A 448051-nucleotide genomic window follows, 5' to 3' on the forward strand; every position below is an offset into this window, starting at 1 on the left:
TGCGCCCGCTGTACGACGCGCTCTACGATCTGCTCGGCTTTGACCGCACGCAAAAACTCTTCGAAAAGCAGGTCATCGAGATCGCCCCGCTGGCCTACATGCGCGGCCGCACGCTGAACCACGCCTTCGTCATCCTCGACGAGGCGCAGAACACGACGGTCGAGCAGATGAAGATGTTCCTGACGCGTATCGGTTTCGGCAGCAAGGCCGTCATCACCGGCGACGTCACCCAGGTCGACCTGCACAAGACCCAGCGCTCCGGCCTGGTCGATGCCATCCACGTGCTGAAGGATGTGCGCGGCATCGCCTTTACCCACTTCTCGAGCGCCGACGTGGTGCGCCATCCGCTGGTGGCGCGCATCGTCGACGCTTATGACAAGGCCAGCGCCGTCCAGGAAATGGGCGCGCTGCCAAAACCCGCCACGGCCCGAAATGCAAGAAAAAAACCATGAGCTTGACCTGGACGTCCAGTACCCGGACGCCCGCCTCGAATCGACCATCACGCCCGAGCTCGTCGAGCGCTGGGTGCGCGCTACCCTGCTTGGCCCGGCCGAACTGACGATCCGCTTCGTCGACAGCGCGGAGGGGCAGACGCTGAACCGCACCTATCGCGGCAAGGACTACGCCACCAACGTCCTGACCTTTGCCTACAACGAGGGCGAGGAGCTGGGCGAGGACGAGCCGACCCAGGCCGACATCATCCTGTGCACGGACGTGCTGCAGCGCGAAGCCGAGGAACAGAAGAAGACGGTCGAGGAGCACGCGGCGCACCTGGTCGTGCACGGCGTGCTGCATGCCCAGGGATACGATCACGAAGTCGACGAGGAAGCCGAGGAGATGGAACAGTTCGAGCGCGACATCATGGAAGTGCTCGGGTATCCGGATCCCTACGCCGACAACGCCTGAGGTGCCGGCCTTGGGCGCTGGCGCCATGTTGATGAAGCCAATGCGACATGGGGCGGCGGCATTGCTGATGCTGCTGCCGCTCGGCGCATCAGCCCAGGAGCTCTCCGAGGCGCGCTATATCGGTGCGATGGAAGGCGCGGCGCAAGCCTGCGCTGCGGCGTATCCTGCCCAGGCCCGTGTCTACCAGGACGCGGTGCGGCGCCTCGTGGCTTGCCACCTGAACGATGAGCAATTTAAAAGCTGGCAGGCGCGGCTGCGTGCCAGCGCCGAATACAGCGCCAGCGTCGAGCAGGGGCAACGCAGCCTCGACAAGCATCCGGCCAACCGCGAACGGCAGTGCCGCAGCTTGCAGGAGCTTGTTTGCGGGCCAGGGACAAAGCCGAGCCAGCCATAGCCTGGCGCGGCACCGGCGTGCATTGCCACCTGCTTGCTATGAGACCGCATGGGCACGGAGTGCCCACCCTACGAAAAGCCGCAACCTGTAGGGTGGGCACTTGTGCCCACGCGGTCTCATCGCTTGGTACCAGACACCATCAAGCGATGAGCCACAAATGCCCAAGGCGGAGCTCTCCCTTCACGCCCGTCCCAACTGCTCCCCGATCGGCAACTTGCGAATCCGCTTGCCCGTGGCCGCGAATACGGCGTTCGTCAGCGCCGGTGCAATTCCCGCCGTGCCCGGCTCACCGATACCGCCCGGTTCATCCCGGCTGTTGACGATGTGGACTTCCACCTTCGGCGCCTCGTTAATGCGCATCATGCGGTAGTCGCCGAAATTGGTTTGCTGCACGCGGCCACGATCCAGCGTGATCTCGTTCCACAGCGCTGCCGTCGCCCCGAACACGATGCCGCCCTCCATCTGCGCGACGATGGTGTCGGGATTGACCGCCTGCCCGCAGTCGACCGCACAGACCACACGGTGCACGCGTACGTCGCCATCCGGCCCCACCGACACCTCGGCCACCTGCGCCATATAGCTGCCGAAAGCAAACTGGGTCGACACGCCGCGTCCGACCTTGCGGCCGGCAATCGGCGCCAGCGGCTTGCCCCAGCCCGCCTTTTGCGCCGCCAAATTGAGCACGGCCAGGGTGCGCGGCGATTTATCGAGTAGTCCGCGGCGAAACGCCACCGGATCCTGCTTGGCCGCATGCGCCAGCTCGTCGATGAAACTCTCGACCACGAACACGTTATGGGTCGGGCCCACGCCGCGCCAGAACGCCGTTGGCACACCCGGCGGTTCGTGACGCACGTATTCCACACGCATGTCGGGAATCGTGTACTGCAGGTCGGCAGCACCCTCCACCGCATCCGGATCGACCCCGTTCTTCATGGCCGGCGGCGCAAAGCGCGACATGATCGACGAACCGGTGACACGGTGGAACCAGGCGGCCGGTTTACCCTTGTCGTCCAGGCGCGCGGCCAGCCGGTCCACGTAATACGGGCGGAACATGTCGTGCTGGATATCTTCTTCGCGGGTCCAGATGAATTTCACGGGCCCTTTCATCAGCTTGGCGAAGGCGACGGCCTGGATGACGTAATCGACTTCCAGGCGCCGGCCGAAGCCGCCACCAATATAGTGGTTGTGTACAGCCACTTTCTCGACAGGCAGCCCTGCCACCTTGGCGGCGGCGCCCTGGGCCAGCGCCGGCACCTGGGTGCCGACCCACAGGTCGCAACCGTCTGCGCGCAAGTCCACCGTGCAATTCATCGGTTCCATGGTCGCGTGGGCCAGGAAGGGCATCTCATAGACGGCCTCGATCTTGCGGCCGCCGTCGCGCGCCAGGGCGTCGATGGCATTGCCCTTGTCCGCGGCAACGGCGCCGCCGCCCTGCGACACCTTCATCATGTCGGCGACGATGCCCTTCAGGTTCACCTTGCCGTTGGCACCATCGTCCCAGCGCGGCGCGGCGGCAAGCAGGCCCTGCTTCGCGGCCCAGAAGTGATCGGCGACGACGGCCACCGCCCCCTCCAGGCGCAGCACCTGGCGCACGCCCTTCACCGCCATGGCTTTCTGCTCGTCCACGCCGACGAGCTTGCCACCCATCACGGGCGAGGCCGCCACCGCGGCGATGCCCATATTGGGCAGGCGCGCATCGATACCGAACTGGGCCGTGCCATTCACCTTGGCCGGGGAATCAAGGCGGCGCATGTTCTTGCCGATCAGCACAAACTGCTCGGGATCCTTCAACTTGACGTTTTTCGGCAGGTCCATTTTCGAGGCAGCATCGACCAGCTCGCCGAAATGGGCCGAACGGCCGGACGCCTGGTGCCTGACATTTCCCGCCACCACCTGCAACTCGTCCGTACCGACGTTCCATTGCTTGGAGGCAGCGGCAATCAGCACGCTGCGCACCATGGCACCTGCTTCGCGCAGCGGCTTCCAGGCACCGCGCACCGAGGTCGAACCGCCCGTTACCTGGCCGCCCAGCAGCGGATCGGCATAGAGCTCGTTGTTCGCCGGTGCCTGTTCGAGTTTGACCTTCGACAGATCGGCACCCAGCTCTTCCGCGAGCAGCATCGGCATCGCCGTGAAGGTGCCCTGCCCCATCTCGACCTTGTGGACGATCAGGGTGACGATGCCCATGCGGTCGATGCGGATGAAGGCGTCGCGCGCCAGCCCGGGCTGCGTTTCCGAATGGGCCGTGCTAGCCTGGCCGACCGCCTTCTCCGGCGGCGCCTCCTTCCGATCATTCTCCTTCTGGCAACCGAACAGCGAGAAACCGAACAGCAATCCCCCGCCGGCGGTGGCGCCGAGCTGCATGAAACGGCGGCGCGCGTTCGACACCTGCAGGTCTTTGTCCTGGCTCATGTGCGCTCCTTATTTGGCGGCGGCGATCTTGATCGCCTGGCGGATCCGTCCATAGGTACCGCAGCGGCAGATGTTGCCCGACATGGCATTGTCGATATCGGCGTCGCTCGGCTTCGGCGTCGTCTGCAGCAGGGCCGTGGCCGACATGATCTGGCCCGACTGGCAATAACCGCACTGCACCACGTCGATCTGGCGCCAGGCATCTTGCACCTTGGCACCGACAGGATCATTGCCGATCGCCTCGATCGTCACGATCTTCTTGCCCGCCGCCGCCGACACCGGGGTGACGCAGGAGCGGATAGCCTGGCCGTCGAGGTGCACGGTGCAGGCGCCGCACAGGGCCTGGCCGCAGCCGAACTTGGTACCGGTCAAGCCCGCGACGTCACGCAGCACCCACAACAAGGGCATGTCGTCGGGCACGTCGAGGGTGGTGGCAGTGCCGTTAATGGTAAGGGCGGGCATGGGGCGTTTCCTTTGCATTTGACCAATTGTCATATCATATGCGAAGGCGCTGCGGCACGCTGAGGCCGAGCGCGCACGCCTGCCTGCCACTCAGGCCGGGGCGCTTTTGGTGTATCCTATGCCAATCGCAACAACGGCTTCACGCCAACTATGCCCGAGTATCCCAGTGACGTCCGATCGGACGCCAAACCCCACCGGTCGCTTTTCGAAAGACTGACCGCACTCATTTCCCCTGAGCCAGAAAACCGCACCGAGTTGCTTGAAGTGCTGCATGAAGCACACGAGCGCAACCTGATCGACGCCGACGCCCTGTCGATGATCGAAGGTGTGTTCCAGGTCTCCGACCTGTCCGCGCGCGACATCATGGTGCCCCGGTCCCAGATGGACGTGGTCGACATTACCGATCCGATCGAGGAATGGCTGCCGATCGTGCTGCAAACCCAGCACTCGCGCTTCCCCGCCATCGAAGGCGAGCGCGACAAGGTCGTCGGCATTCTGCTGGCCAAGGATTTGCTGCGCTATTACACGGAAAAAACCTTCGACGTGCGCGCCATGCTGCGCCCGGCGATCTTCATTCCCGAATCGAAACGCCTGAACGTACTGCTGCGCGATTTCCGCGCCAACCACAACCACATGGCCATCGTCGTCGACGAATACAGCGGCGTCGCCGGCCTGATCACCATCGAAGACGTGCTGGAACAGATCGTCGGCGACATCGAGGACGAGTACGACTTCGACGAGGAAGAAGATAACGTGTTGTCGGTCAAGGAAGGCCAGCTGGGGCCCCGCTGGCGCGTGAAAGCCCTGACCGAGATCGACCAGTTCAACGAGGAAATCGGCGTCGACCTGCCGGCCGACGACGCCGACACCATCGGCGGCTTCGTCGCCGGCCACCTCGGCCGCATGCCCCACAAGGGCGAGGAATTTACGCTGGGCAATCTGCGCTTCGAGGTGCTGCGCGCCGATGCGCGCCAGATCCACGTGCTGCTGGTAGAAAAGCTGCCACATTCCGCGACCAATCGCGACGACGACGAGTGATGTTGCGTCGCCGTTCGACTCCCGCCGCGCCGGCTGACCTGGCTGCGGCTGCGGCCGCGCGCGGCACCCGCCCCTTCCGCCGCCGCGCTGGTGACTGTCGCCCTCGCCGGCGGCGCCTCCCTGTTTTCCTTCGAGCCTTTCGGCTGGTGGCCGCTGCAGTTCCTCCTGCTCGCTTACCTGTTCTACCAGGTCGGCCTTGGCAGCTCGGTCAAGCGCGCCACCCTGCTTGGCTGGGCCTTCGGCTTCGGCTGGTCGGTCGGCGCGATGTGGTGGCTGTTCATCTTCATGACCCGCTTCGCCCACCTGCCGGCCATCCTTGGCGTGATCGGGGTCGTCATCCTGGGCCTGTACATGGGCCTGTTCGGCGCCTTTGCCACCGGCGTGGCGAGCTGGCTGCGGCGGCGCTGGTCGCTGCCGCTCGGCGCTTTCGTGTTGCTGGTCTTGCCCGTCACCTGGGGCGTCTCCGAATGGATGCGCGGCTGGGTGTTTACCGGTTTCCCCTGGGCCGCTTCCGGCTACGCGCACGATCGTTCTCCGCTGGCCGGCTACGCGCCGCTCGTCGGCGTCTATGGCATCGGTGTCATTGTCGCGCTTTGCGCAGGCTGCCTGGTCAAGCTCACCCAGCGCAAGCGCCTGCTGACGCTCGACCTGTTCGCCGTGTTGCTGCTGGTCGGCATGAGCCTGCGTAGCGTCGAGTGGACCCATGTGACGGGTGCGCCGCTGACGGTACGCCTGTTGCAGGGCGCTATCCCGCAAGACCGCAAATTCGACTACGCCTTCCTCGAGAGCATCCTGGACCAGTATCGCGGCATGATCACGGCGGCCCCGGCCGACCTGATCGCCACGCCGGAAACGGCCATTCCCGTGTTCGCCCACATGCTGCCGCCGGGTTATCTCGAGAGCCTGCAGCGCTTTGCCAGTGTAAACGGCAGCACGCTGGCACTCGGCATGCCCTTGCTCGACGGCCCCACACAGTACGCCAACAGCGTGGTCGCGGTGTCGCCGCAGCCCCAGCCTTACCGTTACGACAAGGCGCACCTGGTGCCCTTCGGCGAATTCATTCCGCCGGGATTCCGCTGGTTCACCGACATGCTGAACATTCCGCTGAGCGACGCCACCCGCGGCAAGCCGCTGCAGGCGCCGTTCAAGGTGAAGGATCAGTGGGTGTTGCCGAACATTTGCTATGAAGACGTGTTTGGCGAAGAGATCGCCTACCAGCTGCGCACCGCCCCGCAACCGGCGACGATGCTGCTGAACGTGTCGAACCTGTCCTGGTACGGGCAGTCGAGCGCGGTACCGCAGCACCTGCAAATTTCGCGCATGCGCACCCTGGAAACGGGCCGGCCGATGCTGCGCGCGACCAACGACGGCGCCACCGCGGTGATCGACCATCGCGGCAAGGTCACCCACCTGCTGCCCTTCTACACGAAAGGCACGCTGAGTGCGACCGTGCGCGGCACCGCGGGCATGACGCCCTACATCCGCTTCGGCAACGCCCTGTTCCTTTTGCTGGGCGCGCTGGCGCTGGCGGCTGCCTGGTTTTCGGGCCGCAAATACCGCCTGAAAAAGGCCAATGTCGGCAAGATGGGTTGAATCCGGTCCCAGATGCCGGGTAAAACCCGCTAGAATTGTCCTTATTGACAAACCTGCAAACCTACAATGTTCGCGCCGCCATGCGTGCGCCCATAGCCGATGCTCACATTCCAACAAATCATTCTCACCTTGCAGTCCTATTGGGATAAACAAGGTTGCGCCCTGCTCCAGCCGTATGACATGGAAGTTGGCGCCGGCACTTTCCACACCGGCACCTTCCTGCGCGCGATCGGACCGGAACCCTGGCGCGCCGCCTATGTGCAGCCTTCGCGCCGTCCGAAGGATGGCCGCTACGGCGAAAACCCGAACCGCCTGCAGCACTATTACCAGTACCAGGTCGTGCTGAAGCCGGCGCCGGAAAACATTCTCGACCTCTACCTCGGTTCGCTCGAAGCGCTGGGCCTGGACCTCAAAAAGAACGACGTGCGCTTCGTCGAGGACGACTGGGAAAGCCCGACCCTGGGCGCCTGGGGCCTCGGTTGGGAAGTCTGGCTGAACGGCATGGAAGTGACCCAGTTCACCTATTTCCAGCAAGTCGGCGGCCTCGACTGCAAGCCGGTGCTGGGCGAGATCACCTACGGCATCGAGCGCCTGGCGATGTACCTGCAGGGCGTGGAAAACGTCTACGACCTGGTCTGGACCGAGTGGGAAGAAAACGGTACCACCAAGAAGCTGTCCTACGGAGACGTCTTCCACCAGAACGAAGTCGAGCAGTCGACCTACAACTTCGAACACGCCAATACCGACCTGCTGTTCCAGGCCTTTGCGAATCACGAATCGGAAGCGAAACGCCTGATCGAGCTGGAACTGACCCTGCCGGCCTACGAGCAGATCATGAAGGCCTCGCACAGCTTCAACATGCTCGATGCGCGTGGCGCCATCTCGGTAACCGAACGCGCCGCCTACATCGGCCGCGTGCGCACGCTGTCGCGCCTGGTGGCCCAGGCCTATTACGACTCGCGCGAGAAGCTCGGCTTCCCCATGGCTCCGCAGGCAGCCGAAGTTGCCCTGTCCGCCGCCTAAGCGCCTTTCCGGATCAGACAAGAACACACATGAATCAAACACTCCTCGTCGAACTGCAGACCGAAGAACTGCCGCCCAAAGCACTCGTCAAGCTGGGCGCGGCTTTCGCCAACGGCATCGCCAACGGCTTGAAAGCGCGCGGCTTCCTGGACGACGGCAGCGTCGTCACCCCGTATGCCACCCCGCGCCGCCTGGCCGTGTCGATCACCAGCGTGCGCGCCACTTCGCCCGACAAACGTATCCGCGAAAAGGTGCTGCCGGTGTCGGTGGCCCTGGACAAGGACGGCAACCCGAGTGCGCCGCTGGCCAAGAAGCTGGCCGCACTGGGCTTCCCCGACCTGAAGATCTCCGATCTCGAGCGCGCCCAGGACGGCAAGGCCGAGAGCTTCTTCTACAGCCACACGGCGCCGGGCAGCGCCCTGTCCGGCGGCCTGCAGGAAGTCCTGCTTGATACGGTCGCCAAGCTGCCGATCCCGAAGGTGATGAGCTACCAGAGGCCAAGCGGCGCGACCGTGCAGTTCGTGCGCCCGGTGCACCTGTTGCTCGCCCTGTTCGGCGAACAGGTGCTGCCGCTGTCGCTGCTCGGCCTGGAAGCCGGCCGCCACACGATGGGCCACCGTTTCCTGTCGCACGGCCAGCCGGTGGCGATCACCCATGCGGACAACTACGCAGCGATCCTCGAGAACGAAGGCAAGGTCCTCGCCGGTGCCGAGGCGCGCAAGGAAAGCATCCGCCGCCAGCTGCTGGAAAAGGCGGGCGGCGACCAGGTGCTGATGCCGGAATCGCTGCTGGAAGAAGTGGCGGCGCTGGTCGAGTGGCCGGTCGTGTACGAATGCCGTTTCGAGGAGACTTTCCTCGATGTGCCGCAGGAATGCCTGATTTTGACCATGCAGACGAACCAGAAGTACTTCGCGCTGACGGATGCGCATGGCCGCCTGCGCTCGCGCTTCCTGATCGTCTCGAACATCGCAACCGAGGACCCGCAGCATATCGTCGGCGGCAACGAGCGCGTCGTGCGCCCGCGCCTGTCGGATGCAAAGTTCTTCTTCGAGCAGGACAAGAAGAAGACGCTGGAGTCGCGCCTGCCGCAGCTCGCCAACGTGGTCTACCACAACAAGCTGGGCACCCAGGCCGAACGCACCGAACGCGTCACGGCGCTCAGCGGCGCGATCGCCAGGCGCCTCGGCTACGACGTGCAACTGGCCGAACGCGGCGCGCGCCTGGCCAAGGCCGACCTGCTGACCGACATGGTCGGGGAGTTCCCCGAGCTGCAAGGCATCATGGGCACCTATTACGCCCGCAACGACGGCGAGAACGAGGAAGTGGCGCTGGCCGCCTCCGAGCACTACCAGCCGCGCTTTGCCGGCGACAAGCTGCCCTCGACGAATACCGGCCTCGTGGTCGCGCTGGCCGACAAGCTGGAAACCCTGGTCGGCATCTGGGCCATCGGCCTGCAGCCGACCGGCGAGAAGGATCCGTTCGCCCTGCGCCGCCACGCCCTGGGCGTGATGCGCATGCTGGTCGAGAAGCGCCTGCCGCTGGCGATCTCCGAACTGCTGGCCGATGCGGCGGGCGTGTTCGCCGGCCAGGCGGCCTTCAAGGATCCGCGCGAGGAAGTGCAGGCCTTCATGCTCGATCGCTTGCGCGGCATGCTGCGCGAGCGCGGCTTCACGCCGAACGAAGTGGAAGCGGTGCTGGCCCAGAACCCGGACCGCGTCGACGACGTTGTCGCCCGCCTGGAAGCCGTGCAGGCCTTTGCCGCGCTGCCGGAAAGCGTGTCGCTGGCCGCGGCCAACAAGCGCATCACCAACATTCTCAAGAAGACCGACGCGGCCATCGGCCAGGTATCGAACGCCCTGCTGCAGGAAGAAGCCGAGCGCAAGCTGGCCGCCAGCATCGAGCGCGTGCGTCCGGAAGTCGATGCGGCCTTCGGCGGCGGCGATTTCGCCGGCACCCTGAAAACGCTGGCGCAGCTGCGCGACGACGTCGACGCCTTCTTCAACGACGTGATGGTGATGGCCGAGGACGAGGCGCTGCGCAACAACCGCCTGGCCCTGCTCTCTTCGCTGCACGGCATGATGAACCGCGTCGCCGACATCTCGAAGCTGGCGGCGTAAAGGCAGTCAATGAAGCTGATCATCCTCGACCGCGACGGGGTCATCAACCAAGATTCGCCGGACTTCATCAAGAGTCCGGCCGAATGGATTCCGATCCCCGGCTCGCTGGAGGCGATCGCGCGCCTGAACCAGGCCGGCTACCGCGTCATCATCGCCTCGAACCAGTCGGGCATCGCGCGCGAACTGTTCGACATGACGACGCTGAACGCGATCCACCAGAAGATGCACAACCTGGCGCAGCAGGTGGGCGCGGACATCGACGCGGTGTTCTTCTGCCCGCATGCGGCCGCCGACAACTGCGACTGCAGGAAGCCCAAGCCCGGCATGTTCGAGGAGATCAGCAAGCGCTTCAAGGTCAGCCTGAAAGGCGTGCCGACCGTGGGCGACTCGCTGCGCGACCTGCAGGCCGGCTTCGTCAAAGGCTGCCTGCCCTACCTGGTCCTGACCGGCAAGGGCGAAAAGACCCACCAGACCGGCGGCCTGCCGCCCGGCACCCAGGTATTTCCCGACCTGGCCGCCATGGTCACCGCGCTGCTCAAGGCAGCGCCCCGTTCCCAGTCCAACTGAAGTCGAAAGAGAGAATCGTTCTTGCGTACCGTCGTCCCCTTCCTGCGTTCCCTGCTGTTTTCCATCGTGATGGTGCTCGCCACCGTGGTGTGGGCCTGCGTCTGCTTCCTGGTCGCGCCCCTGCCCTACAACAAGCGTTTCTGGGTGACCTCGCGCTGGAACGTGTTCATCATCTGGTGTGCCAGGGTCATTTGCGGCATCCGCTACCAGTTCAAGGGCTACGAGAACCTGCCGGACGCGCCGGCGATCGTGCTCTCGAAACACCAGTCGGCCTTCGAGACGATCTTCCTCTTGCCGAACCTGACCCGTCCCCTGGTCTTCGTATTCAAGAAGGAAATCCTGTATATCCCCTTCTTCGGCTGGGCGATGGCGCTCCTGCGCATGATCCCGATCGACCGCAAGGAAGGCAAGAACGCGTTCGGCCACGTGGTCCGCCACGGCAAGCGGCGCCTGGCCGATGGCCAGTGGATCATCATGTTCCCCGAGGGGACGCGCATCCCTGTTGGAAAAAAGGGAAAGTACAAGAGTGGTGGGGCACGCCTGGCTGTCGAAACCCAAGCCGTGGTCGTCCCGATCGCGCATAATTCAGGTGAATGCTGGCCGAAGAATTCCTTCATCAAGCGGCCAGGCCTGGTGACGATTTCGATTGGCAAACCGATATCGCCGCACAACCACACTCCCGACAGTCTGATGCAAGAGGTCGAAAATTGGATAGAATCAGAAATGCGCGTCATTTCGCCCCACGTCTACACCGGTGGCTGAACGAAGTTGGCGCCCTGATCAAAGCACCTCCACCGCAGCAAGACATGACTTCCCCAAAGATCGACGGGCCCCAGCTGGATTTCTTTTCGCAGGATGATTCGGCGCCGCGGGCGCCGGCCGCAAAACCGGCTCCGCCGCCACCGCAACCCCTGTTCAAGGCGCCGCCCGCGCCTCCCCGCATCACCCTGCCCTCCCCGCCACGCACGCCCGACGATCCGCCCCTGCGCCGCATCGTGCTCGGCCACTACGCGGTCGACTACGAACTGAAACGCTCGGCGCGCCGCTCGATCGGCTTCATGATCGACGACGACGGCCTGCACGTGACGGCGCCGCGCCGCGCCACCCTGCCCGACATCGACAATGCGATCCGCGCCAAGCAGCGCTGGATCCTGACCAAGCTGCACGAACGCGGCGAGCGCCGCGCGAAACGCGACGAGCGCGCACCGGTGACACGGGAAGACGGCGCGCGCCTGCCCTACCCGGGCGGCGAGATCGTGCTGCGCCTGCAACCGGCCGCGCGCAGCCACTGCGTATTCGATCCCGAGACACGCGAACTGCGGGTGGGCGTGACGGCAAACCTGTCGGAAGCGCAGCTGAAGGAACGCGTCAAGCTGTGGTTCCAGGCCGAGGCCAAGCGCCTGTTCACCGAGCGCCTGGCACTGTTCGCACCGCAGTTGGGCGTGCATTACCGCTCGCTGACGCTGTCCTCGGCCGGCACGCGCTGGGGTTCCTGCACGGTGGCGGGCAACATCCGCCTGAACTGGCGCCTGATCCACTACGCGCCGGCGCTGATCGACTACGTCGTGGTGCACGAACTGGCGCACCTGCGCGAGATGAACCACAGCCCGGCCTTCTGGGCGGTGGTGGGCGAGGTGTTCACGGACTACGATGGCGCGCGGCTGGAGCTGAGAAGGCGCTCGCACGAGATGCCGGTGCTGTTTGGGGATTGAGGGAGTTGTCGGCGCGACTGGTGCCTTGGCAGCCAGTCCATGGACAAGATGCATGACGCCGCTGTACGACCGCGTGGGCTCAAGAGCCCACCCTACCCAATCGCGACTCGTAGGGTGGGCTCTCGAGCCCACGCGGTACGGCGCGTGATCTGACGGTCAGCGCGCGACTGGAGCTGAGAAGGCGCTCGCACGAGATGCCGGTGCTGTTCGGGGATTGAGGGAGTTGTCGGCGTGACTGGTGCCTTGGCAGCCAGTCCATGGACAAGATGCATGACGCCGCTGTACGACCGCGTGGGCTCAAGAGCCCACCCTACCCAATCGCGACTCGTAGGGTGGGCTCTCGAGCCCACGCGGTACGGCGCGTGATCTGACGGTCAGCGCGCGGCTGGAGCTGAGAAGGCGCTCGCACGAGATGCCGGTGCTGTTTGGGGATTGAGGGAGGTGTCGGCGTGACTGGTGCCTTGGCAGCCAGTCCATGGACAAGATGCATGACGCCGCTGTACGACCGCGTGGGCTCAAGAGCCCACCCTACCCAATCGCGACTCGTAGGGTGGGCTCTCGAGCCCACGCGGTACGGCGCGTGATCTGACGGTCAGCGCGCAGTACCACCGGAGATTGACTTACCCCAGCGCGTGATCGCGCCGGGCGTCGGCCAGCACGCGCATCACGCCACGCTGGGCGTCGTCGAGGCAGCGGAACGGGATCGGCAGCGTACCGCGTTTGAGCACCATCATGAAGCCGCGCGAATAGGTGCGCACGGCCATCACGTCTTCCCAGTTGATCAGGGTGACGCCGCCGCTGGTGCGCACGATGCCGTGCTCGTCGATCGTGAATTCATAGGTGCGGCGCCCGCGCCCGAGCATCACGAAATGGAAGGCGGCGCTCAGCGTGGTCTTGATGCGCAGGTAGAGGCTGGCGGGCCAGCGGATGCGGCGGCGGCGGATCAGGAAACCGCCGTGCTGCCACATGAAACCGATGTACTCGCGCAGCGAGTAGCGAACGAAAAAATGTAGTGCACCAAGGCCGGCGCTGGCCAGGCTGGATGGCAATACCGGTGTCTCTCCAACAGCACCGAAGAAACCTTCGTCCGCTCCCTCGGCGGACTTCTGCATCGTGACTGGCATCACGGGCGTGCTGTTGGCCGGTCCTGGGTGATTTGATGACATGCTCATCCCCTTCTTGTACCGAGCTCAAAAAGCAATGGTAACAAAACTTATACGATTTCCTGTTGCAAGAGTTCAACAGTGCGCAGGGTCGCACCACGATGGCGGGCAGCGAACGCGGCCGCCTGGGCACCCATCGCCGCGCGCTCGTCGGTATTGCCCAACAGGGCGACGGCCCGGTCCAGCAAGTCCCCGGCATCGGCCACGCGCACGGCGCCGCCGGATGCCACCGCTTCCTCGGTTGCGTCGAGGAAGTTGAACGTGTGTTCGCCCACCAGCACCGGCTTGCCGAGGGCGCAGGCCTCGATCAGGTTCTGGCCACCCAGGGGCAGCAGGCTGCCGCCGATGAAGGCGCAGTCGCAAGCGGCGTAATAGGCGAACATCTCGCCCATCGAGTCGCCCAGCAGGACATCGGCCTCCACAAGGACACCCGGCATCGCCTCGCTCAGCTGCGAACGGCGCTGCAGGCGCAAGCCGCGTGCACGCACCAGCTCCGCGACTTCGTCGAAACGCTGCGGGTGGCGCGGCACCAGCACCAGCAGCATGCCCTTCGGGCGCTCGTGCATGCGCGCATAGGCGTCGAGAATCAGCGCCTCCTCGCCATCGCGCGTGCTGGCGCACAGCAGGACCGGGCGCTGCGGGAAGCGCGCGCGCAGCCAGGCGCCCTTCTCCGGAACCGCCTCAGGCGGCACCACGTCGAACTTGATGCTGCCCGTGACCGCCACGCGCGGCGCGCCCAGTGAGCGGATGCGCGCGGCGTCCTGTCCGGTCTGGGCGGCCACCGTCGTGATCGCACGCGCGGCTTCGCCCATGAGGGTGCCGAAGCGCTGGCCGCGGCGCAGCGAACGCTCCGACAGGCGTGCATTGACCGGGGCTACCGGTACGCGCGCCTTTGCGCAGCTGTCGATCAGGTTTGGCCAGACTTCCGTCTCCATCAGGATGCAGATGCGCGGCGCGAAATGGCGCAGGAAGCGGCGCACCATGAAGCCGGTGTCGTAGGGCAGGTAGGACTGGATCACGCGCTCGCCGTGGCGGGCGAACAGCGCGCGGCCGGTGGCGCGGCCGGTCGGCGTCATGTGGGTGAGCAGCACGCGGCAGTCCGGCCAGCGCGCCAGAAGCGCCTCGACCAGCGGTTCGGCGGCGCGGGTCTCGCCCACCGAGACGGCATGCACCATGAAGGTCATGCGCGGTGCCGGGCGCGCACCGTAGAAGCCGAGGCGTTCGCCGACCTGCGCGCGGTAGCCCGGCTCCTCCCGTCCGCGCCACCACAGGCGGCCCAGCACCAGTGGCAGCGCCAGCCACCACAGGAAGGAGTACAGCGTGCGGTTCATGGCGCGCCCAGCAGGCGATGCGCGGCGGCGATCACCTCGCCCGTGGCGGGTGGCGTGCCCTTGTCGCCCAGGTTGACGATGCGCGGTGACCAGTTGCCCTCGGTCTTCCACTTGGGCGAATCGGCATAGATCTCGACCGTCGGCCGATAGAAGGCCGCGGCGATATGGGTCAGGCCCGTGTCGACGCCGACCGCGAGACCGGCGTAGCGCGCCAGCTGCACCGCGTCCATCATCGACAGCTTCGGCAACACGCGCGCGTTCGGCAGCGAAGCGGCCAGCAGCTCGGCCTCGCGCTTTTCGCCTTCCGAGCCCCGGGCAGCAGCACCGTCATCGGCGCCGGGGCCTGGCCGAGGGCGATCCAGTTGGCCGCAGCCCACTTCTTGGCGTCGCGCGCGGTACCGTGGAAGAAGACGGCGTAGTCGGCAGCCGGCAGCCAGTCGGGGCGCTCGGCTGCGTTCGGCGGCGGCAGGCCGAAGTCGGGCTGCGTATCGACCGCATAACCGAGGGCGGCGCCCGCTACCAGGCGCCCGCGCGCCACCGCATGGGTGCGCGGGTCGAGCGGAATGCTCTGTGTATGGAAGAAGCGCGAGACGCCTTCGTAGCCCGAGCCTTCGCTGCCGTTGGCCAGGCCCACCTTGCGCCCGCCGCGCTTGACGCGGGCGGCGCCCATGATGATGCCGGTCTTGAGCAGGCCCTGGGTGTCGAACACGACGTCATATTCTTCTTCGCGCAGGGTGCGGAAGAAGGCACGGATCTCGGCGCGGTTGACCGGCTTGCCCAGGCCCTTGCGCCAGCGCCGAAGCGCGAACGGAATGATCTTGCGGACGTGCGGGTTCAGGCGCACCAGGCTGACGTAGCCCTCTTCCACCACCCAGTCGATGGTGGCGTTCGGATGGTGGCGCAGGAGATCGGCCACCATCGGCAGGTTGTGCAGGACATCGCCCAGGGACGACACCCGCACCAGCAGGATTTTCACATCAGGCTCGCTTCACGGGCTTGCATCAAAACGGCAGTTTCGCATCCGCCTTTGCCGCCAGGATGACGCTGCGGAATTCGTCCTGGATGCGGGCCAGCGCTTCCGGCGTCTCGCCTTCGAAACGCAGTACCACCACCGGCGTCGTGTTCGACGAGCGCGCGAGGCCGAAGCCGTCCGGGTACTCGACGCGCAGGCCGTCGATGTCGTTGATTTTTTCCGAGCTCGGGAAGGTAGCGTCGGTGCGCAGCTTGTCGATCAGGGCAAAGTTCTCGCCCTCGTTCAGGTGCAGGTGCAGTTCCGGCGTGCTGATCGCCATCGGCAGCGCCTTCAGCACGGCGGATGGATCGTCGTGGCGGGTCAGCAGCTCGAGCATGCGCGCGCCCGCGTACAGGCCGTCGTCGAAGCCGTACCAGCGGTCCTTGAAGAAGATGTGGCCGCTCATTTCGCCGCCCAGCGGGGCACCGGTTTCACGCAGCTTGGCTTTCACCAGCGAGTGGCCGGTCTTGTACATCAGGGCGCGTCCCCCGTGCTGTTCGATCCACGGGCCGAGGTGGCGCGTGCACTTGACGTCGTAGAGGATCTCGGCGCCCGGGTTGCGCTCGAGGACATCGGCCGCGAACAACATCATCTGGCGGTCCGGATAGATAATGTGGCCATCCTTGGTGACAATGCCGAGGCGGTCGCCGTCGCCATCGAAGGCCAGGCCGATCTCGGCATCGGTGCTCTGCAGCGCGCGGATCAGGTCCTGCAGGTTTTCCGGGTGGGCCGGGTCCGGGTGGTGGTTCGGGAAGTGGCCGTCGACTTCACAGAACAGCTCGACGACTTCGCAACCCATGCCGCGGTACAGGTCGCCCGCGAAGGCACCGGCTACGCCGTTGCCGCAATCGACCGCGATCTTGATCGGACGCGCCACCTTGACGTCGCCGATGATGCGTTCGAGGTAGGCCGCGCGGATGTCGTGGGTGCTGTAGCCGCCCTGCTGGGCCGCGCTGCTGCCGTCGTGGGCCACGATGCTGTCGTACAGGCCGGTGATGGCATCGCCGTAGATCGCCTCGCCCGCCAGTACCATCTTGAAGCCGTTGTAGTCGGGAGGATTGTGGCTGCCGGTGACCATGATGCCCGAGCGCGTGCCATCGAGTACGTTGGTGGCGAAGTAGACCATCGGGGTGGCGACCATGCCGAGGTCGACGACGTCGACGCCGGCGGCCTGCAGGCCTTCGGCCAGGGCGGCGCTCAACGCCGGCCCCGACAAGCGGCCATCGCGGCCGATGACGACCTTGCGCTCTCCCTTGGCCAGCGCGGCCATGCCGAAGGCCTGGCCGATCTGGCGCGCCACGCCCGCGTCGAGCGTGCTGTCGATCACACCGCGAATGTCATAAGCTTTGAAAATCGTTTTGGAGAGAGCAACCATGTTCCACCTTGAAGAGTCGGACACCACCATGCCCAGCCGCCTGCGAAACAGGAGCGTGGCAGGCACCACAATATGAGAAGAATGACAAAACGGGGATATTGTAACGGCAAGCGCCGCCAAGCGCGAAACGGCTGAGCTGCCAGAGCCACCGGCGAACGCCGGTGAGGTGATCGATTACTTTATTACGCCTGGCTTCAGGGCTTTCAGGGGTTCTGAAGCGGAAAGCCGTCAGCGCAAGGATCTCGGGAAACCGTAGCGAGCGGAAGAAGTTTCGGCCGAGAAGCGCAGCTGTACGGCTGTACAGCCGGTCCACAGCGTCTCAGGCCGAAAATTCGACGCGCAGTCGGTTTATCGAGATCCGATCAAACGCGGAGCTTGTCCAGGGACTTGCCGCCCTCGACCCACTCCTTGACCCACTTCGGCTGACGACCACGGCCAGTCCACTGCTGCGACGAATTGTCCGGATGACGATAACGCACCGCCACCGTGCCGGTCTTCGAACCGCGCGCTGGCGTGCTGAGCAGGTCTTTCAGCGGCATACCCACTTTTTGGGCGATCGCCAGGATCTGTTCGCGAGCCTGCTGCACTTCCTGCTGCTCACGATTTTTCATTTCCTGCTTGATTTGCTCTTGCAAGTTGCGCAAATCGCCAACCGACATATTTGACAGATCCATCATCGTTCCTTGAATGTTGGGTTAGAGCGCCTAACAAAATCCCATGGCTGATTGCATCGTCTCGCCTTGGGCCAACCTGTCTTGACGGGACATTTTTCCCGGCCCTGCTGCGGGAGCGACGCCCCGCAGCACCATGACATTTTGCTAGGCGCTCATATTAAATCAGTGATTATCACCAAATGTCGCAATATACTACATTGACAATTTATTGCCAGTCTTTCTTGCGCCAAATCAGCCATCGTGGCGACTTGAATCGGACGATGCGTGCATACAGCCACAGATAGCTGATCACGAACAATAAACAAAATACCATCAACACGCCTGTATTTTGCCAGAACATTGTAGCGGGCACGACTGCCATGAGTGAAAAGAGCCACAAATACGGCGAGGTACGCGCATTTCGCTTCAGCAGTGCACGGGCTTCTTTTGTACCGACAGTCCATCGGACGATACGCCGAAAAATAAGGCTGTGCAAGTGAATGCCGTCGGGTACCGCAGGGGATTTGCCGCGTACAAACATACGGCGATATGCGGAAAAGATCGTCTCGAAGGCGGGATAAATCAGCAGCAGTAGCGCATACCAGGTGGAGACTTCCGGATTACGCATTACCAGCAGCAAGGCAAGCTCACCCAGCATGAATCCGATAAAGTAGGCACCGCCGTCGCCGAGGAATATCAGGCCCACCGGGTAATTCCAGATCAGGAAGCCGGCCGTGGCGCCCGCCACCATCAGGGCGGTAATCAGGACGAACATGTCATCGACCTGCAAGGCCACATAGGCCAGCGACAGCAGCATGCAGATCGTGACCATGCTGGCCAGTCCATTGAAGCCGTCGATGATATTCACGGCGTTCGCAATGCCCGCCACCGCCAATACCGTCAGCGGCAGGGCGATCCAGCTTGACGCCACCACGGCAATCCCGAGCGGCAGGTCGATACGGGCGATCTTCGCGTCGAGCAGCAGGTATCCCAGCAGCGCTCCCGCCATGGTCAGCAGCAGGCGCCGCGAAGGGCGGACCGTGCCCGTATAGTCTTCGGCGATGCCGCCAATGAAGGCGACGAAGGCGCATACCAGCAGCACGGCCAGCAGTTGCATCAGGGCGGGCTCGCGCCAGATCGAGATCGCCGCCGTCAGCACCACCGCAAGGTAGATCGGCAGGCCGCCGATACGCGCTACCAGGTGCGAATGGGCGCGCTGCACAGCGTCGAAATCGGAGTCGAGCGCAGGCCCATGCAGTTTCGCCTGCTTGATGACGAGCAGGGTCAGCATGGCCGAACAAATGAAACTCACGAGAAATGAGAACATGCAAACCCTGCGGTTCGGGACTCAACAGGCGAACGCCGGACATAGGTGCGGCCCGGCGAACGTATCGCGATCATCGCGCTTGCAAAAAGAATAATCCATTCTAACCGGATAAGCGTTCTCAGCCCGGCACGCCAGTTTATCGTGTGTACCGTCGCGGCAGTTGCGCAAGATCGCGTGCGACTGGAATGGTTGCGAAAAACTTCCCGGGCGGGGCGAAGCGCTCCCGGCAGAAGCCGAATCGACCGCCGGCAATGCAACCAATGGCGCGCGGGCTCACTTTCTCGTGCCGGCATGCGTTAATTGATGGCGCGATTTGCGCCGCCCTTCGAAACGGTGCTGGTCAATATAAAGAACACTGTTGCCAAGGAAATAAAATAGGAGGACCGCATAATCCGATGTTGTTTGCGCAAGCCGGCATCGAGCCCACCCCGAATCGCTCGCATCGTGCTGCCCGCTGCGATTACCCGGGGTAGCACGAAGCGAAAACCTCCACGGCTGGGTTACCGCCTCTTGCCGTGCGAGGGCATTGCATTGAACGCCGCGCCCGGCATTGCCTTATGGGCTAGCCAGCGTCCATGGTGTTTATGTCGGCGGCGCGTGGGCAAGGCCTGGTGAATTCGCGCGGCGCTTGTCCGGGACCGGCAGGATTAAATGGCGGGTGTTCCGAATCAGGCCAGGATAAGCGCCCGGGACAGGAAGGAGCAGGACTGGCCGCCGCCGACGCGATGTCTCCAGTGGATAACCGGACAATTGCGCGCCTCCGCCGGTGGTCGCCAATTACGCCAATACGCTGCAATCGGCTACGGCCGGGATAATCGAGCGACCATGGATTGCCGCCGCGGTGGTGGCGCAGCGGCGCTGGGGGCCCCCTCCCCGGGTCACCACCCCGGGAGAAAATCATTTAGTATGCCCCCAAAGGTAAAAGCCGCGCCTGCGCCTCCCGCGACCGCGGCACTCTGGAATCACGGACTCACCATGAAAACCTATGTCATAGGCGACCTGCAGGGTTGCGCCCACGAGGCCCAGGCCCTGCTCGACAAGATCGGCGAAGACGCCGGCGGCGACGCCCGCATCCTGTTCGTCGGCGATTTGATCAATCGCGGTCCGGAATCGCTGATGGCGCTGCGCCGCATGAAGGCGCTGTCGGAATCGAGCTGCGGGCGCGTCGAGGCGCTGCTGGGCAATCACGATCTGCACCTGCTGGCGGTGGCCGTCGGTGCCCAGCGTGCCAGCAAGTCCGATACGCTCGACGAGATCCTGGCCGCCCCTGACCGCGACGAACTGATCGCCTGGCTGCGCCAGCGCCCGCTGGCGATGTTCGTCGATGCCCACCTGTGCGTGCATGCCGGGGTGCCGCCGCAGTGGAACGCGGCGCAGACGATGGCACTGGCCGGCGAGGTCGAGGACATGCTCAGGAGCGAGGACTGGATCGACTTCCTCGCGCAGATGTACGGCAACCTGCCCGACCGCTGGGACGACGCGCTGCAGGGCATCGAACGCCTGCGCTGTATCGTCAACGCCCTGACGCGCATGCGCCTGTGCCTGCCCGACGGTACGATGGATTTTGCACACAAGGAAAGCGAGAGCGGCCCGATCGGATCAGGCCTGCTGCCCTGGTTCGACCTGCCGGGCCGGCGCACGACCGACGTCACGGTGGTGTTTGGCCACTGGTCGGCCCTGGGCCTGATCCTGCGCCCAAACCTGGTCGGCCTGGACAGTGGTTGCGTCTGGGGCGGCAAGCTGACCGCGGTCTGCCTGGACGACCGCAAGCTGCTCCAGGTCGACTGCCCGGAATATCGCCCTCATGCCGGCAAGGCTCCCTGACCAGGCGCCCCGGGGCCGTTACAGCGGCGCTGTGGGCGATGCGGCGTGAAGGAGGCGTGGTGGCTCCACCAGCGCCCGCGCAATCGCCTCATGGGCCGCCTGGGCCAGTTCGCGCCGGTGGGCCCCCGCACCCGCGATTGGCACCAGGCAGGACAGGCGCGCGTGCACGGGCGGCCCGCCGAGGATGGACATGATGCTCTGCACGAAGGTTACCTCGCCGGCATAGTCGACGCCGCGATGCCAGCTGCCGTGCGCGTCGAGGTAGGCCAGCGCGCAGGGCTGCACCGCTACTTGCGCGTCGACCGCCGCCTCGAACAGGTTGGCGTGGAAAGGCAGCACTTCGCCCCGGGTGCCCACCGTCCCTTCCGGGAAGAAGGCCACGCGCTCGCCCTGCTCCAGCACCGCCACCAGCCCCTTGAAGATGTGGCGCAGTTCGCGCCGGTTGCCGCGCGCGAGGAACACCGTGCCGGCGGCGTCGGCTAGCCAGCCCAGCACCGGCCAGGCACGGATCTCGGCCTTGGCGACGAAGCGGCAGGGATAGACCGAATTGATGACGAAGATGTCGAGCCGGGAGATGTGGTTGGCGACGAACAGCGCGTGCTCGAGCGCCGCCGCGCCGAAAGCCTCGACGCGCACGCCGCAGATGCCGAGCAGGCGGCGCGACCAGCGCCGCGTGGCCGCTTCGCGCAGGCGCCGCCGCGCCCGGGGAAAGACCGGGGCGCAGGTCAGCAGGCCCACGAGCAGGTGAACGATCACGCGCACGAGGCGCCAGGCAAGACGAAGACGGATCATAAAGAAGACAATCATGGCACACCCAGCCGCGCGTCGGCGCAGCCGGGTGAGCCAGGCTCGTTGGACGCTAGGCCGCGCGCTGCCAGGCGAGGCGCCCGCCGACGACGGTGGCCATCACCTGGCCGGTGAGCTCGTAACCCGGGGAAAGGCGTGTGTTTGCCCTGGCTGGCCAGCGCCGCGCCGTTCACGACCCAGCGCCTGGCCGGGTCGAACAGCACGAGGTCGGCGGCCGCGCCCACGGCCAGCTGGCCGGCGGCCAGGCCGGCGATGCGGGCGGCGTCGCTCGTCACCTTCGCCAGCGCGCGCGGCAGCGCATCGGCACCGCGCTGTTCATGCCCCCACTCGTCGGCCCACTTCAGCATCAGCGCCAGCAGCAGCTCGAGGCCAGTGGCGCCGGGCGAGGCTTCGCCAAAGGGCAGCAGCTTCTCGTCGTCGTCGACCGGGGTGTGGTCGGAGCAGACCGCGTCAACGGTGCCGTCGGCGATGCCGGCGCGGAGGGCGTCGCGGTCGCGCTGGGCGCGCAGCGGCGGGCTCAAACGCGCATTGGAGTCGAAGAAGCCGATGTCGGCGTCGGTCATGTGCAGGTGGTGCACGCCGACGTCGCAGGTGACGGGCAAGCCTTCCTTCTTGGCCGCGCGCACCAGGTCCAGCCCGGCGGCGGACGACAGGCGGCACAGGTGGACGCGCGCGCCGGTCGAACGCACCAGCTCGAAGATCGTGTGCAGGGCGATGGTCTCGGCCATGACCGGCACGCCGGACAGGCCCATGCGCGAGGCCAGCGGCCCACTGTGGGCCACACCGCCGCGGCCGATGTGCGGGTCCTGCGGGCGCAGCCAGACGGTGTAGCCGAAGGTCTTCGCATACTGCAGCGCGCGCAGCAGCACGTTGGTATCGAAAATCGGCACTTCGGCCTGGGCAAAGCCGATGCAGCCGGCCTCCGTCAGTTCCGCCATCTCGGTCAGCGCTTCGCCCTTCAGGCCCATCGTCAGGGCGCCCAGCGGGTGCACGTTGACCAGGTTCAGGGTACGCGCGCGGTGCTTGAGCATCTCGACCAGGCCGGGTTCGTCCAGCACCGGGTCGGTGTCGGGCGGGCAGACCAGCGTGGTCACGCCGCCCTGGATCGCCGCCTGCATTTCGGACTCCAGCGTGGCCTTGTATTCGTAGCCGGGCTCGCGCAGGCGGGCCGACAGGTCGACCAGGCCCGGTGCGACCACCAGGCCGGTGGCATCGAGAATGTGTTCGGCCATGAAGCCGGCGGGCGCATTGCCGACGCCCGCGACCTTGCCGTCCGCGATGAACAGGTCCGTGACCGTGTCGACGTTATTGGCCGGGTCGACCAGTCGCCCGTTCTTGATATGTAGATTCATGCGTGCGAAGTTCAAACCCTGCCTCCCGCCAAAATACTCATCACTGCCATGCGCACCGCGATACCGAAGGTCACCTGCGGCAGGATCACCGCCTGCTTGCCGTCGGCGACGGCCGAGTCGATCTCGACGCCGCGGTTCATCGGTCCCGGGTGCATGACGATCGCGTCCGGCTTGGCCAGCGCCAGGCGCTCTGGCGTCAGGCCGTAGCTCTTGAAGTACTCCTGCGCCGACGGCAGCAGCGCGCCCGACATGCGTTCGTTCTGCAGGCGCAGCATGATGATGACGTCGACGTCCTTCAGGCCTTCGTCCATGTTGTTGAAGACGCGTACGCCCATGTGTTCCAGGCCGCCCGGCAGCAGGGTCTGCGGGCCGATGGCGCGCACTTCCGGCACGCCGAGGGTGGTCAACGCATGGATATCCGAGCGCGCCACGCGGCTGTGCAGGATGTCGCCGACGATGGCCACGCGCAGCTTGGTGAAGTCCTGCTTGTAGTGGCGGATCGTGTACATGTCGAGCAGGCCCTGGGTCGGGTGCGCGTGGCGGCCGTCGCCGGCATTGACCACGTGGATATCCTTCTGTCCGGTGCGGTCCAGGTGCTGGGCGATCAGGTAAGGGGCGCCCGACTGCGCGTGGCGTACCACGAACATGTCGGCGTGCATGGCCGCCAGGTTGTCGATGGTATCGAGCAGCGACTCGCCCTTGGTGGTCGAGGAGGCCTGGATGTTCAGGTTGATGACGTCGGCCGACAGGCGCTTGGAGGCGATCTCGAAGGTGGTGCGGGTACGCGTGCTGTTTTCAAAAAACAGGTTGAACACGCTTTTACCGCGCATCAGCGGCACCTTCTTCACTTCGCGGTCGGAGATGCCCACGAAACTCTGCGCCGTGTCGAGGATGTGGTTGATGATCGCCTTCGGCAGGCCTTCGATCGTCAACAGGTGCTGCAGTTCGCCGTTCTTGTTCAGTTGCGGATTATTGTGCAGGATCGGCATTGTCGTCTTCGATGGTGAGCGAGAGTTGACCAGCGCCGTCGCGGCTCAGCGACAGCAGCTGGTGACGTTCGAGCGTGGTGCGCACGCCGACGAAATCCGGTGCCACCGGCAATTCACGGCCGCCACGGTCGGCCAGCGCCGCCAGCTTGATGCAGGCCGGGCGGCCATAGTCGAACAGCACGTTGATCGCCGCGCGCACCGTGCGTCCGGTGGCAAGTACGTCGTCGACCAGCACGATGGTCGCGCCATCGACATTGAAGCCGATGTGGGTCGGCTTCACGTCCGGGTGCAGGCCCTTCTTCGCATAGTCGTCACGGTAGAACGAGACATCGATGAAGCCGAGGCGGCCCTTCAGGTCGAGGTCGAGGGCCAGCCGCTCGGCCAGCCAGGCGCCGCCGGAATGGATACCGACGATGGCGGCATCGGGCACGGCTGCAAGGCCTGCGCGCACCTGTTCGAGCAGGGCGCGGTACAGCGCTTCCGCATCGAAGTCGTGTTTAGTTGTTGGCATGATCGTCAAAGTACTGTTGCAAAATGATGGCGGCCGCCTTGGCATCGATGTGTTCGCCGCGCCTGGCGGGAATCACGGCGGACGAATAGCGTTCGTCGACCAGCTCGACGGGCAGGTTGAAGCGGCCGTGCAGCTGGTTGGCGAAGCGGCGCGCGCGCAGGGTCATGTCGTGCTCGGCGCCGTCGGGATGGAGCGGTTCGCCGACGACCAGGCGCGTGGGGCGCCATTGGTCGATCAGCGCGCCGATGGTCTTGAAGCGGGTGGCGTTGTCGATCGCATCGACAACGCTGAGGGGCTGCGCCTGCCCGGTGAGCGTATTGCCCATCGCGACGCCGATACGCTTGATACCGAAGTCGAATCCAAAAACGATCTCAACCATTGTCACGCATGGCCGGCCTCGGTGGCGAGCATCATCGGGTCGATGCCCAGCAGTTTGATGGCGGCGTTGTAGCGCTCCTCGATCGGCAGGTCGAACAGCACGTGCGCGTCGGCCCCCACGGTGAGCCAGCCGTTGCGGGAGAGTTCTTCTTCCAGCTGGCCCGGGCTCCAGCCGGCGTAGCCGATCGACACCAGCATGCGCGCCGGTCCGCTGCCGCTGGCGACGGCTTCGAGCACGTCGATCGAGGTCGTGAAGGCGACTTCGTCGGTGACGTTCAGCGATGACGAATAGCGCCCGCCAGGGCTGTGCAGCACGAAGCCGCGGTCGTCCTGCACCGGGCCGCCGAACATGATCGGCTCGTCCTCGACGACCGAGCGCAGGCCTTCGTCGACTTTCAGGTCGATGCGATCGAACAGGACTTCCATCGTCATGTCCGTCGGCTTGTTGATGACCACGCCAAGCACACCTTTTTCGTTGTGCTCGCAGATGTAGACCACGGCGCCACCGAAGATCGGATCTTCCATGGAGGGCATGGCTATAAGGAAATGATTGGCCAGATTCAACCCAGAAGGAGCCGGACCGATATTGCCCAGAAGTTCGCTCCCCTGGGGCAGGCCGGCCATGGGCATGGTGCTGCCGATTTTGCTCTTCTTCATACGCTGACTCTCTGTTGGCTCGCTCTTCAGGACTCCCGACGGGCTGCTGCGCCGCAGGCGGGACCGCTGTTGTGGCACGCGTGAAGCGCTAATATCCAGACTACAACATTTTGGGCTTTTCGCTAGTTTACACTGAAACGCGCACCTGGCCACCGGTACTGCCGTTGCGCGCGCGATTTGCATTCACCCGAAGCGGCCATCCTGGCCCTTAAAATGGCCCGCCGTGTTGACTGAACACACTTATGATTCCTACAAGAAATTCTCTGGTCTGGTTCCGGCGTGACCTGCGCGCTTTTGACCATGCCGCCCTGCACCACGCGCTGCGACACGCTGCATATGCCGCAGGCTCGGTGTATTGCGCCTTCGTGTTCGATACCGACATCCTCGCCGGCCTGCCCCGAGGCGACCGCCGCGTGCGCTTCATCCACGCCAGCCTGCTCGAGCTCGACGCCGAGCTGCGCCGTCTCGGCGGCGGCCTGCTGGTGCGCCATGGCCGCGCCTGCGACGAGATTGCGCGCCTGGCCGCTGAACTGCAGGCGGGCACTGTCCACGTCAACTGCGACTACGAGCCCGCTGCCATCGAACGCGACGCACAGGTCGCATTTGCCCCGGAGGCGGACGGTCGCCAATTGCTGAGCTACAAGGATCAGGTCATCTTTGAAAAAAGCGAAGTGCTGACGCTGGCCGGGCAGCCGTATGGCGTATTCACGCCCTACAAGAACGCCTGGCTCAAGCGCCTGGCGGCGGCGCCGGACGTGCTGGCGCCCTGGCCGGTCGAACCCCATGCGGCCGCGCTGGCGCCCGTCCCGGCGGATCCGTTGCCGAGTCTCGCGCAACTCGGTTTCGAGGAAGGCTTGCCGCCGGCGCCGCCGGGGATGAGCGGGGCGACGGCCTTGTTCGAAGCATTTGTCGCGCGCCTGCCCGACTACGGCACGGCACGCGACTTCCCCGCCCTGCCCGGCACCTCGCGCCTGTCGATCCACCTGCGCTTCGGCACCACCTCGGTGCGCCACCCGGTGCGCACGCTGCAGCAGTTGATGGCCAACGGCGCCGGTGGCGCGGGCGCGCCGGTCTGGCTGTCGGAACTGGTCTGGCGCGATTTCTACGCGATGATCCTGTTCCATCACCCGCATCTGGCCGAGCGTTCGTTCAAACCGGCTTTTGACGCCGTCGCCTGGGAATCCGGGGAAGAGGCGCAAGCCCTGTTCGCGGCCTGGTGCGAAGGCCGCACCGGCTACCCGCTGGTCGACGCGGCCATGCTGCAGTTGAACGGCACCGGCTTCATGCACAACCGGCTGCGCATGGTGACGGCCAGCTTCCTGGTGAAGGACCTCGGCATCGACTGGCGCTGGGGCGAACGCTATTTCGCGCGCCAGCTCAACGATTACGAGCTGGCCTCGAACGTCGGCGGCTGGCAGTGGGCCGCCTCCACCGGCTGCGACGCCCAGCCCTGGTTCCGCATCTTCAATCCAGTGACGCAATCGCAGAAGTTCGACAAGGAGGGCGCCTTCATCCGCGCCTGGCTGCCGCAACTGGGCAAGCTCGACGCGCGCGATATCCACGCGCCTTGGCTGGTGCCGGCGGATGAATTGAAGGAATGCGGGATCGTGCTGGGAGAGGATTATCCACGGCCGGTCGTCGACCATGGACAGGCGCGCCAGCGCACGCTTGAACGTTTTGCGGTGGTGAAGGCGGCGTAGGGTGGACGGCTCGGCCGTCCACCCTACATTACGCTGCCGGCATCTCGCGGCCGAGCAGGCCCGCGATCGCCCCCAGCAGCACCGGTTCCTGGAATGGTTTGCCGAAGTAGGCATTCACACCCAGGCCCAGCGCATAGTTGCGGTGCTTGTCGGCGGTACGCGAGGTGATCATGATGATCGGCGTCGCACTGGTGGCCTTGTCGTCGCGCACATGGCGTACCAGGTCGAAGCCGTCCATGCGCGGCATCTCGATATCGACCAGCATCAGGTCGGGACGCACCTCGGGCAGCTGCTCGAGCGCGTCGAGCCCGTCCTTGGCCAGCACGACCCGGTAACCTTCGCGCTCGAGCAGGCGCTGGGTCACGCGGCGCACGGTCAGCGAATCGTCCACCACCATGACGGTCGGCTGGTGCACCGGCACTTGCTGCACCACCGGTGCCGACGGTACGAGCGCCTGCACCACGCTGCCGGCATGACGGCTCAGCGCCAGCGGGTTGAGGATCAGGACGATCTCGCCCGAACCGAGCACCGTGGCACCGGCAATGCCGGGCACGCGCGCCAGTTGCGGACCGAGGTTCTTGATGACGACCTCGCGGTTGCCCAGCACCTCGTCCACCAGCAGCGCACCGCGTTCGCCGCCGCTGGCCATGACCAGCACCGGACGCGAACGCAGGCCGGGCTCGAAGGTCTCGCCTTCTCCCAGCAGGGCAGGCAGGTAGTGGAAGGGCACGACGTCGTCCCCCACTTCGATCAGGTTGGCGGCGTTGGCGTTGATCAGCTCACGCTCGCGTACCTGGATCACCTGCTCGACCAGGGTCGAGGGCAAGGCGTAGGTCTTGCCGGCGCTGGAGACCAGCACGACCTGGGTGACGGCCAGCGTCAGCGGCAGGCGGATGGTGAAGCGCGCACCCTTGCCACGCTCGGTGACGATGGTGACGCGTCCGCCGGGGCCTGCGCCTCGGCACGGACAACGTCCATGCCAACGCCGCGGCCGGCCAGTTCGGTCAGCACGTCGGCCGTCGAGAAGCCCGGCTGGAAGACCAGTTCGGCCGCCTCGGCGTCGCTCAGCTGCACGCCAGGCGCGACCAGGCCGAGCGTCGCCGCCTTGGCACGGATGCGATCGAGGTCGAGACCGGCGCCGTCGTCGCTGAACTGCAGCACGACTTCGTTGCCCTGCTGGCTGACCTGCACCAGCAGTTCACCGGTTTCCTGCTTGCCTGCTGCCGCACGCACGGCACGCGGCTCGACGCCGTGCACGATGGCGTTACGCAGCAGGTGCTCGAACGGCGCGGCCATCTGTTCCAGCACGCTGCGGTCGATCTCGACCGCGCCACCGCGGATGTCGAGGTTGACGCGCTTGTCGGTCTCCTTGGCGGTCTGGCGCGCCACGCGGAACAGGCGCTCGGACAGGCTGGCAAACGGCACCATGCGCACCCGCATCAGGTCGCGCTGCAGGTCGCGGGTCATGCGCGATTGCGCATTCAGTTCGTCCCCTGCCCCGTCGATGCTGCGCGAGAGCGACTCGTGGAAGGACGCGACGTCGTTCACGCTCTCGGCCATCATGCGCGTCAGTTCCTGCAGGCGCGTGAAGCGGTCGAACTCGAGCGGATCGAATTCGCGCTCGCCGGCGATCGACATGCGCGAGGCGATCTGCGATTCGGCCTGCATCTCCACTTCGCGCAGCTGGCGGCGCAGACGACCCAGGTTGTCCGAGAAGTCGGCCAGCGCGCCCTTGAGCACTTCCATCTGGTTTTCCAGGCGCGAACGGGTGATCGACACTTCGCCGGCCTGGGTCACCAGGCGGTCGAGGATGTCGGCGCGCACCCGCACCAGCGGCGTACGGGCTTCCGTCGGCGACTGGGTCTCGACGACGCTTGCCGGCATGAGCGGCAGCGCCGTTGCCGGCGTGCCTTCCTGCCCTGCCTCGGCGCCTTCAGCCTCGCCGACCTGGGCTGGCTGCACCAGCTGCTCGAACAGCGCCGGGGCCTGGTCGTAGTTGGCCATCAGTTCGTCGAACGCGGCCGGTGCCGTGGTGCCGGCGTGGACCATGTTCTCGACCTGGGTTTCCAGTTCGTGGGTGTGCTGGCCGATGCGCATCGCACCAGCCATGCGGGCGCTGCCCTTGACCGTGTGCAGCGTCCGCAGCAGGCCTTGCGCCGGTGCCGGATCCTGCGGATTGTGCTGCCACTGGCGCAGGCCGTTGCCGATCTGCGGCAGCAGGTCGGCGGCTTCTTCCGGAAGATCGGCAGCAGGTCCGCGTCGAGGTCGTCGCGCAGCATCGGCTCGACCGGCAGCAGGCCGGCCGTCGTGTCGAGTGCCAGCGGACGGGCAACCGTTTCCGGTTCGGCCAGCGGCTGCACATACAGCGGGGCTTGCGGAGCCGGTTCCGCACCCTGCGGCGCCTGCTCGGGCTGCGCTGCGGCTTCCGGCACCGGTTCCGGCTGTGCTTCCTCTTCGGCTGCGAGCACTGGCTCGGCGACAGCGTCGAGTTCGGACTCGGACTGCGCTGCGGGTTCCTCCGCCTGGGGTTGCTCTGCGGTTTCCTGCTCGCGTTCCGCGTCAGGTTCCTGTGCGATGACCAGCTCAGGTTCCTGTTCGGCTGCGAGCTCGGGTTCCTCTACGGCTTCCGGCTCGGCGACCTGTGCTTCCAGCTCAGGTTCCTGCTCAGCCTGGAGCGCAGGCTCCTCCGCGGCCTCCAGCCCGACGGCCTCCAGCTCAGCTTCCTGCTCTCGTTCCGCTTCCGCTTCCGCTTCCGCTTCCGGCTGCAATTCCGGCTCGGCTTCTTCTTCGAACGCCGGCTCGGCCTGCGCTTCGACGATTGATTCAGCGTCGGATTGCGCTTCGGCCCCCAACACCGGCTCGGCTTCGGCTTCGGCTTCGGCTTCGGCTTCGGCTGCTACTTCAGTATCCAGCTCCGGCTCAGCTTCGACTTCGGCTGCTACGCCAGTCTCCAGCTCCGGCTCCAGCGCGGCTTGTGCCTCGAGTTCGGGCTCCGGATCGGCCGCCGGCGCGATGGCTTCATCGGCAGCAAGCGCTTCCGGTGCAACGTCGGCTTCTTCGGCTGCCTGCGCTTCGGCTTCGGCCTGCGCAGGCGCCGGCGTATCGAACAGGTCGTCGAAGTCCAGGCCGAACAGGTCGTCGACCTGGCTGTCGGCCGGCGCGGCGTCCAGCTGCGCCGCCGGCGCCGCCTCTTCGAACACCGGCGGGTCGCTCAGCAGGCTGTCATAGGTCTGCTCGAACAGGGAATCGAGATGCCCGGCCAGTTCCGGCTCGGCTTCGCCATAGGCGGCCGCGGCGTGATACGAGGTCAGCTCGTCGCGCAGGACGGCGAGCTGCTCCAGCATCGCGTCCTGGGCCGGTACCAGTTCGTCGCGCGAGAATGCCTGCAGCATGCCGCGTACGCTCTCCAGCGCGGCCTCGAGCACGTCGTGCTGCGTGGCGCTCAGCGTTGGCGCAGGAGCGCCCAGCTGTTCGAGCGTCGTTTCGATGGCCTCGGCCAGGTCGCGCAGGTCGACGAAGCCGACCGTGCTGGATGTACCGGCCAGCGTGTGCGCGGCTTTCAGCGCGTCTTCGGTGACGGCGCGGCCCGGCTCATGGCGCCATTCGCTGAAATCGCGCTCGAGCACGCGCAGCAGCTCGTCGGTCTCGGCAACATAGATGTTGTACAGGCCCAGCGGAATCCGAGAGCGTGCCGACACGGCGGATGCCGTCCTCGGGCGCCGGTACCGGGCGGGTGGCCGTCGGCAGTGCGATGACATTGCTGGCCTCGTGCTCGCCCACCGGTTCCGCGTCCTGCGCAATGTGTTCCGGCGCAGCGGCAGCGTCCACGGCGTCGCTCGCGTCGACAGCCGCTTCCGCGTCGACGCCGGCTTCGGCTTCGGACTGGACGCCGGTAGTGCCGGCTTCGACAACGGCAAGGTCCGACTCGGTGAAGTCGGTGTCGGCCTCGGTGTCGGCCTCGATTACGGCCTCGGCATCCGCCTCGGCTTCGACGGCAAGGTGCTCGCCGGCTGCCGTCATGTCTTCCGCGTCAGCCTGTACTGCAAGCTCGCCCGCTTCGTCCGTGGACACATCCGACTCGATGGCCAACGGGGCTTGCGCGTCGCCTTCCTCGTCGGCTTGCGCGACAACCGGCGCTTCCGCTTCCGCTTCGGCCAGCACCGGCGCCTCGACCGCTGTCTCCTCGCCGGCGACAAAAGCTTCGCCTGCCTGCACGCGTTCGGCGCAGGCGATCAGCGCGAGGCCGTCGCGGCGCGAATAGCCGGCTTGTGCCAGCTCCGCCACCCACGGTGCCAGCTGCGCGTGCGCATGGGCCACCAGCAGCAAGAGGTCGGGCGTGGCGCTGCGGCTGTCGGCCAGCCAGACGTTCAGTACACGTTCGATCGCGGCGGCGGCGCCACCGAAGGTATCGAGGTTCACCATCCGCGCGCTGCCCTTGAGCGTGTGGAAGGCGCGGCGCACGATCGTCATCGAGTCCTGGGCGCTCGGCTCGCGCGCCCGGGACAGGCAGCGTCGCCGCCACCACGCCCAGCACCTCGTCGGCCTCTTCGATGAAGATCTCGAGCAGCTCGGCGTCGACGCCGGCCATGTCGGCATCAAGCGCGGGCGCGGGCGCGGCCGGCGCAAGCTGGGTCGCTCCCACTTCCGCGGGGGCGTGCACCGCCGGCGTGTCCGCTTCGGCAACCGGTGTGGCCTCCGGCGCGGTATCCGACGCGGTATCCGGCGCGGTATCCGACGCGGTATCCGGCGCGGTATCCGGCGCGGTTGCCAGTTCAGCAACCGACAAGGTGTCGGTCGTTTCAGCCGGCGCATCCTTCGCTGCCAGCTGTTCGTAGCTCAGTTCAAGCAGCAGCCCGGCTTCGGCGTCGAAGACGAAGCGGCTGCGGGCGCTGTCGCCGTTCTGCGCCAGCATGTCGGTGAAGAAGCCGAGCGCGCCGATGTTGCGCGCGATGTTGTGCAGTGCGCCGGACTGGGCCTGGACGTCGCCGTCCCCTTCGGCCAGCCGCGCCACGGCTTCGCGCACGTGCTGCGCGGTACGGGCGGCGGCATCCTGGTCGAGGATGGAGAGCGCGCCTTCGACCTGGTGCAGCTGGGTGCCGGCATGGTGCAGCGCGGCGCGCTTGCCTTGCGGCTCGTCGTAATACTCGTCGAGCAGCTTTTCGACCTGGCGCAGGCCATTCTTGATTTCACCCGCCAGCACGGCCACGGTCTGGCCCTGCTGGGTCTGGCGGGTCAGTTCGTTCTGCCATTGCGGTGCGGCCGGCAGCGTGTCGCCGGCGGCAAGGGCCAGCAAGCGCTGGCCCACCACTTCTGCGTGCTGGTCGAAATCGGCCGGCAGCTGGCGCACCTGGTCCAGGCCCTGCTCGACGAACAGCATGGCGGTGGCCATCTCGAGGCCGAACTGGTCGCTGCGGCCGGAGGCGATCGATGCATTGGCCGCCTCGCCGAGTTCGCGCAGCAGCTGCGCCGGGGCCGGCGCGCCCAGCTTGTCGCTGGCGCCGGCGAGCGTGGCCAGCGCTTCGTTGAAATCGGCTTCGCAGCCGGCGTCGGCACGCACGGCCAGCTGGTCCCAGTCGGACTTCGAGCGGGCCAGCGCTTCCTTGGCTTCCTTCAGCGCGTTCGGGTCGACCTTGCCGTAGCGGCGCTCGTTGTAGTCGGCCGGCACGGCACCATCGAGACGGAAGGCGCGGCGCAGCTGGGCCGCGTCGGTGTTCTCGTCGAGTTGAGGCGCGGCGGCGATGAAGAACAGGGCGTCGCGCAGCAGCGCGTCGGCCAGCTGCATTTGCCCCTGGCTCAGGCGGCGCAGCTGCGAGTTGACCTGGCTGAACAGCTGCTTGATGTACAGGTCGCCCGCGAGCTGCTGCGATCCAACCAGCGCGGCAACGCTGTGCAGCGCGCTCCAGAAGGTGCGTGCACGCGCATCGATGCTGGCGTCGGCCAGGGGCGCGAGCGCTTCGCTCAGCGCCTGGGCGTGACGGGCGCGCGCGGCGTCGTCGCTGCTCTTCAGGTAAGGCAGCAGCGCTTTTTCGAAACTTGCGCGGCAGCGTGCGTAATCGGGCGCGCCACCCGAGGGTGGCGGCAAATCGAGCGTGACCAGGCCGTCGACGGACAGCAGCTCGGACGGGTGGATGCGCTCCACGCGCAGCAATTCCTGCAGCGCGCGGTAATACGGGAACAGGCGCAGCGGCTGCGGCTGGGTGCCGGCCACCAGCTCCTCGAGGTATTCGCCGATCGCGCCGTAGGCATCGCGCACGGCCTGTGCCGTGTCAGGCGTACAGGCCAGCTTGCCGTCCTTGAACGCGTCGAGCGCACGCTCGGCCGCGCCAGTGAGCAGGCCTACGCCTTCCACGTCCACCATCTGCAGCGCACCGTGCGCCTGGTGCAGGTGCGTCTTCGCGTGCAGCAGCAGCGTCGGCTGCGCGTCGCTCGATCCCGTGGCCGCGTCCAGCAAGGCGCTGCCCGAACGCTCGAGCGCGTCGCGGATCTCGCCGATCACCCAGGATAGGGGACCGGTATCGAAGGCGACCATGTGCAAAGGTGAAGTCATGGCGATGAATCGTTCGTGGAGCAACATCAATGGGCGACGCGGAAGCGCGATACCGAGTTTTTCAGTTCCTGTGCCAGTGCAGCCAGCTGATGAATCGACTGCGCCGTCTGGCGGGTACCGGCCTGCGTATGCTCCGTGACCGACAGGATATGCTGCATGTTACGCGCAACGCCGTTGGCCGAGGTGGCCTGCAGGCTGGTAGCGAACGAAATGCCCTGAATCAGTTCGGCGAGGCGGTTCGACACGCGCGAAATGTCGGCCAGTGCGGCGCCGGCGGCGTCCGACAGGCGGGCACCCTCGACCACGCCCTGGGTCGATTTTTCCATTGCCGCGACGGCGTCGTGGGTGTCGGTCTGAATGGTACGCACCAGCGCGCCGATCTGCTTGGCCGCTTCGCCCGAGCGTTCCGCCAGGCGCTGCACCTCTTCCGCAACGACCGAGAAGCCGCGGCCGGCTTCGCCAGCGGACGCCGCCTGGATCGCCGCGTTCAGCGCCAGCACGTTGGTCTGTTCGGTAATGTCGGAAATCAGCTCGGTGATCTCGCCGATCTCCTGCGAGGATTCGCCCAGGCGCTTGATGCGCTTCGAGGTTTCCTGGATCTGTTCGCGGATCTCGTGCATGCCCGAGATGGCATCCTGCACGGCGTTGGCGCCCTGCTCCGCCGCGGCAACCGACTGGCGCGCCACGTCGGCCGATTCGTTCGCCGATTTCGACACGTCGGTAATTTCCCCGGCCATGCGCAGGACGGTGGAAGACGCGTCCTCGATCTCGCGCGACTGCTCTTCGGTTGCACCCAGCAGTTCGGCCGACACCTGCTGCGCGTCGTTCGATGCCAGCGTCACCTTCTCGGCGGTGGTGGTCACGCGCTGCACCAGGCCGCGCAGTTCCTCGACCGTGTAGTTGACCGAGTCGGCGATCGCGCCGGTGATGTCTTCCGACACGGTGGCGTGCACGGTCAAGTCACCGTCCGCCACTTCCTGCAGTTCGTTCATCAGGCGCAGAATCGCGGCCTGGTTCTGGTCGTTGGTGGCCTTGGCTTGTTCTTCCTGGGCCTGTGCCAGCTGGCGCTGCACCTCGGCTTCGCGGGTACGGACGTCGGCGCTGCGGGCACGGATGCGCGAGTCCTGCACCATGACGCTGGCGATCGAGAGTGCGGAGATCACGGCGAGCACGGTCGCCACGATACGCATCCAGAACCAGCCGCTCTGGGTAGCCTGCTGTTCGAAGTAACCCGACTGCAGGGCGGCCACTTCCTTCTTCACCAGTTCGTTGTCGCGGTGGATGGTACGGGCGGCGGCGCGGGCTTTCGAGTACGCGGCCGGGTTGTCGAGGAAGGGAGCGAAGTCCTTGCGGAAGGACTGGAAGCGGGTCTGCACCTGGATCAGCTTTTCGCGCAGGTCGGGGTTGCGCTGGGCGGCGGCGCCGTTGAGCACCGTACCGAGGGCGAATTCGAAAGCGGCGGCGTCGGCGCCGATACGCACCGCGGCGTCGTCGCCCGGCGCGCCGATGGCGAAGAACTGGTTGGCGCCGCGCGCCAGGCGCTGCGTCAGCATCATCATGCGGCCGATCGCGGCGAGTTCTTTCGCGCTGGCGCCGCGTTCCACGTTCTGGGTCATCAGGTCTTCGGTCAGCTTGAGCATCTCGGTCGCCATGCCGTCGAGCTGGCGCACGCTGCGGTCGAAGGCGATCAGTGCCGGCTTCATCTTGATGATATTGACCGCGCCCTGCTCGGACGCTTTCCAGGTGGCGCGCACGCGCTGCAGCTGGGTACCCTGGCGGCCGCTGGCGGCCGGCACGTTGACGGTGCCGACGTCGCCGCCGCGGGTCAGGAGGCCCAGCTTGCGCTCGACCTCGGTGTGGCTTTCGTTGAGCTGGTCGAAGGAATCCGGGCTGCCCGACAGCGCGTTCGGGGCTGCCTTGCCGACGCGCTGGCTGTGCATCATGATGTCGCCGACCACCGGATCTGCGCCGCCACCTTGGCATTGACGCGGGCGCCCTGCCACATACCGAGCACCATCACCGAGATACCGAGCGCGAACAGCACCATCAGCAGGCGCAGCTGGCGCGGCAGCGACATGTGGCCGATGAAGGGCAGCGTGAACTGGCTGCCTTCGTCGTCATCGTCGTTGAAGCCGCCCGCCGAGCGGACCATGCCGGTCAGGCGCTGCAGGACCGTGGTGGCCGTGCCGGCGGCTGCCACGGCGGCAAGCTCCTCGGGAGGCAGCACCTCGGCGTCGCCTTTGACGGCGTCCGGTGCGGGTTCGGAGTCAGCCTCCTCCGCAGCATGCAGGCCGAACTGGGTGTCCGGCGAGGCCAACACGGTGTCGTCCTCGCTGTTCCCGTTTGGAAGAATATCGATAGTCTTTGACGCGGTTCCCATTGCGGCTCCTGGTGCTACGGCTTTTTGTAATTGAAGTTAGAGAGACTTGAGTGCGACATGCAGGAAACGTTCTTCCTGCACCAGCGACGCCAGCGACAGCGGCGTCCATACTTGGTCATCGGCGTCGCGCAAGCGCGGCGCTTCCGGTGTTCCTTCGCGGGTCATGGCGGCGGCGCGGCGCAGGCCATACACACGCGATACCAGCAGCGCGCAGTTGAAGCCCAGGCGCGGCGCCAGCGATACCAGGCGCGCGTCGGGACCGGCGCCGGCGTCCATGCCGAAGTAGCGTGCCATGTCGATCACGCCGAGCAGGCTGCCGCGCACGTTGGCCAGGCCCGGTACCGGGGCTCGGTCAGCGGCACGCGCGCCAGCGGCAGCGGCGAGACGATCTCGCCCGCTTCGGCCAGCTCGACGAGGAAACGCTCGCTGCCAATGGCCACGCCGGTGGTGCTGGGCGGTGCCGGTACCTTCGTGGGCCGCCTGCATGCGTGCCAGCAGCTGCGTCTGGTAGTCGCGCAGGCGCGAGCGGCGGGCCGCCTGCGGCGCGAGCGTGCTGCTGCCGACAGCGGCGTTCACTCAAGCACCCAGTTCTGCAATGCGAGCCAGCAGCTGCTCTGGATCGACCGGCTTGACGAAATAATCCTTGGCGCCCTGGCGGATGCCCCAGATACGGTCGGTTTCCTGGTTCTTGCTGCTGCAGATAATGACGGGCACATTGGCGAACTCGGGATCCTTCACGATCGAGCGGGTGACCTGGAAGCCGTTCGAACCGGGCATCACCACATCCATCAGGATCAGGTGCGGGCGGTCGGCGCGGATCTTCGACAGGGCATCTTCGCCACTTTCGGCGGTGGAGACGGAGAATCCGTTCTTCACCAGGATATCGGTCAGGTAATAGCGTTCGGTCGGCGAATCGTCGACGATGAGGACTTTGGTAATGGCCACGGGAGGTTCCGGAATCGGTTAATCAGGCTTTGGGGGCCGTATGCTCGCGGACGGCCGCGAGCAGGGTGTCTTTGGAAAATGGCTTGGTCAGGTACGCGCTCGACCCGACCATGGCACCGCGTGCGCGGTCGAACAGGCCATCCTTGGAGGACAGCATGATCACCGGCGTGGTATGGAACCGTGCGCTCTTCTTGATCAGGGCGCAGGTCTGGTAACCATCGAGTCGCGGCATCAGGATGTCGCAAAACACCAATGCCGGATGATGGTCGTTGATCTTGGCCAGCGCGTCGAAACCATCCTCGGCCAGTACCACGTGGTAACCGGCCTGGGTGAGGAAGATTTCGGCCGAGCGGCGGATCGTGTTGCTGTCATCGACCACCATGACGGTCAGGCCGGTTGCTTGCTGCGATGTCGTCATTTTAGTTTCAATTCAGCATGAACCGTCAAGATAGCATAGGGATTTTGGCTTGTGCGCAAGGTGTTGCGCAATATCAACCCAAAGAAAACGAAAGAAAGAGTTTATTGTCGGAAATGCTAGAAGTTTCGATATCATTAATAAATGTTTTGATAACGAAATTATTTAAAAGACAATGAAATGAGCGAAAACGGATGTCGTCTCGTTTTGCGGGCGGAGCGCGGGAAAAGGCGTTTAGCTGCGGCGTGCAGCGAGGCGGGAGGGTGGGTACAAGGCGTACCTGAAAGGCAGGCCTTGCGGGAGTCGCGGCGCAGGCGGCGCCGCGACAGGCCATCAGATGGCGGTCATCTCGAAATCGTCCTTGCGCGCGCCGCACTCGGGACAGGTCCAGTTCATCGGCACGTCGGCCCAGCGCGTGCCTGGCGCGATGCCGTCTTCCGGCGCGCCCGCTTCTTCGTCGTAGACCCAGCCGCAGATCAGGCACATCCAGGTCTGGTAAGCGGTCGCGGTCATCTCGTTACTCACGTTTTCGTTCCTTCGATCTAGTAAAATGGGGAATCAGGTATCTTAATCTACCCGTCGTGCAAATCCAACCGTCTCCGCTGATTCTCACTTTTGGCGTGGCCGACCCTGTCGGCGCCCTTGGCGTTCAGGCAGACCTGGCCACCTTCGCCGCCCACGGCTGCCATGCGCTCTCGATCCCCACCGCCCTGCTGGTGGCCGACAGCGCACGCGTGGAGGAATGGCATGAAGTCGACACCGGCGTCATGGCCGACCAGGCGCGCCAGGTGCTCGAGGACATGCCGGTCGCCGCCGTCAAGATCGGCGCCATCGCCAGCATCGAGCAGGCCGCGGCGATTGCCGAGATCGTCTCGGACTACGCCGACGTGCCCCTGATCGTCGACCCTTTCCTGTCCGCCCTGCCCGACTCCGGCATGTCCGACGAAGACATCGTCGCCTCGATCCGCCAGATCCTCGCGCCCCAGGCAACCATCCTGCAGCTGTCGCAATCCGAACTCGGACGCATGGCCGAACTCTGGCGCGAAGCCGGGGCCGATGGCGGGCTCGAGATCGACGTCGCCGAACTGACCTCGCGCGGCTGCCAGTACGTGCTCGTCACCTGCACCTCCGGTAGCGGCAACAACCGCGCCAATACCCTGTTCGACCGCGACGGCGTCGTCACCACCATCGACTGGCAACACCTGCCCGGCCCCTTCGTCGGTGCCGGCACCACCCTGTCCGGCGCGCTGGCGGCGCTGATGGCGCGCGGCCTCGATGCCGCCGAGGCGCTGGCCGCCGCCCGGGAATTCACTTATGGCGCCCTGCGCCATGCCCAACGCTTCGGCATGGGCAAGCTCGTTCCCAACCGTTTTTTCCGCGCGCATCTGGCGCACGGCCAATAACAAGAAAGCATCGCCATGACGAATCCAGCATCAGAATCGCGCAACGACATCCTGTTCGCCCGCGCCCAGCAGAGCACACCCGGCGGCGTCAACTCGCCGGTGCGCGCCTTCCGTTCGGTCGGCGGCACGCCGCGCTTTCATCACCCGCGCCGAAGGCCCGTATTTCTGGGACGCCGACGGCAAGCGCTACATCGACTACATCGGTTCCTGGGGCCCTGCCATCGTCGGCCACGCCCACCCGCAAGTGATCAAGGCGGTGCAGGATGCGGCCGCCAACGGACTTTCCTTCGGCGCGCCGACCGAGGGCGAGATCGAGATCGCCGAGGAAATCTGCCGCCTGGTACCCTCCATCGAACAGGTGCGCCTGGTGTCCTCGGGCACGGAAGCGACGATGAGCGCGCTGCGCCTGGCGCGCGGTGCGACCGGACGCGACAAGATCGTGAAATTCGAAGGCTGCTACCACGGCCACGCCGATTCGCTGCTGGTCAAGGCGGGCTCGGGCTTGCTGACCTTCGGCAACCCCACCTCGGCCGGCGTGCCGGAAGACTTCGTGAAGCACACGCTCGTACTCGACTACAACAACGTCGCCCAGCTGGAAGACGCTTTCGCATCGATGGGCGACACGATTGCCTGCGTGATCGTCGAGCCGGTGGCCGGCAACATGAACCTGATCCGCGCCTCCCAGGAATTCTTGCAACGCATGCGCGAGCTGTGCACGGAACACGGCGCCGTGCTGATTTTCGATGAAGTGATGTGTGGCTTCCGCGTCGGCCTCGGTGGCGCCCAGGAAATGTACGGCATCACACCCGACCTGACGGCCCTGGGCAAGGTCATCGGCGGCGGGCTGCCGGTGGCGGCCTTTGGCGGCAAGGCGGAACTGATGCAGAAGATGGCGCCGATCGGGCCGGTCTACCAGGCCGGCACCCTGTCGGGCAATCCGGTGGCGGTCGCCGCCGGCATGACTACCCTGAAACTGGTGCAGCAGCCGGGCTTCTACGAGCGCCTCGGCGCTGCCAGCGCCAGGCTGGTGGAAGGCTTGACGGCAGCGGCGAAGGAAGCAGGCATCGTCTTCTGCGGCGACGCCGTCGGCGGCATGTTCGGCTTCTATTTCAGCGAGAAGGTACCGTCGACCTATGGCCAGATGATGGCGGGCGACAAGACGCGCTTCAACGCCTTCTTCCACGGCATGCTGGACGAAGGCGTGTATTTCGCGCCGGCCATGTTCGAGGCCGGTTTCGTGTCGGCTGCGCACGACGATGCCGTCATCGACGCGACGATTGCAGCCGCCCGGAAAGTCTTCGCCCGCATCGCTTAAGCGAGCACAAACGGCCCGCGCGCGCGGCCGCGGCGGCAAGCACCGCCTGTGCCATGATAGATCCAACTCCGGCTGGGTTTGACCATGGCGCGACTTCGACGTTCCCCTCCCGGCGCGCCCCGTTCGCGGGTGCCGCGCTCGCAACAACCGCTGCCCCATGCGGGCGGCGCGTTGGTGACAAGCGCGCTGCTGCGCGCGGCCGAGGGTGCCAATCCAGACAGCTATTACGCGGGCATCGTCGACGCCTTCAATGACGCGGCGCGGCGCTACGGGTCGACACGCCCTTGCGCCTGGCGCATTTTCTCGCCCAGATCGGACATGAAAGCAGCTTTCGCGCGAGCGAGGAAAATGGCCATTATTCGGCCGCGCGCATGCACGAGGTATTCGGCTGCCGCGGGGGGCGCCGCCGGCTACGACCGTGCGCGCGACGATTGCCGCCTGGGCCTCGACGGCCAGCCGGCCCGGCTGCGTCCGAAACTCTGGCTGGAACAGGACAGCTATGCCGGCAATCCGGCGCGCCTGCTGTCCTATGTGTACGCCAACCGGCTCGGCAATGGCGACGAGGAATCCGGCGATGGCTACCGCTACCGCGGACGCGGCCTGATCCAGCTGACCGGCAAGGCGAACTACCAAGCCTTCACGCAGGCGCACAACGCCCGTGACAGCGGGGATCCGCGCGATTTCGTGGCCGATCCCGACCTGTTGCTGAGCGAGCTCAAATACGCCATCGAATCGGCTTTCCATTACTGGGAGACGCGTAAAGTAAATGCGCTTGCCGATCTTGACGATCTCGAGGGCGTGACCCGCGCCGTCAACGGCGGGCTGAACGGACTGGACGATCGGGGAGCGCGCCTTGCACGCATCAAGAAAGCATTGGGAATCTAGGCTCATCCTCAGGCTCATCGTGGCTGCGGCCACCTGCAGCCTGCTGCCGGCCGGCGCCGAATCGCTGTGCGCGCCGCACGAGCCGGTCGTGTTTGCTTGCCACGTGGGCACGAAGATCGTCTCGCTGTGCCGCCCGGCCGAAGGCGAAGGCGTGCTCAGCTACCGCTTCGGCCGCCCTGCCGCCCTCGAGATGCGCTATCCGGAGCCAGGCCGCCCCGTGCGCTCGGCCTTTACGGTCAGCACGCTGCCCCTCGTCGGCGGCGGCGAAACCACGGTCGCGTTCGAACGGGGCGGCTATACCTATACGGTCTACAGCCGGGTGGCACGCGGCGCCGACGGGGCGACGCCCGAGTTCGAAGATGGTTTGCTCGTCAAGCGGCGCGGCAAGGTGGTCAGCAAACTGCGCTGCGAAGATGGCGGCGAAGGATTCCGGGAACCGGTGGCGGAGTGGAAAATGAAATAAAATTTCACTTCCATTGCGAGGTGAAAGGATATTTCATCGCGCCCTGCCCGCGCCATGCGAAAAAGGGGCTGCTACGGCGGCCCCATCGTCCTCAATTCAGGTTCAGCCAGCCGCGCTTCTTGAAATACCACAGCGGGGCAATCGCGGTGGCAGCCATCAGCGCCAACGCGAACGGATAGCCATAGCTCCAGTTCAGCTCTGGAAACTTGGTGAAGTTCATGCCGTACACGCTGGCGATCATCGTCGGCGGCAGGAAGGCAACCGAGGCCACCGAGAAGATCTTGATGATCTTGTTCTGGTTGATGTTGATGAAGCCGACGGTGGCGTCCATCAGGAAGTTCACCTTGTCGAACAGGAAGGACGTGTGGCCGTCGAGGGATTCGATGTCGCGCAGGATCTGGCGCGCCTCGTCGAACTGTTCCGAATTCAGTAATCGGCCACGCATCAGGAAGCTGACGGCGCGGCGCGTGTCCATCATGTTGCGGCGGATGCGGCCGTTCAAGTCTTCCTCGTGGGCAATCGCGTTCAGCGCGGCAGCAGCGTCCTGGTCGGTAAATTCCTTTTGCAGCACGCGCTGGCTGACTTCCTCCAGGCTCTCGTAGATGCCCTCGAGCGCGTCGGCCGAGTACTCGGCGTCGGTGGCGTACAGGTCGAGCAGCACGTCCATGTAGTCGGCAATCGAGCCGGGCCGCGAACGCGCGCGCATGCGCACCAGGCGAAACACCGGTAAATCGTCCGAGTGCACCGAGAACAGCATCTTGCCCGACAAAATGAAGGCGACGGTGACGACACGCGAGGGGCCGGCTTCCTCTTCGAGCAGGAAATCGGTACGCAGGTGCAGGTCGCCGTTTTCCGCTTCATAGTAGCGGGCCGAGGCCTCGATGTCCGAGACCTCGTCTTCGCCCGGCAGCGAGACACCGTAGATTGTCTTGACCCAGGCGCGTTCGTCGTCATCCGGATCGGTCAGATCGACCCAGACAGGCGCGGCATTCTCCAGGTCGGCGCGCGACGCGATCGGGACCTGGTTCAGGCGGCCATTCTGTAGGACAAATACGTTGATCATGCGCTTTCTCGGCCGGAATCAAAACTGACGCAAGTGTACCCGCTTAGCCCCCTGCCCGGCCACCCCGAAACAACAGTTTCGCCCGGCATTAAGCTGTTTTTCAGCGAAACACAATCAACCGGCGCAGTGGCTGCTCGCTCTCAAGGCAACTCGGCGGCGCGCATGCGGCGCTGTATCAGGTTCGTGCGCTTGACGAGGTAATTCGTGCTGCGGTGGGTATCGTAGTAGCGCGGGTTGGGCAGCATCACGGCCAGGCGCGCAGCCTGGGCCGGCGCCAGGTTGGCAGCCGAGGTGCGGAAGTAATAGCGCGCGGCCGCTTCGGCGCCGAACACGCCGCGGCCGAATTCGACCACGTTGAGATAGACCTCGAGGATGCGCCGCTTGTCCATCATCGTCTCCAGCATGAAGGCGATGATCATTTCCTGCCCCTTGCGCAGGTAGCTCTTGCTCCCGGACAGGAACAGGTTCTTGGCCAGCTGCTGGGTGATGGTGGAGCCGCCGCCAACCACCTTGTGCTTGCGGTTGTTGCGCTCGTAGGCACGTTCGAGCGCGTCGAAATCGACACCCGGATGGTCGGCGAAATTCGCATCCTCGGACGCCACCACCGCACGTTTCAGGTTGGTCGAGATGCGCTCGTAGGGCACCCATTGGTGCTTCAGTTCGGCCTTCGGATTCTTTTCGCGCAGTTCGGAGAGCTGCTGGCGCATGAAACTGGTCGACCCAGGATTGAAATGGACGAACCAGCATACCTGCACGAAGAAATACAGCTGGATCAGGATGAAGGCGAGTATCGGGCCCAGGAAGATCCATTTGATCCAGCGGCGCTTGCCTGACCCGCTCTTGGTGTTGCCTTGTTTTGCCATGGTGGTTGCCAGGTGAATCCTGTTTGCCTGCTTAGTGTCGTAATTTCCTGAAGACGTCGCCCGTCTCCGGCCGCACGCCGCGCCAGATGGCGAACGCCTCGGCGGCCTGCTCGACCAGCATGCCCAGGCCGTCACGGGTGCACGCACCCTGGGCCGCGGAGAAGGCCATGAAGGGCGTCGGCTTGTCGCCGTACATGATATCGACCGCCAGTGTCTTTTCGGTAAAGGCAGTGCCTGGCACGGGCGGCAGGTCCGCGTTCAGGCTGGCCGACGTCGCATTCACGACGATGTCGAAAGAGCCCGTGATGTCCCCGAAGCCGCAGGCCGCCAGCTGCGTGCCGAAGCCGGGAAAATTCGCCACCAGCGCCTCGGCCGTGGCGACGGTGCGGTTGGCCAGCAGGATCGATTCCGGACCCTGCTCGAGGAAAGGCAGCAGGATGCCGCGCGCGGCGCCGCCGGCGCCCAGCAGCAGGATGCGCTTGCCTGCCAGCGCCACGCCGGCGTTGCGCACGATGTCGGCCACCAGCCCGGGGCCGTCGGTGTTGTCGCCATGGATGGCGCCATCGATGAAGCTGAGGGTGTTGACGGCGCCGGCAGCACGTGCACGCGCCGACAAATGCGTCGCCAGGGCGGCCGCTTCCAGCTTGAACGGCACGGTGACGTTGGCGCCCTTGTAGCCTTGCGCCACGAGTCCGCGCACGGTAGCGGCGAAGCCGTCGAGCGGCGCCAGGCAGCGTTCATAGACGAGCCGCTGGCCGGTCTGGGCGGCAAACACCGGGTGGATCTCGGGCGACTTGCTGTGGGCGATCGGGTTGCCGATCACGCAATAGCGATCGAGCTCGGCGCCACTCATGCCTTGTCCTGCAATTGCGCCTTCACCTTTTCCTCGCGGGTAAACGTAAAGCGCGTGATCACGATCCAGAGGTCATCCTTGCCGGAAGTGCGCATGTTTTGCGGGAAGGCGCCAAAGGGCGCGGCGCGGCGTACGATGTCCAGCGCCGCGCGGTCGAGCGCCGGATTGCCCGAACTGCGCTCGATGCGGGGTCCGCCCTCTTTCTGGTAGATGGTGCCATCCTGGAAGACGGGAATCGACACCACCAGTTCGCCATACAGCTTCTTGCCGTTTTTCTGGGGGAAGTTCAGTGTGCCGACCTCTTCCACCTGCTTTTGCATCGCCTTGTAGTACAGCGCATAGCCGACCTGGCGCGTGCTCGGGGAGATGTGAGTACGCTTCGGGCGCTTGTTCTGGTCTTCGATGGTTTGTGTGATCTCGGCCGTCTGGCGCGCGATTTGTTTCATCGTTTCCAGATCGTCGTGGCCGGTACGGGTGGGCTCCGGCTTGTCCTTGTCGGTGACCGGCGCCGCCTTGAAGGCCGTGTTGCGCACCTGGGTCAGCTTGTTCTGCTGCTCTTCCTCGAGCTCGGCAATCCGCTGTTGCAAGGCCTTGATGCTGTCGCCGTTCTCGTTCCTGCGCAGGTCCGGCAGTGGCGACTTGGAGCGGCCCGCATCGGCCGTGCCGCCGCCCTCCAGGTTTGCCTGGGCCAGGGCCTCGGCCTTGCTTGGCGCGTTGGCGTGCTTGGCATTGACCAGGATGACTTCCAGGCCGGGGTCGGCTGGCTCCAGGCGGAAGGCATCGGGCGCAGCGAAGCGGATGGCGAGCAGGACCGCATGCGCCACCACGGAGGCGGCCAGGCCGATCATCAAGGGACGGTTTTCTCGGGAAAGCTTCACGCGAAGGCGCCGGGCGGCAGTTGAATCTGGGAATCCAAGCATTCTACCGTGGGAAACGGCCGTGTGGGGAGTTGGTGGTGGTGAGGCAACGAATGCTGAACAAGTGCATCACGAGGAAGACCGTAGGGTGGGGTCATTGAAGCCGGGGCTTCAATGACGTGCCCACGCTGTAACGGACGTCTCCCTGGTCCGCAACGGCGCCGTCATCTAACACGCGGCTTGAAGATTACCTGGAGCGGCCGCTAGCTACCTATTTGGCAGCGTTTTGGCATGCAAGCGCGTCAAAATATAGCGGCGGCGCATTATTTCAAGCGCCAGACCGCGTGGGCACGGACTGCCCACCCTACGGGTTTACCGGCGCCGCGTCGTCCGTGCTCACCGCCGCGACCGCACCTTCGGCTTCGACCACTTCCTCGACTGCCGCCTCGCCGCTGTCGCCCGCGGCGGCCTCGCCCTCTTCCTCCTCGGCCGCCAGCGCCTCGTCGACCGGCGCCGCGCACACTTCCAGCAGGCGCGCTTCCAGCGTCAGGTCGACTTCGTCCCAGCGCACGATGTCCAGGCGCACTTGCGCACCGCGCGCCACCGGCGGCATGCCGGCCAGGCGGATGACCAGCGGGATGTCGACGAGGCGCAGCACGTCTTCCTTCAGCACGACGGCGTCGACCTGCTTGGCCTGCTCCTGGCCCAGCCAGCGCAGGCACCAGTAGCGTTCCATGGTCTGCTGGAAATCGTTATAGGCCGAATACGCAGCGTCGAAGGCCGAGACAATCGAAAACAGGGTCGCGTCGCGCGGCTTGAATGGCGCGACCAGGGGCGCGGTCACGCCGTGCTCGGCGCAGGCGAGGATTTGCCACTGGTTGACCAGGTCGGTGTAGCGGCGCAGCGGCGAGGTGCTCCAGGCATATTGATCGACACCGAGGCCCTGGTGCGGCGCCGCGTGCGTGACCATGCGTACCTGCATTTTTGCTGCCCAACCGGCGCCGCTGCCAGCGCCCTGCGAACGGTAGATGCCCGGCACGCCGGAGTCGTGCAGCAGCTTGCCCCAGGTGCTGTTGGCGAAAATCATCAGCTCAGCGACGATCTTGTCGAGCGGCGCGCCGCGCTTGCGGCGCACGATCGAGACGACGTCGTCCTCGACATAGAAATTGAAGTCGACGCGATTGGCCTGCTCGGGTTTCAAGCCGAACGCCTCGCGCTTTTTCATGCGTCCCGCTTCCAGCTGCAGCGCCCATTTCCACAGCAGCGACAGTTCCGCCTTGTGCGGATACTCACCGGCGCCGCTTTCCAGCGTTTCCTCGTTGACCAGCGCATCGAGGTCGTTATGGCGCAGGTTGTTCGCGATCGGCACCAGTTCGGCGCGGGTCGTGGTCGAAATGACGGACCAGTCCTGCGGGTTCAGGGTCGCGTACAGCGACAGTGCCGGACAGGTCGTGCCTTCGGCCAGGGTAAAGGCGTTGACGACTTCGTCCGGCAGCATCGTGATCTTGTCGCCCGGCATGTAGACGGTGGACATGCGGCTGCGCGCGATCTTGTCGATGGCGTCGTCCGGCTTGATCGCCAGGCCCGGCGCGGCAATGTGGATGCCCACGCGCACGGTGCCGTCAAGCAGGTGTTCGACCGAGAAGGCGTCGTCGATCTCGGTGGTGGTGACGTCGTCGATCGAGAAGGCGGCAACATTAGCCGTTGGCAGCGAGGTCGGAGCGCTCGGCACCGGCAGCGCCGGGAAACCGGCACCGCGCGGAAACTGCTCGAACAGGAAACGGCCCATGTGCAGGTCCTTGGGCGAAGCGATGCCCTTCGTTGCCAGCATCAGGCGCGGCGCCGTGGTCTGCAGTTCGTTGGCCGCCGCTTCCAGCGCCTTGTATTCGATGGTGTTCTTGTCCGGCTTGAACAGCAATTGCGCCACGATCGGCTGCATCGCTTCCGGCAATTTTCCGGCCTTCAGTTCTTCGACATAGGCCGCCTGCACCAGGGCTTGCTGCTTTTTCTTTTCGATACCGGCCTGGGCCGCGCGCAGGGATTGCTCGGGCGCCGCCTTGTAACGGCCGCGGCCCTTCTTGTAGAAATAGATGGGCGCATTGTGCAGGGCCAGCACCAGGCCGGCGGCCTCGGCAGGCAGCGGCGCGTGGCCGAAGTATTCGGCGCCGAGTTCCGCGAAACCGAATTCTTCCTGGCCGGCTACTTCCCAAAGAAAATCGAGATCGACTTCGGCGGCAATGCCCTTGGCTTCCTCGAGCAGCACGTCGGGTGCCGGTTTCTCGAATTGCAAGAGTACGTCCTTCGTTTTGACCTTGGTCCGCTTCCCGCTCGACAGTTCGACCTGATGGGCTTCACCGGCCGTGGACAGCACCGAGCCGACCTTGAAGTCGCCCGATTCTTCAAAAAATAGATTCATCTTATTTCGCGTTCTTTATTGTTGCGCCAGCCAGATCGAGCACGGCCGGCAAGAATACCTCGGTGACCATCAGCAGGCCCTGACGGCGGCGGTAGACACAGCGCCGCGCGTGGAAAAGCCCTCCGTCCAGTGCACGCTCGGCCGCGGCATAGGCGGCCTCGCCCAGCGCCGCACGCAGGCGCGCCAGCAGGGGGTGGCCCGGCCGCAGCCGGGCATACTCCAGCGGCCCGCGCGTCACCAGCGGGTCGTAAAACAGGGTCGTGCCGAGCGAGCGTTCGCCCAGCGCGGAAAACAGCGGCCAGTCGCTCGCGGTCGCCGACATCGGCACCACGGTGTGGCCGAACACCACCGGCTGGCCGTCGCAGCACAGCAGGACTTCGCGCTCCCAGACCCGTTCGCGCCGCGGCAGGCCGATCGCCCTCGCCTCTTCCAGCGAGCACAGCACCGTTTTCTGGTGCAGGCGCCGCACGCGGAAAGCCTTGCTGCTGGCGACCAGGCGCGCCGTCAGCGAGCCCCTGGTCGTCAGCCAGTCGCGCGTGGCGATAGCGGCACCGACGGCATCGGCATGGCGATGCCACTTCGCCAGCCGCAGCGAAGCGCCCCTCACCAGGCCGTGCCCGCCTGCGCCACGGCCGGCTGGCAAAACGCCAGCACCTCGTCAACATACTGCGGGAATTCCGGGATCGCGTGGTCGCTGCCTTCGATCACATGCTGGCGCGCGCCGGCATAGTGGGCGAGCATGTCGCGGTAATCCAATACCTCGTCTCCGGTCGCGGCAATCAGGAAATAGCGCTCGGGACGGGTGATGCGTTCCACCTTCAGTGCGGCCAGCTCGGCTATGTATTCGCGGCGAAACTCGAACGGTTCATCCGAATGCCAGGCGGTGGTCACGCCGACGTGCTTTTCCAGGTCATTCAAAGGATCGACCGCCGGATTGAGCAGCACGGCGCGTACGCCGAGGCGCTCGGCCAGCCAGGTCGCGTAGAAGCCGCCCAGCGAGGAACCGACGATGGCAAGATTGCCTGGTGCATGGCGCTCGGCCAGCAGCAAGGCCAGTTCCATCGCCGCTTTCGGCGAGGCTGGCAGTTGCGGGCAGATCAGGTCGCCCGCGCGTCCCGCGGCTGTCATCCGTTCCTGCAACACGCGCGCCTTGAACGAGCGCGGCGAGGAACGAAAGCCGTGGAGGTACAGGACGTGCGGGCGCGCATTCATCAGGCCAGCGCCTCGAGCAGTTTCTGGTGCACGCCGCCGAAGCCGCCATTGCTCATCACGAGGATGTGGTCGCCCGGCTGGGCCGCCTGCACGACGGCTTGCACCAGGTAATCGATCTGGTCGAAGCTGTGGGCAATGGCGCCCAGCGGTTTCAGGGCATCGGCCAGCGACCAGCCCAGCGCCTGCTGGCTGCCGAAGCCGAACACCAGGTCGGCGTCCTTCAGGCTGCCCGGCAGCGCGTCCTTCATCGCACCCAGTTTCATCGTGTTCGAGCGCGGCTCGAGCACGGCGAGGATGCGTCCCGATTTTTCCCCGCCATTGCCCAGCTTCTGGCGCAAGCCGCCCACGGTGGTGGCGATCGCCGTCGGGTGGTGGGCGAAATCGTCGTAGACGGTAACGTTGTTGACCACGCCGCGCACTTCCATGCGCCGTTTCACGCTCTGGAAACGCGACAGCGAATCGACCGCCTGCGCCACCGGCACGCCGACGTGGCGCGCGGCGGCGATCGCGCTCAGCGCGTTCGAGCGATTGTGCTTGCCGGTCAGGTCCCAGTGGACCGTGCCCTGCACTTCATTGTTGAAGACGACGTCGAAGCTGGAACCGCCCGGATGCTCGACCAGCGTCCAGTTGACGCCGCCGGACAGCCCAAAAGTTTCCTTCTCGCTCCAGCAGCCGCGCTTGATCACCCGCGCCAGCGAGGCTTCGTCGCCGTTGACCACCAGGCGGCCAATGCCCGGCACGGTGCGTACCAGGTGGTGGAACTGGGTCTCGATGGCGCCGATGTCCGGGAAGATGTCGGCATGGTCGAATTCGAGGTTGTTCAGCACGGCCGTTTTCGCGTGGTAGTGCACGAACTTGCTGCGCTTGTCGAAAAAGGCGGTGTCGTATTCGTCGGCTTCGATGACGAAGAAGTCGGACTTCGCCTTGGCGTCGGTTGCCCCTTGCAGGCGCGCCGAAATGCCGAAGTTCATCGGCACACCGCCGATCAGGAAGCCGGGCGCATAACCCGCGTCTTCCAGGATCCAGGCCAGCATCGAGGAGGTCGTGGTCTTGCCATGCGTGCCGGCGACTGCCAGCACCCATTTCTCGCGCAGGATATGTTCGCCAATCCACTGCGGACCGGACACATAAGGCAGGCCGCGGTTCAGGATTTCCTCGATCAGCGGATTACCGCGCGTCATCACATTACCGACGACATACAGATCGGGATTCAGGGAGACCTGCTCCGGGCCATAGCCCTGGATTAACTCGATGCCCTGGGCTTCGAGCTGGGTGCTCATCGGAGGATAGACGTTGGCGTCGCAACCGGTAACGCGGTGTCCTGCCTCTTTCGCCAGAACCGCCAGGCCGCCCATGAAGGTGCCGCAAATGCCGAGGATATGGATGTGCATGATCGTGTGGAGTAAAGCGAATACGCGATTCTACCCGACGCGATGCCATTTTTCGTTCAAGAGTATGATCAAGCTCATGATGCCAACACAGAATTATGACCTTCAGCAGCTGCGCGCCCAGATCGCCGCAACGGCCGCGCGCATGGTCGCGCAAGACGGCGCCGACTACGCCACGGCGCGCAGGAAAGCGGCGCGCCAGGTACTCGGCGTCGACCAGCCGGCACCGAACCTGATGCCCGACAATACTCAGATCGAGGACGAGGTACGGCGCTACCAGGAACTGTTTGGCGGGGCCGCCCACGCCGAGCGCGTGCACGCGATGCGCGCCGTGGCCCTGGAAGTCATGGACGCGCTGGCCGAGTTCCGGCCCTATGTCACGGGCGCCGTCCTGAACGGCACCGCCGGCGAACACGACGACATCCACCTGCAGCTATTCGCCGACAGTGCCAAGGAAGTCGAGATGTTTCTCCTGAACCGCAACGTCACTATAGATATCTCGGAAACGCCCCACTTCAAGGGCGCGCGCCACGATCCCGTTGAAACGGTGAGCTTCCTGTGGCATAACGAGGCCGTGCACGCCGAGTTGTATGATTTTCATGACTTGCGTGGTGCACTCAAGCCCCGCGGCGATGGCCGCCTGCAGCGCGTCGACGCTGCCGGCCTGCGCGCGCTGATGACGACCGACGTATCGCTGGAACAGGACGAATGAACAAGAAGAAGCTGGCCGCTTTCGTGGCTGTGGCAATTGCCTTTGGCGCGCTGGGCGCCGTGTTTGGCAGCAGGACGAAGGAAGCGACGCCGGTGACGACCAGCATCGCGCCAACTGGGGCGGCTGGCTCCGGCCCGGCACACACCGCATCTACTCACTTATATGCGCAGACCCTGAACGATTTATCGGGCAAGCCGCAAGCGCTGTCTCAGTGGAAAGGCAAACCCCTGCTGGTGAACTTCTGGGCGACCTGGTGCGGACCCTGCGTACAGGAAATGCCGGAACTGTCCAGCCTGGCAAACGCGGAAGGCGGCAAGCGGTTTAACGTGATCGGCATCGGCATCGATTCGCCGGACACCATGCGTGAATTTGCCACCAAGCACAATATCAAATACCCGCTGTATGTCGGCGGCATGGACGGTACCGAGCTGTCGCGCGCCTTCGGCAATACGAACGGCGGCCTGCCCTTCACGGTACTCATTGGTGCCGACGGGCAAGTTCGGAAGACCTATCTCGGCAAGCTCGAGTTCGATGCGCTGCGGGCCGACCTGGCGGGCTTGTAGCGCTCGCGAACGGTCGTTCTTTTCCGATCATCGCGCAAGTAACTGTTATCCACGGAGAATTTTATCGCTTGCCAATACCCGATGTTGGCGGCAAAATGCCTGACTTTCGAGCGTAGACTCTACAACAAATGGCGAAAAAGCTACTGCTGCTTAACGGTCCCAACCTGAATCTGCTGGGAACCCGAGAGCCTGCGGTGTACGGCGCGGCGACGCTGGCCGACATCGAAAGCGCTGCAACGGCCCAGGCTGTGGCAGCGGGCGGGTCGCTTTCCTGCTTTCAGAGCAACCACGAAGGTGCGCTGATCGACCGCATCCATGCCGCCCGCGAGGAAGGCATCGAGGCGATCGTCATCAATCCTGGCGGACTGACCCACACAAGCGTGGCCCTGCGCGATGCGCTGGCAGCGGTGGCGATTCCGTTTATTGAGGTCCATATCTCAAATATTTATCAGCGTGAAGCATTCCGCCATCACTCGTATTTGTCGGCACTTGCCCGCGGCACCATTTGCGGGCTGGGAATCGACGGATATCGGTTTGCCATCGACTTCGCGCTTAAATAGCATTAATCTACGTCAACTTCATGCATCATGCTCGGCTGCGCTGTCTTTTTGCGCGCTGCTTTACTCTCTTAATACCAAAATAATTCCAAGGGGTTTCACATGGATCTACGTAAACTCAAGACTTTGATTGACCTCGTCGCCGAATCGGATATCGCTGAACTCGAAGTGACCGAAGGCGAAAGCAAGGTCCGCATCGTCAAGTCGTCCGCAATGCCCCAAGGCCAGATGGTCATGATGCCGTCGAACGGCGTCCAGCAGTTCTCGGCCCCCGCGCAGGCGCCAGCGGCATCGGCCGCGCCGGCCGCCGCGCCCGCCCCGGCTGTTGCCGTGGAAACCGGCCACGTCGTCAAGTCGCCGATGGTTGGCACCTTCTACCGTTCCTCCGCTCCGGGCGCTGCCGCCTTCGTCGAAGTCGGGACGAACGTCAAGGAAGGCGATACCCTGTGCATCATCGAAGCGATGAAGCTGCTAAACGAAATCGATGCCGATGTGTCTGGCGTCGTGACCAAGATCCTCGTGGAAAATGGCCAGCCAGTCGAATTCGGCCAGCCGCTGTTCGTGATCGGCTAAGCCTCGGCTTTTGCCGCCCTGCCGCGGCCGTGTTGTTCTCCGCGGCCCGTGATTTCCGAATACCAGTCCGGCGCACCGCGCCGGCACTCATCGAAACACCGAACCTAAACCATGTTTGAAAAAATCCTCATCGCCAATCGTGGTGAAATCGCGTTGCGTATCCAGCGCGCCTGCCGCGAAATGGGCATCAAGACGGTGGTCGTTCACTCGGAGGCGGACAAGGACGCCAAGTACGTGAAGCTCGCCGACGAGTCCGTCTGCATCGGCCCGGCCCAGTCCGCGCTGAGCTACCTGAACATGCCGGCCATCATCAGCGCCGCGGAAGTCACGGACGCCGAAGCGATCCACCCCGGCTACGGCTTCCTGTCGGAAAACGCCGACTTCGCCGAACGCGTGGAAAAATCGGGCTTCGTCTTCATCGGCCCGCGCTCCGATTCGATCCGCCTGATGGGCGACAAGGTCTCGGCCAAGCAGGCCATGATCCGCGCCGGCGTGCCCTGCGTGCCGGGTTCGGACGGCGCCCTCTCGGACGACCCGAAGGAAATCATCCAGACCGCCCGCAAGGTCGGCTATCCGGTCATCATCAAGGCGGCCGGCGGCGGCGGCGGACGCGGCATGCGCGTCGTGCATACCGAAGCGGCCCTGCTCAACGCCGTGCAGATGACCAAGACGGAAGCCGGTACGGCGTTTGGCAATCCGGAAGTGTATATGGAGAAGTTCCTGGAAAATCCGCGCCACGTGGAAATCCAGATCCTCGCCGACGAACATAAAAATGCCGTCTGGCTGGGCGAGCGCGACTGCTCGATGCAGCGCCGCCACCAGAAGGTGATCGAGGAAGCACCGGCGCCGGGCATCCCGCGCAAGCTGATCGAGAAGATCGGCGACCGCTGCGCCGAAGCCTGCCGCAAGATCGGCTACCGTGGCGCCGGCACCTTCGAATTCCTGTACGAAAACGGCGAGTTCTATTTCATCGAAATGAACACCCGCGTGCAGGTCGAACACCCGGTCACCGAAATGATCACCGGCATCGACATCGTGCAGGAACAGATCCGCATCGCCTGCGGCGAGAAGCTGCGCTTCAAGCAGCGCGACATCATGCTGGCCGGCCACGCGATCGAATGCCGCATCAATGCCGAGGATCCATTCAAATTCACGCCGTCGCCGGGCCGCATCACTGGCTGGCACCCGCCGGGCGGTCCTGGCATCCGTGTCGATTCGCACTCGTATGCGGGATATTATGTTCCACCTCATTACGACTCGATGATCGGCAAGGTAATTTCCTACGGTGCTACGCGCGAGCAAGCCATTCGCCGCATGCAGATTGCACTCTCGGAAATGGTGGTCGAAGGCATCCTCACCAACATCCAGCTGCACCGGGAACTGATGGTCGATGCGCGCTTCATCGAAGGCGGCACCAACATCCATTACCTGGAACAGAAACTGGCCAACCGCCCGGACACGAAAGTCGCCCTGGCCCTCGACAACAAGGCTGATGCATGAGCTGGACTGAAGTCGTCATCGAAATCGCACGCGAGCATGCCGAGGCACTCTCCGACGCCTTGATGGAAGCGGGCGCGCTGTCGGTGTCGGTGGAAGACGCCGACGAAGGCACCGAGCAGGAACGCCCGCTGTTCGGCGAGCCCGGCATGGAGCCGAAGGAAGCGGCCTGGGACCACAGCCGTGTCGTGGCGCTGACCGATGTCGATGCCGACCAGGCGGCGATCGTCGCCGAAGCCGCTGCCGCCATCAAGCTGGCCACTGTGCCGGCGTTTTCCACCCGCGCGGTGGCGGACGCCGACTGGGTGCGCCTGACGCAGTCGCAGTTCGAGCCGATCCATATCGGCACCAACATCTGGGTCGTGCCGAGCTGGCACGAGGCTCCTGATCCTGACGGGTTGATTCTCGAACTCGATCCGGGCCTGGCTTTCGGCACCGGCAGCCATCCGACCACGCGCCTGTGCATGGAATGGCTGGAAGCCCATCCGAAGCCGGGCAAATCGGTGCTCGACTACGGCTGCGGTTCCGGCATCCTGGCGATGGTCGCCAAGAAAATGGGCGCGGGCGACGTGGCCGGGGTCGACATCGACCCGCAGGCCATCGAATCGGCGCGTTTGAATGCCGAGCGCAATGGGTGCGAGATCACCTTCTACGTGCCGGACGAACTGGCTGTCTCGTCGAATGCGCTGCATGCAAGCGGCAAGTTCGACATCGTGGTGGCCAACATCCTGTCGAGCCCCTTGAAGCTGATGGCGCCGATGCTGTCCGGCCGCGTGGCGCCGGGCGGTTCGCTGGTGCTGTCGGGTGTGCTGGCGCGCCAGGCCGAGGAAGTGGCCGCCGCCTACGCGCCCTTCATCAAGCTGGGCGTCTGGGCCGAGCAGGACGGCTGGGTTGCCCTTCACGGGACGCTGGGCCAGGACACGGTACCGGCCGCGCGCTCCACCCCGCAAGGCTAAGCGGATGGCGCTCGCCACCCAATGCCCCCCCCACTGCGGCACGATGTTCCGGGTCGCCTCGGACCAGCTCAAGCTGCGCGGGGGCATCGTCCGCTGCGGCGCCTGCCGGAAATCTTCGACGGCAGCGCCAGCCTGGTCGACCTCGACAAGCTGGCCGCGCGCGCGCCGGCAGCGCCGACGCCAGCAGCGCCGACGCCAGCCGCGCCGGAGCCGGCTCCCGCTGCCGCTCCCGCCCCCCTTCCCCACGCTCCTGTCGCACAGGCGCCTGCCGAAGCGGACCCGCTGCCCTTCACCGTCGTCGAACACGAGGTTGACAGTACGCCTGCACCGGAGGCCGAGACCAGGCCGTTTGACGACGACGTGCCGGTCTACACGCTCGACTTCGATCACACCTTCGATCCGCTCGGCATCCTGCCGAACGTCGCGGGACAGGATGCGCCGGAGTTCGTTGCGCCAGTCGCGGACGAGGAATCGGCCGGGCTTGATCCTGTCGCCGCGCTGGCGGAATCGGCGCCACACGACACACAGGACGGCGAGGCATCCGATGCGAGCGCCGTAGCGGAACCGGTTCCCGAGGCGGTGGAGGCGCAAGCGACCAGCGCGAACGATGCAGGGAGCGACCTCGAACCCGAGGCCGGCACGGATGCGGTGACGCACGATGCAATCGATGCCGCGGCCGAAGCACAGCCCGAGGCCGCACCGGATGCGGCAGCAGCGTCGGTAGCGGAGGCGGAGGAAGAACCGGAAACGGTAGCGCAAGCCGACACCGCGCTCGAGGCCACCACCGAGCCTCTGCTGGAAACGTCCGCGGAGAACGCCGGGCCGGTAGGGGCCGCATCTGCCCATGCGCCAGCGGCTGCCGAAACGGACAGCACCGAAGCGGCTACCGCACCGGCCGCGGTCCAGGACGCCCCGCCCGCCATCGAAGCGCACCCGGTGCCGGCGCAGCACCATCCCGCCACCGACAGCCAGGGTCGCATCGAACCCGCCTTCGGCCTGCCGGAAAACGCTGCGCTGCCCACCCCGGCCCTGCCCGCGCGGGATGACGCATCCCCCATCGTGGTCGACCTGACGCCGGATACGACCTTCAACGTGGCCGCGATCGAGGCGTTGAGCGCGCCCGCGGCCGAGCCGCTGACCCTGCGCCGCGTCACGCACAACACCTTCCCGGAAATCGCGCTGACGGCCGACTCGGATACCGCGTCGGATACCGCGCCGGATACCGCATCGGCCAGTACCGCGGGCCCCGGCCTGGCCAGCGAAGCGCCCCCTTGCTTCCGCTGCGCGAGTCCGCCGATGGCGCGGGCGGCGCGTCGCATGCGCACGACGCGTCGGCCATGCCGGCCGAGGCCAGTGTGCGCACCCCGGCCGCGCGCCGCGCCGAGCGCGCGGCGGCGCGGCGCTCCAAGCTCACCCCGACCAAAATCGAGGCGCAGCCGAAACTGCGCGCCGCCGAGATCGACGAGCCGGAGTTCGTCAAGCGCGGCCGCCAGCAGGAACAAAGCGGACGCACGCGCAAGATCGCGATGCTGGCCGGCTCGCTCGTCCTGCTGCTGCTGCTGCTCGCGCAAGGCGCCTTCACCTTCCGCAACGCGGTCGCCGCACGCTTCCCGGCCCTGAAGCCGGCGCTGGTGTCGGGCTGCGCGCTGCTGGGCTGCCGCGTCGAGCTGCCAGCCCGGTCGAGAACCTCGTCATCGAAACCGGCGAACTGACCACGCTCGGCGGAGGCGCCTATTCGTTCACGACCGAGCTGCGCAACACCGGCAGCACGAACCAGGCCTGGCCGAGCCTGGAGCTGGCGCTGACGGACGCCAACGACAAGCCGCTGCTGCGCCGCGTGTTCGCGCCCGGGGACTACCTGGCCGCCGGTACGCCGCTGGCCGCCGGCATCGCGCCGCGTACCGAACAAGCGATCAAGCTCCACTTCCGCGTGGACAACCTGAAACCATCCGGCTACCACATCGCCGTCTTCTATCCCTGACACCTCCATGACCCACACTACCCTGATCTGCGGATCGCTGGCATTCGACAAGATCATGCAGTACCACGGCCGTTTCGCCGAGACGCTGCTGGCGGACCAGCTGCACCGCGTGAACGTGTCCTTCCTGGTGCCGACGCTGCGCACCGAATACGGCGGCTGCTCGGCCAACATCGCCTACAACCTGAACCTGCTCGGCGGCGATCCTTTGATCATGGCGACCATCGGCCAGGACGGCGGCGACTACCTCGAGCGCCTGCGCAACTTCGGCATCAAGACGCGCGCCATCAAGACCATCGGCGACGCCTACACGGCGCAGTGCTTCGTCACCGCCGACCAGGACAACAACCAGATCAACGCCTTCCACCCGGGCGCGATGCAGTTCTCGCACGAGAACAACGTGGCCGACTGCGGCCCGCTGCGCGTGGCGATCATCGCCCCGGACGGCCGCGACGGCATGCTCAAGCACGCGCGCGACTGCGCCGCGCAAGGCGTGCCCTTCATGTTCGACCCCGGCCAGCAGCTGCCGATGTTCAGCGGCGAGGAACTGCTGACTTTCATCGAGCAGGCGACCTACCTGGCTGCCAACGACTACGAGATCGAGATGGTCATGGACCGCACCAGGCTGTCGCTGGACGAGATCGCGGCACGCCCGGAAGCGCTGATCGTCACGCGCGGCGAAAAAGGGCTCCGAGATCTACGCGGGCGGCCAGCGCCACGATATCCCGGCGGTGCCGGCAGCCGCCATCGTCGACCCGACCGGTTGCGGCGACGCCTACCGCGCCGGCCTCCTGTACGGTATCGCCCAGGGCTACGACTGGCCGACCACGGGCCGCCTGGCCAGCCTGCTCGGTTCGATCAAGATCGCCCACCAGGGCGGCCAGAACCACAAGTTCACCCCAAGCGAGATCGCGGAAAAATTCGAAGCCGCCTTCGGCTACCGCTTCAAGTAAGCTTTACATCGGGGACGGTAGCGTCTTCTATTCGTAGGGTGGGGTCCCGACCCCACGCGGTACGTCCGCAGCGTGGCCACGATCGGTATTCGACCCACGACCGCAAACGGATCGGAAAATAAAATGGGCAGCCCAGGCTGCCCATTTTTACATCCGCCGCCGATCAAACTTAAATCGGCACGAAGTTCCGCAACACGAACAGCACGATCTGCAGAAGCAGCACGGCCACCAGCACCGACAGATCCAGCCCGCCGATCGGCGGCACGACGCGCCGGATCGGCCGCAGCAGCGGATCGTTGAGGTCGTGCACGAACGGCGCCAGTGGCGCATGCGGGTTGACCCAGCTGAAAATCGCTTCGATGATGAGCAAGGCGATGAAGCCGTAGATGATCCACTTCAGGAAGCGCGCCAGCGCGAAGATGAATACCTGCTCGCCGGTGGCACCGACCATCAACAGCAGCGAGGTCGCCAGCAACACCACCAGGAAGGCGCCGATCAGGCTGGCCCAGTCGTAGCCGCCGGCACCGGGGATGATGCGGCGCAAGGGCTTGACGAGCCAGTCGCTCAGCGTGAAGGTGAATTGCGCCACCGAGGCCGGCGGACGCACGCGGATGGCCTGCATCCAGAAACGCAATAACAGCACCCCGCCCAGCACACTGGCAATGGTATCGACGATCAGCTGAAGAATCGGCAGCACGACAACTCCTTGAGATAAAAAAAACCGCTGTGTGACAATATCACACAGCGGTATTCTGCCCTAAGCGGGCACGCAGCGCGTTTACGGACGGCTGCTGGTCGGGAAAGGCCAGGCGGCGGCAGGCGACAGCGCGGTTTTCGCGGCCGGTGGAGGAGCGGCCGGCTTGGCGTCGGCAGCCGCGGCTGGCTGTGCGGCCGGCCTGGTGTCGGCGGCCTTCGCAGCTGGCTTCTTCGCCGCAGGCTTCTTCGCTGCCGGCTTGGCAGCGGCTTCCGGCTTGGCTTCGGCCTTGACAGCCGTGTCGGCCTTGGTGTCGGCCCTGGTGTCGGCCCTGGTGTCGGCCTTGGTGTCGGCCTTGGTGTCGGCCTTGGTGTCGGCCTTCGCCTCGGGCTTCGCTTCCGCCTTCATCGCTTCAGGCTTGGCTTCGGCTTTCATGGCTTCCGGTTTGGCTTCGGCCTTCATCGCTTCCGGCTTCTTGGCGGCTGGCTTTGCCGCTGGCTTGGCGGCTGCGGCAGGCTTGGCGGCGGCAGCAGGCGTGCTAGTGGAAGGTTTTGTAGCCGCCTCCTTGGCAGCTGGCTTGGCAGCCGGCTTGGTGGCTGCACTCTTGGCAGGGGCCTTGACTGGTGCCTTGCTGGCCGTGGCCTTGGTGGCAGTCTTCGCCGGCGCCTTGGCGGCGGTCTTGCTTGCCGGGCCCTTGGCTGGTGCCTTGCTTGCAGCCGCTTTCGCGACCGGCTTGGCTGCCGCGCCCTTTTTCGCAGCCGGCTTGGCGGCCGGCTTGGCGGCCGCGGTCTTTTGGCTGCCGGCTTGGTAGCGGTCGACTTCGCAGCCGCGCCCTTGGTGGCGGTCTTGGCGGCGGTCTTGGCAGGTGCTTTCGCGGCGGCGCCCTTGGCGGCGGTCTTGCTCGCCGCGCCTTTGGCCGGCGCCTTGGTGGCGGCGGCTTTCGCTACCGGCTTGGCTGCCGCGGCCTTCTTTGCGGCAGGCTTGGCAACGGCGGTTTTCTTGGCCGCTGGTTTGGCTGCAGGCTTGGCCGCTGCGGTCTTCTTGGCCGCTGGCTTGGCTGCAGGCTTGGCGGCTGCCGTCTTCTTCGCAGCGGGCTTGGCTGCAGGCTTGGCAGCGGCCGTCTTCCCGGCGGCTGGCTTGGCTGCAGGCTTGGCGTCCGCGGTCTTCTTGGCGGCTGGCTTGGCGGCAGGCTTGGCAGCCGCGGTCTTCTTTGGCAGCTGGCTTGGCGGCGGCTTTCTTCGCTGCCGGTGCGGCGGCCTTCCTGGCGGCCGGCTTGGCTGCGGACTTGGTGGCGGCGGCCTTCGCTACCGGCTTGGCTGCGGCTTTCTTGGCGGCCGGTTTGGCGGCGCTCTTGGCTGCAGGTTTGGCTGCAGGTTTGGCTGCGGCTTTGGCGGCTGGTTTCGCTGCCGGCTTGGCTGCGGCTTTCGCGGCTGGCTTTGCTGCCGGCTTGGCTGCGGCTTTTGCTGCCGGTTTCGCCGCGGCTTTCGCAGCTGGTTTGGCAGCTGGTTTGGCAGCTGGTTTCGCTGCCGGTTTTGCCGCAGCTTTCGCTGCCGGCTTCGCGGCGGCCTTGGTGGCTGCCTTGGCCGGGGCCTGTTTTACAGCGGCCGACTTCTTGGCGGCTGGTTTCTCTGCTGCGGCAGTCTTGGCAGCTGGTTTGGCGGCGGTCTTTGCGGACGTGCCCTTGGCTGCGGGTTTTGCTGCTGGTTTCTTAGCGGCTGTTGCCATTTCGTTCTCCTTCTCTGCGATGAGAAAATACGCTACAAGGTTAAAAACCCGCCGACGAAGTCGGGCGAATTATTCATGGGCATAAACCAGGGGTTATTGCCAATGAATCCGGCACCAGCTGAACTGCTGCAACTCCTCATCATTGCAGCGCTTCAGCCAACGACGTCGGGACACCCACCCACCATTCCAGCTGCGCTTTCACATCGCTGCCCTTGCGGGCGCGAAAAGAAAAAGCCGCCTTGCCTGATAACGATCAGGCAGTGCGGCTTGTTCTTTTCGCTACGCTTAAGTGCATACTGATTGAATCAGCGTCCCATTATTCGATCGGTTTTGTTTGCCCGCGAGCATGCGAAAAAATCCATGTTCACGTTTTGACAAATTCAATCACGTAAAGTACACGAAAACCTTGTCAGTGCGCAACCCGCACACACATAATTCGCACTACCGGACGAAGATGCGTCAAATGTCGCATCATGACAGCAGGCCGCCGGGGGCCAGTCCATTTCAAAGCGCACCTGACTGCAGCAGGCTTGCTTCGCTTTACGCCATATTCGCTTCGTCGACAAATACCTGATGCGCCAAACGTGCATTCAAGTGCGATGAACCTTGCGCGCATGGGACCTCGCCGCGTCAATCGTGCGCGCCACCCGCCATGTCGCGATGCGCCCATCGCCTTCGTCGGCTCGCTATCCCTTTGACCACGCAACGCGCGACTTGTCTCACACAAGCGGTTCCCGCGTGCGCCTTGCGCGCAGACCTGCACCATTCAATTGCGTGCGCTTGTCGGCACGCGCGAACAACAGCATTGCAGCGGCGAGTGCGACACAGAGCCAGCCGCCCCCCTCGCCGATCGTCTGGAACGTGGTGCGGGTGGTGCCCGGCGGCGGCAGGTACGCGAGCACACCAGTTCCCGGCAGGGGCTCGAGCGCGCCTCGGACCAGCACGCGTCCGTGTGCATCGGTCACGCTCAGCAAACCTTCGCGGGCGACGCGCACCATGCCGAAGCCCGACTCGATCCCGCGCAGCGCCGACAGGCGCGCGGCGTACACCGCATCGGCGCCGAAGTCCCGGGACGGCACCAGCACGAGGTCGGCGCCGGCGTGTGCATAGCGCAGTCCCAGCTCGGCGAAGTGCATGTCCTTGCAGATGGCCAGTCCCGCCTGGTAGCCCCTTGACGTCGACCAGCGCGAGACGGGTGCCGGCATCGACACCGCGTTCGCCCGGCGCCGGTGCTGCTTCTGGTAAGTCGCGCGCAGGGTGCCATCGGGGCCGATCAACCAGGCCAGGTTGCGCGAGCGGGCGCCCTCGTCGATGCCGACGCCCAGCACCAGCCACACGCGCGCGCTTGCAGCCGCTGCGGCGAAACGGCCTTGCACCGCCATCGCGGCGGCTGGCGTGAGCACGGCAATCTTCTCGGGCAGGACGATCAGCTGCGCGCCCTGGCCGGCAAGTTGCGCGACATGGTGCTCGTACCCGGTCCAGACCCGCTCGACCTGCGCCTGCGGCACCGACGGGCCAAGAAAATCGTCGATGGCGGCCAGGCCGACCGCCATCCCCGCTCCGCCGGCGCGAGCGGTGCCACCCAAGCCAGCCACCAGACGGGTTCGAGCCCGAAAGCGACGCGCAAGCCGAGGTCGCCCAGCACGGCCAATGCCGCACTACTATATAGAGAAGCCGATGGCATCCTGGGCATGCGCCTTCCTCAGAACTTGATTCGCGGAATTATCTCGCGCTTGCAGTCCCTGCGCTGACAAATCGGCAAGTCGGTACAGTGGGGGCAAAAAAAAGCCCGCTCGAAAGCGGGCCATTCCCAATCAGTGCACCACCGGGATCAATCCCAGTTCAGCGCGCCACCGGTCTGGTATTCCGTCACGCGCGTCTCGAAGAAGTTACGCTCCTTTTTGAGGTCGATCATCTCGCTCATCCACGGGAACGGATTCTCTTCGTTCGGGAACAGCGGATCGAGACCGATCTGCACGGCGCGGCGGTTGGCGATGAAGCGCAGGTAGCCCTTGAACATCGGGGCGTTCAGGCCCAGCACGCCGCGTGGCATGGTGTCTTCGGCGTAGCGGTATTCGAGTTCGACGGCCTGCAGGAACAGGACTTTCAGCTCTTCGCGGAAGGCCGGGGTCCACAGCATCGGGTTTTCCATCTTGATCGTGTTGATCAGGTCGATGCCGAAGTTCACGTGCATCGACTCGTCGCGCAGGATGTACTGGTACTGCTCGGCGGCGCCCGTCATCTTGTTCTGGCGTCCCAGCGCCAGGATCTGGGTGAAGCCGACGTAGAAGAACAGGCCTTCCATCAGGCAGGCGAAGACGATGATCGACTTCAGCAGCTTCTGGTCGTTCTCCAGCGTGCCGGTCTTGAATTCCGGATCGGTCAGGACGTTGATGAACGGGATCAGGAACTGGTCCTTGTCGTGGATCGACTCGATCTCGTTATAGGCGTTGAAAATCTCGCGCTCGTCCAGGCCGAGCGACTCGACGATGTACTGGTAGGCGTGGGTGTGGATCGCTTCTTCAAAAGCCTGGCGCAGCAGGTACTGGCGGCATTCCGGCGCCGTGATGTGGCGGTAGGTGCCCAGCACGATGTTGTTGGCGGCGAGCGAGTCGGCCGTGACAAAAAAGCCCAGGTTGCGTTTGACCAGGCGGCGTTCGTCTTCCGACAGGCCGTTTGGGCTCTTCCACAGCTCGATGTCGCGCTGCATGTTCACTTCCTGGGGCATCCAGTGGTTGGCGCAGCCGGCCAGGTACTTGTCCCAGGCCCACTTGTACTTGAACGGCACCAGCTGGTTGACGTCGGTCTGGCCGTTGATGATGCGCTTGTCGTCCGCGTTGACGCGCTTGGCGACCAGGGTGGCGTCCACGCCTTCCGGCAGGATTGCCCCTTGTGGTGCGGCCGGCGCACTCGTTTGTTCATCGTCCCATGACAGCATGATCGTTTCCTTCTATTTCGTGTTCTGTGACAGCGACGCCCGGCGCGAAGGCCGGGCGTGCATTTCAATTGTTAAGCGTTCGCTACGATTACTGGCAGGCTTCGCATTCGTCGAAACCGGCGTCGCCCGGACGCAGGTAGCAGGCCGCGCCGTCCACCACTTCCGGAGCCGCAGCCGGAGCCGCCGCCACTGGCGCAGCCGCGCTTGGCGCCGCATGGCCAGCAGCCAGGCCGCCCGAGACCGGCACCGCGTTCAGGGCGCCGGTACGGGTGGTCGACTTCTCCATGTGCGTCGCCGCAATGGTGCGCAGGTAATAGGTCGTCTTCAGGCCGCGCAGCCAGGCCAGTTTATACGTTTCGTCCAGCTTCTTGCCCGAGGCGCCGGCCATGTAGATGTTCAGCGACTGGGCCTGGTCGATCCACTTCTGGCGGCGCGATGCCTGCTCGACCAGCCACTTCGGCTCGACTTCGAAGGCCGTCGCGTAGATCTCGCGCAGGTCTTGCGGCACGCGGTCGATTTTCGACAGCGATCCGTCGAAGTACTTCAGGTCGGCGATCATGACTTCGTCCCACAGGTCGCGTGCCTTCAGGTCGCGCACCAGGTAGCCGTTGATCTCGGTAAATTCGCCCGACAGGTTCGACTTCACGTACAGGTTCTGGAAGGTCGGTTCGATGCAGGCCGACACGCCGATGATGTTCGAGATCGTCGCGGTCGGGGCGATCGCCACGCAGTTCGAGTTACGCATCCCGAACTGCTTGATGCGGTTGCGCACCAGGCTCCAGTCCATCGATTCGCTGGTGTCCTGCTCGAGGTAGCCGCCGCGCTCTTCCGCCAGCAGCTTGATCGAGTCCTGCGGCAGGATGCCGCGGTCCCACAGCGAACCGGCATACGACTCGTAGCGGCCGCGCTCTTCGGCCAGTTCCGTCGACGCCAGGTAGGCGTAGTAGCAGACGGCTTCCATCGACTTGTCGGCAAATTCCACCGCTTTATCGGAGGCGAACGGCACGCGCATCATGTGCAGGCAATCCTGGTGACCCATGATGCCCATGCCGACCGGACGGTGGCGCAGGTTCGAGTTGCGCGCCTTTTCCACGGCGTAGTAGTTGATGTCGATGACGTTGTCCAGCATGCGCATCGCGGTGCGGATGGTCTTTTGCAGCTTGACGTGGTCCAGGCCATCGCCCTTCATGTGCTGCGGCAGGTTCACCGAGCCCAGGTTGCAGACAGCGATTTCGTCGGCGCTGGTGTTCAGGGTGATCTCGGTGCACAGGTTCGACGAGTGCACGACGCCGATGTGCTGCTGCGGCGAACGGATGTTGCACGGATCCTTGAAGGTGATCCATGGGTGGCCGGTTTCGAACAGCATCGACAGCATCTTGCGCCACAGGTCGAGCGCTTCGATCTTCTTGAACACGCGCATTTCGCCGCGCTCGGCCTTGGCTTCGTACGCCAGGTAGGCTTGCTCGAAGGCTTTGCCGACCAGGTCGTGCAGGTCAGGCGTTTCACTTGGGGTAAACAGGGTCCAGTGGCCCTTTTCCATCACGCGCTTCATGAACAGGTCGGGAATCCAGTTCGCCGTGTTCATGTCGTGGGTACGGCGGCGGTCGTCGCCGGTGTTCTTGCGCAGGTCGAGGAATTCCTCGATGTCCATGTGCCAGGTTTCCAGGTAGGCGCAGACCGCGCCCTTGCGCTTGCCGCCCTGGTTCACGGCCACGGCCGTGTCGTTGACCACTTTCAGGAAGGGCACGACGCCCTGCGACTTGCCGTTGGTGCCCTTGATGCGCGAACCGAGCGCGCGCACCGGGGTCCAGTCGTTACCGAGGCCGCCGGCGAATTTCGACAGCAGCGCGTTTTCCTTGATCGCGTCGTAGATGCCTTCCAGGTCGTCGCCGACGGTGGTCAGGTAGCACGACGACAGCTGCGAGCGGCGGGTGCCCGAGTTGAACAGGGTCGGGGTCGAGCTCATGAAGTCGAAGGACGACAGCAGGTTGTAGAACTCGATGGCGCGCTCTTCGCGGTCCGCTTCGCGCAGGGCCAGGCCCATGGCGACGCGCATGTAGAAGGCCTGCGGCATCTCGATGCGGGTTTCGCGCACGTGCAGGAAGTAGCGGTCGTACAGGGTCTGCAGGCCGATGTAGCCGAATTGCAGGTCGCGGTCGGCGACGATGGCTTTCGCCAGGCGCTCGAGGTCGAACTTGCCGAGTTCCTCGTCCAGCAGTTCGTTCTCGATGCCTTTTGCCACGTATTGCGGGAAATAGGTGATGTATTCGGCGGCTGCCCTGGCTTGCGGCACTTCCTTGCCGAAGACTTCCTTGCGGATCGTGTGCAGCAGGATGCGGGCCGTGACCTGGCTGTAGGCCGGATCGGTTTCCATCAGCGCGCGTGCGGCCAGGATGGCGGACTTGTGCAGCTCTTCGACCGGCACGCCGTCGTACAGGTTGCGCAGGGTCTCGGCGACGATGGCGTCGGCGTCGACATGCTTTTCCAGGCCGGCGCATGCGGCGTTCACCAGCGCGTGGACGTCACCCACGTCGAGCGGACGGCGCTCGCCGCCGTCGACCACGTGGATCTGCGGCGCGGCCACTTGCGTGGCGCCGGCGGCTTCCTTGGCGGCGCGGCGCTCTTCCATCTGCTTGGCGCGGTACAGCACGTAGGCACGCGCAACGTCATGCTCGCCCGAGCGCATCAGCGACAGTTCAACCTGGTCCTGCACATCTTCGATGTGGAAGGTGCCGCCGTTCGGCTGGCGGCGCATCAGGGCGGCGACGACATTGTTGGTCAGCTGCTCCACCAGCTCGCGGATACGGGCCGACGCCGCGCCCTGGCCACCGGCCACGGCCAGGAAGGCCTTGGTCATGGCGACCGAGATCTTGTTCGGCTCGAAAGGCACGACAGCGCCGTTGCGGCGCAGGATGCGGTAGTCGGCGCGGGCGGCGATGTCGGCGGCGCTATTGGTGCCACTGAGGCCGGCAGCCGTTCCTGGTTGTGGGTGGATTGAAATGTCTTGGGATGTCTGCATGGGGCCTCCAGGAAGGGCAGTCGTGCTGCCACCGATTTGTCAGACCGCCTGCCGCGCGCGCGGGTGGGCGAATGAACGATTTAAAAAGCAAAAACCACCCCTGCCAGCCTGGCTGAGCCAAGCCGGACGATGTGCTTGCCGGTGAATGTTGCCACGCTTCCAAGGCGCCTAACAAAACCCCCATAGCGGCGTTGCGGCTCCTTGCCGTACAGGCATACTGTCTTCGTCGCCGCGCCTTGCTCTGACGGTTTTGTTAGGCGCCTCAAGCCAGGGCCGCCGTAGGCTGCATTATTTCCTAGCAGCTACACTCTCGGTCCTACGCTTGGGCTCGCTACCACTATATCTAGTGGGGTGGTTTGATATGGGACTAATTGTAGTACTTGGCCGCGCGGCCGTGCAAGTGAATAAATTCTCAATTTCTTGCGTTTTTCGTGTGCGCTGGCCTTGACAATTCAGTCGGCGGATCATTATGCGCGGTGGCCGGTAAGTGAGCACTAACATGCTGCTCAAGTCTTGATCAGCTCGGGCACACCTTGCCCGATTGCGGTGCGTCCCGCACCGTTTTGCACTGGCGAAAAGCCAACGATTTGTGACAGGAAGGGACGGGGCGCTCTGTGACAATTCATGCAATATGCATCCTGTGGCAACACTGTCGTCGCCATGGAAATATTGCCCGCCTCGTGTGCGAGCGCCCTTTTATCAGACGGGTGTGCGTCCGGGCGTCGCCGGCGGGCGTACGCAGGTATTCGCTTCGCTGTCCCAGTTACCGCCCGCCTCGCGGCAGGCCTTGGCATCGTTCTCGTGCTTCATCCACATCAGCGCGGCGATCAGGGCAATGGCTAGGGCGGCATAACGTAGCAGTTTGGGCATTCAATTCTCCGGTGCTTGGATATCGAGTTTCTGCATCTGGTAGCGCAGCTGGCGTACGCTGATGCCGAGCAGGCTGGCGGTCCTGGTGCGGTTGAACTGGGTCTGCTGCAGGGCGCGCTGGATGATGTCGCGTTCGACCTGCTCGAGATAGGCCGGCAGGTTGGACGGCAAGACCTCCGGTCCCACGGCCGGTGCCGGGGATGCCACGGCGGGCACGGAAGCCGGCGCCGGCTCGGCCCGCGCCATCGTCCCCACTGCGCTCGCCGTCACGCCCGCCGCCTCCGCCAAGGCGGCGCTCTCGCGCCCCGCCTCGCCCGCACGCGCCTTCAGGGACAGGTCTTCCACCGGATCACGCCGTCGTTGGCAAAGGCGAGCGCCCGCTCGAGCACGTTTTCCAGTTCGCGCACATTGCCCGGGAAGGAATACGCGCGCAAGGCATCGAGCACGCCCGGGCCGAGCGAGGCGCCGCCCGGGCCCGCCAGCCGCGCCAGGATGGCCTCGGTCAGCACCGGCAGGTCGTCGAGCCGCTCGCGCAGCGGCGGCAGCGCCAGTTCGATCACGTTCAGGCGGTAGAACAAGTCCCTGGCGGAACAGGCCATTCTCGACGCACCTGGCCAGGTCCTTGTGGGTGGCGCTGATGATGCGCACGTCCACCGGTTCTTCCGGGGTGGCGCCGATCTTGCGCACGCGCCGCTCTGGATCGCGCGCAGCAGTTTGACCTGCATCGCCAGCGGCAGGTCGGCCACCTCGTCGAGCATCAGGGTGCCGCCGTCGGCCGCCCGGAAAAAGCCCTCGCGCTCTTCGCCGGCGCCGGTGAAGGCGCCCTTGCGGTGGCCGAAGAACTCGGCCTCCATCAGGTTTTCGGGAATCGCGCCGCAGTTCACCGCGACAAACGGCTTGGCGGCGCGCGAACTCTGGGCATGGATTTCGCGCGCGGCCAGTTCCTTGCCGGCGCCGGATTCGCCGGTGATCGCGATCGGTGCCATCGACCGCGCCAGGCGGCCGATCTGGGCCCGCAGCGACTGCATCGCCACCGAGTTGCCGATCAGGCGCGAGGGCGCGGCGCCCTCCCCGGCCGGGCCACCGCCGGCGCTTCCGACAGCTTCAGGGCCGAGCGCACCATCACGCGCAGCTCGTCGAGCACCACCGGTTTCGAGACATAATCGAATGCGCCAGCTTTTAACGCCACCACCGCGTTGTCGGCACTGCCAAAGGCGGTGATGACGGCGATCGGCGTCTTCGAGCTGCCTGACACCTCGCGCACCAGTTCCAGGCCCAGGCCATCGGGCAGGCGCATGTCGGTCAGCACCAGCGCATAGGCATTGTCGGCCACCAGCCGGCGCGCTTCGCGCAGCGTCGCCGCGCAATCGACATCGAGGCCCATTTTCACGAGGGTGATCTCGAGCAGGTCGCGCAGGTCGGCTTCGTCGTCGACGACGAGGATGCGGGGTGAACTCATGCTGGCCTTTCCTGTTGCTGGCCCGCCGCGGCGCCGCCAGCGGCTGGGCGAAGGTGATGACAAAACGGCCGCTGCTGCGGTGCGGCTCGGCGCCGGTGGCGTCGAGGCACGTATCGAGCCGAAATTCGTAATCGAGCTTGGCGCCGTTGTTCAGGCACAGCTCGCGCGCCAGGTACAGTCCCAGGCCCGTGCCCTTGCTCGAGGTCGTATAGAACGGCTCGAACAGGTGGGCGCGCACCTCGGACGTGATGCCGGGGCCGTCGTCCTGCACGTGCAGCTCGAGGGTACCGAAGGCATCGAGCTCGGGCCAGATGCGGATGCTGCCGGGCGCGCGGCTGGCGTAGCGGATCGCATTGCCGAGCAAATTGACCAGCACTTCGCGCAGGTGCAGCGCATCGAAACGCACTTCGATCGCACCGAAGCCGCCGAGCCACACTATATCACCGGCCAGGCCCTGGGTTTCGCAGAACTCGGCCTTCAGCTCGGCCAGGAAGGCGGCCAGCAGCAGCGGTTCCGCATACGGCTGCGCCTTGCGCGAGAGCTTCAGGATGTCCTCGACCATGCGGTTCACGCGGGCGACGTTGTCGCCGATGATCTTCAACAGGCGCAGCTCGGCCTTGCCATGCTGGTCTTCGGCCAGCAAGGCCGTGGCGTGGCCGATCGCCGACAGGGGGTTGCGCACCTCGTGGGCGATGCTGGCCGTCAGGCGGCCCATCGACGCCAGTTTCAGCTGCTGCGCCTGGTTTTCGATGGCGCTCACGTCCTGCAGGGAAAATCACGCTGCGCGCGGGCCCGCGGGCGGCGCACACGACCTGGGCGAAGCGCAGCTTGAGGTGGGCCGGATGGTCGCGCCGTACGCGCAGGCCGGTATCGCCCGCCACGCTGTCCTGATGGGGCTTGAGAATCACGAAGGCCTCGTCGGGGCCGGTCGCGCCAGTAACCGGTTCGACCGCGGCCACGGCAGGCGGCGCGGCACGTTGCCCATCCGCCCCGCGCCGGTGGCGAAGGCGCTGGCGACCGGTTCCAGCGCCGCCAGGTCGTTGAGGCGGTAGCCGGCCGCCGCTTCGATGCCGAGCATGCGCTGCGCGGCCGGGTTGGCGGTGTGGACGCAGCCTTCCGGGTCGACCACGAGCACGCCGTCGCCGACGTCGGCGATGACGATCTCGTTGATCGACTGCTGCACCTGCAGGTCGGCACCGCGCTGTGCGGCCAGCTCTTCCTGGCCGATCAGGCGCGCCGCCAGACGGTTGAGCAGCCAGACCACGGCAAAGAAGGCGATGCCATACATCCCGCTCTGCATCAGCGGCGGCTCGCTGTTACCCGTGAGCAGCTGCCAGAACACCTCGAGCAGGATGAAGATCGTGGCCAGCGCCGCCGTGAACAGCGCCAGCAGCAGCGGCGCCAGGATCGCCACGCCGGACAGCGGGAACAGGTAGAGGATGCCCAGCCCGCTGCGCACGCCGCCGGCGGCCAGGTAGAGCAGCGAGATCACCGCCAGGTCGACGGCGATCTGGCTGCTCAGCTGGAGCAGGAAGCGCCGCTTCCACAAGGCGGTGATGCCGCCGAAGCAGAGCGCCGTGGCCAGGTAGAAGAAGCAGGTGCCGGCATAGGCCGACGCCCCGCGCGCACCGCCGCCACGCACCTCCGGGGCAAGGTAGAGCAGCAGCACCAGCGCAATGACGACACGGGTGACGGTGAACGCCTGCAGCGAGCGCCAGAAGGTGGTGCGCGACTGCGTGGACAGCGAGGGCCAGCGCGTGGTGAGCGCGGCGGCGCGCAAGGCTCGGGTAAACAAGGCTCAGTGCGGCGGCAGGCGCACGTGCGACGGACTGCAATAATCGAGGCCGTCGGCGCGCACGGCTTCCGATGCCGGGAAATGCAGGCCGCAATGGGCGCAGCGGGTCATGTCCTCGATGGCCGCCCTTGGGGCGGGCGCAGGCGGACGGCGCGGCGCCGCGTCATCGGCGCGGCGGGCGGCGGCGCGCAGTTTCGAGCGCAGCGCGAACACGATGAGGATGGCCAGGCCGATCCAGAACACGAGGCGGCTCATGCGACGCTCCGGTGCAGCACGACTTCCAGCACGAAGCGGCTGCCGACATAGGCCAGCGCCAGCGTGGCGAAACCGGCCGGGGTGAAGCGCAGCGCCGTCTTGCCGCGCCAGCCACGCCAGCGCCGTCCGGCCAGCAGGCCGCGAACAGGATCCAGGACAAGAGCGCGAAAATGTTCTTGTGGTCCCAGCGCAGCGCGCGTCCGAACAGCTGCTCGGAGAACACCACGCCCGACAGTACCGTCAGGCTGAGCAGCACGAAACCGATGCCGATCAGCCGGAACAGCAGTTTTTTCCATCGTCAGCAGCGCGGGCAGCTGGTCGAGCGCCCCGCCGAACCAGCCCGGGCCGGCCGTGACGGTGCGCGCATGCAGGCGCGTTTCCTGCAGCGCCATCAGCACCGCGTGGAAAGCGGCGATCGTCAGCGTGCTGTAGGCCAGCACGGCGACCGCGACATGCCAGCCGAAAGCGCTCGACTGGGTCGACAGCGGCATGACGGACCCCGGGAACAGCATCGGCAAGAGCGCGGCGGCGCAGGCGCAGGGCATCACCAAGCGGCGCAGGCCGTCGAGGGCGAAGTTGCGGTTCTCGAACCAGTAGGCCGCAACCGACACCCACAGCGCGGCCGAGAGCATGATCGCAAAGCCGATGCGCAGGCTGCCCGGCGCAAAGGCGTCGCCGCCCAAGGCCACCCCGTGCAGGGCCCAGGCCAGCGCGGTGACGCCGGAGATGACGCCGCCCCGGCGCGACGGCAGCAGGGCGCAGGCCGCGTAGAGCAGCGCCGCGGCAAGGAAAAGGGTGTTGTGCATAATCGGCAGTCTACACCAAGGAGAAACGGCCGTGGCGGCCCCTGCCGCCCCGGCAAAGCCGCAGCCTCAGTCGATTGCGGCCATCCTGAGCTCATCGTGGTGATGGCGCTGCTGCTCTTCCATCACCAGGTGGCCCAGTTCGCGCTTGAGGGCGTTGAATTCGGGCGCGGCCGGGTCGCGCATGCGCGGCAGCTCGACCAGGATGTCGCGCTTGACGGTGCCGGGGCGGTAGGTCATCACGACGATGCGGTCGGCCAGGTAAATCGCTTCCTCGATGCTGTGGGTGACGAAGAGGATGGTCTTTTTCGTCTCCAGCCAGATGCGCTGCAGTTCGTCCTGCAGGTTGCGCCGGGTCAGCGCGTCGAGGGCGCCGAAAGGCTCGTCCATCAGCAGGATGGGCGAATCGAGCGCCAGCACGCGCGCGATCGCCACGCGCTGGCGCATGCCGCCGGACAGGTCTTTCGGATAGCGGGCGCGGAAGTCCGACAGCGACAGCATGCCCAGCAGCGCGCCGACACGCTCGCGGATCCGCGCCTTCGGCATGCCCTTGATTTCCAGGCCGAAGCCGACGTTCTGCTCGACCGTCATCCAGGGAAACAGCGCGTATTCCTGGAACACCATGCCGCGTTCCGGTCCGGGCCCCGCGACTTGCGCCCCATCGACGAGGATGCTGCCCGAACTCGGCGGCGAAAAACCGGCCACCGCGTTGAGCAGGGTCGACTTGCCGCAGCCCGAGGGTCCGAGCAGGCAGGTGAATTGCCCGCGCGGGATGTCGAGGTCGATGTCCTGCAGCGCCACCACCTGGCGCTCGTCGCTGGCGAAGACCTTGCCGACTCCCTGGATGCGGATATGGGTGTCCAATGCGTCCATCTCAGTGCTCCAGTCCCCGGTGCCAGCGCAGCAGGTAATTGTTGAGGCGGTTCATGGCGATGTCGATCGCCAGGCCGAGCAGGCCAATGGTGATCATGCCGGCGATGATCTTGTCAGACCAGAAATACTCGCGCGCTTCCAGGATGCGGTAGCCCAGGCCATTGTTCACGGCGATCATCTCGGAGACGATGACGACGATGAAGGCGGTGCCGATGCCGATGCGCACGCCCGACAGGATATAGGGCACGGCCGCCGGCAGGATCACGCGCAGGAACATCGTCGTGCCGCCCGCTCCCAGGTTGCGCGCCGCACGCAGATAGATGCCGTCGACCTGGCGCACCCCGGCAATCGTGTTCATCAGGACGGGGAAAAAGGCGCCCAGCGCGATCAGGAACACGGCCGGCGGATTGCCGAGCCCGAACCAGAGGATGGCCAGCGGAATGTAGGCGATCGGCGGAATCGGCCGCAGGATCTGCACCAGCGGATTCATCCAGGCATACACCGTATTGCTCGCTCCCATCGCCAGCCCGAGCGGCAGCGCCAGCCCGGCGCCGATGACGAAACCCACCACCACCCGGTACAGGCTGGTGAGGGTATCGACGATGAGTTCGCCCGAGAAGGCCCAGGACCACCAGCCGCCCTCGGTGTACGCTTCGTACGGCATCAAAGGCAGCAGGTAGGCCACCCAACGCTCCCAGACCGCGAGCGGCGACGGCAGGATCTGCGGATTGACCCAGCCATTGCTGGCCACCCACTGCCAGATGGCGATGGCCAGCACCGGCACCACCATGCCGACGGCGATGTCACGCCAGTTACGCTTTTTCATGCGGGGCCCGGGTGCTTACTTGATGTTCAGGCTTTTCTTGGCCGCATCCAGCAGGTCGGTCTTGACCCATTCCTTGGCCACCGGCGGCTTGGCCATGCGCCCCACCCCGGTCTTGACCATGGTGTCGGTGGTGACCTGGATGTGCTCGGGCGTGATGTCGTAGGAATACGGCGAATTGCTGATCGCGTCGTTGAAATCGTCGCTGGTGATCTGGCCCTTGAACACGACCTCGCGCACGTATTTTTCTGCCAGCGCCTTGTCGTCGATGAAGGTCTTGGTGGCCTGCACGAAGCAGCGCATGAATTTCTCGGCCACGGGGCGGCGTTCGCGATAGAACTTCTCGGTCATGACCATGGTGCGGATCGGTTCGCCGATCGGGGTGTCATAGGGTTTCAGCACCTCGGCCCCGAAGCCCTTGTTGATCGCCTGCGAAGACTGCGGCTCCGACTGCATCATGGCGTCGATCTGCTTGCCCAGCAGCGCCTGGTTCAGGTCGGCATAGGGCAGGAACACCAGCTGCACGTCCTTGCCCGGGGTGACGTCGGCTTTCAGATTGTGCTTGGCCAGCTCCGCCATCAGGAGCACTTCCTGGATGCCGCCGCGGGTCACGCCCACGCGCTTGCCCTTGAGCTGGGCCGCGCTGGTAATCTTCAGCTCGGGCCGCGCCACCAGGCGCGCGCCGCCCTTGGCAAAACCGGCCACGACATAGATGGGCGCGCCGCCGGCACGGCCGGAAATGGCGGCTTCGGAGGCGGTGGTGCCGACATCGAGCTCGCCGGCGATGATGGCCTGCATCACGTCCAGCCCTTTCGGGAAGATCTTTTCCTCGACCTTGATGCCGCACTTCGGTGCGATTTCCTTGATATACGAAACGGCGCCATAGTGCGCGAACTTCAGGTTCCCGAGCCGCACCACGTCCTGTGCCTGGGCGCCGGCAGCTGCCAGCAGGGTCATTGCGATCAGGGTCTTGCCGAACACTGTAGTCATGCCATCTCTCCGTTATGCTCTCGTCATTCAAAGGGGCTGTCGTGCTGGTGGTGCTGCCGGATCTGCGCTGCCGGATCTGTATTGATTCCGCCGAGAAAAGGCTATATTGGAATGCAAGATGTGTCAAACACGACAAGACGCGTATCCGACAGATCACCCGAGCGCCGTGCAAAAAACCCCTTGTCGCCCCCGCCGCGGCGGGCGGCAAGCCCTTGCACAGGGTAAAATGGCAGATTATCGAAGACCGTCCCACGTCTCCTATTCATATACAGTCAGGTAGAACATGCTAGATAACCTTACCCAACGCCTAGCCAAAGTCGTCAAGACAATGCGCGGCGAGGCACGTCTGACCGAAGCGAACACCGCCGAGATGCTGCGCGAGGTGCGCCTGGCCCTGCTTGAGGCCGACGTGGCGCTGCCGGCGGTGCGCGAATTCATCGCCAAAGTGAAGGAAAAAGCGCTGGGCGAAGAAGTCATCGCTTCGCTCAGCCCAGGCCAGGCCCTGGTCGGCGTGGTGCAGCGCGAGCTGGCGGCCCTGATGGGCGCCGACCTCGGTCCGGACGCCACCCAGCTGTCGTTCGCCCAGCAGCCGCCCGCGATCATCCTGATGGCCGGCCTGCAGGGTGTGGGCAAGACCACCACCGTCGGCAAACTCGCCAAGTACCTGAAAGAACAGAAGAAGAAAAAGGTGCTGACGGTATCGGCCGACGTCTACCGTCCGGCCGCGATCGCCCAGCTCGAATCGGTGACGAAACAGGTCGGCGCCGACTTCTTCCCCTCCACGTCCACCGACAAGCCGGTCGACATCGCCCTCAACGCCCTCGACTGGGCGAAGAAGCACTACCACGACGTCCTGATCATCGACACCGCCGGCCGCCTCGGTATCGACGAAGCGATGATGCAGGAAATCGCCGCGGTGCACGGCGCCGTCAAGCCGATCGAAACCCTGTTCGTGGTCGATGCCATGCTCGGCCAGGATGCGATCAACACGGCCAAGGCTTTCAATGATGCCCTGCCCCTGACCGGCATCGTGCTGACCAAGCTCGATGGCGATTCGCGCGGCGGTGCGGCACTCTCCGTGCGTCACGTCACCGGTAAACCAATCAAGTTCGCCGGCGTGTCGGAAAAGCTTGATGGCCTGGAAGCCTTCGACCCGACCCGCATGGCCAGCCGCGTGCTGGGCATGGGCGACATCCTGGCGCTGGTGGAAGAAGCGCGCAAGGGCGTCGACGAAAAGGCCGCGCAGGACATGGCCAACAAGATCAAGTCGGGCGGCCGTTTCGACATGAACGACTTCAAGGCGCAGCTGACCCAGATGAAGAAGATGGGCGGCATGTCCGGCCTCCTCGACAAGCTGCCGGCGCAGTTCCAGCAGGCCGCGGCCGGCGCCAATATGGACCAGGCCGAGAAGCAGGTGCGGCGCATGTGCGGCATCATCGACTCGATGACGCCGCTTGAGCGCGCGAAACCGGAGCTGATCAAGGCCAACCGCAAGCGCCGCATCGCCGCCGGTGCCGGCGTGCAGGTGCAGGAAGTCAATCGCATGCTGACCCAGTACGACCAGATGCAGACGATGATGAAGAAGCTCAAAGGCGGTGGCCTGATGAAGATGATGCGCGGTATGAAGGGCATGATGCCGGGGATGAGGTAAACCCCATTCCGGCAGGCCTTGATGCCCGCCGGACGTTTTTGCCCTCTTCGCAAGCCGCGCCCGGCTCATGCCCGGTGCGGCTTTTTTACGCCGGTTTTTGCATGGTTTTTCACTCTATGGCCGCAACTGGCACGCAAACCCGGATTTTTGGGCTTATCAGAGTGAAAAAATGGTGAAAAAGACTTGCAGGAACGCTAAAACGCCACCAATATAAGCCGTGCGATAAATTGCGCAACTTTTACTTATGCTCGTTTAGGAGGCTCGAAGATGGCAACAGCCAAGAAATCCCCAGCAGCGCCTGCAAAGAAGGCAGCCGCCGCGAAGCCGGCCGCCGCGGCCAAGCCTGCAGCGAAGAAAGCAGCAGCTCCTGCAAAAGCAGCTGCGCCGAAAGCCGCAGCAGCGAAGAAACCGGCAGCAGCGCGCAAGCCTAACGCCGCGTTCATGAAGGAACTGACGCCGTCGGCCGAGCTGGCTGCAGTGGTCGGCAACAAGCCGCTGCCACGCACCGAAGTGACGAAGAAAGTCTGGGAATACATCAAGAAAGCGGACCTGCAAGCTGCGGACAACCGCCAGATGATCAACGCCGACGACAAGCTGAAAGCCGTCTTCGGTGGCAAGGCACAGGTCTCGATGTTCGAAATGACCAAGCTGATTTCGAATCACCTGAAATAAGAAAACGCCGGCTGTCCATTAGCCTGAACGTTGAAAAGCCCCGGTTGCAAGACCGGGGCTTTTTGTATTTGGGTGTCGATCATACCGTGTCGATCGTTATCGGCTCCGTGATCGTGCCGGATGATCTCGCCGCCAACGATCACCGCGTGGGCAGCGCGCATTCGACCTGTGCTCACCTGTTGCGGGTGGAGCTGCCCACCCTACGTTGGCGTCGCCGCACATTCAACCGTGGGGTGGGCGCCCCGTGGTCACGCCGCGATCTACAAGCCGAACGCCGCCTTCATCAAATCGAACACCCGGGTGTTTTCCATCGTGCCCTTGAACGGCGCCGATCCCGCCCCTTCCGCATACAGCTTCACATCGCCACCGCCGTGCGATTCGCTCGACCAGCGCACGCCCGCCTCCTGGTGATAACCCTCGGCCAGTGCCGCGGCGCTGTCGACGTCAAGACGGGTCTCCGGCCGGTTCGGGCCGTTACCGAAGACGAGCGTGGTAAACGTCTTGCCGTCGGCGTCGCGGGTCGGTTCGCCATTGGCATAACCGCGCACGATGTCGAGCACCGGATTGCCGCGCTTCGGATAGCCGTTCAGCACCATCGTGTGGTCGTGGTCGGCGGTGACGACGATCAGGGTGTTTTCCAGGCCCGGGTCGAGCGCGCGCATGCGCTCCACCGCCGTCCTGATCGCCTCGTCGAAGGCGACCGTCTCGACCAGCGCGTTGCGCGCATTGGTCTCGTGCAGCGCGTGGTCGATCTTGCCGCCTTCGACCATCAGGAAGAAGCCCTTGGGATTGGGCGACAGCAGCTCGATCGATTTCGCCGTCATCTCGGCCAGCGTCGGCTGCTCGGGACGGCGCTTCGACGCATAATCGAGATGGCTCTCGGCGCTGTAGACGCCGACGAACTTGCGGCCCGGCCGGCTCGATGCCATGTCGGCACGGGTACTGGCCACGAAATAGCCCTGCGCCGCGAATTCGGCCATCAGGTCGCGGCCGTCGGCGCGGCCCTTGCGGTTGGTCTTCGCATCGAAAGGCGTGAAGTGGTTGCGCCCTCCTCCCATCAGCACGTCGACGCCGTCGCCCAGGCGCGTGTTGTAGCCCGCGCCACCAGGGACAATCTGCTGCGCGATCTGGTAGCCCATGTCGCGATTGCAGACATGCGAGAAGGTCGATGCCGGCGTGGCGTGGGTCAGCTCGGTGGTGGTGATGGCGCCGACCGCCTTGCCGCGCGCCTTGGCCAGTTCGAGGATCGTCATCGGCGCGCTGCCGTTATTGGCGCCGCAGCGGTCCACGCTGGCGTTGCCGTTGGCGTCCTTGGCGGGATCCCTTGGTGTCGCGTCCTGCATCGAGATCACGTCGTTGTTGATCTTCACGCCGGTCATGTAGGCGCCCATCGAGGGGGCGCTGTCGGTCACCTGGGCATCGGCCGAATAGGTCTTGATGCGCGCGGTGCGCTCGAAGCGTTCGAAGTCGAGCAGGCCGTCTTCGCCCGCCTTGAAGATGCGCGCGGCGGTGATCGTGGTCGGGCCCATGCCGTCGCCGAGGAAGAAGATGATGTTCTTTGCGGAGGGCCTGGCTGCCGGCGCGGCCTGCGCGCCAAGGCTGAAGGCTGCCGCCAGCAGCAGGGAGAGTCGGATCGTGGTCATTGAATGGTCTCCTACGGTGCTCACAGGCCCGCCGCGGTCTTGATCAGGCTGAATACGCGGGTATTGTCGATGGTCCCGCGAAACAGCTCGGCATTCGCGCCGATGGCGCCCAGGTAGACGTCGGCGCCGCCATGGGTTTCGCTGCCCGCGCGCGTGCGCACCACCGCTTCCTGGTGGTAGTCGTCGCCGGCCGCGATCTCGTCGGTCAGTTTCACGTCCTTGCGGCTGCCCGCCACACGGTGTTCGCCCGTGCCGAAGCCCAGGATCGTGAAGGGCGCGCCATCTTTATCAAGCCGCACCTTGCCGTCCGGGAGGCTGCGCACCAGGCCCAGCACGCCCGGATTGCCTGGGGTGGTCTTGCCGGTGCGCGGCGAGTAGCCGTTGATCAGCAGCGTGTGGTCGTGGTCGGCGGTGGCGACGATCAGGGTGTTCTTCAGGCCCGGATCGATGGCCTGCATCCTGTCGATGGCGACTTTGAGCGCGGCGTTGTAGCTGGCCGTTTCCTGCAGCGCGCGCTTGGCCAGCGTGGCATGCAGCGCGTGGTCGATCAGGCCGCCCTCCACCATCAGGAAGAAGCCGTTCGGGTTCTTCGACAGAATGTCGATCGCCTTGGACGTCATCTCGGCCAGGGCTGGCTGCCTGGCCGGGTCGCGCGCGGCCTCGTAGGCGAAGTGGTTCTGGGCGAACAGGCCGATCGCTGGCTGGGCGGCGGGCGCCAGCGCGTTCAATTGCGCGCTGCTTGTCGCGACGCGCCAGCCCTTGCCCTGCAGTTCGGCCAGCAGGTTGCGGCCATCGGCGCGTTTGCCGCCGGCATCCGTGGGCAGGAATTGCTGGGCGCCGCCGCCGAAGACCAGATCGAGGCCATTCGCGCCCGGGGCCGCGTTGTAGCCCGCTCCGCCCGGCACCAGCGCGGCGGCGATGTCCTGTTCCAGCTTGCGGTGGCAGGCATGGGCATAAGTGGCCGCCGGCGTGGCGTCGGTCACGCTGGTGGTGGTAACGACGCCGGCCGCCATGCCCCGCGCCTTGGCCAGTTCGGCCAGGGTCGGCACCGCACGGCCGTTGTCGCAGCGGTTCACGAGGCGGCCGTTCTCGGTCGTCGGCGAGAGCGAACGCGTGTCGGTCGACATCGAGATCACGCCGTTGTTCTGCTTCACGCCCGTCATGTAGGCCGACATCGAGGCGGCGCTGTCCGTGACCTGGGCATCGTTCGAGAAGGTTTTCACGAAAGCCGATTCGGGCAGCGTGTCGATGGTCAGTTCGCCGTCTTCGCCGGCGGCGTAGATGCGCGCGGCGGTGAGCGTGTTGATGCCCATGCCGTCGCCGAGGAAGAAGAGGATGTTCTTGGCCTGGCCGTCGACGGCAACGCGTGTGCCGGCAGTGGCGGTGGATGTCGCGGCCGGCCCGTTGGACGCACAGCCGGCCAGCGCCGCCAGCGTGCACGCGGCGGCGAGAAGTGTCATTCGCATGATGGCATTCGTAGCGGGGAAAGCGGAGAGTCTACACCGCAAACGAAAGGTGTGACCGGTTCACTACGTGTCGATCACAGGGTAGGCGGCTCCACCCTTGCGATAGGCATGGACGCAGCGTTTGCGCCACCTACGCGTTCAACAGGCTCTGGATTTGTCGCGAAGTCTCAAGCGCCGGTTGAACGCGTAGGCGGCGGCCCTGCCCCGTCAATACGAGTACCCAGGTGTAGCCGCCTACCCTACCTGGCTGCCACCGCCACCGGATTGAACTCCCACTTCTTCCACGCCGACAGCACCGCGTTCGGATACTGCGGCTTGCCGCGGCTGCCGTTGTAGCGGCCCAGCGCCAGGTAGAGGTTGCCGCGCTCCATGTCGATGTACATGCGCAGGATGGAGCAGCCGTAGCGCAGGTTGGTCTGCATGTGGAAGAGTTTGCGGCGGTCGTTGTCGCCAATGACCTTGGTCCAGAACGGCATCACCTGCATGTAGCCGCGCGCGCCGGCGATCGAGACGGCGTACTTGCGATAGGCCGACTCGACCTGGATCAAACCCAGCACCAGGCCCGGGTCGAGGCCGGCGCGGGTGGATTCGTACCAGGCCGCTTCCAGGAACTCGTTGCGCACCTGGTCGTCCGGCAGGCGCCGTTTCAGGCGCCCCGACATCTCGGTAAACCACATCTGGTAGCGCACCCGCGCCGCCTCGTCGCGAAAGCTCGGCTTCGGCGGGCGGCTGTCGGCAATCGCCGCCGCCAGCGCCAGCCGTACGGAGTCGGCCATCGCCTCTTCCTGCTGGTTGCCGGCCTGCGCCGACGCACTCGCAACGAACAGCGTGGCCAGCGTGGCTTTCCTCAGCCAGGCGAGCACCCGGCCGTATCCTTCCATCGCCTTCACTGGGCCAGCTTGCCCTTGATGAAGCCGACCATCTCCGCAACCGGGACGGCGGTGGCTTCAGCATCGCGGCGGCCCTGGTATTCCAGCTTGCCTTCCTTCAGGCCGCGCTCGCCGATGACGACGCGGTGCGGCACACCGATCAGTTCCCAGTCGGCGAACATCGCGCCCGGGCGCAGGCCGCGGTCGTCGACGATGACGTCGATGCCCGCCGCCAGCAGCTCGGCGTACAGCGACTCGGTCTGCTCCTTGACCATCTCGCTGCGGTCCATGCCCATCGGGCACAGCACCAGCTGGAAGGGTGCGATCGCGTCCGGCCAGATGATGCCCTTGTCGTCGAAATTCTGCTCGATGGCCGCACCCAGGATGCGGGTCACGCCGATGCCGTAGCAGCCCATCTGCAGCGGTGCCGGCTTGCCGGCTTCGTCCAGGTAGGTCGCTTCCATTTTTTCGGAGTAGGCGGTACCGAGCTGGAACACGTGGCCGACTTCGATGCCGCGCTCGATGGCGAGCACGCCCTTGCCGTCGGGCGAGGCGTCGCCTTCGACCACATTGCGCAGGTCGGCGACGATCGGTTCCGGCAGGTCGCGGCCCCAGTTCACGCCCGTCAAGTGGGCGTCGACTTCGTTCGCGCCGCAAACGAAGTCGCTCATGTTGGCAACCGTGCGGTCGGCGACGATAGTGACCGCTTGCTTCGGTGCCACAGGGCCGAGGTAGCCCGGCACAGTGCCATACACTTCCTGGATTTCGGCTTCGGTCGAAAAGCGGTGGTTCGCCAGGCCGGCAACCTTGCCGACTTTCACTTCGTTGAGCTCGTGGTCGCCGCGCAGCAGCAGCATGAAGTACTGCTTGGTTACCTTGCCTTCCACCTTCCCCTCTTCTTCCTGCTCGACCGTCAGCGCGATGGTTTTCACCGTCTTCGACAGCTGCAGGCCCAGCAATTCAGCCACGCTTTCGCACTTGGTTTTACCTGGCGTCGGCACCTTCGTCATTGGCTGCGTCGCCGCGCCGCGCTCGCCGATGGCCAGCGCCTCGGCCGCTTCCATGTTGGCCGCGAAATCCGACGTCGGGCAATACACCAGCGCGTCTTCGCCGGTGGAGGCGATGACGTGGAATTCGTGCGAACCGGTGCCGCCGATGGCGCCATTGTCAGCCGCCACCGCGCGGAATTTCAGGCCGAAGCGGTTGAAAATGCGCACATAGGCATCGAACATGATCTGGTAGGACTTCTGCATGCCCTCGAGGTCGCGATCGAAGGAATAGGCATCCTTCATCGTGAACTCGCGGCCGCGCATCAGGCCGAAGCGCGGACGGCGCTCGTCGCGGAACTTGGTCTGGATATGATAAAAATTCAGCGGCAGCTGGCGGTAGGACTTGATCTCGCTGCGCACGACGTCGGTGACCACTTCTTCCGAGGTCGGCTGGATGGCGTAGTCGCGTCCGTGGCGGTCCTTGACGCGCATGAGTTCAGGACCCATCTTGTCCCAGCGGCCGGTTTCCTGCCACAGCTCGGCCGGCTGCACGACCGGCATCAAGAGTTCGAGCGCGCCCGACTTGTTCATCTCTTCGCGGATGATGGCCTCGACCTTGCGGATCACGCGCAGGCCGGTCGGCATGTACGTATAGATACCGGAGCCCAGGCGCTTGATCATCCCTGCGCGCATCATGAGCTTGTGGCTGACGATCTCGGCGTCGGACGGCGCTTCTTTAAGCGTAGAAATAAAAAATCGTGAGGCACGCATATCGATGAATTCTTTTTAAAAAGAGAGAGTTATAATCGACCTAATTTTAAAGGATTAGCTGGCTGATGCGTCCAACTTTGTACAAATGGGTCCGGAACACACAGCGTCCGCCGTTTTCGTCGTGCACGGGCATGGCTGATGCATTGGATTTGTAGGTAAAAATGTAAGGGACTCGGAAGCCGGCAGAAAGTTTCGAGGTGCACTATGCTCGATCGGGAAGGGTTTCGCCCCAACGTCGGCATCATCCTGCTTAACGCCAACAACGAGGTGTGGTGGGGCAAGCGGGTGCGCGAGCACTCATGGCAATTTCCGCAAGGGGGTATCAAATACGGCGAGACGCCGGAACAGGCGATGTACCGCGAGCTCGAAGAGGAAATCGGTTTGCGCCAGGAGCACGTCAAGATCGTGGGCCGCACCCGCGACTGGCTGCGCTACGAGGTGCCGGATCATTTCATCAAGCGCGAAATCCGCGGCCATTACCGTGGCCAGAAGCAGATCTGGTTCCTGCTGCGCATGGTAGCGCGCGACAATGACGTCAACCTGCGCCTGACCGACCATCCGGAATTCGACGCCTGGCGCTGGCACGACTACTGGGTACCGCTGGATGTGGTCATCGAGTTCAAGCGCGATGTCTACCAGCGCGCCCTGCAGGAATTGTCGCGCTTCATTACCTGGCCGGCAAATGGCGGACAGGGCGAGCGCCGCCACAGCGCACGCTACCTGCGCCAGCCGCGCGGACAGGGCAATGCGTCGACGGCGGCCGCCAAGGCCGTCGCCAAGGCGCGCGAGACCGTGACTGAACCACAACTCGCACCGCAGTTGCTGCTCACGCCGGGAAAATAAGCGCCCTGCCGGGCGCCAGGAGAGGCAAGCGCGCCGCGCAAGCGGTGTTGCTTGCCTTTTTTACGCCTGTGCCTTTGACGCAACGCTCATCACGCGTGCCGGGTCCACTTCCCGTTGTGATCAATTTCTTAATTGCAGTTGTTGAAACTTTCCGCATAGAATCATCGGCATGAAGCCGATCTCCTCCCGCACGCTCCTCGCTCTCCTGCTGGCCTTCTCCGCAAGCACCGTCGCCGCCGCCGATGCCGAACCGGCCCGCTGCCAGTACACCAGGGTCGCCAGGCTGCCCCTGCAGTACACCGGACCCGCGCTGCAGATCACGACCGAGGGCAGCATCGACGGTACACCGGCGCGCATGCTGGTCGATACCGGTGCCCATGAAACCTTCCTCACCCGCACCGGCACCGAGCGCCGCGGCATGTCGCTGCACAACACCGGAAAAGTCGCCCATGGCGCCGGCGGCAGCACCTGGATCTACGAGACCCGTGTCTCCGAGTTCAGCGCCGGCCCCGCGCGCACCCACGGCAGGGGCTACATGCAGGTGTTGAACGAATTCGGCTTCACGCCCTCCTTCGACGCCCTGCTCGGCTCGCCCTTCCTGCTGCAGACGGACCTCGAGATTTCGCTGGCCACCAAGGAAATCACTTTCTTCCGCCCGAAAAACTGCAAGGACAGCTACCTCGGCTACTGGAACGAGAATGTCCTGTCGATTCCCTTCGAGCGGCCTGCCAACAGCGGGTTCACCGACCAGGGCCTCAATCCGCATTTCACGGTGCAGGTGAACGGCCAGAAGATGCGGGCCATGATCGATACCGGTGCCCAGGTAAGCCTGGTGTCGCTCGCGGCCGCCCGGCGTGCCGGATTCACGCCGGACGCGCCCGGCGTCACGGCAGCCGGGAACTTCACCGGCGTCGGCGAGCGCAAGCAGCGGCGCTGGCTATGGGTCTTCAAGAACTTCCAGATCGGCGAGGAATCGATCGGGAACGCCGACCTCAGCGTGACCGGGGACGACAGGATGAGCGTCGACGTCATCCTTGGTGCCGATTTCCTGCGCGCGCACCGGGTCCTGTTCGCCATGAGCCAGGACAAGCTCTACTTTTCCTACATCGGCGGCGAACCTTTCGGCCAGCACCGCAAGCTCGAGCCCTGGATCCAGGCGGAAGCCGACGGCGGCAATGCCGATGCCCAGATGGCGCTTGCCGCCGCGTACCAGAACGGCGAAGGCGTGACGCGCGACGAAGCCGCGGCCGACCGCTGGCTGGACAAGGCGGCCGCGGGCGGCAGTCCCCAGGCGATCCTGCTGAGCGCCCGCAAGACGATGCTGGCCGGCGACTTCGCCGCTGCCGCGCCGCGCCTGCGCGCCGGCCTCGACAAGCTGCCATCGGACCGCCAGGCCGCGCTCTGGCTCTACCGGCGCGCGTGCGCAGCGGCGAGCCCGAACTGGCGAAAGCGGAGTTGAACGCAGCCTTTGCGCGTGGCTCACGCGACGAATGGCCGACGCCGCTTGCCGACTTCTATCTCGGCAAACTGACGGCCGACAAGCTGCTGCGCGCTGCGGCCGACGACCGCGCGCAAGGAACGCTGCGCAGCTGCCACGCGCTGGCAGCCATGCGCGAGTGGCAGCTGGCGCACGGCCAGCAGGAGGCAAGCGCAGCGCTGGCAACGCGCGCCGCGGCCCTGTGCGCCACCGGTAGCGCAGCGGGCATCTGGCGCAGCGGCCAGTTCATCCCCGCAGACGGGGCTGAGCCCCGCCACCGTCGTTTCGCGGGCTTGCCCCCGCCGGCTTGCCCCCGCCGGCTTGCCCGCGCCGGCTTGCCCGCGCCGGCTTGCCGTGCGGCCAGGATCACCACCATTTCACACGAAAGCGTCACATGCATCAACCGCCCTTCCATTTCCTTCTTGGCCTGCTGCTGGCAGGCGCCGTCGGCACGGCGCTTGCCGCGCCCGAGAAAGCGGCCTGCAATTACCAACGCGTCGCCAGGATGCCGCTGTCCTATACCGGCGGCAACCTGCAGATCACCACGCCGGGAGGCATCAACGGCAAGCCGGCCGTCGTGCTGTTCGATACGGGGGCCTACAACACCTCGCTGACCAATGCCGGCGCGCGCAGGCACGGTTTGACGCTGCGTCATACGGGTACGGAAAGCGTTGGCATCGGCGGCTCTTCCTGGGACTACCAGGCCAGGGTCGAGCAGTTCTCGCTTGGCCAGCTGAAAAGCGGCAAGCGCACTATGGACGTCATCGGCGACGACAGCGCGGGCCCGGTCGATGCCATCGTCGGTGCCGACTTCCTGCTGCAGGCCGACCTGGAAATCTCGCTCGCGGCCAAGGAAGCGAATTTCTTCCGCCCACAGGGTTGCGACGACAAATTCCTCGGCTACTGGGATCCCGATGCCGTCGTCATTTCCTTCATCCCCAACCGCCAGCAGACCGAGAATCCGCGCTTCCGCGTCCGCGTCAACGGCGTCGAACTCGATGCCATCATCGACAGCGGCTCGGACATCACCACGCTCTCCCTGCCCGCCGCGCGCCGCGTGGGCCTGCAGGTCGACGATTCCCGGCGCCTGGGCGTCGTCGCCGGCATCGGCCGCCAGCACCGCGCGCTCTGGAGCGCGACCCTCGACAAGATCGAGATCGGATCGGAGGCGATCGAACATCCCGAGATCAACGTGGTCGACCACGACATCGTCGACCTCATCCTCGGCGCCGACTTCCTGCGTTCGCACCGCGTGCTGTTTGCGATGAGCCAGAACAGGATCTATCTGTCCTATGTCGGCGGCGCGCCTTTCGGCGAGCGCCGCAAGCTCGAACCCTGGATCTTCGCCGAAGCGGAAGCCGGCAACGGCGATGCCCAGTATGCGCTGGCCAAGGCCTACCTGTCCGGCAATCGCGTTCCGCGCAACAAGACGCAGGGCGAGCTCTGGCTCGAGCGCGCGGCCGTGAGCGGCAACGCCCTTGCGAATATCTACAGCGGGCGCGCCATGATGGAGCGTGGCCAGATGAGCGAGGCGGCGCCCCGCCTGCGGGCCGGCCTGGACAAGCGTCCGACGCACCGCTACGCCGCCCTCTGGCTGTATCTCGCCCGCCTGCACGGCGGCCAGGAGGCGCTGGGGCGCAGCGAGCTGGCCGCGACCGTTGCCGCTGCGCCGGCGGACTGGACCGACGCCGATTGCCCAGTTCTACCTCGGCAAGATCACGGCCGAGGACCTGCTGCGCCAGGCTGCGCGCGACAAGGACGATGCCGCGGCCAATACCTGCGCCGCTTACGAAGCAGTCGACGAGTGGCAGAAGGCAGGCGGCAAGGGCGCCGTCCCGCTGCCGGCGGCCGGCAGAGCCAGTTGCGGGCCAGCCAGGGAAGCGGCGGCCCCGCAGCCGTCGGGCGCGACGCCCTAGCCGGAAAGCAGGGAGGGCGGCATCGCGCTACAATGGCGCCCTCTTCCTGCTTTCCCTCCCCCGACCATGTTTACCCCGTCCTCGCACGACGTGCGCCGTTTTTTCTGCGAAGCCCTGCGCAAGCAGCGCGCCGGTGAAGTCCTCACGCCGATGGACGCCATCGCCGCCGACTGGATCGTCCAGCATCCCGAATACCACGACGAATTGATGGACGCCGACGAAGCCGTCGCACGCGATTATTCGGTCGAAGGCGGCAAGCCGAATCCCTTCCTGCACCTGTCGATGCACCTGTCGATCGCCGAGCAGGTATCGATCGACCAGCCGCGCGGCATCAAGGCCGCGCACGACCTGCTGGTTTCCCGCATCGGCGAGCACGATGCCCACCACGAGATCATGGAGTGCCTGGGCGAGATGATCTGGAAGTCGCAGCGCGCCGGCCTGCCGCCGGATACGGATGCCTACATCGAGTGCGTGCGGCGCCGGGCGACGCGCTAGGGCTCGAAAAACGATACAAAAAAGCGGCCATGGCCGCTTTTTTTGTATCAGGACCGCTTAGCCCAGCTGATCGTCCGCCACCCGGTAGGTCGGGTCTTCGAGCAGGTTCACCTCGATCATGTCCTGCGCCTTGCCCAGCAGTTCGCGGCAGTCCGCACTCAGGTGGCGCAGGTGCAGCCGCTTGCCCGCGGCGCGGTAGCGTTCGGCCAGGGCATCGATCGCCTGGATCGCCGAGTGGTCCACCACGCGCGCGCGGCGGAACTCGACCACGACGTCCTGCGGATCGTCCTTGACCGCGAACAGCTCGTTGAAATTGGCGATCGAGGCGAAGAACAGTGTGCCTTCGAGGTCATACACCTTCCAGCCCTGGGCGTCGACGCTGGTCGTCACGCGTATCTGCTTCGCGTGCTGCCAGGCGAACACCAGCGCCGAGACGATCACGCCGACCAGCACCGCCACCGCAAGGTCGAACACCAGGGTGATCGCCGCCACCAGCACGACGACGACGGTGTCGGCGCGCGGCACCTTGCCGATCGTGCGGAAGGTGCCCCATTCGAAGGTCTTTTCGCAGACCACGAACATCACGCCGATCAGCGCGGCCAGCGGAATCTGCTCGATCCAGTACGACCCCACCAGGATGAACGAGAGCAGGAACAGCGAGGCGGAAATGCCCGACAGGCGGCCATAGGCGCCGTTGTTCACGTTGATCATCGACTGGCCGATCATCGCGCAGCCGCCCATGCCGCCAAAGAGCGCCGTGACGACGTTGGCGGCGCCCTGCGCCATGCATTCGCGGTTCGGCTGGCCACGGGTGCCGGTGATCTCGTCGACCAGGGTGAGCGTCAGCAGCGACTCGATCAGGCCGACACCGGCCAGCACCAGCGAATACGGGAACACGATGCGCAGGGTCTCGAGATTGAAGGGCACGTCGGGAATGGCAAAGGCCGGCAAGCCGCCGCCGATGGAGCCCAGGTCGCCGACGGTCTTCGATTCGATGCCCAGCAGCGCCGCGCCTGCCGTCACCACCAGGATGCCGACCAGGGTCGCCGGCACGGCTTTCGTGATGCGCGGCGTGAGGTAGATGACGGCCATGGTCGCCGCGACCAGGCCAAGCATCGTGAACAGGGCCGTGCCGCTCATCCACTGCCCGTTAATCTTGAAATGCCCGAACTGGGCGATGAAAATCACCAGCGCCAGGCCGTTCACGAAACCCAGCATCACCGGATACGGCACCATGCGGATGAATTTACCCAGGCGCGCGGCGGCGAACAGCATCTGCAGCAGTCCCATCAACACGATGGCCGCGAACAGGTATTGCACGCCGTGTTCAACGACCAGTGCCACCATGACGACAGCCAGCGCGCCGGCCGCGCCCGAGATCATGCCGGGGCGGCCACCAAAGGCCGAGGTGATGAAGGAAACCAGCACGGCGGCGTACAGGCCGGTCAGCGGCGACACATGGGCCACCAGGGCAAAGGCGATCGCTTCAGGGACCAGCGCCAGCGCGACGGTCAGGCCGCTCAGCAAATTGGTTTTCAGGTAAGCAGGCGAAACTGGCGACAAGACGGACTCCGTATGAATGCAAAAATCCCTCCGGCCCGGCCATGCCGGAGCGGAGGGATCGACATTCTACAGCGATCGGGCCTGCGGACTGCCCTACTTGCGCACCACCAGCTGCGACGGCAGGCTGGCCAGATAGGCGCCGATGTCGATCATGTCCTGGTCCGACAAAGGCTGGGCCATGCCGGCCATGATCGGGTTGCTGCGCCCGTTGGCCTTGTCGCCGCCGCGTTTATAGGCGGTGAGCGCGTGCGCGATGTAGTCGGCATGCTGGCCGGCCAGCTTCGGATAGCTCGGGTCGATGGGTTTGCTGTAATCGGCGCCGTGGCAGGACGCGCAATTGTATTTCTTCGCCAGTTCGGCGCCGCGCTTGACGTCGGCGGCTGCGGCCTGGAACGAAATGGCGCCGAGGGCCAGCGCGATGATCAGTTTTTTCATGGCGTGTCCTTGGCTTACTTGCGGGTCTGGGCGTTTTGCTGCGAATAATAGGCGGCGACGTCGGCGATGTCCTGGTCGGACAGGCTGATGGCGATCCCGCGCATCGATGGATGCTTGCGGTCGCCTTTCTTGTAGGCGTGCAGCGCGGCTTCGATATATTTGGCCGACTGGCCACCGATCATCGGCACCTGATAGACCTCGGGAAAGGCTGTTTTATAGCCGGGAATGCCATGGCAACCGATGCACATTTCGACCTTGTTCGGTGCCGCCTTCGGATTGCCGACGACGTCCGCCGCCGAGGCGCCACCGGCGCAGGCCGCCAGAACGAGTACTGCCAGAATTTTTTTCATGGTGGGAATCGCAAGATTTTTAATCGAATACCGCTACCGCACAAAAACTTAGCCAAATACTGCCAATCTATTAACCGTCCGATTCTAGCCCAACAAAAGATTGCAGTCTACCAAGGTCGTGCGGGCGCCATCCCCGCAACCGAAGCACCTCCGTGTTATGGCATATACTCGGGATTTCTTTCACACACACCCTATTCGTATGCAAGCCACTCCCCGCTTCGAAGGCACCGAGAGCTATGTCGCCACTAGCGACCTGAAACTGGCGGTGAACGCCGCCCTCACCCTGGGACGCCCGCTCCTGATCAAGGGCGAGCCCGGTACCGGCAAGACCATGCTGGCCGAGGAAGTGGCCGCCGCACTGGGCATGCCGCTGTTGCAGTGGCACGTGAAGTCGACCACCAAGGCCCAGCAGGGCCTGTACGAATACGACGCCGTCTCGCGCCTGCGCGATTCTCAATTGGGCGACGAGCGCGTGCGCGACATCCACAACTACATCGTCAAGGGCGTGCTGTGGCAAGCCTTCACGGCGCCGGAACCGGTCGTGCTGCTGATCGACGAGATCGACAAGGCCGATATCGAATTTCCGAACGACCTGCTGCGCGAAATCGACCGCATGGAGTTCTATGTCTACGAGACGCGCGAGATGGTGGTGGCCAAGCACCGCCCGCTGGTGATCATCACCTCCAACAACGAAAAGGAATTGCCGGACGCTTTCCTGCGCCGCTGCTTCTTCCACTACATTAAATTCCCCGACCGCGAGACGATGGCCGACATCGTCAAGGTCCACTTCCCGCGCCTGAAGCAGGACCTGCTGGCCGCCGCGCTGCAGAGTTTCTACCAGGTGCGCGACGTCCCCGGCATCAAGAAGAAGCCCTCCACCTCGGAACTGATCGACTGGCTCAAACTCCTGCTGGCCGAGGACATTCCGCTCGAAGCCCTGCAAAGCCAGGATACGAAAGCCGTGGTGCCGCCGCTGCATGGCGCGCTGCTGAAAAACGAGCAGGACGTGCACCTGTTCGAACGCCTGGTCTATATGTCGAGGACGAACCGATGATCCAGGCGGTGCCGCTCAGGGTCGAGCCCGTTACGCTCGAATTCAACGGCGTGCGCCTGGAGCCGCTGTCGCTGGAACACGTCGAAGGCCTGCGCGAAGCCGCCGCCGACGGTGAGCTGTGGAATATCCGCGTGACCTCGGTGCCGGAACCGCACCGCACCCAGGCCTACGTGCACACCGCCCTGGAAACGCCGAACCGCGTCGCCTTCGCCGTGGTCGACGCCTCCACCAACGCCGTGCTCGGCACCACCAGCTACCACGACATCCTCCCCGAGATCGGCCGCGTCGAAATCGGCTACACCTGGTACGCGAAAAGCGTGCAGCGGACGCTTGTGAACACCAGCTGCAAGTTGCTGCTGCTGTCGCATGCCTTCGACACGCTCGGCTGCGCCGTGGTGGCTTTTCGGACCGACAATTTCAACCATGCCTCGCAAAAGGCCATCGAACGGCTGGGCGCGAAAAAAGACGGCGTCATCCGCCACCACGGCCTGCGCCGCGACGGCACCGTGCGCGATACCGTCATGTACAGCATCGTCCGTGGCGAGTGGCATGAGATCAAGAGCCACCTGCACTACCTGCTGGGCCGCCACGCCGGAACCGTTTGAGATGCTGATCGATTTCTTCTTCGCCCTGCGGGCCGCCAAGGTGCCGGTCTCGATCAAGGAACTGTTGACCCTGCTCGAAGCGCTGGAAAAGAGCGTCATCGCCCCCTCGCTCGACGAGTTCTATTACCTGGCGCGCCTGACCATGGTGAAGGACGAGGCCCACTTCGACAAGTTCGACCGCGCTTTCGGTGCCTACTTCAAGGGCATCGACGCCGTGTTCGACACGACCAAGGGCGAGATCCCGCTCGACTGGCTGATCAAGCGCATGGAGCGCGAACTGACGCCCGAACAGAAGGCGGCACTGGAAAAATTCGGCTACGACAAGCTGATGGACCGCCTGAACGAGCTGCTGAAGGAACAGAAAGAACGCCACGAAGGCGGCAGCAAGTGGATCGGCACCGGCGGTACCTCGCCCTTCGGCCACGGCGGCACCAATCCGGAAGGCATCCGCATCGGCGGCCAGGGCCGCAACCGCACGGCGGTGAAGGTGTGGGACCAGCGCTCGTACAAGGACTATGACGACGAGCGCGAACTGGGCACGCGCAACATCAAGGTGGCGCTGCGCCGCCTGCGCCGCTTTGCCCGTACCGGCGCGGCCGACGAGCTGGCGCTGGACGACACCATCCGCGCCACGGCCAACAATGCCGGCTACCTCGACATCCGCATGCAGCCCGAGCGCCGCAACCGCATCAAGGTGGTGATGCTGCTCGACGTGGGCGGCAGCATGGACGACCACATCGAGCGCGTCGAGGAACTGTTCTCGGCCGCGAAGAGCGAATTCAAGAACATGGAGTTCTACTACTTCCACAACTGCGTCTATGACTACCTGTGGAAGAACAACCGGCGCCGCCACGCGGAGCGCTTCCCGACCTGGGACGTGCTGCGCACCTACCCGGCGGACACCCGCATCATTTTCGTGGGCGACGCCACCATGAGTCCCTACGAGGTCGTCGCGCCCGGCGGCTCGGTCGAATACAACAACGAGGAAGCCGGCGCCGAATGGCTGGCACGCTTCTGCAACGCCTTCCCGAAATTCGCCTGGCTCAATCCGGAGCCGGAACACCTGTGGCAATACCGCCAGTCGATCGCCCTCATCCGCCAGATCATGAACAACAGGATGTTCCCGGTGACGATGGAAGGGCTGGAGCGGGCGATGCGGCTGTTGAGCAAGTAGGAAGCGCGGCGTGTATTTTGCATGGGTCCGGTTAGAACACTTGAAAGACGAAGATTTCCTCCGTCACACCGGCAAACTTGTGAAATGGATCGGTAACGCGGGTGGCGCGTACGTCGACCGTTCCGTGGCACTGGTCGGGATGTGTAGCGTCAGGGAATTCAACGCCGACCGGCATGTCGGGCGGAATGCTTTTCAGCAGCTTGCGCAGCTCGCTCGCCTTCCCGATCCGCTTTCGTTCGCTAGACCGAAACCGCGCCGACCTTCTTAATGCCGTTGCCGGCTCAAGGCGGGCTTGGGGTACTGCCGGGCTTTCCAGACCGCGGTGCGCTCAGTCTAAAGCGGAACTAGATGCGTCAGAGCCATTACGCTCCTTAAGGAACTTCTGCAGGTAGCCGGCCGCAGCCACAGTTTGATCCGCGTCCTGGAAATGTCCCGATGGACGTGTAAATGCAAACGAATCGAACGAGAAATCCTTGTGCCGAACAACAACGCGCCGCCCTAAACCCATGGAATCCACGTTTACGCTCATGATATCGTCCACGGGAATACGCTTGACGATATCGTAGCTCTTCGCCTTGTCATCCCACTGTTCGAACAATATCGCTTTGTCCGCGACCACCAGCGCACCTGCGATTTGCGTGGGAGTGCCGCTGAGCATTCCATTGCGCACATCGGTGAAGCCGCGCTGGTTCGGATACCAGAAGGCCGCGCCGAAGAAGCGGACCGCTCCGTCGCCCTTCGGAACTGGGGCCTGGACGAGCGTCGCGAACTCGGGAGAATCGGTCGGGCCAATGGTCGAGCAGCCGGAAAGAATAGCCAGGGCTGCCAAAATGGAAATGCCATATTTTTTCATCGCGTAGATCTTCTTTTCGGAGCCCCTGTTACGCGAGGCGTCGCTCGCTGATGACCATGTCTTTTGAGACGAACGTTCGGGCCGCGTTGTTAGTAGTTTTCCGGCTGTCGTTAGTTGGTCTCTGAACTAGCTTTAAACCACTCATCATAACCTGTCTTTTGCATATATCGGGTGGACCATTTATCGCACCTCTATCAGAGCCGGCGACCCTCTACGTTTCGCATTACCAGTGCCAGAGCATTTGAAACAATTTGCATTTGCACCGCCGCACGAGCAGATCATTGTCTTTTCCGGCCTATTTCAAGCGCACGTATAGGTGTACGTGGGGCGAGTTCTCAGCTGAAACCTCTTTGACGTCTACGAACGGTAGCCGACGGATCAGTTCGCTGAGCTTGTCGCATCCATAGTTTCTAGAGTCGAACGCGGGCATGTTCTTAAGAATAAGGTTGCCTACCTGGCCAAGCGGAGCAAACCCGTCATCACGGGTAGCCGCGACAATGGCTTTACGCAGCGTTTCCTCAGTTTCACCCATTGAAATGGGCGGGCGTTGTTGATTCACATGTGGCCTTACTGCGCCTCCCGGCTCGGCAGTCGCGGGGCGTAGGATTTCGGTGTAGATGAATTTGTCGCACGCCGCGACGAACGCTGCTGGCGTCTTCCTCTCACCAAAACCATAGACTGCCAGCCCACTTTCCCTGATGCGCGTCGCTAAGCGAGTAAAGTCACTGTCTGATGAGACCAAGCAAAATCCATCCAGTTTTCCGCCATGGAGCAGATCCATAGCATCAATGATGAGCGACGAGTCAGTCGAATTTTTCCCAACCGTATATCCAAACTGCTGGATAGGCTGAATGGCCATCATATGTAGCGTTTCTTTCCAGCCTTTTAGGTTGGTGGTGGTCCAGTCGCCATAAGCGCGCTTGACAGTGGCTGTCCCATACGTCGAAACCTCTGCTAGCAGCTCTTTGACAATAGAAGCTTGAGCGTTGTCTGCATCGATAAGAACCGCAAGATTCGAATTTTTGGTCACCGCTTTCCCTTAGACTTTTCTAGCCGATCGTTCGTCACTGGTTTCAACACGCTCTTTTTCTGTCTGCATCACGGTCTTCCCAGTTAGAAACGCTCAACTTTGTTTCCGGTGACGATGGAGGGCTGCAGCGGGCGATGCTGCTGCTGAGCAAGTATCGGCTGCCGTCATGCCGCTGACGGTGTCCCCTACCCTCAAGATTTGTTCTGGTAGCGGTCGACGCTGAAACCGCTGACATCGAACTCGAATACAGGCGAGCCCTGCTGGTAGATGTTGAGCGACAGGCGAACGCGCTGCGCTTTCTTCAGCTTGTTCAGGAAACCCGCATAGTTCTGGATGAATACCGTTTCCGAACTATGATCCGCCGGTCCCGTGGCATGGTAGGTGACCGGTTTTTCGTCATCGAAGCGAACCTGTACCGAGCATCCCTCATAGGAAGGGCAGAGAATCTGGCCACGGCTGATCTGGAACAGGACGTCCTTGCCATGACGCGGATCGGTACGCAGGGTCAGGCTGCCGTGCTGGGCGCCGGAATAGGGAAATCCGAAGTTGACGGTATTCGAACTGCTCACCGATGCGAACTTCGTCATCCCGCCAGTCATCTTGTCTTCGGACACCGAGTAATCCCATTGCTTGCCGACCTCCGGGGCCGGTACCGCCTCCTGTTCAGGGGCGGCCGCCGCGCTGGCGCTGGCGCTGGACAGCGACGCGGATGCGTTCGCGGTGGATGGAGTGGCCGCGGCTTTCTTCAGCTGGCTCAGTTCCAGCTCGAGCTCGGCAATACGCTGCTTGTCGGCACTGGATGACGCGTCTCTTCCCGAGCATCCGGTAAGCTGGACGGCGAGGGCGAGAACGCAGGCGAGACAGGCCGAAGAAGAACGATGGAAGCGCTTGTACATGGCTGAACTTTGGAAGAGATTGCGGGAAGGCATGCGCGGCAACAAGGTGTAGCCGAATGAACCACATTAACACATGTTGCCACTGGAAAATCTCTCGGAATTCCACCATGGCGCCTCCGCCATCAGCCTGCTGCCCCGCCATCTCCAGGCCAGCGCACGCTTGCGGTGACGATGCAGGACGCAGCGGGCGCTGCGGCTGCCGAGCAAGCAAGCGCCGCCGGCGCAAGGTTCAGGGGCGGTAGGTATCGGTGCAATACACGCACCTGACCGGCTGCGAGGCCAGGTTCGGGTAGGCAGCGGCGAAGTCTTCCTTCATCTCGGGCTCGGACAGCAGGTCTGGCAAGATGCGCATGTCGAATTGCACGCCCCCAAACGTCGCGGACTTGTTGGAGATGACGCGGAAATTGCCGAGATGGGTCACCGCGCCGGCCGCCACCGTGAACGGTTTCGCCAGGGGCGAGCTCTGGATGGGCTGGCGCGATATCACTTCCTTGGTGAGGGTGGCGTAGGTCAGCCATTGCGTGATCGTATAGGTGCCGGGACGGACCTTGATCGCGATCGGGCTGCGGACGACTTCCGTCGGCAGGCTGCTGTCCGCGCCCATCGGCATCACGTATTCTTCCTGGCTATCTGCGGCGCGCAGTACCAGCGCGAAATTCATGCCCTTGTTGCGGCTGAACTGGCCAGCCACATAACCGGCATTCGCCTCTGGCTGGGCGGTCGGCGCGAGCGTGGGCGTGAGGCTGACGCAGCCGGTCAGCAACAGCAGCGGGAACAACAGGACGGCAAGACGTGTGATCATGGATGTGCTCGAGTAGCAAAACGAATTGTTGAAAGGAAATTCAGGCGACTGATGTTGTCATAAGTACACTATCAGCGCAACCAGAACCTGTTCCATTTCCCTGCCGGGCGCGGCGCACGGCGGCAGACCTGCTACCTTTATGCCCAGCCACATCTCTGGAGCGTGCCATGTACTTCTCTGTCTATGAAGTCGCCAAAGCCAATCGGCTCGATCCCCGCGAATTGATCGAGTTTGCGATGGCAAACATGCAGGAATACCATGTCGAGCCGCATGCCTGGGGCGAGCTCGTCGTCGAGATCGAGGGGATGAATGAGCTCGTGAGGGATTTTTCTGCGCAGTTCCCACAACATTGCAACTTGCCGCCCGACGGCGAGGACGATCCGCATTGCGAATGGAACCCACTCGACAGGTTCATGGTCGACCGCGAAGGCAAGCGCGTCTGGAGCGAAGGCAACCCCAAATGGGTCAAGCCGCCACCCAAACGGCGCCTACCTTAACGGCAAGCTGCGGATCGCCTGCAACAGTGGCAGGTCATTGGGATGGGTCAGGAAGCGCTCCAGGGCGGCGCGCGGTACCAGGTGGACTGCCTGCGACTCCCAGCCCATGGCGGCCGGGTTGCCGCCGACCCGCTCGGCGCGGTAGTAGCGGGTATAGCTGCGTGAACGGTTCGAGTCCGCCAGCCAGCCGGTAATCCTCACCTGCAGCCCCGCTTCCTCGAAGGCTTCGCGGATGGCGCAGGCCTGCAGGTTGACGCCGCCATCGATCCGCCCTTTCGGGAAGGTCGTCCGGTAGCCGCCAAAGGCATTCGAAGGCGACACCAGCCAGATCCTGCCATCTGGCTCCTCGATGACGACGCCGGCCGCCGGCTGCTTGCCTTCCGGGACCCGGAACGGCGGCTCGTCATGGGCGAACTGGCCGGCAACTTCGTTCCAGCCCGCTTCGCTGGCGGGCACGTCGCGCCACGGCGCGAACGCAATGCCGTTGAGCGTGTCCGGCATGGCGCCGCCGGGAATCACGGTCGCGGCCTGACGGGGGTCGGCCCAGGCGACCAGCGGCGTCGGGGTATCGGGATGCTGCAGCAGGACTGGCCTGCCCTTGTCGTCGGGATGAGGATGGTGGTGGGGCATAGGGGTTCTGCGGTCCTGGTTGTCCGTAATGACGGGCCCATCATAGCGGAATAGCGGGCATCCTATCGCCGAGGCGCCGAGCGTAGGTGGCGCGCCTGGCAATCGGCAAGGGAGCGGAAACGCCGCCACCACCGCGTCACCGGATCACTTGCGCTGCGCCGCCGGGGCGGCCGCCTTGCTCCACAAGACGGTACGCACCACGTACAGCCCGACCACGTCGAGCGCCGTGTGCACCATCATCGCCGCCAGCAGGCCGACGTACTGGTAGAGGAAGCCGAGGGCCACGCTGGCGCCGAACACGCCCAGCGCCTGCACCAGCGTTGCCCGGTTGAGTTTGCGGAACCGGTAGACCGGCGTGTGCGTCAGCAGGAAAACGATCGAGGTGATCCATACCCCCAGCAGCGGCTGCAGCGCCGCGCGGAACAGCAGCTCTTCGCCGATCGCCGCCGCCAGGCTGATCCACAAGGGATTCAGGCCCGACAGGTCGAGCCGGCTGTAGGCATTGATCGTGCCCTGCGTGGCGTCGGAACGCGTCGTCAGGCGGAAGCTGATGTAGGACCCGGCCGCCGCCAGCGCCGACAGGACCAGGCCGTACACCAGCTGCGTGGTCCAGGCCATCGGCCCGCGCAGCACGGCCGCGCGATCGTCCCTGGGCCACGAAGATGATGGCGAGGGCGATCAGCGAAAAAGCGACGCAGGTCAGGACCTGGGCGGTCAAGCGGATCGGCGGGCGCGCTTGCGGCTGGACTGGGAGTGGGGATTGCTCGGTCATGAAGAAGGCCGGGCGTGCGCCGGCAAAACGGAAATCGGGCGGCGGGCCGCAGGTGCCGTCGATTCGCAACGGCGCCCCGCATTCTATCCAGCGGCGCCAGCGGTGACAACCGCCATGGCCGCGCACCAGGCCAGTCGGCTCTGTTAGGCCGGGCACCGACCCGCGCCCCGATCGGCGCGATACTGGCGCCAAGCGCAGGCCGGGCCATTCCATCCGCCGCCGCCTGCACCAGACCACTGTTTTTCGAGGAACCCATGCTTGAATTGCTGCCGATCCTGACCAGCCTGGCATGGCCGTTCGCCATTGCGATCGCCTGGATCGCCGGGGAATTCGGCCAGCGCTTCACAGGCTTGCCGCGCATCAGTTTCTACGGCCTTGTCGGCTTCCTGCTCGCCGGCCCCCAGCTGGGCATACTGCCGCCACCGGATGCCGGCAGCGTGCCCTTCCTTGCCGACGTCGCCTTCGGCCTGATCCTGTTCGAGCTCGGCTACCGCATCAACCTGCTCTGGCTGCGCAACAATCCCTGGATCGGCATCAGCGGCCTGGTCGAGTCGCTGCTGACCTTTATCGTCGTCTACCTGCTGGCCCTTGCCTTCGGCACGCCGCAGCTCACCAGCCTGATGCTGGCGGCCCTGGCGATGGCCACCTCGCCTGCCACCGTGGTGCGCGTGATCAACGAGGGGCGCAGCTCGGGCCAGGTGACCGAGCGCGTGCTGCACCTGACGGCGCAGAACTGCGTGCTGGCCGTGTTCGCCTTCAACGTCGTGGTCGCCTTCTGGATCTTCCGCACCTACGAAGACCTGGGCGACGCCATCTGGAACAGCTTCGTGCTGCTGGCGGTGTCGCTGCTGACCGGCGCCGTGTTCGGCCTGACCGTACCGGCGCTGCTGCGCGCGCTCAGGAATCCAAACCAGGATGCCACCGTCGCCTTTGCCCTGGCCGTGTTCCTGCTGGTGGCGATCACCCACGCGGCCGGTCTGTCGCCGGTGGTCGCCACCCTTGCCTTCGGCCTGGTGGCACGGCACCGGCGCGTCGCCTTCAGCCAGGCCCAACGGGGCTTCGGCGCACTCGGCGACCTGCTCACGGTGCTGCTGTTCGTGTTTGCCGCCTCCACCCTCGACTGGCGCCAGGTCGCGGCCGGCAGCCTGCTGGCGCTGGTGCTGGTGCTGGCGCGGCTGGTCACCAAGACACTGGGCGTGACCGCATTTGCCCACCTGTCAGGTATCTCGTGGCGCAAGGGAGCGCTGGCCGGGGTCGCGCTGGCGCCCCTGTCCGTGTTCGTCATCCTGCTGCTGGAACACGCGCGCCAGGCCGGCGTGCACGTGGTCGAGGAATTGCGCTCGATCGCGGCGGTGACGATGCTGCTCGAGGTGTTCGGTCCGATCATCATCCAGCGCGCCCTGGTGTGGGCGCACGAAGCACCGGAGGGCCAGCATGCCGCTTGAAGCCTTTGCCCCGTCCACCCCGCTGACCTTCGGCGTCGAGCTCGAGCTGCAGCTGGTCAGCCTGTCCGACTTCAACCTGACGGCCGCCAGCCCGGACCTGCTGCACCTGCTGGCGCGCAAGCCCTTCCCTGGCAATGTCACGCCCGAGATCACCGAGAGCATGATCGAGATTAATTCGAGCGTGCACTCAAGCTATGCGCCGCTCCTGGCCGAGCTGCAGCAGATCCGCGACACCCTGGTGACGGCGGGCGACACCCTGAACATCGGCATCGCCGGCGGCGGGACGCACCCCTTCCAGCACTGGTCGGAACAGAAGATCTTCGCCAAGCCGCGCTTCGAGCACCTGTCTTCGCTCTACGGCTACCTGGCCAAGCAGTTCACCGTGTTCGGCCAGCACGTACACATCGGCTGCGGCAATGGCGACAACGCCATGTACCTGCTGCACGCGCTGAACCGCTACATTCCGCATTTCATCGCCCTGTCGAGCTCCTCGCCCTTCGTGCAGGGCCACGACAGCCTGTTCGATTCGGCGCGCCTGAATTCCGTGTTCGCCTTCCCGATGAGCGGCCGCGCGCCCTTCACGCTCAGCTGGAGCGAATTCGAGAGCGCGTATTACGCGAAGATGGAGCGCACCGGCATCGTCAAGAGCATGAAGGATTTTTACTGGGATCTGCGGCCCAAGCCCGAATACGGCACGATCGAACTGCGCGTGTGCGATACGCCGCTGACGGTCGAGCGCGCCGCGGCGCTGGCGGCCTACCTGCAGGCGCTGTGCCGCGATTTGCTGGAGCGGCGCGAGGCAGCGCCCGGCGAGGACGCGCCTGTGGAAGACGATTACCTGGTCTACAACTACAACCGCTTCCAGGCCTGCCGTTTCGGGCTGGACGGATTGATCACGCACCCGAAAAGCTACGAGAACGTCTCGATCCGCGAAGACATCCTGGCGACGCTGGAGCGCATGGAGCCGCACGCTGAAGCGCTCGGCAGCCTGGACGCGCTGCGGCACCTGGCCATGGCGGCGAGCGACGGCAGCGACGCCACCCTGCTGCGCCGGCAGTACGAGCTGCAGGGGAGCGTGGAGGGGATGGTGCATGCGGCGATCAACTGGTTCCGTGGGGAGCGGAGGTTCAGGCGGCGGTAGCCACGTGCGCGAGGGAATCGTAGGGGCGTAGGGTGGGCTCGTCCTTGAGCCCCCCAGGCTCCAGGACCCCACGCGGTATAGGACCGTTGCGCATTCGCGGCGTTTTTACAGACCAAATACCTAGCGTATACGAGCGGTTGTTTCGAGTGCTCATCCGTGCTGTACCGCGTGGGCTCAAGAGCCCACCCTACGAAAATGCAGGGGAGCGTGGAGGGGATGGTGCATGCGGCGATTAACTGGTTCCGTGGGGAGCGGAGGTTCAGGCGGCGGTAGCCAGCTGCGCGAGGGAATCGTAGGGGCGTAGGGTGGGCTCGTCCTTGAGCCCACCAGGCTCAAGGACCCCACGCGGTATAGGACCGATGCGCATTCGCGGCGTTCTCACAGACCGGATACGTAGAGGATAAGGACTTCTGTTTCGATTGCTCCCGCGTGGACACGAGTGTCCACCCTACGAAACCGGGCCACCTGAACGCCTCGTTCACACCGTGCCGGCCCGGCTTCCCATGATCCGTTCCAGAAAATTGCGCTTCGGTGCCGGCCGCGGCATGCCTTCGTCCACCAGGCTTGCCCACTTTTCGCACAACTGCTCGCAGGTGGCACGCAGCACCGGGTCGAGCTCGGGCAAGCGCGCCAGGGCGCACAGGTGACGTTCGATACTCGATGCCAGCCGCACGCAGGGACGGTCGCGCTCGTCGCGCGCGGTGTAGTGCGACATCAGGTGCAGCACGGAAGCGAGCATGACCGCGTCCTGATGGCGCGTGCCCTTTCCGGGCGTGGGGGCGTCTGCAAACAGCTCCTTCATGGCGATCCCTTCATTTCGTTAATGAGAATGATTCTCATTCATTATGAGGAAGGAAGGGATGGGATGCAAGCGCTTTTACACCCGTGCGGCTTTTCTAGAGCCGCGTCTCGCGCGCCGCGCGCAGGAACTCGTCGAGCACGGGCGTGCAGTCGAGCAGGTCGGTGCCGCCGGCGCGGTGGAATTCCGGGTGCCACTGCAGCCCCATCACGAACTTGGCCCGCTGGTAGCGGATCGCCTCGACGATGCCGTCCGGATGCGACACCGCCTCGACCCGTATATCGCGCCCGAGTTCTTTCACGGCCTGGTGGTGGATCGAGTTGACGATCGGCCGCCCGGCGCGGGGGAACATGCGCGCCAGCGAGGAGCCGGGCGGGAATTCGATGGCATGGCGGTGGGCGTCGTAGTCGGTGTGCACGTGGGCCATGGCTTCCGGTACATTGGTCGCCACATCCTGGTAGAGCGAACCGCCGAAGGCAACATTGATCAGCTGGCAGCCGCGGCAGACGCCCAGCACGGGTTTGCCGGCCTCGACGAATTCGTGCAGGAGTTCGAGTTCGTACACGTCGCGCGCGCGGTCGCCATTCCACTCGGGGCGCGTGGGCGTTTCGGAATAGGTGTGCGGCGACACGTCGGCACCGCCCTGCAGCACCAGGCCGTCCAGGTGGCGCGCATAGTGGCGCAGCGTGATGTTGCTGGGGTGGAGCAGGCCATTGGCGTTCACCGTCGGAATCATGAACACCAGCACGTCGCGCGACATCACCCACTGGGCGATCGATTCTTCGAGATACTGCAGGTTCTTGCTGCGCAGCCCGGTGGCGCCCGGTTCGGGATGGTAGATGCGTGCCGACACGCCGATGCGCAAGGTGCTGCGCAGGAAATCGCGGCTGAAGCGGTCGCGCAGGGCGCGCCAGCGCGAAGACAGGATGTGGCCGGCCGAGCCGGAGGGTCCGTCCGGCATGCGGTTCGGGCCGCGGCGGTCGGGAACCCGCTCCGGTGCGTCGGGACGGGTCTCCAGCGGCGGGCCGGGGATTCTCCACGTTGCTGTTGGTGATCGTCTGCCATGTCTTCAATATAGCGGCGTCACGGTCGCGCACGATTCGAAGTTGTAACTAAATCACACTGATCGGTTGGAGCGTAGCCACTCCCTCCGCGGCACCGCGAAAGACCGCCTTGAAACGCTTCAGGCGCCGGGCGCCGGCAAGGCGGCCAGGCGCTGCAGCACTGCCACCAGGTTGCGGTCGGCCACCGGCTTGTCGAGCAGGCCGCGGACCCCGGCGCCGCGGGCCAGCGCGCTGTCGTAGGAAAAGGTATGGCCGACCAGCAGCACCACGGCCGTGCGCCCTGCCCCGGCCTGCGACTTGATGGCACGGCTCAGCGCATAGGGGTCGATGCCCGGGCCGAGGTATTGATCAGCGCCAGCACCACCGGCGTTTCGTCGCACAGGCGCACAGCGGTGGCGGCACTGTCGGTCCAGGCCACCGGCAACGCACGCTGGTCGACCAGGTGGGCAAGATGGTCGCGGAAGGCGCCGCCCTTGTCGACGACGAGCAGCTTGCCGGGACGCGGCGGCTGGCGCCGGGCCGCGTCGGGGCCGCTGCTGGCGATGCGCGGGCAGCGGCGGCGTTCGGCCAGCAGGGGCTCGCCACGCGCGCGCAGCAGTGCCAGTGTGCGCCGCCGCTCTTCCTGCAGGCGGCCCAGTACAGCATACAGGGCCGCCGGTTCGCACGGCAGCGCCAGCTGGTCGTACCCGGGGCAGGGATTGCCGCCGACCACCAGCACTGTCGGCGCGCAACGCATGGCTTCCAGGGAAGCGAGAGCAGCCGGGTTGCCGCCGTCGACGATGACGAGATCCGGTTCTTGCAGGCTGTCCTCATGCAGGCAACAATAGACGGGGCCGGTGTGGGGCGCCGCAGCCAGCAGCGTGCGCATGCGCGCACGGTCGCAGTCCCCAAGTCCGAGCAGACGTATCGCGATCGCTATTTTCCGTGCGTGCATGATGTCGACCCAATGCCGGCAGCCAGGACCGGAGTTGTTGTACTCCCGTCTGCGAAGGCCGGCGATTCTTGCCTTATCTACTGTATGGATGTACAGTATATGTTTTGGCCAAGGTCCCTCGCGCGAAGGTTTCCGAGTCCCTTGACTTAGCAAGCTGCGTATCAATCTACGCACGTTTGTATGCGCTGACAAGGACAATCGCCCGCAACACTCCTGCTTTTTCCTTCCGACAAGATAGAATGCGCAGGCTTTCGAACAAAACCTGACCAGCATGGCAACCAAGAAACCCGCACCCGACTACAGCGAATCATCCATCCGCGTCCTCAAGGGACTCGAGCCCGTGAAGCAGCGCCCGGGCATGTACACCCGGACCGAGAACCCGCTGCACATCATCCAGGAAGTGATCGACAACGCCTCCGACGAGGCGCTCGGCGGCTACTGCAAGAACATCGGCGTGACCCTCAATGTCGACGGTTCCATCACCGTCGAGGACGATGGCCGCGGCATTCCGGTCGGCCTGCACCCCGAAGAAGGCGTCTCCACGGTCGAGATCGTCTTCACGCGCCTGCACGCCGGCGGCAAGTTCGACAAGGGCTCGGGCGGCGCCTATGCCTTCTCGGGCGGCCTGCACGGCGTCGGCGTCTCGGTCACCAATGCGCTGTCGAAGCGCCTGGAAATCACCGTCTGGCGCAAGCACGAAGACAACGGCGTGCACCGCCTGGTCTTCGCCGATGGCGACGTGATCGAACCATTGACCTCCGCACCGTTCGAACGCGGCGGCAAGAAGAACGGCACCCGCGTCACCGCCTGGCCCGACGGCAAATATTTCGATTCGCCGAACATCCCGATGGGCGACCTGCAGCGCCTGCTGCGCTCGAAAGCCGTGCTGCTGCCGGGCGTCACCGTCACGCTGACGAACGCGAAAACCGGCGACGTCCAGACCTGGCGCTACGACGAAGGCCTGCGCGGCTACCTCACCGAAGCGATGGCGCAATCCTCGAGCGGCCAGACCGTGATCCCGCTGTTCGAGGGCGAAGGTTATGCGGCGGCTGGCGACGAAAGCTTTGCCGAAGGCGAAGGCGCGGCCTGGGTCGTGGCCTGGAACGAGGAAGGCGGCGTCGTGCGCGAGTCCTACGTCAACCTGATCCCGACGCCCAGCGGCGGCTCGCACGAGTCCGGCCTGCGCGACGGCTTGTTTGGCGCCGTGAAGGGCTTTGTCGAACTGCATGGCCTGCTGCCGAAAGGCGTCAAGCTGCTGCCGGAAGACGTGTTCGCACGCGTCTCCTTCGTGCTGTCGGCGAAGGTGCTGGATCCGCAGTTCCAGGGCCAGACCAAGGAACGCCTGAATTCGCGCGACGCCGTGAAACTGGTCTCGACGTTCACGAAACCGCCGCTCGAACTGTGGCTGAACCAGCACGTCGAATACGGCAAGAAACTGGCCGACCTCGTCATCAAGCAGGCGCAGTCGCGCATGCGTTCGCTGCAAAAGGTCGAGAAGAAGAAGTCCTCGGGCGTGGCGGTGTTGCCGGGTAAACTCACCGATTGCGAATCGACCGACCTCACCCGCAACGAACTGTTCCTGGTCGAGGGCGACTCGGCGGGCGGTTCCGCAAAGATGGGCCGCGACAAGGAATACCAGGCGATCCTGCCGCTGCGCGGCAAGGTCCTGAACACCTGGGAAACCGACCGCGACCGCCTGTTCGCCAACAACGAAATCCACGACATTTCGGTGGCGATCGGTGTCGACCCGCACTCGCACGGCGATTCGCCGGATTTGTCCGGTCTGCGCTACGGCAAGATCTGCATCCTGTCGGACGCCGACGTCGACGGCTCCCATATTCAGGTGCTGCTGCTCACTTTGTTCTTTAAACATTTCCCTGCCCTGTTCCGCCACGGCCACATCTGCGTGGCGCGTCCGCCGCTGTACCGCGTCGACGTGCCGGCACGCGGCAAGAAGCCGCTGCAGAAGCTGTATGCCCTGGACGACGGCGAATTGCTGGCGATCGAGGACAAGCTCAAAAAGGATGGCCTGAAGGAAGGCAGCTGGAGCATTTCCCGTTTCAAGGGCCTGGGCGAGATGAATGCCGAACAGCTCTGGGAAACGACCATGAACCCGGACACGCGCCGCCTGCTGCCGGTGGCCCTGAACGGTTTCGACCACGGCGAATCGAGCGCGCGCTTCAACATGTTGATGGGCAAAGGCGAAGCCGCCGCCCGCCGCGCGTGGATCGAGGAACACGGGAACGAGACGGAAGCGGATATTTGATGCGGTGTGCGGGTTCCACCGTACGAAAAAACCGCGTGGGGTCATTGAAGCCGGGGGCTTCAATGACGGTGCCCACCCTACGGTTTGGTAGGGTGGGCATTCATGCCCACGCGGTACAACATCAAAAAATCGAAACGCCTCCGCGAGCCGCGAACGAACGAACAAACTGAACTATGACTACCCAAGCAAACCTCTTCGAACAAGCCGCCGAGCCGGCCGACGACATCGAAACGCTGACCCTGTCGACCTTCGCCGAGCGCGCCTATCTCGACTACGCGGTCTCGGTGGTGAAAGGACGCGCCCTGCCGGACGTCGCCGACGGCCAGAAGCCGGTACAGCGCCGCATCCTGTACGCGATGAACGAACTCGGCCTGGGGCCCACTGCGAAACCGCGCAAATCGGCGGCCGTGGTCGGCGATGTGCTCGGCAAACTGCACCCGCACGGCGACCAGTCGGTCTATGACGCCCTCGTGCGCATGGCCCAAGACTTTTCGCTGCGCTACCCGCTGATCGACGGCCAGGGCAACTTCGGCTCGCGCGACGGCGACGGCGCTGCGGCAATGCGCTACACGGAAGCGCGCCTGACGCCGATTTCGCGCCTGCTGCTCGATGAAATCGACATGGGCACGGTCGACTTCCAGCCCAACTACGACGGTTCCACCAACGAGCCGCGCACGCTGCCGGCACGCCTGCCGATGGTGCTGCTCAACGGCGCCTCCGGTATCGCGGTGGGCATGGCGACCGAGATCCCTTCGCACAACCTGCGCGAAGTGGCCGAGGCGGCCGTCGCCATGATCCGCAACCCGAAGATCGCGAACGCCGAACTGATCACCCTGATGCCGGGCCCGGACTTCCCCGGCGGCGGCCAGATCATCACGCCGGCGTCAACGATCGCCGACATGTACGCCAGCGGCCGCGGTTCGCTGAAGGTGCGCGCGCGCTGGAAGATCGAAGAGCTCGCACGTGGCCAATGGCAGGCGGTCGTCACCGAACTGCCGCCGGGCACCTCGGCTGCGCGCGTGCAGCAGGAAATCGAAGAGCTGACGAACCCGAAGGTCAAGCTCGGCAAGAAGACGCTCACGCCGGAACAGATCGCGCTCAAGCAGACCATCCTGAACGCGCTCGACACGATGCGCGACGAGTCCGGCCGCGAAGCCGCCGTGCGCCTGGTGTTCGAGCCGAAGTCGAAGAACCTCGACCAGAACGAATTCATGCTGCTGCTATTGGCACATACCTCGCTCGAGACCTCGACGCCGATCAACCTGGTGATGATCGGCGGCGACGGTCGTCCGCGCCAGAAGGGCCTGGCCGAGATCATCCAGGAATGGATCGACTACCGCTTCACCACCGTCCGCCGCCGCACCGAATTCAGGCTGGACAAGGTCAACGACCGCATCCACATCCTGGAAGGCCGCGAGATCGTCCTTCTGAACATCGACAAGGTGATCGCCATCATCCGCAATGCGGACGAGCCGAAGGCGGCGCTGATGGAGGAGTTCCGCCTGTCCGCGATCCAGGCCGAGGACATCCTGGAAATCCGCCTGCGCCAGCTGGCACGCCTGGAAGCGATCAAGATCGAGCAAGAGCTGTCGCAGCTGCGCGGCGAGAAGGAAAAGCTGGAAGACATCCTGGCCAATCCGTCGACCATGAAGCGCACCATCATCCGCGAGATCGAGGCGGACGCGAAACAGTTCGGCGACGCCCGCCGCACGCTGATCGAAGAAGCGCAAAAGGCCGTGGCCGAGCAGAAGATCATCGACGAACCGGTGACGGTCATCGTGTCGGAAAAAGGCTGGGTACGCGCCCGTACCGGCATTGGCCACGACCCGGCGCAGTTCACCTTCAAGGCCGGCGACTCGCTGCTTTCTTCCTTCGAATGCCGCACGGTCGATTCGCTGGTCGGTATCGGCGACAACGGCAAGACCTATTCGGTGCCGGTGGCCGCCCTGCCGGGTGCGCGCGGCGACGGCGTGCCGATCACGACCCTGGTCGACTTGTCGGGCGGCGTCCGGATCCTGCATTATTTTGCCGGTTCCGCCGACACGCGCCTGCTGCTGGCGACGTCCAATGGCTTCGGTTTCATCTCGAAGGCGGGCGACATGGCCAGCCGCCTGAAGGGCGGTAAATCCTTCATCACGCTCGACGACGGCGCCCTGCCGCTGCCGCCGCGCGTGGTGCTCGACAGTGCTGGCGCGATCGCCTGCCTCTCCGGCAATGGCCGCGTGCTCGTGTTCGGCATCGACGAGATGAAGGTACTGACCAATGGCGGCCGCGGCGTGACGCTGATGGAACTCGATCCGAAGGAGCAGCTGATTGCTGCCCAGCCGATCAGCCAGAAAGGCGTGAACGTCATCGGCACCTGGGCCGGCTCCAAGCCGCGCACGGTGGAGCTGTACGCATCCGGGCTGGAACCGCACTTCGGCAAGCGCGCGCGCAAGGGCAAGCCGCTGTCGCAGAAGCTGAAGGCAACCGACCTGGCGATGCGCTCGACGGGGGAGTGATTGGTGGCGTAACGCGCAGTGAATGAATGCCGGCCTTGTGCCGGCATTTTTTTGCACTGCCAATCCATGGTTATTGCCGACTGCGCGGCACGCACCGGATCGATACCGCGTGGGCTCGGGGCGCCCACCCTACGAACTGCGCGGCACGCACCGGTTCCATTCCGCGTGGAGTCGGGACTCCACGCGGTTGTACCTACGCACAGCCGGACACGAAGCACTCATCCATAAAATAGACTCGACACGCTTTCACATGTCAGATATTGTTTACACATGAAACAACAACTGGACAAACTGGATGGCGATGCCTTGCTGGCCGTGCTGGCGGCCCTGTCCAATCCGCACCGGCTGCGCATCATCGCGGCGCTGCAGGCGGGCGGGCGCAACTACGTGAGCCAGCTGGCGCGCGAACTCGGCATGAGCCGCCCGCTCCTGCACCTGCACCTGCAAAAACTGCAGGAGGCCGGCCTGGTCGTGAGCCAGCTGGAACTCTCGCCCGAGGGCAAAGCCTTGAATTTTTTTGAAGTAAATCCCTTCGACCTCGCATTGACGCCCGCCCGGATCGCCGCGGCTGCCCAATCCCTGACCAACAACATCAACGACTAGAGACCGCCATGAAAGAACATGTGTACCTGCTCACGCTCGCCATCGCCTTCGGCACCGTCATCCTCGTGTTTGGCATGCGCGCCTACGCTTCGGTGCAGCAAGCCAAAGCCCGCATCGCCAGCGAAAACAGTTATCGCCTCGCCGCCGAAAGCGCGGCCGCCGCCCAGGCAGAAACGGCCGCGGCGCTGGGTGCCATCCAGGCATCGCTGCTGGACATGCAGACGCGCATGGCGTCGGTCGAAAAACTGCTGAAAGACGTCGGATAAGCCCCTCGAGCACGCCCCCCTGCAAGTCCTTTCAAAGGAGTCCGCCATGCCCGCCGTTTCATCCTTGCGCCTGAACCTGCTCCGCGCCCTGTATCTCCTGATCGCCGTCGGCCTCGGCATCGTCGTCTGGCCCGGCGTCATCCGCCACGAGCAACCCTGGGAGCTGATGCAGGGCTTCGTGAACTGCATGCTGGCCGCCTTTGGCGTGCTGTGCGCGCTGGGCGTGCGTTATCCGCTGCGGATGCTGCCGGTGCTGTTGTGGGAACTGCTGTGGAAAGCGCTCTGGCTGCTTGTCGTCGGGGTGCCGGCACTGCGCGCGGGACCGCTGTCGCCGGCGATGGCGGAAAATTTGTTCGCTGTCGGCCTGGTTGTCCTGATCCCGCTCGCCCTCCCGTGGCGCTACGTGATCGCGACCTACTTCAGGGGCCCCGGCGAGCAGTCCCTGCGTGCTGGCGCTGCGCCCAATTGACGCGGCATCCCGAACCGGATCACTCCATGCCGAACTCCCGCCCCCTGCCGCACCAGATGCCGATCCAGGCCTGGGCCCGCTTCGCCGGAATCTTGTACCTGCTCATCATCGTCATCGGCCTGTTCGGTGAAACAGTGATCCGCGGGACGCTTGTCGTGACGGGCGATCCGGCCGCGACGGCGCAGCATATCCTGGCGACGCCGTCGCTCTGGCGCCTGGGCATCGCGGCCCAGGATCTGCTGCTGATCTGCGCCGTCGGGCTCACTTTCACCTGCTACCTGCTGCTGCGCCCGGTCGACAGGAACCTGGCGCGCCTGCTGGTCTGCTTCGCCTTGGTGTCCCTCGCCGTCGAGAGCATCAGCGCGCTGCACCTGCACGCGGTGCTCACGCCCCTGTCCGATGCCGCTTACCTGAAAGCCGTCGACCCGCAACTGCTGTACCTGACGGCCTACCAGTCCATCGTCGCGCACGCCCATGCCTTCGGCCTGGCCCTGATCTTCTTCGGCATCGAATGCCTGATCGCCGGGCACCTGATCCGCAAGTCAGGGTTCTTTCCGAAGTGGATCGGCGTGCTGATGCAGCTCGCGGGGGCAGGCTATCTCATCAACAGCTTCAGCATGATCCTCTCGCCAGCCCTGCAAGCGCTGCTGTTCCCTTTCATCCTGTTGCCCGCACTCGTCGGCGAGAGCGCGTTCTGCCTGTGGCTCCTGCTCAAGGGCGTCGACGGGGCGGCCTGGGAGCGCAGGGCCGCAGCCGCCTGAGCGATCCACCTCCCCAAAAAAATGCCGGCTCGCGCCGGCACATTTTTGTGGCAGGACCCGATTACTTCCTGGCCGCAGCCTTGTGCACGTCGGCGGTGGCTTCGGCGCGGACCTGCTCGGTCCTGGCGGCGGCCTGCGCCTTGTCGGCGGCGGCATCGACCTGGGTCTTCAGCGATTTCTCGTCAGCCTTGATCATTTCCTTCTCGGCCTTCAGGTTCGCTTCCGACACTTTTTCCTCGGCCTTGGCCATTGCCTTGGCGCGGTCTTCCGGATCGGCCCTGGTCACCTTCTCGGCGGCGTTGGCGTGGGCCTTGACGGCTTTCGCATGGGCCCTGGCTTTCTTTTCCTGGGCGTCGGCGACGGCCTTGGCGGCCTTCTCATCGGCCTTGGAGGCGGTCTTCATTTCCTTCGCTTCGGCCTTGGCGACATCCTTTTCCGCACGGGCTTCGGCTTTCACGACGGCTTCGCTGGCGGCCGGGGTGGTGGTGGCCTGGGTGACGGTGGTCTGGGTTTGCGCGCAGGCGCCGGTGGCGAGGAAGGCGGCGATCAGGGTGGCGAGCAGTTTGTTCATGATGTCTGTCCTTTCGGTCTATGGTGGGCTGCGGAACCGTGTCCGCATGCTGTGTTTAACTTTTTGTTAAGTACAGGTCCAGAATAGGCCGCGGGGTGAGGTGGGTCTGTTCGTCACCACACAAACACTCGTTGCGTTACATCAAGTTACAAAGATTGCATCAATTGCCTACGGTCAGCGTTTGGCTGGACCGGCGTACAGGTCGATGATGTCGAGGATCCCGTCCGCGCAGACCGGGCAGAATGCCTCGCTGCGATCGAACATGATGCATTGCATCGCCGGGCGGTAGTAGCCGCTGGCTTCGTAGTTCGCGCCTTCGAAGGCGCCGATGGCATGGCGATGGGGCTGCCGGTCGAACAGGGCGCGGGTGGCGGCCAGGTCTTCGCGGAACAGCGCATCCATCTCGCTTTCGGGCCGGTTCTGTTCGCGCAGCGCGGCGCGCCGTTTCTGGTAGGCCCGCGAGCGCTCCTCGTACTGGGCTTTCGGCCACGGCGTCGGCAGGGGCGTCCCGGCCTGCACGTGGCGCTTCCACTTCAGCTGGGCCGGGTCGCGCAGCGCCGTCACGTTCGGCTCCCAGGGTTCCATGCGCGTGCTGCTGGCGGCATAGGCCACGGGCGAGGTGTAGTACTCGTCGGCCAGGCCGGCAAAGTGGTGGCCGAACTCGTGCACGAACAAATAGTTGGCCCAGGCATTGCCGGCGGCGGCCGTGCTGAACTGGCCGAAGATGCCGCCGCCGCCATAGGTTTCGTTGTTGACCAGGATTTCGATGAATTCGTAGGGCGCGTGCTGGGCGATGTTGCGTAGCGCCCGGTTGTCCAGCGCCAGCACATAGCGTTCGCTGCCAAAAATGTCGTAGCGGGTGCCCAGGTTTGAGGCATGGTGCACGCCCGTCGAGGGGCGCGACACGCCCGACGCTTCGGTCGGCACGGCCAGCGCCCAGACGTTGAAGTCGTTGGCGCGCTCCTTGAAGGGCGAGACCGAGAACAGGTGCTTCGCCAGGCGGCGCGCATCCGCCTCGAACTTCGCCATTTCCCTGGCGGTGTAGCCGTCGCCGAGGATCAGCAGGTCGACTTTCTGCGGCGACGGTCCGCTGACGTGCACGGGAATCGGCTTCGCCACTACCGCCGGCTGCTTCCTCACCACATCCGGCGCATCGGTATCGATCTCGATACTCCAGGCCACCGAAAACGCATTGCGCTCGTCGCGCTTGAGAATGCGCACGCGCACCGGGCGGTCGGGCTTGGGAAAGCGCACCGATTCCTGGAAGCTGCGGCTGATTTTATTGGCCTCGTCGGTCGTGCGCCACTCGCCGAAGATGGTGGAAAAATCGCGCGAATAGAGCAGGTCGCCCGTCTTCGCATCGGCCACTTCGACCCGGTTCTGGCCGCGGTTCGTGTTGTCCAGGCTGCGCGTGGTGTCGCCTGGCCAGGGCAGCGGCTCGATCGCGACCTGTTCCAGCGCATAGCTGTCGCCGAGGGCATTGCCGCTGTGGGCGTAATCGACGCGCACGGTGGCCGGTTGCGCGGCGTGGGCAAGGCCGCCCATGAAAAGGCAGACAGCAAGAAGCAGGCGCGGAAAGAAGCGGGGCATGGCAAGTCCTCGATGGAGTCGATCCCGGCATTGTAATCCTGGCACAACAGCAATGCCTGCCCTGCCGATGCATATCCGATCCTTGTTGACGGCCCATGGCAGCCGATAGATGATTGTCAGTCAACAATAACGACAATGACCGGAGACCGATGAAAACCCTGTCGAGCTTGTTTGCAGGCGCCCTGCTGGCGCTCCCCTTCGCCTGCGCCGCGGCCGAGACCGCCCCGGCCTGCGCCAGCGCCCGACAGCGCGTGGATGAACAGGGCTTCGTCCGCATCAACGGCATCGAGCAGTGGATCACGATGCAGGGCGACAGCTGTGCCAATCCGGTCATCCTGGTGGCGCACGGCGGCCCCGGCAATCCGCTCAGCATCTACGACAAGGGGCCCTACCGCGCCTGGGAAAAGGATTTCACGGTCGTGCACTGGGACCAGCGCGGCGCCGGCATGACCTATGGCCGCAACAAGCCGGCCGACGACGAAACACTCACCGTGGAAGGCTTGCGTGACGACGGGCTGGCGGTGGCGCGCCACGTCGCTGCGCGCCTGGGCAAGCGCAAATTGATCCTGATGGGCAGTTCCTGGGGCTCGGTGCTGGCCGTGCACATGGCCAAGGCCAGCCCCGGGCAGTTCTGCGCCTACCTCGGCACGGCGCAGGTGGTGGCGCAGCGCGAAAACGTCGATGGCCATGCCAGGCTGATCGCACTGGCACGCGCCGCCGGCGATACCGAGACGGCGGCCAGGATCGAAGCGCTGGGCCCGCCGCCCTGGACCAATCCCCGTTCCTTCGGCATCGAACGCAAGGCCATGCGCAAGTACGAGGCGATGCGCACCGACCCGATGCCGCGTAGCTGGAGCGAACCGGGCGCGATCCATGCGACAGCCCAGGCCCAGGCCGACTACGAAGCCGGCGAAGATTACTCCTTCCTGCAGTTCGTCGGCATGCGCAATGACGGCATGGCGGCAACGATCGACCTGTACCGCCTGGGCCCGGACTTCAGCCTGCCGGTCTACCTGGTGCAGGGCAGCGAGGACCTGTTGACCACGGCCGCCGTCACGCAGCGCTATTTCGATGCCCTCCAGGCGCCAGTCAAAAAGCTGGTGGTGGTGCCGCGCGCGGGCCACGACCCGAACCTGCCGATGGTCGAAGCGCAGGCACGCCTGCTGCGCGACGAGATCCGGCCGCGTTGCCTGTAGGGACAGCGCCTCACGCGGTATCCGCGCGGGCAAGCGCGAAACCCTCGTCGACCCAGCCGGTGACGCCGCCCACCATCAGCTTGACCGGCCGCCCCAGCTTCTTCGCCAGCCGGTAGGCGCCGCGGTGGGCGCCGTTGCAGTGCGGTCCCGCGCAGTAGACGACGAACAGCGTCGCGTCCGGATAATCGCGCAGTTTGACGTCGACGATTTTTCGCTGCGGCAGGTTGATCGCACCGGGCACGTGACCTTGCGCGAACAGTTCGGGGCTGCGGACATCGAGCAGGACGAAATCCTGCTGGGCGCTCGACATCGCGCCGAACACGTCGGCGCAATCGGTCTCGAATTCGAGCGCCGTGCCGAAGTGGCAGGCGGCGCGGTCGGCGGATGCGGCGGGAACGGCGCTGACGGAAGAGCTCATCGGTTTCTCCTGTGAAGTGAGCAGCCAGTGTGCCCTGCCCGCGGCCAGGCCGGCAGATCGATCCATGACAGAAATTGGTAACATTGCGCCATGCCCCACCACGTCGCCATCCTGGCCTACGACGGCCTGTGCACCTTCGAATTCGGGTGCGCCATCGAACTGTTCGCACTGCCGCGCCCCGAGCTCGGCGTCGCCTGGTACAGCCACGCCGTCTGCGCCGCCGAGGCGGGCCCGCTGCGCGCCATGGGCGGCCTGACGGTGCAGGCGCCGCATGGCCTGGAAGCGCTTGCCGACGCCGACACGATCGTCGTGCCGGGCTGGCGCGATGCCGCCGAAGCGCCGCCGGCGCCGCTGGTCGCGGCCCTGCAGGCGGCGCACGCACGCGGCGCGCGCATCTGCGCGATCTGCTCCGGCGCTTTCGTCCTGGCCCACGCCGGCCTGCTCGATGGGCGCAGGGCGACCACGCACTGGCGCTACCTGGAACGTCTCGGCAGGGAGTTCCCGCAAGTGCGCATCGATCCCGGTGCCCTGTACGTCGAGGACGGCCGCGTGGTGACCTCGGACCGGCTCGGCGGCGGGCCTCGACATGCTGCTACACGTGGTGCGCAGCGACTTCGGCGCCGCCATCGCCAACGGGGTGGCGCAGCGGCTGGTGATTCCGGCGCACCGCGACGGCGACCAGCGGCAACTGGTAAAGCGCCCCCTGCCCGCCGAAGACGCCAACGCGATCGCACCGCTGATGGACTGGGTACGCGAAAACATCCGCGCCGGCCACACGGTGGCCTCGATGGCCGGGCAGGCACGCATGGGAACGCGCACCTTCCAGCGCCGCTTCAAGGAGTCGACCGGCCTGGCGCCGCTGGCCTGGCTGGTGCGGGAACGCATCGGCCTGGCCGCGCGCCTGCTGGAGACGCGGCCGGCACTGGCCATCGACGCGGTGGCCGACCTCGCCGGCCTGGGGTCCGCGGAATCGCTGCGGCGCCACTTCCGCACCCATGGCCTGCCTCCGCCCGGACGCCTGCGCAGGCGCGACCAGCCGGCACAGCGCGCCTGACACGCGCAAGCGACGCTGCATGCTCTTTGATGCACAAAAGAAATAACTATTGCACAACAGGCGTTATACTCCCTGCATGCCTGCATATCGTCAGGCCTGCTCATGGGGATTCAATGCCGGACAAACACGGATATGCTGGCGGCTTGCCGGGAGCGCCGGCTGCTGCGACACCGCGCCTGCACCTGCTTGTTGTATGCATGGGCTTGAGCCTGCCCGGCGCGGCTTTCGCGCATGGCGGGGGCCTGAACGCCCACGGTTGCCACACCAACCACAAGACCGGCGACTACCATTGTCACCGCGGCACCTCCCGGCCGCCGCCCATCCCCCGTTTATACACCGATGCTTCCCGGGCCGCGCCGCAAACGCCCGCCCCACCGGCCGAGCCGCGCGCAGGACGCCCATTTGCGAACTGTGCGCAAGCGCGCGCGGCCGGCGCCGCCCCTGTCCGGTTTGGCGAGCCCGGGTACGCACGCCACCTGGACCGCGACCACGACGGAATCGGCTGCGAGTCCTACCGGCGCTAACGCCGCACGCCCTGCCGCCCCGGGCACGGGACCCCACTTCGGCCAGGCCGTCCGAGCGTGGCCTCGCAGGCAGCGCCAGGCCGCCCCTACCGATTGGCATCGCCTCCTGCGATGCCGCATGCATATTCCCGGGAATCCGCCTTCCACTCCCGATTTCGCGCAGTCTGTCACAAAATGCTGACATTGCTTTTCATTAACTGTAGATTGTCAGGGAGGAAATAATTCCCGCCGCCCGCTTCCATAAAACAAAAGGGCAAGCCGTCCACACTCCTGGAGAACACCGATGCTATCGATCAAGCAGCTCAACAAGACCTATGCCAATGGCGTCAAGGCCATCAACAATGTCAGCCTGGAGATCCCGAACGGGATGTTCGGTCTCCTCGGGCCCAACGGCGCCGGCAAGTCCTCGCTGATGCGCACCATTGCGACGCTGCAGGAACCCGACAGCGGCAGCATCCATTTCAACGGGCTCGACGTCCTGCAGAACAAGGAAGCGCTGCTGCGCCAGCTCGGCTACCTGCCCCAGGACTTCGGCGTCTACCCGAAGGTCAGCGCCGAAAAGCTGCTGAACCACTTCGCCGTCCTCAAGGGCTTGACTGCCAAGGGCGAGCGCAAGGAAGCCGTGGAAGCGCTGCTGCACCAGACCAACCTGTGGGATGCGCGCAAGCGCGCCCTCGGCACCTATTCCGGCGGCATGCGCCAGCGCTTCGGCATCGCCCAGGCATTGCTGGGCGCGCCGCGCCTGGTGATCGTCGACGAGCCGACCGCCGGCCTCGACCCGGACGAGCGCAACCGCTTCCTCAACCTGCTGGCCAAGATCGGCGAGCAGGTCGTCGTCATCCTCTCGACCCACATCGTCGAGGACGTTACCGACCTGTGCCCGCGCATGGCGATGATCGCCAAGGGCACCGTGCTGCTGCAGGGCGAACCGCAGGCTGCCATCGACACGCTGAAGAACCGCGTCTGGCGCCGCACCGTCAGCCAGGAAGCCCTGGCCGAATACCAGCAGCGCTTCAACGTGCTGTCGACCCGCCTGGTGGCGGGGCGGCCGCAGATCAACGTGTATGCCGAGTCGCAGCCGGACGACGGTTTCACCAGTGTCGAGCCGGACCTGGAAGACGTCTACTTCCTGCAGATCCGCAATGCCAGCGGCGGGGGCGCGAAGGTCGCCGCCGCGGCAAGCGATGCGCAAGCGGCCGTCGTCTAAGGAGCCGGCATGTTGAAAGAATTCTTCAGCTTCGAACTGGGCACCCAGCTGCGCCAGCCCCTGCTCTGGGTATGCGCGCTGATCTTCGGCGCGCTCGCCTTTGCCGCCACGACCACCGATGCCGTCACCGTTGGCGGCGCCATCGGCAACGTCAACCGCAACGCGCCGCTCGTCGTCGCCCAGCTGCTCGGCGTCTTCAGCCTGATGTCGATGTTCGTCGTCACCATCTTCATGGCCGGCACCGTGCTGCGCGACAGCGAAGTCGGCATTTCCGACATGCTGTTCGCCACCCCGATGAAGAAGCACGATTACCTGGCCGGCCGTTTCGCCGCCGGGCTGGTCGCCTGCCTGGTCATCTTCGCCGTCATCGTCCTGGGCATGATGCTGGGACCGCAGATGCCCTGGGTCGACACCCAGCGCGTCGGGCCCTTCCCGGGCGGCGCCTACCTGTGGTCCCTGGCCGTGATCGTCGTGCCCAACCTGTTCTTCATCGGCGCCCTGCTGATGCTGCTGGCCTCGACCACGCGTTCGATCATGCTGGTGTACGTCGGCGTGCTGGCCCTGTTCGTGCTGTGGGTGGTGGCCGGCAAGTTCACCTCGAACCTCGACAACGAATGGATCGCCGTCCTGACCGACCCCTTCGGTATCCGCGCACTGGGCCGCGCCACGCGCTACTATTCCACCGCCGAGGCCAACGCCGGCCTGCCCGCCTTTGGCGGCTATATCCTCGCCAATCGCGCGGTGTGGGCCGCCGTCGCGCTGGGCTTGTTCGGCCTGACCCCTGGTCCTGTTCAAGCCGCAGCGCGCCGGTACCGGCAAGCGCCTGTTCGGCAAGGCCAGGCTGGCCGCTGCCGCCGCGCCGGTGACGCAACCCGTCGCGCTGCCGCGCATCGAACCCCGTTTCACGCGTGCGACGCGCTGGAGCCAGTGCTGGCACATCTTCGCTTTCGATGCCACAGCCGTGTTCAAGAGCGTGCCTTTCCTCGTCATGCTGCTGATCGGCGTGCTGAACATGTTCGGCGCCTCGACCCAGATGGGGCAGATGTTCGGCACCGACGTCTATCCGATGACCCACCTGATGGTGGAACTGCTGAGCTCCAGTTTCACCTTCATGCTGCTTATCATCGTGACCTTCTATGCCGGCGAGCTGATCTTCAAGGAACGCCAGGTCAAGATCGCCGACGTCGTCGATGCCATGCCAGTGCCGAACTGGGCACCGCTGCTGGCCAAGAGCCTGGCGCTGGTTGGCGTGGTGCTGGCCTTCATGCTGGCGGGCGTGCTGGCCGCGATGGCGATCCAGCTGGTGCGCGGCGGTGCGCCGGTCGAGCTGCAGCTGTATCTGAAGGGCGCGCTGATCGCCGGCCTGCCGTTCATTTTCATGGCCCTGATCGGCGTGGTCGCGCAGGTCGTCACGAACAACAAGTTCATCGGCTACCTGTTGATGATCCTGCTGATGGTGTGGCAGATCGTCGCCGGCATCCTGCATTTCGACCACAACCTGTACAGCTTCGCCGGCCTGCCGGGCGCCCCCTACTCGGACATGAACGGCTATGGCCACTTCCTCACGGGCTGGGCCTGGTTCGCGCTGTACTGGACCCTGTTCACCGTGGCGGCCCTGATCGTGGCCCAGGCTTTCTGGGTGCGCGGCCTGTCGACCGACTGGCGCACCCGTGTGCGCGCCGCCGGCCGCCACCTGACGGGACCGCTGGGCGTGGCGCTGGCCGCCTGCCTGCTTGCCTTCGGCGGCGTCGGCGGCTGGATCTTCCACAACACGAATACCCTGGCACGCTACGAAGCCAAGGATGTGACGATGGACAAGCAGGCCCTGTACGAAAAAACCTATCGCAAGTACAAGGACCTGCCGCATCCGAAGATCACGGATATCCGCGCCGCGGTCGACATCTATCCGGAAGAGCGCCGCGTACGCATCAAGGGCAGCTACGTCCTGCAGAACAAGACGAACCAGCCGCTCGACACGCTGCGCCTGCAGTTCAACCCCGATGTCGAAAGCACCCTGTCGGGGCTGCCCGAGCACAAGGTCGAGCTGGACGACAAGACATCCGGCTTCCGCATCATCAAGCTGGCGCAAGCCCTGGCGCCGGGCGCCCGCATGCCGCTGGACTTCGTCATCGACGTGCGCCACCCGGGCTTCTCGAACGGCGGTACGCCCGACACGGTCAACCTGAACGGTACTTTCTTCAACAACCGCGAGTTCTTCCCGTCGATCGGCTACCAGAACGGCTTCGAGCTCACCGACCGCAACGAGCGCCGCAAGCGCGGCCTGGGCGAACCCGAACGCATGGCCAAGCTGGAAGACCAGGCCGCCCGTGCCAACACGGCCTTCGGTGCCGATGGCGACTGGATCAGTTTCGACACCGTCGTCTCCACCAGCGGCAAGCAGATCGCGCTGGCGCCCGGCTACCTGCAAAAGTCGTGGCAGGAAAACGGCCGCAACTACTACCACTACAAGATGGACCAGAAGATGCTGCCCTTCTTCGCCTACCTGTCGGCCGACTGGCAAGTGAAGAAGGCCGACTGGCACGGCATCCCGATCGAGATCTACCACGACCGCAAGCACGCCTACAACGTCGACCGGATGATTACGGGAACGCAGAAGTCGCTGGACTATTTCACGACCCAGTTCACGCCCTACCAGCACAAGCAGGTACGCATCCTCGAGTTCCCGAACTACAACAGCTTCGCGCAGTCGTTCGCCAACACGATCCCGTTCTCGGAGTCGATCGGCTTCATCGCCGACCTGCGCGACAAGGAAGACATCGACTACGTGTTCTACGTGACGGCCCACGAAATGGCGCACCAGTGGTGGGGCCACCAGATCGCTCCCGCGAACGTCCAGGGCGAAACCATGCTGGTCGAATCGCTGGCGCAGTACTCGGCGCTGATGGTGATGGAGAAGGAATATGGCCGCGACAAGATGCGCCGCTTCCTGCGCTACGAGCTCGATCGCTACCTGAGCTCGCGCGGCGGCGAAAAGATCGAGGAACTGCCCCTGTACCGCGTGGAAAACCAGGACTACATCCACTACCGCAAGGGCAGCCTGATCTTCTATCGCCTGCGTGACGAGATCGGCGAAGAGGCACTCAACCGCGCACTGAAGCGCTTCGTGCAGGACAAGGGTTTCCAGGAGGCGCCGTTCACGACCTCGACCGAACTGCTCGACTACATCCGCGCCGAGGCGCCGGTTGCCAAGCATGCGCTGATCGCCGACATGTTCGAGAAGATCGTCTTCTACGATAACCGCGTCCTCGAGGCCAGGGCGAAGAAGCGCGCCGATGGCCAGTGGGACGTGACGATGAAGCTGCACCTGGCGAAAATGGAAGCCGACGGCAAGGGCAGGGAAACGCCACGCACCTACGACGAGCCGGTGGAGATCGGTGTCTTCGCGCGCGCCAAGGGTGCCAAGGAACAGGACGAGCGCGCGCTGCTGCTGGAAAAACGCGTCCTCACGGGCGAGAACCCGGTCGTGACCATCACCGTCAAGGAGCAGCCTTTCGATGTCGGCGTCGATCCCTACAACAAGATGATCGACCGCGTGTCGCGCGACAACCGCAAGGAAGTCACGGTCGACTAAGCGCTGTCGTGGGATGACGGTGGGCTGCCGCGCTGCGCTCGCGCGGCAGCCTTTTTCTTGATGCACCTTTCGAAAGCCGCTCCATGACATCCACGACGTTTTCCACCGGCCGGCCCCTGACCGTCCGGCTACGCAGCCACACGATTGCCGCCTGGGCCTGCATCGCCATCTTCCTGGGCTGCAGTGTCGCCGCCTTCCTCGCAGGCCAGTACGGCCCGTCCGCCTTCTTCTGGGTCTTCATCGCCCTGGGCGCCTACATCCTCGTGTCCTCGGGCAGCTTCGAGCTGGACGAAGATGGCATCGGCCACCGCAACACGATGGGGCGCTACCGCATGCTCTGGCGCGACGTCGAGCGCGTCGACATCGGCGTCCAGGGCACGCTGGTCCTGTACGGCGACGACATGCGCTTCGTCGTGGCGCCGGTGTCGGCGTGGTCGGGGCAGGACAGGGACGCGGCCTTCGCGCTCCTGCGGCGCAAGATGGAGGAACGTGGGCTGGAGCCCCGGACGAGCCATTTTGGCGACTACAAGGCGCACAGGAACGTGAAGCGTTGATTACGCTGGAACCGTCCGTCGGGTGCTACTTGTAGTGATACAGCGGCATCTTCACCACGATCGGCCGGATATCGAGCCGCACGTTGTAGACCGAATACGCCTCGGTCGCGGCCGACATGTAGCCGACGCTTTCCCCGGTGCGGGTGAATTTGAATTCGAAACCGAGATCAGGCTGGACGTTGTGCGGGCTGTCGAGCGTCAGGCCGATGGCTTCGACCTGGTCGCTGTCGATGAGTTTGCCCATCAGGTCCACCACCGTGCTGTTGCCGAGGATATCGGCCGAGAACAGCGGCTCGCGGTAGTAGGGACGCGCCGGGTCGAGGCGGCCTTCGGCCTTGTCGGGCGCGGGCGTGAAGCTGCGGCTGGCGATGTTGAAGCGGTCGCCGTTGTCGAGGTAGCTCAGGCGCACGTTGCTGATGTTGAAGGCGCCCTGCTGCGCATGGGCCCTGGATAAATCGACCACCAGCGCGCCCCTGTAGCCCACGACCTCGACCTCACGGTCGGGCTTGATGATCATCGCCGTGTTCTCGTCGATGCCCAGCCCCAGCTTGTAGCCCTTTTGCAGCATCGCCGGCAGCATCCGGGCGAAGCGGCCGCGCACCAGCAGGTGCTGGTCGACGAACACGTCGTCGCCGATGAAGCCCAGGCCGGGCGTGATTTCCTGGCCGTCCTCGAGGCCGAGTTTCAGCGTGGCGAGCACGGGCTTCGGGTTACCGAACATGCTGCTGCTCATGATGGCGGCGCCGGCGCTGCTGCCGGCGATCACGCCGCCGCGGCGGTACATGTCCCACAGGGCATCGAGCACGCGGGTGTTGCTGCCGTCGGGGCGGCGCAGGGCGCGCGTGATGCGGGACTGGTCGCCGCCGGCGAAGTACGCGCCGCCTGCGGATCGTATCGCCTCCACCAATTCGGGATTGTCGGCCGCGGCCTGGTAATCGGTGCCGGTCAGGCGCACGGCGATGGGGACGAAAAAGGCCTTGGCGCCATATTTGCTCAGGCGTTCGACGAGGGCGGCACCGGACTTTTCCGGGTTGGCCGAAGCCGAGGCGAACACGGCGATACGCGCGCCCCTGCCGCCGGCGAGCGCGACCACGCGTTCCCAGACGGCGGCGTTGTCGGTGCGCAGCGCGCCGCCGATGATGACGAGCGAGCCCTTGGTGGCGGGGAGACGGACCGGTACCTCGGCCTCGGCCGGGATTGCGGTCAGCAGGGATGCGGCAAGCGCAACGGAACCAGCAATTGGCCACATACGACGCTCCTTCTCGAACAGGGAAATCCTAAGCCTGATTCGGGAAAGATGTCGCCGTGTTGAGACCGCTCAGGAGAGATAAATGTTCGGGAAGTAACGTTCCATTAATGTCTCAGGCTGGCGCGGCGCGGTGAAGCCGAAACGCTCGTACAGGCCCTGGGCATCGCTGGTGGCCAGCGTGAAACGGCGCAGGCGCTGCAGGCTGGGATGGCGCAGCACCGCTGCCACCAGCTGCTTGCCGTAGCCGTGACCACGGTATTCCGGCAGGACAAAGACGTCGACCAGGTTGGCGAAGGTGGCGAAGTCGGTGATCACGCGGGCAAAGGCGATCTGGCGGCCGTCGAGGTAGCCGCCGAAGCAAAGCGAATTCTCGATGGCGCGCTCGACAAGCGGACGCGAGATCCCGACCGCCCAGCTCGACTGCTCGCTGAGGAAACGGTAGATCATCGGGATGTCGAGCCGCGACTGGTCGGTACTGGCCTCGAAGCTGGAATCGTTGGTCGTCATCTGCCTGGCCGATCTGGCGAAAAAACCAATTTTAGCCCCATTTGCAGGATCGACAAGATTCGATTGCCGAATTGCTATCAGGGCCGCGTTGCGCCTTCCGGGCGGGCCGGCAGGTAGCGCTCGGGCAGCGCCAGGCCTGCGTCTTCGGCGCGCCAGACCAGGTTGGCGATCCACCAGCGCTTGCCGTCGTGCGCCAGCTGGATGCTGTTAATGCCGCGCATGAAGGGCTTCGGGTCGTGCGGCGAGCGCAGCAATTCATAGGTGCTGAACACGTGCACCAGCTGGCCGAAGCTGTCGGTGCTGCGGGCGATCTCGCGCTCGTGGAACCCGGAGGTATTGAAGGTGCTCATGTTGCGGCTGATGTAGTCCTCGACCGTCAGCGCGCGCAAGCCGAAGCCGCCCTCGGGCTTGGGCAGGATCACCATCAGCTTCGCGTCCGGCGCGAACAGCGCGCGCATGCGGTTCCAGTTGCGCGGCGCTCCCGCGGGGCCGGAAATGACATCGTAGAGGGCGGCGACGACGCTGTCGACCGAGGCACCGTCAGCCTCCTTGACGGTCGTCGGCTGGGCCGGCGCCAGTTGCGCCGGCTGGGCCGGCTGGGCAGCAGCGGCGGCACCGGGGCCGGCCGCGATGACGCAAGCCAGCGCCAGGCCCAGGCTGCGTTGACGAATCTTCTCCATCTTGTACTCCTTCGCTGCATATGTTGACAGGCGAATAATCCGCGATTTCCGCCTCCTTGTCATCCCGGCCCGCTGCGGGCGGGGCCGCGAGATGGCGGTTTATAATCGAACGGATACTTCAACCGGACATCCCCATGACTGCACAATTCTCCAAAAAAGGCGAAGCCTGGTCGGCACGCTTCTCCGAACCGGTCTCGGACCTCGTCAAGCGCTACACGGCCTCGGTGTTCTTCGACAAGCGCCTGGCGCCCTTCGACATCGAAGGCTCGCTCGCCCATGCCGAGATGCTGGCCGCGCAGGGCATCATCTCGCAGGAGGACCTGCTGGACATCGAACGCGGCATGGCGCAGATCCGCGGCGAGATCGAGGCGGGCAGCTTCGAGTGGCTGCTCGACCTGGAAGACGTGCACCTGAACATCGAGAAGCGCCTGACCGAGCTGGTGGGCGATGCGGGAAAACGCCTGCACACGGGCCGCTCGCGCAACGACCAGGTGGCGACCGACATCCGCCTGTACGTGCGCGCCGCCATCGACGACGTGCTGGCCCTGCTGCAGCAGCTGCGCGCGGCCCTTACGGACCTGGCCGAGCGCCACCATGACACCATCATGCCGGGCTTTACCCACCTGCAGGTGGCGCAGCCGATCACCTTCGGACACCACATGCTGGCCTATGTGGAAATGTTCGGGCGCGATGCCGAGCGCATGATCGATGCGCGCCGCCGCGTGAACCGCCTGCCGCTGGGCGCCGCTGCCCTGGCCGGCACCACCTTCCCGATCGACCGCCTGCGCGTGGCCAGGACCCTCGGCTTCGAAGACGTCTGCCACAACTCGCTCGACGCTGTCTCCGACCGCGACTTCGCGATCGAATTCACAGCCGCAGCCTCGCTCATCATGATGCACGTCTCGCGCATGTCGGAAGAGCTGGTCATGTGGATGAGCCCGCGCATCGGCTTCATCGACATCGCCGACCGCTTCTGCACGGGCTCCTCGATCATGCCGCAGAAGAAAAACCCGGACGTGCCGGAGCTGGCCAGAGGCAAGACCGGCCGCGTCTACGGACATTTGACGGCGCTGCTGACCCTGATGAAAGGCCAGCCGCTGGCCTATAACAAGGACAACCAGGAAGACAAGGAACCGCTGTTCGACACGATCGACACCGTGCTCGACACGCTGCGCATTTTCACCGACATGGCCGGCGGCATCACCGTGAAAGCCGGGAACATGCGCGCCGCCGCCCTGCAGGGCTATGCGACGGCCACCGACCTTGCCGACTACCTCGTGAAAAAAGGCCTGCCCTTCCGCGACGCGCACGAAGCCGTGGCCCATGCGGTGCGCGCCTGCGACGGTGCCGGCGTCGACCTGTCGGAGATGTCGCTCGAGACCCTGCGCGGTTTCTCGCCGCTGATCGAGGACGACGTGTTTGCCGTGCTGACGCTGGAAGGCTCCGTCGCCGCGCGCGACCACGTCGGCGGCACCGCACCGAACCAGGTAAAACTGGCCATCGCACGCGTGCGCAAGCAGCTGGACCGAATAAGCGACGCCAGTAGTGACAAGCAGCCCGGCAGGCGGCCGCGCGCCGCGCCAGGGCTGTTCTTTTCTAGCCGCCGCGCTTGTTGCGGCCGCGTTCCTGCGCCGCCCTCACCAATACCTTCCACTTGCCGCGTTCGGCGATTTTATCCAGCGGCGTCTGCGCGGCCCGCTGCACTTCGCGCAGCAGCTTACGGTAGTTGCGCAGCCGGTCCTCGTCGACGCTGCCCCGCACCGCGCAGCCCGGCTCGCTCTCGTGGCGGCAGTCCCGGAACTGGCAAGCCTCGGCCAGTGCCGCGATATCGTTGAAGGCACCGTCGAGCTCATCCTCGTCGGCGTCGGGCTGCCAGGCGCGCAAGCCCGGCGTGTCGATGATGCAGGCGCCGCCCGGACAGCGGTGCAGCGAGCGACCGGTGGTGGTGTGGCGGCCGTGGTCGTCGCCCTGGCGGGTACCGCCCGTCACCTGCGCACTGCCGGTGAGGGCATTGGTCAGCGTCGATTTGCCGACGCCCGATGAACCCAGCAGCACCAGCGTTTGCCCTGCTCCCAACCAGGGCGCCAGCAGGCCGCTATCGGACTGCTCGGCAGGCACCAGGGTCACGGCCGGCACGTCGCCAGGAATGCGCCCACGCAGCTGCGCAATCTTGCTCTCGGCATCGCTGCCGATATCCGGCTTCGTCAGCACCATCACCGGCGCCACGCCGCAGGCGCGCACCAGCGCGATGTAGCGCTCCATGCGGCGGGGATTAAAGTCCTTGTCCAGGCCCATCAGCAGCAGCGCCGTATCGACGTTGCTCGCCAGGACTTGCCGCCCCGAGGGTGTGCGCCGCGTCAGCTGGGTAAGCGGCTCCAGGACGCGCTCGATCCAGCAGTCGCCGAGGCTGGGCGTGACGAGCACCCAGTCGCCGACCACGGGTTGATTCGACGCGTCGAAACGGGCGCTACGGCCCTGGAAGGTGGCGTGCCCGTCGTCGAGCGTGTACGCATCGCGCGCGGCGGCGGTGACGCGGGCCAGGCGCTGTGGTGGCGAAACTGCCGCGAGTTGTGAAACGAACTGCGGGTGAAAACCGATCCTTTGCAGGGCCGGGAAATCGAAGTCGATCATGACGATGTGTTTTCCAATTCAGTGGCGCACAGGCGTGCGCAAGCCGCCGCAGGGGCGCGGCGGAATCGAAGAATGGAAGGTCGGGCGCTTGCGCGCTCAGGACATCGTCGTGATGGACAGAAGCGTCAGGCGGCCGACCGGGAGACGGTATCAGGCTGGTTCATGGGTGTCTCCTCGAGTCGGTGAATGGGGTTTCAATTTTGGCATCGTGCGGCACCTGCGTCAACCGCCAGCCTGCGTGCGCGGTGCACCGGCGTTTTTCGCGGGCGCGAAAGTCGCCGTCATGGCTTGCTCAGGCAATCAGCCCTTGCAAGCACCCGAGATCACGGGTGCGATCTGCTCAGCGTAATCCTTCTCCCACATGGCACGGCTATCCGGTTTGGTGCCGAGTGCGATGCGTTTTGCCGTCATCGCCTTACTGGCCTGGACAACGCATTTGTCGGAGGCGGGGTCATCCTTGTTGACCATAGTCAGTTCATGCGGGGTAACCGTGCGACCGATCTTTGCGAGCAGGGCGATAACCTCTTTTTCGGCCGCTTCTTCGGCTTCGTCGATCGCCACCAGTTCTTTCAAAGGAGATTCGTAGCACACGTCCTCATTGATCTTGTCGAGGTACCAGCTGTCACCGCCAAAGCTGTGCAGCCATGCCGCCTGCTTACCGGTATATCCGCCGTAGGAGTTTTTCGAATTCACTTCCAGACAGGCGCGATTCTTGTAGACATACACCTCGCCCCACTTCGCCGAGTCCGGATCCTTGAGTTTTTCGCGCACGGCCTTGCGCATCGGGTTGTCGAGCATGCCTTTGTCACAGCCGGCTACAGCAAGGACGAGACAGAGGATGAGTAATTTTGAAATGCGCTTCATGAGTAAGACCTGGATGTATGTTCAGTTATGAAATTGTACATTCCATACAAACAACGGTGTAGCATTTAGGAAATTTATTTCTGTCGAGCAGACCTCACCGCGTTGAGTCAAGCACTGTCCCGGCGACACGAAGTGGGCTAGCACCATTTCTTCTTGCCGCGCCACCCGTTCGATGTCAGCATGCGTGTCTGACAACACCGGCACCGACGCATGGATACCCAGCTCTGGCTGATCTGCTTCCTCACCTTCGTCATCCACCTGATCGGCACCCTGGCGTATTCCGTGCGTATCGCCGGTGTGCGCACGCGCCGCATTGCGGTGTCGTTTGCGCTGTTTTCCATCCTGGTGCTGGTCTCGCGCACCTCGAATTCCTTTCTCGGTCCGTTTCTCGCCAAGCGGGTCGAATCGAACCTGGCCGGCGCGGTGAGTACGAACCTGCTGGCGGACTTCCGCTGGCTGCTGGTGGCAAGCTCGCTGGCGACGCTGGCCGGCGCCCTGCTCATCCCGACCTTCCAGCGCGTCTTCTGCCGCACCGTGGACCACTTCCAGGTGCACCGTTCGGTGCCCAAGCTGATCCTGCACGGCTTCTTGAAGGGCGGCCTGTCGCATGCGCGATGCGGCCACCCTGCCGGCGGCGTCCAACGTGAGCGGCCTGCGCGGCAGGAACACGGTGTCGCTGTCGATCACCCTGCTCAACGTCGGCGCCGTCGCGCTGTGGACGGTGGGCGTGTTCGCGGCCCTGTATGCCGGGGCGCTGGCGCCGGAAGTGCGGGTGACCTCGAGCACGCTGTCCTCGATCATCAATGGCGGCGCGACCATCATGATGGCCGTGTTCATCGATCCGCACATGTCGGGCATGACCGACGATGTGGTGGAGGGGCGCGTCAGCGAAGGGGATTTCCGCCACGCCATCGTCTGGCTGGTGGGCAGCCGCCTGGCCGGGACCTTGCTGGCGCAGGTGCTGCTGGTGCCGTCGGCGTCATTGATCGTGTTCGTGGCGCAGGTGCTGTAGGTTTCCCGCGCGAGCGCTGCAGCCGGTCGCGGACGCCTGCATACAGGCCCCCTCTTGTCGACAGACCTTACACATTGCGCCGCCAGCGAATACTGTTAGTTCCCAAGTCATTGATACCGCGCATGATTCCTTCGTGGCATGGAGCTTGCTGTAAGACGCATTCCACAACCAGGGGAAACCTCATGATAAAAAAACTCGTCGCCCTCGCGGCCACCGCCTTGTTTTCGCTGAACGCGTCGGCCGGCTATGTCCAGTATGACTTCCATTACGGTGAGCCGAGCCGCGGCCTGGACGGCTTCATCGTCCAGCACGATACCGATGGATCGATTGCGCTGTTCTCGTTCCAGCTGGCCGACCCGGTGTTCGATAACGGCCGTTTCGGCTGGTATTTCTATCCGATGACGGGCGAAGGCGATGTGCTCCTCGACAGCGCGTCCACCCGTTTCCGCAAGAACGGCCCGACCAATTTCTCGATCCTGGACACCTACGGCGCCGACCATGTCACGAACCTGAACGTCGAGTTCGAGCGCGCCAAGGGCGGCGGCTTCACCTACACCGTCAACTACTTCGCCAACCTGTTTACGGACGAGCCGCCGGTGATGTATTTCGACACGCTGAAGGGTTCGGCCACCCGCGGCAGCGTCGATCCCGAACTGGTCGCCTATCTCGACGCGATGGGCGGCTACGAGTACGGCGTACCGAAGATCGTGCCGGTCTATGTCGGCCCGGGCGAGGTGCCCGAGCCGGCCAGCATTGCCCTGCTGGCACTGGGCGCGGCAGGCCTGGCTGGCGCGGCGCGCCGCCGCAAGCCGGCCCGCTGAGGCGTTTTCCGGCTGCGCCAGCGACCGGCGCAGCCATCCTGCCGATGGCGCCTTTCTGGCGCCCTCTCGAAGCCCACACTGTTCGACGCAGCACAGAGCGCCCGCCTGCCACCGCCTAGAATTGCCGCACTACCCCAGTGTGGAGGACAGGATGCAACGCTACAAAAACCTGAGCGGCGAATCCGGCGTGCTCGCCTATGAGATCGGCGCGCGCTCGATCACGGTGCGCTTCGCGGGCGGCGACCGCTATCTCTACACCGACCAGAGCGCCGGCGCCGAGAACATCGCGGAAATGCAGCGCCTGGCAACGCTCGGCAGCGGCCTGTCGACCTTCATCAGCCAGGTAGTCAAGGACCGTTACGAGCGCAAGCTCGATTGATGCGCCCGATGGCCACTTCCCTGCCCGACCGCAGCTTCGCCGCCTTTCTGTTCGATATGGACGGCACCCTTCTCACCTCGATCCGCTCGGCCGAACGGGTCTGGAGTGCCTGGGCATCACGCCATGGCCTCGACGTCGAGACCTTCCTGCCGACCCTGCACGGCAAGCGCACCCATGACACCATCGGCCAACTCGGCCTGCCTGGTGTCGATCCGATTGCGGAAGCGGCCTGGATCACGGCGGCCGAGATCGAAGACGTCGCCGACATCGAAGCCATCGGTGGCGCAGCCGATTTCCTCGCCAGCCTGCCGCCCGCGCGCTGGGGCATCGTGACCTCGGCACCGCGCGCGCTGGCAAAGGCGCGTCTTGCGGCAGCGGGCTTGCCTGCGGCCAACCTGCTGGTGGCGGCCGAGGACGTAAAGCACGGCAAGCCGGCGCCCGATCCCTTCCTGCTCGGTGCGCGCCTGCTGGGGGTGGATGCGGCCGATTGCCTGGTATTCGAGGATACCCAGACGGGCCTGCGGTCGGCGGCGGCGGCCGGGATGGAGAGTATTGTCGTGACCTTGACGCATGCGCACCCGATGGAGACGGACGTCTTCGGCGTGCGCGATTATGCCGAGCTGCGGGCCGTCCTCACGCCCGATGGACGGCTGAGGGTCACCCGGGCTGGCTAGGCCGCGAACTACTCGTGCCGGTACACCCGCGGCTTCAGGTCGTGCTCTTCCAGCGCCGGCGAATCGGCTGGCGCCACCCCGCCGTGCCGGTATCGCGCTTCGGATACGGCGTGCCGTCCCGGTGCGTGTAGCTGTCGGTGCTGCCGTCGTAGAGCAGGTCGATGTCGGGATAAACGGCGCGGTCAAGCGGGCTTTCGGGGCCGATCGCCAGCAGCAGCGCGTTGCCCCAGCTGCGGTTGACCGGTGGTGGCCATTCGGCTGGCCGGCCGGGAAGGCCGCGTAGTCGCCCGCGCGCATCAGGGTTTCTCCCTCGTCGGTGACGAGCGTCAGCTCGCCCGAGACCACCATCACGAACTCGTCGACATCGGAATGCCAGTGGCGTTGCGACGATGCCGCGCCGGGTTTGAGCTCGACGAGGTTGACGCCGAACTGGGTCAGTCCGCCGGCCGCGCCCAGCGCCTGGCGGCTGCGCCCGCTGACGATATCGTCGAAGGGCGGCGGATAGCCGGTGCCGCTCACTACCGGAATACTGTTCAGGTCCAGCCTAGGCATAGGTGCTCCGCGTCAGGTTGATGAAAGCCCATGATAAAGGATCGCCAGGACATGCGCCGCGCCGGCCGTATCTGACGGCCCCATGAAAAACGGCGCCCGCAGGCGCCGTTCCTTCCAGCCGGACGGAGCCGGTGTTATTTGCGGCGGCGGCGCAGACCGACGACACCGGCCAGGCCCAGGCCGAACAGGGCGATCGAGGCTGGTTCCGGCACGGCGTTCCAGCCGATCGCGTCGTACAGCTGGATGTCGAGCTTCGAGATCGCCAGCACTTCGCCACGGCCCGCGGTCGGGTCGAGGATACCGATGTGCATGTTGTCCTTCCAGTGGCTGGCCTGCTGGCCATCGCCCCAGGTACGACCTTCCGAGAACGGCGCCAGCTTGCTGTCGCAGTTATCCAGCGAGAAGAACTTGTCGCGGCTGTCGGCGGCGAAGTCGAGGTCGGCACCGGCGAACTTGCTCTCGTCCGAGCAGCGGAACAGGTCGGCAGGCGCGATATAGGTGAAGGCCGCGTCCGAGAAGTTGCCGCTGCGGTTCAGGTCGAGGGTGTCGACGCCGCTGACGAAGCCGAGCGCGTGGCCGATTTCGTGGGTGGCTACGCCGACGAAGTCGAAGGCATTTGAATCGACGCCATTGGCCGCATCGAAGTCCCAGGTGAACAGGTTGCTGAACGAGACCGAACCGTCGACCAGCGGATTGTTAGCGTCGAGCAGGCCGGCTGCGCGCGCGTTGGCCGTCGTCAGGCGGATGGTGGTGTTGTTGGCGTTGCAGTTGTTGTCCAGGAAGGGCGTGCCGCTGCCGGCGCCGTTCGGATTCACGCCGGTGCCGTTCATGTAGACGCCCAGGCAGCTGCTGCCCGACAGGCCGGCAACCGCAGCCCGGTCGGTCTTGCCCCAGGCATCGGCTGCCGGGGCATCGCGGAAAGCGTCGTAGCTGACGGTGCCGCGCGTCGAACCGGTCGAACCGAGCACGCCCGGGCCGAGTGCCGAGAAACCGATGTTCAGGTTGACGGTGACGTTGTCGTGCAGCACGCGGCTCCAGTTGTCGGCGGCGGCCTGGAAGCCGGCCAGCGCACGCGCGTCCATGTCGGCCGCGTGGTTGAACTTGATCGTCAGGGCCTGGGCCGAACCTGCATAAGCGCACACCAGCAGTGGCAGGACCTTGGCAATTTTCTTGATCGTTTTCATCTCTTCTCCGCTCTCGCTCGTTATCGAACGAATGTTTTCTACATTTTCTTTGGCAATCCGGGTGGTTGCTTATTTTCCTATTAGCAAATTTCGGGCCAGAAAACTAAGTCATTGTTTCCGAATAACAAAATTATTGAGTGGGATCAGCGCTTGAAGCGAATGTAAGATTTTCCGACAGGAAATTTGAAAAGCGGCGACCCATGCCGGGTTGGCCGGGCCTTACCGTGGTGGAGAAAAAAGGCGCGGGCCGCACGAAGCGGCCCGGCGGTAGCGTCGATCGACGACCGCGCATGTGGCCCGCGGGATGCCTGCCCAATCGCAGGACCGCCGCGGTCCGGGGACGAGCCGATGGAAGGCTCAGCTGCGCTTTTGCACCAGCGTCAGGATGTCGTAGCTGGCCACCAGTTCGTCGTTCTGGTTGGTGACTTGCACGTCCCACGCGACCACGCCCTGGCCGCGCCCCTGTTCGTCCGTGCGGTTACGGTCGACCTTGCGCTTGCAGGTGAGCCGGGCGCGGATGGTGTCGCCAATCGCCACCGGCGCGACGAAACGCAGGTTGTCGAGGCCATAGTTGGCCAGCACCGGGCCCGGTGCCGGCGAGACAAACAGGCCGGCGGCCGCCGACAGCACGAAGTAGCCGTGGGCGATGCGCTTGCCGAACTGGGTGTCTTTCGCGGCGATCTCGTCGAAGTGCATGTAGAAATAGTCGCCCGAGACGCCGCCGAAATTCACGATATCCGCCTCGCTCACGGTACGGCGGTGCGTCAGCAGGGAATGGCCGATCTCCAGGTCCTCGAACCAGCGGCGGAATGGGTGGATCTCGCTTTCCTTGACGGCGCCGCCGCGCACGTATTCGCCCGTGACGGCGGTCAGCATCGTCGGCGAGCCCTGCACCGCCGCGCGCTGCAGGAAGTGCTTCACGGCGCGGATGCCGCCCAGCTCCTCGCCGCCGCCGGCGCGGCCCGGACCGCCGTGCTTCAGCTGCGGCAGGGGCGAACCGTGGCCGGTGTTGTCGACCGAGGCTTCGCGGTCCAGGATCAGCACGCGGCCATGCGAGGCCGCGGCAATCGGCACCGCATGCGCGGCAATCATCGGGTCTTTCGTCGCCAGCGTCGTCACCAGCGAACCGCGGCCCAGCGCGGCCAGGTGCAGGGCCTCGTCGATGTCGCGGTAGGTCATCATCGTGCTCACCGGCCCAAACGCTTCGATGTCGTGCACGGCGGCGTTGATGGCGGCGTTGCGGCACAGGAGCAGGGTCGGCGAGAAGAAGGCGCCATTCGCGCAGCCTTCGCCCACCGGTGCGAAGCCTTCGTGGGCGCCGAACAGTACCTCGTTGCCGCGGGCGAGCATTTCGACGCGTTCCGACACGTCGCGGTGCTGGTCCATCGATGCCAGCGCGCCCATGCGCACGCCTTCCATCTTCGGATTGCCGACGACGATCTTCGACAGGCGCTCGCGCAGGCGTTCGCCCAGCGCATCCACGTGCTGCTCGGGCACGATGATGCGGCGGATCGCCGTGCACTTCTGGCCGGCTTTGCCGGTCATCTCGCGCGCGACTTCCTTGACGAACAGATCGAATTCGGCGTCGTCGGGGGTTACGTCCGGCGCCAGGATCGCGCAGTTGAGCGAGTCGGCTTCGGCCGTGAAGGGGACGGATTCGCGGATCAGGTTCGGGTTGGCGCGCAGCTTGGCGGCGGTGTCGGCCGAGCCGGTGAAGGTGACGGCATCGAAACCGGTCAGGCGGTCGAGCAGGTCGCCGGTCGAGCCGATGACGAGCTGCAGCGCGCCTTCGGGCAGCAGGCCGGACTCGATCATCATCTTGACGACGGCATGGGTCAGGTAGCTGGTGGCTGTCGCCGGTTTGCCGATGCAGGGCATGGCGGCCAGGAAGCTTGGCGCGAATTTCTCGAGCAGGCCCCAGATCGGGAAGTTGAAGGCGTTGATGTGCACGGCCAGGCCGCCTTTCGGCACCAGGATGTGGGTGCCGGCGAAACCGCCGCGCTTGCCCAGCGCGAGTGCCGGGCCTTCGTGCAGCACGTTCGACGAGGGCAGCTCGCGCGAACCCATGCTGGCGTAGGCGAACAGGGTGCCGATGCCGCCTTCGACGTCGACCCAGCTGTCCTGGCGGGTGGCGCCGGTCAGGTGCGAAATCTCGTACAGCTCTTCCTTGCGCTCCATCAGGTACAGGGCCAGGGCTTTCAGGCGCTGGGCGCGGGTCTGGAAGTCGAGCTTCATCAGGCCGGGGACCCCTAGCTTGCGGGCGTAGGTGACGGCTTCGTCGAAGTCGAGTTTTTCAGCGTGGGTGTGGTAGACCAGCTGGCCATCTAACGCGCTGTGCAGGGGGGTGTGGGCTTCCTGGCCGATCCAGCGGCCGCCGATCCAGCTTTGCAGGGTGCTTGGGGGTAGCATGTTGTTGTCTCCTCGGGATTTGTTGGGGCAGGTGGTGTGCAAGTGCTGTACCGCGTGGGCTCAAGAGCCCACCCTACGTATAGATTGATGTTTGCGTACGTGACCGTTGGCTATTTTTTGGGCGCGTGGCCGCCTTGGTTGCTGAAGTCGAACTGTGGACGGTTCGGTTCTACCTCGGTAAACGCCTCGACTTCGCGCATCGTGTTCAGCGAGCGCACCGCCAGCTGGTGGTATTGAAAGGTGCCGAAGCTCTTCCACTTGATTTCGTCCTCTTTCAGTTCGCGCATCACGCGGGCCGGGGTGCCCATTACCATGCTGCGCGGCGGGATCACCATGCCGGCTTTCACGAAGCTCATGGCGGCGACGATCGATTCTTCGCCGACGACGGCGCCGTCCATCACGACGGCGTTCATGCCGACCATGGCGTTGCGGCCCACGCGGCAGCCGTGCAGCACGGCGCCGTGGCCGATGTGGCCGTCGACCTCGATCACGGTTTCGCCATTCTCGAAGCCGTGCATCACGCAGCAGTCCTGGACGTTGGCGCCCTCTTCCAGCACGAGGCGGCCGAAGTCGCCGCGCAGGGACGCCAGCGGGCCGATGTAGCAGCGCGGACCGACGATGACGTCGCCGATCAGCACCGCCGTCGGGTGCACATAGCTCGACGGGTGGACCACGGGGCGCACGCCGTCGATTTCATAGACTTTTACCGCCACGCTTAGACCCGCTCGATGATCAGGGCGATGCCCTGGCCGACGCCGATGCACATCGTGCACAGCGCGTAGCGTCCGCCGGTGCGCTGCAGCTGGTAGACCGCGTGCGTGACCAGGCGCGCACCGGATGCACCCAGCGGGTGGCCCAGCGCGATCGCGCCGCCATTCGTGTTCACGTGCTCGGCGTCGTCGGCCAGGCCCAGGTCGCGCATCACGGCCAGGCCTTGCGCGGCAAAGGCTTCGTTCAGTTCGATCACGTCCATCTGGCCGATGGTGAGACCCGTCTGCGCCAGCACCTTTTTCGTCGCCGGCGAGGGGCCGAAGCCCATAATGCGCGGCGCCAGGCCGGCGGTGGCCATGCCGACGATGCGCGCGCGCGGCGTGAGGCCGAAACGTTCGGCAGCGGCGCCGGAGGCGATCAGCAAGGCGCAGGCACCGTCGTTCACGCCCGAGGCGTTACCGGCGGTGACGGTGCCGTCGGGCGTGACGACGCCCTTCAGTTTCGCCAGCGCTTCGATGGTCGTGTCCGGACGCGGATGCTCGTCGGTGTCGAACACCTTCGAATCCCCCTTCTTCGAATGCAGCGTCACGTGCACGATCTCGTCCTTGAACACGCCGGCAGCGTTGGCGCGGGCCCAGCGCTGCTGGCTGCGGATGGCAAAGGCGTCCTGGTCGGCGCGGTTGACGTTGAAGTCACGCGCCACGTTCTCCGCCGTTTCCGGCATCGAGTCGATGCCGTACTTCGCCTTCATCAGCGGGTTGACGAAACGCCAGCCAATCGTGGTGTCCTCGATCTTGGCCGCGCGCGAGAAAGCGGAATCGGCCTTGCCCATCACGAAAGGCGCGCGCGTCATGCTCTCGGAGCCGCCGGCGATGATCAGGTTCGCTTCGCCCGAGCGGATCGCACGGCCGGCCAGGCCGACCGCGTCCAGGCTGGAGCCGCACAGGCGATTAATCGTATTGCCCGGCACCTCGGGCGGCAGGCCGGCCAGCAGGCCCGCCATGTGGCCGACGTTGCGGTTGTCCTCGCCCGCCTGGTTGGCGCAGCCCCAGTACAAATCGTCGACCATGGCCCAGTCGACGCCCTTGTTGCGTTCGATGAGGGCGGCAATCGGCAGCGCGGCCAGGTCGTCTGCACGCACGCTGGCGAGTGCGCCGCCGTAGCGGCCGAAGGGGGTGCGGATGGCGTCGCAGATGAATGCGTCGATCATGGTTGAATCTCCTCGTTAGTTATTCTTGGGTCGCTTGTCGACCACGCGCCGGGCCTTGCCGGTCAGGGTGCGCTCGATGCCCATCGGCGGCATCAGCTTCACCTTGGTGCTCACGCCGACATAGGTCTTGATTGCATGCTGGAGTTCGGCGCTCAAAGCATTGATGGTATCGGCAGACGCGCTTTCGACCAGTTCGCCCAGCACCTCGAGACAATCGAGGTGGCCGTCGCGCGTCACCACCAGCTGGTATTGCGGCGCCAGCGCCGGCATTTTCAGGATCAGTTCCTCGATCTGGCTGGGGAAGACGTTCACGCCGCGGATGATCAGCATGTCGTCCGAGCGGCCGGTAATCCTGCCCATGCGCCGCATCGAACGCGAGGTCGGCGGCAGCAGGCGCGTCAGGTCACGCGTGCGGTAGCGGATGATGGGCAGCGCTTCTTTCGTCAGCGAGGTGAAGACCAGCTCCCCCTCTTCGCCGTCGGGCAGCACCTCGCCGGTGTCGGGGTCGATGATCTCGGGGTAGAAATGGTCTTCCCAGACGACAGGGCCGTCCTTGCTCTCGATGCACTCGCTGGCCACGCCCGGGCCCATCACTTCGGACAGGCCGTAGATGTCGACGGCGTCGATGCCGGCCGCCGCTTCGATATTGGCGCGCATGGCATCGGTCCAGGGTTCGGCGCCAAAGATGCCCACCTTCAGCGAAGACTCGCGCGGATCCATCCCCTGGCGCTTGAACTCCTCGACGATATTGAGCATGTACGAGGGCGTGACCATGATGATCGCCGGCTGGAAGTCGGTGATCAGCTGCACCTGCTTTTCAGTTTGCCCGCCCGACATCGGCACCACGGTGCAGCCCAGGCGCTCGGCGCCGTAGTGGGCACCGAGGCCGCCGGTGAAGAGTCCATAGCCGTAGGCCACATGCACCATGTCGCCAGGGCGGCCGCCGGCGGCGCGGATCGAGCGCGCGACCACGTCGGCCCAGGTGTCGATGTCCTTCTTCGTGTAGCCGACCACGGTCGGGCGCCCGGTGGTGCCGGACGAGGCGTGCACCCGCACGACCTGCTCGCGCGGTACCGCAAAGAGACCGAACGGATAATTGTCGCGCAGGGTCTTCTTTTCGGTGAAAGGGAATTTCGCCAGGTCGGCCAGCGTTTTCAGGTCGTCGGGATGCACGCCGGCCCCGTCGAACGCGCGCCGGTAGTGCGGCACGTTCTCGTAGGCGTGGCGCAGCGACCAGCGCAGGCGTTCGAGCTGCAGCGCCTGCAGCTCGTCGCGGCTGGCGCGCTCGATCGGCTCCAGGTCGCCAGGCGATGGATGACGTTGGACCATTCCGGACCTCCTTCTCAGCGTTGGGTGGGGTCGCCAGCCGGCGACTAAGTCGTCACTTCGGCCACCATCCCGCTCACGCGGTGCGACTTGCCGCGGAAAAGCGCGAGGACGCGCCCTTCCCCGTTCGTCACGGTGACGTCGTAGACGCCGGTCTTGCCGGAGAGCGCCTGCTCGACCGCCTCGGCCACCAGGACGTCGCCCTCGCGTCCAGGGGCCAGGTAGTCGATCGTGCAGCCGGCGCCGACCGTGTTGAAATTGTGCGAGTTGCAGGCGAAGGCAAAGGCGGAATCGGCCAGCATGAAGATGAAGCCGCCGTGGCAGGTCGCATGCCCGTTGAGCATGTCGGCACGCACCCGCATGCGCATGCGCGCGTAACCCGGACGGATGGCGTCGAGCGTCATGCCCAGCGCCTGGCTGGCGGGGTCGCGCTCGTACATGGTCTTGCCGGCCAGTTCGGCCAGCGCCTGCGGGTTGTGCTGGATATCGTCAGGCATGGAAGCGCGCTCCTGCCCCGCCAGCGGCCAGCTTGCGGCGCAGCAGTGGCGACACGCGGTAGCGGTCTTCGCCGTAGGTGGCCGCAAGATTGCCCAGCACCGACACGATGTGATCGATGCCGACGCTGTCCGCCCAGGCCAGCGGGCCGCGCGGATAGTTCACGCCCTTCTGCATGGCGATGTCGACCGCGCGCGCGCTGCACACGCCCCGGTTGACGGCATCGGCCGCCTCGTTGGCCAGCATGGCGACGGTACGCATCACGGCCATGCCGGGGACGTCGTCCAGGCGCACGACCTCGAAGCCGGCCGCACGGAACAGGCCGACGACGGCATCGTAGGCCTCGTCACTGCACTGGTCCGCGCGTGCCAGCGCGATGCGCGTGGCCCTGGCGTGATCCAGCAGCAGGTCGTAGACGACCGTGTTCGGATGGCTGTTGGCGGCGGCGCGCTCGGTGGCGCTGCGACCGTCGGTCAGGAAAATCGCGGCACCGTGGCAATGGAAGGCCGGGGCTTCGTGCTTCTCGGCCCCGGCAAGCGGCTCGCGGTGCGCGACCGTGAAGCCGGCACCAAGCAGGCGCGCTTCCATCGGCGAGCACGCTCTGCGTGATTTCGCGCGCGACGCTGATGCCGACCGCGTTCGGGCGTGGACGTGCGGCTTCCACCTGCGCCACCGGCTTGGCGGCATCGTCGCCGTAGCGATAGAAACCGCGTCCCGTCTTGCGGCCGAGGAAGCCGGCGTTCACCAGTTCCTGCTGCAGCGTCGAGGGCGTGAAGCGCGGGTCGCCGAAATAGGCGGCGTGCACCGACTGCGTCACCGAGAAATTGACGTCGTGGCCGATCAGGTCCATCAACTCGAAAGGCCCCATGCGGAAACCGCCGCAGTCGCGCATCACGGCGTCGAGCGTGGGCGCATCGGCTGCCCCTTCCTGCAGCAGGCGCAGCGCTTCCGCGTAATACGGACGGGCCACGCGGTTGACGATGAAGCCGGGCGTGGAGGTGGCGTGCACCGGCTCCTTGCCCCAGGCTTGCGCCGTGGCGTAGACCGTATCGGCCACGCGTTTCCCGGTCGCGAGACCGCTGACCACTTCCACCAGCGCCATCAAGGGCACCGGGTTAAAGAAGTGCATGCCGACCAGGCGCTCGGGCTTGCTCAAAGGCGCGGCAATGGCGGTGACCGAGATCGAGGAGGTATTCGTCGCCAGGATGCAGTCGTCGCCGACGATGCCTTCCAGGTCAGTAAACAGCTTGCGCTTGGCGTCGAGGTTTTCGACGATGGCTTCCACGACGAGGGCGGCATCCTTCACGCCGTCCAGCGAATCGACCGCCTGCAGGCGTTCACGCGCGAGGTCGGCCTCAGGCGCGCCCATGCGGCCCTTGTCGACCAGCTTGGCGTAGACCTTGCCGATCTCCTGAATCGCCTTCGCCGCTGCCTCCGGGCGCGTATCGAACAGGCGCACCGGATGGCCGCTTGCGGCCGCGATCTGGGCAATACCGGAGCCCATGGCGCCGCTGCCGATCACGGCGACGATGGCGTCTTTTTCGAGTGCCGTCATCATTCCCCCTTGAACTGCGCCGGGCGTTTGCCGATGAAAGCGGCGACGCCCTCGCGGTAGTCGTGACTGTAACCCAGTTCGCGCATCATCTCGCCTTCCAGCTTCAGCTGGTCCGGCAGCGTGTTCGCGTAGCTCGCTTGCAGCGCTTTCTTGGTGAAGGCCAGGCCTTTCGTCGGCGCGCTGGCGAAGTGCTCGGCCATGGCCAGCGCTTCGTCCATCAGCGCCTCGTCCGGCACGCAGCGCCAGATCAGGCCCCATTCTTCCGCCTTTTCGGCGCTGAGTTTCTCGCCCAGCATGGCCAGGCCCGTGGCGCGCGCGTGGCCGATCAGGCGCGGCAGGTGCCAGGTACCGCCCGTGTCGGGAATCAGACCGAGCTTGCAGAAGGCTTCGATGAAACTGGCCGATTTGGCGGCCAGCACGATGTCGCAGGCCAGCGCCAGGTTGGCGCCGGCGCCGGCGGCCACGCCGTTCACGGCGCAGATCACCGGCATGGGCAGACTACGCAGCGTCATCACCAGCGGCGCATAGAATTTTTTCGACCGAGTCGCCCGGGTCCACGGCCGCGCCGCCCGGTGCGACGGCGCGGTCGGCCAGGTCCTGGCCGGCGCAGAAACCGCGGCCGGCGCCGGTCAGTACCAGCACGCGCACCGATTTATCGGCCTGCAGCGTGTTCAAGGCGTCGCGCACTTCCAGGTGCATGGCCTGGGTGAAGCTGTTGAGGCGGTCGGGGCGGTTCAGGGTGAGGACGGCAACGCCGTTCTCGATCTTGAAGAGGATCGATTCGTAGCTCATTCGTGTCTCCCTTGTTCTTGTTTATTCGTGCTGGTCGAAGTCGACCACAACCTTGTCCGTGATCGGGAAGGCCTGGCAGGACAGCACGAAACCGCGCGCGACCTCGTAGTCTTCCAGCGCGTAGTTCACGTCCATCTCGACCTTGCCCTCGGCAACCTTGCAGCGGCAGGTGGAGCAGACGCCGCCCTTGCAGGAGTAGCGCATGTCGATACCGGCGCGCAGGCCGGCGTCGAGGATCGATTCCTTGTCCTTGTCCATCGTGAAGCTGGCGGCGCTGCCGTCCATGATGACGGTGACTTCGGTCTGGTGGGCGGCGCCGGCCTCGATCTTGCGTGGCTTGTGCTCGTGCTTCGGGATGCTGGCGGCGAACAGCTCGATGCGGATCTTTTCCTTGGCCATGCCGGCGTCCTGCAAGGATTTGGACACGCCATGCATCATGTCTTCCGGGCCGCAGATGAAGGCGATGTCGATATCTTCGACGGCAATCCAGTGCTTCAGGAAGGCGCTGCACTTCTCTCCGGTGATGCGGCCGTTGAAGAGTTCGATGTCCTGCTGCTCGCGGCTCATCACGTACACGAGCTTCAGGCGCCCCATGTACTGGTCCTTCAGGTCGGTCAATTCATCGCGGAAGATGACGCTTGATGAGGCACGGTTGCCGTAGACGAGGGTAAAACGGCTCTTCGGCTCGGCCAGCAGGGTGGTCTTGATGATCGACAGGATGGGCGTGATGCCGCTGCCGGCGGCAAAGGCGAGGTAGTGGCGCTCGCTGTTCGCATCGAGCGGCACGTTGAAGTGGCCCATTGGCGGCATGACTTCCAGCGTGGTGCCGGGTGCCAGCTGCTCGTTGGCCCAGTTCGAAAACAGCCCGCCGGGCGTCTTCTTGATCGCCACGCGCAGCTGCTCGTCCTGCACGGCCGAGCAGATGGAGTAGGAGCGGCGCACGTCTTCGCCGTCGATCATCGCGCGCAGGGTCAGGTGCTGGCCCTGCTGGTAGGCGAAGGTGGGTTTCAGTTCGGGCGGGACGGCGAAGGTAACGGACACGGCGTCGCGCGTCTCGTGTTTTACTTTCGCGACCGTCAGTGGATAGAATTTGCTCATACTGTTGGGCTCATTTGCACTAGTGGCACTTGAAATAGTCGAAAGGCTCGCGGCAGTCCAGGCATTTATAGAGCGCCTTGCACGGGGTCGAGCCGAACTGGCTGGTGAGCTGGGTGTGGAGCGAACCACAGTGCGGGCAGGCGACTTCGGGTTCCTTGAAGGCTGCACGTTTCACTCCACCGCGCAGGCCGGAGATGTCGATCGCCTGCTGCACGGGTGGCGCGATGCCGTAGCCTTTCAGTGCAGCCTTGCCGGACTCGCTCATCCAGTCGGTGGTCCAGGCAGGAGAGAGCCGGGTCACGATGCGCAGCTTGTCCAGGCCGTGCGCGCGCAAGGCTTCGCCGACCGCGTCGCTGATGACCTGCATCGCCGGACAGCCCGAATAGGTGGGCGTGATCGTGACGACGCACGCGTCATCGATGAACGCGACATCGCGCACGATGCCGAGGTCCACCACCGAGATCACGGGGATCTCGGGGTCGGGCACCTCCCCTAACCAGGTCCAGACCTGGTCGACCGTGACGGGCTGCGCGCTCATGGTCATCTCTTACCACTCCGCTCCGGGATAGGCGCGCTGCAGGAACTGCATCTCGGCCAGGATGTAGCCGAGGCGTTCGCTGTGGCGGCCCTGTTTGCCGCCGCGCTGCATGTACGCGTCCAGCGACGGCATCGTGAGGGTCGCTTCCGCGAAGATGTCGCCCACGTGCTCGAAGAAGGCGGCGCGCAGGCCTTCCACGGCCGGGGCGATTCCCTGCTCCACCATCGCGTTGTCGACGGCGTCATAAATGAACACTTCGCCGGTGTACATCCACAACTCGGCGGCGGCCGCTTGCATCTTCGCGTGACTGAGGTCGGTGCCGTCGCCGAGGCGCACGACCAGGTCGCCGCTGCGGCGCAGGTGGTAAGTGATTTCCTTGATCGATTTTTCCGCGATCTCGGCGATGCGTGGGTCAGTCGACCTGGTCAGGCCCTGCATCAGGAAGTAGTGCCAGGTATCGAAGAAGAACTGGCGCATCAAGGTCTCGGCGTAGCTGCCGTTGGGCTGCTCGACCAGCAGGACGTTGCGGTACTGATGCGCGTCGCGGTGGAAGGCAAGCTTGTCCTCGTCGCGTCCCTGCCCTTCGAGTTCGCCGGCATAGGTCAGCCACATGCGGGTCTGGCCGAGCAGGTCGAGCGCGACATTGGTCAGCGCCATGTCTTCTTCCAGCGCCGGGCCCTTGCCGCACAACTGGGAGAGCTGCTGCGAGAGGATCAGGGCGTTGTCGCCCTGGCGCAGGAGGTAGTCGATCTTGGCATCCATAAGGTTCACCTTTAACTGCGCACTCACAGGTTTTTCACTTCTTCCGGCATCGGGAAGAAGGTCGGGTGGCGGTAGACCTTGCTGTTGGCCGGCTCGAACAGGGCTTCCTTGTCCGAGGGGCTGGAAGCGACGATGTCCTGCGCGCGCACGACCCAGATCGAGACGCCTTCGTTGCGGCGCGTGTAGACGTCGCGGGCGTTGTTGATCGCCATTTCGGCGTCAGGGGCGTGCAGGCTGCCGACGTGCTTGTGGGCGAGGCCGTGCTGGCTGCGGATGAATACTTCCCACAGGGGCCATTCTTTGCTCATGCTTGTCTCCGGTGTTCTACTTTGTTGACGTTCGCGGGCGATGCTGCTTCGTGCTCGACGAAGCAGGCGCTGCACCGCGTGGGCACGGAGTGCCCACCCTACGATGCATCTCTGCCGCGGATTGATTCTTACGCGGCGGCTTTTTTGGCGGCTTGCTTGTCGGCGTGGGCTACCAGCGCGTCGCGGAACCATTCGCCGTCGTCCCAGGCTTTTACGCGCGTGCGCAGGCGCTCGCGGTTGCAGGGGCCGTTGCCCTTGAGGACGTTGTGGAATTCGCTCCAGTCGATCTCGCCGAATTCGTAGTGGCCGGTTTCGGCGTTCCACTTGAGGTCCGGGTCCGGAATCGTGAGGCCGAGGTATTCGGCTTGCGGCACGGTCTGGTCGACCATGCGCTGGCGCAGCTCGTCGTTCGAGAACAGCTTGATGCGCCACTGGGTCGACTGCGCGCTGTTGACCGATTCGGCGTCCGACGGGCCGAACATCATGAGCGATGGCCACCACCAGCGGTTCAGCGCATCCTGCGCCATCGCCCTCTGCTCGGGCGTGCCCTTGGCCAGGCTCATCATGATGTCGTAGCCCTGGCGCGCGTGGAAGGACTCTTCCTTGCAGACGCGGATCATGGCACGCGAGTACGGGCCATAGGAGCAGCGGCAGAGCGGGATCTGGTTGATGATGGCCGAACCGTCGACCAGCCAGCCGATCGCGCCCATGTCGGCCCAGCTCAGGGTGGGATAGTTGAAGATGCTCGAGTACTTGGCTTTGCCCGAATGCAGGGCGGCGAGCAGCTCGTCGCGCGAGACGCCCAGGGTTTCGGCGGCGCTGTACAGGTAGAGGCCGTGGCCGGCTTCGTCCTGGATCTTCGCCAGCAGCACCGACTTGCGCTTCAGGGTCGGCGCGCGCGTCACCCAGTTACCTTCCGGCAGCTGGCCGACGATCTCGGAGTGCGCGTGCTGGGAGATCTGGCGGATCAGCGTCTTGCGGTAAGCCTCGGGCATCCAGTCCTTCGGCTCGATCTTCACGCCCGCGTCGATACGGGCCTGGAATGCCTGTTCCTCGGCACTCATGTCTTCCTGCGTCTGGACCTTTTTCAGCCCGGTTTCCACCATCTGCGCGTACATATCAGTCTCCCGTTGCAAACATCACCCGGAGATAATACGATACAGAATTCGAGATGTACACCGAAATTTTGAATCATATTGAGCAAGGCGGAGTGACGGGATCTGCATGAAACAACTGACCAGCCATGAGTGGATCGGCCACTTCCTCTCGCTTGAGCCACCACGCTCGAAGTCGCTCGTGATGACGGTGATGGGCGACGCGATCGCGCCGCACGGCGGTGCCGCCTGGCTGGGCAGCCTGATCGAATTGCTGGCCCCGCTCGGCGTCACCGACCGGCTGGTGCGCACCAGCGTGTTTCGCCTGGTGCAGGAAGGCTGGCTGACGGCCAGCCGCGAGACCGGCGCAGCCGCTACGCCTTCGACGCCGCCTCGCTGCCGCGCTTCCAGCGCGCCGACCGCCGCATCTACGCCCCGCCCGGCCTGCACTGGAATGGACGCTGGACGCTGGTATTGGCGCCCAACGGCAGCATCGATGGCGACCTGCGCACGGCGGTGAGGAAAGAACTCGAGTGGGAAGGCTTTGCGATGCTGGGGCCGGGCATGCTGGCCCACCCGGCGGCCGCTCCCGAGGCGCTGCATGATGCCCCTGGAGCGCACCGGGGCGCAGGGCAAGGTGTTCGTGCTCGACGCCGGCGAACTCCCCAAGGCTGGCTCGCGTCCGCTGGGCGAGCTTGTCGGCGAAGGCTGGAACCTGACCGCGGTGGCGCAGAGCTATCGCGATTTCGTCGACGGGTTCACGCCGCTCCTGGCCCAGCTGGCCGAGGAGCCGGCCGTGGCACCGGAGGCGGCCTTCGCGATTCGTTCGCTCTTGATTCACGCGTACCGGCGCCTGCAGCTGCACGATCCGCTGCTGCCGATCGAGTTGCTGCCCCAGCCGTGGCCGGGGTCCGATGCGTACGAGGTGGCGCGGGCGATTTATCTGCTCGTGTACGCGCAGGCGGAGCTGCATATCGATGCGGTGCTGCGGCGCGAGGATGCGACGGCACCGGCGGCGGACGATGCGTTCTATCAGCGGTTTGGGGGATTGCGGTGAGTGCGCCAACGATCAGCGGGTGAGACGGCGTGGGCTCAAGAGCCCACCCTACGTATCGCTGGTTTCGTAGGGTGGAGTCGCATTGAAGCCCCCGGCTTCAATGCCCCACGCGGTATCATCGGCTGGTCATCGGCAACGCGAATACGACGACGATCAGGCTGCATACCCCTTTTCCAACATTCGAAACCGGTTATCATCTCTTCTTTACTTCTTGCCATCCACAGGACACCCCATGTCTATCAAGATCAGCAGCCAGTTCGACGCCGGCGCCATCGAGATCGTGAACGCCACGAGCGCGAACGCCATCGACCTGAACATCCGCTCCGACTCGCACGCCGACATCACCCAGTGGTTCTACTTCCGCCTGCAGGGCGCCGCAGGTGAGCCCTGCACGATCCGCCTGCTCAACGCCGGCCAGGCAGCGTACCCAAAAGGCTGGGAAGACTACAACGCGATGGCCAGCTACGACCGCATCAACTGGTTTCGCGTGCCGACCTCGTTCGACGGCCAGGTCTTGACGATCGAGCACACCCCGGGCATGGACAGCGTCTACTACGCCTACTTCGAGCCCTACTCGTGGGAGCGCCATCTCGAGCTGCTCGACCGCGCGCAGATGAGCGAGCACGTGCGCATGCTCGACCTCGGCTCCACCGTCGACGGCCGCGACCTGAACATGCTGGTGATCGGCGAACCCGGCGCAGGCAAGAAAAAAGTCTGGGTCATCGCGCGCCAGCACCCGGGCGAGACGATGGCGGAATGGTTCGTCGAAGGGATGCTCGACGCCCTGCTCGATCCGGCCCACCCGTTTGGCCGCCAGCTGCTGAACGAAACGGTGTTCTACGTGGTCCCGAACATGAACCCGGACGGCTCGGTGCGCGGCAACCTGCGCACGAATGCGGCCGGCGCCAACCTGAACCGCGAGTGGCTCAACCCCACCATGGAGCGCAGCCCGGAAGTCTTCCTGGTCAAGCAGAAGATGCATGAAACCGGCGTCGACCTGTGCCTGGACGTGCATGGCGACGAAGGCCTGCCGTATGTGTTCGTGGCCGGCAGCGAATCCCTGCCGAACTTCACGCCCGAGCAGGCCGCCGCGCAGAAGCGTTTCAGTGACGACTTCAAGATCGCCAGCCCCGACTTCCAGGACGTGCACGGCTACGGCGAATCGCCCTACACCGAAGAGACGCTGACCATGGGTTCGCCCCACATCACCCACGCCTTCGGCTGCCTGTCGCTGACCCTCGAGCTGCCGTTCAAGGACAACGCCAACGACCCGGACCCGCAGGTGGGCTGGGATGGCGCCCGCAGCGCACGCCTGGGTGCCGCCGTGCTGCAGCCGGTGCTGCAGTCGATCCGGGCCCTTCAATAAGGTCCCTGCCCCGCTCCGGCGGGGCTTTTTTCTTTCAGGGAGTCACAACATGAGTATCTTCGCCGCACCCGTCTTCGACGCCACCGTTGTCTACCAGGGCCAGGAAATGTTCAAGGGCCAGGGCGCCGCCCGCATGTGGGCGGAAAAAGTCGCCAAGGAACTCAAGACCGAGATCACGGTCGAGAAGATCGGCACCGGCTGGGTCCTGCGCGGCCAGGTCGACGGCCAGGACGTCACCTGGGGCATCTACGGCCAGCGCCTGAGCCGGATCGAAGCGGCCTGAGCATTTTCCTGCAGCGCGATCTTGCACAATGGCACGCGCCTACTCCGTTCGAACCGCACTATAATCGGTATTTATTGCGCCTTGCATAGGGCGCCACACAACCGGTCGGCTCGACGGCGCCCGCATCAGGAGCGTGGTCGCGGCTGCCCCGCATATACCGATAGGCCGCTTCATGACTTCCGATTCCTCCACCCGCCCCGTCGCCCTGACCGGCCCACGCATATCCAGCGGCATTGCCGGCCTCGACGATATCCTGGGCGGTGGCCTGACGCCGCAGCGCGTCTACCTGGTCGAAGGCACGCCGGGCACCGGCAAGACCACACTCGGGCTGCAATTCCTGCTCGACGGCGCGGCCCGGGGCGAAAGCGGCCTGTACATCACCTTGTCGGAAACCGCGGCCGAATTGCGGGCGGTGGCGGCCAGCCACGGCTGGTCGCTCGATGCGCTTGAAATCTATGAACTGGCCAGCGACGACATGCTCGACATGGATTCCCAGCAGTCGGTATTCCACCCCTCGGAAGTCGAGCTCGGCGAAACGACGCGCAACGTGATGGACCAGGTCGACCGCATCAAGCCGGCGCGCGTGGTGTTCGACAGCATGTCGGAAATGCGCCTGCTCGCGCAAAACGCCTTGCGTTACCGGCGCCAGATCCTGGCCCTGAAGCAGTTTTTCGCTTCCCGCGCCTGCACCGTGCTGCTGCTCGACGACAAGACCGCGCAGAACGACCAGCACCTGCACAGCATCGCCCACGGCGTCATCAGCCTCGAACAGATCGCCAAGGAATTCGGCAAGGAGCGCCGCCGCGTCAACATCGTCAAGATGCGCGGCATCCGCTTCCGCGGCGGCTACCACGACTACAGCCTCGACACCGGCGGCATCACCATGTTCCCGCGCCTGGTGGCGTCCGAGCACATGGGCGACTTCGCGCCGCTCGTCAGCCCCAGCGGATCGCGCAGTTTCGACGCCCTGCTCGGCGGCGGCCTGGTGCGCGGCACGAATACCCTGATGGTCGGGCCGTCCGGCATCGGCAAGACCACCTTGTCGGTGCGCTGCCTGCTGGCAGCGCTGGAACGCGGCGAGAAGGCCTCGCTCTACCTGTTCGACGAGGGACTGGGCACGCTGTTCGCGCGCAGCGCCGCGCTCGGCATGGATTTGCGTCCCTACGCCGAGTCCGGCCAGCTGCGCATCCACCATATCGATCCGGCCGAGCTGTCGCCGGGCGAGTTCGCCCAGATGCTGCGCGACGCCGTCGAGCAGGGCGCGGTGCGCTTCATCGTCATCGACAGCCTGAATGCCTACCAGCAGGCGATGCCGGGCGAGCAGTACCTGACGCTGCAGATGCACGAACTGCTGTCCTACCTGAACCAGCAGGGCGTGACGACGGTGCTCGTGCTGGGCCAGCATGGCCTGATCGGCGAGGTGCGTACCGATGTCGACCTGAGCTACCTGTCCGACACCACGGTCCTGATGCGCTTTTTCGAATCGAACGGCCGCCTGCGCCGCGCCATTACCGTCATCAAGAGCCGCACCGCGACGCACGCGCTGACCATCCACGAACTGCAGCTCGGCGAGGACGGCGTGCGCATCGGCGAAGCGCTGGTGGGCTTCGAGGGCGTGCTCACCGGCCTGCCGAGCTACCGCGGCGCGACGCCGATGATGTCCACCGCTGCCGATGACCTCCAGTAATACCTTGGAAGAACGCGTGCTGGTATTTGCGCCGCGCGGGCGCGACGCCGAGGTCATATGTTCGGTCCTGGGGCCCGACGGTTTCGCCTGCGAAACGGCAAGCGGCTTCGACGCGTTCGTGGCCCACATCGAAGCTGGCGCCGGCGCTGCCATCGTGGCCGAGGAAGCGCTCGATGGCGCCGACCTGGGACGCCTGCGCGCCTGGCTCGACGGCCAGCCGCCCTGGTCCGATTTCCCCTTCATCGTTCTGCTGGGCAAAGCGATCGGCCTGGCTGCGAACGGCGCCCGCGAGCGCATCGGCGAGCTCGGCAACGTGATCCTGCTGGAACGCCCGCTCAACGCCCAGACCCTGCGCAGCGCGGCAGCCTCGGCCCTGCGCGCACGGCGCCGCCAGTACCGGGCGCGCGACGTGCTGGCCGACCGCGAACGCACCGCCGCCAGCCTGCGCCAGAGCCAGGAAGCGCTGGTGCAGCTGAACGAAACGCTGGAACTGCGCATCGAGGAACGCACCCGCGCGCTGGCCGGCGCCAACGACCGCCTGATGAACGAAGTCATCGAACGCGAGCGGGTGCAGCAGGCGATGGTGCAGCTGCAGAAGATGGAAGCGATCGGGCGCCTGACCGGCGGCATCGCCCACGACTTCAACAACCTGCTCAACGTCGTGCAAGGCAGCATGGACCTGATCCTCATGATGTCGAAGGACGAGATCGCCAGGCAGCGCGCCGAGGTGGCACGCCGTGCCTGCCAGCGCGGCGCCAAGCTCACCAGCCAGCTGCTGGCCTTCTCGCGCAACCAGACCCGGACCTGCGCCCGATCGACGTCGGCACGCTGTTCGAGGGCGTGCGCGAGCTGGTGACGGCGTCGCTGGGCTCGAGCATCGCCCTGCATTTCGACGCCGAGACCGACTGCGGCGTGATGGCCGACGCGAACCAGATGGAAATGGCCCTGCTGAACCTGGCCATCAACGCGCGCGATGCCATGCCCGGCGGCGGCAGCCTGGCCTTCCACGCGGGAGCGGCGAAAGCGCCGGCCGGCCTGCTGCCCGACGGCAACTACGTGCGCATCGCCGTGGTCGACAGCGGCGAAGGCATGCCGCCGGAACTGGTGGCACGCGTGTTCGAGCCCTTCTTCACGACCAAGGGCGTGGGCAAGGGAACGGGCCTGGGCTTGTCCCAGGTGTATGGCATGGCCCAGCAATCGGGCGGCGCCGCGCGCATCCTGAGCGAACCGGGACGCGGCACCACGGTGGAAATCTGGCTGCCCGCCGCCGGCTGCAGGGAAGAAACCGCTTTAGCGCCGGTGCCGGCCGTGGATGCGGCGCCGCCACCGCAGGTACGCATCCTGGTGGTCGAGGACGACGATTCCGTCCGTCAGTCGGTGGTGGAATCGCTCGAGGCACTCGGCCACACGGTGGCACAGGCGCCGGACGGCGAAGCCGGACTGCGCATGCTGACCCAGCTGCGGCCCGACCTGATCATCACGGATTACCTGATGCCGGGCATGACGGGGGCGGAACTGGTGAAGCGCGCACGCGAGCACTTGCCGGACGTGCCGATGATCATCGCCACGGGCTACGCCGACATGAAGGCGATCGAACAGGTCATTACCGAGGACATGCTGCTGCGCAAACCGTTTGCGCTGGCGGAGCTGGCGACGACGGTGGAGCGGGCGCTACAGAAACTGCCGGCCTGAGGTTTTCGAAAAGCGGGAGGCCGCTCGTAGGGTGGGCGGGGCCGCCGAGGCGCGCCGTGGTGAAGCCGTGATTGCGGCCATTGGCCTCAATTACCCCGCGCGGAACCATGATCAAGGTGAGCGCTTAACGGACATGACGATCTTCGCACAAACTTTCAGCTAACAATTAGCATCATTCCGAGTGGGCACCCTGTGCCTCGGCGGCCCCGCCCACCCTAGGGACCGCTGTCAGGTTGGCCGCGAACAATTACAGCTGCACGCCCAAATGTTGCTTGACCCAGGCGTGCGCATCCTCGACGGTATCGAAGTGGACGGTGGCAATGACCGTCTTGTCGCTCGCCAGGCAGCTGGCGTAGACGCGCTTCTCGTCAGCCGAGCTGAGCAGGTCGGACTGCGGCGACAGCTCGACCGAGGCCACCAGGTCCAGGTTCAGCAGCTGGGCCTTCTTCGGGTTGTTTTCCTTATCGATGCGAACGAATTTGCTCATGCTTTCCTTGGCTGAAACACTGTAGATAGTTCAGTTACCTGCGACGACCATTTTCTCGATCAGGATCGATCCGACCGTCTTGTTGCCACGGTTGAGCACGTCGTTGCCGACGGCAACGATTTGCTGGAACATCTCGCGCATGTTGCCGGCGATCGTGACTTCCTCGACCGGATACTGGATGACGCCATTCTCGACCCAGTAGCCCGAGGCGCCGCGCGAATAGTCGCCCGTGACATAGTTTACGCCCTGCCCCATCAGCTCCGTTACCAGGAGGCCGGTGCCCATCTTGCGCAGCATGCCCTCGAAGTCGTCGGCCAGCTTCGTTTCATCGGAGGTGATGGTGAGATTATGCGAGCCGCCGGCATTGCCCGTAGTTTGCATGCCGAGCTTGCGCGCCGAATACGAGGACAGGAAATAACCCTGCAGCACGCCATCGGCTACCACCTTGCGCCGCACCGTGCGCACGCCTTCCTCGTCGAAGGGCGAGGAGCCGACTTCGCCGATCACGTGCGGGTCTTCGAGGATCTGGATATGGCTCGGGAAGACTGGTTTACCGAGCGTATCGAGCAGGAAGCTCGACTTGCGGTAGAGCGAGCCGCCCGAGGTGGCCTGGACAAACGCGCCCAGCAGGCCGGCCGCCAGCGGCGCTTCGAACAGCACCGGGCAGGTGCGGGTATCGAGTTTACGCGCGTTCAGGCGTGCCAGGGCACGTTCGGCGGCATAGCGCCCCACGGCTTCCGGTTTGGCCAGCTTTTTCGGGTCGCGCGCCGAGGTGTACCAGTCGTCGCGCTGCATCTTGTTGCCCTTGCCGGCGATCGGCGCCACGGACAAGGTGTGGCGCGAGAACGGGTAGCCGCCGATGAAGCCGCGCGTATTGGCCGCGACGAAATGCGACTGCTGCACGTAGACGTTGGCGCCTTCGCTGTTGGTGATGCGCGGGTCGACTTCGAAAGCGGCGTTCTCGCAGCGCTGCGCCAGCTCCACCGCTTCCTCGGTCGTGATCTGCCAGGGGTAGCACAGGCGCAGGTCGCGCGGGTTCATCTCCAGCATGTCGGCGTCGGGCAGGCCCGCCGCTTCGTCCTCGGCGGTGAAGCGGGCGATGTTCCAGGCCGCTTCGACGGTGGCGCGCAGCGAGGCTTCGGAAAAATCGGAGGTGCTGGCGTTGCCGCGGCGCTGGCCGGCATAGACGGTGACGCCGATGCCCTTGTCCTTGTTCTGTTCGATGGTCTCGATCTTGCCACGACGTACTCCGACCGACAGCCCGCTGCCCTCGCTGACTTCCACCGAAGCATCGGTGGCGCCCTCTTCGCGGGCAAAGGCCAGCACCTTACGCGCAAGCTCTTTCAGCTGGTCCTGGGTGTGGGTAAAAACGGAGTCGTTCATGTGTGTTTTTCGTAGCGAGCCCTAAAACAGTTATCATAGCAGCCGTTTACTGTTTTTACTGATCGGCCCCGTGCCAATCGGATCATCCATACCATGCCTAATCCAAACCGCGGCTCAGTGGGCTTCCAGTCCAGCGAATTCGAGCAAGAATACGAGCGTCCTTCCAAGTCCGAGCTGAAGCGCCAGTCGGACGAGCTGCAAAAGCTCGGCGCCCAGCTCATCGCCGAGCCCCGCGACCGCGTCAAGCGCGTGCCGATGCCCGACGAGGTCAAGGACGCGATCCTGATGTGCCAGACCATCACCAACCACGAGGGCCGGCGCCGCCAGTTGCAGTATGTCGGCAAGATGATGCGTACCCTCTCGGAAGAGGAAGTGGCCGTCATCAAGCGCACCATCGACAGCTGGAAAGGCGCCTCGAAGGCCGAGACGGCCGCGCTGCACGCGCTGGAACGCCGCCGCGAAAAGCTGCTCACCGACGACAAGGCCCTGACCGCGCTGCTGGAAGAGCACCCGGAACTGGACGTGCAGCAGCTGCGCACGCTGATCCGCAATGCGCGCAAGGAACAGGCCGAATCGAAGCCGCCGAAGGCCTATCGCGAACTGTTCCAGATCCTGAAGGACCTGGGCAAGCAGGCCAAGCCGGCGGCTGGCGAAGACGACGCGGATGACGAGTCCGTTGACGATGAGCCTGCGGACGAGTAAGGAGGTGCCCCTTGTCATCGGCCTGGTCTCGGTCTCGGACCGCGCCAGCGGCGGCGTATACGAGGACAAGGGCATTCCTGCGCTGCAGGACTGGCTGGCCTCGGCCATCACCACGCCGTATCGCATCGAGGCGCGCCTGATTCCCGACGAGCGCGCGCAGATCGAGCAGACCCTGGTCGAATTGGTCGACGTGGCCGGCTGCCACCTGGTGCTCACCACCGGCGGCACCGGCCCGGCGCGGCGCGACGTCACGCCCGAGGCCACGCTCGCTGTCGGCACCAAGGAGATGCCCGGCTTCGGTGAGCAGATGCGCCAGATCAGCTTGAAATTCGTGCCGACGGCGATCCTGTCGCGCCAGGTCGCGGTGATCCGCGAGACGCCCCAGCACGCGGCGCTGATCATGAACCTGCCGGGCCAGCCAAAGGCGATCAAGGAAACACTGGAAGGCTTGAAAGACGCCGATGGCAAGGTGGTCGCCGGCGGCATCTTCGCTGCCGTCCCCTACTGCATCGACCTGATCGGCGGACCGTACATGGAAACCAATCCGGCCGTGAGCCAGGCCTGGCGCCCGAAGAACGCGCAGCGCCCGGCCACGCCCACACCACAGGACAACGCATGAGCGAACTGCTGCAAAACATCGAAATCGACACCGCGCCGAATCCAACGGCCGCGATCATCTGGCTGCACGGCCTGGGCGCCGACGGCAACGACTTCGTGCCGCTGGTGCGCGAGCTCGCTTTGCAAGGCATGCCCGGCATCCGTTTCGTGTTCCCGCACGCGAAGACGATTCCCGTGACCGTCAACGGCGGCTACGTCATGCGCGCCTGGTACGACATCACAGGTGCCGAACTGACCCGCCGCGAAGACGAAGCCGGCCTGCGCAATTCGCAGCGCGACGTCGAGGCGCTGATCGCACGCGAAAAGGCGCGCGGCATCCCGGCCTCGAAGATCATCCTGGCGGGCTTTTCGCAAGGCTGCGCGATGACGCTGCAGACGGGCTTGCGCCACCCGGAAAAGCTGGCCGGCATGCTCTGCCTGTCGGGCTACCTGCCGCTGCACACCCACGTGCCGCACGAGCGCACCGAAGAAAGCATCGACACCCCGATCTTCATGGCGCACGGCCGCCAGGACCACGTGGTGCCTTTCCTGCGCGCCGAGCAGTCGCGCGACGTGCTCAAGGGACTCGGCTACCATATCGAATGGCACGAATACGCGATGCAGCATTCGCTGTGTTTCGAGGAAGTCCAGGACATTTCAGCCTGGCTGCGTAAAGTACTGGCCTGAGCTACAACCACCGGGAGCCGCGGCTCCCGTTTTCATTTGGAGGTCCGACATGGCCAAGAAAGAAGAACTCGACGAAGAAACCCTGGCACTGATCAACTGGTGCATCGAGGTTGAAAAGCATCTGGTCGCCGGCGGCGCGACGCAGGAACAGGCGCAGGAGCATATCGAGGAGCAGGTCGAGTGGTTCACCGACCTGTTCTACGATGGCTTGACGCCGGAAGAGGCTGCCAAGGAAGCGCTGGCCTGATGGCGGCGGACTCGGGATCGCTGAGCCGCGGGCAAAGCTTCGCGGTGGTGGCGCTGTGCGCCATGGTCGTGCTGGCGGTGCCCCTGTACGTGCTCGTCGGCTTCCTGACCGCACCGCTCGGGCTGGGCGTGATCATGCTGGTCAACGACAGCCCCTGGGTATTGAACCTGTACCCCTTCATCTTCGCGGGGAAGATGCATAGCGCGAACAGCGCCAGTTTTTTCCTGGGCAATACGATCGGCTACCTGCTGACCCTGGTGCAGTGGGTGGTGCTTGCCGGGCTGTTCGCACGGCGCGTGGACGACACCTGGCCTCGCGGCAAGATCCTGGGCCAGGCCGCTATCCTGGTCGCGGCAGTGGCCATCGCCAGCTGGATCGTCCTGCATCTGCTGGGCATGCAGGCCGTGTGGACCCAAGGCGCACATACCTGAACGCAGGGCCGCATTTGCCTGGACAATCAAAAAGAGCGGCAATGCCGCTCTTTTTTGCTGCTGCCCCTTACGCCTTCTCGCGGCGCTTGCGCGACGCCATCCCCGCACCGAGCAGGGCTGCGCCGAACAGCGCCAGCGAAGCCGGTTCCGGCACCTCGGCCTCGCGGCCCAGCTTCAGCTGGCCATTGCTACCCAGGAAAAAATACTCTTGCGGCTTGTTGCGGTAGGTGCCGCCCTTGCAGCCCGGCCCCGTGAAACCGCCGAACTGGCAAGCCACTTCGTTCACCAGGCGCGTGCCTGGCTTGCTGACCGTATTGGCATTGGTAAAGGCGAACGACAGGATGGAATCGGCCGACAGGTCGTGGCCGTTGCGGTCGAAGAAATAACCGCTGTCGAGCATGCCTGGCGCTGCCTGCGCGAAGACACTCACCTGGCCATTGTTGGTCGGGCTGCCGCTGGCATCGACCAGGCCGCCACCGCCGAAGACGGTGAACTCGGCGATCACATTGCCGAGGTTGGCACCAAAGTAACCCTGGGTACTGCCGTACTGGCCAGCGGTCGGGTTCTGGTACAGGCGGATGGTGCCGCCCGTGAAGCTGAAGGCGCCGTTGAAGTCGCCGCTGCCGACGGCCTCGAAGGTGGCCGTGATATTGCCTCCAAGGTAGTTAATCGGGAACAGTTTTCCATTGCTGTCGGCCTGGGTGATATTGAATACGGCCGTTTCCTTGAACGAGAAGGAGGTACCGCCCGTCGCTTTGAGCTCGATGAATGCGTTGCCGTTGACATCCAGGTATTCATTGATGGCTTGACCGCCAGTAAAACCGGTGCCGGACGGATTGAAGACCCAGCCGTTCAGGAGCGGGGCGGCCATGGCCGCGGTGGTGGAACAGCATGCAAGGACCGCGCTACAGATAAGTTTCTTCATGAATTTCATCGTTAATCTTTCGCAAGTTGATCGTGGTCTGACTGACAGCCAGCCCTGCTACTTACGCAAGTGCTGTGGCGGCAAAATGTTCGCTTTGCAGTCAAGAACTTGTTTTCGCAACGAGAGACGAGGACAAACGGTGTCAGGAAGACCGATAACTTCTGGTATCCACCATCCGCACACTCATGGTTTCATTAGAATACCTATTTCGCCTTTGTGCTATGCAAGGTGGGAGGTTTCCAAGTTTTGGCGAAAAAGCGAACGAGAGTGTGGCAAGGGAACGACACGCCGCCTTGCCTTCCTGCAACTGAGGCCTACTCGGGCAAGGGCATCGCGCTCGACACCGGGATTTCGGTCTGGGCCGTGTTCATGACCATGGCCAGGAAGGTGTAGTAGCCGTTCAGGCCCATCAGGTCGACCACGCCCTGCTCGCCGAACAGGGCGACCGCCTGCGTGTAGGTGCGGTCCGAGACCTGCTTGTTCTGGTGCAGTTCGATGCAGAAGTCGTGCACGACCGATTCGTCGACCAGCATGCCGTCCGGGCGCTGGCGCTGCCCGATCGCACTGATCACGTCCGGGGGTATTCCGACCTGGGCCGCGATCGGCGCGTGGATCGCCCATTCGACACCCTGGTTCCATTGGCGTGCCGTGATCAGGATCACGAGCTCGGACAGGCGTACCCCGATGGCGCTGCGGTAGCGCAGGTATTCGCCCATGCGCTGGGCATTTTCCAGCAGTTCGGGACTGCGCAGCAAGGGCACGAAGGGGCCATAGAGGGCACCCCGCGGCCCTTCGATCACGGCCTGGGCGGCGCGGCGCTGGGCTTCGGTCAACTGGTCCGGCGGAATCGGGCGGAGGCGATCGGTCATGTCAGCGTCGCGGAAATGTCGAGACGGAAAAATATTCGCACAGCTTCCGTGAAAGATCAAAGGAATCCCGTCCCCCCACCATTATTGTCGAACGTCAACTTCCGCGATCACTCCTCTCCCCTATTTCCACCGGAGGCCCATGCCATGAGCTACATCATCCACCGCAGCCTGCGCCAGACGCCGCCTGTCGCCGTGCGCGCCAGCGGCGTGACAGTCTTCGACAGCACCGGCAAGGCCTATCTTGACGCCAGCGGCGGTGCGGCCGTGTCCTCGCTCGGGCACGGGCATCCCGACGTCATCGCAGCCATGCACCGCCAGATCGACCGCTGCGCGTATGCGCATACGGCCTTCTTCACCACGGAAGTGGCCGAAGAACTGGCGGAACGGCTGGTGGCGAATGCCCCTGCCGGGATGGAGGCCGTGTACCTGGTCTCGGGCGGTTCGGAGGCGATGGAGACGGCGCTGAAGCTGGCGCGCCAGTACTTCGTCGAGGGCGGAGAACACCGGCGCTCGGTCTTCATCGCGCGCCGCCAGAGCTATCACGGCAACACGCTCGGCGCCCTCGCCGTCGGTGGGAACGAGTGGCGCCGCAAGCCGTTCGCCCCGCTGCTGATGGACGTGCCGCGGGTGGCGCCCCTGCTACGAGTACCGCGACCGCCTCGCCCACCAGTCGCAGGATGCCTACACGGCGGCCCTGCTCGACGAACTCGAGACGGCGATCATCGCCGCCGGGCCGGAGAACGTCATCGGCTTCGTCGCCGAGCCGGTGGTGGGCGCGACCGGCGGCGCCATCCCGCCCACGCCGGGCTACTTCCGGGGCGTGCGCACCATCTGCGACCGCCACGGCATCCTGTTCATCGCCGACGAAGTCATGTGCGGCATGGGCCGCACCGGCAGCATGTATGCGATCGAGCAGGACGGCGTGGCGCCCGACATCATCACAGTTGCCAAGGGACTGGGGGCGGGCTACCAGCCGGTGGGCGCGGTGCTGGCGCAGGGGCGATCGTCGAGCGCCTGCGCCACGGCAGCGGCGCTTTCCTGCACGGGCACACGTATATCGGCCACCCGGTGGCGGCAGCGGCGGCGCTGGCGGTGCAGCAGGTGATCGCGCGCGACGGCCTGCTCGCGCAGGTGCGGCAGCGCGGCGCGACCTTGCGGCGCATGCTGGGCGATGTCTTCGGCAAGCATCCGCACGTGGGCGACATCCGCGGACGCGGGCTGTTCGTCGGGATCGAGCTGGTGCAGGACCGGGCCAGCAAGGAGCCGTTCGCGCCGGCACGCAAGCTGCACGCGGCGATCAAGGCGGAAGCGATGGCGCGCGGGCTGATGGTGTATCCGATGGGCGGGACGATCGACGGCCAGCGCGGCGATCATGTGCTGCTGGCGCCGCCGTTCATCGTGACGGCGGGCGAGTTGTCGGAGATGGTGGCGCGGCTGGCGGAGGCGGTAGATGCGGCGGTGAAGGCGTAGGGTGTGCGGCTCGACCCATACATTTGAACACACGCTGCGTGTGCGCCGCCCACGCGTTCAACGGTCCTGCGAACAGTTGCGGCACTCATCCGTTCGTTGAACGCGTGTGCGGCGCATGCGTCGCGTAAATTCAACAGGTACAGGTGGAGCCGCACACCCTACGGCATACGCAGGCACGATGCGGTCTTTCAGCGTGGGCACGGGGCGCCCACCCTACGCCTGATCGCGCCTATTTCGGAAACGCCACCACTTCCGCCTGCTGTTCGCCCAGCCCCGCAATCCCCAGCCGCAGCTTGTCGCCCTTTTTCAGGAAACGCTGCGGGCTGCGGCCCATGCCGACGCCCGGCGGGGTGCCGGTGGTGATGATGTCGCCCGGCTCCAGGGTCATGAAGCGCGAGACGTAGCTGACGATCTGCGCCACCGTGAAGATCATCTTCGACGTGTTCCCGGTCTGCATGCGCTTGCCGTTCAGTTCCAGGTAGAGGTCGAGGTCCTGCACGTCGTAGATCTCGTCGCGCGTGACGAGGAAGGGGCCGACTGGACCGAAGGTGTCGCAGCCTTTGCCCTTGTCCCACTGCGAACCCATCTCGAACTGGAAGGCGCGTTCCGATACGTCGTTCACCACGCAGTAGCCCGCCACGAACTTCAGGGCCTCTTCTTCGCTGACGTATTGCGCGCGGGTGCCGATCACGACCCCGAGTTCGACTTCCCAGTCGGTCTTTTTCGAGCCTTGCGGCAGGCGGATCGGATCGTCCGGGCCGTTCAGGCAGCTGGTCGCCTTGGTAAAGAAAACCGGTTCAGGCGGCACGGCGGCGCCGGTTTCGGCGGCGTGGTCGGCATAGTTCATGCCGATGCCGATGAACTTGCCGACGCGCGCCACCGGCACGCCCAGGCGCGGCGTACCGCGCACCAGCGGCAGCGTCTTCGCGTCGATCTTGGCGAGTTTACGCAGCGCGCGCTCATTCAGGGCCGCGGCATCGATATCGTCGATGACGCCGGACAGGTCGCGCAGGCGCCCTTCTTCATCGAACAGGCCCGGTTTTTCCTTGCCCGGGCGGCCATAGCGTACCAATCTCATGCGTTTTTCCTGTCATCGTGAAAGGCCGTCATGATACCAAGGCTGCGCCTTATTGGGCCGCAGCGGCGCGCACGCGCCAGACCACGTTGCCGACATCGTCGGCCACCAGCAGCGCGCCGCGCTTGTCGATGGCCACGCCGACCGGGCGGCCGAGCGCGTTGCCGCCGGCGTCGACGAAACCGGTCAGCACCTCGACCGGCTTGTCGCTTGGATTACCGTTCGCGAAGGGCACGTAGACGACGTTATAGCCCGACAGCGGCTTGCGGTTCCAGGAGCCGTGCTGGCCGATGAAGGCGCCGTTCGCGAATCGCGGCCCGAGCTGGGCGCCGCTGGCAAACGAGAGTCCGAGCGCAGCCACGTGGGCGCCGAGGGCATAATCCGGTGCGGTGGCTTTGGCCACCAGGTCCGGGCGCGGCGGTTTCACCCGTTCGTCGACGTGCTGGCCATAATAGCTGTAGGGCCAGCCGTAGAAGGCGCCCTCCTTCACCGAGCTCAGGTAGTCGGGTACGAGGTCGCTGCCGATCTCGTCGCGCTCGTTCGCCACCGTCCACAGCACGCCGGTCTGCGGTTCCCAAGCCAGGCCGTTCGGGTTGCGCAGGCCGGACGCGAACAGGCGCGTCGCGCCGCTGTTGACATCCACTTCGAGGATGGCGGCGCGATTGACCTCGTTCTCCATGCCGTTTTCGCCGACATTGCTGTTCGAGCCGACGGTGGCATACAGCTTGCTGCCATCGCGGCTGGCGAGGATGTTCTTGGTCCAGTGGTGGTTGATCCCGGACGGCAGTGCCGCCACCTGCTGCGGCGTGTCCGTGATTTCGGTGGCGCCTTCCTTGTAGGGCACGCGCACGATGGCGTCGGCGTTCGCCACGTACAGCGTGTCGCCGACCAGGGCCATGCCGAAAGGCGAATGCAGGCCTTTCATGAAGACGCCGCGGGTTTCGGCCACGCCGTCGCCATCGCTGTCGCGCAGCAGGGTGATGCGGTCGGCGCTGGGCACGCCGGCCCCGGCCTTGGCCATGACTTTCCCCATGATCCAGCCGCGGATGCCTTCGTTGCGCTTTCCTTCCTCGGGCGGCTTCGGCTTGTTCGATTCGGCCACCAGCACATCGCCGTTGGGCAGCACGTACAGCCAGCGCGGGTGATCGAGCCCGGTCGCCAGCGCGTTCACCGCCAGCCCGGCCGCGGCTTGTGGCTTGGCGCCGGCCGGCCAGCCCTTGGCGGGTGCGATGTGCACCGTCGGGATCAGGGTTTTATGGGGTTGCGGCAGCTGGGGATTCGGACCGATGCCGGCGCCGGCTGGCAGGGTGGATTTGTCGCCGCAGCCGGCAAGGACGAACAGCATGGCGGCGAGGATCGACGACGAATGAGGGCGCATGGGAGTCTCCTGGATCGGACGAGGCGATGCGACCGATTGTAGCAATAAAGTCAATACCGCCTCATCCGATACAAGCCGCTTCCCGTGCATGCACGCTGGCGCCCTAGGCCGGCGTATGCGCCTCCCCGCCCAGCTCTTCGCGCACGCTTTCAGGAGCCCCTGCGCCGCGCCGCGCCAGCAGGCATCGCCGCAGCCAGGCCAGCAGGCCGGGCAACTGCAGCAGCACCAGTGCCGCGAACGCAACCTGGTAAGCCAGCGCGGGATAATGCCCGCCGCCGTCCGGCTGCCAGCAGCCGACCACCAGCCCGAAACCCGCCTGCACCAGGAAGGCACCGACGAAAATCAGCAGGTTCAGGCAGGTAGCGGCGCGCCCGGTCAGTTCGCGCGGCATGCTCTGGGCGACGATCGCGTATTCGATGCCGGTGATCGTGCCCACCAGCGTGAAGAGCACCGAGAGCAGCTGGAAGCTCGGCTTGTAGCCGACCACGAAGGCAATCTGCACCAGCAGGAACAGGGCGACACCGATGCCGGCGACGTCGACCGGCTGCACGCCGCGCCGCCCTGCCCACTCGGTAATCATGCCGACCGCAATCGCGCCGAAGATGACGGCCGCCATGCCCAGATACAGCAGGTAGGCCACCGCATCGTTGGGAAAGCGTGCCACGTCGGACAGCCAGCGCCCGATCCACAGGCCCTGGATGCCGAAGAAAACGGCATGGGGAAGGAGCACCAGCGAGATCGTCGAGCGGAAAGCCGGCATCCGGTAGACGCTCAGGATCGAGGCGGCCAGGGGCTGCTTGCTGCTTGCCGGCGCGGTTGCGGGCGGGTGCGTCTTCGGCGTGATGAGCCAGATCAGCACCCCGCTGGCCGCGATCAGCAGGGCCAGCGCCACGAACAGGTCGCGCCAGTCGGTGTGCTGCAGCGCCATGCGCACCGGCATGGTGCTGGTGGCCGCGCCCAGTCCGCCGACGGCGATCAGGTAGCCATGCACCGAGGGCAGCTTGCGCGGCGCGATCCAGGTCGAGATGGCCTTCACCGCCGACATGAAGCAGCCGCCCAGGCCGCAGCCAAGCACGGCCCGCGCCAGCACCAGCTGCAGGAAGCTGCCGCCGCGCGCGAACAGCAGCGCGCCCGCCGCCGCCAGCAGCATCAGCACCAGCTGCACGCGGCGCGGCCCGTAGCGGTCGAGCGCGATCCCCACCGGCAGCTGCACCAGCGCAAACGCAAAGAAGAAAGCGCTGGTGAGCAGGCCCAGCTGCCCGGGCGTGAGCGCGAGAGAAGCGACCAGGTCGGGCGCCAGCACCGCGTTCACGTTGCGCAGCAGCGAGGACAGGTAGTGTCCGAGCGCGAACGGCAGGAACACGCAGGAGAAAACCGCCACGCCGGATAAGCGTGGCGAGTCGTGGTCGCCCATGACGCGCTATCAGGCGGCGCTGGGCTGGCTGTCGCTGGCGCGGCCGTCGTGCGTGCGCGCGGAGGCGATCGGAATCACCCGCCCGTGCGCTGCATGCTGGCCGGCGTCGCCGCCCTCTTCCTCGAAGAAGAACTTCTTGCGGCCGAACGCGGGTTTCAGGTGGTCGAGCCAGGTGGCGTCGGGATCGTATTTGGCGAAGAAGGGTTTGCGCACCCATTGCGGATTGCGGGCCTGCAGGAACTGCAGCGCGAACAGCTTTTCGCCGTTGATCGTCACCACGCCGTCGATCACGACCTTGCCGGGGAAGGCACTCATCGATGGCCCGCGCACGGTGCGCGACAGGCCCGACACCATCGAATAGGCCGACTGGAAGATCTCGTGGGCGCGGGCCAGCGGCAGCGCGAAATAATCGCTCGGGCCGGTGTCGCGCTCGACGAACATGTAGTACGGGATGGCGCCCAGGCGCACGCCAGTGGTCCACAGTTCGGCCCAGCTTTTCGGGTCTTCGTTGATGTGGCGGATCAGCGGGCCCTGCATGCGCAGCGTGGCGCCGGTACCGACGATGCGCTTCACGGCCTGCTGGGCGATCGGGTGGCGCAGTTCCACAGCGTGGTTGTAGTGGCCCATGATGGCGAGATTCTTGCCGGCCTTGACGACGCGTTCGAACAGGCGCAGCAGGTCATCGGAATCCTTGTCGGAGACGAAGCGCTGCGGCCAGTAGGCCACCGACTTGGTGCCGATGCGGATGTTCTGGATGTGCGCCAGCTCGGGCGCCAGCAGGGGTTCCAGGAATTCCGTCAGCGAGCGCGTATTCATGATCATCGGGTCGCCGCCGGTGATCAGCACGTCCGTCACCTCCGGCTGGCTGATGAGATACGACACCAGTTCGCCGCTTTCGCGCGCATCGAACTTCATGTCGTCCATGCCGACGAACTGCGGCCAGCGGAAGCAGAAGGTGCAATAGGCGTGGCAGGTCTGGCCCGAACTGGGGAAGAACAGCACGGTTTCCTTGTACTTGTGCTGCAGGCCGCGCAGGGGCGCGTCGTTCACGCGCGGCACGTTGTGGGTCATCTGGCCGGCCGGGTGCGGATTCATGCGCATGCGGATCTGGTGCACCAGTTTCGCAATGGCGGCATCGTCCTTCTTGTGCAGCACCAGGTCGCGCAGCTGCTCGTACTCGCGCGGGGGCAGCATGTCGCGGTGCGGGAAGGTCAGGCGGAAGATCGGGTCGTCGGGAATCCTGTCCCAGTCGATCAGCTGGTCGAGCACATATTCATTGACCCGAAACGGCAGTACGTGCGAGACGACCTGGGTTGCTTCCTGCAACTCGGGACTCATCCACTGCCACTGGCGTGCCAGGGCAATGGTCTGGCGCGTATACGGCTTGAACTTGGCGGGTGTCGATTCGATGGCGGTCACGGCATGCTCCTGGAAAGGAAAGATGGTGTGGTGAGGACGGCCAGCGAATTCTCGAAAAAGAAGTTCGCGGGCGGGAATCCATCTTAGGAAGCAGCCATCCCGCAAGAGTTGCACGCAATCAACAAAAGGAGTAAAGCTTTCCCAAAGGAACATATTCTTTGTGGAAAGACATGTGGCATGTTGTCGCCACCTTGCCCTGCGCCTTGCGCGCGATCAAATTGCCTGCTGGAAGTGGGCGTACATTCCTTAATGCACTTAAGCAAGTTTTACCCCATGCAGGTCTTACCGAAAGGATTTTCCATGAAGCTACTCGCCACTGCCACCGCCCTGTGCCTCGGACTCGCTTGCTCCGGTGCGTTGGCTAATGAACCGACCGAAAAAGACGCGATCGCCATGGCCGAACGCGGCGCCGCCCTGGTCAAGGCCAAGGGCAAGGATGAAATGATGAAGCGCATCAATGCCAAGGACCCGGACTTCGTCCAGGGCGAACTGTACGTCGACCTGCGCGACGTCAAGACCGGCATCGTGCTGGCGCATCCCTACAACCCGTCGATCGTCGGCAAGGACCTGGTCGACGTGCCCGATGCGAACGGCAAGAAATACCGCCGCGAGATCATCGAACTGGCCGCCGCCAAGGGCAAGGGCTGGGTCGACTACCAGTACAAGAACCCCACCACCGGCAAGATCGAGCCGAAGACCACCTACATCCTGCTGGTCGATGGCGTGGTGCTGGAAGCGGGCATCTACAAGAAGTAATCGACGCGGGTACCGGGCGGCTGCGGCCGCCCTTTTCTTTTGTATAGCTGGAGGTGGAGCATGCTGAAAAAACTACGGATCGGGCCGAAGCTGCTGCTGGCGCCGGGATTGGTGCTGGTGCTGCTGACGCTGCTCTCCGGCGCTGCCTACTACGGCATGGTGCGCCAGCATGCCTCGCTCGAGAACATGGTGCAGGTGCGCGCGGCGCGCTTGCAGGACACCGCGGACGTCGCCGGCGAAGCGAAATATGCGCACGCGAACATCTATCAGCTGCTGGCCTGGATCAGCGGCAGCTTTGCCAAGAACCGCCTCGACGCCCTGATCGCCGACATTGGCAAGAAGCACGGCGCGATCGCCACCCGGCTGGGAGACCTGGCCAAGGTGGCCGACCCGGCCGAGCGCAAGCTGATCGATGCGTCCAGCGCATCGCTGGCGGCCTACCGCAAGGCGGTACTGGAAACCATCGAGATGGCCCAGGTCGACCAGTCGATTGCCACCAACTCGATGCAGAAGGCCGAGAAGGACTTCGGCGTACTGAACACCCAGCTGGCGCAACTGGCCGCGCTGGAAACGCGCCTGAGCGAGGAAGCCTATGCCGCCGCCGGCGCCGAGTTCCGCACCTTCGGGGTGTCGATGGCGATACTGGTGCTGCTGTCGATCACGCTGTCGCTGGCCGTGACGATGCTGGTGCGGCGTGCCATGCTGGGCGATATCCGCGCCATCTCCGACGTGGTCGCCGAACTGGCCGAAGGCCGCCTGGCCACTGCCACCGCCAGCACGGGCGGCGACGAGATCGCCGACACCTCGCGCGCCCTCGACCACACGATCGCGACCCTGAACACGACCCTGCACGCCATCCTGACGTCGGTTCGATCGATCGACACGGCCTCGCGCGAAATCGCCACCGGCAACCTCGACCTGTCGACCCGTACCGAAATGCAGGCCGGCTCGCTCGAGCAGACCGCCAGCGCGATGGAAACCCTGACGGTGGCGGTGAAGGACAACGCGAACAACGCGCGCCTGGCCACCGACCTGGCGGCCGAAGCGGCGCGCCTGGCCAGCCACGGCGGCCAGGCGGTCGACCGCGCAGTGACGACGATGGAATCGATCAAGTCCAGTTCGCGCAAGATCGTCGAGATCATCGGCGTCATCGACGGCATCTCCTTCCAGACGAATATCCGGCCCTGAACGCGGCGGTGGAAGCGGCGCGCGCAGGCGAACAGGGACGGGGCTTTGCCGTGGTGGCTTCCGAGGTACGCACGCTGGCACAGCGCTCGGCGGCGGCGGCCAAGGAGATCAAGGCCCTGATCGCCGATTCGGTGGCCATCATCGACGGCGGCGCGGCCTCGGTCAACGAAGCGGGCAGCAGCATGGGCCACATCGTCGCCTCGGTGCAGCAGGTGAACGACATCATCGAACGCATCAGCGTGGCCAGCACCGAGCAGGCCGACGGCATCGCTGAAGTCAACCGCGCGGTGGGCCAGATGGACGACATGACCCAGCAGAATGCGGCGCTGGTGGAAGAAGCGGCGGCGGCGGCCGAAAGCCTGCACGAGCAGACCGTGAACCTGGCGCGCGCCGTCTCGGTCTTCAAGGTCGACGGGATCGAACCGCTGGCGCAAGCCGAGGCCGACACCGATGCGATCGACGGCGCCGCCGACTTTCACGATCCGCGCGAACGGCGCGCACCGGGCAGCCCGATGCGCACGCAGGCACCCCGTGCACTGGCGCACGCCGCAAACCCTGCGCCGCGCCAACGCAGCCGCGTCAGCGGAAAGGGCGGCTGACGAAAGGCGAGCCGGCCAGGCCGAAGCGCCGGGGTACGTCCATCGCCTTCGAAATGCCGATGCGCGGCCCGCTCACCACCTCCAGGCCGGGCGCGGCCGGCTGCAGCAGGAAGGGTGGCTCGCGCAGCGACTTGCCGTTGAAGTCGCGCGTCACATTCAGGGGCCTGGCACAACTTGCCAGGCCCTGAGCACAACTGGCGCGGGTCCTCCGCGTCGCGCCGGACGCGCATCTGGTCCAGTCCCGCCAGGGGCTCGATCGCCCGGATCAGCACCCCGGCGCCATGCCCCTCCTCGCGGCAGACGAAATTCAGGCACCAGTGGATGCCGTAGGAGCGGTACACATAGGCGTGCGCGGGCGGGCCGAACATGGCGAAGTTGCGCTCGGTCGGTCCCGAATAGGCATGCGAAGCCGGATCTTCGCGGTCATAGGCTTCGGTCTCGACGATGCGTCCGCCGACGCCATCGATCAGCACGACGACCCCGATCAGCTGGCGCGCCACGACCTCGGCAGGCGCAAGAAAGTCGATGCCGGCAAGGGTGGCCGCCGGGGACATGGCTGCATTCATGGTATCCATGCCATCGATTCTAGACAGCTCCGCAACAGCGCTCTGTCCGTTTTGCCACATAATTCGGGCTATTGCTGCATGGAAACGGCACTTGGTTTATAGTGATGCTCTCCGCTTTATTTCCTGAAAGCATCACCCCTCCATGAGCACAGTTGCAGCGAAAGCAATACCCGCTCGCGCCGCGATGGCTCGCGTGTCGGCCGCGAAATCTCCCGCAGCCGCACTTGCGCCCAGCGATCCTGTCGACGAGCTGATCAAGTCGATCCGCATTCCGCCGCGTCCGAGCCTGCTGGCCGACCTGCAGGCCGAGCTGGCATCAATCGATCCGTCGCCCGAGACCATCGGCCGCATCGTCGCGCGCGACGTCGGCATGTCCGGGGCGCTGCTGAAACTGGCCAATTCCTCGCTGTACGGCGGCCGCCGCGCGAAGTCGATCGAACAGGCCATCCTCTTCCTCGGCATCAACCAGGTGGCGGCCCTGATGACCGGCCTGCTGGCGCGCCAGGCGATTCCGGCCGAGAGCCCGGCCCTGGCCAGCTTCTGGGACGTGTCGACGCGGCGCTCGCATGCGATGGTGTTCCTGTCGCGCCGCCTGCGCATCGGCGCGCCCGACATCGCCCACACCTTCGGCCTGTTCTGCGACACCGGCGTGCCGCTCTTGATGGGACGTTTCCCGGATTACGCCACCACCTTCCAGGACGCCGGCGCCGACACCCTGCGCCCATTCACGGCGATCGAGGACGAACGCCACAGCACCAGCCACGCCGCCATCGGCGCCCTGCTGGCGCGCAACTGGGGCCTGTCGAGCGAGGTGACCTGGGCCATCCTGCACCACCACGACTACGCCGTGATCGAGGACGAGCACACCGACGACCTGGTGCGCTCGCTGGTGGCGCTGTCGCTGCTGGCCGAGCGGGCGATCCGCCGCTACCGAGGGGCCATGCCGGTTCGCCCGAGTGGGACAAGGGCGGCGAACGCGCCCGCGCCTACCTCTCGCTGGACGAAGACGAAACGGCCGAGCTGCTCGACGAACTCGAAGAAGCCCTGCACGACGACCAGTAATTCGCGCACTGCGGCAGCACGCCGCTTTTGACAGCGCCGCGCGCGCAGCCGATACTGCCTGTATTGACAGTCGCGGAGGCGCCATGCGAACCCCGGTGCGAATCCTTTCCCTGATCCTGTGCGCCTGCCTGGCTGGCTGCGCCGGCACGATGACACGCCCTGCCGAGCCCTCGGCCCTGGCCGCGCTGCTCGACGACAGCGCCTTCCCGGCACCAGGCCGTCCTGCCGATGCCAGCGACCTGTTCACCCTGAGCCCGGCCATGAAAGCGCACCTGCGCAGCCATGCCTTCCAGGCGAAACTGCGCGAAAAAGGCGCGGCGCGCGGGCTGGTCAACGCCCTCTACACGAAAAGCGACCTGCAGCTCGACTACGATGCAACCGTCACCCAGACCGCGGCCCAGACCTATGCCGCGCGCTCGGGCAACTGCCTGTCGCTGGTGATCATGACGGCTGCCTTCGCACGCGAACTGGGCATGAAGGTGCGCTTCCAGAGCGTGGAGGCCGAGGACACCTGGAGCCGCACGACTTCCCTGTATCTGGTCAGCGAGCACGTGAACATCAGCCTGGCGCCGGCGCAGCCGCTGTTCAACACCTATGCGCCCGACAGCGAACTGACGATCGACTTCCTGGCCTCGCGCGACGCTTCCCGCCTGCGCACGCGCGAACTCGAGGAAGCCGACATCGTCGCGCTGTACATGAACAACCGCGCCGCCGAGGAAATGCTGCAGGGCCGCCATGCCCAGGCCTACTGGTGGGCCAGAGCCGCGCTGCTGGCGCGGCCGGGGCTGCTGCCGGCGTATAACACCTGGCCGTGATCTACCAGCGCAGCAGCCGCCCGCTGCAGGCCGAACGCGTCTACCGCGCCGCCCTCGAACGCGATCCCGACAGCCTGGTCGTAATGCAGAACCTGGCGCCGCTGCTCGCGGCGAACGGCAAGCCGGCCGAAGCGCAGCAGCTGAACGAACGCATCGCGCGCCTTTATCCGGCGCCGCCCTTCCACTACTTCAACCGGGGCATGGACGCCTACCGCGCCGGCGACTTCGCCCGCGCCCGTGCGCTGTTTGCGCGCGAGGTGGCACGCGCGCCCTACAACGACGAATTCCATTTCTGGCTCGGACTGGCTCATATGCAGCTGGGCGAGATGGCGCCGGCGCGCAAGCAGCTGGCACTGGCGCGCGATACCAGCGTGCGTGCCGACTCGCGTACCCGCTACACGGCCAAGCTCGAGAAACTGCGCGGCCTCAGCGCCGCCAGCGGCCCAAGCGTGCACTGAGCCCATGCTGCGGCAAGACTGATTCCGGAAGTTGACAGCATCGCCAGTTGCGCGCACAATAAATTAACGAATTAGTTAATTACGCAACTCACACCCATCATGAGCATAGATAAAGTTTTCGATGCGCTGGCCTCGACCCCGCGCCGCAAGATCCTCGCCCTGCTGGGCAGCACCGAACTGACGACCAGCGAACTGGCCGAGCAGCTCGGCATCAGCACGCCCGCGGTCTCGCGCCATCTGTCGGTGCTGGAGAACGCTGAACTGGTGTCGAGCGAGCGGCGCGGGCAATACGTGTATTACCGCCTGAATGCCGACCACCTGGCCAACCATCTGTCCGGGTTTCTCTTCAACCTGTGCCCGACCGCCGCGCCGCTCAAGCGCAAGTCGGCCGACCTCGCAAAAAAACGCCAATCCAACTGAGAGGACACAGCATGCCGCAGCCAGGAAGCCGCCATCGCACGATCGCACCCCACGACGCTCACCAGGGCGACGTCATGACAGGCCGGGTAACCTGGTCGCCCCTGAAATCGATCTGGCTGGGATCGATGGCGACCGTCGCGCTTGTCGGCGGCACCCTCACCTTCAGCTGGAGCGCGCTGCTGCTGTTCGTCCTCGCTACAGGGACCGTCCTGCTGTTCGGCCATTCCCTCGGCAGCCACCGCAAACTGATCCACGACAGCTTCGATTGTCCGAAGTGGCTGGAATACCTGCTGGTCTACCTCGGCGTGCAGGTCGGGCTGTCCGGCCCACTTGGGCTGCTGCGCCAGCACGACCTGCGCGACTACGCCCAGCGCCAACCCGACTGCCATCCCTACCTGCGCCACGGCCGATCCCTGCTGGCCGACGGCTGGTGGCAGCTGTTCTGCGAGCTGCAGCTCGAACGCCCGCCCCGGATCGCCGTGCCGGGAGCGGTTGCGGGAGACCGCTTCTACCGCTTCCTCGAGCGCACCTGGATGCTGCAACAGCTGCCGCCGGCCCTGCTGCTGTATCTGGCGGGCGGCTGGGCCTTCGTGGTGTGGGGTGTCTGTGCGCGGATAACGGCGGGCGTCACCGGGCATTGGCTGATCGGCTACTTTGCGCACAATGCCGGCGGCATGCACCACGTGGTCGACGGCGCCGCGGTCCAGGGCCGCAATATCGGCTGGACTTCGCTGTTGACGATGGGAGAATCCTGGCACAACAACCACCACGCTTTCCCCGGTTCGGCGAAGCTGGGGCTGTTTGCGGGCGAATGGGATCCGGGCTGGTGGATGCTGCTCTGCCTGCGCAAGGCGGGCATCGTGACGCGGCTGACGCTGCCGAACGACCTGGGAACGCGGCCGGAGCTGCGTGCGCTCGATGGGAATGTGGGGGTTGAATCGATGCGGCAGGCGACGGGCTGGGCCGGGACCTGGTCCGCCGCCCGGGCGATCATTGCGTCGCAGCCTGCGCTGCGCCTGCAGGCGCCGGGGCGCATATCGCACCGGGGCGTCTTGCACGCTGGTGCGGGCCGCGGGTAGCGTGCCGCCCTGGCGCTGCGGCCAGGCTGGAACTGCTTGTCGACACGACCGTCGTACGCGGCCTGCCGGCATTCTTGTTGGGACTTGCTGCGCGCGGCCGCTAGATGTCGGCAGCTGCACTGGTGTTGCTGGCGCCGGCGATCGCGCTGGAAAACCTGCGCGCATCGCTCGGGGCCGCGGAGCCGCTTTAAGGGCGTCCGCTCATCGCCGTATTAACGGCGACGCTGGAAGCCGCCGGTACGTGCCGGTGGCGCGCCACGCGTCTCGATATGACGGAACACGATACGGCCCTTGTTCAGGTCATACGGCGACAGTTCGAGCGTGACCTTGTCGCCGGCCAGGATGCGAATATGGTTCTTCTTCATCCGGCCCGAGGTGTAGGCGATCAGCTTGTGGCCGTTGTCGAGGTCGACGCGGAAACGCAGTTCCGGCAGCACTTCGGTGACTTGGCCATTCATTTCGATCAGTTCTTCTTTTGCCATGTTCTTCTTCCTTTGGTGTGATGCCGCGAGCCGGCAAATAGCAATGCCGCCATGACGAATGCTGTCGGTAGCCAGTGTTCGCGGGGACTGGACCGGAGTGAGAGTGAATGGGCCGCTGTGGAAGCGGACAGTGACGGCGGCGGCTTCGATCCGGGACTGCAGCCGGACGCCGACCTGCGCGGGGAGAAAAAAAAGCCCGCTTGCTGCGGGCTTCGTTTCAATGGTTGCCAATACTTTGTATCGCTGTTCCAGCCGATGCTATCTGCAAGGTGCGGAACTCAGGATGCCCATGCTATCTGCGTGGTGCGGCCAATCGTGTAAGTCGATCAAGGTATCTTGAATCAATCCCGCCTGGCTGGTCGCTTGCGACCTTACACATGTCGCGCTGCGGGCTCCTGCGGGATGTCGTCGAGGCCTTCAAGACCTCTTCGACTGAACACAGTGTAACACGGCTGGCGAAAGCGCGTACGGACGAGCGCAGATTTGCCTGTCACCAACAACACTCGGCATCGCGCACGTTCAATCCTCGCGCTGGCGGAACAGGTCGTCGAAGCCGAGCTGGCGCGGTGGGCTGCTCTCTTCCTGCGGCATCAGTTGGCGCCACATGCCGAGTTTCTCCTCGAAGCTCATCGCCATGTGCGCCGGAGAACTGGATGGCAGCACTACGGTCCTGTAACCCTGCGCGGCAAACTGCGGCGCGAACTTGCCCGAAGCCTGGCCGTTAAAGCCAACCGTTTCCAGCGCCGGGCACAGATGGCGCAGGCGCTCGAAATCGTTGGCGGCGGGATTGCGGATGGCGGAATCGAGACTGCCCTCGCGCTCGCAGGCGCCGAGCACGTCCCACAGGCCGATGCGGTGCGCCAGCAGGCGCGGCAGGCGCTCGGCATACGGCAGGCCGTACAAGTCTTCGTCGACGAGCGCGCCGACCAGCTTCCAGAACTGATTGCGCGGGTGGGCGTAATACTGGGCTTGCGCCAGCGAGGTGGCGCCGGGGAAGCTGCCGAGGATGAGGATGCGGGTGTCGGGCGCCAGGATCGGGGCCAGGCCAGTCAGCGTGGAGTCGTTCGTCATGCGGCCATTCTAGCGGGCGCGGAGAAAGCGCGGCTGCACGAAAAAAGCGCGGTCCGCCGGCGAGCGGGCCGCGCAAGGAGATTGATGAGAACAATACAGGTCGATTCTTAACGCCAGCTTATCTGCGTGCCTGCGCATCTTCCCGCGCCGGCGCATCCCAGCCGCCGCCCAGCGCGCGGATCAGCGCCACCGTAGTCACGGCGCGGTTGCCGCGCAACTGCACTGCGCTGCGCTCGGCGGCCGCCAGGTTGCGCTGGGCGTCGAGCAGGTCGAGGTAGCTGGAACGGCCGGCGTCGTAGAGCTTGCGCGCCAGCTCGGCCGAGCGGCGGGCCGACGCCACCGCCTCGTCCAGCTGCGCGCCCTGTTCGGCCAGGATGCGCAGGCCGGCCAGGTTGTCCTCGACTTCGGCAAAGGCGCCGAGCACGCGTTCGCGATACGACCCCACCGCTTCTTCCAGCCCCGCTTCGCTGCGCGCGACGTTCGCCGCATTGCGTCCGCCGTCAATCACGGGCAGCGACAGCAGCGCGCCCAGTACCCCAGAGCGGCTGCTCCACTTGAATACTTCGGCCACCGTGCCGCCCACGCCGCCGCCGGACGCAGTGATGTCCAGCGCCGGGAACATGGCCGAGCGCGCGACGCCGACGCGGGCGTTCGCCGCCTGCATGCCGCGCTGGGCAGCCGCGATGTCGGGGCGGCGTTCGAGCAGGGTCGATGGCAGACCCGCGGGAACGACGGGCAACTGCAGGGCGTCCGGCAGCGGGCTGGCCGCGGCCGTGAAGTGCGCCGCTGGGCGGCCCAGCAGCGTTGCCAGCGCGTGTTCCGCCGTGCTGCGCTGGCGCTGCAGACCGATCGCTTCGGCGCGCGTCGTCGCCAGTTCGGTCCTGGCGCGCGTCAGGTCGAATTCGCCGATGTCGCCGAGGTCGAAGCGGCGCTGGTTCACCCCACGCTTTCTGCGCGCAGGCGCACCGCCCGGTTCACGGTCTCGAGTTCGGCGTCCAGCGCCCGCAGCCGCAGCCAGGTTTGCGCCACGTCCGCCTGCAGCGACAGCAGCACCGAACGGTAGCTGGCTTCGACCGCGCCCGCATCCTGGCGCGCGGCCTCGACATTCGCCGCCACGCGGCCGAACAAATCGACCTCGTAGCTGGCGCTCAGGCTGGCCGTGTAGGTGTTCTGCGGCGGCACCGGCGTGCCCTGCGCCAGGCCAGCCTCGAGCGGCGACGGCCGTCCGCGCTGGGCAGCGACGCCGAGCCCCACCTGCGGCATGCGGTCGGCCTGGGCGATACCGGCGATCGCCCTCGCCTGCTTCACCCGCGCCGCCGCCACCGCCAGGCTGGCGTTGTTGCGGGTCGCTTCCCCCATCAACTCGTTCAAGGCCGGGTCCTGGAAAGCGAGCCACCATTCGCCGCGCGCTTGCGCTTCGCTTGGCTGCGCCAGCTTCCAGCGGCTGCCGTCCGCCAGCGTCTGCACGCTGCCTGGCGCTTCCTTGAACGCGACCGGCACGTCCATCTGTGGCTGCTTGAAATCAGGCGCCGCGCAGGCCGACAGCACGGCGGCGACCAGCGGCGCCAGCAGGAACGGCGCCATGCCGCGTAAGCTCAATCTATTCATGGTGCGACTCCTTCAGGTGCGACGACCATTGGATGGCGTACGACCGGTTTTTCGAAACGCTTCGCGAACGTGCGCAGCAGGACATAGAACAGCGGCGTCAGGAAGAGGCCAAAGAAGGTCACGCCCAGCATCCCGGCAAACACGGCGACACCCATCGCATGGCGCATCTCGGCACCGGCGCCACTGGAGAACACCAGCGGCAGCACACCCATGATGAAAGCGATCGAGGTCATCAGGATCGGACGCAGGCGCAACCTGGCCGCTTCCAGTGCCGCGTCGACGACGCTGCGGCCATGGTGCTCCAGTTCGCGGGCAAATTCGACGATCAGGATCGCGTTCTTCGAGGCCAGTCCCACCAGTACGAACAGCGCGATCTGGGTGAACACGTTGTTGTCGCCGCCGGTGAGTTTCACACCCAGAAGCGCGCACAGGATCGACATCGGCACGATCAGGATCACGGCCAGCGGCAGGGTCCAGCTTTCGTACTGGGCGGCCAGCACCAGGAAGACCAGCAGCACGCACAGCGGGAAGACATAGACCATCGTGTTCCCCGACAGGATGTCCTGGTAAGTCAGGTCGGTCCATTCATGGGTGATCCCTTTCGGCAGCGTCTCCTTGGCGATCTGCTCCATGATGGCCTGCGCCTGGCCCGACGACACGCCCGCTGCCGGGCCGCCGTTCATGTCGGCCGACACATAGGCGTTATAGCGCTGCACGCGGTCCGGGCCATAGCTGTCCTTCACCTGCATCAGGGACGACAGCGGGATCATCTCGCCTTTGATGCTGCGCACCTTCAGCTGGGCGATCTGCTCCGGCTGCGAGCGGAAGGGGGCGTCCGCCTGCACGCGCACCTGGTAAGTCCTGCCGAACTGATTGAAGTCGTTCACGTACAGCGAACCGAGGTTCACCTGCAAGGTCTGGTAGATGGTCTGCAGCGGCACGCCGAGCTGCTTGGCTTTGACCCGGTCGACGTCCGCGAACAGCTGCGGCACGTTGATCTGGTAGCTGGAGAACACGCCCTGCAGGCGCGGGTCTGCCCAGGCTTTCATCTGCATCGCCTGCGCCGCCTTGTACAGCGCGTCGTAGCCGAGATTACCCCGGTCTTCCAGCATCATCTTGAAGCCGCCGGTGGTGCCCAGGCCATTCACGGGCGGTGGCGGCAGCACCATGACGAAGGCGTCTTCGACCGCGCCCATGCGCTTGTTGATCTCCGCGGCGATGGCCTCGGCCGAGTGCTCCTTGCCTTTGCGTTCGTGGAAGGGCTTCAGGGTGGTGAACACGATGCCGGCGTTCGGCGCATTCGTAAAACCGTTGATCGACAGGCCAGGGAAAGCCACCGACGATTCCACACCCGGGATTTCGGCGGCAATCGCCGACATCTTGCGGATCACGGCATCGGTGCGGTCGAGCGAGGCGGCGTCCGGCAGCTGGGCAAAGCCGATCAGATAGGCTTTATCTTGCTGCGGCACGAAGCCAGGCGGCACCACCTTGAACATGAAGGCGGCGCCCACGCCCAGCAGCGCATACACGGCCAGGGCCACGGTCTTGCGGCGCAGGACGGTTTTGACGCCGCCTTCGTAGCGGTGCGAGGCGCGTCCGAAGAAGCGGTTGAAACCGGCGAAGAAGCGGCCGAACAGGCGGTCGATGACACGGGTCAGCCGGTCTTTCGGTGCATCATGCGCCTGCAGCAGCGCGCTTGATAAGGCCGGGGCGAGCGTGAGCGAAGCGAAGGCCGAGATCACGGTGGAGATCGCAATCGTCAGCGCGAACTGGCGGTAGAACTGGCCGGTCAGGCCCGATACGAAAGCGATCGGCACGAACACGGCGCACAGCACCAGGGCAATCGCGATGATCGGACCGCTGACTTCCTTCATGGCCTGGATGGTCGCGTCGTGCGGGGTCAAGCCATTCGTGATGTTGCGCTCGACGTTCTCGACCACGACGATGGCGTCGTCGACCACGATACCGATCGCCAGCACCAGCCCGAACAGCGACAGCGTATTGATCGAGAAGCCGAACATCAGCATCACGGCGAAGGTGCCCACCACCGACACCGGCACGGCCAGCAGCGGAATGAGCGAGGCGCGCCAGCTTTGCAGGAACACGATCACGACGAGGGCGACCAGGATGATGGCCTCGAACAGGGTGTGGATGACGGAGTCGATCGACTCGCGCACGAATTGGGTCGGGTCGTACACAATGCTGTATTCGACACCTTCCGGAAACTCCCTGGACAATTCCTCCATGGTGGCACGCACGTCCGTCGAGAGCTGCAGCGCGTTCGCGTTCGGCGCCTCGAAGATGGGAATGGCGACGGCCGATTTGTTGTTCAGGAGCGAGCGCAGCGAATAGGAATTCGATCCCATCTCGAGGCGCGCTACGTCCTTGAGAAAAGTAGTGGCGCCATCCTCGCCCGTTTTCACGATGATGTTGCCGAACTCCTCGACACTGGATAATCGCCCTTGCGTGTTGACGGTCAGCTGGAACTCGGCGCCCTTGCTCGGCCCCTGGCCGACGACGCCGGCCGCCACCTGCACGTTCTGCTCGCGAATCGCATCGACGACGTCGCCTGCCGTCAGGCCGCGCGCCGCCACCTTCTGCGGATCGAGCCAGACGCGCATCGCATAGTCGCCCGAGCCGAACAGCTGCACTTCGCCCATGCCGTGGATGCGCGCCAGGCGGTCCTTGACGTTCAGGGTCGCGTAGTTGCGCAGGTAGAGGTCGTCGTAGCGGCCGTCCGGGGAATTCAGGTGCACCACCATCGTCAGGTTGGGCGAGCTTTTCACGGTGGTGACGCCGATCTGGCGCACTTCCTCGGGCAGGCGCGGCAGCGCGCGCTGGACGCGGTTCTGCACCTGCGTCTCGGCCTGCTCGATATCGGTGCCGATGGCGAAGGTCAGCGTCAGCATCAGGGCGCCGTCGGAGGTGTTTTGCGAGGACATGTAGAGCATGTTCTCGACGCCGTTGATCTGTTCCTCCAACGGCGCGGCCACGGTTTCGGCAATCACCTTCGGATTGGCGCCCGGGTACTGGGCGCGCACCACCACCGAAGGCGGCACCACGTCCGGATATTCCGACACCGGCAGCTGGAAGATCGCGATCAGGCCGCCGACGAAGATCAGCACCGACAGCACAGCCGCGAAGATGGGTTTATCGACAAAGAAGCGGGAGAAGTTCATGGCTTACTCCTTGGCGTTGGTGGCGGCCAGGGCCAGCGACTGGGCAGGCGCGCCATCCATCGCGACCATGGTCGGTGCCAGCGGCGCACCGGGACGCACGCGCTGCAGGCCGTTGACGACGATCTTCTCGCCCGCCTTCAAACCCGAACGCACCACGCGCAGGCCGTCGATGTTCGGCCCCAGCGTGACGGGACGGTACTCGGCCTTGTTATCCGCGCCGACGACGACCACGTACTTGCGGCTCTGGTCGGTGCCGACGGCGCGGTCGCTGATCAGGACCGCCTTGCGGCTATCGGCTGCGCCCAGCTGGATACGCGCGAACAGGCCCGGCGCGAGCGTGCGTTCGGCGTTGTCGAACACGGCGCGCATGCGTACGCTGCCGGAACGGGCGTCGAGCTGGTTGTCGACGAATTCGAGTTTTCCTTCGTGCGGGAAGCCCTCTTCGTTGGCCAGGCCCACGCGCACCGCCACCGGCGCGCCCTGCTGGGCACGGGCACCGACGCGCAAGTACGTGTCTTCGTCGCCATCGAAGCTGGCATAGATGCGGTTCAGGGACACGACCGAGGTCAGCACGGCCGTCGGGTCGACCAGGTTGCCGAGGGTGATCTCGGCTTTCGAGACGCGGCCGTCGATGGGCGAGACGACGCGGGTGTCGGCCAGGTTCAGGCGCGCCGATTCGACCTGGGCCTGGGCGGCGTTCGCATTCGCTTCCAGTTCGTTAACGGCCGCCTGGGCTTCATCGAACTCGCGCCTGGCGATGGCCTTGTCGGCGAGCAGGCTCTCGGCTCTCGCCAGTTCGCGCCGCGCCAGTTCCAGCTTGGCGCGTGCCGAGGCGGCAGCTGCCGTGGCGCGGGCGGCTTCGGCCTGGTAGGGGCGCGGATCGACCACGAACAACACGTCGCCCTTTTTCACTTCGCTGCCCGGCTTGAAGTTGACAGTCGTGATGAAGCCGGACACGCGCGAGCGGATCTCGACGCGCTCCACCGCTTCCAGCCGGCCCGAGAATTCCTGGGTTTCAGCGACCGGCTTTTCCAGCACCAGCGCGGCCGATACCGGAGGTGCCGCGGGTGCTGTTGGTGCGGCTTTGCTGTTGGCGTCGCCACAGCCCGACAGCGCGGTGGCGAACAGGCCGGCGGCCAATAACGCCGCTGCCAGGGGCCGCACGGCGGCGGCGAATGATGGATGATTTCTCATGTTGACTCCTTTTTCTTGCGAGAATGTTAATCAGTAGGCGACACCGGTCCCTTCCACGACGAATCGCGGAAAAACAGGGGTTCGCCGCGCCTGCTCAGGCGCGTGTCCGGTCAATCAGGGATGGGAAAAACGGAAAGGTGCTGACTTAGCCGGGCGGGGCCTCCTGCCCGCCGAGGCTTGCGATGAAGCGTGCGATTTCCACCTGCGCATGGGCTTCGCAGGCGCATTCGTTGCGGTCTTCGGCCTGCACGGGTGCCGGCAGCAGGCGCAGCACGGTGGCCGCGACGCCGAAGCTGGCCAGCTTGGCGCCGTAGGCTTCGGCTTCGTCGCGCAGGGGGTCGTCCTCGGCCGACAGGATCAGGGCCGGCGGCAGGTTTTTCAGGCGGCTCGACTGCAGGGGCGAGGCATACGGGTGCGTGCGGTCGGCGGCGTTGGGCAGGTAGTCGCGGTAGGCGGCGGCGCAGCCGTCGGCCAGCTTTTCCTTGTCCGGGCACTGCGTCATGGCGCGCATCGAGCAGCTCGACAGACCGGGGTCGAGCATCGGCATGAGCAGGATCTGGCCGTCGAGTTTCGGGGCGCCGCGGTCGCGCGACATCAGGGCGCACACGGCCGCCAGGTTGGCGCCCGCCTCGATGCCGGCGACGATCATGCGCTTGCCGTTCCAGCCAAGTTTTGTCTTGTTCTTCTTTGCCCACAGCAGCACCGCATGGGCATCTTCGACCGCCGACGGGAAAGGGCGCGCGGTCGCCAGCGTGTAGTTCGATGCCAGCACCAGCTGCGCCGTGCTGGCGCTGACCATGCGGCGCAGGAAGCTGTCGGATTCATCGAGCTCGTCCCGGACGAAAGCGCCGCCGGGGAAGAACACGACCAGGGTGTCGCGCTTGGAAGGCGCGCCGGCGGCATACAGGCGGGCGCGCAGGACGCCTTGCTCGCCGCTCACTTCGAGGTCGCGCACGCGCACCGGGTCGGGCTGCAGGGACTGGCTGTCGAGTGGCGCGTTCATCCGTTGGCCTCGCGATTCAGTGCCATGTTCAGCCCGGGGTTAAGCGTCACCGGTGCCGGCGCCACCGTGCCCGCCACGATCGCCGCCAGCGCATGCACGCCACGCGCCTCGGCACCCGCTGCCTGGACATAGGCCTTGCTGCCGACCACAAAGGCCATCGCCAGCGTACCCAGCGCCAGCGAGATCGTTGTCACGACGGTTTCCCGGTTGTTCATGTTGCTACCCCTGCTACGGATGGATGGAATTTCATGTGTCAGTACGAGCACTATAGACATGGTCTACAATCTGATAAAGATGCCAATTTCGAATTGATTGTTCGGATATTCTGAACAATAGGCATAAAGTTAGGGCTTTTCTGCGCGAGTGGGGAGAGAAATGAACAAGTTGCAGGCGATGGAAGTCTTCGTTCAGGTGGTCGATACCGGCAGTTTTACGCGCACGGCCGAGATGCTGAACCTGCCGAAGGCGAGCGTGTCGACCATGGTGCAGGCCCTGGAAGCTTCGCTCTCGGCCAAGCTCCTGCACCGCACCACCCGCCAGGTGACGGTGACGACCGACGGCGCCGCCTACTATGAACGCTGCGTGCGCATCCTGTCGGACGTGCGCGATGCCGAGGAATCGCTGTCGCGCATGCGCGTCAACCCGAGCGGACGGCTGCGCGTGGACACGCCCACCGGCCTGTCGAGCGAGATCCTGGTACCGGCCCTGCCCGATTTCTTCGAGCGCTATCCCGACATCACGCTGGAACTGGGCAGTACCGACCGTCCGGTGGACCTGATCGAGGAAGGCGTCGACTGCGCGGTGCGCGGCGGACCGCTGTTCGACACCAGCCTGATCGCGCGCCGCGTCGGCGTCATCAATTTTGTTACGGCGGCATCGCCCTCCTACCTGGCGCGCCATGGCCTGCCCCAGCACCCCGGTGACCTGGTGCGCCACCGCTGCGTCAATTATTTCTCCGCCAAGACCGGCAAGGTCTACGACTGGGATTTCAACCGCGACGGCGAACGTATCGAGATCCCGATGCCGGGCGTGATCGCCCTGAACGACTCGAACGCCTATGTGCAGGCAGGACTGGCCGGCCTGGGCATCATCCAGATGACCGATTACCTGCTGGTGCGCCACGTACAGGAAGGCCGGATGGTGCAGGTATTGCCGGACTGGGCGAGCGACCCGCTGCCGGTGCACATCGTCTACCCGCAGAACCGACACCTGTCGGCCAAGGTGCGCGTGTTCGTCGAATGGATTTCCGAGCTGTTCGCGAACCATCCGCATATGCGCCTGGGCCCGCGTCCGGCCTTTGCGACCCAGGTGGCCGAGCATGCCTGAGCGCGGCGGCGCGGGTGTAGAATTCCCGGCACAAGACCAATTGTTTTTGCCGGAGACACCATGGACCAGACTGCCCAAGCACGTAACATCCACATGCTGCTGGATCAATACAGCGACAGCCACCGCAATCCGACCAACGAGCGCTTCCACATGGTCTGCGTGCCGCTGATCGTGTTTTCGCTGCTCGGCATCCTGTGGGCGATCCATCCGGTGGTGGCGCTGGCGGCCGTGCTGGGTGCGATGTGGTATTACTTCCAGCTGTCGAAGCCCTTCGCCTGGGGCATGCTCGCGATGTCGGCCGTGATGCTGGCGGTGCTGGCGCTGATGCCGCCGATGACGGTGCTGCCGCTGTCGATCGCCATCTTCGTGGTTGCCTGGATCGGCCAGTTCATCGGCCACAAGATCGAGGGCAAGAAGCCGTCCTTCCTCGACGACCTGCGCTTCCTGCTGATCGGGCCGCTGTTCGTGCTGGGCTTCCTGTACCGGCGCCTGCATTGGGCCTACTGAGCTGGCGTACTGAAGCCGCCTGTTGCTCGCACGCGTCGCGCGTGCTGCGCTGCCTGTTTTGCGGGAGTAAGCTGGAAGGACGCATGCTGCCGGAGAATCGCCATGAAAGCTCCTTTCGCCTTTGCCCCGCTTTTCCTTGCTGCCCTGCTTGCCGGCTGCGCCACGCCGCCACAGTCGGGTAGCGTCTACCACGCTTCCCAGACCCAGAACGAACAGGTCGTGCGCATGGGCACGGTCGAATCGGTCAGGAACGTTACCATCGCCAATCCGGAATCCGGGGTCGGTACCATGGGCGGCGCCGCGCTTGGTGGCCTGGCCGGCTCCCAAATTGGCCATGGCGACGGTTCGGCGGCCATGGGCATCGTTGGCGCCATCGCAGGCGGCCTGATCGGCAACCGGGTGGAAGCGAACGCCAACAACCGCCCCGGCTTCGAGATCACGGTCAAGCTCGACAGCGGCGAACTGCGCGCCGTCACGCAGGTGGCGGACGAACTGTTCCGGCCGGGCTAGCGGGTGCGGCTGCTGAGCAACGGCTACAACACGCGCGTAACGCACTGAAGGCGTAGAACCACACGCGGCGGCTGGCCCCCTGCCATGCCCGGCCGCTGCGTCGGCGCGCTTCTTGCCGCCTCTGGCGCCCTGCCTCCTGAATTACCGCGCAATTTATGGACAACGGGCAATCCGGAAAGCACGTATACTTCCGCGATGCCTTCTTCCGTCCTCTTCGTCATCGCCTCGCTGATCTGGGGCTCCACTTTCTTTGCCATCACCCTGCAGCTGGGCGAAGTCCCGCCGGCCGTCTCGGTGGTGTATCGCTTCGCGCTGGCGTCCTTCGTGCTGTTCGCCATCTGCATCGGCCGCGGCCATAAAATCCAGCTGCCCTGGCGCACCCAGAAATGGCTGATGGTGCAGGGCATGGCGACCTTCGGTCTCTCGTATATCTGCACCTACCAGGCCGAGGAAGTGGTCGTGTCCGGCCTGGTGGCGGTGCTGTTTGCGCTGATGGTATTCTGGACGCCCCTGCTTGGATGCCTGTTCCATGGCACCCCTCTGGCCGCGCGCACCTGGAGCGCCGGCGCAGCCGCCACTTGTGGCGTCGCCCTGCTGTTCTACCATTCCATCGCCACCGCCTGGCACGACCTGCAGGTCGGTGGCAGCGGCCACTTCCTGCTCGGCGTGGTACTGGCGCTGGTGGCGACGATCGCCAGTTCGGCCGGCAGCGTTGTCGTCGGCAAGGTGCGCGCCCAGTCGAGCAACGTGATGCTGACCACGGCCTGGTCGATGCTGTGGGGTACGCTGCTGGTGGCCGCCTATGTCGTCGTGACCGGCCAGCGTTTCGTGCCGCCGCCGACGCTGACCTATACGCTCGGCCTTTTGTACCTGGCCATCTTCGGTTCGGTGATCGCCTTCCTGGCCTATTTCACGCTGATCAACCGCATCGGGCCACAGAAGGCCGTGTACATCGGCGTCATCACGCCGGTCCTGTCGGTGCTGCTGTCGATCAAACTGGAAGGCTACCGTCCCGGCCCCGTCGAATTCCTCGGCATGATCCTGTGCCTGGCCAGCGTGGCCTGGGCCCTGCGCGCACCCGCACCCAAACCTGTGCAAGAAGACCTTTTGACCAACGTAAGCGAAACCCCATGACCGCTGTCACCCATTTCTCCATCCGCCCTGCCGAACCGGCCGACGTCAGCCACATCCATTCGATGATCGTCGAGCTGGCCGTGTTCGAAAAACTCGAGCACATGGTCGTTGCCACCGAAGAGCTGCTGCACGAGGGACTGTTCGGCACCCGTCCCGCCTGCGAAGCGATCGTCGGCGAGGAGAACGGCGAAGTCGTCGCCTTCGCCCTGTTCTTCCATAATTTCTCGACCTTCCTGACCAAGAAGGGCCTGTACCTGGAAGACCTTTACGTGCGTCAATCGCACCGCGGCAAGGGATACGGCACCGAACTGCTGTCGCGCCTGGCCCAGTTGGCCGTCGAGCGCGGCTGCGGCCGCTTCGAATGGTCGGTGCTGGACTGGAACGAGCCGGCCATCGGCTTCTACCGCAACATGGGTGCCGAGATCTTGCCGGAATGGCGCATCTGCCGCGTGACGGGCGAAGCGCTCGACCAGCTGGCGCGCCGCGCGGACTGAACATGCAGTATTAAGAGCGTCGAACAAAAGGCTCAGGGCAAGGCGCCTCGTCGAAGACAGTACGCTAGTACGGCGAGACGAGGCAACGCAGCCATGAGGCTTTTGTTCGGCGCTCTCACAAAGAAAAACCCACGGGACCGTAAGGCGCCGTGGGCGAACCCATTGTTTAGAATGGGGAGGGGAGACTGGAAATCAACGACTTCACTATAGCCCGGTGAAATCGCGAAAAGTGGTTGCTCTTACAATTGCTTACCTCTCTTACCGATTCTCTGATACCTATAATTACCGAGCTGGAGACGGGCGAATTGAGGCTTCTCAAGGCTTCGCCAGGGCTGTCGCACGATTGAGTGATCACAAATGCAAGGAATGGGTGGCGCCGAGAATAGGCTCTTCGCACAAGGGGAGACACCATGGCACTCATCCTGCAACCGATTACCAGGCGGATCTACAAGGCATGGCTGCGTTCGCGCTTGGATAACTACACGCGCAGCCTGCACGCCATCGCGGCCCAGCGCGAGAACGATTTCCAGGCCGAGCGCCTGCTGCACCGGGCAGTGTCGAATACGCGGTCGAAGTTGCAGTCGTTGTGAAAGTTCAGCCGGCTGGCGCCTCTGTATGCATCAGCGCCGTTCCGGAAATGCGGTCCAGTAATCGCTAATCGCTTCTTGCAGGGCCGAACCGATGTCGTCGCAATCCTTGCGAAAGAAGTAATCAGGCGAAGCAACGCGCGTTATCACGATCGTCTGGCGCAGCTGCGTACGTCCCCCGTCCCATTTGATGAGCAGTACGCCACCATCGTCCCGGATGCGCTCTATGTCGGCAAGATATTGTCAAACACACCGGCCTGTTTCAAAACCCCGCCGGCAAACCGATATCCCGCTCGCGCATCACGCCGCCATTCACCACCGCCTGGCAGGGATTGAAGCCGATCGCGTAGGCCAGCTCGGCCGGACGGGCAATGTCCCATAAAGCGAAATCGGCGCGCTTGCCCACTTCCAGGGTGCCGACCTCCGCCTGCAGCCCGAGCGCGCGCGCCGCGTGCACAGTGGTACCAAGCAGCGCCTCGCGCGGCGTCAGGCGCCACAGGGTACAAGCCAGGTTCATCGCCAGCAGGAGCGAAGTCATCGGCGAGGTACCCGGGTTGCAGTCGGTCGACACGGCCAGCGGTACGCCCGCCTCGCGCAGCGCGCCGATCGGCGGCACTTTGCTCTCGCGGAGAAAATAATAGGCGCCGGGCAGCAGCACGGCGACCGTGCCGGCGGCCGCCATGGCCTGGACGCCGGCCGCCGTCAGGTGTTCCGGTGGTCGGCCGAGAGCCCGCGGTAGCGCGCCACCAATTCGGCCCCGCGCTGTTCTGACAGTTGTTCGGCATGCAGTTTCACGGGCAGCCCGAGGCGTTTCGCCGCGGCGAACACACGCTCGGTCTGGTCATAACTGAAGCCGATGCGCTCGCAGAAGGCGTCGACCGCGTCGACCAGGCCCTCCTTGACCAGCAGCGGCAGCATGCGCTCGGCGACCTCGGCGATGTAGTCATCGGCACGCTCGGCAAACTCCGGCGGCAACGCGTGTGCGCCGAGGAAGGTGGTACGCACGCGCACCGGCAGCAGTTCGCCGATGCGGCGGGCGGCGCGCAGCATGTTCGCTTCACCCAGCATGTTCAGGCCGTAGCCGGACTTGATTTCGAGCGTGGTGACGCCCTCGGCCAGCAATTGCGAGACACGCGGCGCGCTCTGGCGCAGCAGGTCTTCCACGGTGGCGGCACGGGTGGCACGCACGGTCGACATGATGCCGCCGCCCTTTGCGGCGATGTCCTCGTAGCTGGCGCCTTCGAGGCGCGCTTCCCCTCCTCGCTGCGGTTGCCCGCGTGGACGATATGGGTGTGGCAGTCGATCAGGCCGGGTGTCAGCCAGGCGCCGTCGCAGTCGTGGATGACGGCGGCGCGCGGGGCATCGCGGCGTGCGCCCAGCCAGGCGATGCGCCCGTGGTGCACGGCAATGGCGCCGTCCTTGATCTCGCCGTAGCCCTCGACCATCGTGGCCAGGTTCACGTTCGCAAACAGGGCGTCGAAACGCGGGCCATGGCGCTCACTCATAGTCTTCTTCCTCGTCCTCGTTGTAGTAGAAAATGTCGACAATGAAAATGGTCGCCTGGCTCGTTTCCAGCGACCAGACGGTGCCCGGGTCGAACATCACGGCGTCGTAGCGCACCATGTTGATGCGTTCGGTGTCGCTGGCGATCTCCAGGGTCTCGCCCTCGGCCAGGAACAGGACGGTCAGGTCGGCGCGCGCGACGAAGCGCGATGTGCCGGCCAGGCGGCGCCGTCCGAACTGATGGTAGCAGCGGTCGCTGCGCGTCATGACGTTGAAGTCGGTGGTGGGGCCGCGATTGAGCTTGGCCACGACATCGGAGTCGCCATCGAAGGCCAGCACCGGGCCGCTCTCGCACAGGATGACGCGCTCGCTGCCGTCGATGTCGAGCGTCATGCCGTTGCCGTCCACCAGCGCCAGCGTGCGGTCCACGCCCGGAAAGCGCGAGAACGGGCCATCCTCGGCGATGGTGGCGAGGCTGACGCGCCAGTCGAAGTCGTCGAAGCCGGCCTCGGGCGGACCGATGGCAATGGTGGTGGTGCTGCCGCCGCCATTCTTCCACGGCACCGCCGACAGCCCGGCAAACGGAATCAGGATGTTCATGCTCTCACCTCGCGCAGCTGGTTGATGGCTTCCCGGTAGCGGCGTGCAATGGCCTCCTGCGCCATGTGGCGCCCGCCCTGCACCACCCAGCGCCCGCCGGCCAGCACGTCGCGCACCGGGTTGTCGTTGCCACAGAAGACCAGGCGGCCGAGCACGTCGGTCTCGAGCGCACCCTCCAGGTTCGGATGCGTGCTGTCGAGCACGAGCAGATCGGCACGCCGGCCCGGCGCCAGGGCGCCCACTGGCCGCCCGGATGCCTGGGCACCGCCGGATAGCGCATCCTGCCACAGGTTTTCGCCCACGTGGCGCCGCGCCGGGCTGGCGACGATATTCCGGCGCTGCCCCACCAGGCGCTGGCCATATTCGAGCCAGCGCAATTCCTCGACCGGGCTCTGCGACACGTGGCTGTCGCTGCCGATGCCCCAGCGCCCGCCGGCGGCCAGGTAGTCGGACAGGGGGAACAGGCCGTCGCCCAGGTTCGCCTCGGTGGTCGGACAGAGTCCGGCAACGGCGCCGCTGGCGGCCAGCTGCGCCACTTCCGCTTCGTTCAAATGCGTCGCATGCACCAGGCACCAGCGCGCATCGACCGCGATCGCGTCGAACAGGTATTCCACCGGGCGCCGGCTTGAGAATTCCGGGCTCTGGCGCACTTCGCCCTGCTGTTCCGCGATATGGATGTGCAGCGGGCGTCCGGCGGGCAGGCTGGCGGCCAGTTCGCGGATCTGCTCGATGCCGGCCGCGCGCAAGGAATGCGGCGCCGCGCCCACTTCGAGCTGGCCGCCCCGCAGCGGCGCCAACGCCTCGACGATACCGAGCACGGAGTCGACATCGCTGCGGAAGCGCCCCTGCTCCGGTTTCAGGGGCTGGGCGCCGAAGCCGCTGTGACTGTAGAGCACCGGCAACATCGTCAGCCCGATGCCGGACTGCTGGCCGGCCGCCACCACGCGTTCGGCCATTTCGGCGGGACGGGCATAGGCCTTGCCCGCCGGGTCGCGGTGGATATAGTGGAATTCGCACAGCGCCGTGTAGCCATGGCGCAGGCATTCGGAGAACAGCTGGGTCGCGATCGCTTCCAGCTGCTCGGGCGTGATGCTGGCGCCGAAGCGGTACATCAAATCGCGCCAGGTCCAGAAACTGTCCGGGCCATCGCCCGCCTGTTCGGTCAGCCCGCCCAGGGCGCGCTGGAAAGCGTGCGAATGCAGGTTGACCATGCCCGGCACGACGTAGTCGGCGCGCGCCACGCCGATCGGTGGACGCGCATGGGCTTCGACCTTGGTGAGGTTGCCGCGCCCGTCCCATTCGATCAGCACGTCGCCGTGCCAGCCTTCCGGCAGGAGCGCATGGCGCGCGAACAGGGCGTTCATGCGCGCACCCAGGCCAGCGCGGCGCCCATCATGTCGGCCAGCAGCGGCTGCACCTCGGCGGCGATCTCGGGGCGGTAGGCAAACGGCGGCGCCTCGTCCATGTACAGGCACTGGCACATCTCGAGCTGGATCGCATGCACGCCTTCCTGCGGCTGGCCGTAGAAACGGGTGATGTGGCCGCCCTTGAAACGGCCGTTCACCGCCATGCTGAAGCGGTCCTGGGCGCGCGCCACGCCAACGACCGCCCGTTCCAGGCCAGGGTCGCAGGACTTGCCTTCGGCGGTGCCGAAGTTCAGGTCGGGCAGGCGGCCTTCGAAGAAGCGCGGTACCTGGGAGGCGATGGAGTGCGCGTCCCACAGCACCACGCGCCCATGCAGCGCCAGCAGGCGCGCCAGTTCCGCGCGCAGTTGATTGTGATACGGGCGCCAGTAGCGTTCGAGCCGGCGTTTGACTTCCGCCTCGTCCGGCAGGCGCCCTTCCTGGTACAGGCTGTCGCGCCCAAAGGTGTCCACTGGACACAGGCCCGTGGTGTCCATGCCCGGATACAGGTTCGTATTCTCGGGCGGGCGGTTCAGGTCGATGACATAGCGCGACCAGCGCGCCGCCAGCGTCGAGATGCCGAGGCGCTCGGCCGATTCGTAGAGCTCGGCCAGGTGCCAGTCGGTATCGGCCTTTGCCAGCGCGCAGGGCGCCATCGTTGCGGCGATGTCGTCGGGAATATCGGTGCCCACATGGGGCATCGACAACAGCATCGGGGCGCTACCCGCCTTGAACCGGAAATCCATCGCGACTCCTGTGCCTGGGTTGAATTAAGGGTGTAAAACCGTGAACAGTTCCTTGCACGAGGCCGACAACTCGCCTTTGATCACCATCTGGCGTGCCGCTTCGATATCCGGAGCGAAGAAGCGGTCGGCGTCGAACGGCGGCACGCGCGTACGCAACTGGGCGTGCACGTGCTCGAGGTGCCCGGAACTGCGCAAGGGGCGGTGGAACTCGATGCCCTGGCCGGCCGCCAGCAGTTCGATCCCGACAATGACGGCCGTATTGTGCGCCATCTGGTCGAGCCGGCGCGCGGCGAAGGTGGCCATGCTGACGTGGTCTTCCTGGTTGGCCGAGGTCGGCAAGCTGTCGACGCTGGCCGGATGCGCCAGCGACTTGTTTTCCGATGCCAGCGCCGCCGCCGTCACGTGGGCGATCATGAAGCCGGAGTTCAGGCCCGGTTCGCGCACCAGGAAGGCCGGCAGGCCGGACAGGTTCGCATCGATCAAGAGAGCGATGCGGCGTTCGGACAGCGCGCCGATTTCGGCAATCGCCAGCGCCAGCGTGTCGGCGGCGAAGGCGACCGGCTCGGCGTGGAAGTTACCGCCCGAGACGATCGCGCCATCGTCGGGGAAGAGCAATGGATTGTCGGTGACGGCATTCGCCTCGATCAGCAGGGTGCGGCTGGCGTTCGCCACCAGGTCCATCACGGCGCCCATCACCTGCGGCTGGCAGCGCAGGCTGTAGGGGTCCTGCACGCGCTCGTCGCCGACCAGGTGCGAAGCGCGGATCGCGCTGCCCGCCACCAGTTCGCGGTAGATGGCGGCAGCGGCGATCTGGCCCGGCTGGCCGCGCACGGCGTGGATGCGCGCGTCGAAGGGCGCATCGCTGCCGCGTGCAGCGTCGACCGACAAGGCGCCGGTGACCATTGCCGCTTCCACCAGGCGTTCGGCCATGAACAGGCCGTGCAGGGCCAGCGCGGTCGATACCGGGTGCCGTTGATCAGGGCCAGGCCCTCTTTCGCCGCCAGCGACACGGGTTGGATGCCAGCGGCGTCCAGCGCCGCGGCGGCATCCATGATACGGCCGTCGACGCGGACCGGGCCCACGCCCAGCATGGCCAGCGTCATGTGCGCCAGCGGCGCCAGGTCGCCCGAGGCGCCGACCGATCCCTGGCAAGGAATGGCAGGCATGATGCCGGCGTTGTACATCGCGATCAGGGTATCGATGATCAAGGGACGCACGCCCGAGTAGCCGCGCGCCAGGCTGCCGATTTTCGTCAGCAGGATCAGGCGCACCACCGGGTCGGCGATCAGCTCGCCGGTGCCGACCGCGTGCGACAGGATCAGGTTGCGCTGCAGCTGCTCCAATTGATCGTTCGGGATATGGGCCTTGGCCAGGATGCCGAAGCCGGTGTTGATACCGTAGGCCGGGTCACCCTTGGCGACGATGGTTTTCACCAGTTCGTTCGAGGCCGCGATCGGGGCGGCGGCTTCCGGCGCCAGCGCGATCGGGAAGTGGCCGGCCCAGGCCGCGCGCAGGTCGGCCAGCGTCAGGGCGCCGGGTTGCAGGGTCCAGCTGTGCTGCGATGCGTTCTTCATTGGTGCAATGCCTTTGTACTGTGTACTTTTATACGATTACTTGATCATCGGGAGATTCAGGCCGGTGCGCTTGGCACAGGCGATGGCGGATTCGTAGCCGGCGTCGGCATGGCGCATCACACCCGAGCCGCTGTCGTTCACCAGCACGCGCGCCAGGCGCTGCGCCGCCGCTTCCGTGCCGTCGGCAACGATGACGACGCCGGAGTGCTGCGAGTAGCCCATGCCGACGCCGCCGCCATGGTGCAGCGAGACCCAGGTGGCGCCGCCGGCGGTATTGAGCAGTGCGTTGAGCAGCGGCCAGTCCGACACCGCGTCGGTACCGTCACGCATGCTCTCGGTTTCGCGGTTCGGGCTGGCGACCGAGCCGGTATCGAGGTGGTCGCGCCCGATGACGACCGGCGCCTTCAGTTCGCCCGTGCGCACCATCTCGTTGAAGGCCAGGCCGGCCAGGTGGCGTTCGCCCAGCCCCAGCCAGCAGATGCGTGCCGGCAGGCCCTGGAAGGCGATGCGCTCGCGCGCCATGTCGAGCCAGCGGTGCACCTGTTTGTGCTGCGGGAACAGCTCCTTGATCTTGGCATCGGTTTTATAGATGTCTTCCGGGTCGCCCGACAGCGCCACCCAGCGGAAGGGCCCGCGCCCTTCGCAAAACTGCGGGCGGATGTACGCTGGCACGAAGCCGGGGAAGTCGAAGGCGTTCTGCACGCCCTCGTCGAACGCGACCTGGCGGATGTTGTTGCCGTAGTCGACCGCGTGGCTGCCCAGCGCCTTGAAGTCGAGGATGGCCTGCACGTGGACCGCGCAGGATTTGGCGGCCGCCGCTTTCAGGCGCGCGTGCTGCGACGGGTCGGCTTGCGCGGCCTTCCACTCCTGCACGCTCCAGCCGCTCGGCAGGTAGCCGTGGATCAGGTCGTGCGCCGAGGTCTGGTCGGTGACGAGGTCCGGCACCAGGCCGCCGGCACGGGCGCGGCGCACCAGTTCCGGCAGCAGGTCGGCGGCATTGCCGAGCAGGCCGATGGAGACGGCTTCGCGCTTGCCCGTATGTTCCTTGATGAGGGCCAGGGCCTCGTCGATATCCTTCGCCTGCTTGTCGAGATAGCGGGTGCGCAGGCGGAAATCGATACTGCTCTGCTGGCACTCGATATTGAGCGACACGGCGCCGGCGAAGGTGGCTGCCAGCGGCTGCGCGCCGCCCATGCCGCCCAGGCCGGCGGTGAGGATCCAGCGTCCGGCCATGTCGCCGCCGAAATGCTGGCGACCGGCTTCGGCAAAGGTTTCGTAGGTGCCCTGCACGATGCCCTGGGTGCCGATATAGATCCAGCTGCCGGCCGTCATCTGGCCGTACATGAACAGGCCTTTGCGGTCGAGCTCGTTGAAATGCTCCCAGTTCGCCCATTTCGGCACCAGGTTCGAGTTCGCCAGCAGCACGCGCGGGGCGTCTTCGTGGGTCTGGAACACGCCGACGGGTTTGCCGGACTGGATCAGGAGGGTCTGGTCGTTTTCCAGTTCGCGCAGCGAAGCGAGGATCTGGTCATAGCACTCCCAGTTGCGCGCGGCGCGGCCGATGCCGCCATAGACCACCAGGCGCTGCGGATCCTCGGCCACCTCGGCATCGAGGTTGTTCTGCAACATGCGGTAAGCGGCTTCGGTCAGCCAGCTCTTGCAGGACAACTCGGTGCCGCGCGGGGCACGGATGGTGCGCGAAGGGTCGAAGCGCGGGTCGACGTCGACGCGGGGCGATTCTTGGGTCATGGCAGCTCCTGGATTTGGGATTCCGTAGAGTCTAGGTTGTCTATACAACAGCGTCAATCCATATTGTCGCCACGCTTTCGTAGGGTGGGCTCTCGAGCCCACGCTGTCGTACTGTCGCGAGACGATAAAGCGGTGCATAACAAATAGGCGTGCGCACCAGGTTTTGCATGCATTTCGACTGGCATATGCCCTACCGCGTGGGCTCAAGAGCCCACCCTACGTTCTCCGTGCTCTTACTTCTGATACACCGCCTTGCCGCCCACCCAGGTCTGCAGCACCTGCGTCTTGTAGATATCGTAGGTCGACACCTTGAACAAGTCCTGGTCGACGACGATGAAGTCGGCCCACTTGCCCGCCTCGAGCGAGCCTAAGCTGTCTTCGGCGTGTCCCGCATAGGCTGCGTCAAGCGTGAAGCAGCGGAAGGCTTCCTTCAGCGACATCGCCTGGTTCGGGTACCAGCCGGCAATCGGCTGGCCCGAGGCGTCCTGGCGCGTCACCGCGGCGTGGATGCCGAAGAAGGGGTTCGGCGACTCCACCGGGAAGTCCGATCCGCAGGCGATGCGCGAACCCTGGTGCAGGAAGCTGCGCCAGGCGTAGGCGCCCTTGATGCGCTCGGGGCCGACGCGGGTTTCGGCCATGTTTTTGTCCGACGTCGCGTGGGTCGGCTGCATCGACGGGATGATGCCAAGCGCCCTGAAGCGCTTGATGTCGTCCTGGGTCACCACCTGGGCATGCTCGATGCGGTGGCGCTGCGCCGCGCTTTTCGTGGCGGCCAGTTCCTTCTGGTAGATGTCGAGGATCTGGTGGTTGCCGGCGTCGCCGATGGCGTGCACGTTGACCTGGTAGCCGCGCGCCATCGCCTTCTTCATCATCGCGTCCATCTCGGCCGTCTTGTAGAACAGCAGGCCGTGCGAATGCGGCTCGTCGGAATACGGCTTGATCAGGGCAGCACCGCGGCTGCCCAGGGCACCGTCCGAGTACAGCTTGACGGCGCGCAGCGCGTACATGTCCTTGCCGTAGGTTTTGAGCGGGCCGTTCTTCGCCAGTTCATCGAAATCCTTCTGGGTGCCACCGATCATGCCGTAGATGCGCGCGGTCAGCTTGCCCTGGTCGGCGTAGGCCCGGTACAGGCGGTCTTCGAACACGCCCAGGCCGGCATCGTGGGTGCTGGTAACGCCGACTTTCGCCAGCGCGCCGAGCGCGGTATCGAGCGCCAGGCGGCCCTCTTCCTCGGTCTGGGGCGGCAGCACTTTCGTCACCAGTTCCTGCGCGGCGTCGACCAGCACGCCGGTGGCTTTGCCATTCGCATCGCGCATGATCTTGCCGCCGGCCGGGTCGGGCGTTTTGTCGGTGATGCCGGCCGCCGCCAGTGCGCGGCTGTTGGCCCATCCGGCATGGCCGTCGACGCGTTCGAACCAGACCGGCTTGTCGGCCACGACTGGGTCGAGGTCGGCGGCGGTCGGGAAGCGGCCCAGCTTCCAGTTTTCCTGGTTCCAGCCGCGTCCGCGCAGCCAGGCGTGGTTCGGATGGGCGCGGGCGTATTCGCCGATCGACGTCAAGGCAGCTTGCAGCGAGGTGGTCTGCGACAGGTCGAGCTGGGTCAGCATCTGACCGAGGCCGAACACGTGGCCGTGGGCATCGATCAGGCCCGGCAGCACCGTCTTGCCCTGCAGGTCCACCTGGCGTGCATTCGGCGCCCTGGCACGCACCTCGGCGGCACTGCCGACGGCCGTGATCTTGCCCTGGTCGTCGAAGGCCAGTGCCGCGAACTGCACCAGGTCACCCTTGGCATTGAGCGTGTATCCGTTGGCGTTGACGACTACCGTATCGGCGTGGCTGCTGGACGCGGCAAGTGCGGCAAGGACGAACATCGAACACTGCTTCAGGGTGGGGCGCATGGACTCTCCATTTTCTTAAATAAATGCAAAACATGAGTGTAGCGAAGTCCTTGCCGATTTTGCAGCGGCCGCCGGCTCGCGGGCCGCTTTTTTCGTTATCATTTCGGGTCAGCAATAAGCAATCACCTCATAAAGGACTCCTCCGTGAAACGCATCGCCGCCCTGCTCGTCTGCCTGTCCGGTTTGTCGTCCCTGCCGGCCCACGCCTATCCGGCCAACTGGGAAGGCGCGCAGAAGCCCTTCGTTCTCTACGGCAGCACGTATTACGTCGGCACCCAGGGCCTGAGCTCGGTGCTGATCACCTCACCCGCTGGGCATATCCTGATCGACGGCGCCACGCCCAAGGCCGCGCCGCAGATTGCCGCGCACATCCGCGAACTTGGCTTCAAGCTGGAAGACATCCGCTACATCCTGACTTCGCACGAACACTTCGACCATGTGGGCGGCGTCGCCGAACTGCAGCGATTGACTGGCGCGACCGTGCTCACCAGCCCGGCGGCGAAAAGCGTGCTGGAATCGGGCAAGGTCGACAAGGGCGATCCGCAGCACAGCGACCTGGCCGACATGGACATGCCGCCGGTGGCGAACGTGAAAACGGTGCGCGATGGCGAGACCGTCGAACTGGGGCCGCTGTCGGTCAAGGCGAATTACACGCCGGGCCACACCCAGGGTGGAATCAGCTGGACCTGGAGCGCTTTTGAGAAGGGCCGCGCGATGAACATGGTGTATGCCGACAGCCTGAACGCCATGGCCGCGCCGCCCTTCCGCTACAGCGGCAACACGGTGTATCCGAACGCGAAGGCCGATGTGGAACGCTCGATCGCGCGCGTGGCGGCGCTGCCCTGCGACATCCTGGTGACGGCGCACCCCGACGCCAGCGATTTGCTGGAGCGCCAGGCGAAACAGAAGCAGCTGGGTAACGCGGCCTTCGTCAGTCCGGATGCCTGCCACGCGTATGCCGCGGCGGGACGGCAGCGGCTGGCGCGGACGCTGGCGGACGAAGCGAAACGCGGCGAGCAAGGTAGACGGCCAGGGCCGGAAACGTGATTTTCGCCAGCCGAACCGCCGCCTACGCGTCCAAGCGACGGGTGCATGGTGCTCAAGCCGTTCGCAGGCTGCGTTTGAACGCGCAGGCGGGAAACCCGCCTGCCCTACATTTTTTCCCGTTCGATCAGGGCGGCCTTGCGCTCGATGCCCCAGCGGTAACCGGATAAGCCGCCATCGTTGCGCACCACCCGGTGGCAGGGGAATCGCCACCGCCGCCGGATTGGCCGCGCAGGCGCCGGCCACCGCGCGCACGGCCTTCGGCGCGCCGATACGCTGCGCCAGTTCCGTGTAGCTGACCGTTTCGCCTGCGGGGATCGCCCGCAAGGCTTCCCACACGCGCTGCTGGAAGGCGGTGCCGCGTACATCCAGCGGCAGGTCCAGGCCGATGCGCGGGGCCTCCACCAATCCCACCACGACGGCGACAGTGCGTTCGAAGTCGCTGTCGGCGCCGATCAAGCGCGCTTTCGGAAAACGGTCCTGCAGGTCGCGCACCAGTGGTTCGGGCTCGTCGCCGATCAGGATCGCGCAGATGCCACGCTCGGTCGCCGCCACCAGGATCGCGCCCAGCGAGCAGGCGCCGACAGCAAAACGAATCGCCTCGCCCACGCCGCCGGCCCTGAAGCTGCCCGGCCGCATGCCGAGCATTGCTTCGGCGCCGGCGTAGAAACGCGAACTCGAATTGAAGCCGGCGGCATACGGTGCATCGGTGACGCTGGCGCCCCGTGCCAGGCCCCTCGCGCACGCGCGCCGCGCGGCAGGCGGCGGCATAGGCTTTCGGCGTCACGCCCGCATGCAGCTTGAATACGCGCTGGAAGTGGAAGCGGCTCATGCCGACCGTGCGCGCCACGGCATCGAGGTCGAGCGTCTCGCCCGCCGCTTCGATCAGGCGGCAGGCCTCGGCGACGGCGCCCGCCTGGCGCGCGCTGACATCCGGCTGCCCGGGCCGGCAGCGCAGGCAGGCGCGAAAACCCGCCGCCTCGGCGGCATCGCAGCTGGCGTGGAAGGCGACGTTCGCGCGCAGTGCCGGGCGTGCGGCGCACGAAGGCCGGCAATACACGCCGGTGCTGCGTACGGGTAATAGAAGACGCCGTCGGCGCCGCGGTCGCGGCCCTGCACGGCGGCCCAGCGCGCCTCGTCGCTGGCATAGGGTTCGGCGGTGGTGTCGATGTTCATGGCGTCGGTTCTCGCGGGGATGACAGGCCGTATCGTCGCAGCGGCGTGGTGTTACCGCACTCCGCTCCTTGCTTTCGAATTCGCGGTGCTAGAATCCCCACTGTCAACAGCACCATTATCGCCCCACGGAGAGCAGTTTGGACGAACACAGCGCGCAAGCGAGCACCCCCACGCCTACCCCCATCTTTCAGCGCATCAAGGATTACCTGGTCGGCGAGATCGCCTCCGGGCGCTGGAAGGAAGGCGACCTGGTGCCCTCCGAGCAGGCCCTGGTGCGCCAGTTCGGCGTCTCGCGCATGACCGTCAACCGCGCCGTACGCGAACTGACGGCCGAGCAGGTGCTGACCCGGCGCCGGGGATCGGGCACCTATGTCGCGCCGCGCAAATACCAGGCGACGCTGGTCGAAATCCGCAACATCGCCGACGAAGTGCGCGCACGCGGCCACCGCCACGGCAGCCGCCTCTGCCTGCTCGAGGAGGCACCCGCCGCCGAGGCGCTGGCGCTGCAGTTCGAACTGGCGCCGGGCGCGCCGCTGTTTCATTCGACCATCGTCCACTTCGAGAACGAGGTACCGATCCAGCTCGAAGACCGCTGGGTCAATCCGGCCTGCGCGCCCGATTACCTGCAGCAGGACTTCGCCAGCATCACCCCCAACGAACACCTGATGGCGGTGGCGCCATTGCAGGGCGCCACCTACAGCATCGAGGCCCTGGGCGCCCCACGCGAGGTGGCCGAGCAGCTGGGCATCGACGGCCGCGCCGCCTGCCTGGTCCTCAAGCGCAAGACCACCTCGCAGGGCCGCGTCGCCTCGGTGGTGACGATGTGGCACCCGGGACATTTGATTCAGTTGACCGGCAGCGTCGGCTGAAGGGTTGTTGATTTCCAGGAGAGGCAACAGTTTCGGACGATATTGAACACGGTGCGCCACGCATGCCCGGTTTCGCCCATAATGCCCTTCCAGTCAACAATTAGCCGGAACCAAGTGTATGAACAAGCTCGCCGTTGCGGACGCGGCGCTGCCGCCGCGCGTGCTGGTGCTCGACGACGACCGCTTCATGTTGGAGATGCTCAAGGACATGCTGGAACAGCTCGGCGTGCGCGAGGTCTATACGGAGGCGACGACCCGTCATGCGCTCGCCACCCTCGCCGAACAAAACCCCGACCTGCTCATCTGCGACCTCGCCCTGCCCGACATGGACGGCATCGAGTTCCTGCAGGCGGCCGCGGCACGCGGTTTTGGAGGCGCCGTCATCCTGTTGTCGGGCATGGATTCGGGGGTGCGCGACGCCGCCAGCGAACTGGCGCGGGTGCTCGGATTACGCGTGGCGGGTACCTTCCGCAAGCCGATCGCGCTGGACCAATTGCGCACGGCCGTGACATGTTAAGTTTTCTACAAACGTCTGAACACTTTTCGGGAAAATAAGGTATTATTCGGCCTAAATCCCCCGCCTGACGTCCTCCAGACGCCCTTCCAAATATTGAGTTTGCGCACATTGTCTCCACCATTGTGTTGCAACCAGTTTTACCAAAGGGACATCGTCCCGACAAACGGAAGCCGGACATGTGCTGAGCAGGACAAGCATGGTCTCCAGGCGTACATTGATCCTTACCTCTTCTTTGAGGAAAACATGAGCGAAAACATTAAACACATCAGCGATGCTTCTTTCGAAACCGACGTGCTCAAGTCCGAGCGCCCGGTCCTGGTCGATTTCTGGGCCGAGTGGTGCGGTCCGTGCAAGATGATCGCTCCGATCCTCGAAGAAGTGGCCAAGGAATACGATGGCAAGATCACGATCGCCAAGATGGACGTCGACGCCAACCAGGCCGTACCGGCCCAGTTCGGCATCCGTGGCATCCCGACCCTGATCCTGTTCAAGGACGGCCAGCCAGCGGCGCAGAAAGTCGGCGCCATGGCCAAGGGTCAGCTGACTTCGTTCATCGACAGCAATATCTGAGAACGCGGTGGCGGTGCGCCCGCACTGCCGCCATTTTTGCGGACGGGAAGCAAACCGGCTCCGGTTGTTTTCCACTGACGCAGTTTAATTAATCCACGTCGTTCCCTCCCCTACCTTTACCTTCCCGTCACGGGACACCCACACAACATGCACTTATCTGAACTGAAGGCAATGCACGTCTCCGCGCTGCTGGAGATGGCCATCGGCCTCGACATCGACAACGCAGCCCGCCTGCGCAAGCAGGAACTGATGTTCGCGATCCTGAAGAAACGCGCCAAGCAAGGCGAACAGATCTTCGGCGATGGCGCACTCGAAGTGCTGCCCGACGGCTTCGGCTTCCTGCGCTCGCCCGACGCCAGCTACATGGCCTCGACCGACGACATCTATATATCGCCGTCGCAGATCCGCCGCTTCAACCTGCATACGGGTGATTCGATCGAAGGCGAAGTGCGCACCCCGAAAGACGGCGAGCGCTATTTCGCCCTGGTAAAGGTGGACAAGGTCAACGGCGAATCGCCGGAAGCCTCGAAGCACCGCATCCTGTTCGAGAACCTGACGCCGCTGCACCCGCAGGAGCCGCTGCGCCTCGAGCGCGACATGAACGGCGCCGAGAACATCACCGGCCGCATCGTCGACCTGATTTCGCCGATCGGCAAGGGCCAGCGCGGCCTGCTGGTGGCCTCCCCTAAATCCGGCAAATCGGTCATGCTGCAGCACATCGCGCACGCGATCACCGCCAACCACCCGGACTGCACCCTGATCGTCCTGCTGATCGACGAGCGTCCGGAAGAAGTGACGGAAATGCAGCGTTCGGTGCGCGGCGAAGTCGTCGCCTCGACCTTCGACGAACCGGCCACCCGCCACGTGCAGGTTGCCGAGATGGTGCTGGAAAAGGCCAAGCGCCTGGTCGAAATGAAGAAGGACGTCGTGATCCTGCTCGACTCGATCACCCGCCTCGCCCGCGCCTACAACACCGTGATCCCGGCCTCGGGCAAGGTGCTGACCGGTGGTGTCGACGCCAACGCGCTGCAGCGTCCGAAGCGCTTCTTCGGCGCCGCCCGTAACATCGAAGAAGGCGGCTCGCTGACCATCATCGCCACCGCGCTGATCGAAACCGGCTCGCGCATGGACGACGTGATCTACGAAGAATTCAAGGGCACCGGCAACATGGAAGTGCACCTCGAGCGCCGCCTGGCCGAGAAGCGCGTCTACCCGGCGATCAACCTGAACAAGTCGGGTACCCGCCGCGAGGAACTGCTGATCAAGCCGGACCAGCTGCAAAAGATCTGGATCCTGCGCAAACTGCTGTACTCGATGGACGAGATCGAGGCGATGGAGTTCATCCTCGACAAGATGCGGGCGACGAAGAACAACATCGAGTTCTTCGACATGATGCGCCGCGGCGGTTAACTAGCCACTTGCCGGGCGTCTCATGAAAGGCAGCCAGGCCGCGAATGCCGTTCAGTGTACTGAGCGGCATTTTTTTATGCGCGCCGCATTTTTCATTGAAAACCGAACATGACTGCAACCGGCGACCTGCCGCCCGACCTGCCGTTCGCCCTCGACGGGCTTTACCGTGAAGCCGGCGTGAGCACCACCGCAGCGCCTCGGTGCGAGCCGGAAGGCGGCGAGTATGGCGCCTGCCGCCTCGGCCTCGATGGACGGCTTGTCGCTTTTCGCGTGGCCAAGACCACGCCCACGAAGATCGGCCAGTTCGTGACCGTCTGGAAGCGCCCTGCGCCAGGCGCGGACATCGCGCCTTTCGACAGCCTTGACGAGGTCGACCTGGTGATTGTCAGCGTGGCCGGCGCCGGCCAGCACGGTCATTTCGTCTTCGATCGGCAGGCCTTGATCCGCCATGGCGTGATGTCGCAGGACGGCGTCGGCGGCAAGCGTGCGATCCGCGTCTATCCACCCTGGAGTCTGCCGGTGGCGAAGGCGGCGATCCGCGCGCAAGGCTGGCAATTGGCCTACTTCGTTTCCCCGGCGCCAATGGATGCCGGCGCGCCGGCACGGCTGCGCCGCCTGTTGCACGCGTGACGCCCCGCCACCCGGGCCGGCCGGCAGGCTTGCCTTGGCCTGGCAAGCCGCTTATAATCTCCGGTTCAGTACCTCAACCTGGCAAGTGAGCGGCAATCGGGTCACGAAGCAAGCCGACCGACGAAGTGCTGTTTGGCTACCAAACTCATCGAAAGTAGAATCATGAAGACCGATACCCACCCGAATTACCGCGAAGTCCTGTTCCACGACGTGTCGTGCGATTTCAAATTCATCACCCGTTCGACCATCTCGACCCGCGAAACCGCTACCCACGAGGGTAAAGAGTATCCGCTGATCAAGATCGAAGTCTCGGCTGAATCGCACCCGTTCTACACCGGCAAGCACAAGATCGTCGACACGGCTGGCCGCGTCGAGAAATTCCGCCAGAAGTTCGGCGCCGTCGGTTCGAAGACCTCGGTCGCGAACGGCTAAGCCACACTGCAACACAGCCTCCGCGGGCCTCATACGATCCCCGCAGGAGCACCAAGAAAGAAGCCGGATTCCCGGCTTCTTTTTTTTCGCCTTGATTGGGCGATTTCCATTCGCCGCTATACTAGCGCGACATTATTGCCACGCATCAGACTTATCGATGAAACCAGTCCGTCTCCCCGCCGCCGCCACGCTCGCCCTGCCGCGCTGGGCCCTGTTCGCACTCGGCCTGCTGTATATCCTGCCGGGCCTGATCGGCCGCGACCCGTGGAAGGACGACGCCGGCAGCTTCGGCCTGATGTGGACGATGGCGCGCGGCGGCCTGCACGACTGGCTGTACCCGAACATCGCCGGCCTGCCCGCACTCGACGAAGGCCCGCTGGCCTTCTGGCTGGGCGCCCTCTGCATCAAGCTGTTCGGCTGGCTGCTGGGCGACGTACTGGCCGCGCGCGTGTCGAACATCGGCATCTTCGTCGTCGGCGGCATGTCGCTCTGGTACACCGCCTTCCACCTCGGCCGGCGCCCCGAAGCGCAGCCGCTGCGCCTTGCTTTCGGCGGCCAGCCCGAGCCGGACGACTACGGCCGCACCCTGGCCGACACCACCGTGCTGGTCTACCTCGGCTCGCTCGGACTGCTGCTGTACAGCCACGAGACTCTCGCCGTCACGCTGCAGGGCTCGCTGGTCGCCTACTTCCTCTACCGCGCGGTGCGCTACATCGAAACGGCCTGCCTGCGCAATGCCGCCCCGGTCGGCCTCTCGCTCGGCGCCCTGACGCTGACGCGCGGACCGCTGGCACCAACGGCCCCTGCTGCTGGCGCTGCTGCTGTGCACCCGATTCTTCCGCATTCCCGTGGCGACCGCCCTGCGCCACATGCTGGTGGCCGGCCTTGCCGCCGTGCTGTTGACATTGATCTGGATCCTGCCGGCTACGCTGGTGCAGCCGTATGGGGGCTCGCCCGTGTCGGCCTGGCTGGGCTGGAACCTGGACCAGCTCGCCCTGCCGAGCTGGGCCTCGATCAAGGCCTTCTTCCGCATCGGCGTCTGGTTCGCCTGGCCTGCCTGGCCTTTTGCCGGCTGGGCGATCTGGGCCTGGCGCCGCCAGCAGAACATGCTGCACATCGTGTTGCCGCTCACTTTCTTCTGTGCCCTGACCGCGCTGACCCTGTGCGGTCCGACGCCGGGGAACGGCGACCTGCTGAAACTGCTGCCGCTATTGGCGCTGATGGCCGCTTTCGGCCTGCCTACCATGAAGCGGGGCGCCATCAACGCCATCGACTGGTTCTCGGTGATGGCCCTGACGACGCTGGCGGCCCTGGTCTGGCTGTTCTGGATCGCCAAGCTCACCGGCTGGCCGGCCAAGCTCTCGCATAACGCCCTGAAACTGGTGCCAGGGTTCACGCCCGAATTCGGCATCGTCTCGTTCACGGTCGCGGCCGCCGTCTCGATCGGCTGGTTCTGGCTGGTGCGCTGGCGCGTCTCGCGCAAGCCCTCGGTGCTGTGGCGCGCCGTGGTGCTCTCGTCGAGCGGCCTGATCCTGGTGTGGGTGCTCCTGATGACGCTGTTCCTGCCTGACCTGAACTACAGCAAGAGCTACGCCGGCGTCGCCCAGGCACTGGCCGCCAAGCTGCCGCCGAACGCGAACTGCATCGACACGAATGTAGGCGCCCCGCAGCGCGCCTCGTTCGCCTACTACGGCCGCCTGCCCTTCGCTGGCGTACAGGGTGGCCAGTGCGATTACGTGCTGTTGCACGACAGCGTCAGGACGCGCGACGACCGCGAGCTGTCGCGCGTCTGGCGCACGGGTGGCGCCACGCTGCTGTGGGAAGGCCGGCGCGCCTCCGACCGCGACGAGCGCTTCCGCCTGTACCGCCGCGCGCGCTGAGCGCTGCCCCTAGGCCGCCCGGCGCCGCGCCGCGGCGGGCTCCCCACCTGCGCGCGGCGCCACAGCAGGGCGCCCGCGCCCATCCCCGCCAGCAGCATCGCCCCCATCGGCGCTTCCGGCACCGGCGAGACTGCCAGGTCCGCCCCGAAGCTGCCCCCCTGCCGCCCCCAGTACCTGGCCGTCGACGCGCACGGCATAGGCGCCGCTGACCAGGTTATAGGCCGAGACCGCCCAGGAGTCGGGCGCGTTGTCCTCGAACCCGGTCTGGTCGATGCCGGCGATCGCCGTGCCGACCACGGCCAGCGTGGCGGGGTCGTAGCGGTACAGGGACAGGCCGGTGATCAGGAGGTCCTTGGTGCCCGGCGAATTCAGGAACGAGGACGTGACCGAGGCTGCCGCGTCGAACGGGGTACCGGCGACGGCGAAGGTGAACAGGTCGGTGAAAGCGCTGCCGCTTTGCGCGGCCGTGAAGCCGTCGCCGAAATGGGCGGTGAAGCCGCCGACGCCATCGGGACTGAGGCTGATCGCCTCGGTGCGTTCGATTGTCTGGGCGTGCGCGGGCGCCAGCCCGACCAGGGCGGCGGACAGCGCGGTCGACAGGGCGGCGATCAGCGTCTTGGTGCGCATGGCGAGACGGGCGGACTGGAATCGTTTCATGGTGTCTCCATTGGACGAAGTGACGGCACATGTCGGCGTGACGGCGACCGGCGCCCCGTCTTGGGGCAGGAAAATGTCCCCGGTCATGTTCCTTGAGTCACGTCAACTCCAGGGCGCAAGCGGCATCGACAATGACCAATAGCGCATCGTCGGTGCCGCTGAAGAGCGCCCAAGAGCGCCTAACAAAATCGTCAGAGGCCTTGAAGGCGGGGCCTTCAGGGCAAGGCGGAGCCAAGGCGTGGCGACGAAGACAGTACACCTGTACGACTAGGAGCCGCAACGCGGCTATGGCGGTTTTGTTAGGCGCTCTAAGAAGGAGACAACATGAAAAGCGTAATGTTCTCGGAAATCGTGCACGCACGGCGGCGCGTCAAGCTGCTGGGCACGCTGTCGCCATTGACGGTATACGGCCTGGCGGTGGCGATCGGGATGCCGCTCCTGGTCCTGGCGCTGCGCAGCTTCAACCCGGACGCACCGCTGGCCGCGATCGTCCTGCCGCTGCTGGCGGGACTGGACCCTGCCCCTCTGCGCCGGCTCGCCCGGACGGCTCGAGGTGAGCACCCGCTTCGACGCCTGCCACATGCGCCACACGCTCGACGCCGCGCTGGTCGCGCTCGGCTACGTCCGCACCGATGCCGGCGCCGAGCGGATGCGCTACGTGCGCATCGCCCCGGCGAGCTGGCGCGCCCGGGCCCAAAGCGTGAACGTACGCATCAAGCCCCATACGCTGGAAGTAGTCGGCCCGATCCCGACCCCTGCGCGCGCTGCAGGCGGCGCTGGCGGGCGGCGAAACCGCGCAACCGGAGCGGGTAATCGCCACCGCGCCGGCATTGCCGGGCCGCGAAACTGTTGCCGGTGCAATGCAAATCAGCGATAATGCAGGGCGCGTTGCCGGGATGGCGGAATAGGTAGACGCACGGGACTCAAAATCCCGCGCCGCGAGGCGTACCGGTTCGATTCCGGTTCCCGGCACCACAGGATTGCATCACATAGTCGTACAAATCAAAAACCCGCATGTCGCACCGGCATCGCGGGTTTTTTGTTGACCAGCGCAGCCGGACGCCTCTTCCTACCCCACCCCGGCATCCACCTTGCGCCGGAATTCCATCGCCAGCTGGCCGAACTGCCCGAGCGCGCGTGGCGTGAGGATGCCTTCCCTGCAGCCACGGCAGAAATGGCCTTCAATTCCTTCGAAGGTCGTCGCGCTTCCCTTGTAGGCATAGGGCAGATCCCGCAGGTCATGGACCAGGTCGGTGCTCTCGCAGAATGGACATTTCATTTCATCGCTCCCGAGGAATCGACACCCCTCGATTATGCGCCAGGCCTGCCCTTGCCGGTCACACGGCGCTATCGCCTGGCCGCTCCTGACATTACAATACAGGCAACGAGACCCCGGCGATGGACGCACAGCCGCGCCATGACGGCCTCAGCCACCCGCTGGAAGGAGCAGCACAATGACGATCGCCTGGAGCCAGTTCACGCCGTGGACCTCGCTGATCGGCGGCCTGCTGATCGGCCTGGCTGCCGCTGCCTTCGTCCTGCTCAACGGCCGCATCGCCGGCATCAGCGGCATCCTTGCCGGACTGCTGCGTCCGGTAAAGGGCGACCTTGCCTGGCGCCTCGCCTTCTGGGCGGACCTCGTCTGCGCACCGCTCCTGTACGGCCTGCTGGCAAGGCTGCCGCAGGCGACGATCGACGCCGATGGCGCCACCCTGGTCGCAGCGGGTTTATTGGTCGGCATCGGCACCCGCTATGGCGCCGGCTGCACCAGCGGCCATGGCGTCTGCGGCGTCGCGCGCCTGTCGCCGCGCTCGCTGGTGGCCACCGCGGCCTTCATGCTGGCGGGTTTTCTTACCGTTTACCTGCTGCGTCACGTCCCGGGCTGAAAGGACCGCCATGCACCTGCTTGTCGCCCTGCTTGCCGGCCTGGTATTCGGCGTCGGGCTGGTCGTCTCCGGCATGACCGACCCGGCCAAGGTGCTGGGCTTTCTCGACCTGGCCGGCAACTGGGACCCGTCGCTCGCCTTCGTGATGGGCGGCGCCGTGCTGGTTGCCGCCCTCGGTTACCGCTACGCGCGAGCCCGCACGCAATCCCTGCTGGGTGCAGCCATGCAGGTGCCGACGGCACGCCGCGTCGACCGCCGCCCGGTGCTGGGCTCGCTCACCTTTGGCGTCGGCTGGGGACTTTCCGGATTCTGCCCGGGCCCGGCGCTCGCCTCGCTTGCATCGGGCGGCATGAAACCACTGCTCTTCGTGCTGGCGATGGTGGCGGGCATGATCCTTTTCGACCTGATCGAGCGGGCCAGGCGCGGCGCTCCCCCGACCAGCGCCCGTACCTGATGCCGCATCCCTTACCGGAGACCCCATGCACCTGAACCCCATCCAGCTGTTCGATCCCGAATCGTCGACCTTCACCTACATCCTGGCCGGGCCCGGTTCAAAGCAGGCCGTCATCGTCGACCCGGTCGACCGCCACCGCGAACGCGACCTGGGCCACCTCGCGCGGCTCGGGCTGCAGCTGGTCTACGTGCTGGAAACCCATGCGCACGCCGACCACGTGACCTCGGCCGGAGAACTGCGCGCCCTCACCGGGGCTGTCGCCGCCGCGCCTGCCGGCTGCGGCATCACCGCGGCCGAGGTGCAATTGCAGGACGGCGACGTGCTGCGCTTCGGCCAGGAAGAGGAAATCCGCGTGCTCCATACGCCCGGGCACACGGCGGGCAGCATGAGCTACCTCTGGCGCGGCAATGTCTTTACCGGAGACACGCTCCTGATCGGCGGCTGCGGGCGCACGGACTTCCAGAGCGGCAGTGCCGATGCGCTGTACGACAGCGTGACCGGCAAGCTGTTCACGCTGCCTGACGACACCCGCATCTGGCCGGGACATGACTACCACGGCCAGGCGGTGTCGACGATCGGATGGGAAAAGCGCCACAACGCGCGCCTGGCTTCGCGCAGCCGCGAAGATTTCGTGCGCCTGATGGCCGAACTGAACCTGCCGCGGCCAAGGCTGATCGACATCGCCGTGCCGGCCAACCGCAACCTCGGCCTGCCCCACGGCTGAGTACGCGCGGCGCTCGCCTGCAACCGGCGTTCATCGCGATTTCGCATGTAACAATTGGGCCGCATGCGCTTACGCCGCTCTGCGATTTCCGCAGATTTTTCGAGTTTTCGGCAAATTAAGGGAACAACTCCCGGTCGCATCCCGCCTGGCGTGCAGGCCTACGGTGCCGGCCGCGCCGTCCAGCCGTCGTAGGAGCGCTCGATGCGGCGCAGCGTGCCATCGCGCTCGAGTGAGGCAAACGCGCCATTCAGGCGCTCGATGACGGCATCGGGCATGGCGCGGTTACAGGCGAGGAAGACGTCGATCCGGTTGAACACGAGGACCGGGACGATCCGTCCGGCCCAGCCATTCTGCTCGAGGACCGGGCTGCCGCGCCGCAGCGCCGCGGCCCACAGGTCGATGCGCCCGATCAGCAGCTTGCGCGGATTGGTCATGTCGCTCGAGGCCGCGTCGACCCGGAAGCCGCGGCTGCGCAGGTAGTGGTCGCGCGCGTCGCCGTGGTAGGTGCCGATGCGGTAAGGCCGGGCATCTTCCAGCGTGCGCAGGGCGATGCGGCGTTCGGCCTGGGCCATGAGCACCCATTCGGCGCTGTCGGTCGGCCCGACCCACTTGAACAGGGGATCGCGCTCGGGCGTGCGGGTAGTGGAATAGACGCAGGCGTCCGGACGCGCGTAGGCGGCCGCGTAGGCGCGTTTCCGGGGCAGCATGTCGATCGTGTAGGCAATCCCGGCGCGCTCGAACGCGGCGCGCACCTTGTCGGTGGCGATGCCGACGACCCTGCCCCCGGCATCGAGCATGCTCGACGGCGGCGCCGCCTCGGTGGCGATATGGATGGGAGACGCCTGCGCCGGGCCCGCCTGGGCGCTCGGGGCCTGGACCGCGCGGGCCGGAATGCCCGCCCGAACGGCAGCCGCGGCCAGGACACTCGTTCCCGCCAGCAGCGCAACCAGCAATCGTCGCATCAGCATCGCCCACCTGTCCCGCGCATGGATGTCCTCCTCATGCTACCAGCATACTCCAACGGACGCGGCGTTGGAACGGCCGCGTTCGTATCGTTGCGCCATCGTCCCGGGAGCACCCCGGCGGTGGCAAGTACGCGACAGTCTGCTTACGATTTCGTTAATTTCAGCAAATCGACAGCAGACTTTCCAGGCGGAAAATGTCATACTTGCGAACCCCGCCGCGCCTGCGGACGCCCCCTCCTGGAATCCATTCATGTCGCTTTTCATGTTGCCCGGCGATCCTTCGCTGCTCAGCTACGGCTTTTACGAGCCGAAACTGGTGTTGCTGTCGCTGCTCATGGCGATCTTCTCTTCCTGGATGGGCTTGCAGATCGCCGGACAGGCGCGCCAGCGCAGCAGCAAGCGCGGCAGCCAGCGCGCGATCCTGCTGTTCACGGGCAGCCTGGCGCTCGGCGCCGGCGTCTGGGCCATGCACTTCATCGGCATGCTGGCCTTTAACCTGTGTACAAGGGTCGACTACGACCCGATGATCACCATCCCTCGTCCCTGCCCAGCATCGGCGCCTCCTTCGTCGCCCTGAGCCTGATCGCGCGCGAGCGCATCGGCAGCGGCGGCCTGCTGCTCAGGGGCGTGCTGGTCGGCGCGGGCATCGGCGCCATGCACTATGCCGGCATGACCGGCATGCGCATGAGCCTGGACCTGCGCTACGACCCGTTCACCTTCGCGCTGTCGATCGTGGTGGCCGTGGTACTGGCCACGCTGGCCTTGTGGGTGCGCTTCGGCTTGAGCCGCCTGCGCAGCATGAGCGAAGCGCAGCGCCTGCTGCTGGCCGCCGTCGTCATGGGCTGCGCGATCGCCGGCATGCACTACACCGGCATGGCCGCCGCCCGCTTCGTCGGGGTCGTCAATTCGACGGTGCCAGCCGCCTCGGACAGCGCCTCCCTGGCGCTGGCGATTTCCCTCATCACCGTGCTGTTCACCGTGGTGGTGCTGGCCGCCAACGGCCTGCTGCGCTACCGCCAGCTCTACACCGAACTGTCGCGCAGCGAAGCCTGGATGCGCGCCCTGCTCACCACCACCGTCGACGGCGTCATCACCATCGACCGCACCGGCACCATCCAGGAATTCAACGCCTCGGCCGAACGCATCTTCGGCTGGAAGCGCGCCGAGATCGTCGGGCGCAACGTGCGCCTCCTGATGACGGACGACGACCGTGCCAACGACCGCAGCGGCCTGCTCGGCTACCCGGGCAGCGACGCGCGCGACGAGGGGCGCGAAGCCCCGAACGCCGAAGTCGAGGCCCTGCGCCGCGACGGCAGCCCCGTGCCGATCCGGGTCGCAGTCGGCAATGCCCGCCTCGGCGCCCATGAGCTGTTCGTCTGCTTCGTCACCGACATCAGCGAACGGCGCGAAATGGAGGGCGCGCTGCGCGCCAGCGAGCGCCAGTTCCGCTCCCCTGATCGGCACCATTCCCGGCATTTCCTATCGCAGCCGCATCGACGGCAGCTTCCCGCTGGTGTTCATCAGCGACGCGGTCGAGCGCGTGGCCGGCTACCCGGCAAGCGACTTCCTCGGCAATCCGGCGCGGCGCAGCTTCGACGCGCTGATCCATGTCGCCGACCGCGCGCGCGTCGCCGCGGCCATCGACACCGCCCTGCGCGAGGATCGACCCTACCTGGTCGAATACCGCCTGCTGCATGCCGATGGCAGCACCCGCTGGCTGTGGGAAAACGGCACCGGCGTGCGCGACGAGGCCGGCAATGTGGCCTGGCTCGACGGCGTGATCCTCGACATCAGCGAGCGCCGCACGATGGAGGAAGCGCTGCGCGAGGCGAAGGACGCGGCCGAGCAGGCCGCGGCGGCGCGTGCCACCTTCGTCGCCAACATGAGCCATGAGATCCGTACGCCGATGAACGCCATTCTCGGCTTCACCGACGTGCTGCTCGACGGCGAGCTGGCACCGGACCAGCGCCGCCACCTCGACACCGTGCGCAGCGCCGGCCGCTCGCTGCTGCGCCTCCTGAACGAAATCCTCGATACCGCCAAGCTGGAAAAGGGCGCGGTCGAACTCGAGATCAACGACTTCAACCTGCTCTCGCTGATCGACGAACTGTCCTCGACGCTGGCGGCGAATGCCCGCGCCAAGGGCCTGCACGTGGACATCCACTACGACCCGGCGCTGCCGACCAACCTGCGCGGCGACGAACTGCGCATCCGCCAGGTGCTGACCAACCTGCTCGACAACGCGATCAAGTTCACGGCGACCGGCAGCGTCACCCCTGCGCGCCGAGCCGCAGGGCGACCAGCTCCACTTCACGGTGACCGATACCGGCATCGGCATCGCGCCCGAGCGCCTGCACGCGATCTTCGATCCCTTCACCCAGGCCGATGCCTCGATGACGCGGCGCTTCGGCGGCACGGGCCTGGGCACCACGATCAGCAAGCAGCTGGTCGAGCTCATGAAAGGCAGGATCTGGGCCGAGAGCGTGCTGGGCGAAGGCACCACCTTCCACGTGCTGCTGCCGCTGGTGCTGGCGCGCTTCGCCCCGCAGCAGGCACGGGTGCGCACCGCTTGCGCCCTGCCGCCGCTGCGCGTGCTGGTCGCCGACGACGTACCGCAGAACCTGGAACTGCTGCAACTCCTGATGGCGCGCCGCGGCCACACCATGACCGGCGTGGCCGATGGCGGCGCCGTGGTCGAGATGGCCGCGCGCCAGGACTTCGACCTGATCCTGATGGACTTCCAGATGCCGGTGCTCGACGGCCTGCGGGCCACGCGTTTGATCCGCGAAGAGGCGCAGGCCGCAGGCCGCAAGCGTGTGCCGGTCATCGCGATGACGGCCAGCGTCCTGCCCGAACACCGCCGCGCCAGCGTGGAGGCCGGCATGGACGGCTTCGCCTCCAAGCCGGTCGACTGGTTCGCCCTGTCGCACGAGATCGCGCGCGTGCTCGGCCTGGCATCAAGCCCGTCCGCAGACGACGCGCCGCCGCTGCAGCGCCAGGTATGGAACCGCCACGGCGGCCTGCACCGCTGGGGCGGAAAGCAGGACGCCTACCTGGAAGCGCTCGCGCATTTCCACGGCCAGCATGCGCTGCTGCCGCAGTGCACGGAAGGCTACGCCGATGCCGCCGACTATCCGTCCCTGCGCATGCTGGCGCACCGGGCGCGCGGCGTGGCCGGCAATCTGGCGCTGGAACAGCTGGCCGACGCGCTGGCCGAACTGGAAGCCCTGTCCGAGGGCGAGAAAGGCCAGCAGCTGGCGGCGCTGGCACTGCTGCCGGAAGCGCTCGCGCGCGTCGAGGCCGTGCACCTGGCCTCGATGGCGGCAATCGCCGCCGCGCAGCCGGCCGCGGCGCCGCAGCCTGCCGCCGATGCCCTCCCGGCAGCGGACCTGCAGCGCGCCTGCCGCGCCGCTGGCGTGCTGCGCGAAGCCCTCGGCCATGGTGCGCTCGACGACGCCGCCCTGACCGGGCTGGCGGCGGCGCTGGCCGGTCATCCGGCGGCGATACGCGTCACGCAGGTGCAGAGCGCGCTTGCCGATTTCGATTTCGACCAGGCCCAGGCCCATCTCGACGCCCTGCTCGCCCACGTCTGCCCGATGCCGCAGGCGGCCGGTGAGCCGTCGACCGAACCAACGCAACAGGAAACAATGAATGAGTAACGCAAGCAATCGTCCGCTGATCCTGGCGGTCGACGACGAAGCCAGCAACCTGCAACTGCTGCGCCAGATCCTGCAAGACCACTACCGCCTGCTGTTCGCCAAGGACGGCGCCCGCGCGCTCGAGCTGGCGCAGAAGGAAAACCCGGACCTGATCCTGCTCGACGTGATGATGCCGGGGATGAGCGGCTACGAAGTGTGCGCCGCGCTGAAGGCGCATCCCGCCACGGCGCCGATCCCGGTGATCTTCGTCACCGCCCTGACCGACACCGCCGACGAGATCGAAGGCTTCGAGGCCGGCGCCGTCGACTACATCACGAAACCGGTCAGCCCGCCGGTGGTGCGCGCGCGCGTACGCACCCACCTGTCGCTGGTGCGCACCGAGGAACTCAAGGCGACGCGCCTGGCAATCGTCCAGCGCCTGGGCCTGGCGGCCGAGTACAAGGACAACGAGACCGGCCTGCACGTGATCCGCATGAGCCATTTCGCACGCATCCTGGGCCTGGCCGCCGGCATGACGGAACAGGAAGCCGAAGACCTGCTGCACGCGGCGCCGATGCACGATGTCGGCAAGATCGGCATCCCCGACCGCATCCTGCAAAAGGCCGGACCGCTCGATGCCGACGAGTGGAAGATCATGCAGAGCCACGCGGCGATCGGTGCCGAGATCATCGGCCAGCACGGGGGCGGCATGCTCAAGCTCGCCCACGACATCGCCATGACCCACCACGAGAAGTACGACGGCAGCGGCTACCCGAAGGGCCTGGCCGGCGACGCCATCCCGCTGACCGGGCGCATCGTCGCGATTGCCGACGTGTTCGACGCCCTGACCTCGATCCGCCCGTATAAACGCGCCTGGAGCGAGGAAGAAGCGCTCGCGCACCTGGTCGCGCAGAAGGGCAAGCATTTCGACCCGGTGCTGGTCGATCTCTTCATCGCCCAGCTGCCGGCGATCCGCACGGTGCGCCAGCGCTGGGCCGAGGAGCCTGGTAGCGTCCTGCAGGCCTGAATAGCTAAGTACTCACCCAAAAATAAATGTGTTTTTGGCTGCCAGACCCGGCGCGTTGCTGTGTTGGCTCGTACTTGCAGTGCTCGCACTGCGGCGCACTCGCCGCCTTGCACCGCATCCGAACCGGCACGTCCGGTTCTGTTTGCCAAAATTCACTTTTATTTCCGGTCGAGTACTTAGTCCGGCGCGCGCGAGCCCAGCGGCGGCGCAGCGGCGGGATCGGTCGCGGCGACGCGGCTGGCGGCGAGCTCGCGATACAGCGCCGTGTAGCTGGCCGCCATCTGCTGCGCCGTGAACACCTCGTCGAAGCGGGCGGTGGCGCCGCGGCCCATGTCGCGCGCCAGCTGCGGGTTCTCCCACAGCGTGCGCATGGCAGTGCGCAGCGCGGCCGCATCGGCCGGCGGCACCACCAGCCCGGTCTCGCCGCCGATGTTGATGTAGGTGGTGCCGCTGCCGATCTCGCACGAGATCATCGGCTTGCCGAACATCGCCCCTTCCAGCAGCGAAATCCCGAAGGCCTCCGAGCGCAGGTGCGAGGGGAAGGCCAGGGCGTAGCAGAGCGTTAGCAGCGCCACCTTGTCCGGCTCGTCGACGGCGCCCACGAACAGCACGTTGGCCAGGCCCAGGCGCGCCGCCTGGGCTTTCAATGCCGCCTCTTCCGGCCCGGCGCCGACGATCACCACCGGATAGTTCGTCCCCGCCACTGCGTCCAACAGCACGTGCAGGCCCTTGTAGTAGCGCAGCACGCCCACGAACAGGAAGAACTTCGGCCCGACCCGCTCGCGCCAGTACGCCAGGCGCGCCGGTTCCGGTTGCGGATAGGTGGCGCGGTCCAGGCCGAACGGAATCACCCGGGTCTTGTCGCGATAGCGCTCCAGCACGGTGGACGATTCGAGGTAGTTGGGCGAGGTGGCGACGATCGCGTCGACGCTGCGCAGGAAGCGGTGTTTCAGCGGCTGGTACAGGCGCAGCAAATGCTTCTGGCGCACGATGTCGGAGTGGTAGGTCACCACGCTTGGTTTGCGCACGCGGGCGGCAAAATGCGCCAGGTCCATGAACGGCCACGGGAAGTGGTAATGGACGACGTCGGCCTCGCGCGCCAGCCGTGCCAGCGCGCCGAGCGAGGCCACCGAGCAGGCGTTCGAGGCCAGCTCGAAGTCGAGCGGCACCCGGTGCACGGTATGGCCCTCGAAGGCGATCGGTACCAGGTTCTTTTCGCGCGACAGCGACAGGACCGTGTTGGTGACGCCCAGGCGGCCGGTGCCGACGCACATCTGGCGGATCACCTGCTCGATGCCGCCCACGGTGTCCGGGTAATAGGTCTTGTAGAAGTGAAGGACGCGCATGTCAATGTTGGGGAAAACGGGGCTAGCGCGCCAGTACCTTGCGGTACACGGCGGCGGTGGCATGGGCGGTGGCGCGCCAGGTCAGCGCGCTGGCGCGGGCGCGGACCGGCACGGATGCAGCGCTCGCGCAAGGCGTCGTCGCGCACCGGGGCCAGCATGGCTGCGCCGATCGCGCCCTCGTCGAGCGGGTCGACTTCGAGCGCGGCGCCGGCGCTGACCTCGGGCAGCGAGGTGGTGGACGAGGTCACCACCGGCACGTTCGAGGCGAAGGCCTCGAGCACGGGAATGCCGAAGCCCTCGTACAGCGACGGGAACACGAACACGCCGGCGCCGGCGTACACGTGGCGCAGCGCGGCGGCCTCGCCCAGCTTGTCGAGCCAGATGACCCGGGCACCGTCGGCCTGGGCCGCGGCAATGCGCCGCAGCAGGGTCTCGCAGCGCCAGCCGGCGGCGCCGACGATGACGAGGGCGCGCTCGGCACGCACCGCCGCCGGCAGGGCGAGGTAGGCGCCCAGCACGCGCTCGACGTTCTTGCGCGGCTGCAGGGTGCCGACGAACAGGAAGTAGCCGGGCTGCAGCCGGTGGCGCGCCAGCGTGGCGGCAACGGCTGCCCGGTCGGGGTGTCGAGCCAGCTGTCGTCGACGCCGTTGTGGACCACCGAGATCCGCGCCGGATCGACCCCGAAGCATTCGACCAGTTCGGCGACGGCGTAGTGCGACACGGCGATGACGTGATCGGCCTTGCGCGCCGCTTTACGCTGCAGCCAGTTTTTCAGGCGGCGCATGCGCGGATTGCACAACTCGGGATACTTGATCGGCAAGGCGTCGTGCAGCGTGGCCACGACCGGGCAGTCCATGCGCACGATGCGGTAGTCGGTGGCGTGGAACAGGTCGGCCGGCATGTGCACGCGGTGCGCGCGCGGCGTCGCCAGGTCGACCAGCGTGGCGCGTGCAAAACTCTGCGGCAGCGGCTGGCCGATGGTGGCGGTGCCGGCGTCAGGCCAGGGTAAGGCTGGACCGCGCAGCCGGCGGCGGGCAGGTGCGCCAGCAGCGCGCGGGTGTAGACACCGATGCCGTCGACAGGGCCGCCCGCCGGCCTCGGCTCGATCGTGGTCGTGCCCAGGCCGACGTTCAGGCCATGCATGGTCACCCCCGGTACATCCAGCGCAAGGTGGTCAACAGCGGCGGCGGATCGAGCGGCCCGATCGCGGCGGCGAGTTTTCCATGGTCGCCCGACAGCGTCAGCACGTCGTTGGCGCGCACGAAAGCCGGATTGACCTCGACCTCGATGCGGTAGCCGGCGATTTCCGAGGCCAGGTCGATCACCTCGCCCAGCGAATGGCTGCGGCCGGAACAGACGTTGAAGGCTTCTCCCGCCGGCGCGGCCGCCAGCAGGCGGCGATAGCTGCGCGCCACCATGCGCACGTCGGAAAAGTCGCGCGCGATGGCCAGGTTGCCCAGCTCGATGCGGCGCTCGCGGCGGCGGAAGTGGGAGACGATCTTCGGCAGCAGGAACTGCTCGCTTTGGCCGACGCCCGTGTAGTTGAACGGACGCGCGATGACGATCGGCAGCTTGTCCATCCACAGGCGCGCCATGTATTCCATGGCCAGCTTGCTCACCGCGTAATCGTTGGCCGGCGCGGGAGCGACGCTTTCGTCGATGATGGGCACGCTGGCATTGCCGTAGATGTTCGCCGACGATGCCAGCAGGACGGCCGAGGCGCGGTGGGCGACGCCCGCCAGCGCCTCGAGCAGGTTGCGGGTGCCGACCACGTTGACCTGGTAGATCTGTTCGGCATTGCCGTGGGCGACGAAGGCGATGCCGGCCAGGTGCACGACGACGTCGGGCTGCACCTGCTCGACCATCGCGCCGACCGCCGCGCGGTCGCACAGGTCGACCGCGAGCGCGTGCGTGCCGGTCGCTTCGCCGGGCATGACGGTACCGAATACCTCGTACCCGGCCGCGGCCAGCTCGCGCTCGACATACACGCCGGTGAAGCCACGCAGGCCGGTGACGAGGGCGCGCTTGCCCTCGCCTTCGCGCGAAGCGGTATCGGGCTGGAGGTCTGGCGTGGCGGTGCTCATGTCAGAACGAGAAGCCCTGCTCGTTGCGGCGCAGGTCGGCCTCGACCATCATCTGGCACAGCTCTTCCAGCGTGGTCTTCGGCTCCCAGCCGAGCTCGCGCTTCGCCTTTTCCGGGTTGCCGATCAGGAGGTCGACCTCGGCCGGACGGTAGAACTTCGGCGAGACGCGCACCAGGGTCTTGCCGCTCTTCGTGCAGCGGCCGGTTTCGTTGTCGGCGCTGCCGCTCCACTCGAGGGCGACGCCGGTGCCCTTGAAGGCCATGTCGACGAAGTCGCGCACGGTTTCGGTGCGGTTGGTGGCCAGCACGAAGGTATCGGGCTGGTCGGCCTGCAGCATGCGCCACATGCCTTCGACGTATTCCTTGGCAAAGCCCCAGTCGCGCTTGGCGTCGAGGTTGCCCAGCTCCAGCACGCCGAGCTTGTTCAGGGCGATCTTGGCCACCGAATCGGTGATCTTGCGGGTCACGAACTCACGGCCGCGCAGCGGCGACTCGTGGTTGAACAGGATGCCGGACGAACCGAAGATGCCATAGCTCTCGCGGTAGTTGATCGTCATCCAGTGGGCGTACAGCTTGGCCACGCCGTAGGGGCTGCGCGGGTAGAACGGGGTGTCCTCGACCTGCGGGATGGCCTGCACCTTGCCGAACATTTCCGAGGTCGAGGCCTGGTAGAAGCGCACCTTCGGATTGACCAGGCGAATCGCCTCGAGCAGGTTGACGGCGCCCAGGCCGGTGATCGATGCGGTCGTCAAAGGCTGGTCGAAGGATACGCCCACGAAGCTTTGCGCGGCCAGGTTGTAGACTTCATCCGGTTCGGCGCTCTGGATCAGGCGCAGGCTCGATGCCAGGTCGGTCAAATCGTATTCCACCAGCGACAGGTTCGGATGCCCGCTGATGCCGAGCTCGTCGATGCGCCAGAAATTGGTCGAGCTGGAGCGGCGGAAGGTACCGGTGACGTGGTAACCCTTCTCGAGCAGCAGTTGCGCCAGGTAAGCGCCATCCTGACCGGTGATGCCAGTGATGACGGCTTTTTTTGTTGTTTTCTGCATGGTGTGGGAATTCCGGATGAGTATCAGTGCGCGACAAATATTTTTCTGACAACCCCATATTGTAACAGACGAGCTTTGCGCGCACGGCTGGCGCACGGCACGAAAACGGCCGCGACAGGCCAGGCATTATTGACCGAAATGCCAGGTCGACCGGACGGCGCTTACGGATTGTTACGTGTCCCGGCCAAAAAAAACAGGCGAGCACGCTCGCCTGTGAGGACCGCCAAGGGTCCATCGATGCGGCTGAACTTCCGGCAGTTCAGCCTGTCAATCGCGTCAGCGGTTCGACACGGCGTCGACCACGCACAGCGCCGTCATGTTGACGATGCGGCGCACCGTGGCCGACGGCGTCAGGATGTGCACCGGACGCGCGCAGCCGAGCAGGATCGGGCCGACCGCGATGCCGTTGCCGGCCGCCGTCTTGAGCAGGTTGTAGGCGATGTTGGCCGATTCGATATTCGGCATCACGACCATGTTGGCGTCGCCCTTCAGGGTCGAGTGCGGCATGATCTTGGCGCGCAGCTTGGCGTCGAGCGCGGCGTCGCCGTGCATCTCGCCGTCGATCTCCAGGTGCGGCGCCTTCTGCTGCACCATGGCCAGCGCGTCGCGCATCTTCTGCGCCGATTCGCTGTTGGAGGTACCGAAGTTCGAATGCGACAGCAGCGCCACGCGCGGGGTGATGCCGAAACGTTCGAGTTCCTCGGCCGCCATGATCGTCATCTCGGCCACTTCGGCGGCGTTCGGGTTCTCGTTCACATGGGTGTCGAGCATCGCCAGCTGGCGCTCGGGCGTGATGATGATGTTCATCGCCGCGTACACATTCGTACCCGCGCGCTTGCCCAGCACCTTGTCGATGAACTCGAGGTGGGTCCAGGTGGTGCCGTAGGTACCGCAGATCATGCCGTCGGCGTCGCCTTTGTGGATCATCATGGCGCCGATCAGGGTATGGCGGCGGCGCATCGCCAGCTTGGCCATGTCGGCGGTCACGCCCTTGCGCATCACCATCTGGTGGTAGGTCTGCCAGTAGTCGCGGTAGCGCTCGTCGAAGTCGGGGTTGATGACGTCGAAATGCACGCCCTGCTTCAGGCGCAGGCCGAACTTCTCGATGCGCTGCTCCAGCACCGCCGGACGGCCGACCAGGATCGGGCGCGCCAGGCCCTCGTCGACCACGACCTGCACCGCGCGCAGCACGCGCTCGTCCTCGCCCTCGGCGTAGACGATGCGCTTGACTTCGGCCTGGGCGGCTTTCGCCACCGAGAACAGCGGTTTCATGAAGGTGCCGCTGCGGTAGACGAACTGCTGCAGGCTCTCGGCGTACGCGGCCAGGTCCTCGATCGGCCGGGTGGCGACACCGCCGGCCTGCGCGGCCTTGGCCACCGCCGGCGCAATGTGGGTCAGCAGGCGCGGGTCGAAGGGCATCGGGATCAGGTATTCCGGGCCGAAGGACAGGTTATTGATGCCATAGGCCGAGGCCACGATGTCGGACTGCTCGGCGTGGGCCAGGTCGGCAATGGCGTGCACCACGGCGATTTCCATCTCGCGCGTGATGGTGGTGGCGCCGCAATCGAGGGCGCCGCGGAACATGTAGGGGAAACACAGGACGTTATTGACCTGGTTCGGGTAGTCCGAACGGCCGGTGGCGATGATGGCGTCGCTGCGCACGGCCTTCGCGTCTTCCGGCAGGATTTCCGGATTCGGGTTGGCCAGCGCCAGGATCAGCGGATTCGGCGCCATCTTGACGACCATCTCCGGTTTCAGGACGCCGCCGGCGGACAGGCCGAGGAAGATGTCGGCGTCGGGAATGACTTCCGAGAGGCTGCGGTGCGGCGTATCCTGGGCGAAGCGCTCCTTGTCCGGGTCCATCAGTTCAAGGCGGCCCTTGTAGACTACGCCGGCCAGGTCGGTGACATAGATGTTCTCGATCGGGAAGCCGAGGTCGACGATCAGGTCGAGGCAGGCCAGCGCCGCGGCGCCCGCGCCCGACACGACCAGCTTGCAGCTCCTGATGTCCTTGTTGACGACTTTCAGGCCATTCAGGATGGCGGCGCCGACGATGATCGCGGTGCCGTGCTGGTCGTCGTGGAAGACCGGGATCTTCATCCGCTCCCGCAGTTTGCGCTCGATGTAGAAGCACTCGGGCGCCTTGATGTCTTCCAGGTTGACGCCGCCAAAGGTCGGCTCGAGCGAGGCGATGATGTCGACCAGTTTATCGGGGTCGTTCTCGGCGATCTCGATGTCGAAGACGTCGATCGCGGCGAACTTCTTGAACAGCACGCCCTTGCCTTCCATAACTGGTTTTGAAGCAAGTGGGCCGATATTGCCCAGGCCGAGCACGGCGGTGCCATTCGAAATGACGGCCACCAGGTTGCCGCGCGACGTGTATTTATACGATGCCGCGGGGTCCTTGACGATTTCCTCGCAGGGCGCGGCCACGCCCGGCGAATAGGCCAGGGCCAGGTCGCGCTGGTTCAGCAAGCCCTTGATCGGGGTGACGGCAATCTTGCCCGGACGGGGAAACTGGTGGTATTCGAGCGCTGCAGCACGCAGTTGTTGGCGCAGTTCTTCTTTTTTGTCCGATGACGAGTCCATGCTAGTGCAGCCTTCCTGAAACTTAGAGGGGAGCCTCCAATTTTATCAGACCCACTCTTGCTACCGGCTACGTATTTTCCACGGTGGTTGGACCAGAAGCAAAGCTGATGGGAGCTGCCCGCATATAAGCAAAGCCTATGGGAGATGAGCGCAGGCCACGAGCGGACGGTAGAATGCACCCATGCTTTCCGAATTCGACCTCATCAAACACTATTTTCGACGCGCGCGTGCCGGTAACGCCGTGCTCGGCATCGGCGACGATTGCGCGCTGCTGGCGCCCACGCCGGGCATGCAGACGGCGATCTCGACCGACCTCCTGATCGAGGGCCGCCATTTCTTTGCCGGCGCCGATCCGCGCATGCTGGGCCACAAGTGCCTGGCCGTGAACCTGTCGGACCTGGCCGCGATGGGTGCACGTCCGGTCGGCTTCACGCTCGCGCTGTCCCTGCCGGGTGTCGACCAGGACTGGCTGGAAGAATTTTCGAACGGCCTGTTTGCACTCAGCGACCTGCACGATTGCGAACTGGTCGGCGGCGACACGACGCGCGGGCCGCTGGCCGTCTGCATCACCGTGTTCGGCGAGATCGCGCCCGGCCATGCGCTGCGGCGCGACGCCGCCCGCGCCGGGCACGACATCTGGATCTCCGGCACGCTGGGCGACGCGCGGCTGGCGCTGGCCGGCTACTGGAAGGAACTGGCGCTGGCGCCGGACCAGTTGCTCGAAGCCGCGCCGCGCATGCACCTGCCAACGCCGCGCGTCGCGCTCGGACGGGCCCTGGCCGCGCTGCCGGTGGCCCACGCGGCACTCGACATCTCGGACGGCTTGATCGGCGACCTGCAGCACATCCTCGACGCCTCGCGCGTGGGCGCCACCCGGAACTCGACCTGCTGCCCGCCGGCCCCGTGCTGGCGCGCCAGCCGCAGGCGCTGCGCCGCCGTTTCACCCCTGACCGGCGGCGACGACTACGAGTTGTGCTTCACGGCGCCGCCGGCCCAGCGCGACGCGGTAATCGCCGCGGCGGTGTCGGCGAATACGCCGGTCACGCGCGTCGGCACCATCGACGCCGAGCCGGGATTGCGCCTGGTGGACGCGGCGGGCCAGCCGGTGGAGATGGACGTGAAGGGGTGGGACCACTTCGGCGGGGAGTGAGCGTTTGTCGTACCGCGTGGGCACGGGGCGCCCACCCTACGGATCCCGGCTGTTCGTAGGGTGGGCGCTCCGTGCCCACGCGCAAACCAGCGGTCAGGTAGGGTGGACTCCCGAGTCCACGCGGTCGAGCGCCGGCATGGCGCACCGTTGGACAAGGTCACGATTGCCCGCACGACGCAGACAAGCCCTACCCCGCCCGCGGCACCTTGCGGTCGTCATACGGCCCATGCTCCATCCAGTAATGGCGGAACGCCAGCCGCACGTTGTCGCGCAGCTCGCTGTCGACCCAGGGCTTCGTATAAAACTTGTAGATCGAGCCGCGGTTGATCGAGTCGAGCACGGTCGTGATGCCGGTATAGCCCGACAGGATGATGCGCATCGTGTCCGGGTACATCTCCTTGACCTTGCTGAGGAATTCGGTGCCGCTCATGACCGGCATGCGCTGGTCGCACATCACCACCTGCACCCGGTACAGCGCCAGCAGCTCGAAGGCTTCGGCCGGCGTGGACGCGGTCAGCACGCGGTAGTTGTCGCGCCTGAACAGGCGGTGCAGTGCGCTGAGCGTATCGGGGTCGTCGTCCACCACCAGCAGGGTCTGGACATTGCTGTCGTCGGCGGCGGGTTTGCTCGGCGTGTCGCGGTTGTGGGCACCACCAGCTGGGCCAGCTGCGAGGCCGGCAGCGCGCGCGAAAAGTGAAAGCCCTGGATCTCGTCGCAGCGGTGGCGGCGCAGGTAGGCCATTTGCGCGCGCGTCTCCACCCCTTCGGCCACCACCTGCATGTGCAGGCTGTGCGCCATGCTGATGATCGCCAGCGCGATGGCGGCGTCGTCGGGGTTGGTGACGATGTCGCGCACGAAGGCGATGTCGATCTTCAGTTTGTCGATCGGGAAGCGTTTCAAATAAGCCAGGCTCGAATACCCGGTCCCGAAGTCGTCGATCGCGATGCGGATGCCCAGGCCCTTCAAGCGCTCGAGCACTTCGATGGTGCGCTCGGCACTCGTCATCAGCGCGCTTTCGGTCAGTTCCAGTTCCAGCATGCCGGGATCGATGTCGTGGCGGCCGATCGCCGCGCGCACCACGCCTTCGAGGTCGCCCTCGACGAACTGGCGGCTCGAGACGTTCACCGCCACGCGCACCTCGCGCACGCCCCGGGCGTTCCACTCGGCGATCTGGCGGCAGGCCTCGTCGATGATCCAGTCGCCGATGCGCACCACCATGCCCGTTTCTTCCAGCACCGGCACGAATTCGGCCGGATAGACGAGGCCGTGGCCCGGACGGTGCCAGCGCAGCAGCGCCTCGACGCCGCACACGCGGCCCGTGGACAACTCCAGCTTGGGCTGGTAGTGCAGCACGAACTGCCGGCCTTCGAGCGCGCCACGCAGTGCCAGCTCGAGGTCGAGCCGCGCCAGTACCTGCACGTTCATGCCGGCGGTAAAGAAGCGGTAACCGTCGCGTCCCGCTTCCCTTCGCGCGCACCATGGCCGTGTCGGCGTATTTCACCGGGGTGCCCGGGTCGGTCGTGTCGTCGGGGTAGACGGCGATGCCGATGCTGGCGGTGAGCACCGCCTTCTGCCCGTTCAGGTCGAAGGGCGCGCGCAGCGCCTCGCGGATCTCGTTGGCGACATGCGCCGGTTCGTCCTGCCGCTCGCGCGTCATGTTGAGGATGACCGCGAACTCGTCGCCGCCCAGGCGGCCGACCGCGTCGCGCAGGTCCATCACGCGCACCAGCCGGTTCGAAAATTCGCGCAGCAGCTCGTCGCCCAGCGCGGGGCCCAGCGAATCGTTGATGATCTTGAAGCGGTCGAGCGTGATGAACAGCACCGCCACGCGCCAGGATTTTGTCTGGGCCAGCTCGATCGTCTCGCGCAGGTTCTGGAAGAACAGGGTGCGGTTCGGCAGGCCGGTGAGCGCGTCGAAACTGGCCAGGTGCTTCAGGCGGCGCTGCGCCTGCAGGCGCTCGCTGATGTCGCGTGCGACCGCGATCAGCAATTTGCTGGAGCCGGCTTCCTGCCACTGCCAGCTGATCTCGACCGGCACCGCGCCCTCTCCGCCCACGCGCAGCAGCTCGGTCTCGGCGATGTCGGTCTCGTGGGCGGCGGCGTTGGTGGCCATGTGGCGCTGCAGCTGCTCGGCCGTGGTCAGGCCCAGCGCCACCGGGTCGATGCGCAAGAGCGCCTCGCGCGAAAAAGCCCAGCATGCGGCAGGCGCCGTCGCTGACGTCGACCAGGGTCAGGCTGGCGGCATCGATCAGGAAGATGCCGTCGGGCGTGGCATCCATCGCGGTGCGGAAGCGTTCCGGGGCCGCGGTGCGCTCGCGCACGGTGCGTTCCAGGCGCGCGCCGTGCTCGCGCGACTCGCGGTGCATCAGGCGCACTTCCAGCAGGTTGCGGATACGCGTGAGCACCTCGACGGTGTCGAGGGGTTTGCCGATGAAGTCGCGCGCGCCCGCTTCCAGGGCGGCCAGCTTCTTGTCCGGCTCGGCCGTCACCACCAGCACCGGCAGCCAGGATTCGCTTTCCAGGGGTTTGAGCGCTTCCATTACCTCGAAGCCATCCATGCCCGGCATGTGCAGGTCGAGGATGATCAGGTCGAAGCGGTACTTCAGGTGCAGCGACACCACCTGGCGCGGGTCGGTGGTGCTGTGCACGTGTTCGTAGCCACTGGTTTTCAGCAGGTATTCGAGCAGCTGCACGTTCACCGGCTGGTCGTCGACCACCAGCACCCGTGCGCGCCGCACGTCGGCAGGCGTGATCATGTAGCGACTCCTTTCGCCGTGCGCAGGTGCGCCAGCGTGCCGTCGATCGCCTCGTTGAACTTGTCGATGTCGATCGGCTTGGTCAGGTAGCGGAAGAAGCCCGCCGCCAGGCCGCGCTCGATATCGCTGGCCATCGCGCTGGCGGTCAGGGCAATCACCGGAATGTCGTGGGTGGCGGGATCGCGACGCAGTTCGGCCAGCACCTCGGCGCCGCTCATCCCCGGCAAATTCAGGTCCATCAGGATGATCTCGGGGTGCTGGGTGCGCGCCAGCGCCAGGCCGCGCGGACCATCAGCGGCGGCCAGCAGGCGCAGGTCGGAGCGGAAGCGCACAATCTCTTCGACCAGCCGCAGGTTGGCGGGATTGTCCTCGACATACAGCAGCAGGTGCGGCGCCGCGTCCGCGTGCGCCGGCGCGGCCGGCGGCGCCGGCAGGTGCGGGCCGGCCGCGCTGCCCTGCGGCGCGGCGATGCCCAGCTCGATCGAGAACACGCTGCCCACGCCCGGGCTGCTGCTGACGTCGATGCTGCCCTTCATCAGTTCGACCAGGCGGCGCGTCACCACCAGGCCGATGCCGGTGCCTTCCTGGGCGCCGGCTTCCTGGCCGAGCCGGTTGAAGGGCTGGAACAGGCTGGCCAGCTGCTCCGGACGCAGGCCCATGCCGGTATCCTGCACCGCGATGCGCAGCCGGTCGGGCGCGACTTGCACGCAGTCGAGCACCACGGCGCCGGCGTCGCGGTTGTACTTTGATCGCGTTCGACAGCAGGTTGAGCAAGACCTGCTTCAGGCGCGTGCGGTCGGCCTGCAGCACCGCGCCCACGCGCTCTGGGAAGAGCACGCGGATGCCGCGCGCCGCCGCCAGCGGTTCGATCATGGAGCGGCATTCGTCGAGGATTTCCTTCAGTTCCACCGGCTCCATCGACAGCGAGATCGTGCCCGACTCCACCTTGGCCAGGTCGAGGATTTCGTTGATCAGCGTGAGCAGGTGGCGGCCCGACTTCAGGATGTGGTTGGCGAACTCCTTCTTCTGCACGTCGCTGGTCGGCAGCGCTTCCGAGGTCAGGATCTGGGCGAAGCCGAGGATGGCGTTGAGCGGCGTGCGCAGTTCGTGGCTCATCGAGGACAGGAAGGCCGATTTCGCCTGGTTGGCGCGGCGCGCCTCGTCGATCGCGTTGGCCAGTTCGGCATTGGCCAGCGCCAGCTGCATCGTGCGTTCGTCGACCCGGTGCTCGAGCTGTTCGTTCAGGCGCATCACTTCCTGCTGGGCGCGCGAACGCTCCTTGGCCTCGCGCACGATTTCGCGGTTCGAGTCCTCGAGCTCGCGCGTGCGTTCTTCGATTTCGCCCAGCATGGCATTGAAGGAATCGGCCAGCTCGGCCGCCTCGTCGTCGCTGATGCGCGGGGCGCGGCGCGAATAGTCGCGGGTGGCGACGACGTCGCGCGCGATCTCGGTGATGGCGACGATGGGCGCGGTGATGACGCGGCCCATGCGCCGCATCAGCAGATAGGCGATCAGGAGCGCCACCAGCATCACGCCGAGCGCGATACCGAGGTAGTCGAGCGTGCGCGCCAGCAGCCGGTTCTCCGCGCGCAGGTAGACGGTGCCGACGGTCTCGCCGTTCTCGACGATGGGCCGGAACACCACGACGTGCTCGCCCTCGATGCGGGCCGCGGCCGGCTCGGGTCGCGCCGGTACGCTGGCGGCCGCGCCGCGCGCGGCATACGAGGCGAACAGGCGTCCGTGTTCGTCGTAGATGGCGGCCGTGTCCACCATCGGCCGGGTGCGCAGCAGCGCCAGGTTCTCGCCAAACCAGGCGGGCGTCGTCGAACGCCAGCGCGGCCGAACTCATGTGGCCGACCAGTTCGGCCTGGGTCGAGAGGTCGTTCACCAGCGCGCGGTGGTAGCTGCGCAGGTCGTAGCCGATCACCAGGCCCACCGACACGACAAGCGCGGCCAGGGTGGTGGCCATCACCACCCGCACCAGCTTGCGACGGATCGAGGTCGCGCCGCGCATGTGGCTATCCTCGCGCGGGACGTTCATGTGGTCCCCGTGATGCGCCAGGCGGCGGCCAGCATGCGTGCGCTGATCTTCAGGCCGCTCGGTGCGACTTCGCGCAGCGCGACCTCGAAGCGCAGCCGGTCGCCCATCAACACGAAGTGGATCATGCCGGCCGGCGCCTCGGGGGCGTCGCTGACGGTCAGCAGCGGCAGGCCGCGCGCGGCATCGAGGAGTTCGGCGCTGGCGGCGCGTTCCAGGTTGCCGACGTACAGGACCTGCAGGCCGGCAGGCGAGTCGCCGCGGCGCAGGCGGCGCACCGTCAACGGATGGCTGCCGACCTTGCGTCCCGCCACCATCTGCTCCAGTTGCTGCGCCAGTTCCTCATTACCGGCCACGCCGATGACAAGCGGGCTGTCCGCACGCGCGAATGCCGTGCCCGGCCAGTCGACGAAGCCGGCGAACTTGACGAGGTAGGCCGCCTTCAGCGCGCTCTCGACGCGCGCCGGCTGGGCAGCGGCGCACCCGGCGAGCAGCCACAGGACGAGCAGCAGCCAGCGCGCCGGATGCGCAGCACGGACGGCGAACGCCATCACGACCGCGCCGGCCTTTCGCGGCAGCACGTGAAATGTTCAGACAGCATGAGTTCAATTGAAAAAAAGAAACGCGGCGGAAGCCGCCGCGGTGAGGATAGCAGTCCGGCTTGCGGCCATGTCGCACGTAAAGTGCATACAAGACATTTCATGAACCGGAACGCCTGCAACTCTACCCGCTCGCGTGGTCTTTGGATAGCGCAGGATGGCAATCCATGCAAGTTTGCCACACCGGTCGCGGCCTCGTCGCGCTAGAATGAATCGTGGCGGCCGCCCGCTGCCGCCAGCGCCGGCGCTACCGGTGCGCTCAACCTGGAGGAGCTCCCGTGTCCAACGAATTGATCGAACTTGCTACGAAAGTGGGTGCGGCGCTGCAGGCCAAGCGCCTGATCCTTGCCACGGCCGAGTCGTGCACCGGCGGCGGCGTGTCGCAGGCCGTGACCGAGATTCCCGGCTCGACCGGCTGGTTCGAATGCGGCTTCGTCACCTATTCGAATGCCTCGAAGTCCGAGATGCTCGACGTGCCGGCCGCGCTGATTGCCCAATGCGGCTCGGTCAGCGAGGAAGTCGCCGGCGCGATGGCTGCCGGCGCGCTGTCGAACAGCGTGGCCGACGTGGCCGTCTCCACCACCGGCATCGCCGGACCGACCGGCGCCGTGCCCGGCAAACCGGTCGGCACGGTCTGCTTCGGCTGGGCCCGCGGCGAGACGGTCTATACGGAACGCCCGGTGTTCGCGGGCGACCGCCAGTCCGTGCGCGAACAGACCGTGATGCACGCGCTGCGCGGCCTGCTCCGCTTCATCGAATAGTGGCCAGCCGGCCGCCGGCACCCGGCCGCGCCGCCCGGGCGCTGGCCGCGTGCGCGCTCCTTGCGGGCACGCCGCTGGTGGCCCCTGGCGCCACGGCCGCGCCTGCCCCCGGCCAGGCGGCCATGCAAACCGTCTACGCCGTAGGGGACATTGCCCGCTGCCGCCATCCAGACCCGCGCTGGTCGGGCGCGGCCGACACCGCCGCCGTGGTCGCGGCCGGGCTTGCCGCGGACCCGGCGGCCGTGGTCCTGACCCCGGGCGACCATACCTACCCGCGCGGCACCGCGGCCGAGTTCACCGGTGCTATGGCCCCACCGGGGCCGCTTCAGCGACCGCACCTGGCCGGCGCCGGGCAACCACGAGTACTACACGAAGGATGCAGCGCCCTACTTCGCCTATTTCGGCGCGCGCGCCGGACGCGGCTACTACAGCCTGCAGTTGGGCGCCTGGCGCGTGATCTCGCTCGACAGCAACCTGGCACCCGGCGCGCATGCGGCCATGCTGGCCTGGCTGAAGGAAGAACTGGCAGGCGCGCCCGCCGCCGCGGGCGCCGAACCGCCCTGCACGCTGGCATTCTGGCACCATCCCCTGTACAGTTCGGGCGGGCACGGCAGCGTGCCGAAGATGCGCGAGGCCTGGGCCCTGCTGCACGCGGCCGGCGCCGAGCTGGTGCTGTCCGGCCACGACCACGATTACGAACGCTTCGCGCCCCAGGATGCGGACGGCCGGCGCGACCCGGGCGGTATCCGCCAGTTCGTGGTCGGCACCGGCGGCGCCTATCCGACGCCCTTCCTGCGCCTGGCCGCGCACAGCGAAACGCGCGACGCCAGCCGCAACGGCGTCCTGCGCCTGCGCCTCTACCCGGGCGGCTACGACTGGGAGTTCCCGGAAGCGACCGCGCCCCAGTTGCCGAACCCCTCGCCGCCCGACCACGGTAGCGGTCGCTGCCACTAAGGCCGCGACCGGCTGCCATTGAACCTTCATCACCTTGACCCGATTTCACCGGGAGCATCCATGAAAACCCGTCCGCTGTTCGCCGCATCGCTGCTGATGGCCGCCTTGAACGGTGCCGGCGCGCAGGCAGGCGGCGCCGGGGCGTCTGGCGTTGCCGCCGGCAGCGCTGCCAGCACGCCTGCGGGCACCAGCCTGCCCGGCATCCCGACCATCGCCTTCGACAAGTACACCCTGCCCAACGGCCTGCAGGTGATCCTGGTCGAAGACAAGCGCCTGCCGCTGGTGGCGGTAAACGTCTGGTACCACGTCGGCCCGGCCAACGAAGTGCCCGGCCTGACGGGCTTTGCCCACCTGTTCGAGCACATGATGTTCGCCGGCAGCAAGCACCTGCCGCGCGGCCTGGCCGACCGCCTGCTCGAAGGGGCCGGCGCCAGCGACAGCAACGGCAGCACCGACTACGACCGCACCAATTACTACGACACGGTGCCCTCGAACCAGCTGGAACTGGCGCTGTGGGTGCACGCCGACCGCATGGGCTACCTGCTCGACGTGCTCGACCAGAAGTCGCTGACCAACCAGCAGGACGTGGTGCGCAACGAACGGCGCGAAACCGTCGAGAACGAACCCTACGGCATCGTCGAAGAAGCGCTGAACCACGCGCTGTTCCCCGAGGGCCACCCCTACCGCGCCTCGGTGATCGGTTCCCACACCGACATCCAGAATGCGAAACTGGCCGACGTGCGCGATTTCTTCACGCGCTACTACGGCCCCAACAACGCCAGCATCGTCATCGCCGGCGACATCGACAAGGTGAAAACGCGCGCCCTGGTGGCGAAGTATTTCGGCGGCCTGCGCCGCGGCCCGGCCGTCGTGCGCCCGACGGTTGCCACGCCGCCGATCACGGCCGAGAAACGCCTGGTGGTGCCGGACCGGGTCGAACTGTCGCGCCTCTACATGGGCTGGCTGACGCCGCCCGCTTATAAGCCCGGCGATGCGGAACTCGCCGTGCTGGCGCAGATCCTGGCCGGCGGCAAGTCCAGCCGCCTGTATAAATCGCTGGTGTACGACCGCCAGATCGCCCAGGATGTCGACGCCAACCAGGATTCGCGCGCGCTGACCTCGACCTTCCTGATCGAAGTCACCGCCCGCACCGGCCACACGCCGCGCGAACTGGAGGAAGCGATCGACGAGGAGCTGAAAGCCCTGCGCGACAAGGGCCCGTCCGAGCGCGAAGTCGAACGCGCGCGCAACCAGATCGAGACAGCGATGATCAGCTCGCTGGAAAAGCTGGGCGGCGACGGTCTTGCCGATCAACTGAACCATTACAACCAGTACACGGGCGACCCCGGCTACCTGACCGAGGACGTGGCGCGCCTGCGCCGCATCACGGCGGCCGACGTACGGCGTGCCGCCCACACCTGGCTGCAGCAGCATGCGCGCGTGCTGGTGTCGGCCGTGCCCGGCACGCCGGAACTGCCGCCCGATCCGCCGGCGCCGCCGCCGCAAGGCACGTCCTCGCGCCGGGGCCGCGGGCATCAACGAAGCCGAGGCCTGGCGCGCGCGCATGCCGAAGGCGGGCCCGGCGCCGCGCATGGGAGCCGCCGCGCGGCGAGTCGTTCAAGCTGGCCAATGGCCTGACCGTGATCCACCACTACAACCCGGCGCTGCCGCTGGTGGCGGCGGAACTGGTCATCAAAAGCGGTTCGGACGCCAATCCGATTGGCCTCCCCGGCCTGGCCGGCTTCACGGCGCAGATGCTGACGGAAGGGACGGCCACGCGCAGCGCCCCGGGCATCGCCGATGAAATCGCCCAGCTCGGCGCTTTCCTCGATACCGACAGCGGCACCAGTGCCTCGACGGTGTCGCTGCTGGCGCTGCGCGCCAACTTCGGCGCGGCGCTCGACGTGCTGGCCGACGTGGTGCAGCACCCCGCTTTTCCGAACGCGGAAGTGGAACGCCAGCGCGCCAGCCGCCTGGGCGACCTGATGCAGCAGCGCGACGAGCCGGAAATGGTGGCGGCGGTCGCCGCGGCCGGCGCCCTGTACGGTCCGCGCCACCCCTACGGCTACGGCCAGCTCGGCACCGAACCGGCGATCCGCGCCGTCACGCGCAACGATGTATTGTCGTTCTGGCGCCGCCACTACGTGCCCGGCAATGCCGCGCTGGTGGTCTCGGGCGACATCTCGCGCAAGGAATTGACAGCCCTGGCCGAGGCGCGCTTCCTCGGCTGGAAGAGCGCCGAAACGCCGTTGCCGGCGCCGGGTACGCCGGAAACGACAGGAGCGCGCGTCGTGCTGGTGGACCATCCCGGCGCCGGCCAGACCGCGCTGCGCCTGACCCGCATCGGCGCCGCACGCAGGACACGCGACTTTCCGGCGCTGGAAGTCATGAACGCGGCCTTCGGCGGCCTGTTCACCAGCCGCATCAACCAGAACCTGCGCGAGGACAAGGGCTATACCTATGGCGTCTACTCGGGCTTCCGCTACGACCGCAGCGCCGGGCCCTTCATCGTGGCCGGCAGCGTGCGCGCGAACGCCACCGGCGCCGCGATTTCGGAACTGCTGCGCGAAGCCCGGGCCATGTTCGACAAGCCGCTCGGCGCGGCCGAACTGGCGGGCGCGCGCAACGCCCAGCTGCTGTCGCTGCCCAACCATTTCGAGACCAACAGCGACATCGGCGCCAGCCTGGCCGAGACCTTCCTCTTCGACCTGCCGCTGGACTACTACAATGCCCTGCCGGCGCGCCTGGCCGCCGTCACCGCGGCCGACGTCCAGGCCGCCGCGCGCCGCTACCTCGACCCGCAGCGCCTGGTCGTGGTGGCGGTGGGCGACCGCAAGCGCATCCTGCCGCAATTGCGCAAGCTCGATCTCGGGCCGGTCGAAGTGCGCGACAGCGAAGGGCAATTGCGGCCCGACAGTGCGGTGGTGAAGGCGCCGGCGGCCGCGCGCAGGCGGAACTAGCATGCACGAGCGCAGCGGCAGCGGCAGCGACAGCGGAGGCGGCGATTCCGGCGGCGAACTGAGCGACGCGCGCGCCCTCGCGTCGTGGTCGCACAACGTGGCGCCCGGGTGGACGCCGTGCGCAGGCAGGAAATCGCTTCGCGTGCACTGGTGACGGACGCCGCCATCGTCGCGGCCGTGCGCGCACGCTCACCCCGCACCGGCGTCGATCTCGGCTGTGGGGAAGGCTGGCTGGTCAGGGCACTGCCAGAGGTGGAGATGGTCGGGGTCGACGCGATTGCCGCCCCGGTCGAGTCGGCACGGGCCGCGGGCGGCGGCGACTTCCGCCAACTTGCCTACGAAGACATCGCAGCGGGTGCATTACAACTGGCGGCCGATGTTGCCATCTGTAATTTTTCGCTCATCGGCAAGGAAGCCACCGAGGGGCCTGTTGCGGGCGGCACCGGGCTACCTGCGCCCGGGCGGCACCCTGATCGTGCAGACCGTGCATCCGCTGATGGCATGCGGCGACGCGCCCTACCTCGACGGCTGGCGTCCTGGCAGCTGGGCCGGTTTCAGCGACGCCTTCCGCGATGCGCCGCCATGGTACTTCCGCACGCTCGGCAGCTGGGTCGCCCTGTTCGCCGGGAGCGGCTTGCGCCTGACCGAACTGCACGAGCCGCTGCACCCGGACACCGGCAAGCCGGTCTCGCTGCTGCTGGTGGGCGAACTGCCCCTCTGAACGCTGGCTGCCGCCATGGCGTTCGCCTGGCGCGCGGCCGCTGCCTGGTTCACGCTTGCCCGGTTCCATGAAAAACGGCCCGGTCCTTGTGGCGACCGGGCCGTTCAGTGCGAGCAGGGCAAGTAATCCGTCACCAGACGGGATGGCGCGCCCGGCGCAGGGGCACCTCGGCAATCAAGCCTGGGCTGCCTTTTTCGATTTGCGGCGTACGGCCATGCCGGCCAGGCCCAGGCCCAGCAGCGCGAGGCTGGCTGGCTCCGGCACTTCGCTGACGCCGACTTCACGCACGTTCGACAGCTTGCCGTTGGCCGCGGTCATGGTCAGGCGCCAGGCGCCGAACTGTTCGATGCTCGGGGAGTATGGGCTGAAGATGGTGTTCTTCGAATAGCCCTGCAGAGCCGAAGCGAAGTCGTAACGGAGTTGGCCGATCGAGATCATGTAGGTACCGGCACGGTCGAACGTGTACTGGATCGTCGAGTCGTAGCGATGCACGGAGCCGTCGCCAAAGGTTGCGCCCGAATCGTCGTTCTCGACCAGACGGGTGGTGCCGTCAAACAGGACCATGTAGTTGTCGAAACCGGTGATCTTGCCGTCGCCGTTGAGGTCGACGCCGGTCGCTTCCCACACCAGCGAATCGAAAAAGACGTTGGTACCGGCCGTCACGTCGAACACGACGCGCGACACCTTCAGGTCGTCCACGATACCGTCGGCGTCGCCGTCGATGGTGCGGATGGTGCCGTTGATGACGGCAGCGCTCGCGCCTGCCGAGAGGGTCATGCCAGCTGCGAGCAGCAAGGCGGTCATATATTTATTCATTGTTCAGGACTTCACGATTAGGATTGGAGATTCCCTTTTAGCAATTATTGTGCCAAGGAAAAATATTGATAAAAATCAATCCTCTAGAAAACGCCGCGCTGTCCTCTAAATAACAGGTGTAAATATTCTCGACAACCAAGTGTTACATCGTGCGCGTGGCACCGCAAATAACGAGCCCGTCCTGAAACCGGCGTCAAGGCTGCGGGCGCTTGGCGAACGTTCAGCCGAATGGGAGTTTCAGCCTGCCAGGCTGCGCAGGGCGCCTTCCAGATGCGGATAGCGGAACGAAAAGCCGCCCGCCAGCAGGCGCTCGGGCAGCACGCGTTGTCCTTCCAGCAGCAGGTCCGCCTGCTCGCCAAGCACCGCACGCATCGGCAGGCCGGGCGTCGGGAAGCCGAATGGACGCCGATGCACCCTGGCCGCCGTGCGGCCGAACTGCGCCTGGGATACCGATTCGGGCGCGACAAGGTTGAAGGCACCCCCTTCACCCCTGCGTGCCAGGTGGCCCATGGCCGCAATCACGTCGTTCACATGAATCCATGACAGCCACTGGCGGCCATCGCCCAGCGGGCCACCGATCCCCAGCTTTACCGGCAACAGCATCATCGGCAACGCACCGCTGCGGCCCAGCACCACGCCGATGCGCATACGGGCGACCTGGACACCGAAGGCCTGCGCCCCTCGGGCTGCCTCTTCCCATTCGCGGCACAAGTCCGACATGAAGATCGGCTGCGGCGGTGCGTCCTCGGTCAGCGCCCGGTCGTCGCCGCGCGCCTGCACGCCGTAGTAGCCGATCGCCGATGCCGACAGCAGCAAGGCCGGCTTGTGCTCGGCCGTGGCGATCCAGTCGACCAGTTTTTGCGTCAGGCTCACCCGGCTGCGCCGCAGCACTGCGCGCCGCCCGGCGCTCCAGCGCCAGCCGAGGACAGGCGCCCCGGCCAGGTTGACGACCAGGTCGAACCGGCGCGAGCGGGGCAGCGCATCCATCGACGCTATGCATTCGATGCGGCCATTGAACATCCATGCCGCCGCCCTGGCCTGACGGGTGAGCACGGTCACGCGATGGCCATCGGCCAGCAGGGCGGCGACCAGTTTCTGGCCGATGAAGCCGGTGGCGCCGGTCACGAGTACCTCCCGCGGCGTATCGGCAAAGCGCACAGGCTCGGCCGGCTGCTCCGCCTGTTTGCCGAGCGCCCGCGCTGCCAGGCCATCGCGGACACCGGACACGCCCACCCCGATGCCGCACAGTCCCGGGGAACACGGAGAGCAGGCCATGCGGGTGCCAGGCCAGCGCCGTGGGTTGCGCCAGCCAGCCCGGCGCATTCAAGGCCAGCAGCGCGATGAAAGCGCCGCCATTCATGGCCAGCACCGTGTGCGTGACGCGCTCCGTCGCGGGGAGCAGGCGCGTACGGTCTTCCACCACGAAGTCCCACAGCGTCAGCGCGATCTCCACCGCGAATACGGCCAGCAGCACGAGGGCCCACAGGCCGTGGAACTCCCAGGCCGCCAGGCCGATGAACAGGGCGCTGTAGATGAGTGCGCGCACCGCGTGGATGCCCAGCTCCAGGCGCGCGCTCGCCCGCTTGGGCAGCGCCTCGGTGAGTTCATGGTGAAACAGGGTGTCGAAGGCGCCGAGGCAGCCCTGGGCCGCCAGCAACCCCAACGCCAGTGTGTGGGTATTCATGCTGTCACCTCGTGCTTGTTGTCGCGGCGGTCATGCACGAACAGGTAGACCAGGGGCGGGAGCATGGCAACGAGGGCCAGCGTGTCGAGCCATACATGGGACCAGCAGCCGGCCTGCAGCGACACCGCGATGTCCTGCGGCGCCCACAGTACGAGGCCAGCGCCCAGCGCGACCCAGGCGAACGGCAGGCGCCCGCGCGCACCCAGCCACACCGGGGCGCCCATCCAGACCGCTGCAGCCTGCACGGTGGCGCCGAACAGGGCCATCCACCACAGCTGGTGCGAACGTGCGGCTGGCGGCGCCGCGGGGCCGTAGAAGGCGGCTTCGATTCCTGCGTGATAGCCGTCCAGCAGGGGGTGGGCGGCAACCCGGGGCAGCAGCAGGCCGACGAGCAGGTGCAGCGCGACGGCCGCATATAGCCAGCGGATCGACCAGGTCCGCAAGCCGGCACCGGATCGGGTGCGCGCGGCAGGGAAAGGCGCGGCATGCATGGCGGAGGGTGCGGGCATCATGTGGCGCTCCTGTCGTCCGGGCCGAGAAAGCGCGCGACCTTGCCGCCCATTTTCAGGAAGCGCTGCAGCGTGGCCGGCGGCAGGTGCTTGTAGTCCTCGTAGGTGGTGGTGAGCATGTCGAGGAAGCCGAGCACTTCGTGAATGCGCGCGAGTGAGCCCTCCTCCATGCCCGGATCGCCCTCGCCTTCGATGGCGCACTCGCGCAAGACCGTCAGGGTGGGATCGATTTCGCGACGCTTGCGCTCCTCGACGATGACACGGAAGATTTCCCATACGTCCTGCAGGGCGACGAAATGGTCGCGCCGGTCGCCCATCAGGTGGGTCACCCTGATCAGTTTCCAGCTTTGCAGCTCGCGGATGCTGTTGCTGACGTTGGAACGTGCCACACCCAGCGCGTCGACGATGTCGTCGGCCGAGAGGGGGCGGTTGGCCAGGAATAGCAAGGCGTGGATTTGCCCCACGGTGCGATTCACGCCCCAGCGGGCGCCCATCTCGCCCCAGTGCAGGACAAACTTCTGTTCGGTTGGGCTGAGTGCCATGATTTCTCTTTCTTCGCTAATTTCTGTTCATACAGAAATTTACGAAGGAATGCTGCCTTTGTCAAGGTATCAAGCTTCGCTCGACCGCAGAAATGACAATGCCCGCTGCACGGGTGGTGCGGCGGGCATTGCGGCTGTCGGGGGTCCCGGCAGCGACGGCGGCTTGTCGGTTGTCCCGGAATCAGCCCAGCGGATTGATCGTGAACGCCGGCATGGCCGACTTGTCGCCGGCGCAGGCCAGGAACTTGTCCGAGGTGATCAGCGCCTCATTGATCGTCACGTCCATGTCGAGGTAACGATAGGTGCCCAGGCGGCCCACGAAGGTGACGTTGGTTTCCTGCTGCGCGAGATTGATGTAGCGCTCGAGCTGCTCCTTGTCGCGTGCCATGCGGATCGGATAGTAAGGGATATCCTTCTCTTCGCACTGGCGGCTGTATTCCGCGTACATGATCGACTTCTCGTGCTTTTCCCACGGCGAGAAGTGTTTGTGTTCGGTGATGCGGGTATAGGGCTTTTCGTTGTCGCAGTAGTTGATGACCGCATTGCCCTGGTAGTCGCCGGTGTCGCGGAAGGTTTCGAAGTCGAGCGTGCGGTAAGGCAGGCGGCCTTCGGCATGCTTGAACCAGGCGTCGATCGGGCCGCTGTAGAAGACGTGGTCGTAGTCGGCTTTCAGGTCCGGGTCGAAACGGGTGTTCAGGTGCACGGTGATGCCCGGCACGTCGAGGATGTTTTGCACCAGTGCGGTGTAGCCCTCTTCCGGCATGCCCTGGTATTTGTGGCTGAAATAATTGTCGTCGTAATTGAAGCGCACCGGCAGGCGCTTCAGGATGCTGGCCGGCAGTTCGCTCGGCTGCAGGCCCCACTGCTTGACGGTATAGGTCTTGAAGAAGGCTTCGTAGAGCTCGCGGCCGACGAAGCGCAGCGCCTGCTCCTCGAAGGTTTGCGGGTTCTCGATCGACTTGTCGCCCAGCGACTGCAGGAAGACTTCCGCCTCGGCCGGACGCAGGGTCTTATTGAAGAACTGGTTGATGGTCAAGAGGTTGATCGGCAGGGTGAAGACCTTGCCGTTGGTGATCGCCTTGACGCGGTTCACGTAGGGCATGAAACGGCTGTAGCGGTTCACGAACTCCCAGGCGCGCTCGTTATCGGTGTGGAAGATGTGGGGGCCGTACACGTGCAGCATGACGCCGGTTTCGGCGTCGCGTTCCGAGTGGCAGTTGCCGGCAACGTGAGGGCGGGATTCGAACACCTCGACCTTGTAGCCTGCATGGGCGAGCTGGTTGGCGATCACAGCTCCGGAAAAGCCCGCGCCAACAATGGCGATATTCTTTGTCATGTATCTATCCTAACGAATGAGTTATCTCAGGGCGTAACCGGCCCAACGGTTGACCAGTCCTCAACGGTATTCGCTCTTTTTATCGTGTAACAATCGCGAACCACGGAATACTTTTTGTGAGCAACAAATGCTGAGCATGGGAAAGTTTTTGATATTTTCATGCGTCATGCGGGCACTAAAATGTTTGCTAGCTCACAAAATTAATACACCGACAATTATAAAGCGCTCTCCAATTTGGCCCCCGTTCGATAGACACGGGAAATGCCCCTTAAGCAACAGCTTGCTCAGCCCCTTCTTTTGGTCTAACATGTGAACAACTCTTCACATGTTAATGATGAACTTGCCCGACAATCCCGACCATGCCGTCGCCCAGGTGGCGGACCTGTTTCACCTGCTCGGCGACTCGACCCGGCTGCGCATCGTGCTGGCCTGCCTGGCCCAGCCGACCGCGGTAGGCGACATCGCCGCGGCCCTGTCGCTTTCCAGTTCGCTGGTCAGCCACCACCTGCGCCTGCTGCGGGCAGCGCGTATCGTCAAGGCCGAGCGCCAGGGCAAGCAGGTATTTTATTCGGCTGCCGACGCCCACATCAGCACCCTGCTTGCGAACATGTTCGAACACATCGCAGAACCTGCCAACGGAACCGACCCATGAGCCACGACCATCACCACCACGATCACGGCCATGGCCACGGTCATCACCATCACCACCACCCGGTGCCGGGCCACGGCCGCGCCTTTGCGCTGGCGATCGGCGTCAACTCGGCCTTTGTCGCGATCGAATTCGTCTACGGCTTCCTCGCCAACTCGACGGCGCTGATGGCCGATGCCGGCCATAACCTGTCGGACGTACTCGGCCTGATCCTGGCCTGGGGTGCGGCGGTACTGGCCAAGCGCGCACCGAGCGCGCGCTATACCTATGGCCTGCGCAGTTCGTCGATCCTGGCGGCGCTGGCCAATGCGATCCTGCTGCTGCTCGCCTGCGGTGCGATCGCCTGGGAAGCCATCCACCGCTTCACGGCACCACCGGCCGTGGAAGGCATCACGGTGTCGGTGGTGGCGGCGATCGGCGTGGCCATCAATGGCTTCTCCGCCTGGCTGTTCATGGCCGGCAGCAAGGGCGACCTGAACGTGCGCGGCGCCTACCTGCACATGGCGGCCGATGCGGCCATTTCGCTGGGCGTGGTGGTTTCGGGCCTGGTGATCATGGGCACCGGCTGGACCTGGCTCGACCCGGCGGTCAGCCTCGTCATCGTGCTGGTGATCGTGGCCGGCACCTGGTCGCTGCTGCGCGAGTCGACCGGGCTGATCATGGCCGCGGTGCCGGACAGCGTCGACGCCGGCGCCGTCCACGGTTTCCTGGCCGGGCGCCGGGGCGTGGCGGAAGTGCACGACGTGCACATCTGGGCGATGAGCACGACCGAGACCGCGCTGACGGCCCACCTGGTGATGCCAGGCGGCTATCCCGGCGACGCCGTGCTCGACGACATCGTCGCCCACCTGCGCGAGGATTTCGCCATCCACCACTGCACCTTGCAGGTGGAAGAAGGCACGACGCGCCACGGCTGCGCGCTGGCGGAACAGCACGCATGAACAGCCACGGCTGGGGTCAGGTCTGACATTCGGACACGGCCTCTGCTGTTATCACGGTCATGACAGCTGCTGCGTGCGGATCTTCTGGTTTCCTGCGCGGATGAAGAATTCGATCGGCGGGCCGAGGACATCCGTCGCGGTCGCCATATCGGCTATGGCAGAGCTTGCGTCCGAATGTCAGACCTGACCCCAGGTTGCCTGACCCCGGATTGCCATACGACGCGCATGCGGTATGTCCTCGATGGCCCCCCGACGAGAGCGATACTGTTTCTTTTGCGTTCTTTACTTTTTAGTTAACGATGGTAGTAATATTACATCGCAGCGTTTGCCATGCTTTTTCCGAGCAAGCGACTGCCCTCGGTAACTACCAGGTATAAAACAACGAAGAAGGAGACAGTATGCTTACCAGACGTAGTTTAACTTCACGGCTGTGGCTTGGCTTGGCCGTGTGTGGCGGGCTGCTGCTGGCCTGGCTCACGAGCTGGCCGGTGGCGAGCGCCCACGCCCAGCAGACAATGGCCGCGAGCGCCGTCCCCGTCGCGGCCAATACCATCCGCGTCCACTTCCGCCGCGTCCAGAACGACACCGACCAGTGGGGCGTGTACTCCTGGGAAGGCCCGGCCAAGCCGAGTTCGGCCTGGATCCTGGATCGCTTCATGTTCAGCCAGACCGACGCCTTCGGCGGCTATGCCGACATCGCACTGGCCAGCGGCAAGACTGCGATGTGGTTCCTGGTTACCGACGGCAGCGGCAACAAGAACTGCGGCGCCGACCAGGGTGCACCGCTGCCGGCCGATGTCGCCACGAAAGGCCACGAGATCTGGCTGCTCGAAGGCGACTGCACCGTCTACACGACGCCTCCTTCGATCAGCTACGGCAACCTGGCCAATGCGAACGCGCACTGGCTGTCGACGAACACGATCGCCTGGCCGGGCGTGCCGGCTGGCGCAAGCTACAAGCTGGTCTACGCGGCCAATGGTGGACTCGGTTCCGGCCCGGAAGGCGTGCTGGGTGCCGACAGCAGCATGGCGCTGACGCCGCAGCCGCTGCCGCAAGCGCTGCGCGACAAATTCCCGCACCTGCGCGACGCAACCGGCCTGGCGCTGGGCGCCGCGGACGCCGCAAGAATCCCCGCGCTGGCTGGCGGCCAGTTCGCCGTCGCGCAGTTCGATGGCGCGGGCCGGCTGGTGCAAGTGACTTCGCTGCAAACGGCGGGCATGCTCGACGACGCCTTTGCCGTGCGCGCAGCCGATAGCAAACTGGGCCTGAGCTTCAACGCGGCCGGCGTGCCGACTTTCCGCCTGTGGGCGCCGACCGCCAAATCCGTCGCACTCGACATCTACCCGCACGGCACGGGCGGCCCGAAAGCAGCACAGCTGCCAATGCGCCTCGATCCCGCCACCGGCATCTGGAGCCTGACGGCAGCCAATGCCGACTGGACCAACCGCGCCTATTACACCTACACGGTCAAGGTGCTGTCGCGCTGGGCGAACAACACCGTGGTGACGAATACCGTTACCGATCCGTATTCGCTGAGTCTCAGCGCCAACAGCGCCCGCTCTTTTGTTGCCAACCTCGACAGCCCGCGCCTGAAGCCGGCCGGCTGGGACGAGCACCGGTTGCCGAAACTGGCGCATCCGGCCGACATCTCGCTGTACGAACTGCATGTGCGCGACTTCAGCGCGAGCGACGACTCGGTACCCGCCCATCACCGCGGCAAATACCTCGCCTTTACCGACCGCGATGCGCGCGGCATGCGTCACCTGAAATCGCTGCAGAAGGCGGGCCTGTCGCACGTGCACCTGCTGCCGGCTTTCGACATCGCCAGCATCGACGAAACCAAATGCACGACGCCCGTCATTCCGGATGCCGGCCCGAGTTCGGAAGCGCAGCAGGCGGCGGTGGACGCGGCGCGCGACAGCGACTGTTTTAACTGGGGCTACGATCCGGTGCACTACAACGCGCCGGAAGGCAGCTATGCGACGAACGCCGACGACGGCTTCACGCGCGTGCGCGAGTTCCGCGCCATGGTGCAAAGCCTGCACGAGACCGGCCTGCGGGTGACGATGGACGTCGTCTTCAACCACACCAGCCAGTCGCAGCAGGGGCCCCTGTCCGTGCTCGACAAGATCGTGCCGACCTATTACTACCGCCTGAACGCCGCCGGCGCCAATACCAACGACAGCTGCTGCGCCGACACGGCCGCCGAGCACACGATGATGGGCAAGCTGATGATCGATTCGGTGTCGCTGTGGGCCTCCGCATACAAGGTCGACAGCTTCCGTTTCGACCTGATGGCCTTTGCGCCGCTCGACCTGATGCGCCGCCTTCAGGCAGGCGTGAACCGCGCCGCCGGCCGCGAGATCTACCTGTACGGCGAAGGCTGGAACTTCGGCACGGTCGGCAACGACGCCCGCTTCGTGCAGGCACGCCAGTCGAACCTGTACGGCTCCGGCATCGGTTCCTTCAACGACCGCCTGCGCGACGCGATGCGCGGAGGTGGCTGCTGCGACGGCGGCGACAACCTGGTGCGCCAGCAGGGCTTCGTCAACGGCGTCTGGTATGACCCGAATCACCTTGCCAATCAATCGCGCGACGACGCACTGCGCCTGGCCGACCTGGTGCGTGTCGGCCTGTCCGGCACCCTGCGCGACTACCGTTTCGTCGACCGTTTCGGCTCGTTGCGCACGAATGCCGACATCGATTACGCGGGCCAGCAGGCCGGCTACACCGCCAACCCGCTTGAGACCATCAACTACGTCGAGAAGCACGACAACCAAACCCTGTTCGACATCAACGCCTTCCGCCTGCCGCAAGACACACCGCTGGCGGACCGTGTGCGTGTGCAGAACCTGGGCGCGGCCGTCGTGCTGCTGGCGCAGGGCATTCCCTTCATCCACGCGGGCCAGGAGTTGCTGCGTTCGAAGTCGCTCGACCGCGACAGCTACAACGCGGGCGACTGGTTCAACCGCCTCGACTACAGCTACGCCTCGAACAACTTCGGCGTCGGCCTGCCGCTGGCCGGCCCTAACCGCGACAACTGGAGCCTGATGGCGCCGGTGCTGGAAAATGCCCTCATCAAGCCGGACACGAAGGCCATCCTGTCGGCCAAATCCGCCTTCGAAGACCTGCTGGCGATCCGCAACGACACCACCCTGTTCCGCCTGCGCAGCGGCCAGGACGTCAAGGAGCGCCTGGTCTTCCACAACACGGGACCGGACCAGTTGCCTGGCCTGGTGGTAATGCGCATCGATGGCGACAAGCCGACCCGCTATCCCGGCGCGCGCTACAAGAGCGTGGTGGTGCTGTTCAACGTCGACAAGGAAGCGAAGACGATCGCGATTCCCGAACTGAAGGGAGCAAAGCTGGCGCTGCACAGGATCCAGCGCACCTCGAATGACGCGATCGTGAAGACGGCGCGCTTCGACGCGGCCAGCGGCGGGTTCACGGTTCCCGCGCGGACGACGGCGGTCTTCGTCGAAACGGGCGGCGGCAATGCCGACTGAGCGGACGGGCTGAAAGGAAGAGGCGCCTCGGCCATTGTCTGCATTGCAGGCGATGGCCGGGGCGCCTGGCCGCTGCGAAGACATCGGCTTGCCAGCAATGCAAGATGCGCCCTACAATCGGCTCATCCGCCACCGTCCCCGCACCCCAATGCACATCCTTCTCGTCGCTGCGGTCGCGCTATCCGCCGCCCTCCTCCCAGGCCGTGTTCACTCAGGCGAATGCGATCACACGCGGCTTGCGAAACAATATGCCGGCATGCTGGAGGAAGACCAGGCATTGCGCGGCCGTTATATCGAGATCCTGGAGCGCGAGCACAAGAAACGTCCGGTCGACGCGGCCGAAAAAGAACGCATTGAAAACACGATCCTTGCGACCGACGAGAAAAACCAGCGCGAGCTGGACCGGCTGATCGAACGCTGTGGCTGGCCTGGAAAACTGGACAAGAAACGCGCGGCGCGTTCGGCATTTTTCATCATCCAGCATGCCGAACTGCCGTATCAACTGAGATACCTTCCCGTGATCAAGGCAGCCAACCGCCGGGGCGAGATATCGAACGAATACATGGCCTGGATGGTGGACCGGATCCTGGTGCGGCAGGGTAAACCACAAAAATACGGTACCGACTCCGACTTTGGCAGCGGCAAGATCTCACCCGTCGAAGACAGCAAGAACCTGAATAGACGGCGCCGGGAAATCGGCTTGCCGCGGCTGCCCGGCTTCGATTGACCGCGCGCGGAGGATCCAGGCGCGCTTGCCCGCTCAGGTGCTCAGGTGCTCAGGTGCTCAGGTGCTCAGGTGCTCAGGTCAGTCTCGTCCCAGCTGTCTTCCCCGGCCAGTGCCCAGGTGAGGGCATGGCGGCGCTCGTGAACGGCGCCGCCATGAGCAATGGGATCGAATCCAGAAGGCACGGTCGCGCCACCCATCTGCGCGCTCCTGACGGCGTTATGGGCACAATAAAACCTGTACTCCATGGGAATCACCTCGCTCGCCGGGCGCATCGATGCGTTTGCCGCGAAGTCGGCGGCGCTGCCCTCCCAGGGCGGCAGGAAGTCGAACAGTAATTCGTTGATGACCTCGTCAGGGACCTGGCCCGCGTCCAGGGTCGGTACCCGCGGGAAGCCGGCGACCCATGCCAGCGCCCACAGGTTCTCCAGCTTCCAGCCGACTGTCGCGCCATGCCTGGACTGCGCCTCGGTGCGCGGCAGGTCGATCAGCGCCAGTTCGCTCTCCGTCATCGCCGCGCGCAGACCGTTGCGCGCGATGTAGCCGCGCAGAACCTCCGAACCGACCGCATGTTCCGGCGCCGCGGCCCAGGCAAACACGGCCTGCAAGGCCATCAGCCGCATGACGATCGCCTGTGCGTCGCGCACGCGCAGGTCGAGGTCCGGCAGGGGCAAGGCATTGGCCGGCTTGAAGCCGAGCGACGCCAATTCACCGAACACGCGCTGTTTCAGTGCCAGCGCCCGCTCGTCGACCGGGCCCGCCGCCGGTACCGGGGTGCCGGGGGTATAGGCCGGCCACCTGGCACCGGGATCGAACTCGTTCACGTTGGCGCCATACAGTACCCTGCCGCGCGCGTCGCGCAATGCCGAGGGCGTGAACCAGACCGCATCGAGCGCTTCGGCGATGGCCGACAGGATGGCAAGGCGTTCGTCGCCCGCCTCCATGTCGGGGTCGCAGATTGTGCCGAGCACGAAACCGAATTGCCCGATCAAGCCAAGCGCTTTCGCCTGTTCCGGGGCCGCCGGGAAGCGCGCAAAATAGCCGCGCATGCCGTTCAGTTGTACCTGCCAGCCTTCACCCGTGTAGTAGGCAGGGTCGTGCGTGATGCGCAGCTGCTTTTTCCTGAGCCATCCGCTCGTGGTGACGGTGAGTTCGGCCCATGCCTCGGCGGGGCCGGCGACCTTGAACCTGGCATCCATCTGCCGCAGCACGTCGATCACCGCGTCAGGATGTCCAGCCTGGGCAAACAGGGTGACAGGTTCGGTCGCCATCGTGAAGCGCGTCAGCCGGCCAGGTTGGCGAACAGCGCCGTGCTCAGGTAACGCTCGCCGAACGACGGAATGATCGTCACGATCATTTTGCCCGCGTTCTCGGGGCGCTGGGCCACTTGCATCGCAGCCCACAGCGCCGCGCCCGACGAGATCCCGACCAGGAGCCCCTCCTCGCGCGCGGCGGCGCGGGCGGTCTCGAAGGCGTTGTCGTTGCTGACGGTGACGATCTCGTCGTAGATGCCGGTATTGAGCACCTGCGGCACGAAGCCGGCGCCGATGCCCTGGATCGGGTGCGGGCCCTTGGTGCCCTTCGAGAGGATGGGCGAGGCTTCCGGCTCGACCGCGATGACCCGGAAGCCGGGTTTGCGCTCCTTGATCACTTCACCGACGCCGGTGATGGTGCCGCCGGTGCCGATGCCGGCCACCAGGATATCCACCTTGCCATCGGTGTCGCGCCAGATTTCCTCGGCGGTGGTGCGGCGGTGCACCGCCGGGTTGGCCGGGTTGTTGAACTGCTGCGGCATGAAGGCGTTCGGGGTATTGGCGACGATTTCCTCGGCGCGGCGGATGGCGCCCAGCATGCCTTCCGGCCCGGGCGTGAGCACCAGTTCGGCGCCATAGGCGCGCAGCAGCATGCGCCGCTCGTTGCTCATCGTTTCCGGCATGACGAGCTTGCAGCGGTAGCCGCGCGCGGCGCAGACCATCGCCAGCGCGATGCCGGTATTGCCGCTGGTCGGCTCGACGATGACGGTGTCGGGACCGATCCTGCCGGCCTGCTCGGCCGCCTCGATCATCGCCAGGCCGATGCGGTCCTTGACGCTGTGCGCGGGATTGTGGAACTCGAGCTTGGCGAGGATCTCCGCGCCGCCTTGCGCCAGTTTGCGGATCCTGACCAATGGAGTATTGCCGATCAATTCAGTGACATCGTTCGCGATACGCATTCCCATCCCCTTGTTTGTGTAGTGAGCCTGCTGTGGTGCCGCCGCCGGAGCCCGTGACCCTTGTCAGCTGGCCTGGCGATGGCGAAAAAAATCGATTGCCGCTTCCGCGATCAATCCTGCCCCTCCTGCAGGCAGGGATGCCGGTCCTCCCCCTCCTGCACCTGCCACGTCCCTTCGTCCAGGCCTGTCTCGAGGATGGCCCAGGCGGCATCGGCGCTGACCGTGTCCGGAATATGAAGCGCAACGAGCTCATGCTTCTCCATGGGACTGCGCTCGAACGCGCAACCGATGGCACGCAGGCTGGCGAGAAGCGCCTCGGCGCGGGCAAGCTGCATGCGCTCGTAGAACACCCGGTAGCAGGAGTGCGGCGACTTGGCCAAGGTGCGTTCGTACGCGTAGCACCCCGGCGCCAGCGAACGGGCGGCGACCAGGTCGCCGAAGTTGACGCCTTTCAGATAGAACGGATAGTTGTCGAGAACAAAGCCGTCCGCCACCGGGGTGGCCCACAGGTTTTCCACCCCTTCCTCGGATTCGAAGACGATTTTCACCTGTTCCATGATTTCAGGGGGACGCGGCAGCTCAGCGCGCAGCGGCGAGCCCGCCGCCGTAGACACAATCGGGAAAGGCGTCGACGAGTCGCTTCCTCAGGCGGGCCATCGGCAAGCCTGCCGCCGACGGCGGCTGCGTATGCGCTACCGCAATCGACCTGACATGGCGCCCCAGGTTCGATTCGCCGAGTTCGCCGAGCAAGATGACCCTGCTTGCTGAGCAATTCATCCATGGGCGTACGGCCTGTCGGCAATGGTGAACTTGATGGGAAAGACTTATTTCACGCCCAGCAGTTCGACGTCGAAGATGAGATCGGCGTCCGGCGGGATCATGCCGCCCGGGGCGCCGCGCTTGCCGTAGGCGAGCTCGCTGGGAATGATCAGGGTGCGCTTGCCGCCCACCTTCATGCCGGCGACGCCCTGCTCCCAGCCCTTGATGACCTGGCCGGCGCCGAGACGGAATTCGAGCGGCGTGCGGCCGGCTTCGAGCGAGGAATCGAATTTGCGGCCGCGGCCATTGCGCGCGACCGGCTTGTGGAGCCAGCCGGTGTAATTCACGCGCACCTCGTTGCCGACGACGGCTTCCTTGCCCTTGCCGACGACGCTGTCGATGATCTCGATCTTCGGACCGGTGACCACCGGTGGCACCGGCTGTGCGGCCTGGGCGGTAGCGGCGGCCTGGGCGGCGGCGGCCGCATTCTCGGTGCCGCCTGCCGCAGCCTGGCCGGCGGCCTGCTGCGAGCTCGCCGCGGCCTGGTCGGCGGCGCTTTGCACGCCCTGCTGGCGCACGGTGGTGGCGGCCTGGCCGGCGCCCGTTGCCGCTTGCGGCGCGTTCGCCGGGGTGACGGTCGTGGAGGCAGGTTGCTGGGCGTGGGCGGCGGTTGCGAGCAACAGGGCCGCGAAAGTAGTGCAGGTGGTGCGACGCATCATGGGAGACTCTTTCGATGACAGGATTTCAATGAATCCTATGATAGCAAGGCCTCCGCCAGATGCACAGGTGGCAAGCGCCGATTATGCGGCGCTCATGCTCTCCGCCGCAACCGCTGCCGTCTCGGTGACAGCCTGCGTTTCAGCCCGGGTTTCAGTCGCCTCTGCCATCTTGCGCAGGATATGGCCGGCCGCGATCATGCCGAAGCTGGCCGTTACCACCATGCTGGAACCGAAACCGGCGCAATTGAGGCCCGTGACGGAGGTGCCAATCTCGCAGGCGTCCTCGGCCTCGGGGTAACGCAGCGGCTCCATCGAGAACACGGCATCGATGTGGTACTTCTGCTTTTCGCCGCGCGAAAAACCGTATTCGGCGCGCAGCAGCTTGCGCACCTTTTTCAGCAGGGGTTCCTGCTCGGTGCGGGCCAGGTCGCGCACCTCGATCCTGGTCGGATCGATCTGGCCGCCGGCGCCGCCGATGGTCACCAGCGGCAGTGCCTGGTCGCGGCACCAGGCGATCAGGGCCGCCTTGGCCTTGACGCTGTCGATGGCGTCGACGACGTAGTCGAAACCTTTACCGCCGATCATGTTCTCGATATTGTCCGGCTCGATGAAATCCTCGACCAGGGTGACCTGACAGTACGGGTTGATCTGGGCGATGCGTTCGCGCAGGGCCTCGATCTTCGGCATGCCGATGGTGGAGCTCAGGGCCTGGATCTGGCGGTTGATGTTCGATTCGGCCACGTTGTCGAGGTCGATCAGGGTCAGGCGGCCGACCGCGCTGCGCGCGAGCGCCTCGACGATCCAGGAGCCGACGCCGCCCACGCCGATGACGCAAACGTGCGCCGTACGGAAGCGTTCCAGTGCACGCTCGCCATAGAGGCGGGCGATGCCGCCGAAGCGGCGTTCGAAGTCGACTGCGTCGTCGGTTGCTGCTGAAAAGAGTGCGGGAGTGATCGTGTCCATGCCGCCATTTTACCGGAGGGCTCTTTCGCAACTGCACTAAAATAGCGCTTAGTCAATCAAAAACCCGTCAAAAAGCTTTCTTCTGTCAAAAATACGCCAATGAACGATTTCCTTCCTGACAGCGCTCCCGGTTTCGACCAGCCGATCGCCGTGCTCAAGCATTGCCACGGGCGCATCCGCAAGCAGTTGACGACGCTCGAACGCCTGCTGTCGCACCTGCCCGAGCACGGTGCCGACGAACAGGCACGCCAGGCGGCAGCTGCCGTGCTGAAGTATTTCGAGAAGGCCGCGCACCTGCACCACGACGACGAGGAGCAAGACCTGATCCCGATGCTGCGCGCCGTCGCCCAGGGCGAGGACGCCGCCACCCTGCAGGCGCTGGCGCCGGTCATCCTGCAGGACCACAAGGACATGGACGCCTTGTGGCAAGACCTGCACGAGCAATTGACGGGCGTGGCCGACGGCAGCGCCAGCACCTTGTCGGCCTCGAGCGTGCAGCGCTTCGCGCAACGCTATACGGCACACATGGAACGCGAGGAAAGCACGATGGCGCCCATGGCGATGCGCCTGTTCTCGCGCGAGCAGATGCGCCAGCTTGGGGACGCGATGCAGCGCCGCCGCGGCATCGAGGCCGGCAAGGGCGAGCCGGCCGCCGCCCCGGCAATTGGCGATGCGGTGGCCGGCCTGCGCAAGGATTACGGCCAGGCCAGCCTGAACGAGGAGGACGTGCTGGACGACCCGATGCTGCAGTTCACGCGCTGGTTCGAACAGGCTTTGCGTGCCCAGGTGAACGAGCCGAACGCCATGAACGTGGCGACGGTCGACGCCGACGGTCGTCCGAGTTCGCGCATCGTACTCGTCAAACAGTTCGATGAACGGGGCTTTACGTGGTACACAAACTACGACAGCCGCAAAGCGCAGGAACTCCGCACCAATCCGTATGCAGCCCTGCTATTCTTTTGGAGCGAACTTGAACGCCAGGTGCGCATCGAAGGCCGGGTCGAAACGACCTCGGCCGAGGAAAGCGACAAGTATTTCCACAGCAGGCCGTTGAAGAGCCGCCTGTCGGCGATCGCCTCCCAGCAGAGCGCGCCCATCGCGAACCGCGCGGCCCTGGAGCAGAACTACGAAGCGGTCGCCGCCACGGCAGGCGACGCACCGCCGCGGCCGGCCAACTGGGGCGGCTTCCGGCTGGTGCCCGAGCGCATCGAATTCTGGCAGGGGCGGCGCTCGCGTTTCCACGACCGCATCGTCTATCTGCGGCAGGAAGACGGCAGCTGGGCACGGCAGCGTTTGCAACCGTAGAGCGTGTGAAAAAATGCTTAGGGCAAGGCGCATCGTCGAAGACAGTACGACGGTACGACGGTACGACGGTACGACGGTACGGCGAGACGATGCAACGCAGCCATGACCATTTTTCACACGCTCGCAGGGTGGGCGGCTCCACCGCGTCGTTCGAACCGGCGCGACGGTAGCGCCTGCTTCGCGTAGCCCGGGCATGTAGCCCGGGTTACGCCACGCGTTCACCGCAGGGTGCGCCGAGCGCTCCCAGCCAGAGGAGGCCATCATGTTCACCGAAATGAAGCTCGGTGCCTGGAGCACCGACCTGCGCAGCAAGCTGTCCCTGCCCCTGCGCGTGGAACTATGGAACGGAGAACGTTTCGACTTCTCTGCCGAGCCGCCGCGCGTCACCATCCGCGTGCCCGGGCCAGCAAGCCTGCGCTACCTGCTCGCCCCCTCTCTCTACAACCTCGGACGCGCCTATGTCGAAGGCGCGCTCGAGATCCGCGGCCGCGCGGCCGACATGATCCGCATCGGCAGCGAACTGGCGGCCAACAACGGCAAGCCGGCGCGCCGCGCCAATCCGCTCTGGCGCCTGTCGCCGCACACGCGCCAGAGGGATGCCGAGGCAATCCGCTACCACTACGATGTCTCGAACGACTTCTATGCCGCCTGGCTCGACCCGAACATGGTGTATTCCTGCGCCTATTTCGAGACCGGCGAGGAAGACCTGGCCACGGCGCAGGTCAGGAAGATCGACCACATCCTGCGCAAGATCGACCTGCGTCCCGGCCAGACCCTGCTCGACATCGGCTGCGGCTGGGGCGCGCTGGCGATCCGCGCGGCGCAGGCTTTCGGCGCACGCTGCGTCGGCATCACCCTGTCGGAAAACCAGGCGCAGCTGGCGCGCGAGCGCGTCGCCCGGGCCGGCCTGGAGGGACGCGTCGAGATCCGCCTGCAGGACTACCGCGACATCGACGGCCAGTTCGACCGCATCACCAGCGTCGGCATGTTCGAGCACGTGGGCGTGCAGCACCTGGGGGCGTACTTCGGCAAGGTCTGCGCGCTGCTGGCGCCGAACGGCGTGGCGATGAACCACGGGATCACCTCGACCGACGTGGCCGGCCGCGCCTCGCCCTACGGCGGCGGCGACTTCATCGGCCAGTACGTGTTCCCGCACGGCGAGCTGGCGCACCTGTCGACGGTGGTCGAGGCCATGCAGCAGGGCGGCCTGGAAGTGCGCGACGTGGAAAACCTGCGCCGCCATTACGCGCGTACCTGCGCCGCCTGGACCGAAAACTTCGAGAGCCACGCCGACGAAATCGCGCGGCTGACGGACGCGAAACGCTTTCGCATCTGGCACGTCTACCTCGCCGGCTGCGCCCACGCCTTCAGCCACGACTGGATCAGCCTGTACCAGATCGTGTGCGGCAAGGCGGGGCAGGAACCGGGGCTGATGCCGTGGTCGCGCAGGTATATGTATCCGTGATGGGGGATGCTCGTTCGCTGTAAGTGCGTCCGTGGGCACACCGTAGGGTGGACGGCTCCACCCGGCAGCCGGAATCGACGCGGCGATTGCGCCTGCTGCGCGTGATGCGCGTGATGCGGGCATTTGGCCCGCATCACGCCACGCGTTCAAGCGCGCGCCGAACGGTCACGACGTATCAAGCGACCGTTGAACGCGTGGACGGCAGCACCGCTACGACCCATTGGCTTCGCGGGCTTGGCCGTCCACCCTACTGCTTCATCCAGTGCTGGAAGGTCTTCCTGAACTTCGCCACCTTCGGCGCAACGACGAAAGCGCAATAGCCCTGCATCGGATGCTGGGCATAGTAGTTCTGGTGATATTCCTCGGCCTTGTACCAGGTTTCACTGGGCATCAATTGGGTAACGATCGGCGCGTCCCAGACGCCCGCCATCTCCGCCATCACCTGGCGCGCGGTCGTTTCCTGCTCCGCGTTCTCGAAGAAAATGACCGAGCGGTATTGCGGGCCGACGTCGTTGCCCTGGCGGTCGGGCGTGGTCGGGTCGTGGATCGTGAAGAAGATCTGCAGGATGTCGCGGTAGCTGATGACGGCGGGATCGAATTCCAGCCGCACCACTTCCGCGTGGCCCGTGGCCGCGCCGCACACCTGCTCGTAGGTCGGGTTGACGACATGGCCGCCCATATAGCCCGACTCGACCTTCGTGACGCCGCGCACTTCGAGGTACACGGCTTCGACGCACCAGAAGCATCCGCCTCCGAGAATCGCTACTTCGGTCGTTTGCTCGTTCATTGCCTACCCCGGTACTGTTTATTGGATGAAAGCGCCTAACAAAACCTTCATAGCTGCGTTGCAGCTCCTTGTCGTACAAAAGGTACTGCCTTCGTCGCCGCGTCGGGCGGCCGCATCCCTTGCTCTGAAGCTTTTGTTAGACGCTCTTATGCTAACGCAAAGCGCACCTTTGTGCAGACGCAACACGGCCTCCCAAACGCGGCCAAGAGCCTATCCCGGTAGTCCGGGGAAAGCTGGTGGCGATGCATGGCAAGCGCGGGCAAGGCGCGAGGAGGCCGCATGGCTGGCCATGCAACGACGAGCAACGCAGCACGCGTTTGTCAGGCGCGCCAGCAGCGACTCCGGACTACCGGGATAGGCTCTCAACGCCTGCGGTGGCATAATGGACGCGCAACTTCCGAAGGATTCGATGAACACACGCTCTCCCCGTGCCACCGCGCGCGGTTTCGATTCGGCGCATTTCCGCCAGGCGCTGTCGCAGTTCGCGACCGGCGTCACCGTCATCACGACGCGGCTACCCGACGGCAGCTTCCGCGGGCTGACCGCCAGTTCCTTCAATTCCGTCTCGCTCGATCCACCCCTGGTGCTGTGGAGCCTCGGCGCCGGCGCCAACAGCCTGCCCATTTTCAGCGGCAATTCGCATTACGTCATCAACGTGCTCGCAGCAAGCCAGCAGGACCTGGCCATGCGCTTTTCGCGCCGCACCGACAATCCCTTCGACGGCGTCGAGTATGCGCTCTCGCGCACTGGCCTGCCGATCCTGAAAGGCGCCGCCGCCTGGTTCGAATGCCATAACCGCAGCCGCTACCCCGAAGGCGACCACGTGATCTTCGTCGGCGAAGTCGAGGAATGCGAAGTGCATCCCCAGCCTGGCCTGCTGTTCCATGGCGGGCGTTTCGGCAGCACCGGCCCGGCCTGACTGATTTCTTTCACGGTTCCCGTCTCCGGCTCGTCCTCCCGCGTCACCCGGGCCTCCGCGTCACCCGGCCTCCGCGTCGCCCGGCCTCTGCGTCGCCCGGCCTCCGCGTCGCCCGGACAAAAATGAAAATGGCTGTCGCAGATTGAAAAGATGGGCCGGCATGTCCTTCCTATAATGATCCGGCTCGGCGCGGCCGCAAGGTGCGCGCTTTCCAGACGACAGAACAACCGACAGAGACAGGACCGCTCCATGAACGCTTCCGATTCGCCACGCAAGACCTCGGCCGTGCCCTTCCACTGGGACGATCCGTTGCTGCTCAACAGCCAGCTGACTGACGAAGAGCGCATGGTGCGCGATGCCGCCGCTGCCTACTGCCAGGACAAGCTGCAGCCGCGCATCCTCGAGGCCTTCCGCCACGAGCGCATGGACACCTCGATCTTCCGCGAGATGGGCGAACTGGGCCTGCTCGGCCCGACCATTCCCGAGCAATACGGCGGCCCTGGCCTGAACTATGTCGCCTACGGTCTGATCGCGCGCGAAGTCGAACGCGTCGACTCCGGCTACCGCTCGATGATGAGCGTGCAGTCCTCGCTGGTGATGGTGCCGATTTACGAGTTCGGCAACGAAGCAACCAGGCAAAAATACCTGCCGAAGCTGGCGACCGGCGAATGGATCGGCTGCTTCGGCCTGACCGAGCCGAACCACGGCTCCGACCCGGGCTCGATGGTCACCCGTGCACGCAAGGTCGACGGCGGCTATGCGCTGACCGGTTCGAAGATGTGGATCACCAATTCGCCGGTGGCCGACGTGTTCGTGGTCTGGGCCAAGGACGACGAAGGCGCGATCCGCGGCTTCGTGCTGGACAAAGGGATGGAAGGCCTGTCGGCACCGGCGATCCACGGCAAGTTCGGCCTGCGCGCCTCCGTCACCGGCGAAATCGTGATGGACAACGTGTTCTGCCCGGAAGAAAACGCCTTCCCGGACGTGCGCGGCCTGAAGGGTCCGTTCACCTGCCTGAACTCGGCACGCTACGGCATCGCCTGGGGTGCGCTGGGCGCGGCCGAAGCCTGCTGGCAGACCGCTCGCCAGTACACGATGGACCGCAAGCAGTTCGGCAAGCCGCTCGCCGCCAACCAGCTGGTGCAGAAGAAGCTGGCCGACATGCAGACCGAAATCACGCTCGGCCTGCAGGGCTGCCTGCGCCTGGGCCGCATGAAGGACGAAGGCACCGCAGCCGTCGAGATCACCTCGATGATGAAGCGTAACTCCTGCGGCAAGGCGCTGGACGTCGCCCGCACGGCGCGCGACATGCTCGGCGGTAATGGTATTTCGGACGAGTTCGGCATCATCCGCCACATGGTCAACCTCGAGGTGGTCAACACCTACGAAGGCACGCACGACATCCACGCCCTGATCCTCGGCCGCGCCCAGACCGGCATCGCCGCGTTCTGATTTTCCAGGGCAAGTCCCCACGGCAAGCCTGGCCTCCAGGCTGAATCTGCCCGTCTGCAACACTCCCCGTCCTGCCAGCCCATCCAGCTGGCAGGCGTCATGCCTGTCCCGTACCACTCCGCCAACAACGTAAAAAATTGACGCACGGTTAACGAACTGTCGTAACTTTCGCGTTACCATGTGTGCGAGATCAATCGTTTCGCTGCAGATGTCCCACCTACGTCAAGCGTGCGGAAGATGCCAACTTCGGTACAGTCAGTGTCGACAAACTCGCGCTCCCATGACGCCTCGGCGTTGTCGCTCGATCTATTGTTGCGCAATCTGCCAGGGGCCGTGTACCGCTGCCTGAACGACAGCCACTGGACCATGGAATTCCTCAGTGCCGGGGTCGAGAAGCTGACCGGGTATCCGGCCGCGGCCTTCTTCGGCGAGCATCCCATCGCGTATGCCAGCCTGATCCATCCCGACGACCGTGCCCAGGTCCTCACCGACACCAACCAGGCGGTCCGCGAAGGCCGTCCCTTCCAGCTGAGCTACCGCATCATCACCGCTTCCGGCAAGCTGCGCTGGGCCTGGGAACAGGGTTCCGCCGTGGTCGACCAGGATGGCAATGTTTCGCTCGAGGGGTTCATCGCCGACATCAGCGCGCTGCGCCGCGCCGACTTGCTGGCCAGGGAGCAGGCTTCGCTGCTGGACAAGGCACACGATGCCATCTTCGTGATGGACATGCATGCGCGCATCACCTACTGGAACAAGGGGGCCGAGCGCCTCTATGGCTGGGAAGAGCGGCAGGTCCTGGGCCAGCGCATGTCGGACCTGCTGTGCGACAACCATGCCGCCTTCAGCGAGGCCTTGCGCACGGCCATCGAGGAAGGCGAGTGGGCTGGCGAACTGCAGCAGCACCGGCGCGACGGCACGACCATCCATGCCGACTCGCGCTGGACCGTGGTGGCGGGCGATCCGGACACCGGCGTACAGCAGAAGATCCTGGTCATCAGCACCGACATCAGCGAGCGCAAGATCAACGAGGAGCGCATCCATAAACTGGCCTACTTCGACGCGCTGACCGAACTGCCGAACCGCGCCAGCCTGCTCGATCACCTGCGCCGCGCCCTGCTCGGCAGCGCGCGCTCGCGCAAGTTCGGGGCGCTGATGTTCCTCGACCTCGACAACTTCAAGATCCTCAACGACACCCACGGCCACGCTGCCGGCGACATGCTGCTGCAGGCGGTGGCGCGCCGGCTCGAGCACAGCGTGCGCGAAGCGGACATGGTGGCGCGCCTGGGCGGCGACGAATTCGTGATCCTGGTCCAGCCCGAGGAAGAGATGCTCGAAGCGGCGGCGCACCAGGCCGAGACCGTGGCGGCGAAAGTGGTGGCGGCCATGAACGCGCCCTTCCAGCTGGCCGACTTCATGTATGCGGTCTCGACGAGCGTCGGCGTGACGATGATCAGCGGCGCCACCGACACGGTCGAATCGGCCCTGAAACAGGCCGATACCGCGATGTACCAGGCCAAGGCGGCCGGGCGCAATACCTTCCGCTTCTTCGACCCGGACATGCAGGCCAAGTGGACCGCCCGCTCCGAGCTCGAAACGGGGCTGCGTCGGGCACTGCGCAACCACGAGTTCATCCTCTACTACCAGCCCCAGCTCGACGGCGACAGCCGCGTCATCGGCGCCGAGGCCCTGCTGCGCTGGCGCCAGCCGAACGGCGAACTCCTGTATCCGACCGACTTCATCAAGGCGGCCGAAGAGACCAGCCTGATCGTCGACATCGGGCGCTGGGTGCTCGGCACGGCCTGCGCCGAGCTGGCTTCCTGGCAGGGCAATCCGGTCACGCGCCACCTGTCGCTGTCGGTCAATGTCAGCGCGCGTCAGTTCGTCGAGCCCGATTTCGTCCCCATGACCCAGGAAATCCTGGCCGCCACCGGGGTCGACCCGCATTACCTGAAGTTCGAGCTGACCGAGACGCTGGTGGTCACCGATTTCGCCCATACGGTCGAAACCATGGAAACCCTGCGCCGCCTCGGCATCACCTTCTCGCTCGACGACTTCGGCACCGGCTATTCGTCGCTGGCCTACCTGCGCAAGCTGCCGCTGGACCAGCTGAAAATCGATTACTCCTTCATGCGCGACGTCCTCACCGACCGCAACGACGCCTCGATCGTGCGCTCGATCATCGCCTTGGGGGACAGCCTCGGCCTGCAGGTCATCGCCGAGGGCGTGGAGACGGCGGGCCAGCGCGACTTCCTGTCCGAGGCGGGCTGCTTCGTCTACCAGGGCTACCTGTACGAGCCGGCCCTGAGCGGCGAGCGTTTTACCGAGTACGCGGCGAGCCTGCATTAGACAGCTTCATTACCCGCAATCTGTCGTGTCTCTCGCAGGGCGGGCTCCCCACGCGTGCTTGCCGGTAGTGGGGCTGTTGCCTGTACCGTTCGCGGTATCTTGCGTCCGCGTGGGCGGAGCCCATCCTGCGGGAGAAGCCGCGGACTGCGGACGAAAAAAAGCCGGCAGGGCTTGCACCGTGCCGGCTCCATCGACGCTGAACGTCGTCTTAGAACTTGTAGCCCACCGCCAGCACGACCGCCACCGGATCGAGCTTCATGTGCTGGTTCTGGCCGGTCGAGAAGTGCACGTCGGTGCGCAGGCGGCTCTTGTTGACCGTCACGTCGGCGAACCATTTATCGGTCAGGTTCATCGCCACGCCCACTTGCGCGGTGTAGGTGAACTTGTTGTCGATCTCGAAGGTCGTCGGCGTGCTGCTGCCCGGGTTGGTGAGCGCAGTCAGCTTGCCCGAACCGCGTTCCTTCATGAAGTAGGCATAGGTCGCGCCCAGGCCGACATAGGGACGGAAGGTGGCGCTCGGTGCGAAGAAGCGGTACTGCGCGAACAGCGTCGGCGGCAGCGCCTCGACGGTGCCCAGTTCGCCGGTGCCGGCGATCGCGCCTGCGCCCATGATCTTGTGCTTGTACGGCGTACCCAGCGCGCCTTCGAGCGAGATATTGTCGGTCAGGCCGTAGGCGATGATCAGCACCGGCTGGATGTCGCTCTCGACGTCGGCCTTGGTACCCGGCAGGGCCGGTGCCGAGATGTCGCCGCTGTCGACTTTCGGGCTCAGCTGGTTGAAACCGAACTTGGCGGTCCACTGGCCGGCGGACTGGGCCGAGGCGGTCGAGGCGCATGCCAGCGCGGCAGCCACCACCAGCGCTTTCATGGCGCTATTGAAACGTACTTTCATCATTTCTCCTGATTCTTATTGGCGCAAGGACCCGGCGGGCGCGCACGGCAAGTGCGTCATCGGCCCGCGCGGGCAAGCTTTATCGTTTTTACAGCCAGCCCTTCTTGGCCATGTCGGCCAGCACGTAGCGGGCAACCAGCCAGTACTCGTATGGCGTCGGGTGGATGTCGTCGGCGAACATGTAGTGGCTCACGTCAGGACCGGTTGCGTCCTTGATGGTGCAGGTCAGCGACGACTCGGTGGCGCAAGCCTTGGTGGTCGTGTTGGTCAGGCCATACGGGGCCGGGTTGGTCACCTGGTCCTTGCTCACCGCGTACAGGTCGACATACATCACGCGCGCGTCGGTACCCAGGCCGGCTTTCAGCTGGGCATTGAAGGTGTTGACCATGGTGTCGATCAGCGGCTGCAGCGCCGGCTGTGCGCGTCCCGACGGGGTGTTGGCGACGTCCGGCAGGTTGTTGACGATGACGTAGTTGGCACCCTTGGCCAGCAGCTGGGTCTTGACGATGCCGGCCAGTTCGGCGCCGGCCTTGCCCAGTTCGCCCACCAGGGTCGCAGCGTTGGCAGCGGCGTATTCGCCCGCGGCCTTGGTGCCGGCAGCGGTTGCATCCGTGCCGGCCTTGGTGGCCGCGGCAACGGCGGCAGCCTGGGTCGCGCCTTGCGACATCGCCACACCCACGGCCGCGTTGACGATCGCGCTCTGGCCGTTGGCGGCGTTGGCGGCGACCGCTTGCTGGATGAGCGGCGCGGCGGTGGCCGGGTTCAAGGTGGTTGCTGCCAGGCCGCTGATGAGCAGGCCAGGGAAGGCCTGCTCGCCTGCACGCTTGCCGGCGGCGCTGACGGCGCCCAGTTGCATCAGCACGTCGTTACCGCCAGCCATGATGGTGACGATTTCGGTGCCGCTGAACTTGCCGCCGGTCTTGGCCAGGTGGTTCGCGACCTGGGTCACGACCGGCACGGTCATTTCGCCCAGTTCCGGCTTGACGGCCGGGTTGCCCGGACCGATCGGATTGGTGACGCGGGCACCGCCCTGTGCATAGTTGAAGCAGCTCGGGTTGTTGGTCACCGGGACGTTGGTGCCGGCCGTATTGCCCAGCAGGCCAGTCTGGGCGGCGCAAGGCGCCGGCAGCTTCAATTCGGCCGCCAGCACTTCGGTCCAGTTCAGGCCGGTCAGCACGGAATTCGTCGCGGTGCTGTTGCCGTTGATGGTGAATTTACCGCCGCCGGCGGCCTTGATCGCGCCGACGTTATAGGTACCGACGTCCGACAGGCTGTCGCCGAACGTGACTTGCTGGCTGAACGCAACCTTGTGCGTTTGGTCGCCACCACTGCTACCGGTACCGCCGCAAGCGGCGAGCGCCGCTGCGGTCAGCAGCGCGAGCGCAAAATTCTTTTGACGCATTGTGTCTCCTAGGGGATTGGATATTTTTCTGTGAAACGAACGCCCGTGCTATTCGTGTCCCAAACTAATATGCCAGTGTTCTTGCTGCTTGTATAGAAATTTATATTGTCATGGTGTCAACCAAAGACAACACCCAGGCAGCAAGGCCGACAATCTTGCCGATTATAACAAGCATTGTTATGGGCAATATCTCGAAGCGTGGCGGGGGACGCGGAGACGAGGCGCAGGGTGAACGGCTCCACCATGACGCTCGCATCGCCGCGGCCCGGATGCCGTCCACGCGTTCGCGTGGCTCGTGCATGTGGTAACGGTATTCGGAGAGGAGTTGAACGCGTGGTCGGCGCAGACGTTCCGTGGACGCTCGCGCCAGGGTTGGAGCCGACCACCCTGCAGGCCGGGCGGGTTCCCCGCCCGGTGGTGATCGAAACGGATGACCGGCGCACCCCGCGTGGTGCGCCCGCCCTACACCGCCGCGTCGCGGTTCAGCAAGCCGTGCACGATCCCGGTCGATCCATGCGCGGCGCGGCGCAGGCGGTCGTTGACGCCCAGCCAGGCACCATCCTGCGGCGGCGCCTCGACCAGGATCACATCGGCTCCCTTGCCATCCATCGCGCGCAGGGCCGCGTACAGGGCGTGGGCGAAGCCTTCCGGCGTGGCCGGCAGGCGCAGGCTGGCATGTGCCGCGGGCAAATCCGAATAATGGATGAGGGCGACCTTGCGGCCCGCGTCAATCAGGCGCGCCAGCGTCTGCGTCAGCGTTGCCGTGTCCTGCATCGCCACCGGCGTATGCGGCGCGTAATGCGATTCCAGCGTGCCGGAAGCGCGCGGCGCCTCCGCATCTGGTGCGCTCGGCAATTGATCGATGACGGCGGCAATCGCCTCGGCGCTCACGTGGCCAGGACGCAGCAGTACCGGGCCGTGGCTGGCCAGGCGCGACAGGTCGACGATGGTCGATTCGATGCCGACATCGGCCGCGCCGCCGTCGAGCACCAGCGCGACGCTGCCGTCGCTGCCGAATTCGTCGCGCACGTGCTGGGCCGTCGTCGGGCTGACGTGGCCGAATTTATTCGCCGACGGCGCGGCGATGCCGCCCTGCCCGCCCTTGAAGGCGCGCAGCAGCGCGATCGCCACCGGGTGAGACGGGCAGCGCAATCCCACCGTGTCCTGGCCGCCGCTGACGGCATCCGGAATGTTCGGCGCGCGCTTGACGATCATCGTCAGCGGCCCCGACCAGAAAGCCTCGGCCAGCGCATGCGCCTGCGGCGGAATGTCGCAGGCCCAGTGGGCGATGTCGGCCCCTGGTGCCAGGTGCACGATCACCGGGTGATCCTGCGGCCGGCCCTTGGCGGCATAGATGGCGGCCACCGCCGCCGGGTTCTCGGCATCGGCGCCCAGGCCATAGACGGTCTCGGTCGGGAAAGCGACCAGGTGGCCCGCTTCCAGCGCACGCGCCGCGGCCTCTACCGCTGCCTGGTCGATGGCGCCGTTGGACGATTCGCTGCTCATGGCGCGATCCCGAGGATGGCGCAGGCGGCGCGCGTTTGCTCTTGCGCCTCCGCCGGGGTCGGCGCCACGAAAGTCACGTGGCCCATCTTGCGTCCACGGCGCGGATCGTCCTTGCCGTACAGGTGCAGGAAGGCGCCGGGCAGCGCCAGCACGCGCTCCCAGGCCGGTTCGCGCACGGTGTCGCTCGTGCCCTCGAACCAGACGTCGCCCGGGATATTGAGCATGACGGCCGGAGAGTGCTGGCGGCAATCGCCCAGCGGCAAGCGCGCCATCGCCCGGACCTGCTGGGCGAACTGGCTGGTGACGCAGGCATCCATCGTGTAGTGGCCGCTGTTGTGCGGGCGCGGCGCCATTTCGTTGACGACCAGCGAACCGTCCTCCAGCACGAAAAACTCGATGCAGAGCACGCCCACGTAGCCGAGCTGGGCCACGATGGCGCGGGCGGCGTCCTGGGCGCGTTGCGCGCACTCCGGCGACACGTTCGGCCCCGGCACGGTGGTCGTGAACAGGATGCCGTCGCGGTGCACATTCTCGGCGATCGGATAGACTACCGACGCGCCGTCATGGCCGCGCGCAGTGAGCACCGACACCTCGTAGGCCAGCGGCAGCATTTTTTCCAGCAGGCAGGTCACGCCGTCCATCGCTTCGAAGGCGGCGCGCACCTCGTCGCGCGTTTTGACACGGACCTGGCCCTTGCCGTCGTAACCCATGCGCACGGTTTTCAGGATACCCGGCAGCAGATCGTCATCGATGGCATCGATGTCGGCTTGCGTGGCGATCACCTTGTGCGGCGCCGGCATCACGCCGGACCGCGGCGCGCACGCGACGAAAAAGCGTTTCTCGGCAATTCGGTCCTGGGCGATGGCGACGCAGGCGCCGGCGGGTGCGACGAAACTGCCCTGCGCCAGCAGCTTCATGCTGTCGGCCGGCACGTTCTCGAACTCGGTGGTGACGGCGCTGCAGAGCGCGGCCAGCTGGCCCAGCGCGATGCTGTCGTCGTAGCCGGCCTGAACCTGCCGCTCGGCGACCTGCCCTGCCGGACTGTCGGCGGCCGGCTCCAGCACGGCAACCTTGTAGCCCATCGCCTGGGCGGCGTGGGCGAACATGCGCCCGAGCTGGCCGCCTCCCATGACGCCGAGCCAGGTCGGCGGATGGGCGCTGGGGAGGATGGGGGCGGACTGCGGAGTACTCTTGTTGCTCATAACACCTTCAGACAGGCAAGGTCATCGCTTTGGCGGCGGCGGTCTGCTCAATGCGGAATTGTTCCGGGCGGGCGGCCAGCGCGTCGTCGGTGGCGGCCAGCATGGCCACCGCCGTCAGCGCGGCATTCGCGGCGCCCGCTTCGCCGATGGCGAAGGTGGATACCGGCACGCCTTTCGGCATCTGCACGATCGACAGCAGCGAATCCTCGCCGCGCAGGTATTTCGACGGCACCGGCACGCCCAGCACCGGGACGATGGTTTTCGCGGCGATCATGCCCGGCAGGTGAGCGGCGCCGCCGGCACCGGCGATGATGGCGCGGAGGCCCCGCGCGCGCGCGCTGCCTGCATAGGCGAACATCTCGTCGGGCATGCGGTGCGCCGAAATCACCTGCGCCTCGAAGGCCACGCCGAACTGTTTCAGCATCTCGCAAGCATGCTGCATCACATCCCAGTCCGACGAGGAACCCATCACCACGCCGACCAGCGGTTTCACTCCATCGCTCATCGTCAGGCCTTCAGCTTTTCGCCGGTCAGGCGTTCGATGGCTTCGAAGTACTTGGCCTGGGTTTTACTGATGACCTCTTCCGGCAGGTGCGGCGCCGGCGCGGTCTTGTTCCAGTCGGACAGGGTCTCCAGGTAGTCGCGCACGAACTGCTTGTCGAAAGACGGCGGCGACATGCCCGGCGCGTACGAGTCGGCCGGCCAGAAGCGCGAGGAATCGGCGGTCAGCACTTCGTCCATCAGGTGCAGCACATTGTTCTCGTCCAGGCCGAATTCGAACTTGGTGTCGGCGATGATGATCCCGCGGGTCGCCGCGTATTCCGCAGCGGCGGTGTAGAGCTGGATCGAGACCTCGCGCATCTTCGCGGCCAGTTCCGGGCCGATGCGGCTTTCCATGTCGGCGAACGAGATGTTCTCGTCGTGCTCGCCGATGTCGGCTTTCGCGGCCGGCGTGAAGATCGGCTGCGGCAGTTTATCCGCCTGGCGCAGGCCCGGCGGCAGTTCGATACCGCAGATGGCGCCGTTTGCCTGATAGTCCTTCCAGCCGGAACCGATGATGTAACCGCGCACCACCGCTTCCACCATGATGGGTTTCAGGCGCTTGGCCACGACGGCGCGGCCGCGCACCTGCTCCACCTCACTTGGTGCCACGACGCTGTCGGGTGTCACGCCGGTCAGGTGGTTCGGCACGATGTGGCCGAGCTTCTCGAACCAGAAGTCGCTCATCTGGTTCAGTACCATGCCCTTGCCCGGGATCGGTTCGTTCATGACGACGTCGAAGGCCGACAGGCGGTCGGTGGTGACGATCAGGATCTTGTCGTCGCCGACAGCGTAGTTGTCGCGCACTTTGCCGCGGCCGAGCAGTGGCAGGGACTGGATCGAGGATTGGTAGAGGCTGTTCATAGACATGAGGATCAGGGAAACCAACTAAGCGGAATCGGCGGAGCAGGTTGCCCTGTCCGCCAGTAAGGACCTCGAAAAACCGTAGCGAGCGGCGGCAATGTTGGTCGAGAAGCGCAGCTGTACGAACAGTACAGCGAGCATCACAGGCCGACAGTGCAACGCGCAGTAGGTTTGTCGCGGTCCGAGAAGCCGGACTACCGTGCGGCAGCCCGTTCGACAACGCTATTTTACTTGACGACTTGCGCCAGCTCGCCGGCCTTGTAACGCTCGGCCATTTTCTCCAGCGGAATCGGCTTGATCTTCGATGCCTGGCCTTCGCAGCCGAAGGACAGGTAACGCGCCTTGCAGACTTCCATTGCCGCTTCGCGCGCAGGCTTGTTGTAGTCGCGCGGATCGAACTTCGACGGGTTCTGGAACATGAACTTGCGGATCGCCGCGGTCATGGCCAGGCGGATGTCGGTGTCGATGTTGATCTTGCGAACGCCGTGCTTGATGCCTTCCTGGATCTCTTCGACCGGAACACCGTAGGTTTCCTTCATGTCGCCGCCGAATTCGCGGATGATCGCCAGCAGTTCCTGCGGCACCGACGACGAGCCGTGCATCACCAGGTGGGTGTTCGGGATGCGCGCGTGGATTTCCTTGATGCGGTCGATCGCCAGGATGTCGCCGGTCGGCTTGCGGGTGAACTTGTAGGCGCCGTGCGAGGTGCCGATGGCGATTGCCAGCGCGTCGCACTGGGTGCGTGCGACGAAGTCGGCAGCCTGGTCGACGTCGGTCAGCAGCTGTTCGCGGGTCATGGTGCCGTCGGCGCCGTGGCCGTCTTCCTTGTCGCCCTTCATCGTTTCCAGCGAACCGAGCACGCCCAGTTCCGCTTCGACGGTCACGCCGATCGAGTGCGCGAACTTGACGACTTCTTTCGACACTTCGACGTTGTATTCATACGAGGCGACCGACTTGCCGTCCGCTTCCAGCGAACCGTCCATCATCACCGAGGAAAAGCCCGAACGGATCGCGGCCATGCAGACCGCCGGCGACTGGCCGTGGTCCTGGTGCATCACGACCGGGATATGCGGATAGGCTTCGACGGCGGCGTCGATCAGGTGGCGCAGGAAGGCTTCGCCGGCGTACTTGCGCGCGCCAGCCGAGGCCTGCATGATCACCGGGCTGTTGGTGGCGTCGGCCGCGGCCATGATGGCCTGCACCTGTTCCAGGTTGTTGACGTTGAACGCCGGCAGGCCGTAGCCGTTCTCGGCGGCGTGGTCCAGCAGTTGACGCAGTGATACGAGTGCCATGGTAGTACTCCAAACAATTAAGAAACTGTTCCAGGAGAGCATAAACCTACTGCGCGTTGCACTTCGCGTTTGCGATGCTCGCTGTACATGCGCACAGCTGTGCTTCTCACCGCGAATTGCCGCCGCTCGCTACGGTTTCTGTCTCTCCTGCCCGGACTTCGACAACGCGAAGCCGCTTTTAATCCTTGTAGGTCTCGCCGACGCGCACGATTTTCAGTGCATTGGTGCCGCCGGCCTCGCCCATTGGCGAGCCCCAGGTGACGACGATGGTGTCGCCCGGGCTGACCATGCCTTCCTTGATCAATAGTTCTTCCGCCTTGCGCAGCACGGCGTGGCTGCCGCCTTCCTGCAGCAGGTGGAATGCTCGCACGTTGCGGTACAGGGAGGCCTTGCGCTGCGTCGTTTGTGACGGGGTCAGGGCGAAAATCGGGGTGTCGATGTTATGTCGGCTCATCCACAGTGCCGTCGAGCCCGACTCGGTCAGCGCGACGATGGCTTTTACGGCCAGGTGGTGCGCCGTGAACAGGGTGCCGTAGGCAATCGACTGGTCGATGCGGGTGAATTCCACGTTCAGGAAGTCCGCGTCGAGCTTGTTGTATTCGGATTGTTCCGCCTCCAGGCAGATCGCGGCCATCATTTCGACGGTCTCGATCGGATACTTGCCCGATGCGGTCTCGGCCGAGGTCATGACGGCGTCGGTGCCGTCCAGCACGGCATTGGCCACGTCCGACACTTCGGCGCGGGTCGGGACGGCGTTGACGATCATCGACTCCATCATCTGCGTCGCGGTAATGGCCAGCTTGTTCGACGCGCGTGCCATGCGGATCATGCGCTTTTGCAGGGCCGGCACGGCGGCGTTACCCACTTCCACCGCCAGGTCGCCACGCGCGACCATGATGCCGTCGGACGCATCGAGAATTTCCTGCAGCACGGGGATGGCTTCGGCACGCTCGATCTTGGCGATCATCATCGGCTTGTGGCCGTAGGGCTCGCCGGCGATGTTCGCCAGCTGGCGCGCCATTTCCATGTCGGTCGCGCTTTTCGGGAACGAGATCGCCAGATAGTCGGCCTGGAAGCTCATCGCGGTCTTGATGTCTTCCATGTCCTTGGCGGTCAGCGCCGGCGCGGTGAGTCCCCCGCCTTGGCGGTTGATGCCCTTGTTGTTCGACAGTTCGCCGCCCACTTTCACCGTGGTGCAGATCTCGTGGCCGACGACCTTGTCGACGACCAGCACGATCAGGCCGTCGTTGAGCAGCAGCCGGTCGCCGGGACGCACGTCGCGCGGCAGGGCTTTATAGTCGAGACCGACGCGTTCCTGGTTGCCCAGCTCGCCGTTTTCGCCCCATTTGGCGTCGAGGATGAACTTGTCGCCATTGTTCAGGAAGATCTTGCCGTCTTCGAATTTACCAACGCGGATCTTCGGTCCCTGCATGTCGGCCATGATCGCGACCTCGGTCCCGCATTCGGCGGCGGCGCGGCGTACCAGCGCGGCGCGGTCGATGTGGTCCTGGGCCCGGCCGTGCGAGAAATTCAGGCGCACGACGTCGACGCCGGCACGGATCATCCGCACGAGGATATCGAAATCGGTCGATGCCGGGCCGATGGTGGCAACGATCTTGGTGGCGTTGTACAGAGGGCGCATGTTGGAATCCTTGATTCTGAAATGAGAAGCGCAGCCTTGGGGCTGCGCTGGCACTGCTTACTGGGCCTTACGCTGAAGCAGGATGTCGACTGCCGGCAGGGTCTTTCCTTCGAGGAACTCGAGGAAGGCGCCACCGCCGGTGGAGATATAGCCGATCTGGTCGCCGATGTTGTATTTCGCAATCGCGGCCAGGGTGTCGCCGCCGCCGGCGATCGAGAAACCGTTCGACTTGGCGATCGCCATGGCCAGGGTCCTGGTGCCTTCTGCGAACTGGTCGAATTCGAACACGCCGACCGGGCCGTTCCAGACGATGGTGCCGGCTTGACTCACCTGCTCGGCCAGCATGGCGGCCGTCTTCGGACCAATGTCCAGGATCATGTCGTCGTCGCCCACATCGGCGACATCCTTCACGGTGGCGGCGGCCGTTGGCGAAAATTCCCTGGCGCAGACGACGTCGACGGGGATCGGCACCGAGGCGCCGCGCGCGCTCATCATGTCGATGATCTGCCTGGCCTCATTCACCAGGTCGTTTTCGACCAGCGACTTGCCGATGTTCAGGCCGACGGCCTTCATGAAGGTGTTGGCAATGCCGCCGCCGACGATCAAATTATCGACCTTGCCGGCCAGGCTTTGCAGGATGGACAGCTTGCTCGAGACTTTCGAGCCGGCGACAATCGCCAGCAGCGGACGCGCCGGCTGGCCCAGGGCCTTGCCCAGTGCGTCGAGTTCGGCAGCCAGCAGCGGACCTGCCGCGACGACCGGTGCAAATTTTGCGATGCCATGGGTGGTCGCTTCGGCGCGGTGGGCGGTGCCGAAGGCGTCGTTGACATAGACGTCGCAGAGCTTGGCCATCTTCTGGGCCAGCTCGTCGGCATTCTTCTTTTCGCCCTTGTTGACGCGGCAGTTTTCCAGCAGCACGACCTGGCCTGGGGCCACATCGACGCCGTCAATCCAGTTCTGCTTCAGTTCGACCGGTTGGCCGAGCAGCTCGGACAGGCGCGCGGCGACTGGCGCCAGCGTGTCTTCCGGCTTGAACTCGCCTTCGGTCGGACGTCCCAGGTGCGAGGTCACCATCACGGCGGCGCCGGCCTTGAGGGCAGCCTGGATCGCGGGAACCGAGGCGCGGATACGGGTGTCTTCGGTAATGTTGCCGGCATCATCCTGCGGCACATTCAGGTCGGCGCGAATGAAAACGCGCTTGTTTTTCAATGCATCACGATCGATCAGGTCCTGCAGGCGGGTGAAACTGAGAACGGCGTCCATGTCGGCTCAACAGTGAAATAGTGAAAAAACGCTATTCTACCTTAGGCAGCGGCGCCAAAAACGTGATAAATGCGCAACAGTGTGAAGGCAAGCATCCCGAATACGATGGTTTGCAGCATGTTCCGTCGCCACAAGTAGAACACCAGCGCTGCGATGCCAGCCAGCAGCTTCGGGTTCCCCAGCTCCAGGTGCACATTCCCGCCCGCGTCCAGCAGCAGGTCCGGTCCGATGATCGCCGCGAGTGCGCAGGCCGGTGCGTAGCGCAGCATGCCCTGGATGCGCGGCGGAATCGTGACGCGGTGGCCGATCATCCAGAAACTGCTGCGCGTCAGTACGGTCGACAGCGCCAGCACGACGATGACGGCCCAGATTTCCCATTCAGCCATGACGCGCCTTTCGTTTTTCGATGAGGGCCTCGGCTGCCATCGCGGCCAGCATGCCGACCACGACAGCCAGCAGCAGGCCAAGTTTATAAGGGAAGCCATAGGCGGCCACCGCCACCGTGCCGGCCACCAGCACGCCACACAGTGCCGCCCGGTTGATCGTCAGCGGCACCGTGATGCAGAGAATCGCCAGCGTGCCGGCAAAACCCAGGCCCCAGGAAGTCGGAATCGCGCTGCCGAGAAAGACGCCGATGATCGAGCCGCCCTGCCAGGCCAGCCAGTTCGGGAACATCAAGCCCTGCAGATAGGACAGCTTGCCCGGCTGCCGCGCGGCAGTCGGAAAACGCTGCAGGAACAGCGCCACCGTCAAGTCGCCGGAGATATAGCCATAGAACAGGCGCTGGCGCCAGTTCAGGTGCGCGAAGTGCGGCCCCATCAGGGCGGAAAAGATCACGAAGCGCAGGTTCACCACCAGGCCGGTGGCAAAGATGACCCAGATCGGCGCATGCGCCAGGATCAAAGGCAGCGCTGCCAGCTGGGCCGAACCTGCATACACCAGCAAGGTCATGCCGCAGGCCTGCAGCGCGGTCAGCCCGGTTTTGACCATGGCGATGCCGACCACCATGCCCCAGGCGCCGATGCCGAACAGGGTCGGCAAGCCGGTTGTCAGCCCTTCGCGCCACAGCACGGGGTCATGGCGTTCAGTCATATCGGTGGAGGTTTGCTTAGTGTCCGGCGCGTTCATGTCGCGCTCCTGCAACAGACGGGAACGACAAAAACGACGGGGCAAGAACAGCGGAAGAGCATGGAGAAGTAGCGAAGAAGAGTAGCAAATGTAGGGTGGGCGCCCTGTGCCCACGCGGTGTTCGCAGCCGGATCATCGTGCATGCCATCGTTGACGATCACCATCACCGCGTGGGCACGGGGCGCCCTCCCTACGTTGCCGCAAGCCAACACGGCGGTGAACTCGCCATTCTACCGATCATTCCGAACCGCCGCGCGAATCCGTTAAAATCCTGTCTTTGCCACCTTTCGCTCGACGGAGAATTTCAATGAACAACAAGACCATGCCTGTGGTGGAACTCGAGGCCAAGGATTTGCCGGCGCACTGCCCGAACCCGTCCATGCCACTGTGGTCGTCGCACCCGCGCGTCTTCCTGGATTTCGACCATGAAGGCACCGCCAAGTGCCCCTACTGCGGCACCCACTACCGCCTGGCGCCTGGCGTCGCGTTCAAGCACCACTAAGCGTCGCCCATTGACCGCGGCGACAACGCCGCTCCAGACCATGACCTACCGCGCGCCAGCGTGGCTGCCCGGCGGCCACCTGCAAACCATCGTTCCCGCCACCCTGCTGGCCAAGCCGCCAGTCAGCTACCGGCGCGAGCGCTGGAGCGTGCACGATCCGGTGCTGGGCGAGGACTTCGTCGACGTCGATTTCGTCGACGGCCAGCCCGGCAAACCCCTGGTGGTCCTGTTCCACGGGCTGGAAGGTTCGTCGAACAGCCATTACGCCCGTGGCCTGATGGCGGCGCTGGCGGCACGCGGCTGGTCGGGCGCCGTGCCGCATTTCCGCGGCTGCTCGGGCGAACCGAACCGCACGGCGCGCTTCTACCATTCGGGCGACGCGCTCGAAATCGACTGGATCATGGCGCGCCTGCGCGCACGCGCTCCCGGCCCCTTGTACGCGGCCGGCGTCTCGCTCGGGGGTAATGCGCTGCTGCGCTGGCTGGGCGAGTCGGGCACGGCCGCCGGTTTCGTGACGGCCGCCGCCGCGATCTCCGCCCCGCTCGACCTGACGCGCGGCGGCGAAGCCCTGTCCTCGGGCTTCAACATGCTTTATACCCGCATGTTCCTGCAAACGCTGAAGCCGAAATGCCTGGCCAAGCTGGAGCAGTTTCCCGGCCTGTTCGACCGCCAGGCGCTGCTCGCCGCGCGCGACCTCTACGCGTTCGATAATGTCGTCACCGCCCCGCTGCACGGCTACCGCGACACCGACGATTACTGGCACCGCGCCAGCGCCCGCCACGTGCTGCACGACATCCGCGTGCCGACCCCGGTACTGAATGCCCGCAACGATCCCTTCCTGCCGGGCGCCCACCTGCCCGCCAGCGCGTCGAAGGCCGTGACGCTCGAGTACCCGGAAGAAGGCGGCCACGTCGGCTTCCCGGCCGGGGCCTTCCCGGGCAACAATGCCTGGCTGCCGGCACGCATCCTGTCCTTCTTCGATGGCGTTCCAGGCGCGCGAACCGGTGCGCCAACGACATCCGAACTATGCGAAGCTGGCACCCATGGATGACATCGTAAAACAGGCAATGGCCAAGTGGCCGAACGTGCCCAACTGTTATGGTTGGCTGGCACTCGATGCGCGTGGTAACTGGCGCATGCGCGACGAAGCGGCGCAAGCCGCGAACGCGCCCGGCGACCGGCTGAACAACCCCACGCTGGTCGGCTTCATCAACCGCAACTACGGCCATGACGAGGCCGGCCGCTGGTATTTCCAGAACGGCCCGCAACGCGTCTACGTCAACCTGGAAAGCACGCCCTATATCGCCCGCACCGATCCGGCCCAGGGTCTGGTGCTGCAGACCGGCGCCGCGCTGGAAACCATCGAGCGCCTGTATCTCCTGGAGAACGGCGAAGCGATCGTGCAGGCGGGAGACATCGTCGCCCAGCTCGACGACCGCGACGTGGCGCAATTGTTCGAGGACCTGGAACTGGATGGCCAGCCGGCTGGCGACGAGGCCTTGCTGGCCTGGCTGGGCGGCGGCGCAGGCACGCTGGTGCTGCGCTGGCGTGGTGCCCGGGTGCCGGTCGAACGCATCGCCCGCGCCTCGCTGGCGCAGCATTTCGGCTTCGATCCGCTGCCAAGGCCGCCCGCCTCGCCTGCGGGCTGATCAGCCTGCGCCAAAGCTGGCCGCGTCGCGGGCGGCCGCCTCGATCGTGCGCCGCACCAGCTCGGGTTCGGTAAATTGCGGGAAGTGCCCGCTGCGCTCGGCCACCACCTGTTTGCCCAGCGGCGACAACTTCACCAGTTCGCGTTGATGGGCTTGCCGTGCGCGCAGCTGCGCCCCCGGCGTGGCCCAGGCCAGCGCGGGACGCGCGCCGCTGATGACATACAAAGGTAGCGGCGGAAAAGGCGGCGCGGCATCGAGCTCGGCCAGGCTGGCGTCGAGCTGCTCGGTCTCGGCCCGAGGGGATGAGGCGGCGAAAGGCGCGTGACCAGGCGTTTCAGCCAGCGCTGCAATGCATGGTCGTGGCGGGGGAGAATGCGCACGTCCTCGGGCGCGGTGGCCTCGACCAGCACGACAGCGCCGACCTCGTCCGGATGGGAGCGTGCGAACAGGTTGACGACCAGGCCACCGAGCGAGTGGCCGACCAGCACCCAGGGTCGGGGCACCCCGGCGGCCAGCAAAAAGGCGCGCAGGGTGCGCACCATGGCGGCGGCCGTTTGCGGCGCGTCCGGCTTACTGGACTCGCCGATGCCCGCGCGGTTGTAGGCGAAAACGGTATGCGCCTCCGCCAGTTCTCCAAACACCTTGTACCAGCTTTCGACCGGGCCGCCCGCTCCTGCCACCAGCACGATGCCAGGAGCACCCTTGCCGGCCACGATGTATTCCACCGTCACGCCGGCAAACTGCAGCCGCTGTTTCACTGGCACCATCAAGGGACGCATGCGCTTACTTCTCCTTGTCGGCTTCCTTTTCCTCTTTCTGGCGCGCCTTGATGGCACGCTCGCGCGCGTCGATCACGGACTGGTCGTAGAACGACACATCCTTCGCCTTGCGCGCGAAATTGAGCTGGTCGACGGCGGCCGGCAGAGCCCCGGCCAGCACATACGATTCTGCCAGCGCCATGTGCTGCAGGGCGATCCTGCCCTGCCCCGAATACGCCTTGGCCAGCAGCTCGTACAGCTTTGGCTCCTCGCGGTACAGCTGCACCTGGTCGCGCAGGTAGCGCGTGGCCTCGTCGAGCTTGCCGGCATTGATCATCGCGTCGGCATACTGGCGTGCCAGCGCGCGCGACAGCGGGTAGGCGTGCGTGGCGTTTTCCGCATCCTTCAGGGCCTGCTGCGCGACCTCCTTCGGCTGGCCCGGCGCCAGCTTGATGTCGAGGTCGAGCATGGCGAACATGGCGCCGCCATTGCTCGCAGGCGTATTCGAGAACACCCCCGGCTTGGGCTGCATGGCGGCACGTGCCTTGTCAAACCAGCTGCGGGCGCCGGCCAGGTCGCCCTCCTTCAGCGCCAGGAAGGACAGGCCGTACTGCGCCGCCACCTGCTGCTGGCGATGCTGCTGCACCAGTTGCGCCTCGAAGGCGGCGCGCGTTTCGCGGCGGGCGACGGTGCCGAGATCCTGCAGCACGCGCGCACGTGCCTTGGCCAGGTGGAATTCAATGGTGTCGATACGCTGGCGATACGGCGTTTCGCGAATGCGCGACTGGATGTCGACGATGCGCTCGCTCGTCAGCGGGTGGCTGCTCAGGAAAGCCGGGATTTCGCCATACACTTTATTCGCGCTTTGCAGGCGCTTGAAGAAGGCGACCATGCCCGAGGTGTCGTAGCCGCCGGCGCCCATGATCTGGAAGCCGACCCGGTCGGCCTCGCGCTCCGCATCCCGGCTGAAGTTCAGCTGGCGCTGCACGGCCAGGCCCTGCCCGCCCATCAGCACGCCCATCGCCGCGTCGGGACTGGCCTTCGAGGCCAGCGCCGCCAGGATCAGCGTGGCCAGCGGCAGCAGCACGTCCTGGCGCTGCTGGCCGAGCATCCGTGCGATATGGCGCTGCGAGACGTGGCCGATCTCGTGCGAGATCACCGAGGCCAGTTCCGACTCGCTCTGCGCCGCCAGCAACAGCCCGGAGTGCACGCCGATGAAACCGCCGGGCAGCGCAAACGCGTTGATGGCGCCGTCGCGCACGGTGAAGAACTCGAAATCGGCGTTGGTCTCGCCGCGCGTGCCGGGCACCGCGTCGACCAGGGCGCCGCCGAAATTGTTCAGGTATTCGGCAATGCCGTCGTCGTCGAGGTAGTCGCGGTCGCGCCGGATCTCGCGCATGATCTCTTCGCCGAGTTTACGCTCGACGATCGGGGACAGGTCTTCGCGCGCGGTATCGCCCAGCGTGGGCAGCCTGGCGGAATTCGGCACGTTATTCAGCGCCTGGGCACGTGCCGACGCAGGATTGAGCCCGACCGCGGCCGACACGAGCAGGACGGCCAGCGGGACGCGCCAACGGGACGATACGGATGGCAATGCGGGGGAGGTCATCGGTTTCACGATGCTATGATAACCCCATCCGCCGGCGCCTTCACGCGCCCCGAAACACTTTCTTACCCAGGCATACCGACAAGACCATGAGCGACTCTCCCTCTTCCCCGCTGACCCACTTCGACACCAGTGGCCAGGCCCACATGGTCGACGTCGGCGCCAAGAACGAGACCCACCGCATCGCGGTTGCCGCCGGCACCATCCGCATGCAGCCGGAAACGCTCGGGTTGATCCAGTCGGGTAATGCCAAAAAGGGCGACGTGCTCGGCATCGCCCGCATCGCCGCCATCATGGGCGCGAAACGCACCAGCGACCTGGTGCCCCTGTGCCACCCGCTGGCAATCACCCGTGTCGCCGTCGATTTCGAAGTCGACGAAAGCGCCAGCAGCGTGCACTGCCGCGCCCAGGTCGAGACGGTCGGCAAGACCGGGGTCGAGATGGAGGCCCTGACCGCCGTGCAGGTGGGGCTGCTGACGATTTACGACATGTGCAAGGCGGCGGACCGGGGGATGGTGATGACGAATGTGCGGGTGCTGGAAAAGCACGGGGGCAAGAGCGGGGACTGGACGGCGGTGGTGTAGCCCCCCTTCCACGCTTGCCGACAAACCGCTACACACGGTGACAATTTTCGAATTGATAATTAATTGCCTCTAACCCATACTTTTGGCCGCGACGTCAATACCGCCGTCGCATCCATCATGGGACCCGTATGTGTAGATTTGTTCTGACATTGGCTGTGCTGGCATCGCTGACCGCTTGCGGCGGCGGAGACGACGATTCCACTATCCAGGTGTTTAAATCGATGGGTTCGCTGCAATGCAGCGGTGGTGGCATGACGCTGGCCGCACTGCAGGCGCAGCTTACGTCGGCCAATGTCCAGCCGCGCGCTGCCGCGTGTGGCACGGATGGCGTCGCCACCTCGGCGGTATGCGGCAGCCCTGACGGCAAGATCGGCATTTTCGAGATCGAGGCAAACGAGGAAAAGACGGCCGCCGCCGCAGGCTTCAAGCCCTTGAGTACGGTGCCGACGGCGAAAGTCATTCCCTGCACCTGAACGGCTGCGTGACGATGCTTTTGCGCCCGGTCGCCCGGATCCTCGCCTTGCGCCGGCAAGCAATCAATTGTCGACGACGTCCCGATGAACATGCTATTTTGCAAGTAATTGCAAGTCTATACATGTTGATGAAGGAGTCGCGGTGAAACTGCTGCATTACGTCCCGGTTGTCTTTTCCTGTCTGCTAACGCTGCTGGTCGGCATCGATGGTTGCCATACACTGGTGCTTGCCTTCGAACGCCTGCAGGCCGGTACCACTGTCTGGGCGGGCGCGAGCGCCCTGATGTCCGGGTTGCTGAGCCTGGCAGTCGCCTGGTTCCTGCTGCGCTGGGCGAGCAGCGTGCGCAAGAATGCCCGCATCAGTGTCGAGCTCGCGGAGCAGCGCGCAGCGCAAGCAGGACGCGTTTTCTGAATCACGAGGTGGCGCCGGTTCCACGGCCGCTGCCGGCGCAAGGCACATGAACGCCCGAACGCTGGTCGGCAGCCTGTTCATCGGCGCTGCGCTTGTCGTCGCACTCTTCGACTATCGCCTGTTCGGCCTGCCGTGGTATTGGGGCAGCCTGCTGCTGGGGCTTGCTGGCTATGTCCTCATCCGTGCAGGGCGTACGCGAAACCATGCCGGTTCACCAGGCGAATTGATGGAGGACCTGATCGACATCGGTTCCGACCTCGGCGACCTCGACTTCGACGGCGATTGAACTGCGCGCATACCGCGCCACGCCGCTTTCCCACTTTTATCCGCTACTAAATGAACTGTTTCAAGCATCCACACAGCAGCGCGCACGGTATCTGCCGCGTATGCTGCAGGGGCGTCTGCCCCGACTGCTCGGCTGACCTCGGCCATAGCCTGACCTGCCGAGGAGAACATGAAGCTTTGGCAGCGGACATGCATGCGCTGAGCCTGCGCGGCAGCAAAGTCATGAAGACCTCGCGCAAAGCGATGCTTCTCGGCCCCATGTTCTTTGCCGTCATGGGCGGCATGTTGCTGTTCGACGGCATGGGCCGGGACGATACCCTGAATTTCGGCACCTATGGCGGCGTGGCCTTCATCCTCTTCGCGCTGGCCGTGCTGGTCACCAACCTGCGCGCCCTCGGCGGCAAGGACGCGGGCTAACCCGGGACAGGCCAGGCGCCTCCCCGCGGTAGCGCCGGCAATGCCTGCCGCGTCTTGCCACGTGTTAAATTGCTGGCTTCCCTGCCCGGCTGTACGGCGGGAGACCAATACCGGACACGTTTCGAGAGGATGGAATGAAATTACGTTTGCTAATGCTGGGTGCCGCCGTGGCCGCGTCCAGCGCCGTGGCCGCCGCGCGGCTTGACGGTGGAAGATCTGGTCACGCTGGAACGCGTCGGCAGCCCGGCGGTGTCGCCCGACGCCAGCCGCGTCGTCTATACCGTACGCCGGACCGACATGGACAAGAACCGCGGCCACACCAGCCTGTGGATTGCCGGCCTGGACGGCAAGGCGGCGCCAGGCGCCCTCGTCAATCACGACAGCAGCAGCACGGATCCGGAATGGTCGCCCAAGGGTGACGCCGTGTATTTCCTGTCGACCCGCTCGGGCAGCGCCCAGGTGTGGCGCCAGAGCGTCGCTGGCGGCGAGCCGGTCCAGGTGACGAATCTGCCGCTCGACGTCGACAACTTCCGCGTCTCGCCGCAGGGCGACCGGATCGCCTTCTCGCTGGCCGTGTTCCGCGACTGCGCCGACCTGTCCTGCACGAAGAACCGTCTCGACGAGCAGGCGAAGAACAAGGCGAGCGGCCGCGTCTATGACCGCCTGTTCGTGCGTCACTGGGACACCTGGGCCGATGGCCGCAATGCCGTGCTGTTCTCGGCGCCGCTGGACGCGAATGGCCGCGTGAGCGGCACCCCGGTCAGCCTCTCCGGCGCGCTCGACGCCGACGTGCCTTCGAAACCGTTTGGCGACCGCGAGGAATACCGGTTCAGCCCGGACGGCAAGACCCTGGTGTTCTCGGCGCGCATCGCCGGCAAGACCGAGGCCTGGTCGACCAACTTCGACCTGTTCAGCGTGCCGGCCGCTGGCGGTGGCGCGCCGCGCAACTTAACGAGTGACAATAACGCCTGGGATACCAAAGGCGTGTTTTCGCCGGATGGGCGCACCCTCGCCTACCTGGCGATGTCGCGCCCCGGCTTCGAAGCCGACCGTTTCCACATCGTGCTGATGGATGTCGCGACTGGCAAGAAGCGCCACCTGGCTGAAAACTGGGACCGCTCCGCCGGCAGCCTGCTCTGGAGCGCGGACGGCAAGACTGTCGTGGTCGATGCCGAAGACGTCGGCCAGCACCGCCTGTTCGCGATCGACCTTGCCAGCGGCAAGGTCAGTGCCCTGACCGACAAGGGTTCGATCGGCGGTTTCGACATGCGCCGCGATACGATCGCCTACACCCACGCGACGCTCGATTCCCCGGCCCAGCTCTACAGCACCCGCCTGAAGGGGGGCAAGCCTGCTCGCCTGACCAGCAACAACCAGCAGGCGCTGGCGGACGTGCGCTTCGGCGAATTCGAGCAGTTCAGCTTTGCCGGCGCCAACGGCGACACGGTCCACGGCTACGTGATGAAACCCTGGAATGCGCAGCCGGGCGCGAAGTACCCGATTGCCTTCCTGGTGCACGGCGGCCCGCAGGGCAGCTTTGGCAATGCCTGGAGCTACCGCTGGAACCCGCAGGTGTACGCCGGCGCCGGCTATGCCACCGTCTTCATCGACTTCCACGGTTCCACGGGCTACGGCCAGAAGTTCACGGACGCGATCAGCGGCGATTGGGGCGGCAAGCCGCTCGAAGACCTGCAAAAAGGCCTGGCCGCCGCGGTGCAGAAGTTCCCGTGGCTGGACCGCGAGCGCAGCTGCGCCCTGGGCGCCTCGTACGGCGGCTACATGATGAACTGGATCGAGGGTAACTGGCCGGACGGCTTCAAGTGCATCGTCAACCACGATGGCGTGTTCGACGCACGCGGGATGGCCTATTCGACCGAAGAGCAGTGGTTCACCGACTGGGAAAACGGCGGTCCGTATTTCGCGGTGCCGGACCAGCACGAACGCTTCAACCCGGTCCACCACGTGAACAAGTGGAAAACGCCGATGCTCGTCGTCCAGGGCGACCTCGACTTCCGCATCCCGACCGCGCAGGCCCTGTCGACCTTCACCGCGCTGCAGCGGCGTGGCATCGACAGCAAGCTGCTGGTGTTCCCGGATGAGAACCACTGGGTGTTGAAGCCGGCGAATTCGGTGCTGTGGCACCATACCGTGATCGACTGGCTCGACGGCTATCTGAAACGCTGATCCGGCGCTTGCCTGTATCGCACAGCCCGCTCCTGCAGCGGGCTTTTTTCATGCGCGCTGCCTCCCGGCGCAGGTGGCGCGCTCGAAGGTGGTCAGGCCCTGCCTTCGCAAATGCCTTTCGGGCCGATCAGCTTCTGCGGCACGGTATCGGCCTTGCAGCTCCAGGCGCCCGTGTCGGCGTCACGGGTCAGGGTAATGACCTGGTTCTTGACGGTGGTGGGCCCGGCGACAATGGTGCAGGTGAGCGTGGTGGCGCTGGCGCCGAAGGTGCAGTTCGCGGTCGATTTATCGGGCGCCGGGAGACCCGCATCCTGCGGTCCGGTCACTTCTTCGCCATCGTTGATGCGGGTATTGAACCCGACCTTGCCAGCCGAGAGCTCGGCCAGGGCGGCACCGAACTTCGAGCGTGCCATGTAGTCCTGGTAGGCGGGCATGGCGATGGTGGCCAGGATGCCGATGATCGCGACAACGATCATCAGTTCGAGCAGGGTGAAGCCGGCTTCTGCATGTTTACCAATCTTCATCGATTTCATGGATTCTCCAGATCAGGTTGAATGGTCGCGAACCGGAAGCAGGCCGCGCCTTGCGTGAACGGCTCCGCCATGGAAAATCTGCCTCAAGGCCGAAGTTGCATAGGGAAAATTGACCGATACATCGTCATTGCCGCAGATCGTCAGGCGAGAAGCGTGCACGCGCTGAGTATGGAGGCGCGTACCGCGAAGACTTTGCGTTAGTCGAAGCGTGCGCGCAGGAGCGGCATTGACGAGGACGCAACCCCGTACTACGCCCGTGGAAACCGGGCGCAAGGAAGCTGTCGGGCGCAGGCTGCGATGCAGCTGCACCGGGGGTTGCGCATGAGGCTCTGGGGAAGAGCTAGCGCATCGTTGGAGAGGAGGAGGAAGTGTCGCCGGCCGCGTTGCGCGCGCCTGGGGCGGAGGGGCCCACCGGCATCGGCGGGAATGCGCTTTTTTTTAAAACCGGCGGGATAGCTCGCCGGCCCGTGGATGCCTGCCGATCAGGGGCAGCCGCCCTGGCCCGGTTTCAGGCCGCGGATGGCGTTGCAGATCGTCCCTGCGGCCGTCCAGCGCATGTCGGCCCTGCCGTCCCCGATGGCCGGGGAAATCGTCGCGAACACCAGGTTGACGCCTTCGACCGTTGTCGCAGAGGTAGTCGCGCCGGTAATCACGCCGTTGACGACCGTCGGTACTTCGGTAATGAAACTGCTTGCAGCGATGCCTGGAATGCCTGCGGCGCCGATCCTGCAGTCGGTGAAGCTACCGCTCGCCTGATAGCACTCGGCAATTGCCGTCTTGAGGGAATCGAGTTCGGCCGCTGCGCCGGCAGCTTTGCTGCGCGAAATATAGTGCGAGTACTGCGGAATTGCGACAGCGGAGAGAATACCGATGATCGCGACGACGATCATGAGTTCGATGAGTGTGAATCCTGTTGCATGGTTCAGCCTGGACTTCATCGCCGGCACCTTAAAAAATGAAACGTTTGTGGATGAGCGCATGCGCGCTTTCTGGACCTGTCCGGCGCAGCACGCTGGTCATACGCTTGCCATTCACCAGCAATTGGCGCTTTGTAGAAACGGCATCCGGTAAATGACGGCTGGGTATCCGTACTGGACGCCCAGCCGTGGGAGCTGCCGGACTACGAGAACACGACCGGGGCGATGCCGATGAATTTCGCCGACTGGGCATCGATCACGGCCGTGTACTTCAAGGAGCCGATCTTGACCGGCTGGCATTTGGCGTGCTCGGCCTGTAAGTCGTGCGAGGCCAACCAGCTTGTCAGTTCGTTTGCGATCGCCGGATTTTTCCGGATGAGATCGACGGCGGGCGTGGCGTTTTTCAGGAGGAGCGCAGCGCTGTCACGGTAGGGTATGTGAAGCTGGGGCAAATGCCCGGCTCCGCCACCGAACGAGGCCATTGCTTTGGCCTGGTTGATTTCGTATTTGTCGCGCGGGGCGCGCACGCCAACCAGTTCAGGGCCCCACACCGGCAGCGTGGCGTGCGCCTTGTCGAGGTTACCGTCCGTGACTTCCGATGCCTGGACTACCTGGAACTCGCTGCCGAGCGCTGCAATATAGGCAGGCCTGGCTTCGTACAAGGTACTCACGCCGTAGCCCAGGGCAGAAATCTGGCACAGCGAAATGACGAGCAGGTCGAATTTCAGGGATTTTTTGGCGGGATTGAAGACAATGAAGGTGCACAGGGGGCCCAGCACCACATCGATCCCTATCATCAGGAAGAAGATTTCCTGGCCGCCGAAGGCATCCAGCAGGCCTTCTGGATACCAGATCGTATTCAGGAAGAAAATCAGAGCGATTGCGATCAGCAGGGAGATCGCCAAATGGATACCGCAAGCGTAGGCGCGCAGTTTCAAGATGGGTTTGAGGGCGTTGATCTTCATAAAAGAAAACGGCGCAGTCCTGTCATGGGCTGCGCCGGATGATGATGGTTCAGGTAATCGCGATGTACATCGCGACCGGCTCAGCGATTATTCCAGCACGTTACCGCAGCCGCCTTGACCGTCCTTCAGGCCACGCACGGAGTCGCAGATGGAGCCTTCTGCCCTCCAGATCATGTTGGCTTGACCAGCTGCGGTCGACGGGCGGATGGAGGTGAACACCAGAGGATCGCCGTCGTTGGTCGTTGCAGCGGTTTCGACATTGCTGATCACGCCGCCATCGATTGCTGGGACACTGGTAATGAACTTGCTAATCTTGACTTGTGGGATGCCGTTCGTGCCTGGTTCGTTGCAACCAGTGAACGAACCGCTCGTCTGGTAGCATTCAGCAAGCGCGGTCTTCAGCGAGTCGAGTTCGGCGGCGGCGCCCGAAGCCTTGCTGCGCGACACGTAGTTCGAGTACTGCGGAATGGCGACAGCGGCCAGGATACCGATGATCGCGACAACGATCATCAATTCAATCAGGGTGAAGCCGGCTTGGGCTTTCTTAACGAGTTTCATGGTGCATCTCCTGGTAAGGTTGGGTAGTGCTGCGTTTGTTTGGTGCCACGACTCATCTATTGCAAGCGCCGTGCCAGCCCGTTATTGCGCATTTTCAATATATTTTCGGCAATAAAGCTGACAAAACTTGTCCATACGTTGTGTCCTGCTGACAATTTTTGTCGTTACATGAACAGTTTTTGCCAAAAGTCTGACGCTGATCAACGCCTCAGGTGACAAAATGCGCCAGCAAATAAAAAGGGAAGCCCACAGGCTTCCCTTTTCGCTACGAACAGAACTGTCCGGTATTACAGCATGGCCTTCAGCAGGCGTGCCATTTCCGACGGGTTCTTGGTGGCTTTGATGCCGCACTCTTCCATGATGTCCAGCTTGGCCTGCGCCGTATCGGCACCGCCCGAGATCAGCGCGCCGGCGTGGCCCATGCGCTTGCCCGGAGGCGCGGTGACACCGGCGATGAAGCCGACGACCGGCTTCTTCATGTTGTCCTTGACCCAGTGCGCGGCATTGGCTTCGTCCGGACCGCCGATTTCGCCGATCATGATGACCGCGTCGGTATCAGGATCGTCGTTGAACATCTTCATGATGTCGATGTGCTTCAGGCCGTTGATCGGGTCGCCGCCGATGCCGACTGCCGACGATTGGCCCAGGCCCAGTGCGGTCAGCTGGCCGACTGCTTCATAGGTCAGGGTGCCCGAGCGCGAGACGACGCCGATACGGCCCTTGCGGTGGATGTGACCCGGCATGATGCCGATCTTGATTTCGTCCGGGGTGATCAGGCCTGGGCAGTTCGGGCCCAGCAGCAGGGTCTTCGAGCCGGCCTTGGCCATGCGGTCCTTCAGGGCCATCATGTCACGGACCGGGATGCCTTCGGTGATGCAGATCGCCAGGTCCAGGTCGGCTTCGACAGCTTCCCAGATGGCGGCGGCGGCACCTGCCGGCGGCACGTAGATGACCGAGACGGTCGCGCCGGTGGCGGCTTTGGCTTCCGACACATTGGCGTAGATCGGGATGCCTTCGAAGTCTTCGCCGGCTTTCTTCGGGTTCACGCCAGCAACGAAAGCGGCCTTGCCGTTCGCGTAGTCGCGGCACATACGGGTATGGAACTGACCGGTCTTGCCGGTGATACCCTGGGTGATGACTTTTGTGTCTTTGTTGATCAGGATCGACATTTCTTTATTCCTTCGAATTAGGCGTTACCAGCTGCAGCGGCGACCACGGCCTTGGCTGCATCTTCCATCGTATCGGCAGCGATGATCGGCAGACCGGAGTCGGCCAGCATCTTCTTGCCCAGGTCTTCGTTGGTGCCCTTCATGCGCACGACCAGCGGCACTTTCAGCGACACGGCCTTCGATGCGGTAATCACGCCTTCGGCGATGACGTCGCAACGCATGATGCCGCCGAAAATGTTGACCAGGATGGCTTTCAGACCAGGGTTCTTCAGCATGATCTTGAATGCTTCGGTGACTTTCTCAGCCGTCGCACCGCCGCCCACGTCCAGGAAGTTGGCCGGCTCGCCGCCGAACAGCTTGATGGTGTCCATGGTGGCCATCGCCAGGCCGGCGCCGTTCACCAGGCAGCCGATGTTACCGTCGAGCGAGATGTAGGCCAGGTCGAATTTCGATGCTTCGACTTCGGCTGGATCTTCTTCGTCCAGGTCGCGGTAGGCCATGATGTCCGGCTGGCGGAACAGGGCGTTGGCGTCGAAGTTGAACTTCGCGTCGAGGGCGATGACCTTGCCGTTGCCGGTCAGGATCAGCGGGTTGATTTCGGCCAGCGACGAATCGGTTTCCCAGTAAGCCTGGTACAGGCCCTTCAGGTTCTGGCGTGCTTCGGCCAGCGATTCGGCAGGAATGCCGATCTTGGTCGAGATGTCGTCCGCTTCGGCATCGGTCAGGCCGACGGCCGGATCGATCGCGATCGAGTGGATTTTTTCCGGGTTGCTGTGCGCGACTTCTTCGATGTCCATGCCGCCTTCCGACGAGGCCATCAGGACGACCTTCTGCGTGACGCGGTCGGTGACCATCGACACGTACAGTTCCTTCTTGATGTCGGCGCCTTCTTCGATCAGCAGGCGGCGCACCTTCTGTCCTTCAGGACCGGTCTGGTGCGTAATGAGCTGCATGCCCATGATCTGTTCCGCGTATTCCTTGACCTGCTCCAGCGACTTGGCAACTTTCACGCCGCCGCCTTTACCACGGCCGCCAGCATGGATCTGGGCCTTGACCACCCAGACCGGACCGCCCAGCTCTTGGGCTGCCTTGACGGCCTCGTCGACCGACATGCACGGAATGCCGCGCGGAACCGTCACCCCGAACTTTCGGAGGATTTCTTTGCCCTGATACTCATGGATTTTCATGCTGGCTTCCCTTCTTCTGTTACTGATTTGGATAGGTTAATTGAACAACTTCGACATCTAATGTTAACCCTGTACGGCCTTGATTACCCAGCGCGGATAATACTTTGCCACAGCGGGGCCGTCGGCACGCAGCGCGTGGCAGCGGTCGATCTCGTACGGACGCGCAGCTTCGCTCTCGTTGGCGGCGCTGCGTGTCTCGAACTCGTCATCGGCGAAGGCCTGGATTGCCGCGGTGGGCAAAACCTGCGCCAGTTCGGTGAGGTGGGTGCAGCCGAGCACGCCCGACAGGCGGTCTTTCAGGTGCAGCCGGAAGTGCTTGACCAGCGACAGCCCGATCAGCTTCTTGTAGGCAGGGCCGATCACGTTGCAGTAACCAGGATACGGTACCGCGTCGGACGCGGCTTCGGCGTCGACGATCTCGAGATCGCGGTTGATGGTCACGCGCAGGCTGAGGTCGTGCACGGCCGTGCCCGCCGGACGCATGCCGGAGGCCAGTTCGATGTCGCGTGCCTTGATGTCGCGGATGCGCGCATCGAGATCCCACAAGCCATCGTCGCGCGCGTACGCTTCGACGGTAATGGCGCGCGTGTGCCGGAGCGAGCGCGGGGAGGGAGGAGACAAAGGCATAAAAACGTGCCGACGAAGCGGCAATCAGTGGGGCAGCCGGTGTGCCTGGATAGCACGTTACCGCAGCTTCTGCGGCAACAACCGCTCATGCGGCGCTGCTTGAACCGTGGAAGTTTAGCACAGGCGGGGGCAGGTTGCACCGCAACATGGCGGCTGGCCGAATCATGGCGCCGATCTATTCGCTGGTCTTTTCGCCACAAATGTCGTGGCTGCATGCCGAACATCTCGCACCAATCGCTCTGACTTGCCGTTCGTCAACAGTGGGCTTTTCTCCGCCACGCATGCTGGTCGCTGGCTATGGACGGGAGCCCGGTCATGGGGATGCTGCTACCAGCCTGCGCGTATGCCGCAGGTATTTCTTGTTTGTTGACGTTTGCAATATGGATGGGAGCCAAACGATTTCTGCTGGGCGCGTTCCTTGCTGGCGTCTCGCTCCTTTGCACTGCATCCGAGCAATACGCTGCTCCACCAGCGCGTGTGACAGATACGGCAAAGGTGTTAGGGCCGAGTGCAGCCAGCCTGGATCACACGCTGAGGGAGTTCGAGCGCGCGACGGGGCATCAGGTGTTCGTACTAACGGTGCAGACAAGCGGGACGCTGCCAATTGACCAGTATGCCGTCGAGGTGTTCCAGAAATGGAAGCTTGGGCAGGCGGGCGTGGACGACGGCGTGTTGTTTGTCGTCGCCGTGGCCGATCGTGCGGTGCGTATCGAAGTAGGGTACGGTCTCGAGGGCACACTGACTGATGCTCAATGTTCGCGCATCATTCATGACATTGTCGCGCCAGCGTTCGAAAAAGGTAGATACGACACGGGTGTCGTATCTGGAGTCGAGGCGATTCTGCGCACCTTGTCGCCGATGCCACCCCCTACTGCGGTCGTCCAGGAATTACCCGCCGAGCCGAGCCGGCCATCCCCTGCGACCTCGCCCAGAGCCTTGCTGGCGTTCGCTGGCGTCGTGTTGACTGGCCTTGCCATGCTTACCGTGGGCCTGGGCATCGGTGGGCTATGTCTTTTTTCCGTTGTGGCCCTGCTGTTCTCGGCGGCTCCTGTGCTCGGTGTGTATGGAAAACTCGTTTTCACGGCTGCCATCGCCGCCTGGCTATGCGCACGGTGGTTTCATATTGCGGAGAACGTCAGGAAGTATCATTTGCCGAGCTCAAAAAACCCTTTCCTGACCTGGCTTTGGATCTATTTCTGTACGCGAGGATCGGGCGATCCAGCCGATACCGGGCAGCACAGCGCAATGACGTTCACGGTGACCTTCGATAGCGCGGATGCGCGCGATGATAGGTCCTCCGATGGGGCGGACTGCCCCGGGAATGGCGGAAGGTCGGGAGGTGGCGGCGCGTCGGGACAGTGGTAATCAGCCCGACGTTCGTCAGACGCCATCGTCTTTCGCAAAGCAGCTTACGCCTTCGGCATCGAGGCAGATGTCGGCATTGCGCGCCACCCTCGCAGCCCAGATCCCCTGTCCAGCCTCTGGTTCCGTGCCGTGCCAAACCAGCCCGTAAAAAGCGATATGGGAGCCTGAGCCGCGGGCGGCGTCCCAGCGGCCACGAATCTCGTCCGTGTTTCTACCGACACCGTCAATTTGGAGCACGTACTCGCCACTTGCGCGCAGGTCGAGAATCATGGTTCTTTCGGGCGTGTCGAACCGGTAGACGCCTCGCGCATTGATGGGCTGCTCGGTACAGGCTGAACAGGACAGGATCAAAACAAGCGCGAATAATGTTTTCATATTGGCAATTATTTCAACACAAAAAGCGCCAGCGTGCAGCGTCATCCGGGTTGAGGAATATGCGGGGGCATATCACCGGATGGCGCTCCACGCTGGCGCCTGGGCATAGATGGGTATTGGTAACTGCGGGTACTGCGTTGACACGGTGGCGGAACCGCCGTCGTGGAAGCGGCGGCCGCTAGAACTCGTCCTCTTCCGGCGCACCCTTCAGTGCCGCACGTACGGCATTGCTGGAAAAACCGCGCGCCATCAGGAAACGCATTTGTTTACTACGCTCGGCCGCGTCCTTGGGGACGGTACCGAACTTGCGACGCCAGACCTCGACCGCGCGTGCGGTTTCGCTCTCGGCCAGACCGGACTTGAGCTCGGCCAATGCCTCGCCGTTGACGCCATGGCTTTGCAATTCGGCCACGACCCGGGCGTTGCCGAAGCGGGCGGCCTTGCGGTGAATCAGCGATTCGGCAAAGCGCTCCTGCGACAGCCAGTTGTTCTTTTCAAGGAAATCGAGGAGGGCTTCGACATCGTCGCCCTCCTCGGCATGGCGCGCCAGCTTGCGCTTGAGCTCGAGCCGGCTGTGCTCCCGCATGGAGAGGAAGCGCAGGGCTCGGGCCTTAAGACTCAATACTGGTTGGCGCATGGCGATACAGCGGATCGGATGGAGCCATGACAGGCTCCAAGCGATTTACTCCGACACGGCCTTCAGCTTCGGTGCCTTCTCTTCAGCAGGGGCACCCGCTTCGGCAGCAACCGGCGGCAGTTCACGCACGCCCAGGGCGCTGCGAACCTTGTTCTCGATCTCGCGGGCCAGTGCCGGACGGTCCTTCAGGAACTGACGGGCATTGTCCTTGCCTTGACCGATACGCTCGCCGTTGTAGCTGTACCAGGAACCCGACTTCTCGACGACCTTGTTATCGGCGCCCAGATCCAGGATTTCGCCTTCGCGCGAGGTGCCTTCTCCGTACAGGATGTCGAAGTGGGCTTCCTTGAACGGTGGCGCGATCTTGTTCTTGACGACCTTGACCTTGGTTTCGTTACCGATGACCTCGTCGCCAGACTTGATCGAGCCGGTACGGCGGATGTCCAGACGCACGGAGGCGTAGAACTTCAGCGCATTACCGCCGGTCGTGGTTTCCGGGCTGCCGAACATCACGCCGATTTTCATACGGATCTGGTTAATGAAGATCACCAGGGTGTTCGTACGGTTGATCGAGGCGGTCAGCTTGCGTAGTGCCTGCGACATCAGACGGGCTTGCAGGCCAGGCAGCGAATCGCCCATGTCGCCTTCGATTTCGGCGCGCGGGGTCAGTGCCGCCACCGAGTCGATGACCACGAGGTCGACCGAACCCGAACGCACGAGTGCGTCGGTGATCTCGAGTGCCTGCTCGCCGGTGTCCGGCTGCGAGATCAGCAGCTCGTCGAGCTTGATGCCCAGCTTCTGTGCGTAGCCCACGTCGAGCGCGTGCTCGGCGTCGATGAACGCGCAGGTGCCACCCAGCTTTTGCATTTGCGCGATGGTCTGCAGGGTCAGCGTGGTTTTACCCGACGATTCCGGACCGTAGATTTCCACGATACGGCCGCGCGGCAAGCCGCCGACGCCGAGTGCGATGTCCAGCCCCAGCGAACCGGTCGAGACGGTTTGCACCTCCTCGACAGGCGCGTTGGTATCCATGCGCATGACCGAACCCTTGCCGAACTGCTTTTCGATTTGCGCGAGGGCGGCGGCCAGTGCCTTGCCTTTTTCCGAGGCGTTGTGTACTACTTTTTTGTCGTCCATAATTTTCTTTCAGTCTTGGAGGTACCAAGGTGTGGGCACCCGCACGCTTTTCAATAGCCACTACTGTATAAAAATCCAGTGGTTTTGGCAAGCGCGAATTTGCCCGACTGTTGGAGAACGCTCGCATTGTTGCGCTAAATCAAACACAATGAGGGCAGCCGGAAGGTCTAATCGATTTACAAGGTAATGCTATGCGAATTCTACTTGCGGAAGATGACAGTGTACTCGCGGATGGCCTGACGCGGTCGCTCCGCCAGTCAGGCTACGCGATCGACTGCGTGCGCAACGGCGCCGAAGCCGACACCGCCCTGTCGACCCAGGAATTCGACCTGTTGATCCTCGACCTGGGCTTGCCGAAAATGCCAGGCTTGGAAGTACTGCGGCGCCTGCGTGCGCGCGCCTCCCTGCTGCCGGTACTGATCCTCACCGCCGCCGACTCGGTCGAGCAGCGCGTCGAGGGCCTCGACCTCGGCGCCGACGACTACATGGCCAAGCCCTTTGCCCTGTCCGAACTGGAAGCACGGGTGCGTGCCCTCACCCGCCGCGGCGCCGGCGGCGGCCCCACCGTGATCCGCCATGGCCCCCTCGTCTACGACCAGGTCGGCCGCAGCGCCTACATCAACGACCAGATGCTCGACCTGTCGGCGCGCGAACTGGGGCTGCTGGAAATTTTGCTGGCGCGCACGGGGCGCCTGGTGTCGAAGGAGCAGCTGGTCGACCACCTGTGCGAATGGGGCGAGGAAGTGTCGAACAATGCCATCGAGGTATATGTGCATCGGCTGCGCAAGAAGATCGAAGTCGGCGGCGTGCGCATCGCCACCGTGCGCGGACTCGGCTATTGCCTCGAGAAATACGCCGACGCCGTCCGCGCCGAGCAGGTGGCCGACCACAAGTGAACGACCGCGACGCCGGCCTGCTCGCGCCCGATCCCGATCGCTCCCCCGGCGCGGCGCCCGAGCCGCTCTACGTCCCGCCGAGCCCCGAATCGGAAGAGAACATCCAGCATTCGCTGTTTGGCGAGATCCTCGACTGGATGCTGGCGCCGCTGCTGCTCTTGTGGCCGATGAGCATCGCGATTACCTACCTGGTAGCAAAATCCATCGCCAACGGCCCCTTCGACCACGCGCTGGAAGACCGGGTGACGGTGCTGGCCCAGCAGGTCCGCGAGGAAAGCGGACGCATCGTTACGCAGTTGCCGGGCAGCGCGCGCGACATCCTGCGCGCCGACGACGTCGACAGCGTGTATTACCAGGTCGCCGATGCGAACGGTCAATTTGTCGATGGCGACCGCGAACTGCCCCGTCCGCGCGAGGATGATGCCGACAAGGACGGCGCCGTCCACTTCCGCCAGGCGGCGCTGCACGGCAATCCGCTGCGCGTGGCCTACCTGTACGTCAATCTCGATCCCCTGTTACCGCCTGCGGCCAGCCCGCGCAAGGCGCTGGTGCAGGTGGCGGAAACGCTCGACAAGCGCGCCCTGCTGGCCAACGAGATCATCAAGGGCGTGATTTTGCCGCAGTTCATCATCTTGCCGATCATCCTGGCCCTGGTCTGGTTTGCCCTGTCGCGTGGCCTGTCGCCGCTGGCCGAGCTGCAGGAGCGCATCCGCGCGCGCAGCTCGGACGATTTGTCTCCCATCGACTCGCGCCAGGTACCGGAGGAAATTTCTCCCCTTGTCGGCTCGCTCAACGACATGCTGGGACGGCTTGCCCAGACCATCGACATGCAAAAGCGTTTCATTGCCGACGCCGCGCACCAGATGAAGACGCCACTGGCCGGCATGCGCATGCAGTCCGAGCTGGCCCTGCGCCAGGTCGACCCGGACGAGATCCACCGCTCGCTGGAGCAGCTGGCCAAGAGTTCCGAGTCGGCCACGCGCCTGGTGAACCAGTTGCTGGCACTGGCGCGCGCGGAAAACCAGCCGCATGCGGGCCTGGCCTTCGAGGAAATCGAGCTGGGCCCGCTGGCGCGCGCGACCGTGCAGGACTGGGTGCAGGCCTCGTTCACGCACGGCATCGACCTCGGCTTCGAGGAGCAGGACGAGAAAGTCAGCATTGCCGGCCACGCCCTGATGCTGCGCGAGCTGCTGTCGAACCTGATCGACAATGCGCTGCGCTACACCCCACACGGCGGCAGCGTCACGGTGCGGGTAAGGCGCGACGGCCCCACGCGCTGCTCGAAGTCGAGGACACCGGCCCCGGCATCGCCCCAAGCGAACGGGCCCACGTGTTCGAACGCTTCTACCGCATCCTCGGCTCGAGCGCGACCGGCAGCGGCCTGGGCCTGGCCATCGTGCGCGAGATCGCCCAGCAGCACGGCGCCGAGGTCGATATTTTCAACAACCCGCGCAGCCATTCGACCAGGTATCCCGGCAGCCTGTTCCGCCTGACCTTCCCGCCACCCGTGATCGAGCCCGACGATGCCGACTGACGCCATTCCCGTCCCGTCTTCCCCTCCCGACTCCGAACTGCGCCAGCAGCGCCGCCTGCTGGCCGCGCGCGCCGCGCACTGGCGCCAGACGCGCCGCCTCACGTTCGCCCTGCTGGCGCTATGGCTGGCCACCGGCTTCGGCACCGTGTTCTACGCCCGCGAACTGGCCCGGGTGACCGTGTTCGGCTGGCCGCTGTCGTTCTATATGGCGGCGCAAGGAGCAGCCCTGGTGTGCCTGGCCATCATCGGCGCCTATGCCTGGCGCATGCGCCAGCTCGACCGGGCCTATGCGCACGCGCTGGCGGAGGACGCGTGAGCGCCCGGAAAAGCTATTTCCGCCGCCTGTCCGGCTATTACGCCTGGTTCTGCATCTGCTTCGCCGGTTTCCTGCTGGCCTTGACGGTGCTGGAAAAGGAGGGCATGCCGCGCCTGTGGATCGGCCACCTGTTCATGTTCGCCACCATCGTGCTGTATGCCACCATCGGCGTGGTCAGCCGCACCTCGAACGTTACCGAATATTATGTGGCCGGGCGGCGCGTACCGGCCCTGTTCAACGGCATGGCCACTGCCGCCGACTGGATCTCGGCGGCCAGCTTCATCAGCCTGGCCGGCGGACTCTACCTGTATGGCTTCGACGCCCTCGCCTACATCATGGGCTGGACCGGTGGCTATTGCCTGGTAGCCTTGCTGATCGCTCCTTACCTGCGCAAGTTCGCCCAGTACACGATTCCCGACTACCTGGCCACGCGCTATGGCGGCGGCGCAGGTGGGCGCGGCGGGCCGGTGCGGGCGCTGGCGGTCGCTGCCACCATCCTGGGTGTCCTTCGTCTACGTGGTGGCGCAGATCTACGCGGTCGGGCTGATCGCCTCGCGCTTTACCGGCGTCGATTTTTCGGTCGGTATCTTCCTGGGACTGGCCAGCATCCTGGTCTGTTCTTTCCTTGGCGGCATGCGCGGCATCACCTGGACGCAGGTGGCGCAGTACATCATCATCCTGGTCGCCTTCCTGATCCCGACGATGTGGCTGTCGGCCAAGCATGCCGGCAATCCCTTGCCGCAGGTGGCCTACGGTTCCGTGCTGCCGAAACTGGCCGCGCGCGAAGCCGAGCTGGTGCGCGACCCGCGCGAGCAGCAGGTGCGCGCGCGCTTTCGCCAGGAGGCCGATGACTACGGCGCGCGCCTGGCCTCGCTACCCGGTTCCGGGAAAGCGGGCGCCTTGCCGCCCAGCGCCGGCTCGACGCGGCGCGCCTGCGCAACTCCTCGCTGGCCGACGTGCGCAGCGCCGAGCGGGCGCTGGCCGCCTACCCCAAGACGGTCGAGGATGCCGAGCGCCTGTGGCGCGCCCAGCAGGCACGCCTGCTGGCACGGGCCCAGCCGCCGCAGCCGCACGCGGCGCCTTTTCCCGGCGCCACTGAAGCCGAATCGAATGCCCGGCGCAATAACTTCCTGGCCCTCGTGTTCTGCCTGATGTTCGGCACCGCCGCCCTGCCCCACATCCTGATGCGCTCCTACACCACGCCCTCGGTGCACGAAACGCGCGTGTCGGTGTTCTGGACCCTGTTCTTCATCCTCCTGATCTACCTCAGCATCCCGGCGCTGGCCGTCCTGGCGAAGTACGACATCTACACGAGCCTGGTCGGCAGCGATTTTTCATCACTCCCCACCTGGATTTCCTACTGGGCGAATGTGGACAAGGTCAATCCCCTGATCCGCGTGACCGACATCAACCACGATGGCCTGGTGCAGCTGGCGGAAATCGCCATCGATGGCGATGTGCTGGTGCTGGCGACGCCGGAAATCGGCGGTTTGCCCTATGTAATATCGGGCCTGGTGGCGGCCGGCGGACTGGCCGCGGCCCTGTCCACCGCCGACGGCCTGCTGCTGGCCATCTCGAATGCGCTCTCGCACGACGTCTATTACAAGATCGTCGACCCGGGCGCCTCGACCCAGAAGCGGGTGACGATTTCGAAGCTGCTGCTGCTGGCGGTGGCCTTCATTGCAGCGTACGCCGCCTCGCAAAAGCCGGCGGACATCCTGTCGCTGGTGGGCGCGGCCTTTTCGCTGGCGGCCTCGACCCTGTTCCCGGCCCTGGTGCTGGGGGTGTTCTGGAAACGCGCCAACCACGTCGGCGCCATTGCCGGCATGGTGGCGGGTTTTCTTGCCTGCCTGTACTACATGATCCGGGTTAACCCCAGCCTGGGCGGGCGCCTGGAGGCGGCCTGGTTCGACATCGCGCCGATGTCGGCCGGCGTATTCGGTGTGCCGGCCGGCATGGCGGCCATCGTCGTGTTCAGCCTGTTGAGCGCGGCGCCGGCGCGTACCAGCAACGCACTGGTCGACCATATCCGGGCCCCCGAGTAGCGGTGAGGGAGTAACGCAACAGCAAGCAGCGGTGAGCAGCAGTAAACAAGCCAGGGCAAACAATCGGTAGTAAGCTGACGGTCGGGTTACCCGTCGCCCTGTCGAAGGAGATCACATGTCATCTGGCAAGATCCTCGTTGCACAAGGAGGCGGTCCGACCGCCGTCATCAACCAGTCGCTGGTCGGCGTTACGCTCGAGGCGCGGCGTTTCCGCAACGTCAACCGCATCTACGGCGCGCTGCATGGCGTGCGCGGCATCGTCGACGAGGGCTTCCTCGACCTCACCCAGGAAACCAGCCACAACCTGGAACTGGTGGCCGCCACGCCTTCCTCGGCGCTGGGATCCACCCGCGACAAGCCCGACATGGCTTATTGCGGGCGCATTTTCGACGTGTTGCGCGCACACGAGATCGAACACTTCTTCTACATCGGCGGCAATGACTCGGCCGATACCGTGCGCATTGTCAGCGAGGAGGCGCGCAAGGCCGGCTACCCGCTGCGCTGCATCCACATTCCGAAAACCATCGACAACGACCTGGTCGGCAACGACCACACGCCCGGTTTTCCGTCGGCAGCGCGCTTCGTCGCCCAGGCCTTTGCCGGCGCTAATCTCGACAATGCGGCCTTGCCCGGTGTGTATGTCGGCGTGGTGATGGGGCGCCATGCCGGTTTTCTCACCGCAGCGTCCGCGCTCGGCAAGAAATTCCCGGACGACGGCCCGCACCTGATCTACCTGCCCGAACGGGTGTTCGAGCTGGAGCGCTTCCTGGCCGACGTCAAGGCCATGGTCGAGCGCCACGGCCGCTGCGTGATCGCGGTCTCCGAAGGCATCCACGACGCAGCGGGCGAACCCATCGTCACCATGCTCGCCAAGGACATCGAGAAAGATGCGCACGGCAACGTGCAGCTGTCCGGCACCGGCGCGCTGGCCGACCTGCTGTGCGAGGAAATCAAGGGCCGGCTCGGCATCAAGCGCGTGCGCGGCGATACCTTCGGCTACCTGCAGCGCTCCTTCATCGGCTGCGTCTCCGACGTCGACCAGCGCGAGGCGCGCGAAGTCGGCGAGAAGGCGGTGCAGTTCGCCATGTGGGGCGATCGCGACGGCTCGGTCGTGATCCGCCGCACCGGCTTTTATTCGGTCGACTACGAGCTGCTCCCTCTCGACCAGGTGGCCGGCAAGACGCGCACCATGGAAGACGAATTCATCAGCGAAAGCGGCACCGATGTGACCGATGCCTTCCGCCTCTACCTGCGCCCGCTGCTGGGCTCGAAAATGCCGGATGCATTCCGCCTGCGCGGGGCACGCGTGCCAAAGGTGCTGCATCCGGGGCGCTGAAGGCCGGCAGTGACATTTGGATAGCTTCGGCGCCGCTGACGCCTGCTATCCTCCCCAGGCTGCGGGAAAAATTGCGGCTTCTATTATAAAAATACCTGATCGGGAATTCATGTCCAAACATCCCTTCGCGCGCCGCCTGATGCGTCACGCGGCGGCCCTGTTCGCGCTTGCCCTGTGCGCTGCCGCCCCGCTATATGCCGCCACCGAAGCTGCGCTGCCGCCCATCGAGCGCTTCTTCATCAACCCGACCCTGCGTGAAGCCAGCCTTTCGCCGAGCGGACGCTACCTGGCGGCGATTTCCGGCGCGCCCGGGCGCCGCGATTACCTGGCCGTCATCGACCTGCAGGCCAACTCGGCCAAGCTGGTGGCCGGCTACAAGGATGTCGATATCCGGCAGTTCAGCTGGGTCAACGACAACCGCCTGGCCTTCAACGTGAACGAGAACGAAATCGGACCGGGCGGCAAGTTCCTCGCCGCCGGCCTGTACGCGGTCGACCGCGACGGCAGCAACCTGCGCCAGCTCGCGCAACGACGCGGCACCGCGTTCGTGGCCGAAGCCGAAGGCCACCTCAAGAGCAAGATCCTGCCCTGGCATACCTTCCTGATGGACCAGCGGGGCGCCCAGGATTCCGACGCGATCTACGTCGAAAGCTATGTCTGGGAAGAGCAGAGCTACCAGGTTCGCCACATCAACCTGCTCAAGCTCAATACCGTCACGGGTACCAGCCAGGTCGTGCAACGCCCTGCCGCCGCCAAGGAGTGGACGCTCGACGCGAAAGGCGAGCCGCGCCTCGTGCGCTCGACCGAAAAAGACACCACCACCCTCCACTACCGCGACCCCGCCACGGGGGCATGGCGGGTACTGACCACTTACCCGACCTATGCCTCCAGCAAGGACAGCTATGAGCCACTGGGCTTCGGCGGCGACGGTACCCTGTATGCGGTCAGCAATGGCGACCAGGACACGCGCTCGCTGTACACGGTCAACCTGGCAACGGGCAAGCTCAATCCCGAACCAGTCGTGGTTACGCCAGGCTACGATTTCGATGGCGAACTGGTGCTGAGCGGCAGCCGCCTGCTGGGCATCAAACTGCATACCGATGCAGAGGCCATCGTCTGGTTCGACACGGCGATGCAGGAGACACAGAAAAAGCTCGATGCGGCCCTGCCAGGCACCGTCAACCAGATGTCCTTTGGCGCGGCAGGCCAGTCGGACTGGGCGCTGGTGAAATCGTATTCGGACAGGCAGCCCGAGAAGTACAACCTGTTCAACCTGAAAACCGGCGCCTTGAACCCGGTTGGCGAATCCTACCCCGGCATCGATCCGAAGCGCATGGGCCGCCAGGAACCGGTGCGCTACAAGGCGCGCGATGGCCTGGAGATCCCTGCGCTCCTGACCCTGCCCGCGAATGGCGCCAGGAACGCGCCCCTGGTGGTGCTGGTGCATGGCGGCCCCTACCTTCGGGGAACGAGCTGGGGCTGGCACCCGGAAACCCAGTTCCTGGCCTCGCGCGGCTATGCCGTGCTGGAACCGGAGTTCCGCGGCAGCATGGGTTACGGTAACCGCCATTTCCGCGCCGGCTGGAAGCAATGGGGCCTGGCCATGCAGGACGACATCGCCGACGGCGCACGCTGGGCCATCGCCCAGGGCCATGCCGACCCGAAGCGCATCTGCATCGCCGGTGCCAGTTACGGCGGCTATGCCACCCTGATGGGCCTGGTCAAGGACCCGGACCTGTACAAGTGCGGCGTCGACTGGGTGGGCGTCACCGACATCAACCTGCTGTACGACGGCCACTGGAGCTTCACGTCCGACCTGTCCGAGCAGTGGAAACAGTACGGCATGCCGGAGCTGGTGGGCGACCAGGTCAAGGACGCGGCCCAGCTGAAGGCGACCTCGCCGATCACGCAGGCGGCGCGCATCAAGGCACCGCTGCTGCTGGCCTACGGCGGCGTCGACCGGCGCGTGCCGATGTACCACGGCCGCAAATTCCTCGAAGCGGTCAAGCCCCATAACAAGCAGGTCGAGTGGATTTCCTATGACGAGGAAGGCCACGGCTGGCAGGTGCCGGCGAACCGCGTCGATTACTGGAGCCGCGTCGAGAAATTCCTCGACAAGCATATCGGCAGCGGCGCCAAGCCGAACTGAGAGGCGGACTGGGGAGCAAGCGCTCGCCGGGGACAAAAGCGGCCAACACACCTTCCAGTCCTGCGTGCATCGTCTTGCCCTACGCCTGTCCTGTCGTTGACGACGCGCCCTGTCCTGGAGGGCGGGCGCATCGCGCATGCGGCTCTACCTGTGTCGGCGCTCAAAGTGTGGCATTTCAGCAAACAGTGTTGGGTAAATATACCGGTGATGTGATTCCTGTGATTACATGTCACTTTGCAATAATTCTTTCCCCTTGACTCCATGCGTCCACTCCTCCTTTCCCTCCTTCTGCTATCGACCTTCGCCACCGCCGAGGAAGCCGCGTTCAAGGATACGCCTGCCGGCCGCGCCATGACGGAATTGCTGCAAGCCCGCACGCGCTGCACCCTGACGCAGATGGAAGGCTGCGCACAGATGGAACAGGCCATCTCCAAAGTGAAGAACGCGGCGAACATGAACCCGTCGCTGGCGCACCAGTTCGTGCCCTACGAGGTCGACGCCTACCGGGTGTACGGGCTCGAACTGCTAAATGCGGGCAAGAAGGAAGAAGCACGCGTCAAGCTGAACAAGGCTTTCGAGGTGATGATGGCCCACTTCGAAAACGGCAAGCACGCCCACGCGCTGCTCGACAGCTACGACCTGCTGGTCGAGCGCGCCCTCGACCATTACCGTTTCGGCGAATACGCGAAGGGCGATGGCCTGTTCGGGGAAATGCGCACCTGGTCCGACCGGAGCCTCGAGCGTACGAAGCAGCAGAAAGGCGAGCACGAGGCGTATGCGAAGCTCTACCGCACTCTCGTGATGGAAAGCGAGCGTGCCGGTCTCGAGTGGGGCAAGTCGCTGTCGACGCGTGCAGCCGAGGCGCGGTTCGCTGGCCGCGCCGATGAAGCCGGCAAGCTCGGCGCCGCGGCGGCGCAAGCCTTCGGCGATGCCGCGAAGTGGGCGGGGCTGGCGGAGGAAGAAGGCTATACCGCGTTTGCCGGCGCCGAGCCGGTACTGCGCCTGGCCTACTACCGCCTGCTGCGCGGCGACGAACTGCTGGAATTGAAGAAGTATGCCGAGGCAGACGCGGAATACGCCGCCGTGGCCGAAGGCGCCGCGCGCTGGATCGAGACGGCGCCACGCGAGCGCTCCGGCTGGAAGGAAGATGCCTATGGCTACCTGTTCCAGGCTGGCGCAGGCAAGGCACTGGTGCAGTTCCACACCGGGAAAAAGGCGGCCGCCGCCGAGTCGATCGCGCGCACCGTCAACGAGGCGCGGGCCAAGGCGAAATCGGAGGACATCGACGATTACACCCACGCGCGCCTGGCACATGCGGCAGCCCAGGTGGACAAGGGAAGCTGGGACAACGCCGTCCTTGCCTGGAGCCGTTCGGACAAGAGCATCAAGCGGCTGCCGGCGGATGTCTACCGGATCAAGCTGGCAAAACAGGGCAAGGCCGCCTGCGACAACGCCAAGGGCAAGACGGCCAGGTCCGGCTGTGTCGATGGACTGGCGCCCTCGCCCGCCATGGAGGCGCTCGAAGCGCTGGAAACGATCGCGGCGTTCGACGCGCAAGGCAACTACAAACGCTACGAGTTCGCAGCGCTGCGGCAGCTCGGCCTCGTCGAGCGCCTCCTGCCGAAGATTCCGGAAGGGGAACAGAAGCGGAGCATCGTCAAGGCGAAGCAGGCTTTTCTCGACCTGAGCACGCTGTGGGAAGGCGCGCTGACCGATTACGGCGTCAAGACCTTCCTTGTTTATCGTACCCCGCTGCTCGAGAAATACAGCATCGACCGCGCGTACATTGCACAGCTCAAGGCCATGGACGAGGATGCGCCGGTCGCCGATGTCGATCTCGGCAAAGTGCTGGTTCCGGTCTTCAAGTACGCCGTCGAACAGACTGAACGCGCCCGCAAGCTGTCGAAATAACAGTACCTGCCTGACTTGGCTACAGGCGCAAACAGGTAGTAAAAAAGGCGCCCGCGGGCGCCTTCGTTCTTGCTGCGGAAGGTTTTGCTTACAGCACCACGGTCTGCGCCTGGCCCTCTTCACGGGCGCGGATCTCGCCGATGCGGTAGACGGTTTCGCCGGCGGCCTGCAGCTGGGCCATGGCCGCGTCGGCGTTCTCTTGCGAGACGATGACCGTCATGCCGATACCGCAATTGAACACGCGGTGCATTTCCGCGTCCGCCACGCCGCCATGCTGCTGCAGCCACCCGAACAGCGGCGGCATCGTCCACGATGTGCTGTCGAGCACGGCCGTCAGATTCTCCTGCAGCACGCGCGGGATGTTCTCGACCAGGCCGCCGCCGGTGATGTGGACCAGGCCCTTCACTTCCATCGACGCCATCAGCGCCAGCAGCGGCTTGACGTAGAGGCGGGTTGGCGCCATCAGCACGTCCGCCAGCTTGCGGCCGTGGAAATCCGCTTCCAGGTCGGGCTTGGCCACCGAGATGATCTTGCGCACCAGCGAATAACCGTTCGAATGGATGCCCGACGAGGCCAGTCCCAGCACGACGTCGCCAGGGACGATCTTGCTGCCGTCGATGATCTGCGATTTCTCGACCGCGCCCACCGCGAAGCCCGCCAGGTCGTACTCGCCGTCCGGGTACATGCCCGGCATTTCGGCCGTTTCTCCGCCGAGCAGTGCGCAGCCGGACTGTTCGCAGCCTTCGGCGATGCCCTTCACCACGGCGGTCGCGGTCGCCACGTCGAGCTTGCCGCAAGCGAAATAGTCGAGGAAGAACAGCGGTTCCGCGCCCTGCACCAGGATATCGTTGACGCTCATCGCGACCAGGTCGATGCCGACCGTGTCATGGCGATTGAGCTCGAATGCCAGCTTCAGCTTGGTACCGACGCCGTCGGTACCGGAAACCAGGACCGGCTCCTTGAACTTCTTGCTGATCTCGAACAGCCCGCCGAAACCGCCAATCCCCCCCAGCACGCCTTCGCGCATGGTGCGCTTGGCAAGGGGTTTGATCGCTTCGACCAGGGCATCGCCGGCGTCGATGTCGACACCTGCGTCCCGGTAGGACAGAGAAACATTAGATGGTTGGCTCATGGTATTTAGCAGCGGAGGCGGTAAAATAGAAGGCGTAGACCTGTTTCTGGTCAATTCGCTATTCTAACAAAACGGCCCGGCCTTCAACGCTAAACCGCCGCCAAACTGCTGCCACATCGAGATAACAATAAAAACATGCCCTCTTTTCCGCCATCCAGAGCTCATACCAGCGACCCGCGCGCCGGGGCTCATGGCGGCATCCATCGCGTCCCGCTCCGCAAGGCCAGGTCTCCCGTTTTCATTGCCGGCGCGTCAGCTTTTATAATGCTGTATGCGTATGAATTTTCCACAGTGAACCGAACGCCATGAAACAGCTGGTGCTCGATCTCGGCGCCGACCCGGCGCACAGCCTCGATACCTTCCAGGTCGGGGAAAATGCCGAACTGGCGCACCTGATGCACCAGTTCGCGCAGCGTGCATCGCGCGAGCATTTCGCCTACCTGTGGGGCGACACCGGTGCCGGCAAGACCCACCTGCTGCAGGCCCTCGCAGCCACGCCGAATTCGCGCTATATCGCGTTCGATGCGCCCGCCGCCGATTTTGTCTTTACGCCAGGCATTAGCCTTTACCTGCTGGACGACTGCGACCGCCTGAGCCCGAACGCCCAGATCGACGCCTTCGCCCTGTTCAACCAGGTGCGCGAGCACGATGCCTACATGGTCTCGACCGGCCCGGTGCCGCCGGCCGTGCTGCCGGTGCGCGAAGACCTGCGTACGCGCATGGGCTGGGGGCTGGTCTACCTGATCCATGGCCTGTCGGACGACCAGAAGATTGCCGCGCTCACCCAGGCGGCGGAAGCGCGCGGCCTGACCCTGTCGGCCAGCGTGCTACCCTACCTGCTGTCGCACTTCAAGCGCGACATGCGCTCGCTGGCCACGATGCTCGACGCCCTCGACCAGTATTCGCTGGAGACCCAGCGCCCCGTCACGCTGCCCCTGCTGCGCGACCTGCTGCTCCAGGCCAGCCCGCAGTCGGAGTCCACGCTGTCGGAACAAAAAAAATGACCACGCTTGCCCTGTTTGACCTCGACCATACCCTGCTGCCGATCGACTCGGACTACGAGTGGGGCCAGTTCCTGGTGCGCATTGGCGCGGTCGACGCCGCCGCCTACGCGCGCCGCAACGACGCATTCTTTGCCCAGTACCAGGCCGGCACGCTCGACCCGGTCGAATACCTGGAATTTGCGCTCGGCACGCTGGCACGCTTTCCGCGCGGCGAACTCGACGCCATGCACGCGCAGTACATGCGCGAAGTGATCGAACCGAACGTCCGCCCGCAGGCGCTTGCGCTGGTGCAGCGGCACCTGGACGCCGGCGACCTGGTGGCGATCATCACCGCCACCAACGATTACGTGACCGCGCCGATCGCGCGCCTGTTCGGCGTCGCGCACCATCTCGCCGCCATGCCGGAAGCCGATGCCGCTGGCCGCCTGACGGGCAGGCTGGCGGGGACGCCGACCTCGGGCCCCGGGAAGGTGGTGCACATGCACGCCTGGCTCGAGCGCCTCGGCCGGCCGTTCGCGTCCTTCGAGCGCAGCTATTTCTACAGCGATTCGCACAACGACATTCCGCTGCTCTCGACCGTGTCGCACCCGGTTGCCACCAATCCCAGCAGCACCCTTGCCTCTTTTGCACACGCCCAAGGCTGGCCTTTACTCCATCTCTTCAATGATCAAAAAATTCATTCGTAAAATCCTTGGCGTGAAAGACGAGCGCGACCCGACCGAGCCAAGGATCCTCGGGCCGGAAGAACATGGCATCGACCTGAAACTGGTGTCGCCCAACGCGATCCGCCTGACGCAAACCCTGCAGGAAGCCGGCTTCAAGGCCTTCGTTGTCGGCGGCGCCGTGCGCGACCTGCTGCTGGGCGTGAAACCGAAGGACTTCGACATCGCCACCGATGCCACGCCCGAGCAGGTGAAAAAACTGTTCCGCCGCGCCTTCATCATCGGCCGCCGCTTCCAGATCGTGCACGTGATGTTCGGCCAGGAGCTGCTGGAAGTGACGACCTTCCGCGGCAAGGGCAGCAACAACGCGCCGAAGGACGAACACGGCCGCGTCCTGCGCGACAACAACTTCGGTCCCCAGCACGAGGATGCCGAGCGCCGCGACTTCACCATCAACGCGATGTACTACGATCCGGCCAATCAAACCGTGCTGGACTACCACGGCGGCATCGAGGACATCCGCGCCAAGACCCTGCGCATCATCGGCGTGCCGGAAGCGCGCTACCGCGAAGACCCGGTGCGCATGCTGCGCGTGGTGCGCTTCGCGGCAAAACTCGGCTTCACCATCGAGCCGGCTACCCGTGCGCCGATTCCCGTGATGGCGCCCCTGATCGACAACGTGCCTGCCGCGCGCGTGTTCGACGAGATGCTCAAACTGCTGCTGTCGGGCCATGCGCTGGCCTGCCTGCAGGAACTGCGTTCGGCCGGCCTGCACCACGGTTTGCTGCCGCTGCTCGACGTCGTGCTGGAGCAGCCGATCGGCATGAAGTTCGTGACGCTGGCGCTGGAATCGACCGACGGCCGCGTGAAAGCCGGCAAGGGCGTCTCGCCCGGCTTCCTGTTCGCCTCGCTGCTGTGGCACCGGGTGCTGGAAAAATGGACGGCCTACCGCGCCGCCGGCGAAGCGCCGATCCCAGCCCTGCACCTGGCGGCCGACGCCGTGCTGGACACGCAAACCGAGAACCTGGCCCTGCAGCGCCGCATCGCCACCGACATGCGCGACATCTGGGCGATGCAGCCGCGCTTCGAGCGCCGCACCGGCCGCGCGCCTTATAAATTGCTGGAAAACCCGCGCTTCCGCGCCGGCTACGACTTCCTGCTGCTGCGCTGCGCTTCGGGCGAACTGGAGAGCGAGATCGGCGAATGGTGGACGGCCTTCTACGACGCCGAATCCGGTGAGCGCGAGCGCCTCGTGACCCGGGCAAACGCGCGTCCGGCCAGCGGCGAGAAGCGCAAGCGTGCGCCGCGCCGCGGCCCGCGTCATCGCAACGGCGAAGGCGGTGCCGAAACCGGTGAACGCAGCGCCAGCGCGGGCGAGGCAAGCGCGGGCGGCAACGACGAATGATCGCGGCGATCGGCATCGGCGCCAACCTGGGCGATGCGCGTGCGAACGTGCGCGACGCCCTGGCGCGCCTGGCCGACCTGCCTGGTGCGCGGCTCCTGGCCGCGTCCAGCCTCTGGCGCACCGCGCCAATCGATTCCTCGGGCGACGACTACATCAATGCCGCTGCCCTGCTCGACACGGACCTCGACGCCCATGCCCTCCTGGCGGCGCTGCAGGCGATCGAACTGGCCCATGGCCGCGAGCGCCCTTACCGCAACGCCCCGCGTACGCTCGACCTCGACCTGCTGCTCTACGGCGATGAAGTCATCGCCACGCCCGACTTGACGGTACCGCACCCGCGCATGCATGAACGCGCCTTCGTGCTGGCGCCGCTGCTGGAAATCGCTCCCGGCATCACTGTCCCCGGCCACGGCCCCGCGGCAAACCTGCTGCCGCGCGTCGCCGGCCAGGCCATCGTTCGCCTCGACTGACATGCAGATTCCCGTTTTCTTCCAGACCGCCGGTTTGCTGGTCCTGTCGAACATCTTCATGACCTTTGCCTGGTATGGCCACCTGAAAAGCCTGAACACGCGCGCCTGGTACGTGGCGGCGCTGGTGAGCTGGGGCATCGCCCTGTTCGAATACCTGCTGCAGGTGCCGGCCAACCGCATCGGCGCCACCCAGTACAGCCTGGCCCAGCTGAAGATCATGCAGGAAGCAATCACGCTGGCCGTGTTCGTGCCTTTCGCTATGTTCTACATGAACCAGCCGTTCAAGCTCGACTACATCTGGGCGGCGCTGTGCCTGGTCGGCGCGGTGTACTTCATCTTCCGCAGCTGACAAGGCGGTTCCGGCAGGATTTCCGGCGCCGCATTACACTATTCCCTCGCATTTTCTGATTTCAAAGGATCACCATGAGCGCTTATTTGCAGGGCAAGGACATGACGGGCACCAACGCGCCGGCGGTGCCTGCCAAGCCGGTCGCCAAGGCCGTCACCATCCCCGCATTGCAGGCGATGCGCGCGGCCGGCCTGAAAATCTCCATGCTGACCTGCTACGACGCCAGCTTCGCGTCCCTGATGGACCGCTGCGGCGTCGAGATGCTGCTGGTGGGCGACTCGCTCGGCATGGTCTGCGCCGGCCATTCGTCGACGCTGCCGGTGACGCTCGACGAGATGGTCTACCACACGGCCTCGGTGGCACGCGGCAACAAGAACGCGGTGCTGGTGGCCGACCTGCCCTTCGGCAGCTACCCGACCAGGGAAACGGCGTTCGCAAGCTCGGCGGCCCTGATGCGCGCCGGTGCCCACATGGTCAAGATCGAGGGCGGCGCCTGGCTGGCCGAGATCGTCGCCTTCCTGGTCGAGCGCGGCATCCCGGTGTGCGCCCACATCGGCCTGACCCCGCAGTTCGTGCACCAGCTGGGTGGCTTCAAGGTGCAAGGTAAAACCGATGCCGGCGCCGAGCGCCTGAAAAACGACGCGCTCGCCCTGCAAGCGGCGGGCGCGGCGGTCGTGCTGCTCGAAGCGGTGCCGGCAGCGCTGGGCAAGGAAACGACGGAACTGTTGCAGGTGCCGACGATCGGCATCGGCGCAGGTCCCGACTGCTCGGGCCAGGTGCTGGTGATGCACGACATGCTGGGCGTCTTCCCCGGCCACAAGGCGAAGTTCGTGAAGAATTTCATGGAAGGGCAAACCAGCATCGAGGGCGCCGTCAGCGCCTACGTCGGCGCCGTCAGGGACGGCAGCTTCCCCGGCATCGAACACTGCTTCTGAAGGAGACCGCGATGGACAGCGCCCCCACGAGTGTTCCCACTACGCGCCTGTTCGTCGCCCTCTGGCCCGAGCCCGGCATCCGCCACGCCTTGCGCGAGCGCCGCGATGCCTGGGACTGGCCACGCGGTGCTACGCCCGTCCACCCGGAAAAACTACACGTAACGCTGCACTTCCTGGGCGGCGTGCCAACCGGACGCGTGCCGGAGCTGCGCGCCGGGCTCGCCGTTCCGTTTTCGCCGTTCACGCTGTCCCTGGGTGTGCCGAAGTTGTGGTCGCACGGCATTGCCGTGCTCGAACCGCACAGCGAACCGCCCGAATTGCTGCGGCTGCACGCCGACCTGTCGCTCGCCCTGGTCGCACTCGGCTTGCAGCCAGAGACACGCAAGTTCCGCCCCCACGTCACGTTTGCCCGTCGCGCGAATGGCGCTGTCGTGCCGTCCGAATCCGAGCCGCTCACCTGGCAGATCGACCGCTATGCGCTGGTCGAATCGAAGCCGGGCAATGGTGGCGGCTACACGGTGCTGCAGGAGTATGGCTGCATTTCGTAGCGTGGGCTCCTGAGCCCACGCGGTCGAACACGTGCACCTCGAAACATGGCAAACAACTTCCACCTGCATGCGTGGATCAATATTCTCCAGCCTTGCGAGACGCGACAGTACGTCCGCGTGGGCTCGAGAGCCCACCCTACGTATGGCGACTCATTTCCGGCCAGGCATCACACCAGCAGCATCAGATGCTCGCGCTCCCACGAGCTGATCACGCGGCTGAAGGTGGCAAATTCCAGTTCCTTCACTTCGCAGAAGGCCTGCACGAACAGCTCGCCAAGCAAGTTCGACAGCGCCGGACAGCCGCGCATGCGCAGGATCGCGTCTTCCAGGTTGCGCGGCAGGTCGTCGTGGATGTGTTCGGCGCTGTCCTGGGTCGGTTCGCCGGGCGCAAGGCCCTCGACCATGCCCAGGTAGCCGCAGCTGAGCGTAGCGGCCATGGCGAGATAGGGGTTCACGTCCACGCCCGGCACCCGGTTCTCGACGCGGCGGTTCTCGGGCGTCGAATTCGGCACGCGGATGCCGCAGGTACGGTTGTCATAGCCCCAGTGCACATTCGTCGGTGCCGACTGGAAGCGCGACAGGCGCCGGTAGGAATTCACGTGCGGAGCAAACATCAGCAAGGCCGAGGGCACGTATTTTTCCAGGCCGCCAATGAAATGGAAGAACAGGGTACTGGGCCCGCCATCCTCGTTCGTAAAAATGTTGCGGCCGCTGCGGGGGTCGACCACGCTCTGGTGCACGTGCATGGCGCTGCCGGGTTCGGTTTCCATGGGCTTGGCCATGAAGGTGGCGAAGATTCCATGGCGCATTGCCGTCTCGCGCACGGCGCGCTTGAACAGGAAGACGCGGTCGGCCAGCTCGAGCGCATCGCCATGGGCGAAATTGATTTCCATCTGGCCGGCGCCCGCTTCGTGGATCAGGGTCTCGACACCCAGCTCGTGCAGCTTGGAAAAGCTGGACAGCTCGAGAAAGAAAGGGTCGAAGTCGTTGACGGCGTCGATGGAGTACGACTGGCGCCCCAGTTCGGCCATGCCGGTGCGTCCCATCGGTGGGGTCAAGGGGACGTGCGGGTCGGTATTGCGGGCGACCAGATAGAACTCCATCTCGGGCGCCACCACCGGCCTCCAGCCGCGCTCGGCGTACAGGCGCAGCACCCGGCGCAACACCGCGCGTGGGGCGAGCTCGACCGGGCTACCGTCGAAGTTCTCGCAGTCGTGGATGACCAGCGCCACCGCCTCGGAGGCCCAGGGCACGACGCGCATCGTGGCCGCGTCCGGCACGCAGACCATGTCGGGATCGGTGGCGCCCACATACGGTAAATTGTTCGGCTGCTCGCCGTTGACGGTGTTGAGCAGCACGCTTTTCGGCAGCCGCATGTGCTCGCCGCCGAGGAACAAATCCTTGGGCAGGATCTTGCCGCGGGCGATACCGGTCATGTCGGTGATCACGCACTCGACTTCGTGGATGTGATGCTCACGCAAGAATTCGCGCATTGCCTCGTGCATGCCGTTCTCCTGCCAGGTCGGAATGGTCAATCTACCATGGCTTGAGGGAGGGGCCGCGCGCCGGCGGCCGTGGGCAGGGGCAGGCGTATCGACGGCGATCGATCTACTTGCCACGATATCAACCTCTTCTTACACTGGGCTTTTCCCGTTCGCCCCAAGCACACACCATCCAAAAAAGCTCGTTGATCGGACCAGGACCATGACCAAGGACACTGTTTATCTGTACGCCGACGGATGCGATCTTCAGGATTCGGAAGCGGCGCTGACGGCTGCGTTCGCTAAGCTGGCCAGCCAATGCGCTCAGCCTTCCCTATTGCTGGTCAACGATAGAAAAACTGACAACGACACCGGTCATCCTGACGATTTGTCCGAATGGTCGTTGGGACTACATGTCGATGCCAATGCTTTGTCCAAAGACGACATCGACCTGCTGTTCCACTTTGCCAAAGATCTGGCAGCGCAAACAGGCCATGAATTCGTGTTTGGATTGGCTGACCGGCAGAAGAAGCTTACCGAAGACCTGTGCTTCATCAATGCAGACGCGGGCGAGAGGGAACGATTGCTGATGCTGACGGCGATTGCATGGCAATGACAGTCCTCGCTCTCAAAAATGCCCCGGTCTCACCGGCGCCATGGGCTGTGTTCGCAAGCTGGGGTCACGCAAGCTGGGGTCAGGTCTGACATTTGGACACGAGCTCAGCTAAAAACGGTGGCAGTCCTTGTTCATTCGCAAACTGGGGTCAGGTCTGACATTTGGACACGAGCTCAGCTAAAAACGGTGGCAGTCCTTGTTCAAGAGTGAGCCATGGATAATGCGTTTCCCCCACAGCAGGGTGTAGCGTGGAATAACTGCTGAGGCCGTGTCCGAATGTCAGACCTGACCCCAGCAGTACGCCTCAGCAGTACGCCTGCCCGAGCCGGTTTTGCGCCAGGGCGGCTCAGCCACCCTGAATCCAGGTCGTCTTCAGCTCGGTATATTTATCGAAGGCATGCAGCGGCTTGTCGCGCCCGTTGCCTGACTGTTCATAGCCGTCGAAGGGTACGGTGAGATCGTCGTTGTCTACTGGTTGACGTGGACTGTGCCAGCACGCAGACCCCGTGCCGTGCGGATGGCGCGGCTCAGGTTGGCCGTCCGGATGCCTGCCGCCAAGCCGTTAGCCCGGCGGCCGTCGATGAAAGCGCGGCCGTCGATGCACAGTGTGGCGGCAGCGTCGTGCCATTGTGTTGTTGGCATGCCAGTGTTCCTCCCATATTGAGTAAAAAACACGACAAAAAGCAGGAGCGATGCGATCCAGAAGCGAACTTATGCCGCTATAATCGCCGATTTTCCGCCCGATAATATCTGCCCCTTCCGGAGCCTTCCACACCATGAACTACACCTTGATCACTTGCGTCGTGCTCTACCTGCTGGGCACGCTGGCGCTGGGCGTTTGGGCGGGCTCGCGCATCAAGAACACCAGCGACTTCGCCGTCGCAGGACGCAGCCTGCCCCTGGTCATGGTCATCACCACGACTTTCGCCACCTGGTTCGGCGCGGAGACCGTGATGGGCGTGCCCGCCCGCTTCGTGCAGGGCGGCCTGAACGCCGTCATCGAGGATCCGTTCGGCGCCGGCACCTGCCTGATCCTGGTCGGCCTGTTCTTCGCCACCAAACTGTATAAACTCAACCTGCTGACGATCGGCGACTATTACCGCGAGCGCTACGGCAAGGGCATCGAGATCTTCTGCTCGGTGGCGATCATCCTCAGCTACCTCGGCTGGGTCGCGGCCCAGATCACGGCGCTCGGCCTGGTGTTTTCGGTGCTGACGAATGGTGCGATGGAGCCCTGGGTGGGCATGGTGATTGGCACCCTTGCCGTGCTGATCTACGTGGTGGTCGGCGGCTTCCTGGCCGTCGCCCTGACCGACTTCATCCAGATGATCGTGCTCGTCATCGGCATGTCGATCATCGCCTTTTTTGCTGCCGACCTGGCCGGCGGCGCCGACAAGGTGCTCGGCATGGCCCAGCAGGCGAATTTGTGGCGCCTGCTGCCGGAGCCAAGTTTTAACAGCATCATCTTCTTCATCGGCGCGGCCATCACGATGATGTTCGGCAGCATTCCGCAGCAGGACGTGTTCCAGCGGGTGATGTCGGCCAAGGATGCACCGACGGCGCGTACCGGTGCCGTGATCGGCGGCGCCAGCTACATCCTGTTCGGCTTCGTGCCGATGTTCATCGTCGCCGCGGCCGTCGTCGTCATGGGCGACCATGCCCTCGACATCGCCAAGAACGATTACCAGCGCCTGCTGCCGACCTTCGTGATGACGAAAATGCCGCTGGTAATGCAGATCCTGTTCTTCGGCGCCCTGCTGTCGGCGATCAAGAGCACTTCGTCGGCCACCCTGCTCGCGCCGTCGACCAGTTTTACCGAAAACATCCTCAAAAACCTCCGTCCGGGCATGAGCGACAAGCAGCAGCTGCTGGCGATGCGCATTACCATCGTCGTCTTCGCCACGCTGGTGCTGATTTACGCGATTGCGATGGAAGGCACATCGATCTATGAGCTGGTGTCCTCGGCCTATCAGGTGACCCTGGTTGCGGCCTTCGTGCCGCTGGTCATGGGCCTGTACTGGAAGCGCGCCACCACCCAGGGTGCGATCGTCTCGATCGCCGCCGGCATGGTCGTCTGGATCCTGTTCTTCCCGCAGCTGTCGTCACTGGGCGAACACTTCCCGGGCCAGCTGGCCGGTTTGCTGGCGGCGTTTGCCGGCATGTTTATTGGTTCGCTGGCACCGCAGGTGTTCAAGAACCGGACCGAGCCGACGAAACATATCGCGGCGAATGTGTGAGCGGCAGGATCGGCCATGATGACTGGTCCGGGCGATCAACACTCTTTCGGTAGCCGCGTCATACAGATTAGCCTGAACGACGTAAGGAATGTGTTTCAGGACGTCCTGCATCACCGCATGACGAGGGAAGCCGCCGACCGCTGGGCGTACTCGATCATGCAGGCGTCAGAAGGAAAGTCGCTGGAATATGTACCGCCCAGTGAGCAGGACCGGATATGGGCTGGCGTCATGTTTCTCTTGGGTGCTGACTTGCAAGAATCACCTGGCCAGTACTTGTTCAGTGACGAAGCTATCCACGACTGTATGCTGAAGGCGTGCGGCGACGCCTGAAGCCTCACCGCGTTCGCCTAAACATCCGCTACATCCATCCTCGTGCACGCACATCGGCCTGCGTCAAATCCAGGCACGCCCAAATCCGCGCCGCCATCGCATCGATCTCCGATTTCGTCATCACCAGCGGCGGCGCCACGATCATCCTGTCGCCCACGGCGCGCATGATCACCCCCTGCTCGAACATGTGACCTCGGCACAGCATGCCGACATGCAGCGCGCGCTCGAAGGGCATGCAGTCGTGCAGCGTCGGCCCCTTTTCCCTGACCAGGTTCAGGCCCGCCACCATGCCGCAGCTGTCGGCGTAACCCACCAGCGGGTGCTGCGCGAGCTTGCTGAAGGCCGCCGCCAGGTGCGGCCCGGTTTCCAGCGCCACCTTTTCTATCAACCGCTCCTCGCGCAGGATGCGCAGGTTCGCCAGCGCCGCCGCGCAGGCCACCGGATGGCCGGAATACGTAAAACCGTGATTGAAGTCGCCGCCCTTTTCGATCAGCGCATGGGCCACACGCTCGCCGACCAGCACGCCGCCCAGTGGCACGTAGCCGGAGGTGACGCCCTTGGCAAAGCTGATCAGGTCGGGTTGAAAACCCATCAGTTCGCAGCCGAACCAGGTTCCCAGTCGCCCGAAGCCGCAGATCACTTCGTCGGCGACGAGCAGGATGCCGTACTTGTCGCAGATGCGCTGCACTTCCGGCCAGTAGGTCGCGGGCGGAATGATGACGCCGCCCGCGCCCTGCACCGGTTCGCCGATGAAGGCGGCGACGTTCTCCGGGCCGACGGCGAGGATTTCTTCTTCCAGCCAGCCCGCCGCCAGCAAACCGAAGGCGTTCTCGCTCATGCCCTGGCCGTGTTCGCCGTAATGGGGCTGGCCGATGTGGCGGATGCCCGGGACCGGCAACCCGCCCTGGGCATGCATGCCAGCCATGCCGCCCAATGAGGCCCCGGCCAGCGTGCTGCCGTGGTAGGCGTTGTGGCGACTGATGATGACCTGGCGATCCGGCTGGCCGAGGATGTCCCAGTAGCGCCGCACCATGCGCACGACGGTGTCGTTTGCCTCGGAGCCGGAGCCGGTGAAGAACACGTGGGAAAACCGCGGCGGGGCGAGCGCCACCAGTTCGGCCGCCAGCTGCACGGCCGGAACATTGGTCGTGTTGAAGAAGCTGTTATAGAAAGGCAGGGTTTCCATCTGCCGGTAGACGGCTTCGGAAATGGCCGTGCGCCCGTAGCCGGCGTTCACGCACCAGAGGCCCGACATGCCGTCGATGATCTGGCGGCCGTCGGAGTCCCATAGATACACGCCTTGCCCGCGCACGATCACGCGCGCACCCTTGTCACGCAAGGCCGCGTGGTCGGTGAAGGGATGCAGGAAGTGGGCCGCATCGAGTTGTTGAAGGGCACGCGTGTCGAAGGTTTCTGCTTCGGGCACGCGCAAGGAGGCCAAGCTGGCGGCAATCACCGCCGTGTCATCGGTTGCCATGATGGCACCTCGTTTTTAGTGTGGAGATCCCTGGTTCTGCTGCGGTGCTGCGGTGCTGCGGTGCTTCCGTGCTTCGGTAAAAAACCTGTTCAGACGTGCAGCAGCAGGTGTTCGCGTTCCCACGGGCTGATGACGGTCATGAATTCCTGGTGTTCGAGCTCCTTGATCGCGGAATACACGTCGATGAAGCGCTGGCCCAGCACCTCGCGCACGCGTTCCTCGGCGCGCAGCAGGGTCAATGCCTCGGGCAGGCCCTGGGGCAGTTCGACCGGCATGTTGTAGGCGCTGCCTTCGACAATGGGCGACGGTTCGATCGCATGCACCATGCCGAGGTAGCCGCAGGCCAGCGTGACGGCCAGCGCCAGATACGGATTGGCGTCGGCGCCGATGATGCGGTTCTCGACGCGGCGGTCTTGCGCGCCGGAGACGGGGACGCGGAAGCCCACGGTGCGGTTGTCGATTCCCCACTGCAGGTTGATCGGGGCGGCCGTGTGGCGCACGATGCGGCGGTAGGAATTCACATAGGGGGCGACGATCGCCATCGCCGACGGCATGTAGCGCTGCAGGCCGCCGACGTAATGGTGGAACAGCGCCGACGCGGTCCCGTCGGCGTTACTGAAGATGTTCTGGCCGGTTTCGGCATCGACCACGCTCTGGTGCACGTGCATGGCCGAGCCCGGTTCGCCCGCCATCGGCTTGGCCATGAAGGTGGCGTACATGTCGTGCTTCAGGGCCGCTTCGCGCAGCGTGCGCTTGAAATAGAAGACTTTATCGGCCAGGCCCAGCGGGTCGCCGTGCTGGAAATTGATTTCCATCTGGCCGGCGCCGATCTCGTGGATCAGGGTGTCGACGTCGAGGTTCATCAGGTCGCAATAATCGTAGATGTCCTCGAACAGCGGGTCGAACTCGTTAACCGCGTCGATGCTGTAGACCTGGCGGCTGGTTTCGGCGCGGCCGCTGCGGCCGATCGGCGAGGCCAGCGGCAAGTCGGGGTCGATGTTCTTGGCCGTCAGGTAGAACTCCAGTTCCGGCGCCACCAGCGGCTTCCAGCCCTTTTGCTGGTAGAGCTTGAGCACACGGCGCAGCACCGTGCGCGGGGCGAAATCGACCAGCTCGCCATTGGCGAAATAGCAGTCGTGAATCACCTGCGCGGTAGGATCGACCGCCCACGGCACCATCGTGATGGTGGTGGGGTCGGCCTTCAGGATCATGTCGCGGTCGGTGCTGGAAATGGCGCGGTCGTAGGCATCGTCGCGGGTGGGCGAGTTGCCGGTGACGGTCATGCCGAGCACGGCTTCCGGCAGGCGCATGCCGCGCTCTTCGGTGAATTTCACGCGCGGCAGGATCTTGCCTCTGGCAACGCCGGTCAGGTCGGGGACCAGGCATTCGATTTCAGTGACGCGCTTGGCATTGAGCCAGTCGTCCATGTCGTTGTAAGAAAAATTCTCGCGGATTGCCATGTTTGCCTCTCGTTCTGTTCAGTCTTCGCAGGCGCGCATTGATGCGCCCTGCACGGGTGCGGAGAGAACGAGGCAGCTAGGGGACGGCGCCAACCGCCCACATGCGGGATGTGTCCCGGGCAGTCATGTGTTTCCCGATTTCTTGGCTCGGTAATCGCGGCAAGCCTGGCCGAAGGCACCGAACATCTTCATGGAATACGGATTGTGCGTGATGCGCCATTCGGGATGCCATTGCACTGCCAGCGTGAAGCCGGGTGCGGCGGCGACCGAAAAGGCTTCCACCAGGCCATCCTCGGCGGTGGCTTCGACCACCAGGCCGGGCGCCAGTTCGGCAACCCCCTGCCCGTGCAGCGAATTGACGGGAATTTCGTCGGCGCCGACGATCTCGCGCAGCTTGCCGCCCGGGGTCAGCATCACCTTGTGGGCGTCGCCGTATTGCTCGTCCATGCCAAGCTCGGGTTTTTCGCGGTGGTCGAACTTGCCTTCGACCAGTTGCACCGCCTGGTGCAGGGTGCCACCGAGGGCCACGTTCATCTCCTGGAAACCGCGGCAGATCGCAATGATCGGAATGCCGCGCCCGACCGCCGCCCGGATCAGTGGCAGGGTCGTTTCGTCGCGCGCCCGGTCCTGGGGCAGCGAGGGGTCGAGCACTTCTTCGGAGTAATAGCTGGGGTGAACATTCGACGCCGAACCGGTCAGCATGATCCCATGGCACAGCTGCAGCATCGTCTCCAGGTCGAGCGCCGGCCCGAGCGAGGGCAGGATCATGGGAGCGCAGTCGGCGCCGAGGACAACGGCGTCGACATATTTGTGCTGGGCAGCGTGATACGGATGTTCGCCGAAATCACGCGTGCAGGCTGGAACGATGACGATGGGGCGCATGGAAACTCTACCTTGTCGTGGGCGCACTGAGACCATCATACGAGCTATCTGGTCCGAGCGCGAGTGGCCATTAATCCAGATCAAACACTCAGCGTTTATGTCACACGCATGGCGCCGATCTGCTACTCAATCCGCGGTTTCATGGCAAAAGCTTATCGGTAACGCGCCGACCATGCCAACACGAATAGGCTGGGCAATACGGCTGCCGCGCATCGCCGCAGCGGGTGGCCGCCTGCCGCTGAAGCTGGAGGCTTCCTGTCGAAAAATTTTACATGTGCAGTAGCTGTTGATCCGGCACAAACTATAAGTACTTGAAGGAAATGACTATTTCTTTTATGGCATGATAATTGCTTATACTAAATCAGAGCGTATGTCCGCGACAATAATCAATGTAAGCCCATGAACGTCCTGAAAAAAATCATCACTTCCGCAGTCCTCACCCTTGGCATCACGGGCGCCGCCCACGCAACCTTCCTGTCGGGCGCCTACATCACGACCGGCGATCCCTACAACTTCACGCTGCAATTTGCGCAACAGGCCAATACCCGGATCGAGTCGGCCAAACTGTCCCTGTATTTTTCCGATCCGATCGATTACTGGTTCAAGACGAGCGAAACGCTGACGGTCAAGCTCGACAACACGGTGGCCGGCATCATCCGCAACGTCGACGCCGACGGCGACAAATACGTGTTCAACGTCCTGCCTTCGCTGCTGAGCGACGGCAAGCTGAAGGTGTCCCTGAGCCTGGGCTGCACGACCGACTACGCCTGCGTCTGCATCGGCCAGGATGTCTGGCTGAACGACGTGCTGCTGGCAATCAGCCGGGTCTCGACGGTACCGACCGTGCCTGTCAAGCCGGTCACTCCGGCGACCCCGGCGACCCCGGCAAACCCTGGCAGCACGACGCCGGTCACGCCGCCTGCACCGACCACGCCACCGATCGTGACGCTGCCGCTGCCGCCGACGGCGATCGATCCAGCCGTACCGAAGGTGCCAACCGAGCCGGCGCCTGCCGACACCACCCCGCCGCTCGTCACCCTGCCGCTGCCGGTCACGCCGTTCGAGCCGTCCCTGCCGAACGTGCCGACCATGCCTGACCAGCCGGCCGTGCCAAGCCAGCCAGGCATTCCGGCCGACCTGCCGACCGAGCACGCCGGCAACCCGGCCGCACCGGTCGACGTGCCGGAGCCAGGCACCCTGCTGAGCCTGGGCCTCGGCCTGCTGGGCCTGGCCGCCGTGCGCCGTCGCACCTGATTCGGTACTCCAGTCGCCATACCGGGCGCCTCGTGCGCCCGGCACAGTCTCTTTCGCCCTTCCCCACCCTCGCGCTACGCTTCCTTTCGGCCTGCGCACGGGCGGCCGCTACGCGCCGCCATGCCCGCTCCCGCCAACATGCGCGGATTGCCCGGGTTGTCAAGACCGCCCGTACGCCAACCATCTCCTGCCTCGACGCCAGCGCAGTACCCAGTCCGACCTGGCACTTGTGTCTGTTCCTCGCCGTTCAATTACCCGCTATGATCGATCCGGCAAGATCGATCGGCCTGCCGTTCGCCCGCGACAGCACCACGCTGACCGGAATTCCCTCCGGCAGCCGGCGCACATGCACGCACGGCCCGGCCGCCGTTCTCGACCATCACATGAACAATCCAGGAGACACGCAGTGAAAATGGAAGCGTCAACACACGCGCAGCGGATCAGGCTATCGCTGGCATCGGGCATCATGCTGCTGCTCGCCGGTTGCGGCGGTTCGGACTCGGGGCCGCAGCGCGCCCTGGACGTCGTCCAGACTGCCGGCGGCGAGGTCAAGGCCGTCGACCGCCTCGGCATGCGCAGCTACTTTGCCATTCCCTTCGCCGCGCCACCGGTGGGCGAATTGCGCTGGAAAGCGCCGGCGCCGGCGCAGAAATGGACCACGGCGCTGGCGAACACCAGGTCGGCGGCACCCTGCCTGCAGACCAGTGCCAGCCCGTTCCGCCTGGGCGGCGACAGCGAGGATTGCCTGTATCTCGACGTGCACGCGCCGACCGGAGCGGGCCCCTTCCCGGTCATGGTCAACCTGCATGGCGGCGCCTTCAATACGGGCGGCACGATGGTGTATGCCGACCCGTCGCCGCTCGTCAGCAAGGGCGTGATCGTGGTCAATGTGGCCTACCGGCTCGGCGCGATGGGCTTTCTCGCGCACCCGGCGCTGGCCAGTGAGGGCGCCGCGGGCAATTACGGCATCATGGACCAGCAGGCGGCATTGAAGTGGGTGCAGGAGAACATCACGGCTTTTGCCGGCGACAAGAACAACGTGACGATCTTCGGCGAGTCGGCCGGCGGTTTCAGCGTGATGACCCATCTCGCTTCGCCCGGTTCGCGCGGCCTGTTCAGCAAGGCGATGGTGCAGAGCGGGAACTACGGCAACGACCGCCAGCTGAGCGCCGCGCAGATGGGCGCTACCAGCAGCACCATCGTCGACAGCGCGATCAATGCAGCAAGGACGGCCGGCATCACCGGCATCGGCTGCGATCCCGGCGCGGTGAGTGCGGCCTGCCTGCGCAGCCTGCCCGATCCGGTCATCCGCATCTACCTGGCCAATGCCATCAGCACTGCCCTGCCGATCATGGTGCCCTCGGTGGACGGCAAGGTCTTGCCGAAATCGGTCAAGGCGACCTTCCTCGCCGGCGAAAACACCAAGGTACCGCTGGTGAACGGCACCAACCAGGACGAATACGCGCTCTACATCGCCATCAACGAGGCCGGCCGCCGGGCAGCCGCCACGCCGCCCAACTTCGATCCAGCCAACACCAGCTTCGCCCTCCCGGCCGCCGGCTATGCGCCGACCGTGGCGGCCCTGACGGCGGGCAGCGGCGCCAACGTCAACGACATCGTCACGAAGTTCTATCCGTTGGCCAACTTCGGCACGAATCCGGCCATCCAGCCGAGCCTGGCGGCGTCCAGCATGGCAACGGACCTGGGCTTCTCCTGCCCGGCCCTGCGTACCTCTCAGCGCGCCGCCGCCCAGGGGAGTCCGGTCTGGATGTACGAATTCCGCGACCAGACGGCGCTACCCACGGTCGGCATGGCCAACGGCAGCTATTACCTCAGCTTCCCGCAGGGCGCCGCCCACTCCTACGACCTGCAATACCTGTACAACATGGGCGACCTGGGCAACGAGGAACGGCGCCAGCTGCAAACAGCGATGACGCGCTACTGGACCAACTTCGCCAGGACCGGCAACCCGAACAGCGGCGGCGAGGCACCGGCGGCCTGGCCGGCATTTACGGGACCGGACAAGGTATTGGGGCTGGACGTGGCTTCAGGCGGGGGAATCGCGCAGGTGAGCAACTTCGACGCGGCCCACCAGTGTTCGGCGGCGTGGGGCAGCATCGTCGCTTTTTAACGGCAGGAGCACGCGGGTGATCGAGGCCGGAAGCCTCGATCGCCCCGCGGGGCTGGGACTGGAAGGTGTGGCTGCGCAAGGACGCGCTTCAGGCGTCCTTGTACTCGTGGTACTTGCGCGCGTCGCCGCGCACCTTGTCGGCCGGGTATTTGGCGCGATTCAAGACCATTTTCTCTTCGACCGCCGCCATCAGGTCGACATCGAGTTTATCGGCCAGGCGAACCAGGTAGACCAGCACGTCGGCCATCTCGTGCCGTACTTCGATCAATTTGTTGGCACCGAGCTCCTCGGCGCGGCCGTTCTGCAGCCACTGGAAGTGTTCCAGCAGCTCGGCCGCTTCCACCGACAGGGCCGAGGCCAGGTTCTTCGGCGTGTGGAACTGGTCCCAGTCGCGCTCGTCGACGAACTCGCGCACGAGCGCGCGCAGGCGGGCCAGTTCGCCCTGCCCCGCGTCAGTGTTCACCCTGCTTCCCCGTTGCCGCGGTAGCCGCTCAACACCACCTCGAGCTTCGGCGCGATTTCCTCGAAGCTGCTGACCGTGATGCCGAGGTCGCGCAGGCGGCCGTCGTGCACGCCGTAGACCCAGCTGTGGATGGTCAGCGGCTGGCCGCGTTCCCAGGCGTCGCGCACGATGGTCGTGTGGGCGACATTGATGACCTGCTCGGCTACGTTGAGTTCCACCAGGCGGTTGGTGGCGGCCTGGCCCGCCACGTTGCCGAGATAACGGCCGTGCTTGTCGCGCACGTCGCGCACGTGACCGAGCCAGTTGTCGGCCAGTCCCACGCGGGTATCCGTCAGCGCCGCATGCACGCCGCCGCAGCCATAGTGACCGCAGATGATGATGTGCTTGACCTTCAGCACGTCGACGGCGAACTGCATCACGGACAGGCAGTTCAGGTCCGAATGCACGACCACGTTGGCGATATTCCGGTGGACGAACAGCTCACCCGGCGCCATGCCGACCAGTTCGTTGGCCGGCACGCGGCTGTCCGAGCAACCGATCCACAGGTATTCCGGGGCTTGCTGCGAAGCGAGGTCTTTGAAGAAATTCGGATCCTCTTCGACCATCGACGCCGCCCAGGCGCGGTTGCGTTCGAACAGGTCGGCGGCGGTCAGGCCGGTCGGGGTCTTTGCCATCTGGTTCTCCCTGCTGTGGACGACACTCGCAGCATCGTCCGTGGTTTTCTTGAGTGTCCGGCATTGTAAACCGAACAATTTAACGGCGAAAAAAAACCGCCGAGGGCGCGTGCCGCTCGGCGGTGAGTAGTCAGCTTTACTCGAAGAAGTCTTTTACTTTATCCATCCAGCCCTTGCTCTGCGGGCTGTGCTTGGCGCCACCTTCCACCGTCAGGCGGTCGAATTCGCGCAGCAGGTCTTTCTGCTTGTCGGTCAGCTTGACCGGGGTTTCGACGATCACGTGGCAGAACAGGTCGCCCGAGTAGCCCGAACGCACGCCCTTGATGCCCTTGCCCTTCAGGCGGAAGGTTTTACCGGTCTGCGTGCCTTCGGGCACCGTGAACGAGACCTTGCCGATCAGGGTCGGCACCTCGATTTCGCCACCCAGGGCCGCCTTCGAGAACGAGATCGGCATTTCGCAATGCAGGTCGTCGCCTTCGCGCTGGAACACGGCGTGCGGCTTGATGTGGATTTCCACGTACAGGTCGCCCGACGGGCCGCCATTCGTGCCCGGCTCGCCGTTGCCGGTCGAGCGGATGCGCATGCCGTTGTCGATACCGGCCGGGATCTTCACTTCCAGCGTCTTGTTGCGCTTGATGCGGCCGGCGCCGCTGCACGATGGGCACGGTTCCGGGATCATCTTGCCGCTGCCGTGGCACTTCGGGCAGGTCTGCTGGATGCTGAAGAAGCCCTGCTGCATGCGCACCTGGCCGTGACCGTGGCAGGTGGTGCAGGTGACGGGTTGCGTACCCGGCTTGGCACCGCTGCCGTGGCAGGTGTCGCACTTGTCCCAGCTCGGCACGCGGATGGTGGTATCGAAGCCGTTGGCAGCCTGTTCGAGCGTGATCTCGAGGTTGTAGCGCAGGTCGGCACCGCGGTAGACCTGGGGTCCGCCGCCGCCGCGGACCGCCACGGCCGCCGCCGAAGATGTCGCCGAAGATGTCGCCCGGGTCGCCGAATCCACCGGCGCCGAAACCGCCGCCACCGCCGCCCATGTTCGGATCGACGCCGGCGTGACCATAGCGGTCATAGGCCTCGCGCTTTTCCGGATTGGTCAGCATCTCGTAGGCTTCCTTGACCTCCTTGAACTTCTCTTCCGCTTCCTTGTTGTCCGGGTTGCGGTCAGGGTGGTACTTCATCGCCAGCTTGCGATAAGACTTCTTGATCTCGTCTTCCGACGCACCCTTTGCGACCCCAAGGATCTCGTAAAAATCACGCTTTGCCATTTGGCACCTTGCTGTTATCTACTGAACGTACTGTCTGAGCAAAAAAACCGAGCCGCGAACCCTGGTGGTCACATCGGCTCGGCCATTTTTACGCGTTACGAATTACTTCGCGTCTTTCACTTCCTTGAAGTCGGCGTCGACGACATCGTCGGCTTTCGCCGAGTCGCCGCCACCGGCCTGCTGGCCCGCGCCGGCGGCGGCATCAGCACCCCCCTGCTGCGCCTGCATGTCGGCGTACATCTTCTCGCCCAGCTTCTGCGCAGCGGTCGACAGTGCCGCGACCTTGGCGTCGATGTCGGCCTTGTCGCCCGACTTGATCGAGCCTTCCAGGTCGGTGATCGCCGCTTCGATCTTTTCCTTCTCGCCGGCGTCGAGCTTGTCGCCGTATTCGGTCAGCGACTTGCGGGTCGAGTGCACCAGCGCGTCGGCCTGGTTGCGCGACTCGGCCAGTTCCTTGACCTTCTTGTCTTCCTCGGCATTGAGCTCGGCGTCCTTCACCATCTTCTGGATTTCCTCTTCGGTCAGACCCGAATTGGCCTTGATGGTGATCTTGTTTTCCTTGCCGGTGGCCTTGTCTTTCGCGCCCACGTGCAGGATGCCGTTGGCGTCGATGTCGAAGGTCACTTCGATCTGCGGGGTGCCGCGTGGTGCCGGCGGGATGCCTTCGAGGTTGAATTCGCCCAGGCCCTTGTTACCCGCCGCGATTTCACGCTCGCCCTGGTAGACCTTGATGGTGACGGCCGGCTGGTTGTCGTCGGCGGTCGAGAACACCTGCGAGAACTTGGTCGGGATCGTGGTGTTCTTGTGGATCATCTTGGTCATCACGCCGCCCAGGGTTTCGATACCCAGCGACAGCGGCGTCACGTCCAGCAGCAGCAGGTCCTTGCGGTCGCCCGACAGCACCGAGCCCTGGATCGCCGCGCCCACTGCCACGGCTTCGTCCGGGTTCACGTCGCGGCGTGGCTCCTTGCCGAAGAATTCCTTGACCTTTTCCAGCACCTTCGGCATGCGGGTCATGCCGCCGACCAGGATGATGTCGTCGATGTCCGAGACCTTCACGCCGGCATCCTTGATGGCGGTGCGGCATGGCTCGATCGTCTTGTTGATCAGTTCCTCGACCAGCGACTCCAGCTTGGCGCGGGTGATCTTGAGGTTCAGGTGGACCGGCGCGCCGTTCGCCATGGCGATGTACGGCTCGTTGATTTCGGTCTGCTGCGACGACGACAGTTCGATCTTCGCGCGCTCGGCCGAGGCCTTGATGCGCTGCAGGGCGATCGCGTCCTTCGACAGGTCCAGGCCGTTGATCTTGCGGAACTCGTCGATGATGTAGTCGATGATGCGCTGGTCGAAGTCTTCGCCGCCGAGGAAGGTGTCGCCGTTGGTCGACAGCACTTCGAACTGCTTTTCGCCGTCCACATCCGCGATCTCGATGATGGACACGTCGAAGGTGCCGCCGCCGAGGTCATACACGGCGATCTTGCGGTCGCCCTTGTCGGTCTTGTCCAGGCCGAAAGCCAGCGCGGCCGCGGTCGGTTCGTTGATGATGCGCTTGACGTCCAGGCCCGCGATGCGGCCGGCGTCCTTGGTTGCCTGGCGCTGCGAGTCGTTGAAGTAGGCCGGCACGGTGATGACGGCTTCGGTGACTTCTTCGCCGAGGTAGTCTTCGGCGGTCTTCTTCATCTTGCGCAGGACTTCAGCCGAGATTTGCGGCGGAGCCAGTTTCTTGTCGCGCACACCGACCCACGCATCGCCGTTGTCGGCTTTGGCGATCTGGTACGGCATCAAGGAGATGTCTTTCTGGACTTCCTTTTCGTCGTACTTGCGGCCGATCAGGCGCTTGACGGCGAACAGGGTGTTTTTCGGGTTGGTGACGGCCTGGCGCTTGGCAGGCGCGCCAACGAGGATCTCGCCATCTTCCTGGTACGCGATGATCGACGGCGTGGTGCGCGCGCCTTCGGCGTTCTCGATCACCTTAGGCTGGCCGTTTTCCATGATCGCGACGCAGGAGTTGGTGGTTCCCAGGTCGATACCGATAATTTTGCCCATGATTTATTTTCCTTTTAATACTGAAATATTTGAATGATTCGGATATTGGGAAAAAATGCGTGCTTTCAAGGGGCCGGCCATCCTAGTTTTGCCGGGCAGCACATTCATTTTTCTTATTTCGGCTGTGCCGCCGTCACGATGGCCGGACGCAGCAGGCGGTCGGCGATCATGTAGCCCTTCTGCAGCACGGTGACCACGGTATTGGCTTCCTGGTCGGCCGGGACCACCGCTACGGCCTGGTGCTTCATCGGATCGAGCTTGTCGCCTGGCTGCGGCATCACTTCGACCAGGCGATTCTTCTCGAACGCGGTGGTGAGCTGCTTGAGCGTCATCTCGACGCCTTCCTTGATCGACTCGACGGTCGGCGCTTCGACCTTCAGCGCCATTTCCAGGCTGTCGCGTACCGGCACCATGGCCTCGGCGAAGCTTTCGATGGCGAATTTATGGGCCTTGCTGACGTCGTCCTGGGCGCGGCGGCGGATGTTTTCGCCTTCGGCCTTGGCACGCATGAAAGCGTCGTGCATCTCAGCCAGCTTCGCTTCGGTCGCGCTCAGCTGTTCTTCCAGGCTCGGTTCGCCATTTGCTGGAGCGGCCTGTTCGGCTGCGGGTGCGGCGTCGCCTTCCGGCTGCTTCATCACCTCTGGATTTTCTTGGTCTTGCATCGAAAAAACTCCTGAAATCAAAGACTTGGCTGAATAATTGGACAAATGATGCTTGTCGTACAGCGCCGCATATGGGGCGATCTCCTACATTTTCAAGGGGAATTGTGCATCTGTTAGCAGAAAGACTGACAACATTTGTTACAACAGTTACCGATGAGCTGATTCTTTCCCGAGGCGGAAGTCCTACCATATGTTCCAGACGCACGTTGACGTCGGAACAAGAAAAGCCAGGGCCAGGGAGAGCATCATGAAATTGCAGTTGATCAGCAGCGCCGTCGTGGTCTACACCGCGCTTGCAGTGGCATGCATCTGCTACGCCGGTGTTTGAACACAGCGGCGAAAACGTAGCATTTTAACAGGTCACGGTGCCGCTCCGCGACCCCTGACCGGCAGACCGGGCAGCGACCGCTGCCTGGTGGTGATGGTTAGGGCTGGGTGATACGCGCTCGCCACGTCTGGCGTAGGCCGGGCGGCTGCGCCGCCCGGTGGTGATAGGTAGTATTGGATCAAATGCGATCCATGTGCTCGCCGTGGAGCATGGCCGTCTGCATCAGGCTCCCAGCCGCGCCGCGTGCTCGCGCCCCAGTTCGGCATCGCGCCGCTGCGCTTCCCGCTGCGACGGACTCATCATGGTAGGCCAGCCGATCAGGTGTTCCTCGGCAATCTCGGCCATCCCGACGATCCAGCTCGGCGACGTGTTCAGGCAAGGGATGTAGTGAAACTCCTTGCCGCCCGCCGCTTCGAAGTCGTGTTTGACTTCCATCGAGATTTCTTCCAGCGTCTCCAGGCAATCGCTGGTAAAGCCCGGGCAGATCACGTCGACCCGACCCACGCCCTCGCGCGCCAGCGCCTGCACGGTCGGCGCGGTATAGGGCTGCAGCCATTCGGCGCGGCCAAAGCGCGACTGGAAGGTGACGAGGTACTCGTCCGGACTCAGGCGCAGGCGCTCGGCCAGCAGGCGCGCGGTCTTCTGGCATTCGCAGTAATACGGGTCGCCGCGCAGCAAGGTGCGCTTGGGCACGCCATGGAAACTCATCACCAGCTTCTGGCCACGGCCGTTGGCTTCCCAGTAGTTGTCCACGCTGTCGGCCAGCGCGGCGATATAGCCGTCGTGGTCGTGGTAGTGCTTCACCAGGCGCAGTTCGGGCACGTTGCGCACATGGCGGTAGTGTTCAAACACGGCATCCCAGATCGACGCCGTCGTGGTACCGGAATACTGCGGATACGCCGGCAGGATCGCGATACGGTCGCAATTTTCCTGCTTCAATTGATCCAGCACTTCGGGCAGCGAAGGCGAGCCATAGCGCATCGCCATGCGCACCTGCACGCCCTCGTGGCCGCGCTCTTCCAGCATCTCGCCGAGGAGCTTGGCCTGCTTCTGCGTATGCACCTTCAGGGGCGATCCCTCGCGCGTCCAGATGGTCTGGTACTTTTTGGCCGAGGCCCCCGAGCGGAACGGCAGGATGATGAAGGTCAGGATGAACCACCACACCTTGCGCGGAATCTCGACCACGCGCGGGTCGGAGAGGAATTGCTTCAGGTAGCGCTTGACCGCCTTGCGCGTGGGCGCATCCGGCGTGCCGAGGTTGACGAGGACAATGGCGCTCCCGGCAATGCTGCCGTGGGTATGGGGTGGTTCTTTGCGAAAGGGCATGGGCAAACGATAGGGGCGGAGGGCCTCCATTATATGTGTGCCGCGTAGCCCCTTCGCTTCAATATTGACGTTTCGAGGCGCTGGCGCGGCCGTTCGGCAATGTTCACGCGCGCAGATGTGTCGCGCACGCCACGGCCAGTCGCGTGCGCGTGTGGTGGCAGGCAAGCTTGCCGCCACCCGGATCTGCCTCAGGTCGTGACTTTCAGGCGCACGTCGATGTTGTTGCGGGTTGCGTTCGAGTAGGGGCAGACGATGTGGGCCTTGTCGACCAGCGTCTGCAGCTGCTGCTGCTCCATGCCCGGACCGTGGACCGTGAGGTCGACTTCGATGCCGAAACCGGTCGGGATCTGGCCGATGCCGACTTCGCCGGTGATGGTCAGGTCCTCCGGCAGCTGGACCTTCTGCTGGCCGGCGACGAATTTCAGCGCGCCCAGGAAGCAGGCCGAATAGCCGGCCGCGAACAGTTGCTCGGGATTGGTGCCGGTCGCGCCATTGCCGCCCAGTTCCTTCGGCGTCGTCAATTTGACGTCGAGCACGCCATTGTCGCTGCGGGACGTGCCTTCACGGCCGCCCTGCGAGGTGGCTTTCGCGCGGTACAGGACTTTTTCGATGCTCATGCGAACCTCCTTTGTTTTGGTTGGAGAGTAATTGTGACAGATGGGTATCTTGTTCAGCGCCCGCCAGAGTGGCCCCGTGCAGCGAGGTGTCGGCTGTTATGTCTGTTTCCGCACTGAACGGTTTTTTGCCCCGTCCTATGCTGGAGGTGTGACGAGCCCTTTGTCCTAGCCTGGAAGCGATACGACCATGACCACGCCTGCCTCTGCCCCTCCCGCCGCGTTTGACGAGGCGTCCGCGCCCAGGAAACGGCGCCGTCCCGGCTTGTCCCTCGCAGCCTGGAAGCAATTCGTGCATGTCGCCAAACCGTACTGGCTGGGCGACGAAAAGAAGCGGGCCTGGCTGATGCTGATGCTCCTGATCGCGCTGATGCTGGTCGAAACCAAGCTCGCCGTCATGCTCAACGACCAGGCCGGCGAGATGACCTCGGCGCTGGCGGCCAAGGAGCGCGGCCGCTTCTGGACTTCGGTGCGCGCCTGCCTGGCCGTGCTGGCCTTCGCCGTACCCGTCTACGCCTTCTATTACTACATGCGCGACCTGTTCGCCAACCACTGGCGGCGCTGGCTGACGGGGCGCTTCCTCGACGGCTACCTGAAAGGCCGGAAATACTACGCGCTGGGCGCCGACAGCGAGCTCGATAACCCCGACCAGCGTATCAGCGAAGACATCAATACGTTTACTGGCAGGTCGATCCATTTTCTCCTGATCTTCCTTGGGTCGATCATGCAGCTGGTGGCCTTCAGTGCCGTGCTGTGGTCGATCTCGCACCTGCTGGTGGGCGTGCTGACGGTATATGCGCTGGTCGGCACGGTGATTGCCCTCTGGGTCTTCGGCAACCCGCTGATCCGGCTGAATTTCTGGCAGCTGCGGCGCGAAGCCGATTTCCGTTTCAGCCTGATGCGCCTGCGTGAAAATGCCGAGTCGATTGCCTTCTACCGCGGCGAAGCGCAGGAGCGCGCCCATATCGATAGCCGCTTCGACAAGGTGTTCAAGAATTTCGCCGAACTGATCAAGAAGCAGCGCAACCTCAACTTTTTCCAGCGTACCTTCAGCCAATTGACCCTGGTGCTGCCGGGCGTGATCCTGGCCGACGGCGTATTGTCGGGCCAGCTGGAAGTGGGCCGCGCGATCCAGGCGGCCGGCGCCTTCACCGCCGTGCTCACCGCCGTCGGCGTGATCGTCGACAATTTCGAAAGCCTGAGCCGTTTTGTCGCCGGTATCGACCGCCTGCAGGCCCTGTCGCGCCTGGTGCTGCAGGAAACCGCGCCCGAAAGCGCCGCGCTTGACACGCCGCCGCGCATCGAGAAGCGCGAGGCCGAGCACCTGGCGCTGGAAGCGCTGACCCTGCATCCGCCGCAGTCCACCCGGGTGCTGATCAAGGGACTGAGCCTGGTGCTGAAACCGGGAGATGCCCTGCTCATCACCGGCGACAGCGGCTGCGGCAAAAGCTCGCTGCTGCGCGCGATCGCGGGGCTGTGGGACACCGGCAGCGGCACCATCCACCATCCGCCGCTGGAACAATTCTTCTTCCTGCCGCAGCAACCCTACCTGCAGCACGGCACCCTGCGCAGCCAGCTGATCTACCCGAGCGCCAGCACGACCCTGAGCGACGAGGAGCTGCTGGAGATCCTGCAACAGGTGCACCTGCCGCAGCTGGCCGAACGGGTGGGCGGACTGGACGCGGAGCAGGACTGGGAAAAACTGCTCTCGGTCGGCGAGCAGCAGCGCCTGGCCTTTGGCCGCGTTCTGGTGCATACGCCTGGTATCGTCATCCTCGACGAAGCGACCAGTGCGCTCGACAGCAAGAACGAAGCCTCGCTCTACGGACGGTTGCGCGAGAACGGGACGACCCTGATCAGCATCGCGCACCGGCCGGCGGTGCTGCGCCACCATACTCACGTGCTGCATTTACTGGGGGATGGGGCGTGGGAGGTGCATGAGGCACAGGGGTATCAGTTCGATGGGGCGATGGCCGACGCACCGGCCGACGCGACCGCTGCGCAGCCGGTGGGGGCGGCGCTTGTGGTGGCAGCTGCGTAGATTGCCAGGGGTGCCAACGTCCTTGTTGCACCAGTGTTGAAACCTGCTGCTTGTACGTTGCCGCGTCAGGGGCTATGCCCTGCCGACCTTCATGGCGCATTCGGTTACACCATAAACATGCGGCAACGATGTTATCGGCAGTGTCGCGTCCGTTATCCTGTCGGGCAATAAGGTGCTCTGCTGTGCATTGCAACTGCAGAGCGAGTCGGGGTGGTATCTCGTGGACGCGACAAAACTCTTGAGGGTTCGCGGTCCAGATGGGAAATTGGCAGTAGTAGCAGAGATGGTTCTGCTGTTCGCAGGCCTGTTGGCGCAGCGTGCGTAATCGGCGTAATGCTTTTGATCTCATCGAGATGACTTGTTTTGGCAAGTGCATCCCTGCTGAGCCTAAAGCTTCACGCAGGCGCCGCCCGTAACCGGATCGGCGGTGCTCGGCTAACGCCAGAGCGGTCAGGGGTTGCTGGTCCTGAGCATTCTTACTGTAATGGGATCGGCACTTGCGCGCAAGACCCGTATGCGGCAGCGGTTAGCCACGGCACCATCGAATTTGTTCCTGCGTTACAGAGGACTCGTTCTGGAACTTAACGATGCTACCCCGCTGGCAAGCGACGTGTATCGGCTAACAATACGAGAAGCACACGTAACCGCGTGGGCACGGAGTGCCCACCCTACTTGTGTACGCTATCTATTTTCGAGCGATTTACCGATGACGTAGCCAAGGACGCCCAGCACGATGAAGAAGCCGACGAACACATTGCGGATGCGCTGCTGTTCGCGCCGGGATTGCGCCAGTAGCGCGCCGGATGCCTGCTCGGCTTCCTGCTTGAGCAGCACGTCGTCGGGATGCTGGCACACTTCGCCATTGGCGCCATAGCTTTCGAATTCCTCGCCCCGCACCCGGGCCTGCAAAGCGTTGGCGAATTCGACCAGAGGTGTCATCCCCCACTCTTCCGGATTCTTCGTCCAGAGCGCGTGGTCGTCGTGCCAGAGCTGCACGGTGCCCTCGGGTACAGTCAGGCTGAAGGTTGGCGGCGTGTCGGTGTATTCCCAGCCGAGCTCGAGTGCGGCGGCACGGGCCTCGTCGAGCGAGATCGGCAGTTGCTTGCCGTGGCTGGAGCGCAGTATCGTCAGGTGGTAACCCATGTCTCTCCCTTGCCCCAGTAAGCGCCAACTACCTCAGGACGCCAGCAATTCGCGCGCGTGCTTGCGCGTCGTTTCCGTGATCTCGATCCCGCCCAGCATGCGCGCCACTTCTTCCACGCGCGACTTGTTGTCGAGCACATCGATGCGCGAGACCGTACGGCCCTCGCCGGTCGTTCCCTTGGCCACCTGGAAGTGTTGATTCGCCTGGCTGGCCACCTGCGGCAGGTGGGTCACGCACAGCACTTGCCGTTCCTGGCCCAGGCGTTTCAAGAGACGTCCAACCACTTCGGCGACGCCGCCGCCGATGCCGCTGTCGACCTCGTCGAAGATCAGCGTCGGCGTGGTGGTCGCGTTCGAGGTAATGACGGAAATGGCCAGCGAGATACGCGCCAGTTCGCCGCCGGAAGCCACCTTCGCCAGCGGCCGTGGTGCCACGCCGGCGTGGCCGGCCACCAGGAACTCGACCTGCTCGAGGCCATGCGCGCTCGGCTCGGCCGGGTTGAGGGCGATGGCGAAACGGCCGCCGCTCATGCTCAGTTCCTGCATGGCGCTGGTGACCTGTTCGCCCAGCGTTTTGGCCGCCTTCTCGCGCCGGCTGGACAGGCGCTCGGCCACCTTGCGGTAGGCCGCTTCCGCCTTCGCTTCCCGGCGTTTCAATCCTTCGATGTCGGTGGCGTCGGCCAGCTGGCGCAGTTTTTCGGCCAGCGCGGCGTGTTCTTCCGGCAGGTCTTCGGGCGTGACGCGGTACTTGCGCGCGGCGCTGTGCAGCGCGTCCATGCGGGCGTCGACTTCGCGCAGGCGGCTCGGGTCGAGCTCGACCTTGTCGATGTAGTTGTTCAGCGCGTACACCGCTTCCTGCAGCTGGATGCGTGCCGGCTCCATGCAGTCGAGCACAGTCTGGAGTTCGGCGTCGACATCGACCAGCTTGCCCAGCTTGGTGTTGAGCGACGACAGCTGCGACAGGATCGGGTGGTCGGATTCGGAAATCGCGGCCAGCGCTTCCTGCGCGCCTTCGATCAGGCTGGCGGCATGCGACAGGCGGCTGTGCTCGTTGCTGATCTCGGTCCACTCGCCCGGTTTCGGTGCGAGCTTGTCGAGTTCGCTCACCTGCCATTCCAGCCGTTCGCGCTCGATCAGCACGTTCTTGGCATTCGTTTCGTATTCCTCGCGCTGGCGCGACAGCGCACGCCAAGCGCGGAAGGTGATGGCGACCTCTTGCGCTTCGGCAGCGGCGGCCGGGTCGCGCACGGCGATCTGGTTGTCCAGCAGGGCGCGCTGGGCATCGGCCTTCAACAGGCTCTGGTGGGCATGCTGGCCGTGGATGTCGACCAGCAGCTCGCCCAGCTCGCGCAGCTGGCCGGCGGTGGCGGCGATGCCGTTGATATAGGCCTTCGAGCGGCCGGCGTTGTCGATCACGCGGCGCAGCAGCGCCCGCCCTCCTCGCTGGCCAGCTCGTTTTGCTCCAGCCAGATTATCGCCGCCTCGGTGAGGGCGAAATCGGCGGTGATGTCGGCCTTGGCCGCGCCTTCGCGCACCATGCTCGCTTCGCCGCGGCCGCCCAGGGCCAGTTGCAGCGCGTCGATCAGGATCGATTTGCCTGCGCCCGTCTCGCCGGTGAAAACCGAGAAGCCACGGGCGAATTCGAGTTCGATGGCGTCGACGATGACGAAGTCGCGGATGGTCAGTGTGCGCAGCATGTAGAAAGGGGTCTCCGGGATCAGGATGTTTTAGAGCTTTTTGGAGCGTTCGACAAAGCATTCATGACAAGGCGCATCGTCGAAGACAGTATGGTAATACGGCGAGACGATGCAACGCAGCCATGGATGTTTTGTCGGACGCTCTACTTCAGCTTGCCGTCGTTCGATGGATACTCGTGCCAATGCAGCTTCTCGCGCAGCGTGTGGTAGTAGCTCCAGCCTTCCGGATGCAGGAAGGTAATCGTGTTCGGGGAACGCGAGATGACGATTTCGTCGCCGTGCTGCAGGCTGGCGAAAGTCTGCATGTCGAAGTTCACGGAAATGTCGCGCCCGCTGACGATTTCCACCACGATTTCGCTGGTGTCGGGCACCGCGATCGGCCGGTTCGACAGCGCGTGCGGCGCGATCGGCACCAGCACGATGCCCTGCAAACTGGGATGCAGCAGCGGCCCGCCGGCCGACAAGGCATAGGCCGTGGAACCGGTCGGCGTCGAGACGATCAGGCCGTCCGAGCGCTGGTTGTACATGAAGTGGCCATCGACCGTGACGCGCAGTTCCGCCATGCCGGCGCCGCTGCCGCGCGCCACGACCACGTCGTTCACGGCCACGCCGCAGAAAATCATGTCGTTTGCGCGCATCACACGCCCTTCGAGCAGTGTGCGCTTTTCCGCGGTGGCCTTGCCTTGCAGGATTTCGCCGAGCGCCGGCAGCATGCGGTCGACCGGGATGTCGGTAATGAATCCGAGCCGGCCGAGGTTGATGCCGATAAGGGGAATGTCGTACTTGGCCAGCTGGCGGGCGATGCCGAGCATGGTGCCGTCGCCGCCCATGACGATGGCCAGCGCCGCGCGCTCGCCGATCTCGGCCACGCTGAGCGCCTCGATGCCGGGCATGCCGAGGTGGGCCGCGGTGTCGGATTCGAACACGACGCGGTAGCCGGCCCCCTGCAGGAAACCGACGACGCGCGCCACCGGTTCTTCGATGCCGGCCGTGTTCTGCCGCACCACCAGCGCGATGATCGATTGCAGTGCGGGCGTAGCGACGGGGAGTGCGGGCATAAGGGCTCTCGGCGATGGATGGGCGAACACGCTGGAGATTAACCGATAATCCCCCCGCCTGCCACCCGGCGCCTCAACAAATACTGTACAAAATCACAGTATAGATGGCCTGGTCCGCATCCTGCAAGATCAGGCGAGGGCGCCCAGGGCAGTGACGGCCACGACGGCGAGCACCATGCTGAAGAAATGCAAGGTCATCAGGGCAATCCAGCGTAGTCCCGTCATCAGGCGCCCGCCTCCGTACACGCGGCGCATGGCCGTGGGCGTATAGAACATTAGCCACAGGGTGAGCGCGGTGCCGACGAGGGGAATGCCGGACGGCAGGATCAGGAGCAGGCTCAGCGCCAGGAAGGCAAACGCATTCGTGTGCAGCGCGAACAACAGGTGTTCGCCATAGCGCCTGCCCGAACCCAGGTACAGCAGCTTCAGGTAGGCCGCGAACAGCGGCATCAGGGCAAAGATCGCATACGGTGTGTAGCTGAAGAAGGCTTTCCTGACGGCCGCGTCCTTGTCCGTGCGCGGCAATGCCATGAATTGGCGCAGCTTGCTGCCCAGAGTGGGGTTGAGCTTGTCGACTTCGTCGAGGACTTCATTGCGACCGTCGGCGGTCGTCACCGCGGGATCGGCCGGGGCCGCCGCCGCCCTGGGCGCTTCCACCGGCGGCTTGCCCTGCGCTGCCGCTTCCGCCCGCCTGCGTCGGCGCGCGCGTGGCGCTGTCGAACTGCGCCACCGGTAGTCGCCGAACTTGTAGATCGCAAAGAAGATGATGCTGAAGCTCAGGTACAGGCGCAGCGGCTCGACATAGGGCACGCGGCGTCCCTCGATGTATTCGCGCGTCAGCCGGCCCGGCTTGAACAGCAGCATTCCGAGCGACTTCCACAGCTTGCCCTCGAGCGCCACGTAATGGGCGATGAATTCGTGCAGGAACTCGCGCGCGCTCGGCACGTGCAGGCGTGCCGGCTGGCCGCAGGTCTGGCAGAAGTTGCCGCCCAGCGGGCTGTCGCAATTCGGGCAAAAGCCGGGGGCGCGGTGCGGGTCGGTGTCGGTGTTCACGGTGGCATCAGAAAGGGAAGGGAAACCACATGTTAGCCAGTTAATTGCAAAAAAGCATCATCCAATTGCGCGACCGGGTGCGAACGGGAGGGTTAGGATTCATGCAAGGTATGCAAAAGGAGAATGCAATGGTTACCGAAACCAAAGACCGCTTCGTGAACACGAAGGCGAAAATCGAAAACGACGGCGTCAAGCGCCAGCCGCACGAGCGCGACGAGTCGCCCGACGGCCAGGATACCGAACCGCGCGGCATCATCAAGCAGGCGGCGGAAGACCTGGCGCAAGGCCTGGTCGACACCGACCTGCGCAACACCCCAGGCATCAGCGAAGCGGTCGAACCGCAGGCCGGCGCCACCGGCCAGGCCAACCCGCAACCGGACCGCCACCGCTCGATGCGCGACCACGATTCCGTCGAGCCCGTGCCGGGCAAGAATCGCTGAGGAGACGCCATGACCATCAAACGCAATGGCAGCGCCGTCTGGAGCGGCGGCCTGAAGGACGGCAAGGGCGCCGTTTCCACCGGCAGCGGCGTACTCAAGGATTCGCAATACGGCTTCAATACCCGCTTCGAGGACGGCCCCGGCACCAATCCCGAGGAACTCATCGGCGCGGCCCATGCGGGCTGCTTCACGATGGCGCTGTCGGGCCAGCTGGGCCAGGCCGGCATGACGGCGCAGGAACTGCGTACCACGGCGACGGTGTCGATGGAGAAGGTGGAGGGCGGCTTCTCGATCACCGCCGTGCACCTCGACCTGGTGGCGAAGATTCCCGGCGCCAGCCAGGAAGCCTTCGACAAGGCGGCGCAAACGGCGAAGGAAAATTGCCCGGTGTCGAAGCTGCTCAATGCCGAGATCAGCTTGACGTCGCGGCTGGAGAGCTGATCGGCCGTTTCCGATCGCCACTGCCTGGCCGACGCGTTCGGCATGCCTAGGGTGGGCGCCCCTGTGCCCACGCGGAACGAGGAACCGTGGCAGCGCCAACTCTGTGCGCTGACGCCTGCCAACAAAATGCGCGCTTCCGCGTGGGCACGGGGCGCCCACCCTACGCCCCTCCCATCCCCACGCACACAGACTCCCCCACCAGTGCGTCCGGCAGGAATCCCGGCAAGCGCATAAAATTCCGGCTTTCACGCCCATCAAGAAAGACATACCCATGCGCATCCTTCACACCATGCTCCGCGTCGGCGACCTGCAGCGCTCGATCGATTTCTACACGAAGGTGCTCGGCATGAAACTGCTGCGTACCAGCGACAATCCCGAGTACAAGTACAAGCTGGCCTTCCTCGGCTACGGCAGCAATCCGGACCACGCCGAACTCGAGCTGACCTACAACTACGGTACCGACAGCTACGACATGGGCACCGCCTACGGCCACATCGCCATCTCGGCCGACGACATCTACGCCACCTGCGACGCCGTGCGCGCCGCCGGCGGCAACATCACGCGCGAGCCGGGCCCGGTCAAGGGCGGCAGCACCGTGATTGCTTTCGTGACCGATCCGGATGGCTACAAGATCGAGTTCATCCAGCGCAAGGACCACGAAGGCGGTGCCGGCCTGAGCAACTAAGGCCGGGAAACTGATGCCCTCCGCAGCCGCAACCCCGGCTGCGCCCCCTCCTCGCTTGCATTCCGGGCAACAAAATGCAGGTTCGTCGAGCCCGCGCGCCTGCCCGTTCCAAGGCAGGGTCAGCAAACCCGGTGCGATATCGGCGCCCTTCCCTACCCGTCCGCATTTTTCTTCCAGGAACGTAAACCGCGTTCTTGCCACCACTCAACTCATCCGTTTGACAGGGATTAAGCAAACTCATCTTTGACTGAACCCGACCGCGCCTGCGTCCTAGACTGGATCGTGAACCCGTCAATGGAGGCAAGCATGTTCACATCTCATTCGGTAAAGATTTCCCGGCGCGGCCTGTGCACGGCGGCGGCGGCGCTGACCCTGCTGGGCGGCTGCGGCGGTGGCGGTGGCGGCGATGGCTATCCAGCACCGCCGCCTCCTGCTCCCGTCAGCCATGGACCGCTCTATGATTTCACGCCGCTCGGCCTGCCCGGCATCGTCTATGGCGACGTCGGCCGCCGGGGCATCGCCAACGGCGGCCGGGTCGCCGGCACGTCGTGGGATGCCGCCGGCAACACGCGCGCCTTCCTCTACGACGGCAAGAAAAACATCGACCTGGGCACCTTCGGGGGCAGCGGCGCGCGTGCGTTCTCGGTGAACCGTTGCGGCCAGGTGGCCGGCTGGGCGCAGGCGGCGGGCGAGGTGCCGCGCGCCTTCTTCTACAACGGCAGCTTGCACGACCTGGGCACGCTGGGCGGCGCCGATTCCTACGGCAACGTCATCAGCACCTGCGGCAAGGTGGCGGGCTGGGCCGCAACAAGCGCCGGCCAGTGGCATGCCTTCTACCACGACGGCAGCGCCATGCGCGACCTCGGCACCTTCGGCGGCGGCAGTTCCTTCGCGCTGGCGATCAATTCCTCGGGCCAGGTGGCCGGTTATGCCTACGGACCGGGCGACGCCTGGTACCACGCCTTCCTCTACGATGCCCGCAGCGGCGCGCCGATCCAGGACATCGGTTCGCTCAGCGTCAGTTCGCTGGCGCAGGATATCAACGAGGCCGGGCAGGTCGCCGGCTACTCGCGCGATGCCGACGGCGTGCTGCGCGCCTTCCGTTATTCAGGCGGCATGCTGCAGGACCTGGGCCTGCCGCCGGGCGCCCGAGGCTCGGAAGGACGGGCGCTCAATGCCGCCGGCCATGTGGTGGGCTACGTCTACTACCCCGACAACCGCATCGTCGCCTTCATCCACGACGGCAGCAGCATCCGCGAACTCGGCACGCTGGGCGGCAGCCGGTTTTCGGACGCGGTGGCGATCAATGCTTCGGGACTGGTGGTGGGCTCGTCGGTGCAGCAGAAAGCCGGTGTCGAGCACGCCTTCGCCTGGACGGCGAGTTACGGCATGGTCGACCTCAATGCGCGCGTCAAAGACTTGCCGAAGGACGTGGTGCTGGTGGCGGGGCTGGCGGTGGCCGACGATGGTGCCATCGTGGTGCGCACCAATGGCGGCCTCGGCCTGCTGCGGCCGCGCAAATAGATCCTCGTATCGACGATGAAAAACGGCGCCGCTGGATTCCTCCGCGGCGCCGTCATTTATTTGCACTTATTGCAATTTATGCAAATATTCTTTGCATGCTCATTTCTGCAGCAGGTTATTTACCGGCACCAGGTCCGCTTCGCGCAGCGAGCCCGAGGCCGCCTTCAGGCGCAGGCCGTTCAGGATGGTGTTGTAGCGTGCGCGCGCCAGGTCGGTGCGGGTGGAGTACAGCTGGCGCTGGGCATTCAGGACGTCGATGTTGATGCGCACGCCGACCTGGTAGCCGAGCTTGTTCGATTCCAGCGCCGACTGGCTCGACACTTCCGCCGCCTGCAGCGCCTTGACCTGGGCCAGGCCGCTGTTCACGCCGAGGAAGGCCTGGCGCGCCTGTAGCGCGGCATTGCGCCTGGTCGCTTCCAGGTCGTTGCGGGCGCGGTCTTCCGGGGCGATCGCTTCACGCACGCGGCTGGTGACGGCAAAGCCGCTGAAGATCGGCACGGACCAGCTCACGCCGACCGAATTGCCGCGGTTTTCGATCGCGCCGACATTGGTACGCGTTTTATCACGCGAGCTGCCGGCGACCAGGTCGAGCGTGGGCAGGTGGGCGGCGCGGTTGCGCGAAATCTCGCGCTTGGCCGACTCCAGCGCAAACTGCTGCGCCGTGACGCCGTAGTTCTGGGTTTCCGCCGACGACACCCACTGGTCAACAGTCGCCGGTTGCGGCGGCGCCAGCGTGACACCGGCCTGCAGCGGTGCCAGCACGCCCGGCTCGGCGCCGATGATCGCCTGCAGCGCGCTGCGCTTGTTGTCCAGGTCGTTCACGGCGGCGAATTCCTGCGCCACCACCAGGTCGTACGCGGCCTGCGCCTCGTGGGTATCGGTGATGGTCTGGGTACCGACTTCGAAGTTGCGTTTGGCCGAGGCCAGCTGCTCGGTCACGGCGCTCTTTTGCGCGCGGGTCGATTCCAGCGTGTCCTGGGCCGACAGCACGTCGAAATAGGCTTGCGCCACGCGCGTGATCAGGTCCTGCTGGGCCTGCGCGAACTGGGCTTCGGCAATCGCCTGCGCCAGCTTGCTCTGTTCGTAGCTCTGCCAGCGGTCCCAGCGGAACAGCGGCTGGATGAGGCTCAGCGAATACTTGTTGATGCGCACGTCCGAGGCGCCCGGCACGCCCGGCTCGTCCTCGCCATCGGCGCGCGTGTAGGAACCCGACAGGCCCACGATCGGCAGCAGCCCCGCCCGCCCCCGGGGTACGCGTTCCCGCCCGGCTGCGAGCGAAGCGCGCGCGCTGGCAAAGGTGGCGTCGTTGGCCAGGGCCTGCTGGTACACCTGGAGCAGGTCGATCGCGTGCGCATCGAGCGACACGAAAGCGCTGGCCAGCAGCATGGCGATGAGGGGTTTCTGCATTATGGTCTCCGTCGGAGTCTTCTAAGTGAGAGAAAAAACGCAGGTCAGTACTTCGGCATCGCCGGATCGACCTGCATGGCCCAGGCGTGTATTCCGCCTGTCAAATTCGTTACGTTCTCGAATCCGTTACGCTCGAGGAAAGCGGCCACCTGCATGCTGCGCGCACCGTGGTGGCAGATGCAGACGATCTCGCGGTCGTCCGCGAGTTCGCCGGCACGGATCGGAATCAGGTGCATCGGGATCTGGGTCGAGCCTTCGATGTGGCAGGTCTCGAATTCCCAGTTCTCGCGCACGTCCAGCAGCAGCGGGCGCTCGCCCGCCGGATCGGCCAGGCGGGCGGCCAGCTCTGGCGCGGTGATGTGCTGCATGGCCTTGTCCTTCAGAAGGTGAAGCGCGAGACCGCCGGAGCGCCCGTCAGCGGCTTGACGTTGGTCTCGAACAGCTTGACCGTGTCGTAGCCGGTGTCGGAGACGCGGGTGACGATTTCGCAGCTCAGCGCCGGCGCCTGGCCAACGAAAGCGGCGATGCGGCCGCCCACTTTGACCTGCTGCAGCAAGGCTTGCGGGATGCTTTCGACGCCGCCCGAGAGCACGATCACGTCAAACGGGCCGCCCTGCTGCCAGCCGGTTGCCGCATTGCCTTCGGCGACCGTTACGTTCGCGATGCCGGCGCGGGCAATGTTCTGTTCGGCGAGCTTCCTGATTTCCGGCGAAATTTCCACCGTCGTCACGTGCTGCGCCTTGTGCGCCATCAGCGCGGCCATGTAGCCGGAACCGGCACCGATTTCCAGCACTTTCTCGTTCTTTTGCAGGCGCAGTTCCTGCAGCAGGCGCGCTTCGATCTTCGGGTTGAACATGGCTTCGCCGCCCGGCAGCGGAATCTCGACGTCGGCAAAGGCCAGGTTCTGGTAAGCCTGCGGCACGAAGGCTTCGCGCTTGACCACGTGCAGCAGGTCGAGCACGTCCTGGTCCAGCACGTTCCACGGGCGGATCTGCTGTTCGATCATGTTGAAACGGGCTTGTTCGATATTCATCTTAATACTCGGTGGAAAAAGAAATAATCCCGTATTTTATCGTTGATCGGCTACTGGACGCACATCTTATCGGGATGGCATCCCAGCCGCGCGAAATTGCGACAGTCTGCAGTTTCAGGGGGGTGAACGCCTCGATTCCGGCGCGAGTGCAGCGCAAGCGGGTTGGCGGGAGGGCGGCAGGACGGCGTGGCGGGCGCGCGCCGGCCTCATGCCGCAGCCGGCGCGGACCGGGGGCGGCAACAGGCCGTGCAGCGCCATGTCGAAGAAGGTGTCGAGGAAGGCCAGCGGTTCGAGGGCGCCCTGCTCGCAGGGACCGACCGAATGCTTCCAGGTGACGAGCATGAGCATGGGCGCGATCAGCACCTGCGTCATTTGCGTGACGTTGATCGGCCGGAATTCGCCACGGGCGATGCCGCGCTCGAGCATGCTGGAAATCATGCGGGTGCCGCGGTTGATGACTTCATCCTGGTAGAACTGGGCCAGCTCGGGGAAATTTCCGGCCTCGGCCGTGACCAGCTTGACGATGCCCGAGACTTTATTGGCGCCGATGCGGTTCCACCAGTCGATCATCACCTTGCGCATCAGGTCGGCACTGTGGCCGTCGAATTCGGCCACCGAGGATTCCGCTTCGCCGATCACGGGCACGATGCTGGTGCGCACCACTGCCTTGAACAATTCTTCCTTGTTCTCGAAGTACAGGTAGAGGGTGCCTTTCGAGACGCCGGCGCGGCGCGCCACATCTTCCAGCCGGGTCGAGGCAAAACCCCGTTCGACGAACAGGTCGATGGCCGCCGCCAGCAGCTCTTGCGGACGCGCATCCTTGCGGCGCTCCCAGCGCGGCTTGGTGTCAAGTGGGCATTCCATGATTCTGTCCGACAACTTACCAATGAGTCATCGAATATAGACCCGGGCTCAGGGGTAGTCAAGCACGGCGCATAGGTATGTTTTACCGCCCCTTGCCGTTGCCGCAACCGTAGATGCGCCCTTCCGCCTTCGGCTTGTAGAGCGATCCTTCGCGGTCGCGCGCGGGGGCGTCGGTCTGCTGGCGCGGCACCTGCAGCACCGACAGCACATCGACCACGCCCGGCATCAGCTTTTCCATCGCCACGTCCAGGCTGGCCATTACACCCACTTTCAGGCTGCGGGTCGGCGTCGTGGCCGCCTGCAGGATCGCGCCGGCGACCTGGTGCGGATCGATCTGCGGCGCCGGCAGCTTCGGCTCGTGCGCCAGGTAGTTGCGCGCATGCTGGGGCAGCGGCGTGTCGACCGCGGTCGGCTCGATCAGGGTGATCGATACCGGCGCCCCGTCCATGTGCGCGATCTCGATGCGCAGTGCGTCGGTGAACCCTTTGACGGCATGCTTGCTGGCCGAGTACATGCCCTGCAGCGGAATGGCCAGTTCCGACGCTTCGCTGCCGACGTTGATCAAGGCCCCGCCCGTCATGCGCAGGTGCGGCAGCGCCGCCAGCGAGCCATTGACCATGCCCCAGAAATTGATGTCGAACAGGCGCCGGCTGTCCGCTTCCAGCACCTCGTCCAGTCGCCCATAGATCGTGCAGCCGGCGCAGTTGACCCAGGTATCGATGCGGCCGAAGCGGGCGACCGCCTGCTGCGCCACGTGATCGACCTGGCTGCGTTCGGACACGTCGGCCACGACGTGGATCGCCTCGACGCCACTGCTTGCCAGGCTCTCCACGACCGCCGCCAGCACGTCGCCGCTGCGCGCCACCAGCACCAGCTTCGCGCCGCGCCGGGCGGCATCGTGGGCGGTGGCAAGGCCGATGCCGCTGGAGGCGCCGGTGATCACCATCACTTGCTGGTCGAGGGGTTTGAGGGAACTTGCCATGCCGGGCTCCTGATGCGATATGGGTGGACTTCACGATAGCAGGATCGCCAACGGCCGAGCGCCCGGCACGTTGCATGGACCGCGGCCTCCGGACGGCGCTATACTGCACGGCTCACGCTTTCGCGCGGTCTCCTGCCCGCAACCATCCATGAACTGCCGCGACCATTGCGGTGCCTGCTGCACCGCGCCTTCCATCACCAGCCCGATTCCCGGCATGCCGGACGGTAAGCCGGCCGGCATACGCTGCGTGCAGCTGGGCGACGACAACCGCTGCCGCATCTTCGGCCAGCCCGAGCGGCCGGCCGTGTGCGGCGGCCTGCAGCCTTCGCTGGAGATGTGCGGCGACAGTCGCGAGCAGGCGATGCAGTGGCTCGATGCGCTGGAACGCGCTACCGCACCTTAGAGAAAAACGCTCAGGGATTGGGCAGCAGCGCGGCCAGGGTGTCGTCGAAATCCGGACCGAGATCGAGCAGGCTGACGACGCGCGCGCTCCCGGTCAGGCCGAGCAGCCTTTCCAACTTGTCGCGGTAGGACACGAGCAGGGCCTCGCGGATTTCGTTGCCGGCGAAGTGCAGCCCGTTCTCGCCGCTTTCGAGTGTATAGATGCCGGTCCTGGTGCCCAGGATGCAGGTTGGCATGCCCGAAGCGTCGAGCGGGAACTTCAGCAGGCGCACCGATTGCTCGGGGAAGCGCCTGGCGAACATCGTGTCGAACAGCCAGGGGCGGATGCCCTCGCGGATGATCGTGCGGCGTGCGCGCATCTCCGGCGTCGGCGGCGACGCCGGATCGTCGGGGATGCCGGACAGCGTGTCCAGCGATTGCGCGAGGCCCGCCACGGGCACCAGGAAGTGCACCGGATAGCCGCAGCGCAGATACAGCAGCATCTGCAGCAATGCGTAATGCCGGCCCAGCTCGTGCACGGATCCGGGCGTGACATAGGTGCTGTCGTGGTAGGTCAAGGCCTCCCTCAGCAGGACCAGCGGCGTATAGCTGAGCACCAGGATGGCCGCCGACTTGCCGTCTTCCTCGGGGAACAGCGTAGCCTGGGCGCTCCCGGGACCCTGCTGCGCCATCCAGTGGCGCGCCAGCCGGTAGACGTCGCCGATGTATTTGGCAATGCAGCCGCCCGATGGAAACCCGCCGCGGTAGTCGGCCAGGCGCCGCACCTTTTCCCAGGGGTGGATGAAGGGCAGGCCCAGGAAATACAGGCCGAGCCAGGCGGCGGTAAGGTGTTCCATCAGCAGCTCGTCGCGCCGGGTGCGCCGGTCGACGGGGCTCAGCGCCCGCTGTTCGTGCTCGCCCAGCACGCGGTCGCAACCCTGCAGGAAACGCTCCATCTGCGCGTTGGCCGAGCCGCTGCGGCGCCCGCTGTCGGCCATGCGCGGCACGTCCAGCAGTTCGACGGCATAGGCCAGGATACGCTTGATCATGGCCGGGTAGCCGCTACCGATGGCGCCCCTTATCGCCAGCGGCAGTTCCCACAGCTTCGCCCCCGGCTTGACGAGTTCGGCGGAAACGACGCGGTTGATGTCGCGGATATCGGCCCAGAAGCGCGACGCCAGCGGCGCCGCTTCGCCCACGGTCGCCATCAGAGCACCTCGCCGAGCAGGTATTTCAGCTTCAGGCATTTCGGATCGGTCCAGGCGGCGACAAAGCCGCGTCCCTGCGCAGGCGGCGCGTCAGCAATTCCTCGAACACGGCCGTGCACAGGCGCTCCGCGGTCGTTTCGCTGAGCAGCACCGAGCGGTTCATGCGCTGGTCGACATCGTCGGCGGGGGCGAGCAGGAAATCCGGCTTCGGTTCGTTCAGGTAATCGCGCATGCCGAGCTCGACGAGGATGTTCGTCAGCGGCAGGACTTCCACCATTCGGCATCGATGTCGAAGATGCGGATCACGGCATCGACCCGGTTGCGCGCCTTGCCGTACAGGTCATAGACCTCCTTGCGCCATTCGTTCAGGCCATCGGCATCGAGCACGATGCCCATCGTCTGCTTCAGGTCGTCGGTCCGGGCCTTGAGCTCGTGCTCGGTTTCGGTCAGGCCCCCATAGTGTTCGGCCGCGACAAAAATGGCGGCCAGCGCCATGACGAAGACCGCGGGCTCGTAGGCCGCATGCATGGCCACGGCGAAGCACAGGGCCGGCAACAGGGAAACGATGACGAGCAGCGCCTTGATCAAGGAGGGCACGGGGCGAAAGGCCGGACGCTCGCGCCAGCGCTGGCGGACATGGACATTGGCCGTGCCGGGCTGGCTCCCGGCGCGCAGTTCGTCCCGCAATTCGTCCCGCAGTTCGTCCAACTGCTGCCGGTAGCGCGTGGCATCGAAGGGCGGGCGGAAGCTGCGCCACCTGGCGAAGGCCTGCTTCAATTCATTCGACAGCAGGAAGGTATGGAACCACAGCCAGGAAATGGCCACGACCACCAGCACCTTGAGCAGCGAATCTTCCAGCGTCTGCGCGGGATGCATGCGCAGCTCGACGCTGCTGCGCAATTGGGCGATGTCGGTGTCCAGCACGCGAACCCATCCCTGCAGGCTGTCGAGCGAAGCCGGGCCCTCGCCGCCTGGAGCGGCCTGTGCATGGCTTTCCGTGCCGTGCTGCCCCGGGTCGGGCTCGCGGATCGCGTCCCATGCCTGCCCCGCCTTGTCGAGGTCGATGTCCGCCAGCATCGCCTTGGCGGCGCAGTGGAGGTTATGGCCGCAGTTACCCGCATGTGCCGGCTCGGTGTTGTAGCCCTGGCAATAGTTCAGCGCCAGGAAGCTCGACACCAGCCACAGCAGGATATACAAGGCCAGCGAAAAACAGGTCTTCCAGATCCAGAAACCGGCTTGGGCAGTGGAGCCGTGCATGGCGCACCTCGTGGAGTCTCGGCCGGCCGCACTCGTCGAACGAACCTTTTTAGATCGCGGCGGCGATGGTGGGTTCCGAGTGCTCAGGTGGGGCGATGACAACTGGGGCCCAGCTGCCCGTAAAATATTCTTTGTAAGAAATCTTGCCTCCGTGATATCTTCGTTCCTCCCGCCCTTTCCGAACCCGTCATGCTCCGCCCCCGCTTCCTGCGCCTGGCCCTTTTCGCGCTGTTCCTGATGATGTGCACCTTGCGGGCGGAGGCCGATACCGCCAGCCGCCGCGCCGAGCAGGCATTCGTTCGCCATGCACCCGTACCGGCCTGGGTGCTGCCGTCGCCGGCGCTGCCGGAGGCCATCGACGCCCCCTTCAGCGTGCGCCTGAACGACGTGCAACTGCGCCTCGACGCGCAGCCGGCAAGTTACGTGCACCGCGCCCTGGTCGCGCGCGACATGGGCTCGCTGCAACAGGTGGCCAACATCGAACTGAGCTTCCAGCCCGAATACGAAGTGCTGCAGATGCACCAGCTGCTGGTGCACCGCGACGGCCGTACCGAGGACCGGCTGGGTAGCGCGGACATCCGCTTCCTCCAGCGCGAGCGCGGCCTGGAGCAAGGCATGTACTCCGGCAGCGTCACGGTCGCCATCGTGATGCCCGACCTGCGCGTCGGCGACACGCTCGAAATCGCCTATACGACGACCGGCGCCAATCCCGTGTTCGAAAACCGCTACATGGATGCCGCCCAGTGGGATGCGCCGTTTCCGGTCGCGTACCGCCGCGTCGTGCTCGACACGCCTGAGGGCCGGCCTGTCGGCCATCGCCTGATCGGCCCCGCCGGCGGCACGCTGCCGGTGGTGAGCGAGCAGCGCCGCGACGGCCGCCTGCTGCGCGTGTTCGAGGGCCGCAAGCTGCCTGCCACGCTGTTTGACGCCGGTGCGCCGCGCGATGTCCAGGCAGCGCGCTGGCTGCAGTTTTCCGAATACGCCAGCTGGAGCGATGTCAATGCCGGGCGCTGCGCCTGTTCCAGGCCGGCGCACCTGGCAAGGCCCTCGACACCGCGCTCGCGCCGGCCCGCGCCGCGCCCACGCTTGACGCCGCAGCCATGCGCGCGCTCGAGTTCGTGCAGAACGACATCCGCTACCTGTCGCTGTCGCTGGGCGAGAACTCGCACCGCCCGGCCCCGCCCGCCGAGGTGCTGGCACGCCGCTACGGCGACTGCAAGGACAAGTCGCTGCTGCTGGTGACGATGCTGCGCGCGCTCGGCCTGGAAGCCGATCCGGTGCTGGTATCGGTGGCGCTGCACAAGAACATGGGCCAGTACCTGCCCAGCCCGATGCTGTTCGACCACGCCATCGTGCGCCTGGCGATCGGCGGCCGCACCTATTTCCTCGACCCGACGCGCCAGGGCCAGCACGGGCAGCTGGCGCGGCTCGGCCAGCCGCTGGCGGGTGCCGAGGTGCTGGTGGTGCACCCGGGCAGCGCCGGGCTCGACGGCATCGCCTACCCGCCGGCGCCGGAGCGCCAGCGCCGTAGCGAACAGGTGACGGTGACGGCGATGGACGCGCCGGCCAGCCTGCTCGTACGCAGCGAGTACAGCGGCGCGGGCGCCGAAACGCTGCGTGCCAACTCGGCGATGGCGACCCAGGCGGAGATGAAGAAATCGCTGGGCGATGCGATGGCGCGGCGCTATCCGGAAGCGCAGCTGGTGGGCGACGTGGTGCTGCGCGACGACCGCGAACGCAACGTGATGGTGCTCGAGTCGCAGTTCACGGTGCCGCGCATGTTCAGCGAAAGCGCCACCGCCTGGACCGTGGACTACAACGCCGTCAACATGGCCGACCTCCTCCAGGTGCCCGGCGCCGGGCAGCGCAGCGCGCCCCTGACCGTGCCGGGCTATCCCTACGCCGTCGACTACGAAATGACGCTGCGCCTGCCGGAAAGCTTCGCCATGCGCGAGGACAGCGAGAGCAGGACGGTCGCCGACCCGGCCTTCAACGGTACCCGCAAGATCACGCTCGGCAAGCGCGGCCTGAAGCTGGAACTGCAGCTGAACCTGCTGGCCGATCGGATCGAGGCCGCGCGCACCGTCGAATTCAGCCGCAAGCTGCAGGCCTGGGACATGCAGCGCGCCGGCACGCTGCGGGTGTTCAAGGCCGACATGCAGGGAACGCCGGTTGCGCCGCCGAACGAGGAAGCGCGCCAGCGTGCCGCGCTCGTGAAGCTCGACCAGGCGGTGCAGGACGCCGAGCGCAGCGGCCGCGAACCGGGCCGCGCCCTGTGCGAGCGTGCCCGCGTGCGCGCCCATCTGGGCCAGGCGCAAGACGCCATCAAGGATGCGACCAGGGCCGTCAAATTGCAGGACCAGGCCGATGGGCTGCTGGCCTGCCGCGCCGAAGTCTATCTGCTGACCGGGCGCGTGGCCGAGGCGAAAGCCGATTTTACCCGCGTGATCGCGCGCGGCCAGGGCGAACCCGCGACCTGGTTCCCGGGCGCGGCCTGGCCAACCTGTACCTGAACCAGCCGACCCAGGCGCTGGCCGACTTTCGCGAAGCCGGCCGCGCCACCGACGAAGGCGAACGCCTGAGCGCCACCGTGATGCAGGCCAGTCTCGGCACGGCGCCGGCGGCGCCAGGCTCCGTCGAGGATGGCGAGAACGCCTGGCTGCCCGTCGCCCTCGACATGTTCGCCGGCAGGGCTACGCCCGAGCACATGCTCAGCATCGTGGCCCGGGGGCCGCGCGCCGGCGCCGATGCACGCCTGACCGCTGCCTATTACTTTGCCGGACGCTATCTGCGCATGAAAAACCCGGTCAAGGCGCGCGCCTTTTTCCAGCGCGCCGCCGACAAGGGCGCAGTGGCCAGCCTTTATTATCACGCGGCACGCATCGAGCTCGGCCGCCCGCAACCGTAAGGATTCACCATGACCAAGTTGGTCCGTCTCGCACACATCGTCCTCGCACTCGCGCTGCCGCTGGCCGCTGGCGCCGCGCCCGCGGCACCGCAGCGTTCCGAGGGCGCGGCGCCAGGTACCGGTTCCGCTTATGCGGCCGATATCGGCGTCTTCCTCGAATCGGTGCACTGGTACGAGCGTGGGGTCAAGTCGATCCCGCTCCCGAGCGAAACCTACCAGCGCGAGTTCCTGCAGGCCTTGCTGGCGTCAATGACGCCGGCCCAGTTCTACGCGAAGGCGGCGCCGGCGATGGCACGCTACATCACGCCTGCCCAGGCCGCGACGCTGAGTGCGATGGCACGCAAGCGTCCCGTGCCGCTGGGCCAGCAACAGGCCGCCATGCAAGCCTACTGGACCATGGAAAAGAAGATAGGGCCGGAGCTGGGACCCGTGTGGCGCGAGCTGGGCACCGCCTTCACGCAGCGGATGGAAGCGCGTGCCGTCGCCGAGGTCCGGCGCGCCGTCGCCGAGCTGGCGGAAAACCGCGGTACGCCGTACATGCCCAAGCTGAACAAGGTGGGCCTGCCCTACCTGGACCGCCTGACGGGACTGACCGTCCACCAGGTCAGGGAACAAATGATCGCCTCCGACACGATGTCCCATGGGTGCAGGGACGCGGGCATGGAAACGGCGCTGCGTGCCGCCAACCTGTTGGCCAAGGACGGCATTGCCGCGGCGCGGCAGGCGCTCGACGGCTGCGAACGTGCCCTGGAGACGATGGAAAAGAGCAGCGAGCGCGCGTTCAACGGGATGCGCGCCGACCTGCTGGCCCTGAACCTCCCGCCGAATGCCCTGGCGGGCATGCTCGACAAGCAGGGACGCGAATTCTATGATTTCGGCCTCAAATACGGTGAATTGACGCGCCAACTGCTGACGGCGCACCGGCGCATGGTCGGTCTGGTCGAAAGCAGGCACGCCACGGTGCAGCTGGACGGCGACCAGTTGGCGTTCGAGTCCGAAGCCGACGTGGCCGAGTTCAACCGCAATCTCGGCGAAGTCAATGGACTGGGAAAGACAATCAACGACCTGATCTACCAGCAGCGCCAGAAAGGCGCCCTGCGCAACATGGACCTGGGCGACGACATCACCCCCGCAACGCCGACACAGGGAAGCTAACGGTCCGGCGATCCGGCGGTCCGGCGGTCCAGCGTCCGGCGGTTTTCAGCTGCGTTCGTCCTTGTCCGCAGGGCCCTCGCCGATCCGCGGCAACTCGCTTGGCAGGCGCAGCCGTTTCTTCTTCTTGACCGTGGTCGAGATCTCCTGCGCCGGCTTGGTCGCGGGCGGGGGCGCGACGGGCAAGGGGAAGCCGAGGAAGGCCATGACGAAGAGGATCGGCAGCAGCAGATAGAAAAGCGGCCGCCGCCAGTTGAGTTCGTTTTTCAGCATGCCCGATAGATAAGCACGGGCACCGTCAATACAAGATGGTTGTATTAATTATTTGCAACGGCAGCGCAAGGGCTTACTTGGCGGCCCTGGGCGGGCGGCTCTGGATATACGCGAACAGGGCGCCCAGCGTCATGCGCTCGTCCCAGGTGTCCGGCGCCACGCCATAGCGGGCGCGCAGCTCGGCGGACAGAATTTCCAGTTCCAGCGCATCGGCCATCCACTTCGACGGATGCAGGGCGCGATAAATGCCCAGCAACTGGTCGTCGGGACGGAACTTCAGCTGGTCGATGTCGCGGAATGCGAAGGCATCGGTGAACAGGGAGAGGAATTCGCGGATTTGCTTCTTGGAAGCGGCAGGGAAAGCCCTGCGCCAGAGGCGGCCCTGGCAAGTGCGGGCACGGAAGGGGTTGGGGATGCTTCCTTTCGAGAGGACGGACCAGGCGACCGCCAGCAAGAGCAGGATTGCAACAATACTCATCGTCGTATGGCAGCGTTACTCATGCGGACGAGTCTAGCACGTCGCGCGGCGGCCGGCGCACGTTTGCGCGCCGCTTTTTCCGTTTCCAACACGACGTTTCCAACACGACTATATCGGTAGTCACTTGTCCGAAAAAAGGCCGCTTGCCGACGCCAAAAAGCCGCGCCGTCGATAGCCGGCTCAACGGCAAGAGGCCGGCTCGTGGTAAGCTTCGCGGCTACGCGCAATACGCCATCCCTGCTCGCACTCCCCACTTACACACAAGCAATACATGGATATTCTTCTCGCCATCAAGGCAATCATCATGGGCCTGGTCGAGGGCTTTACCGAGTTCCTGCCGATTTCTTCCACCGGTCACCTGATCCTCGCGGGCAGCCTGCTCGACTTCACGGGCGAGAAAGTAAAAGTCTTCGAAATCGCGATCCAGGCCGGCGCCATGCTGGCCGTGATCTGGGAATACCGTGCGCGCATCGCCAGCGTGCTGACGGGCCTGTTCTCCGAGCGCAAGCAACAGAAATTCGTCCTCAACCTGGTCGTCGCCTTCCTGCCGGCCGCGCTGCTCGGCCTGGTGTTCAGCAAGATGATCAAGGCGGAGCTGTTCAAGCCGGTGCCGGTGGCCATGGCCTTCATCATCGGCGCCTTCGTGATCCTGTGGGTCGAGCGCCGCCACAAGGCCACGCCCGCCGCCGCGCGCATCGAGACGGTGGACGACATGACGATCGTCGACGCCCTGAAAGTCGGCTGCGCCCAGGCCTTCGCCCTGATTCCCGGCACCAGCCGCTCGGGTGCGACCATCATCGGCGGGATGCTGTTCGGCCTGTCGCGCAAGGCGGCCACCGAATTCTCGTTCTTCCTCGCCATCCCGACGCTGCTGGCGGCGACGGTGTACTCGGTCTACAAGGAGCGGGCGCTGTTATCAAGCGCCGACCTGCCGATGTTCGGCATCGGCGGCCTGGCCGCCTTCGTCTCCGCTTTCCTGTGCGTGCGCTGGCTGTTGCGCTACATCAGCTCGCACGACTTCACGCTCTTCGCCTGGTACCGTATCGTGTTCGGCGTGATCGTCCTCGTCACCGCGCATTATGGGCTGGTGAACTGGGCGGAATGAAGCCGAAAGCGAATCCATGACTACCCAGCAACTCGACCAGGACCTGGAGGCGCGCGCGCTGCACCTGCTGCAGACCGTCTTCGGCTATCCCGCCTTCCGCGGGCAGCAGGCCGACATCGTCCAGCACGTTGCCAGCGGTGGCGATGCCCTGGTGCTGATGCCGACCGGCGGCGGCAAGTCGCTGTGCTACCAGATCCCGGCGCTGCTGCGCGACGGCGTCGGCGTGGTGGTCTCGCCACTGATCGCGCTGATGCAGGACCAGGTCGATGCGCTGGAAGAAGTCGGCGTGCGCGCCGCCTTCCTCAATTCGACCCAGACCTTCGAGGAAACGCTGCGCATCGAGCGCCTGGTGCGCACGGGCGAGATCGACCTGGTGTACGTGGCGCCCGAGCGCCTGATGACGCAGCGCTGCCTGGACCTGTTCCTCGATTCGCGCATCTCGCTGTTCGCCATCGACGAGGCCCACTGCGTCTCGCAATGGGGACACGATTTCCGGCCGGAATACATCCGCCTGTCGATCCTGCACGAGCAGTTTCCCGACGTGCCGCGCATCGCGCTCACGGCCACGGCCGACCAGCAGACGCGCGACGAAATCGCCCACCGCCTGCAACTCGACGATGCGCGCAAGTTCGTCTCGTCCTTCGACCGTCCGAACATCCGCTATGCGATCGTCGAAAAGACCACCGGCCGCAAGCAGCTGCTCGACTTCATTACTACGGAACACCCGGGCGACTCGGGCATCGTCTACTGCCTGTCGCGCAAGAAAGTCGAGGAAACGGCCGACTTCCTGAACGAAAACGGCATCCGCTCCCTGCCCTATCACGCCGGCATGGAATACGCCAAGCGCGCCGACCACCAGGCCCGTTTCCTGCGCGAAGAAAACATCGTGATGGTGGCGACGATTGCCTTCGGCATGGGCATCGACAAGCCGGACGTGCGTTTTGTGTGCCACCTGGACCTGCCGAAAAGTATCGAAGGCTATTACCAGGAAACGGGCCGCGCCGGCCGCGACGGCATGCCGGCCTCGGCCTGGATGGCCTATGGCTTGCAGGACGTGGTGCTGCAGCGCCGGATGATCGACGAGTCCGAAGCCGACGAAACGTTCAAACGCGTGCTGTCGGTGAAGCTCGATGCCATGCTGAGCCTGTGCGAAACGCTCAGTTGCCGGCGCATGCACTTGCTCGACTATTTCGGCGAGCGTTCCGGCCCCTGCGGCAATTGCGATACCTGCCTGATCCCGCCGGTGAGTTTCGATGCCACCGTGCCGGTGCAAAAGCTGCTGTCGGCCATCTACCGGGTCGACCAGCGCTTTGCCGCCGGCCACGTGATCGATGTGCTGCGCGGCGTGCAGACCGACCGCATCAGCCAGTGGCACCACGACAGCCTGTCGGTGTACGGTGTCGGCAGCGACCGCAGCGAGCAGGAGTGGCGCGCCATCGTGCGCCAGACCATCGCCCTCGGCCTGGTGACGGTCGACCACGAATCCTACCAGTCGCTGAAACTGACGGACGCCGCGCGCCCGGTCCTGAAGGGCGGCCAGAAAGTGCAGCTGCGCCAGTACCAGAAGCCCGTCAAGCCCAAGCGCGCCTTCTCGTCCTCGAAGGGCTACGAGGAGCTGGAGCTGTCGAAATCGGAACAGGCGCTGTTCGAGCGCCTGCGTTCCTGGCGCATGGGCGCCGCGCGCACCCACGGCGTGCCGGCCTATGTCGTGTTCCAGGACGCGACGCTGCGCGAGATCGCCAAGGTCAAGCCGGCCTCGCTCGAGCAGCTGCGCGGCGTGTCGGGTGTCGGCGAGAAGAAGCTGGTGTCGTATGGCGCCGAGATTGTCGCCATCATCAACGAGATGGTGTAAGGGCCGCGTTGTCCGTAGGGTAGGCGGCTCCACCCGACAATTGGCATCGACGCAACGCCAACGCCGCCTACGCGTTCAACCGGTACATGCACCACGCCGTCGCGGTTTGCAAACGCTCGTTCATGCACCACGCCTTCGCGATTTGCAAACGTTCGTTGAACGCGTGGGCGGCGCCAGCACCACAGTGCATCCAATCGCGCGGTGTTAGCCGCCCACCCTACGGAACACCAGATCCCACACCCCGTGCCCCAATTTGAGGCCACGGTTCTCGAACTTGGTCAGCGGCCGGTAGGCCGGCTGCGGTGCATAGCCCTCGGCCGTATTGACCAGCATCGGCTCGGCACCGAGCACTTCCAGCATCTGCACCGCGTAATCTTCCCAGTCGGTCGCCAGGTGGATATAGCCACCCGCCTTCAGCTTCCGGCACAGCAGCTGCACGAAGGGCGTCTGGATCAGGCGGCGCTTGTTGTGGCGCGCCTTGTGCCAGGGGTCGGGGAAGAAGATGTGCACGCCGTCGAGCGAGCCGTCGGCGATCATGTGGTTCAGCACCTCGAAGGCATCGTGCTGGATCAGGCGCAAATTCGTGATGCCCTGTTCGCCGATCTGCTTGAGCAGGCTGCCCACGCCCGGCGTGTGCACCTCGACGCCGATAAAGTCTTTCTCCGGCATCTGGCGCGCGATGTGCGCGGTGGTGTCGCCCATGCCGAAACCGATTTCCAGGATGACGGGCGCGGTGCGGCCGAAGGCAGCCGGGTAGTCGAGCATCTCTTTCTTGTACTCGACCAGGAACTGCGGCCCGAATTCCTCGAGCGCGCGCGCCTGCCCGGTCGACAGCCGGCCTGCGCGCGTGACGAAACTGCGGATGCGATGTTCGGTAGGGTCGTACAGCATCGTACGGGCTGGGCCGTTGGTTGGCTTCTCTTCGGACATGGAATCGGGGTGGAGGAAAGAACGGCGGCCATTATAGCCTAGCCCTTCCCCCCATGAGCCTGTTGGAGGGGCGCCGCCGTTGCAGGAAAGCACCGGTGTGTGATCAGAAAAGCAATTGCGCGATAATCGATCCATCCCAGCTTGACCCTGCCGAGGCGCTTCGAATGCATGCAACCAAACACCCGATCGCGATCGAAGACAATGTCGCGACCTTTCAATTGACTTCCTACCACTACGGCCAGCCCGGCAGGGGCAAGAAAGTGTATATCCAGGCCTCCCTGCACGCCGACGAGGTGCCGGCCATGCTGGTCGCGCACTTCCTGCGCCAGGAGCTCGAGCGGCTCGACGCCGAAGGCCGCGTCAAGGGAGAAATCATCCTGGTGCCGGCGGCCAACCCGATCGGCCTGTCGCAAACCATCCACGGTACCCCCTTCGGCCGCTACGATTTATCGAGCGGCGTGAACTTCAACCGCGCCTATAAACACGTGGCCGAAGACCTCAAACAATCGCTCGAAGGCAAGCTGGGGGAGGATGCCGCGGCGAACGTCGCCCTGATTCGCGCCCACGCCCGCCGCTCGCTGGAAACCTGGGAGCCGAAGACGAGTGGCGGTATTCTGAAGAAAACCCTGCTGTCGATGGCGATCGACGCCGACATCATGCTCGACCTGCATTGCGATAACGAAGCGGTGCTGCACATGTACGCCGGCGAGCCGCTGGCCGAACAGGTCGGGCCGCTGGCGGCGCTGCTGCAATCGCACGTGGTACTGCTGGCGCGCGAGTCGGGCGGCGAACCCTTCGACGAGGCCTGCAGCCGTCTGTGGTGGGACCTGGCCGAACACTTCGGACAGGGCGTGGCCATTCCTCCGGCCTGCGTTGCGGTGACGGTGGAACTGCGTGGCGAAAACGATGTCGACTATGGCCTGGCGCGGCCGGATGCCGGCGCCCTGCTGCAATACCTGGCGCGCGAAGGCGTGCTCGACCTGCCGCTGGAACCCCTGCCGGCACCCTTGTGCGCGCCGACGCCGCTGGAAGCGGTGGAACCCTTGTCGGCGCCCCACTCCGGCGTGCTGGTCTTCCTCAAGCGGCTGGGAGACCGGGTCGCGGCCGGTGAAGCGGTGGCCGAGATCGTCAATCCGGTGTCGGGCCAGGTGACGCCGGTCTGCCCGGAACACGCCGGCATCTTCTTCGCCAGCACCGCCCACCGCCACCTGCTGCGCGGCATGCACGTCTGCAAGATTGCGGGCGACACGGCATTCCGGGCCGGCAGTTTATTGAGTGCCCGTTAGCGCGGTGCCGCAGGCCGGCGATGCTGGCTTGCGGAATGCTCAGCCGACATGCTGCGATTCCACGTTCCGTGCGATCTCGGCGGCGCGAAGGCGCGCCAGCGCTTCCCGTTCGGCCAGCTCGGCCTGGCGCTGCTCGCGCGCATCCTTGCGGCGCATGTAGGCCACGTTCGCTATACAACTGACGAGCGCAGTCACGATGCCCGCCAGCACACTCCACTCCGCCAGGGTAAAGGAAGCCATGAGCGATCCGAGGGCGTCGATGGTGCGCGTCATATCAATATCAGGCAGCTTGCTCATGGTTTCCTCTCGCGTTGGCCCGTCAATACCCCCTGTGGGTGTTGACATAAGTTAAACTTAGTATAGTTATTCTATACATTGCGGTCAAGTTTTTCTATACTTTTGCGCTAGCTCCAAGTATGCTTGCGCCATGGAACTTAAGACGATGATTGCCAACTGGCTGAAAGAGGCCAGGAAAGAGGCCGGCCTGTCCGGGGAAGCGTTGGGCTCGAAGCTGGCCTTCGAGCTCGGCACGGCGCGCGGCCATACCAAGGCGAATATTTCCCATTGGGAGACGGAGAAGCACAGCCCCAACCTGCAGCAGTTGCTGGCCATTGCCAGGGTGACCGGCAAAAGCCTGCCGCCCGCCATCATCGCCGGCCTGCAGGGCGCGGACCCGGCCGCCCTCGCCCCTGGCGCGATGCGCGTGGTGGTACTCGATGCGAACGACGAGGCATTCGTGCAGGTGCCGATGGTGAAATTGCGCCTGTCCGCCGGCGTCACCGGCTTCCAGACCGAGCCCGAGCACCACGACGGCGGCACCGTCGGCATGCGCCGCGACTGGATCGAGCGTAAACGCCTCAACCCGACGCACCTGATCGCGATTCTCGTCAAGGGCGCCAGCATGGAGCCGACGCTGTACGAGGACGATATCGTCGTCATCAATACGGCCGACCGCAAGCCGGTGCAGGGCGAAGTGTTCGCCGTGAATTTCAACGGCGAACCGGTCGTCAAGCGCATGCAGAAGGATGGCGGCCGCTGGTGGCTGGCCTCGGACAACCCGGACCAGCGCACCTATTACCGCCGCGCCTGCGAAGGCGACAGCTGCCTCATCATCGGGCGTGTGGTGCGCAAGGAAAGCGACCGTATCTGATGAAAGTGCAGGTTACCGAATTCCCCTTCCATGGATCGTCCGCTGTCGTTGCCATCGTCGAATCGCGCTATACCCTGGGTGAGAACGGCAAGCCGGTATTGCGCCAAGTCGCCGCGCACTTCCCCGGGCGGCCCGTGATGCTGGTGTCGGTCGAGCCGAACGGCTTTCGCGCCTATGCGCCCTTCCAGACCGGGCAGCTGCTGGCCTTGCTGCAGCTGGAGGAGCTGAGGCTGCGCGAGATTGACCTGGCCGAGCCGCCGTCCGGAGACGATACGCCGCTGCCGTTCTGAAGTTTCTGCTGATAGCGGGATGCCAGGGTCGATTGTTTAACGTGAGGAAACTGCTAGACTTGTCATTTTTTTAACACCTCAGACACCATGCCCTTCGCCCGTACACTTGTCCGCTTCGTACCCGCGCTTCCGCTCTTTACAGCGAGCGCGAAGGCACGATTCCGGCCATGGACTGTTCTCGTCCTGGCCAACGCATTCTTCATTCCCCTTGCCAGCGGCGCCGCTGACCTGAAATGGGATCTGTCTTACCAGTCGGCCCTGCGTACGCATCCGATTGCCGAGAAGGAGTTCATGCATCACTGGCCGGCGCAACATCCGCAGCGCCCCATTCACCAGCGGCTGGCCGACTACAGCGGCGAAGCGATCGAGGCCTCCCTGCTCATCGAGAGTCCGGATAGCCATACCGGCGACGCCGTGGCGACCTGGTTCGTCAAGACGAAAACGACTGCCCAAAGCTGCCGGCTCTACAAGCAGCGCAACTGGCCATGCGAGCCGCTCGACCCGGCACGCACGGAAGCATTCATCCGCAAGGTCATGGATTTCGCGCCGCTGCGTTTGCCCGCCTCGATCGACAGCGCGCCCAGGTACGACAACGGCGAACTCCTCTCGTTCAATTACACAGGCTTCCTCAGCATTTACCTGCGCGGCCGAGTACTGCAAAGGCCACTCGCCGCACTGGAAATGAGCGAGACCGTGCTCGCGCCCGATGGCATGCGACAGGCCGATATCGGACGCCTCACCCATGCCATGGCCGAAGTGCTGCTGACCCCGGCCGAGTCCCGGAAACGGCAGGCCGAGATCGACCAGCATCTGCGCAGCATGGCCTATGTCGCGGCAATCCGCGCGGGCGATATCGACAAGGTCCGCCGCTTCCTCAGCCAGGGCGAGCCAATCGAGGACCGCGGGAACAGCGATTCGCCATCGATCGCCATCGCGGCCGAGAGCGGACACAGGGCCCTGGTCGACCTGTTCCTGCAGCGGGGAGCGCGGATCGACGCCAGCGAAAGCGCCGCGCTGAAAGGGGCAATCCGTGCGCGCAATGCCGAGATGGTCGAGTATCTGCTGTCCAGGGGTGCCAAACTCGAGCCGCCCAGGGATTCGCTCAACAGCTACGGCAGCGTGTACGAGACGCCGCTCGCGGTTGCGGTGGGTGTTGGGGACACGCGCATGGCGCAATTGCTGATCGACCGGGGCGCCAACGTGAATCCGCCCGAGGGCAGCAATCCGCTTGCCAAGGCCGCGTTGGGGTTCGACCTGCCGATGCTGGACCTGTTGGTCGCCAAAGGGGCGAAAGTAGACACCGTCCAGCCGGGGCTGGTACCGAGGGACAGCCTCCTGATGCAGTTGATGAGGTACAGCGGCGCGCTAGGCCGCTGGCCCGACGACGAGCAGCGACGGCAAGAGATTCTGGAAAAGGAAGCCAAGCTGGCGCCCGTCGTGCGCAAACTGGTCGCTGCCGGTGCCGATGTCAATTACACGGGGCCCGCCTGCCGCACCGCCTATGAGGAGGCGCGCTTTCGCAACAGCGAAAACATCATGCGCCTGTTGGGGGAGCTGGGTGCGGATCCGAAGATGCAGCAGGAATGCCTGGCCAAGCGCCGCAAGCAGCCTGATGGCGGGTAAGCTGGGGAAGAAGAGATAGCTGCCGTGTGCGGCAAAGGTGTGGAGCGGGTGAAGGGAATCGAACCCTCGTCGTAAGCTTGGGAAGCTTCTGCTCTACCATTGAGCTACACCCGCGACTCGTCGCATTCTACGCGAGTTTTCCCGGCATTGACAACCTTGCATCGGCCTTTGAGGGAGTGCAGGCCGCCCCGCCGGGAAGGCCCTCAGCAGGCCAGTTTCGCGTCGATGACCGGCTTGAAACCCTTCTTGTAGGCCACTTGCAGGATGTCGATGTCGTAGCGCCAGTTGGCCTCCACGATCACCGGGCCGTCCTCCAGCACGGCCACGTCCCAGCCCACCGTATGCAGCCCCTCGATCGAGGTGTGCGCCTTCTTCACCAGCTCGAGCACCTGCGGCCAGTGCGGCACCTGCACGCCGACGATCGAGGCGCCCGACTGCGGGTGGATCGGCACGTCCTTCATCGCCGGCCAGGTGCGCGACCTGGAGCCGATCGCCGTGATCATCTTGCCGGTCTCGACATCGACGCCGGCCACCAGGTTGCCGCTGGCGCCATGCGAGAAATTGTCGACATCGGATTCGCCGACGACGATGCGCACGGCGCCCGCAATGACTTCGATTTGCTCGGCCTTGCGGATGGTGACGACGCGGATGGTCGACAGCCCCTTCGACTGGGTGATGTTCTTGATGATGCCGTGGTTCACCAGCTTGGGCTGCACGATCAGGGCGCGCGTAAATTGCAGCGCCGCTTCGCAATAGCGCGCCAGGTCCTCGAAGGAACCGCTGTTGCCGCCGCTCCAGCGCACACCCGAGGGGGTGACGCTCAGCGAAAAGGTGCCCTTGCCGTGCGAGCCGTGGCTGGGCTTGACGAAGTATTCGCCGGGCACGAGCAGGCGCGCCAGGTCGCCTGGTGCCAGGATGTGGGGGATGCTGCTGCCTTCCGGCGCCGCCTTGGTGATCAGGGCAACGATGTGCGCCGTGGCGATGCCGTGGCCGGTGCAATGCTCGAAGAACTTGATCTTGTCGTCGGCCAGCTGGCGTGCTTCGACCGAAGTAACGGCGGCATAGCGTTTCTTGAGCGGCTCGTTATCGAGATAGTCGGACCAGGTGCGCTTCGGCACCTCGGCCAGGCTGTAGAGGGAAAAGAACTTGGCGCCCAGGCCGAGGTTGCGCCGCGCGTACATCGGGCCCCACAGCAGGTGCACGTCGGACAGGCGCCGGATCGATGAAATGGCATACAACTCCGCGCGCATGTACTGCGAGGCGACATCCAACACGTGTGACAGCTTCATCGTAATCCTTCCATTTCCTTGCATGCGGCGCTTTCCGCCTGATGATTGCTTGCGAGAACTTCGCAGCAGATTCGACGATGATGATAACGCATCAACCCGCTTTCACGTCGCGCGAAATGTTTTTTTGGCAAGGATTGCTAGTGGACGGTGGTGAGGCGGCATGCTGGCCGGGGCGGGCCAGCATGCGCGGTCGTTCGAACGGTGACAATCCGCCCCGGGCAGCATGGCTGCCCGGCCTTATTTCGGCGGCTCGACCGTATAGCCGCGCGCCTGCAGTGTTGCTATGACGCCATGCGGGTGCAGGATTTCCTTGATGTGTACGACCGTGAAGGTGCTGGCGTTCGTGGCGAGCGCCTTTTCCGCAGCCGCCACCCACTGCTCGGCGGCGCGCGCGTGCATGTCCTTCAGCTCGGGTTGCAAGGTCGCGACCGAACTGGTTCCGAGGGCATTGCTGCAGGCCGCAGTGCGGTCGGCAAAGCTCAGCTTGCGGATCTCGTCGAGGTCGCCGACCGCCCAGGCGTTGGCACGGGTACGCATCACGTCGACGTCCGTGTCCAGGCTGTCGATGGTCCTGGCCAGGCAAGGCACGTCGTCCATGCTGGACTTCTTGAACTCGCGCAGCGCCTTGACCGGCTGCTTGATCGTCACGTGGTAGCTGGCATCGGTGAATTTCAGGTGGTGTTTTTCGGCCAGCTCGCCGATTCGTTTGCGTACTTCATCCCCGCGCGACAGGCCGGCGTGGCGCAATGCGCGGCTGTACAGTTCGTCGGCGACAAAGGAAGGCCGTTCACGCTCGACGCCCTGATCGCCCGCGAAATATTTTTCCTTCAGGGGCAGCCAGCGCGCATACAACTCGGGCGGCAGGATGTCCCTGAGCTCGCGGCCATCGGGATTTTTCTTGGCGCCGATCAGGAAAGGCAAGGCCGCCACCCCGCTCCAGCCGACGTCGACGCTCACCTCCGGCGGCTTCAGGTATTCCTGGGAGTGCGCGATGATCCTTTCGACCGCGCGCGATTGCCATTCCATCTTGGCCGGCAAGGGCGAATAGGTGCCGAACACCCATAGCACATGCTCGCCCTTCGACACCTTCCACAAGCCCGGACCCGGGCGGCTGCCCGAGACGAGCACGGTCTGGGGCAGGGCCTCGCCGTTTCTCGAGGGTCGGGGCGGCGGCCGGGCTTGCCTGGTTTGCCGCAGGTGCCAGCGCCGCCGGCGTACTGCCGGCCTCGCTCTGCGCCCGGGCCGGCAGGGCCAGCAAGCACAGGACCAGTACGGCCGAGGTGCGTTTCGCCATCGCGGGCCTCATTTCGGCGCCTCCACCGTATAGCCTTTCGCCTGGAGTGTCGCGATGATGCCCTTTGGATCGAGGATATCCTTGATGTGCACCATGGCGAACGTGCTGGTATTGGCCGCCAGCGCTTTCTCGGCGGCGGCAAGCCAGGAGTCCGATGCCTGTTGCGTCAGGGTGTGCAATTCGGGCTGATTCTTTGCCAGGGAACTGCTGAGGACGGCCTGCTTGCAGGCTGCCCGGTCGCCATAGTTCAGCTTGCGAATGTTTTCGATCTCACCCGTCGCCCAGGCATTGGCCAGCTCGCGCGTAGCGCCGAGTTCGCTTTCAAGGCGCTCCATGGTCTTGGCCAGGCAGGGCACGTCGTCCATCGCCGACTTCTTGAAGTCGCGCACGGCCTTGCCCGGATCCTTGATCTTGATTTCGACCGTCGGGTCGCTCACTTTCAGCTTGTGCTTCTTGACGAGCCCCTCGATGGTCTTTTCCACCTCGGTGCCGCGGGTCAGGCCCGCCTCCTTGAGCGCACGGTTCGACAACTCGAAGGCCACGAACGAAGGGCGTTCACGCTCGATGCCGCTGTCGTTGCCAAAATACTTTTGTTTCAGCGGTTGCCAGCGGGCATAGACGTCGGGCGGCAGCAAATCCTTCAGCTCGGCGCCATCGGGATTTTTCTTGACGCCGATCAGGAAGGGCAAGGCCGTGATGGCGCCCCAGCCGACACCGATCTGCGCCAATGGCGGCTTCAGGTATTCCTGGGAACCGGCGATGGCTTTCTCGACATTGCGCGAGCGCCACTCCATTTTCTCGGGCAAGGGCGTGTAGACGCCGAATACCCACATCATGTGATCGCCCTTCGACACCTTCCACAGGCCCGGACCCGGTCGCGCGCCGGAAACGAGCACGGTCTGGGGCGCCTCCTCGACAATCTCGGTCACCGCTGCCGGCGCGGCCCCTACTGGCTCGGGCGCGGCCGTTGCCGTCTGGGGCGCAGTCTCGGCCGTGGCCTGCGACCATGCCGGCAGGCTCAGGGAACAGAGAATCAATGCGGGCAAAACGCGTTGCAACATCGTGACATCCCTTCTGGTAATCGTTGTTGAAGCTATTAGGGGGATTGTCTTTGCATTAAGCAAGATAAGCAAGAAACAAGATGTTACAAGAGCCATATGCATGCCGGGCATCTGCGGAGATCACGGGCGTGCGGGATGCCTGTTGCGTGTCGCCCAAGCGTGTCGCCGCCGCAGAAGCAGCCCTGGGGCAGGTTTGCGATCATGAAGGACCCCGAGGCAATCAGTTCGTGCTGTCCTCGTCCTGACTTGCTGAGCTTGATTCGCGGCAGGCGATGACAGGACGGCCACCAGCGTGATCGAACAGGCATCGCCGGCGTGATGGAGCCGGCAAGAAGCTTGCGATTTTACTGCTTTGCGGCAAAATATTTCCGTACGTCCATCAAGATCCGGCGCAGCCGACCGTTATTCAGACTGATACCGCGCTCATCGCGCCTGCATTTTCCCACCGGATCCGTCATGAAAATCGTCGCTGTCCTCGCCCTCGCCTGCGCTTCGCTGCTGTCCGCCTGCGGCACCCTGCCTTCCATGGCGCACCAGGCGCCCGCTCACCAACCTGTCCTCGTCACGCTGCACGCAACCGGCTACGGCGCCGTCAACACGGCCGCCTGCGAAGGCCAGTGCGACCGTGTGTCGCCGACCCAGCGCAAGCTGCTGGCCATGCGCGCCGCGCGCCTGGACGCCTACCGCGCCATGGCCGAACAGGTCTATGGCCTGCGCATCGAAGGCGGCAGCACGGTTGGCTCGATGGCGCTCAAGGACGATAGTTTCAAGGTGTATATTGACGCCTTCATCCGTGGCGCGCGCGTGACCAAGGTTACCCAGCGCGAAGACGGCAGCTACGAGACGAGCGTGGAGATGGATTTCGACACCAATGCGGCCCCCTCCCAAGCCCGGGTTGCCAGCCCCGCTCCGGCGGTGGCCAAGGCCGCCCGCACCATGGTGGGAGGCGCCGGCCCCGGCGCCGCCTATGGCGCGTCGTTCTACCATGCCCAGTAAGGCCTTCGCCTTCTTTCGCGCCGCGCTGGCGGCAATCCTCGTGCCCCTGCTGCTGGCCGCGAGCGCACTGCCCGCTTTCTCCGCCCCGATCGAAGCCGAAGGCGTCGCCGCCATCGCCGAAGGCGGCGTGGCGAAAGCTCGCCAGAATGCCATTCGCGACGCCCTCGAGCAGCTCGGGCTGCGCAGTGCCGCGCGCGTGGAAGTCGCCGCCGGCGCCAGCAGCCGCGGCACCTCGTTCGACAGCAGCCGCGTCCAGCCGGCCGCGGAATTCGACCGCTACAGCGTCCTGCGCGAGTGGCAGACGGGCCAGCTGCTGCACGTGCGCATCGCGGTGAAGGAAGAAGACGCGCGCCCGCGCGGCAGCGTCAACCTCGCCTACAGGAAGAAACTCGTCGTCACGCCCTTCCACTTGCGCAGCTCACCCCAGCTCGACGACATCGACGGCATCGCCACCCGCCTGCCCCAGGAGCTGCTGCGCCGCATGACGGCATCGGGCAGGTTCCTCGGCAAGGCCAGTCCCTATGTCGTGTCGCCCGGCGCCAGCGGCCCGGCTGCCGACACGGCGGCGGTGCGCCGCATCGCGACCATGCACGAGAGCCAGTTCGTCATCTCGGGCGAGATCGTCGACGCCAGCCGTTTCGAGCAGCCGGCCTATTACGGCCTGTGGAAGCGCCGCGCGCGCCGCATCGAGATCGCCTTCTTCGTGCACGACGGCCTGACCGGCACCCTGCTGGCGCGCCATACGGCGGTGACCGAGCAGCCCGGCGAAGGGACGGTCGGGCGCGACAAGCCGTTCGGCAGCGCCAGCTTCGCCGCCACGCCGTTTGGCGGCGCCATCCTGCGCGCGCTCGACGAAGGCATCGCCGCCATCGCCGCCGACCTCGCTCCCCTGCCCTTCATGGCCAAGGTGGTGCAGGTGCAGGGCGAGCGCATCTTCATCGACGCCGGCAGCACCTCGTCGGTGGCGCCGGGCGACCAGTTGGTCGTCTATCGTGCCGACACGCGCCAGCAGGTGTACGGCGCCGATCCCCTGGTGCCGCTCGGGACCGTGGAAACGCCGGTCGGCACCGTGACGATCGTGCAGGTGCAGCCGGGGTTTGCGATCGGGACGGTGACGCCGCCGGCGGCAGCCAGGCAGGTCAGCGCGGGGGATATGGTGCGCTTCGATGTGGCGGTGATGCCGGGGCGGTAAGCGGTTGCGATGTCTGCCAAACCGCAACGCCGGCTTGACGTAGGGTGGGGTCTTGACCCCACGCGGTATAGCACGCCTGCCCGTCGAAACGGCGGTAACACTGATTCGATCGAACCGACATCACATCTATGCGGCTCGCGATGCGTTCAGGTGGACGCAACCGTGCTATACCGCGTGGGCACAGAGTGCCCACCCTGCGAAGATCGCCAGTGCCATACCGCGTGGGGTCAGGACCCTCGCCGGGCGCCCCCTGTAGGGTGGGCACCTGTGCCCGCGCGGAATGGCACCTTCGCATATCGAGATGCAAGCCCTGGGATGCAACCGTGCCATAGCGGGGGAATCAAGACCCACCCTGGGCCGCCGGCTCTTCCGGCTGCCGCTCCAGCAACTGCTGCGCCAGTTTTAAGCCCTCGACCATCACGTTGAACGCCTGGTGCCGGGTTTCCTCGTCCGGCACGCGCAGGATGTACGAGGGGTGGTAGACCGTGACGACCCAGCGCCCCTCGTGCTCGATTGCCTTGCCGAGCATGTCTCCCAGCTTCGCCTTGCCATCGCGCAGGACCGATTTCAGGGCCGTGGCACCCAGGGCCACGATCACCTTCGGCTTGACGGCCGCCAGTTCCTTCTCCAGCCAGTAATGGCAGGCCTCGACTTCGCGCTGGGCGGGCGTCTTGTGCAGGCGCCGCTTGCCGCGCGGTTCCCACTTGAAGTGTTTCACCGCATTGGTCAGATAAATCGTGCGGCGCTCGAGTTGCGCCGCCTCGAACACACGGTCGAGCAGCTTGCCGGCCGGGCCGACAAAGGCTTCGCCGGCCAGGTCTTCCTGGTCGCCGGGCTGCTCGCCCACCAGCATGATGGGCGCCTTCTTCGGCCCGGCTCCCGGCACGGCCTGGGTAGCGAACTGCCACAGCTCGCAGCGCCGGCATTCGTCCAGTTTCGATGGCTGCTGGCGCTCCGGTTGCGCGTCGAGTGGCGCGATCGGGATGGTGGCGCCGCTCTTGCGGCCCACCGCCTGCGCCTGGCCCGTGCTGCGCGCACCCAGTTCGGCATTACTCACCATGGCAGGCACGATCGCGCCCTCCGGCAGGTTCTTCCAGAAACGCGACGGGATATGGCTTTGCAGCAGCTGCGCATTCACGCGCGCGGGATTGAAGATGCTGCGGTAATAGGTGAGCCAGAGCGCTTCGCCGGTATCAATCAGGTCGGCCGCGCTGCTCATCAAGGGACCGGTGTGGTGCAGCGTGGCGCCATCCCACATCACGCTGGCGTCGGGGGTACCGATCATCCAGGTGACGCCGCCCATGCGGTTTTTGAAATGCTCGGCAACCCGCGGCAGGACGTCGTGGCGCGGTTCGAACCAGGCGGCAAATTGCGGCGGGCCCGCATCCAGGGGCCGTTCGCGGAATCGGATGTAAGCATGCATGTCGTGCTCCTCGCGGCGCACCGCCTTTACCATGCCATGCAGGCGTGCGCCGTCGGCATCGGCCGGCGACTGCACGTCGTGCTCGCCGTGGGTCCAGCGCCAGATGACCCGGTACAGGAAGGCCCAGCGGTCGGGCACGCGGCAGCAGGCGGCCGACTCCAGCATGTCCATGAAGGCGCGCGGGATGCGTGGTTGATGGGGCGGTGCCGGTTTCGGGGACTGTCCCCGGCAGGAACATTATCGGCAGAAGCGGCCGCGTCCGGCGCACCCGAGGCGTCGTCGCCAGGAAGGTCGGCAAAGAGGTCGGCGGCCGCGCCGCCGGGTTCGCTCCAGGTGACCAGTTCCGGTGCCACGCCGTGCATCAACAGGTCGCGCGCGGCGGCGCGCCATTCGGCAAAATTAGCGACGGTCAGCGGCCGCCCGGCGCTCACCGCGGCAAGCCTTGCAGCTGCGGCGGCGCCCGCCGGGTTCATGCCGCCTGCAGTTCCGGCCACAGGTTCATCTGCTCCTGCGGCGCGCCCGGTGGCGCCGCAGCAGGTCGGAACTGGCGAGACCCTGCGCCGGCTTGTAGTCGGCCGTGACGACGAAGGGCGCGATCTTCTTCATGCTGCAACGCAGGCGCGACAGATCTTCCCAGCGCACCCGGCGCAGGCGCCGCAGTTCGACGATGCGCTTGGCGTTGCGCAGGCCGATGCCGGGCACGCGCGCGATCATCTCGGCCTCGGCGCGGTTCAGGTCCATCGGAAAGTGGTCGCGGTTCGACAATGCCCAGGCCAGTTTCGGATCAACATCCAGCGCAAGGTTGCCGGCCTGCGGCATCAACTCGCCGGCGGTAAAGCCATAGCTGCGCAGCAGGAAGTCGGCCTGGTACAGGCGGTGCTCGCGCAAGAGCGGCGGCGGCGCCAGCGGCACGCTTTTCGGGCTCTGCGGGATCGGGCTGAAAGCCGAGTAGTACACGCGTTTCAGTTTATAACTGCCGTACAGGGTTTCGGCCGTGTTCAGGATGGTTTGATCGTCGCTGGCGTCGGCGCCGACGATCATCTGCGTGCTCTGCCCGGCCGGCGCGAACGATGGCGCTTTCGGCTCCTCGGCCTTTTCGTCGAGCTTGCGGCGGATGGAACCCATCGCCAGCTTGATGGTATGCACGTTCTTTTCTGGCGCGAGGCGGGTGACGCTGTCGTGGGTGGGCAGCTCGATGTTCACCGACAGGCGGTCGGCATAGCGGCCGGCCTCGGCGATGAGCAGCGGGTCGGCATCTGGAATGGTTTTCAGGTGAATATAGCCCCTGAAATTGTGCACCTCGCGCAACTGGCGCGCCACGGCGACGAGCTGCTCCATCGTGTAGTCGCTCGACTGGATGATGCCGGAACTGAGGAACAAGCCGTCGATGTAGTTGCGCAGGTAAAAGTCGTGGGTGAGCTTCACCACTTCCTCGACCGAAAAGCGCGCACGCGGCACGTTCGAGGTACGGCGGTTGACGCAGTACTGGCAGTCGTAGATGCAGAAATTGGTGAGCAGGATCTTCAGCAGCGACACGCAGCGGCCATCCGGCGTGTAGCTGTGACAGATGCCCATGCCGGTGGTGGCGCCGATACCGCCGTCGCTGCCGTCGGATGCACGTTTCGGGGCACCGCTGCTGGCGCAGGAGGCGTCGTACTTGGCGGCGTCCGCCAGGATTTCGAGCTTGTCGGAAAGTTTCATCGGAGTGGAGAAACTGTATGGGCGTACAGTATATACCACTCGCTGTACCGACGTCGCGCGGGTGCTTGCAGGTGTTGCGGGGCAGGTACGCGATCGAATTTCCAGACGCCAGCTTTTATTCGCACAGGGTAGCGCGCTCTTTTTCCGGTGATCGTGTTGCAAAAATGAAATTTATAGAAAATAAGCTGCCAATTTGCAATAAAATAACAATAACGAAGTGCAACACGGTTCAAGGACACACATGCACCTTAGGCAAGTTCACCTATTATTTTCGGAGATTCCATGTTTTCAATTCCACGCACCCTGGCCTTCCTTGCTGCGCTGACGATGGCCACGGGCTGCTCGGTCATGCATCCGGTGGCTGACGACTACAGCCAATACCTCGCCAAGAACGCGGGCGAGAGCAAGTTCCAGACGGTCAAGGCGGCCGATCAATACTACCTGCCGCCGGCCACCCAGAACCACCACTACGAGTTCCGCGCGGCGACGACCGGTTATGCCAATGTCTGGGTGATGGAATTCGGCAAGGTGCTCGACGCAACGATGCAATCGAAGGATGCCACCGCCGCCTTCGGCAGCCTGGCCAAGGCCAGCACGGAAACCCAGGGTAGCGGCAACACGCTCGTTTTCGAGCTGCAGAACTACACTTTCGACGACTTCGCCGCCCACGTCACGCTGGCCATCAGCGTAAAGAACGCGCAAGGCGAAGTCTTCAAGCAGACCTATACGGCCCACGGCAAGTCGCAGGGTGGAAAAATGTTCCTGGCCGGCGCCTTCGGCATGAAGAATGCCGTCCAGCAGTCGACCAAGCTGGCGACGGACGAGATCATCGGCAAGTTCATCCGCGACCTGAAGGCATCGGGCAAGCTGGCTGCGGCCACGCAGGGCTGAGCCAAAGACCCGGGAAGGCCGGCCACCCGGCCTTCCCGCACGCACGCCGCACACACGCCTCGCCGGCGGCAGATCCCCAACCTATATCGACGTCAACCATGACATCGAATCAGGCAGCAATTCGACAGGCCAGCACATGATGATCGTCCCCGATTACTGGGCCGAAGCAAGCGCCCACTATCGCCGCAAAGGCAAGCAGGTCACGATCAGGCGTTTCGGCTGGTCCGACGCCAGCTTGGCAGACGCACAACGGAACGCGCAGGCGCGCGTAGCCGAAGCACTTGCCCGCGCCGTCTCCGGCGAACCGTTGCCGCGGCGCGAGCGCAAAGTGCCTTACAACGGCGGCAACGGGCTGCCGATCCGGGAGGAAGTGGTTGAGCGCTTCGGCGAGACCGTCATTACCCGCAATTCGTATGGCGCCCGCTGCCTCAATACCCCCGGAGTACTGTTTGCCGATATCGATTTCTCCGACGCTCCCGGAGGGCGCACGATCAAGGGCACTGCGCTGTTCCTGCTTGCAGCCATTGCCGTCGGGGTGGGACTGCTGGCAGCGGCCGGCAAGAGCCTCGGCACCCTCTGCGCAGCGGGTGTGCTCGGTGCGCTGCTGGCCCTGTTGCTTGCGTACCCGGTTGCGCAGCTTATCCACCGCACAGTGGTTCGGGCCAAGGGGGGACCGGAGGCAATCGCCCGCGCGAATGTCGTGCGCTTCCTGGGCACGCGTCCCGACTGGCTGGTGCATCTCTACCGCACGCCCGCCGGCTTGCGCCTGCTCGCCACCCACCGGCTGTTCGATCCGCTGGAAGCCGAAGTCGCCGAATGCTTTCGGGCATTGGGCACCGACCCGGTGTACGTGTCCATGTGTCTGAACCAGCACTGCTTCCGGGCACGTGTATCGGCCAAACCATGGCGCATCGGCATCGGGGGCCATCTCAAGCCACGGCCCGGCACCTGGCCGGTCGCGCCCGAGCGGCTGCCGCAGCGACGCGAATGGCTGGAACGCTACGACCGCGCCGCCGCGGGCTTTGCCGCCTGCCGCTTCATCGAGTCGATCGGCAAGGGCGTGAGCCTACCTGCCGCGCAAGCGGTGCAAGCGCTGCACGATGAACTGTGCCAGGCCCGTTCCAAGCTGCCCATTGCCTGAACCGGGCTATTGCATCGGCTGGCGCAACAGGTGCCGGAGGCGGCCGGACTGACGCTGCCGCCCAGGCGCTTCTGCCGCCCCCGTGCCGCATGCGGCTTCCCTTCTTCGCATCCACAGGTTCGCCACCGGGCGCGGCATCGTTCCGGCTAGCCGGCCTGCCCCAGGCGCTCCTGTACCCGCTCCCACTCCTGCACAGCCATCCGCGCCACGACCCGCTTCAGGTAGGCTCCCGCCCCCGGCACGCCTGCATCAGCCGCACTTGCCAGCCAGCCGTAAGCCTCGACCGGGTCGCGCGCCGTGCCCTGCCCCGTCGCACACATCACCCCGACATTGAACCGGGCACGCGCATGGCCCCGGCGCGCGGCGCATGCGTACCAGTGAAAGGCGGCCACGTAATCGCGCGCCACGCCATGGGCGCTGTCGTAACGCAGGCCAAGCGCGAACTGGGCCGGCGCATGGCCGCCCTCGGCCGCGCGCAGGTACCAGCGCACCGCCTCGAACGGATCGGCGGTCCCGTCGCGTTCGAGCAGCACGCCCACCATGTGCTGCGCCGGCGCGTAGTCCTGCTCGGCCGCGCGCCGGTACCAGTGCAAGGCCTGCACCGCGTCCACGGGCACGCCGCTGCCGGATTCGAAACGCAGGCCGAGGTCGAACTGGGCGCGCAGGTGGCCCTGTTCGGCCGCGCGCAGGTAGCAGGCGGCCGCCTGGGCCGGATCGTGCGCGACGCCCTTGCCGGCATCGTGGAGCTGGCCCGGTGGTAATGCGCGGCCGGCAAATCCCGGGCCGCGGCCCGGCGATACCAGTGCGCTGCCTGCGCCGCGTCGCGTTCGACGCCCTGCCCGTGCTCGTAGCGCAGGCCCGGGTTGTCCTGGGCCGCCGCATGGCCCCTGTTCGGCCGCGCGCCGGTACCAGCGCAGCGCCGCCGCCTCGTCGCGTGGCACGCCGCTGCCGCTGTCGTGGATCAGCGCAAGGTTGAACTGCGAGCTGGCATGTCCCTGTTCGGCGGCGCGTTCGTACCAATGAATCGCCTGCAGGCTGTCCTGCGCCAGGTCTTGCCCCCTTGTCGTAGCGCAGCGCGAGGTTGAACTGGGCCGGGGCATGGCCCTGGCCGGCGGCGCGGCGCAGCCATTCGATCGCCTGGGCGGGATCCCGGGCCATGCCCGGCCGCTGTCGTAGCGCAGCGCCAGCGCGAACTGCGCACGCGCATAACCCTGCTCGGCGGCGCGCCGGTACCAGCCCAGTGCCACATCGAGGTCCTGGGCCACGCCCTTGCCGCCTTCGTACATCATGCCCCGGGTTGTGCTGGGCGCCGGCGTCGCCGCGCGCGGCCGCCTGGCCGAACCAGTGCAGCGCCTGCTGGATGTCGACGCGGGTGCCCTGGCCCTTGGCGTGCATCCAGCCCAGGTTGTACTGGGCCTGCACATAGCCCTGCTCGGCCGCGCAGCCATACCAGTAGCGCGCCTGCTCCAGGTCCTGCGGCACGCCCTGTCCCTTCTGGTACATGAGGCCGAGGTTGTACTGGGCCTGCTCGAAGCCCGCGCTGGCCGCCATGCGGTACCAGGCGACCGCCAGTTCGTCGCTCCGCTCGACGCCCTGGCCATTCACGTACATGAAGCCCGGGCTGTGCTGGGCGCTGGCGACGCCGCGTTCGGCCAGGGCCTTCAGGCGTGCGAACTCGGCGCGCTGGAAGGCGGCCTTGTCACGGTTCCCGGCGCCTGTGTCAGGCACGGTGGCGGCGTCCATCGACGGCTCAGGCGCTCAGTGCGCGGACTTCCGCGGCGCCGGCGTTCGCCCCTGCGCGCGCAGCACGCCGATGAAACTGGTCAGCGAGATCGGGCGGTGGAACAGGTAGCCCTGCATGGTCTCGCAGCCGTTGGCGCGCAGGTAGTCGGCCTGGATTTCGGTCTCGACGCCCTCGGCGATCAGGTGCAGGCCGAGCCCGCGCGCGATCGAGATGATCGCCAGGATCACCGGATAGTGGCCGTCCGCGTCATGGATCTCCTTGACGAAGGACTGGTCGATCTTCATCGTGTGGATCGGGAAGCGGTGCAGGTAGGACAGCGAGGAATATCCCGTGCCGAAGTCGTCGATCGCCACCGACACGCCCAGCTGGCACAGTTTGTTCAGCTGCTCGATCGCGTACTGCGGGTTGCGGATGCAGATGTTCTCGGTGATCTCGACCTCGATCTGGCCAGGGGAAATCCCGTAGCGCACCAGCGCATCGCGCATCTTCTCGAAAAAGTCGCCGCGATCGAGGTATTGCGGCGACAGGTTCAGCGACAGGCGCACCGCCTGGCCACTCACCAGATTCCATTGCAGCATGTCGCGGCACAGGGCGACGATCATCCAGTCCGAGATCGGCAGCATCAGGCCGTTCTCTTCGGCGAAGGGTAAAAATTCGCCGGCCGACAGCAGGCCGCGGGTCGGGTGGTTCCAGCGCATCAGCGCCTCGGCGCCGATGATGCGGCCGCTGCCCGAGTCGATCTGCGGCTGGTAGTACATCTCCAGTTCGCCATGCTCGAGCGCGCGGCGCAGCGACTGCTCGAGCGCGATCTTCTGGTGCGACACGTCGAGCATCGAGTCGTGATAGAAGCTGTGACCGTTCTTGCCCAGCGCCTTGACCTGGTACATGGCGATGTCGGCGTGGCGCAGCAGCTCGTCGATCGATTCGCCGTCGCCGGGATAGATGGCGATGCCGATCGAGGCCGAGATGTGCACCTCGTGGCCATCGAGATCGAACGGACGCTGCAGGCTTTCCAGGAATTTGTCGGCGATGATGCGGGCGTCGTCGCGGTCGCGCAGTTCCGGCAGCACGATGGTGAATTCGTCGCCGCCCTGGCGCGCGATGGTATCGCCCTTGCGCAGGCATCCCTTCAGGCGCAGCGCGGCCTGCTGCAGCAGCTCGTCGCCTTTGACATGGCCGAGGGTGTCGTTCACCAGCTTGAAGCGGTCGAGGTCGATGAACATGACCGCGAGCTCGGTCTGCTTGCGCTTGGCCTGGATTACGGCCAGGCCCAGGCGGTCCTTGAACAGGATGCGGTTCGGCAGGTCGGTCAGGATGTCGTGGTAGGCCTGGTAGGAGATGACTTCCTCGGCGCGCTTCCTGTCGGTGATGTCGCGCGCCACGCCATAGGTGCCGAAGAACTCGAGCTTCTTCACCTCGCTGTCGGGCACGTGCATGCCGATCGAGTTCAGCGAGATCGTCATCAGCGTGTTGTTGAAGGTGCGGTCACCGCCGCTACTGCGGGCACCGCGGCACTTCAGGCGCAGCTCGACGTTGCGCGAGGCGCGTTCGTCGACCCTTCTCTCGTTGAACACGTAGCGCGCGCGCTCCAGGTCTTCCTCGTGCACCAGGATCGAGTAGTGCTTGCCGATCAGTTCATCGCGCGTAAAGCCCAGCAGCTGGTAGGCGCGGTCGTTCACGAAGGTGAAGCGGCCTTCGTGGTTCAGCGTGTAGATGATGTCCGGCGAGCTGTCCACCAGGTAGCGGTACATCTTTTCGGAGTTCTCGAGCTGCTGCGCGATGCGGGTGTTGTCAAGGGCCAGGCGGCGCTGCCGCAGCGCGTTGCCGACCGTTTTGAGCAGTTCCTCGCGGCTGTAGGGCTTGCGCAGGTAGTCGTAGGCACCGCGTTTCAGGGCGCCGATGGCAGCGTCGATGCCGACTTCGCCGCTCATGACGATGACGTCGGCGCCGACGCCGCGCTCGTTCATGAAGTCCATGATCTCGTGGCCGCCGATGTCGGGCAGGCGCAGGTCGAGCAGGACCAGGTCGAAACGGCTGCGCGACAGGTGGGCGATCGCCTCGGTACCGGAGCCGGCGGTCGTCAGGTGGAAGCCGCGGCCCTTCAGCAGTTCGTGGAGCGAGGCGAGCAGGCGCGGCTCGTCGTCGACCAGCAGCAGGCGTGCTTCGTTTCCGGAATCAAGCTGCCCGCTGGCGCTACCCGGGTCGCCGCTGGCGGAATAAACGTTCATCATGACCTTATACAGAACCCAGCGCGCGCGTGGACAGGGCCGGCGCGCCGCTTGCGCCGGACGGTGCCGGCAGCAGAATGTCAAATGCAGTGCCGTTCCTGCCGCTGCGGCAGGCAATATGGCCGTTCAGTTTCGTGACCAGGCCGTGCACGATCGCCAGGCCGCGGCCGCGGTGCGCGCCCTCCTTGGTGCTTTGCACCGCCGAGAACAGCTTGGCCATCACCTCGGGCGGCAAGCCCGGCCCCGTGTCGGTGACGGCCAGTTCCACGTACAGCTTGCGCTCGCGGTGCACCTGGCCGCGGTTGACGATGGCGATGCGTCCGCCGCCGGGCGCCAGCGCCTCGACCGCGTTCTTCACCAGGTTCACCAGGATCTGCTTGAGCAGGTCGGGATCGCCCTCGGCCAGGCGCGCGCCTTCATCCAACTCGGTGGCGATATCGACATTGGCCGGCACGAACTGGCCGGCACGGAACAGGCGCACGACATCGCCGGCGACGGTCGCCACGTCGATGACGCGCGCGTTGGCCGCTTGCGGCTTCAGTTCCGCCAGGCCCTGGACCAGCTGGCCGACGCGGTCGATTTCCTCGTTCAGCACCGACATCTCGGTGGCTACCGGTTCCTGGCGTTCCAGCTTGCTGTCGAGGACACTGAGGTAGTTCTTGATGATCGCCAGCGGGTTGTTCACCTCGTGCAGCAGGCGGCGCGAGGCTTCGCGGTATTCCTCGGCCACGCTGGCCAGCTGGCGCCGCGCCTGGCCGTGTTCCAGCAGCGCCGTCTCGAGCGCGCTGGCGGCCTGCACGCCGAAGGACTGCAGGAAGCGTTCGCGCTTCTGGCAGACCGGCACCTGCCAGGCGGCCACGCCGCCCACCATCACGCCCGGGCAGCGCCCTCCCGCCACCAGCGGCAGGCACACCATGCTGTCGGTGCCGAGCATGCGCAGCAGCTGTTCCTCGGCCAGGCCGAGCGGCGCGCCCTCGCGTCCGATGTACGCGATGCGGCGTGCCTGCGCCGCCGCGGCGATCTGGCCGCCCTTGGCCAGCGCCAGCGGAATGGCGAATTCGGCGATGCGCGCATTGTGGCCGCCTGGCGCGCCGACCAGCATCTGCCCGGTCGGATCCTGCAGCAGGACGACGGTATTGTCGAAGTCGAACAGGACGCGCGCCGAACGCACCATCGCCTCCAGCAGGCCCGCCTCGCTTTCCTGGCGCGCCAGGGTCCGGCCCACTTCCGACACCAGCATCATGCTCTGCATCTCGTCAAGCAGGCGCTGCTGGACCGGGTCCGGCGCCGGCGCCAGCGCCTGCGGCGCGGGAATATCGTCGGCGCCAAGCAGGTCGATGCCCGGTGGGCGGCCGCCTTGTCGACCTGGCGCGCGGCGGTGGCCAGCACCTCGTCGATCTCGCCGGCAGGAAGGCCGCACAGCGCCGCGCCATCGCGCAGCGCCTCGAGGTCGTCCGGATGGCTCGACATCAGGTGCGCCAGGCGCACGATGCGGATCAGGGGATGGGCCGCTTCCAGGCGCTCGCTCGACTCGTGGTGGTACAGCACGGCGTCGGCCAGGAAGGAATCGAGCTGCCAGCGTTCGATCAGCCAGGCGCCGGCTTCGGCATGGGTGATCTGCAGCGTGCGCTGCTCGACGGCGCACAGGTCTTCGTCGTCGAGCGCGGTGAAGTTGAAAGCGTATTCCCTGGGCGCCGTGGCCAGCAGGGCCAGGCGGCCGACGTTGTGCAGCAGGCCGCCAAGATAGGCTTCTTCCAGGTGGGGGTAGCCGATGCGGCGCGCGAGCTCGCGCGCGATCACCGCCGCGCCCAGCGAGCGCTTCCAGAAGGCGCGCAGGTCGGTGCTGTCCGAATGCGGGAAACTGCCGAAGGTCTGGAACACGGAATCGCTGATCACCAGCGTCTTGATCATGTCGGTGCCGAGCGCGGCCAGCGCCTGCTCCAGGCTGGCCCCGCGCCCGTTGCGTTGATAGGCAGAGCTGCCGGCGACGGCCAGCAGCTTGGCGGTCATGCCGGCGTCATTCGCGATCAGGGCCGCCAGTTCCTGCATGCCCAGGTCGTCGGCCTGCAGATGCTCGATCAGCTTGATGAGTATCTGCGGCATGGCCGGCAGCCGGGCAATCAGCAGGCGATTGCGGATATCCTGGTCTGGTTGGTGCATTGTCTGAGCAGGCCACTGAACGGGTTTCGGGGTGGCGCTCCCGGACGGGGCGACCACGACATGACATGGGTGCATCCTCGGAGCAGTGTGCTGTGCGCGCAGCTACTCCCGAGCTGAAGGGTCCTTAGCATATATACATTTCTGCTTGGGAACAATACTTTCCATGAAAAGTGTCTTTTTTTGCGTGGCAAATGATGCAATTTAAGGCGTTTTGTTTTCGCCTTGACAAGAGATATGCATGCCAGGGCGGTAGCGGCCTGTTTCGCCTCTGGAGGCACAGACGCATCCCGCCTTTTACGCGGGCGGGACGTTCTCAGACAGGGCTATGTCCGCGCAGGCGGCGGTAGCGCTGCGCCGTCATCCAGCAAGTCAGCGAGAGCAGGACGAAGCCGGCCTGGCCGAGTGCGAGCGTCAGCACCGAGTGCGACAGCATCGGCGAAATCACGCCCGCCACGACGGCCCCGAGCAGGGTCGAAATAAACGACTGGCAGGACGCGACGGTGCCGCGGATGTGCGGGAACAGGTCGAGCGCGAGCAGGGTCGCGCCGGGGGCGATCAGGGAACTGCCGAAGGTGAAGAAGAACATCGGCAGCACGGTCCAGGGCAGCGCCGGCGGCAGCAACAGGTGGTAGCCGACATTGAACGCCACCGCACTGAGCATGAAGCCGAAGCCGATCCAGATCTGGCGCGAAAAACTCCTCTTGCCGGCCATGCGGTTGGCCGCCATCGAACCCAGGAAAATGCCGCTCACGGTCGGCACGAACAGCCAGGCGAATTCCGAGGGCCCGAGGTGCAGGTGCACGGGAATGAGCACCGGCGCGGCCGAGATGTAAAGGAACAGCCCGGCGAAGTTCAGGGCCGCGATACCGGCCTTCATGTGGAACAGGAAGGAGCTGAAGATGGCGCCGTAGCTTTGTGCCAGGAAGCGCGGGTTGAAGGGCTGGCGCTGCGTGCGCGGCACGGTTTCCGGCAAGTGCTGCCAGCACACCCAGCCCAGGATCACGGTATAGCCGCACAGCGCGAGGAAGATCGCGCGCCAGTCGAACCAGGTCACGATCCAGCCGCCCATCACGGGCGCCATGGCCGGTGCGATCGAGAAGATCATCGTCACCATCGACAGCAAGCGCGCGGCCGGCGCATCCGAATACAGGTCGCGGATGATGGCACGCCCGACCACGACGCCGGCCCCGGCCGACACCCCCTGCAGGATGCGGAAGACCCACAGGTAGTGCACGGTGGACGCCGCCGCGCAGCCGAAGGTGCCGATTGCGAACACGACCAGCGCCACCAGGATCACGTTGCGCCGGCCAAAGGCATCCGACAGCGCGCCATGCCAGAGCACCATGCCGGCAAAGGCCAGCATGTAGGCCGTCAGCGTCTGCTGGACCTCGATGGCGGATGCGTGCAGGTCGGCGCGGATCAGCGGAAAGGCCGGCAAATAGGCGTCGATCGAGAACGGTCCCAGCATCGACAACGCGGCCAGCAGCGTGGCCAGGCCGCCGGCCGAGAGCATGACGATCTTGTGCGGCGTCGGCAATGGCACCGGGATGACCGGATCCTTGGGCAGTTGGTCGGGGTCGGTCGGTGGCAGCATTGCTTCTTCTCGCTTGTCTTGTCGCTTGTTACTCGTCTATTGCGCGTTGGCGTCCGGCTTCGGCTTGGCTTCTTCGCGGCGGTTGTAGCCGGCCACCATGTCGAAGCGGAACAGGCGGCATTCGAGGGCGCCGTTGAAGAACGGGGTCTTGCGCGCTTCCTTCAGGCGCAGCAGCTTGGGCAGCGACAGGTCGGCCGTGAACAGGAACACGGTCCAGCCGGCGAAGCGCTGCTTGAGCGTGGTGCCGAGCGCGGAATAGAAACTCACCGCCATCTCGTCCGGCGCCATGGTGGAGTCGCCGCGCACGCCGATCCGTTCGCCGTAGGGCGGGTTGGTCAGCAGGATGCCGGGGCCATCGACCGGCGGGCTGACATGCTGGGCCTCGATCTGCTTCAGTGGCACGTCGAACAGGATGCCGGCAATCTTGAGGTTATGGCGCGTCATTTCCACCATGTCGCCCGAGATGTCGGAGCCGAAGATGGTGGGTTCCGTCGGCAGTGGATTGGCCTTGATGGCCGCTTTCATCTCTTGCCAGGCCGCGCGGTCGAAGTCGGCGAATTTCTCGAAGGCGAAGCGGCGGCGCGCACCGGCCGGGATGCCCTGCACCATCTGCGCCGCTTCGATGAGGATGGTGCCGGAGCCGCACATCGGGTCGAACAGGGGCACGCCCGGCTTCCAGCCCGACACGCGCAGCATGCCGGCGGCCAGGTTCTCGCGCAGGGGCGCATCGCCCGTTTCTTCGCGCCAGCCGCGCTTGAACAGCGCCTCGCCCGAGGTGTCGAGGTAGATGATGAAATTGCGCTGGTCGAGGAAACCGACGATACGCATGTCCGGCTCGCGCGTGTCGACCGAAGGACGCTTGTTGAACATGTCGCGGAAGCGGTCGCAGATCGCGTCCTTGATTTTCAGCGTCGTGAATTCCAGGCTTTTCAGGGGCGACTTCACGGCCGTGACGTCGACGCGGATCGTGTGGTCGACGCCGAACCAGTCTTCCCAGGGCTGCTCGAGCACGAGGTCGTAGATGTCGTTTTCGTTGTTGTAGCTGCGCTGTCCCATGCGCATCAAGACGCGCGAAGCGATGCGCGAATGCAGGTTGACGCGGTAGGAGTCGACCAGCGTACCCGAGCAGTGCACGCCGCCGGGGACCTGGTTATGGACTTTCAGCGTCGGGCTGTGGGCCTGGGCGATCTCGAGGAGTTCTTCGGCCAGCGCCGCTTCCATGCCGCGGGGGCAGGGGCAAAAATAGGAGGTCATGGGGGTACCCTTTGTCCGTTGAGTGAAAAATGATGTGGTGGCAGCGCCGCCGCTGCCGGCCACCAAAATGCCTGTGTTTGCGGCTTCCGGTCGAGCCGCCGATGATCAGCCGATGATACCGCGTGGGCAGAGCCCACCCTACGTTACTGGTTGTTCATGTTGTCGATTCTTCGGTCGAGCCGCCGATGATCAGCTGGTGAGACCGCGTGGGCAGAGCCCACCCTACGGTGCACAGCAGATCGTAGGGTGGGCTCCGCCCACGCGGTCGTACCGCGGAATACCGCAAAGCTGGTTCAAACCACGACAATCAGTTCGTAGGGTGGGCACGTCCTTGAAGTCCTCGACTTCAAGGACCCCACGCGGTCGTGCTTACGCAAACCGCAAAGCCCGCGCTCGCCTAAAAGTCAGAACGGCTTGACCACCACCAGAATCACGATCAGCGCCAGCAACACCACCGGCACCTCATTGAAGTACCGGAACCAGGTATGGCTGCGCTTGTTGGTACCGGCCTCGAATTTCTTCAGGATCGATCCACAGGCATGATGGTAGCCGATCGTCAGCACCACCAGCGCCAGTTTCGCGTGCAGCCAGCCATGCTTGAAGCCGAACTCCCAGCCCAGCCACAGCCCCAGCAGCACCGCCGGCACCGACAGGATCAGGCTGAAACGGTAGAGCCGGCGCGCCATGCCGAGCAGGCGGGTGGTGGCGGCCGGGTCGGTTTCCTGTGCCAGGTTCACGAAGATGCGCGGCAGGTAGAACAGGCCGGCGAACCAGGAGGCGATGAAGACGATGTGAAAGGCTTTGATCCAGAGGTACATGCGGGTCCTTGTTATTAGTATGTCAGCTGCGTACTTCGCCGTGGCCGAACACCACGTATTTGAGGGAAGTCAGCCCTTCCAGCCCGACCGGTCCGCGCGCATGCAGCTTGTCGTTCGAGATGCCGATCTCGGCGCCGAGGCCATATTCAAAACCATCGGCAAAACGCGTCGAGGCGTTGACCATCACCGAGCTCGAATCGACTTCGCGCAAGAAGCGCAGCGCGGCGCTGTAGTCCTCGGTGACGATGGCTTCCGTGTGCTTGGACGAGTAGCGGTCGATGTGGTCCATCGCTTCCTCGATGCCGGCGACGATCTTCACTGCCAGGACAGGCGCCAGGTATTCAAGACTCCAGTCTTCCTCGGTCGCCTCGACCAGGTGCGGATAGCCGGCCAGGATCGCAAGCGCTTCAGGGTCGGCGCGCAGCTCGACTTCCTTCGCCTTGTAGCGCTGGGCCAGTTGCGGCAGCACGCTTGGGGCGATCGCGCGTGCCACCAGCAGGGTTTCCATGGTGTTGCAGGTACCGTAGCGGTGGCATTTCGCATTGAAGGCGATCGCGAGCGCTTTGTCGACGTCGGCCTTGTCGTCGATGTAGACGTGGCAGATGCCGTCCAGGTGCTTGATCATCGGGACCGTCGCTTCCTCGATCAGGCGCGCGATCAGGCCCTTGCCGCCGCGCGGGACGATCACGTCGACGTATTGCGGCATGGTGATGAGCGTCCCGACGGCGGCGCGGTCGACCGTATCGACCACCTGCACGGCGTCCTGCGGCAGCCCGGCTTTCTGCACGCCCTCCGTGACCAGCCTGGCCAGCGCGCGGTTGCAGTGGATCGCTTCCGAGCCGCCGCGCAGGATGGCCGCGTTGCCGCTCTTGATGCACAGGCCGGCCGCATCGACCGTCACGTTGGGGCGCGCTTCGTAGATGATGCCGATCACGCCCAGCGGCACGCGCATCTGGCCGACCTGGATGCCCGACGGACGCGACTTCATGTTCGAGATCTCGCCGATCGGGTCGGGCAGCGCGGCGATCTGGCGCAGGCCTTCGACCATGGTAGCGATCGCGTTCGGCGACAGCACCAGGCGCTCCAGCAGCGCCGGCGCCAGGCCCGCGGCACGCGCCGCGTCGAGGTCGCGTTCGTTCGCGGCGGTGAGCACGGCCGCCTCGCGTTCGATCGCCTCGGCGATCAGGAGCAGCGCGCGATTGCGGGTAGCGCCATCGGCCCGCGCCATCGCGCGCGACGCAGCGCGGGCATTGCGGCCCAGCGTGTGCATGTAGTCGGTGATGTCCATGGTTGATTCCAGTGTGCGTTGAGCGGCCAAAACGATGTTGATGGAAGTGCCGGGGTGACGAGGCGTAGGTGATGTGGTCAGCGTCGCACCGCGTAGGCACGGAGTGCCCACCCTACGAAATTCGATACAGTGCACGGGCCAAGCGGAGAGCATCCGGTGCACGCGAATCGTTGACGCGTCCCGTAGGGTGGGCTCTTGAGCCCACGCGGATCGTGAACATCGATAACGGCGCACCTGCAGGTCCATGGCAGGGCGCACACCACAAACGGCCAACGATCGAAACTACCTGGCCACCTTCAACGCCAGCTGCAGCATCGCATCCCACGCATCCCCCGCGAACGCCTTGGCCCGTAAACCCTTGACCATCCTGTCGACCTGCGCCGCCTCCTGCAGCGCGCCTTCCAGCACGGGCAGCGACACGCGCCGCAGCGCCGGCTCCATCATGCGTTCGCGCGGGCCCCAGATGCGGTATTCCTTCAGCAGCGCGCCCAGCGGACGCCCCTGCGCCATCCCGGCTTTCAATTTTAACAGCGTGCGGATTTCTTCGGAGACGGCCCACAAGACCAGCGGCAGCGCCTCGCCCTCGCCCTTCAAGCCCTCGAGCATGCGGGCGAGGCGTGCCGGGTCGCCCGCCAGCATCGCCTCGGACAACTTGAACACGTCGTAGCGCGCCACGTTCAGGACGGCGTCCATCACCTGCTCGTAGGTCAGCTTGCCCGGCTCGTGCAGCAGTCCCAGCTTCTGGATTTCCTGGTGCGCCGCGAGCAGGTTGCCCTCGACGCGGTCGGCGATGAAATCCAGGCTCTGGCGGTCGGCGCTCTGGCCCTGGCTGGACAGGCGCATGCCGATCCAGGCGGGCAGCTGGGCGCGTTCCACGTTCGGGATCTCGATGTAGATGGCGGCCTGCTGCAGGCTCGCCACCCAGGACGCCTTCGCCGTCTGCCAGTCGAGCTTCGGCAGCGTGATCAGGGTCAGGTTGTCCGGACTGAGGTCTTTCGCATAGGCCTGCAGCGCCGCACTGCCGTCCTTGCCGGGTTTACCCGTGGGGATGCGCAGTTCGATTAGCTTCTTGTCGCCGAACAGCGACATGGCCTGGTTCGCGGCCAGCAGTTCGCCCCACTTGAAGCTGCGCTCGACGGTGAGCACGTCGCGTTCGGTGTGGCCGGCCGCGCGCGCGGCGCGGCGGATCTTGTCGGCCGCCTCCAGCGCCAGCAGGTGCTCGTCGCTGGTGATGACGTACAGCGGCGCCAGGCCTTTGGCGAGGTGGGCGTCGAGCGCGTCAGGGCGCAGTTGCATCGGTCTTGCTCATGGATTCAGCGGGCCCTCACGGCGCCGGCTTGATGGCAGCCAGGCGGCGCATGATCTGCTGCACCAGGTCGGACTGCATGTCGCGGTACAGCAGCGCTTCCTCGCCCTCTTTCGCCAGCACGGCCTCTTCGCTGAAGGCGAGATTGCGGCGCAGCGTGATCTCGGTCGGGCCGAGCAGCAGGTTGCCGGCACGGTCGCGCACCTGGAACACCAGCGTGTAGCCCAGCAAATACTCGCGCACGCGGCCGAGGTTATTCAGCGACAGGATGGTCTTGTTGCGGGTTTCCGTCAGCACCTCGAACTGCGCCTCGGCTTCCTTCGGCGTGCCGGCGATGACGACACGGTCGCCCGCACGCAGGTTGCGCTTGAGCTCATTGCCGAGCGGGGAGGTGTCGGCAAAGGCGAGATAGATGCTCGAGAACGGCATGTTGTAGGCACCGTTCGATCCGCGCAGCTGGAAGCCGCAGGCCGAAACGATCGTCGCCAGCAGCAGGGCCGCCAGCGCGCGCGAAATCAGGGAAGAGAAAGCGCGCATGAATTACACCACGATGTTGACGAGTTTGCCGGGCACGACGATGACCTTCTTCGGCGTGCCTTCGATGAACTTCTGGACCGCCTCGGAAGCCAGCGCCGCCGCTTCGATGGCCGCCTTGTCGGCATCCTTGGCCACTTTGACGGAACCGCGCAGCTTGCCGTTCACCTGGATCATCATCTCGATCTCGGATTGCTCCAGCGCGGCTGGGTCGACCTGCGGCCACTGCACGTTCAGGATGTCGCCGTGGACCGCGGCATAGCCCAGGTCCTGCCACAGCGCGTGGGTGATGTGCGGCGCCACCGGGTTCAGCAAACGCAGGAAGATCGAGAAGCCTTCGGCGATCACCGCGCTTGATGCGGCGCCGTCGGCCAGCTTGGCGGATTCCAGGGTATTCAACATCTTCATGCAGGCCGAGACGACCGTGTTGTACTGGATGCGTTTCAGGTCGTAGTCGGCCTGCTGCAGCACCTTGTGCACTTCGCGGCGCAGGGTCTTCTGGGCGTCGTCCGTCGCCGCCGCCGATCCGCCTGCCGCCAGCGCCACGGCAATGCGCTCGCGCTGGGCGTAGCCATAGGCCCAGACGCGGCGCAGGAAGCGGCTGGCGCCTTCGACGCCGCTGTTCGACCACTCCAGGGTCTGCTCCGGCGGCGAGGCGAACATCGTGAACAGGCGCGCGGTGTCGGCGCCGTATTGCTCGATCTGCGCTGCCGGGTCGATGCCGTTGTTCTTCGACTTCGACATCTTCTCGGTGCCGCCGATCGTGACCGGCTGTCCGTCGGCCTTGAGCACCGCGTTCTGCGGACGGCCCTTGTCATCAAAAGTGAGTTCGACATCGGCCGGGTTGTACCAGGTTTTTTTACCAGCCGCGTCTTCGCGATAATAGGTTTCGTTCAGCACCATGCCCTGGGTGAGCAGGTTCACGAAAGGCTCGTCGAATTTCACCAGGCCGAAGTCGCGCATGACTTTCGTCCAGAAGCGCGCGTACAGCAGGTGCATGACCGCGTGCTCGATGCCGCCGATGTACTGGTCCATCGGCATCCAGTAATCGTTGCGCGCGTCGACCATGGCCTCGTTCGAGCCCGGCGAGGTATAGCGCATGTAGTACCAGGACGAATCGATGAAAGTATCCATCGTGTCGGTCTCGCGGCGCGCTGGTTTACCGCACTTCGGGCAGTCGCATTTGAGGAAGGCTTCGTCCTTGTTCAGCGGATTGCCGGTGCCGTCCGGGACCAGGTGCTCGGGCAGCACGACCGGCAGGTCCTTCTCGGGCACGGGCACCGCGCCGCAGTCGCCGCAGTGGATCATCGGGATCGGGGTGCCCCAGTAGCGCTGGCGCGAGATGCCCCAGTCGCGCAGGCGGAAGGTAATCTTCTTGTCGCCCAGTCCTTGCGCGGCGAGGTCGCCCGAGACGGCGTTCACCGCGGCGGTGTAGTCCAGGCCATCGTACTTGCCGGAGTTGATGGTGCGGCCGTTTTCTTTATCGCCATACCACTCCTGCCAGCCGTCCAGCGAATACTCCTGGCCTTCGACGGCGACGACCTGCTTGATGGGTAAATCGTATTTTTTGGCGAACTCGAAATCGCGCTCGTCGTGGCCCGGCACGCCCATCACGGCGCCGTCGCCGTAGGTGATCAGGACGTAGTTGCCGACCCAGACCGGCACCTGCTCGCCGGTCACCGGATGCGTCACGGACAGGCCGGTCGGCATGCCCTTCTTCTCCATCGTCGCCATGTCGGCTTCGATGACGGAACCCTTCTTGCACTCGGCGATGAAGGTCTGCAGTTCCGGGTTGTTCTTCGCGGCGTGCTGGGCCAGCGGATGCTCGGCGGCGACGGCGCAGAAGGTCACGCCCATGATGGTGTCGGCGCGGGTGGTGAAGACGTAGAGCTTGCCGTCGTTGATCAGCTCACCGGCTTCATCCATGATCACGTGCGGGAAGGCGAAGCGCACGCCGACCGACTTGCCGATCCAGTTGGTCTGCATGGTGCGTACGCGCTCCGGCCAGCCCGGCAGCTTGTTGTCGACATGGTCGAGCAGCTCGTCGGCGTAGTCGGTAATGCGCACGTAGTACATCGGGATTTCGCGCTTCTCGATCGGCGCGCCCGAACGCCAGCCCTTACCGTCGACGACCTGCTCGTTGGCGAGCACGGTCTGGTCGACCGGGTCCCAGTTCACGGTGCCGGTCTTCTGGTAAATGATGCCCTTCTCGAGCATTTTGAGGAACATCCACTGGTTCCACTTGTAGTACTCGGGCTTGCAGGCGGTCATCTCACGCGACCAGTCGATGGCGAGACCCATCGATTCCATCTGCCCGCGCATGTGGGCGATGTTCGAATACGTCCATTCCGCCGGCGGCACGTTGTTCGCCATCGCCGCGTTTTCCGCCGGCATGCCGAAGGCGTCCCAGCCCATCGGCATCAGCACGTTGTAGCCATTCATCCGCAGGTAGCGGTACATCACGTCATTGATCGTATAGTTGCGCACGTGACCCATGTGCAGCTTGCCGGATGGGTAAGGCAGCATCGAGCAGGCGTAGTATTTTCCCTTGGGGAAACGCGGGTCGTTCTCGACGGCCTTATAGGCGTCGATCGACTTCCAGTACGCCTGGGCGGCCTGTTCAACTTCGGCTGGACTATATTTATCTTGCATGATGTTCTGCGGACGAAATTTTAGAGGTGGAACAAAACATTATACTGGTTCATCTTGCACTGCGGCGAAGCGTGACCGGAGCAAACCACGCGGAAAGACCTAGGGTGGGCGGCTATACCGGGATGGCCGCGAGTCGACGGTGCAAGCCCCGCCCACGCGTTCAACCGACGGGCGAAATGCCGCGCCCCAATGGCTGGGGTCAGGTCTGACATTTGGACACGGGCTCAGGCACAGTTCAACCGGCGGCTGAACTGTCGCGACGTTTTACGAGCCTGTTGAACGCGTGGGCGGCGCTGGCGTCAACTGCTTGCAGGCGCCAGGGTAGAGCCGCTCACCCTACGGCAGAGGTCGTGTCCGAATGTCAGACCTGACCCCAGGGGTAGTATTCTACGGCAGAGGTCGTGTCCGAATGTCAGACCTGACCCCAGGGGTAGTATTCAAGGGGCGCAGTGTGCGTAGGTGGTGTCGAACCAGCCCGCCGGCTTGCAGCGTCCCGACAGCACGGCCCGTACCCGCAGCAGGCGCAGTTCGTAGGCTTCATGGTTGCGCAGCGGATGCAGCTCGTTCGGGGCGCGGATCATGGCAACCAGGGCGGCCATCTCGTCGTCGCCGAGCGCGGCCAGCGGTTTGCCGAGATAAGCCTGCGCCGCTCCCTCCAGGCCGCGCACCTGCTTCCCGTCCTGGCGCCCCATGTAGACGGTGGCGGCGTAGATCGCCAGCTGGCGCTCCTTCGACACCTTCGCGTCGAGCACCAGCGCCATGACGTCGCGGCCGAAGTCGACCCGCTTGCAGCAGGCGTAGACGCCGCGGTACAGCCCTTGCAACTGTCCTGCGGCGCCGTCGAGCGTGGCGCCATCGAGGAAGGTTTCGCGGGCGACGGCGGAGGAAATCGTGGCCACGCCCTGGCCGTTTGCCAGGCTCAACCCATGGTGGGAAAGGAAGGTCGGGTCTTCGATCGCCAGCAGGATGGCGCGCTGGCTGTGCGACAGGTGCGGCAGCGACGGCTTGGCGGGATACTGCGCGAGCAGTGTGTCGACCGAGGCGCTCGCCCACCAGGCGACGACGGCCAGGTAGACCAGCAACAGTGCAACCAGCGCCAGCAGCGGCTTGAGGAGGCGTTTCACGGTGCGCTGCTCAAGACGGGATACGATGGGTGGACAGCGTGCATCCGTCGTGGAGCTGCTGCTGTGCTGGTGCGGGTGCGCCTGGTCTGCGTGGGGCATTGAAGCTGGGGGGGCTTCAATGCGTGCCCACCCTACGAGTACAGCCTCGGGCCGTTTTCAAATAGAAGGCCACCGACGGCTTAACGCAGCACGAGTTCCAGGGCCGGCTTCTCGCCGTAGTCCTCGTAGCGCTCGTTGATGCCGCCGACGCAGAAGACGATCTCGTCGAGCAGGTCGGGCAGGCGGGCGCGCAGGGCGGCGCTGTCGGTGATGACGATTTCCAGGGTTTCCTCAGGCTGAAGGCGGAACTTGGTCATGTTCTCGTCGTCGCGCAGGTAGCTCAGGCAATCGACCCAGGTATCGATGGTGTCGCCATTGGCCGTGTGGAAGCCGAAGGCGCGGCTGCTCTCGGCGAAGAAGCTCGCTTCGTTGACGATGGCGGCGCCATTCAGTTCTGCTACTGCCATGTTCAGCCTTTCAGGGACAAGACGTCCTGCATGTCGTAGAGGCCCGTCGCCTTGTCGGCAATGAAGCGCGCACCGCGCAGGGCGCCGTGGGCGTAGGTGACGCGGCTGCTCGATTTGTGGCTGATTTCGATGCGCTCGCCGGTGCCGGCGAAGAGCACCGTGTGGTCGCCGACAATGTCGCCGCCGCGCACGGTGGCAAAGCCGATCGTCGACGGATCGCGCTCGCCGGTCACGCCTTCGCGGCCATAGACGGCGCAGTCTTTCAAATCGCGCCCCAGCGCGTCGGCGATGACCTCGCCCATCTTGAGGGCGGTGCCGGAGGGCGCATCGACCTTGTGGCGGTGGTGGGCTTCGACGATCTCGATGTCGTAGCCTTCGGCGAAACTCTTTGCCGCCATTTCCAGCAATTTCAGCGTGACGTTCACGCCGACGCTCATGTTCGGTGCGAAGACGACGGCCACCTTTTCCGCAGCGGCGGCGATCGCGGCCTTGCCGGCCTCGTCGAAACCAGTGGTGCCGATGACCATCTTGATGCCATGGGCCGCGCAATACGCCAGGTGCGCCAGCGTGCCTTCCGGACGCGTGAAATCGATCAGGCAGTCGGCGCCCGCCAGGGCACGCGCCAGGTCGGCTTCGATGGCCACGCCGCTGACCTGGCCGGCAAACGCGCCGGCATCCTGGCCGAGGAAGGGGGAGCCCGCGACGTCGAGCGCGCCGGCCAGTTGCACGTCGGGCGAGGCGGCGATCGCCTCGACCAGCATGCGGCCCATGCGCCCGCTGGCGCCGGCAACCGCGATTTTGATTTGCTTCATGACTGGCTTACTGGATTTGTTGGCCGTTCGCCGGGGTGACGACCGAAGGGGCTGCGGCAGGCTTGGTGTGCTGGGCAGCGTCTTCTTTTTTCAGCGACTTGATCGGACCGGCGATGCGTTCGATGTATTCGCGTTCGGTCGGCAGGTTGGCGCCGTCGAAGCGTTCGACCACGTCGCCCTTGAAATAGACGGTGACGCGGCTGGTGGTCAGCTCGCCATTGCCGCGGGCCAGGTAGAACGGGTAGTCCCAGCGGTCGGCGTGGAACATGTCCATCAGCAGCGGCGTGCCGAGCAGGAAGCGTACCTGCTCGCGGGTCTGGCCGACTTTCAGCTGCGCCAGCATTTCCTGCGACACGAAGTTGCCTTGCTGGATGTCCGGGCGATACGGCGAGAACACCCACAGGAATTTCTGCAGCTTGGTGGCCTGGGTCGTCTGCGCACCGGCATTGGCCAGCGCGGCCGACTTGCTGGCATCGGCTTCCACGGCGGCCGGGGCGGTGCTCACCGGCGCGGCCGGCTTGGTCTGGTTGCGCCAGGATGCACAGCCCGACAGCAGCAGCGTGCATGCAAGGCCGGCGGCCAGCGCAGCGCGGGCATGGAAACGATGAACAACGGCATCAAAGACGCGCATAAGTAACCTCAAAACGTTTAAGCGGGAGCTTCCAAAACGCTATATCATAAAGCACTCCGCCCATCTACGAGTAACAAACATGAGTAACAAACCCACCGACCTGAAGGCGAGCGGCCTGAAGGCCACTTTGCCGCGCCTGAAAATCCTGGAAATTTTCCAGAACAGCGAAGTGCGGCACCTGACGGCGGAAGACGTCTACAAGATCCTGCTGGCCGAGAACATGGACGTCGGCCTGGCCACGGTTTACCGGGTGCTGACCCAGTTCGAACAGGCCGGCCTGCTCAACCGCAATCACTTCGAGACCGGCAAGGCCATCTACGAACTGAACGCCGGTTCGCACCACGACCACCTGGTCTGCCTCGACTGCGGACATGTCGAGGAATTCTTCGACGAGGAAATCGAATCGCGCCAGAACAGGGTCGCGAGCGAGCGCGGTTTTAAAATCGCCGAACATGCGCTGGCGATCTACGGCAATTGCATCAAGCCGGCTTGCCCGCATCGCAGCGGCGGTTGAGGCGTTTCGATGTGCAATGAAGGACGGCGCCGAGGGCGCCGTTTTTTGTTGACCGTAGGGTGGGGTCATTGAGGCGGGGCCTCAATGACGTACCCACCTGAACGCTGGCACTGCGCAATGTTCCCGTTCCGCGTGGGCGCAGAGTGCCCACTTACGGATGACTCAACGCATTCGACAGCAGCTTGGCCGTGATATCGACAATTGGAATCACCCGCTCGTAGGCCATGCGCGTCGGGCCGATCACGCCGAGCGTCCCGACGATCTTGCCGTTGACCTCATAGGGCGCAGTCACCACGCTCATCTCGTCCATCGGCACCAGCTTCGATTCGCCGCCAATAAAAATCTGCACGCCGCCGGCCTTGCTCGAGACATCGAGCAGCTGCATCAGGCCGGTCTTTTGCTCGAACATCTCGAACAGCTGGCGCAGCGAACTCATGTTCGACGACAGGTCGGACACCGACAGCAGGTTGCGCTCCCCTGAAATGACCATGTCGTCGTGGTTGTCGGCCATGGCTTCGCTGCCCGCTTCCACCGCAGTCTGCATCAGGCCGCCGATATCGTCGCGCAGCTGCTTCAGTTCGCCCGCGAGGCGGCGCCGGACGTCGTCGAAGGTGAGGCCGGCAAAGTTCTGGTTCAGGTAATTGGCCGACTGGATCAGCTGGCTCGGCGTGTAGTCGACCTCGGTCAGCAGCAGGCGGTTCTGGACGTCGCCGCGCGGGTCGACGATGACGAGCAGGATGCGCTTTTCCGACAGGCGCAAGAATTCGATCTGCTGAAATACCGATTCGCGGCGCGGACTCTGTACCACGCCGGCAAATTGCGTCAGCGACGACAGCATTTGCGCCGCACTGGCGATCACCTTCTGCGGCTGGTGGGCGGGCAGCCGCATCTGCTGCTGATGGACCCCGTGTTCGTCGAGCTGCTGCACCGTGAGCAGGGTGTCGACGAAGAGGCGGTAGCCGCGCGGGGTCGGCACGCGGCCGGCCGAGGTATGGGGGCTGGCGACATACCCCATTTCCTCGAGGTCGGCCATGATGTTGCGGATCGTCGCCGGCGACAGGTCGAGGCCGGAGATTTTCGAGAGCGCACGCGACCCGACCGGTTGGCCGTCGGCGATGTAGCGCTCGACCAGGGCTTTCAGCAGGGTTTGGGCACGGGGTTCAAGTTGCATGGGGCGAGAGGATAGATGCGATATGCGCAATGGTTGCATACATATTATGCACCTTCGTCCGCTCCCTGTGGGCTCCGCGCACTCAACAAAACGGCCATGGCCGCGTAGCGGCTCCTTGCCGTACGGGCGTACTGTCGTCGCCGCCGCGCTTCGCCCTGGCCGTCTTGTTGGGCGCTCTCAAGCGTGCTCGCGCTCCAGCCAGTCGAGCAATTCGTCGAAGTCGCCGACGATGGCGTCCGGCTGCACGCCCTCTTCCGGTGGCGCCGGCTGGCGGTCCGGTTCATCCACACGGCGCGCATGCCGGCGCGCCCGGCGCCCTCGACGTCGAGCAGCAGGTCGTCGCCGACATACACCGCTTCGCCAGGTGCCACGCCCGGCGCGCGCAGCCTTCCGGGAAAATGGCCGGATCCGGCTTCGCGCGGCCGAACTGCGGCGCCGAGACCGAGGCCGGAAATGGTGGGCCAGCCCGATCGTCTGCAGGTCGGCATTGCCGTTCGTGATCGATCCCAGCAGCACGCGGCCCTTCAGGCGCAACAGGCCCGGCAGCACGTCGTCGTAGGGAATCACGGCGTTGCGGGCGGCGAAGAATACCGCCATCGCCAATTCGACCTTGGAGGCGTCCTCGCCGGCCTGCTCAAAGGCGGCAACCAGCCCGGCGCGGCGCAGCGCACCCAGGTCGAGCTGGAATTCGGGCCGGCGCGCCAGCAGCTCGAGCCTGGCCTGGCGCAGCGAATCGATGGAGAAGCGTTGCGCCACGCGCGGCGCGTGCGTGGCCAGCCAGGCAAACAGGGTCTGCTCGGCCTGCACGATGACGGGGGCGATCGGCCACAGGGTGTCGTCGAGGTCGAACAGGACGGCCTTGGGCCAGCGGCGGCGGTGCGAATCGGTCATGGAAAGCGCGCCATCGAAGACGCGTCGGAGGAACACTGCAGGGTCAAGCGGAGCATAGCGAGGCCAGCGGTGATTTGCAAACGCAGCTGTGCGCAAGGGCGCGCGCCCCGAAAAATGCATGGCGGCAGAGGCCGGGTGGCGTCGCCGTTACACGGTGATACAAAGTCTCATGCATGGCCAATGAGCCCGGTGCTTGCCAAATGCTCTAAAATGATGGGCAAAATTCCACCTCGCGGCGCTGCGCAGTCTTTTGCGCGCCCTGCTCTTCCCTATTTTATTGGAGAAATGATGATTCGTTCCCACCTGCGTGCCGGCTTCGCGCTGGCATGCGCGCTCAGCCTGTCCGCCTGCGGCGGCAGCGACGGCGAAATTTATCTCAGCGGCAAAGTGAGCGGCGTAACCAAGCCTGGCCTGGTGCTGACGAACAATGGCGGCTCGGACCTCCCGATCACGGCGGGGTCTGCTTCCTACCGTTTCCCGCCGGTCGAAACCGATTCCAACTACAACATCGAAGTCAAGTCGCAGCCGGAAAACGTCGAGAAAAAGACCGACTGCGTTGTCAGCAATGGCATCGGCCGCGCGGTATTCAACATGAGCAACATCGACGTCACCTGCACCATCTGGCGCCGCGCACTCGGCGGCAAGATCGAGGGGCTGGGTAACCGCAGCGGCCTCGTGCTGGTGAACGGCGCCGACCGCGTGGCCATCCCGGCCAACGCCACCGAATTCCAGATGGCGGCGGTATCGCAGGACGCGCCGTATGGCATCACCGTGCTGCCTCAGGCAGGCGCCCCGCAGTGCACCGTGGAGAACGGCAGCGGCATCATGCCGGCCGCCCCCGTCACAACCGTCGTCGTGCGTTGCACCCCTTGATTCTGGAGACTAACTTGAAGAAATCGATCCTGGCGCTGTCGGCGCTGACCCTGGCGCTCGGTGTTGGCCTGAGCGCCTGCGGCGGTGGCAAATCGACCTATACCGTCGGCGGCACCGTCCTCAACCTGACCTATGGTCCGCTCGTTCTGGTGACCAACGGCATGACAATCGAGGTCAATCCGACCAAACAGGGCGTCTCCGAGGATGTGAAGTATTCGTTCAAGGACCAGCTCGAATATGGCGAAGTCTACGATGTCAATCTGGTGCAGATCGGCACGCAAGACAACGCCGAAAAGACGCCGATCTACAAACAGCCCGACCACCAGACCTGCGCGGCGTACAGCGGCACGAAGGACACCGCCGGTCGCCTGACGACCATCAATGCCGTCATCACCTGCGTGCTGAACGCCTACCCGGTCAGCGGCAAGGTCTACGGCCTGACGTCCACGGGCCTGGAACTGGGCAACGGCAGTACCGTTGCCTCGATCGCGATCACCAAGAAGGAGGACGGCAGCGCGGTCGACTTTGCCTTCCCGACGGTGGCCTACGGCTATACCTACGGCATTACGGTCGTGAAACAACCTGCTACCCAGATCTGCACGGTCGATAATGGCACTGGCGTCATGGGCGATGCCGCGGTCACCACGGTGTCGGTGAACTGCGTCAACAAACCTACCTGAGACAATGGAGCTGAAACAGATATTCACCACAACGATGTCGATCATTTCGAAAGAAAATTAGACGTATATGTTGTAGTGCAGCATAATGCTTCTGTCTCCTCCAACTCTCCTCAGAAAAGAATTGGATTCAGCCCGCCCGCAACGGCGGGCTTTTTTTTGCCCGCAGCCCGGGCAAGTCCTGCTTAGCCGAGCTTGGTCTCGCCCACGAGGCGCTTGCCGCTGACCTTCACCACCGCCATCTGCTGGTTGCCGACCGACACCATCTCGTCGGCGCGCACCTGCGCCTTGTAGCTCTCGGCACTGGCGTAGGTGGCGACGCCCGCGACGAGGGCAGCGACCAGGAACAGCGTTTCCATGTGTTTGAGGACGTTCATTTCAGTACTCCCTTCGGTTGGTGGTTGCCCTCTTTCGTATGCAAGCGGGCTGTCGATGGGAGTACTTTAACCATGGCCCCTCCCCGCTTCCATCGGCGTGCGACGAACTGCGAAAAGGGCGCGATGAAGCGCGCAAAAGGGCGATATACCGTGTTCCAGGCGCTTGTGCGGCGCACCACGGATGAGCCAATCGGCTTGTTTCGTAGGGTGGGCGGCTATACCAGGAAGGTGGCTTGCCGCCGGCGTGTGCGCCGCCCACGCGTTCAACGCACGTGTGAAGTACCGCGAGAGGGAGCGAAGCCGGTTTGAACACGTGGACGGCACCTTGGCCGCGCCGGTGCACGGCACCAGGTGGCGCCATCCACCCACGCAGGGGTCAGGCCGGCTTGAGAATATTCGCCAGCGCCACGTACTGCTCCAGGCTCACCGTTTCCGGACGGGTGCCCGGGTCGATGCCGGCGTCGGTCAATTGCTGTTCGGTGAACATGCCCGCCACGCAGTTGCGGATCACCTTGCGGCGCTGGGAGAACGCCTTCTGCACCACCGCTTCCAGGGTGGGGCCATCGGCGGCCAGCTTGCGCCGGGTCGGCACCATGCGCACGATGGCCGAGTCCACCTGGGGCGGCGGATCGAAAGCGGTGGGGGGCACGATGAACATCAGGGCCATGTCGTAGCGCCATTGCAGCATCACCGACAGGCGGCCGTAGGCCTTGGTGCCGGGCTCGGCCACCATGCGCTCGACCACTTCCTTTTGCAGCATGAAATGCTGGTCCTCGATCAGGTGGGCGAACTCGGCCAGGTGGAACAGCAGCGGGCTCGAGATGTTGTACGGCAGGTTGCCGACCACGCGCAGCTTCTGCCCTTCCGGTACCGGAATCGAGGCGAAATCGAATTTCAGGGCGTCGCCCGAGTGGATGGTCAGCTTTTCGCGTGGATAGGCTTTTTCCAGGCGTGCCACCAGGTCGCGGTCGAGTTCGACCACGTGCATGTGGTCGAGCTGCTTGAGCAGCAGCGCCGTCATTGCCGCCAGGCCCGGCCCGATCTCGACCATCGTCTCGCCGCGGCGCGGGCCGATGGCATCGATGATATCGGAGAGGACCTGGTTATCGGTCAGGAAGTTCTGGCCGAAGCGCTTGCGTGCGACGTGTTTCATTGGTGCTTTCGTGATTTTTCAGATGGTGCGGCCAGCGCCCTTGCTCGCCACGCCTTTGCTGGCCGCGACCATGTGCATGGCGGCGCGGATCGCCTCGACCATGCTGCCGCAGTCGGCCAGGCCGGGTCCCTGCGCCGCCAAATCGAGCGCGGTGCCGTGGTCGACCGAGGTGCGGATCAGCGGCAGGCCGAGCGTGACGTTGATGCCGCGCCCGAAGGTCGCGTGCTTGAGCACAGGCAGGCCCGGTCGTGGTACATCGCCAGCACGCAGTCGGCGTCCTGCAGATATTTCGGCTGGAACAGGGTGTCGGCCGGATAGGGTCCGCGCGCGTCGATGCCGCGGGCGCGCGCCGCCGCCGGGGCCGGTGCGATGACATCGATTTCCTCGCGCCCGAGGTAGCCGTTCTCGCCCGCGTGCGGGTTCAGGCCCGTGACCAGGATGCGCGGCGCGGCGATGCCGAATTTGTCGCGCAGGTCGCGGTGCAGGATGTCGAGCACCCGGGCCAGGCCCTCCTCGGTGATCGCGCCCGGCACGTCTTTCAAGGGCAGGTGGGTGGTGGCCAGCGCGACGCGCAGGTAAGCTTGGTCATTCGCCGGCTGCCCCGCCAGCATCATGACCACCCCAGGGGTGCCGGTCTGCTCGGCCAGGTATTCGGTGTGGCCGGAAAAGGCGATGCCGGCCTCGTTGATGGTGCTTTTCTGCAGGGGCGCGGTGACCATGCCCTCGAACCAGCCCGCCCTGACGCCTTCGATGGCCAGGTCGAGCGTGGCCAGCACGGCGCGGCCGTTCCCGGCGTCGAGGGTGCCGGGCACCACGTGGGCGGCGAGCGGCACGTCGACGACGGCCACGCGCTCGCGGCCGAAGTGCGGCAGGCCGCCATTGCGCAGCGCCCGGATCGACAGGGCCGACAGGCGGATGCCTGGGTCGATCAGGCTGGCCGTGAGCGACAGGAAGGCGGCGTCGCCCACCAGCACGCAATTGGCCTCTTCGCGCAGCGCCCAGGCTGCGCGGATGGCGATCTCGGGACCGATCCCGGCCGGCTCGCCGACGGTGAGCGCCAGGGTCGGGCGCACGGTCAGCGGTGCGGCCATGGGATCAGCCCTCCTCGCGGTACTCGACGTAGGCGCGGTCGCGCACTTCGCGCGCCCAGTTTTCCATGGCTTCGCCGAGTTTGCGTTCGCGGATCACCTGGCGTGCCTGCAGACGCTCCTTCTCCTTCGTCACGTCCTCGGTCTTGCGCTCGAGCACTTCGATCAGGTGCAGGCCGATCGGGGTTTCGACCACGTCGGAGATCTTGCCCGTCGGCAGGGCATTCATCGCGGTGGCGAATTCCGGCATCACGTCTTCCTCGGTCAGCCAGCCGAGTTCACCGCCCTTGACCGCGGTACTGTCCTGGCTGTTCTGGCGTGCCATGTCCTCGAAGCTCGCGGCCTTGCTCTCGATCCTGGCCTTGATCTCGGCCAGCTTGCGGCGGGCTTCCGCCGCCGGCAGCGTCGGCGAGGGCTTGATCAGGATGTGGCGGGCGTGGACCTGCTGGGCCGTCGCCTGCTCGGGCTCCTTGGCCAGGTTGCGCTTGTCGACCAGCTTGATGATGTGGAAGCCGGCAGTGCCCTTGAGGACGGGCGTGACCTGGCCGGGGCTGAGTTTGCGCAGTTCGTTGGAGATCGCCGGCGGCAGGCGGTCCGGGTCGCGCCAGCCGATGGCGCCGCCCTTGAGGGCATCGGGCGCGTCGGAATAGGTGGCGGCCATTTTCGCGAAGTCGGCGCCGGCGCGCAGCTGGCGCGCCACTTCATCGGCACGGGCACGGCGCGCGGCGATCTGCTCGGGCGTGGCATTCGCAGGAATGCCCACCAGGATCTGCGCAATGTCCATCTCGACGCGTTCGGCGGCGGCCGCCTTCACAGCGGCCAGGTAGGTGTCGACTTCCGCGTCGGACACCTGGATCTTGGCGTCGACCTCGTGCTCGCGCAGGCGCTGCATCATGATCTCGTTGCGGATCTCTTCGCGGAACTGGACGAAGGTCATGCCTTCCTTTTCCATCTGGTTGCGCATTTCCTGGACCGACATCTTCTGGCCCTCGGCAATGCGGCCGATCGCCGCGTCGAGCATGCGGTCGTCGACGCGCACGCCCATTTCCTTGGCCAGCTGCAGCTGGGCGCGCTCGACGACCATGGCTTCGATCACCTGGCGTTCGAGGTCGGCCTGGGAAGGCAGCTGCGCGTTCTGCGCGCGCAGGCGCGCGGCGATCTGGGCCACGCGCTTGTCGACCTCGTTGCGGGTGATGACCTCGTCGTTGACGACGACGCGGATGGCGTCGACGACGTTCGCGTTGCTCGAGGCCGGCGGCAGGAAACCGCTACCGGGCTTGGCTTCCGCCTTGGCTTCCGCCTTGGCGGCGGCCTGTGCAGGAGCGGCGGCGGGCCTGGGGCCCCGGGCCAGGGCCGCATTGGCCGTGAGCGCGCACAGCAGCGCCGCTGCGAGCTTAAGGTGATGCAAACGGATAGTACGCATAATCTGGGAAGCACTCATTCAGGTCAAAAAACATCCAGGGTCCAGCTCGGGGCCCGGTCAAGGACGGCCGACGTTGGTGTTCAGCCGGGTATAGCCGGGAATAGACTTATAAAACGAATCGAGCGGATTGCCAAGCCCCAGGCGCGACAGGCCGTTCAGCTCGAGCTGGAAGAACATGCGCGTCGAGGTGGCTTGCGCCGCCGTCACGAAGCGCTGCGCCCCCATCCGGAAGACCCAGCAATCGGCCTTGTATTCCAGGCCGCCCAGGCTTTCCAGCACCTTGTGGTCGCGCAGCGAGTAGCTGACGCGCCCGACGCCGTACCAGCGCATCGACAGCGGCCACTGCGCCGAGATGTCGGCATTGCGGAAGCTGTCGCGCACGAAACGGTATTCGGCGTTGAGCACTTTCATCGGCCCCGGGGTGAAGCGTACGCCATGGCTCTGGCTGTACACGCTCTTGCCGGTCGCATCGTATTGTACGCTGCTGTCGAAGTTCCAGTTATCGATGATGCGGCCCGACGCCGCCAGCAGCAGGTCGGACTTGCCCTGGCCGTTCGGCGAACGGCCCACGCGCGGCTCGGTGAGATAGAAGCGCTGGCCGATGGCCATGCGCAGGCGCTCGGCGCCGTCCGGCTCGATAAAGCGCGACACCACGGCCGCGGTCAGCTGGTTGGCGTCCGACACCCGGTCGGCACCGACGAAGCGGTTTTCGCTGAACAGCTGGGCGTAGCTGAAACCGGCCTCGCCGGTATCGAAGCTCGGGAATTCGTCCTGGTTCTTGTAGGGCGTGCGCACGTAGAACAGGCGCGGCTCGAGGGTCTGGGTGACGGCGGTGCCGAACAGCTTGGCGTCGCGCTCGAACACCATGCCGCTGTCGATCGAGAACATCGGCAGCGTGCGCGACAGGCTGGTGCGGTTGGTCGGGCTGCGCGAATTCTCGTCCATCGCGTACTTGGTCGCGTGCAGCATCAGCTTCGGCGTGATGAAGTAGCCAGGCTGGATCCAGGGGTAGCTGACCTGCGACACGGCCACCAGGCGGTTGCCGGTGTCGAAGGTCGGATGCGCGAAGCGCGTCGCCTCGGCATCGAAGGCCCAGTCGAAGCCTTTCACGTCGTAGCGCCCGGTGTGGAAATTAATTTGCGGCAGGCGGTCGTAAGGACGCGGAATCGTCAGGCGCGGGTCGGCTTTCGACGCCGGCTCCTGCAGGATCTGGAAGTTCTGGGCGCGCGCGGAGAGGCTCCAGTACTGGGTGCCGTAGCTGGTATAGAGCTCGCGCACCAACTGGCGCTCGGCGCTGGTCGAGACCGTGCGCGAAAAGTCGCTCGGGTATTCGTCGTCGGAGGCGGCGTTCAGGTTCCAGCCGGCGCCCCAGCCCGGTGCCAGGGTCTGGTTATGTACCGAATTGACCAGCCAGCGGTCGGTCTTGGTGATGCGGTCGTTCGGCAGGACTTCGATGTGGGTTTCGCCGCCATACGTGCCACGCTTGGTCTCGCCGATGTAGCGTGCCGTGGCGCCGAGCTGCAGGCCGCGGTCGAACATCATGCGCGGGAACACCGTCAAATCGCGGTTCGGCGCGATGTTGAAGTAATACGGCACCATGATCTCGGACTTGCCCTTGGCGCCGAAGTCGAGCGTCGGCGGCAGCCAGCCGGAACGGCGCGCGCCCGAGAGCGAGAACGACAGCGCCGGCGTCGCCAGGATCGGCACGTCCTTGAAATAGATGACGGTCTTGCCAGCGGTGCCGACGTCGCGCCCGGAATCGAGGCGCAGCGTGCTCGACTTCAGGTACCAGTCGGGATTCGGGCCTTCGCAGGTGCTGTAGGTGCCGTCGACCACCAGGGCCTGGTCTTCGCTGAGGAAGTCGATGCGGTCCGCCCCCCCTTGCGCATTGTTCATCTGCAGGTGGTATTTCGGGTTGAGCACCCAGCCCCGCCCCGTGGACATGTTCATCTGCAGCGAATCGCCCTGGTAGCGGTCGCCGAAACGCCACATCTGGACGTTGCCGCTGGCCGTGACCTCGTCCTCGACCAGGCGATAGCAGGCCGTATCGGCCTTCAGTTTCGACTGGCCGCGGGTGATTTCGACGTCGCGGCTGAGGTTGATCTCGCGGTCAGGACGGCCGCCGATCTCCTCGGCGCGCACGGTAACGGGAAGGTCTTGTTCGTCTGCATGGGACGCGGCCGGAGCGACCTGCGCATGCAAGGGCCCCGAGGCCACGGTGACGAGAGCGGACAAGGCAAATGCCCGCCGCTGCGGGAATGGTAGGGCCGTAAACCAGCTCATGGAATCTTGGGCTGCACCATAAAGGGCGATTTTTTGGATTGAATCCCTTATTATATGGGAATTGCCTCCCTCAACCGGTTTTACCTGGACGTTTCATGTCTTCTCTGTATCAAAACACCCCCAATTCCGCCGAGCAGGACGCGCGCCTGGCACTGCTGACCGAATGGCTGGGCACGACGGGCCTGGTGGACACCGGTTCGCGCCGGCCGGCCTCGTCGGATGCGAGTTTCCGCCGCTACTTCCGCCTCGATGTGGCGCCCGCGCTACGCGCGAAACTGGGCGACACGCTGATCGCCATGGACGCCCCGCCGGAGCGCGAAAACGTGCCCGCCTTCATCCACGTGCAAGGCTTGCTGCAGGACGCCGGCGTCACCGTGCCGGCCATCGTCGCACGCGACGTCGAGCGCGGTTTCCTGCTGCTGTCGGACCTCGGCACCACGACTTACCTGCAGCGTCTCGATGCCGACAATGCCGCCTTCATGTACTCGGATGCGGTCGATGCCCTGATCAAGTTCCAGATGGCCAGCCGCCCGGGCGTGCTGCCCGAGTTCGACCGTGCCTTCGTGCTGCGCGAAATGAACCTGTTCCCCGAGTGGTACATCGGGCGCCACCTGGGCGTGACCCTGGACGAGAAACAGCAGGCGCAACTCGATAAAGTGTTCGAGGCGATCACGTCGAACGTGCTGGCCCAGCAGCAGGTGTTCATGCACCGCGATTTCCACTCGCGCAACCTGATGTTCCTCGACAGTGGCAACCCGGGCGTGCTCGACTTCCAGGACGCCGTCTACGGCCCCGTCACCTACGACCTCGGCTCGCTGCTGCGCGACGCCTACATCCAGTGGGACGAAGAGATCGTGCTCGACTGGGTCGTCCGTTACTGGCAAAGCGCCAAGCAGGTCGGCCTGCCGGTGAACCCGGACATCGACGCCTTCTACCGCGACTTCGAGTTCATGGCCCTGCAGCGCCACCTGAAGATCCTCGGTATCTTCTGCCGCCTGAACTACCGCGACGGCAAGGCGATCTACATGGGCGACTTGCCGACCGTGCTCGACTACGTGCGCAAGACCGCCAACCGCTACACTGAACTCAAGCCGCTGCTGCGCCTGCTCGACGCGTTCGAGGACAAGGCACCGCAGGTCGGCTACACCTTCTGATTTTCCGGATAGCCCCATGAAAGCCATGATCCTCGCTGCCGGCCGCGGCGAACGCATGCGTCCGCTGACGGACGCCTGCCCGAAACCCCTGCTGGAAGTGCGCGGCCGTCCGCTCATCGTCTGGCACATCCTGAACCTGGTGCGCGCAGGTATCCACGACATCGTCATCAACCACTCCTACCTCGGCCACATGCTCGAGGAGGCGCTGGGCGACGGCAGCCAGTACGGCGCGCGCATCCAGTATTCGCACGAACCGACCCCGCTGGAAACGGCGGGTGGCATCGCCAACGCCCTGCACCTGCTTGGCGACGAGCCTTTCGTGGCGCTGTCGGGCGACATCTACGCACCCTATTTCGATTTCACGCAGGTGTTCGACGCGCTGCCGGACAAGGACGCGGTCGGCCAGCCTATCCCCGCGGATAAACGCGACATCGCCTGGCTGTACCTGACACCGAACCCGTGGCACAACCCTGAAGGCGACTTCGGCATCGACATGTATACGCTCTCGAACGAGGGCGATCCGAAGTGGAATTTCGGGAACATCGGCGTGTATCGCCGCGAAATGTTCGACGGCATCGCCCCGGGCGAATTCGTCAAGTTCGGCCCGCTGATGCGCAAGTTCATCGCGCAAGGCCGCGTCGGCGGCGAAATCTACCACGGTCCCTGGGTCAACGTCGGCACCGTGCGCCAGCTCGAGGAACTCAACGCGCCGCTGGCGAAGAGGTCGGGCCAGTGACCCCGTTTGCCGCCCGCCGCGCGCGCCCGGCCGAGGCCATGGAGCCAGGCGCCGTGGCGGTGCTGGCCACTGCGCCGGGAACCGTGCGCAACGGCGACGCCGACTACCCGTACCGGCACGACAGCTATTTCTATTACCTCAGCGGTTTCACCGAGCCGGAAAGCGTGCTGGTACTGGTGGCCGCGCAGGGAAGTACGCCCGCGCGTTCGATCCTGTTCTGCCGTCCGAAGGATGTCGAGCGCGAGATCTGGGACGGTTTCCGCCACGGCCCCGAGGCCGCGCGCACGGCCTTCGGCTTCGACGAGGCCTGGCCTGTGTCGGAACTCGATGCGCAGATGGCCTGCCTGCTGGCCAACGCCCCTGCCCTGTACTACGCGATCGCGCAGAATGCGGCGCTCGATGCGCAAGTGGCTGGCTGGCTGAAAGCCGTACGCGCGCAGTCGCGCAGCGGCGTGACGGCGCCAGGCCGCAGCCACCACCTGTTGGCGCTGCTCGACGAGATGCGCCTGGTAAAAGACGAGAGCGAGCAGGCGCTGATGGCGCGCGCGGCCGCCATCTCGGGCGGCGCCCACGCGCGCGCCATGCGTGCTGCCCGTCCCGGCATGTTCGAGTACGAACTCGAGGCCGAGCTGCTCCACGAATTCCGCCGCCATGGCGCCCAGGCCCCGGCCTATACCCCGATCGTCGCCAGCGGCGCCAACGCCTGCATCCTGCACTACAGCGCCAACAACACGCAGACCCGGGACGGCGACCTGGTGCTGATCGACGCCGGCTGCGAATTCGACAGCTATGCCGCCGACATCACGCGCACCTTCCCGGTGAACGGGCGTTTCAGCGAACCACAAAAGCGCTTGTATGAACTGGTGCTGCGCGCCCAGGAAGCGGCACTTGCCGCCATCGTCCCCGGCCGGCCCTACAGCGACGTGCACGACGCGGCGGTGAATGTGCTGGTCGAGGGCATGCTCGAACACGGCCTGCTCGATCGCGCGAAATATGGCAGCGTCGACAACGTGCTGGCCGAGCGCGCCCATACCCGCTTCTACATGCACGGCACCGGCCACTGGCTGGGACTGGACGTGCACGACACCGGCAGCTACCGCGACCTGGCGCGCGAAGGCAAGCCTTCGCGGCCTCTCGTGCCGGGCATGGCGCTGACAGTGGAGCCGGGCATTTATGTGCGTCCTGGGCCGGACGTGCCCGAGCAGTTCTGGCACATCGGCATCCGCATCGAGGACGATGTGATCGTCGGCGATGCGGGGGCGCGGGTGCTCTCGGACGCGGCACCGAAAACGGTGCCTGACATCGAAGCGGCAATGAAGGGAGCGTGAAGATGGAGCAGCACCAGGACAATGTCGATATCGCCATCTGCGGCGCCGGGCCGGTCGGCCTGGCCCGGCGGCGCTGCTGGCGCGGCGCGGCATCGAGGGCAAGCGCATCGCCCTCATTGATGCGCGCGCGCGCGCGCTCGGCCAGTCAATTTCCGACCCGCGCTCGATCGCGCTGGCCTGGGGCAGCCGCCTGCTGCTCGAGGAAGTCGGCGCCTGGCCGCTGTCGTCCACAAACGCATCCACGCCCATCCACAGCATCCACGTCTCGCGCCGCGGCCACTTCGGGCGCAGCCTGATGGACCGCAGCGAACACGACCTGGAGGCGCTCGGCTACGTCACCCGCTACGGCGAGGTCGTCGATGCGCTGGCCCGTGCGGTCGACCGCGCCGGCGTGCAGGTGATCCGTCCGGCCCGCGTTGCCGCGCTCGACGAAGGCGGCGAACACGTCACCTTGAGGCTCGACGACGGCCGTACCGTGACTGCGCAGGTGGCGGTCGGTGCCGAAGGCGGCGTGTTCGGCCAGCAGGAAGACAAATCGCAGACGCGCGATTATGGCCAGAGCGCCGTCATCGCCCGCGTCACGGCCGCCAGCCCGATCCCGCATCGCGCCTTCGAGCGTTTTACCGACGAAGGCCCGCTGGCGCTGCTGCCGCAGGACGGCGCTGACGGCCATGGCTACGCGCTGGTCTGGTGCGTCGCTCCGGCGCGCGCCGAGCAGTTGCAGGCGATGGAGGAAGCGCGCTTCCCGGATGAATTGAAAGAGGCCTTTGGCGGCCGCCTTGGGCGTTTTACCCGGGTATCGCCACGGATCACCTATCCGCTCGGCCTGAACGCCGAAGCGCGCGCTACCACGCGCACGGTCGCCATTGGCAACGCGGCGCAGACCCTGCACCCGGTGGCCGGACAAGGCCTGAACCTCGGCCTGCGCGACGCCGCCGTGCTGGCACGCCTGCTGGCACGCTGTCCCGGACCGGAAGCCGTGCAGCGTTTCCTCGACGAGCGCGCGCAAGACCGCAAGCTCACCATCGCCCTGACCGACACGATGGCGCGCGCCTTTGTCGGCAGCGGGCCGCTGCAATCGGTGCTCGGCCTGGGCCTGGCGGCGCTCGACGCCGTGCAGCCGGCGCGCACGCTGCTGGCCGAACTCATGATGTACGGGCGGCGCGGCGGGTCGTCGTTCATGCCGCACCGGCAAGGGTAGTTCGCAGTACAGCGGCAGCGTATGCAAGGGGACGCCAGCAGCCATCGTTCGTAGGGTGGACTCCCGAGTCCACGCGTTGCAGCGCGTGAACGTCGAAACGATGGTTCGATCGGCAAAGCGTGCCCACCCTGCGACTTGAGGTCCGTCCATCGAAATACCGTTTCGATCCGCATGCGCCGCACCGCGTGGGCACGGAGTGCCCACCCTACGCCGCAGCAGCCCAAGCCACCGTAGGGTGGGCTCTTGAGCCCACGCGGTGTCATCGTCAGTTCATCGGCGTCGCGGACAAGGTATCGCAGACCCAACCTGGTCTCGCCTGGTCGCGACATGAATGCATTTCCACTGTCGTTCACGGCGCCTCTCATTCACTGGTAAGACAGCGTGGGGTCATTGAAGCCGGGGGCTTCAATGACAAGCCCACCCTACGACAAGTACGCCTACCCTCCCGTCACCAAAGATTGCGTCAATTTTTCTTGACACGGTTTGCGCTGTCAATTAATCTTGACACGTCAAGAAGTCTTGACAAGCTGCTCGACCAGGGAGACCCATGACCACCACCGCCACACCCACCGAACTGTCTGCCACCCAGCGCGCCAGCCTGCATCGCGCCATTGAATCGGCCGTGATCGACCATGCGTCGCTCAGCAAGGACCCAGGTGACGAGGCGCTCAATGCCTCGCGCCTGGTTGCCGCCAGCAGCGCGGGTTTGCAGATCTGCGAGGGCTTGCAGAAGGAAGCCGTGCAGCGTGCACGTGGCGCCGGGCGCTCGTGGGCCGAACTCGGGGCGCTGATGGGCATCACGCGCCAGGCCGCGCAGCAGCGCTTCGCCCCGTCGGCATCGAAAGAGTGGTTCACCAAGGAGTGGGTGGCCGTGCATGAAGGACACGAAATCATCGTGCGCAATTCGTGGACGGGCGGCGCCAGGCTGTTCGTCGACGGCGTACAGGTCGCCGAAAACCGCGAGTTCCTCGCGCTCGACAAGCGCCGCGTGATGATGTCGGCGCAGGTCCCGCGCAAGGACGGCTCGGCCTTCCTGGTCGAGATCCATGCGTATGCGCTGCTCACCGTCAGCGTCAAGATTGTCGTGGACGGGAAACAGATCGGGGGAGAGGTGTTCTAAGGGGCGGGTGACCGGGTGTGGCCGATCACCATCGGGCGGCACAGCCGCACGGCCTACGCCGTCGAATAAGCGCGCAGCGCGTGAATGAGACCCCCGGCCTCATTCACTCCACGGCCTTCACCATCGACTCGATCACCTTCTTCGCGTCGCCAAACACCATCATCGTGTTCGGCTGGTAGAACAGGTCGTTGTCCAGGCCTGCGTAACCCGATGCCATCGAGCGCTTGTTGACGATAATGCTTTTCGCTTTATAGGCTTCGAGGATCGGCATGCCGGCGATCGGCGATTTCGGATCCTTTGCCGCCGGGTTGACGACGTCGTTCGCGCCCAGCACCAGCACCACGTCGGTCTGGCCGAATTCTCCGTTGATGTCTTCCATCTCGGCGACCTGGTCGTAGGGCACCTCGGCTTCGGCCAGCAGCACGTTCATGTGGCCCGGCATGCGCCCGGCCACCGGGTGGATGGCGTAGCGCACCGTCACGCCGTGGGCGGTGAGTTTATCCACCAGTTCCTTCACCGTGTGCTGGGCGCGCGCCACGGCCAGGCCGTAGCCCGGCACGATGATCACGGATTCGGCGTTCTGCAGGATGAAGGCGGCATCCTCGGCCGAGCCGGACTTCACCGGGCGCTGCTCTTTCGCGCCGCCGGTATCGACGGCCGCCTCGCCGCCGAAGCCGCCCAGGATGACGTTGAAGAAGGAGCGGTTCATCGCCTTGCACATGATGTACGAGAGGATGGCCCCGCTCGAGCCCACCAGCGAGCCGGCGATGATCAGCATCGAATTATTCAGCGAAAACCCGATGCCTGCCGCCGCCCAGCCCGAGTACGAGTTCAGCATCGACACCACCACCGGCATGTCGGCGCCGCCGATCGGGATGATGATCAACACGCCCAGCAAAAACGAGAGCGCGGCCATGATGGCGAACGGCGTCCAGGCCGGCGCCACCGCCTCGTCGAAGCAGAACACGAGGCCGAGGGCGACGATGGCAATCGCGATGACGAGGTTCAGGATGTGCTGGCCGCCAAAGCGCACCGGCGCGCCCTGGAACAGGCGGAACTTGTATTTGCCCGACAGCTTGCCGAAAGCGATCACGGAACCCGAGAAGGTGACGGCACCGACGAAGGTGCCGATGAAGAGCTCCAGGCGGTTGCCGAAGGGGAGCGCCTGGCCGCGGGTGGCGATGTTGAAGGCCCAGGGCTCGGACACGGCGGCAATCGCGATGCAGACGGCCGCAAGACCGATCAGGGAGTGCATGGCCGCGACCAGTTCCGGCATCTTCGTCATCTCGACCCGCTTGGCAGCCAGCGCGCCGATCGCGCCGCCGCCGGCCACGCCGAGGAGCACCAGCGGGAAGCCCATGCGTCCGCCGGTCACCGCGCCATAGGCGAATTCGGCCTGCAGCTTGAAGATCAGGGCGACCGTGGTGGCCACCGCGATGGCCATGCCGGCCATGCCGAAGGTGTTACCGAGGCGTGCGGACGAAGGCGAGGACAGGCCTTTGAGCGCCTGGATGAAACATACCGAGGCCACCAGGTAGAACAGCGTGACCATGTTCATGCTGATGTGATTCATGCGCCCTCCTTCGCGGCCTGGATCTTCTGCGCCGTGCCCGCGTCAAGCGCGCGCTTCGGTTCCTTCTTCTTGAACATCTCCAGCATGCGCTGGGTGACGAGGAAGCCGCCGAACACGTTGACGGCCGCCAGCGCGACGGCGATCGTGCCCATGGTCTGGCCCAGCGCGCCTTCGGTCAGGCCTGCCGCCAGCATGGCGCCGACGATGATGATGGCGGAGATGGCGTTGGTGACGGCCATCAGCGGCGTGTGCAGCGCGGGCGTGACGGTCCAGACGACGTGGTAGCCGACGTAGATGGCCAGCACGAAGATGATCAGGTTGATGATGGTGTGGCTGATTTCCATGGGGGTTCCTTTTCCTATACCTTATTTGCGCAACACTTCGCCGTCGAGGCAGAGCAGCGTGGCGCGAACGATCTCGTCCTCGCGGTCGATCACCAGCTTGTCTTCCTTGTCGATGACGAGCTTCAGGAAGTCGAGCACGTTGCGCGCGTACAGGGCCGAGGCGTCGGCCGCCACCAGCGCCGCCAGGTTCGGCTCGCCGATGATGTGCACGCCATGTTTTACCACCGTCTTGCCCGCTTCCGTCAGCGGGCAGTTGCCGCCCTGCTCGATCGCCATGTCGACGATGACGGAGCCCGGCTTCATCGCCTGTACCGTTTCTTCGCGAATCAGGATCGGCGCGGCGCGGCCGGGGATCAGCGCGGTGGTGATGATGATATCGGCCAGTTTCGCCCGCTCGTGCACCAGCTCCGCCTGGCGCCGCATCCAGTCCGCCGGCATCGAGCGCGCATAGCCGCCCACGCCTTGCGCGATCTCGCGCTCTTCGTCGGTCAGAAAAGGCACGTCGATGAATTTCGCGCCCAGCGACTCGACCTGCTCTTTGACTGGTGGACGGACGTCCGAGGCTTCGATCACGGCGCCCAGGCGTTTCGCCGTGGCGATCGCCTGCAGGCCGGCGACACCCACGCCCATGATCAGCACGCGCGCCGCTTTCACGGTGCCGGCGGCCGTCATCAGCATCGGCATGAAGCGCTGATAGGTGTTCGCCGCCAGCATCACGGCCTTGTAGCCGGCGATGTTTGCCTGGGAGGACAGCACGTCCATCGACTGCGCGCGGGTGATGCGCGGCGCCGCTTCCAGCGCGAACGCGGTCAGGCGGCTCGCTGCCATGGCGGCGATGTTCTCGCTGTCGAAAGGATTGAGCATGCCGACGACCACGGTGCCGGGACGCATGCGCGCGCGTTCGGCCTCGTTCGGGGCGCGTACTTTCAGGACCAGGTCGGCCGCGAAGGCCTCGTCGGCGCCGCCGATGCTGGTTCCGGCCGCGGCATAGGCCTCGTCCGTGACCGCCGCATGCAGCCCGGCGCCGCTTTGTACGACGACCTGGTGTTTCCCCGTCAGTTTCTTGACTGTTTCCGGAGTTGCCGCTACGCGGGTCTCGCCCGGCCGTGTTTCGGCCGGAATGCCGATTCTCATGCATTCCTCCTTGCTGTTGATGTTATCTTCACAATCTAACACGTAAACACAGCCATTCTCACCACCAGAAGTGACAGGCTGGAACCTATTTCAGTAGAGAGGAGGAAGTTGATGACAGTGCATGGCGAGCGAGGGCAAGGCGCGAGGAGGCCGCATGGCGAGCCATGCAACGACGAGCAACGCAGCACCCGCTTGTCAGGCGCGTCAGCAACGACTCATTCTCTACTGAGATAGGTTCCGGGCAAGACGGGTAGTTTGCGCCCGAAAGCGATACAGCCTGGCGGCAAGGTCGCGTTTTTTTGTATCAAATCAAGGCTTTTGGCGTATTTTTGCTGCACTGCACACGTACTGGCGAGCAACGGTTTGCGCCGCGCTGTAGAATATCGGCTCATTTGTCGAGGACGCGCATGACCCATACCTTCAGACCGTCAGTCACCGTTGCCGCCATCATCGAACGCGATGGCCGTTTCCTGCTGATCGAGGAAGAGACGAGCGAAGGCATCAAGCTGAACCAGCCGGCCGGCCACCTCGATCCGTATGAATCGCTCGAACAGGCGGTCGTGCGCGAAGCGCTGGAAGAAACAGCGCACGAATTCATCCCGAACGGGCTGGTGGGCATGTACATGTCGCGCTATTACTCGAAATCGCGCAATGCCGACGTCACCTATTTGCGCTTCACCTTCTGCGGCAGCGCCGGCAAACAGTACGACCAGCCGCTCGACGAAGGCATCCTGCGTACACTGTGGATGACGCGCGACGAAATCGCGGCCTCCAGCCATCGCCACCGCAGCCCCATCGTGCTGCAATGCGTGGACGATTACCTGGCTGGCAAGCGCACCGACCTGGGCCTGCTCTACACCCATCCCTCGGTATTTGCAGAAGAGTTAACAACGGACCGGACGTAACATGAGCAAGAAAAAAGTCGTGATCGGGATGTCGGGCGGCGTCGACTCCTCGGTCGCGGCCTGGATGCTGAAGGAACAGGGCTACGATGTCGTCGGCCTGTTCATGAAGAACTGGGAAGACGACGACGATTCCGAATACTGCTCGACGCGCCAGGACTGGATCGACGCGGCCAGCGTGGCCGACGTGGTCGGCGTCGACATCGAGGCGGTCAATTTCGCCGCCGAATACAAGGACCGCGTGTTCGCCGAATTCCTGCGCGAATACCAGGCCGGCCGCACGCCGAACCCGGACGTCCTCTGCAACGCCGAAATCAAGTTCAAGGCCTTTCTCGACCACGCGATGAAGCTCGGTGCCGATTTGATCGCCACCGGCCACTACGCACGCGTGCGCGAAAACCCGCTTGGACAATTCGAGCTGCTCAAAGCCTTCGACCACACCAAGGACCAGAGCTATTTCCTGCACCGCCTGAACCAGGCGCAGTTGTCGAAGTCGCTCTTCCCGCTTGGCGAAATCCCGAAGACGGAAGTGCGCAAGATCGCCGAAAAGCTCAAACTCCCGAACGCGGCGAAAAAGGATTCGACCGGCATCTGCTTTATCGGCGAGCGCCCTTTCCGCGAATTCCTGAACCGCTACCTGCAGCACAAGCCGGGCCCGATGAAGCTCGATAACGGGCAGACCGTCGGCGAACATATCGGCCTGTCCTTCTATACGCTCGGCCAGCGCAAGGGCATTGGCATCGGCGGCCTGAAGTCGCACAAGAATGCGGATGGCACCAGCGAGCCGTGGTTCGTCGCGCGCAAGGACGTGGCGACCAATACGCTGTACATCGTGCAGGGTCACGACCACCCGTGGCTGTTATCAAGCAGGCTGGAAGCCGGCCAGGCCAGCTGGGTCGCAGGCGAAGCGCCGGCCCGCGGCATGCTGTCGGCCAAGACGCGCTACCGCCAGGCCGACGTGCCCTGCGAAGTGCTGGCCGATGGGCCGGACCGTTTCGCGCTCGATTTCCTTGAGCCGCAATGGGCGGTCACGCCGGGCCAGTCCGCCGTGCTCTACGACGGCGACATCTGCCTCGGCGGCGGCATCATCGACGGCGCCCTCGGCGCCTGAACACCGGTGGGGCCGCCCGGTCCCGCCTCTCTCCTCTCTCCGTTCCCTGCCCGCGCTGCCGCAGGCGCCTGCTTTTGCACGTCTGGCAACTTGCACGCCCTGTTTTGGTGCCGACGCAACACATTTTGTACATTCAAGGGATATTTCGCAGTCTCGCCTTGAGTTTCCACTGGGCAAGCCGTTACTCTTCATTGCCATCCGGCAAAATCGAAACCGGCCACCCTCTGACGGGACGTTTTTACTGGTTTTGAGAAAATCATAGAAAACGTCAATAACATGAACATTGCAAACTTGCGTGTCCGCACGCGCCTCTTCGCCGGCTTCGGCATCCTCTGCGCCTTCCTTCTCGTCATCGTCCTGTTCAGCACGGCCATGCTCGCCCGCATCAACCAGGACACCAGCGACATCGCCAACGACCGCATGCCGAAGATCGCGGCTTCGCATGCCGTCCTGACGGAGGTGAACACGATTTCGATCGCCTTGCGCAACATGATGCTCAACGCCGACCCGGCCGACCGTGCCGCACAAACCGCGGACATCCAGAAAGCGCGCGCCGCGATCGATGCCACCCTGGCCGAACTGCAGCAGACCATCGCCAGCGTCGAAGGCAAGGCTCTGATGAGCACCAGCCTCGACTACAACGCGAAGGCGGTCACCGCGCAGGATGCCCTGCTGCGCCATATCAGCGCCGGCGAGCTCGACCAGGCCGCCGCCTTCCTGAAGGATCAGTACCGCCCGCTGCTGGGCGAATACCGCAAGGCCCTGAACGCGCAGATCACGCTGCAAAGCAGCCTGGCTACCAAGGCCGTCGCCGAAGCGGGGCGTACCTATGACAATACGGTGCGCACGATGGTCGCCCTGGCCGTGGTGATCCTGGTCCTGGCCGGCCTGATCGCCTGGCGCATCACGATATCGATCACCCGTCCGGTGGCGCGCGCGCTGGCGATTGCCGAAACCGTCGCCGCGGGCGATCTCACCAGCCAGATCGAAGTGAACACGACGGATGAACTCGGCCAGATGTTGTCAGCACTGAAGAAGATGAACGAAAGCCTGGTCGCCACCGTCTCGACGGTGCGCACCGGTACCGACCTGATCGCATCGGCCTCGTCGCAGGTGGCCGCCGGCAGCCTCGACCTGTCAAGCCGCACCGAGCAGCAGGCCAGCGCGCTCGAGGAAACGGCGTCCTCGATGGAAGAGCTGACCTCGACCGTGAAGCAGAACGCGGAGAACGCGCGCCAGGCCAGCACCCTCGCCGACGCCGCCTCCACGGTCGCCGAACGCGGCGGCCATGTGATCAGCCAGGTCGTCGGCACCATGGATGCGATCAACGATTCGTCGGCGCGCATCACCGACATCATCGGCGTCATCGACGGCATCGCCTTCCAGACGAATATCCCCGGCGCTCAATGCCGCCGTGGAAGCGGCCCGGGCCGGCGAGCAGGGCCGCGGCTTCGCGGTCGTCGCCAGCGAGGTACGCAACCTGGCGCAGCGTTCGGCTGCCGCGGCGAAAGACATCAAGGGCCTGATCGCCGATTCCAGCAGCAAGGTCGGCGACGGCAGCCGCCTCGTCGGCGAAGCCGGCGACACGATGCAGGAGATCGTCGACAGCATCCGCCGCGTCACCGACATCATGGGCGAAATCAGTGCCGCCAGCCGCGAGCAGAGTGCCGGCATCGAGCAGATCAACCAGGCCGTCAACCAGATGGACCAGGTGACCCAGCAGAACGCCGCGCTGGTCGAGGGAAACCTCGGCCGCCGCGGACGCGATGCGCAGCCAGGCAGCGACGCTGGCAACCACGGTGGCGGTGTTCCGTACCGGCGGCGATGCCGGCCGTGTCCAGCCAGCGGCAGCGGCAGCGGCCGCCGCCGCCAAGGCCCCGCGCCTGTCCAGGCCGGCGGTACCGCGCACGAGCGCCAAGCCGCAGGCGAGCGCCAACGTGCAGGCGGGCGCAGGCAAGGCGCAATTGGCGAGCGCCGGTGCCGACGGCTGGGAAGAGTTTTAAGCGAGCGTTCCGGAACGCGTGCCGGCTGCCCGTCCGGACGGCAGGCGCTAACGACGGCGCAGCGATAGTCGCTGCGCCGTTTTCATTTGCACGGTACTGTGGCGGACTTCAGGCGCAGGCCAGGGCCGCGCTCTTGCACTTCGCACGCGGACGCGCCGGTGCTGCTTCGGCGCGAATCCAGCGCGCGAATTCTTCCGGGGCCAGCGGCCTGGCATACAGATAGCCCTGCACCTGGTCGCAGCCGGCGCCGGCAAGGAAGCGCGCCGCCGATGCCGTCTCCACGCCCTCGACCACCACCACCTGGCCCAGGTCGTGCGCCAGCGTGATCATGGTGCCGACCAGCGCGCGCCTGCGCTCGTCGCTGTCGACGTCGCGGATGAAACTCTGGTCGATCTTGACGACCTTCGCCGGCACGCTTTGCAGGTAGGCCAGGCTGCTGTAGCCGGTGCCGAAATCGTCGATCGCCAGCTGCACGCCGCTCGTAGCCAGCGCTTCCGGGGTGGCGCCGGCCAGCGCGCGGTTGGTCATCAGCGCGCTTTCCGTGATCTCGAGCGCCAGCGCGCCCGGTTCCAGGCCGTGCGCACGCAGCCGCGCCAGGACGTGTTCGCAAAAGTCCGGCTCGAGCAAATTCACAGCCGAGACATTGACCGCCAGCTGCAGGTGCATGCCGGCGGCGTGCCATTGCGCCAGCTGGCGCAGCGCCTGCTCGATCACCCAGCGCGTGGTGGCGCGCGCCAGGAAAGTCTGCTCGATCACGGGGAAGAATTCGCCGGGCGAGATGTCGCCCAGCACCGGATGGCGCCAGCGCAGCAGGGCCTCGGCGCCATGGCAGCGGCCCGTTGCCAGCTCGACCTTCGGCTGGAACACCAGGCGCAGCTGGCTGTCGTCCGCGAGCGCCGCACCGAAGTCGTTGACGATGCGGAAGTGGCGCATGAAGGCGGCGTTCTGCTCGGCCGAGAACAGGCGCACCCGGTCCGAGCCTTCGATGGCGTCGTGGGCGGCGCTGAACAGGTCGCGCAGCAGGTCGACCGGATCGGCCTGGCCGACCGCGAACGGCACCACGCCGATCGTGGTGGTGGTGACGAAGCGGGCAATGGTCGTGCCGGCGCGCAGGTCGAGCCAGGCATGCAGCCACTCGCAAAAGCGTGCGGGATCGACATCCGGCTCGGCCACGAAGGCGAACTGGGTCGTCCCCACGTGGTACAGCTTGCGCGCCGGACCGAGCGCCGCGCGCAGCATGCGCGCCGTCTCCAGCACGATCTCGTCGACATACGAGGTGCCCATCGCGCGCACTGCGCTGCTGAGCTGTTCGGGCGTGGCCAGGCTCACCAGCGCGGCGAAGCGCGGCTCGCCGGCCGGCCGCTCGAGCGCCAGGTCGGCCAGGTCCTCGGCGAACTGGTTGCGGTTGGGGACGCCGCTGACCGGGTCGATGCGGCCGATCGCATGCTGCAGCTCGATCTGCGCCATCACCATCGCGGCCAGGTCGGCCAGGCCGGCGCGCTCGCGGTCGCCGATACTGCGCGGCTGGAGGCCGAGCACGCACATCGCGCCCGGGCAGTAGCCATCGCGCGTCATCAGGGGCGCGCCGGCATAGAAACGCACGCCGCTGGCGGCCAGGTTGCTGTCGCGGTAGTAGGGATCTTCCCGCAGGTCGGGAATCACCAGCAGGGCGCCGCTGTCGGCCACCTGCGCGCAGGGCGCGCGTTCGCGCGGGATTGCGCGATGGTCCACGCCGACGCGCGACTTGAACCACTGGCGGTTGGCGTCGGTGAGCGACACCGCCGCGATCGGCAGCTGGAACAGCTGGGCGGCCATGCGGGTGATGCGGTCGAAGGCTTCGTTCGGTGGCGTATCGAGCAGGTCGAGCTTGTGCAGCGCGTCGAGGCGGGCTGCTTCCGGTGCCGGCAGGTGTTGATGACTCATGGCGATCCTTGTCCACTGCCGGCCGGGGCCGATCTATAAATGATGAAAATGATGAATTCATTCTGATCGTCAAATTGCCTTGCGTCAACAATTATTTGCCATTCTGGCAGATTTGCGACAGAATTGTCCCTGCTCAGCAATAATGCCGTGGCGAGCATCATCATTTCCGGCAATTTTGTTGTTTCCGCCGGTAAAATAGCGAACAGTTATCGCAATCCTGGAAAAACCAACATGCACGCGTCCCTTCTTGACGACGCCGCCGGCAGCGATCCGGTCCTGACCACGCGCCAGGCGGCCCAGCTGCTCGGCATCGCCGTCAGCACCGCCCAGCTGTGGATCGAAAACGGCGTCCTGCCGGCCTGGAAGACGCCGGGCGGACACCGCCGCATCCGCCTGAGCGACGTCAGCGCCCTGCTGCGCGAGCGCGGCAGCCTGCACGCCGAGCCGGCGGCGCACGCCCGCGACTTTCTGCCGGCCGCCACGACCGTCCTGCCGACCAGGAGCAGGCACGCCTGGCGGCGCTGCGTGCGAGCGGCCTGGTCGACGCTGCGCCAAAGGCGGTGTTCGACCGCCTGACCTGGCTGGCGGCGCAGGTGACGGCCTGCCGTTGGCGGCGCTGACGCTGGTGACGGCCCAGCGCCAGCTGTTCAAGTCGCGCGTCGGCATCGCCCTGCTCGAGACGGCGCGTGAAGACGCGTTCTGCAACGGGACGATCCTGCGCGACGAGCCGATGGTGGTGCCGGATGCGCGCCTGGACGCGCGCTTTGCCGCCAGTCCGCTCGTCACCGGCGCGCCGTATGTACGTTTCTATGCCGGGGTGCCGCTGCGCGACGCCCACGGCTACCGGCTGGGCGCCTTGTGCGTGATGGACCACGAGCCGCGCCGTCTGCGCGAGCGCGAAATGCGCGCGCTGGGCGAACTGGCCGCGATCGCGATGGACGAGATCAGGCGTCGCTAGGGTTGGCGTTGGAGCTGGCGTTCGCCTGCTGCTTGCGCACGGCGGCGATGACGGTGTTGCGGATGGTTTTCAGCACCGCATCGGCCTTGAAGGGCTTGACGATGAAGCCGTGCACGCCGCGTGCGAGGGCGGCTTCGATGGTCGGCGCGTCGAGCGTACCGGAGACCATGAAGATGAAGGATTTCGGCAGCAAGGCGCGCAGCTGTTCGACCACGTCGCTGCCGTCCTCGACCTGCTCGCGCGCGATGCAGACCAGCTGGGGGCGGAATCTGGTGGCCAGCTGCAGCGCGCCCTGGCTCGTGTGGCCCTGGCCGACGACCTCGTAGCTGCCATCGGTGAGCACCGTATTCAACAGTCCGCGCGAAATCGCATTCGCGTCCACTATCACTGCCTTGAGCATTGCCCCGTCCTTACGTATGTCAGTGTGAATCGTAAGCCAGCATCTTCCACGTGACGCCCAGGCGCACGTCGGTTTTCAGCTCCACGAGCTGGCGCGACAGCAGCAGGATGTCGCGCTCGGCGCGCAGGCGCTCGCCCAGCGGCGTTTTCAGGATGCCGGCGCCGGCCATCACCGCATCCAGGCTGCCATAAGCATTGAGCAAGCGCGCCGCCGTCTTCATGCCGATTTTCGACACGCCCGGCACGCCGTCGGTGGCGTCGCCCATCAGCGCCAGCAGGTCGTGCAGCAGTTCGGGCGCCACGCCGAAACGCGCGCGCACCCAGGCGTCATCATGCCACTCGCCCTTGAAATGATCCCACACCAGTGCGCCGTGCGCGATCAGCACGTGCAGGTCCTTGTCGGTGGTGGCGACGATCGCCTCGCCGCGGTTTTCGGTCAGCCAGCGCATCACGCAGGTGGCGACGACGTCGTCGGCCTCGACCTCGGGCACGGTCACCACCGGCACGCCGGCCCCTGCAGGCGCGCGTGGAATTCCGGCAGCGCGTCGCGCAGGAACGCGGGCATCGGCGCGCGGTGTTCCCGGTAGCGCGGGTACAGGGCGTGGCGCCAGGTCGGGCCGCCGTAGTCGAAGGCGGCCAGCACGTGGGTCGGCGCGTGAGCGTCGAGCAGATTGCGGAAGGACGAGAACGCATGGCGCAAGGCGATGCTGGCCTTCAGGTCGGAGTCGGGCTCCGGGCTGGCTTCGTAGACCCGGCGCACGATGTTCAGGCCGTCGATCGCGAGCAGCTTCGCCATGCGTGCTTACCGTGCGTAGTCGTACTTGCCGCCGCGCTCGAGGGCGCGGATGTAGGCGGGGCGGGCGTGGATGCGTGCCAGGAAGGCCGTCAGGCGCGGGTACTGCGCCCCCAGCCCGGCGCGCGCGCTTGCGGCCTCCAGCGGGAAACTCATCTGGATGTCGGCGGCGGAGAATTCGTTCCCGGCGAACCAGCCGCACGTGGCGAGTTCGGATTCCAGGTAGCCCAGCTGGGCCTGGATATTCGGGTGTACCAGGGTGTCCTTGACCTTGCGCGCGATGGTGCGCGCGATCGGCTTGGCGAAGAAGGGCATCGGACCATTCTCGATGCGGTCGAACACGAGCTTCATCAGGAGCGGCGACATCGCCGAGCCCTCCGCAAAGTGCAGGAAATAGGTGTACTTCAGTTTTTCGGGCGTGCCGGCCGCAGGCACGAAACGCCCCTTGCCGTAGCGTTCGACCAGGTACTCGATGATCGCACCGGATTCGGCCACGACGGTGTCGCCATCCGTGATGACGGGCGACTTGCCGAGCGGGTGCACCGCGCGCAGTTCGGCGGGCGCAAGCATCGTCTTCGGGTCGCGCTGGTACTTTTTGATCTCGTAGTCCAGGCCGAGTTCCTCGAGCAGCCACAGGATGCGCTGCGAGCGCGAATTGTTCAGGTGATGGACGATGATCATGGCGCAAGGGCGGCAAAAGGAAGGACCCTTAGCTTAGCACTGTTGCGTGATTACAAAAAGATGGGCAGCCAATCGCCTGCCTTGCGCCCGCGCCACGGCACCGTTCGTCAGCGCACCGAGGCGCCCTGCCGCCCCCTCTATGATGGGCCCATGGGTGCAATCTACATTGGCATATCCGGCTGGCGCTACACGCCCTGGCGCGGCGTGTTCTATCCTCCCGGCCTGGTGCAGACGCGCGAGCTCGACTACGCCTCGCGCCAGTTGCCGACCATCGAGATCAACGGCTCCTTCTACTCCCTGCAGCGGCCCGAAAGCTACGCGGCCTGGTACCGCGCCACGCCGCCGGGTTTCGTGTTCGCGGTAAAGGGCAACCGCTTCATCACCCACATGCTGAAGCTGAACGACATCGAGGGACCGCTGGCCAATGTGCTGGCCTCGGGCGTGTTCGAGCTGCGCGAAAAACTCGGGCCTTTCCTGTGGCAGTTCCCGCAGATGGTGAAATTCGATCCGGAGCGCTTCGAGCATTTCCTGAGCCTGCTGCCGCAGGATACCGAGGCCGCCCTTGCACGCGCACTGCAATACCAGCCGCGCATGGAGGGCAAAGTGTCGCTGGTGATGGATGCGAAGCGCCCCATGCGCCACGCCGTCGAGATCCGCCACGAGAGTTTCGAGGACGCCCGCTTCATCGCCCTGCTGCGCAAGTACAAGGTGGCGCTGGTGGTCGCCGACACCGCCGGCCGCTGGCCGCATGTCGAGGACGTGACCGCCGACTTCGTCTACATCCGGCTACATGGCGACAAGGAACTGTATGCCAGTGGCTATGACGACGAGGCGATCGAGCAGTGGGCCGCGCGCATCCGCGCATGGAGGACGGGCGGGCAGCCAAAGGAAGACCGCTGCGTGTCCGCGCACGCGCCGCCGAAGCGCACCAGCCGGGATGTGTACTGCTATTTCGATAACGATATCAAGGTGCATGCGCCGTACGATGCGCAGCGGCTGATTGCGGCGCTCGGGCTGGCTGACGCACCGCTTGATTCTTCGAATACGTAGGGTGGAGTCCTGACTCCACGCTTTACACCTGCATACCACCACCGCCTACTCCAAATCCGCGTCCGCAATGTCCGGCGCCCCCGCCCAATCCGCCGAATAAATCCCATCCCGAACATAACGATGGAAGGTCGAATACGGCCAATCGCCAACCCGCCTGGCCTGCCCATGCTTGACCGGGTTGAAATGGATGTAATCCACATGCTTCTCCATGTCGAACTCATCGCGAATCTGGTGCTCCCAAAACCGCCGTTGCCAGATCGTCGATTCATTGCGCTGCCTCGCTGCCCGCGTCAGCAGGCTGGGATCATGTAGCCGGTCCCTGCAAGCGTTGACAACATGACGTTTGATTTCCGCCCAACGCGCCGCGTAGTCGGGATCCCCTTCCGGCAGGGTCCAGATGCAGTGCATGTGGTCAGGCATGAGTACCCAGGCGTCGATCCCAAAAGGCCGAGTCAGGCGTACGGTCTGGATCGCGTCATGCAAGGCGGTGCGCAGTATCGGCGCGCAGAGGATGGTGCGGCGGCGGTAGGCGACGACCGTGAAGAAATAGGTGGAGCCAGCGAATTGGCGGCGGTAGCGGGGCATGGTGCGGCATCGTAGGGCGATGCAGCGCGGGCGCGCTGTTTTACGTCAATCGGACGAGTGGAACCGGTAACATTTGCCGGCGGTGAAACGCGTGGAGTCGGGACTCCACCCTACGGTTATCTCTTGTCGTGGATTTTAATAACGCGATGGCTGTTACCTGGCGGCGGCGTCAATTCCTCCGGCGTCTCGCAGGTATTACAACTCTTGCACCCGCCCCCGCAGCTGTCGGCCGTATCGAGCCAGCGCACCAGCTTCGACTCCGCCCCGCCGGTCGACAGGCGGTTGACGATGCGCACGCGCCACGCGGCCGGCAGGTATTTGGCGCCGACGTAGACGGCGGCGCACACCACGACCAGAGCGACGACGAGTTCCTGCCACATGTCAGCCTCCGCCGAGTGCCAGCGCGACGCGGTAGGTGATGAAGGAAGCGGCGTAGGCCAGCGCGAACATGTAGCCGGCCATCATCCAGGCGTATTTGGCGCTGCCGGTTTCGCGGCGCACCACCGACAGCGTCGACAGGCACTGCGGCGCATACACGTACCAGGCCAGCAGCGACAATGCAGTCGCCATCGACCAGGAGCCGGCGATCAGGGGCCCCAGCGTGTTGGCGACGTCGTCGCCGGAACCGGACAGCGCGTACACGGTGCCGAGCGCGCCGACCGCCACTTCGCGCGCGGCCATCCCGGGCACCAGGGCGATGCAGATCTGCCATCCAAAGCCGATCGGCTCGAAGATCACCGCCAGCGCGCGGCCCAGCATGCCGGCCACGCTGTAGTAGATCGGCGGCTGCGTGGCGCCTTCGGGCGCGCCCGGGAAGCTCGACAGGAACCAGACCAGCACCATCAGCGTCAGGATGATGGTACCGACGCGCATCAGGAAGATCTTCGCGCGTTCCCACAGGCCCAGGGCCAGCGTCGGCAGGTGCGGCCAGTGATAGGCCGGGAGTTCCAGCATCAGCGGATGCTGGCCGCTGCCGCTGCGGCGTTTCATGTACCAGGCAACCAGCATCGCGCTGACGATGCCGAGTGCGTAGAGGACGAACAGCACCAGGCCCTGCAAATTCATGAAGCCGCCCACCTGGCGGTCGGGAATGAAGGCGGCAATGATCAGGGCGTACACGGGCAGGCGCGCCGAGCAGGTCATCAGCGGCGCGATCATGATCGTTACCAGGCGGTCGCGCGGATTCTGGATGGTGCGCGCGGCCATCACGCCGGGAATCGCGCAGGCAAACGAGGACAAGAGCGGAATGAAGGCGCGGCCGGACAGCCCCACGCCGCCCATCATCCGGTCGAGGAGGAAAGCGGCGCGCGGCAGGTAGCCGCAGTCTTCCAGGATCAGGATGAAGAAGAACAGGATCAGGATCTGCGGCAGGAACACGAGCACGCCGCCGACGCCGGCGATGAGGCCGTCGACGATCAGGCTGCGCAGCGGGCCTTCGCTCATCGCTCCGCCAATCCATTGTCCGATGCTGTCGACGGTATTCGTGATCAGGTCCATCGGCGCTTCGGCCCAGCTGAACACGGCCTGGAAGATCACGAACATCAATACGGCCAGGATGAGCGGACCGGCCACCGGATGCAGGACCACGTGGTCGATCTGCTCCGACAGGTTGCCGGTGTCGTGGGCGTGGCTGGTGCAGGCGGCCAGGATGCGGCGCACTTCGCGCTGGGTCTGTTCGACCGGCACGGTATCGATGGCGGACAGCGCTTTCGGCTGGACCGATGCGTCCAGCGGCATGCGGTCCAGCGCTTCCAGCAATGCGCTTTCGCCGCCGGCCTGGATGGCCACCGTCTCGACCACGGGCATGCCCAGCTCGCGCGACAGCTTTACCGTGTCGATCTCGATGCCGCGCTTTTTCGCGACATCGACCATGTTCAGGGCCAGCAGCATCGGCAGGCCGAGGCGCTGGATCTCCAGCACCAGGCGCAGGTTCAGGCGCAGATTGGTGGCGTTGACGACACAGACGACGGCGTCCGGTGCGCGCTCGCCGGCGCGCAGGCCGGCGACGACATCGCGCGTGATGGCTTCATCCGGCGTTTGCGCCGACAGGCTGTAGGCACCGGGCAGGTCGAGCACGCGCAGCGCGCGGCCGGCGGGAGAAGTAAAACTGCCTTCCTTGCGTTCGATGGTGACGCCGGCGTAGTTGGCGACTTTCTGGCGCGCGCCGGTCAGGCGGTTGAACAGGGCGGTCTTGCCGCAGTTCGGATTACCCAGCAATGCGATCAGGGGCGAACCCGTCGCCACCTGTTGTTCCATGACACCCATCGATTATTCCGGCTGGATGGAAACGAGCGCCGCCTCGAACTTGCGCAGCGCAAAAGTCGATTCGCCGACCTTCACCGCCACCGGGCCGCCCGGCAGGCCGCGCTTGAGCATGCGGATGCGTTCGCCCGGCACGAAACCGAGCTCCATCAGGCGGCGCGGTACGTCCGCCATGCCCTGGGCACTGGGGGCGATATGGATCACGGTCGCACTCTGCCCGGCCTTCAGGGCATCGAGTGTAGTCAAGGTGGGAGCGAGAGTCATGGCGGCGGTCCGTAAGGAGAACGGTGATGAGTTAGCGCAGCATATGTAGCGCTGATGAGACAGATACTAGCATCATAAACCTAAATGCGAATTATTTCTATTTGCAGAAACGATCACACGACAAAACCGCTTGCGTTCGTCCAAAAGTTTCCGCAAAATAGAACACGAATGAGAACGATTCTCATTATTCAGTTGACAATGCCAGGAAGCCATCTCGATGATCGTCTGTGTCTGCAACAACATCTCCGACCGTGAAATCCGCCAGGCCGTCGACCTTGGCATCACCTCGATTGCCGCCCTGCGCGCGGAACTGGGCCTGGGCACCGACTGCGGCAAATGCATCAGCTATGCCCGTGAAGTCCTGCATGAAGCCCTCGACAGCAAGACGACTGTTACCGAACTGAGCCGCCAATCGTCGCAACCGGCCTGATCCGCCGTCTCTCGCGGCGCCGGCGATTCTGCCGCGCGCCCTGCCCTGCTTTGCTATGATTGTGGTAACCGATACCACAACAACAAGGCATATCATGAAGGGCGATCCCAACGTCATCCGGCTGCTCAACGCGCAGCTGACCAACGAGCTCACCGCCGTCAACCAGTACTTCCTGCACGCGCGGATGTACCGCCACTGGGGGTTCTTCAAGCTCGGCAAGAAGGAATACGACGAATCGATCGGCGAAATGAAACATGCCGACAAGTTGATCGACCGCATCCTGATGCTCGACGGCCTGCCCAACCTGCAGGCGCTGCATAAACTCCTGATTGGCGAAAACACCGAGGAAATGCTGGCCGCCGACCTGAAGCTCGAGCGCGCCGCCCAGCTGACCGTCAAGGAAGGCATCGCCGCCTGCGAAGCGGCCGCCGATTACGTCTCGCGCGACCTGCTGCTCGTCATCCTCGAAGACACCGAAGAGCATATCGAGTGGCTCGAGACCCAGCTCGACTTGATCGTCAAGGTCGGCATCCAGAATTACCTGCAGAGCCAGATGGTCGAGTAATGTCGTAGGGTAGGCGGGTCTCCCGCCTACGCGTTCAACCACAACCCGATCAGCCCGAACGCTCGCATCCGATTGAACGCGCGTTGGACGCGTAGGCAGGAAACCTGCCTACCCTACGCCCCTGACGGACGCGGTGGGGGACCTTCCTGCATCACCCACACCGGCGCCGACCACAGTAGGGTAGGCGGGTCTCCCGCCTACGCGTTCAACCACAACCGATCAGCCCGAACGCATGTACCCGATCAAGTACCGGTTGAACGCGTAGGCAGGAAACCTGCCTACCCTACGCCCCTGACGGGCGCGGTGAGGGACCTTCCTGCATCACCCACACCGGCGCCGACCACAGGACCTTGCCGTCCGTCTGCGTCACCTTCGCATAATAGAAATGGGGTCCGGCTGGCGGTGTGAAGGTCGTCACCGCGTCGCCCGACATCTGCGTCACCACCCCGCCCCTCCCCGGTACACCTTCCATGATCGCGACCGACGCTGCCTGCTTGCCCGCCGAGCTGGCGAAATTCGCCACCAGCGTCAATGGCCCGCTGTTGTTGAATCGTTCGCCCATCAGGTGCCCGTTCGCGGTGAGCACCAGCTGCGAGCCCTTGTCCATGGTGGCGAACACGCGCCTTGCCTTCAACGCCTCGATGAAGCTGGCCTGGCTCAGGGGCGTACCGGTCGGAATCAGCACCGCGGTGCGATTGGAAAAGGCGCTGCCCCAGTTGGCACAGTGGTTGTCCTGGTTGGTGCTGAAGGCCACGTGGTAGCCCGCTTCCAGTACCTTGTTGCAGGCGGCCTCGAAATTACTGCGGCGGGTTTCGGTTTCGCTGTCGTTGGTCGAGAACGCGGTGCTGTTGGTGACCTCGCACAGGGCCATGGCTTCGTCGCCGTCCGGCGTATAGCCGAGCGACTGGCCGCCGGCGCTGAATTGGCCATTCAGCGCCGGATGGTTGAACTGCCCCACCCAGCCGCGTGCGCGCATCAGGGTGTAGAGCGCAGCGTAGTCGCCCTTCGGCGTGGCCACATCGGCCAGCAGCTCGCCCTTGGCATTCTTTTCCCAGCCCAGCAGCTGCTCGCTATTAAAAATGTTCAGGTGGCCGCCCCCATTGATGACGCCCCATTCCATGCCGTACACGGCGAGAAATTCCGGATGCTGCGCATTCGACGCGGCGGCCAGGTCGAGGCCCTTGCGATACAGGGCCCTGGCGGCGCCGGCATCGGCTTCAGGCCGGGTACTGTCCGAGCCGTCGTACATGTGGTTGTGTTCCGAGGCGACGAGGATGTCCAGGCCGTGCTCCCGCGCATAGGCAAAGGCGGCGTCCGGCCCATATTTTGCGCTCAAGGGTTCCTTGGCGCCCTTGCAGTCGGACAGTTCGGCGCCGCCGTCGCTGTGGTTGGTCTGGCTGTGCAGGTTGCCGAGATACACCGTGTACGGCAGCGCGCCCGCAGCCGGCGTGGCAGCGACCGTCGGGCCGCTACCCGGCAGCGGGGCGAAACGCGGCAGCGGCGGCGTCGCGAGCTTGCCGATGTCGATCTGCCAGGTCTGTTCGTGCACGTCCCTGGGCCGGCGCGTTCGACGTGGCACCGCGGCTGCCGGCGCGCAGGCGCACCGAATACACGCCGGCGGCGAGCTGGCCGGCATCGCGCCCCGACCAGGCCACGGGAACGGACACTGGCTCCCGCGCCAGCGGCGTGCTGCCCTGCCAGCGGCGCAGCACGCGGCCGGCGGGCGAGATCAGTTCGAGCTGCCAGTCGACCACCTGCCGCGCGCGCGTTCGGATAATCAAACGCCAGCGTGAAGGTGCGGGCCTCGCTGCGTCCAGGGTCGGCCCCGAGAAACGGCGCATGCAGCGTGGCTTCGAATTCGCTGTGCTCGTCCGGCGTGGCCCCTGCCAGGGAAGCGCAGCCGCACAGCAGGGACAGCAGGAGGGATGAGGTGAGGAATAGGGTTTTCATGATGCAATTGTTGCAATTGCATCACTACCGGGACTTGCGCCAATCCCTCCCTAACTTGTCATTATTTATATCTTTTTTGACAAATAACAGCCGGGGCGACCGGGCCGGCAATCTCAGGCGGCGCGCATCCAGCGGTCGACCTGCTTCAAAGGCAGGTTGATCCGTGCGCAGCCGATCTGGTCCGGGCGGACATTGAGTTCGATCATGCGCGGGCCATCGACGGCAATGGCGACGTCGACGCCGGCCACGTTCACGTGCGGGAAAGCCTGCAATGCGCGGATCGCCACTTCCTGGCACTCTCGCCAGTAAGGCAATTGCACGCCGCTGATTTGCCCGCCCGTATCCGGGTGCACATCCATGGTTTCCAGCGGATTCCTGGCGTTCGCCGCATAGCTGAGCACGCCCGTTTCCAGCTCGACCGGGCAGAACACGCCGCCACTGCTGGTGTTGTCGACCAGGCTGCCCTTGCGCCCCACGCGAAGAAAAGCGCCGGCAATGCGTGCCTCGCCGCGCGCCTGGTACAGCCAGATGCGCAGCGTGTTCACCGAATTCGGGTGGATGCTGGATAACACCGGATGCTGGGGCAGGTAGTGCTCGACGATGTAGCCGTCGCGGCTGCCGCCGGCCTGGGACCACCAGTCGGCCACGCTCGTCACCGCGCTGGTCGTCGGATGAATCAGCGTCGGTGTGCCGCCATCGCTGCCGACTTCGAAGGCGGCAAAGCCGGCCCCGCCATAGCCTTCGACCAGTTTGAAACAGATTTTCTTGCCGACGAGTCCACGGCACAGCGCTTCCAGGTCGGCCTGGGTGCGCAGCGGGCGGCCGTCGGCGAGGGCGCCGCGCTCGGCGTGCATATAGCCGATGAATTCGGGCGTGGGCACACCCACCAGTTGCAGGATCGCCTTTTCGATGACCTTGTGCTGCGAGCTTTTCTGGTAGGGACGGCGGTTCCAGCGGTCGATGAAGGCGTTGTATTCCTTCTTGTTGACGTGCGCCCACTTGTCGGCGAAGGGGACCGAGGGACGCCACCAGCGCGCCTGCAGGTAGTAGCCGGGGCCGATGCCGCGCAACAGGAAGAGCGCGCCCATTTCGAGCGACTGGCGCCAGAACGGCAGGTAGGCGTGCCCACCCTTGCCCGAGCTCAGGTGCGCCCAGGCACGTCTAATATCTTTCACGACTTGCATTCGACATCCTTATCTACCAGGCCCCACGCTGCGAATGGCCGCTGCGACTGGCATTCCCCAAAAATTGTCGCAATATTATGCCATTCCTATACGCAATAGCTCGGCACGGTAGAGAGGAGCGGGGCCGCGGCGATGCCGTGGCTGGCGGCCGTGGCCCGCGGCAGGGTGCAGCAGCCCCCTTAAAAATGGTACTCGGCGCGCACCATCGGGGTACTGGCGCGCTGGCCGCGGCCGCCCGGGGTGGCGGCCGTGTTGCCGAACTTGTTGTTCCAGAACTGGTATTCGAGGCCAAGGCGGAAGCGGTTCTTCGGCTGGCCGAAGTGGCTGCCGACGTCGTACATCAGCGCCATGTCGACATTGGTTTCGGCGCCGGTCGGGTTGCCGGTTTCGTCGCGTCCCTTGGCTCCGATGAAATTGCCGTAGCCCTCGAAGGCGATGCGCTCGGCCAGCGGCAGCGCCCAGCTTACCGACAGCATGGCGTGGGTGTCGTAGGTGTAGCGGCCATTGACCTGGGAGATGGGCGGGAAGGCGCCGCTGGGCGCATTACTCTCGCGCAGCAGCAGGATGCTGGTGTTCACAAACCCCTTCGGCACGTCCCACATCAGGGTAGGCCCGGCCACCAGCATGCGTTTGCGCGAGTTGTAGCCGACGTCGTTTTTCGTGTTCCAGTCGACGCCCAGCGTCAGGCCGACGCCCTTCACCGGCCCGAAGCGCAGTTCGCGCCCGGCCAGCGCGCCCAGGTCGAGCGTGTGGCGGTAGACGACATAGGCTTCCTGCGCGCCTTCGGACTGGGTCAGCGAGGCCGGATCGTTTTCGTCGGACTGCAGCAGGTCCACATTGAAGTAGTTGCTGCCGTATTTGTAGCCGCTGGCGTGGGTCAGCGCGAAGATGTGCTTCTTGATGTCGGTCGGGTTGAACGGTTCGGCGAAACGGGTGCCGTAGCGCCAGCTGATCGAGGTGTCGCTCCAGTCGGCGGCCTGGGCGCCGGCGCAGGTGAACAGGAAAGTGGCACAAGCAGATAGCAGGATGGTCTTGGTCATGGTGAGCCCTTTGACTGGGTTGCTTCGGTATTTGCTCCAACAGGGTGATGCTGGCCGCGCGCGACCTGCAACTGGACGTGGTGCGGCGCGCCGTCGTCCAGCAGCTGCACGGACCTGCCCTCGACCTGGCGGCCATCGACCAGCAGCGCGTCGGCTTCCCCGCCACGCACCTCGATGTCCCGGTGGTGCCGCCGTAGCGGTAGCGTACCCGGAAGCCCGGCCAGGCGGGCGGCAGCACGGGCGCGAGCACCAGCTGCTCGCCGACGCGCGCCAATCCGAGGAGCGACTCGACGATCAGGCGGACCATCCATGCGGCCGAGCCAGTGTACCAGCTCCCGCCTGCGCGTCCGATACGCGGCGTGCAGCTGTCGATGCCGGCCGCGCTCACATACGGTTCGGCTCCGTAGCGCGCCACGGCATCCCGCGTGGCGCTGCGCCGGATCGGGTTCAGCATGTGCAGCAATTCCCGTGCGCGCTCGCCCTGCCCGGCGCGTGCAAAGGCCATCGCGGCCCAGAGTGCGACCTGGGTATCCTCGCCGCCGTTCTCGCTGCTGCCCGGCGGGAAAGCCAGGATGCGGCCCGGATCGCGGCCGTCGGCATCGAAGGGCGGATCGAAAGCGCGCACCAGCCCCTGGTCGCGCCGTACCAGCTGGGTATCGAGCGCCGCCAGCGCCTGCGCCGCGCGCTCCGGCTCGGCCGCGCCCGACAGGGTCGCCCAGGCCTGGGTCAACCCGTCGATGCGCCAGGCCGCGCTTTCCGCGGACCCGAGCGGCGTGCCGTCGGCGAAGTAGGCGCGCCGGTACCAGGCGCCGTCCCAGCCGTATTCCTCGATCCGCGCCTGCAGCGCCGGGACCGCGGCGCGGCAGGTGATGGCGAAGCCGAAATCGCCGCGGCGCTCGGCCAGCCCGGCAAAGCCCCCCCAGCACCTCGACCAGGAAGAAGGCCAGCCAGACGCTTTCTCCGCGCTCGCCGCTGCCGACGCGGCCCAGCAGGCCGCCCCAGTCGCCACTGCCGATGAGCGGCAGGCCGTGGGAGCCCACCTGCAGGCTGCGCCGGATCGCGCGCACGCAGTGCTCATACAGCGAGCCGGCTTCGTCGGCCTGGCCGGGCAGGTCGACGCAGGCATCTTCGCCAGGCTCCAGCAGGCGCCCCTCCAGGTAGGGCACGGATTCGTCCAGCACGGCGGCGTCGCCGCCGGCGCGCAGGTAGCGGCACAGCGCCAGCGGCAGCCACAGGGCATCGCTCGGGAGCGCGTGCGGCCGCCGCGGCCGCTGGACGGCTGCCACCAATCCTGCACATCGCCCTCGACGAACTGGCGGCTGGCAGAGGCCAGGAGCTGCGCGCGCAGCAGCTCGGGACGGATGTGCACCAGCGCCATCGCGTCCTGCAGGACGTCGCCGAAGCGGCAGCTGCCGTCGCCGGCGCGGCCGTCCGTACGTGCCCACAGGCGGCAGGCGATCGCCTGGTAGGGCAGCCAGCCGTTCACCAGCAGGTCGAGCGCCGGGTCGGGCGTCTCCACCTGCAAGCCGTCCAGGGTCCCGCGCCAGTAGCCGTGCACCGCCTCCAGTGCGGCGGTGGCGGCGGCCAGGCCGCGGTGGCGCGCCACCACCTCCGCGAGCTCAGCCTCGGCACAGGCGCCGAGCAGGAACACCCACTCCTGCTGCTCGCCCGGCTGCAGAGTGAAGCCCACCTGTAGCACCGCGCAGGGGTCGAGGGCGGCGCCCAGCGCACCTGCCAGCCCGCTGCGTGCCGGGGCCGCGGGCTGCGCCAGGTTGCCGGCGCGGCCGAGGAACCCAGGCGGTCGCAGGTGAACGCAGCCTGGGACGCATCGACGTGGAAGAAGGCGGCGCGGCCTGCGAATTCCTCGCTCCAGGCGCTGCGTGCCACCAGCGCCCCGCTGGCCGCGTCGCGCGCACTGAGCACGTGCGGTGCCGCCTGCGCGCGCCCTGTGCCCAGTACCCACTCGACATAGCCGGTGATGGACAGCTGGCGCGGCGCGTCGCTGTCGTTACGTACCCGCAGCACCGTGTATCTCAGCGGCGCTTCCAACGCGACGAAACTCGTCATCGTCGAAGCAATTCCGTGCGCTTCGTGCTCGAAGATGCTGTAGCCGAAGCCATGGCGCGTCAAGTAAGGTGCGCCGGAGGGTGCCGGCAGCGCGCTCGGCGACCAGACCGCGCCGCTGGCTTCGTCACGCAGATAAAACGCTTCGCCGCTGCCGCTGACCGTATCGTCAGGATGCGGCGTCAGGCGGCCGGCCAATGCGTCCCCGCTCCAGGTATGGGCCTGGCCGCTGTGCGCGACGATGCTGGCGAACGAGGGATTGGCGAGCACGTTGCACCGGGGCGCCGGCGGCTGCAGGCCGGGCGCCGTGCGGATCAGGTATTCGCGGCCATCGAGACTGAAGCCGCCGATGCCGTTATCGAACAGCAGACCGGGCGGCGCCGGGTCGCGGGTGGATGCGGTGGCGCTCGCCGCCAGCGGTGTCGCCGGCAGCGCCGCTGCCGCTGCCGGCGCCTGCGCCGTGGCGCGCCGCAGCTGCTCGGCCAGGCCGCCGCGCTTGTCGAACAAGACCACGCGTGCGACCGCCTGCATCAGCACCCGGTCCTCGTTCGGGATGGTGCCGAAAGCGCGCACGTGGACGCCGCCGGTGCGGTCGAGCAGCCGGGCCTCGCTGTGGGTGGCGATCATGCCCATCAGGTCCTCGTGCAGCTGGTGGCGGTAGCCGCCGCTGTCGCCATACCAGAGCACCAGGTCGGCCCCCAGGCCGTGCAGGCGCCACCAGGCATGTGCCTTCACCAGCTCGCGCGCCAGTGCCAGCCCGGCGCCGTCGCGCACATGGGCCAGCACCAGCGGCAGCTCGCCCGAGATCGCATATGGCCACAGCCTGTCGCGCCCCGCGCTGCTGCGCCCGATGATGTCGGGTCGGCGCGCAGCGCGCGTTCGGGATAGAGCACGGCGCCGGCCAGGCGCGCGTACAGCCGGGTGTCGGCCTCGGCCGCGCCCAGTTGGCGCAGCAAGGCCTGGCTGTGGGTCCAGGCCAGGTCGAAGGCACGCTCGGCCTGGACGCGCGCGCGGTACTTGTCGGCCAGGCGCACCGCCTCGTCGCGCGTGGCGGCCACCCCCAGCACCAGGTCGACCACGGCTTCCTCGCCGGGGGCCAGCGTGAGGACGCGCCGGATCGCGCATACCGGGTCGGCGACCAAACCGGCATGGCCCCCGAGCGGGCCTGTCGCCACCGACGGCGCGGTGCCGTCGGTCTCGTACGAGGCGTCGCCCGCCGCGGCGCCGTGCATGGCCATCAGGTTCAGCAGCCAGGGCGCGGTTTCGTCAAGCCGCGCCGGACGGCGTGTACCCAGGATGGCGCCGCGCTCGGCCAGGATTTCGGTCTGCAGGAAGTGCCGGCCAGGGGAGCGCATCGGCCGCGCCGGCGCTGCGCCAGGCCAGCGGCACGTGGCTGGTCAGCTCGAGGGTGCGGGCCGCGCTCGAGGCATTCGTGACGCGCATGCGCCGCAGTTCGATATCGTCCTCGGGCGAGACCACGATCTCGGTGGCCAGCAGGATGTCGTGGTCGCGCCGGCGCAGTTCCACCCGTCCTTCCGACAGGCAGGCTTCGTACCCATCCGGCACGGCCAGGGTCGGGCGCCAGCCGGCCGACCACAGGGCGCCGCTGTCGACATCGCGCAGGCAGCAGGACAGGCCGCTGTCGGCGCCGCTGCCGTCGCCGCACCAGCGCGTGATGGCGAGATCGCCACAGGCGCTGTAGCCGCCCCCGTCGCTCGTCACCATCACGTGATAGCGGCCGTTCGACAGCAGCTGCAGCTGCACCGGGGTCGCGCCTGGCCCGTGCACGAGGCGCTGCGCCGGCACATGCGCCTGGCGTGGCGCAGCCTGCGCCGCCTCCTGCTCGAAGCGCGGCGCGGCGAAGGCGCCGTTCTCCGGCACCGGTTCCTGCAGCAGGAGCAGGTTCGCGCGCAGGCGCGCGTCGGCCTCGAAGTGGCGCTGCAGCGGGCGCTCGCGCAGCAGCCAGGACAAGGCCAGCAAACCCATCGCCTGGTGCTGGCCGACGAAGGCGCGCACGACCGCATGGCGCTGGCCGCGCGGCAGGCGCGCCGCGCTGCAGTCGAGCGCTTCATAGAAGCCGAATTCGCCCATGCAGCCCAGCTGCGCCAGCCGCTCCAGGTTGGCGCAGGCCGACTGCGGTGCGACCATCAGCGCCAGCATGCCAGCGTACGGGGCGATCACGCTGGCGTCGGCGCTGCCGCGCGCGCAGCCCGTGCCCGGCACACCGAAGGTTCCAGTCTGATACTGCAGCGCGCTGTCGACGCTGTTGCAGGCCGATTCCGACATGCCCCGGGGCAGGCTATGACGGCGCGCATGCTCGACCTGGACACGCACGATCGCATGACAAGCCTGATCGAACAGCGAGCCGCGATAGCGCGGCATGACCAGCAGAGGCGCCAGGTAGTCCGACAGGGCGCCTGCGGGCGAGAGCAGCAGCTGCTCGCCATCGACCACGCATAGCGGCCGCTTCAAGGCAGCCCAGTGCCGTGCAGGCAGCTGGCCGGCGGCGATGCCGACGAAGCTGGCCAATCTCGCCTGCGAAGCCAGCAGGCCGTCGCCTGCCTCCATGAGGCGGTCTTCGTCGACTTGCCAGCCGCGCGCCAGCAGGCCATTGTCAGGACGCTGCAGGAAAGCGAACTCCATCTCCGCGAACTCTCGTGCGCGCCGCACCAGTTCAGCGATGTCCTCCAGGCGCGCGCGCGCCGTGGCGGCGCCCTCCTCCACCATGCGCGCGAGCAGGCGCTGCGCATCGTCCGCGCCGGGTTCCTGCTGGTACGCCGCCAGTTCACGCAGCGTCGGGATGCGCGTCAGGCTGGCGCCGAGCACATATTCCTGCACCGCGCGCATCCAGGGCGCCTGCGCCAGCAGGTCGGCGTGCAGCGCGGCGCACTGGGCATCGAGGCGCTCGCTCCAGGTGCGCAGCACGGAGGGCGCATCCGGCGGCAGGGTACGCAGCAGCGCCGCGGCGGCGTGCGCCATCCCCTGCAGGCAGTCGGCCAGGGCCGGGCAGGGTGCCGCTGTTGCGGCAGCGCTCGGGCGACAGCTGGGCGCGGCAACGCTCGATGGCGGCCTGCACCGGTCGCACCGCACCGGTCGCGTGCTCCTCGACCGGGGCCAGCGTGGTACGGATGCCGTCGAGCCCCTGGCTGCCGGCGATCGGCGCGTCGGCCAGCGCTTCCAGTCCGCCCGCCAGCGTCAGCAGGTGGGCGGCCAGGTTGCCGCTGTCGGTTGTGACCACCTCGCGCGGCTGCAGCGGCGCCAGCGTGCGCGTGTCGTAGCCGGCCAGGAAGTGGCCGCGATGGCGTTCGAGCAGGGCCATGCTGTCGAAGGCGCCGCCCACCCTTTCCAGTAGTTCGCGTGTGGCGATGAAGCCGAAATCCCAGGCCGCCAGGCCAGAGAGCAGCCCCAGGCCGATGTCGGTCGGCGTGGTCGCGTGGGTGAGCGTGGGCTGCGGATATTCCTGCAGCCTGCCTGGTGCCAGCCAGTTCGTCTGCGGACCAACCTGGGTGTCGAAGAAATGCCAGGTGCGCCGCGCCAGCTTCGCGAGGAACTCGGTTTGACCGGCGCGCAGGCCGGGCTGGCGCCGTCCCAGCGGCAGGCTGAGCCACCAGGCCAGCAGCGGCGACAGGAACCACAGCAGGAGCAGCGGCGCGCTTGCGAACAGCGCGAACGGGTGCAGGAAGGTGAGCAGCACCGCGCTGCCGACGGCCAGCACGGGCGCGAACCACATGCTGCGCCAGTTCGCTTCCACGTCGGTGCTGCCCCGCACGAAGCTGGGCGAGCGCCACTCCAGCAGCTTGCGGCGCGAGACCCGCAGGCGCCAGCTGCTGCGCACGATGGCGTCCAGGCTGTACCAGGCCTCGTGCGGCAGGAAGGCCGTGCGCATGGCCGCCTGCCGCAACGCCGCGCGCGCCCTGCGGCTCCAGTTGGCCAGGTGCTGGCGCCACAGCATGTCGCCAGGCTTGTCGGCCGCCGCCAGCAGCAGCGCGGCAAACGCCGGCAGGAAGAACACCGCCAGCGCGGCCGCGCTCCAGAACGCAGGGCTTGAGAGCAGCGCCCAGCACAGGACCAGCAGCGCGAGCAGGGCCGGCGCCACCAGGCTGCGGCGCAGGCTGTCGAACAATTGCCAGCGTGCCGCCGGCGGCAGCCCGGCCCCCGTTCCTGCGCAACCAGCCGGCCAGCTGCCAGGCGCCGCGGATGTGGCGGTGACGGCGGCCGGCATCGTCGCTGTAGCGCCGCGGCGCGGGAAGGTGTACCTGGACGTCCTCCAGTTGCGCGCAGCGCAGGCGCCAGCTGTCCAGTACCCCGTGCGCCAGCACGGCTTCCGGCGCCAGGTCCTGTCCCAGCACGCGCTCGACGGCGTCGACGTCGTAGATGCCAGGATGCCGTCGCTCGTGTTGTCGGCGGCGCTGTCGGGCAAGGCGGCGGCAAGTGGATCGCTGCCGGCGCCGCCGCCGACGCGCTCGTAGCGCGAGACCGGCTCGCCCGGCAGTGCCGGCACCACCCGCGGCCGCAGCAAGCCGTGGCCGGCGACGACATGACGGCCGGCAGCATCGAGCAGCGGACGGTTCAGCGGATGCGCCAGTGCCGCCACCATCTGGCGTACGCTGTCGTGGCCCAGTTGCGCACCGGGCGCGAGGACGACGACGTGGCGCAGCGCCGCCAGACCGGCATTGCCGCCTTCGACCAGGACAAAGCGCTCGCGCGCACCGCCACGCAGGAAGGCGTGCAAGTCAGCCAGGCGGCCATGATCGCGCCCGCGGCCGATCCATGCCTCTTCCGTTTCGCTCCAGGTACGCGGGCGGTGCAGCAGCAGGAAGGGAGCGGAGCCTTCGCCGTGGCGCCCGTTGAGCATGGCGGTCGCGGTGCGTGCCTCCTCCAGCAGTTCGGCATCGCCGAACATCGTCTCCAGCGGCGCATCGGTGAAGTCGCTCAGCAGGCAAAACCGCAGCTGCGGATCGCGGTTGGTCAGGTAATGGGCTTCGAGTGCACGGCACGCGGCCTGGACGTCGTCGACGCTGTCGAGCGCAGTGGAGAGCACCACGATGGCTGCGGCGTCCGCCGGAATGCCGGCGCTGCAATCCATGCGCGGCAGGGGCGGCGCCGGCAGCGGCGGCGCACGCATCAGCACCAGCAGGCCAAGGGCCAGTTCGCCCAGACCCAGCGGCGCCAGCATGCCAAGCGCCAGCAGGGTCGCAATGCCGGCACCGTCGCCGTAGGCATGTACCAGCACGGCCACCGTGAACAGCAGCGTGAGCGCGGCGAGTGCGCCCGGCAGCATGCTTCCACCCAAGGCGAGCCGGCGCCGCGGGCGGGTATCGTTCAATCCGAGCTTGGCCAGCAAGACCGGCAAGCCCTCCCCGACCAGGTAATGCCCGACGTGGCGCGTGCGCATGTCGCCGTCCTGCCCGAACCGGGAGGCACTGGCCAGGGCCAGCGCCGTCACGGCGACCAGTTGTTCGTCGCGCCCGGCGCGGCGCGCCAGGCCGGCCACGGTTGCCCGGTAATGCCTGCGCGTGCCGCGGTCCATGCGGCCATACACGCCGGCCGGGTCGCGGCAGAGTGTGCGTTCGAGCGCGCTCATGTTCTCGACCAGGGCGTCCCAGTCGATGCGGTCCAGCCCGCCGAGGCCGGCGATGCTGTTGGCGAGGGAGGTATCGTCGGCCTCGTCGCCGGTCCTGGCATCAAGGCGCGCGGCCAGGCGGCGCAGGTTCTCGACCAGGGCCAGGCGCAACACCGTCGGCATGGCGTCCAGTTCGGCCAGCTGCAGCGGCGCTCCTTCGGCGTAGGCGGCAAGGGAAGCGCACCAGGCTTTCGTGCTCGACGCAGCCGTCGCCATGCGCCACCAGTTCCAGCGCCAGCTGGTAGACGCGTGGACAGCTTGAAGCGGACGGCGGCGCCAGCAGGGGCCAGCCGCCTGTGCCGTGCGCGAGCAGGTAGCGCCGCGCCAGGCGGATCTGTTCGGCGATCAGCTGGTAAGCGTCGAGCAGCGCCTCGGCCGCGGGTGGCAAGACCTGGCCCATGCGTGCGGCGTGCGCCAGCGTGGCACTGGTCCCCCTCCGGGAAGGCGGCATTCTCCACCAGGCGCGCCAGCAGCGGCTCGGCCTCGCCTCCGGCCGTCACCGCGTGGCGGCTTGCCAGCTTGCTGCCATGCACCGCCATCCGGGCCGCGCCGAAACGCTCGGCGCGCAGCGGCGCCGTGTCCGCGCCGCCCGCCGCATGCGCGTGGGAGCGTGGGGCGCGCGGCACCTCGGATGGGGTTGCGGATCTTCGTTCAACAGGGGCCTCGATGATGAGCGTGCGTGCCGACCGATGCGGCCCGATGGGATCGCGTGCGGCCGGTACGGCCATGCCTTGCGCGGCCCGATGGCCCCCGCGGGGGCCCATCGCACGACGCTTCTCATGCTAGAAGATCCGCGGCTGAGAGACCGTGCGATAACGAACAGAGGTGTCGTCGGCGGTCCTACCCGAGCAAGGCCAGGCCACCGGCCAGGTGCCAGACCCGGCGCTGCCCGAACGCCAGCGCCAGCCGCGCCGCCTGGGCGCTGCGCTTGCCGCTGCGGCAGAAGAACACCAGCGGCCGCGTTTCATCGCGCAGCCACTCTCCCTCATCGGCCAGGCGCGACAGCGGCAGGTTGCGCGTTGCGCGCCCGGCCAGCTGCGCGCCGCCGGCCGCGTGCTCGCAGGCTTCGCGCACGTCGAGCAGGAGCGCGCCCGGATGCCGGTCGAGGAAGCACGCCAGCTCATCGCGATCGAGCGCCGTCACGCTGCCCTGCCCTGTCTCCGGCACGACGGGATCCACTGTCGCGCACTGCGCCGGCGGCGGCGCGGCGCCCAGCGCCCGGCCGCAATGCGCGATGCGTGCGCAGGCCGCATCGATGAAAGCGTCGTCGGCCAGCGGTCCGAAAGACAGCCGCACCGCGTTGGCACAGCGCCAGGCGGGCAAACCCATCGCCACGAGTACGTGGCTGGGCGCCGCCTGCCCCCGCCGAGCAGGCAGATCCCGCACTGACCCGCAGGTTGGCGGCGTCGAACAGGTCGAGCAGCGCCTTGCCGGACATGCCCGGCACCGAGAAGTTGAGCGTGGTCGGCAGGGCGTGCTCGAAAGGCGCATTGAAGACAAGGTCAGGGAAGACGGCGCGCAGCCCCATCGCCAGGCGCGCGCGCGCAGCCGCCAGCTGGGCCGTCGTCTTGAACGTGCCGCCCCCTCCTCCAGCGCGCGCAGCACGGCGCCCAGCGCGGCAATGCCCGCCATGTTTTCGGTGCCGGAGCGCTGGCCCGCCTCCTGGCCGCCACCGCAGATCAGGGGCGTGTGGGGCGCCCCCTCGCGTACGTAGAGCATGCCGACGCCCTTCGGCGCATACAGCTTGTGGCCCGAAAAGGGCGCGTAGTCGATGCGTGTGCGTTCGAGCGCCAGCGGCAGTTTGCCCAGCGCCTGCACGCAGTCGACCAGCCACAGGGCGCCGCTGCCACATGCCTCGAGCACGTCAGCGATGCCGCCCAGATCGGAGACCACCCGGTCTCGTTGTTCGCCGCCATCGTGCACAGCAGGGCGGTGCGCGGCATCAGTTCGCGCAGCACATCCGGGCGGTGGCGGCCGTCGCCATCGACCGGCAAGGCCTGCAGCGTCAAGCCAGTGCCTAACAGCGCGTTCCAGTGCGCCAGGCTTTCCGGCACGGCCTTGTGCTCGGTCGCGCCATAGACCAGCAAATCGCCGCAAGGCAGGCCGGCGGCGCGGCGTGCGCGAACGGCGCACAGGGCCGACAGCACGGCGGTCTGGATGCCTTCGGTGGCGCCGCTGGTGAACAGCAGGCGGCCGTTGCCGGCCTGGATCACGCGCCGCGCGCGCTCGCGTGCATCGTCGAGCAGGGCACGGGCACGCAGGCCGGCGCCATGGCTGCTGCTGGGGTTGCCGAAAGTGTCGGACAAGGCCGCCTGGGCAGCCTCGCGCGCGGCAGGCAGGATCGGCGAAGTCGCGTTCGCATCGAGGTAGATTTCGCTATGCATAATTCTCGTAAAAAGCACAAACAGGCGTCAAGATCGTGTTATTGTTAAGCAATATGTTACATAGACGAGGCGGGTGGCGCGTTCTGAAATTCGCTAAATTTCGCCTACTTTTAGCATGCACATTCTGTTAGTGACCTATAATTAAAATGAATTCACTAGACAAATTTGATTGCGCCATTCTGGCTGCGCTCCAGGCCGATGCCACCCTGTCGATCTCGGGTCTGAGCGAAAAGGTCGGCCTGTCCAGCACCCCCTGCTGGAAACGGGTCAAGCGCCTCGAGGAAGAGGGCTATATCGAAAGCCGCGTCACCATCGTCAACCGCGAAAAAGTCGGCCTGCCGGTGACGGTGTTCGTCAGCGTGCGCACCACCGAACACGACGAAAAATGGCTGGCACGCTTCGCCGCCGCCGTGATCGCCCTGCCCGAGGTGCTGGAATTTCACCGCATGAGCGGCGACGTCGACTACCTGCTGAAGGTGGCCACCACCGACATCGCCGGCTACGACCGCTTCTACAAGAAGCTGATCAAGACCGCGCAGCTGAGCGGCGTGTCCTCGGCCTTCTCGATGGAGCAGATCAAGTGCACCACGGCGCTGCCGCTGGAGCTGATCGCGCACGGTTTGCCTGCCTGAGTGCCGCTCCACCGCTGAGCTGATTCGTGCGATGATGGCGGCCGTTCGTACTACAAACGGAGACAGGCTGATGCCATCGAAAATGAACATCGCGCCGCTGGCGCTGGCCGCGTTGCTGTGCGCCTCGCACGCAGCGTATGCACAGGAGCAGGTCGTCAGGATCGGCGTGACCGGCCCCCTCTCGGGCGCCAACGCCTTTGCCGGCAAGGACAACGAGAATGGCGTGCGTCTCGCCGTCGAAGAACTCAACGCCCAGAAAATCAAGGCCGGCGGCAAGCTGCTCCGCTTCGAGCTGCAGTCGGAAGATGACGCGGGCGACCCGAAGCAGGGCGTGACGGTTGCGCAGAAACTGGTCGACGGCGGCGTGAAATTCGTGCTGGGCCCGTACAACTCGGGCGTGGCGATTCCCGCTGCGCGCGTCTACAACGATGCCGGCGCATTGATGTCCACCGTCGGCACCAATCCGAAGATCACCCAAAGCGGCTACAAGGGCGTGTTCCGCATCGTCGCCAGCGATTCGCAGGTGGGTGGCGCCATGGCGAATTACGCCGCGCGCGAACTGAAACTCAAGAATGTCGGCATCATCGACGACCGCACGGCCTTCGGCACCGGCATCGCCAACGAATTCAAGCGCCAGGCCCAGGCGGCCGGCATGAAGGTCGCGGGCCACGAGTTCACCAATGACAAGGCAAGCGACTTCGCAGCGATCCTCACCGCGCTGCGCGCGAAAAAGGTCGATGCCGTTTTCTTCGGCGGCTACGCGCCCCAGGCCGCACCGATGGTGCGCCAGATGAAGGCACTCGGCCTGAACGTGCCGCTGCTGGGTGGCGACACCCTGTGCAGCCCCGAGATGGCGAAACTGGGCGGCGCCTTCGTCGGCGAAAACGTGCGCTGCGCCCAGGCCGGCGCGATCATCGCCAGGCAACCGAACGGCCCCGCTTTCCTCAACAAGTACAAGGCACGCTTCAAGCGCGACCCGGACGTCTACGCGCCCTCGTTCTACGATCAAACGATGTTCATCGGCCAGGCGATCAGGAGCGCCAACAGCCTGGATGCGGCAGCGGTGGCGCAGCAGCTGCGCACGCAGAGTTATCCGGGCGTGGTCGGCACCTATGGCTACGATGACAAGGGCAACCTGAAGAAGACCGCCGTCACCGTCTACACATTCAAAAACGGCGCGCTGGCGCCACTGGCAAGCTACTGAGGTAATACGACATGAACCAGACTTTCAAACTCGGCGTCCTGGCCGCCGCCGCACTCATCGCCTGCGCACCGGCTGGCGCGGCCCAGCAGGCCGCAAAGCATGCACACGCCCCTGCCAAGGCGATGACCGTCAACCCGCAGGCCGGCAAGGCCCTGAACAAACTCGCCGACGAGTACTACGACGCGCTGGCGCGCTTCGATCCGGTATCGGCCAGCGAAAGCGGCGACAACCGCTTCATCGACCAGGTCGGCCTGTCGATCGCGCCAGCGGAACGGACTAAACAGTTTGCACGGTATAAAGCGTTCCAGAAGCGCCTGCACGCTATCCACCGCGACGCCTTGTCCCCGCGCGACCAGACCAGCTACGACATCCTCGACTACGAGCTGGCGACCGCCCTGCGCTTCGAACCCTTCCCGGAGCACCTGCTGCCGGTGAGCCAGATGGACAGCCTGCCGGTGACGCTGGCGAACTACGCCAGCGGCCAGGGCGCGCAGCCACTCTCCACGCCGAAGGACTACCGCGCCTATGCCAACCGCCTGGCACAGCTGGCCCCCTGGGTCGACCAGGCCATCGCCAACATGCGCGAGGGGATCAAGCGCGGCATCGTGCAGCCGAAATCGGTGATGGCCTCCGCCCTGCCCCAGTTCAAGCAGCTGGCGGCGACCTCGCCCGACACCAGCATCTACTACACGCCGGTGAAGAACTTCCCGGCCGGTTTTTCCGACGCCGACAAGCGCGCGCTGACCAAGCTGTATAGCGACACCATTGGCGGCAAGCTCAATCCAGCCCTCGGCCGCCTGGCGAGCTTCCTCGAGAAGGAATACCTGCCGGCCGCGCGCACTACCAGCGGCTGGAACGCGTTGCCCGACGGCGCCGAGTGGTACAAGGTGCGCGTGGCGAGCCAGACCACGACCGACCTGACGCCGGAAGCCATCCACGAGATCGGCCTGAAGGAAGTGGCGCGCATCCAGGGAGAATACGGCCGCATCGGCCCGAAGATGGGCTATACGGGCCCGGCCGCCGGCCTGCCGGCCTGGGTGTCGCAGCAGGCGAAATTCAAGCCTTTCAAAACCGAGCAGGAAGTCATCGACGTCTACCGCAAGCTCGACGCCCAGCTGCGTACCAAGCTGCCGGCCATCTTCAACCTGAAGCCGAAGTCGCCGCTGGACCTGCGCCTGGAACCTGAACTGAGCCGCGCCACGGCCTCGGACCACTACACGCCGCCGGCGGTGGACGGCAGCCGTCCGGGCGTGTTCTGGTCGGTCGTGAACGACCCGACCCAGTACGGCAGCACCGGCATGGTCACCCTGTTCCTGCACGAAGGCCAGCCAGGCCACCACTTCCACATCGCCCTGGTGCAGGAACTCGGCCTGCCGAACTTCCGCAAATTTGGCGGCAACAACGCCTTCACTGAAGGCTGGGCGCTGTATGCGGAAACGCTGGGCAAGGACATGGGGCTGTTCGACAAGCCAGAGGATTACTTTGGCCACCTGAACGACGAAATGCTGCGCGCCGCACGCCTGGTGGTCGACACCGGCCTGCACACCAAGGGCTGGTCGCGCGAACAGGCGATCAAGTATTTCAGCGATACGCTGGGCTACAGCGAGCTTGAATCGCGGGCCCAGATCGAACGCTACATGGTGTGGCCGGGCCAGGCGCTGGGCTACAAGATCGGTTCGCTGAAGATCCTCGAACTGCGCCACCGCGCCGAAGCCGCGCTCGGACCGAAGTTCGACATCCGCAAGTTCCACGACATCGTGCTCGGTGAAGGCACGCTGCCGCTGGCGCTGCTGGAGAAGAAGGTGGATCGCTGGATTGCGGCGAGCAAATAATCAAGGCTGGGGTCAGGTCTGACATTTGGACACGGCCTCAGCCTTAATGCAAAAAGCTGGGGTCAGGTCTGACATTCAGACACGACCTCAGCCTTGGCATCAGGCCGTATGCCGCACGGCTGCGCAATCTCAGCGACGACTGGCTTGCATGCCCTACCGTTACGGGCATGACCCGACCACTCCGACTCGAATTTCCCGGCGCCCTCTACCACGTCACAGCGCGCGGCAACCGGCGCAACCCCATCTATCTGACCGATTCCGATCGCCGGGCCTGGCTTGATGTGCTCACGCTCGTGTGTGAACGTCACCATTGCGTCATCCATAGCTTTTGCCAGATGACCAATCACTACCATTTGCTCGTCGAAACGATGGGGGCGAATCTTTCGCAGGCCATGCGTCAGCTCAATGGTTTGTACACCCAATATTTCAACTGGCGACACAGCCTCGTCGGGCATCTGTTTCAAGGACGCTATAAAGCCATCCTGGTACAAAAAGAAAGCTATCTACTGGAATTGGCCCGATACATTGTCCTGAATCCTGTGCGTGCGCGAGCGGTATCGTCGCTGGACGATTGGCAATGGAGCAGTCATCATTTAATCGTCGGTGGCGACGATGCCTCACCTCGCTGGCTGGAGCGCGATTGGCTACTCAGCCAATTCGGCGATATCCGTGCCGAAGCGCGTTCCGCCTATCGAGCCTTCGTCCTGGCAGGTATCGATCAGCCCAGCCCGCTTGCCGCAGCACGCCACCAGATTCTTCTAGGCGATGACGCTTTCGTGTCCCGACACCACGATCTGCAACGATCTGAAGAACTGGTCGAAGCCGTCAAGGCTGAGCGCCGAGCCGTGGCACTACCCTTGGCCGAATATCGGACGCGGTATGCGGACAGGAATGAAGCAATGGCCCGCGCCTACCTGTCGACCGCTTTTACGATGCCGCAGATAGCAGCTGCCTTCGGTGTCTCGACCAAGACGGTCAGCCGAGCGATCGCTGTTTTTGAAAGCTCAGCCTGCGCACTTAAGGCCGAGGTCGTGTCCGAATGTCAGACCTGACCCCAGCCTTTGCTTATGACCCCAGCCTTTGCTTACTTCACATTAATAAACGGCACCGCCCCACCTGCCACGTTCGGCAGCTTGCCATCCCATTTCTCGATCGCCAGGCGCTGGTTTTCCATTTCGCGCAGGCGGATCAGTTCGGGCGTGACCTGCTGGCGCTGGATGGCCAACGATTCGGCTTCGGCGCGGGCTTGCGCAACGCGCTGGCGGGCTTCGACTTCGATGCGCAGCAGGTCGCGTTCGGCCTTCAGTTTCAGCTGTTCGGCCGTGGTCTTGGCTTCGATCGCTTCGTTGAACGAGCGCGAGAAGTTGAAGTTCACGATCGAGAACTCGTCGACGACGATGGCGTGGCGGCCCAGACGTTCGCGCAGCGCCGTGACGATCTGGTCGCGCACGTCGGTGCGCCTGGCGATCAGTTCCTCGGCCGTGAAGCGCGCGGTGACGGCTTTCACCGCTTCCTGCACCGATGGGATGATCATGCGCTCGCCCGGTTCGTTGCCCAGGTCGCGGAACACCGTCACCGCGCCTTCCGGCTTGACGTGGTAGTTCAGCGCCACGCGGGTGTGCACGATCTGCAGGTCGCGCGACGCGGCATCGCCCTCGCCTTCGCCCTTCTGGATCGACACGTTGACCAGGTTGATCTTCTGCGCCAGCGGCAGGCGGAAGTGGATGCCCTCGCTCAGGATCTCGTTGCTCGGGCTGCCGAACGTCGTCTTCACGCCCCGGTAACCGGCCGGCACGGTGCCAAACGGTGCCAGTGCGACCAGCAGCACCAGCACAATGATGGCACCGACGATTTTTACGGGAAATCCCCTCATTTTTATTCTCCTTCTCGAGTTCTGCCGAACGATTCTTGCCGTTAGCAGGACGCCATGAATATGACGACCAACAAAGTATATTGTTCGTTGGTCATCAAGAGAATCAGGAATTACCGAAAATCAACTTCGAGAAAAGCGAAGCGTGATGGATCATTGCCGGAGCCGCCCTTGCAGCGGTCCGGCTTGATGCAGTTGCCGTTTACTTCCCGGGCACGATGCGCCAGACGACACCGCCGCCGTCGTCCACCACCAGCAGCGCGCCGTCCTGCGCCACCTCCACCGCCGCCGGGCGTCCCCAGACATCGCGGTCGCTCAACACCATGCCGGTCATGAAGTCCTGGTACTGGCCAGTCGGCACGCCCTTCTTCATCATCACGCGCACCACCTTGTAGCCCGTGCGAATACCCCGGTTCCAGGAACCGTGCAGCGCCAGGAAGATGTCGCCCTCGTACTCCTTCGGAAAGGCATATTTCGCGCCCTTCGGTGCCTGGTAGACCGTCATCCCCAGCGGCGCCGAGTGCGACTGGATCAGGGTGTCCGGTGTCGTTACTTTATCCTTCAGGTCGGGGCGGATGCCCTTCAAGCGCGGGTCTTCTTGGGCGCCGATGTAGTACCACGGCCAGCCGTAGAAGCCGCCCTGCTTCACGCGGGTGACGTAGTCCGGCGGCAGGTTGTCGCCCAGTTCGTCGCGCTCGTTGACGCTGCAGAACAGGTCACCCGTTTGCGGATGCACCAGCATGCCGACGCAGTTGCGCAGGCCATTGGCATAGGGGCGGCGGTTGCGGCCGTCGACATCGAAGGCCAGTACCGCGGCGCGCTCGGTTTCTTCGCCCCAGGCTGCGCCCAGGCCATACTTCGCTTCCCACTGCGCCAGCGGCAACGAGGGCTGCGCGCCGATGCGTGATGCGATGTTGGTCGCCGAGCCGACCGACAGGAACATGGTCTTGCCGTCTTTCGAGAAGGCCAGCGTGCGCGTGACGTGGCCACCGCTGGTGTCGCTGATCTTGTCGACGACGACTTCCGGCTCGCCCTGCGCCTTCAGGTCGCCCACGCTGTAGGGAAAGCGCACGACCGAATTGACGTTGGCGACGTACAGGTAGGTCGGGTTCGGTCCGGCCGGCCACAGGGCCATGCCGTAGGGACGCGACAGGCCGGTGGCGTACACGCTGACGCCATCGGCCTTGATGCCGTCTGTCGAGCGCAGGATCGTGATCTGGCCCTTGGCCGCTTCCGACAGGAAGATGTCGCCGTTCGGCGCGCGCAGCGGCAGGCGCGATTTGCCGAGATTCTCGGCATAGATGCCAACTTTAAAACCTTTCGGGACGGCCGGCAGCGCGCCGTCCGGACGCGGCGCCAGCTTCGGGCCGTTGCCGGCGCTTTCGCTGGCGAAGGGCTGGACCAGGTCGGCGACACGGATGCGGTGCAGGTCGCCTGGCTTGTCGACAGTCAGGCGGCGGCATCCGCACCGCCTGCCTTCGCGCTTTCCGGCGCTGCAGCCACAGCGGCCTGGCCGCTTTGCCCGGCCAGGAAATCGATCACGGCGGCGCGCTGCTTCGCGTCGGCGACGCCGATCGGCATCGCGGTGCCGGGTACGTCCTTGTTCGGGTCGCGCAGGAAGACGTCGAGCTCTGCGCGGGTCCAGGTTTTACCTGCCGCGCCGGCTTTCGTCAGGGCCTCGGTGTAGTTGAAATGCGGGACGGCGGCGGCTTTGCGCTCGAGGACGTTGAACAGGCCAGGGCCAGCGCGCGAGGACAGTTTATTGTCGACGGTGTGGCAGCTGGCGCAGTTTTGTTCGAAGTAGGTTTGGCCGAGGGTGGGGGCGGCGTGGGCGATGCCGGCCAGGGCCAAGTTGGCGGCAATGACCGCGGTGAGTTGTGTTTTCACGGTTAGTCTTCCATGTTCGTCGTGGTCGCGCAGAGCCAGGGGCGTGCACCCGATATCGGGGCTGTTGCCCGCTCTGTTATTGATATGTTGAATCCGCGTGGGCTCAAGAGCCCACCCTACAAGAGACGCCGCGTATCCGCGTGGGCTCGGGGCGCCCACCCTACAGTTTCGTAGGGTGGGCACTTGTGCCCACGCGGATTGAAGCGTCCGATCATCGCGAACGCGGGGGTAGTCTCAATCGACCATGAACACCGGATACCGGCGCCATTCCGGCTCGCGGTACTTCGCGCAGTTGGCGAAGATGAAGTCGAGCACCGCTTCCTGGTTCACCAGCAACGAAGGATTGGCCGCCTTCCATGCGGCGAACTTCGCCGCCAGTTCCGGCTCCTCGCTCAGCAAACGCTCGGCCTCGTCCTCGAACACATAATTCGAATACGCTTCCTTCTTCTCCAGCACGCTGTTGAAGAAGCCCCAGCGGAAGTAGCTGTCGTGGGCCAGGGGCTCCAGCGTTTCGACGACGTAGCGCGCGCGGTCCTGGGCTAGCGAGATCACATAGTCGCCGGCGCGTACCAGCACGGCGCCGCGGCGCTTTTCCAGCTGCACCTCGTCGTGGAACATGTGGCCTTCGTAGGCGTTCGGACGCGATGCCACCGACACGACGTGGTACCAGGCCACGTCCTGCATGCGGTCCTCGCTCACGCGCTCCATCGCCACGCCGTTCAGTTGCAGGCGTTCGATGGCGTCAACCCAGGCTTGCGGCACGATATAGGCTTTTGGCGCCGCCACCGTCACATCGGCATTGAAACGGTTGTAGTAGGTGATGTCGCGCTCCCATGGGCTGGAACGGTCGTAGTACAGGCGGGTGTAGTCGCCCAGCACGCTCGGCTTGTATTTCGCTTCATAGCCCTTGAAGCGGAAGGTGGCGGTGTTCTCTTCGTCCATGACCCAGTGGATCGGCCACTCGGCGCGCGTGCGTCCGAGCTGCCTGGCGGCGCGCCGCAACGACTGGATCTGCTCCGCGTTTCGCACCGTGAACTCGAGCGCCGTCTCGACCAGGGCGCGCATCGATTCGTAGCGGTCGCGGAAAGGTTTGAGCATGTGCGTCTCGGGCATGAAACCGATCGTGTGGTGCAGGGCCGCGTAACCGGTCGAGAAGCGCGCCGTTTCCAGGAATTCGGCGATGCCATGGTCCGGGCTGTCCTTGACCGGGTTCACGTAGGGACAGGTCGGCCAGCCGCGCGCCTCCATCCCGGCATACAGCGCCGGCAGCATGGTGCCAGTCAGGAAGGTGCCGAGTTCTCCGCCCAGCTTGTCGGCCTGGGTGTGGATCAGCGTCATCGTATAGCTGTAGTCGGCGCCGTTCGACGTATGGGTGTCCACCATCACGTCCGGGTCCCAGGACGTGAACAGCCTGTTGAACACCTGGGCGGTGAGCGTGTCGCACTTGACGAAGTCGCGGTTCAGGTCCAGGTGGCGGCTGTTGCCACGAAAGCCGAACTGCTCCGGGCCGTCCTGGTTCACGCGCGAGGTGTTGGCGCGGTTGATGCTGCCGTCGACGTTATACAGCGGGACGAACAGGAACACGGTCTGGCCCAACGCAGCCAGGCGCTCCGGCTGGATACAGAAATCGCGCACCAGGGCCATGCAGGCATCGACGCCTTCCGGTTCGCCCGGGTGGATGCCGTTGTTGTTGAAGAAGACAGGCCGCCCGGCCGCCTTGATGGCATCACGCTCGAACACGCCGTCGCTGCTGACCACGCCGGCGTGGATCGGCAGCCCGGCGTCCGAGGTGCCGACGACGCCAAAGCGCAGCACGTTTGGATAGCGCCGCGCCAGGTCCTCATACCAGGCGATGCACTCGCCCAGGGTGGTGGTCTGGTTCTGGTTGCCCAGTTCATAGGGCGTCTTCAATTCGTTCGACAGTGGGTTCGACATAAGGATCCGGCAGGAGGTTAAAGGCCAAGCCGCTACGATACCGCAGATGCACCGGCCGGTGGCAATGGGGGCGGCAACGGGGCCGGTAACGGAGGTGGCGGGGACAGCGGCAGCGCGATCGTCACCGTGGTGCCGCGCTCGGGTGCCGAACGCACCTCGATCGTGCCGTGCAGCGCATACACGCGCTCGCGCATGCCGATGATGCCGATGCCCTCGGAATTGTGCGCCGGGTCGAAGCCGTGGCCATTGTCCTCGACCTCGATGCGCAGGGTGTCCCTGGGTGCGTCCAGCACCAGCGTCACCTCGGCCGCCGTCGCGCCGGCATGCTTCATCACGTTCGACAGCGCTTCCTGCACGATGCGATAGGCCGAAATCGCCAGCTCGTTGCCGAGCCGGGAAAAGTCCCCGTCCGAGTGGAAGGCGAAGCGGCAACCTGACCCGCTGTCGTAGTGACGCAGCATCTCTTCCACGGCGCCGTGCAGGCCGAGCATGTCCAGCACTTCCGGGCGCAGGCGCCGAACCAGGCGGCGGCCGTTGGCGTACAGGTCGAGGGCGAGCTTCGTGATCGCGCCGGCCTTGGCGCGGATCTCGTCCACTTCCGGCGCGGGCGGTGCCTTCGAGGCCAGCATGCCGATGCTCTGCGCTTCCAGGCGCACCGCGATCAGCGAGGCATTGAGTTCGTCGTGGATCTCGATGGCGATGCTCTTGCGTTCGTCCTCGATGATGCTGTTTACTTTCTGGATCAGCTTTCGCTTGTCGGCGTCGGCCCTTAACGCCTCGTTGCGCGAGGCGACCAGGTCGCGCGTGCGCGCGGCGACCTTGTTCTCGAGGTCCTGGGTCGAGCGCTCGAGCGCCACCGACATCTCGCCGATCGACTCCTGCAGTTCGCCCACTTCGCCGCCCGTCGTCACCGGCAGCTCGATGCGGTACTGGCCGCCGCGGATGGCACGCAGGGCGTCGATCGCTTCCTTCAGCGGCTGCGTCAGCGAGCGTGCCAGCACCCAGGCCAGCACGCCGCTGGCAACCAGGGCCAGCGCCGCGATGGCCACCTCGACCTGGAAGCGGCGGGTCTGCTTGGCCAGCATGTTCGCCGGCGACATCGTCACCCGCACCGAACCGACGATCTCGGTGGTGAGCGTGGGCGGGCGCGCGTCGCTCGAGGCCGAGACGTGCGGCGTGCCGTTGTCCGAAAACAGGTTGATCCACACGACCTGCTTGCGGATCGGCGCCTCGTAGTAGTGCGGCTCGGCGTCCTGGGCGGAGTCGGAAGTCACGCGCACCGCGCGCTTGCCGGCGGCATCGACCACGTCGACGCGGAAGATGCTTTTATCGGACTGCACCAGGCCATTGATAGTCAGGCGCAGGTCCGTCAGGTTGCCGGAGATGACGTTGTATTCGCTCGTCTCAGCCAGTGCCCGCGCGAGGATGCGGCCCCGTTCGGCCAGTTCCTCGGCCACCTGCGCGCGGTGCGCATACCAGGAATACCAGACGAAGGCGGTGAACAGGAACACGACCGGCAGCATGGTAATGAAGGCCATGCGCAGGCCGATGCTCCAGCTGCGCCAGAAGGTCCAGGAACGCGCGGTCATGGCCGCGCCCGTGCAAAGCGCCTTGCCTCGTCGCTCACGACCAGGTCAAGCGAGCGTGCCACGCCCTCGTTGATCGCGGTGCGGAAGTAATGGGGGAACTGCGGCGCCGGCAGCTCGCCGCTGGCGACAAAACTGGCGGCCATCTCGGCCACTTGCGTGTTGATGTCCTCGATCTCGGAATAAGTCGTGGCCAGCGCGCCCACTTTCACCATGTCGCTGGAAAAGCCGATCACGCCCTGCTTGCGGCGATAGGTCGAGAGCAGGATGTTGCGGATGTTTTCCGGGTTGTAGATGGCGCTGTCGGGCAGTGCCAGCAGCACTTCGCTGTGCCGGGTACGTGCCAGCAGGTCGCCGATGTCGGCCACGGCATCGTTCGTTTCCTGGCCCAGGGGCGCCCTGGCCTGCACGAGGTCGACCTGGCCTTGCAGCAGCGGCAGCAGGTAGGCGGTGTCCAGGCCGAGGATGGCCGCCACCCGCACCGGCCGCCGGTACAGCAGGGCCGCCAGGCGCAGCTGGTCCCGTGGTGCCGGCTCGGCATACACGGCCGTCATGGCGCGGGCGCGGTTCGCGGGCAGGCGCGCATGCAGCGCGCGCCAGACCTGGCTCGACGTGTACGCCGCAATCACCACGCAGTCGCAGCGGCGCGCGGCCGCTTCGCGCAGGCCGTCCGGGCCGATCGCCACATAGACCATGCGCCGGCGCTGTGCCAGTTCGGTGCGGAAGGCAGCGAAAGTAGGGACCAGGCGCTTGTACAGATCCTCGGCGATGCGCGCGGTGACGGCGCTGTCGTCGTTGCCGGTGACGATCTGGAAGCGGTAACCCTCGGCCTGGGGCGCGCGGCGGGTGCACCGGGGTGCCGGCCAGGGCGAGCGCGCACTGCGCCGCCAGCGCCAGCCCGAGCGCCAGCGCGCCGATCCGCCTGCGCAAGCCCTGCAAGCTGCGATCCATCGCGCTTAAGGCTGGATCAGGCCATATTTGACGGCCAGTTTGGTGATGTGGGCCTGGCGCTCGACGCCCAGCTTTTCCTTGATCGACTGGCTGGTGTTGCTGATGGTCTTGGTCGACAGGTTCAGGCGCTCGGCGATCTCGCCGTTGGTCAGCCCCTCGGCCATCAGCTTGAAGATTTCCAGGCCGCGCTCGTCCAGCTGCGACTGCGGCGAGACGTCGCCGCGCACGGCGATGCTGGCCAGGCGCTCGGCAATCTGGGGAGGGAAATACAGCTTGCCGCCATGGGCCTGGCGCACGGCCGTGGCCAGGTCGGCCGGGTCGCAATCCTTGGTGACGAAGGCATGCGCGCCGATGCGGTAGGTTTCCTTGATCAGGCTATCCTGGTCGAACTGGCTGAGGAAGACGACTTTCGCATGCGGGTCGGCGCGCAGGATGTTCTGGGCCGCGTCCATGCCGGTCAGCTCGGTGCCGAAGCGGATATCGAGCACGACGACGTCGGGCTTGCACTCGGCATACAGCGCCACCGCTTCGCTGGGCGTGCGCGCCTGGCCCACCACATCCATCCCCTCGGCCGCCAACGACATGGCAAACCCGGTCATCACGATCGGATGGTCGTCCGCCAGCATCACACGGATGGCTGCTTCTTTGCTTTGCACACTCATTCTCCTTGGACTACGCGATATCGACCTACCAGTGCCTGGTAACGACCTTTTCCATGCGCTGGAAAAATCATCTGTTGGCAGATGGATTATTCCATACAACGTGGCGCGGAGCGAGTGGCCCTGCCATGTGTCCGCCCAGCAGCGTGTCCCGTGAAACCCGGCGCATGCACGATTGCTAAGAAAACGCTTTACGTATTGCTATGACATAGCATATATTGTTTCTACATGTTAGCCATACGCTGTTCTTCCAATCGGCAATAGCCCCTCACCTTCCCGGACGGGGCGCAACAACAAGGAGATCGCCATGCATTTCTCGCACATGCACCCTGATGGTGGCAGCAAAGCAGGCAAGTTCGCCCTCGTCGCGGGACTCCACGCCTTGATCGCGGTTGGCGTCGTCAACATGATGAACAACAAGACCTTCCCGCTGACGACGATCATCGACAGCATCCCGATCGCCCCGCCCGAAGTCCAGAAGCCGGTCGAGCCGCCACCCGAGCCGCCGAAGCCGCGCACGGAGGTCGCACCGCCCGAGCTCTTCGTGCCGAAGGTCGAGATCGACGTGACGCCGCCGCTCGTCGAGCCGACGGTGATCGCGACAACGAAGGTGGAACCGGTGCAGCCGCCTGTCGCGCCAGTGCGCAGCGATCCGCCGGCCCAGGTCGACACCCCTGCCGCCAAGCCGGGCGCCATCCGCAGCGCCGTGCTGGCCGATGCCAACAGCTGCATCAAGCCGTCCTACCCGATCCAGGCGGCGCGCAATGGCGACACCGGCACGGTCTACCTGGCCCTGCTGGTCGGCACCGACGGCCGCGTGACCAGTTCGCGGGTGCAGAAAACCAGCGGCCACCGTGAACTCGACCGCGCCGCGATGAATGCCTTGAGCCTGTGCCAGTTCAAGCCGGCCATGAACAACGGCGTGCCGGAAGCCGGCTGGGCGCAGATTGCCTACGACTGGAAGCTGGACGAATAGGGCCCCCTCTCCCGTGCTTTTGCCCGCCATCCCTCAGCCTGGCGGGTTTTTTTTCTTCCCTGCGCATCGCGTCTCGCCAGGCGGTTCCCCCGCCGCGCGGCACGATCGGTAACGACATCGAGGATGTACGCATGCTTCCGGATTCATCGACCCCAGCCCCGGGCGGCCTGGCCGGCCTGGCCGGCGCCTTCGCCTTCATCGCCCTGCTCGGCTGGGCTGCCTTGCGGCCGACGCAGCCGCCGCTGCCGGCGCCCAAGCCCGCCACTGCGCCGGCGCCGCAATTCTCCGCTGGCCGCGCAGCCGTCCACCGGAAGTGCTGGCACGCGCGCCGCGCCCGATCGCGAGCAGGATGAACCACGCGGCGCGCGACTACCTGGTGGCGCAACTGCGGGCGCTGGGGCTGGCGCCGCACGTACAGCGCGCCGTGGTGCAGAAGAACTACGTCGACTACAACGCCAACTACGAGGCGACAATGGGCGTGGTGCACAACGTGCTGGTGCGCCTGCCGGGGGCGCGCCCGACCGGCTGCGGCGCCCGGCCCCTGCTGCTGGTGGCGCAGATCGACAGCGAAACGGCCAGCCTGGGCGCGGCGCGCAGCGCAGCGCCCATGGCGGCCCTGCTGGAGACGGTGCGCGCGCTGCGTGCGGGCACGCCGCCGGCGAACGACATCCGGTGCTGTTCGCCGATGGCGAGCGTGTCGGCAGCCTGGGCATGCAGGCCTTCGCCGAGCAGCATCCGTGGGCGCGCGAAGTCGGCCTGGCACTGCGTTTCGACGGCATGGGGAGCAGCGGCGCACTGGAACTGGTGAACACGGCGGGCGCGAACACGGCGACGATTGACGGCTGGCTGCACGCCACACCCGACGTGCGCGGCTCTTCGCTGATGCGCGAAGTCCATGCTCTGGCCCCGGGCGCGCCGCGCATTGGTGCACTGGCGCTGCTGGCGGTGCCGGTATTGCAGTTCGCCAACCGCGGCCGTCCTTTCGATCACGCCGGCGTATCGGACACACCGGGGCGTCTTGAATCGGCCACCCTGCAGCACACGGGCGAGTCGATGCTGCGCCTGGCGCGCCATTTCGGCGGCCAGCGCCTGGCGCCGCCAGGGACGCAAACGCAAGCGGCGCGCGGGCAGGTGTACTTCACCTTGCCCCTGCTTGGCACGGTGCACTACAGCGGCGACCTGGTCTGGACGTTCACGCGCCTGACTGGCCTGCTGCTGGTGGGCGCCGTGTGCGTGGCGATGCAGCGTTCGCAGGTGCGCTATCCCGCGCTGCTGCGCGCCGTATTCCTGATGCCCTGCGTCGCCGTGGCGCTGGGCATGCTGGCCTGGCAGCTGTGGATGCACGTGCCGGCGCTGCACCGCGCCTGGAACCCGGACGCGCCGCAGCATGCGCGCCAGGCCCTCCTTTACCTGGCCGGGCTGTGCGGGGTGTGCAGCGCCCTCTTCATCGTCGCCCAGCGCCGGTGATGCGCCTGACCGGCCTGGCGGCGGCCATGCTGGCGGCCCTGTTTGCGCTGCTGCTGGTACTGGTGCTGGCCAGCTGGCTGGCGCCGGGAGCGAGCTACCTGGTTGCCTGGCCGCTGCTGGCGGCGCTCGGCAGCTTCTGCGCCCTGCATTCGCGCCGGGTACGCGCCTGGCCCGCGGCCGCGCGGCTGGCACTGCTGGTGGCGGGCTTGATACCGGCCGCGCTGCTGGTGCCGCCGGCGCTGCGCGACGCCTACCCGGTGCTGTCGCCGCTGCGCATGAACCTGCCGGTGGCAATGCTGGTGCTGCTGCTTGGCGTGTCGATGCTGTTGCTGGCCCCGCGCGCCGCTTCGTCGCCCGCGCCCTGCTGCTGGCGGGACTGACCGGACTGGCGCTGGCCGGTGCCGCCGACGACCATGTGGAAGCGCCGCCGCTGCGCGCGGACGGCCTGGTGTACTACAAGGACATGCCGAGCTGGGACGCCTACTGGCTGCATCCGGAAGGCGAGCTCGATCCGTGGGAGCGGCGCCTGTTCGCCAACCTGAAGGAGCCGCACATCTTCGTGAACGCCTTCGGCTGGGAGAGTCCGCGCCAGTGGTATGCCTGGGCACCGCGCGACGGGCTGAAGTTCCCCTTCACCCGCGTGCTCAGGAACGGCCCCGCACCGGAGCGCCATGCCGACTTCACGCTGGTGTCGGAAAACAAGGCACCGGAAGTGCGCCTGCGCGTGATCGGCGCGCGCCCCACGCGCGTGAGGCTGAACGGGCGCACCCTGCTCGACACCGAGGCCAAGACCTTGACGGTGGTCCTGTACGGGATGGACGACGAACCGCTGCACTTCCGCATCGACGTGGGGGGCGACCCGATTTTTTCCGTGCGCGTCGAGGAAGTCCTCCCCGGGTTGCCGGATCATCTACTGCCGCCACGGCCGCCGGCAGCGACGCCACTGGTGCCCTTCAGCGGCAAGTCGATCGCGGCGGACACGCTGTGGTTTTACTAGCGCGAACAGTACGCGGATGGGCCGGCGCGATGGACGTTTTGTTACACGCCGGCGCTGGACGAATATAGGGGCGCTTGCAATACAATGTGTCGCGCACTCGACAGTGCGCCTCCATCCACTATTCGCAGGTTGCCATGCACAAGATCGTCTCCTCCGTCGTCCTTACCGCCCTCGCCAGCAGCCTGGCGCTGGCCTACCCCGCGCATGCCGCCGCCAGATCCGCCGGCAAGGCACAAGCCATCGTCAGGAAGCGCCGCTGCGCGCCCACCTGGCCTTCCTCGGCGTCGGACGCCCTCGAAGGGCGCGGCACCGGCCAGCGCGGCGGCGAACTGACCGTCACCTATCTGGAGACGCAGGCACTGGCCGCCGGCCTGAAGCCGGCCAACGGCGGCAGCTTCCGCCAGGAGGTCAAGATCGCCGGCGTGCGCGCGCTGCCGCAGCAGAGCAATGTCGGCATTAGCGCCGGCGGCCAGGCGCTGCCCCTGACTTTTGGTGCCGATTGGGTATGGGGGCCGGGCGACGCCAAGGCGGACCACGTGATGGACAACGAACTGGTGTTCGTCGGCTACGGCATCAGCGCGCCGGAAGAAGGCTGGGACGATTTCAAGGGCCTGGACGCCAGGGGCAAGGTGCTGGTGATGCTGGTGAACGACCCGGCGCCAACCGCCGCGGAGCCGAACCGCTTCAATGGCGCCGGCCTCACCTACTACGGCCGCTGGACCTATAAATTGCAGGAAGCGGCGCGCCAGGGCGCGGCCGGCGTCCTCCTGATCCATACCGACGCCTCGGCCTCCTACGGCTGGAGCGTCGTGCAGAACAGCTGGGCAGCGGCCGAGCGCTTCCAGCTGGCCGACGCCGATCTCGGCACGGGCCTGCAGGGCTGGATGACCGACGCTACCGCGCGCAAGCTGTTTGCAGCAAGCGGCCAGGACCTCGATAAACTGCGCGCCGCGGCGGAAGACAAATCGTTCAGGCCGGTGACCTTGAACGCGCGCGTAAAAGGCGAGGCGCGGGCCGCGGTCCGTTCCATCAACGAATACAACGTGGCCGGCATCGTGCCCGGCACCGACCCGAAGCTGAAGGACGAAGTCGTCATCTACAGCGCCCACTGGGACCACATGGGCAAGCAGGGAACCGAAGGTGACACCATCTTCAACGGCGCAGTCGACAATGCCTCCGGCACGGCCGGCCTCCTGGCGATGGCGCAGGAAGCGGCGCGCGCACCCGCGAAGCGTTCGCAGATGTTCCTGTGGGTGGCGGCCGAAGAGCAAGGCCTGCTGGGCAGCGCGGCCTATGCGGCAAAACCGCTGTGGCCCGCCGATAAAACGGCGGCCAACCTGAACCTGGACAGCCTGAACTTCGTCGCCGCAGCCAAGGACATCGGCGTGCAGGGCAGCGAGCGCACCGACCTGGGCGCAATGGCGGCCGCCACCGCGAAAGCCATGGGTTTGAGCGTCGCACAGGCGAAACCCGACCTGGCCGGCGGCTACTTCCGCAGCGACCACTTCAGCTTCGCGAAAGCGGGCATCCCCGCCTTCTCGGTGGGCGGCGGCAGCGCCTGGGTGACGGATGTGGAAGCGAACAATGCGAAAGCCAAGGCCTACCGCGCGCGCTACCACCAGGTGAACGACGAATACGATCCGAGCTGGGATTTGGCGGGCATGGTGCAGCAGGCGCAGTTCACGCTGAACCTCGGCCGGATGGTGGCGGACACGCCGAAGATGCCGGCCTGGAAGGCGGGCGACGCTTTCGGCAAGGTGCGCGCCGAGAAGAAGTAAGCGCTCAGCTTAAACGCAAACGCCCGGTCAGCGATGACCGGGCGTTTTTCATGGAGCGGCCTGTCTGCCGGCAGATCGTAGGGTGGGCGCCCCGAGCCCACCGTCTTGCGCAGCCCGAAGCATACGATGCGTCATTCCGCGTGGGCACAGGGCGCCCACCCTACGTGACTGTGACAATGCTGGGAATCAGGCAAGCCGGTGATCGGTCGATCGCGCCGCCCCCTCTCCCCGCGTCGGCGGTTTGGCGCGGGGCCGCCGAGGCCAAGCCTATTCGATGATCCCGCACACGATGCGCGCGCGCGCCACCGCCGAGCGGCGCCGGGTGGTCCGCATGGTTGTCGCCACCGGCATGCACCATCAGGGCCTTGCCCTTGATGTCGGCCAGTTTCAGGCGCGGCGCCAGCACGGGATTATTCGCCGCGCCCGAGCCCTCCACGTGCAGCGCCGGCAGGTCGCCAAGATGGCCGTCGCCCCGGGGCAGGCCGTGCTTCTTGCTGCCTGCCGGGTCGAGGTGGCCGCCGGCGGCACCGGCCGGTACGGGCTTGCCGTCCTTCTGGTTGGTGGCGCAGCTGTTGTTTTCGTGGACGTGGAAACCGTGCGCACCCGCCGGCAGGCCGGTGAGGCTTGGGGTGAACACCAGGCCGTATTTCGTTTCGCTGATCGTCACGGTGCCGGCCGCCTTGCCGACGCCGGCTTCGGACACCGTGTTCATCGTCGCGCGCAGTTCGGCGGCGTGCACGGCCGCCGCCGCGTACGTCGAGCACAGCAGGGCTGCGCAGATCCATTGGGCTTTCATGTGGGCTCCCTTTCAGTGGCTAGGTTTTGAACCAGACAGCGCGGAAGAGTGTAGATCAATCCCGGCAGTGGCGGCGTCCAGCATGGACAGCGTGTGGCCGTCCCGACTGCGCGGCGCCCACCACAGGCTGCTGCCAGCGCAGGCCATACGGCAGCGCCGGCGGGCCGAAGACGATGTGCAGCACCCGCCGCAGGCTCGTGCCCGATGCTTTCGAGGACGCGTGCAGCACGAGCGGACGCATGACGAGCGCGTCGCCCTTGTCCGGTGCAGGTCACGACCGATCCGGTCCTGCGCAGCTGCGCGGCCTCGGCAGGGGCGATCCTGCCCGGGTATGACTGCCGGCGATAAACTGCAGCGGTCCGTCTGCGATCGCGCACGGGTCCAGGTGCAGGCGCACGGCGACCAGGGTTGCCAGCAGCCCGGCAGGCGGCTGCACGAACAGGCTGCCTTCCTTTTTCCGACCAGCCGCGCAGCGCCGGATGATCGACACGCTCGGCAACGGGAATGCTCAGGTCCTGATGGATGGGAACGAGCCAGTTGCGTGCCTGCGATTTCTCGAAATAGGTGCACTGCACGGCGAGGTGCTCACGCGGCAGGACGTCCGCCAGTGCGGGATGCGTGCCGAGCCCGGCCACCAGGTCGCGGCACCAGGCGTGCTGCAACAGGCAGCGCGATCCGACCGAGGCCGGATCGAGGCCGACGGCGTGCGCCAGCAGCCGGTCGCAGTCGGCGTGCGCCAGGACGCGGGGAAACACGGCAAAGCCGTCGGTATCGAATGCGTGTGCTTGCATGGGCGAAGGAAAGTGGCAATGCCATCCATCTTAACCCGTACGCTGCATGGCTTGGGCGCCGCGCCGGATTCCTCGAAGCTAGTGGATGAACTGTCGCGGCAACATGTCCAGCAATTGCGCTTCCGGTACCGGCTTCGAAAAATAGTATCCCTGGCCGTAATCGCAGCTCGCCTGCGCCAGGATGTCGAGCTGCTCGTGCGTTTCGATGCCCTCGGCAATGACCTGCAGCCCCAGGCGGTGCGCCATGAGGATGATGGTTTCCGCGATCGTGCGGTGGCTGGAATTGGATTCGATGTCATGCACGAACGACTGGTCGATTTTTAAATAGTCGATATGGAATTTATGCAGGTAGGACATGGACGAGTACCCGGTGCCGAAGTCATCGATTGCCAGGCGTATGCCCGATTCGGCATACTGCATCAAGGTCTTGTTTACATTCGACGAGGGATGCAGCAGCAAGCCCTCGGTGATCTCGACAATAATGCTGCCGGCCGGCATGCCCATGCGCTCCAGGTAGTGCAGCCAGTCGGAATCCTCGTCCTGGCGGATGAACTGCAAGGGCGATTTGTTGATACCGATCGGAATCAGTTTATTTGCCTGCTCGCTGCTGCGCCTGGAGCAGGCTACCGCCTGGTGGAAGACCCAGTTGCCGATCGCATTGATCAAGCCACATTCTTCGGCGATCGGCACGAACAGCGACGGCGCGACATCCCCCAGCAGCGGGTGCTTCCAGCGCACGAGGGCTTCCGCTTCGGCGATCATCCCGGAATGCAGGTCGATGACGGGCTGATAGCTCAGCGACAGCTGGTTCTTGTCGATGGCATGCCGCAGTTCGTACGACAGGTGCAGGCGTGCATGGGCGCGCTCGTCCATCTCCCGGGTGAAATAGCTGAACTGGTTCTTGCCGCCCTGCTTGGCGGCGTACATCGCCTGGTCGGCCTTGCGCATCAATTCGTCGGCGGCGCCGGCATCGAAGGGGCTGACGGCGATGCCGATACTCGCGGTCACATACGCTTTTTCATTTCCAAGTGTGAAAGGACGGGCCAGGCCGAGCAGGATTTTCTCGCACACGAATTCGATGTGAGCCGCCTCGTGCAGGCCCGTGAGCACGACGGTGAATTCATCTCCGCCGAAGCGTGCAACGATGTCGCAGTCGCGCACGCTGCCCTGCAGCCGGCGGGCAACTTCTCTTAACAACAGGTCGCCGGCATCGTGCCCGAGCAGGTCATTGACCTGTTTGAAGCCATCCAGATCGATGAACAGCAGGGCCAGCGTCTCGTGCGAGCGCTGCGCCTTGCGGATTTCCCCGTCCAGCCTGTCGCGCAGCAGGCGGCGGTTGGGCAGGCCCGTCAGCGTGTCCATGTGGGCGTGGCGCCAGGCCTGCTCCTCCGCTTCCTTGCGCGCCGAAATATCCGAGGTGGTGCCGACGATGGCGACCGGCTTGCCGAGCGCGTTTCGGGCAACGATGACGCCGCGCGACAGTACCCATTTCCACCCGCCCTGCTTGGTGGCCAACCGATACTCGCACTCGTAGATCGGCGTCTGGCCTTTGACGCATGCGTGCAGCGCTGCTGTGGCACGGGGCAGGTCGTCGGGATGGATGAAAACGCTCCAGTCAACCTTGCCGTCGATCGGGTCGCTTGGCTCCCAGCCGAAGATCTGCTTGAGCTTGCCGGAAAAAGTGAAGGTGTCGTTGACGATATCCCAGTCCCAGATACCGTCGCCCGTGCCTTCCACGGCGAATTTCAGCCGCTCGTGCATCAGGGTCATTTGATCCTGAATATGCTTGCGCTCGGTGACGTCCCGGATGAGTACCTGCACGGCAGGCCTGCTCTCCCAGTGGATTCTGCCGGCACTGAGTTCGACGAACACCGTCGATCCATCCAGGCGGCGCGCACCCAGGGTGGCGGGCGCAGCGGCGGCGTCGCCCTCCAATGCGCAGGCAACGGTATACCGGAACAGGTCGACGGTGGCGGCGTCGAAGAAATCGGCTGAGGATCGGCCGATGAGATCGCTGGCCTGAAGCGTGCCGAAAAGACGCGCTGCCGCCGGATTCGCATACAGGACCCACCAGTCCTCCGCGACCACTATCCCATCCGGGCTGTGCTCGGCGAGCAGGTGATAGCGTTGTTCGCTGGCGCGGGCAGCTTCCTCGGCCATTTTCCTGTCCCCGATGTCCAGACAGGCACCGATCAGGCGTCCTCGCGTTCCGTCCCCTGCTTCGACAAACCTGCCGCGCGTCAGCAGCCAGAGAACGCGCCCGTCATGCCGGAGCATGCGATGTTCCAGGCTGAATGGCTCTCTGGTGGCGATGGATACGCCGAGCGCTTCCCTGACTGCGGGAAGGTCGTCCGGGTGGATATGGCTTTCCCACTCGGAAAGCTGTTGTCGGAGCCGTTTTGGCGGGAAGCCGAGCATGCTGGCCATGAGCCGGCACAGGTCGACTGTTTGCACGGCCAGATCCATGTTCCAGGTGCCGATGCCAGCGCTTTCGGCCGCCAGACGATAGAGCAGCGGCTCCTGGCTACTGTCCAACGCTTTCCAGTCGACGGACACGCCATCGTCGTCGATGGGCGTGCCTGCACTGGCGGTCTGCCGCCTGTGAACACCAGCATGGGTGCCGGAATCGGTCATGACGTGGGCTGGAACGCGATGTATGCAATGTATGCAATGCGCATGCATGCGCTTGCATGGTCGCACAATTTATCTTGCGATGCTTTTCTCGATCAACCGAGTTGTGCGCCTGAGGGCTGGTTTGTTCCAAGGAACCA

General features: G+C 65.4%; 406 protein-coding genes, 2 tRNA genes and 55 pseudogenes (2 of these 463 only partly in view). 195 read left to right on the top strand and 268 right to left on the bottom strand.

Annotated elements, in window-relative coordinates; translation table 11 throughout:
* The 3 genes from G4G31_RS00265 to G4G31_RS00275 form a co-directional block, all read left to right on the top strand.
* Positions 1-452, top strand: the 3' portion of a protein-coding gene (locus G4G31_RS00265) for a PhoH family protein (protein ID WP_182989811.1). Its footprint begins 652 nt before the window's first position; 452 of the gene's 1104 nt are visible here — the last part of the coding sequence; its start codon lies beyond the left edge, outside the window; it ends in the stop codon at positions 450-452.
* Positions 433-906, top strand: a complete 474-nt coding sequence (gene ybeY, locus G4G31_RS00270; RefSeq protein ID WP_182989812.1) for an rRNA maturation RNase YbeY — start codon at positions 433-435, stop codon at positions 904-906. The genes G4G31_RS00265 and ybeY overlap by 20 nt, the downstream gene beginning before the upstream one ends.
* Positions 907-973: 67 nt before the next feature.
* Complete coding sequence (locus tag G4G31_RS00275; protein ID WP_182989813.1) at positions 974-1300, top strand: hypothetical protein; 327 nt, start codon at positions 974-976, stop codon at positions 1298-1300.
* 180 nt (positions 1301-1480) lie between these two features.
* On the opposite strand, the gene G4G31_RS00280 is transcribed toward G4G31_RS00275, so the two are convergent.
* Positions 1481-3712, bottom strand: coding sequence for a xanthine dehydrogenase family protein molybdopterin-binding subunit (locus tag G4G31_RS00280; protein ID WP_182989814.1), 2232 nt, complete (start codon positions 3710-3712; stop codon positions 1481-1483).
* 9 nt (positions 3713-3721) lie between these two features.
* Positions 3722-4174: a (2Fe-2S)-binding protein gene (locus tag G4G31_RS00285; RefSeq protein WP_182989815.1), complete on the bottom strand. Its 453-nt coding sequence runs from the start codon at positions 4172-4174 to the stop codon at positions 3722-3724.
* A gap of 150 nt (positions 4175-4324) precedes the next feature.
* Between G4G31_RS00285 and G4G31_RS00290 the strand changes: the two genes are divergently transcribed.
* The 7 genes from G4G31_RS00290 (at position 4325) to G4G31_RS00320 (ending at position 12224) form a co-directional block, all read left to right on the top strand.
* Positions 4325-5212 (top strand): HlyC/CorC family transporter, encoded by an 888-nt coding sequence (locus tag G4G31_RS00290; protein ID WP_182989816.1) that lies wholly within the window; start codon positions 4325-4327, stop codon positions 5210-5212.
* Positions 5213-5302: 90 nt separating this feature from the next.
* Positions 5303-6805, top strand: a complete 1503-nt coding sequence (lnt, locus tag G4G31_RS00295; RefSeq protein WP_229425242.1) for an apolipoprotein N-acyltransferase — start codon at positions 5303-5305, stop codon at positions 6803-6805.
* A 99-nt stretch (positions 6806-6904) separates the two neighbouring features.
* Complete coding sequence (gene glyQ / locus G4G31_RS00300) at positions 6905-7828, top strand: glycine--tRNA ligase subunit alpha (RefSeq protein ID WP_182989817.1); 924 nt, start codon at positions 6905-6907, stop codon at positions 7826-7828.
* 29 nt (positions 7829-7857) lie between these two features.
* Positions 7858-9945, top strand: coding sequence for a glycine--tRNA ligase subunit beta (gene glyS / locus G4G31_RS00305; protein WP_182989818.1), 2088 nt, complete (start codon positions 7858-7860; stop codon positions 9943-9945).
* Between the two features lie 9 nt (positions 9946-9954).
* Complete coding sequence (gene gmhB / locus G4G31_RS00310; RefSeq protein ID WP_182989819.1) at positions 9955-10512, top strand: D-glycero-beta-D-manno-heptose 1,7-bisphosphate 7-phosphatase; 558 nt, start codon at positions 9955-9957, stop codon at positions 10510-10512.
* Positions 10513-10581: 69 nt separating this feature from the next.
* Positions 10582-11274 carry a 1-acyl-sn-glycerol-3-phosphate acyltransferase gene (locus G4G31_RS00315; RefSeq protein WP_182991623.1) on the top strand — a complete coding sequence of 231 codons (693 nt, stop codon included), beginning with the start codon at positions 10582-10584 and terminating at the stop codon, positions 11272-11274.
* 44 nt (positions 11275-11318) lie between these two features.
* Positions 11319-12224, top strand: a complete 906-nt coding sequence (locus G4G31_RS00320; protein WP_182989820.1) for a M48 family metallopeptidase — start codon at positions 11319-11321, stop codon at positions 12222-12224.
* 620 nt (positions 12225-12844) lie between these two features.
* On the opposite strand, the gene G4G31_RS00325 is transcribed toward G4G31_RS00320, so the two are convergent.
* From G4G31_RS00325 to G4G31_RS00355, 7 genes and pseudogenes are all read right to left on the bottom strand, one after another.
* A complete protein-coding gene (locus G4G31_RS00325) occupies positions 12845-13390 on the bottom strand; it encodes a YcxB family protein (RefSeq protein ID WP_229425243.1) in 546 nt (181 codons plus the stop codon).
* A 47-nt stretch (positions 13391-13437) separates the two neighbouring features.
* The gene (gene waaA / locus G4G31_RS00330; protein ID WP_182989822.1) at positions 13438-14718 is read right to left on the bottom strand and encodes a lipid IV(A) 3-deoxy-D-manno-octulosonic acid transferase; all 1281 of its coding nucleotides are present in this window, start codon (positions 14716-14718) and stop codon (positions 13438-13440) included.
* Positions 14715-15637 (bottom strand): annotated as a pseudogene (waaC, locus tag G4G31_RS00335) (lipopolysaccharide heptosyltransferase I). Before waaC ends, waaA begins: the two are co-directional and overlap by 4 nt.
* Positions 15638-15719: 82 nt before the next feature.
* Positions 15720-17105 carry a phosphomannomutase/phosphoglucomutase gene (locus G4G31_RS00340; protein WP_182989823.1) on the bottom strand — a complete coding sequence of 462 codons (1386 nt, stop codon included), beginning with the start codon at positions 17103-17105 and terminating at the stop codon, positions 15720-15722.
* The gene (locus tag G4G31_RS00345) at positions 17068-17418 is read right to left on the bottom strand and encodes a hypothetical protein (RefSeq protein WP_182989824.1); all 351 of its coding nucleotides are present in this window, start codon (positions 17416-17418) and stop codon (positions 17068-17070) included. The genes G4G31_RS00340 and G4G31_RS00345 overlap by 38 nt, the downstream gene beginning before the upstream one ends.
* Positions 17419-17467: 49 nt before the next feature.
* On the bottom strand, positions 17468-17779 hold the full coding sequence (locus tag G4G31_RS00350) for an H-NS family nucleoid-associated regulatory protein (RefSeq protein WP_182989825.1): 312 nt from the start codon (positions 17777-17779) through the stop codon (positions 17468-17470).
* 205 nt (positions 17780-17984) lie between these two features.
* A complete protein-coding gene (locus G4G31_RS00355) occupies positions 17985-19085 on the bottom strand; it encodes a glycosyltransferase (RefSeq protein ID WP_182989826.1) in 1101 nt (366 codons plus the stop codon).
* Positions 19086-20060: 975 nt separating this feature from the next.
* Here G4G31_RS00355 and G4G31_RS00360 point away from each other — a divergent pair.
* Complete coding sequence (locus G4G31_RS00360; RefSeq protein ID WP_182989827.1) at positions 20061-20909, top strand: symmetrical bis(5'-nucleosyl)-tetraphosphatase; 849 nt, start codon at positions 20061-20063, stop codon at positions 20907-20909.
* Positions 20910-20927: 18 nt separating this feature from the next.
* On the opposite strand, the gene G4G31_RS00365 is transcribed toward G4G31_RS00360, so the two are convergent.
* From G4G31_RS00365 to G4G31_RS00390, 6 genes and pseudogenes are all read right to left on the bottom strand, one after another.
* Positions 20928-21716, bottom strand: a complete 789-nt coding sequence (locus G4G31_RS00365) for a 1-acyl-sn-glycerol-3-phosphate acyltransferase (protein ID WP_229425244.1) — start codon at positions 21714-21716, stop codon at positions 20928-20930.
* A 52-nt stretch (positions 21717-21768) separates the two neighbouring features.
* Positions 21769-23068, bottom strand: a pseudogene (locus tag G4G31_RS00370) (dihydroorotase).
* 11 nt (positions 23069-23079) lie between these two features.
* On the bottom strand, positions 23080-24057 hold the full coding sequence (locus tag G4G31_RS00375; RefSeq protein WP_182989828.1) for an aspartate carbamoyltransferase catalytic subunit: 978 nt from the start codon (positions 24055-24057) through the stop codon (positions 23080-23082).
* Positions 24038-24568 (bottom strand): bifunctional pyr operon transcriptional regulator/uracil phosphoribosyltransferase PyrR, encoded by a 531-nt coding sequence (gene pyrR, locus G4G31_RS00380; protein ID WP_182989829.1) that lies wholly within the window; start codon positions 24566-24568, stop codon positions 24038-24040. The genes G4G31_RS00375 and pyrR overlap by 20 nt, the downstream gene beginning before the upstream one ends.
* Positions 24555-24947 (bottom strand): Holliday junction resolvase RuvX, encoded by a 393-nt coding sequence (ruvX, locus tag G4G31_RS00385; protein WP_182989830.1) that lies wholly within the window; start codon positions 24945-24947, stop codon positions 24555-24557. The genes pyrR and ruvX overlap by 14 nt, the downstream gene beginning before the upstream one ends.
* Before the next feature lie 2 nt (positions 24948-24949).
* Positions 24950-25480 (bottom strand): YqgE/AlgH family protein, encoded by a 531-nt coding sequence (locus G4G31_RS00390; protein WP_308601243.1) that lies wholly within the window; start codon positions 25478-25480, stop codon positions 24950-24952.
* 365 nt (positions 25481-25845) lie between these two features.
* Here G4G31_RS00390 and G4G31_RS00395 point away from each other — a divergent pair, with 365 nt between their 5' ends.
* Positions 25846-27303 (top strand): deoxyribodipyrimidine photo-lyase, encoded by a 1458-nt coding sequence (locus tag G4G31_RS00395; protein ID WP_182989831.1) that lies wholly within the window; start codon positions 25846-25848, stop codon positions 27301-27303.
* Between the two features lie 28 nt (positions 27304-27331).
* Here the strand turns inward: G4G31_RS00395 and G4G31_RS27905 are convergent, their stop codons facing one another.
* The 10 genes and pseudogenes from G4G31_RS27905 to G4G31_RS00425 form a co-directional block, all read right to left on the bottom strand.
* Positions 27332-28162, bottom strand: coding sequence for a response regulator (locus tag G4G31_RS27905; protein WP_308621962.1), 831 nt, complete (start codon positions 28160-28162; stop codon positions 27332-27334).
* 20 nt (positions 28163-28182) lie between these two features.
* Entirely contained in the window at positions 28183-29523 is a 1341-nt protein-coding gene (locus G4G31_RS27910) for an Hpt domain-containing protein (RefSeq protein WP_308622183.1), read from the bottom strand.
* Between the two features lie 1235 nt (positions 29524-30758).
* Positions 30759-31001, bottom strand: a pseudogene (locus G4G31_RS27915) (Hpt domain-containing protein); the annotation flags it as partial.
* Complete coding sequence (locus G4G31_RS27920; RefSeq protein ID WP_308622195.1) at positions 30895-31323, bottom strand: hypothetical protein; 429 nt, start codon at positions 31321-31323, stop codon at positions 30895-30897. The gene G4G31_RS27920 and the pseudogene G4G31_RS27915, both read right to left, overlap by 107 nt.
* A gap of 330 nt (positions 31324-31653) precedes the next feature.
* A pseudogene (locus G4G31_RS27925) lies at positions 31654-32115 on the bottom strand (Hpt domain-containing protein); the annotation flags it as partial.
* Positions 32116-33876: 1761 nt separating this feature from the next.
* Positions 33877-35793, bottom strand: a complete 1917-nt coding sequence (locus tag G4G31_RS00410) for a methyl-accepting chemotaxis protein (RefSeq protein WP_308621964.1) — start codon at positions 35791-35793, stop codon at positions 33877-33879.
* Positions 35790-36170, bottom strand: coding sequence for a hypothetical protein (locus G4G31_RS27930; protein ID WP_308621966.1), 381 nt, complete (start codon positions 36168-36170; stop codon positions 35790-35792). Before G4G31_RS27930 ends, G4G31_RS00410 begins: the two co-directional genes overlap by 4 nt.
* A 96-nt stretch (positions 36171-36266) precedes the next feature.
* Positions 36267-36806, bottom strand: coding sequence for a chemotaxis protein CheW (locus G4G31_RS00415; RefSeq protein WP_229425246.1), 540 nt, complete (start codon positions 36804-36806; stop codon positions 36267-36269).
* Positions 36807-37175: a PleD family two-component system response regulator gene (locus G4G31_RS00420; RefSeq protein ID WP_275944328.1), complete on the bottom strand. Its 369-nt coding sequence runs from the start codon at positions 37173-37175 to the stop codon at positions 36807-36809.
* Between the two features lie 22 nt (positions 37176-37197).
* Positions 37198-37593: a PleD family two-component system response regulator gene (locus tag G4G31_RS00425; RefSeq protein WP_182989832.1), complete on the bottom strand. Its 396-nt coding sequence runs from the start codon at positions 37591-37593 to the stop codon at positions 37198-37200.
* A 17-nt stretch (positions 37594-37610) separates the two neighbouring features.
* Here G4G31_RS00425 and G4G31_RS00430 point away from each other — a divergent pair, with 17 nt between their 5' ends.
* On the top strand, positions 37611-37769 hold the full coding sequence (locus tag G4G31_RS00430; protein WP_182989833.1) for a hypothetical protein: 159 nt from the start codon (positions 37611-37613) through the stop codon (positions 37767-37769).
* 154 nt (positions 37770-37923) lie between these two features.
* Here G4G31_RS00430 and G4G31_RS00435 read toward each other — a convergent pair whose 3' ends face one another.
* A complete protein-coding gene (locus G4G31_RS00435) occupies positions 37924-38103 on the bottom strand; it encodes a rubredoxin (protein ID WP_182991627.1) in 180 nt (59 codons plus the stop codon).
* Positions 38104-38171: 68 nt separating this feature from the next.
* On the opposite strand from G4G31_RS00435, the gene G4G31_RS00440 reads away from it, so the two are divergent.
* The 4 genes and pseudogenes from G4G31_RS00440 (at position 38172) to G4G31_RS00455 (ending at position 41656) form a co-directional block, all read left to right on the top strand.
* Positions 38172-38993 carry a bifunctional hydroxymethylpyrimidine kinase/phosphomethylpyrimidine kinase gene (locus tag G4G31_RS00440; protein WP_182989834.1) on the top strand — a complete coding sequence of 274 codons (822 nt, stop codon included), beginning with the start codon at positions 38172-38174 and terminating at the stop codon, positions 38991-38993.
* Between the two features lie 15 nt (positions 38994-39008).
* Positions 39009-40308 (top strand): annotated as a pseudogene (gene hemL / locus G4G31_RS00445) (glutamate-1-semialdehyde 2,1-aminomutase).
* An 84-nt stretch (positions 40309-40392) separates the two neighbouring features.
* The gene (locus G4G31_RS00450) at positions 40393-41193 is read left to right on the top strand and encodes a hypothetical protein (protein WP_202033694.1); all 801 of its coding nucleotides are present in this window, start codon (positions 40393-40395) and stop codon (positions 41191-41193) included.
* A 19-nt stretch (positions 41194-41212) separates the two neighbouring features.
* Positions 41213-41656: a hypothetical protein gene (locus G4G31_RS00455; protein ID WP_182989835.1), complete on the top strand. Its 444-nt coding sequence runs from the start codon at positions 41213-41215 to the stop codon at positions 41654-41656.
* Between the two features lie 91 nt (positions 41657-41747).
* Here G4G31_RS00455 and corA read toward each other — a convergent pair whose 3' ends face one another.
* From corA to mpl, 8 genes are all read right to left on the bottom strand, one after another.
* Entirely contained in the window at positions 41748-42719 is a 972-nt protein-coding gene (gene corA, locus G4G31_RS00460; RefSeq protein ID WP_182989836.1) for a magnesium/cobalt transporter CorA, read from the bottom strand.
* Between the two features lie 140 nt (positions 42720-42859).
* Positions 42860-43582, bottom strand: a complete 723-nt coding sequence (gene mtgA, locus G4G31_RS00465) for a monofunctional biosynthetic peptidoglycan transglycosylase (RefSeq protein ID WP_182989837.1) — start codon at positions 43580-43582, stop codon at positions 42860-42862.
* Positions 43583-43613: 31 nt separating this feature from the next.
* Positions 43614-44435: a shikimate dehydrogenase gene (gene aroE, locus G4G31_RS00470; RefSeq protein ID WP_182989838.1), complete on the bottom strand. Its 822-nt coding sequence runs from the start codon at positions 44433-44435 to the stop codon at positions 43614-43616.
* Entirely contained in the window at positions 44432-45283 is an 852-nt protein-coding gene (locus G4G31_RS00475; protein ID WP_182991628.1) for an energy transducer TonB, read from the bottom strand. The genes aroE and G4G31_RS00475 overlap by 4 nt, the downstream gene beginning before the upstream one ends.
* A gap of 373 nt (positions 45284-45656) precedes the next feature.
* Positions 45657-47708, bottom strand: a complete 2052-nt coding sequence (locus G4G31_RS00480; protein ID WP_182989839.1) for a ribonuclease catalytic domain-containing protein — start codon at positions 47706-47708, stop codon at positions 45657-45659.
* A 1-nt stretch (position 47709) separates the two neighbouring features.
* On the bottom strand, positions 47710-48315 hold the full coding sequence (locus tag G4G31_RS00485) for a chorismate lyase (protein ID WP_182989840.1): 606 nt from the start codon (positions 48313-48315) through the stop codon (positions 47710-47712).
* On the bottom strand, positions 48312-48920 hold the full coding sequence (locus G4G31_RS00490) for a YqiA/YcfP family alpha/beta fold hydrolase (protein ID WP_182989841.1): 609 nt from the start codon (positions 48918-48920) through the stop codon (positions 48312-48314). Before G4G31_RS00490 ends, G4G31_RS00485 begins: the two co-directional genes overlap by 4 nt.
* A complete protein-coding gene (gene mpl, locus G4G31_RS00495; protein ID WP_229425670.1) occupies positions 48920-50275 on the bottom strand; it encodes a UDP-N-acetylmuramate:L-alanyl-gamma-D-glutamyl-meso-diaminopimelate ligase in 1356 nt (451 codons plus the stop codon). Before mpl ends, G4G31_RS00490 begins: the two co-directional genes overlap by 1 nt.
* A 112-nt stretch (positions 50276-50387) precedes the next feature.
* On the opposite strand from mpl, the gene G4G31_RS00500 reads away from it, so the two are divergent.
* The 9 genes and pseudogenes from G4G31_RS00500 (at position 50388) to G4G31_RS00540 (ending at position 58097) form a co-directional block, all read left to right on the top strand.
* The gene (locus tag G4G31_RS00500; RefSeq protein WP_182989843.1) at positions 50388-51020 is read left to right on the top strand and encodes a hypothetical protein; all 633 of its coding nucleotides are present in this window, start codon (positions 50388-50390) and stop codon (positions 51018-51020) included.
* Entirely contained in the window at positions 51017-51583 is a 567-nt protein-coding gene (locus G4G31_RS00505; protein ID WP_182989844.1) for a TlpA disulfide reductase family protein, read from the top strand. Before G4G31_RS00500 ends, G4G31_RS00505 begins: the two co-directional genes overlap by 4 nt.
* Positions 51584-51711: 128 nt before the next feature.
* Positions 51712-52143 carry a type II 3-dehydroquinate dehydratase gene (gene aroQ / locus G4G31_RS00510; RefSeq protein WP_182989845.1) on the top strand — a complete coding sequence of 144 codons (432 nt, stop codon included), beginning with the start codon at positions 51712-51714 and terminating at the stop codon, positions 52141-52143.
* A 99-nt stretch (positions 52144-52242) separates the two neighbouring features.
* On the top strand, positions 52243-52713 hold the full coding sequence (gene accB, locus G4G31_RS00515; protein WP_182989846.1) for an acetyl-CoA carboxylase biotin carboxyl carrier protein: 471 nt from the start codon (positions 52243-52245) through the stop codon (positions 52711-52713).
* Between the two features lie 111 nt (positions 52714-52824).
* Complete coding sequence (accC, locus tag G4G31_RS00520) at positions 52825-54213, top strand: acetyl-CoA carboxylase biotin carboxylase subunit (protein ID WP_182989847.1); 1389 nt, start codon at positions 52825-52827, stop codon at positions 54211-54213.
* On the top strand, positions 54210-55166 hold the full coding sequence (gene prmA / locus G4G31_RS00525; protein ID WP_182989848.1) for a 50S ribosomal protein L11 methyltransferase: 957 nt from the start codon (positions 54210-54212) through the stop codon (positions 55164-55166). Before accC ends, prmA begins: the two co-directional genes overlap by 4 nt.
* Positions 55167-55209: 43 nt before the next feature.
* The gene (locus tag G4G31_RS24760; protein WP_229425247.1) at positions 55210-55725 is read left to right on the top strand and encodes an MJ0042-type zinc finger domain-containing protein; all 516 of its coding nucleotides are present in this window, start codon (positions 55210-55212) and stop codon (positions 55723-55725) included.
* Between the two features lie 967 nt (positions 55726-56692).
* Positions 56693-57147 (top strand): annotated as a pseudogene (locus tag G4G31_RS00535) (DUF3426 domain-containing protein).
* A gap of 7 nt (positions 57148-57154) precedes the next feature.
* Positions 57155-58097: pseudogene (locus G4G31_RS00540) on the top strand (carbohydrate kinase family protein).
* Positions 58098-58266: 169 nt separating this feature from the next.
* Here G4G31_RS00540 and G4G31_RS00545 read toward each other — a convergent pair.
* A complete protein-coding gene (locus G4G31_RS00545; protein ID WP_229425248.1) occupies positions 58267-58794 on the bottom strand; it encodes a YggT family protein in 528 nt (175 codons plus the stop codon).
* 81 nt (positions 58795-58875) lie between these two features.
* On the bottom strand, positions 58876-59253 hold the full coding sequence (locus G4G31_RS00550) for a hypothetical protein (RefSeq protein WP_182989849.1): 378 nt from the start codon (positions 59251-59253) through the stop codon (positions 58876-58878).
* Between the two features lie 760 nt (positions 59254-60013).
* Here G4G31_RS00550 and G4G31_RS24765 point away from each other — a divergent pair.
* A complete protein-coding gene (locus G4G31_RS24765; protein ID WP_229425249.1) occupies positions 60014-60601 on the top strand; it encodes a hypothetical protein in 588 nt (195 codons plus the stop codon).
* Positions 60602-61235: 634 nt separating this feature from the next.
* Here G4G31_RS24765 and G4G31_RS00560 read toward each other — a convergent pair.
* The 14 genes and pseudogenes from G4G31_RS00560 to G4G31_RS00610 all read right to left on the bottom strand — a co-directional run bounded on the left by G4G31_RS00560 (position 61236) and on the right by G4G31_RS00610 (position 74341).
* Positions 61236-62069, bottom strand: coding sequence for a carbon-nitrogen hydrolase family protein (locus G4G31_RS00560; RefSeq protein ID WP_182989850.1), 834 nt, complete (start codon positions 62067-62069; stop codon positions 61236-61238).
* A gap of 278 nt (positions 62070-62347) precedes the next feature.
* Positions 62348-63454, bottom strand: coding sequence for a ribonucleotide-diphosphate reductase subunit beta (locus G4G31_RS00565; RefSeq protein WP_182989851.1), 1107 nt, complete (start codon positions 63452-63454; stop codon positions 62348-62350).
* 88 nt (positions 63455-63542) lie between these two features.
* Positions 63543-66473 carry a ribonucleoside-diphosphate reductase subunit alpha gene (locus G4G31_RS00570; RefSeq protein WP_182989852.1) on the bottom strand — a complete coding sequence of 977 codons (2931 nt, stop codon included), beginning with the start codon at positions 66471-66473 and terminating at the stop codon, positions 63543-63545.
* A 699-nt stretch (positions 66474-67172) separates the two neighbouring features.
* Positions 67173-67343, bottom strand: a complete 171-nt coding sequence (locus G4G31_RS00575) for a hypothetical protein (protein WP_182989853.1) — start codon at positions 67341-67343, stop codon at positions 67173-67175.
* Positions 67344-68030: a helix-turn-helix domain-containing protein gene (locus G4G31_RS24770; protein WP_308621974.1), complete on the bottom strand. Its 687-nt coding sequence runs from the start codon at positions 68028-68030 to the stop codon at positions 67344-67346. It lies immediately after the preceding gene.
* Positions 67937-68371 (bottom strand): annotated as a pseudogene (locus tag G4G31_RS24775) (sigma-54 factor interaction domain-containing protein); the annotation flags it as partial. The pseudogene G4G31_RS24775 and the gene G4G31_RS24770, both read right to left, overlap by 94 nt.
* A gap of 17 nt (positions 68372-68388) precedes the next feature.
* Entirely contained in the window at positions 68389-68802 is a 414-nt protein-coding gene (locus G4G31_RS24780) for a response regulator (protein WP_229425250.1), read from the bottom strand.
* A 187-nt stretch (positions 68803-68989) separates the two neighbouring features.
* Positions 68990-69517, bottom strand: a pseudogene (locus G4G31_RS24785) (ATP-binding protein); the annotation flags it as partial.
* 189 nt (positions 69518-69706) lie between these two features.
* Complete coding sequence (locus G4G31_RS24790; protein WP_229425251.1) at positions 69707-70597, bottom strand: PAS domain-containing protein; 891 nt, start codon at positions 70595-70597, stop codon at positions 69707-69709.
* Between the two features lie 3 nt (positions 70598-70600).
* Complete coding sequence (locus G4G31_RS00590; RefSeq protein ID WP_182989854.1) at positions 70601-70852, bottom strand: PP0621 family protein; 252 nt, start codon at positions 70850-70852, stop codon at positions 70601-70603.
* A pseudogene (locus G4G31_RS00595) lies at positions 70849-71658 on the bottom strand (inner membrane protein YpjD). The gene G4G31_RS00590 and the pseudogene G4G31_RS00595 overlap by 4 nt, the downstream one beginning before the upstream one ends.
* 66 nt (positions 71659-71724) lie before the next feature.
* Positions 71725-72528 (bottom strand): ABC transporter ATP-binding protein, encoded by an 804-nt coding sequence (locus G4G31_RS00600; RefSeq protein WP_182989855.1) that lies wholly within the window; start codon positions 72526-72528, stop codon positions 71725-71727.
* Position 72529: 1 nt separating this feature from the next.
* A complete protein-coding gene (locus G4G31_RS00605; RefSeq protein WP_182989856.1) occupies positions 72530-73354 on the bottom strand; it encodes an ABC transporter permease in 825 nt (274 codons plus the stop codon).
* 15 nt (positions 73355-73369) lie between these two features.
* The gene (locus G4G31_RS00610; protein WP_182989857.1) at positions 73370-74341 is read right to left on the bottom strand and encodes an ABC transporter substrate-binding protein; all 972 of its coding nucleotides are present in this window, start codon (positions 74339-74341) and stop codon (positions 73370-73372) included.
* Between the two features lie 283 nt (positions 74342-74624).
* On the opposite strand from G4G31_RS00610, the gene ffh reads away from it, so the two are divergent.
* Both ffh and G4G31_RS00620 read left to right on the top strand, forming a co-directional pair.
* Positions 74625-75992 (top strand): signal recognition particle protein, encoded by a 1368-nt coding sequence (gene ffh / locus G4G31_RS00615; RefSeq protein ID WP_182989858.1) that lies wholly within the window; start codon positions 74625-74627, stop codon positions 75990-75992.
* Between the two features lie 267 nt (positions 75993-76259).
* Positions 76260-76664: an SWIB/MDM2 domain-containing protein gene (locus tag G4G31_RS00620; protein ID WP_182989859.1), complete on the top strand. Its 405-nt coding sequence runs from the start codon at positions 76260-76262 to the stop codon at positions 76662-76664.
* Between the two features lie 260 nt (positions 76665-76924).
* Here G4G31_RS00620 and G4G31_RS00625 read toward each other — a convergent pair whose 3' ends face one another.
* The 4 genes from G4G31_RS00625 to G4G31_RS00640 form a co-directional block, all read right to left on the bottom strand.
* Positions 76925-78307, bottom strand: coding sequence for an alkaline phosphatase (locus G4G31_RS00625; protein WP_182989860.1), 1383 nt, complete (start codon positions 78305-78307; stop codon positions 76925-76927).
* 20 nt (positions 78308-78327) lie between these two features.
* Positions 78328-79773, bottom strand: a complete 1446-nt coding sequence (locus G4G31_RS00630; RefSeq protein WP_182989861.1) for an alkaline phosphatase — start codon at positions 79771-79773, stop codon at positions 78328-78330.
* A gap of 239 nt (positions 79774-80012) precedes the next feature.
* On the bottom strand, positions 80013-80654 hold the full coding sequence (locus G4G31_RS00635; protein WP_182989862.1) for a lytic transglycosylase domain-containing protein: 642 nt from the start codon (positions 80652-80654) through the stop codon (positions 80013-80015).
* Between the two features lie 5 nt (positions 80655-80659).
* On the bottom strand, positions 80660-82402 hold the full coding sequence (locus tag G4G31_RS00640; protein WP_182989863.1) for a proline--tRNA ligase: 1743 nt from the start codon (positions 82400-82402) through the stop codon (positions 80660-80662).
* A gap of 204 nt (positions 82403-82606) precedes the next feature.
* On the opposite strand from G4G31_RS00640, the gene G4G31_RS00645 reads away from it, so the two are divergent.
* Both G4G31_RS00645 and G4G31_RS00650 read left to right on the top strand, forming a co-directional pair.
* Positions 82607-83245, top strand: a complete 639-nt coding sequence (locus tag G4G31_RS00645) for an RNA pyrophosphohydrolase (protein ID WP_229425252.1) — start codon at positions 82607-82609, stop codon at positions 83243-83245.
* A gap of 169 nt (positions 83246-83414) precedes the next feature.
* Complete coding sequence (locus G4G31_RS00650) at positions 83415-84704, top strand: retroviral-like aspartic protease family protein (protein ID WP_182989864.1); 1290 nt, start codon at positions 83415-83417, stop codon at positions 84702-84704.
* 20 nt (positions 84705-84724) lie between these two features.
* On the opposite strand, the gene G4G31_RS00655 is transcribed toward G4G31_RS00650, so the two are convergent.
* Positions 84725-85000 (bottom strand): hypothetical protein, encoded by a 276-nt coding sequence (locus G4G31_RS00655; RefSeq protein WP_182989865.1) that lies wholly within the window; start codon positions 84998-85000, stop codon positions 84725-84727.
* Between the two features lie 116 nt (positions 85001-85116).
* Here G4G31_RS00655 and G4G31_RS00660 point away from each other — a divergent pair, with 116 nt between their 5' ends.
* Together G4G31_RS00660 and G4G31_RS00665 are read left to right on the top strand one after the other, a co-directional pair.
* Positions 85117-86775 (top strand): aspartyl protease family protein, encoded by a 1659-nt coding sequence (locus tag G4G31_RS00660; RefSeq protein ID WP_182989866.1) that lies wholly within the window; start codon positions 85117-85119, stop codon positions 86773-86775.
* Positions 86705-87133 (top strand): DUF1841 family protein, encoded by a 429-nt coding sequence (locus G4G31_RS00665; RefSeq protein WP_182989867.1) that lies wholly within the window; start codon positions 86705-86707, stop codon positions 87131-87133. The genes G4G31_RS00660 and G4G31_RS00665 overlap by 71 nt, the downstream gene beginning before the upstream one ends.
* Positions 87134-87190: 57 nt before the next feature.
* On the opposite strand, the gene G4G31_RS00670 is transcribed toward G4G31_RS00665, so the two are convergent.
* The 3 genes from G4G31_RS00670 to G4G31_RS00680 form a co-directional block, all read right to left on the bottom strand.
* Complete coding sequence (locus tag G4G31_RS00670) at positions 87191-88696, bottom strand: SulP family inorganic anion transporter (RefSeq protein WP_182989868.1); 1506 nt, start codon at positions 88694-88696, stop codon at positions 87191-87193.
* A 93-nt stretch (positions 88697-88789) separates the two neighbouring features.
* Positions 88790-89131, bottom strand: a complete 342-nt coding sequence (locus G4G31_RS00675) for a cytochrome c (protein WP_182989869.1) — start codon at positions 89129-89131, stop codon at positions 88790-88792.
* A gap of 14 nt (positions 89132-89145) precedes the next feature.
* Positions 89146-89481, bottom strand: coding sequence for a cytochrome c (locus G4G31_RS00680; RefSeq protein WP_182989870.1), 336 nt, complete (start codon positions 89479-89481; stop codon positions 89146-89148).
* Between the two features lie 199 nt (positions 89482-89680).
* On the opposite strand from G4G31_RS00680, the gene G4G31_RS00685 reads away from it, so the two are divergent.
* Genes G4G31_RS00685 through G4G31_RS00695 form a run of 3 tightly spaced genes read left to right on the top strand, consistent with a single transcriptional unit; the run spans position 89681 to position 92314 of the window.
* Positions 89681-90535 carry a MoxR family ATPase gene (locus tag G4G31_RS00685; RefSeq protein WP_182989871.1) on the top strand — a complete coding sequence of 285 codons (855 nt, stop codon included), beginning with the start codon at positions 89681-89683 and terminating at the stop codon, positions 90533-90535.
* A complete protein-coding gene (locus G4G31_RS00690) occupies positions 90532-91140 on the top strand; it encodes a GNAT family N-acetyltransferase (protein ID WP_182989872.1) in 609 nt (202 codons plus the stop codon). The genes G4G31_RS00685 and G4G31_RS00690 overlap by 4 nt, the downstream gene beginning before the upstream one ends.
* Before the next feature lies 1 nt (position 91141).
* Positions 91142-92314 (top strand): VWA domain-containing protein, encoded by a 1173-nt coding sequence (locus G4G31_RS00695; RefSeq protein WP_182989873.1) that lies wholly within the window; start codon positions 91142-91144, stop codon positions 92312-92314.
* Between the two features lie 328 nt (positions 92315-92642).
* Here G4G31_RS00695 and G4G31_RS00700 read toward each other — a convergent pair whose 3' ends face one another.
* From G4G31_RS00700 to G4G31_RS00715, 4 genes are all read right to left on the bottom strand, one after another.
* Positions 92643-93167 (bottom strand): hypothetical protein, encoded by a 525-nt coding sequence (locus G4G31_RS00700; RefSeq protein ID WP_182989874.1) that lies wholly within the window; start codon positions 93165-93167, stop codon positions 92643-92645.
* A 295-nt stretch (positions 93168-93462) separates the two neighbouring features.
* Entirely contained in the window at positions 93463-94197 is a 735-nt protein-coding gene (locus G4G31_RS00705) for an NYN domain-containing protein (RefSeq protein ID WP_182989875.1), read from the bottom strand.
* A gap of 191 nt (positions 94198-94388) precedes the next feature.
* Positions 94389-95093 (bottom strand): hypothetical protein, encoded by a 705-nt coding sequence (locus tag G4G31_RS00710; RefSeq protein WP_182989876.1) that lies wholly within the window; start codon positions 95091-95093, stop codon positions 94389-94391.
* A 229-nt stretch (positions 95094-95322) separates the two neighbouring features.
* Positions 95323-95895, bottom strand: coding sequence for a hypothetical protein (locus tag G4G31_RS00715; RefSeq protein ID WP_182989877.1), 573 nt, complete (start codon positions 95893-95895; stop codon positions 95323-95325).
* 167 nt (positions 95896-96062) lie between these two features.
* Between G4G31_RS00715 and G4G31_RS00720 the strand changes: the two genes are divergently transcribed.
* Positions 96063-96392 (top strand): hypothetical protein, encoded by a 330-nt coding sequence (locus G4G31_RS00720; RefSeq protein WP_182989878.1) that lies wholly within the window; start codon positions 96063-96065, stop codon positions 96390-96392.
* Here the strand turns inward: G4G31_RS00720 and G4G31_RS00725 are convergent.
* Complete coding sequence (locus tag G4G31_RS00725) at positions 96384-97022, bottom strand: NUDIX hydrolase (RefSeq protein ID WP_182989879.1); 639 nt, start codon at positions 97020-97022, stop codon at positions 96384-96386. The genes G4G31_RS00720 and G4G31_RS00725 overlap by 9 nt on opposite strands.
* Before the next feature lie 144 nt (positions 97023-97166).
* On the bottom strand, positions 97167-97655 hold the full coding sequence (locus G4G31_RS00730; protein ID WP_182989880.1) for a CPBP family intramembrane glutamic endopeptidase: 489 nt from the start codon (positions 97653-97655) through the stop codon (positions 97167-97169).
* Between the two features lie 393 nt (positions 97656-98048).
* Here G4G31_RS00730 and G4G31_RS00735 point away from each other — a divergent pair, with 393 nt between their 5' ends.
* Together G4G31_RS00735 and G4G31_RS00740 are read left to right on the top strand one after the other, a co-directional pair.
* Positions 98049-99239: a cation:proton antiporter gene (locus G4G31_RS00735; RefSeq protein ID WP_182989881.1), complete on the top strand. Its 1191-nt coding sequence runs from the start codon at positions 98049-98051 to the stop codon at positions 99237-99239.
* Positions 99229-100380: a YbdK family carboxylate-amine ligase gene (locus G4G31_RS00740; RefSeq protein WP_182989882.1), complete on the top strand. Its 1152-nt coding sequence runs from the start codon at positions 99229-99231 to the stop codon at positions 100378-100380. Before G4G31_RS00735 ends, G4G31_RS00740 begins: the two co-directional genes overlap by 11 nt.
* Positions 100381-100858: 478 nt before the next feature.
* On the opposite strand, the gene G4G31_RS00745 is transcribed toward G4G31_RS00740, so the two are convergent.
* From G4G31_RS00745 to G4G31_RS00760, 4 genes are all read right to left on the bottom strand, one after another.
* Positions 100859-101182, bottom strand: a complete 324-nt coding sequence (locus tag G4G31_RS00745; RefSeq protein ID WP_182989883.1) for a hypothetical protein — start codon at positions 101180-101182, stop codon at positions 100859-100861.
* A 94-nt stretch (positions 101183-101276) separates the two neighbouring features.
* Positions 101277-102212: a gamma-glutamyl-gamma-aminobutyrate hydrolase family protein gene (locus G4G31_RS00750; protein WP_374011336.1), complete on the bottom strand. Its 936-nt coding sequence runs from the start codon at positions 102210-102212 to the stop codon at positions 101277-101279.
* 150 nt (positions 102213-102362) lie between these two features.
* Entirely contained in the window at positions 102363-102623 is a 261-nt protein-coding gene (locus tag G4G31_RS00755; protein WP_182989885.1) for a hypothetical protein, read from the bottom strand.
* Positions 102554-103111 (bottom strand): hypothetical protein, encoded by a 558-nt coding sequence (locus G4G31_RS00760; protein ID WP_182989886.1) that lies wholly within the window; start codon positions 103109-103111, stop codon positions 102554-102556. Before G4G31_RS00760 ends, G4G31_RS00755 begins: the two co-directional genes overlap by 70 nt.
* A 337-nt stretch (positions 103112-103448) precedes the next feature.
* Here G4G31_RS00760 and G4G31_RS00765 point away from each other — a divergent pair, with 337 nt between their 5' ends.
* From G4G31_RS00765 to G4G31_RS00790, 6 genes are all read left to right on the top strand, one after another.
* Entirely contained in the window at positions 103449-105443 is a 1995-nt protein-coding gene (locus G4G31_RS00765) for a DNA topoisomerase IV subunit B (protein ID WP_182989887.1), read from the top strand.
* Positions 105444-105616: 173 nt separating this feature from the next.
* Positions 105617-107944 carry a DNA topoisomerase IV subunit A gene (gene parC / locus G4G31_RS00770; protein WP_182989888.1) on the top strand — a complete coding sequence of 776 codons (2328 nt, stop codon included), beginning with the start codon at positions 105617-105619 and terminating at the stop codon, positions 107942-107944.
* Positions 107945-108214: 270 nt separating this feature from the next.
* A complete protein-coding gene (locus G4G31_RS00775) occupies positions 108215-108547 on the top strand; it encodes a winged helix-turn-helix domain-containing protein (protein WP_182989889.1) in 333 nt (110 codons plus the stop codon).
* A gap of 20 nt (positions 108548-108567) precedes the next feature.
* Positions 108568-108813 carry a hypothetical protein gene (locus tag G4G31_RS00780; RefSeq protein ID WP_202033696.1) on the top strand — a complete coding sequence of 82 codons (246 nt, stop codon included), beginning with the start codon at positions 108568-108570 and terminating at the stop codon, positions 108811-108813.
* Positions 108814-108859: 46 nt separating this feature from the next.
* A complete protein-coding gene (locus G4G31_RS00785) occupies positions 108860-109282 on the top strand; it encodes a hypothetical protein (RefSeq protein WP_182989891.1) in 423 nt (140 codons plus the stop codon).
* A 26-nt stretch (positions 109283-109308) separates the two neighbouring features.
* A complete protein-coding gene (locus G4G31_RS00790) occupies positions 109309-110043 on the top strand; it encodes a DUF4386 domain-containing protein (protein ID WP_229425253.1) in 735 nt (244 codons plus the stop codon).
* Between the two features lie 61 nt (positions 110044-110104).
* On the opposite strand, the gene G4G31_RS00795 is transcribed toward G4G31_RS00790, so the two are convergent.
* Complete coding sequence (locus G4G31_RS00795) at positions 110105-110614, bottom strand: hypothetical protein (protein WP_182989892.1); 510 nt, start codon at positions 110612-110614, stop codon at positions 110105-110107.
* Positions 110615-110788: 174 nt separating this feature from the next.
* The gene (locus tag G4G31_RS00800) at positions 110789-112204 is read right to left on the bottom strand and encodes an IgA Peptidase M64 (RefSeq protein ID WP_182989893.1); all 1416 of its coding nucleotides are present in this window, start codon (positions 112202-112204) and stop codon (positions 110789-110791) included.
* Positions 112205-112353: 149 nt separating this feature from the next.
* On the opposite strand from G4G31_RS00800, the gene G4G31_RS00805 reads away from it, so the two are divergent.
* Positions 112354-113400 carry an alpha/beta fold hydrolase gene (locus G4G31_RS00805; protein ID WP_182989894.1) on the top strand — a complete coding sequence of 349 codons (1047 nt, stop codon included), beginning with the start codon at positions 112354-112356 and terminating at the stop codon, positions 113398-113400.
* 10 nt (positions 113401-113410) lie between these two features.
* On the opposite strand, the gene G4G31_RS00810 is transcribed toward G4G31_RS00805, so the two are convergent.
* Positions 113411-113818 carry a rhodanese-like domain-containing protein gene (locus tag G4G31_RS00810; RefSeq protein ID WP_229425254.1) on the bottom strand — a complete coding sequence of 136 codons (408 nt, stop codon included), beginning with the start codon at positions 113816-113818 and terminating at the stop codon, positions 113411-113413.
* A gap of 90 nt (positions 113819-113908) precedes the next feature.
* Between G4G31_RS00810 and ftrA the strand changes: the two are divergent.
* The 3 genes and pseudogenes from ftrA to G4G31_RS00825 all read left to right on the top strand — a co-directional run bounded on the left by ftrA (position 113909) and on the right by G4G31_RS00825 (position 116603).
* Positions 113909-114872: pseudogene (gene ftrA, locus G4G31_RS00815) on the top strand (transcriptional regulator FtrA).
* A 197-nt stretch (positions 114873-115069) separates the two neighbouring features.
* Positions 115070-115396 carry an excalibur calcium-binding domain-containing protein gene (locus G4G31_RS28770; protein WP_183108503.1) on the top strand — a complete coding sequence of 109 codons (327 nt, stop codon included), beginning with the start codon at positions 115070-115072 and terminating at the stop codon, positions 115394-115396.
* Between the two features lie 283 nt (positions 115397-115679).
* Entirely contained in the window at positions 115680-116603 is a 924-nt protein-coding gene (locus G4G31_RS00825) for an ABC transporter ATP-binding protein (protein WP_182989897.1), read from the top strand.
* Here the strand turns inward: G4G31_RS00825 and G4G31_RS24795 are convergent.
* A complete protein-coding gene (locus G4G31_RS24795) occupies positions 116600-116881 on the bottom strand; it encodes a hypothetical protein (RefSeq protein ID WP_229425255.1) in 282 nt (93 codons plus the stop codon). The two genes, G4G31_RS00825 and G4G31_RS24795, sit on opposite strands and share 4 nt — an antisense overlap.
* Before the next feature lie 165 nt (positions 116882-117046).
* Positions 117047-117199 (bottom strand): hypothetical protein, encoded by a 153-nt coding sequence (locus G4G31_RS24800; protein ID WP_229425256.1) that lies wholly within the window; start codon positions 117197-117199, stop codon positions 117047-117049.
* 266 nt (positions 117200-117465) lie between these two features.
* On the opposite strand from G4G31_RS24800, the gene G4G31_RS00830 reads away from it, so the two are divergent.
* Both G4G31_RS00830 and G4G31_RS00835 read left to right on the top strand, forming a co-directional pair.
* A complete protein-coding gene (locus G4G31_RS00830) occupies positions 117466-120195 on the top strand; it encodes a M1 family aminopeptidase (RefSeq protein WP_229425257.1) in 2730 nt (909 codons plus the stop codon).
* An 83-nt stretch (positions 120196-120278) separates the two neighbouring features.
* Positions 120279-120749, top strand: coding sequence for a hypothetical protein (locus G4G31_RS00835; RefSeq protein ID WP_182989898.1), 471 nt, complete (start codon positions 120279-120281; stop codon positions 120747-120749).
* A gap of 25 nt (positions 120750-120774) precedes the next feature.
* Here the strand turns inward: G4G31_RS00835 and G4G31_RS00840 are convergent, their stop codons facing one another.
* The 3 genes from G4G31_RS00840 to G4G31_RS00850 form a co-directional block, all read right to left on the bottom strand.
* Positions 120775-121998 (bottom strand): cyanophycinase, encoded by a 1224-nt coding sequence (locus G4G31_RS00840; RefSeq protein WP_182989899.1) that lies wholly within the window; start codon positions 121996-121998, stop codon positions 120775-120777.
* A gap of 69 nt (positions 121999-122067) precedes the next feature.
* Entirely contained in the window at positions 122068-122505 is a 438-nt protein-coding gene (locus G4G31_RS00845; protein ID WP_182989900.1) for a GNAT family N-acetyltransferase, read from the bottom strand.
* Positions 122506-122582: 77 nt separating this feature from the next.
* Positions 122583-123185 (bottom strand): hypothetical protein, encoded by a 603-nt coding sequence (locus G4G31_RS00850; RefSeq protein ID WP_229425258.1) that lies wholly within the window; start codon positions 123183-123185, stop codon positions 122583-122585.
* 134 nt (positions 123186-123319) lie between these two features.
* On the opposite strand from G4G31_RS00850, the pseudogene argH reads away from it, so the two are divergent.
* A pseudogene (argH, locus tag G4G31_RS00855) lies at positions 123320-124711 on the top strand (argininosuccinate lyase); the annotation flags it as partial.
* A gap of 70 nt (positions 124712-124781) precedes the next feature.
* Here the strand turns inward: argH and rsgA are convergent.
* Together rsgA and G4G31_RS00865 are read right to left on the bottom strand one after the other, a co-directional pair.
* Positions 124782-125816 carry a ribosome small subunit-dependent GTPase A gene (gene rsgA, locus G4G31_RS00860; RefSeq protein ID WP_182989901.1) on the bottom strand — a complete coding sequence of 345 codons (1035 nt, stop codon included), beginning with the start codon at positions 125814-125816 and terminating at the stop codon, positions 124782-124784.
* 300 nt (positions 125817-126116) lie between these two features.
* Entirely contained in the window at positions 126117-126680 is a 564-nt protein-coding gene (locus G4G31_RS00865) for a hypothetical protein (protein ID WP_182989902.1), read from the bottom strand.
* 210 nt (positions 126681-126890) lie between these two features.
* Between G4G31_RS00865 and G4G31_RS00870 the strand changes: the two are divergent.
* The 4 genes and pseudogenes from G4G31_RS00870 (at position 126891) to G4G31_RS00885 (ending at position 129566) form a co-directional block, all read left to right on the top strand.
* Positions 126891-127692: pseudogene (locus G4G31_RS00870) on the top strand (lipid II flippase Amj family protein).
* A gap of 182 nt (positions 127693-127874) precedes the next feature.
* On the top strand, positions 127875-128513 hold the full coding sequence (locus G4G31_RS00875; RefSeq protein WP_182989903.1) for a PEP-CTERM sorting domain-containing protein: 639 nt from the start codon (positions 127875-127877) through the stop codon (positions 128511-128513).
* A 151-nt stretch (positions 128514-128664) separates the two neighbouring features.
* The gene (locus G4G31_RS00880) at positions 128665-128892 is read left to right on the top strand and encodes a hypothetical protein (protein WP_182989904.1); all 228 of its coding nucleotides are present in this window, start codon (positions 128665-128667) and stop codon (positions 128890-128892) included.
* 8 nt (positions 128893-128900) lie between these two features.
* A complete protein-coding gene (locus tag G4G31_RS00885) occupies positions 128901-129566 on the top strand; it encodes an HAD-IA family hydrolase (protein WP_182989905.1) in 666 nt (221 codons plus the stop codon).
* A 303-nt stretch (positions 129567-129869) separates the two neighbouring features.
* On the opposite strand, the pseudogene G4G31_RS27320 reads toward G4G31_RS00885, so the two are convergent.
* The 14 genes and pseudogenes from G4G31_RS27320 to paaA all read right to left on the bottom strand — a co-directional run.
* Positions 129870-130118: pseudogene (locus tag G4G31_RS27320) on the bottom strand (cupin domain-containing protein); the annotation flags it as partial.
* Positions 130119-130252: 134 nt separating this feature from the next.
* Positions 130253-131302: an NF038122 family metalloprotease gene (locus tag G4G31_RS00895; protein WP_182989906.1), complete on the bottom strand. Its 1050-nt coding sequence runs from the start codon at positions 131300-131302 to the stop codon at positions 130253-130255.
* Between the two features lie 357 nt (positions 131303-131659).
* A complete protein-coding gene (gene paaZ, locus G4G31_RS00900; RefSeq protein WP_182989907.1) occupies positions 131660-133711 on the bottom strand; it encodes a phenylacetic acid degradation bifunctional protein PaaZ in 2052 nt (683 codons plus the stop codon).
* 110 nt (positions 133712-133821) lie between these two features.
* Complete coding sequence (locus G4G31_RS00905; protein WP_182989908.1) at positions 133822-134424, bottom strand: phenylacetic acid degradation protein PaaY; 603 nt, start codon at positions 134422-134424, stop codon at positions 133822-133824.
* Between the two features lie 2 nt (positions 134425-134426).
* Positions 134427-135632, bottom strand: coding sequence for a 3-oxoadipyl-CoA thiolase (pcaF, locus tag G4G31_RS00910; protein ID WP_182989909.1), 1206 nt, complete (start codon positions 135630-135632; stop codon positions 134427-134429).
* Between the two features lie 15 nt (positions 135633-135647).
* Positions 135648-136961, bottom strand: a complete 1314-nt coding sequence (gene paaK / locus G4G31_RS00915) for a phenylacetate--CoA ligase PaaK (RefSeq protein WP_182989910.1) — start codon at positions 136959-136961, stop codon at positions 135648-135650.
* Between the two features lie 44 nt (positions 136962-137005).
* Complete coding sequence (gene paaI / locus G4G31_RS00920; RefSeq protein ID WP_182989911.1) at positions 137006-137455, bottom strand: hydroxyphenylacetyl-CoA thioesterase PaaI; 450 nt, start codon at positions 137453-137455, stop codon at positions 137006-137008.
* Positions 137448-139008: pseudogene (gene paaH, locus G4G31_RS00930) on the bottom strand (3-hydroxyacyl-CoA dehydrogenase PaaH). The gene paaI and the pseudogene paaH overlap by 8 nt, the downstream one beginning before the upstream one ends.
* A pseudogene (paaG, locus tag G4G31_RS00935) lies at positions 139008-139800 on the bottom strand (2-(1,2-epoxy-1,2-dihydrophenyl)acetyl-CoA isomerase PaaG). The pseudogenes paaH and paaG overlap by 1 nt, the downstream one beginning before the upstream one ends.
* 21 nt (positions 139801-139821) lie before the next feature.
* Positions 139822-140898 (bottom strand): 1,2-phenylacetyl-CoA epoxidase subunit PaaE, encoded by a 1077-nt coding sequence (gene paaE, locus G4G31_RS00940; RefSeq protein ID WP_182989914.1) that lies wholly within the window; start codon positions 140896-140898, stop codon positions 139822-139824.
* Between the two features lie 19 nt (positions 140899-140917).
* A complete protein-coding gene (gene paaD, locus G4G31_RS00945; RefSeq protein WP_182989915.1) occupies positions 140918-141436 on the bottom strand; it encodes a 1,2-phenylacetyl-CoA epoxidase subunit PaaD in 519 nt (172 codons plus the stop codon).
* 9 nt (positions 141437-141445) lie between these two features.
* Positions 141446-142198, bottom strand: coding sequence for a 1,2-phenylacetyl-CoA epoxidase subunit PaaC (gene paaC / locus G4G31_RS00950; protein ID WP_182989916.1), 753 nt, complete (start codon positions 142196-142198; stop codon positions 141446-141448).
* Positions 142199-142221: 23 nt separating this feature from the next.
* Positions 142222-142506 carry a 1,2-phenylacetyl-CoA epoxidase subunit PaaB gene (gene paaB, locus G4G31_RS00955; protein WP_159701094.1) on the bottom strand — a complete coding sequence of 95 codons (285 nt, stop codon included), beginning with the start codon at positions 142504-142506 and terminating at the stop codon, positions 142222-142224.
* Between the two features lie 128 nt (positions 142507-142634).
* Complete coding sequence (gene paaA / locus G4G31_RS00960) at positions 142635-143624, bottom strand: 1,2-phenylacetyl-CoA epoxidase subunit PaaA (RefSeq protein WP_182989917.1); 990 nt, start codon at positions 143622-143624, stop codon at positions 142635-142637.
* Between the two features lie 106 nt (positions 143625-143730).
* Between paaA and G4G31_RS27935 the strand changes: the two genes are divergently transcribed.
* The 6 genes and pseudogenes from G4G31_RS27935 to G4G31_RS00985 all read left to right on the top strand — a co-directional run bounded on the left by G4G31_RS27935 (position 143731) and on the right by G4G31_RS00985 (position 149685).
* Positions 143731-144120 (top strand): hypothetical protein, encoded by a 390-nt coding sequence (locus G4G31_RS27935; protein WP_308621985.1) that lies wholly within the window; start codon positions 143731-143733, stop codon positions 144118-144120.
* Positions 144121-144201: 81 nt separating this feature from the next.
* Positions 144202-144657 (top strand): PaaX family transcriptional regulator C-terminal domain-containing protein, encoded by a 456-nt coding sequence (locus G4G31_RS27940; RefSeq protein ID WP_308621987.1) that lies wholly within the window; start codon positions 144202-144204, stop codon positions 144655-144657.
* A 232-nt stretch (positions 144658-144889) separates the two neighbouring features.
* Entirely contained in the window at positions 144890-146023 is a 1134-nt protein-coding gene (locus G4G31_RS00970) for a carboxypeptidase family protein (RefSeq protein WP_182989918.1), read from the top strand.
* A gap of 49 nt (positions 146024-146072) precedes the next feature.
* Entirely contained in the window at positions 146073-146306 is a 234-nt protein-coding gene (locus tag G4G31_RS00975; protein WP_182989919.1) for a hypothetical protein, read from the top strand.
* A 172-nt stretch (positions 146307-146478) separates the two neighbouring features.
* Positions 146479-147993, top strand: a complete 1515-nt coding sequence (locus G4G31_RS00980) for an ATPase domain-containing protein (RefSeq protein ID WP_182989920.1) — start codon at positions 146479-146481, stop codon at positions 147991-147993.
* A pseudogene (locus tag G4G31_RS00985) lies at positions 147980-149685 on the top strand (response regulator). Before G4G31_RS00980 ends, G4G31_RS00985 begins: the two are co-directional and overlap by 14 nt.
* A 247-nt stretch (positions 149686-149932) precedes the next feature.
* Here the strand turns inward: G4G31_RS00985 and G4G31_RS00990 are convergent.
* Positions 149933-150172 carry a hypothetical protein gene (locus G4G31_RS00990; protein ID WP_182989921.1) on the bottom strand — a complete coding sequence of 80 codons (240 nt, stop codon included), beginning with the start codon at positions 150170-150172 and terminating at the stop codon, positions 149933-149935.
* 30 nt (positions 150173-150202) lie between these two features.
* The gene (gene pmbA / locus G4G31_RS00995; protein WP_182989922.1) at positions 150203-151555 is read right to left on the bottom strand and encodes a metalloprotease PmbA; all 1353 of its coding nucleotides are present in this window, start codon (positions 151553-151555) and stop codon (positions 150203-150205) included.
* Positions 151556-151648: 93 nt separating this feature from the next.
* Between pmbA and yjgA the strand changes: the two genes are divergently transcribed.
* From yjgA to G4G31_RS01020, 5 genes are read left to right on the top strand one after another with little or no spacing between them, the layout of a single operon-like run.
* Positions 151649-152257, top strand: coding sequence for a ribosome biogenesis factor YjgA (gene yjgA / locus G4G31_RS01000; RefSeq protein WP_182989923.1), 609 nt, complete (start codon positions 151649-151651; stop codon positions 152255-152257).
* Positions 152220-152876: a molybdopterin adenylyltransferase gene (mog, locus tag G4G31_RS01005; protein WP_182989924.1), complete on the top strand. Its 657-nt coding sequence runs from the start codon at positions 152220-152222 to the stop codon at positions 152874-152876. The genes yjgA and mog overlap by 38 nt, the downstream gene beginning before the upstream one ends.
* A complete protein-coding gene (locus G4G31_RS01010) occupies positions 152873-153541 on the top strand; it encodes an alpha/beta hydrolase (protein ID WP_182989925.1) in 669 nt (222 codons plus the stop codon). Before mog ends, G4G31_RS01010 begins: the two co-directional genes overlap by 4 nt.
* Positions 153542-153590: 49 nt before the next feature.
* Positions 153591-153788, top strand: a complete 198-nt coding sequence (locus G4G31_RS01015; protein ID WP_182989926.1) for a hypothetical protein — start codon at positions 153591-153593, stop codon at positions 153786-153788.
* Positions 153788-154219 carry a hypothetical protein gene (locus G4G31_RS01020; RefSeq protein WP_182989927.1) on the top strand — a complete coding sequence of 144 codons (432 nt, stop codon included), beginning with the start codon at positions 153788-153790 and terminating at the stop codon, positions 154217-154219. The genes G4G31_RS01015 and G4G31_RS01020 overlap by 1 nt, the downstream gene beginning before the upstream one ends.
* Positions 154220-154286: 67 nt before the next feature.
* On the opposite strand, the gene pepA is transcribed toward G4G31_RS01020, so the two are convergent.
* Positions 154287-155144: a flocculation-associated PEP-CTERM protein PepA gene (gene pepA / locus G4G31_RS01025; RefSeq protein ID WP_182989928.1), complete on the bottom strand. Its 858-nt coding sequence runs from the start codon at positions 155142-155144 to the stop codon at positions 154287-154289.
* A gap of 314 nt (positions 155145-155458) precedes the next feature.
* The gene (locus G4G31_RS01030) at positions 155459-156013 is read right to left on the bottom strand and encodes a carboxymuconolactone decarboxylase family protein (RefSeq protein ID WP_182989929.1); all 555 of its coding nucleotides are present in this window, start codon (positions 156011-156013) and stop codon (positions 155459-155461) included.
* A gap of 144 nt (positions 156014-156157) precedes the next feature.
* Between G4G31_RS01030 and G4G31_RS28775 the strand changes: the two are divergent.
* Positions 156158-156583: pseudogene (locus G4G31_RS28775) on the top strand (aminotransferase class III-fold pyridoxal phosphate-dependent enzyme); the annotation flags it as partial.
* 124 nt (positions 156584-156707) lie between these two features.
* Positions 156708-157483 (top strand): annotated as a pseudogene (locus tag G4G31_RS28780) (aminotransferase class III-fold pyridoxal phosphate-dependent enzyme).
* 229 nt (positions 157484-157712) lie between these two features.
* Here G4G31_RS28780 and G4G31_RS01040 read toward each other — a convergent pair.
* The 4 genes from G4G31_RS01040 to G4G31_RS01055 all read right to left on the bottom strand — a co-directional run bounded on the left by G4G31_RS01040 (position 157713) and on the right by G4G31_RS01055 (position 162769).
* Complete coding sequence (locus G4G31_RS01040; protein ID WP_182989930.1) at positions 157713-158561, bottom strand: fumarylacetoacetate hydrolase family protein; 849 nt, start codon at positions 158559-158561, stop codon at positions 157713-157715.
* Positions 158562-158610: 49 nt separating this feature from the next.
* A complete protein-coding gene (locus tag G4G31_RS01045) occupies positions 158611-159936 on the bottom strand; it encodes a sorbosone dehydrogenase family protein (protein WP_182989931.1) in 1326 nt (441 codons plus the stop codon).
* Between the two features lie 103 nt (positions 159937-160039).
* A complete protein-coding gene (locus G4G31_RS01050; RefSeq protein WP_182989932.1) occupies positions 160040-161350 on the bottom strand; it encodes an MFS transporter in 1311 nt (436 codons plus the stop codon).
* Positions 161351-161359: 9 nt separating this feature from the next.
* Positions 161360-162769 (bottom strand): KamA family radical SAM protein, encoded by a 1410-nt coding sequence (locus tag G4G31_RS01055; RefSeq protein ID WP_182989933.1) that lies wholly within the window; start codon positions 162767-162769, stop codon positions 161360-161362.
* A 300-nt stretch (positions 162770-163069) separates the two neighbouring features.
* Here G4G31_RS01055 and G4G31_RS01060 point away from each other — a divergent pair, with 300 nt between their 5' ends.
* The 3 genes from G4G31_RS01060 to G4G31_RS27945 are packed head-to-tail and all read left to right on the top strand — an operon-like array spanning position 163070 to position 165312.
* A complete protein-coding gene (locus G4G31_RS01060; RefSeq protein ID WP_182989934.1) occupies positions 163070-163525 on the top strand; it encodes a cache domain-containing protein in 456 nt (151 codons plus the stop codon).
* A gap of 60 nt (positions 163526-163585) precedes the next feature.
* Positions 163586-164713 carry an MCP four helix bundle domain-containing protein gene (locus tag G4G31_RS01065; protein WP_308621991.1) on the top strand — a complete coding sequence of 376 codons (1128 nt, stop codon included), beginning with the start codon at positions 163586-163588 and terminating at the stop codon, positions 164711-164713.
* 8 nt (positions 164714-164721) lie between these two features.
* Positions 164722-165312 carry a methyl-accepting chemotaxis protein gene (locus G4G31_RS27945; protein WP_308621993.1) on the top strand — a complete coding sequence of 197 codons (591 nt, stop codon included), beginning with the start codon at positions 164722-164724 and terminating at the stop codon, positions 165310-165312.
* On the opposite strand, the pseudogene G4G31_RS01070 reads toward G4G31_RS27945, so the two are convergent.
* Positions 165293-165866: pseudogene (locus G4G31_RS01070) on the bottom strand (DNA-3-methyladenine glycosylase). The gene G4G31_RS27945 and the pseudogene G4G31_RS01070 overlap by 20 nt on opposite strands.
* A gap of 196 nt (positions 165867-166062) precedes the next feature.
* Between G4G31_RS01070 and G4G31_RS01075 the strand changes: the two are divergent.
* From G4G31_RS01075 to G4G31_RS01095, 5 genes are all read left to right on the top strand, one after another.
* The gene (locus G4G31_RS01075; RefSeq protein WP_308621995.1) at positions 166063-166971 is read left to right on the top strand and encodes an HDOD domain-containing protein; all 909 of its coding nucleotides are present in this window, start codon (positions 166063-166065) and stop codon (positions 166969-166971) included.
* A gap of 64 nt (positions 166972-167035) precedes the next feature.
* A complete protein-coding gene (locus G4G31_RS01080) occupies positions 167036-167755 on the top strand; it encodes a hypothetical protein (RefSeq protein WP_182989935.1) in 720 nt (239 codons plus the stop codon).
* Positions 167752-168213 carry a tetratricopeptide repeat protein gene (locus tag G4G31_RS01085; RefSeq protein ID WP_182989936.1) on the top strand — a complete coding sequence of 154 codons (462 nt, stop codon included), beginning with the start codon at positions 167752-167754 and terminating at the stop codon, positions 168211-168213. Before G4G31_RS01080 ends, G4G31_RS01085 begins: the two co-directional genes overlap by 4 nt.
* A 99-nt stretch (positions 168214-168312) precedes the next feature.
* Positions 168313-168633, top strand: a complete 321-nt coding sequence (locus G4G31_RS01090; protein ID WP_182989937.1) for a helix-turn-helix transcriptional regulator — start codon at positions 168313-168315, stop codon at positions 168631-168633.
* An 11-nt stretch (positions 168634-168644) separates the two neighbouring features.
* Positions 168645-169712, top strand: a complete 1068-nt coding sequence (locus G4G31_RS01095; protein WP_182989938.1) for an acyl-CoA desaturase — start codon at positions 168645-168647, stop codon at positions 169710-169712.
* A gap of 212 nt (positions 169713-169924) precedes the next feature.
* Here the strand turns inward: G4G31_RS01095 and infA are convergent, their stop codons facing one another.
* From infA to G4G31_RS01130, 7 genes and pseudogenes are all read right to left on the bottom strand, one after another.
* Positions 169925-170194 carry a translation initiation factor IF-1 gene (gene infA / locus G4G31_RS01100; protein WP_182989939.1) on the bottom strand — a complete coding sequence of 90 codons (270 nt, stop codon included), beginning with the start codon at positions 170192-170194 and terminating at the stop codon, positions 169925-169927.
* Positions 170195-170713: 519 nt separating this feature from the next.
* Positions 170714-171265: a DNA-deoxyinosine glycosylase gene (locus G4G31_RS01105; RefSeq protein WP_182989940.1), complete on the bottom strand. Its 552-nt coding sequence runs from the start codon at positions 171263-171265 to the stop codon at positions 170714-170716.
* Positions 171266-171383: 118 nt separating this feature from the next.
* Positions 171384-172873: pseudogene (locus G4G31_RS01110) on the bottom strand (efflux transporter outer membrane subunit).
* Complete coding sequence (locus G4G31_RS01115) at positions 172870-176052, bottom strand: efflux RND transporter permease subunit (protein ID WP_182989941.1); 3183 nt, start codon at positions 176050-176052, stop codon at positions 172870-172872. The pseudogene G4G31_RS01110 and the gene G4G31_RS01115 overlap by 4 nt, the downstream one beginning before the upstream one ends.
* A gap of 3 nt (positions 176053-176055) precedes the next feature.
* Positions 176056-177246, bottom strand: a complete 1191-nt coding sequence (locus G4G31_RS01120) for an efflux RND transporter periplasmic adaptor subunit (protein ID WP_182989942.1) — start codon at positions 177244-177246, stop codon at positions 176056-176058.
* 145 nt (positions 177247-177391) lie between these two features.
* Positions 177392-178249: an alpha/beta hydrolase gene (locus G4G31_RS01125; protein WP_182989943.1), complete on the bottom strand. Its 858-nt coding sequence runs from the start codon at positions 178247-178249 to the stop codon at positions 177392-177394.
* Positions 178246-178443, bottom strand: coding sequence for a hypothetical protein (locus tag G4G31_RS01130; protein WP_182989944.1), 198 nt, complete (start codon positions 178441-178443; stop codon positions 178246-178248). The genes G4G31_RS01125 and G4G31_RS01130 overlap by 4 nt, the downstream gene beginning before the upstream one ends.
* A gap of 181 nt (positions 178444-178624) precedes the next feature.
* Here G4G31_RS01130 and G4G31_RS01135 point away from each other — a divergent pair, with 181 nt between their 5' ends.
* The 6 genes from G4G31_RS01135 (at position 178625) to G4G31_RS01160 (ending at position 182810) form a co-directional block, all read left to right on the top strand.
* Positions 178625-179575 carry a LysR family transcriptional regulator gene (locus G4G31_RS01135; RefSeq protein WP_182989945.1) on the top strand — a complete coding sequence of 317 codons (951 nt, stop codon included), beginning with the start codon at positions 178625-178627 and terminating at the stop codon, positions 179573-179575.
* A gap of 60 nt (positions 179576-179635) precedes the next feature.
* Entirely contained in the window at positions 179636-180082 is a 447-nt protein-coding gene (locus G4G31_RS01140) for a DUF962 domain-containing protein (RefSeq protein ID WP_182989946.1), read from the top strand.
* 102 nt (positions 180083-180184) lie between these two features.
* Positions 180185-180592 (top strand): glycine zipper 2TM domain-containing protein, encoded by a 408-nt coding sequence (locus tag G4G31_RS01145; protein WP_182989947.1) that lies wholly within the window; start codon positions 180185-180187, stop codon positions 180590-180592.
* A gap of 195 nt (positions 180593-180787) precedes the next feature.
* Complete coding sequence (locus G4G31_RS01150) at positions 180788-181726, top strand: DMT family transporter (protein WP_182989948.1); 939 nt, start codon at positions 180788-180790, stop codon at positions 181724-181726.
* Positions 181723-182220: a GNAT family N-acetyltransferase gene (locus tag G4G31_RS01155; protein ID WP_182989949.1), complete on the top strand. Its 498-nt coding sequence runs from the start codon at positions 181723-181725 to the stop codon at positions 182218-182220. The genes G4G31_RS01150 and G4G31_RS01155 overlap by 4 nt, the downstream gene beginning before the upstream one ends.
* 410 nt (positions 182221-182630) lie before the next feature.
* A complete protein-coding gene (locus G4G31_RS01160; RefSeq protein ID WP_182989950.1) occupies positions 182631-182810 on the top strand; it encodes a hypothetical protein in 180 nt (59 codons plus the stop codon).
* 259 nt (positions 182811-183069) lie between these two features.
* Here the strand turns inward: G4G31_RS01160 and hutI are convergent.
* The 7 genes and pseudogenes from hutI to G4G31_RS01195 form a co-directional block, all read right to left on the bottom strand.
* Positions 183070-184312 (bottom strand): annotated as a pseudogene (hutI, locus tag G4G31_RS01165) (imidazolonepropionase).
* Positions 184305-184910, bottom strand: a complete 606-nt coding sequence (locus tag G4G31_RS01170) for a HutD family protein (protein WP_182989951.1) — start codon at positions 184908-184910, stop codon at positions 184305-184307. Before G4G31_RS01170 ends, hutI begins: the two are co-directional and overlap by 8 nt.
* Positions 184907-186274 (bottom strand): formimidoylglutamate deiminase, encoded by a 1368-nt coding sequence (locus G4G31_RS01175; protein ID WP_182989952.1) that lies wholly within the window; start codon positions 186272-186274, stop codon positions 184907-184909. The genes G4G31_RS01170 and G4G31_RS01175 overlap by 4 nt, the downstream gene beginning before the upstream one ends.
* Positions 186271-187059, bottom strand: a complete 789-nt coding sequence (gene hutG / locus G4G31_RS01180) for an N-formylglutamate deformylase (protein ID WP_182989953.1) — start codon at positions 187057-187059, stop codon at positions 186271-186273. The genes G4G31_RS01175 and hutG overlap by 4 nt, the downstream gene beginning before the upstream one ends.
* A 24-nt stretch (positions 187060-187083) precedes the next feature.
* Positions 187084-188633: pseudogene (hutH, locus tag G4G31_RS01185) on the bottom strand (histidine ammonia-lyase).
* A 36-nt stretch (positions 188634-188669) separates the two neighbouring features.
* Complete coding sequence (gene hutU / locus G4G31_RS01190) at positions 188670-190382, bottom strand: urocanate hydratase (protein ID WP_182989954.1); 1713 nt, start codon at positions 190380-190382, stop codon at positions 188670-188672.
* Between the two features lie 233 nt (positions 190383-190615).
* A complete protein-coding gene (locus tag G4G31_RS01195; RefSeq protein WP_182989955.1) occupies positions 190616-192280 on the bottom strand; it encodes an amidohydrolase in 1665 nt (554 codons plus the stop codon).
* Positions 192281-192424: 144 nt separating this feature from the next.
* Between G4G31_RS01195 and bla the strand changes: the two genes are divergently transcribed.
* A complete protein-coding gene (gene bla, locus G4G31_RS01200) occupies positions 192425-193327 on the top strand; it encodes a subclass B3 metallo-beta-lactamase (RefSeq protein ID WP_182989956.1) in 903 nt (300 codons plus the stop codon).
* Positions 193328-193431: 104 nt separating this feature from the next.
* On the opposite strand, the pseudogene ada reads toward bla, so the two are convergent.
* A pseudogene (ada, locus tag G4G31_RS01205) lies at positions 193432-194500 on the bottom strand (bifunctional DNA-binding transcriptional regulator/O6-methylguanine-DNA methyltransferase Ada).
* Between the two features lie 137 nt (positions 194501-194637).
* Between ada and hutC the strand changes: the two are divergent.
* The 7 genes and pseudogenes from hutC to G4G31_RS01240 all read left to right on the top strand — a co-directional run bounded on the left by hutC (position 194638) and on the right by G4G31_RS01240 (position 200808).
* Positions 194638-195369, top strand: a complete 732-nt coding sequence (gene hutC / locus G4G31_RS01210; protein WP_182989957.1) for a histidine utilization repressor — start codon at positions 194638-194640, stop codon at positions 195367-195369.
* A gap of 118 nt (positions 195370-195487) precedes the next feature.
* Positions 195488-195886 carry a response regulator gene (locus tag G4G31_RS01215; protein WP_182989958.1) on the top strand — a complete coding sequence of 133 codons (399 nt, stop codon included), beginning with the start codon at positions 195488-195490 and terminating at the stop codon, positions 195884-195886.
* 243 nt (positions 195887-196129) lie between these two features.
* Entirely contained in the window at positions 196130-196456 is a 327-nt protein-coding gene (trxA, locus tag G4G31_RS01220) for a thioredoxin TrxA (protein WP_182989959.1), read from the top strand.
* A 147-nt stretch (positions 196457-196603) separates the two neighbouring features.
* Positions 196604-197866, top strand: a complete 1263-nt coding sequence (rho, locus tag G4G31_RS01225; RefSeq protein WP_182989960.1) for a transcription termination factor Rho — start codon at positions 196604-196606, stop codon at positions 197864-197866.
* 108 nt (positions 197867-197974) lie between these two features.
* A complete protein-coding gene (locus tag G4G31_RS01230) occupies positions 197975-198496 on the top strand; it encodes a MepB family protein (RefSeq protein ID WP_182989961.1) in 522 nt (173 codons plus the stop codon).
* 162 nt (positions 198497-198658) lie between these two features.
* Positions 198659-198928 carry a type B 50S ribosomal protein L31 gene (locus tag G4G31_RS01235; RefSeq protein ID WP_182989962.1) on the top strand — a complete coding sequence of 90 codons (270 nt, stop codon included), beginning with the start codon at positions 198659-198661 and terminating at the stop codon, positions 198926-198928.
* Positions 198929-199085: 157 nt separating this feature from the next.
* Positions 199086-200808: pseudogene (locus G4G31_RS01240) on the top strand (ArnT family glycosyltransferase).
* Positions 200809-200817: 9 nt separating this feature from the next.
* On the opposite strand, the gene G4G31_RS01245 reads toward G4G31_RS01240, so the two are convergent.
* Positions 200818-201465, bottom strand: coding sequence for an FxDxF family PEP-CTERM protein (locus tag G4G31_RS01245; RefSeq protein WP_182989963.1), 648 nt, complete (start codon positions 201463-201465; stop codon positions 200818-200820).
* A gap of 553 nt (positions 201466-202018) precedes the next feature.
* Here G4G31_RS01245 and G4G31_RS01250 point away from each other — a divergent pair.
* The gene (locus tag G4G31_RS01250) at positions 202019-202342 is read left to right on the top strand and encodes a hypothetical protein (protein WP_182989964.1); all 324 of its coding nucleotides are present in this window, start codon (positions 202019-202021) and stop codon (positions 202340-202342) included.
* 13 nt (positions 202343-202355) lie between these two features.
* Positions 202356-202440: transfer RNA gene (locus G4G31_RS01255), tRNA-Leu, on the top strand.
* Positions 202441-202534: 94 nt separating this feature from the next.
* Here G4G31_RS01255 and G4G31_RS01260 read toward each other — a convergent pair.
* A complete protein-coding gene (locus tag G4G31_RS01260; protein WP_182989965.1) occupies positions 202535-202744 on the bottom strand; it encodes a type II toxin-antitoxin system MqsA family antitoxin in 210 nt (69 codons plus the stop codon).
* A gap of 175 nt (positions 202745-202919) precedes the next feature.
* On the opposite strand from G4G31_RS01260, the gene G4G31_RS01265 reads away from it, so the two are divergent.
* The 3 genes from G4G31_RS01265 to G4G31_RS01275 are packed head-to-tail and all read left to right on the top strand — an operon-like array spanning position 202920 to position 204529.
* Entirely contained in the window at positions 202920-203351 is a 432-nt protein-coding gene (locus G4G31_RS01265; RefSeq protein WP_182989966.1) for a YeeE/YedE family protein, read from the top strand.
* 10 nt (positions 203352-203361) lie between these two features.
* Complete coding sequence (locus G4G31_RS01270) at positions 203362-203805, top strand: YeeE/YedE family protein (protein WP_182989967.1); 444 nt, start codon at positions 203362-203364, stop codon at positions 203803-203805.
* Positions 203806-203830: 25 nt separating this feature from the next.
* A complete protein-coding gene (locus tag G4G31_RS01275; protein WP_275944329.1) occupies positions 203831-204529 on the top strand; it encodes an MBL fold metallo-hydrolase in 699 nt (232 codons plus the stop codon).
* Between the two features lie 158 nt (positions 204530-204687).
* On the opposite strand, the gene G4G31_RS01280 is transcribed toward G4G31_RS01275, so the two are convergent.
* Positions 204688-205491: an ABC transporter substrate-binding protein gene (locus G4G31_RS01280; RefSeq protein ID WP_182989968.1), complete on the bottom strand. Its 804-nt coding sequence runs from the start codon at positions 205489-205491 to the stop codon at positions 204688-204690.
* Positions 205492-205744: 253 nt separating this feature from the next.
* Here G4G31_RS01280 and G4G31_RS24805 point away from each other — a divergent pair, with 253 nt between their 5' ends.
* From G4G31_RS24805 to G4G31_RS01290, 5 genes and pseudogenes are all read left to right on the top strand, one after another.
* Complete coding sequence (locus tag G4G31_RS24805) at positions 205745-206071, top strand: MHYT domain-containing protein (protein WP_229425260.1); 327 nt, start codon at positions 205745-205747, stop codon at positions 206069-206071.
* Between the two features lie 107 nt (positions 206072-206178).
* Positions 206179-206859 (top strand): annotated as a pseudogene (locus G4G31_RS24810) (PAS domain S-box protein); the annotation flags it as partial.
* Positions 206858-207490: pseudogene (locus tag G4G31_RS24815) on the top strand (PAS domain-containing protein); the annotation flags it as partial. The pseudogenes G4G31_RS24810 and G4G31_RS24815, both read left to right, overlap by 2 nt.
* A gap of 319 nt (positions 207491-207809) precedes the next feature.
* Complete coding sequence (locus G4G31_RS24820; protein WP_229425261.1) at positions 207810-209153, top strand: hybrid sensor histidine kinase/response regulator; 1344 nt, start codon at positions 207810-207812, stop codon at positions 209151-209153.
* Positions 209146-210159, top strand: a complete 1014-nt coding sequence (locus G4G31_RS01290; RefSeq protein WP_182989969.1) for a two-component system response regulator — start codon at positions 209146-209148, stop codon at positions 210157-210159. Before G4G31_RS24820 ends, G4G31_RS01290 begins: the two co-directional genes overlap by 8 nt.
* 176 nt (positions 210160-210335) lie before the next feature.
* On the opposite strand, the gene G4G31_RS01295 is transcribed toward G4G31_RS01290, so the two are convergent.
* From G4G31_RS01295 to G4G31_RS01315, 6 genes and pseudogenes are all read right to left on the bottom strand, one after another.
* Positions 210336-211505, bottom strand: coding sequence for a glycosyltransferase family 4 protein (locus G4G31_RS01295; protein WP_182989970.1), 1170 nt, complete (start codon positions 211503-211505; stop codon positions 210336-210338).
* Positions 211442-212194 (bottom strand): glycosyltransferase family 1 protein, encoded by a 753-nt coding sequence (locus tag G4G31_RS24825; protein WP_229425262.1) that lies wholly within the window; start codon positions 212192-212194, stop codon positions 211442-211444. The genes G4G31_RS01295 and G4G31_RS24825 overlap by 64 nt, the downstream gene beginning before the upstream one ends.
* 2 nt (positions 212195-212196) lie before the next feature.
* Positions 212197-212556: pseudogene (locus G4G31_RS28785) on the bottom strand (glycosyltransferase); the annotation flags it as partial.
* Between the two features lie 94 nt (positions 212557-212650).
* The gene (locus G4G31_RS01305; RefSeq protein WP_182989971.1) at positions 212651-213589 is read right to left on the bottom strand and encodes a GDP-mannose 4,6-dehydratase; all 939 of its coding nucleotides are present in this window, start codon (positions 213587-213589) and stop codon (positions 212651-212653) included.
* A gap of 1 nt (position 213590) precedes the next feature.
* The gene (gene gmd / locus G4G31_RS01310; protein ID WP_182989972.1) at positions 213591-214637 is read right to left on the bottom strand and encodes a GDP-mannose 4,6-dehydratase; all 1047 of its coding nucleotides are present in this window, start codon (positions 214635-214637) and stop codon (positions 213591-213593) included.
* 276 nt (positions 214638-214913) lie between these two features.
* Entirely contained in the window at positions 214914-217226 is a 2313-nt protein-coding gene (locus G4G31_RS01315; RefSeq protein ID WP_182989973.1) for an NADP-dependent malic enzyme, read from the bottom strand.
* Positions 217227-217407: 181 nt separating this feature from the next.
* Here G4G31_RS01315 and thiL point away from each other — a divergent pair, with 181 nt between their 5' ends.
* Entirely contained in the window at positions 217408-218376 is a 969-nt protein-coding gene (gene thiL / locus G4G31_RS01320) for a thiamine-phosphate kinase (protein WP_229425263.1), read from the top strand.
* Positions 218377-218563: 187 nt separating this feature from the next.
* On the opposite strand, the gene G4G31_RS24835 is transcribed toward thiL, so the two are convergent.
* The 8 genes and pseudogenes from G4G31_RS24835 to G4G31_RS01335 form a co-directional block, all read right to left on the bottom strand.
* Positions 218564-218959 carry a response regulator gene (locus G4G31_RS24835; RefSeq protein ID WP_229425674.1) on the bottom strand — a complete coding sequence of 132 codons (396 nt, stop codon included), beginning with the start codon at positions 218957-218959 and terminating at the stop codon, positions 218564-218566.
* Entirely contained in the window at positions 218890-219801 is a 912-nt protein-coding gene (locus G4G31_RS24840) for a bifunctional diguanylate cyclase/phosphodiesterase (protein WP_229425264.1), read from the bottom strand. The genes G4G31_RS24835 and G4G31_RS24840 overlap by 70 nt, the downstream gene beginning before the upstream one ends.
* A gap of 82 nt (positions 219802-219883) precedes the next feature.
* A pseudogene (locus G4G31_RS24845) lies at positions 219884-220489 on the bottom strand (diguanylate cyclase domain-containing protein); the annotation flags it as partial.
* Positions 220490-220613: 124 nt separating this feature from the next.
* Positions 220614-221132 (bottom strand): annotated as a pseudogene (locus G4G31_RS24850) (response regulator); the annotation flags it as partial.
* Entirely contained in the window at positions 221129-221464 is a 336-nt protein-coding gene (locus tag G4G31_RS24855; RefSeq protein ID WP_229425675.1) for a response regulator, read from the bottom strand. The gene G4G31_RS24855 and the pseudogene G4G31_RS24850, both read right to left, overlap by 4 nt.
* Before the next feature lie 201 nt (positions 221465-221665).
* Positions 221666-221854: pseudogene (locus tag G4G31_RS24860) on the bottom strand (ATP-binding protein); the annotation flags it as partial.
* A 271-nt stretch (positions 221855-222125) separates the two neighbouring features.
* Positions 222126-222905: pseudogene (locus G4G31_RS24865) on the bottom strand (histidine kinase dimerization/phospho-acceptor domain-containing protein); the annotation flags it as partial.
* A gap of 264 nt (positions 222906-223169) precedes the next feature.
* A complete protein-coding gene (locus G4G31_RS01335) occupies positions 223170-223751 on the bottom strand; it encodes a YfiR family protein (protein WP_182989974.1) in 582 nt (193 codons plus the stop codon).
* A gap of 296 nt (positions 223752-224047) precedes the next feature.
* Between G4G31_RS01335 and G4G31_RS01340 the strand changes: the two genes are divergently transcribed.
* The 5 genes from G4G31_RS01340 to G4G31_RS24880 all read left to right on the top strand — a co-directional run bounded on the left by G4G31_RS01340 (position 224048) and on the right by G4G31_RS24880 (position 229165).
* Positions 224048-224530: a CinA family protein gene (locus G4G31_RS01340; RefSeq protein WP_182989975.1), complete on the top strand. Its 483-nt coding sequence runs from the start codon at positions 224048-224050 to the stop codon at positions 224528-224530.
* 300 nt (positions 224531-224830) lie between these two features.
* Positions 224831-225484: a metallophosphoesterase gene (locus G4G31_RS01345; protein ID WP_229425265.1), complete on the top strand. Its 654-nt coding sequence runs from the start codon at positions 224831-224833 to the stop codon at positions 225482-225484.
* Between the two features lie 60 nt (positions 225485-225544).
* Entirely contained in the window at positions 225545-227122 is a 1578-nt protein-coding gene (locus G4G31_RS24870) for a pitrilysin family protein (RefSeq protein WP_229425266.1), read from the top strand.
* A 2-nt stretch (positions 227123-227124) separates the two neighbouring features.
* Entirely contained in the window at positions 227125-228444 is a 1320-nt protein-coding gene (locus tag G4G31_RS24875; protein WP_229425267.1) for a pitrilysin family protein, read from the top strand.
* Between the two features lie 430 nt (positions 228445-228874).
* Positions 228875-229165: a hypothetical protein gene (locus tag G4G31_RS24880; protein ID WP_229425268.1), complete on the top strand. Its 291-nt coding sequence runs from the start codon at positions 228875-228877 to the stop codon at positions 229163-229165.
* 174 nt (positions 229166-229339) lie between these two features.
* Here G4G31_RS24880 and G4G31_RS01360 read toward each other — a convergent pair whose 3' ends face one another.
* The 5 genes from G4G31_RS01360 to glf form a co-directional block, all read right to left on the bottom strand.
* Positions 229340-229981, bottom strand: a complete 642-nt coding sequence (locus G4G31_RS01360) for a DVUA0089 family protein (RefSeq protein ID WP_182989976.1) — start codon at positions 229979-229981, stop codon at positions 229340-229342.
* 237 nt (positions 229982-230218) lie between these two features.
* Positions 230219-231256: a TIGR01777 family oxidoreductase gene (locus G4G31_RS01365; protein WP_308622007.1), complete on the bottom strand. Its 1038-nt coding sequence runs from the start codon at positions 231254-231256 to the stop codon at positions 230219-230221.
* A gap of 405 nt (positions 231257-231661) precedes the next feature.
* Positions 231662-232177, bottom strand: a complete 516-nt coding sequence (locus tag G4G31_RS01370) for a cell division protein (RefSeq protein ID WP_229425269.1) — start codon at positions 232175-232177, stop codon at positions 231662-231664.
* On the bottom strand, positions 232174-232716 hold the full coding sequence (locus G4G31_RS01375; RefSeq protein WP_182989977.1) for a GbsR/MarR family transcriptional regulator: 543 nt from the start codon (positions 232714-232716) through the stop codon (positions 232174-232176). The genes G4G31_RS01370 and G4G31_RS01375 overlap by 4 nt, the downstream gene beginning before the upstream one ends.
* 181 nt (positions 232717-232897) lie before the next feature.
* Positions 232898-234052, bottom strand: coding sequence for a UDP-galactopyranose mutase (glf, locus tag G4G31_RS01380; RefSeq protein WP_182989978.1), 1155 nt, complete (start codon positions 234050-234052; stop codon positions 232898-232900).
* A gap of 334 nt (positions 234053-234386) precedes the next feature.
* On the opposite strand from glf, the gene G4G31_RS01385 reads away from it, so the two are divergent.
* The 4 genes from G4G31_RS01385 (at position 234387) to G4G31_RS01400 (ending at position 239875) form a co-directional block, all read left to right on the top strand.
* On the top strand, positions 234387-234704 hold the full coding sequence (locus G4G31_RS01385; protein WP_374011272.1) for an ArsR/SmtB family transcription factor: 318 nt from the start codon (positions 234387-234389) through the stop codon (positions 234702-234704).
* Positions 234701-235642, top strand: a complete 942-nt coding sequence (locus tag G4G31_RS01390) for a cation diffusion facilitator family transporter (RefSeq protein ID WP_182989980.1) — start codon at positions 234701-234703, stop codon at positions 235640-235642. Before G4G31_RS01385 ends, G4G31_RS01390 begins: the two co-directional genes overlap by 4 nt.
* Before the next feature lie 398 nt (positions 235643-236040).
* Entirely contained in the window at positions 236041-239148 is a 3108-nt protein-coding gene (pulA, locus tag G4G31_RS01395) for a pullulanase-type alpha-1,6-glucosidase (protein ID WP_182989981.1), read from the top strand.
* Between the two features lie 148 nt (positions 239149-239296).
* Positions 239297-239875, top strand: a complete 579-nt coding sequence (locus G4G31_RS01400; RefSeq protein ID WP_182989982.1) for a DUF6624 domain-containing protein — start codon at positions 239297-239299, stop codon at positions 239873-239875.
* A gap of 65 nt (positions 239876-239940) precedes the next feature.
* Here the strand turns inward: G4G31_RS01400 and G4G31_RS01405 are convergent, their stop codons facing one another.
* From G4G31_RS01405 to tcdA, 6 genes are all read right to left on the bottom strand, one after another.
* Positions 239941-241143: a DUF4272 domain-containing protein gene (locus G4G31_RS01405; protein WP_182989983.1), complete on the bottom strand. Its 1203-nt coding sequence runs from the start codon at positions 241141-241143 to the stop codon at positions 239941-239943.
* An 11-nt stretch (positions 241144-241154) separates the two neighbouring features.
* Positions 241155-242084 (bottom strand): cysteine synthase A, encoded by a 930-nt coding sequence (cysK, locus tag G4G31_RS01410; protein WP_182989984.1) that lies wholly within the window; start codon positions 242082-242084, stop codon positions 241155-241157.
* Positions 242085-242194: 110 nt separating this feature from the next.
* Complete coding sequence (locus tag G4G31_RS01415; RefSeq protein ID WP_182989985.1) at positions 242195-242641, bottom strand: DUF4265 domain-containing protein; 447 nt, start codon at positions 242639-242641, stop codon at positions 242195-242197.
* Positions 242642-242663: 22 nt separating this feature from the next.
* Positions 242664-242834 carry a hypothetical protein gene (locus tag G4G31_RS01420; protein WP_182989986.1) on the bottom strand — a complete coding sequence of 57 codons (171 nt, stop codon included), beginning with the start codon at positions 242832-242834 and terminating at the stop codon, positions 242664-242666.
* A gap of 74 nt (positions 242835-242908) precedes the next feature.
* Entirely contained in the window at positions 242909-243562 is a 654-nt protein-coding gene (locus G4G31_RS27950) for an FKBP-type peptidyl-prolyl cis-trans isomerase (protein ID WP_308622010.1), read from the bottom strand.
* Positions 243563-243643: 81 nt separating this feature from the next.
* Positions 243644-244525, bottom strand: a complete 882-nt coding sequence (gene tcdA / locus G4G31_RS01430; protein ID WP_182989987.1) for a tRNA cyclic N6-threonylcarbamoyladenosine(37) synthase TcdA — start codon at positions 244523-244525, stop codon at positions 243644-243646.
* Positions 244526-244624: 99 nt separating this feature from the next.
* On the opposite strand from tcdA, the gene pdxH reads away from it, so the two are divergent.
* Together pdxH and G4G31_RS01440 are read left to right on the top strand one after the other, a co-directional pair.
* Positions 244625-245830 carry a pyridoxamine 5'-phosphate oxidase gene (pdxH, locus tag G4G31_RS01435; RefSeq protein ID WP_182989988.1) on the top strand — a complete coding sequence of 402 codons (1206 nt, stop codon included), beginning with the start codon at positions 244625-244627 and terminating at the stop codon, positions 245828-245830.
* 262 nt (positions 245831-246092) lie between these two features.
* Positions 246093-247295 (top strand): cyclopropane-fatty-acyl-phospholipid synthase family protein, encoded by a 1203-nt coding sequence (locus tag G4G31_RS01440; RefSeq protein WP_182989989.1) that lies wholly within the window; start codon positions 246093-246095, stop codon positions 247293-247295.
* Positions 247296-247542: 247 nt separating this feature from the next.
* Here G4G31_RS01440 and msrA read toward each other — a convergent pair whose 3' ends face one another.
* A complete protein-coding gene (gene msrA, locus G4G31_RS01445; protein WP_182989990.1) occupies positions 247543-248082 on the bottom strand; it encodes a peptide-methionine (S)-S-oxide reductase MsrA in 540 nt (179 codons plus the stop codon).
* 409 nt (positions 248083-248491) lie between these two features.
* Between msrA and G4G31_RS01450 the strand changes: the two genes are divergently transcribed.
* The 3 genes from G4G31_RS01450 (at position 248492) to G4G31_RS01460 (ending at position 252799) form a co-directional block, all read left to right on the top strand.
* Complete coding sequence (locus G4G31_RS01450; protein ID WP_182989991.1) at positions 248492-249001, top strand: flavin reductase family protein; 510 nt, start codon at positions 248492-248494, stop codon at positions 248999-249001.
* Between the two features lie 249 nt (positions 249002-249250).
* Complete coding sequence (locus tag G4G31_RS01455; RefSeq protein WP_182989992.1) at positions 249251-250453, top strand: acyl-CoA dehydrogenase; 1203 nt, start codon at positions 249251-249253, stop codon at positions 250451-250453.
* Between the two features lie 258 nt (positions 250454-250711).
* A complete protein-coding gene (locus G4G31_RS01460) occupies positions 250712-252799 on the top strand; it encodes a bifunctional diguanylate cyclase/phosphodiesterase (protein ID WP_229425270.1) in 2088 nt (695 codons plus the stop codon).
* 208 nt (positions 252800-253007) lie between these two features.
* Here G4G31_RS01460 and G4G31_RS01465 read toward each other — a convergent pair whose 3' ends face one another.
* The 11 genes from G4G31_RS01465 to G4G31_RS01515 all read right to left on the bottom strand — a co-directional run bounded on the left by G4G31_RS01465 (position 253008) and on the right by G4G31_RS01515 (position 264494).
* Positions 253008-253691, bottom strand: coding sequence for an OmpW family protein (locus G4G31_RS01465; RefSeq protein WP_182989993.1), 684 nt, complete (start codon positions 253689-253691; stop codon positions 253008-253010).
* Positions 253692-253779: 88 nt separating this feature from the next.
* Positions 253780-255093, bottom strand: a complete 1314-nt coding sequence (locus G4G31_RS01470) for an SGNH/GDSL hydrolase family protein (protein WP_182989994.1) — start codon at positions 255091-255093, stop codon at positions 253780-253782.
* 462 nt (positions 255094-255555) lie between these two features.
* Positions 255556-256599: an L-threonylcarbamoyladenylate synthase gene (locus G4G31_RS01475; protein WP_182989995.1), complete on the bottom strand. Its 1044-nt coding sequence runs from the start codon at positions 256597-256599 to the stop codon at positions 255556-255558.
* Positions 256596-257801 carry a 5-(carboxyamino)imidazole ribonucleotide synthase gene (locus G4G31_RS01480; protein WP_182989996.1) on the bottom strand — a complete coding sequence of 402 codons (1206 nt, stop codon included), beginning with the start codon at positions 257799-257801 and terminating at the stop codon, positions 256596-256598. Before G4G31_RS01480 ends, G4G31_RS01475 begins: the two co-directional genes overlap by 4 nt.
* A 7-nt stretch (positions 257802-257808) precedes the next feature.
* Entirely contained in the window at positions 257809-258306 is a 498-nt protein-coding gene (gene purE / locus G4G31_RS01485) for a 5-(carboxyamino)imidazole ribonucleotide mutase (protein WP_182989997.1), read from the bottom strand.
* Positions 258307-258308: 2 nt separating this feature from the next.
* On the bottom strand, positions 258309-259205 hold the full coding sequence (locus G4G31_RS01490; RefSeq protein ID WP_182991636.1) for a phosphoribosylaminoimidazolesuccinocarboxamide synthase: 897 nt from the start codon (positions 259203-259205) through the stop codon (positions 258309-258311).
* Between the two features lie 227 nt (positions 259206-259432).
* On the bottom strand, positions 259433-260497 hold the full coding sequence (gene fba / locus G4G31_RS01495; protein ID WP_182989998.1) for a class II fructose-bisphosphate aldolase: 1065 nt from the start codon (positions 260495-260497) through the stop codon (positions 259433-259435).
* 178 nt (positions 260498-260675) lie between these two features.
* Positions 260676-262130: a pyruvate kinase gene (gene pyk, locus G4G31_RS01500; RefSeq protein ID WP_182991637.1), complete on the bottom strand. Its 1455-nt coding sequence runs from the start codon at positions 262128-262130 to the stop codon at positions 260676-260678.
* Positions 262131-262196: 66 nt separating this feature from the next.
* Positions 262197-263402, bottom strand: coding sequence for a phosphoglycerate kinase (locus tag G4G31_RS01505; protein ID WP_229425271.1), 1206 nt, complete (start codon positions 263400-263402; stop codon positions 262197-262199).
* A gap of 41 nt (positions 263403-263443) precedes the next feature.
* On the bottom strand, positions 263444-263788 hold the full coding sequence (locus G4G31_RS01510; RefSeq protein ID WP_182989999.1) for an AzlD domain-containing protein: 345 nt from the start codon (positions 263786-263788) through the stop codon (positions 263444-263446).
* Entirely contained in the window at positions 263781-264494 is a 714-nt protein-coding gene (locus tag G4G31_RS01515) for an AzlC family ABC transporter permease (protein WP_229425272.1), read from the bottom strand. The genes G4G31_RS01510 and G4G31_RS01515 overlap by 8 nt, the downstream gene beginning before the upstream one ends.
* Before the next feature lie 343 nt (positions 264495-264837).
* On the opposite strand from G4G31_RS01515, the gene G4G31_RS01520 reads away from it, so the two are divergent.
* The 3 genes from G4G31_RS01520 to G4G31_RS01530 are packed head-to-tail and all read left to right on the top strand — an operon-like array spanning position 264838 to position 266681.
* Positions 264838-265032, top strand: coding sequence for a zinc-finger domain-containing protein (locus tag G4G31_RS01520; protein ID WP_182990001.1), 195 nt, complete (start codon positions 264838-264840; stop codon positions 265030-265032).
* Positions 265033-265072: 40 nt separating this feature from the next.
* On the top strand, positions 265073-266083 hold the full coding sequence (locus tag G4G31_RS01525; RefSeq protein ID WP_182990002.1) for a YheT family hydrolase: 1011 nt from the start codon (positions 265073-265075) through the stop codon (positions 266081-266083).
* On the top strand, positions 266076-266681 hold the full coding sequence (locus G4G31_RS01530; protein ID WP_182990003.1) for a DUF2946 family protein: 606 nt from the start codon (positions 266076-266078) through the stop codon (positions 266679-266681). Before G4G31_RS01525 ends, G4G31_RS01530 begins: the two co-directional genes overlap by 8 nt.
* On the opposite strand, the gene G4G31_RS27325 is transcribed toward G4G31_RS01530, so the two are convergent.
* Genes G4G31_RS27325 through G4G31_RS01540 form a run of 3 tightly spaced genes read right to left on the bottom strand, consistent with a single transcriptional unit; the run spans position 266682 to position 269048 of the window.
* Positions 266682-266816 (bottom strand): hypothetical protein, encoded by a 135-nt coding sequence (locus tag G4G31_RS27325; protein WP_267873642.1) that lies wholly within the window; start codon positions 266814-266816, stop codon positions 266682-266684.
* Positions 266813-267460 (bottom strand): alpha/beta fold hydrolase, encoded by a 648-nt coding sequence (locus tag G4G31_RS01535; RefSeq protein ID WP_182990004.1) that lies wholly within the window; start codon positions 267458-267460, stop codon positions 266813-266815. The genes G4G31_RS27325 and G4G31_RS01535 overlap by 4 nt, the downstream gene beginning before the upstream one ends.
* 4 nt (positions 267461-267464) lie before the next feature.
* Positions 267465-269048, bottom strand: a complete 1584-nt coding sequence (locus G4G31_RS01540) for a M48 family metalloprotease (protein WP_182991639.1) — start codon at positions 269046-269048, stop codon at positions 267465-267467.
* 86 nt (positions 269049-269134) lie between these two features.
* Between G4G31_RS01540 and moaC the strand changes: the two genes are divergently transcribed.
* The 6 genes from moaC (at position 269135) to G4G31_RS01570 (ending at position 273400) form a co-directional block, all read left to right on the top strand.
* Positions 269135-269629 (top strand): cyclic pyranopterin monophosphate synthase MoaC, encoded by a 495-nt coding sequence (moaC, locus tag G4G31_RS01545; RefSeq protein WP_182990005.1) that lies wholly within the window; start codon positions 269135-269137, stop codon positions 269627-269629.
* A gap of 155 nt (positions 269630-269784) precedes the next feature.
* On the top strand, positions 269785-270102 hold the full coding sequence (locus G4G31_RS01550) for a hypothetical protein (RefSeq protein ID WP_182990006.1): 318 nt from the start codon (positions 269785-269787) through the stop codon (positions 270100-270102).
* A gap of 142 nt (positions 270103-270244) precedes the next feature.
* A complete protein-coding gene (locus G4G31_RS01555) occupies positions 270245-270514 on the top strand; it encodes a hypothetical protein (RefSeq protein ID WP_182990007.1) in 270 nt (89 codons plus the stop codon).
* A gap of 46 nt (positions 270515-270560) precedes the next feature.
* On the top strand, positions 270561-270800 hold the full coding sequence (locus G4G31_RS01560; protein WP_182990008.1) for a hypothetical protein: 240 nt from the start codon (positions 270561-270563) through the stop codon (positions 270798-270800).
* A 188-nt stretch (positions 270801-270988) separates the two neighbouring features.
* The gene (locus tag G4G31_RS01565) at positions 270989-271216 is read left to right on the top strand and encodes a hypothetical protein (RefSeq protein WP_182990009.1); all 228 of its coding nucleotides are present in this window, start codon (positions 270989-270991) and stop codon (positions 271214-271216) included.
* Between the two features lie 207 nt (positions 271217-271423).
* The gene (locus tag G4G31_RS01570) at positions 271424-273400 is read left to right on the top strand and encodes a S9 family peptidase (RefSeq protein WP_308622184.1); all 1977 of its coding nucleotides are present in this window, start codon (positions 271424-271426) and stop codon (positions 273398-273400) included.
* A 92-nt stretch (positions 273401-273492) separates the two neighbouring features.
* Here the strand turns inward: G4G31_RS01570 and G4G31_RS01575 are convergent, their stop codons facing one another.
* Together G4G31_RS01575 and G4G31_RS01580 are read right to left on the bottom strand one after the other, a co-directional pair.
* Positions 273493-273933 (bottom strand): pilin, encoded by a 441-nt coding sequence (locus G4G31_RS01575; protein WP_202033699.1) that lies wholly within the window; start codon positions 273931-273933, stop codon positions 273493-273495.
* Between the two features lie 482 nt (positions 273934-274415).
* Positions 274416-274823: a pilin gene (locus G4G31_RS01580; protein ID WP_275944531.1), complete on the bottom strand. Its 408-nt coding sequence runs from the start codon at positions 274821-274823 to the stop codon at positions 274416-274418.
* Between G4G31_RS01580 and G4G31_RS24895 the strand changes: the two genes are divergently transcribed.
* On the top strand, positions 274804-275004 hold the full coding sequence (locus tag G4G31_RS24895; RefSeq protein WP_182991922.1) for a hypothetical protein: 201 nt from the start codon (positions 274804-274806) through the stop codon (positions 275002-275004). The two genes, G4G31_RS01580 and G4G31_RS24895, sit on opposite strands and share 20 nt — an antisense overlap.
* 49 nt (positions 275005-275053) lie before the next feature.
* On the opposite strand, the gene G4G31_RS01590 is transcribed toward G4G31_RS24895, so the two are convergent.
* From G4G31_RS01590 to G4G31_RS01610, 5 genes are all read right to left on the bottom strand, one after another.
* Positions 275054-275815 (bottom strand): hypothetical protein, encoded by a 762-nt coding sequence (locus G4G31_RS01590; RefSeq protein WP_182990011.1) that lies wholly within the window; start codon positions 275813-275815, stop codon positions 275054-275056.
* Positions 275816-275902: 87 nt separating this feature from the next.
* On the bottom strand, positions 275903-276373 hold the full coding sequence (locus tag G4G31_RS27830; protein WP_182990012.1) for a prepilin-type N-terminal cleavage/methylation domain-containing protein: 471 nt from the start codon (positions 276371-276373) through the stop codon (positions 275903-275905).
* Positions 276374-276660: 287 nt separating this feature from the next.
* Positions 276661-277542 (bottom strand): succinate--CoA ligase subunit alpha, encoded by an 882-nt coding sequence (sucD, locus tag G4G31_RS01600; protein WP_182990013.1) that lies wholly within the window; start codon positions 277540-277542, stop codon positions 276661-276663.
* Between the two features lie 17 nt (positions 277543-277559).
* Positions 277560-278729, bottom strand: coding sequence for an ADP-forming succinate--CoA ligase subunit beta (gene sucC, locus G4G31_RS01605; protein ID WP_182990014.1), 1170 nt, complete (start codon positions 278727-278729; stop codon positions 277560-277562).
* A gap of 63 nt (positions 278730-278792) precedes the next feature.
* On the bottom strand, positions 278793-279356 hold the full coding sequence (locus G4G31_RS01610) for a DUF2889 domain-containing protein (RefSeq protein WP_182990015.1): 564 nt from the start codon (positions 279354-279356) through the stop codon (positions 278793-278795).
* 315 nt (positions 279357-279671) lie between these two features.
* Here G4G31_RS01610 and G4G31_RS01615 point away from each other — a divergent pair, with 315 nt between their 5' ends.
* Positions 279672-280721: a YgcG family protein gene (locus tag G4G31_RS01615; protein WP_182990016.1), complete on the top strand. Its 1050-nt coding sequence runs from the start codon at positions 279672-279674 to the stop codon at positions 280719-280721.
* Between the two features lie 15 nt (positions 280722-280736).
* Here the strand turns inward: G4G31_RS01615 and G4G31_RS01620 are convergent, their stop codons facing one another.
* From G4G31_RS01620 to recA, 3 genes are all read right to left on the bottom strand, one after another.
* Positions 280737-281141, bottom strand: coding sequence for a hypothetical protein (locus G4G31_RS01620; protein WP_182990017.1), 405 nt, complete (start codon positions 281139-281141; stop codon positions 280737-280739).
* 133 nt (positions 281142-281274) lie between these two features.
* Entirely contained in the window at positions 281275-281733 is a 459-nt protein-coding gene (recX, locus tag G4G31_RS01625) for a recombination regulator RecX (protein WP_182990018.1), read from the bottom strand.
* A gap of 45 nt (positions 281734-281778) precedes the next feature.
* Positions 281779-282870 (bottom strand): recombinase RecA, encoded by a 1092-nt coding sequence (gene recA / locus G4G31_RS01630; RefSeq protein ID WP_182990019.1) that lies wholly within the window; start codon positions 282868-282870, stop codon positions 281779-281781.
* Between the two features lie 191 nt (positions 282871-283061).
* Here recA and G4G31_RS01635 point away from each other — a divergent pair, with 191 nt between their 5' ends.
* From G4G31_RS01635 to G4G31_RS01665, 7 genes and pseudogenes are all read left to right on the top strand, one after another.
* Positions 283062-283766 (top strand): response regulator transcription factor, encoded by a 705-nt coding sequence (locus G4G31_RS01635; protein ID WP_182990020.1) that lies wholly within the window; start codon positions 283062-283064, stop codon positions 283764-283766.
* Positions 283763-285300 (top strand): annotated as a pseudogene (locus G4G31_RS01640) (sensor histidine kinase N-terminal domain-containing protein). Before G4G31_RS01635 ends, G4G31_RS01640 begins: the two are co-directional and overlap by 4 nt.
* Positions 285290-285616 (top strand): DUF4212 domain-containing protein, encoded by a 327-nt coding sequence (locus G4G31_RS01645; RefSeq protein ID WP_182990021.1) that lies wholly within the window; start codon positions 285290-285292, stop codon positions 285614-285616. The pseudogene G4G31_RS01640 and the gene G4G31_RS01645 overlap by 11 nt, the downstream one beginning before the upstream one ends.
* Positions 285613-287661 (top strand): annotated as a pseudogene (locus tag G4G31_RS01650) (VC_2705 family sodium/solute symporter). Before G4G31_RS01645 ends, G4G31_RS01650 begins: the two are co-directional and overlap by 4 nt.
* A gap of 115 nt (positions 287662-287776) precedes the next feature.
* A complete protein-coding gene (locus G4G31_RS01655; RefSeq protein WP_182990022.1) occupies positions 287777-288997 on the top strand; it encodes a 6-phosphofructokinase in 1221 nt (406 codons plus the stop codon).
* A gap of 109 nt (positions 288998-289106) precedes the next feature.
* Positions 289107-291146 (top strand): S9 family peptidase, encoded by a 2040-nt coding sequence (locus G4G31_RS01660; RefSeq protein WP_229425273.1) that lies wholly within the window; start codon positions 289107-289109, stop codon positions 291144-291146.
* A gap of 261 nt (positions 291147-291407) precedes the next feature.
* Positions 291408-293057, top strand: a complete 1650-nt coding sequence (locus G4G31_RS01665; protein ID WP_182990023.1) for a hypothetical protein — start codon at positions 291408-291410, stop codon at positions 293055-293057.
* Between the two features lie 88 nt (positions 293058-293145).
* On the opposite strand, the gene purM is transcribed toward G4G31_RS01665, so the two are convergent.
* Positions 293146-294189, bottom strand: a complete 1044-nt coding sequence (gene purM, locus G4G31_RS01670; RefSeq protein WP_182990024.1) for a phosphoribosylformylglycinamidine cyclo-ligase — start codon at positions 294187-294189, stop codon at positions 293146-293148.
* A gap of 305 nt (positions 294190-294494) precedes the next feature.
* On the opposite strand from purM, the gene hda reads away from it, so the two are divergent.
* From hda to thpR, 7 genes are all read left to right on the top strand, one after another.
* Positions 294495-295193: a DnaA regulatory inactivator Hda gene (gene hda, locus G4G31_RS01675; RefSeq protein WP_182990025.1), complete on the top strand. Its 699-nt coding sequence runs from the start codon at positions 294495-294497 to the stop codon at positions 295191-295193.
* Positions 295190-295879 carry an HAD family phosphatase gene (locus tag G4G31_RS01680; RefSeq protein ID WP_182990026.1) on the top strand — a complete coding sequence of 230 codons (690 nt, stop codon included), beginning with the start codon at positions 295190-295192 and terminating at the stop codon, positions 295877-295879. The genes hda and G4G31_RS01680 overlap by 4 nt, the downstream gene beginning before the upstream one ends.
* Positions 295857-297260 carry a polynucleotide adenylyltransferase PcnB gene (gene pcnB / locus G4G31_RS01685; RefSeq protein WP_182990027.1) on the top strand — a complete coding sequence of 468 codons (1404 nt, stop codon included), beginning with the start codon at positions 295857-295859 and terminating at the stop codon, positions 297258-297260. The genes G4G31_RS01680 and pcnB overlap by 23 nt, the downstream gene beginning before the upstream one ends.
* Positions 297257-297730 (top strand): 2-amino-4-hydroxy-6-hydroxymethyldihydropteridine diphosphokinase, encoded by a 474-nt coding sequence (gene folK / locus G4G31_RS01690; RefSeq protein WP_182990028.1) that lies wholly within the window; start codon positions 297257-297259, stop codon positions 297728-297730. The genes pcnB and folK overlap by 4 nt, the downstream gene beginning before the upstream one ends.
* Before the next feature lies 1 nt (position 297731).
* Entirely contained in the window at positions 297732-298079 is a 348-nt protein-coding gene (locus G4G31_RS01695) for a DMT family protein (RefSeq protein ID WP_182990029.1), read from the top strand.
* A 74-nt stretch (positions 298080-298153) separates the two neighbouring features.
* Positions 298154-299014, top strand: coding sequence for a 3-methyl-2-oxobutanoate hydroxymethyltransferase (gene panB, locus G4G31_RS01700; protein WP_182990030.1), 861 nt, complete (start codon positions 298154-298156; stop codon positions 299012-299014).
* A gap of 11 nt (positions 299015-299025) precedes the next feature.
* Complete coding sequence (gene thpR / locus G4G31_RS01705; protein ID WP_182990031.1) at positions 299026-299562, top strand: RNA 2',3'-cyclic phosphodiesterase; 537 nt, start codon at positions 299026-299028, stop codon at positions 299560-299562.
* 167 nt (positions 299563-299729) lie between these two features.
* Here thpR and G4G31_RS01710 read toward each other — a convergent pair whose 3' ends face one another.
* Positions 299730-301067 carry a glutamine synthetase family protein gene (locus tag G4G31_RS01710; protein ID WP_182990032.1) on the bottom strand — a complete coding sequence of 446 codons (1338 nt, stop codon included), beginning with the start codon at positions 301065-301067 and terminating at the stop codon, positions 299730-299732.
* Positions 301068-301266: 199 nt separating this feature from the next.
* On the opposite strand from G4G31_RS01710, the gene G4G31_RS01715 reads away from it, so the two are divergent.
* The gene (locus tag G4G31_RS01715; protein ID WP_182990033.1) at positions 301267-301659 is read left to right on the top strand and encodes a hypothetical protein; all 393 of its coding nucleotides are present in this window, start codon (positions 301267-301269) and stop codon (positions 301657-301659) included.
* Positions 301660-302005: 346 nt separating this feature from the next.
* Here G4G31_RS01715 and G4G31_RS01720 read toward each other — a convergent pair.
* Positions 302006-302220: pseudogene (locus tag G4G31_RS01720) on the bottom strand (aldehyde dehydrogenase family protein); the annotation flags it as partial.
* A gap of 215 nt (positions 302221-302435) precedes the next feature.
* Here G4G31_RS01720 and G4G31_RS01725 point away from each other — a divergent pair.
* Positions 302436-303896 (top strand): sodium:solute symporter family protein, encoded by a 1461-nt coding sequence (locus tag G4G31_RS01725; protein ID WP_182990034.1) that lies wholly within the window; start codon positions 302436-302438, stop codon positions 303894-303896.
* Positions 303897-303911: 15 nt separating this feature from the next.
* Positions 303912-304226 (top strand): hypothetical protein, encoded by a 315-nt coding sequence (locus G4G31_RS01730; RefSeq protein WP_182990035.1) that lies wholly within the window; start codon positions 303912-303914, stop codon positions 304224-304226.
* A 28-nt stretch (positions 304227-304254) separates the two neighbouring features.
* On the opposite strand, the gene G4G31_RS01735 is transcribed toward G4G31_RS01730, so the two are convergent.
* The 3 genes from G4G31_RS01735 to G4G31_RS01745 all read right to left on the bottom strand — a co-directional run bounded on the left by G4G31_RS01735 (position 304255) and on the right by G4G31_RS01745 (position 308045).
* Positions 304255-305703 carry an aspartate aminotransferase family protein gene (locus G4G31_RS01735; protein ID WP_182990036.1) on the bottom strand — a complete coding sequence of 483 codons (1449 nt, stop codon included), beginning with the start codon at positions 305701-305703 and terminating at the stop codon, positions 304255-304257.
* A gap of 89 nt (positions 305704-305792) precedes the next feature.
* Positions 305793-307163: a glutamine synthetase family protein gene (locus G4G31_RS01740; RefSeq protein ID WP_182990037.1), complete on the bottom strand. Its 1371-nt coding sequence runs from the start codon at positions 307161-307163 to the stop codon at positions 305793-305795.
* Positions 307164-307286: 123 nt separating this feature from the next.
* A complete protein-coding gene (locus tag G4G31_RS01745; protein ID WP_182990038.1) occupies positions 307287-308045 on the bottom strand; it encodes a gamma-glutamyl-gamma-aminobutyrate hydrolase family protein in 759 nt (252 codons plus the stop codon).
* 399 nt (positions 308046-308444) lie between these two features.
* On the opposite strand from G4G31_RS01745, the gene G4G31_RS01750 reads away from it, so the two are divergent.
* The 3 genes from G4G31_RS01750 to G4G31_RS01760 all read left to right on the top strand — a co-directional run bounded on the left by G4G31_RS01750 (position 308445) and on the right by G4G31_RS01760 (position 311430).
* Entirely contained in the window at positions 308445-309299 is an 855-nt protein-coding gene (locus G4G31_RS01750) for a PEP-CTERM sorting domain-containing protein (RefSeq protein WP_182990039.1), read from the top strand.
* 260 nt (positions 309300-309559) lie between these two features.
* Entirely contained in the window at positions 309560-309709 is a 150-nt protein-coding gene (locus G4G31_RS01755) for a hypothetical protein (RefSeq protein WP_182990040.1), read from the top strand.
* 56 nt (positions 309710-309765) lie between these two features.
* Complete coding sequence (locus G4G31_RS01760) at positions 309766-311430, top strand: carboxylesterase/lipase family protein (protein WP_183107849.1); 1665 nt, start codon at positions 309766-309768, stop codon at positions 311428-311430.
* A gap of 88 nt (positions 311431-311518) precedes the next feature.
* Here the strand turns inward: G4G31_RS01760 and G4G31_RS01765 are convergent, their stop codons facing one another.
* The 7 genes and pseudogenes from G4G31_RS01765 to G4G31_RS01795 form a co-directional block, all read right to left on the bottom strand.
* Positions 311519-311893 (bottom strand): nucleotide pyrophosphohydrolase, encoded by a 375-nt coding sequence (locus G4G31_RS01765; protein WP_182990042.1) that lies wholly within the window; start codon positions 311891-311893, stop codon positions 311519-311521.
* Positions 311890-312567 (bottom strand): carbonate dehydratase, encoded by a 678-nt coding sequence (can, locus tag G4G31_RS01770; RefSeq protein ID WP_182990043.1) that lies wholly within the window; start codon positions 312565-312567, stop codon positions 311890-311892. Before can ends, G4G31_RS01765 begins: the two co-directional genes overlap by 4 nt.
* Positions 312568-312703: 136 nt before the next feature.
* A pseudogene (gene dnaJ / locus G4G31_RS01775) lies at positions 312704-313832 on the bottom strand (molecular chaperone DnaJ).
* 102 nt (positions 313833-313934) lie between these two features.
* A complete protein-coding gene (gene dnaK, locus G4G31_RS01780) occupies positions 313935-315878 on the bottom strand; it encodes a molecular chaperone DnaK (protein WP_182990044.1) in 1944 nt (647 codons plus the stop codon).
* Positions 315879-315991: 113 nt separating this feature from the next.
* The gene (gene grpE, locus G4G31_RS01785) at positions 315992-316540 is read right to left on the bottom strand and encodes a nucleotide exchange factor GrpE (protein WP_182990045.1); all 549 of its coding nucleotides are present in this window, start codon (positions 316538-316540) and stop codon (positions 315992-315994) included.
* A gap of 550 nt (positions 316541-317090) precedes the next feature.
* Positions 317091-318194: a ferrochelatase gene (gene hemH / locus G4G31_RS01790; RefSeq protein WP_182990046.1), complete on the bottom strand. Its 1104-nt coding sequence runs from the start codon at positions 318192-318194 to the stop codon at positions 317091-317093.
* A gap of 188 nt (positions 318195-318382) precedes the next feature.
* The gene (locus tag G4G31_RS01795; RefSeq protein WP_182990047.1) at positions 318383-318811 is read right to left on the bottom strand and encodes an organic hydroperoxide resistance protein; all 429 of its coding nucleotides are present in this window, start codon (positions 318809-318811) and stop codon (positions 318383-318385) included.
* A gap of 343 nt (positions 318812-319154) precedes the next feature.
* Here G4G31_RS01795 and G4G31_RS01800 point away from each other — a divergent pair, with 343 nt between their 5' ends.
* Positions 319155-320849 carry an ABC transporter ATP-binding protein/permease gene (locus G4G31_RS01800; protein ID WP_374011337.1) on the top strand — a complete coding sequence of 565 codons (1695 nt, stop codon included), beginning with the start codon at positions 319155-319157 and terminating at the stop codon, positions 320847-320849.
* A 136-nt stretch (positions 320850-320985) separates the two neighbouring features.
* Here G4G31_RS01800 and G4G31_RS28790 read toward each other — a convergent pair.
* The 6 genes and pseudogenes from G4G31_RS28790 to G4G31_RS01825 form a co-directional block, all read right to left on the bottom strand.
* Positions 320986-321225 (bottom strand): annotated as a pseudogene (locus tag G4G31_RS28790) (hypothetical protein); the annotation flags it as partial.
* Between the two features lie 305 nt (positions 321226-321530).
* A complete protein-coding gene (locus tag G4G31_RS01805; protein ID WP_182990049.1) occupies positions 321531-321992 on the bottom strand; it encodes a PASTA domain-containing protein in 462 nt (153 codons plus the stop codon).
* 33 nt (positions 321993-322025) lie between these two features.
* Positions 322026-323689: pseudogene (gene recN, locus G4G31_RS01810) on the bottom strand (DNA repair protein RecN).
* Between the two features lie 143 nt (positions 323690-323832).
* Positions 323833-324615 (bottom strand): NAD kinase, encoded by a 783-nt coding sequence (locus G4G31_RS01815; RefSeq protein WP_182990050.1) that lies wholly within the window; start codon positions 324613-324615, stop codon positions 323833-323835.
* Positions 324590-324704, bottom strand: a pseudogene (locus G4G31_RS01820). The gene G4G31_RS01815 and the pseudogene G4G31_RS01820 overlap by 26 nt, the downstream one beginning before the upstream one ends.
* A gap of 172 nt (positions 324705-324876) precedes the next feature.
* A complete protein-coding gene (locus G4G31_RS01825; protein ID WP_182990051.1) occupies positions 324877-325800 on the bottom strand; it encodes a DUF3667 domain-containing protein in 924 nt (307 codons plus the stop codon).
* A 128-nt stretch (positions 325801-325928) separates the two neighbouring features.
* On the opposite strand from G4G31_RS01825, the gene G4G31_RS01830 reads away from it, so the two are divergent.
* The 4 genes from G4G31_RS01830 (at position 325929) to G4G31_RS01845 (ending at position 328890) form a co-directional block, all read left to right on the top strand.
* Positions 325929-326240: a hypothetical protein gene (locus G4G31_RS01830; protein ID WP_182990052.1), complete on the top strand. Its 312-nt coding sequence runs from the start codon at positions 325929-325931 to the stop codon at positions 326238-326240.
* Between the two features lie 9 nt (positions 326241-326249).
* Positions 326250-326681: an OsmC family protein gene (locus tag G4G31_RS01835; RefSeq protein ID WP_182990053.1), complete on the top strand. Its 432-nt coding sequence runs from the start codon at positions 326250-326252 to the stop codon at positions 326679-326681.
* 271 nt (positions 326682-326952) lie between these two features.
* Entirely contained in the window at positions 326953-327366 is a 414-nt protein-coding gene (gene gloA / locus G4G31_RS01840; RefSeq protein ID WP_182990054.1) for a lactoylglutathione lyase, read from the top strand.
* Between the two features lie 306 nt (positions 327367-327672).
* A complete protein-coding gene (locus G4G31_RS01845) occupies positions 327673-328890 on the top strand; it encodes a hypothetical protein (protein WP_182990055.1) in 1218 nt (405 codons plus the stop codon).
* 99 nt (positions 328891-328989) lie between these two features.
* On the opposite strand, the gene G4G31_RS01850 is transcribed toward G4G31_RS01845, so the two are convergent.
* The 5 genes from G4G31_RS01850 to G4G31_RS01870 all read right to left on the bottom strand — a co-directional run bounded on the left by G4G31_RS01850 (position 328990) and on the right by G4G31_RS01870 (position 333176).
* Positions 328990-330297 (bottom strand): TolC family outer membrane protein, encoded by a 1308-nt coding sequence (locus tag G4G31_RS01850; protein WP_182990056.1) that lies wholly within the window; start codon positions 330295-330297, stop codon positions 328990-328992.
* Positions 330298-330341: 44 nt separating this feature from the next.
* On the bottom strand, positions 330342-330665 hold the full coding sequence (locus G4G31_RS01855; RefSeq protein ID WP_182990057.1) for a rhodanese-like domain-containing protein: 324 nt from the start codon (positions 330663-330665) through the stop codon (positions 330342-330344).
* Between the two features lie 11 nt (positions 330666-330676).
* Positions 330677-331330, bottom strand: coding sequence for a protein-L-isoaspartate O-methyltransferase (locus tag G4G31_RS01860; protein ID WP_182990058.1), 654 nt, complete (start codon positions 331328-331330; stop codon positions 330677-330679).
* 114 nt (positions 331331-331444) lie between these two features.
* Positions 331445-332194, bottom strand: a complete 750-nt coding sequence (locus tag G4G31_RS01865; RefSeq protein WP_182990059.1) for a TetR/AcrR family transcriptional regulator — start codon at positions 332192-332194, stop codon at positions 331445-331447.
* Between the two features lie 82 nt (positions 332195-332276).
* Positions 332277-333176, bottom strand: coding sequence for an SDR family oxidoreductase (locus G4G31_RS01870; RefSeq protein ID WP_182990060.1), 900 nt, complete (start codon positions 333174-333176; stop codon positions 332277-332279).
* 148 nt (positions 333177-333324) lie between these two features.
* On the opposite strand from G4G31_RS01870, the gene G4G31_RS01875 reads away from it, so the two are divergent.
* Entirely contained in the window at positions 333325-333579 is a 255-nt protein-coding gene (locus G4G31_RS01875) for a YkgJ family cysteine cluster protein (RefSeq protein ID WP_182990061.1), read from the top strand.
* 10 nt (positions 333580-333589) lie between these two features.
* On the opposite strand, the gene G4G31_RS01880 is transcribed toward G4G31_RS01875, so the two are convergent.
* Genes G4G31_RS01880 through G4G31_RS01890 form a run of 3 tightly spaced genes read right to left on the bottom strand, consistent with a single transcriptional unit; the run spans position 333590 to position 336022 of the window.
* Positions 333590-334765 carry a hypothetical protein gene (locus G4G31_RS01880; protein WP_182990062.1) on the bottom strand — a complete coding sequence of 392 codons (1176 nt, stop codon included), beginning with the start codon at positions 334763-334765 and terminating at the stop codon, positions 333590-333592.
* Positions 334766-334796: 31 nt separating this feature from the next.
* Entirely contained in the window at positions 334797-335042 is a 246-nt protein-coding gene (locus G4G31_RS01885; protein ID WP_182990063.1) for a hypothetical protein, read from the bottom strand.
* A complete protein-coding gene (locus tag G4G31_RS01890) occupies positions 335021-336022 on the bottom strand; it encodes a hypothetical protein (RefSeq protein ID WP_182990064.1) in 1002 nt (333 codons plus the stop codon). Before G4G31_RS01890 ends, G4G31_RS01885 begins: the two co-directional genes overlap by 22 nt.
* 189 nt (positions 336023-336211) lie before the next feature.
* Between G4G31_RS01890 and G4G31_RS24905 the strand changes: the two genes are divergently transcribed.
* From G4G31_RS24905 to G4G31_RS01905, 4 genes are all read left to right on the top strand, one after another.
* Positions 336212-337264 carry a DUF3857 domain-containing protein gene (locus tag G4G31_RS24905; RefSeq protein WP_229425275.1) on the top strand — a complete coding sequence of 351 codons (1053 nt, stop codon included), beginning with the start codon at positions 336212-336214 and terminating at the stop codon, positions 337262-337264.
* Complete coding sequence (locus G4G31_RS01895; protein WP_374011338.1) at positions 337174-338535, top strand: transglutaminase domain-containing protein; 1362 nt, start codon at positions 337174-337176, stop codon at positions 338533-338535. The genes G4G31_RS24905 and G4G31_RS01895 overlap by 91 nt, the downstream gene beginning before the upstream one ends.
* Before the next feature lie 77 nt (positions 338536-338612).
* Positions 338613-338930: a hypothetical protein gene (locus G4G31_RS01900; RefSeq protein WP_182990066.1), complete on the top strand. Its 318-nt coding sequence runs from the start codon at positions 338613-338615 to the stop codon at positions 338928-338930.
* A gap of 9 nt (positions 338931-338939) precedes the next feature.
* Positions 338940-340085: a hypothetical protein gene (locus tag G4G31_RS01905; RefSeq protein ID WP_182990067.1), complete on the top strand. Its 1146-nt coding sequence runs from the start codon at positions 338940-338942 to the stop codon at positions 340083-340085.
* Between the two features lie 45 nt (positions 340086-340130).
* Here the strand turns inward: G4G31_RS01905 and G4G31_RS01910 are convergent, their stop codons facing one another.
* Both G4G31_RS01910 and G4G31_RS01915 read right to left on the bottom strand, forming a co-directional pair.
* Complete coding sequence (locus G4G31_RS01910; protein ID WP_182991923.1) at positions 340131-340355, bottom strand: hypothetical protein; 225 nt, start codon at positions 340353-340355, stop codon at positions 340131-340133.
* A gap of 73 nt (positions 340356-340428) precedes the next feature.
* Positions 340429-340833, bottom strand: coding sequence for a hypothetical protein (locus tag G4G31_RS01915; RefSeq protein ID WP_182990068.1), 405 nt, complete (start codon positions 340831-340833; stop codon positions 340429-340431).
* A gap of 271 nt (positions 340834-341104) precedes the next feature.
* On the opposite strand from G4G31_RS01915, the gene G4G31_RS01920 reads away from it, so the two are divergent.
* The gene (locus G4G31_RS01920; RefSeq protein ID WP_182990069.1) at positions 341105-341938 is read left to right on the top strand and encodes an undecaprenyl-diphosphate phosphatase; all 834 of its coding nucleotides are present in this window, start codon (positions 341105-341107) and stop codon (positions 341936-341938) included.
* Positions 341939-341954: 16 nt separating this feature from the next.
* Positions 341955-343790 carry a DNA helicase RecQ gene (gene recQ / locus G4G31_RS01925; RefSeq protein ID WP_182990070.1) on the top strand — a complete coding sequence of 612 codons (1836 nt, stop codon included), beginning with the start codon at positions 341955-341957 and terminating at the stop codon, positions 343788-343790.
* A 204-nt stretch (positions 343791-343994) separates the two neighbouring features.
* Here recQ and trmB read toward each other — a convergent pair whose 3' ends face one another.
* Complete coding sequence (gene trmB, locus G4G31_RS01930; protein WP_182991643.1) at positions 343995-344681, bottom strand: tRNA (guanosine(46)-N7)-methyltransferase TrmB; 687 nt, start codon at positions 344679-344681, stop codon at positions 343995-343997.
* 203 nt (positions 344682-344884) lie between these two features.
* Here trmB and G4G31_RS01935 point away from each other — a divergent pair, with 203 nt between their 5' ends.
* On the top strand, positions 344885-346006 hold the full coding sequence (locus G4G31_RS01935) for a succinylglutamate desuccinylase/aspartoacylase family protein (protein ID WP_182990071.1): 1122 nt from the start codon (positions 344885-344887) through the stop codon (positions 346004-346006).
* A gap of 39 nt (positions 346007-346045) precedes the next feature.
* On the opposite strand, the gene G4G31_RS01940 is transcribed toward G4G31_RS01935, so the two are convergent.
* Positions 346046-346303 carry an HP1 family phage holin gene (locus G4G31_RS01940; RefSeq protein WP_182990072.1) on the bottom strand — a complete coding sequence of 86 codons (258 nt, stop codon included), beginning with the start codon at positions 346301-346303 and terminating at the stop codon, positions 346046-346048.
* A 130-nt stretch (positions 346304-346433) separates the two neighbouring features.
* Here G4G31_RS01940 and G4G31_RS01945 point away from each other — a divergent pair, with 130 nt between their 5' ends.
* The 3 genes from G4G31_RS01945 to G4G31_RS01955 all read left to right on the top strand — a co-directional run bounded on the left by G4G31_RS01945 (position 346434) and on the right by G4G31_RS01955 (position 349069).
* Positions 346434-347156 (top strand): XRE family transcriptional regulator, encoded by a 723-nt coding sequence (locus G4G31_RS01945; protein WP_182990073.1) that lies wholly within the window; start codon positions 346434-346436, stop codon positions 347154-347156.
* On the top strand, positions 347156-347446 hold the full coding sequence (locus G4G31_RS01950) for a hypothetical protein (protein ID WP_182990074.1): 291 nt from the start codon (positions 347156-347158) through the stop codon (positions 347444-347446). The genes G4G31_RS01945 and G4G31_RS01950 overlap by 1 nt, the downstream gene beginning before the upstream one ends.
* An 87-nt stretch (positions 347447-347533) precedes the next feature.
* Positions 347534-349069: an ankyrin repeat domain-containing protein gene (locus G4G31_RS01955; protein WP_182990075.1), complete on the top strand. Its 1536-nt coding sequence runs from the start codon at positions 347534-347536 to the stop codon at positions 349067-349069.
* 40 nt (positions 349070-349109) lie between these two features.
* Here the strand turns inward: G4G31_RS01955 and G4G31_RS01960 are convergent.
* The 4 genes from G4G31_RS01960 to G4G31_RS01975 form a co-directional block, all read right to left on the bottom strand.
* Positions 349110-349183: transfer RNA gene (locus G4G31_RS01960), tRNA-Gly, on the bottom strand.
* Between the two features lie 89 nt (positions 349184-349272).
* Positions 349273-350358, bottom strand: coding sequence for a sugar-transfer associated ATP-grasp domain-containing protein (locus G4G31_RS01965; protein ID WP_182990076.1), 1086 nt, complete (start codon positions 350356-350358; stop codon positions 349273-349275).
* A gap of 237 nt (positions 350359-350595) precedes the next feature.
* Entirely contained in the window at positions 350596-351486 is an 891-nt protein-coding gene (locus tag G4G31_RS01970) for a TraB/GumN family protein (RefSeq protein ID WP_182990077.1), read from the bottom strand.
* 174 nt (positions 351487-351660) lie between these two features.
* Positions 351661-352713: a TraB/GumN family protein gene (locus tag G4G31_RS01975; protein ID WP_182990078.1), complete on the bottom strand. Its 1053-nt coding sequence runs from the start codon at positions 352711-352713 to the stop codon at positions 351661-351663.
* A 456-nt stretch (positions 352714-353169) separates the two neighbouring features.
* On the opposite strand from G4G31_RS01975, the gene G4G31_RS01980 reads away from it, so the two are divergent.
* Complete coding sequence (locus G4G31_RS01980) at positions 353170-353709, top strand: LPP20 family lipoprotein (RefSeq protein ID WP_182990079.1); 540 nt, start codon at positions 353170-353172, stop codon at positions 353707-353709.
* Positions 353699-354901, top strand: a complete 1203-nt coding sequence (locus tag G4G31_RS01985) for a flagellar assembly protein T N-terminal domain-containing protein (RefSeq protein WP_182990080.1) — start codon at positions 353699-353701, stop codon at positions 354899-354901. The genes G4G31_RS01980 and G4G31_RS01985 overlap by 11 nt, the downstream gene beginning before the upstream one ends.
* A gap of 340 nt (positions 354902-355241) precedes the next feature.
* On the opposite strand, the gene G4G31_RS01990 is transcribed toward G4G31_RS01985, so the two are convergent.
* Both G4G31_RS01990 and G4G31_RS01995 read right to left on the bottom strand, forming a co-directional pair.
* Positions 355242-356495, bottom strand: a complete 1254-nt coding sequence (locus G4G31_RS01990; RefSeq protein ID WP_229425276.1) for a UdgX family uracil-DNA binding protein — start codon at positions 356493-356495, stop codon at positions 355242-355244.
* Positions 356496-356793: 298 nt separating this feature from the next.
* Positions 356794-358025 (bottom strand): annotated as a pseudogene (locus G4G31_RS01995) (putative DNA modification/repair radical SAM protein).
* Positions 358026-358307: 282 nt separating this feature from the next.
* Here G4G31_RS01995 and G4G31_RS02000 point away from each other — a divergent pair.
* Both G4G31_RS02000 and G4G31_RS02005 read left to right on the top strand, forming a co-directional pair.
* Positions 358308-358916 (top strand): hypothetical protein, encoded by a 609-nt coding sequence (locus tag G4G31_RS02000; RefSeq protein WP_202033703.1) that lies wholly within the window; start codon positions 358308-358310, stop codon positions 358914-358916.
* Between the two features lie 136 nt (positions 358917-359052).
* A complete protein-coding gene (locus G4G31_RS02005; RefSeq protein ID WP_229425277.1) occupies positions 359053-360057 on the top strand; it encodes a hypothetical protein in 1005 nt (334 codons plus the stop codon).
* A gap of 146 nt (positions 360058-360203) precedes the next feature.
* Here the strand turns inward: G4G31_RS02005 and G4G31_RS28795 are convergent, their stop codons facing one another.
* The 18 genes and pseudogenes from G4G31_RS28795 to G4G31_RS02075 all read right to left on the bottom strand — a co-directional run bounded on the left by G4G31_RS28795 (position 360204) and on the right by G4G31_RS02075 (position 378708).
* Complete coding sequence (locus tag G4G31_RS28795) at positions 360204-360860, bottom strand: tetratricopeptide repeat protein (RefSeq protein ID WP_374011339.1); 657 nt, start codon at positions 360858-360860, stop codon at positions 360204-360206.
* 129 nt (positions 360861-360989) lie between these two features.
* Positions 360990-361157: pseudogene (locus G4G31_RS28800) on the bottom strand (tetratricopeptide repeat protein); the annotation flags it as partial.
* Positions 361158-361301: 144 nt separating this feature from the next.
* Positions 361302-361505: pseudogene (locus G4G31_RS28805) on the bottom strand (hypothetical protein); the annotation flags it as partial.
* Positions 361420-361800 (bottom strand): annotated as a pseudogene (locus G4G31_RS24910) (tetratricopeptide repeat protein); the annotation flags it as partial. The pseudogenes G4G31_RS28805 and G4G31_RS24910, both read right to left, overlap by 86 nt.
* Positions 361801-361815: 15 nt before the next feature.
* Positions 361816-364029 carry an EAL domain-containing protein gene (locus G4G31_RS02015; protein ID WP_182990082.1) on the bottom strand — a complete coding sequence of 738 codons (2214 nt, stop codon included), beginning with the start codon at positions 364027-364029 and terminating at the stop codon, positions 361816-361818.
* 7 nt (positions 364030-364036) lie between these two features.
* A complete protein-coding gene (locus tag G4G31_RS27955; protein ID WP_308622185.1) occupies positions 364037-365281 on the bottom strand; it encodes a HAMP domain-containing sensor histidine kinase in 1245 nt (414 codons plus the stop codon).
* Positions 365269-366189, bottom strand: a complete 921-nt coding sequence (locus G4G31_RS27960; RefSeq protein ID WP_308622028.1) for an HDOD domain-containing protein — start codon at positions 366187-366189, stop codon at positions 365269-365271. Before G4G31_RS27960 ends, G4G31_RS27955 begins: the two co-directional genes overlap by 13 nt.
* Positions 366190-366502: 313 nt before the next feature.
* Complete coding sequence (locus tag G4G31_RS02025) at positions 366503-367783, bottom strand: multidrug effflux MFS transporter (RefSeq protein ID WP_182990083.1); 1281 nt, start codon at positions 367781-367783, stop codon at positions 366503-366505.
* Between the two features lie 36 nt (positions 367784-367819).
* Positions 367820-369004 carry a class I SAM-dependent RNA methyltransferase gene (locus G4G31_RS02030; protein WP_182991646.1) on the bottom strand — a complete coding sequence of 395 codons (1185 nt, stop codon included), beginning with the start codon at positions 369002-369004 and terminating at the stop codon, positions 367820-367822.
* A 437-nt stretch (positions 369005-369441) separates the two neighbouring features.
* Complete coding sequence (locus tag G4G31_RS02035; protein ID WP_182990084.1) at positions 369442-369855, bottom strand: CopD family protein; 414 nt, start codon at positions 369853-369855, stop codon at positions 369442-369444.
* Between the two features lie 22 nt (positions 369856-369877).
* Positions 369878-371143, bottom strand: a complete 1266-nt coding sequence (locus G4G31_RS02040; protein ID WP_182990085.1) for a glutamate-5-semialdehyde dehydrogenase — start codon at positions 371141-371143, stop codon at positions 369878-369880.
* A 282-nt stretch (positions 371144-371425) separates the two neighbouring features.
* Entirely contained in the window at positions 371426-372439 is a 1014-nt protein-coding gene (gene holA / locus G4G31_RS02045) for a DNA polymerase III subunit delta (protein ID WP_182990086.1), read from the bottom strand.
* 28 nt (positions 372440-372467) lie between these two features.
* A complete protein-coding gene (gene lptE / locus G4G31_RS02050) occupies positions 372468-372986 on the bottom strand; it encodes an LPS assembly lipoprotein LptE (RefSeq protein WP_182990087.1) in 519 nt (172 codons plus the stop codon).
* A gap of 3 nt (positions 372987-372989) precedes the next feature.
* The gene (gene leuS / locus G4G31_RS02055; RefSeq protein WP_182990088.1) at positions 372990-375635 is read right to left on the bottom strand and encodes a leucine--tRNA ligase; all 2646 of its coding nucleotides are present in this window, start codon (positions 375633-375635) and stop codon (positions 372990-372992) included.
* 437 nt (positions 375636-376072) lie between these two features.
* A complete protein-coding gene (locus G4G31_RS02060) occupies positions 376073-376759 on the bottom strand; it encodes a transglycosylase domain-containing protein (protein WP_182990089.1) in 687 nt (228 codons plus the stop codon).
* A 179-nt stretch (positions 376760-376938) separates the two neighbouring features.
* On the bottom strand, positions 376939-377265 hold the full coding sequence (locus G4G31_RS02065; RefSeq protein ID WP_182990090.1) for a barstar family protein: 327 nt from the start codon (positions 377263-377265) through the stop codon (positions 376939-376941).
* Positions 377266-377267: 2 nt separating this feature from the next.
* On the bottom strand, positions 377268-378077 hold the full coding sequence (gene dapB / locus G4G31_RS02070; protein WP_182990091.1) for a 4-hydroxy-tetrahydrodipicolinate reductase: 810 nt from the start codon (positions 378075-378077) through the stop codon (positions 377268-377270).
* Positions 378078-378084: 7 nt separating this feature from the next.
* Positions 378085-378708, bottom strand: a complete 624-nt coding sequence (locus tag G4G31_RS02075) for an outer membrane protein assembly factor BamE (protein WP_229425279.1) — start codon at positions 378706-378708, stop codon at positions 378085-378087.
* Between the two features lie 79 nt (positions 378709-378787).
* Between G4G31_RS02075 and fur the strand changes: the two genes are divergently transcribed.
* The gene (fur, locus tag G4G31_RS02080; protein ID WP_182990092.1) at positions 378788-379222 is read left to right on the top strand and encodes a ferric iron uptake transcriptional regulator; all 435 of its coding nucleotides are present in this window, start codon (positions 378788-378790) and stop codon (positions 379220-379222) included.
* Between the two features lie 151 nt (positions 379223-379373).
* Here fur and hrcA read toward each other — a convergent pair whose 3' ends face one another.
* The 3 genes and pseudogenes from hrcA to G4G31_RS28810 form a co-directional block, all read right to left on the bottom strand.
* Complete coding sequence (hrcA, locus tag G4G31_RS02085) at positions 379374-380393, bottom strand: heat-inducible transcriptional repressor HrcA (protein WP_182990093.1); 1020 nt, start codon at positions 380391-380393, stop codon at positions 379374-379376.
* Between the two features lie 44 nt (positions 380394-380437).
* Entirely contained in the window at positions 380438-380881 is a 444-nt protein-coding gene (locus G4G31_RS27965) for an HAD hydrolase-like protein (protein ID WP_308622030.1), read from the bottom strand.
* Between the two features lie 25 nt (positions 380882-380906).
* Positions 380907-381404, bottom strand: a pseudogene (locus tag G4G31_RS28810) (hypothetical protein); the annotation flags it as partial.
* Positions 381405-381572: 168 nt separating this feature from the next.
* Between G4G31_RS28810 and G4G31_RS28815 the strand changes: the two are divergent.
* Both G4G31_RS28815 and G4G31_RS02100 read left to right on the top strand, forming a co-directional pair.
* Positions 381573-382157 (top strand): hypothetical protein, encoded by a 585-nt coding sequence (locus tag G4G31_RS28815; RefSeq protein ID WP_182990094.1) that lies wholly within the window; start codon positions 381573-381575, stop codon positions 382155-382157.
* Positions 382158-382171: 14 nt separating this feature from the next.
* Positions 382172-382837 (top strand): hypothetical protein, encoded by a 666-nt coding sequence (locus G4G31_RS02100; protein ID WP_182990095.1) that lies wholly within the window; start codon positions 382172-382174, stop codon positions 382835-382837.
* Positions 382838-383019: 182 nt separating this feature from the next.
* Here the strand turns inward: G4G31_RS02100 and G4G31_RS02105 are convergent, their stop codons facing one another.
* The 5 genes and pseudogenes from G4G31_RS02105 to G4G31_RS02125 form a co-directional block, all read right to left on the bottom strand.
* Complete coding sequence (locus G4G31_RS02105) at positions 383020-383211, bottom strand: hypothetical protein (RefSeq protein ID WP_182990096.1); 192 nt, start codon at positions 383209-383211, stop codon at positions 383020-383022.
* 376 nt (positions 383212-383587) lie between these two features.
* Positions 383588-384364, bottom strand: coding sequence for a 16S rRNA (adenine(1518)-N(6)/adenine(1519)-N(6))-dimethyltransferase RsmA (gene rsmA / locus G4G31_RS02110; RefSeq protein ID WP_182990097.1), 777 nt, complete (start codon positions 384362-384364; stop codon positions 383588-383590).
* Between the two features lie 18 nt (positions 384365-384382).
* Positions 384383-385455: pseudogene (pdxA, locus tag G4G31_RS02115) on the bottom strand (4-hydroxythreonine-4-phosphate dehydrogenase PdxA).
* A 4-nt stretch (positions 385456-385459) separates the two neighbouring features.
* Positions 385460-386875: a peptidylprolyl isomerase gene (locus tag G4G31_RS02120; RefSeq protein WP_182990098.1), complete on the bottom strand. Its 1416-nt coding sequence runs from the start codon at positions 386873-386875 to the stop codon at positions 385460-385462.
* Positions 386876-386932: 57 nt separating this feature from the next.
* Complete coding sequence (locus G4G31_RS02125) at positions 386933-389158, bottom strand: LPS-assembly protein LptD (protein WP_182990099.1); 2226 nt, start codon at positions 389156-389158, stop codon at positions 386933-386935.
* A 95-nt stretch (positions 389159-389253) separates the two neighbouring features.
* On the opposite strand from G4G31_RS02125, the gene G4G31_RS02130 reads away from it, so the two are divergent.
* The 5 genes and pseudogenes from G4G31_RS02130 (at position 389254) to G4G31_RS02150 (ending at position 394697) form a co-directional block, all read left to right on the top strand.
* Positions 389254-390312 carry an aminoglycoside phosphotransferase family protein gene (locus G4G31_RS02130; protein ID WP_182990100.1) on the top strand — a complete coding sequence of 353 codons (1059 nt, stop codon included), beginning with the start codon at positions 389254-389256 and terminating at the stop codon, positions 390310-390312.
* 16 nt (positions 390313-390328) lie between these two features.
* Positions 390329-391048: an N-acetylmuramate alpha-1-phosphate uridylyltransferase MurU gene (gene murU, locus G4G31_RS02135; protein ID WP_182990101.1), complete on the top strand. Its 720-nt coding sequence runs from the start codon at positions 390329-390331 to the stop codon at positions 391046-391048.
* Positions 391045-392376: a Xaa-Pro aminopeptidase gene (gene pepP / locus G4G31_RS02140; protein WP_182990102.1), complete on the top strand. Its 1332-nt coding sequence runs from the start codon at positions 391045-391047 to the stop codon at positions 392374-392376. The genes murU and pepP overlap by 4 nt, the downstream gene beginning before the upstream one ends.
* Positions 392377-392378: 2 nt before the next feature.
* Positions 392379-393577: pseudogene (locus tag G4G31_RS02145) on the top strand (FAD-dependent monooxygenase).
* 547 nt (positions 393578-394124) lie between these two features.
* Positions 394125-394697, top strand: coding sequence for a hypothetical protein (locus G4G31_RS02150; protein WP_182990103.1), 573 nt, complete (start codon positions 394125-394127; stop codon positions 394695-394697).
* A gap of 103 nt (positions 394698-394800) precedes the next feature.
* Here G4G31_RS02150 and G4G31_RS02155 read toward each other — a convergent pair whose 3' ends face one another.
* Genes G4G31_RS02155 through G4G31_RS02165 form a run of 3 tightly spaced genes read right to left on the bottom strand, consistent with a single transcriptional unit; the run spans position 394801 to position 397748 of the window.
* Entirely contained in the window at positions 394801-396270 is a 1470-nt protein-coding gene (locus G4G31_RS02155) for an NAD(P)(+) transhydrogenase (Re/Si-specific) subunit beta (RefSeq protein ID WP_182990104.1), read from the bottom strand.
* Entirely contained in the window at positions 396267-396614 is a 348-nt protein-coding gene (locus G4G31_RS02160) for an NAD(P) transhydrogenase subunit alpha (RefSeq protein WP_182990105.1), read from the bottom strand. Before G4G31_RS02160 ends, G4G31_RS02155 begins: the two co-directional genes overlap by 4 nt.
* A 21-nt stretch (positions 396615-396635) precedes the next feature.
* Complete coding sequence (locus tag G4G31_RS02165; RefSeq protein ID WP_182990106.1) at positions 396636-397748, bottom strand: Re/Si-specific NAD(P)(+) transhydrogenase subunit alpha; 1113 nt, start codon at positions 397746-397748, stop codon at positions 396636-396638.
* Positions 397749-398155: 407 nt separating this feature from the next.
* Between G4G31_RS02165 and G4G31_RS02170 the strand changes: the two genes are divergently transcribed.
* The 3 genes and pseudogenes from G4G31_RS02170 (at position 398156) to G4G31_RS02180 (ending at position 401764) form a co-directional block, all read left to right on the top strand.
* Positions 398156-398653, top strand: a complete 498-nt coding sequence (locus G4G31_RS02170; RefSeq protein WP_182990107.1) for an NUDIX hydrolase — start codon at positions 398156-398158, stop codon at positions 398651-398653.
* A gap of 1 nt (position 398654) precedes the next feature.
* Positions 398655-399761 carry a tRNA 2-thiouridine(34) synthase MnmA gene (gene mnmA / locus G4G31_RS02175; protein WP_182990108.1) on the top strand — a complete coding sequence of 369 codons (1107 nt, stop codon included), beginning with the start codon at positions 398655-398657 and terminating at the stop codon, positions 399759-399761.
* Positions 399762-400037: 276 nt separating this feature from the next.
* Positions 400038-401764, top strand: a pseudogene (locus tag G4G31_RS02180) (methyl-accepting chemotaxis protein).
* Positions 401765-401872: 108 nt separating this feature from the next.
* Here G4G31_RS02180 and G4G31_RS02185 read toward each other — a convergent pair.
* Entirely contained in the window at positions 401873-403687 is a 1815-nt protein-coding gene (locus tag G4G31_RS02185) for a bifunctional diguanylate cyclase/phosphodiesterase (RefSeq protein WP_182990109.1), read from the bottom strand.
* 231 nt (positions 403688-403918) lie between these two features.
* Here G4G31_RS02185 and G4G31_RS02190 point away from each other — a divergent pair, with 231 nt between their 5' ends.
* The gene (locus tag G4G31_RS02190; RefSeq protein ID WP_182990110.1) at positions 403919-404263 is read left to right on the top strand and encodes a helix-turn-helix domain-containing protein; all 345 of its coding nucleotides are present in this window, start codon (positions 403919-403921) and stop codon (positions 404261-404263) included.
* 31 nt (positions 404264-404294) lie between these two features.
* Positions 404295-404645, top strand: coding sequence for a GAF domain-containing protein (locus G4G31_RS02195; RefSeq protein WP_182990111.1), 351 nt, complete (start codon positions 404295-404297; stop codon positions 404643-404645).
* Here G4G31_RS02195 and G4G31_RS02200 read toward each other — a convergent pair.
* The 3 genes and pseudogenes from G4G31_RS02200 to G4G31_RS02210 all read right to left on the bottom strand — a co-directional run bounded on the left by G4G31_RS02200 (position 404632) and on the right by G4G31_RS02210 (position 406518).
* Entirely contained in the window at positions 404632-405045 is a 414-nt protein-coding gene (locus G4G31_RS02200) for an ANTAR domain-containing response regulator (RefSeq protein ID WP_182990112.1), read from the bottom strand. The two genes, G4G31_RS02195 and G4G31_RS02200, sit on opposite strands and share 14 nt — an antisense overlap.
* Before the next feature lie 19 nt (positions 405046-405064).
* Positions 405065-405840: pseudogene (locus G4G31_RS02205) on the bottom strand (5'-3' exonuclease H3TH domain-containing protein).
* A gap of 6 nt (positions 405841-405846) precedes the next feature.
* Entirely contained in the window at positions 405847-406518 is a 672-nt protein-coding gene (locus G4G31_RS02210) for a glutathione S-transferase family protein (protein WP_182990113.1), read from the bottom strand.
* Between the two features lie 150 nt (positions 406519-406668).
* Here G4G31_RS02210 and G4G31_RS02215 point away from each other — a divergent pair, with 150 nt between their 5' ends.
* Positions 406669-407568, top strand: a complete 900-nt coding sequence (locus tag G4G31_RS02215) for a DUF72 domain-containing protein (RefSeq protein WP_182990114.1) — start codon at positions 406669-406671, stop codon at positions 407566-407568.
* Between the two features lie 45 nt (positions 407569-407613).
* On the opposite strand, the gene G4G31_RS02220 is transcribed toward G4G31_RS02215, so the two are convergent.
* From G4G31_RS02220 to G4G31_RS02235, 4 genes are all read right to left on the bottom strand, one after another.
* A complete protein-coding gene (locus tag G4G31_RS02220; RefSeq protein ID WP_182990115.1) occupies positions 407614-408153 on the bottom strand; it encodes a transposase in 540 nt (179 codons plus the stop codon).
* A gap of 116 nt (positions 408154-408269) precedes the next feature.
* Positions 408270-408533, bottom strand: a complete 264-nt coding sequence (locus G4G31_RS02225; RefSeq protein WP_182990116.1) for a DUF6587 family protein — start codon at positions 408531-408533, stop codon at positions 408270-408272.
* 1 nt (position 408534) lies between these two features.
* Positions 408535-410418 carry a ferrous iron transporter B gene (locus G4G31_RS02230; RefSeq protein WP_182990117.1) on the bottom strand — a complete coding sequence of 628 codons (1884 nt, stop codon included), beginning with the start codon at positions 410416-410418 and terminating at the stop codon, positions 408535-408537.
* Positions 410419-410421: 3 nt separating this feature from the next.
* On the bottom strand, positions 410422-410679 hold the full coding sequence (locus G4G31_RS02235) for a FeoA family protein (protein WP_182990118.1): 258 nt from the start codon (positions 410677-410679) through the stop codon (positions 410422-410424).
* Between the two features lie 217 nt (positions 410680-410896).
* Between G4G31_RS02235 and G4G31_RS02240 the strand changes: the two genes are divergently transcribed.
* Both G4G31_RS02240 and bfr read left to right on the top strand, forming a co-directional pair.
* The gene (locus G4G31_RS02240; protein WP_182990119.1) at positions 410897-411109 is read left to right on the top strand and encodes a bacterioferritin-associated ferredoxin; all 213 of its coding nucleotides are present in this window, start codon (positions 410897-410899) and stop codon (positions 411107-411109) included.
* A 94-nt stretch (positions 411110-411203) separates the two neighbouring features.
* Positions 411204-411674, top strand: coding sequence for a bacterioferritin (gene bfr / locus G4G31_RS02245; RefSeq protein WP_182990120.1), 471 nt, complete (start codon positions 411204-411206; stop codon positions 411672-411674).
* Between the two features lie 283 nt (positions 411675-411957).
* Here bfr and G4G31_RS02250 read toward each other — a convergent pair whose 3' ends face one another.
* From G4G31_RS02250 to G4G31_RS02260, 4 genes are all read right to left on the bottom strand, one after another.
* On the bottom strand, positions 411958-413223 hold the full coding sequence (locus G4G31_RS02250; protein WP_229425280.1) for a CehA/McbA family metallohydrolase: 1266 nt from the start codon (positions 413221-413223) through the stop codon (positions 411958-411960).
* On the bottom strand, positions 413144-413455 hold the full coding sequence (locus tag G4G31_RS24915) for a hypothetical protein (RefSeq protein ID WP_229425281.1): 312 nt from the start codon (positions 413453-413455) through the stop codon (positions 413144-413146). Before G4G31_RS24915 ends, G4G31_RS02250 begins: the two co-directional genes overlap by 80 nt.
* Before the next feature lie 282 nt (positions 413456-413737).
* The gene (locus G4G31_RS02255; protein WP_182990122.1) at positions 413738-414799 is read right to left on the bottom strand and encodes a sugar-transfer associated ATP-grasp domain-containing protein; all 1062 of its coding nucleotides are present in this window, start codon (positions 414797-414799) and stop codon (positions 413738-413740) included.
* 188 nt (positions 414800-414987) lie between these two features.
* Positions 414988-415848, bottom strand: a complete 861-nt coding sequence (locus G4G31_RS02260; protein WP_182990123.1) for an outer envelope protein — start codon at positions 415846-415848, stop codon at positions 414988-414990.
* Between the two features lie 47 nt (positions 415849-415895).
* Here G4G31_RS02260 and G4G31_RS02265 point away from each other — a divergent pair, with 47 nt between their 5' ends.
* The gene (locus G4G31_RS02265) at positions 415896-416045 is read left to right on the top strand and encodes a hypothetical protein (protein ID WP_182990124.1); all 150 of its coding nucleotides are present in this window, start codon (positions 415896-415898) and stop codon (positions 416043-416045) included.
* Between the two features lie 137 nt (positions 416046-416182).
* Here G4G31_RS02265 and G4G31_RS27330 read toward each other — a convergent pair.
* The 10 genes and pseudogenes from G4G31_RS27330 to G4G31_RS27980 all read right to left on the bottom strand — a co-directional run.
* A pseudogene (locus tag G4G31_RS27330) lies at positions 416183-416926 on the bottom strand (GH36-type glycosyl hydrolase domain-containing protein); the annotation flags it as partial.
* Positions 416829-417293 (bottom strand): annotated as a pseudogene (locus G4G31_RS27335) (GH36-type glycosyl hydrolase domain-containing protein); the annotation flags it as partial. The pseudogenes G4G31_RS27335 and G4G31_RS27330, both read right to left, overlap by 98 nt.
* A pseudogene (locus G4G31_RS27340) lies at positions 417179-417811 on the bottom strand (GH36-type glycosyl hydrolase domain-containing protein); the annotation flags it as partial. The pseudogenes G4G31_RS27335 and G4G31_RS27340, both read right to left, overlap by 115 nt.
* Positions 417706-418545 (bottom strand): annotated as a pseudogene (locus G4G31_RS27345) (hypothetical protein); the annotation flags it as partial. The pseudogenes G4G31_RS27340 and G4G31_RS27345, both read right to left, overlap by 106 nt.
* Positions 418546-418643: 98 nt before the next feature.
* Positions 418644-419267: a hypothetical protein gene (locus G4G31_RS27350; protein ID WP_182990126.1), complete on the bottom strand. Its 624-nt coding sequence runs from the start codon at positions 419265-419267 to the stop codon at positions 418644-418646.
* On the bottom strand, positions 419179-420759 hold the full coding sequence (locus G4G31_RS27975) for a glucoamylase family protein (RefSeq protein WP_308622186.1): 1581 nt from the start codon (positions 420757-420759) through the stop codon (positions 419179-419181). Before G4G31_RS27975 ends, G4G31_RS27350 begins: the two co-directional genes overlap by 89 nt.
* Positions 420698-423658 carry a hypothetical protein gene (locus G4G31_RS24930; RefSeq protein ID WP_229425282.1) on the bottom strand — a complete coding sequence of 987 codons (2961 nt, stop codon included), beginning with the start codon at positions 423656-423658 and terminating at the stop codon, positions 420698-420700. Before G4G31_RS24930 ends, G4G31_RS27975 begins: the two co-directional genes overlap by 62 nt.
* Positions 423597-423986, bottom strand: coding sequence for a hypothetical protein (locus G4G31_RS02290; RefSeq protein ID WP_182990128.1), 390 nt, complete (start codon positions 423984-423986; stop codon positions 423597-423599). The genes G4G31_RS24930 and G4G31_RS02290 overlap by 62 nt, the downstream gene beginning before the upstream one ends.
* A gap of 389 nt (positions 423987-424375) precedes the next feature.
* Positions 424376-425398 (bottom strand): aminotransferase class V-fold PLP-dependent enzyme, encoded by a 1023-nt coding sequence (locus G4G31_RS27355; RefSeq protein WP_308622039.1) that lies wholly within the window; start codon positions 425396-425398, stop codon positions 424376-424378.
* Between the two features lie 86 nt (positions 425399-425484).
* Positions 425485-425919: pseudogene (locus G4G31_RS27980) on the bottom strand (aminotransferase class V-fold PLP-dependent enzyme); the annotation flags it as partial.
* A 146-nt stretch (positions 425920-426065) separates the two neighbouring features.
* Here G4G31_RS27980 and G4G31_RS02300 point away from each other — a divergent pair.
* From G4G31_RS02300 to G4G31_RS02315, 4 genes are all read left to right on the top strand, one after another.
* Positions 426066-426551: an Lrp/AsnC family transcriptional regulator gene (locus G4G31_RS02300; protein ID WP_182990129.1), complete on the top strand. Its 486-nt coding sequence runs from the start codon at positions 426066-426068 to the stop codon at positions 426549-426551.
* A 70-nt stretch (positions 426552-426621) separates the two neighbouring features.
* A complete protein-coding gene (locus G4G31_RS02305) occupies positions 426622-427755 on the top strand; it encodes a branched-chain amino acid ABC transporter substrate-binding protein (RefSeq protein ID WP_182990130.1) in 1134 nt (377 codons plus the stop codon).
* A gap of 11 nt (positions 427756-427766) precedes the next feature.
* Positions 427767-429587: a DUF885 family protein gene (locus G4G31_RS02310; RefSeq protein WP_182990131.1), complete on the top strand. Its 1821-nt coding sequence runs from the start codon at positions 427767-427769 to the stop codon at positions 429585-429587.
* Positions 429588-429754: 167 nt separating this feature from the next.
* Positions 429755-430639 (top strand): transposase, encoded by an 885-nt coding sequence (locus tag G4G31_RS02315; RefSeq protein ID WP_182990132.1) that lies wholly within the window; start codon positions 429755-429757, stop codon positions 430637-430639.
* 32 nt (positions 430640-430671) lie between these two features.
* On the opposite strand, the gene G4G31_RS02320 is transcribed toward G4G31_RS02315, so the two are convergent.
* The 7 genes from G4G31_RS02320 to G4G31_RS02345 all read right to left on the bottom strand — a co-directional run bounded on the left by G4G31_RS02320 (position 430672) and on the right by G4G31_RS02345 (position 438478).
* A complete protein-coding gene (locus G4G31_RS02320) occupies positions 430672-431460 on the bottom strand; it encodes a prohibitin family protein (protein ID WP_182990133.1) in 789 nt (262 codons plus the stop codon).
* Positions 431461-431659: 199 nt separating this feature from the next.
* Positions 431660-432910, bottom strand: a complete 1251-nt coding sequence (locus G4G31_RS24945) for a PQQ-dependent sugar dehydrogenase (RefSeq protein ID WP_308622187.1) — start codon at positions 432908-432910, stop codon at positions 431660-431662.
* Positions 432907-433344, bottom strand: coding sequence for a cytochrome c family protein (locus G4G31_RS24950; protein ID WP_229425283.1), 438 nt, complete (start codon positions 433342-433344; stop codon positions 432907-432909). The genes G4G31_RS24945 and G4G31_RS24950 overlap by 4 nt, the downstream gene beginning before the upstream one ends.
* 234 nt (positions 433345-433578) lie before the next feature.
* Positions 433579-435279 carry a M14 family zinc carboxypeptidase gene (locus tag G4G31_RS02330; protein ID WP_229425284.1) on the bottom strand — a complete coding sequence of 567 codons (1701 nt, stop codon included), beginning with the start codon at positions 435277-435279 and terminating at the stop codon, positions 433579-433581.
* Between the two features lie 32 nt (positions 435280-435311).
* Entirely contained in the window at positions 435312-436868 is a 1557-nt protein-coding gene (locus G4G31_RS02335) for an ATP-binding protein (RefSeq protein ID WP_182990134.1), read from the bottom strand.
* Positions 436865-437560: a hypothetical protein gene (locus tag G4G31_RS02340; RefSeq protein ID WP_182990135.1), complete on the bottom strand. Its 696-nt coding sequence runs from the start codon at positions 437558-437560 to the stop codon at positions 436865-436867. The genes G4G31_RS02335 and G4G31_RS02340 overlap by 4 nt, the downstream gene beginning before the upstream one ends.
* A gap of 261 nt (positions 437561-437821) precedes the next feature.
* On the bottom strand, positions 437822-438478 hold the full coding sequence (locus tag G4G31_RS02345; protein WP_182990136.1) for a response regulator transcription factor: 657 nt from the start codon (positions 438476-438478) through the stop codon (positions 437822-437824).
* Positions 438479-438782: 304 nt separating this feature from the next.
* On the opposite strand from G4G31_RS02345, the gene G4G31_RS02350 reads away from it, so the two are divergent.
* The 7 genes and pseudogenes from G4G31_RS02350 (at position 438783) to G4G31_RS02375 (ending at position 443693) form a co-directional block, all read left to right on the top strand.
* Positions 438783-439451 (top strand): energy transducer TonB, encoded by a 669-nt coding sequence (locus G4G31_RS02350; protein WP_182990137.1) that lies wholly within the window; start codon positions 438783-438785, stop codon positions 439449-439451.
* A 131-nt stretch (positions 439452-439582) separates the two neighbouring features.
* On the top strand, positions 439583-439804 hold the full coding sequence (locus G4G31_RS02355) for a hypothetical protein (RefSeq protein WP_182990138.1): 222 nt from the start codon (positions 439583-439585) through the stop codon (positions 439802-439804).
* A complete protein-coding gene (locus tag G4G31_RS24955; protein ID WP_229425285.1) occupies positions 439801-440259 on the top strand; it encodes a hypothetical protein in 459 nt (152 codons plus the stop codon). The genes G4G31_RS02355 and G4G31_RS24955 overlap by 4 nt, the downstream gene beginning before the upstream one ends.
* Entirely contained in the window at positions 440163-440918 is a 756-nt protein-coding gene (locus G4G31_RS02360; protein WP_229425682.1) for a hypothetical protein, read from the top strand. The genes G4G31_RS24955 and G4G31_RS02360 overlap by 97 nt, the downstream gene beginning before the upstream one ends.
* Positions 440915-441298: a hypothetical protein gene (locus tag G4G31_RS02365; protein ID WP_182990140.1), complete on the top strand. Its 384-nt coding sequence runs from the start codon at positions 440915-440917 to the stop codon at positions 441296-441298. The genes G4G31_RS02360 and G4G31_RS02365 overlap by 4 nt, the downstream gene beginning before the upstream one ends.
* Before the next feature lie 35 nt (positions 441299-441333).
* Complete coding sequence (locus G4G31_RS02370) at positions 441334-441915, top strand: hypothetical protein (RefSeq protein ID WP_182990141.1); 582 nt, start codon at positions 441334-441336, stop codon at positions 441913-441915.
* 134 nt (positions 441916-442049) lie between these two features.
* Positions 442050-443693: pseudogene (locus G4G31_RS02375) on the top strand (M28 family peptidase).
* A gap of 267 nt (positions 443694-443960) precedes the next feature.
* On the opposite strand, the pseudogene sodC reads toward G4G31_RS02375, so the two are convergent.
* From sodC to G4G31_RS02395, 4 genes and pseudogenes are all read right to left on the bottom strand, one after another.
* Positions 443961-444489 (bottom strand): annotated as a pseudogene (gene sodC, locus G4G31_RS02380) (superoxide dismutase [Cu-Zn] SodC).
* Positions 444490-444544: 55 nt separating this feature from the next.
* Positions 444545-444730: a hypothetical protein gene (locus G4G31_RS02385; protein WP_182990142.1), complete on the bottom strand. Its 186-nt coding sequence runs from the start codon at positions 444728-444730 to the stop codon at positions 444545-444547.
* Positions 444731-445358: 628 nt separating this feature from the next.
* On the bottom strand, positions 445359-447914 hold the full coding sequence (locus G4G31_RS02390) for an EAL domain-containing protein (protein WP_182990143.1): 2556 nt from the start codon (positions 447912-447914) through the stop codon (positions 445359-445361).
* A 92-nt stretch (positions 447915-448006) separates the two neighbouring features.
* Positions 448007-448051, bottom strand: the final stretch of a protein-coding gene (locus G4G31_RS02395; RefSeq protein ID WP_182990144.1) for an alpha/beta hydrolase. 666 nt of this gene lie beyond the right edge of the window; 45 of the gene's 711 nt are visible here — the last part of the coding sequence; its start codon lies off the right edge, out of view; it ends in the stop codon at positions 448007-448009.

Origin of the sequence: Massilia sp. Se16.2.3 (assembly GCF_014171595.1) — a bacterium.
Classification (GTDB): domain Bacteria; phylum Pseudomonadota; class Gammaproteobacteria; order Burkholderiales; family Burkholderiaceae_D; genus Telluria.

What these genes read in the sequence shown, in the direction of transcription:
- G4G31_RS01740 (WP_182990037.1), bottom strand. Translation starts at nt 307,163, where the DNA reads ATGGCAATCCGCGAGAATTTTTCTTACAACGACATGGACGACTGGCTC.
- G4G31_RS01505 (WP_229425271.1), bottom strand. Translation starts at nt 263,402, where the DNA reads ATGGACGCCGTTCTCAGTTTCACCCGCCTGCAGGACCTGATCGATCGT.
- G4G31_RS01515 (WP_229425272.1), bottom strand. Translation starts at nt 264,494, where the DNA reads ATGACTGAACGCCATGACCCCGTGCTGTGGCGCGAAGGGCTGACAACC.
- G4G31_RS01260 (WP_182989965.1), bottom strand. Translation starts at nt 202,744, where the DNA reads ATGAAATGTCCATTCTGCGAGAGCACCGACCTGGTCCATGACCTGCGG.
- sucC (WP_182990014.1), bottom strand. Translation starts at nt 278,729, where the DNA reads ATGAAAATCCATGAGTATCAGGGCAAAGAAATCCTCCGAAAGTTCGGG.
- G4G31_RS02360 (WP_229425682.1), top strand. Translation starts at nt 440,163, where the DNA reads ATGCAGGCCTTCGCCGAGCAGCATCCGTGGGCGCGCGAAGTCGGCCTG.
- G4G31_RS02335 (WP_182990134.1), bottom strand. Translation starts at nt 436,868, where the DNA reads ATGACCGCGCGTTCCTGGACCTTCTGGCGCAGCTGGAGCATCGGCCTG.
- G4G31_RS01155 (WP_182989949.1), top strand. Translation starts at nt 181,723, where the DNA reads ATGACCGCTGTCACCCATTTCTCCATCCGCCCTGCCGAACCGGCCGAC.
- G4G31_RS02215 (WP_182990114.1), top strand. Translation starts at nt 406,669, where the DNA reads ATGGGTGCAATCTACATTGGCATATCCGGCTGGCGCTACACGCCCTGG.
- G4G31_RS01620 (WP_182990017.1), bottom strand. Translation starts at nt 281,141, where the DNA reads ATGACGCTGCACGCTGGCGCTTTTTGTGTTGAAATAATTGCCAATATG.
- G4G31_RS00620 (WP_182989859.1), top strand. Translation starts at nt 76,260, where the DNA reads ATGGCAACAGCCAAGAAATCCCCAGCAGCGCCTGCAAAGAAGGCAGCC.
- G4G31_RS24895 (WP_182991922.1), top strand. Translation starts at nt 274,804, where the DNA reads ATGATCGCGACGACGATCATGAGTTCGATGAGTGTGAATCCTGTTGCA.
- pulA (WP_182989981.1), top strand. Translation starts at nt 236,041, where the DNA reads ATGCTTACCAGACGTAGTTTAACTTCACGGCTGTGGCTTGGCTTGGCC.
- G4G31_RS00365 (WP_229425244.1), bottom strand. Translation starts at nt 21,716, where the DNA reads ATGATTGTCTTCTTTATGATCCGTCTTCGTCTTGCCTGGCGCCTCGTG.
- G4G31_RS00840 (WP_182989899.1), bottom strand. Translation starts at nt 121,998, where the DNA reads ATGTGGCCAATTGCTGGTTCCGTTGCGCTTGCCGCATCCCTGCTGACC.
- G4G31_RS00375 (WP_182989828.1), bottom strand. Translation starts at nt 24,057, where the DNA reads ATGCCGATCCTGCACAATAATCCGCAACTGAACAAGAACGGCGAACTG.
- G4G31_RS00740 (WP_182989882.1), top strand. Translation starts at nt 99,229, where the DNA reads ATGCCGCTTGAAGCCTTTGCCCCGTCCACCCCGCTGACCTTCGGCGTC.
- lptE (WP_182990087.1), bottom strand. Translation starts at nt 372,986, where the DNA reads ATGCGCGCTTTCTCTTCCCTGATTTCGCGCGCGCTGGCGGCCCTGCTG.
- G4G31_RS01985 (WP_182990080.1), top strand. Translation starts at nt 353,699, where the DNA reads ATGCCCAGTAAGGCCTTCGCCTTCTTTCGCGCCGCGCTGGCGGCAATC.
- G4G31_RS02065 (WP_182990090.1), bottom strand. Translation starts at nt 377,265, where the DNA reads ATGGCAGTAGCAGAACTGAATGGCGCCGCCATCGTCAACGAAGCGAGC.
- G4G31_RS02220 (WP_182990115.1), bottom strand. Translation starts at nt 408,153, where the DNA reads ATGCCCCGCTACCGCCGCCAATTCGCTGGCTCCACCTATTTCTTCACG.
- G4G31_RS00290 (WP_182989816.1), top strand. Translation starts at nt 4,325, where the DNA reads ATGCCCGAGTATCCCAGTGACGTCCGATCGGACGCCAAACCCCACCGG.
- G4G31_RS02040 (WP_182990085.1), bottom strand. Translation starts at nt 371,143, where the DNA reads ATGGACATCACCGACTACATGCACACGCTGGGCCGCAATGCCCGCGCT.
- ruvX (WP_182989830.1), bottom strand. Translation starts at nt 24,947, where the DNA reads ATGGTTGAGATCGTTTTTGGATTCGACTTCGGTATCAAGCGTATCGGC.
- G4G31_RS01105 (WP_182989940.1), bottom strand. Translation starts at nt 171,265, where the DNA reads ATGACGAACGACTCCACGCTGACTGGCCTGGCCCCGATCCTGGCGCCC.
- G4G31_RS00625 (WP_182989860.1), bottom strand. Translation starts at nt 78,307, where the DNA reads ATGACCACGATCCGACTCTCCCTGCTGCTGGCGGCAGCCTTCAGCCTT.
- paaE (WP_182989914.1), bottom strand. Translation starts at nt 140,898, where the DNA reads ATGAGCAAATTCTATCCACTGACGGTCGCGAAAGTAAAACACGAGACG.
- G4G31_RS02125 (WP_182990099.1), bottom strand. Translation starts at nt 389,158, where the DNA reads ATGAGCTGGTTTACGGCCCTACCATTCCCGCAGCGGCGGGCATTTGCC.
- G4G31_RS02170 (WP_182990107.1), top strand. Translation starts at nt 398,156, where the DNA reads ATGACCCATACCTTCAGACCGTCAGTCACCGTTGCCGCCATCATCGAA.
- G4G31_RS02120 (WP_182990098.1), bottom strand. Translation starts at nt 386,875, where the DNA reads ATGCGTACTATCCGTTTGCATCACCTTAAGCTCGCAGCGGCGCTGCTG.
- G4G31_RS00650 (WP_182989864.1), top strand. Translation starts at nt 83,415, where the DNA reads ATGAAGCCGATCTCCTCCCGCACGCTCCTCGCTCTCCTGCTGGCCTTC.
- gloA (WP_182990054.1), top strand. Translation starts at nt 326,953, where the DNA reads ATGCGCATCCTTCACACCATGCTCCGCGTCGGCGACCTGCAGCGCTCG.
- G4G31_RS01390 (WP_182989980.1), top strand. Translation starts at nt 234,701, where the DNA reads ATGAGCCACGACCATCACCACCACGATCACGGCCATGGCCACGGTCAT.
- G4G31_RS24805 (WP_229425260.1), top strand. Translation starts at nt 205,745, where the DNA reads ATGTCGCTTTTCATGTTGCCCGGCGATCCTTCGCTGCTCAGCTACGGC.
- G4G31_RS02265 (WP_182990124.1), top strand. Translation starts at nt 415,896, where the DNA reads ATGCTGGCCGCGCGCGACCTGCAACTGGACGTGGTGCGGCGCGCCGTC.
- G4G31_RS00675 (WP_182989869.1), bottom strand. Translation starts at nt 89,131, where the DNA reads ATGAAAAAACTGATCATCGCGCTGGCCCTCGGCGCCATTTCGTTCCAG.
- G4G31_RS01725 (WP_182990034.1), top strand. Translation starts at nt 302,436, where the DNA reads ATGAACTACACCTTGATCACTTGCGTCGTGCTCTACCTGCTGGGCACG.
- G4G31_RS01405 (WP_182989983.1), bottom strand. Translation starts at nt 241,143, where the DNA reads ATGGCGACCGAACCTGTCACCCTGTTTGCCCAGGCTGGACATCCTGAC.
- G4G31_RS00970 (WP_182989918.1), top strand. Translation starts at nt 144,890, where the DNA reads ATGTCTATCAAGATCAGCAGCCAGTTCGACGCCGGCGCCATCGAGATC.
- can (WP_182990043.1), bottom strand. Translation starts at nt 312,567, where the DNA reads ATGGCAAAGACCCCGACCGGCCTGACCGCCGCCGACCTGTTCGAACGC.
- G4G31_RS00475 (WP_182991628.1), bottom strand. Translation starts at nt 45,283, where the DNA reads ATGATCGGCCTGGCCGCCTCCGTGGTGGCGCATGCGGTCCTGCTCGCC.
- G4G31_RS02030 (WP_182991646.1), bottom strand. Translation starts at nt 369,004, where the DNA reads ATGGAAGCGGCGCTGGCCGAAGAACTCCTCGAGATCGCCCAGGCCCAC.
- paaC (WP_182989916.1), bottom strand. Translation starts at nt 142,198, where the DNA reads ATGGATGCCAAGATCGACTACCTCCTGCGCCAGGGCGACAACGCCCTG.
- waaA (WP_182989822.1), bottom strand. Translation starts at nt 14,718, where the DNA reads ATGAACCGCACGCTGTACTCCTTCCTGTGGTGGCTGGCGCTGCCACTG.
- G4G31_RS00590 (WP_182989854.1), bottom strand. Translation starts at nt 70,852, where the DNA reads ATGAGCCGCCTCGTGTTCTGGATCGGCCTGGCCATCCTCATCGTGTTC.
- G4G31_RS01370 (WP_229425269.1), bottom strand. Translation starts at nt 232,177, where the DNA reads ATGATGCCCGCACCCTCCGCCATGCATGCCGCGCCTTTCCCTGCCGCG.
- G4G31_RS02340 (WP_182990135.1), bottom strand. Translation starts at nt 437,560, where the DNA reads ATGGTCTATGTGGCGATCGGCCCGGACGGCCTGCGCGAAGCGGCCGCG.
- paaB (WP_159701094.1), bottom strand. Translation starts at nt 142,506, where the DNA reads ATGAGCAAAGAATGGCCCCTGTGGGAAGTATTCATCCGCAGCCAGCAC.
- G4G31_RS01150 (WP_182989948.1), top strand. Translation starts at nt 180,788, where the DNA reads ATGCCTTCTTCCGTCCTCTTCGTCATCGCCTCGCTGATCTGGGGCTCC.
- G4G31_RS02315 (WP_182990132.1), top strand. Translation starts at nt 429,755, where the DNA reads ATGACCCGACCACTCCGACTCGAATTTCCCGGCGCCCTCTACCACGTC.
- G4G31_RS01540 (WP_182991639.1), bottom strand. Translation starts at nt 269,048, where the DNA reads ATGACCTCCCCCGCATTGCCATCCGTATCGTCCCGTTGGCGCGTCCCG.
- G4G31_RS00880 (WP_182989904.1), top strand. Translation starts at nt 128,665, where the DNA reads ATGCAACGCTACAAAAACCTGAGCGGCGAATCCGGCGTGCTCGCCTAT.
- parC (WP_182989888.1), top strand. Translation starts at nt 105,617, where the DNA reads ATGACTACCCAAGCAAACCTCTTCGAACAAGCCGCCGAGCCGGCCGAC.
- G4G31_RS01215 (WP_182989958.1), top strand. Translation starts at nt 195,488, where the DNA reads ATGAACAAGCTCGCCGTTGCGGACGCGGCGCTGCCGCCGCGCGTGCTG.
- G4G31_RS02210 (WP_182990113.1), bottom strand. Translation starts at nt 406,518, where the DNA reads ATGATCATCGTCCATCACCTGAACAATTCGCGCTCGCAGCGCATCCTG.
- G4G31_RS01265 (WP_182989966.1), top strand. Translation starts at nt 202,920, where the DNA reads ATGACGATCGCCTGGAGCCAGTTCACGCCGTGGACCTCGCTGATCGGC.
- G4G31_RS02260 (WP_182990123.1), bottom strand. Translation starts at nt 415,848, where the DNA reads ATGACCAAGACCATCCTGCTATCTGCTTGTGCCACTTTCCTGTTCACC.
- G4G31_RS27350 (WP_182990126.1), bottom strand. Translation starts at nt 419,267, where the DNA reads ATGCGCTCCCCTGGCCGGCACTTCCTGCAGACCGAAATCCTGGCCGAG.
- murU (WP_182990101.1), top strand. Translation starts at nt 390,329, where the DNA reads ATGAAAGCCATGATCCTCGCTGCCGGCCGCGGCGAACGCATGCGTCCG.
- trxA (WP_182989959.1), top strand. Translation starts at nt 196,130, where the DNA reads ATGAGCGAAAACATTAAACACATCAGCGATGCTTCTTTCGAAACCGAC.
- G4G31_RS01050 (WP_182989932.1), bottom strand. Translation starts at nt 161,350, where the DNA reads ATGGGCGACCACGACTCGCCACGCTTATCCGGCGTGGCGGTTTTCTCC.
- G4G31_RS01455 (WP_182989992.1), top strand. Translation starts at nt 249,251, where the DNA reads ATGAACGCTTCCGATTCGCCACGCAAGACCTCGGCCGTGCCCTTCCAC.
- G4G31_RS02015 (WP_182990082.1), bottom strand. Translation starts at nt 364,029, where the DNA reads ATGAACGTTTATTCCGCCAGCGGCGACCCGGGTAGCGCCAGCGGGCAG.
- G4G31_RS01800 (WP_374011337.1), top strand. Translation starts at nt 319,155, where the DNA reads ATGCTGATGCTCCTGATCGCGCTGATGCTGGTCGAAACCAAGCTCGCC.
- thiL (WP_229425263.1), top strand. Translation starts at nt 217,408, where the DNA reads ATGCTTTCCGAATTCGACCTCATCAAACACTATTTTCGACGCGCGCGT.
- G4G31_RS01090 (WP_182989937.1), top strand. Translation starts at nt 168,313, where the DNA reads ATGAGCATAGATAAAGTTTTCGATGCGCTGGCCTCGACCCCGCGCCGC.
- G4G31_RS01040 (WP_182989930.1), bottom strand. Translation starts at nt 158,561, where the DNA reads ATGAGATTGGTACGCTATGGCCGCCCGGGCAAGGAAAAACCGGGCCTG.
- G4G31_RS00975 (WP_182989919.1), top strand. Translation starts at nt 146,073, where the DNA reads ATGAGTATCTTCGCCGCACCCGTCTTCGACGCCACCGTTGTCTACCAG.
- G4G31_RS02310 (WP_182990131.1), top strand. Translation starts at nt 427,767, where the DNA reads ATGAACCAGACTTTCAAACTCGGCGTCCTGGCCGCCGCCGCACTCATC.
- accB (WP_182989846.1), top strand. Translation starts at nt 52,243, where the DNA reads ATGGATCTACGTAAACTCAAGACTTTGATTGACCTCGTCGCCGAATCG.
- G4G31_RS02330 (WP_229425284.1), bottom strand. Translation starts at nt 435,279, where the DNA reads ATGTCGAACCCACTGTCGAACGAATTGAAGACGCCCTATGAACTGGGC.
- G4G31_RS02005 (WP_229425277.1), top strand. Translation starts at nt 359,053, where the DNA reads ATGATGATCGTCCCCGATTACTGGGCCGAAGCAAGCGCCCACTATCGC.
- G4G31_RS02000 (WP_202033703.1), top strand. Translation starts at nt 358,308, where the DNA reads ATGTTTTCAATTCCACGCACCCTGGCCTTCCTTGCTGCGCTGACGATG.
- G4G31_RS01645 (WP_182990021.1), top strand. Translation starts at nt 285,290, where the DNA reads ATGCCGACTGACGCCATTCCCGTCCCGTCTTCCCCTCCCGACTCCGAA.
- G4G31_RS24870 (WP_229425266.1), top strand. Translation starts at nt 225,545, where the DNA reads ATGAAAACCCGTCCGCTGTTCGCCGCATCGCTGCTGATGGCCGCCTTG.
- G4G31_RS02105 (WP_182990096.1), bottom strand. Translation starts at nt 383,211, where the DNA reads ATGAACGTCCTCAAACACATGGAAACGCTGTTCCTGGTCGCTGCCCTC.
- G4G31_RS00725 (WP_182989879.1), bottom strand. Translation starts at nt 97,022, where the DNA reads ATGCCCCACCACCATCCTCATCCCGACGACAAGGGCAGGCCAGTCCTG.
- G4G31_RS01805 (WP_182990049.1), bottom strand. Translation starts at nt 321,992, where the DNA reads ATGGGTTACCACCTGACGATACTGCGCTCCAGCCACGGCAAGCAACTG.
- G4G31_RS01950 (WP_182990074.1), top strand. Translation starts at nt 347,156, where the DNA reads ATGAAAGTGCAGGTTACCGAATTCCCCTTCCATGGATCGTCCGCTGTC.
- G4G31_RS01315 (WP_182989973.1), bottom strand. Translation starts at nt 217,226, where the DNA reads ATGGACTCGTCATCGGACAAAAAAGAAGAACTGCGCCAACAACTGCGT.
- G4G31_RS01015 (WP_182989926.1), top strand. Translation starts at nt 153,591, where the DNA reads ATGGCCAAGAAAGAAGAACTCGACGAAGAAACCCTGGCACTGATCAAC.
- sucD (WP_182990013.1), bottom strand. Translation starts at nt 277,542, where the DNA reads ATGTCGATCCTGATCAACAAAGACACAAAAGTCATCACCCAGGGTATC.
- G4G31_RS00835 (WP_182989898.1), top strand. Translation starts at nt 120,279, where the DNA reads ATGACATCCACGACGTTTTCCACCGGCCGGCCCCTGACCGTCCGGCTA.
- G4G31_RS02230 (WP_182990117.1), bottom strand. Translation starts at nt 410,418, where the DNA reads ATGGGTGTCATGGAACAACAGGTGGCGACGGGTTCGCCCCTGATCGCA.
- G4G31_RS01560 (WP_182990008.1), top strand. Translation starts at nt 270,561, where the DNA reads ATGAACGCCCGAACGCTGGTCGGCAGCCTGTTCATCGGCGCTGCGCTT.
- trmB (WP_182991643.1), bottom strand. Translation starts at nt 344,681, where the DNA reads ATGCTGTACGACCCTACCGAACATCGCATCCGCAGTTTCGTCACGCGC.
- G4G31_RS27965 (WP_308622030.1), bottom strand. Translation starts at nt 380,881, where the DNA reads ATGCCGACCTGCAGACGATCGGGCTGGCCCACCATTTCCGGCCTCGGT.
- G4G31_RS00695 (WP_182989873.1), top strand. Translation starts at nt 91,142, where the DNA reads ATGCTGATCGATTTCTTCTTCGCCCTGCGGGCCGCCAAGGTGCCGGTC.
- G4G31_RS01880 (WP_182990062.1), bottom strand. Translation starts at nt 334,765, where the DNA reads ATGGCGACCGTGGGCGAAGCGGCGCCGCTGGCGTCGCGCTTCTGGGCC.
- G4G31_RS02350 (WP_182990137.1), top strand. Translation starts at nt 438,783, where the DNA reads ATGCATTTCTCGCACATGCACCCTGATGGTGGCAGCAAAGCAGGCAAG.
- G4G31_RS01615 (WP_182990016.1), top strand. Translation starts at nt 279,672, where the DNA reads ATGGGGATGCTGCTACCAGCCTGCGCGTATGCCGCAGGTATTTCTTGT.
- glyQ (WP_182989817.1), top strand. Translation starts at nt 6,905, where the DNA reads ATGCTCACATTCCAACAAATCATTCTCACCTTGCAGTCCTATTGGGAT.
- G4G31_RS00825 (WP_182989897.1), top strand. Translation starts at nt 115,680, where the DNA reads ATGCTATCGATCAAGCAGCTCAACAAGACCTATGCCAATGGCGTCAAG.
- G4G31_RS01920 (WP_182990069.1), top strand. Translation starts at nt 341,105, where the DNA reads ATGGATATTCTTCTCGCCATCAAGGCAATCATCATGGGCCTGGTCGAG.
- G4G31_RS02355 (WP_182990138.1), top strand. Translation starts at nt 439,583, where the DNA reads ATGCTTCCGGATTCATCGACCCCAGCCCCGGGCGGCCTGGCCGGCCTG.
- G4G31_RS01975 (WP_182990078.1), bottom strand. Translation starts at nt 352,713, where the DNA reads ATGTTGCAACGCGTTTTGCCCGCATTGATTCTCTGTTCCCTGAGCCTG.
- holA (WP_182990086.1), bottom strand. Translation starts at nt 372,439, where the DNA reads ATGCAACTGCGCCCTGACGCGCTCGACGCCCACCTCGCCAAAGGCCTG.
- G4G31_RS00660 (WP_182989866.1), top strand. Translation starts at nt 85,117, where the DNA reads ATGCATCAACCGCCCTTCCATTTCCTTCTTGGCCTGCTGCTGGCAGGC.
- G4G31_RS02305 (WP_182990130.1), top strand. Translation starts at nt 426,622, where the DNA reads ATGCCATCGAAAATGAACATCGCGCCGCTGGCGCTGGCCGCGTTGCTG.
- G4G31_RS02025 (WP_182990083.1), bottom strand. Translation starts at nt 367,783, where the DNA reads ATGCTGCCACCGACCGACCCCGACCAACTGCCCAAGGATCCGGTCATC.
- G4G31_RS01095 (WP_182989938.1), top strand. Translation starts at nt 168,645, where the DNA reads ATGCCGCAGCCAGGAAGCCGCCATCGCACGATCGCACCCCACGACGCT.
- G4G31_RS01915 (WP_182990068.1), bottom strand. Translation starts at nt 340,833, where the DNA reads ATGAGTATTGTTGCAATCCTGCTCTTGCTGGCGGTCGCCTGGTCCGTC.
- G4G31_RS00795 (WP_182989892.1), bottom strand. Translation starts at nt 110,614, where the DNA reads ATGAACAAACTGCTCGCCACCCTGATCGCCGCCTTCCTCGCCACCGGC.
- G4G31_RS24840 (WP_229425264.1), bottom strand. Translation starts at nt 219,801, where the DNA reads ATGAACGTGCAGGTACTGGCGCGGCTCGACCTCGAGCTGGCACTGCGT.
- G4G31_RS00360 (WP_182989827.1), top strand. Translation starts at nt 20,061, where the DNA reads ATGAAAACCTATGTCATAGGCGACCTGCAGGGTTGCGCCCACGAGGCC.
- G4G31_RS24780 (WP_229425250.1), bottom strand. Translation starts at nt 68,802, where the DNA reads ATGAGTTCACCCCGCATCCTCGTCGTCGACGACGAAGCCGACCTGCGC.
- G4G31_RS00450 (WP_202033694.1), top strand. Translation starts at nt 40,393, where the DNA reads ATGGCGCGACTTCGACGTTCCCCTCCCGGCGCGCCCCGTTCGCGGGTG.
- G4G31_RS00320 (WP_182989820.1), top strand. Translation starts at nt 11,319, where the DNA reads ATGACTTCCCCAAAGATCGACGGGCCCCAGCTGGATTTCTTTTCGCAG.
- G4G31_RS00845 (WP_182989900.1), bottom strand. Translation starts at nt 122,505, where the DNA reads ATGACGACCAACGATTCCAGCTTCGAGGCCAGTACCGACCAGTCGCGG.
- leuS (WP_182990088.1), bottom strand. Translation starts at nt 375,635, where the DNA reads ATGCAAGATAAATATAGTCCAGCCGAAGTTGAACAGGCCGCCCAGGCG.
- G4G31_RS01135 (WP_182989945.1), top strand. Translation starts at nt 178,625, where the DNA reads ATGAACAAGTTGCAGGCGATGGAAGTCTTCGTTCAGGTGGTCGATACC.
- G4G31_RS24825 (WP_229425262.1), bottom strand. Translation starts at nt 212,194, where the DNA reads ATGCTTCGGGGTCGATCCGGCGCGGATCTCGGTGGTCCACAACGGCGT.
- hutG (WP_182989953.1), bottom strand. Translation starts at nt 187,059, where the DNA reads ATGGATTTCCGGTTCAAGGCGGGTAGCGCCCCGATGCTGTTGTCGATG.
- G4G31_RS01075 (WP_308621995.1), top strand. Translation starts at nt 166,063, where the DNA reads ATGGCTCGCGTGTCGGCCGCGAAATCTCCCGCAGCCGCACTTGCGCCC.
- G4G31_RS00990 (WP_182989921.1), bottom strand. Translation starts at nt 150,172, where the DNA reads ATGAGCAAATTCGTTCGCATCGATAAGGAAAACAACCCGAAGAAGGCC.
- G4G31_RS01415 (WP_182989985.1), bottom strand. Translation starts at nt 242,641, where the DNA reads ATGGAACAGGTGAAAATCGTCTTCGAATCCGAGGAAGGGGTGGAAAAC.
- G4G31_RS00285 (WP_182989815.1), bottom strand. Translation starts at nt 4,174, where the DNA reads ATGCCCGCCCTTACCATTAACGGCACTGCCACCACCCTCGACGTGCCC.
- G4G31_RS01525 (WP_182990002.1), top strand. Translation starts at nt 265,073, where the DNA reads ATGACCTACCGCGCGCCAGCGTGGCTGCCCGGCGGCCACCTGCAAACC.
- G4G31_RS01520 (WP_182990001.1), top strand. Translation starts at nt 264,838, where the DNA reads ATGAACAACAAGACCATGCCTGTGGTGGAACTCGAGGCCAAGGATTTG.
- G4G31_RS01590 (WP_182990011.1), bottom strand. Translation starts at nt 275,815, where the DNA reads ATGAAGATCAACGCCCTCAAACCCATCTTGAAACTGCGCGCCTACGCT.
- G4G31_RS02035 (WP_182990084.1), bottom strand. Translation starts at nt 369,855, where the DNA reads ATGTACCTCTGGATCAAAGCCTTTCACATCGTCTTCATCGCCTCCTGG.
- G4G31_RS00760 (WP_182989886.1), bottom strand. Translation starts at nt 103,111, where the DNA reads ATGCGCACGCTGCTGGCTGCGGCGCCCCACACCGGCCCCGTCTATTGT.
- G4G31_RS01750 (WP_182990039.1), top strand. Translation starts at nt 308,445, where the DNA reads ATGAACGTCCTGAAAAAAATCATCACTTCCGCAGTCCTCACCCTTGGC.
- gmd (WP_182989972.1), bottom strand. Translation starts at nt 214,637, where the DNA reads ATGCAGAAAACAACAAAAAAAGCCGTCATCACTGGCATCACCGGTCAG.
- G4G31_RS00640 (WP_182989863.1), bottom strand. Translation starts at nt 82,402, where the DNA reads ATGCGTGCCTCACGATTTTTTATTTCTACGCTTAAAGAAGCGCCGTCC.
- G4G31_RS01580 (WP_275944531.1), bottom strand. Translation starts at nt 274,823, where the DNA reads ATGATCGTCGTCGCGATCATCGGTATTCTCTCCGCTGTCGCAATTCCG.
- G4G31_RS28815 (WP_182990094.1), top strand. Translation starts at nt 381,573, where the DNA reads ATGATTCGTTCCCACCTGCGTGCCGGCTTCGCGCTGGCATGCGCGCTC.
- mnmA (WP_182990108.1), top strand. Translation starts at nt 398,655, where the DNA reads ATGAGCAAGAAAAAAGTCGTGATCGGGATGTCGGGCGGCGTCGACTCC.
- G4G31_RS01160 (WP_182989950.1), top strand. Translation starts at nt 182,631, where the DNA reads ATGGCACTCATCCTGCAACCGATTACCAGGCGGATCTACAAGGCATGG.
- G4G31_RS01530 (WP_182990003.1), top strand. Translation starts at nt 266,076, where the DNA reads ATGGATGACATCGTAAAACAGGCAATGGCCAAGTGGCCGAACGTGCCC.
- pyrR (WP_182989829.1), bottom strand. Translation starts at nt 24,568, where the DNA reads ATGCCAACAACTAAACACGACTTCGATGCGGAAGCGCTGTACCGCGCC.
- G4G31_RS00435 (WP_182991627.1), bottom strand. Translation starts at nt 38,103, where the DNA reads ATGACCGCGACCGCTTACCAGACCTGGATGTGCCTGATCTGCGGCTGG.
- G4G31_RS27920 (WP_308622195.1), bottom strand. Translation starts at nt 31,323, where the DNA reads ATGACGGCAGCCGGCGAGCACCTTGCCGTCGAAGCCGAGGCGGATGCC.
- accC (WP_182989847.1), top strand. Translation starts at nt 52,825, where the DNA reads ATGTTTGAAAAAATCCTCATCGCCAATCGTGGTGAAATCGCGTTGCGT.
- G4G31_RS00645 (WP_229425252.1), top strand. Translation starts at nt 82,607, where the DNA reads ATGCTCGATCGGGAAGGGTTTCGCCCCAACGTCGGCATCATCCTGCTT.
- G4G31_RS00800 (WP_182989893.1), bottom strand. Translation starts at nt 112,204, where the DNA reads ATGCCCCGCTTCTTTCCGCGCCTGCTTCTTGCTGTCTGCCTTTTCATG.
- G4G31_RS01275 (WP_275944329.1), top strand. Translation starts at nt 203,831, where the DNA reads ATGCACCTGAACCCCATCCAGCTGTTCGATCCCGAATCGTCGACCTTC.
- G4G31_RS01855 (WP_182990057.1), bottom strand. Translation starts at nt 330,665, where the DNA reads ATGCAGCACATCACCGCGCCAGAGCTGGCCGCCCGCCTGGCCGATCCG.
- G4G31_RS00565 (WP_182989851.1), bottom strand. Translation starts at nt 63,454, where the DNA reads ATGCTGTCATGGGACGATGAACAAACGAGTGCGCCGGCCGCACCACAA.
- G4G31_RS00895 (WP_182989906.1), bottom strand. Translation starts at nt 131,302, where the DNA reads ATGAAAACGATCAAGAAAATTGCCAAGGTCCTGCCACTGCTGGTGTGC.
- G4G31_RS01980 (WP_182990079.1), top strand. Translation starts at nt 353,170, where the DNA reads ATGAAAATCGTCGCTGTCCTCGCCCTCGCCTGCGCTTCGCTGCTGTCC.
- rho (WP_182989960.1), top strand. Translation starts at nt 196,604, where the DNA reads ATGCACTTATCTGAACTGAAGGCAATGCACGTCTCCGCGCTGCTGGAG.
- G4G31_RS00885 (WP_182989905.1), top strand. Translation starts at nt 128,901, where the DNA reads ATGGCCACTTCCCTGCCCGACCGCAGCTTCGCCGCCTTTCTGTTCGAT.
- G4G31_RS28770 (WP_183108503.1), top strand. Translation starts at nt 115,070, where the DNA reads ATGGGCTTGAGCCTGCCCGGCGCGGCTTTCGCGCATGGCGGGGGCCTG.
- G4G31_RS00490 (WP_182989841.1), bottom strand. Translation starts at nt 48,920, where the DNA reads ATGAATGCGCGCCCGCACGTCCTGTACCTCCACGGCTTTCGTTCCTCG.
- G4G31_RS27960 (WP_308622028.1), bottom strand. Translation starts at nt 366,189, where the DNA reads ATGCACCAACCAGACCAGGATATCCGCAATCGCCTGCTGATTGCCCGG.
- G4G31_RS00505 (WP_182989844.1), top strand. Translation starts at nt 51,017, where the DNA reads ATGAACAAGAAGAAGCTGGCCGCTTTCGTGGCTGTGGCAATTGCCTTT.
- G4G31_RS02185 (WP_182990109.1), bottom strand. Translation starts at nt 403,687, where the DNA reads ATGAGTCATCAACACCTGCCGGCACCGGAAGCAGCCCGCCTCGACGCG.
- G4G31_RS27955 (WP_308622185.1), bottom strand. Translation starts at nt 365,281, where the DNA reads ATGCAGAGCATGATGCTGGTGTCGGAAGTGGGCCGGACCCTGGCGCGC.
- G4G31_RS01120 (WP_182989942.1), bottom strand. Translation starts at nt 177,246, where the DNA reads ATGAGAAATCATCCATCATTCGCCGCCGCCGTGCGGCCCCTGGCAGCG.
- hda (WP_182990025.1), top strand. Translation starts at nt 294,495, where the DNA reads ATGAAACAGCTGGTGCTCGATCTCGGCGCCGACCCGGCGCACAGCCTC.
- ffh (WP_182989858.1), top strand. Translation starts at nt 74,625, where the DNA reads ATGCTAGATAACCTTACCCAACGCCTAGCCAAAGTCGTCAAGACAATG.
- G4G31_RS01030 (WP_182989929.1), bottom strand. Translation starts at nt 156,013, where the DNA reads ATGACCGATCGCCTCCGCCCGATTCCGCCGGACCAGTTGACCGAAGCC.
- G4G31_RS00765 (WP_182989887.1), top strand. Translation starts at nt 103,449, where the DNA reads ATGGCAACCAAGAAACCCGCACCCGACTACAGCGAATCATCCATCCGC.
- G4G31_RS01480 (WP_182989996.1), bottom strand. Translation starts at nt 257,801, where the DNA reads ATGAGCAACAAGAGTACTCCGCAGTCCGCCCCCATCCTCCCCAGCGCC.
- G4G31_RS01140 (WP_182989946.1), top strand. Translation starts at nt 179,636, where the DNA reads ATGGACCAGACTGCCCAAGCACGTAACATCCACATGCTGCTGGATCAA.
- G4G31_RS01060 (WP_182989934.1), top strand. Translation starts at nt 163,070, where the DNA reads ATGAAGCTACTCGCCACTGCCACCGCCCTGTGCCTCGGACTCGCTTGC.
- mpl (WP_229425670.1), bottom strand. Translation starts at nt 50,275, where the DNA reads ATGGGCGGCCTGGCGGTTCTGGCGAAAGAGGCAGGACACCGCGTTACC.
- G4G31_RS01890 (WP_182990064.1), bottom strand. Translation starts at nt 336,022, where the DNA reads ATGCACGGCTCCACTGCCCAAGCCGGTTTCTGGATCTGGAAGACCTGT.
- G4G31_RS01170 (WP_182989951.1), bottom strand. Translation starts at nt 184,910, where the DNA reads ATGAACATCCTGATTCCGTTTGCCGGGCTGTCGGCGGTGCCGTGGAAG.
- paaI (WP_182989911.1), bottom strand. Translation starts at nt 137,455, where the DNA reads ATGCCTGACGATATCCAGCACAACCCGCAGGCGCTGGCCGAACTGGCC.
- G4G31_RS00430 (WP_182989833.1), top strand. Translation starts at nt 37,611, where the DNA reads ATGAACCGTCAAGATAGCATAGGGATTTTGGCTTGTGCGCAAGGTGTT.
- G4G31_RS00630 (WP_182989861.1), bottom strand. Translation starts at nt 79,773, where the DNA reads ATGCGAATGACACTTCTCGCCGCCGCGTGCACGCTGGCGGCGCTGGCC.
- G4G31_RS02240 (WP_182990119.1), top strand. Translation starts at nt 410,897, where the DNA reads ATGATCGTCTGTGTCTGCAACAACATCTCCGACCGTGAAATCCGCCAG.
- infA (WP_182989939.1), bottom strand. Translation starts at nt 170,194, where the DNA reads ATGGCAAAAGAAGAACTGATCGAAATGAATGGCCAAGTCACCGAAGTG.
- G4G31_RS02165 (WP_182990106.1), bottom strand. Translation starts at nt 397,748, where the DNA reads ATGAGAATCGGCATTCCGGCCGAAACACGGCCGGGCGAGACCCGCGTA.
- G4G31_RS02290 (WP_182990128.1), bottom strand. Translation starts at nt 423,986, where the DNA reads ATGCCGCCTTCCCGGAGGGGGACCAGTGCCACGCTGGCGCACGCCGCA.
- G4G31_RS01470 (WP_182989994.1), bottom strand. Translation starts at nt 255,093, where the DNA reads ATGCGTCAAAAGAATTTTGCGCTCGCGCTGCTGACCGCAGCGGCGCTC.
- G4G31_RS02345 (WP_182990136.1), bottom strand. Translation starts at nt 438,478, where the DNA reads ATGAGTGTGCAAAGCAAAGAAGCAGCCATCCGTGTGATGCTGGCGGAC.
- tcdA (WP_182989987.1), bottom strand. Translation starts at nt 244,525, where the DNA reads ATGGACACGATCACTCCCGCACTCTTTTCAGCAGCAACCGACGACGCA.
- G4G31_RS01695 (WP_182990029.1), top strand. Translation starts at nt 297,732, where the DNA reads ATGCAGATTCCCGTTTTCTTCCAGACCGCCGGTTTGCTGGTCCTGTCG.
- hutU (WP_182989954.1), bottom strand. Translation starts at nt 190,382, where the DNA reads ATGACCCAAGAATCGCCCCGCGTCGACGTCGACCCGCGCTTCGACCCT.
- G4G31_RS02390 (WP_182990143.1), bottom strand. Translation starts at nt 447,914, where the DNA reads ATGACCGATTCCGGCACCCATGCTGGTGTTCACAGGCGGCAGACCGCC.
- msrA (WP_182989990.1), bottom strand. Translation starts at nt 248,082, where the DNA reads ATGAACGAGCAAACGACCGAAGTAGCGATTCTCGGAGGCGGATGCTTC.
- G4G31_RS00350 (WP_182989825.1), bottom strand. Translation starts at nt 17,779, where the DNA reads ATGGATCTGTCAAATATGTCGGTTGGCGATTTGCGCAACTTGCAAGAG.
- G4G31_RS01385 (WP_374011272.1), top strand. Translation starts at nt 234,387, where the DNA reads ATGAACTTGCCCGACAATCCCGACCATGCCGTCGCCCAGGTGGCGGAC.
- G4G31_RS01270 (WP_182989967.1), top strand. Translation starts at nt 203,362, where the DNA reads ATGCACCTGCTTGTCGCCCTGCTTGCCGGCCTGGTATTCGGCGTCGGG.
- folK (WP_182990028.1), top strand. Translation starts at nt 297,257, where the DNA reads ATGATCGCGGCGATCGGCATCGGCGCCAACCTGGGCGATGCGCGTGCG.
- G4G31_RS00425 (WP_182989832.1), bottom strand. Translation starts at nt 37,593, where the DNA reads ATGACGACATCGCAGCAAGCAACCGGCCTGACCGTCATGGTGGTCGAT.
- G4G31_RS00275 (WP_182989813.1), top strand. Translation starts at nt 974, where the DNA reads ATGCTGCTGCCGCTCGGCGCATCAGCCCAGGAGCTCTCCGAGGCGCGC.
- G4G31_RS00680 (WP_182989870.1), bottom strand. Translation starts at nt 89,481, where the DNA reads ATGAAAAAAATTCTGGCAGTACTCGTTCTGGCGGCCTGCGCCGGTGGC.
- G4G31_RS00715 (WP_182989877.1), bottom strand. Translation starts at nt 95,895, where the DNA reads ATGATCACACGTCTTGCCGTCCTGTTGTTCCCGCTGCTGTTGCTGACC.
- G4G31_RS01125 (WP_182989943.1), bottom strand. Translation starts at nt 178,249, where the DNA reads ATGAACGCGCCACTCGACAGCCAGTCCCTGCAGCCCGACCCGGTGCGC.
- G4G31_RS01760 (WP_183107849.1), top strand. Translation starts at nt 309,766, where the DNA reads ATGCTGCTGCTCGCCGGTTGCGGCGGTTCGGACTCGGGGCCGCAGCGC.
- G4G31_RS02385 (WP_182990142.1), bottom strand. Translation starts at nt 444,730, where the DNA reads ATGCGTCCGCTCGTGCTGCACGCGTCCTCGAAAGCATCGGGCACGAGC.
- thpR (WP_182990031.1), top strand. Translation starts at nt 299,026, where the DNA reads ATGGACAGCGCCCCCACGAGTGTTCCCACTACGCGCCTGTTCGTCGCC.
- G4G31_RS01710 (WP_182990032.1), bottom strand. Translation starts at nt 301,067, where the DNA reads ATGCACGAGGCAATGCGCGAATTCTTGCGTGAGCATCACATCCACGAA.
- G4G31_RS00805 (WP_182989894.1), top strand. Translation starts at nt 112,354, where the DNA reads ATGAAAACCCTGTCGAGCTTGTTTGCAGGCGCCCTGCTGGCGCTCCCC.
- G4G31_RS00875 (WP_182989903.1), top strand. Translation starts at nt 127,875, where the DNA reads ATGATAAAAAAACTCGTCGCCCTCGCGGCCACCGCCTTGTTTTCGCTG.
- G4G31_RS00390 (WP_308601243.1), bottom strand. Translation starts at nt 25,480, where the DNA reads ATGCCCTCCATGGAAGATCCGATCTTCGGTGGCGCCGTGGTCTACATC.
- dapB (WP_182990091.1), bottom strand. Translation starts at nt 378,077, where the DNA reads ATGAAGCAAATCAAAATCGCGGTTGCCGGCGCCAGCGGGCGCATGGGC.
- G4G31_RS01665 (WP_182990023.1), top strand. Translation starts at nt 291,408, where the DNA reads ATGCGTCCACTCCTCCTTTCCCTCCTTCTGCTATCGACCTTCGCCACC.
- G4G31_RS02155 (WP_182990104.1), bottom strand. Translation starts at nt 396,270, where the DNA reads ATGAATCACATCAGCATGAACATGGTCACGCTGTTCTACCTGGTGGCC.
- G4G31_RS01635 (WP_182990020.1), top strand. Translation starts at nt 283,062, where the DNA reads ATGCGAATTCTACTTGCGGAAGATGACAGTGTACTCGCGGATGGCCTG.
- G4G31_RS00735 (WP_182989881.1), top strand. Translation starts at nt 98,049, where the DNA reads ATGCTTGAATTGCTGCCGATCCTGACCAGCCTGGCATGGCCGTTCGCC.
- recA (WP_182990019.1), bottom strand. Translation starts at nt 282,870, where the DNA reads ATGGACGACAAAAAAGTAGTACACAACGCCTCGGAAAAAGGCAAGGCA.
- fur (WP_182990092.1), top strand. Translation starts at nt 378,788, where the DNA reads ATGAGTAACAAACCCACCGACCTGAAGGCGAGCGGCCTGAAGGCCACT.
- paaZ (WP_182989907.1), bottom strand. Translation starts at nt 133,711, where the DNA reads ATGCTACCCCCAAGCACCCTGCAAAGCTGGATCGGCGGCCGCTGGATC.
- G4G31_RS02200 (WP_182990112.1), bottom strand. Translation starts at nt 405,045, where the DNA reads ATGCTCAAGGCAGTGATAGTGGACGCGAATGCGATTTCGCGCGGACTG.
- G4G31_RS00690 (WP_182989872.1), top strand. Translation starts at nt 90,532, where the DNA reads ATGATCCAGGCGGTGCCGCTCAGGGTCGAGCCCGTTACGCTCGAATTC.
- G4G31_RS24955 (WP_229425285.1), top strand. Translation starts at nt 439,801, where the DNA reads ATGAACCACGCGGCGCGCGACTACCTGGTGGCGCAACTGCGGGCGCTG.
- G4G31_RS00410 (WP_308621964.1), bottom strand. Translation starts at nt 35,793, where the DNA reads ATGATGCACAGCCAGCGCGTCGGCAAGGCAGCCCCGAACGCGCTGTCG.
- G4G31_RS01845 (WP_182990055.1), top strand. Translation starts at nt 327,673, where the DNA reads ATGTTCACATCTCATTCGGTAAAGATTTCCCGGCGCGGCCTGTGCACG.
- G4G31_RS02075 (WP_229425279.1), bottom strand. Translation starts at nt 378,708, where the DNA reads ATGCGCGTCTTTGATGCCGTTGTTCATCGTTTCCATGCCCGCGCTGCG.
- G4G31_RS01465 (WP_182989993.1), bottom strand. Translation starts at nt 253,691, where the DNA reads ATGAAAGTACGTTTCAATAGCGCCATGAAAGCGCTGGTGGTGGCTGCC.
- G4G31_RS01175 (WP_182989952.1), bottom strand. Translation starts at nt 186,274, where the DNA reads ATGAACGCCCTGTTCGCGCGCCATGCGCTCCTGCCGGAAGGCTGGCAC.
- G4G31_RS02320 (WP_182990133.1), bottom strand. Translation starts at nt 431,460, where the DNA reads ATGAGGGGATTTCCCGTAAAAATCGTCGGTGCCATCATTGTGCTGGTG.
- G4G31_RS01305 (WP_182989971.1), bottom strand. Translation starts at nt 213,589, where the DNA reads ATGAGCACCGCCACGCCAGACCTCCAGCCCGATACCGCTTCGCGCGAA.
- G4G31_RS01905 (WP_182990067.1), top strand. Translation starts at nt 338,940, where the DNA reads ATGACCAAGTTGGTCCGTCTCGCACACATCGTCCTCGCACTCGCGCTG.
- G4G31_RS01955 (WP_182990075.1), top strand. Translation starts at nt 347,534, where the DNA reads ATGCCCTTCGCCCGTACACTTGTCCGCTTCGTACCCGCGCTTCCGCTC.
- G4G31_RS00280 (WP_182989814.1), bottom strand. Translation starts at nt 3,712, where the DNA reads ATGAGCCAGGACAAAGACCTGCAGGTGTCGAACGCGCGCCGCCGTTTC.
- glf (WP_182989978.1), bottom strand. Translation starts at nt 234,052, where the DNA reads ATGACAAAGAATATCGCCATTGTTGGCGCGGGCTTTTCCGGAGCTGTG.
- G4G31_RS01230 (WP_182989961.1), top strand. Translation starts at nt 197,975, where the DNA reads ATGACTGCAACCGGCGACCTGCCGCCCGACCTGCCGTTCGCCCTCGAC.
- G4G31_RS01860 (WP_182990058.1), bottom strand. Translation starts at nt 331,330, where the DNA reads ATGAATATCGAACAAGCCCGTTTCAACATGATCGAACAGCAGATCCGC.
- G4G31_RS01865 (WP_182990059.1), bottom strand. Translation starts at nt 332,194, where the DNA reads ATGGAATGCCCACTTGACACCAAGCCGCGCTGGGAGCGCCGCAAGGAT.
- G4G31_RS01295 (WP_182989970.1), bottom strand. Translation starts at nt 211,505, where the DNA reads ATGCGCGTCCTTCACTTCTACAAGACCTATTACCCGGACACCGTGGGC.
- G4G31_RS00610 (WP_182989857.1), bottom strand. Translation starts at nt 74,341, where the DNA reads ATGACTACAGTGTTCGGCAAGACCCTGATCGCAATGACCCTGCTGGCA.
- G4G31_RS01990 (WP_229425276.1), bottom strand. Translation starts at nt 356,495, where the DNA reads ATGGACATGCTGGAGTCGGCCGCCTGCTGCCGCGTGCCCGACCGCTGG.
- glyS (WP_182989818.1), top strand. Translation starts at nt 7,858, where the DNA reads ATGAATCAAACACTCCTCGTCGAACTGCAGACCGAAGAACTGCCGCCC.
- G4G31_RS00550 (WP_182989849.1), bottom strand. Translation starts at nt 59,253, where the DNA reads ATGAAGGCCGAAGCCAAACCGGAAGCCATGAAAGCCGAAGCCAAGCCT.
- G4G31_RS01655 (WP_182990022.1), top strand. Translation starts at nt 287,777, where the DNA reads ATGTCATCTGGCAAGATCCTCGTTGCACAAGGAGGCGGTCCGACCGCC.
- G4G31_RS01115 (WP_182989941.1), bottom strand. Translation starts at nt 176,052, where the DNA reads ATGAACTTCTCCCGCTTCTTTGTCGATAAACCCATCTTCGCGGCTGTG.
- G4G31_RS01660 (WP_229425273.1), top strand. Translation starts at nt 289,107, where the DNA reads ATGTCCAAACATCCCTTCGCGCGCCGCCTGATGCGTCACGCGGCGGCC.
- hrcA (WP_182990093.1), bottom strand. Translation starts at nt 380,393, where the DNA reads ATGCAACTTGAACCCCGTGCCCAAACCCTGCTGAAAGCCCTGGTCGAG.
- G4G31_RS02130 (WP_182990100.1), top strand. Translation starts at nt 389,254, where the DNA reads ATGTCTTCTCTGTATCAAAACACCCCCAATTCCGCCGAGCAGGACGCG.
- G4G31_RS00700 (WP_182989874.1), bottom strand. Translation starts at nt 93,167, where the DNA reads ATGAAAAAATATGGCATTTCCATTTTGGCAGCCCTGGCTATTCTTTCC.
- G4G31_RS00785 (WP_182989891.1), top strand. Translation starts at nt 108,860, where the DNA reads ATGCCCGCCGTTTCATCCTTGCGCCTGAACCTGCTCCGCGCCCTGTAT.
- G4G31_RS01885 (WP_182990063.1), bottom strand. Translation starts at nt 335,042, where the DNA reads ATGGTGGAAGTCCTGCCGCTGACGAACATCCTCGTCGAGCTCGGCATG.
- gmhB (WP_182989819.1), top strand. Translation starts at nt 9,955, where the DNA reads ATGAAGCTGATCATCCTCGACCGCGACGGGGTCATCAACCAAGATTCG.
- G4G31_RS01935 (WP_182990071.1), top strand. Translation starts at nt 344,885, where the DNA reads ATGCATGCAACCAAACACCCGATCGCGATCGAAGACAATGTCGCGACC.
- aroE (WP_182989838.1), bottom strand. Translation starts at nt 44,435, where the DNA reads ATGAGTGGCGCCGAGCTCGATCGCTATTGCGTGATCGGCAACCCGATC.
- G4G31_RS01965 (WP_182990076.1), bottom strand. Translation starts at nt 350,358, where the DNA reads ATGAAGCTGTCACACGTGTTGGATGTCGCCTCGCAGTACATGCGCGCG.
- purE (WP_182989997.1), bottom strand. Translation starts at nt 258,306, where the DNA reads ATGAGCGATGGAGTGAAACCGCTGGTCGGCGTGGTGATGGGTTCCTCG.
- G4G31_RS02225 (WP_182990116.1), bottom strand. Translation starts at nt 408,533, where the DNA reads ATGTGGCAGGAACTCGTCGTCGCTCTGGTCGTGGTGTGCGCCGCCGTC.
- G4G31_RS00710 (WP_182989876.1), bottom strand. Translation starts at nt 95,093, where the DNA reads ATGTACAAGCGCTTCCATCGTTCTTCTTCGGCCTGTCTCGCCTGCGTT.
- G4G31_RS00560 (WP_182989850.1), bottom strand. Translation starts at nt 62,069, where the DNA reads ATGGCGGTCGGCCTGGCCGCCATCGACGATTTTCTTGGCCCGTCGGTG.
- paaK (WP_182989910.1), bottom strand. Translation starts at nt 136,961, where the DNA reads ATGGTCCAACGTCATCCATCGCCTGGCGACCTGGAGCCGATCGAGCGC.
- G4G31_RS01475 (WP_182989995.1), bottom strand. Translation starts at nt 256,599, where the DNA reads ATGAGCAGCGAATCGTCCAACGGCGCCATCGACCAGGCAGCGGTAGAG.
- G4G31_RS00745 (WP_182989883.1), bottom strand. Translation starts at nt 101,182, where the DNA reads ATGAAGGAGCTGTTTGCAGACGCCCCCACGCCCGGAAAGGGCACGCGC.
- G4G31_RS27935 (WP_308621985.1), top strand. Translation starts at nt 143,731, where the DNA reads ATGAAACAACTGACCAGCCATGAGTGGATCGGCCACTTCCTCTCGCTT.
- G4G31_RS01280 (WP_182989968.1), bottom strand. Translation starts at nt 205,491, where the DNA reads ATGCGACGATTGCTGGTTGCGCTGCTGGCGGGAACGAGTGTCCTGGCC.
- G4G31_RS00395 (WP_182989831.1), top strand. Translation starts at nt 25,846, where the DNA reads ATGATTCCTACAAGAAATTCTCTGGTCTGGTTCCGGCGTGACCTGCGC.
- G4G31_RS00315 (WP_182991623.1), top strand. Translation starts at nt 10,582, where the DNA reads ATGGTGCTCGCCACCGTGGTGTGGGCCTGCGTCTGCTTCCTGGTCGCG.
- G4G31_RS27950 (WP_308622010.1), bottom strand. Translation starts at nt 243,562, where the DNA reads ATGATGCGTCGCACCACCTGCACTACTTTCGCGGCCCTGTTGCTCGCA.
- fba (WP_182989998.1), bottom strand. Translation starts at nt 260,497, where the DNA reads ATGGCACTCGTATCACTGCGTCAACTGCTGGACCACGCCGCCGAGAAC.
- G4G31_RS01745 (WP_182990038.1), bottom strand. Translation starts at nt 308,045, where the DNA reads ATGCGCCCCATCGTCATCGTTCCAGCCTGCACGCGTGATTTCGGCGAA.
- G4G31_RS01375 (WP_182989977.1), bottom strand. Translation starts at nt 232,716, where the DNA reads ATGGCACTCAGCCCAACCGAACAGAAGTTTGTCCTGCACTGGGGCGAG.
- G4G31_RS00325 (WP_229425243.1), bottom strand. Translation starts at nt 13,390, where the DNA reads ATGTCATCAAATCACCCAGGACCGGCCAACAGCACGCCCGTGATGCCA.
- G4G31_RS00500 (WP_182989843.1), top strand. Translation starts at nt 50,388, where the DNA reads ATGATGCCAACACAGAATTATGACCTTCAGCAGCTGCGCGCCCAGATC.
- G4G31_RS01010 (WP_182989925.1), top strand. Translation starts at nt 152,873, where the DNA reads ATGAGCGAACTGCTGCAAAACATCGAAATCGACACCGCGCCGAATCCA.
- G4G31_RS27975 (WP_308622186.1), bottom strand. Translation starts at nt 420,759, where the DNA reads ATGCGCGCGGTGCAGGAATATGTGCTCGGCGCCAGCCTGACGCGCATC.
- hemH (WP_182990046.1), bottom strand. Translation starts at nt 318,194, where the DNA reads ATGCCCTTTCGCAAAGAACCACCCCATACCCACGGCAGCATTGCCGGG.
- G4G31_RS02150 (WP_182990103.1), top strand. Translation starts at nt 394,125, where the DNA reads ATGACCACCACCGCCACACCCACCGAACTGTCTGCCACCCAGCGCGCC.
- aroQ (WP_182989845.1), top strand. Translation starts at nt 51,712, where the DNA reads ATGGCGAAAAAGCTACTGCTGCTTAACGGTCCCAACCTGAATCTGCTG.
- G4G31_RS02160 (WP_182990105.1), bottom strand. Translation starts at nt 396,614, where the DNA reads ATGGAAATCAGCCACACCATCATCAACCTGATCATCTTCGTGCTGGCC.
- G4G31_RS01875 (WP_182990061.1), top strand. Translation starts at nt 333,325, where the DNA reads ATGAACTGCCGCGACCATTGCGGTGCCTGCTGCACCGCGCCTTCCATC.
- G4G31_RS01290 (WP_182989969.1), top strand. Translation starts at nt 209,146, where the DNA reads ATGAGTAACGCAAGCAATCGTCCGCTGATCCTGGCGGTCGACGACGAA.
- G4G31_RS01575 (WP_202033699.1), bottom strand. Translation starts at nt 273,933, where the DNA reads ATGAAATCGATGAAGATTGGTAAACATGCAGAAGCCGGCTTCACCCTG.
- G4G31_RS01450 (WP_182989991.1), top strand. Translation starts at nt 248,492, where the DNA reads ATGAACACACGCTCTCCCCGTGCCACCGCGCGCGGTTTCGATTCGGCG.
- G4G31_RS01735 (WP_182990036.1), bottom strand. Translation starts at nt 305,703, where the DNA reads ATGGCAACCGATGACACGGCGGTGATTGCCGCCAGCTTGGCCTCCTTG.
- G4G31_RS01020 (WP_182989927.1), top strand. Translation starts at nt 153,788, where the DNA reads ATGGCGGCGGACTCGGGATCGCTGAGCCGCGGGCAAAGCTTCGCGGTG.
- G4G31_RS01850 (WP_182990056.1), bottom strand. Translation starts at nt 330,297, where the DNA reads ATGCAGAAACCCCTCATCGCCATGCTGCTGGCCAGCGCTTTCGTGTCG.
- G4G31_RS24795 (WP_229425255.1), bottom strand. Translation starts at nt 116,881, where the DNA reads ATGTCGGAAATGCCGACTTCGCTGTCGCGCAGCACGGTGCCGGCCATG.
- pmbA (WP_182989922.1), bottom strand. Translation starts at nt 151,555, where the DNA reads ATGAACGACTCCGTTTTTACCCACACCCAGGACCAGCTGAAAGAGCTT.
- corA (WP_182989836.1), bottom strand. Translation starts at nt 42,719, where the DNA reads ATGATCAACGTATTTGTCCTACAGAATGGCCGCCTGAACCAGGTCCCG.
- G4G31_RS01490 (WP_182991636.1), bottom strand. Translation starts at nt 259,205, where the DNA reads ATGAACAGCCTCTACCAATCCTCGATCCAGTCCCTGCCACTGCTCGGC.
- dnaK (WP_182990044.1), bottom strand. Translation starts at nt 315,878, where the DNA reads ATGGGCAAAATTATCGGTATCGACCTGGGAACCACCAACTCCTGCGTC.
- G4G31_RS00665 (WP_182989867.1), top strand. Translation starts at nt 86,705, where the DNA reads ATGTTTACCCCGTCCTCGCACGACGTGCGCCGTTTTTTCTGCGAAGCC.
- G4G31_RS01245 (WP_182989963.1), bottom strand. Translation starts at nt 201,465, where the DNA reads ATGAAACGATTCCAGTCCGCCCGTCTCGCCATGCGCACCAAGACGCTG.
- G4G31_RS01680 (WP_182990026.1), top strand. Translation starts at nt 295,190, where the DNA reads ATGACCACGCTTGCCCTGTTTGACCTCGACCATACCCTGCTGCCGATC.
- G4G31_RS00575 (WP_182989853.1), bottom strand. Translation starts at nt 67,343, where the DNA reads ATGCCCAAACTGCTACGTTATGCCGCCCTAGCCATTGCCCTGATCGCC.
- G4G31_RS01145 (WP_182989947.1), top strand. Translation starts at nt 180,185, where the DNA reads ATGAAAGCTCCTTTCGCCTTTGCCCCGCTTTTCCTTGCTGCCCTGCTT.
- G4G31_RS00570 (WP_182989852.1), bottom strand. Translation starts at nt 66,473, where the DNA reads ATGCAGACATCCCAAGACATTTCAATCCACCCACAACCAGGAACGGCT.
- paaD (WP_182989915.1), bottom strand. Translation starts at nt 141,436, where the DNA reads ATGAGCGCGCAGCCCGTCACGGTCGACCAGGTCTGGACCTGGTTAGGG.
- G4G31_RS01360 (WP_182989976.1), bottom strand. Translation starts at nt 229,981, where the DNA reads ATGAATAAATATATGACCGCCTTGCTGCTCGCAGCTGGCATGACCCTC.
- G4G31_RS00600 (WP_182989855.1), bottom strand. Translation starts at nt 72,528, where the DNA reads ATGGACGCATTGGACACCCATATCCGCATCCAGGGAGTCGGCAAGGTC.
- G4G31_RS01715 (WP_182990033.1), top strand. Translation starts at nt 301,267, where the DNA reads ATGACCAAGGACACTGTTTATCTGTACGCCGACGGATGCGATCTTCAG.
- G4G31_RS00685 (WP_182989871.1), top strand. Translation starts at nt 89,681, where the DNA reads ATGCAAGCCACTCCCCGCTTCGAAGGCACCGAGAGCTATGTCGCCACT.
- recX (WP_182990018.1), bottom strand. Translation starts at nt 281,733, where the DNA reads ATGCGCCAACCAGTATTGAGTCTTAAGGCCCGAGCCCTGCGCTTCCTC.
- G4G31_RS00605 (WP_182989856.1), bottom strand. Translation starts at nt 73,354, where the DNA reads ATGAAAAAGCGTAACTGGCGTGACATCGCCGTCGGCATGGTGGTGCCG.
- G4G31_RS01835 (WP_182990053.1), top strand. Translation starts at nt 326,250, where the DNA reads ATGACCATCAAACGCAATGGCAGCGCCGTCTGGAGCGGCGGCCTGAAG.
- rsmA (WP_182990097.1), bottom strand. Translation starts at nt 384,364, where the DNA reads ATGAAACACGTCGCACGCAAGCGCTTCGGCCAGAACTTCCTGACCGAT.
- paaA (WP_182989917.1), bottom strand. Translation starts at nt 143,624, where the DNA reads ATGTACGCGCAGATGGTGGAAACCGGGCTGAAAAAGGTCCAGACGCAG.
- G4G31_RS00810 (WP_229425254.1), bottom strand. Translation starts at nt 113,818, where the DNA reads ATGAGCTCTTCCGTCAGCGCCGTTCCCGCCGCATCCGCCGACCGCGCC.
- G4G31_RS01830 (WP_182990052.1), top strand. Translation starts at nt 325,929, where the DNA reads ATGGTTACCGAAACCAAAGACCGCTTCGTGAACACGAAGGCGAAAATC.
- G4G31_RS24760 (WP_229425247.1), top strand. Translation starts at nt 55,210, where the DNA reads ATGTTCCGGGTCGCCTCGGACCAGCTCAAGCTGCGCGGGGGCATCGTC.
- prmA (WP_182989848.1), top strand. Translation starts at nt 54,210, where the DNA reads ATGAGCTGGACTGAAGTCGTCATCGAAATCGCACGCGAGCATGCCGAG.
- moaC (WP_182990005.1), top strand. Translation starts at nt 269,135, where the DNA reads ATGAGCGACTCTCCCTCTTCCCCGCTGACCCACTTCGACACCAGTGGC.
- recQ (WP_182990070.1), top strand. Translation starts at nt 341,955, where the DNA reads ATGACTACCCAGCAACTCGACCAGGACCTGGAGGCGCGCGCGCTGCAC.
- G4G31_RS01535 (WP_182990004.1), bottom strand. Translation starts at nt 267,460, where the DNA reads ATGCGTCCCTTGATGGTGCCAGTGAAACAGCGGCTGCAGTTTGCCGGC.
- pcnB (WP_182990027.1), top strand. Translation starts at nt 295,857, where the DNA reads ATGATCAAAAAATTCATTCGTAAAATCCTTGGCGTGAAAGACGAGCGC.
- G4G31_RS01870 (WP_182990060.1), bottom strand. Translation starts at nt 333,176, where the DNA reads ATGGCAAGTTCCCTCAAACCCCTCGACCAGCAAGTGATGGTGATCACC.
- G4G31_RS01945 (WP_182990073.1), top strand. Translation starts at nt 346,434, where the DNA reads ATGGAACTTAAGACGATGATTGCCAACTGGCTGAAAGAGGCCAGGAAA.
- G4G31_RS01440 (WP_182989989.1), top strand. Translation starts at nt 246,093, where the DNA reads ATGTTCACCGAAATGAAGCTCGGTGCCTGGAGCACCGACCTGCGCAGC.
- G4G31_RS01510 (WP_182989999.1), bottom strand. Translation starts at nt 263,788, where the DNA reads ATGGCTGAATGGGAAATCTGGGCCGTCATCGTCGTGCTGGCGCTGTCG.
- grpE (WP_182990045.1), bottom strand. Translation starts at nt 316,540, where the DNA reads ATGCAAGACCAAGAAAATCCAGAGGTGATGAAGCAGCCGGAAGGCGAC.
- G4G31_RS02235 (WP_182990118.1), bottom strand. Translation starts at nt 410,679, where the DNA reads ATGACTCTCGCTCCCACCTTGACTACACTCGATGCCCTGAAGGCCGGG.
- bfr (WP_182990120.1), top strand. Translation starts at nt 411,204, where the DNA reads ATGAAGGGCGATCCCAACGTCATCCGGCTGCTCAACGCGCAGCTGACC.
- G4G31_RS01795 (WP_182990047.1), bottom strand. Translation starts at nt 318,811, where the DNA reads ATGAGCATCGAAAAAGTCCTGTACCGCGCGAAAGCCACCTCGCAGGGC.
- G4G31_RS27830 (WP_182990012.1), bottom strand. Translation starts at nt 276,373, where the DNA reads ATGAAACTCGTTAAGAAAGCCCAAGCCGGCTTCACCCTGATTGAATTG.
- yjgA (WP_182989923.1), top strand. Translation starts at nt 151,649, where the DNA reads ATGCCTAATCCAAACCGCGGCTCAGTGGGCTTCCAGTCCAGCGAATTC.
- G4G31_RS00775 (WP_182989889.1), top strand. Translation starts at nt 108,215, where the DNA reads ATGAAACAACAACTGGACAAACTGGATGGCGATGCCTTGCTGGCCGTG.
- purM (WP_182990024.1), bottom strand. Translation starts at nt 294,189, where the DNA reads ATGAGCCAACCATCTAATGTTTCTCTGTCCTACCGGGACGCAGGTGTC.
- pcaF (WP_182989909.1), bottom strand. Translation starts at nt 135,632, where the DNA reads ATGATCGACGCATTCATCTGCGACGCCATCCGCACCCCCTTCGGCCGC.
- G4G31_RS02300 (WP_182990129.1), top strand. Translation starts at nt 426,066, where the DNA reads ATGAATTCACTAGACAAATTTGATTGCGCCATTCTGGCTGCGCTCCAG.
- G4G31_RS01910 (WP_182991923.1), bottom strand. Translation starts at nt 340,355, where the DNA reads ATGCTGAAAAACGAACTCAACTGGCGGCGGCCGCTTTTCTATCTGCTG.
- G4G31_RS01730 (WP_182990035.1), top strand. Translation starts at nt 303,912, where the DNA reads ATGATGACTGGTCCGGGCGATCAACACTCTTTCGGTAGCCGCGTCATA.
- G4G31_RS00720 (WP_182989878.1), top strand. Translation starts at nt 96,063, where the DNA reads ATGTACTTCTCTGTCTATGAAGTCGCCAAAGCCAATCGGCTCGATCCC.
- G4G31_RS02190 (WP_182990110.1), top strand. Translation starts at nt 403,919, where the DNA reads ATGCACGCGTCCCTTCTTGACGACGCCGCCGGCAGCGATCCGGTCCTG.
- G4G31_RS01565 (WP_182990009.1), top strand. Translation starts at nt 270,989, where the DNA reads ATGCATGCGCTGAGCCTGCGCGGCAGCAAAGTCATGAAGACCTCGCGC.
- G4G31_RS01065 (WP_308621991.1), top strand. Translation starts at nt 163,586, where the DNA reads ATGCTGAAAAAACTACGGATCGGGCCGAAGCTGCTGCTGGCGCCGGGA.
- G4G31_RS01610 (WP_182990015.1), bottom strand. Translation starts at nt 279,356, where the DNA reads ATGCCTTTGTCTCCTCCCTCCCCGCGCTCGCTCCGGCACACGCGCGCC.
- rsgA (WP_182989901.1), bottom strand. Translation starts at nt 125,816, where the DNA reads ATGATCGACTTCGATTTCCCGGCCCTGCAAAGGATCGGTTTTCACCCG.
- cysK (WP_182989984.1), bottom strand. Translation starts at nt 242,084, where the DNA reads ATGCGTATCGCGAACGATGTCACTGAATTGATCGGCAATACTCCATTG.
- G4G31_RS24930 (WP_229425282.1), bottom strand. Translation starts at nt 423,658, where the DNA reads ATGCCGACGGTGTTGCGCCTGGCCCTGGTCGAGAACCTGCGCCGCCTG.
- pepA (WP_182989928.1), bottom strand. Translation starts at nt 155,144, where the DNA reads ATGAAGAAACTTATCTGTAGCGCGGTCCTTGCATGCTGTTCCACCACC.
- G4G31_RS00635 (WP_182989862.1), bottom strand. Translation starts at nt 80,654, where the DNA reads ATGGAAGGATACGGCCGGGTGCTCGCCTGGCTGAGGAAAGCCACGCTG.
- panB (WP_182990030.1), top strand. Translation starts at nt 298,154, where the DNA reads ATGAGCGCTTATTTGCAGGGCAAGGACATGACGGGCACCAACGCGCCG.
- G4G31_RS00355 (WP_182989826.1), bottom strand. Translation starts at nt 19,085, where the DNA reads ATGTTCTCATTTCTCGTGAGTTTCATTTGTTCGGCCATGCTGACCCTG.
- G4G31_RS00980 (WP_182989920.1), top strand. Translation starts at nt 146,479, where the DNA reads ATGACTTCCGATTCCTCCACCCGCCCCGTCGCCCTGACCGGCCCACGC.
- G4G31_RS00850 (WP_229425258.1), bottom strand. Translation starts at nt 123,185, where the DNA reads ATGGAGAAGATTCGTCAACGCAGCCTGGGCCTGGCGCTGGCTTGCGTC.
- G4G31_RS00340 (WP_182989823.1), bottom strand. Translation starts at nt 17,105, where the DNA reads ATGGTTGCTCTCTCCAAAACGATTTTCAAAGCTTATGACATTCGCGGT.
- G4G31_RS01195 (WP_182989955.1), bottom strand. Translation starts at nt 192,280, where the DNA reads ATGCGCCCCACCCTGAAGCAGTGTTCGATGTTCGTCCTTGCCGCACTT.
- G4G31_RS01365 (WP_308622007.1), bottom strand. Translation starts at nt 231,256, where the DNA reads ATGGCCTGCTCTCCGTGTTCCCCGGGACTGTGCGGCATCGGGGTGGGC.
- G4G31_RS01755 (WP_182990040.1), top strand. Translation starts at nt 309,560, where the DNA reads ATGATCGATCCGGCAAGATCGATCGGCCTGCCGTTCGCCCGCGACAGC.
- pdxH (WP_182989988.1), top strand. Translation starts at nt 244,625, where the DNA reads ATGAACGATTTCCTTCCTGACAGCGCTCCCGGTTTCGACCAGCCGATC.
- G4G31_RS00790 (WP_229425253.1), top strand. Translation starts at nt 109,309, where the DNA reads ATGCCGAACTCCCGCCCCCTGCCGCACCAGATGCCGATCCAGGCCTGG.
- G4G31_RS24905 (WP_229425275.1), top strand. Translation starts at nt 336,212, where the DNA reads ATGCTCCGCCCCCGCTTCCTGCGCCTGGCCCTTTTCGCGCTGTTCCTG.
- G4G31_RS27940 (WP_308621987.1), top strand. Translation starts at nt 144,202, where the DNA reads ATGATGCCCCTGGAGCGCACCGGGGCGCAGGGCAAGGTGTTCGTGCTC.
- G4G31_RS01235 (WP_182989962.1), top strand. Translation starts at nt 198,659, where the DNA reads ATGAAGACCGATACCCACCCGAATTACCGCGAAGTCCTGTTCCACGAC.
- mtgA (WP_182989837.1), bottom strand. Translation starts at nt 43,582, where the DNA reads ATGGCAAAACAAGGCAACACCAAGAGCGGGTCAGGCAAGCGCCGCTGG.
- G4G31_RS00865 (WP_182989902.1), bottom strand. Translation starts at nt 126,680, where the DNA reads ATGAAGCGCATTTCAAAATTACTCATCCTCTGTCTCGTCCTTGCTGTA.
- G4G31_RS01400 (WP_182989982.1), top strand. Translation starts at nt 239,297, where the DNA reads ATGCACATCCTTCTCGTCGCTGCGGTCGCGCTATCCGCCGCCCTCCTC.
- G4G31_RS00480 (WP_182989839.1), bottom strand. Translation starts at nt 47,708, where the DNA reads ATGAATCTATTTTTTGAAGAATCGGGCGACTTCAAGGTCGGCTCGGTG.
- G4G31_RS01940 (WP_182990072.1), bottom strand. Translation starts at nt 346,303, where the DNA reads ATGAGCAAGCTGCCTGATATTGATATGACGCGCACCATCGACGCCCTC.
- mog (WP_182989924.1), top strand. Translation starts at nt 152,220, where the DNA reads ATGACGAGTCCGTTGACGATGAGCCTGCGGACGAGTAAGGAGGTGCCC.
- ybeY (WP_182989812.1), top strand. Translation starts at nt 433, where the DNA reads ATGCAAGAAAAAAACCATGAGCTTGACCTGGACGTCCAGTACCCGGAC.
- G4G31_RS01045 (WP_182989931.1), bottom strand. Translation starts at nt 159,936, where the DNA reads ATGCGCCCTCATTCGTCGTCGATCCTCGCCGCCATGCTGTTCGTCCTT.